This window comes from Nonomuraea sp. CA-141351, assembly GCF_050944675.1.
GTDB lineage: Bacteria > Actinomycetota > Actinomycetes > Streptosporangiales > Streptosporangiaceae > Nonomuraea.
In genome coordinates this window covers 12,434,505-12,759,061 of record NZ_CP191982.1, presented here as the reverse complement: position 1 = coordinate 12,759,061, position 324,557 = coordinate 12,434,505, and the positions used below count along the sequence as shown (strand labels likewise).

331 protein-coding genes, 4 tRNA genes, 1 other RNA gene, 1 pseudogene and 2 riboswitches (1 of these 339 only partly in view) are annotated in these 324,557 nt (G+C 69.1%); of the genes and pseudogenes, 182 read left to right on the top strand and 155 right to left on the bottom strand.

The genetic code is table 11. The features are described from left to right. Nucleotides 1–445: 445 nt before the first annotated feature. From rpmH to ACQPWU_RS60075, 8 genes are all read left to right on the top strand, one after another. Nucleotides 446–583: a 50S ribosomal protein L34 gene (gene rpmH / locus ACQPWU_RS60110; RefSeq protein ID WP_360652485.1), complete on the top strand. Its 138-nt coding sequence runs from the start codon at nucleotides 446–448 to the stop codon at nucleotides 581–583. A gap of 93 nt (nucleotides 584–676) precedes the next feature. Further along, nucleotides 677–1,006: a ribonuclease P protein component gene (gene rnpA, locus ACQPWU_RS60105; protein WP_433435992.1), complete on the top strand. Its 330-nt coding sequence runs from the start codon at nucleotides 677–679 to the stop codon at nucleotides 1,004–1,006. Then, entirely contained in the window at nucleotides 1,003–1,284 is a 282-nt protein-coding gene (gene yidD / locus ACQPWU_RS60100) for a membrane protein insertion efficiency factor YidD (protein WP_360684505.1), read from the top strand. Before rnpA ends, yidD begins: the two co-directional genes overlap by 4 nt. A gap of 4 nt (nucleotides 1,285–1,288) precedes the next feature. After that, the gene (gene yidC, locus ACQPWU_RS60095) at nucleotides 1,289–2,215 is read left to right on the top strand and encodes a membrane protein insertase YidC (protein ID WP_433435991.1); all 927 of its coding nucleotides are present in this window, start codon (nucleotides 1,289–1,291) and stop codon (nucleotides 2,213–2,215) included. Between the two features lie 20 nt (nucleotides 2,216–2,235). Continuing rightward, nucleotides 2,236–2,724: a protein jag gene (locus tag ACQPWU_RS60090; RefSeq protein WP_433445580.1), complete on the top strand. Its 489-nt coding sequence runs from the start codon at nucleotides 2,236–2,238 to the stop codon at nucleotides 2,722–2,724. Between the two features lie 315 nt (nucleotides 2,725–3,039). Continuing rightward, complete coding sequence (rsmG, locus tag ACQPWU_RS60085) at nucleotides 3,040–3,711, top strand: 16S rRNA (guanine(527)-N(7))-methyltransferase RsmG (protein ID WP_433435990.1); 672 nt, start codon at nucleotides 3,040–3,042, stop codon at nucleotides 3,709–3,711. Nucleotides 3,712–3,848: 137 nt separating this feature from the next. Next, nucleotides 3,849–4,775 carry a ParA family protein gene (locus ACQPWU_RS60080; RefSeq protein ID WP_433435989.1) on the top strand — a complete coding sequence of 309 codons (927 nt, stop codon included), beginning with the start codon at nucleotides 3,849–3,851 and terminating at the stop codon, nucleotides 4,773–4,775. Nucleotides 4,776–6,093: 1,318 nt separating this feature from the next. Continuing rightward, on the top strand, nucleotides 6,094–7,056 hold the full coding sequence (locus tag ACQPWU_RS60075) for a ParB/RepB/Spo0J family partition protein (protein WP_433435988.1): 963 nt from the start codon (nucleotides 6,094–6,096) through the stop codon (nucleotides 7,054–7,056). A gap of 671 nt (nucleotides 7,057–7,727) precedes the next feature. Here the strand turns inward: ACQPWU_RS60075 and ACQPWU_RS60070 are convergent. From ACQPWU_RS60070 to ACQPWU_RS60060, 3 genes are all read right to left on the bottom strand, one after another. Beyond that, a complete protein-coding gene (locus tag ACQPWU_RS60070) occupies nucleotides 7,728–8,774 on the bottom strand; it encodes a threonine aldolase family protein (protein WP_433435987.1) in 1,047 nt (348 codons plus the stop codon). Between the two features lie 1,039 nt (nucleotides 8,775–9,813). Further along, a complete protein-coding gene (locus ACQPWU_RS60065; protein ID WP_433435986.1) occupies nucleotides 9,814–10,770 on the bottom strand; it encodes a D-alanine--D-alanine ligase family protein in 957 nt (318 codons plus the stop codon). Nucleotides 10,771–10,943: 173 nt separating this feature from the next. Then, entirely contained in the window at nucleotides 10,944–12,290 is a 1,347-nt protein-coding gene (locus tag ACQPWU_RS60060; protein ID WP_433435985.1) for a PLP-dependent aminotransferase family protein, read from the bottom strand. Nucleotides 12,291–12,445: 155 nt separating this feature from the next. Between ACQPWU_RS60060 and ACQPWU_RS60055 the strand changes: the two genes are divergently transcribed. Further along, entirely contained in the window at nucleotides 12,446–13,063 is a 618-nt protein-coding gene (locus ACQPWU_RS60055; RefSeq protein WP_360684481.1) for a GNAT family N-acetyltransferase, read from the top strand. A 76-nt stretch (nucleotides 13,064–13,139) separates the two neighbouring features. On the opposite strand, the gene trxA (ACQPWU_RS60050) is transcribed toward ACQPWU_RS60055, so the two are convergent. The 8 genes from trxA (ACQPWU_RS60050) to ACQPWU_RS60015 form a co-directional block, all read right to left on the bottom strand. Beyond that, nucleotides 13,140–13,454 carry a thioredoxin gene (gene trxA, locus ACQPWU_RS60050; RefSeq protein ID WP_433435984.1) on the bottom strand — a complete coding sequence of 105 codons (315 nt, stop codon included), beginning with the start codon at nucleotides 13,452–13,454 and terminating at the stop codon, nucleotides 13,140–13,142. 10 nt (nucleotides 13,455–13,464) lie between these two features. Next, nucleotides 13,465–14,397 carry a thioredoxin-disulfide reductase gene (gene trxB, locus ACQPWU_RS60045; protein WP_433435983.1) on the bottom strand — a complete coding sequence of 311 codons (933 nt, stop codon included), beginning with the start codon at nucleotides 14,395–14,397 and terminating at the stop codon, nucleotides 13,465–13,467. 133 nt (nucleotides 14,398–14,530) lie between these two features. Next, complete coding sequence (locus ACQPWU_RS60040; protein ID WP_433435982.1) at nucleotides 14,531–15,436, bottom strand: anti-sigma factor family protein; 906 nt, start codon at nucleotides 15,434–15,436, stop codon at nucleotides 14,531–14,533. After that, complete coding sequence (gene sigM, locus ACQPWU_RS60035) at nucleotides 15,426–16,061, bottom strand: RNA polymerase sigma factor SigM (protein WP_433435981.1); 636 nt, start codon at nucleotides 16,059–16,061, stop codon at nucleotides 15,426–15,428. The genes ACQPWU_RS60040 and sigM overlap by 11 nt, the downstream gene beginning before the upstream one ends. Before the next feature lie 15 nt (nucleotides 16,062–16,076). Continuing rightward, a complete protein-coding gene (locus tag ACQPWU_RS60030) occupies nucleotides 16,077–17,588 on the bottom strand; it encodes a protein kinase family protein (protein WP_433435980.1) in 1,512 nt (503 codons plus the stop codon). Nucleotides 17,589–17,754: 166 nt separating this feature from the next. Next, nucleotides 17,755–19,359 carry a murein biosynthesis integral membrane protein MurJ gene (gene murJ / locus ACQPWU_RS60025; RefSeq protein ID WP_433435979.1) on the bottom strand — a complete coding sequence of 535 codons (1,605 nt, stop codon included), beginning with the start codon at nucleotides 19,357–19,359 and terminating at the stop codon, nucleotides 17,755–17,757. Further along, nucleotides 19,356–21,464, bottom strand: a complete 2,109-nt coding sequence (locus tag ACQPWU_RS60020; protein WP_433435978.1) for a DUF6049 family protein — start codon at nucleotides 21,462–21,464, stop codon at nucleotides 19,356–19,358. Before ACQPWU_RS60020 ends, murJ begins: the two co-directional genes overlap by 4 nt. A 50-nt stretch (nucleotides 21,465–21,514) precedes the next feature. Continuing rightward, nucleotides 21,515–22,030 carry a YbaK/EbsC family protein gene (locus tag ACQPWU_RS60015; protein ID WP_433435977.1) on the bottom strand — a complete coding sequence of 172 codons (516 nt, stop codon included), beginning with the start codon at nucleotides 22,028–22,030 and terminating at the stop codon, nucleotides 21,515–21,517. 151 nt (nucleotides 22,031–22,181) lie between these two features. Here ACQPWU_RS60015 and ACQPWU_RS60010 point away from each other — a divergent pair, with 151 nt between their 5' ends. Then, nucleotides 22,182–23,582, top strand: a complete 1,401-nt coding sequence (locus ACQPWU_RS60010) for a CCA tRNA nucleotidyltransferase (protein ID WP_433445578.1) — start codon at nucleotides 22,182–22,184, stop codon at nucleotides 23,580–23,582. Here the strand turns inward: ACQPWU_RS60010 and ACQPWU_RS60005 are convergent. Beyond that, nucleotides 23,533–24,837 (bottom strand): MFS transporter, encoded by a 1,305-nt coding sequence (locus ACQPWU_RS60005; protein ID WP_433435976.1) that lies wholly within the window; start codon nucleotides 24,835–24,837, stop codon nucleotides 23,533–23,535. The two genes, ACQPWU_RS60010 and ACQPWU_RS60005, sit on opposite strands and share 50 nt — an antisense overlap. Nucleotides 24,838–24,941: 104 nt before the next feature. On the opposite strand from ACQPWU_RS60005, the gene idi reads away from it, so the two are divergent. Further along, entirely contained in the window at nucleotides 24,942–25,526 is a 585-nt protein-coding gene (gene idi / locus ACQPWU_RS60000; protein ID WP_433435975.1) for an isopentenyl-diphosphate Delta-isomerase, read from the top strand. Nucleotides 25,527–25,587: 61 nt separating this feature from the next. Here idi and ACQPWU_RS59995 read toward each other — a convergent pair whose 3' ends face one another. Then, nucleotides 25,588–26,667: an inositol-3-phosphate synthase gene (locus ACQPWU_RS59995; protein WP_433435974.1), complete on the bottom strand. Its 1,080-nt coding sequence runs from the start codon at nucleotides 26,665–26,667 to the stop codon at nucleotides 25,588–25,590. A gap of 13 nt (nucleotides 26,668–26,680) precedes the next feature. Further along, complete coding sequence (locus ACQPWU_RS59990; protein WP_433435973.1) at nucleotides 26,681–27,271, bottom strand: helix-turn-helix transcriptional regulator; 591 nt, start codon at nucleotides 27,269–27,271, stop codon at nucleotides 26,681–26,683. Between the two features lie 79 nt (nucleotides 27,272–27,350). Here ACQPWU_RS59990 and ACQPWU_RS59985 point away from each other — a divergent pair, with 79 nt between their 5' ends. From ACQPWU_RS59985 to ACQPWU_RS59970, 4 genes are all read left to right on the top strand, one after another. Continuing rightward, nucleotides 27,351–27,791 carry a DUF5318 family protein gene (locus ACQPWU_RS59985; RefSeq protein WP_433435972.1) on the top strand — a complete coding sequence of 147 codons (441 nt, stop codon included), beginning with the start codon at nucleotides 27,351–27,353 and terminating at the stop codon, nucleotides 27,789–27,791. A 135-nt stretch (nucleotides 27,792–27,926) separates the two neighbouring features. After that, nucleotides 27,927–30,488, top strand: a complete 2,562-nt coding sequence (locus ACQPWU_RS59980) for a transglycosylase domain-containing protein (RefSeq protein ID WP_433435971.1) — start codon at nucleotides 27,927–27,929, stop codon at nucleotides 30,486–30,488. Continuing rightward, complete coding sequence (locus tag ACQPWU_RS59975) at nucleotides 30,485–31,807, top strand: glycosyltransferase family 87 protein (RefSeq protein WP_433435970.1); 1,323 nt, start codon at nucleotides 30,485–30,487, stop codon at nucleotides 31,805–31,807. The genes ACQPWU_RS59980 and ACQPWU_RS59975 overlap by 4 nt, the downstream gene beginning before the upstream one ends. Beyond that, on the top strand, nucleotides 31,804–32,868 hold the full coding sequence (locus tag ACQPWU_RS59970; protein WP_433435969.1) for a mannosyltransferase family protein: 1,065 nt from the start codon (nucleotides 31,804–31,806) through the stop codon (nucleotides 32,866–32,868). Before ACQPWU_RS59975 ends, ACQPWU_RS59970 begins: the two co-directional genes overlap by 4 nt. 60 nt (nucleotides 32,869–32,928) lie before the next feature. Here the strand turns inward: ACQPWU_RS59970 and ACQPWU_RS59965 are convergent, their stop codons facing one another. Beyond that, nucleotides 32,929–33,675 (bottom strand): deoxyribonuclease IV, encoded by a 747-nt coding sequence (locus ACQPWU_RS59965; protein WP_433435968.1) that lies wholly within the window; start codon nucleotides 33,673–33,675, stop codon nucleotides 32,929–32,931. Between the two features lie 97 nt (nucleotides 33,676–33,772). On the opposite strand from ACQPWU_RS59965, the gene ACQPWU_RS59960 reads away from it, so the two are divergent. Beyond that, a complete protein-coding gene (locus ACQPWU_RS59960; protein WP_360684427.1) occupies nucleotides 33,773–33,952 on the top strand; it encodes a hypothetical protein in 180 nt (59 codons plus the stop codon). 44 nt (nucleotides 33,953–33,996) lie between these two features. On the opposite strand, the gene ACQPWU_RS59955 is transcribed toward ACQPWU_RS59960, so the two are convergent. Beyond that, complete coding sequence (locus ACQPWU_RS59955; RefSeq protein ID WP_433435967.1) at nucleotides 33,997–34,221, bottom strand: hypothetical protein; 225 nt, start codon at nucleotides 34,219–34,221, stop codon at nucleotides 33,997–33,999. Between the two features lie 283 nt (nucleotides 34,222–34,504). Here ACQPWU_RS59955 and rpsF point away from each other — a divergent pair, with 283 nt between their 5' ends. The 7 genes from rpsF to ACQPWU_RS59920 all read left to right on the top strand — a co-directional run bounded on the left by rpsF (nucleotide 34,505) and on the right by ACQPWU_RS59920 (nucleotide 39,031). Then, nucleotides 34,505–34,795, top strand: coding sequence for a 30S ribosomal protein S6 (rpsF, locus tag ACQPWU_RS59950; RefSeq protein WP_026214314.1), 291 nt, complete (start codon nucleotides 34,505–34,507; stop codon nucleotides 34,793–34,795). A gap of 172 nt (nucleotides 34,796–34,967) precedes the next feature. Next, the gene (locus ACQPWU_RS59945; protein ID WP_433435966.1) at nucleotides 34,968–35,525 is read left to right on the top strand and encodes a single-stranded DNA-binding protein; all 558 of its coding nucleotides are present in this window, start codon (nucleotides 34,968–34,970) and stop codon (nucleotides 35,523–35,525) included. A gap of 63 nt (nucleotides 35,526–35,588) precedes the next feature. Beyond that, entirely contained in the window at nucleotides 35,589–35,825 is a 237-nt protein-coding gene (gene rpsR / locus ACQPWU_RS59940; RefSeq protein WP_020543048.1) for a 30S ribosomal protein S18, read from the top strand. Between the two features lie 15 nt (nucleotides 35,826–35,840). Then, nucleotides 35,841–36,287, top strand: a complete 447-nt coding sequence (rplI, locus tag ACQPWU_RS59935; protein ID WP_433435965.1) for a 50S ribosomal protein L9 — start codon at nucleotides 35,841–35,843, stop codon at nucleotides 36,285–36,287. A 278-nt stretch (nucleotides 36,288–36,565) separates the two neighbouring features. Next, nucleotides 36,566–37,417, top strand: a complete 852-nt coding sequence (locus tag ACQPWU_RS59930; protein WP_433435964.1) for an ABC transporter substrate-binding protein — start codon at nucleotides 36,566–36,568, stop codon at nucleotides 37,415–37,417. Between the two features lie 79 nt (nucleotides 37,418–37,496). Then, a complete protein-coding gene (locus ACQPWU_RS59925; RefSeq protein ID WP_433435963.1) occupies nucleotides 37,497–38,291 on the top strand; it encodes an amino acid ABC transporter permease in 795 nt (264 codons plus the stop codon). Continuing rightward, the gene (locus ACQPWU_RS59920; protein ID WP_433435962.1) at nucleotides 38,288–39,031 is read left to right on the top strand and encodes an amino acid ABC transporter ATP-binding protein; all 744 of its coding nucleotides are present in this window, start codon (nucleotides 38,288–38,290) and stop codon (nucleotides 39,029–39,031) included. The genes ACQPWU_RS59925 and ACQPWU_RS59920 overlap by 4 nt, the downstream gene beginning before the upstream one ends. On the opposite strand, the gene ACQPWU_RS59915 is transcribed toward ACQPWU_RS59920, so the two are convergent. Beyond that, the gene (locus ACQPWU_RS59915; protein WP_433435961.1) at nucleotides 39,028–40,500 is read right to left on the bottom strand and encodes an APC family permease; all 1,473 of its coding nucleotides are present in this window, start codon (nucleotides 40,498–40,500) and stop codon (nucleotides 39,028–39,030) included. The genes ACQPWU_RS59920 and ACQPWU_RS59915 overlap by 4 nt on opposite strands. A gap of 110 nt (nucleotides 40,501–40,610) precedes the next feature. Next, the gene (locus tag ACQPWU_RS59910) at nucleotides 40,611–41,912 is read right to left on the bottom strand and encodes an MATE family efflux transporter (protein WP_433435960.1); all 1,302 of its coding nucleotides are present in this window, start codon (nucleotides 41,910–41,912) and stop codon (nucleotides 40,611–40,613) included. A 283-nt stretch (nucleotides 41,913–42,195) separates the two neighbouring features. On the opposite strand from ACQPWU_RS59910, the gene dnaB reads away from it, so the two are divergent. Next, nucleotides 42,196–43,551: a replicative DNA helicase gene (dnaB, locus tag ACQPWU_RS59905; RefSeq protein ID WP_360684399.1), complete on the top strand. Its 1,356-nt coding sequence runs from the start codon at nucleotides 42,196–42,198 to the stop codon at nucleotides 43,549–43,551. Nucleotides 43,552–43,737: 186 nt separating this feature from the next. Continuing rightward, nucleotides 43,738–44,580, top strand: coding sequence for an NAD-dependent epimerase/dehydratase family protein (locus tag ACQPWU_RS59900; protein WP_433435959.1), 843 nt, complete (start codon nucleotides 43,738–43,740; stop codon nucleotides 44,578–44,580). Between the two features lie 99 nt (nucleotides 44,581–44,679). Here the strand turns inward: ACQPWU_RS59900 and ACQPWU_RS59895 are convergent, their stop codons facing one another. Further along, a complete protein-coding gene (locus ACQPWU_RS59895) occupies nucleotides 44,680–45,576 on the bottom strand; it encodes a LysR family transcriptional regulator (RefSeq protein ID WP_433435958.1) in 897 nt (298 codons plus the stop codon). Nucleotides 45,577–45,721: 145 nt separating this feature from the next. On the opposite strand from ACQPWU_RS59895, the gene ACQPWU_RS59890 reads away from it, so the two are divergent. The 3 genes from ACQPWU_RS59890 (at nucleotide 45,722) to ACQPWU_RS59880 (ending at nucleotide 48,228) form a co-directional block, all read left to right on the top strand. Next, the gene (locus ACQPWU_RS59890) at nucleotides 45,722–45,907 is read left to right on the top strand and encodes a hypothetical protein (RefSeq protein ID WP_433435957.1); all 186 of its coding nucleotides are present in this window, start codon (nucleotides 45,722–45,724) and stop codon (nucleotides 45,905–45,907) included. 243 nt (nucleotides 45,908–46,150) lie between these two features. After that, entirely contained in the window at nucleotides 46,151–47,056 is a 906-nt protein-coding gene (locus ACQPWU_RS59885; RefSeq protein WP_433435956.1) for an EamA family transporter, read from the top strand. Next, a complete protein-coding gene (locus ACQPWU_RS59880) occupies nucleotides 47,026–48,228 on the top strand; it encodes an MFS transporter (RefSeq protein ID WP_433435955.1) in 1,203 nt (400 codons plus the stop codon). Before ACQPWU_RS59885 ends, ACQPWU_RS59880 begins: the two co-directional genes overlap by 31 nt. Nucleotides 48,229–48,254: 26 nt before the next feature. Here the strand turns inward: ACQPWU_RS59880 and ACQPWU_RS59875 are convergent, their stop codons facing one another. Then, nucleotides 48,255–49,091, bottom strand: a complete 837-nt coding sequence (locus ACQPWU_RS59875; protein WP_433435954.1) for an SDR family oxidoreductase — start codon at nucleotides 49,089–49,091, stop codon at nucleotides 48,255–48,257. A gap of 64 nt (nucleotides 49,092–49,155) precedes the next feature. Between ACQPWU_RS59875 and ACQPWU_RS59870 the strand changes: the two genes are divergently transcribed. Further along, nucleotides 49,156–49,617 (top strand): MarR family winged helix-turn-helix transcriptional regulator, encoded by a 462-nt coding sequence (locus ACQPWU_RS59870; protein WP_433435953.1) that lies wholly within the window; start codon nucleotides 49,156–49,158, stop codon nucleotides 49,615–49,617. 4 nt (nucleotides 49,618–49,621) lie between these two features. Here ACQPWU_RS59870 and dnaN read toward each other — a convergent pair whose 3' ends face one another. From dnaN to ACQPWU_RS59855, 3 genes are all read right to left on the bottom strand, one after another. Beyond that, on the bottom strand, nucleotides 49,622–50,719 hold the full coding sequence (gene dnaN, locus ACQPWU_RS59865) for a DNA polymerase III subunit beta (protein WP_433435952.1): 1,098 nt from the start codon (nucleotides 50,717–50,719) through the stop codon (nucleotides 49,622–49,624). A 210-nt stretch (nucleotides 50,720–50,929) separates the two neighbouring features. Beyond that, on the bottom strand, nucleotides 50,930–51,583 hold the full coding sequence (locus ACQPWU_RS59860; RefSeq protein ID WP_433435950.1) for a response regulator transcription factor: 654 nt from the start codon (nucleotides 51,581–51,583) through the stop codon (nucleotides 50,930–50,932). Continuing rightward, nucleotides 51,583–53,013 (bottom strand): sensor histidine kinase, encoded by a 1,431-nt coding sequence (locus ACQPWU_RS59855; RefSeq protein WP_433435949.1) that lies wholly within the window; start codon nucleotides 53,011–53,013, stop codon nucleotides 51,583–51,585. The genes ACQPWU_RS59860 and ACQPWU_RS59855 overlap by 1 nt, the downstream gene beginning before the upstream one ends. Before the next feature lie 109 nt (nucleotides 53,014–53,122). Between ACQPWU_RS59855 and ACQPWU_RS59850 the strand changes: the two genes are divergently transcribed. Together ACQPWU_RS59850 and ACQPWU_RS59845 are read left to right on the top strand one after the other, a co-directional pair. After that, a complete protein-coding gene (locus ACQPWU_RS59850) occupies nucleotides 53,123–54,028 on the top strand; it encodes an ABC transporter ATP-binding protein (protein WP_433435948.1) in 906 nt (301 codons plus the stop codon). Further along, on the top strand, nucleotides 54,025–54,753 hold the full coding sequence (locus ACQPWU_RS59845) for an ABC transporter permease (RefSeq protein WP_433435947.1): 729 nt from the start codon (nucleotides 54,025–54,027) through the stop codon (nucleotides 54,751–54,753). Before ACQPWU_RS59850 ends, ACQPWU_RS59845 begins: the two co-directional genes overlap by 4 nt. Before the next feature lie 2 nt (nucleotides 54,754–54,755). Here the strand turns inward: ACQPWU_RS59845 and ACQPWU_RS59840 are convergent, their stop codons facing one another. After that, complete coding sequence (locus tag ACQPWU_RS59840; RefSeq protein ID WP_433435946.1) at nucleotides 54,756–55,670, bottom strand: SMP-30/gluconolactonase/LRE family protein; 915 nt, start codon at nucleotides 55,668–55,670, stop codon at nucleotides 54,756–54,758. 56 nt (nucleotides 55,671–55,726) lie between these two features. Here ACQPWU_RS59840 and ACQPWU_RS59835 point away from each other — a divergent pair, with 56 nt between their 5' ends. Both ACQPWU_RS59835 and soxR read left to right on the top strand, forming a co-directional pair. Then, a complete protein-coding gene (locus ACQPWU_RS59835) occupies nucleotides 55,727–56,158 on the top strand; it encodes an Lrp/AsnC family transcriptional regulator (RefSeq protein ID WP_433435945.1) in 432 nt (143 codons plus the stop codon). Nucleotides 56,159–56,167: 9 nt separating this feature from the next. Continuing rightward, a complete protein-coding gene (gene soxR / locus ACQPWU_RS59830) occupies nucleotides 56,168–56,743 on the top strand; it encodes a redox-sensitive transcriptional activator SoxR (protein ID WP_433435944.1) in 576 nt (191 codons plus the stop codon). Nucleotides 56,744–56,814: 71 nt separating this feature from the next. Here soxR and ACQPWU_RS59825 read toward each other — a convergent pair whose 3' ends face one another. The 7 genes from ACQPWU_RS59825 to upp all read right to left on the bottom strand — a co-directional run bounded on the left by ACQPWU_RS59825 (nucleotide 56,815) and on the right by upp (nucleotide 61,353). Beyond that, nucleotides 56,815–57,267, bottom strand: coding sequence for a universal stress protein (locus tag ACQPWU_RS59825; protein ID WP_433435943.1), 453 nt, complete (start codon nucleotides 57,265–57,267; stop codon nucleotides 56,815–56,817). Between the two features lie 100 nt (nucleotides 57,268–57,367). Beyond that, nucleotides 57,368–58,042 carry a FadR/GntR family transcriptional regulator gene (locus ACQPWU_RS59820; RefSeq protein WP_433435942.1) on the bottom strand — a complete coding sequence of 225 codons (675 nt, stop codon included), beginning with the start codon at nucleotides 58,040–58,042 and terminating at the stop codon, nucleotides 57,368–57,370. Between the two features lie 100 nt (nucleotides 58,043–58,142). Further along, on the bottom strand, nucleotides 58,143–59,486 hold the full coding sequence (locus ACQPWU_RS59815; RefSeq protein ID WP_433435941.1) for a helix-turn-helix domain-containing protein: 1,344 nt from the start codon (nucleotides 59,484–59,486) through the stop codon (nucleotides 58,143–58,145). 95 nt (nucleotides 59,487–59,581) lie between these two features. Beyond that, the gene (locus tag ACQPWU_RS59810) at nucleotides 59,582–60,115 is read right to left on the bottom strand and encodes a PH domain-containing protein (RefSeq protein ID WP_433435940.1); all 534 of its coding nucleotides are present in this window, start codon (nucleotides 60,113–60,115) and stop codon (nucleotides 59,582–59,584) included. Then, on the bottom strand, nucleotides 60,112–60,270 hold the full coding sequence (locus ACQPWU_RS59805) for a hypothetical protein (protein ID WP_360689644.1): 159 nt from the start codon (nucleotides 60,268–60,270) through the stop codon (nucleotides 60,112–60,114). Before ACQPWU_RS59805 ends, ACQPWU_RS59810 begins: the two co-directional genes overlap by 4 nt. 96 nt (nucleotides 60,271–60,366) lie before the next feature. Next, a complete protein-coding gene (locus tag ACQPWU_RS59800) occupies nucleotides 60,367–60,591 on the bottom strand; it encodes a hypothetical protein (RefSeq protein WP_345002236.1) in 225 nt (74 codons plus the stop codon). Nucleotides 60,592–60,714: 123 nt separating this feature from the next. After that, entirely contained in the window at nucleotides 60,715–61,353 is a 639-nt protein-coding gene (gene upp / locus ACQPWU_RS59795; RefSeq protein ID WP_433435939.1) for a uracil phosphoribosyltransferase, read from the bottom strand. Nucleotides 61,354–61,535: 182 nt separating this feature from the next. Between upp and ACQPWU_RS59790 the strand changes: the two genes are divergently transcribed. From ACQPWU_RS59790 to ACQPWU_RS59775, 4 genes are all read left to right on the top strand, one after another. Then, a complete protein-coding gene (locus ACQPWU_RS59790) occupies nucleotides 61,536–62,051 on the top strand; it encodes a tRNA adenosine deaminase-associated protein (protein WP_433445577.1) in 516 nt (171 codons plus the stop codon). A 17-nt stretch (nucleotides 62,052–62,068) separates the two neighbouring features. After that, entirely contained in the window at nucleotides 62,069–62,545 is a 477-nt protein-coding gene (locus ACQPWU_RS59785; RefSeq protein ID WP_360689639.1) for a tRNA adenosine deaminase-associated protein, read from the top strand. A gap of 31 nt (nucleotides 62,546–62,576) precedes the next feature. Continuing rightward, complete coding sequence (locus ACQPWU_RS59780; protein ID WP_433445576.1) at nucleotides 62,577–63,014, top strand: nucleoside deaminase; 438 nt, start codon at nucleotides 62,577–62,579, stop codon at nucleotides 63,012–63,014. Nucleotides 63,015–63,024: 10 nt separating this feature from the next. After that, a tRNA-Ser gene (locus ACQPWU_RS59775) sits at nucleotides 63,025–63,114 on the top strand. 156 nt (nucleotides 63,115–63,270) lie between these two features. On the opposite strand, the gene ACQPWU_RS59770 is transcribed toward ACQPWU_RS59775, so the two are convergent. From ACQPWU_RS59770 to ypfJ (ACQPWU_RS59760), 3 genes are read right to left on the bottom strand one after another with little or no spacing between them, the layout of a single operon-like run. After that, the gene (locus tag ACQPWU_RS59770; RefSeq protein WP_349447634.1) at nucleotides 63,271–63,567 is read right to left on the bottom strand and encodes a type II toxin-antitoxin system VapB family antitoxin; all 297 of its coding nucleotides are present in this window, start codon (nucleotides 63,565–63,567) and stop codon (nucleotides 63,271–63,273) included. Nucleotides 63,568–63,615: 48 nt separating this feature from the next. Beyond that, entirely contained in the window at nucleotides 63,616–64,455 is an 840-nt protein-coding gene (gene ypfJ / locus ACQPWU_RS59765; RefSeq protein ID WP_433435938.1) for a KPN_02809 family neutral zinc metallopeptidase, read from the bottom strand. 54 nt (nucleotides 64,456–64,509) lie between these two features. Further along, nucleotides 64,510–65,448 carry a KPN_02809 family neutral zinc metallopeptidase gene (ypfJ, locus tag ACQPWU_RS59760; protein WP_433435937.1) on the bottom strand — a complete coding sequence of 313 codons (939 nt, stop codon included), beginning with the start codon at nucleotides 65,446–65,448 and terminating at the stop codon, nucleotides 64,510–64,512. A gap of 88 nt (nucleotides 65,449–65,536) precedes the next feature. On the opposite strand from ypfJ (ACQPWU_RS59760), the gene ACQPWU_RS59755 reads away from it, so the two are divergent. Then, complete coding sequence (locus ACQPWU_RS59755; RefSeq protein ID WP_433435936.1) at nucleotides 65,537–66,178, top strand: LysE family translocator; 642 nt, start codon at nucleotides 65,537–65,539, stop codon at nucleotides 66,176–66,178. Here the strand turns inward: ACQPWU_RS59755 and ACQPWU_RS59750 are convergent. Both ACQPWU_RS59750 and ACQPWU_RS59745 read right to left on the bottom strand, forming a co-directional pair. Continuing rightward, nucleotides 66,175–66,666, bottom strand: a complete 492-nt coding sequence (locus ACQPWU_RS59750) for a GNAT family N-acetyltransferase (protein WP_433435935.1) — start codon at nucleotides 66,664–66,666, stop codon at nucleotides 66,175–66,177. The two genes, ACQPWU_RS59755 and ACQPWU_RS59750, sit on opposite strands and share 4 nt — an antisense overlap. 270 nt (nucleotides 66,667–66,936) lie before the next feature. Continuing rightward, a complete protein-coding gene (locus tag ACQPWU_RS59745; protein ID WP_433435934.1) occupies nucleotides 66,937–67,800 on the bottom strand; it encodes an NmrA family NAD(P)-binding protein in 864 nt (287 codons plus the stop codon). Between the two features lie 131 nt (nucleotides 67,801–67,931). On the opposite strand from ACQPWU_RS59745, the gene ACQPWU_RS59740 reads away from it, so the two are divergent. After that, the gene (locus tag ACQPWU_RS59740; protein WP_433435933.1) at nucleotides 67,932–68,390 is read left to right on the top strand and encodes a MarR family winged helix-turn-helix transcriptional regulator; all 459 of its coding nucleotides are present in this window, start codon (nucleotides 67,932–67,934) and stop codon (nucleotides 68,388–68,390) included. A 477-nt stretch (nucleotides 68,391–68,867) separates the two neighbouring features. Here the strand turns inward: ACQPWU_RS59740 and ACQPWU_RS59735 are convergent, their stop codons facing one another. The 4 genes from ACQPWU_RS59735 to ACQPWU_RS59720 all read right to left on the bottom strand — a co-directional run bounded on the left by ACQPWU_RS59735 (nucleotide 68,868) and on the right by ACQPWU_RS59720 (nucleotide 71,137). Continuing rightward, nucleotides 68,868–68,990 (bottom strand): hypothetical protein, encoded by a 123-nt coding sequence (locus ACQPWU_RS59735; RefSeq protein ID WP_433435932.1) that lies wholly within the window; start codon nucleotides 68,988–68,990, stop codon nucleotides 68,868–68,870. Between the two features lie 94 nt (nucleotides 68,991–69,084). Further along, on the bottom strand, nucleotides 69,085–69,711 hold the full coding sequence (locus tag ACQPWU_RS59730) for a hypothetical protein (RefSeq protein WP_433435931.1): 627 nt from the start codon (nucleotides 69,709–69,711) through the stop codon (nucleotides 69,085–69,087). Nucleotides 69,712–69,920: 209 nt separating this feature from the next. Next, nucleotides 69,921–70,865 carry a hypothetical protein gene (locus ACQPWU_RS59725; RefSeq protein ID WP_433435930.1) on the bottom strand — a complete coding sequence of 315 codons (945 nt, stop codon included), beginning with the start codon at nucleotides 70,863–70,865 and terminating at the stop codon, nucleotides 69,921–69,923. A 187-nt stretch (nucleotides 70,866–71,052) separates the two neighbouring features. Continuing rightward, nucleotides 71,053–71,137, bottom strand: a tRNA-Ser gene (locus tag ACQPWU_RS59720). Between the two features lie 86 nt (nucleotides 71,138–71,223). Here ACQPWU_RS59720 and ffs point away from each other — a divergent pair. Both ffs and ACQPWU_RS59710 read left to right on the top strand, forming a co-directional pair. Continuing rightward, nucleotides 71,224–71,319, top strand: an RNA gene (ffs, locus tag ACQPWU_RS59715) — signal recognition particle sRNA small type. A gap of 31 nt (nucleotides 71,320–71,350) precedes the next feature. After that, nucleotides 71,351–73,792 carry a DNA polymerase III subunit gamma and tau gene (locus ACQPWU_RS59710; protein ID WP_433435929.1) on the top strand — a complete coding sequence of 814 codons (2,442 nt, stop codon included), beginning with the start codon at nucleotides 71,351–71,353 and terminating at the stop codon, nucleotides 73,790–73,792. Between the two features lie 484 nt (nucleotides 73,793–74,276). Here ACQPWU_RS59710 and ACQPWU_RS59705 read toward each other — a convergent pair whose 3' ends face one another. Beyond that, nucleotides 74,277–75,686, bottom strand: a complete 1,410-nt coding sequence (locus ACQPWU_RS59705; protein ID WP_433435927.1) for a GAF domain-containing protein — start codon at nucleotides 75,684–75,686, stop codon at nucleotides 74,277–74,279. 281 nt (nucleotides 75,687–75,967) lie between these two features. On the opposite strand from ACQPWU_RS59705, the gene ACQPWU_RS59700 reads away from it, so the two are divergent. From ACQPWU_RS59700 to ACQPWU_RS59680, 5 genes are all read left to right on the top strand, one after another. Further along, nucleotides 75,968–76,345 carry a YbaB/EbfC family nucleoid-associated protein gene (locus tag ACQPWU_RS59700; protein ID WP_397133777.1) on the top strand — a complete coding sequence of 126 codons (378 nt, stop codon included), beginning with the start codon at nucleotides 75,968–75,970 and terminating at the stop codon, nucleotides 76,343–76,345. 2 nt (nucleotides 76,346–76,347) lie between these two features. Beyond that, nucleotides 76,348–76,947 (top strand): recombination mediator RecR, encoded by a 600-nt coding sequence (gene recR / locus ACQPWU_RS59695; protein ID WP_185069491.1) that lies wholly within the window; start codon nucleotides 76,348–76,350, stop codon nucleotides 76,945–76,947. Beyond that, nucleotides 76,940–77,470: a DUF5063 domain-containing protein gene (locus ACQPWU_RS59690; protein WP_433435926.1), complete on the top strand. Its 531-nt coding sequence runs from the start codon at nucleotides 76,940–76,942 to the stop codon at nucleotides 77,468–77,470. Before recR ends, ACQPWU_RS59690 begins: the two co-directional genes overlap by 8 nt. An 84-nt stretch (nucleotides 77,471–77,554) precedes the next feature. Next, nucleotides 77,555–78,829, top strand: coding sequence for an aspartate kinase (locus tag ACQPWU_RS59685; RefSeq protein ID WP_433435925.1), 1,275 nt, complete (start codon nucleotides 77,555–77,557; stop codon nucleotides 78,827–78,829). Further along, nucleotides 78,826–79,887: an aspartate-semialdehyde dehydrogenase gene (locus ACQPWU_RS59680; RefSeq protein ID WP_433435924.1), complete on the top strand. Its 1,062-nt coding sequence runs from the start codon at nucleotides 78,826–78,828 to the stop codon at nucleotides 79,885–79,887. Before ACQPWU_RS59685 ends, ACQPWU_RS59680 begins: the two co-directional genes overlap by 4 nt. A 137-nt stretch (nucleotides 79,888–80,024) precedes the next feature. Here ACQPWU_RS59680 and ACQPWU_RS59675 read toward each other — a convergent pair whose 3' ends face one another. Then, the gene (locus tag ACQPWU_RS59675; protein ID WP_433435923.1) at nucleotides 80,025–81,005 is read right to left on the bottom strand and encodes a hypothetical protein; all 981 of its coding nucleotides are present in this window, start codon (nucleotides 81,003–81,005) and stop codon (nucleotides 80,025–80,027) included. 193 nt (nucleotides 81,006–81,198) lie between these two features. Here ACQPWU_RS59675 and ACQPWU_RS59670 point away from each other — a divergent pair, with 193 nt between their 5' ends. The 4 genes from ACQPWU_RS59670 to ACQPWU_RS59655 all read left to right on the top strand — a co-directional run bounded on the left by ACQPWU_RS59670 (nucleotide 81,199) and on the right by ACQPWU_RS59655 (nucleotide 84,808). Then, nucleotides 81,199–81,867 carry a TetR/AcrR family transcriptional regulator gene (locus ACQPWU_RS59670; protein WP_360685903.1) on the top strand — a complete coding sequence of 223 codons (669 nt, stop codon included), beginning with the start codon at nucleotides 81,199–81,201 and terminating at the stop codon, nucleotides 81,865–81,867. A gap of 135 nt (nucleotides 81,868–82,002) precedes the next feature. Next, nucleotides 82,003–82,962 carry an LLM class F420-dependent oxidoreductase gene (locus ACQPWU_RS59665; RefSeq protein ID WP_433435922.1) on the top strand — a complete coding sequence of 320 codons (960 nt, stop codon included), beginning with the start codon at nucleotides 82,003–82,005 and terminating at the stop codon, nucleotides 82,960–82,962. An 8-nt stretch (nucleotides 82,963–82,970) separates the two neighbouring features. Continuing rightward, complete coding sequence (locus ACQPWU_RS59660; protein WP_433435921.1) at nucleotides 82,971–84,389, top strand: amidase; 1,419 nt, start codon at nucleotides 82,971–82,973, stop codon at nucleotides 84,387–84,389. Between the two features lie 65 nt (nucleotides 84,390–84,454). After that, complete coding sequence (locus ACQPWU_RS59655) at nucleotides 84,455–84,808, top strand: YkvA family protein (RefSeq protein ID WP_433435920.1); 354 nt, start codon at nucleotides 84,455–84,457, stop codon at nucleotides 84,806–84,808. Here ACQPWU_RS59655 and ACQPWU_RS59650 read toward each other — a convergent pair. From ACQPWU_RS59650 to ACQPWU_RS59635, 4 genes are all read right to left on the bottom strand, one after another. Then, on the bottom strand, nucleotides 84,805–86,001 hold the full coding sequence (locus tag ACQPWU_RS59650; protein WP_360685914.1) for an amidohydrolase family protein: 1,197 nt from the start codon (nucleotides 85,999–86,001) through the stop codon (nucleotides 84,805–84,807). The two genes, ACQPWU_RS59655 and ACQPWU_RS59650, sit on opposite strands and share 4 nt — an antisense overlap. Nucleotides 86,002–86,163: 162 nt before the next feature. Continuing rightward, on the bottom strand, nucleotides 86,164–86,907 hold the full coding sequence (locus ACQPWU_RS59645) for a tyrosine-protein phosphatase (protein WP_433435919.1): 744 nt from the start codon (nucleotides 86,905–86,907) through the stop codon (nucleotides 86,164–86,166). Between the two features lie 10 nt (nucleotides 86,908–86,917). Further along, nucleotides 86,918–87,703 (bottom strand): SURF1 family cytochrome oxidase biogenesis protein, encoded by a 786-nt coding sequence (locus ACQPWU_RS59640; RefSeq protein WP_433435918.1) that lies wholly within the window; start codon nucleotides 87,701–87,703, stop codon nucleotides 86,918–86,920. Nucleotides 87,704–87,745: 42 nt separating this feature from the next. After that, nucleotides 87,746–88,225, bottom strand: coding sequence for a winged helix-turn-helix transcriptional regulator (locus tag ACQPWU_RS59635; RefSeq protein ID WP_433435917.1), 480 nt, complete (start codon nucleotides 88,223–88,225; stop codon nucleotides 87,746–87,748). Between the two features lie 58 nt (nucleotides 88,226–88,283). Here ACQPWU_RS59635 and ACQPWU_RS59630 point away from each other — a divergent pair, with 58 nt between their 5' ends. Together ACQPWU_RS59630 and ACQPWU_RS59625 are read left to right on the top strand one after the other, a co-directional pair. After that, entirely contained in the window at nucleotides 88,284–88,802 is a 519-nt protein-coding gene (locus tag ACQPWU_RS59630) for an N-acetyltransferase family protein (protein WP_433435916.1), read from the top strand. Further along, the gene (locus tag ACQPWU_RS59625; protein ID WP_433435915.1) at nucleotides 88,799–89,389 is read left to right on the top strand and encodes a TetR/AcrR family transcriptional regulator; all 591 of its coding nucleotides are present in this window, start codon (nucleotides 88,799–88,801) and stop codon (nucleotides 89,387–89,389) included. Before ACQPWU_RS59630 ends, ACQPWU_RS59625 begins: the two co-directional genes overlap by 4 nt. 194 nt (nucleotides 89,390–89,583) lie before the next feature. Here ACQPWU_RS59625 and ACQPWU_RS59620 read toward each other — a convergent pair whose 3' ends face one another. After that, nucleotides 89,584–89,922, bottom strand: a complete 339-nt coding sequence (locus ACQPWU_RS59620) for a hypothetical protein (protein WP_433435914.1) — start codon at nucleotides 89,920–89,922, stop codon at nucleotides 89,584–89,586. Between the two features lie 325 nt (nucleotides 89,923–90,247). Between ACQPWU_RS59620 and ACQPWU_RS59615 the strand changes: the two genes are divergently transcribed. After that, nucleotides 90,248–91,639 (top strand): DUF7059 domain-containing protein, encoded by a 1,392-nt coding sequence (locus ACQPWU_RS59615; protein ID WP_433435913.1) that lies wholly within the window; start codon nucleotides 90,248–90,250, stop codon nucleotides 91,637–91,639. A 357-nt stretch (nucleotides 91,640–91,996) separates the two neighbouring features. Here the strand turns inward: ACQPWU_RS59615 and ACQPWU_RS59610 are convergent, their stop codons facing one another. The 3 genes from ACQPWU_RS59610 to ACQPWU_RS59600 form a co-directional block, all read right to left on the bottom strand. Beyond that, nucleotides 91,997–94,999, bottom strand: coding sequence for an AfsR/SARP family transcriptional regulator (locus ACQPWU_RS59610; protein ID WP_433435911.1), 3,003 nt, complete (start codon nucleotides 94,997–94,999; stop codon nucleotides 91,997–91,999). A 255-nt stretch (nucleotides 95,000–95,254) separates the two neighbouring features. Further along, nucleotides 95,255–95,899: a GNAT family N-acetyltransferase gene (locus ACQPWU_RS59605; protein ID WP_433435909.1), complete on the bottom strand. Its 645-nt coding sequence runs from the start codon at nucleotides 95,897–95,899 to the stop codon at nucleotides 95,255–95,257. A 141-nt stretch (nucleotides 95,900–96,040) separates the two neighbouring features. Continuing rightward, on the bottom strand, nucleotides 96,041–97,327 hold the full coding sequence (locus ACQPWU_RS59600; RefSeq protein ID WP_433435908.1) for a pyridoxal phosphate-dependent aminotransferase: 1,287 nt from the start codon (nucleotides 97,325–97,327) through the stop codon (nucleotides 96,041–96,043). Nucleotides 97,328–97,406: 79 nt separating this feature from the next. Here ACQPWU_RS59600 and ACQPWU_RS59595 point away from each other — a divergent pair, with 79 nt between their 5' ends. Genes ACQPWU_RS59595 through ACQPWU_RS59585 form a run of 3 tightly spaced genes read left to right on the top strand, consistent with a single transcriptional unit; the run spans nucleotide 97,407 to nucleotide 100,034 of the window. Further along, nucleotides 97,407–98,369, top strand: coding sequence for a LysR family transcriptional regulator (locus ACQPWU_RS59595; protein ID WP_433435907.1), 963 nt, complete (start codon nucleotides 97,407–97,409; stop codon nucleotides 98,367–98,369). Between the two features lie 11 nt (nucleotides 98,370–98,380). Further along, nucleotides 98,381–99,052: a ribonuclease HII gene (locus tag ACQPWU_RS59590; protein ID WP_433435905.1), complete on the top strand. Its 672-nt coding sequence runs from the start codon at nucleotides 98,381–98,383 to the stop codon at nucleotides 99,050–99,052. A gap of 1 nt (nucleotide 99,053) precedes the next feature. After that, entirely contained in the window at nucleotides 99,054–100,034 is a 981-nt protein-coding gene (locus ACQPWU_RS59585) for an LLM class flavin-dependent oxidoreductase (protein ID WP_433435904.1), read from the top strand. A 28-nt stretch (nucleotides 100,035–100,062) separates the two neighbouring features. Here ACQPWU_RS59585 and ACQPWU_RS59580 read toward each other — a convergent pair whose 3' ends face one another. Together ACQPWU_RS59580 and ACQPWU_RS59575 are read right to left on the bottom strand one after the other, a co-directional pair. Beyond that, complete coding sequence (locus ACQPWU_RS59580; protein WP_433435903.1) at nucleotides 100,063–100,449, bottom strand: SCO5389 family protein; 387 nt, start codon at nucleotides 100,447–100,449, stop codon at nucleotides 100,063–100,065. Between the two features lie 78 nt (nucleotides 100,450–100,527). After that, nucleotides 100,528–101,457 carry an ATP-binding protein gene (locus tag ACQPWU_RS59575; RefSeq protein WP_433435902.1) on the bottom strand — a complete coding sequence of 310 codons (930 nt, stop codon included), beginning with the start codon at nucleotides 101,455–101,457 and terminating at the stop codon, nucleotides 100,528–100,530. 68 nt (nucleotides 101,458–101,525) lie between these two features. Here ACQPWU_RS59575 and ACQPWU_RS59570 point away from each other — a divergent pair, with 68 nt between their 5' ends. Further along, nucleotides 101,526–101,999: a tetratricopeptide repeat protein gene (locus ACQPWU_RS59570; RefSeq protein WP_433435901.1), complete on the top strand. Its 474-nt coding sequence runs from the start codon at nucleotides 101,526–101,528 to the stop codon at nucleotides 101,997–101,999. On the opposite strand, the gene ACQPWU_RS59565 is transcribed toward ACQPWU_RS59570, so the two are convergent. Further along, the gene (locus tag ACQPWU_RS59565) at nucleotides 101,996–103,318 is read right to left on the bottom strand and encodes an LCP family protein (RefSeq protein WP_433435900.1); all 1,323 of its coding nucleotides are present in this window, start codon (nucleotides 103,316–103,318) and stop codon (nucleotides 101,996–101,998) included. The two genes, ACQPWU_RS59570 and ACQPWU_RS59565, sit on opposite strands and share 4 nt — an antisense overlap. A 226-nt stretch (nucleotides 103,319–103,544) precedes the next feature. Between ACQPWU_RS59565 and ACQPWU_RS59560 the strand changes: the two genes are divergently transcribed. Next, nucleotides 103,545–104,210, top strand: a complete 666-nt coding sequence (locus ACQPWU_RS59560; protein ID WP_433435899.1) for a class I SAM-dependent methyltransferase — start codon at nucleotides 103,545–103,547, stop codon at nucleotides 104,208–104,210. A gap of 27 nt (nucleotides 104,211–104,237) precedes the next feature. Beyond that, the gene (locus ACQPWU_RS59555) at nucleotides 104,238–105,662 is read left to right on the top strand and encodes an MFS transporter (RefSeq protein ID WP_433435898.1); all 1,425 of its coding nucleotides are present in this window, start codon (nucleotides 104,238–104,240) and stop codon (nucleotides 105,660–105,662) included. 16 nt (nucleotides 105,663–105,678) lie between these two features. Here the strand turns inward: ACQPWU_RS59555 and ACQPWU_RS59550 are convergent, their stop codons facing one another. After that, a complete protein-coding gene (locus ACQPWU_RS59550) occupies nucleotides 105,679–106,755 on the bottom strand; it encodes a sensor histidine kinase (protein ID WP_433435897.1) in 1,077 nt (358 codons plus the stop codon). Continuing rightward, nucleotides 106,752–107,402: a response regulator transcription factor gene (locus ACQPWU_RS59545; protein WP_433435896.1), complete on the bottom strand. Its 651-nt coding sequence runs from the start codon at nucleotides 107,400–107,402 to the stop codon at nucleotides 106,752–106,754. Before ACQPWU_RS59545 ends, ACQPWU_RS59550 begins: the two co-directional genes overlap by 4 nt. Nucleotides 107,403–107,635: 233 nt before the next feature. Between ACQPWU_RS59545 and ACQPWU_RS59540 the strand changes: the two genes are divergently transcribed. From ACQPWU_RS59540 to ACQPWU_RS59520, 5 genes are all read left to right on the top strand, one after another. Continuing rightward, nucleotides 107,636–108,790 (top strand): hypothetical protein, encoded by a 1,155-nt coding sequence (locus ACQPWU_RS59540; protein ID WP_433435895.1) that lies wholly within the window; start codon nucleotides 107,636–107,638, stop codon nucleotides 108,788–108,790. 154 nt (nucleotides 108,791–108,944) lie between these two features. Beyond that, nucleotides 108,945–110,927 carry a histidine kinase gene (locus ACQPWU_RS59535; RefSeq protein ID WP_433435894.1) on the top strand — a complete coding sequence of 661 codons (1,983 nt, stop codon included), beginning with the start codon at nucleotides 108,945–108,947 and terminating at the stop codon, nucleotides 110,925–110,927. Next, on the top strand, nucleotides 110,924–111,583 hold the full coding sequence (locus ACQPWU_RS59530) for a response regulator transcription factor (protein ID WP_433435893.1): 660 nt from the start codon (nucleotides 110,924–110,926) through the stop codon (nucleotides 111,581–111,583). The genes ACQPWU_RS59535 and ACQPWU_RS59530 overlap by 4 nt, the downstream gene beginning before the upstream one ends. Nucleotides 111,584–111,629: 46 nt before the next feature. Continuing rightward, a complete protein-coding gene (locus ACQPWU_RS59525; RefSeq protein WP_433435892.1) occupies nucleotides 111,630–112,157 on the top strand; it encodes a flavoprotein in 528 nt (175 codons plus the stop codon). A 59-nt stretch (nucleotides 112,158–112,216) separates the two neighbouring features. Beyond that, on the top strand, nucleotides 112,217–113,167 hold the full coding sequence (locus tag ACQPWU_RS59520; protein ID WP_433435890.1) for a serine hydrolase domain-containing protein: 951 nt from the start codon (nucleotides 112,217–112,219) through the stop codon (nucleotides 113,165–113,167). Between the two features lie 3 nt (nucleotides 113,168–113,170). Here the strand turns inward: ACQPWU_RS59520 and ACQPWU_RS59515 are convergent, their stop codons facing one another. After that, on the bottom strand, nucleotides 113,171–114,124 hold the full coding sequence (locus ACQPWU_RS59515; protein WP_433435889.1) for a quinone oxidoreductase family protein: 954 nt from the start codon (nucleotides 114,122–114,124) through the stop codon (nucleotides 113,171–113,173). An 82-nt stretch (nucleotides 114,125–114,206) separates the two neighbouring features. Here ACQPWU_RS59515 and ACQPWU_RS59510 point away from each other — a divergent pair, with 82 nt between their 5' ends. Beyond that, entirely contained in the window at nucleotides 114,207–114,809 is a 603-nt protein-coding gene (locus tag ACQPWU_RS59510) for a TetR/AcrR family transcriptional regulator (RefSeq protein ID WP_433435888.1), read from the top strand. Here the strand turns inward: ACQPWU_RS59510 and ACQPWU_RS59505 are convergent. Further along, complete coding sequence (locus ACQPWU_RS59505; RefSeq protein ID WP_433435887.1) at nucleotides 114,790–115,659, bottom strand: LysR family transcriptional regulator; 870 nt, start codon at nucleotides 115,657–115,659, stop codon at nucleotides 114,790–114,792. The two genes, ACQPWU_RS59510 and ACQPWU_RS59505, sit on opposite strands and share 20 nt — an antisense overlap. Before the next feature lie 71 nt (nucleotides 115,660–115,730). Between ACQPWU_RS59505 and ACQPWU_RS59500 the strand changes: the two genes are divergently transcribed. Beyond that, nucleotides 115,731–116,606, top strand: a complete 876-nt coding sequence (locus tag ACQPWU_RS59500) for a 4-hydroxy-tetrahydrodipicolinate synthase family protein (RefSeq protein ID WP_433435886.1) — start codon at nucleotides 115,731–115,733, stop codon at nucleotides 116,604–116,606. A 3-nt stretch (nucleotides 116,607–116,609) separates the two neighbouring features. Here the strand turns inward: ACQPWU_RS59500 and ACQPWU_RS59495 are convergent, their stop codons facing one another. From ACQPWU_RS59495 to ACQPWU_RS59485, 3 genes and pseudogenes are all read right to left on the bottom strand, one after another. Beyond that, a complete protein-coding gene (locus tag ACQPWU_RS59495; protein WP_433435884.1) occupies nucleotides 116,610–121,439 on the bottom strand; it encodes a DNA repair ATPase in 4,830 nt (1,609 codons plus the stop codon). Nucleotide 121,440: 1 nt separating this feature from the next. Continuing rightward, nucleotides 121,441–123,537, bottom strand: a pseudogene (locus ACQPWU_RS59490) (flotillin family protein). Continuing rightward, nucleotides 123,537–124,088, bottom strand: coding sequence for a hypothetical protein (locus tag ACQPWU_RS59485; RefSeq protein WP_433435883.1), 552 nt, complete (start codon nucleotides 124,086–124,088; stop codon nucleotides 123,537–123,539). Before ACQPWU_RS59485 ends, ACQPWU_RS59490 begins: the two are co-directional and overlap by 1 nt. Before the next feature lie 142 nt (nucleotides 124,089–124,230). Between ACQPWU_RS59485 and ACQPWU_RS59480 the strand changes: the two genes are divergently transcribed. Beyond that, nucleotides 124,231–125,157 (top strand): NADP-dependent oxidoreductase, encoded by a 927-nt coding sequence (locus tag ACQPWU_RS59480; RefSeq protein WP_433435882.1) that lies wholly within the window; start codon nucleotides 124,231–124,233, stop codon nucleotides 125,155–125,157. Here the strand turns inward: ACQPWU_RS59480 and ACQPWU_RS59475 are convergent. The 3 genes from ACQPWU_RS59475 to ACQPWU_RS59465 all read right to left on the bottom strand — a co-directional run bounded on the left by ACQPWU_RS59475 (nucleotide 125,145) and on the right by ACQPWU_RS59465 (nucleotide 127,548). Further along, the gene (locus ACQPWU_RS59475) at nucleotides 125,145–126,053 is read right to left on the bottom strand and encodes an aminoglycoside phosphotransferase family protein (RefSeq protein WP_433435881.1); all 909 of its coding nucleotides are present in this window, start codon (nucleotides 126,051–126,053) and stop codon (nucleotides 125,145–125,147) included. The two genes, ACQPWU_RS59480 and ACQPWU_RS59475, sit on opposite strands and share 13 nt — an antisense overlap. Before the next feature lie 93 nt (nucleotides 126,054–126,146). Next, nucleotides 126,147–127,025, bottom strand: coding sequence for a 1,4-dihydroxy-2-naphthoyl-CoA synthase (locus ACQPWU_RS59470; protein WP_433435880.1), 879 nt, complete (start codon nucleotides 127,023–127,025; stop codon nucleotides 126,147–126,149). A 10-nt stretch (nucleotides 127,026–127,035) separates the two neighbouring features. Continuing rightward, nucleotides 127,036–127,548 carry a PadR family transcriptional regulator gene (locus ACQPWU_RS59465; RefSeq protein WP_433435879.1) on the bottom strand — a complete coding sequence of 171 codons (513 nt, stop codon included), beginning with the start codon at nucleotides 127,546–127,548 and terminating at the stop codon, nucleotides 127,036–127,038. A gap of 78 nt (nucleotides 127,549–127,626) precedes the next feature. Between ACQPWU_RS59465 and ACQPWU_RS59460 the strand changes: the two genes are divergently transcribed. After that, entirely contained in the window at nucleotides 127,627–128,181 is a 555-nt protein-coding gene (locus tag ACQPWU_RS59460) for a hypothetical protein (RefSeq protein WP_433435878.1), read from the top strand. On the opposite strand, the gene ACQPWU_RS59455 is transcribed toward ACQPWU_RS59460, so the two are convergent. Next, nucleotides 128,174–128,506 (bottom strand): ArsR/SmtB family transcription factor, encoded by a 333-nt coding sequence (locus tag ACQPWU_RS59455; protein ID WP_020542962.1) that lies wholly within the window; start codon nucleotides 128,504–128,506, stop codon nucleotides 128,174–128,176. The genes ACQPWU_RS59460 and ACQPWU_RS59455 overlap by 8 nt on opposite strands. An 87-nt stretch (nucleotides 128,507–128,593) precedes the next feature. On the opposite strand from ACQPWU_RS59455, the gene ACQPWU_RS59450 reads away from it, so the two are divergent. Next, a complete protein-coding gene (locus ACQPWU_RS59450; protein ID WP_360686020.1) occupies nucleotides 128,594–128,764 on the top strand; it encodes a DUF3073 domain-containing protein in 171 nt (56 codons plus the stop codon). Nucleotides 128,765–128,800: 36 nt separating this feature from the next. On the opposite strand, the gene ACQPWU_RS59445 is transcribed toward ACQPWU_RS59450, so the two are convergent. Together ACQPWU_RS59445 and ACQPWU_RS59440 are read right to left on the bottom strand one after the other, a co-directional pair. Beyond that, complete coding sequence (locus ACQPWU_RS59445) at nucleotides 128,801–129,022, bottom strand: cytochrome P450 (protein WP_433435877.1); 222 nt, start codon at nucleotides 129,020–129,022, stop codon at nucleotides 128,801–128,803. 27 nt (nucleotides 129,023–129,049) lie between these two features. Then, entirely contained in the window at nucleotides 129,050–129,196 is a 147-nt protein-coding gene (locus ACQPWU_RS59440; RefSeq protein ID WP_433435876.1) for a hypothetical protein, read from the bottom strand. A gap of 84 nt (nucleotides 129,197–129,280) precedes the next feature. Here ACQPWU_RS59440 and ACQPWU_RS59435 point away from each other — a divergent pair, with 84 nt between their 5' ends. Next, nucleotides 129,281–129,847 carry an NADPH-dependent F420 reductase gene (locus tag ACQPWU_RS59435; protein ID WP_433435875.1) on the top strand — a complete coding sequence of 189 codons (567 nt, stop codon included), beginning with the start codon at nucleotides 129,281–129,283 and terminating at the stop codon, nucleotides 129,845–129,847. A gap of 7 nt (nucleotides 129,848–129,854) precedes the next feature. Here the strand turns inward: ACQPWU_RS59435 and ACQPWU_RS59430 are convergent, their stop codons facing one another. From ACQPWU_RS59430 to ACQPWU_RS59405, 6 genes are all read right to left on the bottom strand, one after another. After that, nucleotides 129,855–131,261 (bottom strand): LCP family protein, encoded by a 1,407-nt coding sequence (locus ACQPWU_RS59430; protein WP_433435874.1) that lies wholly within the window; start codon nucleotides 131,259–131,261, stop codon nucleotides 129,855–129,857. 124 nt (nucleotides 131,262–131,385) lie between these two features. Beyond that, nucleotides 131,386–131,652, bottom strand: a complete 267-nt coding sequence (locus tag ACQPWU_RS59425) for a DUF6510 family protein (protein ID WP_433435873.1) — start codon at nucleotides 131,650–131,652, stop codon at nucleotides 131,386–131,388. Between the two features lies 1 nt (nucleotide 131,653). Next, nucleotides 131,654–132,385 (bottom strand): ferredoxin reductase, encoded by a 732-nt coding sequence (locus ACQPWU_RS59420; RefSeq protein ID WP_433435872.1) that lies wholly within the window; start codon nucleotides 132,383–132,385, stop codon nucleotides 131,654–131,656. A 1-nt stretch (nucleotide 132,386) separates the two neighbouring features. Beyond that, nucleotides 132,387–132,986: a sulfite oxidase-like oxidoreductase gene (locus ACQPWU_RS59415; RefSeq protein ID WP_433435871.1), complete on the bottom strand. Its 600-nt coding sequence runs from the start codon at nucleotides 132,984–132,986 to the stop codon at nucleotides 132,387–132,389. A gap of 21 nt (nucleotides 132,987–133,007) precedes the next feature. Further along, nucleotides 133,008–133,667: a response regulator gene (locus ACQPWU_RS59410; RefSeq protein ID WP_433435870.1), complete on the bottom strand. Its 660-nt coding sequence runs from the start codon at nucleotides 133,665–133,667 to the stop codon at nucleotides 133,008–133,010. Further along, complete coding sequence (locus tag ACQPWU_RS59405; protein ID WP_433435869.1) at nucleotides 133,664–134,827, bottom strand: sensor histidine kinase; 1,164 nt, start codon at nucleotides 134,825–134,827, stop codon at nucleotides 133,664–133,666. Before ACQPWU_RS59405 ends, ACQPWU_RS59410 begins: the two co-directional genes overlap by 4 nt. Nucleotides 134,828–135,021: 194 nt before the next feature. On the opposite strand from ACQPWU_RS59405, the gene ACQPWU_RS59400 reads away from it, so the two are divergent. The 4 genes from ACQPWU_RS59400 (at nucleotide 135,022) to ACQPWU_RS59385 (ending at nucleotide 140,298) form a co-directional block, all read left to right on the top strand. Next, entirely contained in the window at nucleotides 135,022–136,041 is a 1,020-nt protein-coding gene (locus tag ACQPWU_RS59400) for a carboxymuconolactone decarboxylase family protein (protein WP_433435868.1), read from the top strand. Next, a complete protein-coding gene (locus ACQPWU_RS59395) occupies nucleotides 136,038–136,427 on the top strand; it encodes a hypothetical protein (protein ID WP_433435867.1) in 390 nt (129 codons plus the stop codon). Before ACQPWU_RS59400 ends, ACQPWU_RS59395 begins: the two co-directional genes overlap by 4 nt. Next, nucleotides 136,424–137,872, top strand: a complete 1,449-nt coding sequence (locus ACQPWU_RS59390) for a multicopper oxidase family protein (protein ID WP_433435866.1) — start codon at nucleotides 136,424–136,426, stop codon at nucleotides 137,870–137,872. The genes ACQPWU_RS59395 and ACQPWU_RS59390 overlap by 4 nt, the downstream gene beginning before the upstream one ends. Before the next feature lie 131 nt (nucleotides 137,873–138,003). Further along, nucleotides 138,004–140,298, top strand: coding sequence for a xanthine dehydrogenase family protein molybdopterin-binding subunit (locus tag ACQPWU_RS59385; protein WP_433435865.1), 2,295 nt, complete (start codon nucleotides 138,004–138,006; stop codon nucleotides 140,296–140,298). Between the two features lie 14 nt (nucleotides 140,299–140,312). Here ACQPWU_RS59385 and ACQPWU_RS59380 read toward each other — a convergent pair whose 3' ends face one another. Next, complete coding sequence (locus ACQPWU_RS59380; protein WP_360686057.1) at nucleotides 140,313–140,483, bottom strand: hypothetical protein; 171 nt, start codon at nucleotides 140,481–140,483, stop codon at nucleotides 140,313–140,315. A 203-nt stretch (nucleotides 140,484–140,686) separates the two neighbouring features. On the opposite strand from ACQPWU_RS59380, the gene ACQPWU_RS59375 reads away from it, so the two are divergent. The 4 genes from ACQPWU_RS59375 (at nucleotide 140,687) to ACQPWU_RS59360 (ending at nucleotide 143,814) form a co-directional block, all read left to right on the top strand. Next, nucleotides 140,687–141,154: an ATP-binding protein gene (locus tag ACQPWU_RS59375; protein WP_433435864.1), complete on the top strand. Its 468-nt coding sequence runs from the start codon at nucleotides 140,687–140,689 to the stop codon at nucleotides 141,152–141,154. Nucleotides 141,155–141,274: 120 nt separating this feature from the next. Continuing rightward, complete coding sequence (locus ACQPWU_RS59370) at nucleotides 141,275–142,624, top strand: choice-of-anchor Q domain-containing protein (protein ID WP_433435863.1); 1,350 nt, start codon at nucleotides 141,275–141,277, stop codon at nucleotides 142,622–142,624. 182 nt (nucleotides 142,625–142,806) lie between these two features. Further along, a complete protein-coding gene (locus ACQPWU_RS59365) occupies nucleotides 142,807–143,379 on the top strand; it encodes an RNA polymerase sigma factor (RefSeq protein WP_433435862.1) in 573 nt (190 codons plus the stop codon). A gap of 48 nt (nucleotides 143,380–143,427) precedes the next feature. After that, the gene (locus ACQPWU_RS59360) at nucleotides 143,428–143,814 is read left to right on the top strand and encodes a peroxiredoxin family protein (RefSeq protein WP_433435861.1); all 387 of its coding nucleotides are present in this window, start codon (nucleotides 143,428–143,430) and stop codon (nucleotides 143,812–143,814) included. On the opposite strand, the gene ACQPWU_RS59355 is transcribed toward ACQPWU_RS59360, so the two are convergent. Then, entirely contained in the window at nucleotides 143,736–145,103 is a 1,368-nt protein-coding gene (locus ACQPWU_RS59355; RefSeq protein ID WP_433435860.1) for an MFS transporter, read from the bottom strand. The genes ACQPWU_RS59360 and ACQPWU_RS59355 overlap by 79 nt on opposite strands. Nucleotides 145,104–145,185: 82 nt before the next feature. Here ACQPWU_RS59355 and ACQPWU_RS59350 point away from each other — a divergent pair, with 82 nt between their 5' ends. The 3 genes from ACQPWU_RS59350 (at nucleotide 145,186) to ACQPWU_RS59340 (ending at nucleotide 149,649) form a co-directional block, all read left to right on the top strand. After that, entirely contained in the window at nucleotides 145,186–146,169 is a 984-nt protein-coding gene (locus ACQPWU_RS59350) for an Lrp/AsnC family transcriptional regulator (protein ID WP_433435859.1), read from the top strand. A gap of 89 nt (nucleotides 146,170–146,258) precedes the next feature. Continuing rightward, the gene (locus tag ACQPWU_RS59345) at nucleotides 146,259–147,473 is read left to right on the top strand and encodes a hypothetical protein (RefSeq protein ID WP_433435858.1); all 1,215 of its coding nucleotides are present in this window, start codon (nucleotides 146,259–146,261) and stop codon (nucleotides 147,471–147,473) included. A gap of 10 nt (nucleotides 147,474–147,483) precedes the next feature. Continuing rightward, nucleotides 147,484–149,649 carry a polysaccharide lyase 8 family protein gene (locus ACQPWU_RS59340; RefSeq protein WP_433435857.1) on the top strand — a complete coding sequence of 722 codons (2,166 nt, stop codon included), beginning with the start codon at nucleotides 147,484–147,486 and terminating at the stop codon, nucleotides 149,647–149,649. A 40-nt stretch (nucleotides 149,650–149,689) separates the two neighbouring features. Here ACQPWU_RS59340 and ACQPWU_RS59335 read toward each other — a convergent pair whose 3' ends face one another. The 10 genes from ACQPWU_RS59335 to ACQPWU_RS59290 all read right to left on the bottom strand — a co-directional run bounded on the left by ACQPWU_RS59335 (nucleotide 149,690) and on the right by ACQPWU_RS59290 (nucleotide 158,717). Continuing rightward, nucleotides 149,690–150,508 (bottom strand): patatin-like phospholipase family protein, encoded by an 819-nt coding sequence (locus ACQPWU_RS59335; protein WP_433435856.1) that lies wholly within the window; start codon nucleotides 150,506–150,508, stop codon nucleotides 149,690–149,692. 61 nt (nucleotides 150,509–150,569) lie between these two features. Continuing rightward, a complete protein-coding gene (locus ACQPWU_RS59330) occupies nucleotides 150,570–151,379 on the bottom strand; it encodes an alpha/beta fold hydrolase (protein WP_433435855.1) in 810 nt (269 codons plus the stop codon). Between the two features lie 106 nt (nucleotides 151,380–151,485). Continuing rightward, entirely contained in the window at nucleotides 151,486–152,481 is a 996-nt protein-coding gene (locus ACQPWU_RS59325; protein WP_433435854.1) for a DUF418 domain-containing protein, read from the bottom strand. A gap of 82 nt (nucleotides 152,482–152,563) precedes the next feature. After that, nucleotides 152,564–152,785: a cold-shock protein gene (locus ACQPWU_RS59320; RefSeq protein WP_433435853.1), complete on the bottom strand. Its 222-nt coding sequence runs from the start codon at nucleotides 152,783–152,785 to the stop codon at nucleotides 152,564–152,566. Then, nucleotides 152,782–153,486 (bottom strand): DUF4097 family beta strand repeat-containing protein, encoded by a 705-nt coding sequence (locus tag ACQPWU_RS59315; RefSeq protein WP_433435852.1) that lies wholly within the window; start codon nucleotides 153,484–153,486, stop codon nucleotides 152,782–152,784. The genes ACQPWU_RS59320 and ACQPWU_RS59315 overlap by 4 nt, the downstream gene beginning before the upstream one ends. Nucleotides 153,487–153,576: 90 nt before the next feature. Next, complete coding sequence (locus tag ACQPWU_RS59310; protein ID WP_433435851.1) at nucleotides 153,577–154,221, bottom strand: DUF7711 family protein; 645 nt, start codon at nucleotides 154,219–154,221, stop codon at nucleotides 153,577–153,579. A 4-nt stretch (nucleotides 154,222–154,225) separates the two neighbouring features. Beyond that, on the bottom strand, nucleotides 154,226–155,338 hold the full coding sequence (locus tag ACQPWU_RS59305; protein ID WP_433435850.1) for a DUF418 domain-containing protein: 1,113 nt from the start codon (nucleotides 155,336–155,338) through the stop codon (nucleotides 154,226–154,228). Then, nucleotides 155,322–156,215, bottom strand: coding sequence for an ABC transporter permease (locus ACQPWU_RS59300; RefSeq protein ID WP_433435849.1), 894 nt, complete (start codon nucleotides 156,213–156,215; stop codon nucleotides 155,322–155,324). Before ACQPWU_RS59300 ends, ACQPWU_RS59305 begins: the two co-directional genes overlap by 17 nt. Nucleotides 156,216–156,249: 34 nt before the next feature. Next, entirely contained in the window at nucleotides 156,250–157,803 is a 1,554-nt protein-coding gene (locus ACQPWU_RS59295) for a hypothetical protein (RefSeq protein WP_433435848.1), read from the bottom strand. After that, nucleotides 157,800–158,717, bottom strand: coding sequence for an ATP-binding cassette domain-containing protein (locus tag ACQPWU_RS59290; RefSeq protein WP_433435846.1), 918 nt, complete (start codon nucleotides 158,715–158,717; stop codon nucleotides 157,800–157,802). The genes ACQPWU_RS59295 and ACQPWU_RS59290 overlap by 4 nt, the downstream gene beginning before the upstream one ends. Nucleotides 158,718–158,804: 87 nt before the next feature. Here ACQPWU_RS59290 and ACQPWU_RS59285 point away from each other — a divergent pair, with 87 nt between their 5' ends. The 3 genes from ACQPWU_RS59285 to ACQPWU_RS59275 all read left to right on the top strand — a co-directional run bounded on the left by ACQPWU_RS59285 (nucleotide 158,805) and on the right by ACQPWU_RS59275 (nucleotide 161,620). Beyond that, on the top strand, nucleotides 158,805–159,998 hold the full coding sequence (locus ACQPWU_RS59285; RefSeq protein ID WP_433435844.1) for a HAMP domain-containing sensor histidine kinase: 1,194 nt from the start codon (nucleotides 158,805–158,807) through the stop codon (nucleotides 159,996–159,998). Further along, complete coding sequence (locus tag ACQPWU_RS59280; RefSeq protein ID WP_433435843.1) at nucleotides 159,995–160,660, top strand: response regulator transcription factor; 666 nt, start codon at nucleotides 159,995–159,997, stop codon at nucleotides 160,658–160,660. The genes ACQPWU_RS59285 and ACQPWU_RS59280 overlap by 4 nt, the downstream gene beginning before the upstream one ends. Nucleotides 160,661–160,723: 63 nt before the next feature. Then, nucleotides 160,724–161,620 (top strand): transposase, encoded by an 897-nt coding sequence (locus ACQPWU_RS59275; protein WP_433429273.1) that lies wholly within the window; start codon nucleotides 160,724–160,726, stop codon nucleotides 161,618–161,620. Between the two features lie 29 nt (nucleotides 161,621–161,649). Here ACQPWU_RS59275 and ACQPWU_RS59270 read toward each other — a convergent pair whose 3' ends face one another. The 4 genes from ACQPWU_RS59270 to ACQPWU_RS59255 form a co-directional block, all read right to left on the bottom strand. Continuing rightward, nucleotides 161,650–162,687 carry a trypsin-like serine peptidase gene (locus ACQPWU_RS59270; RefSeq protein ID WP_433435842.1) on the bottom strand — a complete coding sequence of 346 codons (1,038 nt, stop codon included), beginning with the start codon at nucleotides 162,685–162,687 and terminating at the stop codon, nucleotides 161,650–161,652. Nucleotides 162,688–162,834: 147 nt separating this feature from the next. Next, nucleotides 162,835–163,500, bottom strand: a complete 666-nt coding sequence (locus ACQPWU_RS59265; protein WP_433435841.1) for a TMEM175 family protein — start codon at nucleotides 163,498–163,500, stop codon at nucleotides 162,835–162,837. Beyond that, complete coding sequence (locus ACQPWU_RS59260) at nucleotides 163,500–164,165, bottom strand: SDR family oxidoreductase (RefSeq protein WP_433435840.1); 666 nt, start codon at nucleotides 164,163–164,165, stop codon at nucleotides 163,500–163,502. The genes ACQPWU_RS59265 and ACQPWU_RS59260 overlap by 1 nt, the downstream gene beginning before the upstream one ends. Nucleotides 164,166–164,345: 180 nt before the next feature. Beyond that, nucleotides 164,346–165,137, bottom strand: a complete 792-nt coding sequence (locus ACQPWU_RS59255) for a phytanoyl-CoA dioxygenase family protein (protein WP_433435839.1) — start codon at nucleotides 165,135–165,137, stop codon at nucleotides 164,346–164,348. A gap of 102 nt (nucleotides 165,138–165,239) precedes the next feature. On the opposite strand from ACQPWU_RS59255, the gene ACQPWU_RS59250 reads away from it, so the two are divergent. Both ACQPWU_RS59250 and ACQPWU_RS59245 read left to right on the top strand, forming a co-directional pair. Continuing rightward, nucleotides 165,240–166,193, top strand: coding sequence for a helix-turn-helix domain-containing protein (locus ACQPWU_RS59250; RefSeq protein ID WP_433435838.1), 954 nt, complete (start codon nucleotides 165,240–165,242; stop codon nucleotides 166,191–166,193). Further along, nucleotides 166,153–166,890, top strand: a complete 738-nt coding sequence (locus tag ACQPWU_RS59245; protein ID WP_433435836.1) for a hypothetical protein — start codon at nucleotides 166,153–166,155, stop codon at nucleotides 166,888–166,890. The genes ACQPWU_RS59250 and ACQPWU_RS59245 overlap by 41 nt, the downstream gene beginning before the upstream one ends. A 26-nt stretch (nucleotides 166,891–166,916) precedes the next feature. Here the strand turns inward: ACQPWU_RS59245 and ACQPWU_RS59240 are convergent, their stop codons facing one another. After that, nucleotides 166,917–167,759: an oxidoreductase gene (locus tag ACQPWU_RS59240; RefSeq protein ID WP_433435835.1), complete on the bottom strand. Its 843-nt coding sequence runs from the start codon at nucleotides 167,757–167,759 to the stop codon at nucleotides 166,917–166,919. A gap of 283 nt (nucleotides 167,760–168,042) precedes the next feature. Here ACQPWU_RS59240 and ACQPWU_RS59235 point away from each other — a divergent pair, with 283 nt between their 5' ends. Further along, complete coding sequence (locus tag ACQPWU_RS59235) at nucleotides 168,043–168,594, top strand: TetR/AcrR family transcriptional regulator (RefSeq protein ID WP_433435834.1); 552 nt, start codon at nucleotides 168,043–168,045, stop codon at nucleotides 168,592–168,594. A 172-nt stretch (nucleotides 168,595–168,766) separates the two neighbouring features. Here the strand turns inward: ACQPWU_RS59235 and ACQPWU_RS59230 are convergent, their stop codons facing one another. After that, nucleotides 168,767–169,231 carry a cytochrome P450 gene (locus ACQPWU_RS59230; RefSeq protein WP_433435833.1) on the bottom strand — a complete coding sequence of 155 codons (465 nt, stop codon included), beginning with the start codon at nucleotides 169,229–169,231 and terminating at the stop codon, nucleotides 168,767–168,769. Between the two features lie 25 nt (nucleotides 169,232–169,256). Further along, entirely contained in the window at nucleotides 169,257–169,979 is a 723-nt protein-coding gene (locus ACQPWU_RS59225) for a flavodoxin family protein (RefSeq protein ID WP_433435832.1), read from the bottom strand. Between the two features lie 212 nt (nucleotides 169,980–170,191). Between ACQPWU_RS59225 and ACQPWU_RS59220 the strand changes: the two genes are divergently transcribed. Both ACQPWU_RS59220 and ACQPWU_RS59215 read left to right on the top strand, forming a co-directional pair. Beyond that, nucleotides 170,192–170,563 carry a hypothetical protein gene (locus ACQPWU_RS59220; protein ID WP_433435831.1) on the top strand — a complete coding sequence of 124 codons (372 nt, stop codon included), beginning with the start codon at nucleotides 170,192–170,194 and terminating at the stop codon, nucleotides 170,561–170,563. Continuing rightward, on the top strand, nucleotides 170,553–171,134 hold the full coding sequence (locus ACQPWU_RS59215) for a carboxymuconolactone decarboxylase family protein (protein WP_433435830.1): 582 nt from the start codon (nucleotides 170,553–170,555) through the stop codon (nucleotides 171,132–171,134). The genes ACQPWU_RS59220 and ACQPWU_RS59215 overlap by 11 nt, the downstream gene beginning before the upstream one ends. Nucleotides 171,135–171,196: 62 nt before the next feature. Here ACQPWU_RS59215 and ACQPWU_RS59210 read toward each other — a convergent pair whose 3' ends face one another. After that, nucleotides 171,197–172,459, bottom strand: coding sequence for a multidrug effflux MFS transporter (locus ACQPWU_RS59210; RefSeq protein ID WP_433435829.1), 1,263 nt, complete (start codon nucleotides 172,457–172,459; stop codon nucleotides 171,197–171,199). Here ACQPWU_RS59210 and ACQPWU_RS59205 point away from each other — a divergent pair. The 3 genes from ACQPWU_RS59205 to ACQPWU_RS59195 all read left to right on the top strand — a co-directional run bounded on the left by ACQPWU_RS59205 (nucleotide 172,458) and on the right by ACQPWU_RS59195 (nucleotide 177,842). Beyond that, nucleotides 172,458–172,619 carry a hypothetical protein gene (locus ACQPWU_RS59205; protein WP_433435828.1) on the top strand — a complete coding sequence of 54 codons (162 nt, stop codon included), beginning with the start codon at nucleotides 172,458–172,460 and terminating at the stop codon, nucleotides 172,617–172,619. The two genes, ACQPWU_RS59210 and ACQPWU_RS59205, sit on opposite strands and share 2 nt — an antisense overlap. Nucleotides 172,620–172,894: 275 nt before the next feature. Further along, nucleotides 172,895–173,941 (top strand): ketoacyl-ACP synthase III family protein, encoded by a 1,047-nt coding sequence (locus tag ACQPWU_RS59200; RefSeq protein ID WP_433435827.1) that lies wholly within the window; start codon nucleotides 172,895–172,897, stop codon nucleotides 173,939–173,941. Nucleotides 173,942–174,083: 142 nt separating this feature from the next. After that, nucleotides 174,084–177,842: a type I polyketide synthase gene (locus ACQPWU_RS59195; protein WP_433445574.1), complete on the top strand. Its 3,759-nt coding sequence runs from the start codon at nucleotides 174,084–174,086 to the stop codon at nucleotides 177,840–177,842. 168 nt (nucleotides 177,843–178,010) lie between these two features. Here the strand turns inward: ACQPWU_RS59195 and ACQPWU_RS59190 are convergent, their stop codons facing one another. Beyond that, the gene (locus tag ACQPWU_RS59190; protein WP_433435826.1) at nucleotides 178,011–178,283 is read right to left on the bottom strand and encodes a hypothetical protein; all 273 of its coding nucleotides are present in this window, start codon (nucleotides 178,281–178,283) and stop codon (nucleotides 178,011–178,013) included. A 362-nt stretch (nucleotides 178,284–178,645) separates the two neighbouring features. Then, entirely contained in the window at nucleotides 178,646–179,449 is an 804-nt protein-coding gene (locus tag ACQPWU_RS59185) for a CPBP family glutamic-type intramembrane protease (RefSeq protein WP_433435825.1), read from the bottom strand. 390 nt (nucleotides 179,450–179,839) lie between these two features. Between ACQPWU_RS59185 and ACQPWU_RS59180 the strand changes: the two genes are divergently transcribed. The 4 genes from ACQPWU_RS59180 to ACQPWU_RS59165 all read left to right on the top strand — a co-directional run bounded on the left by ACQPWU_RS59180 (nucleotide 179,840) and on the right by ACQPWU_RS59165 (nucleotide 184,873). Then, nucleotides 179,840–181,795 (top strand): endo-1,3-alpha-glucanase family glycosylhydrolase, encoded by a 1,956-nt coding sequence (locus ACQPWU_RS59180; protein ID WP_433435824.1) that lies wholly within the window; start codon nucleotides 179,840–179,842, stop codon nucleotides 181,793–181,795. A gap of 564 nt (nucleotides 181,796–182,359) precedes the next feature. Then, complete coding sequence (locus ACQPWU_RS59175; RefSeq protein WP_433435823.1) at nucleotides 182,360–182,539, top strand: hypothetical protein; 180 nt, start codon at nucleotides 182,360–182,362, stop codon at nucleotides 182,537–182,539. A 355-nt stretch (nucleotides 182,540–182,894) separates the two neighbouring features. Beyond that, on the top strand, nucleotides 182,895–183,821 hold the full coding sequence (locus ACQPWU_RS59170) for an alpha/beta fold hydrolase (protein WP_433435822.1): 927 nt from the start codon (nucleotides 182,895–182,897) through the stop codon (nucleotides 183,819–183,821). Nucleotides 183,822–184,171: 350 nt separating this feature from the next. Beyond that, nucleotides 184,172–184,873: a hypothetical protein gene (locus ACQPWU_RS59165; RefSeq protein ID WP_433435821.1), complete on the top strand. Its 702-nt coding sequence runs from the start codon at nucleotides 184,172–184,174 to the stop codon at nucleotides 184,871–184,873. A 218-nt stretch (nucleotides 184,874–185,091) separates the two neighbouring features. Here ACQPWU_RS59165 and ACQPWU_RS59160 read toward each other — a convergent pair whose 3' ends face one another. Beyond that, the gene (locus ACQPWU_RS59160) at nucleotides 185,092–185,466 is read right to left on the bottom strand and encodes a hypothetical protein (protein WP_433435820.1); all 375 of its coding nucleotides are present in this window, start codon (nucleotides 185,464–185,466) and stop codon (nucleotides 185,092–185,094) included. A gap of 383 nt (nucleotides 185,467–185,849) precedes the next feature. On the opposite strand from ACQPWU_RS59160, the gene ACQPWU_RS59155 reads away from it, so the two are divergent. Both ACQPWU_RS59155 and ACQPWU_RS59150 read left to right on the top strand, forming a co-directional pair. Continuing rightward, nucleotides 185,850–186,167, top strand: coding sequence for a hypothetical protein (locus tag ACQPWU_RS59155; RefSeq protein WP_433435819.1), 318 nt, complete (start codon nucleotides 185,850–185,852; stop codon nucleotides 186,165–186,167). Between the two features lie 553 nt (nucleotides 186,168–186,720). Continuing rightward, nucleotides 186,721–188,523 carry an ABC transporter ATP-binding protein/permease gene (locus ACQPWU_RS59150; protein WP_433435818.1) on the top strand — a complete coding sequence of 601 codons (1,803 nt, stop codon included), beginning with the start codon at nucleotides 186,721–186,723 and terminating at the stop codon, nucleotides 188,521–188,523. 89 nt (nucleotides 188,524–188,612) lie between these two features. Here the strand turns inward: ACQPWU_RS59150 and ACQPWU_RS59145 are convergent, their stop codons facing one another. Beyond that, nucleotides 188,613–190,946: a 2OG-Fe(II) oxygenase gene (locus ACQPWU_RS59145; RefSeq protein ID WP_433435817.1), complete on the bottom strand. Its 2,334-nt coding sequence runs from the start codon at nucleotides 190,944–190,946 to the stop codon at nucleotides 188,613–188,615. A 184-nt stretch (nucleotides 190,947–191,130) separates the two neighbouring features. Next, a complete protein-coding gene (locus ACQPWU_RS59140; RefSeq protein ID WP_433435816.1) occupies nucleotides 191,131–192,165 on the bottom strand; it encodes a hypothetical protein in 1,035 nt (344 codons plus the stop codon). A 374-nt stretch (nucleotides 192,166–192,539) separates the two neighbouring features. Here ACQPWU_RS59140 and ACQPWU_RS59135 point away from each other — a divergent pair, with 374 nt between their 5' ends. Continuing rightward, entirely contained in the window at nucleotides 192,540–192,782 is a 243-nt protein-coding gene (locus tag ACQPWU_RS59135) for a GMC oxidoreductase (RefSeq protein WP_433435815.1), read from the top strand. Nucleotides 192,783–192,800: 18 nt separating this feature from the next. Here the strand turns inward: ACQPWU_RS59135 and ACQPWU_RS59130 are convergent, their stop codons facing one another. From ACQPWU_RS59130 to ACQPWU_RS59120, 3 genes are read right to left on the bottom strand one after another with little or no spacing between them, the layout of a single operon-like run. After that, the gene (locus ACQPWU_RS59130) at nucleotides 192,801–192,956 is read right to left on the bottom strand and encodes a hypothetical protein (RefSeq protein WP_433435814.1); all 156 of its coding nucleotides are present in this window, start codon (nucleotides 192,954–192,956) and stop codon (nucleotides 192,801–192,803) included. Continuing rightward, the gene (locus ACQPWU_RS59125; protein ID WP_433435813.1) at nucleotides 192,953–193,198 is read right to left on the bottom strand and encodes a hypothetical protein; all 246 of its coding nucleotides are present in this window, start codon (nucleotides 193,196–193,198) and stop codon (nucleotides 192,953–192,955) included. The genes ACQPWU_RS59130 and ACQPWU_RS59125 overlap by 4 nt, the downstream gene beginning before the upstream one ends. A 46-nt stretch (nucleotides 193,199–193,244) precedes the next feature. After that, nucleotides 193,245–193,973: a trimeric intracellular cation channel family protein gene (locus ACQPWU_RS59120; RefSeq protein ID WP_433445572.1), complete on the bottom strand. Its 729-nt coding sequence runs from the start codon at nucleotides 193,971–193,973 to the stop codon at nucleotides 193,245–193,247. Between the two features lie 668 nt (nucleotides 193,974–194,641). Between ACQPWU_RS59120 and ACQPWU_RS59115 the strand changes: the two genes are divergently transcribed. Continuing rightward, entirely contained in the window at nucleotides 194,642–194,806 is a 165-nt protein-coding gene (locus ACQPWU_RS59115; protein ID WP_433435812.1) for a hypothetical protein, read from the top strand. 77 nt (nucleotides 194,807–194,883) lie between these two features. Here ACQPWU_RS59115 and ACQPWU_RS59110 read toward each other — a convergent pair whose 3' ends face one another. After that, complete coding sequence (locus tag ACQPWU_RS59110; RefSeq protein WP_433435811.1) at nucleotides 194,884–195,357, bottom strand: MarR family winged helix-turn-helix transcriptional regulator; 474 nt, start codon at nucleotides 195,355–195,357, stop codon at nucleotides 194,884–194,886. Between the two features lie 101 nt (nucleotides 195,358–195,458). Between ACQPWU_RS59110 and ACQPWU_RS59105 the strand changes: the two genes are divergently transcribed. The 6 genes from ACQPWU_RS59105 to ACQPWU_RS59080 all read left to right on the top strand — a co-directional run bounded on the left by ACQPWU_RS59105 (nucleotide 195,459) and on the right by ACQPWU_RS59080 (nucleotide 201,440). Beyond that, nucleotides 195,459–196,025 (top strand): YceI family protein, encoded by a 567-nt coding sequence (locus ACQPWU_RS59105; protein ID WP_433435810.1) that lies wholly within the window; start codon nucleotides 195,459–195,461, stop codon nucleotides 196,023–196,025. A gap of 333 nt (nucleotides 196,026–196,358) precedes the next feature. Further along, nucleotides 196,359–197,249: an NmrA family NAD(P)-binding protein gene (locus ACQPWU_RS59100; protein WP_433435809.1), complete on the top strand. Its 891-nt coding sequence runs from the start codon at nucleotides 196,359–196,361 to the stop codon at nucleotides 197,247–197,249. Nucleotides 197,250–197,733: 484 nt separating this feature from the next. Next, nucleotides 197,734–198,369, top strand: a complete 636-nt coding sequence (locus ACQPWU_RS59095) for an isochorismatase family protein (protein ID WP_433435808.1) — start codon at nucleotides 197,734–197,736, stop codon at nucleotides 198,367–198,369. Between the two features lie 700 nt (nucleotides 198,370–199,069). Then, a complete protein-coding gene (locus tag ACQPWU_RS59090) occupies nucleotides 199,070–200,131 on the top strand; it encodes an LLM class flavin-dependent oxidoreductase (RefSeq protein WP_433432632.1) in 1,062 nt (353 codons plus the stop codon). Beyond that, nucleotides 200,128–200,826: an NAD(P)H-dependent oxidoreductase gene (locus ACQPWU_RS59085; protein WP_433435807.1), complete on the top strand. Its 699-nt coding sequence runs from the start codon at nucleotides 200,128–200,130 to the stop codon at nucleotides 200,824–200,826. Before ACQPWU_RS59090 ends, ACQPWU_RS59085 begins: the two co-directional genes overlap by 4 nt. A 356-nt stretch (nucleotides 200,827–201,182) precedes the next feature. Further along, the gene (locus ACQPWU_RS59080) at nucleotides 201,183–201,440 is read left to right on the top strand and encodes a hypothetical protein (protein ID WP_433435806.1); all 258 of its coding nucleotides are present in this window, start codon (nucleotides 201,183–201,185) and stop codon (nucleotides 201,438–201,440) included. Between the two features lie 101 nt (nucleotides 201,441–201,541). Here ACQPWU_RS59080 and ACQPWU_RS59075 read toward each other — a convergent pair whose 3' ends face one another. Next, nucleotides 201,542–202,495: an NADP-dependent oxidoreductase gene (locus ACQPWU_RS59075; protein ID WP_433435805.1), complete on the bottom strand. Its 954-nt coding sequence runs from the start codon at nucleotides 202,493–202,495 to the stop codon at nucleotides 201,542–201,544. Between the two features lie 84 nt (nucleotides 202,496–202,579). Here ACQPWU_RS59075 and ACQPWU_RS59070 point away from each other — a divergent pair, with 84 nt between their 5' ends. The 3 genes from ACQPWU_RS59070 to ACQPWU_RS59060 all read left to right on the top strand — a co-directional run bounded on the left by ACQPWU_RS59070 (nucleotide 202,580) and on the right by ACQPWU_RS59060 (nucleotide 203,798). Next, entirely contained in the window at nucleotides 202,580–203,152 is a 573-nt protein-coding gene (locus ACQPWU_RS59070; protein WP_433435804.1) for a TetR/AcrR family transcriptional regulator, read from the top strand. Nucleotides 203,153–203,194: 42 nt separating this feature from the next. After that, nucleotides 203,195–203,350 carry a hypothetical protein gene (locus tag ACQPWU_RS59065; protein ID WP_433435803.1) on the top strand — a complete coding sequence of 52 codons (156 nt, stop codon included), beginning with the start codon at nucleotides 203,195–203,197 and terminating at the stop codon, nucleotides 203,348–203,350. Nucleotides 203,351–203,522: 172 nt separating this feature from the next. Beyond that, on the top strand, nucleotides 203,523–203,798 hold the full coding sequence (locus tag ACQPWU_RS59060; RefSeq protein WP_433435802.1) for a hypothetical protein: 276 nt from the start codon (nucleotides 203,523–203,525) through the stop codon (nucleotides 203,796–203,798). A gap of 188 nt (nucleotides 203,799–203,986) precedes the next feature. On the opposite strand, the gene ACQPWU_RS59055 is transcribed toward ACQPWU_RS59060, so the two are convergent. Further along, on the bottom strand, nucleotides 203,987–204,307 hold the full coding sequence (locus ACQPWU_RS59055) for a tetratricopeptide repeat protein (RefSeq protein WP_433445570.1): 321 nt from the start codon (nucleotides 204,305–204,307) through the stop codon (nucleotides 203,987–203,989). Here ACQPWU_RS59055 and ACQPWU_RS59050 point away from each other — a divergent pair. Continuing rightward, the gene (locus ACQPWU_RS59050; RefSeq protein ID WP_433445568.1) at nucleotides 204,218–204,751 is read left to right on the top strand and encodes an SDR family oxidoreductase; all 534 of its coding nucleotides are present in this window, start codon (nucleotides 204,218–204,220) and stop codon (nucleotides 204,749–204,751) included. The genes ACQPWU_RS59055 and ACQPWU_RS59050 overlap by 90 nt on opposite strands. Nucleotides 204,752–204,805: 54 nt before the next feature. On the opposite strand, the gene ACQPWU_RS59045 is transcribed toward ACQPWU_RS59050, so the two are convergent. Further along, the gene (locus ACQPWU_RS59045) at nucleotides 204,806–205,279 is read right to left on the bottom strand and encodes a hypothetical protein (protein WP_433435801.1); all 474 of its coding nucleotides are present in this window, start codon (nucleotides 205,277–205,279) and stop codon (nucleotides 204,806–204,808) included. Between the two features lie 3 nt (nucleotides 205,280–205,282). Here ACQPWU_RS59045 and ACQPWU_RS59040 point away from each other — a divergent pair, with 3 nt between their 5' ends. Next, a complete protein-coding gene (locus tag ACQPWU_RS59040; RefSeq protein WP_433435800.1) occupies nucleotides 205,283–205,564 on the top strand; it encodes a winged helix-turn-helix transcriptional regulator in 282 nt (93 codons plus the stop codon). On the opposite strand, the gene ACQPWU_RS59035 is transcribed toward ACQPWU_RS59040, so the two are convergent. The 10 genes from ACQPWU_RS59035 to ACQPWU_RS58990 form a co-directional block, all read right to left on the bottom strand. After that, nucleotides 205,522–205,941 (bottom strand): Dabb family protein, encoded by a 420-nt coding sequence (locus ACQPWU_RS59035; RefSeq protein WP_433435799.1) that lies wholly within the window; start codon nucleotides 205,939–205,941, stop codon nucleotides 205,522–205,524. The two genes, ACQPWU_RS59040 and ACQPWU_RS59035, sit on opposite strands and share 43 nt — an antisense overlap. 34 nt (nucleotides 205,942–205,975) lie before the next feature. Next, nucleotides 205,976–206,599 carry a carboxymuconolactone decarboxylase family protein gene (locus ACQPWU_RS59030; RefSeq protein WP_433435798.1) on the bottom strand — a complete coding sequence of 208 codons (624 nt, stop codon included), beginning with the start codon at nucleotides 206,597–206,599 and terminating at the stop codon, nucleotides 205,976–205,978. Beyond that, entirely contained in the window at nucleotides 206,596–207,813 is a 1,218-nt protein-coding gene (locus tag ACQPWU_RS59025; protein WP_433435797.1) for an alpha/beta hydrolase, read from the bottom strand. The genes ACQPWU_RS59030 and ACQPWU_RS59025 overlap by 4 nt, the downstream gene beginning before the upstream one ends. After that, entirely contained in the window at nucleotides 207,813–208,046 is a 234-nt protein-coding gene (locus ACQPWU_RS59020) for a hypothetical protein (protein ID WP_433435796.1), read from the bottom strand. The genes ACQPWU_RS59025 and ACQPWU_RS59020 overlap by 1 nt, the downstream gene beginning before the upstream one ends. A 187-nt stretch (nucleotides 208,047–208,233) precedes the next feature. Next, entirely contained in the window at nucleotides 208,234–208,428 is a 195-nt protein-coding gene (locus tag ACQPWU_RS59015; protein WP_433435795.1) for a hypothetical protein, read from the bottom strand. A 68-nt stretch (nucleotides 208,429–208,496) separates the two neighbouring features. Further along, on the bottom strand, nucleotides 208,497–209,273 hold the full coding sequence (locus ACQPWU_RS59010; RefSeq protein ID WP_433435794.1) for an SDR family NAD(P)-dependent oxidoreductase: 777 nt from the start codon (nucleotides 209,271–209,273) through the stop codon (nucleotides 208,497–208,499). Then, nucleotides 209,270–209,449 (bottom strand): hypothetical protein, encoded by a 180-nt coding sequence (locus ACQPWU_RS59005; protein ID WP_433435793.1) that lies wholly within the window; start codon nucleotides 209,447–209,449, stop codon nucleotides 209,270–209,272. Before ACQPWU_RS59005 ends, ACQPWU_RS59010 begins: the two co-directional genes overlap by 4 nt. A 50-nt stretch (nucleotides 209,450–209,499) precedes the next feature. Next, nucleotides 209,500–209,817, bottom strand: coding sequence for an SDR family oxidoreductase (locus ACQPWU_RS59000; protein ID WP_433435792.1), 318 nt, complete (start codon nucleotides 209,815–209,817; stop codon nucleotides 209,500–209,502). A 409-nt stretch (nucleotides 209,818–210,226) separates the two neighbouring features. Next, entirely contained in the window at nucleotides 210,227–210,499 is a 273-nt protein-coding gene (locus ACQPWU_RS58995) for a hypothetical protein (protein WP_433435791.1), read from the bottom strand. A gap of 259 nt (nucleotides 210,500–210,758) precedes the next feature. Next, nucleotides 210,759–210,844 (bottom strand) — tRNA-Leu (locus ACQPWU_RS58990). A 339-nt stretch (nucleotides 210,845–211,183) separates the two neighbouring features. Here ACQPWU_RS58990 and ACQPWU_RS58985 point away from each other — a divergent pair. Next, nucleotides 211,184–211,822, top strand: a complete 639-nt coding sequence (locus tag ACQPWU_RS58985) for a hypothetical protein (RefSeq protein ID WP_433435790.1) — start codon at nucleotides 211,184–211,186, stop codon at nucleotides 211,820–211,822. Nucleotides 211,823–212,053: 231 nt separating this feature from the next. Continuing rightward, nucleotides 212,054–214,042 (top strand): chaplin family protein, encoded by a 1,989-nt coding sequence (locus ACQPWU_RS58980; RefSeq protein ID WP_433435789.1) that lies wholly within the window; start codon nucleotides 212,054–212,056, stop codon nucleotides 214,040–214,042. Nucleotides 214,043–214,161: 119 nt separating this feature from the next. Here the strand turns inward: ACQPWU_RS58980 and ACQPWU_RS58975 are convergent, their stop codons facing one another. Further along, nucleotides 214,162–214,329 (bottom strand): DUF5703 family protein, encoded by a 168-nt coding sequence (locus tag ACQPWU_RS58975; protein WP_207755854.1) that lies wholly within the window; start codon nucleotides 214,327–214,329, stop codon nucleotides 214,162–214,164. A gap of 210 nt (nucleotides 214,330–214,539) precedes the next feature. Between ACQPWU_RS58975 and topA the strand changes: the two genes are divergently transcribed. The 17 genes from topA (at nucleotide 214,540) to ACQPWU_RS58890 (ending at nucleotide 235,851) form a co-directional block, all read left to right on the top strand. After that, entirely contained in the window at nucleotides 214,540–217,224 is a 2,685-nt protein-coding gene (topA, locus tag ACQPWU_RS58970; protein ID WP_433435788.1) for a type I DNA topoisomerase, read from the top strand. Nucleotides 217,225–217,285: 61 nt separating this feature from the next. Continuing rightward, a complete protein-coding gene (locus ACQPWU_RS58965; protein ID WP_433435787.1) occupies nucleotides 217,286–218,494 on the top strand; it encodes a metallophosphoesterase in 1,209 nt (402 codons plus the stop codon). A gap of 74 nt (nucleotides 218,495–218,568) precedes the next feature. Then, nucleotides 218,569–219,114 carry a helix-turn-helix transcriptional regulator gene (locus ACQPWU_RS58960; RefSeq protein WP_433435786.1) on the top strand — a complete coding sequence of 182 codons (546 nt, stop codon included), beginning with the start codon at nucleotides 218,569–218,571 and terminating at the stop codon, nucleotides 219,112–219,114. A 132-nt stretch (nucleotides 219,115–219,246) separates the two neighbouring features. Beyond that, the gene (gene tmk / locus ACQPWU_RS58955) at nucleotides 219,247–221,307 is read left to right on the top strand and encodes a dTMP kinase (protein WP_433435785.1); all 2,061 of its coding nucleotides are present in this window, start codon (nucleotides 219,247–219,249) and stop codon (nucleotides 221,305–221,307) included. Between the two features lie 371 nt (nucleotides 221,308–221,678). Continuing rightward, complete coding sequence (locus tag ACQPWU_RS58950; protein ID WP_433435784.1) at nucleotides 221,679–222,851, top strand: DNA polymerase III subunit delta'; 1,173 nt, start codon at nucleotides 221,679–221,681, stop codon at nucleotides 222,849–222,851. Between the two features lie 64 nt (nucleotides 222,852–222,915). After that, entirely contained in the window at nucleotides 222,916–223,443 is a 528-nt protein-coding gene (locus tag ACQPWU_RS58945; protein WP_433435783.1) for a SigE family RNA polymerase sigma factor, read from the top strand. Next, a complete protein-coding gene (locus ACQPWU_RS58940; RefSeq protein WP_433435782.1) occupies nucleotides 223,440–224,480 on the top strand; it encodes a permease-like cell division protein FtsX in 1,041 nt (346 codons plus the stop codon). Before ACQPWU_RS58945 ends, ACQPWU_RS58940 begins: the two co-directional genes overlap by 4 nt. Before the next feature lie 96 nt (nucleotides 224,481–224,576). Next, the gene (locus ACQPWU_RS58935) at nucleotides 224,577–225,398 is read left to right on the top strand and encodes a PSP1 domain-containing protein (protein WP_433445566.1); all 822 of its coding nucleotides are present in this window, start codon (nucleotides 224,577–224,579) and stop codon (nucleotides 225,396–225,398) included. Nucleotides 225,399–225,683: 285 nt separating this feature from the next. Further along, a tRNA-Thr gene (locus ACQPWU_RS58930) sits at nucleotides 225,684–225,760 on the top strand. A gap of 193 nt (nucleotides 225,761–225,953) precedes the next feature. Further along, a complete protein-coding gene (locus ACQPWU_RS58925; RefSeq protein WP_433435781.1) occupies nucleotides 225,954–226,478 on the top strand; it encodes a DUF305 domain-containing protein in 525 nt (174 codons plus the stop codon). A 94-nt stretch (nucleotides 226,479–226,572) separates the two neighbouring features. Continuing rightward, entirely contained in the window at nucleotides 226,573–227,268 is a 696-nt protein-coding gene (locus tag ACQPWU_RS58920; RefSeq protein ID WP_433435780.1) for a FadR/GntR family transcriptional regulator, read from the top strand. Between the two features lie 20 nt (nucleotides 227,269–227,288). After that, complete coding sequence (locus ACQPWU_RS58915; protein WP_433435779.1) at nucleotides 227,289–228,536, top strand: ABC transporter substrate-binding protein; 1,248 nt, start codon at nucleotides 227,289–227,291, stop codon at nucleotides 228,534–228,536. 10 nt (nucleotides 228,537–228,546) lie between these two features. Further along, nucleotides 228,547–229,395, top strand: a complete 849-nt coding sequence (locus ACQPWU_RS58910; protein WP_433435778.1) for a carbohydrate ABC transporter permease — start codon at nucleotides 228,547–228,549, stop codon at nucleotides 229,393–229,395. Further along, complete coding sequence (locus ACQPWU_RS58905) at nucleotides 229,392–230,201, top strand: carbohydrate ABC transporter permease (RefSeq protein WP_433435777.1); 810 nt, start codon at nucleotides 229,392–229,394, stop codon at nucleotides 230,199–230,201. Before ACQPWU_RS58910 ends, ACQPWU_RS58905 begins: the two co-directional genes overlap by 4 nt. Next, nucleotides 230,201–233,176, top strand: a complete 2,976-nt coding sequence (locus tag ACQPWU_RS58900) for a glycoside hydrolase family 38 C-terminal domain-containing protein (protein WP_433435776.1) — start codon at nucleotides 230,201–230,203, stop codon at nucleotides 233,174–233,176. Before ACQPWU_RS58905 ends, ACQPWU_RS58900 begins: the two co-directional genes overlap by 1 nt. Further along, on the top strand, nucleotides 233,173–234,405 hold the full coding sequence (locus tag ACQPWU_RS58895) for an enolase C-terminal domain-like protein (RefSeq protein WP_433435775.1): 1,233 nt from the start codon (nucleotides 233,173–233,175) through the stop codon (nucleotides 234,403–234,405). Before ACQPWU_RS58900 ends, ACQPWU_RS58895 begins: the two co-directional genes overlap by 4 nt. Before the next feature lie 9 nt (nucleotides 234,406–234,414). Continuing rightward, on the top strand, nucleotides 234,415–235,851 hold the full coding sequence (locus tag ACQPWU_RS58890) for a S10 family peptidase (protein WP_433435774.1): 1,437 nt from the start codon (nucleotides 234,415–234,417) through the stop codon (nucleotides 235,849–235,851). Here the strand turns inward: ACQPWU_RS58890 and ACQPWU_RS58885 are convergent. The 5 genes from ACQPWU_RS58885 to ACQPWU_RS58865 form a co-directional block, all read right to left on the bottom strand. Next, nucleotides 235,810–236,718, bottom strand: coding sequence for a hypothetical protein (locus tag ACQPWU_RS58885; protein WP_433435773.1), 909 nt, complete (start codon nucleotides 236,716–236,718; stop codon nucleotides 235,810–235,812). The genes ACQPWU_RS58890 and ACQPWU_RS58885 overlap by 42 nt on opposite strands. After that, nucleotides 236,709–237,128, bottom strand: a complete 420-nt coding sequence (locus ACQPWU_RS58880; protein WP_433435772.1) for a peptidase inhibitor family I36 protein — start codon at nucleotides 237,126–237,128, stop codon at nucleotides 236,709–236,711. The genes ACQPWU_RS58885 and ACQPWU_RS58880 overlap by 10 nt, the downstream gene beginning before the upstream one ends. A gap of 197 nt (nucleotides 237,129–237,325) precedes the next feature. Continuing rightward, on the bottom strand, nucleotides 237,326–238,171 hold the full coding sequence (locus tag ACQPWU_RS58875) for an SDR family NAD(P)-dependent oxidoreductase (protein WP_433435771.1): 846 nt from the start codon (nucleotides 238,169–238,171) through the stop codon (nucleotides 237,326–237,328). After that, a complete protein-coding gene (locus ACQPWU_RS58870) occupies nucleotides 238,168–239,181 on the bottom strand; it encodes a DUF4432 family protein (RefSeq protein ID WP_433435770.1) in 1,014 nt (337 codons plus the stop codon). The genes ACQPWU_RS58875 and ACQPWU_RS58870 overlap by 4 nt, the downstream gene beginning before the upstream one ends. Then, nucleotides 239,178–240,341 carry a DUF4185 domain-containing protein gene (locus ACQPWU_RS58865; protein ID WP_433435769.1) on the bottom strand — a complete coding sequence of 388 codons (1,164 nt, stop codon included), beginning with the start codon at nucleotides 240,339–240,341 and terminating at the stop codon, nucleotides 239,178–239,180. Before ACQPWU_RS58865 ends, ACQPWU_RS58870 begins: the two co-directional genes overlap by 4 nt. Nucleotides 240,342–240,517: 176 nt before the next feature. On the opposite strand from ACQPWU_RS58865, the gene ACQPWU_RS58860 reads away from it, so the two are divergent. The 5 genes from ACQPWU_RS58860 to ACQPWU_RS58840 all read left to right on the top strand — a co-directional run bounded on the left by ACQPWU_RS58860 (nucleotide 240,518) and on the right by ACQPWU_RS58840 (nucleotide 246,792). Further along, the gene (locus ACQPWU_RS58860) at nucleotides 240,518–241,468 is read left to right on the top strand and encodes a teichoic acid biosynthesis protein C (RefSeq protein WP_433435768.1); all 951 of its coding nucleotides are present in this window, start codon (nucleotides 240,518–240,520) and stop codon (nucleotides 241,466–241,468) included. A gap of 67 nt (nucleotides 241,469–241,535) precedes the next feature. Further along, nucleotides 241,536–243,146 carry an ABC-F family ATP-binding cassette domain-containing protein gene (locus tag ACQPWU_RS58855; RefSeq protein ID WP_433435767.1) on the top strand — a complete coding sequence of 537 codons (1,611 nt, stop codon included), beginning with the start codon at nucleotides 241,536–241,538 and terminating at the stop codon, nucleotides 243,144–243,146. Nucleotides 243,147–243,210: 64 nt separating this feature from the next. Next, nucleotides 243,211–244,020, top strand: coding sequence for a hypothetical protein (locus ACQPWU_RS58850; protein WP_433435766.1), 810 nt, complete (start codon nucleotides 243,211–243,213; stop codon nucleotides 244,018–244,020). A gap of 83 nt (nucleotides 244,021–244,103) precedes the next feature. Continuing rightward, entirely contained in the window at nucleotides 244,104–245,537 is a 1,434-nt protein-coding gene (locus ACQPWU_RS58845) for a hypothetical protein (RefSeq protein WP_433435765.1), read from the top strand. A 151-nt stretch (nucleotides 245,538–245,688) separates the two neighbouring features. Then, complete coding sequence (locus tag ACQPWU_RS58840) at nucleotides 245,689–246,792, top strand: NlpC/P60 family protein (protein ID WP_433435764.1); 1,104 nt, start codon at nucleotides 245,689–245,691, stop codon at nucleotides 246,790–246,792. Nucleotides 246,793–246,801: 9 nt separating this feature from the next. Here the strand turns inward: ACQPWU_RS58840 and ACQPWU_RS58835 are convergent, their stop codons facing one another. Further along, nucleotides 246,802–247,293, bottom strand: coding sequence for an inorganic diphosphatase (locus tag ACQPWU_RS58835; protein ID WP_360683008.1), 492 nt, complete (start codon nucleotides 247,291–247,293; stop codon nucleotides 246,802–246,804). Between the two features lie 139 nt (nucleotides 247,294–247,432). On the opposite strand from ACQPWU_RS58835, the gene dacB reads away from it, so the two are divergent. From dacB to ACQPWU_RS58780, 11 genes are all read left to right on the top strand, one after another. After that, nucleotides 247,433–248,851 carry a D-alanyl-D-alanine carboxypeptidase/D-alanyl-D-alanine endopeptidase gene (gene dacB, locus ACQPWU_RS58830; protein WP_433435763.1) on the top strand — a complete coding sequence of 473 codons (1,419 nt, stop codon included), beginning with the start codon at nucleotides 247,433–247,435 and terminating at the stop codon, nucleotides 248,849–248,851. Between the two features lie 182 nt (nucleotides 248,852–249,033). Continuing rightward, nucleotides 249,034–250,110, top strand: a complete 1,077-nt coding sequence (locus tag ACQPWU_RS58825) for a zinc-dependent metalloprotease (protein ID WP_433445564.1) — start codon at nucleotides 249,034–249,036, stop codon at nucleotides 250,108–250,110. Between the two features lie 89 nt (nucleotides 250,111–250,199). Beyond that, a complete protein-coding gene (gene tilS / locus ACQPWU_RS58820; protein WP_433435762.1) occupies nucleotides 250,200–251,204 on the top strand; it encodes a tRNA lysidine(34) synthetase TilS in 1,005 nt (334 codons plus the stop codon). Between the two features lie 10 nt (nucleotides 251,205–251,214). Then, nucleotides 251,215–251,766 (top strand): hypoxanthine phosphoribosyltransferase, encoded by a 552-nt coding sequence (gene hpt, locus ACQPWU_RS58815; RefSeq protein ID WP_433435761.1) that lies wholly within the window; start codon nucleotides 251,215–251,217, stop codon nucleotides 251,764–251,766. Nucleotides 251,767–252,004: 238 nt separating this feature from the next. After that, nucleotides 252,005–253,999 carry an ATP-dependent zinc metalloprotease FtsH gene (ftsH, locus tag ACQPWU_RS58810; protein ID WP_433435760.1) on the top strand — a complete coding sequence of 665 codons (1,995 nt, stop codon included), beginning with the start codon at nucleotides 252,005–252,007 and terminating at the stop codon, nucleotides 253,997–253,999. Then, nucleotides 253,996–254,574 carry a GTP cyclohydrolase I FolE gene (gene folE, locus ACQPWU_RS58805; RefSeq protein ID WP_433435759.1) on the top strand — a complete coding sequence of 193 codons (579 nt, stop codon included), beginning with the start codon at nucleotides 253,996–253,998 and terminating at the stop codon, nucleotides 254,572–254,574. The genes ftsH and folE overlap by 4 nt, the downstream gene beginning before the upstream one ends. Nucleotides 254,575–254,683: 109 nt before the next feature. Beyond that, complete coding sequence (folP, locus tag ACQPWU_RS58800; protein WP_433445562.1) at nucleotides 254,684–255,490, top strand: dihydropteroate synthase; 807 nt, start codon at nucleotides 254,684–254,686, stop codon at nucleotides 255,488–255,490. After that, on the top strand, nucleotides 255,487–255,933 hold the full coding sequence (locus ACQPWU_RS58795; RefSeq protein WP_360682996.1) for a nuclear transport factor 2 family protein: 447 nt from the start codon (nucleotides 255,487–255,489) through the stop codon (nucleotides 255,931–255,933). The genes folP and ACQPWU_RS58795 overlap by 4 nt, the downstream gene beginning before the upstream one ends. Next, nucleotides 255,923–256,288, top strand: coding sequence for a dihydroneopterin aldolase (gene folB, locus ACQPWU_RS58790; protein ID WP_433435758.1), 366 nt, complete (start codon nucleotides 255,923–255,925; stop codon nucleotides 256,286–256,288). The genes ACQPWU_RS58795 and folB overlap by 11 nt, the downstream gene beginning before the upstream one ends. After that, nucleotides 256,285–256,788, top strand: coding sequence for a 2-amino-4-hydroxy-6-hydroxymethyldihydropteridine diphosphokinase (gene folK, locus ACQPWU_RS58785; RefSeq protein WP_433435757.1), 504 nt, complete (start codon nucleotides 256,285–256,287; stop codon nucleotides 256,786–256,788). Before folB ends, folK begins: the two co-directional genes overlap by 4 nt. Then, nucleotides 256,785–257,240 carry a DUF3180 domain-containing protein gene (locus tag ACQPWU_RS58780; RefSeq protein WP_433435756.1) on the top strand — a complete coding sequence of 152 codons (456 nt, stop codon included), beginning with the start codon at nucleotides 256,785–256,787 and terminating at the stop codon, nucleotides 257,238–257,240. Before folK ends, ACQPWU_RS58780 begins: the two co-directional genes overlap by 4 nt. On the opposite strand, the gene ACQPWU_RS58775 is transcribed toward ACQPWU_RS58780, so the two are convergent. Genes ACQPWU_RS58775 through ACQPWU_RS58765 form a run of 3 tightly spaced genes read right to left on the bottom strand, consistent with a single transcriptional unit; the run spans nucleotide 257,237 to nucleotide 259,672 of the window. Then, nucleotides 257,237–257,413 carry a hypothetical protein gene (locus ACQPWU_RS58775; protein ID WP_433435755.1) on the bottom strand — a complete coding sequence of 59 codons (177 nt, stop codon included), beginning with the start codon at nucleotides 257,411–257,413 and terminating at the stop codon, nucleotides 257,237–257,239. The genes ACQPWU_RS58780 and ACQPWU_RS58775 overlap by 4 nt on opposite strands. Continuing rightward, nucleotides 257,406–258,530, bottom strand: coding sequence for an acyltransferase family protein (locus ACQPWU_RS58770; RefSeq protein WP_433435754.1), 1,125 nt, complete (start codon nucleotides 258,528–258,530; stop codon nucleotides 257,406–257,408). The genes ACQPWU_RS58775 and ACQPWU_RS58770 overlap by 8 nt, the downstream gene beginning before the upstream one ends. After that, a complete protein-coding gene (locus tag ACQPWU_RS58765) occupies nucleotides 258,527–259,672 on the bottom strand; it encodes an NADH-quinone oxidoreductase subunit D (RefSeq protein WP_433435753.1) in 1,146 nt (381 codons plus the stop codon). The genes ACQPWU_RS58770 and ACQPWU_RS58765 overlap by 4 nt, the downstream gene beginning before the upstream one ends. A 122-nt stretch (nucleotides 259,673–259,794) precedes the next feature. Between ACQPWU_RS58765 and ACQPWU_RS58760 the strand changes: the two genes are divergently transcribed. Next, the gene (locus ACQPWU_RS58760) at nucleotides 259,795–260,463 is read left to right on the top strand and encodes a DoxX family protein (protein WP_433435752.1); all 669 of its coding nucleotides are present in this window, start codon (nucleotides 259,795–259,797) and stop codon (nucleotides 260,461–260,463) included. 3 nt (nucleotides 260,464–260,466) lie between these two features. On the opposite strand, the gene ACQPWU_RS58755 is transcribed toward ACQPWU_RS58760, so the two are convergent. Then, complete coding sequence (locus tag ACQPWU_RS58755; RefSeq protein WP_433435751.1) at nucleotides 260,467–261,753, bottom strand: aminotransferase class V-fold PLP-dependent enzyme; 1,287 nt, start codon at nucleotides 261,751–261,753, stop codon at nucleotides 260,467–260,469. Nucleotides 261,754–261,798: 45 nt separating this feature from the next. After that, nucleotides 261,799–261,914: riboswitch (SAM riboswitch) on the bottom strand. A 112-nt stretch (nucleotides 261,915–262,026) separates the two neighbouring features. Between ACQPWU_RS58755 and ACQPWU_RS58750 the strand changes: the two genes are divergently transcribed. After that, nucleotides 262,027–262,776, top strand: coding sequence for a TerC family protein (locus tag ACQPWU_RS58750; protein ID WP_433435750.1), 750 nt, complete (start codon nucleotides 262,027–262,029; stop codon nucleotides 262,774–262,776). Continuing rightward, complete coding sequence (locus ACQPWU_RS58745) at nucleotides 262,776–263,969, top strand: cytochrome P450 (RefSeq protein WP_433435749.1); 1,194 nt, start codon at nucleotides 262,776–262,778, stop codon at nucleotides 263,967–263,969. The genes ACQPWU_RS58750 and ACQPWU_RS58745 overlap by 1 nt, the downstream gene beginning before the upstream one ends. On the opposite strand, the gene ACQPWU_RS58740 is transcribed toward ACQPWU_RS58745, so the two are convergent. Next, a complete protein-coding gene (locus ACQPWU_RS58740; RefSeq protein WP_433435748.1) occupies nucleotides 263,953–264,915 on the bottom strand; it encodes an SAM-dependent methyltransferase in 963 nt (320 codons plus the stop codon). The genes ACQPWU_RS58745 and ACQPWU_RS58740 overlap by 17 nt on opposite strands. Before the next feature lie 187 nt (nucleotides 264,916–265,102). Between ACQPWU_RS58740 and ACQPWU_RS58735 the strand changes: the two genes are divergently transcribed. The 5 genes from ACQPWU_RS58735 to ACQPWU_RS58715 all read left to right on the top strand — a co-directional run bounded on the left by ACQPWU_RS58735 (nucleotide 265,103) and on the right by ACQPWU_RS58715 (nucleotide 270,788). Beyond that, nucleotides 265,103–265,330, top strand: a complete 228-nt coding sequence (locus ACQPWU_RS58735; RefSeq protein WP_433435747.1) for a chaplin family protein — start codon at nucleotides 265,103–265,105, stop codon at nucleotides 265,328–265,330. A gap of 312 nt (nucleotides 265,331–265,642) precedes the next feature. Next, entirely contained in the window at nucleotides 265,643–266,533 is an 891-nt protein-coding gene (locus ACQPWU_RS58730; protein ID WP_360682973.1) for a Rossmann-like and DUF2520 domain-containing protein, read from the top strand. Nucleotides 266,534–266,554: 21 nt separating this feature from the next. Continuing rightward, nucleotides 266,555–267,391: a pantoate--beta-alanine ligase gene (panC, locus tag ACQPWU_RS58725; RefSeq protein ID WP_433435746.1), complete on the top strand. Its 837-nt coding sequence runs from the start codon at nucleotides 266,555–266,557 to the stop codon at nucleotides 267,389–267,391. Between the two features lie 85 nt (nucleotides 267,392–267,476). Next, complete coding sequence (locus tag ACQPWU_RS58720) at nucleotides 267,477–270,002, top strand: L-aspartate oxidase (protein ID WP_433435745.1); 2,526 nt, start codon at nucleotides 267,477–267,479, stop codon at nucleotides 270,000–270,002. A 3-nt stretch (nucleotides 270,003–270,005) separates the two neighbouring features. After that, on the top strand, nucleotides 270,006–270,788 hold the full coding sequence (locus tag ACQPWU_RS58715; RefSeq protein WP_433435744.1) for a type III pantothenate kinase: 783 nt from the start codon (nucleotides 270,006–270,008) through the stop codon (nucleotides 270,786–270,788). A gap of 61 nt (nucleotides 270,789–270,849) precedes the next feature. Here the strand turns inward: ACQPWU_RS58715 and ACQPWU_RS58710 are convergent, their stop codons facing one another. Then, the gene (locus ACQPWU_RS58710) at nucleotides 270,850–271,329 is read right to left on the bottom strand and encodes a hypothetical protein (RefSeq protein ID WP_433435743.1); all 480 of its coding nucleotides are present in this window, start codon (nucleotides 271,327–271,329) and stop codon (nucleotides 270,850–270,852) included. Between the two features lie 157 nt (nucleotides 271,330–271,486). Here ACQPWU_RS58710 and lysX point away from each other — a divergent pair, with 157 nt between their 5' ends. Next, on the top strand, nucleotides 271,487–272,968 hold the full coding sequence (gene lysX, locus ACQPWU_RS58705) for a bifunctional lysylphosphatidylglycerol synthetase/lysine--tRNA ligase LysX (RefSeq protein ID WP_433435742.1): 1,482 nt from the start codon (nucleotides 271,487–271,489) through the stop codon (nucleotides 272,966–272,968). 57 nt (nucleotides 272,969–273,025) lie between these two features. Here lysX and ACQPWU_RS58700 read toward each other — a convergent pair whose 3' ends face one another. Beyond that, nucleotides 273,026–273,955, bottom strand: coding sequence for an NADP-dependent oxidoreductase (locus ACQPWU_RS58700; RefSeq protein ID WP_433435741.1), 930 nt, complete (start codon nucleotides 273,953–273,955; stop codon nucleotides 273,026–273,028). Nucleotides 273,956–274,039: 84 nt separating this feature from the next. On the opposite strand from ACQPWU_RS58700, the gene ACQPWU_RS58695 reads away from it, so the two are divergent. Next, nucleotides 274,040–274,441 carry a winged helix-turn-helix transcriptional regulator gene (locus ACQPWU_RS58695; protein ID WP_433435740.1) on the top strand — a complete coding sequence of 134 codons (402 nt, stop codon included), beginning with the start codon at nucleotides 274,040–274,042 and terminating at the stop codon, nucleotides 274,439–274,441. A 681-nt stretch (nucleotides 274,442–275,122) separates the two neighbouring features. Then, nucleotides 275,123–275,335: a LuxR C-terminal-related transcriptional regulator gene (locus ACQPWU_RS58690; protein WP_132597751.1), complete on the top strand. Its 213-nt coding sequence runs from the start codon at nucleotides 275,123–275,125 to the stop codon at nucleotides 275,333–275,335. Between the two features lie 14 nt (nucleotides 275,336–275,349). On the opposite strand, the gene ACQPWU_RS58685 is transcribed toward ACQPWU_RS58690, so the two are convergent. Then, nucleotides 275,350–276,393, bottom strand: a complete 1,044-nt coding sequence (locus ACQPWU_RS58685) for an NlpC/P60 family protein (RefSeq protein WP_433435739.1) — start codon at nucleotides 276,391–276,393, stop codon at nucleotides 275,350–275,352. A gap of 5 nt (nucleotides 276,394–276,398) precedes the next feature. Further along, nucleotides 276,399–276,548: riboswitch (cyclic di-AMP (ydaO/yuaA leader) on the bottom strand. Nucleotides 276,549–276,824: 276 nt separating this feature from the next. Between ACQPWU_RS58685 and ACQPWU_RS58680 the strand changes: the two genes are divergently transcribed. Beyond that, nucleotides 276,825–277,394, top strand: coding sequence for an amino-acid N-acetyltransferase (locus tag ACQPWU_RS58680; protein ID WP_433435738.1), 570 nt, complete (start codon nucleotides 276,825–276,827; stop codon nucleotides 277,392–277,394). A gap of 10 nt (nucleotides 277,395–277,404) precedes the next feature. Here ACQPWU_RS58680 and ACQPWU_RS58675 read toward each other — a convergent pair whose 3' ends face one another. Next, nucleotides 277,405–278,400 (bottom strand): hypothetical protein, encoded by a 996-nt coding sequence (locus tag ACQPWU_RS58675; RefSeq protein ID WP_433435737.1) that lies wholly within the window; start codon nucleotides 278,398–278,400, stop codon nucleotides 277,405–277,407. A 15-nt stretch (nucleotides 278,401–278,415) separates the two neighbouring features. On the opposite strand from ACQPWU_RS58675, the gene ACQPWU_RS58670 reads away from it, so the two are divergent. The 5 genes from ACQPWU_RS58670 to ACQPWU_RS58650 all read left to right on the top strand — a co-directional run bounded on the left by ACQPWU_RS58670 (nucleotide 278,416) and on the right by ACQPWU_RS58650 (nucleotide 285,345). Next, nucleotides 278,416–278,940, top strand: a complete 525-nt coding sequence (locus tag ACQPWU_RS58670) for an RDD family protein (protein ID WP_433435736.1) — start codon at nucleotides 278,416–278,418, stop codon at nucleotides 278,938–278,940. A 109-nt stretch (nucleotides 278,941–279,049) separates the two neighbouring features. Further along, nucleotides 279,050–279,538, top strand: coding sequence for an RDD family protein (locus tag ACQPWU_RS58665; protein ID WP_433435735.1), 489 nt, complete (start codon nucleotides 279,050–279,052; stop codon nucleotides 279,536–279,538). Between the two features lie 517 nt (nucleotides 279,539–280,055). Next, entirely contained in the window at nucleotides 280,056–280,388 is a 333-nt protein-coding gene (locus tag ACQPWU_RS58660) for a histone-like nucleoid-structuring protein Lsr2 (protein ID WP_090937978.1), read from the top strand. Nucleotides 280,389–281,488: 1,100 nt separating this feature from the next. After that, entirely contained in the window at nucleotides 281,489–283,990 is a 2,502-nt protein-coding gene (locus tag ACQPWU_RS58655; protein WP_433435734.1) for an ATP-dependent Clp protease ATP-binding subunit, read from the top strand. A 416-nt stretch (nucleotides 283,991–284,406) separates the two neighbouring features. Then, nucleotides 284,407–285,345 carry a TIM barrel protein gene (locus ACQPWU_RS58650; protein WP_433435733.1) on the top strand — a complete coding sequence of 313 codons (939 nt, stop codon included), beginning with the start codon at nucleotides 284,407–284,409 and terminating at the stop codon, nucleotides 285,343–285,345. A 10-nt stretch (nucleotides 285,346–285,355) separates the two neighbouring features. Here the strand turns inward: ACQPWU_RS58650 and ACQPWU_RS58645 are convergent, their stop codons facing one another. Then, the gene (locus ACQPWU_RS58645) at nucleotides 285,356–285,820 is read right to left on the bottom strand and encodes a MarR family winged helix-turn-helix transcriptional regulator (RefSeq protein WP_433435732.1); all 465 of its coding nucleotides are present in this window, start codon (nucleotides 285,818–285,820) and stop codon (nucleotides 285,356–285,358) included. A 60-nt stretch (nucleotides 285,821–285,880) separates the two neighbouring features. Between ACQPWU_RS58645 and ACQPWU_RS58640 the strand changes: the two genes are divergently transcribed. Together ACQPWU_RS58640 and ACQPWU_RS58635 are read left to right on the top strand one after the other, a co-directional pair. Beyond that, entirely contained in the window at nucleotides 285,881–286,258 is a 378-nt protein-coding gene (locus ACQPWU_RS58640) for a cupin domain-containing protein (protein ID WP_433435731.1), read from the top strand. 12 nt (nucleotides 286,259–286,270) lie between these two features. Beyond that, the gene (locus tag ACQPWU_RS58635; RefSeq protein ID WP_433435730.1) at nucleotides 286,271–286,687 is read left to right on the top strand and encodes a cupin domain-containing protein; all 417 of its coding nucleotides are present in this window, start codon (nucleotides 286,271–286,273) and stop codon (nucleotides 286,685–286,687) included. Here ACQPWU_RS58635 and ACQPWU_RS58630 read toward each other — a convergent pair. Then, entirely contained in the window at nucleotides 286,680–287,438 is a 759-nt protein-coding gene (locus tag ACQPWU_RS58630; RefSeq protein WP_433445560.1) for an A/G-specific adenine glycosylase, read from the bottom strand. The genes ACQPWU_RS58635 and ACQPWU_RS58630 overlap by 8 nt on opposite strands. Nucleotides 287,439–287,634: 196 nt before the next feature. Here ACQPWU_RS58630 and ACQPWU_RS58625 point away from each other — a divergent pair, with 196 nt between their 5' ends. Then, entirely contained in the window at nucleotides 287,635–288,312 is a 678-nt protein-coding gene (locus tag ACQPWU_RS58625; protein ID WP_433435729.1) for a hypothetical protein, read from the top strand. 28 nt (nucleotides 288,313–288,340) lie between these two features. Here the strand turns inward: ACQPWU_RS58625 and ACQPWU_RS58620 are convergent, their stop codons facing one another. Further along, entirely contained in the window at nucleotides 288,341–288,901 is a 561-nt protein-coding gene (locus ACQPWU_RS58620) for a dihydrofolate reductase family protein (protein WP_433435728.1), read from the bottom strand. A 186-nt stretch (nucleotides 288,902–289,087) separates the two neighbouring features. On the opposite strand from ACQPWU_RS58620, the gene ACQPWU_RS58615 reads away from it, so the two are divergent. Beyond that, the gene (locus ACQPWU_RS58615; protein ID WP_433435727.1) at nucleotides 289,088–289,912 is read left to right on the top strand and encodes an alpha/beta fold hydrolase; all 825 of its coding nucleotides are present in this window, start codon (nucleotides 289,088–289,090) and stop codon (nucleotides 289,910–289,912) included. A gap of 38 nt (nucleotides 289,913–289,950) precedes the next feature. On the opposite strand, the gene disA is transcribed toward ACQPWU_RS58615, so the two are convergent. The 5 genes from disA to ACQPWU_RS58590 form a co-directional block, all read right to left on the bottom strand. After that, the gene (disA, locus tag ACQPWU_RS58610; RefSeq protein WP_433435726.1) at nucleotides 289,951–291,027 is read right to left on the bottom strand and encodes a DNA integrity scanning diadenylate cyclase DisA; all 1,077 of its coding nucleotides are present in this window, start codon (nucleotides 291,025–291,027) and stop codon (nucleotides 289,951–289,953) included. 40 nt (nucleotides 291,028–291,067) lie between these two features. Further along, complete coding sequence (radA, locus tag ACQPWU_RS58605) at nucleotides 291,068–292,474, bottom strand: DNA repair protein RadA (protein ID WP_433435725.1); 1,407 nt, start codon at nucleotides 292,472–292,474, stop codon at nucleotides 291,068–291,070. A 55-nt stretch (nucleotides 292,475–292,529) separates the two neighbouring features. After that, nucleotides 292,530–292,835, bottom strand: coding sequence for a thioredoxin (gene trxA, locus ACQPWU_RS58600; protein ID WP_360683912.1), 306 nt, complete (start codon nucleotides 292,833–292,835; stop codon nucleotides 292,530–292,532). A 2-nt stretch (nucleotides 292,836–292,837) separates the two neighbouring features. Further along, nucleotides 292,838–293,206: a MerR family transcriptional regulator gene (locus ACQPWU_RS58595; RefSeq protein ID WP_433435724.1), complete on the bottom strand. Its 369-nt coding sequence runs from the start codon at nucleotides 293,204–293,206 to the stop codon at nucleotides 292,838–292,840. A gap of 86 nt (nucleotides 293,207–293,292) precedes the next feature. Continuing rightward, nucleotides 293,293–293,991, bottom strand: coding sequence for a class I SAM-dependent methyltransferase (locus ACQPWU_RS58590; RefSeq protein ID WP_433435723.1), 699 nt, complete (start codon nucleotides 293,989–293,991; stop codon nucleotides 293,293–293,295). Nucleotides 293,992–294,085: 94 nt separating this feature from the next. Between ACQPWU_RS58590 and ACQPWU_RS58585 the strand changes: the two genes are divergently transcribed. The 7 genes from ACQPWU_RS58585 (at nucleotide 294,086) to ACQPWU_RS58555 (ending at nucleotide 300,826) form a co-directional block, all read left to right on the top strand. Further along, the gene (locus ACQPWU_RS58585) at nucleotides 294,086–294,895 is read left to right on the top strand and encodes a sugar phosphate isomerase/epimerase family protein (protein WP_433435722.1); all 810 of its coding nucleotides are present in this window, start codon (nucleotides 294,086–294,088) and stop codon (nucleotides 294,893–294,895) included. A gap of 2 nt (nucleotides 294,896–294,897) precedes the next feature. After that, entirely contained in the window at nucleotides 294,898–295,662 is a 765-nt protein-coding gene (locus ACQPWU_RS58580; RefSeq protein WP_433435721.1) for a class I SAM-dependent methyltransferase, read from the top strand. Then, nucleotides 295,659–296,240, top strand: coding sequence for a TetR family transcriptional regulator (locus ACQPWU_RS58575; RefSeq protein WP_433435720.1), 582 nt, complete (start codon nucleotides 295,659–295,661; stop codon nucleotides 296,238–296,240). The genes ACQPWU_RS58580 and ACQPWU_RS58575 overlap by 4 nt, the downstream gene beginning before the upstream one ends. A gap of 138 nt (nucleotides 296,241–296,378) precedes the next feature. Then, nucleotides 296,379–298,484: a (Fe-S)-binding protein gene (locus ACQPWU_RS58570; protein WP_433435719.1), complete on the top strand. Its 2,106-nt coding sequence runs from the start codon at nucleotides 296,379–296,381 to the stop codon at nucleotides 298,482–298,484. A 146-nt stretch (nucleotides 298,485–298,630) separates the two neighbouring features. Next, nucleotides 298,631–299,434 (top strand): hypothetical protein, encoded by an 804-nt coding sequence (locus ACQPWU_RS58565; RefSeq protein WP_360683951.1) that lies wholly within the window; start codon nucleotides 298,631–298,633, stop codon nucleotides 299,432–299,434. Beyond that, nucleotides 299,431–300,498 carry a glycosyltransferase gene (locus ACQPWU_RS58560; protein ID WP_433435718.1) on the top strand — a complete coding sequence of 356 codons (1,068 nt, stop codon included), beginning with the start codon at nucleotides 299,431–299,433 and terminating at the stop codon, nucleotides 300,496–300,498. The genes ACQPWU_RS58565 and ACQPWU_RS58560 overlap by 4 nt, the downstream gene beginning before the upstream one ends. A gap of 46 nt (nucleotides 300,499–300,544) precedes the next feature. Then, nucleotides 300,545–300,826 carry a metal-sensitive transcriptional regulator gene (locus tag ACQPWU_RS58555; protein ID WP_080044376.1) on the top strand — a complete coding sequence of 94 codons (282 nt, stop codon included), beginning with the start codon at nucleotides 300,545–300,547 and terminating at the stop codon, nucleotides 300,824–300,826. A gap of 476 nt (nucleotides 300,827–301,302) precedes the next feature. On the opposite strand, the gene ACQPWU_RS58550 is transcribed toward ACQPWU_RS58555, so the two are convergent. After that, on the bottom strand, nucleotides 301,303–302,628 hold the full coding sequence (locus ACQPWU_RS58550; protein WP_433435717.1) for a hypothetical protein: 1,326 nt from the start codon (nucleotides 302,626–302,628) through the stop codon (nucleotides 301,303–301,305). 53 nt (nucleotides 302,629–302,681) lie between these two features. Between ACQPWU_RS58550 and ACQPWU_RS58545 the strand changes: the two genes are divergently transcribed. Next, the gene (locus ACQPWU_RS58545) at nucleotides 302,682–303,584 is read left to right on the top strand and encodes a hypothetical protein (RefSeq protein ID WP_433435716.1); all 903 of its coding nucleotides are present in this window, start codon (nucleotides 302,682–302,684) and stop codon (nucleotides 303,582–303,584) included. On the opposite strand, the gene ACQPWU_RS58540 is transcribed toward ACQPWU_RS58545, so the two are convergent. Further along, nucleotides 303,556–304,077 (bottom strand): gamma carbonic anhydrase family protein, encoded by a 522-nt coding sequence (locus ACQPWU_RS58540; RefSeq protein ID WP_378520897.1) that lies wholly within the window; start codon nucleotides 304,075–304,077, stop codon nucleotides 303,556–303,558. The genes ACQPWU_RS58545 and ACQPWU_RS58540 overlap by 29 nt on opposite strands. Before the next feature lie 152 nt (nucleotides 304,078–304,229). Between ACQPWU_RS58540 and ACQPWU_RS58535 the strand changes: the two genes are divergently transcribed. After that, entirely contained in the window at nucleotides 304,230–305,192 is a 963-nt protein-coding gene (locus tag ACQPWU_RS58535; protein WP_433435715.1) for a hypothetical protein, read from the top strand. A gap of 427 nt (nucleotides 305,193–305,619) precedes the next feature. On the opposite strand, the gene ACQPWU_RS58530 is transcribed toward ACQPWU_RS58535, so the two are convergent. From ACQPWU_RS58530 to ACQPWU_RS58515, 4 genes are all read right to left on the bottom strand, one after another. Then, nucleotides 305,620–305,862 carry a hypothetical protein gene (locus ACQPWU_RS58530; RefSeq protein WP_433435714.1) on the bottom strand — a complete coding sequence of 81 codons (243 nt, stop codon included), beginning with the start codon at nucleotides 305,860–305,862 and terminating at the stop codon, nucleotides 305,620–305,622. Between the two features lie 122 nt (nucleotides 305,863–305,984). Continuing rightward, nucleotides 305,985–306,737 carry a GntR family transcriptional regulator gene (locus ACQPWU_RS58525; RefSeq protein WP_433435713.1) on the bottom strand — a complete coding sequence of 251 codons (753 nt, stop codon included), beginning with the start codon at nucleotides 306,735–306,737 and terminating at the stop codon, nucleotides 305,985–305,987. 152 nt (nucleotides 306,738–306,889) lie between these two features. Further along, nucleotides 306,890–307,432, bottom strand: coding sequence for a VanZ family protein (locus tag ACQPWU_RS58520; protein WP_433435712.1), 543 nt, complete (start codon nucleotides 307,430–307,432; stop codon nucleotides 306,890–306,892). A gap of 40 nt (nucleotides 307,433–307,472) precedes the next feature. After that, nucleotides 307,473–308,186, bottom strand: a complete 714-nt coding sequence (locus tag ACQPWU_RS58515) for a dienelactone hydrolase family protein (RefSeq protein ID WP_433435711.1) — start codon at nucleotides 308,184–308,186, stop codon at nucleotides 307,473–307,475. Nucleotides 308,187–308,311: 125 nt separating this feature from the next. Here ACQPWU_RS58515 and ACQPWU_RS58510 point away from each other — a divergent pair, with 125 nt between their 5' ends. Genes ACQPWU_RS58510 through kynU form a run of 3 tightly spaced genes read left to right on the top strand, consistent with a single transcriptional unit; the run spans nucleotide 308,312 to nucleotide 311,758 of the window. Next, on the top strand, nucleotides 308,312–309,721 hold the full coding sequence (locus ACQPWU_RS58510; protein ID WP_433435710.1) for an aldehyde dehydrogenase family protein: 1,410 nt from the start codon (nucleotides 308,312–308,314) through the stop codon (nucleotides 309,719–309,721). Then, on the top strand, nucleotides 309,714–310,511 hold the full coding sequence (locus ACQPWU_RS58505; RefSeq protein ID WP_433435709.1) for a 2-keto-4-pentenoate hydratase: 798 nt from the start codon (nucleotides 309,714–309,716) through the stop codon (nucleotides 310,509–310,511). The genes ACQPWU_RS58510 and ACQPWU_RS58505 overlap by 8 nt, the downstream gene beginning before the upstream one ends. Nucleotides 310,512–310,558: 47 nt before the next feature. Then, nucleotides 310,559–311,758, top strand: coding sequence for a kynureninase (kynU, locus tag ACQPWU_RS58500; protein ID WP_433435708.1), 1,200 nt, complete (start codon nucleotides 310,559–310,561; stop codon nucleotides 311,756–311,758). Here kynU and ACQPWU_RS58495 read toward each other — a convergent pair. Together ACQPWU_RS58495 and ACQPWU_RS58490 are read right to left on the bottom strand one after the other, a co-directional pair. Further along, nucleotides 311,751–312,137, bottom strand: a complete 387-nt coding sequence (locus tag ACQPWU_RS58495) for an MmcQ/YjbR family DNA-binding protein (RefSeq protein ID WP_433435707.1) — start codon at nucleotides 312,135–312,137, stop codon at nucleotides 311,751–311,753. The genes kynU and ACQPWU_RS58495 overlap by 8 nt on opposite strands. Next, nucleotides 312,134–313,165: a DUF2293 domain-containing protein gene (locus ACQPWU_RS58490; protein WP_433435706.1), complete on the bottom strand. Its 1,032-nt coding sequence runs from the start codon at nucleotides 313,163–313,165 to the stop codon at nucleotides 312,134–312,136. Before ACQPWU_RS58490 ends, ACQPWU_RS58495 begins: the two co-directional genes overlap by 4 nt. Nucleotides 313,166–313,267: 102 nt before the next feature. Between ACQPWU_RS58490 and ACQPWU_RS58485 the strand changes: the two genes are divergently transcribed. Further along, nucleotides 313,268–314,083, top strand: a complete 816-nt coding sequence (locus ACQPWU_RS58485) for an FKBP-type peptidyl-prolyl cis-trans isomerase (protein ID WP_433435705.1) — start codon at nucleotides 313,268–313,270, stop codon at nucleotides 314,081–314,083. Between the two features lie 45 nt (nucleotides 314,084–314,128). Here the strand turns inward: ACQPWU_RS58485 and ACQPWU_RS58480 are convergent, their stop codons facing one another. The 5 genes from ACQPWU_RS58480 to ACQPWU_RS58460 form a co-directional block, all read right to left on the bottom strand. Beyond that, a complete protein-coding gene (locus ACQPWU_RS58480) occupies nucleotides 314,129–315,028 on the bottom strand; it encodes a M23 family metallopeptidase (RefSeq protein ID WP_433435704.1) in 900 nt (299 codons plus the stop codon). A gap of 342 nt (nucleotides 315,029–315,370) precedes the next feature. Beyond that, the gene (locus ACQPWU_RS58475) at nucleotides 315,371–315,904 is read right to left on the bottom strand and encodes a GNAT family N-acetyltransferase (RefSeq protein WP_433435703.1); all 534 of its coding nucleotides are present in this window, start codon (nucleotides 315,902–315,904) and stop codon (nucleotides 315,371–315,373) included. Then, nucleotides 315,901–317,247: a methylation-associated defense system protein kinase MAD6 gene (mads6, locus tag ACQPWU_RS58470; RefSeq protein WP_433435702.1), complete on the bottom strand. Its 1,347-nt coding sequence runs from the start codon at nucleotides 317,245–317,247 to the stop codon at nucleotides 315,901–315,903. The genes ACQPWU_RS58475 and mads6 overlap by 4 nt, the downstream gene beginning before the upstream one ends. A 153-nt stretch (nucleotides 317,248–317,400) precedes the next feature. Next, the gene (locus ACQPWU_RS58465; RefSeq protein WP_433435701.1) at nucleotides 317,401–317,967 is read right to left on the bottom strand and encodes an O-methyltransferase; all 567 of its coding nucleotides are present in this window, start codon (nucleotides 317,965–317,967) and stop codon (nucleotides 317,401–317,403) included. 32 nt (nucleotides 317,968–317,999) lie between these two features. After that, nucleotides 318,000–318,464, bottom strand: a complete 465-nt coding sequence (locus ACQPWU_RS58460; RefSeq protein ID WP_433435700.1) for a hypothetical protein — start codon at nucleotides 318,462–318,464, stop codon at nucleotides 318,000–318,002. Between the two features lie 409 nt (nucleotides 318,465–318,873). On the opposite strand from ACQPWU_RS58460, the gene ACQPWU_RS58455 reads away from it, so the two are divergent. After that, a complete protein-coding gene (locus ACQPWU_RS58455) occupies nucleotides 318,874–319,128 on the top strand; it encodes a hypothetical protein (protein ID WP_433435699.1) in 255 nt (84 codons plus the stop codon). Between the two features lie 179 nt (nucleotides 319,129–319,307). On the opposite strand, the gene ACQPWU_RS58450 is transcribed toward ACQPWU_RS58455, so the two are convergent. Then, entirely contained in the window at nucleotides 319,308–319,853 is a 546-nt protein-coding gene (locus ACQPWU_RS58450; protein ID WP_433435698.1) for a C40 family peptidase, read from the bottom strand. A gap of 597 nt (nucleotides 319,854–320,450) precedes the next feature. Here ACQPWU_RS58450 and ACQPWU_RS58445 point away from each other — a divergent pair. Continuing rightward, nucleotides 320,451–320,795, top strand: a complete 345-nt coding sequence (locus ACQPWU_RS58445) for an STAS domain-containing protein (RefSeq protein WP_433435697.1) — start codon at nucleotides 320,451–320,453, stop codon at nucleotides 320,793–320,795. Here the strand turns inward: ACQPWU_RS58445 and ACQPWU_RS58440 are convergent. The 3 genes from ACQPWU_RS58440 to ACQPWU_RS58430 all read right to left on the bottom strand — a co-directional run. Continuing rightward, nucleotides 320,719–322,935 (bottom strand): terpene synthase family protein, encoded by a 2,217-nt coding sequence (locus tag ACQPWU_RS58440; protein WP_433435696.1) that lies wholly within the window; start codon nucleotides 322,933–322,935, stop codon nucleotides 320,719–320,721. The two genes, ACQPWU_RS58445 and ACQPWU_RS58440, sit on opposite strands and share 77 nt — an antisense overlap. Before the next feature lie 71 nt (nucleotides 322,936–323,006). Beyond that, on the bottom strand, nucleotides 323,007–324,422 hold the full coding sequence (locus ACQPWU_RS58435; protein WP_433435695.1) for a family 2B encapsulin nanocompartment shell protein: 1,416 nt from the start codon (nucleotides 324,420–324,422) through the stop codon (nucleotides 323,007–323,009). 30 nt (nucleotides 324,423–324,452) lie between these two features. Next, nucleotides 324,453–324,557: the 3' portion of a 4-hydroxy-3-methylbut-2-enyl diphosphate reductase gene (locus ACQPWU_RS58430; RefSeq protein WP_433435694.1), read on the bottom strand. Its footprint extends 843 nt past the window's final position; 105 of the gene's 948 nt are visible here — the last part of the coding sequence; the start codon falls outside the window, past its right edge; it ends in the stop codon at nucleotides 324,453–324,455.

Here is a 324,557-nt window from a genome sequence, read left to right as displayed (position 1 = left end):
GGTGCGGTTCCCCTCCTCCCTCTCGCGGCCCCCCGCGATCGTTTATCCACATGCGCGGCCGCCCGCTGTGACCGGCGGCCCCTTCGTCCACAGCGTGGAGCCTGGGCTTCCCACCCAGGTCCTCCACAGGAGATCCACAAGTTGTGCACAGCCTTGGGGCGGGTCCGGAAGGGCCGACAGTATCCATGTGCACAGCTGTGTTCAAGCGTTGTCCACAGCCTAGTGGTACCTGGGTGCACATACTGTGGACACCGGTCTGGCAGTGGAAAAGTCGCCTGTGGAAAGGTGGATAACCCGTCCAGTTTGACCTGGACGGTGGTTCCCCCGTAACGTACGACGGTCGGCTTGTCACGCGACGGCTATTTCGCGTGCCCTCGCTTCCCTGGCAGGCCATCCATGTGTGTTCGGCGCCCTAGCGGCGCACCATCAAGCCTGGAGCCCACCCGTGAGCAAGCGTACTTTCCAGCCGAACAACCGTCGCCGCGCGAAGACCCACGGCTTCCGGCTGCGGATGCGCACCCGGGCCGGTCGCGCCATCCTCGCCGCCCGTCGCAGCAAGGGCCGCGAGAAGCTGTCGGCCTGACCGTCCCGCGCGTTTTTGCGCCCGCCGGTGGATCTCACCGGCGGGCGATAGGCGTATACGGTGCTGTCTAGTCAATCCCGCATGCGGCGCGGGATGGAGTTCGATGCGGCGGTCAGGCGCGGCAAACGCGCGGGTCGCCCTACTCTGGTGGTGCATTTTGCCATTTCGGGGGAAGAGTCCCCTCGGGTGGGTTTCGTAGTGAGCAAGGCCGTCGGTGACGCCGTGATCAGGAATACGGTCAAGCGACGGCTCCGACACCTGATGCGGGACCGTCTCGACCGGCTGCCGCGAGGTAGCCTGCTGGTGGTACGCGCCAATCCACCGGCCGCGTCCGCGCGATTCGAGCACTTGGCCGCCGAGCTCGACTCCGCGCTGGAACGTTTGCTCAGGCGGCGCGAGTCCTCGACGGGTGGACAAAAATGACGGAGCAGCCGCAAGGGGTGACGCCGAGCCTCGCAGCTCGAGCGCTGATCATCCCGATCCGGTTCTACCGGGCCTTCATCGGCCCGATGCTCGGTCCACGCTGCCGTTTCTACCCGTCGTGCAGTGCATATGGACTCGAGGCGATTGCTACGCATGGAGCACTGCGCGGCACTTGGCTGACTGTCCGGCGCATCGGGCGGTGCCATCCATTCCATCCCGGAGGTATAGACCCGGTGCCCCCACGCCCGGTCCGGTCCCACGAAACGCAAGGGAGATAGCTCGGTGGAGCTGTCCTGGCTCAACTGGCTGTACACAGCCGTCGCCCAAGTCATCACCTGGATCCACCAGGCATACAGCACGGTGCTCGACCCGAACAGCGGCTTGACCTGGGCGCTCACCATCATCACGCTGACCATCTGCATGCGGATCCTGATCTTCCCGCTGTTCCTCAAGCAGATGCGCTCGTCGCGAAAGATGCAGGAGCTGGCGCCGAAGGTCCAGGAGCTCCGCAAGCGCTACAAGAACGACAAGCAGCGCATGAACCAGGAGGTCATGGCGCTCTACCAAGGAGCGGGCGCCAACCCCCTCGGCGGCTGCCTCCCCGTCGTGGCGCAGTTCCCGATCTTCATCTCGATGTTCACCGTGCTGCGGGCGATCGCAGCGGACCAGCCGAAGTTCGGGATGACGCAGGAGCTGGTCGACAGCGCCAAGCAGGCCCTCATCCTGGGAGCCCCGCTTCCCGCCACGTTCTTCGAGGCCCCTCACGTCGGCGAGAAGATCGTCATTGGTTTCTTCGTCGCGATCAGCTCGTGCACCACGTTCCTCACCGTCCGGCAGAGCGTCACCCGCTCCATGGCCCAGATGCCGGACAACCCGATGGCGCAGCAGCAGAAGATCCTGATGTACATCTCGCCGCTGTTCGCCTTCTTCAGCCTGAACTTCCCGCTCGGTCTGATCATGTACTGGGTCACCACCAACCTGTGGACGCTCGGCCAGCAGCACTGGTTCTACAGCCGGCACCCGATGCCGCAGTTCGACGCCAAGGGCAACCCGGTCATCGTGCAGCCCAAGCCGGGCCTGATCGCCAAGCTTCGCAAGACCACGCCGGAAGAAGAGCAGGCGCCTCCGCCTCCGCCGGAGCCTAAGATCGTCAGGCAGCAGCCAAGCCGCCAGTCCCGCAGCAAGCGCACCGGCAGCAAGAAGTCTTGAACATGAAGGAGAGGCCGGCCATGACCGAGGCCGAGCAGGAGAAGGCTCCTGATCTCAACGCGCTGGAGCAGGAAGGCGAGATCGCTGCCGACTACGTCGAGGGCCTTCTCGACATCGCCGACATCGACGGCGACATCGACATGGACGTCGAGGGGGACCGCGCCATGGTCTCCGTCGTGGGTCTCAAGGGCAACGAACTCGTAGGCCCCGGGGGAGAGGTCCTGGAGGCGCTGCAGGAGTTGACCCGCCTGGCCGTGCACCGGCAGACCGGCGAGCGCTCCAGGCTGATGCTCGACGTCGGCGGCTACCGCGAGCGTCGCAGGGCCGAGCTGACCAAGCTGGGCACTGAGGTCGCCACCCAGGTCAAGGACCGGGGCGAGCCGAAGTCGCTGCAGCCGATGACGCCCTTCGAGCGCAAGATCGTCCACGACGCGGTGGCGGCCGCCGGGCTCCGTAGCGAGTCCGAGGGTGAGGAGCCGCATCGCTACGTGGTGGTCCTGCCCGCCTGAGGAGTGTTACGTCATCCGATCCGGCCGTCTGCCCGCTCGCACGCGAGGCGGACGGCCGTTTCGCATTTGTGCTCTTTTATCCCTGTACGTCCACCTGAACGTGCGTATGTGCGCGCACGCGCCTTGTTAGCGTTCTCCCGCTCGGACGAGCCATACCGACGGCGGCGTGCTCAAAGGTCGCCTTCAGAGCGGCCCGCTAGTCTTCCACTGTGATCTCACCTCTAGCCTTGAGGTAGAGACCACTCGCAACAGATCAACGCCGGGCTGTTCCCCGCCGAGCCAGGACGGATCAGTCCCAGAAAGGGCCACCGACCAGTGAGCGATGAGCTTCCGGCGCCGCCGGACATAGCGCGCGACGTCTTCGCCGGGGAGGCTTGGGATCGCGCGAACGCGTTCGCCGAGCTGCTGGCAGGGCCCGGCGTGGTCCGCGGGCTCCTGGGCCCGCGTGAGGTGCCCAGGATCTGGGATCGCCACCTGCTCAACTGCGCGGTCGTGGCCGAGGTCGTGCCGCCGGAGGTGCGCCTGGTGGACATCGGGTCCGGCGCCGGGCTGCCCGGGCTCGTGCTGGCGATCGTCCGCCAGGACATCACGGTCACGCTCCTGGAGCCGCTGCTCCGCCGTACCGTGTTCCTGGAGGAGTGTGTCGAGGCGCTCAAGCTCGACAACGTCGAGGTGCTGCGCGCGCGGGCGGAGGAGCTGGCGGGCAAGCGCGAGTTCGACGTCGCCAGCGCCCGCGCGGTGGCGCCGCTCGACCGCCTCCTGAAGTGGGCCATGCCGCTGCTCCGCGAGGGCGGCGAACTGATCGCCATGAAGGGGGAGCGCGCCGAGGCGGAGCTTGGCGAGGCGGAGACCCAATTGCGGGCCAGCGGAGTCCGATCGGCCGAGCTCGTGACTGTCGGGCGCGGTAAGGTCGAGCCGCCTGCAACATTGGTTCGGGTGGTAGCGGGTCGCGCGCCAGAGCAAGTCGGGCGGCGACGAAGGAGGTGACGGTTGTGCCAGTCGCGTCAAGCGGTCTTGGCTGGCCGGGCAGCCGTCCGTCTGAGAGTCCAAGCGGGGTTGGCTGGCCCGAAAAGGGCGTGTCGCGACAGTCAAATCCCGACACCGGCACACCACTGGTTGAAAGGATGGCCATCGTGACCCAGACCCCCCTGAACCCCGGTGATTCGCCGTTGGTACGAGAGGCGCTCAGCTCAGTGGTTTCACGTGAAACATCTGCAACCCCGACCGCCGCCCAGACCCCCAGCGACGGCGACGGCACCTGGCCGCGGCCGCCCAAGACCAGGGTGATCGCGGTGGCCAACCAGAAGGGCGGCGTGGGCAAGACGACCACGTCGGTGAACATCGCCGCCGCCCTGTCCATGCACGGCCAGCGGGTCCTCGTGGTGGACCTCGACCCCCAGGGCAACGCCTCCACGGCACTGGCCACGGAGCACCGGGGCGACGTGCCGGACGTCTATCAGGTCCTCGTCGACGACCTTCCGATGGCGGACATCGTCAAGCAGGTCCCCGACATGCCGAACCTCTATTGCGCGCCGGCCACGATCGACCTGGCCGGCGCGGAGATCGAACTGGTCTCCCTGGTGGCCAGGGAAGCCCGCCTCCGGCGCGCGCTGGCGGCCTACGAAGGGGTCGATCTGGACTACATCGTGATCGACTGCCCGCCGTCGCTGGGCCTGCTGACGGTGAACGCCTTGGTGGCGGCGGAAGAGGTCATGATCCCCATCCAGTGTGAGTACTACGCTCTGGAGGGGCTCGGGCAGCTTCTCCGGAACGTGGACCTGATCCGGGCCCACCTGAACCCGACGCTGAAGCTCTCGACCATCGTCCTGACGATGTACGACGGGCGCACCCGTCTGGCCTCGCAGGTGGCGGACGAGGTGCGGGCGCACTTCGGCGACACGGTGCTCAACACCGTGATCCCGCGCAGCGTCCGCCTGTCCGAGGCGCCCAGCTACGGTCAGTCAGTGATGACGTACGACCCGGGGTCGAGCGGGGCGATGGCGTACATGGACGCGGCCCGCGAGATCGCCCACCGCACCACCGTGTCCTGACCGCCCCTCGCCGCCGCCCTTTCTACCTCTGAACCCGGGCCAGAGAGCACGCCCATCCAGGTCCGCTCGGGTCCGCTCGGCAGTGCCGCCTGCATGCCGTACGGATACTCAGCCTGCCCGCGTGCGCCCGCAGAGTCCCGCAGCGCCCCGCCCGACCAACGACTGGACCGCTGCTGCGGAGACGTGCGCTGCTTTGCCTAGCTATGTCCCACTAGCACCGGCCCTCCGGACTGAGAGCACGACCCAGCGAGGCTGAGGGGCCGTGAGACGGCAGTCCCGCAAGGTGGGTCACGCGAGGCGACAGGATGGCCGAGCGGCCCTACGGAGAAGACGTGAGACGCCGGGTCCGTGAGGCGGTGGGGCGAACACGGAGAATCCGGCGACACTGCCAGGCGGCGGGCCCGCATGGCGAGACGCCTCGGCGATGGGATGGCCGGGGGAGACGGCGTACCGGTGAGATGGCGAGTGGCAGGACGGCAAGGTGGCGGAACGACGGCGCGACGAGTCGGCTGGACTGTGAGCCCGTGAGATAGCAGGAGGCGGAACTGCGCCACTCCCGACAGCGATTCCGCTGGGTGGGCGAGTGGGCAACCGGCCAAGCGCAGGCAACGCGACCAGGCGGCGAGCCGGCAGGGCGGCATCAAGTGATTTGGCCGGGCGGCAGGGCACCGAGTTGGGCAGGTGGCGGGGCGCGGGGCGGCCAAGCGATTCGGTCGGGCGGCGGCTGGGCGAATCGGCTGGGCGCAGGCAACGCGGCCAGGCGACCTGGCGGCGAGCCGGCAGGGCGGCATCAAGTGATTTGGCCGGGCGGCAGGGCACCGAGTTGGCCAGGTGGCGGGGCGCGGGGCGGCCAAGCGATTCGGTCGGGCGGCGGCTGGGCGAATCGGCTGGGCGCAGGCAACGCGGCCAGGCGACCTGGCGGCGAGCCGGCAGGGCGGCATCAAGTGATTTGGCCGGGCGGCAGGGCACCGAGTTGGCCAGGTGGCGGGGCGGCTGGGTGGCGGGGCGGCACCAAGCGGTTCGGCCGAGTGGCGGCCAAGTGATTCGGTCGGGCGCAGGCAACGCTGCCTGGCGGCGAGCCGGTCGGGCGCAGGCAGTCGTGGGGGAGTTTTGGGGCGGCCGTGGCATTGGGTCGGTTGTGGGATGGAGGGCCAGGCTCGGGCGGACATGACTGGGGACAGGCGGTCGTTGGGTTGGTTTGTGGCCGTGTCGGTGTAAATACCGCGGGCTGGTGTGTGGCGAGGGGGCACCGTGCGGGGCGTGCAACGGTAACCTCTCCTGGAGTGACCGGAATCGACCGGGTGGATGAGGAGACGCAGTGAGTCAGCAGCGGCGGGGATTGGGCAAGGGGCTCGGGGCACTCATCCCGACCGGTCCCATCGTTGACGGTTCGGGGACGGTGCCGGCTCCGTCGAACGGTTCAACGGGGGAGACAGGCCCAAGGCCGATCGCCGGAGCGTACTTCAAGGAGGTCGCGCTAGACGCGATCGTCCCCAATCCGCGCCAGCCGCGTGAGGTCTTTGACGAAGAGCGCCTTGAAGAGCTGGCGGCGTCCATCCGGGAGGTCGGGCTCCTGCAGCCGATTGTGGTCCGGTCGGTTGGAGGCGGCCAGTACGAGTTGATCATGGGGGAGCGGCGCTGGCGAGCGTGCCAGCAGGTCGGGCTGGACCCGGTTCCGGCGATCGTCCGCAACACCCAGGACACTGATCTCCTCCGGGACGCGCTCATTGAGAACCTTCAGCGTGAGCAACTGAACGCCCTCGAAGAGGCCGCGGCCTATCAGCAACTCCTCGATGACTTCCAGGCGACGCACGAGCAGCTGGCCCAGAAAGTCGGCCGCTCCCGCTCTCACATCACCAATACTCTCCGCCTCCTCAACCTCCCGCCCGAAGTCCAGCGTACGGTGGCCGCCGGTGTCATCAGCGCGGGTCACGCGCGGGCCCTCCTCGGACTCAACAGCCCTGAGGAGCAGATGCAGCTGGCCAAGCGCATCGTGGCAGAGCTGCTCTCGGTCCGCGCGGTGGAGGAGATCGTGGCCATGGGGAGCGCCAAGGCCGCGAAGAAGCCCGCCCGCGAGCGCCAGGTGGCCAAGCCCACGGCTCCCGGCCTGACCCACCTTGCCGACCGCCTCTCGGATCACTTCGAGACCAAGGTGAAGGTGGACTTGGGACGGCGCAAGGGCCGCATCGTCGTCGAGTTCGCCACGATCGACGACCTTGAGCGCATCATCGGCACGATGGCACCGGAAGCCGTCCGCGCGATGCGAGAAGCCGAAGACTAGATCTCTCTGTTTCACGTGAAACACGAACCAACGCCGCCCAGGCTCGGAGCTGATGTTTCACGTGAAACGAGGCCCGCTGTCGGGGCTGATGGGCCGTGCTCCGGAGGTTGGCGGCGTGGTCGTGGCGGCGGCTCCTGCGGGTCGGGGGATGGGGCGCTTGTCCCTTGCGAAATGCGCTCCGCCGAACGCCTGGTGGTCCTCGGTGACTTCCGCTCCGAAGACACGACACCGAAGTCCCCACTTTCTAGGGGCTGATGACCTCTTGAGGGAGGCCCGCATCTTCCGGCTGAGGGCCCGCACCTTCCGTCCTGAAGGCTCGCACCCTTCTGGCCGAGGGCCCGTCTCTTCCGACCTGGAGGCTCGCATCTTGGGGGCTGAGGGCCCGCACCTCCGGGCGATGTGCCGTATGGCGCTCGGCCGACGGGGGCTGCTGCTCGCCGCGTGCGCGCCCCCGACGTGGCGCCTTTGTCGGGGATGATGTTTCACGTGAAACGCGGCGGTCGCTCTCCGTCCAGCGCCTCTTCTGGCGATGGCGCTGAGCGCGAGGCGCCCGCCCTCGGTCGAGGTTTCACGTGAAACATGCGACCCGCGGCAGAATCCGAGGGTGGCGCCGTGGCGGTTCTCAGGCGGTGTGTTTCACGTGAAACCTCGACCGGTGCGGGCGGGGCCGGCTACTTGACGGCAGCCTTGTGGATGTCGGCCAGGAAGTCGTCTACGTGTTCCGGAGTCGTGTCGAAGGCGGTCATCCACCGGACGACGCCCGTGGGCTGGTCCCAGTAGTGGAAGAGGTAGCGGCTCTGGAGGGTCTCCGCGACGGCGTGCGGGAGGGCGGCGAAGACGGCGTTGGATTCGATCGGGTAGGTCAGGGAGACGCCAGGCACGTCGGCTATGCCGTTCGCCAGGCGCGCGGCCATCTTGTTGGCGTGCGACGCGTTCTCCTGCCACAGGTCGTCCGTCAGTAGCGCCGAGAGTTGAGCAGAGACGAAACGCATCTTCGAGGCGAGCTGGAGCGACTGGCGGCGGAGGTACGGGAGGCCGGGGGCGAGTGAGGGGTCGAGGATCACCACTGCCTCCGCGGCCAGGGCGCCGTTCTTGGTGCCGCCGAAGCTGAACACGTCCACCCCGGCGTCCGTCGTGATGGCCCTCAGGTCGCAGTCGAGGTAGGCGGCGGCGTTTGCGAGTCTGGCGCCGTCCACGTGGAGCCGTAGGCCGGCCTCGTGTGCGGTCTCAGCCAGGGCGGCGATCTCGTCGGGGGAGTAGCAGGTGCCGAACTCGGTGGCTTGGGAGATAGAGACGACTGATGGCTGGGATTCGTGTGGGTTGCCGATCACGCCCAGACGGGACTTGATGTCGTCCGGGCGAAGCTTGCCGTCCTCGGTGGGGATCGTCATCAGCTTGACGCCGAGCAGACGCTCCGCCGCTCCCGTTTCATGGGTGGCGATGTGGGCGCTGGCGGCACAGAGAATGGAGTCGTAACGGCCGAGCATCAAGGCCAGCCCGACCATGTTGGCACCCGCCCCGTTGAGCACCGCGAATCCTTCGGCGCCCGGGCCGAACACCTCCTTGATCTTGTCCTCGAACACCGAGGTCCACCTGTCGTCACCGTATGCGGGCGCGTCTCCGTGGTTGGCGGCGGCTATGGCTTCCAGGACGGTCGGGTGCACGCCTGCGTGGTTGTCGCTGGCAAAGCTCTTGGGGTACATCGAATCGATCAGCACATGGTAAGGCTACTTACTCACCTCCGAGCGGCGTCCTGCCCCATCGTCTGGTCTGGGCCGAGGGACCGAGGGGGAGGGATTGGGCGTGCCGCGCCGGTGCCGCGCTCGATGCCAAATCGGGCGGCGTGGCGGCGGCTCCGGTCGATGGACGACACGCCAGCGGATGCGATGGCTGAGCGCCTGAGGGGGAGGGCACTTTGCGTCTCAGGTGAGCGGTTCCGGGGCGAGGCGCCGCTACTGGTGCTGCAAGTCGTCTGCCATGTGGCGCAGTGCCGGACGCTGTCTGGAGGTCCCGCTTCGGCCGCTGTGGGGTGGCGGCGTGTCCGCCGCTGTGCGGTGGTGCCGTCCCGGCCGCTGCCCCGTAGTGGCGTATCGGGCGTGTGCCGCGCCGATGCCGCGCCGATGCCGCGTCGGGGCGCGTGCCTGACGGTGCCGCCCTGGGCACTTATCCGACAGTGCCGTGATGGGCGTCCACTTGGCGGTGCCGCCGCGGGCGCGTCTGTCCGGCGGTGTCGTGCCCGGCGTGTGCCGCGTGGTTCTGTGTCTGCCGGCGCCATGTCGGGCGTCCGCTTGGTGGCGGCGTGCCGGGCCTGCGTTGCGCGATGCTGCGTCAGGCATGTACGCGGGGTGGCGGATCGGGTGTCTGTGGCGTGTCGCCACTACGCGGCGGTGGCGGATCGGTGTGTGTCCCGTGCCCTCACGCGCGGCGGTGGGGGATAGGGCGTGCGTCGCGCCGCCATGCCCAGGCGGTGCTGTGTCGGCGTCTGCCCGGCGGCGCTGCGGTGCCTGTCGCGTGGCGGCGCCTGTCGTGTGGCGGTGCCTGTCGTGTGGCGGCGCCGGTCGCGTGGCGGTGCTGCCGCGGGGCGTGTGCCGAGTGGTGTCGTGGCGGGCGTCCGCCTGGGGACGGCGTGCCGCGTCGAGGCGTCCCTCAGACTGTGACCCCGTCGCGTGGTGGGACCGGCGCGCAGGGTCGTGCCGCTGGACGACGCCATCGGCGGCCCCACCGGGAAGTGCGGTGAGCCCTCCAGAAGGGGGAGGGCTAGGCGTGGGAGCGGGCTGCCGCGTTCTGGAGGAGGGTGCGGCAGAGGTCGCCCAGGTCCTGGCCGGCGGCTTCGGCGGCCATCGGCAGGAGCGACGTCTCCGTCATCCCCGGCGCCACGTTGACCTCAAGGAAGTGCGGGGCGCCGACCGCGTCGACGATCAGATCCGTACGGGAGATGTCGCGGAGACCGAGCGCCGTGTGGGCGGTTACCGCCGTCTCCGCGCAGGCCGCGGCCGCCTGGGCGGAAAGGCGGGCGGGAGCGAAGAACTCCGTGTGCCCCGCCGTGTAGCGGGCCGCGTAGTCGTAGACGCCCTCGTCCGGGACGATCTCGACGGCCGGCAGAGCCACCGGGCCGTTGCCCAGGTCAACCACGGAGACCGCCACCTCCACGCCCTCCACGTAACGCTCGATCAGCGCAGTGTCGCCGTACGCGAAGCAGCCGACCATCGCGGCGGGGAGCTCCTCCGCCGTGCGGACGATCGAGGCGCCCAGAGCCGACCCGCCCCGGGCGGGCTTGACGAACAGGGGGAGGCCGAGTCGCTCCACGATGCGGCCCAGCACCACCGTGGCGCCGAGGTCGTGGAACGTCTCCTTCGGCAGCGTGACCGACTCCGGCGTCTGCAGGCCGACAGAGCGCACGACGGCCTTGGCGGTCGGCTTGTCGAAGGCCACCCGGCACGCGTCAGGGTCGGCGCCCACGTACGGGACGGTGAGCAGCTCCAGGACGGAACGGATCGCGCCGTCCTCACCCGCGCCACCATGGAGGGTCACGAACACCGCGTCCGGCGGGTCCGCGAGGATGGACGGCACGAGGGAAGCGTCGGTGTCGCGGGTCTCCACATCGACGCCCGCCGCACGCAGCACCTCGCTGACTCGGCGACCGGAGCGAAGGGACACCTCTCGCTCGTAGGAGAGACCTCCGGCCAGCACGAGCACGTGGCCCAGATCGCTCATCACTTCTCCTCCGCTGATCGCACGCGCCGCTGTCCAACCGTACCGCCATGGGGTCGTCGCCCGGCACGGTGGCGACGCCTGGCGCGTCCGCTCGGTGACGTGCGGAGGATTCGGAGCGCCAGGCGTCTGCGATGCCCGGAGCGGGCGGCGCGATCACGCCGCCCGAGAACGCGCTAGGCCAGGTCGGGGCCGGGAGTGTCGACGCCCTGGTGGTCGCGGATCGAGCTGGTGCCGAAGGTGTCCCTCAGCTGCATCTCCTGCTCGATCACCCCGGCCAGCCGTCGCACTCCTTCCCGGATCCGGTCAGGTTCGGGGTAGCAGTACGACAGCCGCATGTGCCGGGCGCCGCTCCCGTCCGAGTAGAACCCGGTCCCCGGCACGAACGCGACCCGCTCGGCCACCGCCCGCGGCAGGATGGCCTTCGAGTCGAGCCCCTCGGGCAGGGTCGCCCAGACGAAGAAGCCCCCGGCGGGGCGGGTCCAGGTGACCTCGGGGGGCATCAGGGAACCGAGCGCGTCCAGGAGCGCGTCGCGGCGCTCGCGGTAGAGCTCCCTGAACGACTTGATCTGCTCCTGCCACGGCTGCGTGGCGAGGTACTGGCCCACGGCGAGCTGGGTGAACGAGGAGTGCGAGAGCACGGCCGACTCCATGGCCAGCACGAGCTTGTCGCGGACGGCGTGCGGGGCCAGCGCCCAGCCGACGCGGAATCCGGGGGCGAGCGTCTTGGAGAACGACCCCAGGTAGACCACGCCGTCCGGATTGTCGGCCCGAAGGGCCCGCATGGGCTCCCCGTCGAACCCCAGCAGTCCGTACGGGTTGTCCTCGATGATCAGTACCCCGGCCCGCTGGCAGATGTCGAGCACCTGCTGCCGGCGGGCGATGTTCAGGGTGACGCCGCCCGGGTTGTGGAAGGTCGGGATCGTGTAGAGGAACTTGATGGGCGCCCCGGCCGTCTCCAGCGCGTAGATGGTCTGGGCCAGCGACTCGGGCACGATGCCCTGATCGTCCATGGCGATATGAACGACTTTGGCCTGGTAGGCGGCGAAAGTGCCCAGCGCGCCGACGTACGAGGGACCCTCGGCGAGCACCACGTCGCCCGGGTCGATGAAGATGCGCGTGATCAGGTCGAGGGCCTGCTGCGAACCGACGGTGACGACCACGTCGTTCGCCCCGGCATGAATCCCCTCCAGCCGCATGACCTCGCAGATCTGCTCGCGCAGATGAGGGTCGCCCTGGCCGGAACCGTACTGCAGCGCGACGGTGCCGCGCCTGGTGACGAGGTCGGAGACCAGCTCGCCGACCATGTCGAGGGGAAGAGCCGTGACGTACGGCATGCCGCCGGCGAGCGAGACCACCTCGGGCCTCGACGCGACGGCGAAAAGAGCTCGGATCTCGGAGGCGACCATCCCGGTAGCTCGCGCGGCGTACCGATCGACGTATGCGTCGATGCGCGACCCTTGGGTCGCGGGTGTCTGACCGTGATCCAGCTCTCCTGTCACGGCCCACCTCCTAGGTGTCATATCGGACTGAAATACCAGATTACGCTAACCGGACATGTCGCCCGTGACGGGCTCGACCGTCGTGGTGTCCGCTGGCCACATCTCCACTGGGCTACGATGCCACCTGTGGACGCGGTTTTCGCGCGCTTTTCCGGGTCAACGACAGGGGGCCGTAGTTGTCGCGCCGGCTGGTCAACATAACCCTGGACAATCTCGAAGATCTGCCGCGGCGCTGCCGTCGGTGCGTGTTCTGGGAGCTCGATCCGGTCAGCGGGGAACGGGCGGTCGAGTCAGGCGATCCCGGGCTGGAGAAGGAGGCCTGGATCTCCGGCACACTGCTCGAATGGGGCAGCTGCGGGAAAATCCTGTACGTCGACGGGGTCCCCGCGGGGTTCGTGCTCTACAGCCCGCCGCTCTACAGCCCTCGTTCCGTGGCCTTCCCCACTTCGCCGGTCAGCGCCGACGCGGTGCTGCTCATGACGGCGCACATCATTCCGGAGTTCTCGGGTGGGGGGCTGGGGCGAATGCTCATCCAGGGCGTGGCCAAAGACCTGACCAGGCGCGGAGTGAAAGCCATTGAAGCTTTTGGTGACCTCAAGTGGGAAGAGCCTAGTTGCGTAGTTCCGGCGGAATACTTGCTTTCTGTTGGTTTTAAGACTGTTCGTCCCCATTTGCGGTTTCCGCGGCTCCGGCTGGAACTCAAGACCGCCGTCTCGTGGCGTGAGGACGTCGAGGTGGCTTTGGAGCGCCTCCTGGGCTCCATGAGTCCAGAACGCGCGCTACGTCCCGTCTGACGACCGCTCAGGGCCGTACAACGCGAAAGCCCCCCGCCAAGGGCGGGGGGCTGGGCGCGCGCCGCGGGAGGGCGGGCTAGATGATGCCGTCGAGCTCGCGAAGCATCATGGCCTTCGGCTTGGCGCCGATGATCTGCTTCACGACCTCTCCGTTCTTGTAGACGTTCATCGTCGGGATCTGGAGCACACCGTACTGGCGCGGGACTTCCGGATTTTCGTCGATGTTGAGCTTGACGATCTCCAGCTTGTCGCCGTGCTCGTTGGCGATCTCCTGGAGGATGGGCGCGACCTGACGGCACGGGCCGCACCACTCCGCCCAGAAATCGACCAGCACGGGCTTGTCGCTCTTGAGGACGTCGGCTTCGAAAGAGGCGTCGGTGACAGCCTTCACGGTGCGCTCCTTACTTCTCGGTGTTGGCCAGCCAGCGCTCGGAGTCGAGCGAGGCCGCGCAGCCGGTGCCGGCCGCGGTGATGGCCTGACGGTAGGTGTGGTCGACGACGTCTCCCGCGGCGAAAACGCCGTCGATGTTGGTCGCCGTGGACGGCGAGGCCACCTTGACGTAGCCCTCATCGTCGAGATCGATCTGCCCCTTGACCAGCTCGGTACGCGGATCGTGCCCGATGGCCAGGAACAACGCGTCAGTGGCCAGCTCGCATTCCTCGCCGGTCTTGACGTTACGCAGCTTCACGGCCTCGACGTGGGTGTCGCCGAGTACGTCGACGACCTCGGAGTCCCAGACGAAGCGGATCTTGTCGTTCGCGTACGCCCGCTCCTGCATGATCTTGCTGGCCCGCAGCGAGTCGCGGCGGTGCACCACCGTCACCATGCGGCCGAACCGGGTGAGGAACGTGGCCTCCTCCATCGCCGTGTCGCCACCGCCGACGACCACGATGTCCTTGTTGCGGAAGAAGAAGCCGTCACAGGTCGCGCACCAGGACACGCCGTGCCCCGACAGGCGCTTCTCGTTCTGAAGGCCGAGCTCCCGATAGCCGGAGCCCATCGCCAGGATGACGGACTTGGCGTAGTAGGTGTCGGTGTGGGTCTTGACGACCTTGGGGTTCGCCTCCAGGTCCACCTCGACCACGTCGTCGGCCACCAGCTCGGCACCGAACCGCTCCGCCTGCTTGCGCAGGTTGTCCATGAGGTCGGGGCCCATGATGCCGTCGGGGAAACCCGGGAAGTTCTCCACGTCGGTGGTGTTCATGAGCGCACCCCCCGCCGTGACGGAGCCTTCGAAGATCAGCGGCTTGAGCTCGGCGCGCGCGGAGTAGACGGCCGCGGTGTAGCCAGCTGGGCCGGATCCAATGATGATCACGTTACGAACGTCGCTCAACGCTCCACGCCTTCCTCGTCTGCTGTTGCACCGGCGACAACAGATCCTAGGCCGCCGTGATTCCCTGCCCTACACACGACGCCTGTACACAGCGAAAGAGCCCGCCTAGGCGGGCTCTGAACGCGTGCTTTGCCTACCAGTGGCCCAGGGCGGGCCTACGGAGGTTCTTGCAGTTGAACGGGTCGACGATGTCGATGCGCAACCTCTGGGTGGCCTTGTCCTTCCAAGAGGCCACGATCAGGGCTTCCTGACCGTTGTACTGGCCCTGGTCGACCGCGTACGTCGGCAGCTTCGACCGGCTCGCCACCCGGCCCACGCACTTGTCGACCTTGCCGGCGTCGTCGGAGCCGTCGAGCACCATGCGCTGGAAGCCGAACATGCCTTCGAGCGGCTGGCGCAGGTCCTGGTCGCTGTAGTTGTGGCCGCTGTCGGTGAGCGCGTAGGACTTGGCCCGCTGGCCGACCTTGGAGGGGGTCGCGGGCGTGGTCGGGGGCGCGGACTGCGCCGCTACGCCACCGCTCGGAGCCCTGGTGCCACCGCCGGCGCTCACGAGCAGGCTGCTCGAGGCCACGACTCCGCCCACCACGGCGGCGGCCGCCGCGGCCGCGATCGCGGGCATCGCCCACCGGCGCCGCCGCGAGGCTCTGCGCTTGGCCGGGACGATCGTGCCGTCGTCGGAGACGACGCCGAGGCGTACCGGTTCGGGGGCTTCTTCAGTGGCCACCTCGACCGGCCGCTCCCATGGGGCGTCCCGCATGAGCTCGTCCCAGTCAGGTGCTTCCGCGAGGCCGACACCTCCCCGGCTGGACTCCGCCTCGGCGGCCAAGGCCTTGTCGATGCGCAGTGCGACGCCCATCGGCATGGCCGGTATGGGGGTCGCCGCGAGCACCTCGCGAACCGCCGCCAGGTCTGCCAGTAGCTCCCCACAGGGGTCGCAGACCGCGAGATGCTCGCGGACCTGGCGCGCCGTGCCGACGTCTAGGAGACCCTCGGCCAGCTCGGCCAGGATTTCCAGATCGTAGTGCGTATCACCCGTCACGAAGTTCTGCTCCCTTCGCGGATGAGACGCGATTGAGGTCCGTTCGGTTCCGCAGATGCGAAAGAATTGGGGCAAGTTTCGCGCGCCCCCGCGCGCACCTGCTCTTCACCGTTCCGCTCGGCACTTGGAGCACCTGAGCTGCGTCTTCGACCGAATAGCCCATCATGTCGACGAGCACCAGCGCCGCCCGCTGGTCGCTGGGCAGCAGTTTGAGTGCGGCCGAAACCTCCATCGAGACCTCGCGCTCGACGGTCTGGTCAGGCAGCGGGGTCTCGCGCTCAGCGGCCTCGATCAGCTCGTCGTCCGCGACGGGCCTGACCGATTTACGGCGCATTCTGTCGAGGCAGGCGTTGACCACGATCCGGTGGAGCCACGTCGTGACTGCAGCCTCGCCGCGAAACGTGGCGGCCTTGCGGTAGGCGGAGACGAAGGCGTCCTGCACGGCGTCGGCGGCCTCGTCGGGGTCACCGAGCGTACGCAGGGCGACCGCCCACATGCGATCGCGGTGCCTCTTGACGATTTCGCTGAAGGCGTGTGGATCCCCGTTGATGTGCGCGGTCAGCAGCTCGGCGTCTGTGACCGCCGGCCGCTCCGCTGCTGAGGGTGTCTCGGGTGGGGAGTTCACAAGAGGGATTCCTGATTATGCCGATCCGGGAGAGTGCACCACTACCTCATAGATGGTGCCATGAAACTCGCCCGCATCCATCGGAACACGAGTAAACCAGATCAAAACGTACTGGCCGGTTGCCGGTTGATCAGGAGTCAGCGTGGTCTTGCCGGCCACGTTCTTCTCGGTGGCCACCGTCTTCAGCGAGCCCAGATCAGGCGAGTCGCCCACCTTGAGCTCGACGGTCGCACCCGGAGCATCCGACAGCGTAGCGACCACGTCGCTGATCTGCATGGACTTGCCCATGTCGAGCAGCAGGCCGACGCCCTTCTTGAGATTGCCCAGGTCAGCGCTGTCGTACCGCTCCGTCTTCCACAGGGTGCCGGGCTTGCCGTCGATGGCCAGGCCGGCCAGGTCGGGCTTCTCGGTATTGTCGCCGAGCGGGTCGAACCCCTGTGCCTTCTTCGGCTCGACCACCTGGGCCTCGGCCGAGGCCGAAGAGGAGGAGCTGGGGGCGGTGCCCTTCGCCTCGGGCGTGGTCGGGCCGCCGAGGCTGCGGCCGATCGTCCAGGCGCCGACGCCGACGGCCGCGATGACGAGCAGCACGACCAGCGTCATCAGCACGCGGTTGAGCGCGCTGCCGCCGCCGTTCTGCGGGCGGTGGGGCGCGGGCGGCAGCGGTGGCACCGTGAGCTGCTGGCGGTGTGCGATGTCCAGGCCCTCGGTGTGGGAGGCGGAGGCCACCGCGGGGGTCGAGGGGTAGGAGATCGGGATCGGCATGGGCCTGGCCACGCCGGCCAGCGCCTCGGCCACGTCGGACGGGCTGGCCAGCGCGCCCTGGCCCCTGCGGGACTCGGGCAGGCACGCGCGCACGGTGACCGTGTCGAGGTAGCTCGGCACACCGGCGGTGACCTGGCGGGGCGAGCAGAAGTGGCCGTCGGTCATGGGAGCCGCGGGCAGCCCGCCCTCTTCCTCGTCGCCCGGCCAGTGGCCGGTCAGCCCGGCGTACAGTAGCCGGCCGAGGCCCTCGGCGTCGTCGAGCGCCGGCTGGTCGGTGGTGAGCCCGGCCAGCGCCGCGTCGACGGCCACGCCGAGCACCTTGACCGTGTTGCCGGTCGTCCACACCAGGTGGGAGGGGCGCAGGCACAGGTGGTAGAGCCGCGCCTCGTGGGCGTGGGCGAGCGCCTCCGCGGCCTCGGCCACCAGCCCGGCCGCCCGCTCGGGCTCCAGCGGGCCCGAGGCGAGCAGGTCGGTCAGCGACTCGCCGGTGACCCACTCGCTGACGACGTAGGCGGCCTTGTCGTCCTCCGCGGCGTCGAACACCTGCGTCAGGCGTGGGTCGGTCAGCCTGCTCGCGGCGCGCGCGGCCGTGACGACCTCGTGGACGCGGGGGAAGTCGGGCGAGAAGGTGTGGACGGCCACGGGCCGCGCGAGAATCTCGTCGATGGCCTTCCACAGCGTGGCGCCGTCGGACTCGCTGACGCGGTCCTCGAGCCGGAAGCGCTCGGCCAGACGGGTGCCGGGTTCGACGGCCGACGTGCTCACTGGCTCACTCCGCTTGGCCGATCGGGCGTGCTCATGACTCGAATCACCTGCGTGGTGGTGTCCCACGAAGGCACGTTATGCCGGGTGGATCCGCCCACGCCCCTCCTGCTTCCATTCGCGCGTGTCGGGCTCCATGGTAGTGCCGAGTGGATTCGGCCCGCGTTCTTTACCGGCCTACCCGCCCCGCGACCATCCCAACGATGGAATTGACCTCCGGGATGCGCATTCTGTGGGCGACGCCGAGATAGAGCAGCAATCCCAGGCCTCCGCCGACGGCCAGCACGATCAAGGAGTTGACGAACCCTAGCCCGGTGAACACCCCCGTGACTACCCAGACCGCCGCCAGAGCCACCACGGCGGTGGGCATGGCCGCGAGGTACATCCTGGTCAGTGCCATGCCGATGGACCAGCCGCCCAGCCCCCGGACCCGGCGGCTGGCCAGCCACCACGCCCCGAGCGCGCCCAGCGCGTACGCGATGGCGTACGCGAGCGCCAGCCCCATCACAACGTAACGGGCCGGCAGCAGCACGTTGAACAGCACCATGAGCACCGCGTTGACCGCGGTCGTGCCCGCGCCGATGAACACCGGCGTGCGGGTGTCGCCGAAGCTGTAGAAGACCCGCAGCAACAGCTGGAACAGCGAGAACGGCACCAGCGCGAGGCCGTACACCTGCAGCACGTTGCCGATGTAGACGGCGTCGGCCACGCTGTTGGCGCCGTGGCCGTAGATGGGCACGGTGATCGCCGGCCCGAGCACCATGAGCAGCAGCGACACCGGCACCATGAGCGAGCAGATCAGCCGCACGCTTGACCCGAACTCGCTGCGCACGTCGTCGAAGCGGCCTTCGCCGACGGCCCGGCTCATCCTGGGCAGCATGGCGGTGATCACCGAGACGCCGATGACTCCGTACGGGAGCTGGAAGAGCTGGAACGCCAGCGTGTACGGGCTGATGCCGTGGCCCGGCACCGCGTCTCCCGCCGCGCTGGCGAGGTTGGTGGTCAGCATGAAGCCGAGCTGGGTGACGATCACGTAGCCGATCGTCCAGACGCCGGCCCTGCCCATCTCGCCCAGCCGGGCGTTGCGCACGTCGAAGCGGGGCACGAAGGCGAACCCGACCCGCTTGAGCGCGATGATCAGGATGACCGCCTGGGCCACGATGCCCGCCGTGGTACCCAGGCCCAGCAGCGCCAGATCGCCGGTGTCGGCGTTCGCGACGTCGTTGCCCCCGCCCGTCATGGCGTAGACCAGGAACACGCAGATGACGACCAGGTTGTTGACCACCGGAGCCCACATGGGGGCGCCGTAGCGGTCACGGGTGTTGAGGATGGCGCCCGCGACCGCGCCCACGCCGAAGAAGGCGAGCTGCGGCAGGATGAAGCGGGCCAGCGTGACCGCGGTCTCGTATTTGGGGCTGTCCGGAGCCCAGTCGGTGTAGAGGTCGATGAGCAGCGGCGCGGCGAACACCGCCACCACCGCCACCACGATCAGCGCCACCGCGGAGATCGTCAGCAGCCGCTGCTCGTACGCCCGGCCGCCGTCGGCGTCGTGCTGCTGCGCCCGCACGATCATCGGCACCACGACGCTGCTCAGCACACCGAGGAGCAGCAGGTCGAGGATGCTGTACGGGATCGCGTACGCGGCGTTGTAGGAGTCGCCCAGCGCGGCCGTGCCGATGGCGTAGGCCAGCACCATGGTCCGCACGAACCCCGTGACCCTGGACACCATCGTGCCCGCCGCCATGATGGCGCTGGCCCGAAGCATGCGGCTCATACGGTCTCACTCTCCCGGGTCTTGGCCGCGCGCGCGACCTTCCGTTCCGACCTGCGCCGCAGCACCCGCGTCACCACGGCGGCGAGCATCACGGTCAGCGCGGCGCCCACGATCACCGAGGCGATCCCGGTGTAGCCGGTCGTACGGATCGTCAGCCGTTGCGGCTTGCCGTACGTCCGGCCGTCGGCGGTCTTGAGCTGGACGGTCACCGTCGCGTCGCCGCTGCCGCTGGTGGCGGCGTTCATCGGCACCTGGACCGTGCCGCTCTGTCCGCCGCCGATCGTCAGCGGCTCCGTCGGCGCGAAGTTGACCTGCAACAGCTCGGGGTTGTTGGAGGTGACGTCGATGTAGAGGGCGATGGGCACGGTCAGCGAGTTCTTCACGCTGATCGGCACCACGCCGTTGCTGCCCGCCAGCGTGCGCGGCCGGTCGGGACCGGCTCCCGTGATCTGGATCTTGTCAATCCGCTCATTCACCGCCGCGCTGACCAGCTTGTACACCGAGCGGCCCACGCGGGTGTTGTTGCGCCAGGCCGACGAGGTCAGCCTGAGCACCGCCGCGTCGAAGCTCGACGGCGTCTTGTCGGCGGTGATCAGAGAGGTGAGCTGCGCCTGCGAGCTGACGTTCTTGACCGGGGTCAGGTATTTCGAGGTCAGCTCCTGCTTGCGGTCCTGCTCGGTGTAGGTCAGCCCTGCGCGCGGGACGGCCAGCTTGGTCGGCTTGAGCGACTCCAGCGAGGTCAGATGCAGCCAGGGCAGCTTGTCCGCGGTCTTCATCAGCGCGGTGACGAGCGTCGGGTTGGGGTCCCAGCGGCGTGACGGGGCGATGACGAGTGACCTGGGCGAGGTCTGGCCGGCCTCCGCGGCGATCATCGCGGTCTCGGCGATGAAGCGTTGCGTGCTGAGCAGCACCGACGTGCTGGTCTCCGGCTCGAACAGCTTGCTCAGCTCGGTGTCGGCGACCAATGCGGTGACGGGCCCGTTCACCGACTCGAGTGTGGTGGCGGCGTCGGGCGTGAACGGCACGGGCGGCTGCGGAGGCAGGTTGGTGGGGTTGAGCAGGACCTTGTCGACCTTGTCCTGGCTGACCGAGAGCAGGTCCAGCGCGTCGGCGTCGAGCACTCCCGCGGGCGGCCAGTTGACGTTGGTCTTGACCTCGCGCCCGAGCAGTGACGTGGCCTTCTGCTTGCCCAGCTCGATCGCCCTGCTGGGCTGCGCGTCCAGCCCCTGGTGCGCGAGCGCCGCCACGTCGGGATCGGCGTACGGGACCGCGAACACCGGAGAGGCGGCCAGCGCGGTGCGCATGGTCGTCAGCCAGCTCCCGGCCTCGGCGCTGGCCGGTTTGTCCTGGACGTCGTCCTTGGTCTTGACCTGGTACTTCCCCTTCATCGCGTTCAGGTCGTCGAGCAGGCCCGGCTCGACGAACCAGGTGACGCTCTTGGGCGCCGACTGGGCGATGCGAGCCAGATCGGCGAGCCGGCCCTTGCCGGTGACCGACTGGCTCAGCTTGTCGTCCACGAACAGGGAGCCGTCGGTCGCCCGGTGCGGCTGGTCGATGACCGGCAGGGCGATGGCGAGCTTGTTACGCGGCAGCTTGGGCACCGTGGGCGGCGCGTAGGTGACGTACGTGCGCTGCGACATGGTGATCGGCACGCCGTACTGCGCCACGTCGACGGCCACCGGGTAGACCCCGAACGAGCGGTAGCCGAGCTGCACGGGCGTCGCGGTGAACTCCCAGCGCGCCTGGGCGCCGGCGGCCAGCGCCGGGATGTCCAGACCCGAGGTGCCGGAGACGTTGCCCGGGAGTGTCGCGGGATTCTGGTCGTTCTGATAGGCGGCCATGGTGACGCGATCGGTGAACTTCTGCGCCGTGTAGCGCAGTCGTACGCGCAGGGCGGACTGCGGCACCCCGGTGTCGTTGCGGATGGTGCCCGTGAACTTGATCACATCGGTCTGCGCGGTCGGCGCCTCCGGCGTGATCGACGAGATCGACAGGGCCAGAGTCTGCCTGCTCGCCTTCACGGCGTTCGTGGCAGCCGCGCCCGGCGCGGTCGCCACCACGATGAAGGCGAGCAACGCGGAGAGCAGCGTGACCTTACGGATCACGCGGATGCCCGGGCTGGAGTACGACGACGCACGCCCGCAATGGTACGGGTTCAGTGCCGTCGCGCGACCGCCTCACGTGATCCTTTCGCGCGGAGGTCGACCATCTTGCCTGGCAGGAGTGCCAACAGGTCGAGCGCGCGCAGGGTGAGTGCGGTGTGCCGTTCGCCGGTGGCCGTGTAGACCGGATCGTCGTCGTCCAGCAGCCGGTCGTCGATGAACATGGGCAGCGACTCCGGCAGCAGCAGCGGGCACACCAGCCCGCTCGCGTAGTCGGTGGCCGCGTTGACCACGTGGGCCGGGGCCGGTCGCACCCGGCGCACGCCCAGTACTCCGCCGACGGCTCCCAGCGGTGGCGGCGCCGACACGGGGGAGGTGAATCCGATGACGACCTCGCGGCCGACCCTCGTGGCGACTTCGAGCACTGTGACCATCAGGCACCTGTCGGGTGCCGCCGAGACCGCCTCGGGCAGATCTTCCGCGCAAGTCATGGGACGCGGAAGGCGTACGATCTCATGATGGACCTGGTGTGCGAGGAGCCAGCGGTGGATCGCGAGGGCGTCCTTCATATAGTCCTCCTTGCCTTGTTCCATGGCCCCCGACGGTCCCAAGACCGACGGTAACCCCGACCCGATGTGGCTCGGGGGATATGTTTCGGCAGCACAAGAAGGACCTACCCGCTTGTCCGACATCACTCTGACTGACAGCCAGCGGCGGGCCATGACGGACCTGTTCCGCAAGATCGCGCCGGTGGCCGACGAGCTCGGCCGCCTCTTCGCCGCGCGTGGGCACGAGCTTGCCCTCGTCGGCGGCCCCGTACGCGACCTGCTGCTCGGCCGCATCGGCAACGACCTCGACCTGACCACCGACGCCCGCCCCGAGCGGGTTCTGGAGATCGTCAGGGACTGGGCCGACTCCGTTTGGACGATCGGGATCGACTTCGGCACCGTGGGGCTGCGCAAGGGCAGCTGGCTGATCGAGATCACGACATACCGGAGCGAGTCGTACGACCCGAAGTCCCGCAAGCCAGAGGTCATGTACGGCGAGACGCTCGAGGAGGACCTGGAGCGGCGCGACTTCGCGGTCAACGCGATGGCGGTGCGGTTGCCGGGTCACGAGTTCGTCGACCCCTACGGCGGGCTCGACGACCTGCGCGCCAAGGTGCTGCGTACGCCGGGCACCCCCGAGCAGTCCTTCGGCGACGACCCGCTGCGCATGCTGCGGGCCGCCAGGTTCGCCTCGCAGCTCGGGTTCCGCGTGGACGAGCAGGCCGTGGCGGCGATGACCGCGATGGCCGAGCGCATCGAGATCGTCTCGGCCGAGCGCATCCGCGACGAGCTCGACAAGCTCGTCTGCGGCGCCAACCCGCGCGAAGGGCTGCGGCTGCTCGTCGAGACCGGCCTGGCCGCCCACGTGGTGCCCGAGCTGCCCAAGCTACGCCTGGAGATCGACGAGCACCACCGGCACAAGGACGTCTACGAGCACTCGCTGACCGTGCTCGACCAGGCCATCGCGCAGGAGGAGGACGGCAAGGCCGACCGGATCCTGCGCTGGGCGGCGCTGCTGCACGACATCGGCAAGCCGAAGACGCGCCGCCACGAGGCGGGCGGACGGGTGTCGTTCCACCACCACGAGGTGGTCGGCGCGCAGATGACCAAGAAGCGGCTCACCGAGCTGAAGTTCCCCAAGGACGTGGTGGGGGACGTCGCCCGGCTGGTCGAGCTGCACCTGCGCTTCCACGGCTACGGCACGGGGGAGTGGACCGACAGCGCCGTGCGCCGCTACGTGCGCGACGCCGGTCATCTGCTGGACCGGCTGCACAAGCTGACCAGGGCCGACTGCACCACGCGCAACAAGCGCAAGGCGGCGGCGCTGTCGCGCACCTACGACCACCTCGAAGAGCGCATCGCCAAGCTCGCCGAGGACGAGGAGCTGGCCAAGATCCGCCCGGAGCTCGACGGCAACGAGATCCAGCGCGTCCTGGGCATCGGGCCCGGGCCGGTGGTGGGGCGGGCCTACAAGTTCCTGCTCGAGCTCAGGCTCGACAAGGGCGTGATCGGCAAGGAGGCGGCTACCGAGGCGTTGTCGGAGTGGGCGCGGTCGAACGACGTTGCCGGGTGATGATCCGGTACGCGAACGCCGCCAGGGGGTAGCCGACCGCCATGATCACGACGGCGAGGTAGGACTTCCCGTTTGCGGGCAGGATCGCCGCCGACAGGGCCGCGGCGAGCACGTACATGCCGTTGAAGAGCATGTCGTAGATCGAGAACGCGCGGCCCAGGTAGATGTCCTCGACGTCGCGCTGGACGGTGGTGTCGGCGCAGATCTTGACGCTCTGCCCGGCCACGCCCAGCACGAACCCGGCCACCGGCAGCCCCCACTCCTGGAACGGCAGCACCAGCGCGGCCGTCAGCACCCCGGAGGCCGACAGCGCGATCGGCACCCAGCGCTCGATCGTGAAGCGTTCGGTCGCGTACGGGGTGATGATCACTGCGAGGAAGTAGCCGACGCCGGACGTGGCCACGACCACCCCGACCCCGCGCAGCGCGGCGTCGGGGTCGCCGTCGGTGAAGTAGTAGCGGTAGAGGATGATGCCGAGCGCGGTCGCCATGCCGTAGAAGAAGCGGTGCGCGGCCATCGCGCCCATGGTGGCGACGGCCACGCGGCGGTGGAGCAGGTGTCTGGCGCCGTCCACCAGGCCGACCACCACGTTGCGCATGGCCTCGCGGGCCTGCGGCCTGTTGGTGTCGTACTCCGGGCCGAGCAGGTCGCGGCCCATCGTCCGCGCCATCAGCGAGCTCAGCCCGAACACCACGCCGGAGGTCGCCAGCAGCAGCGCGACACCCGGGTCGTCGCCGCCGAACACCTCGCGCAGCAGGAACCCGAGGCCCACGCCCACGAACGTGGCCACGGTGCCGGAGGTGGGCGTGACCGCGTTGGCCGCCATCAGCCGGTCCGGCGGCACCACGTGCGGCAGCGACGCGCCGAGCGCGGACAGGAAGAACCTGTTGACCCCGAGCACGCCGAGCGCCGCCGCGTAGAACACCGGATCGGGCACGTCGGCGGCGACCAGCCCCGCCGCGACCAGCAGGAGCGCGCCGCGCACGATGGGCGCCACCACCAGGATCTGCCGCCGCGACCAGCGGTCGATGAACACGCCCACGAAGGGCCCGAGCAGGCTGTACGGCAGCAGCAGCACGGCCAGCCCGGCGGCCACCTGGAGCGCCGTCGTCTGGCTCTCGGGGCTGAAGAAGGCGAACCCGGCCACGCCGAACTGGAAGATCCCGTCGGAGAACTGGGAGATCAACCGGGTGGCGAACAACCGCCGGAAATCATTGCCCCGCAGGACGACGCGTAGGTCGGCGACAAACGACACGCCGCAAGCCTAGTCCTCCGTACGTCGCCTGAATGCGGAGATGCCGGCGCCGCATGCGGTCCATGGGTTCCGAGCGGTCGCCATGATCTCGTACGCTTCATAGCGTGACGATTGAGGAACACGTTGTGCTGGTTGACGGTGACGGCCACGCACTCGGCACCGCGCCCAAGTACGAGGTGCACGGTCGTGAGACGCCCCTGCACCTGGCGTTCTCCAGCTACGTCTTCGATCACGACAGCCGCGTGCTGCTCACCAGGCGGGCGCACCACAAAGTCACGTGGCCGGGGATCTGGACCAACAGCTGCTGCGGCCACCCGCTGCCGGGCGAGCCGGTGGACCTGGCGGTCGCGCGCCGGCTCTCCTACGAGCTGGGGCTGACTGTGGAGAGCGTCGACCTGATGCTGCCGACCTTCGCCTACCGCGCCGTCATGGCCAACGGGATCGTCGAGCACGAGCTCTGCCCGGTCTACCGCGCCACGGTGTCCTCGCCCGTCGTGCCCAACCCCGAGGAGGTGGGGGAGACGCGGTGGATGCCGTGGAAGGAGTTCGCCGAGGGGGTCATGAACGGGCTGCTGGCGATCTCGCCCTGGTGCCGGGAGCAGGTGCCGCTGCTGGACGAGCTGGGGTCCGACCCGATGGCCTGGCACCCCGCCTCGCCGTCCGAGCTGCCCCCTGCGGCACGCCTGTAGGCCGGGCGAAAGGGACGGCGCCGCATCCCAGACCAAGGGCGCGGCGCCGTATCAAGGGGGGTCAGCGCTCGACTTCGCCCCGGATGAACTTCTCGACGTAGTCCCGAGCCTCGTCGTCCGAGTACTGCCGCGGCGGCGACTTCATGAAGTACGAGGAAGCCGACAGGATGGGCCCTCCGATCCCCCGGTCGAGGGCGATCTTGGCGGCCCGGACCGCGTCGATGATGATCCCCGCCGAGTTGGGCGAGTCCCAGACCTCCAGCTTGTACTCCAGGTTCAGCGGCGTGTCGCCGAACGACCGCCCCTCGAGCCGCACGTACGCCCACTTACGGTCGTCCAGCCACGGCACGTGGTCCGACGGCCCGATGTGCACGTCGGCCTTGCCCATCTCGTGCGGGATCTGCGAGGTGACCGACTGCGTCTTGGAGATCTTCTTGGACTGGAGCCGCTTCCGCTCCAGCATGTTCATGAAGTCCATGTTGCCGCCGAAGTTGAGCTGGTACGTGCGCAGCAGCTCCACCCCGCGGTCCTCGAACAGCTTGGCCAGCACGCGGTGCGTGATCGTGGCCCCGACCTGCGACTTGATGTCGTCACCGACGATCGGCACCCCGGCCTCGGTGAACTTCTCCGCCCACACCGGGTCCGAGGCGATGAAGACCGGCAGCGCGTTCACGAACGCCACGCGGGCGTCGATGGCGCACTGCGCGTAGAAGCGGTCCGCCTCCTCCGAGCCCACCGGCAGATAGGAGACCAGGACGTCGACCTGGTTGTCACGGAGCACCTGGACCACATCGACGGGAGCCTCGTCGGACTCCTCGATGATCTCCTGGTAGTACTCACCCAGACCGTCGAAGGTATGGCCGCGCTGGACGGTCACCCCGGTGGGCGGCACGTCGCAGATCTTGATCGTGTTGTTCTCGCTGGCGACGATCGCCTCCGACAGGTCGCGGCCGACCTTCTTCGCATCCACGTCGAACGCCGCGACGACCTCGACGTCGCCGACGTGGTAGTCGCCGAACTTCACGTGCATCAGGCCCGGGACCCGTGTGTCCGGGTCGGCGTCCTTGTAGTAGTGAACGCCCTGGACCAGCGACGACGCGCAGTTGCCGACACCGACAATGGCCACGCGAACCGAACCCATCGCACTCGCTCCCTTACTCATCAGTTGACGTGGTATCTCTTTCGGGCCCCTCCTCTGACGAGGCCCGACGCTCAGTTGCGATCAGCTCGTTCAGCCAGCGCACTTCGCGCTCGACCGACTCGAGCCCATGGCGCTGCAGCTCGAGCGTGTAACTGTCGAGGCGCTCCCTGGTGCGCGCCAGCGCCGTGCGCACCGCGTCGAGCCGCTCCTCCAACCGGCTACGGCGTCCTTCGAGAATGCGCAGGCGCACCTCGGCCTCGGTGTGGCGGAAGAACGCGAAGTGCACACCGAAGCTCTCGTCCTCCCAGGCGGAGGGACCGGCCTGTGTCAGCAGCTCCTGCAGCCGTTCCTTGCCCTCGGCGGTCAGCTTGTAAACGATCTTCGATCGGCCGCCGACGATCGTGGCAGGAGCGGGCTGCTCCTCCGCGATGAGACCTTGAGCCAGGAGCGACCGCAGACAGGGGTACAGCGAACCGTAGGAGAAAGCGCGGAACATCCCCAGCAGGGCGTTGAGCCGTTTGCGCAGCTCATAGCCGTGTAGCGGAGTCTCGTGCAGCGACCCGAGCACGGCCAGTTCCAAGACCCTGCCCTGTCCGCCGGCCACCGGAACCGCCTCCTCTCGCGTCAATGTATCGAGCCGATACATCCCGAGGATACGTCGCACCGCTATATGGCTGCAATCTATGAATCTGCCAAGCCGTTGGGATGGAGTCGCAAAACGCCGTAGTCTGGCGCTCATGTGGTCACAGAGAAGGGTGGTGGATTACGGCCTGGCGAAACGGGCGGTGGTCCGATCCCTGCGCGCGGGGCGAGCCGCCCGCGGCGACGTCTGTGACGCACAGCCCTACCTCCTTCGCGCGGCGCGCTACTTCGGCGAGCCGACCGAACGCCTCTGCCCGGTGTGCGAGAAGGAGAACGTCACCAACGTGACCTATGTCTACGGCGATTCGCTCGGACGGCATGCCGGTCAGGCAAAGGTCGCGTCAGAACTCGCCGCAATGGCCCATGATTACGATGAGTTCCGGGTGTACGTGGTCGAGGTCTGCCAAGGTTGTTCCTGGAACCACCTGACGGTTTCGTACATCCTTGGCAACGGACCGCCTGAAACCGCTGGCCAAGCGTGATGACCGAGGGCGGCGAGAACCTCACGCCCAACCGCCGTTTATGTTCCGACGACGATGCGAGGACGTGTGAGTAACAGCATGAACGAGGGGACCGGCCGCCCAGGAAGGCGCCGTCGCTCCAGCTCATCCCGTTCTGTGCCCCAGGATTCCGCGCCGCAAACCGGTGAGTCGGGCTGGGGAGCGGCGCAGCCGCCGCGTCGTCCGGAAGCCGCCTACGAGCAGACCGGCGCCATGGCCGCGCAGCCGTACGAGGAGTCTCCCAGGCGCGGCGACCAGCCGCCGCCGCGCTCGCGCGCCCGGCAGGACGCGCGCACGCTGAGTAACCAGGAGACGCTCGTGAGCGACGCGCCGCGGCGCTCGCGCAGGCGGGGCGACGGCGAGCCGCCGGAGCCGCCAGGGCCGCCGACCAAGAAGGGCGGCAAGGGCGGCTGGCGCAGGTTCGTGCCGAGCTGGAAGATCGTCGTGGCCGGGTTCGTCGTGCTCGCAGCCGGCCTGTTCGGCATGGTCATGATCGCGTACGCCAACACGCCGGTGCCGGACGCCGAGCAGGCCAAATCCGAGGCCCTCGCACAGCAGAGCATCATCTACTACCGGGACGGCAAGGAGATCGCCAAGCTCGGCACGAAGCGCGAGATCGTCCCGATCTCGAAGATGGACCAGACGGTCAGGGATGCCGCGGTGGCCATCGAGAACAAGACGTTCTACGAGGACTCCGGCATCTCCATCTCCGGCATGTTCCGCGCGCTCTACATGACCGCGACCGGGCAGCAGCTGCAGGGCGCCTCGACGATCACCCAGCAGATGGCCAGTAACTACTACGACGGCCTCAACCGAGAGGTCTCGATCAAGCGCAAGATCAGCGAGATCTTCGTCGCGGTCAAGATCAACGACAAGCTGTCCAAGGACGACATCCTCCAGAACTACCTGAACACCGTCAACTTCGGCCGGGCCTACGGCGTCGAGGCCGCCGCCAAGGCGTACTTCGGTGACAACGCCACGGCCGCGAAGCTGACTCCCGAGCAGGGCGCCTATCTCGCCGCGCGCATCCAGCAGCCCAACTGGGAGCCTGACGCCCCCGCGCTCAAGGTGCGCTGGAACACCACCATCAAGTACATGGCCGAGCAGTGGCCCGACAGGTACGGCCAGCTTCCGCAGACCGCCAAGTGGCCCAAGCTCCGCAAGGACAGCAACGAGAACGAGCTCGGCGGCCTCAAGGGCTACATGGTGATGCAGGTCCTAGAGGAACTGAAGCAGCGCGGTCTCACTCCCGATGAGGTCAGGAGCGGTGGCTACCGCATCACCTCGACCTTCGACAGGAAGCTCATGCTGGCCGCCAAGGAGGCGGTGCAGAGCACGACCAGCAGCATGAGCAAGGAGTACCACGCGGGGCTGGCCGCCGTTAACCCGAAGAACGGCCGCGTCCTGGCCTTCTACGGCGGCAGCAACTACGTCAAGGACCCGTTCAACGAGCCCTTCGACGCCAAGAAGCAGGCCGCGTCCGCGTTCAAGCCGTACGTGCTGGCGGCCTGGCTGCAGGCCGGCTACTCGCTCAAGAGCTACGTGCCCGGCAACGAGACGGTGCCGAAGGAGATCCCCGGCATCCAGAAGGAAGGCATCAGGAACAGCCACAACGTCGGCAGGTCCATCGATGTGATCAAGGCCACTGCCCAGTCGGTCAACACCGCGTTTGTATCGATGGCCTACAAACTGCCGGGGCAGCTCGGTGACGTGAAGAACCTCGTCGAGTCGGCCGGGTTCAACCAGGAGCGCATGGAAGCCGACGTCGACGAGCACAGCTTCCAGTTCGCCATCGGCAGCGCGCTGGTGACCCCGGTCGAGCAGGCCGCCGGCTACTCCATCTTCGCCAACGGCGGCAAGTACACCAAGTACCACGTGGTGCAGGAAGTCAGGCAGGGCAACCAGGTCGTCTACGGTGAGCAGAGGGCTTCCAAGAAGGTCGTCGATCCCGCTGTCGCGGCCGACGCCACGGTCGCCATGCAGGAGGTGCTGCGGAACGGCACCGCGCGGGGCCAGGGCCTGGGCAACCGGCCGGCCGCAGGCAAGACCGGCACGAACAACGACGAGAAGGAAGCCTGGTTCGTCGGCTACACGCCGCAGATATCGGCCGCGGTCGGGTTCTACCGCGAGGAGTGCAGGACGAAGACCAAGGTCGTGCAGCCCATCAACGCCAGCTGCCCGACCACCCCCGGCGGCAAGCCGAGCAAGAAATACAGCGCGGCGAAGCCCTACTCGAGGGCATACGAGGTGTCCCTGGGCTTCGAGGGCGCCGGTCCGCCCACGGCCACCTGGCGGAAGTTCATGCTGCTCGCCCACGAGGGCCTGCCGATCGAGCAGTTCCCGAAGAAGGCCGAGGTCGGGTTGCCCGAGAACATCGTGCCGAGCCCGACGCCCACGCCGACACCGAGTGCCGACAACCCGTTCGACAGCGGGGACGACCCTCTGGGCGACCAGAGCGGCAACCAGGACTGCCTCGTCGGGCCGTGCGATGACAACGCCACCCCGACCGACGCCCCCACCATCGACGACGGCGGCGATACCGGGTTCCCGCAGACCGCCAACGGCGACGTGGCCAACGGCAACAACGGCAATGGCAACGGTCACGGCAACGGTGGCGGCCGGCTGCCTGAGCCGAGGTCCACGGGGTGGACCTCGATGGCACGACCCGAGGACCAGTGACGAGCACGGAGGTGCGCGTCCCGTTCGTGGCGCGCGCCGTGCCGTACCTTCCCCTGGTGGTGATCGCGACCATGGGGGCGATCCTCGCGTACGTGGTGCGCCTGCCGTGCCGGAGCGGCGGCTGGAACGACCAGGTCTCGACGTACACGAACTTCTGCTACACCGACATCTACCCCCTGTACTTCGACAGGGAGCTGGCGACGCAGAACCCCTACTTCGCCCACGTGCCGTTCGACAAGCAGGTCGAGTATCCGGTCGTGCTGGGCGAGGTCATGCAGGTGATCAGCTGGATCGCCAGGGCGCTCTCGCCGGACAAGGTCGTGCAGGCGGTCAGGTTCTACGACCTGACGGTGATCCTGCTCGGCCTGTGCCTGGTCGTCGGCGTCCTGCTGATGGCCGCGGTGGCCGGGCCGACGCGGCGGTGGGACGCGCTCTGGTACGCCATCTCGCCCGCCGTGGTGCTGGCCGCCTACATCAACTGGGACCTGGTCGCGGGCGCGCTGTCGATGGGCATGCTGCTGGCCTGGGGGCGGCGCAGGCAGGTGCTGGCCGGGGTGCTGCTGGGGCTCGCCATCGCGACCAAGTTCTACCCTCTGATGTTCGTGGGCGCGTTGTTCCTGCTCACGTGGCGTACCGGGCGATGGCGACCGTTCCTGGTCACGCTGGCCTCGACGGCGGGCACGTGGCTCGTGGTCAACGTGCCGTTCATGGTCTTCGCGTGGGAGGGCTGGCGCAGGTTCTACGTCTTCTCGCAGGAGCGCGGGGTCGACTGGGGTTCGCCGTGGCTGTTCTTCCAGAACAAAGGGTGGCCCATCCTCGGCGAGGGCGACGTGAGCACGCTCGGCATGGCCGCGCTGGCCATCATGTGCCTGGGCATCGCCGTGCTCACGCTGGCCGCGCCGCGCCGGCCCAGGCTGGTGCAGGTCTGCTTCCTGGCGCTGGCCGCGTTCATGATGACGAACAAGGTGTGGTCGCCGCAGTTCGTGCTCTGGCTGGTGCCGTTCGCCGTGCTGGCCAGGCCCAACTGGAAGCCCCTCGCGCTGTGGCAGCTCGCCGAGGTCTGGTACTTCGCCGCCATCTGGCTCTACCTGCTCGCCCAGCCGCCGCTCAGCAGGAGCGACCTGGGCATCGGTGACGACACGTACTACACCGCCGTCTGGGGACGGATCATCACGATCGGGATCATGATGGCGTTCGTCGTGCGGGACATTCTCCGGCCCGACAAGGACGTGGTACGCCAAGCCGACATCGACGACCAGGCGGGCGGCGTCTTCGACGACGCTCCTGACCGGTTCACGCTGGCGTCCGCCGTCCGATGATCACCCGCTCGGCCGGCCGGGACGCGCTGCTGCTCTGGTTCGGCTCGCGGGCCGGGCTGCTGGTGGCGACGCTGCTCGGGACGGCCCTGGGCACGTACGCCGCCAAGTGGCGCCAGTGGGACGCCGGGCTGTTCATCACGATCGCGCAGTACGGCTACGACGGCGAGCCCGGCAAGCCGGTGGACGACGGGTTGCCCGCGTTCTTTCCCGGGTTCCCGGTGGTGCTGCGGGCCGTGCACGTCCTTGTGCCGGACTGGTCGGCGGCCGGGCTGCTGATTTCCCTGGTCGCCGGGGCGGTGGCCATGGTGGCGCTGGCCCGGCTGGCCGAGATGGAAGGCGCGTCCGGCTGGATGGCGGTGCTGGCGCTGCTGCTCTTCCCGATGGCGGTGTTCCTCGCGGCGGGCTACAGCGAGTCGCTCTTCCTGGCCTTCGCGATCCCGGCCTGGCTGGCCGCCAGGCAGGGGCTCTGGTCCGCTGCCGCGCTGCTCGCGGCGGGGGCCTCGTGCGTGCGGATCACGGGGCTTTTTCTCGCGGTCGCGCTCGTCGTGGAGTTCTTCACCAGCAGGGAGCCCGTCCGGCGGGCCGGGTGGCTGGCCGTGCCCTTCGTGCCGTTGGTGGCGTACTCGTACTACCACTACAGCCGGTCGGGCGACTGGCTGGCCTGGAAGCACGCGCAGGAGGCCGGGTGGGGGCGCGACTTCGCGTGGCCGTGGGATGCGTGGAAGACCACCTGGCGCTCGGCCATGGGCTCCGACGACTTCGCCGTGGCCTTCCGGATGGAGATCGCCGGTGCCGTGGTGGCGTTCGCGGTGCTGGTCTGGCTGCTCCTGCTGCGCAGGTGGAGCGAGCTCGTCTACACGGGGCTGCAGGCGGCGGCGCTGATGACGTCGGCGTACTACCTGTCGATCCCGCGCTCGCTGCTGCTGTGGTTTCCGCTCTGGGTGCTGGTCGCGAAGGTCGGGACCAGGAAGCCGTGGGCGATCGCCGGGTACGCGCTGATCTGCGGGCCGCTGATGCTGCTCAACGCGGGACGTTTCCTGAGTGGCGCGTGGGCGGGCTGATTTCTATACCCGCTTCTTCGTCTGGGTAATCCAGGGAAGTTATCCACAGGCTGTGTGTATTTACTGGAGGTTCTTCCGCAGGAACGCGATGTCGTCCGCCTGGCCCTCGGCGGGCGTCTCCACCACGATCGGCGCGCCGGCCGCCCGGCAGACCGCCAGGATCAGCTCGGGATCGATCTTCCCCTTGCCCAGGTTGGCGTGGCGGTCGGCGCCGGAGTCGAAGTCGTCACGCGAGTCGTTGCAGTGGACCAGGTCGATCCGTCCGGTGATGGCCTTGACCCGCTCGACCAGGTCGACCAGCTCCTCGCCGCCCGCGTGGGCGTGGCAGGTGTCGAGGCAGAAGCCCACGTCGAACCCGTCGAGAGCGTCCCAGAGCCGGGCGATGCGCTCCAGCTTGCGCGCCATCGCGTTGCCGCCGCCCGCGGTGTTCTCGATCAGCACGGGGATCGGGCACTCCATGCGCTCGAACACCTTGCGCCAGTTGTCGAACCCCACCTGCGGGTCGTCGCTCTTGTTGACGTGGCCGCCGTGCACGATCAGGCCCTTGGCGCCGAGGCCCGCGGCCGCCTTGAGGTGCTGCTCGAGCAGCTTGCGGCTGGGGATCCTGATGCGGTTGTTGGTGGTGGCCACGTTGACCAGGTAAGGAGCGTGGATGTAGATGTCGACGCCCTCGACCGGCTTGGGGGGCAGCACCGGCTTGTCGTAACCCTGGGGATCGCCGAGGAAGAACTGCACCACCTCGGCCCCCACCTCCGCTGCGTGAGCGGCGGGGTCGTCCTGTCCGACATGAGCTCCGATGCGCACCATAGTCTCCGAGCTTACGGCCTGCATGGGCGGCGAAGCGCGGTTTGCCGAGAGCGCGTCAGGGCAGTCGGCTGGCGCCCCCTACGCGAGGAGAAGCGACATGGCACGCTGGCGCTGGCGAGCGCTGATCTTATTGATTTACGTCGTGATCGGGCTCTACGTGGCCTGGGTTTACCACTACATCACCCCCGGACTGCTCAGGGACGTCGCCGAGGCGTTGCTGGCGGTGTTCCTCTGGTTCCTGGTCCTGCTCGGGATAGATCTGCACATCGGCAGGTGAGTCACATATCGAACGGCCCCGGAGACGTACGCCGGGGCCGTTCCTCATGGATGGGGAAGGAAACCGCCGTGGGCGATGCCGAGGGCGGCCCCCACGAACGACCCGACGAGGCCGACGATGTTGAGCGTGCGCTGCGGCGTGGTCGCCGACAGGTACTGGGAATAGAGACCCACGCCGAAACCGAGCGTGCCGAACCACGACGAGATCACATGCGCGGATACCCAGAACGTCGAGACGAAAGCCACCACACCGCAGACCAGCGCGGCCACGGATAGGACGTTTTCCACAGGGTGAGACTGTCCGTCGGTGTTGAGCGTGAGCCTGAACCGCTCCCTCTCGGAGGGCTGAAGCACGTGTGGCACTGCCACCACCCCCTAGGTTTCCTAAAGGCCTTCCCACGTACTCGCGGCTGGTAACCTAGGCACGCTGCGTTGTGATGGGTGAACCATCGCCCCGAGGTGCCGAAAGGGGCGCCCGGGCACAGACGTCAGCGTCCTCCTGTCACGGCAGAGTGTCGTGACCGCAAGAGTCCAGAGGAGGTTGGAGTCCCGCATGCGTCGTTACGAAGTAATGGTCATCCTGGACCCTTCGCTCGATGAGCGCACTGTCGCGCCGTCCCTCGACCAGTTCCTCACCGTGGTCCGCAACGACGGCGGCACCGTGGAGAAGGTCGACGTCTGGGGCCGTCGCCGTCTCGCCTACGACATCGACAAGAAGTCGGAAGGCATCTACGCCGTCATCGACCTGTCCGCGGAGCCCGCGACGGTCAAGGAGCTCGACCGGCAGATGAACCTCAACGAGGGCATCCTGCGCACCAAGGTCCTGCGTCCGGACGTGCATTAGCAATGAGAAAGCTGCAATGTCGGGCTGCCACTACGATCGTCAGTTGGCACGACCGTGGTGTGGCAGGCTGACGAGCAGTTTTCTTGTTGCAGCTCCCCAACTTTTTGTCGGGGAAGCCCCGTACTCTGAGCCGTAACCCAAGCGAAGGCGTGCAGGAAGGCGAGCGCTAGCCATGGCAGCAGGCGACACCGTAATCACCATCGTCGGCAACCTCGTCGACGACCCGGAGCTGCGCTTCACCCCGACGGGGCAAGCGGTGGCTCGATTCCGCATCGCATCCACTCCGCGGTTCATGGATCGACAGACCAACGAGTGGAAGGATGGCGAGAGCCTCTTTCTGACCTGCAACGTGTGGCGGCAGGCGGCGGAGAACGCCGCCGAGAGCCTGCAGCGCGGCATGCGGGTCATCGTGCAGGGGCGGCTCAAGCAGCGGTCTTACGAGACCAAGGAAGGCGAGAAGCGCACCGTTTACGAGGTCGAGGTCGACGAGGTCGGCCCGTCTCTGCGTAACGCCACCGCCAAGGTCAACCGCACCTCCCGCCAGGGCGGTGGCGGTGGCGGCGGCTTCGGCGGCGGTCCGGCCGACGACCCGTGGGCCTCCGCTACGCCCGCCGCGCCCCAGGGCGGCGGCGGTTACGGCGGCGGCGGAGGTGGCGGCTTCGGCGGCGGCCAGCAGAGCGGCGGCGGCTTCGGCGGCGGCGGCGACTTCAGCGACGAACCGCCTTTCTAAAACCTGTCCACAAGCCCGAGTCCATTCCCGCCCGGAAGGCGGGGCTCTGAAAGGAGCACCACGATGGCAAAGCCGGCACTGCGCAAGCCCAAGAAGAAGGTTTGCCTGTTCTGCCACGACAAGATCTCCTACGTCGACTACAAGGACACGGCCCTGCTGCGGAAGTTCATCTCCGACCGCGGCAAGATCCGTGCGCGCCGGGTGACGGGCAACTGCACCCAGCACCAGCGCGACGTGGCGACCGCGATCAAGAACGCGCGTGAGGTGGCCCTGCTGCCTTACACGAGCACCGCGCGCTAAAGGAGGCCTGTCGATATGAAGCTCATCCTCACCAACGAGGTCTCCGGCCTCGGCACCCCTGGCGACGTCGTCGAGGTCAAGGACGGCTACGGCCGTAACTACCTCATCCCGCGCGGCTACGCCATGCGCTGGACGCGCGGCGCCGAGAAGCAGATCGAGGGCATCAGGAAGGCTCGCGACGCCCGCGAGATCCGCGACCTCGGCACCGCCAAGGAGGTCGCCGGCCAGATCGGCGCCCTGCGCGTGCGTCTGACCACGCGCGCCGGCGAGTCGGGCCGCCTGTTCGGCTCGATCACCACGGGCGACATCGCCGACGCCGTCAAGGCCGCCGGCGGGCCGATCCTCGACCGCCGTCGCATCGAGATCGTCAACCCGATCAAGAGCGTCGGCTCGCACCGCGTCACCGTCAAGCTCCACCCCGAGGTGTCTGCCTCTGTGGACATTGAGGTCGTCGCCGGCTGACCGCCTTTGTGAAAGCCCCCTCCGAATAGGAGGGGGCTTTTGCGTTGCCCACCCCATTGAGAAGCCCATATGTTACGGCTGCGCCTGGTCAGGCCACCCGCCGCACTTCGGTGAGGGCCCTCCAGGAAACGGCCTCTGACCCTTCACCGGCCGTCCGCCGTTACGCGAGCCCACCTGGGACGATTACCGTGGTCAGAGTTACCCGCGGGCGTAATTTCCTATCCGGGCATCGTAGAATGCGTTCGTTCTTTCGCGCTTTCCCCCTGGAGGCTTTGGCCATGGCCCGTCCCCTCATGCTGCTCGCGCTGGCCGTGGCCCTCGTTGGTTGTGCGCCCGCTGAAAACACGGCCACCCCGGCCGGCACGGCCCCGTCCACTGCGTGCACCAAGGAGCAGCTCAAGCTCGTCACCCCCGGCAAGCTGACCATCGGGACCGACAAGCCTGCCTATGAGCCTTGGTTCAAGGACGACGACCCCAGCAACGGGCAGGGGTTCGAGAGTGCGGTGGCCTTCGCCGTGGCGGGGGAGCTGGGCTTCGACCGTACCGAGGTGCAGTGGAGCACGGTCAAGTTCGACTCGGCGTTCGCGCCGGGCGACAAGCAGTTCGACTTCGACGTCAACCAGGTGTCCATCACGCCTGAGAGAGCGAACGCCGTGGACTTCAGCAAGGGGTACTACACGGTCAAGCAGGCCATCGTCGCCATCGACGGGAGCAAGTTCGCGGGGGCGAAGAGCCTGGCCGAGCTCAAGGACGCGAAGATCGGCGTGCAGGTGGGCACGACCTCGTTCGACGCGGTCAAGAACGTGATCAAGCCGGCCGCCGACCCCAACGTCTACAACGAGCAGATCGACGCCGTGAACGCGCTGAAGAACAAGCAGGTGGACGCGCTGGTCGTGGACCTGCCGACGGCGTTCTACGTGACGGCCGCGCAGGTCGAGAAGTCCAAGATCGTGGGCCAGTTCAGCTCGACTGGCGGCACGCCCGAGGAGTTCGGGCTGGTCATGGGGAAGGGCAGCGCCCTCAAGCCGTGCGTGGACAAGGCCGTGGACGCGCTGAAGTCGAAGGGCGAGCTGGCCAAGATCGAGCAGCAGTGGCTCGGCTCCGCCGCCGGCGCGCCTGAGCTGCAGTGAGCGAGCTGTGGTGAGCGAGCGCGCCCAGGCTATATCGGGCGAATGGGTCAAGTCGGAGCGGCAGCTCCAGCGGGAGCGGGTGCGCAGGTCGCACACCCGCCGCTCCACCTCGATCGCGACGGGTTCGACGATCGTCTTCATCGTTCTGGTCGCGTGGGTCGTCGCCAACTCGCCCGGCTGGCCCCGCGTGCGGAAACTGTTCTTCGATCCCGGGATCTTCGTCGCGGCGCTGCCCGACGTGCTGAGTGGCTTCCTGCTCAACATCAAGATCTTCCTGATCGCCGAGCCGCTGATTCTCGTCGTCGGGCTGCTGGTCGCGCTTGCCCGTGGGATCAGGACGCCCGCGTTCTTCCCGATCCGGGCGCTGGCCACGCTCTACACCGACGTTTTCCGCGGCGTGCCGACGATCCTGGTGGTCTACCTGATCGGGTTCGGCCTGCCCGCGCTCCGGCTGCAGGGCATCCCGTCCGACCTGGTCACGCTGGGCATCATCGCGCTGACGCTCTCGTACGGCGCCTATGTGGCCGAGGTGTTCCGCTCGGGCATCGAGTCCATCCACCCGAGCCAGGTCGCGGCGGCCCGCTCGCTGGGGTTGAGCCACGGCAAGACGATGCGGTTCGTGGTGCTGCCGCAGGCCACCCGCAGGGTCGTGCCGCCGCTGCTGAACGACTTCGTCTCGCTGCAGAAGGACACCGCGCTCGTGGCCACCATCGGGCCGCTCGAGGCGCTCAGGCAGGCGCAGATCCACGTGGCCAGCACGTTCAACTACACGCCCTACCTGGCGGCCGCGCTGCTGTTCATCCTGCTCACCATCCCCATGGCCAGGTTCACCGACCACCTGGCGGCCCGTACACGCAGGAGGCGGGGCGCATGAGTTTGCTGACGATCGACGGGGTGTGGAAGAACTTCCACGGTCACCACGTGTTGCGCGGCATCGACCTGGAGGTGCGCCCGCACGAGGTGGTGAGCCTGATCGGCGCCTCCGGGTCGGGCAAGTCCACGCTGCTGCGCTGCGTCAACCTGCTGGAGACCGTGGACGACGGCGCGATCCTCCTGGAGGGGGAGGAGATCACCGATCCGCGCGTGGACGTGGACGACGTGCGCAAGCGGCTGGGCATCGTCTTCCAGGCGTTCAACCTGTTCCCGCACATGACCGTGCTGGACAACATCACGCTCGCGCCGCGCCAGGTACACAAGGTGAGCAGGGCGCAGGCCGAGGAGCAGGCACGCGACCTGCTGGCCAGGTTCGGGCTGGAGGACAAGGCGGGGGCGTACCCCGACCAGCTGTCGGGCGGGCAGCAGCAGCGGGTGGCCATCATCAGGGCGCTGGCCACCCAGCCCAGGCTGATGCTGCTGGACGAGGTCACCTCGGCCCTCGACCCCGAGCTGGTGATGGAGGTGCTGGGGATCATCCGAGAACTCAAGGAGTCGGGAATGACGATGATCCTCACGACCCATGAGATGGGCTTTTGCCGCGAAATTTCGGACACGGTGTGCTTTCTCGACGGTGGCGTGCTCCTCGAGAAGGGCCCCGCCGAGAAGCTCTTCACTGACCCGGAGAACCTCAGAACCAGGGAGTTCCTGCGTAGCGTGCTGGCGACGCGCCGGTTCTAGCGCCGGTGGCGCCCGCGTGCCGGCTCGACCGGGTCGCGGGGCCGGGCCAGGAGGCTGTGGCGCCGGCCGTACACGAGATACACGAGCAGGCCGAAGGCCATCCACAGGGCGAACCACGCCCAGGTCAGCACCCGCAGGTTGACCATCAGCCAGAGGGTGGCCACCAGCGACAGCCCCGGCAGCAGGGGCGAGAGTGGCACCGCGAACCCGCGCTCCAGGTACGGCATGCGCCGCCGCATCACGATCACCCCGGCCGCCACGAACGCGAACGCGAACAGCGTCCCGATCACCACGAGCTCCTGCATCGTGAGCACCGGAACGAACTCGGCCAGCACGATGGCGACGAACCCGATCACCAGCGTCACCCGGGACGGCGTGTGATTCCTGCGGCTGACCGAGGCCAGGCCGCGCGGGATCAGCCCGTCGCGGGCCATCGAGAACAGCACCCGCGTCTGCCCCACGATCAGCACCAGGATCACAGTCGTCAGGCCGAGCACGGCGCCCACGTCGATGACGTGCACCATCCAGTCCACGCCGATCGCCCGGAACGCGCTGGACAGCGGCTCGTCCACCGAGATCTTCGTGTACGAGACCATGCCCACCATGACCAGGGCCACGGCGATGTAGATGATCGTGGCGATGATCAGGCTGCGGATCATGCCCTTGGGCATGGCCTTGGGCGCGTTCACGGTCTCCTCGGCGGCGGTCGCGACCACGTCGAACCCGATGTACGCGAACGCGATGGCCGAGGCCGCGGCGAAGATCCCGAACCAGCCGAACGCCTGACTCTGCCCGGAGAGGATCTCCAGCACGGTCGCGGGCGGCGTCGAGAGCCTCTTGGGCTGGGCGTAGAAGTCGCCGAAGTTCGCCACGTGGATGTGCGGCAGGCCGACGACGATGACCGCGCCGATGGCCAGCAGCTTGGCCGACACCATGATCCACAGTGCGCGCAGCCCGACCCGCGCGCTCAGCGCCACGACGCCGGTGAGCAGCACCAGGATCACGAACACGAGGACGTCGCCGAAGAGCCGCTCGTCCGGCACGCGTACCCCGAAGTTGGAGATCGCCCTGACCGTGATCGCGGCCCATGCCCTGGCCACCACGGCGGCGGCGAACTGCAGCTCGAGGATCAGCGCCCAGCCGATGATCCACGCCCAGACCTCGCCGAAGATGACGTACGTGAAGGTGTAGGCGCTGCCGGAGGTCGGCATCATGGACGACAGCTCTGCGTAACACATGCACGCGAGCAGGCAGGCGATGCCCGCGATCATGAAGGAGAGTATGACGCCGGGCCCGGCCGCGGTGGCCGCCTGCTTCCCGGCGATGGAGAAGATGCCGGCGCCGATCATCACGCCGAGCCCGAGCACCACCAGGTCGGCCGGGCGATAGAGCTCGGACAGACTGTGTCGGGCTCCCGTGCGTAACCCGGTCGCCTCAGAGGGCGACAGTCGTCGCAGAATAGTGGCCAAGGAACACCCCACTCAGGGAACTCCCCATAATCCTGGACAACACCAAGCACAAAGTGATTACAGCGGGGCGGCGTTTAGCGGTCCACTGCAGTCAGGCGGGGCCGCGCACCCTACGCGCCGGTTACCAGCCAGTCAGTGCCGGCGGCCCGGCGTACGAGCGTGATCAAACGTGCGAGCATCCACACCCCGAGCGCGCACCAAAGAGCAACGACCCCCATCCCGGAGGCGAGGAAGGCGGCGGGAAGGTACGCCAGAGTCGTCCACACCCCCGCCCACGCCAGATAACGCTGGTCGCCCGCGCCGATCAGCACGCCGTCGAGCACGAACACGACCCCGCACACTGGCTGGAACGCCGCCACCGGCCACAGCAGGGCCAGCAGCAGCTCGGTGACCAGCGGATCCGCGTCGAACAGCCCGGGCAGCACCGGCCTGGCGGCGACGACCAGCACGCCGAGCAACGTGCCCGACCAGAGGCCCCACTGCACCATCCTCTTGGTGGCGGCCCTGGTGGCCGCGACGTCTCCCGCGCCGAGCGAGCGTCCCGTGATGGCCTGCCCGGCGATGGCGATGGCGTCCAGCGCGAAGGCGAGCAGCGTCCACACCTGGGTGGCGATCGCGTACGCGGCCAGCTCGGCCTCGCCCATCCTGGTGGCGATCACGGTGGCCGCGAGCAGCACCACCCGCAGGCAGACCGTACGGACGAGCAGCGCGAACCCGGCCGTGCCCGCCTGCTTGACCCCTGCGAGCCCTGGAGTGAGCGGTGTGCCCAGTTTGATCGCGCCCCTGGCCACCACGGCGAGGTAGACGGCCGCGCCCAGCGTCTGGGCGATCACCGTCCCCCAGGCCGACCCGGCGATGCCCCAATGTAACCCCAGCACGAACCAGGCGTTCAGCGCGGCGTTCAGCATGAACGAGCCGATGGCCACCACCAGCGGCGTGACCGTGTCCTGCAGCCCGCGCAGCACCCCCGTCCCGGCCAGCACGACCAGCATGCCGGGCGCGCCGAGCAGGCTGATCCGCAGGTACGTCATGGCCTGCGCCGTCTGGTCCCCGCCCGCCCCGAACAGCTGCACGATTCCCGGGGCCAGTGGCCAGCACACGGCTATGAGGACGGCGCCGATGGCCAACGCCAGCCAGATCCCGTCCACACCGCTGCGCAGGGCCCGCGCGTGGTTCCCCGCGCCCGTCTGGCGTGCCACGGAGGCCGTGGTGCCGTACGCGAGGAAGACGCACAGGTTCACCAATGTGGACAGGACGGTGCCCGCCACGCCCAGCGCGCCCACCGCCGTGGTGCCCAGGCCGTGCCCCACGATGGCGTAGTCAGCGAGCAGGAAGAGCGGCTCCGCCACCAGCGCGCCGAACGCGGGCACCGCCAGCCGGAGTATCTCCCGATCCCTGGTTGTAATGGGCATTTGTCTATTATGGCCATTACGTGGCTTGTCGGGGAAACTTTCTTTCCTCCACAGCCGGTGGATAGCGTTCCTCCAGGTCAGAGGCCATTCGGTGGATATCCCGGAGAGTTATCCACAGCCTGTGTCCACAGGCCTTTCACACCCTGGGCGCAGTACTGCACAGCTTGACCACAGGGTTGTCCACAGGCCGCGTTGCCACTCGACGCGCAAGTCCGGGAAACTGTCAGACCGGTCGGCTACAAGTGGGGGTGGTGCGACCGCCTGCAAGGTTCTAGGGGGCGCGGTGAGCATTGACGAAGAGACTGGCGCCGGCCCTGGATTCGAGCGCACTCCGCCGCACAACATCGACGCGGAGCAGTCGGTGCTCGGCGGCATGCTGCTGTCGAAGGACGCCATCGCCGACGTCGTCGAGATCCTGCGCTCCGACGACTTCTACCGCCCCGCCCACCAGATGGTCTACGACGTCATCACCGACCTCTATGGCCGGGGCGAGCCCGCCGACGCGGTCACCGTCTTCGACGAGCTGCAGAAGCGCGGCGAGATGGCCAGGGTGGGCGGCGCCGCCTACCTCCACACCCTCACGGCCGTAGTCCCCACGGCGGCCAACGCCGGCTACTACGCCAAGATCGTCAGAGAGCAGGCCATCCTCCGCCGCCTCATCGAGGCCGGCACCCGCATCGTCTCCTACGGCTACGGCGGACAGAACGAAGAGGTCGACGACCTCGTGGACCGCGCCCAGGCGGAGATCTACAAGGTCACCGAGCGCCGCACCTCGGAGGACTACGCGCCGCTGGCCGACATCATGCCCGGCGCCCTCGACGAGCTGGAGGCCATCGGCAGCCGCGGCGGCCAGATGGTCGGCGTGCCGACCGGCTTCCAGGACCTCGACCAGCTCACCAACGGCCTCCACCCAGGCCAGATGATCGTCGTGGCCGCACGGCCCGCTATCGGAAAAAGCACACTAGGTCTGGATTTCGCCCGTTCTGCGGCTATCAAGCATGGGATGACCACGGTCATCTTCTCGCTGGAAATGTCCCGCAACGAGATCACCATGCGCCTGCTCTCCGCCGAGGCCAGGGTCGCGCTGCACACCATGCGCTCGGGCATGATGGGCGACGACGACTGGACGCGCCTGGCCCGGCGGATGAGCGAGGTGGCGGAGGCGCCGCTGTTCATCGACGACTCGCCCAACATGTCGATGATGGAGATCAGGGCCAAGTGCCGACGGCTCAAGCAGCGTAACGACCTGAGGTTCGTGGTCATCGACTACCTCCAGCTGATGAGCTCGCCGAAGAAGACCGAGAGCCGGCAGAACGAGGTCTCGGAGATCTCCCGTGCGATCAAGCTGCTGGCCAAGGAGCTCGAGGTCCCGGTCATCGCGATCTCCCAGCTCAACCGTGGCCCGGAGCAGCGCACGGACAAACGCCCCGCAGTTAGCGATCTACGCGAATCCGGATCTATCGAGCAGGACGCCGACATGGTCATCTTGCTGCATCGGGAGGACGCCTATGAGCGTGAATCACCGCGGGCGGGTGAAGCGGACCTGATCGTGGCCAAGCACCGTAACGGTCCCACGGCCACGGTCACGGTGGCGTTCCAGGGACACTACAGTCGCTTCGTGGACATGGCTCAGCACTGATCAAACCAATGTAGGGTCCGGAATTCGATGCGCGATGTCGGTCCGTGATGCGCAGTGAATGCGCAAATCCGCATTTCCGTGCGTAACAGCTTCGGAGCGTGATCGCCTGTAGGTCTCAACGGTCCTGGCGCAATCGCAGCGGCCCGCGCTGGCCTGGAGTCCACTCCAGGGTGGAAGGCTGGGAGCATGACCAAAATATGTGTAACGGGCGCAGCCGGTAAGGCCGGTCGGGCCGTCGTCGCCGACCTTCTGGATCACGGCCACGAGGTCGTGGCCACCGACATGGTGCCGCACCGGACGACCGTTCCGGTGCTCCAGGCCGATCTCACCGACTACGGCCAGACCGTCGAGGTCCTGCAGGGCGTGGAGGCCGTGGTCCACCTGGCCAACATCCCCGCTCCGGGGCTGCGCACCCCCGCTGTGACGTACACCGACAACACCGCGATGAACGCCAACGTCTTCCTCGCCGCCGCCCAGCAGGGGCTGCGGCGGGTGGTGTGGGCGTCGAGCGAGACGACGCTGGGGCTGCCGTTCGACGTGCCGCCGAGGTACGCCCCCGTGGACGAGGCGCACTATCCGGTGCCCACCTCGACGTACGCCCTGTCGAAGGTGGTCGGCGAGACGACCGCGGCGCACGTCTCGGAGTGGTCGGGGATCCCGTTCGTGGCGCTGCGTTTTTCGAACATCTTCGAGCCGCACGAGTACGAGCGCGTGCCCTCGTTCTGGGAGGACCCGGAGTCGCGCAGGTGGAACCTGTGGGGCTACATCGACGTCCGCGACGTGGCGCTGGCCTGTCGCCTCGCCCTGGACGCGCCGGTCACCGGCGCGGAGAGCTTCATCATCGCGGCGGCGGACACGATCATGAACCGGCCCTCGGCCGAGCTGATGAAGGCGGTCTTCCCCGGCGTCGAGCTGCGTGACGTGGACGAGTACGGCACCCTGCTGTCGATCGAGAAGGCCCGCTCCGTCCTCGGGTTCGAGCCCGCCCACTCCTGGCGCGGCGAGTTCGGCGACGCCGCCGGGGCGTAGCCTCACCCGATCTTCTCCCCGGGCACGTCGGCGAACCGCAGGGGAACTTGCAGGTCACGCAAGATCAAGATGTCACGAAGGCTGATCGGCTCGTGGACTCTACCCCTCGAGAGCCGGGCGATCGTCCTCGGGTATGTCCAGGGCATTCAGGAACGCGGCGGCGGCCGGTGAGGGGCGCAGGCGGCTCCAGATCAGGTGCTCCACCCGAGTGGGTGGATCACGGAGCTCGACGACGTGCACGCCGGGGAGTTCGGGCACGAAGGCGGCGGGCATCATGCCGATACCCAGGCCCAGCCGGACCAGCCGCGCCACGAGGTCCGCGTTCGTCACCTCGAAGGCGACCTCACGGCTGACGCCGGCAGCCGCGAACGCCTCGTCCGACTGGGCGCGCGCAGCGGAACCGGCGGGAAAGTCGACGAACACTTCGTTCGACAGCCGGTGCAGATCCACGTCGGCCGCGTCGGCCAGCGGGTGGCCGGGCGCCACCACCGCGACCAGCTCACCCCGCGCCAGAGCGCGTCCCTGGACGCCCCTCGGCTGCACGCTCGGCGGCAGCCCCAGGAAGGCGATGTCCAGGGTGCCCTGCCGTACCTGTGCGGCCAGCTCGTCGCTCGCCCCCACGCGCAGCGTGATCCGCACCTGCGGATGGCGCACGTGAAAGCTCTTCAGCGCGCTCGGCAGATCGACCGCCGTGACGGTGGGAATGGTGCCGATGGCGAGCTGGCCGCGAAGCTCCCCGGAGGCCGCCGCCACCTCGGCGCGAGCCCGTTCGGCGGCGTCGAGAGCCTGCCGGGCGGCGGGCAGGAACGCTTCGCCGGCGGGGGTCAGGCTGACCCGGCGGCTGGTGCGGTCGAAGAGCCGGGCGCCCAGCTCTCGTTCCAACCGGGCGATCTGGTGGCTCAGGGCGGACTGGACGACCCGGCAACGCTCGGCGGCACGGGTGAAGTTCGCCGTCTCCGCCACCGCGACCACATAGCGCATCTGCTGTAGCTCCACGAATCAATCGTGAACCACGATCACTAACATGACAACTATGCGTTGGACTCATTGATCCTCAATGTCCGAGGCTAGAGGGCATGACGAACGAGGCACTCCGCGCCGTACGGCGCACCACAAAGCCACCGAGCCGCGGAGATCGCCGGTGCGCGTGAAAGCCTTTGATCACCTGGTGCTCAACGTGCCGGGATCGATTCCGGCGTCTTCACCGTGCTGGAGGGGTCGGTTGGCCCGGTTCGGCGCGCGTGGCGAAGCGCAGTCGGTGTATGTGAAGGACCCGGACGGCAACACCGTCGAGCTGCGCTGGTATCCCCAGGACACCGGGCGGTGAGTCGTGCCGGGGTCGGTCGGCCACGTGATCCCTGCACCACCGGCTGCCCCGCGGGTCTTCGCGCCGCTGATCGACCTGGGTCGGCATGGATCAGCCAACAGCCCGCCCACCGCCGCCACCAGCATTGCGACCGCTCCACCCAACGGTGGGGCCAAATCAGCATGCTGATATCGAGGAACGGTTGAACGTGAACGCATATACGTTGCCCGGCATCGGCGACTTCGGTCCCGAGGGCGGCGCTGCATGAAGAGCGGCAGGCAGTTCCTTACCGCGGGTGTGACGGCACTGGCGCCGGCGATCTGGGGAAGTACCTACCTGGTTACGACCGAGTGGTTACCGCCGGACCGCCCGCTGCTGGCCGCCACCGTGCGGGCGCTTCCCGCGGGCCTGATTCTGCTGGCGTTCGCCCGCACGCTGCCGACCGGGATCTGGCTGTGGCGCGCCCTGGTGCTCGGAACGCTCAACATCGGCGCGTTCAACTTCCTGTTGTTCGTGGCGGCCTATCACCTACCGGGTGGCACAGCAGCAATGATCACGGCGGTGCAACCGATGTTCGTACTGGTCCTGGCGGCGCTGCTCATCGGGGACAGAATTCGGTACACGCACGTGACGGCCTGCGTCCTCGGCGCAGGCGGTGTCGTGCTGCTTGTGTTCAAGGGGACAACGGCACTGGATTTCGTCGGCGTGGCGGCGGCGCTGGCTGGAGCAGCCACCATGGCCACCGGCATCACGCTGACCAAACTGTGGGGACGTCCAGACGGAGTGGGCCTGCTTCCCTTCACCGGCTGGCAGCTCATCGCGGGCGGACTCGTGTTGCTGCCCTTCACGCTGTCCATCGAAGGCCTGCCGACCACCATCAGTGGAACGAACATCATCGGGTTCGGCTATCTCGTCTCCTTGGGCGCTGTCATCAGTTATGCGATCTGGTTCCGCGGGATAGAGAGGTTGCCGGCACTGGCGGTCTCCTTCCTTGCCTTGGGCAGTCCGATCGTCGCGACCCTCCTCGGATATCTGTTTCTGCATCAGACGCTGTCGATTCTGCAGCTGGTGGGAATCCTGGTGATCACCAGCGCCACGCTGCTCGCGCAACCCCGACAATCAGAGAGAAGAAATTTGCCATGCACGATGAACACCGGTATTCGGCCTTGAGATCATGGCTGGGTGTTTCTGTCATCACCGCCAGTCTGTTCGTCTTCGTCACTACTGAGCTGATGCCCGTCGGGCTGCTTACCCCGGTGAGCTCAAGCCTGGGTATATCAGTGGGCGTCGCCGGGCTGATGGTCACTTTGTACGGCGTCTCAGCCGGACTGGGCGTACCGTTCATCGTGGCATGGACCAGGCGCGTAGACCGGCGCGTGCTGCTGTCCGCGCTGCTGGGAATATTGGCCCTGGGAAACCTCGTCACCGCGATCTCGCCGAGCTTTTCGCTGGTCTTGACAACGCGGCTCGTCATGGGATTCGCCAACGGGGTGTTCTGGGCCATAGGCGTGAGCATGGCGATGCGCCTTGTCCCGGGACGGCACGCGAGCAAGGCGGCCGCGGTCGCGTTGTCCGGCATCTCGATCGCCACGGTAGTGGGCATGCCGCTGGGAACATTCCTTGAAAGCCTCACCAGTTGGCGGACCACGTTTCTCATCTGGAGCGGCCTCAGCGCGCTGGTGTTCCTCGCGGTCGCTACGATGATCCCATCGCTGCCGTCGGACAACGCGGTTTCGGTCCGCGAAGTCTTCCGGCTCCCGCTCAAGAACGGGCGGCTGCGTTCGGTGATGTTCGCCGTCATATTGTACGTGCTCGGCCATTTCGGGGCGTACACATTCATACGGCCCTTCGCGGAGAACAATTCCTCCGACGCGCCCGCGCACATCACTGGGTTGCTGATAATTTACGGCATCGGAGGCGCGGCCGGAAACTTCATCGCCGGATACACGGTGAACAAGAATCCGAGGGCCAGCTTCATCGTCGCCTGCACGGGACTCGTGGCGTCCTTGCTGTTGCTGCTCACGATCGGCCACGGGCAGACCGGCCTGATCATCTCGGTGGTCCTCTGGGGAATTTCCTTCGGCGCCATGAACCTGTGCCAGACCAACATGACGCTCGCTGCCGCGCCCGACACCTTTGAAGCCGCGATGTCACTCAACACCCTGGGATATAACACATCTATTGCGCTCGGAGCGCTTTTCGGTGGACTGTTCGCCGATCATCTAGGTGTCAGAAGTGCATTCTGGTTCGGTGCGGCGCTGACAGCGGCTTCACTGCTCCTGACGCTCAGCACCGGCCGGAAGACCGCCGTCTCCGATGACGAGTTGGTCACCAGTAAATAAGCCTGTCCCCGAAAGGCCACGTGTTGTCATGGGCGGAGCTGGGCCGCGTGGTCGCGGGCGAAGCCGGCGAACGACCGGGCGGGGCGGCCCATCACCTTCTCGAAGTCGGGGGTCGTGTAGTCGCCCCATCCCGCCGCGTACGCCGTGAGGTATTCCTTGGTGACCGCGGCCACCCACGCCGGCAGCCCCGCATCCAGCATCGACCGGTGAGCGTCATCAGGGGTGACCGGCTGGTAGGCGATCGGCGTGCCGTACACCGCGCCGAGTTCGGTGGCAACGTCCTGTAGTGAGATGCTGGCCGGGCCCGTGAGAGTGTAGGTGCTGCCCTTGTGCTGTGCGGGATCGCGCAGGACCGCGGCGGCGAAGTCGCCGATGTCGCGTACGTCGATCATGCCGAGCCGGCCCTCGCCCGTCGCGCCGTACAAGGTGTCGCCGTTGACCGAGCCGAAGAGGTTCTGCATGAAGAAGGCCGGGCGGATGACGGTCCAGTCGAGGCCCGAGGCCGCGAGCTCGACGTCCGACAGGGCGTGCAGGCGGCCGTTGCGGGTCGGCGCGTCATGGGCGGCGCCGATGGCCGACATGCGCACGACGTGGCTCACCCCCGCCTTTCGCGCTGCCCAGACGGCGTTCATGCTGGCATGCGGCGCGTGCGGGCCCATGGCGGTCAGCAACCACAGCGTCTCCACACCCTCGAAAGCCTGGTCGAGCGTGGCGGGGTCGTCCAGGTCGCCGACCGCGACCTCCACCCCCGACGGCGCCTTGGCCGCGTCGCGCACCAGGACCCGCACGTCCGCGGTGCCGGTCAGGGAACGAAGAACAGCGCTGGAAACGGTGCCGTTGGCACCAGTGATCAAGATGCTCATGCAGCCGACAATATAGTAATTTTTAGTGACAATCAAGATTTATGACTAAAGGGAGGATGTGACGGTGCGCAGGAGCCGGCGCAAGCAGGACGAGCCCGATCTCGGCATCCTGTCGAGCAGGACCCTTTTCGGCCTGCAACGGGAGCTGTTCGAGACGCTGGCCCAGCAGGGGCATCCCGGGCTGAGGCCGCGGCACGGGGCCGTGATGGCGTACCTGGACGAAGAGGGCAGCAGGGCCACGGACCTGGCCGCGCAGTCGGGCCAGCACAAGCAGGTGATCGGCACGCTGGTGGACGAGCTGGTAGAGCTCGGCTACGTGGAACGGCAGCCGGACCCGGCCGACAGGCGGGCCAAGCTGATCGTGCCCACCGAGAAGGGGCGCGACCACATGGTCAAGTCGGACGCCATACTCGCCGTCATGGAGGCGGAGCATGCCGCCGCCGTGGGCGAGCAGGCGTACGCGGAGTTCAAGAGGGTGTTCAAGCTGGTCGCCGAACGCCAGGCGGGTGCGGGCCGGCAGACGTGACGGCTCAGGCCTGGCGCAGGGACATGACGAGGTAGCGGAAGGCGGGCTCGGCGTCGCCGGGCACGTCCTGGATCAGGGCGGGCCTGGTGGGCGACTCCATGTTGATGCGAGCCAGCTCGCTCTCGATCCCGGTCAGCCCATCGAGCAGGAACTGCGACTGGAAGGCGATCTCGATGTCGTCGCCGCGCAGCTCGCAGTCGACCACCTCGGCGCCGCGCCCGATGTCGCCGCCGCCCGCCTGGATGAGCACCTGCCCCTGACTGAACGACAGCCGGATCGCGGTGTTGCGCTCGGCGACCAGGGCCACCCGCTTGATCGCGTTGACGAACGGCGCCACCGCGACGTCGGCCCTGATCGACCAGTCGGAGGTCAGCCGGGCACCATAGTCGATGAACTGCTCGTCGAGCAGCCGCACCGTCGTGCTGCGCCCGACGCTCTCGAACCCGGCCACCCCGTCACCCATCGCGATCGACACCTCGCCACCGCGCAGCGACTTGGCCACCTCGACCAGCACCCGCGCCGGAACCATGGCGGAGACGGCGAGGTCGGGGCTGGCCGGGCGCCAGGTGAAGTCGCGGGCCGCGATGCGGTAGCGGTCGGTGGCCGCCATCGCCACGGCCTCGCCCTCGATGTCGACCCTGATGCCGGTGAGCATGGGCAGCGTGTCGTCCCGGCTGGCGGCGGGCGCGACCTGACCGACGGCTGAGGCGAACACGCCGCCGCCGACGGCGCCGATGCTCGGCGGCATGGTGGGCATGGTCGGGAAGTCTTCGACCGGCATCGTGATCAGCCCGAACTCCGCACTGCCGCAGGTCAGGACCGCCTCGGGGCCCTCGGTGACGATCTCCACGTCGTCGGCGGGCAGGCTCCTGCTGATCTCGGCCAGCAGCCGCCCCGGGATGAGCACGCGGCCCTCCTCGGCCACGTCGGCGTCGACCGCCGCCCTGGCCGAGACGTCGTAGTCGAACGCCGACAGGGTCAGCTCGTCGCCGGCCTCCAGCAGCAGCCCGGACAGGACGGGCACCACGGGCCGGGCGGGCAGAACTCGGGCAGCCCACGCCACCGCATCTGCTAGAACATCGCGGTTAACCCGGATTTTCACCTGTTACCACCCCTTCGTCGCGCCGTGCCTCTATGAAAATAGCTGGTGCGACCGACAAGTCAGGGCAGTCCCGTCGGATGACCACCTCCAGGCCCGACCGTTTCCGGCGGGGGCTCGCCGGACGTTCCCTCCAGGGGTCCCGGCCCTGGTCGCCGACGTGCAGGCGAACGGAGGCGTGGCGGTGGCGCGGGCCCGTACCGGCTGGAACGGCTAACGGCTGTTGAGATAGGCGAGTACGGCGAGCACGCGGCGGTTGTCGTCGTCCGACGGCGCGAGCCCCAGCTTGGCGAAGATGGAGGCCGTGTGCTTGGCCACGGCGCTCTCGCTGAGGTAGAGACGCTGGCAGATGGCGGTGTTGGAGCGCCCTTCCGCCATGGCCTCGAGCACCTCCCGCTCGCGCGGCGTGAGCGCGGCCAGCGGCTCGTGCCTGGCGTTGCTGGCCAGCAGCTTGGCGATCACCTCGGGGTCCATGGCCGTGCCGCCCTCGGCGACCCGGCGTACGGCGTCGATGAACTGCTCGGCGTTGAAGACGCGGTCCTTGAGCAGGTAGCCGATCGCACCCGAGCCGTCGGCCAGCAGCTCGCGCGCGTAAAGCTGCTCGACATGCTGGGACAGCACGAGGATCGGCAGCCCGGGCACCTTCCCCCTGGCCGCGAGCGCGGCCTGCAGACCCTCGTCCGTGAACGTGGGCGGCAGCCGTACATCCACGATCGAGACGTCAGGGCGGAGCTCCAGCAGGCCCTTCAGCAGCTCGGGTCCGCTCTCCACGGCGGCCACGACCGAGAAGCCGTGGGCCTGGAGCAGGTGCACCAGCCCGTCCCTGAGCAGGTAGAGGTCTTCAGCGATCAGTACGCGGTTCTTCATCAGCACGACAGTCTGCCCGGCCGGACACGCTCGAGCCAGCGCTCGCGGTTGTGGGTGGAGGGTAGCCAGATGGCTAGGATGTGCATGAGAACGCCCAGTGTGATCATGCCGAGGATGACCGGCCACTGCCAGACGTCGGGCATGTACAGAGCGAGGAACCAGGCCCTCTCATCGACGTTCAAGATCTTGAAGACGCCCGCCACGAGTCCCTGTGGGAACGTCGGGCACCAGGCCGTGGCCCAGAGCAGCATGACGGTGGCCGACTTCCAGCGCGGCATCTTGGGGAGGTTGCCCGCCCAGTGCCCGGGCAGCGCCTGAGGCAGGTCCATCGTCACGGTGGTGGGGCCGCCGGGCGGGCTGTTCAATGCGAGCACCCCGTCGAAAGCCGCCAGCCGCCGCTCGATGCCGGACAGGCCGCTGCCCTTGGCCGGGTCGGCGCCGCCCATGCCGTCGTCAGTGACCGTGACGCGCAGGTTGGGACCGTTGGAGCTGACGTCCACCGCCGCCGAGTGCGCGTCGCCGTGCCGGGCGGCGTTGGACAGGAGTTCGCTGACCGCGAAGTAAACCGCCGCCTCCACCGGAGGCTCCGGCCGGTGCGGCAGATCGACGTCCACCGTGACCTGGAGCGGGCTGTCCATGGCCAGGGCGCGCACGGCGTCGGCCAGCCCGCGCTCGGCCAGCACCGGCGGGTGGATGCCGCGGATGACACGGCGCAGCTCGGTCAGCGTTTCGGAGGAGGCATCCCTGGCCTTGGAGAGCAGCGCCTTGGCCGCCGAGGGGTTGTCGTCGAGGAGCTGTTCGACCGCGCCCAGCGTCATGCCGATCGCCACTAGCCTGGCCTGCGTACCGTCGTGCAGGTCGCGCTCGATCCTGCGCATCTCGGCGGCCTGTGAGTCGGCGGCGAGGTTACGTGTCCGTCTGAGGTGGCTCACCTGGCTCGCCAGGCGGCTGGCGGCGGTCGCGCCGAGCAGCAGCTCGCTCCAGAGGGCGTAGACGCGCAGGCCACGCTCCGGGAGCAGGACGAACATCGGCGCCAGCGCCACCTTCACCACCGGGTCGAGCACGAGCCACACCATGTCGCGCCAGGTGGCGGGGTCGCCGGCCAGCCACTTCCACCGGTTGTTCCAGGCGGGTATCCGCGGCGTCTTGTACAGGGTTCGGTCGGCGCGGTACATGCCGTCCGCCTGAGGAACCGGAGGCGGGGGCGCGGGCAGGTACGGCGGCTCGATGCCGACGTCGGCCCACTCCCGCATCAGCCGCCGGTTGAGCTCGGCGAGCCTCCTGACCATCATGGCCTGCGGAGGGAACAGGAAGATCATCCCCAGCGCGAACGACAGCAGCAGCATGGCGAGGCTCAGCGCGATCGCGGGCACCTCGACGAGGAGGAGCGCGAGCAGGGTCGCCACCTGACCGAACCTTCGCAACAGCATGCACTCAGTCTGCGGCAACGGGCACAGCCCGGCCACTGCACCTAGGTACACCCTTGCCCGACATCCAGCCGGATTCTCCAATGAATCCCGTGTTCCTAGCGTCGATGGCATGAAAGTCATCGAAGTCAGGAACCTGCGCAAGCAGTACCCGAACCACCTGGCGGTCGACGACGTGTCGTTCGAGGTCGCCGAGGGCGAGATCTTCGGCATCCTCGGCCCGAACGGCGCGGGCAAGACCACCACCGTGGAATGCCTGGCCGGCCTCCGGGTGCCGGACGGCGGCACTGTACGGGTGGCCGGCCTGGACCCGCAGCTCAACAGGGGCGAGCTGCGCCAGGTCCTGGGCATGCAACTGCAGAGCGCCGCCCTGCCGGAGAAGATCAAGGTGTGGGAGGCCATGGACCTGTACGCCTCCTTCTACCCCGACCCGGCGCACTGGCCGGAGCTGCTCGAACGGGTCGGCCTCGCCGGCAAGCGCGACACCGCGTTCAAGAAGCTCTCCGGCGGGCAGCGCCAGCGGCTCTCGGTCGCGCTGGCCCTGGTGGGCAGGCCGCGCGTGGCTGTGCTCGACGAGCTGACGACCGGGCTCGACCCGCAGGCCCGCAGGGACACCTGGGAGCTGGTCGAGCACGTGCGCGACTCCGGCGTGACGATCGTGCTGGTCACCCACTTCATGGAGGAGGCCGAGCGGCTCTGCGACCGGATCGCGCTCATCGACGCGGGCAAGGTGGTCGCCACCGACACGCCCGCCGGGCTCATCGCGCAGGTGGGCGGGGAGCAGCGGTTGAGGTTCCGGCCGTCGGCGCCCGTCGACGACGGCCTGCTGCTGGCCCTGCCCGAGGTGCGTGAGGTCGCCAGGAGCGGCGACCAGCTCGTGGTGAGCGGCACGGGCAATCTCGCGCCGGCCGTCACCCTCGCCCTGGCCCAGCACCAGATCGTTCCAGGAGACCTGCGGATCGAGCAGGCCACGCTCGACGACGCGTTCCTCGCGCTGACCGGAAGGAAGTTGTCATGAAGCTGCTCCTCGTGGAGGCCAAGCTGCACCTGCGCGAATGGCCGTTCCTGATCTTCACGATCGGGTTGCCGGTGGCGCTGCTGGTCGTGCTGGGCCTCAGCATCCCGTCGATGACCGAGCGCGAGGCGTCCGGGGAGCGGTTCGTGGACACGCAGATGCCGAGCATGATGACGCTGCTCGCACTGCTGACGCTGGCCTGCAGCGTGGTGCCCTCGGTGCTGACCGCGTACCGCGAGCAAGGGGTGCTCAGGCGGATGTCCACCACTCCCGTGCACCCGGGGCGGCTGCTGGGCGTGCAGCTCCTGATCAATCTGGCGGTCGGAGCGGTCTCCACGGCCGTGCTGATCGTGGCGGGCTCGCTGGTCTTCGGCTCGGCGGCGCCGCGGCAGTGGGTGGGGTTCATCCTGGTCTTCCTGCTCGGCAGCGCCGCGTTGATGTCCATCGGGCTGGTGATCGCCGCGCTGGCGCCCAACGCGAAGGTCGCGCCGGGGATCGGGTCGGCGGTGATGTTCCCGCTGATGTTCCTGGCGGGCATGTGGGTGCCGCGCGACATCATGCCGGACGCGCTCCGGGCGGTCAGCGACTACTCCGTCGCGGGGCCGTTCGCCCAGGCGCTCAGGGACACCTGGGCGGGTCACCCGCCGCAGCTCGCGCACCTGGCGGTGGTGGCCGCCGGGCTGGTGATCTTCGGTGGCCTGGCCGTGCGGCTGTTCAGGTGGGAGTGAGGCTAACGCCCGGCCCAGACCGGGCGCGCGCCGGTGACGTTGATCATCAGGGAGTAGAGCGAGGACGAGGCCGTGATGAACATCCGGTTGCGCTTGAGCCCGCCGAACACCAGGTTGGACGTGAACTCCGGCAGCTTCAACCGTCCGATCAGCGTCCCGTCGGGGTCGTAGCAGAGCACCGCCTTGCCTGCCGCGGCCCAGACGCGGCCGGTGTCGTCGAGCCGGAGGCCGTCGAAATTGTCATGTTCCGTGCCTTCGGCGAAGACCTTGCCGCCCGCCAGTGTGCCGTCCTCGCGCACGTCGAACACGCGCAGGTGCTTCATCCTCGTGTCGGCGATGTAGAGCCGGCTCTCGTCGGGCGAGAACGCCAGGCCGTTGGGACGGACGAAGTCGTCGGCCACGATCCGGACCTCGCCCGTCACCGGGTCGACGCGGTAGACGTGGCAGCCGTCGATCTCCTGCTCGGCGGCCCAGCCCTCGTAATTGCTGATGATCCCGTACGGCGGGTCGGTGAACCAGATCGACCCGTCGGAGCGGACCACGACGTCGTTGGGGCTGTTGAGCCGCTTGCCCTCCCAACGGTCGGCGATCACCGTGATCGAGCCGTCATGCTCTGTGCGGGTGACGCGGCGGTTGCCGTGCTCGCAGGAGATCAGACGGCCCTCGCGGTCGAGGGTGTTGCCGTTGGTGTAGCCGGACGGCTGGCGGAACGGGCCGACCGCTCCGGTCATCTCGTCCCAGCGCAGCATGCGCTCGTTGGGGATGTCGCTCCAGACCAGGAACCGGCCGGCGGGGAAGTAAACAGGGCCCTCCGCCCAGCGGGTGCCGCTGTGGAGCCGTTCGATGTTGTCGTCTCCGCCGACCGCGGCGAACCGCTCGTCGAGCACCTCGAACTCAGTGGGGATCGTGTCCGTCATGCCGCCTACCATACGCCGTACTGTTTGATGGGCATAACACCAGATACCATTTAGTCGTGGACGATATCGATAGGATGCTGATCGGCCTGCTGCTGGAGGACGCGACGCAGTCGTACGCGGTGCTCGGCAAGGCGGTGGGGCTGTCGAGCGGGGCCGCGCACGAGCGGGTGCGCAAGCTGCGCGAGCGCGGCGTGATCAGACGCACGACGATCGAGGTGGACCAGGCGGCGCTCGGGCGCACGGTCACGGCGTACGTGCTCGTGGACGGCAGCACGTGGATGGGCGACAGCGCGGAGCGGCTGGCGACGATCCCGGAGGTCGAGGAGGCGCACGTGATCGCGGGTCCCGCGTCGGTGCTGCTCAAGGTCCGTACGTCCGGGACGGCCGAACTGCAGGACGTCTTGCGCCGGGTGTTCGGCGTGGACGGTGTCGCGGGGACGCAGACCGTGGTGGTCCTGGAGACGTTCTTCGAGCGAACCCTCAAGTAATCTCTAGGTATGACGAAGGTCGCCTGGAACACAAAGGAGCTCTCGGTCGGCCAGCTCGCCGAGCGCAGCGGGGTCGCCGTGTCCGCCCTGCACTTCTACGAGGCCAAGGGCCTCATCAAGAGCCGTCGTACGGCGGGCAACCAGCGCCGGTACCATCGCGACGCCCTGCGCAGGATCGCGTTCATCAGGCTGGCCCAGCGCATCGGCATCCCGCTCAAGACCATCAAGGACGCCCTGTCCGAGCTGCCGGACGAGCGCACCCCCAACCGCGAGGACTGGGCCCGGCTGTCGGCGGCCTGGCGCGGCGAGCTGGACGACCGGATCGAGCAGCTCCAGCGGCTGCGCGACGACCTGACCGACTGCATCGGCTGCGGCTGCCTGTCGCTGGACCGGTGCCCGGTGGCCAACCCGCACGACCGGCTGGGCGACGAGGGGCCGGGCGCGCGCCGCATCGACGTCCGGCTGTGCCCGCCACAGGCCTCCTGCGCCATGTCAGCGACGGGCGGCGAGCCCGCGACCGCCGGTTGCGCACCCGAGACCGGCTGCGCTCCCTCACCGGACGCCGCGCTGCCCGCCGCGTCCTAGCGACCGGACATCCCCCTGAAGAACCCCAGCCGAAGTACGGCGGCGCGTGGGCCGGGAGCTCGGATGGAAACCTACCGAGGAGCCTTGGCCGGCGGCACGATGAGGGTCGGACGGTGCGCGTGGTGCAGCACGTGGTTGGACACGCTGCCGAGCAGCACCGACCTGACCCCGGCCAGACCGCGCGAGCCCGTGACGATCAACGAGGCGTCGACCTCGTCCGCGACGTCCACAATCGTCTTCCAGATCGACTCGTTGTCGGCCACCGCCCGGTAGGTGACGTCGGTGAGCCCGGAGGCGACCGCCAGCTCGGCCCCCTCCTTGGCGTGCTGATCGGCCAGGGCATGCGCCTCGTCCTCGGTGCCCGCATCGATCGCGGCCGCCGCCAGCGGATACTTCTTCAGCTGGACGAGCAGCGGCTCCCACACCGTGACGACGAGGGTGGCCTCGGCGGCGAGATGCTTGGCCGCGAACTCGATCGCGGCGCGCGAATCGGCGGAGCCGTCATAGGCGACAAGAATGGTCATGGCGTTTTCCCTTCGCTATTCACTCTTCCGCTAGAGCACCGGAGCGATCGGGCGCCATTCCTGATGGAGTTGTCTGCTTGGTCACACCCAGGCGTGGGTGTCAGGACTCGGTGAGGGCGATGAGGATGTGTTCCATGCAGGCGTGACTGGCACGCTCGGCCGCCGTCACGTCGCCCGCCGAAATGGCGCGGGCAATGGCGTCATGCGGGATGTAGCTCTTGTTCAGCGAAGTGCCCGCCGCCGTGATGCTGGCCCGCAGAGCCGCCGAGAAGTCGTCGTACAGGTCGATCAGCACCAGGTTGTGCGTCGCGTGCGCCACGGCCATGTGGAAGGCCAGGTCGGCCTCCACGAAGAAGTCGGGGTCGTCCAGCTCCCAGGCCCGGTCCCGCTCGGCCAGCGCCGCCTCGATGCGCTTGATGTCGTCATCGTTGCGGCGGGTCGCGGCCAGGCGCGCCGACTCCACCTCGAGCGCGCGCCGTACCTCGAGGATCTCCAGCTGCTCGGCCTGCTTCAGCCGCCGCAGCATCGCGCCGGACAGCTCGCTGGTCGCGCGGACGTAAGTGCCGTCCCCCTGACGGCACTCAAGCAGCCCAGCATGTGTGAGCGCGCGTACGGCCTCCCGAACGGTGTTACGACCGACTCCGAGTTGCTCCGCGAGCACCGTCTCGGTCGGGATCTTGCCGTTCATCGACCACGACCCTGAGGTGATCTGCTCTTTGAGCTGATCGATCACCTGGTCGACGAGCGAAGCCCGCTGCGCCGTACGCAGACTCACAGTCCGCCTCCTCCGGGGAAACCAATCATCCTATGAGTCAATGACTGGTAGACCCTAATTATTCCAGACTCAAAACACCAAATCTGGAGCTCCGGGAGGATCAGCGGGGTACTACGGCGTCAACCGTCACCCCTGCCAGCGCGGAGCGGACTCCGGCGGCTTCGAGGGCTTTACGATATGCGGCCGTCTGCTGCGCTCCGGACCCGACCCTGCCGTACAAGTCGCCAAGCTCGCGCCAGCAGCGGGCGGCCTGCCGGTCAGAGCCGAACACCGGCCGGTCGAGCGTGTCGAGCACCCGGTGCGCGTTGCTCAGGTGCTTGGCAGCGTCGCCGTCCAGGTCGATCGCGACGGTGGCCAGCACGAGGTGGGCCTCGGCGATGGTCGTGCCCCTGCGGTCGTCCGCCGGATCGAGAGCCACGCCGGCCAGCTCGCCCGCGCGCGCCAGGTTGCCCGAACGCAGGCTGACCCGCGCGTGCACGATGAGGCTCTCGCCGTGCTCGCTCTTGGTGGCGGGGGAGGCGGCGAACGCCTTGGACGCGGCCGCGATGAGCCGCTCGGCCTCGTCGAACGGCGCCGTGCCCAGCCTGGACCAGTGCATGGCGGTCCTGGCAAGCTGCAGCGACAGCCGGGCATGGCGGCCCGCCATGATCGCGTCGTCGGCCAGGCGCACGGCCAGTGCGGAGTCCTCGCCCGCCGCGGCCTCGGCACTCGCGTGCCACAGCGCGTGAATCTCTCCGGAACGGTCCACAACTTCCGGAACGCCAGTCAGGTCCAGCACCCGCTTGACGTATTCGAGCTCGGGGGAGTCGCCCTCGTGCTCGCTGCGCGCCTCGACGAGCGCGGCGGCCAGGTCGACGGCGATCTCGCCCTGCGTGATGGACAGCCGCTCGGCCTGCTCGAGGGCGGCGGAGGCCAGGTCACGGGCCCGCAGCCGGTCGCCTGCCCGCTGGTAGCAGCGGCTCAGTGCGATCGTGAGCGGGAGGTCGGCCAGCCGCTCGGGGTGGGCCGCGGCCTCCCTGCGCAGGCGCTCGAACGCCTCCACGGCCTGACCCAGACGCCCCTGGGCCTCAAGGGCGCGTGCCCGGCCGAACCGGGCGTGCGCGGTCAGCATGGCGTTTTCCTCGTCGGCCGCCTTCACGATCTCCGTGAAGCGGTCGGCGGCGACGGACGGGTCGCCGTGCTGCAGCTCCAGCTCGGCGTGGCGCAGCCCGAGCTCCGTGTCGATGCGCTGCCGAGGCTCGATCCCGTGAAGGAGGAACTCGGTCGTGCACCCCAGCCGCTCGGCGAGCAGCCGAGCCACAACAGGAGTCGGCGTGCGCTTGCCCGACTCAATGAGCGAGACATAACTGTCAGACAGGTCGGGTCCGGCCAGTTGGGCCTGGGACATCCGCCTGTTCAGCCGCAATCCGCGGACGCGGTCACCGATGGTTCCCTGACTCGGCATCTCATCTCTCAAGGCGGGGAAGGGTCAACAACACGCAATGATTGCATGAAGTAGCCGAATCGGGTATCCCTGCTGAAGAATTCCCCGCCGGGAGATTAATCGTCGCTCTCGTCCTTGCTCGGGAAAAGCATGCCGCAGACCTCTAGGTACAGGGTCTCCGGATACGGAATGTACTCAACTGTGGACAGTGCTTGATCCTGACCGGCCGACTCAAGGATGAACTCACCGTAACCGAGCATGCGCCCAAGTAGAGATCTTTGGAAGCTCATGTCGGTGACCTTGCCCAAGGGCATCATCGCAACCTTCCGGGTGATCAGTCCGGTGGTCAGCAGCATGCGCTTAGAAGTCACCACAAAGTAATCGACCGACCACTCCGCGACTTTCCATACGAAACGGACAAGTAGCAGGAGCCACAGCCACCAGACGACGACGAGTGCCGTGCCGCCCTGAGCGCTGCCGCCGAAGATCTTGCTGAGCAACCCGGCGAGGATCAGGCCGCCGAGCACCTCGGCGACCGGGCGCAGCAGGATGGCAGGGTGCCGACGCACCATGATGAACTGTTGTTCTTGGGGGAGGAGGTAACGGTTGACCGACGACGGAGCGGAGTCCCCGTGGGTCACAAGTCTCATGAGAGGCTGTTCACAAATTGAGCCAGCGAGTCGGCCGCGTTGAACACTGTGTCGAACGCTCCCTTCACCGCGTCCGCGGCGTCAGATGGTCGCGCGAACAGGTAGTACGCAACAAATGCGATGCCACCGTATGTGAGGATCTTTTTGACCTGCACCGTCGCCTCCGTGCCCTTACCAACTCCACCCGCCCTCTACATTACCCACCCGGGTGCCCGGGTAAAGGTGACTTGACGGGTTAGGTCTGATCTTGCTTAGCCTCGTTCGCTGGCCACCAGAGCCAGGACGTGAAGGTGCTTGCGCGCGATGCGCTCTACAAGGCTCGGATGGGCGTAACCGGTGACCTCCAGCGCGCCGTAGTGCGCCGCCTCGACGCACCGCGTTACGGTGGTCGCGGAGTGGATGCCGGCGAACTCGTCGCACAGCACCGTCTCGACCTCCGCGTACGGAGTCGGATCCGCCTCGGTGTGATCGCTCATCGTGCTCCCCACGCGCATGCGGAAGTTGCCTTCCTGTCTTCTTCGTACCCACCTAACAACAGTATGTAACGAAGTGGTGACTGCATGTGACAGGAAGGGTGCTTTTCAGCACACGCCGCAGGGTCAGACGACGCCGTACAGGCGGTCGCCCGCGTCGCCGAGGCCGGGCACGATGTAGCCGTTCTCGTTGAGCCGCTCGTCGAGTGAGGCGGTCACCACGCGGATGGGCTTGCCCGAGTTCGCGAACACCTTGTCCATGTAGGCCAGCCCCTCTGGAGCGGCCAGCAGACAGATGGCGGTGACGTCCACGGCTCCCCTGTCGAACAGGAACTGCACGGCCGCCGCCAGCGTGCCCCCGGTGGCCAGCATGGGGTCGACGACGAAGCACTGCCGCCCCGAGAGGTCGTCGGGCAGCCGCGTGGCGTACGTCTCGGCCTTCAGGGTGGACTCGTTCCTGATCATGCCGAGGAACCCGACCTCGGCCGTGGGCAGCAGCCTGGTCATGCCGTCGAGCATGCCGAGCCCGGCCCGCAGGATGGGCACGACGAGCGGCTGGGGCTTGGCCAGGCGCACGCCGTGGGCCGGGGCGACGGGCGTCTCGACGGTGACGTCGGTGACGCGCACGTCGCGGGTGGCCTCGTACGCGAGCAGCGTCACCAGCTCGTCCGCGAGCCTGCGGAAGGTCGGCGAGTCGGTGCGGACATCGCGCAGCGTGGTGAGCTTGTGCGCCACGAGCGGATGATCTACGACGAGGGTTTCCATAAAGGACAAGTTATCTGCTGGTGGGCGTAGGTACAGACCCCCTGTCTATGGCCGGCTGCCGGACTCGGCCACCTCGGCTCATTGGTTTTGATCACAATTTGGTCGGAGAGGCCCACGCCTGGTGGCCGGTTCTGGAACGATTGGGTGCTGGTGATATCTGTCGGGGCAGGGGTCGGGTGGAGATGGCGATGACAGACGAAGACGCTCTCGACTTCGCCATCGTGGTATATCGCGAGGACGATCGCTGGGATGCCGAGCTGCTGCCGGTCACGCTCACGTCCGATCTGAAGGGGCTCATCCACGCCCTGCGCCAGCAGCCGAGCGAGAGCGGGACGATTGGCCTGGTCGCCGTGGGGGATGAGTTCTTCGTGGCGCTGCGGGTCCTTGGCGAGCGGGTCGACGTCTTCCTGTCCGACATCGCCGCCTCCTGGGACTTCCCGCTGGCTCATCAGGTTCTCGACTACCTCGACGTGCCAGTGCCGGACGAGGAGGAGCTCGACGAGATTCTCCAGGACGAGGAGACGGTGCTCCCCGCCGGAGATCTGTCGATCTTCGCCGATCTCGGGTTGGACGAGATGGAGCTGGGCATCCTCTCCGGCGACATTGACCTGCTGCCCGAAGATGTGTTGTCCAGCATCGCCGCGCGGCTCGGTTTCTCCGAGCCGTTCGAGCGTGCCATCGAATCGGTCTTCGGCTGACCCCCTGGAGCGCGGACATGGCGTCCAACACCTTCTCTGCGGCCTTCGTCAGGACCTCCGACGGTTGGAGCGGTGCCGAGGTCTATCTGGGCGATGCCGAGATCGTCGACGACCTCGGTGACGCTGTCACGGAAACGCTGGGGCTCGGCGGCGACGAGCTGGCCCTGCTCTGCGTCGAGGTCGAGGACGAGTGGTTCGCCATCGCCCGATACCGGGGCGAGGATGAGCCGCGTGTCTTCCTGTCCGACGTGCACGCGGTGGTTTCCGACAGTCTGGGCGAGCTGTTCGCCGAGTTCGCCGGCGTGGCGCCCGACAAGGAGGGCAACGGCCTCGGCGTGCGCCCGGCGGGCGACTTCGAGCTCCTCAGTGACCTCGGGGTGAGCTCGGAGGAGCTGCTGGAGCTGAGCATGGAGGAGGGCCTGCTGCCGGCCGACATCCTGTCGGTGATCGCCGAGCGGCTGTCCTTCGCCGACGAGCTCGACCGGCTGCGGTGATCTGGCTCTCGTCGTGACGTACGAGGAGGCCATGCGCCTGGCGCTGGCGGAGGCCGTCACGGCGGCCGCCAGGGGGGAGATTCCCGTGGGCGCGGTCGTTCTCGACCCGCTCGGCGAGGTCCTGTCCATGGCGGGCAACGACCGCGAGTCCTCGGCCGACCCGACGGCCCACGCCGAGGTGCTGGCGCTCAGGCAGGCGGCCATGGGGCGCGGGCAGTGGCGGCTGAGCGGCTGCACGCTCGTCGTGACACTGGAGCCCTGCACGATGTGCGCGGGCGCCGCCGTGCAGGCCAGGGTGGACCGGATCGTGTACGGCGCCGTGGACGAGAAGGGCGGGGCCGTGGGCTCGCTCTGGGACGTCGTACGCGATCGCCGGCTCAACCATCGGCCCGAGGTCATCATGGGGGTGCGGGCCGACGAGTGCTCCTCCGTACTAAAGCGGTTCTTCGCTACTCGGCGGATCCGGTAAGCTCGTGCGCGGTGGTGTCGCCTAGTGGCCGAGGGCGCACGCCTCGAAAGCGTGTGATGGGGCAACTCATCCGTGGGTTCAAATCCCACCACCACCGCCACCGAGAAGGGCCTCTGACCTGCGGGTCAGGGGCCCTTCGGCTTGTCCGGTCCGACGCGCGACGCGGCATTCGCCATGCATGATGTTGGAAAGACGCGGCGGGCGGGCGCGCATGCGAAAAGGGAGCCGCGAATCACGCGGCTCCCCTTTTCCATTTTCAGCTGGGCAACTCCAGGACCCTGGCGTGCAGGATCGATCGTTGGTGCAGGGCCGCGCGCAACGCGCGATGCAGCCCGTCTTCCAGATACAGCTCGCCCTGCCACTGCACCACGTGCGGGAAAAGATCCCCGTAGAAGGTGGAGTCGGCGGCGAGCAACGAATGCAGGTCCAGCATGGCCTTCGTGGTGATCAACGAGTCGAGCCGGACCTGCCGTGGAGGGATCTGCGCCCACTCGCGGTGGGTCAGTCCGTGTTCGGGATAAGGGCGTCCGTCGCCGACAAGCTTGAAGATCACCCCCCCGATTTTAGGAGAGAATCCGATTCCTTGCGTTGTCGGTACGCGTCAGCGCAGCTCAGCCAGCCCGCAGTCGTTGGGATTGCCGTTTTCGTAGCCGCGTTGGAACGCGTTGACGCGTTGCTTGGAGCTGCCGTGCGTGAACGATTCAGGATCGATTCTGCCGGTGGTGCGTTGCTGGATTCTGTCGTCGCCCACCGCCGCGGCTGCGTCCAGGGCTTCGGAGATTTCCGCCCGGGTGAAGGGCTTCTCGTAGAAGCCGGTCTTGACCGCGTTGTGCGCCCAGACGCCCGCGTAGCAGTCGGCCTGGAGCTCGATGGGGACCGACGAGCCGCCGGAGTCGAGCGCGCCGAGCAGGTCCTGTACGTGGTGGCCGTACTCATGGGCGATCACGTACGCCTGCGCGAAGGGGCCACCCTTGGCGCCGAACTGGCTGTGAAGCTGGTCGAAGAAGCTCAGGTCGAGGTAGACGCGCTGGTCGCCGGGGCAGTAGAAGGGGCCGACCGCCGAGCTGGCCGTGCCGCAGCTCGTCCGTAACCGGCCCGAGTACAGGACGGTCTTGGCCGGGCGATATGTCGAAATTTCCTGCTTCCAGTAGTCCTGGATGCTGTTGACCACGCCCACCACCCGGCACCGCTCCGACTGGTCGGCGTCCTTGCCCGTCTGGCACTGGGAGGAGAGGTTGGAAGGGGGCCGCCGCTGCGCCGGCTCGGCGCCGCCGCCCACGTTGTTCAGCACGAAGACCAGCACGAGCACGATCAGGCTGACGATGCCGCCACCGCCGATGATCATGCCGCCGGGGAAACCGCCGCCGCCGCCCCCACCCGAATAACCGCCGGCGTCCTCCACTTGCGAGGAGTCGAGTTCGACGTCGTCTCTGAAGTCCATCCTGACGTCCCTTCTGGGGGTGCTGCGCGACTGACAGCTTCCCCGATGGTTCGTCTAAATACCTCCGGAGAACGTGTCGCACCGCATCGGGTCCCCGCTCTCGTACCCGACAGTGAACCATTTCTCCCGCTGCTGCGACGTGCCGTGCGTGAAGGCGTCGGGGGTCACGCGGCCCTGCGTGCGCCGCTGGATGCTGTCGTCCCCCACCGCCGAGGCCGCGCTCAGCGCCTGGTCGATGTCCTTCTGGGAGAACGGCTCACGGTAGAAGCCGGTCTTGACCGCGTTGTGCGCCCAGACGCCCGCGTAGCAGTCGGCCTGCAGCTCCAGTCGTACCGACGGGCTGCCCGCTCCCGGCCTGCTTTTGGGACCGACCCTGCTCATGGTGCCGAGCAGGTTCTGCACGTGGTGGCCGTACTCGTGGGCGATCACGTACGCCTGCGCGAACGGCCCGCCCTCGGCGCCGAAGTCGCGCTGGAGCGTGTTGAAGAACGTCAGGTCGAGATAGACCTTGCGGTCGGCGGGACAGTAGAAGGGACCGACGGCGGAGTCGGCCGTGCCGCAGGCGGTGTTGACCGCCTGCGAGAACAGCACGGTCTTGGCAGGCGTGTACGTCTTGCGCCCGCGCTCCCCGAACGCCTGCCGCCAGTACGACTGGATGCTGTTGACCGTCCCCACTACGCGGCAGTCCTCGGACTGCTCGGCGTCGGCCCCGGTACGGCAGCGGGCGGCCAGGTTGCCGGTCGGGGAGAGCCCGGGCGGGGCGCTCGGCTGCTGCCCGCCGCCCTGATGGCCGCTCTCGTTACCGGTGAACGGCGACGGAAAGACCCCGAACAGGAACATCCCGGCCACCGCCAGGATCAGCAGGAGGCAGCCGCCACCTCTGCCGCCGATGGGCAGCATGCAGCCGCCCCTGCCCCCGCCCGGTTGCGGACCTGAGGCCCGCACGTCCTCGACCTGCGATGGATCAAGTTGGGCGTCGTCGTCGAACTGCATGCCTCCCCTCTCCCCCGTAATGTCCCGATTACGCGGAGCGATGGCCGTTGTGATGAGGAATCTCGTATATGTCCGCTAATCTGCCGATATGACGGGTGGCTTGATCGGGATCGCGCTGGTTTCGCTGGGCATAGTTCTCACGCCCGGCCCGAACATGATCTATCTGGTTTCACGCTCGATCTCCCAAGGCCGCCGGGCCGGCCTGATCTCCCTCACCGGCGTCGTCCTCGGCTTAACCTTCTACCTGACCGCGACGTGCCTGGGTCTGACGGCCGTCTTCGCGTACGTGCCGATCGCGTACACAGTGCTCAAGCTGGCCGGCGCCGCGTACCTGCTCTGGCTGGCCTGGAACGCCGTCAAGCCGGGCGGAACCTCGGCCTTCCAGCCGCGCGAGCTCGTGGCCGATCGCCCGCGCAAGCTGTTCGGGATGGGCCTGCTCACCTGCCTGCTCAACCCCAAGGTCGCCATCCTGTACCTGTCGCTGCTCCCGCAGTTCATCCACCCGGCCATGGGACACGTGCTGCTGCAGAGCCTGGCGCTCGGCTCGGTCCAGATCGCCGTCGCGACCACGGTCAACGGCCTGATCGCGATCTCGGCGGGCGCCCTGGCCGCCTTCCTGGCCCACCGCCCGCTGTGGCTCCGCGTCCAGCGCTACGTCACGGGTACGGTGCTCGGCGGCTTCGCCGTACACATGGCCATGGACCGCTCGAAGGCCGTGGTCGCCGCCTAGCCACAGGCAGGCGACAGCCACTTCACCATGATCAAGCAAGAGTTGTCCGGCCACAGGCCGTTCGTCTCCTCCAACGGGAGAAAGCCAACAGACCGGTAGAACGCCCTGGTCTTGGCGTAGCCGCGATCCGGATGCGTCGGCCCCAGCGTCTTCACCTGGAGCGCCCGGCAGCCGTCCACGCTGATCTTCGAAGAGAGCGCGTTGACGAGCGCCCTGCCGACGCCTCTGCGATGCCAGGACGGGGAAACCGCCATCAAGTGGATCTCGGCCGCCTCGGCGAAGTGCCGCCGATACAGCAAGACGCCTATGGACTCCGCATCGGCGCGCGCGACGAGACCAGGGAGACGGGTCGCCGACTCGACGTACTGCGCGTTGGCCTCCGGGATGCCGAACCATGACGGCAGCCGGCCAAGGAGTCCCGCGGTGATATCCGCCAACTCTGCCGAGCCTGTGACTTGGGATATTTCGAAAGCCGGGGCATCGTCCACGCCTGGAGCATGTCCTCTGGATCTGTAGTGGCGCACCTCGTTTTCGGGTAAGCCCTATTCGCTACCGCCGGACTTTGAGATCGCCTTTCCGCTCACCACAATGTTGCTGATCGGGTCCTGGCGACCCGGGTATCCCCGCGCCGCGGCTGGTTGTGGCGTTTCCGACCGTTGACCTTCTTCCCGGCCACGGGCGCGACCATCGATCTCCGCCGCCCCAGAGATCGCCTGAGCCTTCACTGCCAGGCGGCTGGGCGAAGGGTGGCTGTCGGATCAGGCGGTGGCCGGCCCGGGGAACGCGTGGGCGTTGCGAGCGCACCAGTCCGCGAACGTCCGTGGCTCACGTCCCAGCAGGCGCCGTACGGCGTCGCTGCGTACCCCGGCGGTGTCCGCGCGCATCAGCGTGAGCCCCTCGACAAGGGCGTCGGCGAGAGCCTGTGGCGCTCCGTGGGGGTAGCGGAACCGGACCGCCTCGGCCGGCGTGGCCACCGTCCGGACCTCGATGTCGCGACCGATCGCCTTGGCCAGGATCTGGACCTGCTCCGCGACGGTGAACGCCTCGCCGCCGGTCAACAGGTACTCCTCGCCCTCATGGCCGTCCTCGGTCAGCGTGACGGCGGCGACGGCGGCGATGTCCGCGGGATCGATCGGCGCGGCGCGGCCGGGGCCGACCGGGTCAAGGACGTAACCCCTCTCACGCAGGGTGGGCAGCCAGTCGAAGGCGTTGGTCATGAAGCCGCAGGGCCGCAGGAACGTCGCGGGGATGCCGCAGGCGCGGATCAACTGTTCGCGTTCGTGGTGCCAGCGGCCCATCGCGGGTATCGGATCGCCGATGACGGCGTACGACGACAGGTACACGACGTGCCGCACTCCGGCCGCCTTCGCGGCGGCGATCGCGTGTTCGGTGTGTTCGATGCCGATACCAGGTACGAGCAGGAACAGCCTCTCGACGCCGTCGAGGGCGGTCGTCAGCGTCGCGGGCGCGTCCAGATCGCCGACGACGCGCTCGGCCCGTTCCGGCAGGCCGGCCGCGCGGGCGGGGTCGCGCACCAGGACGCGGAAGGTGGCGCCCCGCACGTCGAGTTCGCGGACGAGCTCACGGCCGATGTGCCCGGTGGCGCCGGTGACCAGTAGCATGGGGACTCCGTAGTTTCGTTTACCGGTTAATGATTTTTCTCGTGAGGAACGTTAACCGGTAAACGATTCATCGTCAACCGGCCATCGACGGCCCGTTCGGCCGGTTGCGCAAACTCCACCGGAGGCCCACGGTGTCCGAACTCCTGGACCTGCACGGCAAGACGACGAAGGCGATCCGAGCGGCGGCGGACGCCGCGATGCGCCGCCACGGGCTGCGCCTCGGGCAGGATCACCTGCTCGCCGCGCTGTGGGAGCAGGACGGCCGTACCCCCGGCGAGGTTGCCGCCGCGACGAACGTCACGACACCCGCCGTCACCAAGGTGGCCGCCCGGATGGCCGAGGCCGGGCTACTCACCCGGCGGCGGGACGAGCGGGACAACCGCCTCGTACGGCTCTGGCTCACCGACGCGGGACGCGCGCTACGGGAGCCGATCGAGGCGGAACGGCGGCTCCTGGAAGAGAGAATCACCCAAGACCTCACGGCGACGGAACGCAAGCACCTCATGAGCGCGCTGGCGAAGATCCACCGGTCGGCAAGCGACCTGCTGGGCGGCGACCCCGTGGAACACGACGACCCGTCCCTCGCCTGACCGTCTTGGTTCGGAACTTGGCCGACCTGCGGCGCCGGCGGCGGATCCGGGCGGTTGGCGGGTGAGTTGGTCGCTTTTCCGGAAAACCGGCGGGGGAGCACCGTGCGGAAGCCCGGGTGTCCGAACCTCTGTCCAGTTCGAAGAGGCCGCAACCTGGCGCATGAGAAACCCGTGATGCTCCCTTCCGTACCCAAGCTCGACGTCCATCAGTGCCTGAGTGAGGCGCCCGTACCTCTTGCCTACGAGGGGCCTTGTCCCGGTGGCCAGGTTGGTGCCGCGTACGTGCCCCGGCCCGATGGCCGCCGATCGGTTTTGACCCACGGGCCCGATGTGAGCGGGCTGCTGTCGGTGGCGCGGGCAGCAGGCATTCCAGCGCCGAAGTACGAACTGATTCAGTCGCCGGTAGTTGTCCAGAAACTGCTTCCAGAGGCCATCGCGCGCATCCCTACGGCGTGACCTTGCAGCACATGATCGAGATCAACCGGCGGTGCCGCGGCGCACGCCCATGGCGACGTGCGCGACCGAGCGGCGGTAGGTGCCCGCGGACGTCTTCAGCCGGTCGAAGGCGCCGAGGGTGAACAACCGGGTGACGGCCGCCATCCACCGCCGAAGGTCACAGTCGAAGACGGCCGCAGCCCAGGATGAAAGTACGGAGCCTGATGTGGGCGCGGCTCCCTTGGAGGGACTGGGTCGATCAGGGGATGAGGTTGTACGCGGACAGCAGGTCAGGAATCGAGGCCCACCGTGCCCCGGGCACGGGCTCGAACAGTCGCCGGCTCCCCACCGACACTACGATCCTCCCGTCGTCCTCCACATCGAGCACGCAGAGCAGCCCTGAGTTGCGGATCGTCAAGGTGGCGAAGAAGTCCCGGATCGACACCGATTCCCGAAACAGACAACTCATAGTGCTCGTGGCCGCCATGAAGCATAGTTCCAGGTAATCAGGGTGCAGCCATGAGGCCTCGTGCACGGTGAGGTAGATGTAGCCGACGTCATGGTGTCGTCGGCTGTCTGCGTAGGTGGACCGCTGGGAGCCGGTGTCCTCTGGGAGGATCGAGCGGGCCTCGGCATAGTCGAGGAGGTGCTGGTCCTCGGCGAAGCGGATCGTCAGATCCAGCGCCAGTGCGGGGCCTAGGGGCAGGGTTCGCCCACCAGTAAATCCGCTGGTGAAGGGCATCACGAGGTGCTGCCCCTCCGGTAGCTCAACTACGGTAGACCTCTTAGGGTCATGAACGGCCGTCCTGTCGGCGACCAGATCGGACATCACGCCGGCTGCATCGCGGCGATGCAGGTAAAGCTCATAGCTGTAGTCAAGCCCCATCCATCGATGGTAGGACTCGGCCGCGAACGTACCCGAGCATGCTGGTGCAGGACCGTGACTCTGAGCTTCCGCATTCGCTCGTGGCCACGCCGGTTGGGCTTGTCTCGCAGGTCTCGCACCCTGGCCCGAAGAACACCCGGCTCCCATGGCTTCGCGGTGGGCGGCCAGGCAGCCTAAGTCAGGAAGGTCCTGGCCAGGGCAGGCAGGCCTCAGGCAGGCGGCGCCAGCCGATCTAACCGATCAAGAAGCGCATCATCCAGATCGCCCACAAGCACCCCGTTGTTCACCGAGGGCCGGCAACGGGGAAGGATCCGCACCCAAGCAGGCGGTCCCTCCTCATAACCGAAGTGCAGATAAAACATCTCCCGTCGCCCACCACCGACTTCCCTGCACGTGTTCCCGCCCGGTTCGGCGTCCAGTGAGTTCAGCTCCGCCGCCAGCTCACGCGCCTGCTGCTCCCCGTGCTCCAGCGCGTGCGACGGGCGGGGTGTTGAGCTCCCGCTCTGCTCATCCCGACAGACCAGCACCTTGATGGCCCCATCGGGCACCATCTGCTCACCCTGCCCCCGTCGTCCGGTCGCCAGGTCGCAAGGGTCCTTCGGCTGGAGGAGTTTCCAGGTCCCAGTGCGGTAGGCAGCGGTGATGCTGCGCCCGACGAACGAATTGCTGACGACCGTCCCGTTGGTGGTCGTGACGCAGGAGTTGACCTCTTCGGCGCTGCCCACCCACAGCGCCCGGCCATCGGGGTAGGCGAACCGGATGAGGTAGTTCGTCATCCCCCCGCCCACCAACGTGCACGCTTTCCCGACGCGATCGATGGTGATCGGAAGGTAGCCCAGGTCGTAGGCCATCGACTTGGCCTGGTCGGTCAAGATCCGTGATCCTGCGAGCGACTCCCCGCCCGGATTCGAGTTCTGCCCGGGGTACGCGCAGATCAACGCGCTTGTAGGCGTACCGGGCACGAGCGAGTTCTCAACACCGTCGAGGTCGGCGGCATTCGGCACCCAGTCGCCGATCTCGTTGCTGTCCCATCGCCGCGGACACGAAGCCGACGCTGGCGGTCCCGGCTCGCCGACCGTGCCCGGAACCAGGACGATCGCCGCGGAAAGCATGACCGCCGCCGCTGCGACGCCGATCCAATGGACGGATTTCACACCGCTAATGACGTCGTCCGCCCACTACCGGTTCACCGAACAGAAGCTCAGACCGGTGGAGCGATCCGCACGATGTGCGCGAGGCAACGCGCTGACGCCAACCGAGACTAAAACTGAGACAGGGCATAGCAAAAGGGGCCGACTTGGATGGGGTCGGCCCCTTTGCGTTTACTGCCTCAACCAGGCGCGGAGGATAGGGGATTTGAACCCCTGATAGGTTGCCCTATACACGCTTTCCAAGCGTGCGCCCTCGGCCACTAGGCGAATCCTCCGCCGACGAGCTTACCGGACTTCCGGGTGTGCGCAGACCACCTTTTCCGGGGTGGAGCGAGCACTGCGGCATCCCGCTAGACTATCTAGGGACCCCTCGCGCGGCGTCATCCTGTGAACCTCCCCAGGGCCGGAAGGCAGCAAGGATAAGCGGGCTCTGGCGGGTGTGCGAGGGGTCTCTTCGTTGGGAGCCCCCTCGCAGGCGGGATGGTCGCATGAGCCTTGCGCTTTACCGCAAGTACAGGCCCGGGACGTTCGCCGAGGTCAAGGGTCAGGAGCACGTCACAGACCCGCTGCGGCAGGCGTTGCGCACGGGACGGATCAACCACGCCTTCCTGTTCAGCGGCCCCCGAGGGTGTGGCAAGACCTCCAGCGCCCGCATCCTGGCGCGCTCTCTCAACTGTGAGCAGGGCCCGACTCCCGACCCGTGCGGCGTCTGTGAGTCGTGCGTCGCGCTCGCCCCGACCGGGCCCGGCCACCTCGACGTCATCGAGATCGACGCCGCCTCGCACGGTGGCGTGGACGACGCGCGTGACCTGCGCGAGCGGGCGTTCTTCGCCCCCGTCTCCGCGCGCTACAAGATCTACATCATCGACGAGGCGCACATGGTGACCCGAGAGGGTTTCAACGCGCTGCTCAAGCTCGTCGAGGAGCCTCCGCCGCACCTGAAGTTCATCTTCGCGACGACCGAGCCGGAAAAGGTCATCGGGACGATCAAGTCGCGTACACACCACTACCCGTTCAGGCTGATGCCGCCCGCGACGCTCCGCGGGCTGCTGGAGGAGATCCTCACCTCCGAGAACGTGCCCTTCGAGCCCGACGCGCTGCCCCTCGTCGTTCGGGCGGGCGCGGGCTCCGCGCGTGACTCGCTCTCGATCCTCGACCAGCTCCTCGCCGGAGCCGAGGAGGACGGCATCACGTACGCCAAGGCCGTCTCGCTCCTCGGCTACACCGACGGCGACCTGCTCGACGAGGTCGTCGACGCGTTCGCGGCACGTGACGGCGGAAAGGTGTTCCACACGGTCAACCGGGTGATCGAGGGCGGCCACGACCCTCGCCGCTTCGCCTCCGACCTGCTCGAGCGCTTCCGCGACCTGGTGATCCTGGCGAACGTCCCCGAAGCTGCCTCGAGCGGTCTGCTCGACCGCCCCGCCGACGAGCTCGAACGCCTCGTCCAGCAGGCCGCCTCGATGGGCCCGGCCGAGCTGACCCGCGCGGCGGAGGTCTTCAACGCCGGTCTCACCGAGATGCGCGGCGCCACGTCGCCGCGGCTGCTGCTCGAGCTGATGTGCGCGCGCGTGCTGCTCCCTGGTGCCGCGCAGGGTGAGGAGGCCCTGCTCGCCCGCCTCGAACGCCTCGAACGCGGCGGCGCCGTCGCCCAGATGGCCGTCCGGGCCGCTTCCGGCTCGCCCGCTCCGGCTGCCGCACCCGCGCCCGCCTCGGTGCCCATCCCACGACCGGGCACCTCGTCCGGCCATGTCGGCGCGCGCGTCCCTGCGGCGGCCGAAAACGATCTGGCCGGCGAGAACTCCCAAGCTCCGGCCACGCAATCTCCCGCCACTCCGGCCGCGCAGTCACACGCCGGTTCCGACTCGCCGGCCTCGGCGGGTGCGGGTGCTGATGACTGGCCCGAGCCCGTCCGCCCCGGCTCCCCGCCCGCAGGCGCATCAGGCGGTACGCAGGCGGCCCCGGCGGCGGGCGGCGCGCCGCAGACGTCTCAGGCGGTGAGCGGGGCACAGCAGGCTCCTGCGGCCGGCGGCGCTCCCGCGGGGAGCGGAGTCGGCGCCGTACAGGCCCAGTGGGCCGCCGTGCTCGCCGCGCTCAAGCAGCGCAGCATCGTGGTCTGGGCGAACGTGAGCACCAACGCCCAGGTGGTGGGCGTGGAAGGCAATCTGGTCACGCTGGGCTTCACCCAGGTCGGCGCGATGAAGAACTTCACGGGCGGCGGCAAGGACGCCGTGGTGGCCGGCGCGCTCGGCGACGTGCTCGGCGGCACGTGGCGCGTCGAAGCGGTCGTCGGCGGCTCCCCGGCCCCTCCCCGAGGCCCTTCCCGCGCCCCTTCACACGGCCCGGCCGCAGGTCACGGTGGCCCCGCCGGCGGTCACGGATCAGCGGTGGGTTCGGCGGGCTCGGCCGGATCTCAGGGTGCGGCCGAGCCCGCCGCCTCCCAGCCCGGCTCCCAGGGCCGTACGGCATCGCACGGCGGTTCCCACGACGACCGGGACGCCCAGGAGCCTGGCCCAGGCCAACCCCCGGCCGCGTCCCCCGGACACCAGACCACGGACGAGTCCTGGCCCGACGCCCCGGACGACTTCGGCCCCGGCTCCCCGCCGACCCCCGACCTGACGCAGACCGTGCCCGTAGTACAGAACGCCGCCGGCGCCGCACCGGCTGGGGGCTCTCCGGGAGGCGGTACGGGCTTGGCCGCCGCGAGGTCGGCAGCGAGGGCCGCCGCTCAGGCGGGCCCCCGCGTCCCGTCCGCCCGTGGCGGCGCCGCGGCCTGGCCGGAGACGGTCCCCGTGCGCAACAAGGTCCCGGATTCGGACGACGTCGACCCTTTGAACGACGCGGACGCCGACGTGGACGCGGTCTCGGGCATGGCCCTGCTCGAACGTGAGCTGGGCGCCCAGGTGATCGGCGAAATCAACCACACCTGACCCGGCGACGCACCCTCAGGCGACCGCGACACACCGCCCTACGACGCCGCGCTCGGCACTGGGATGGCCATCTCCACTCGTGCTCGCTCGGGGTCGGCTTCGATGGACGCGCTCGGCAGCGGAGGGCCGCCTCCGCTCGTGCCGCTTGGGGCGGACGCGCTCGGAGGGTCGTTTCCACTCGTCCTCGCTTGGGCGTGGTTGCTCTATGGGCCCGTCCGCCCGGGTAGGGATGCCGCTTGACGTCGCCCTTCGAGCGGCGCCTGGCCCAGGTGGGCGAGATCGAGCGCCGTGGTCGCCGTCCTAGTCGGGCGTGCCGGTCAAGCAGCACCACCCAGACGGCCAAGATTGCGACGTTACGGTCTGGACCCGCGCGGCCGAGTGGCGTTGAAGTGAGGGTCCGTAGTGACGACGGCGGGCGGCGTCCTCCCGTGCTCCGCCGTAACAAATGAAGCCGTAACCAAAGGGTTAGCCGTAACCCAAAGGGTTACACGCACAGGCGGGAGCGGGCGGCGGCGGAGCGGGGGTCGGTGGAGGGAAGGGAGGCGAGGCGCTCCAGGACCTCGTAGTCGTCGTGGCCGTTGCAGGTCTGCGCGTACGCCCACAGCTCGTCCGGCGAGCCGTGCCGCAGCAGGCACGCACGCACCTGGGCTTCCAGCTCGTCGCGTTCGCGGCGGATCTCCGCCGACTCCGAGCGCAGCAGCAGGGGCCCCGTGTACGCGCGGGCCAGCGCGCGCGGGTCGTTCGCCGACAGGTGGCGCCGCACCTCCAGGAAGTCGGCGTCCACAGGGCAGGTCAGCCGGTACGGCTTGCCCGCGATGGCCTCCCCGAGCTGGGCCCGCAGCCGGTGGATCTCCGCCCTGATCGTCACCGGATTGCCCTCGTCCCCGTAGAGATGGAACGAGAGCTGCTCGGCCGTAAGCCCGTGCGGGTGGAGAGCCAGCAGGGTCAGGATCTCCGCGTGGCGGAGCGACAGGGGCCGGTCGAGGTCGCCGAACGTGGCCCTTGGCGGCCTCTCGCCGAGGAAGAAGAGGGCGAGGGTGGGCGGCGTGGCGGAGGGCGTGGGCCGCATGAGGAAACCGTCGGAGAACGGCTCGAGCACGGCGACGGACCCATCGGCGAGTATCACCCGGCGGCCGGTGAGGCGGAGGCGCTCGCCCAGGTCGCCCGCCGGGTCGCCCAAGAGGACGCGGCCGGTCGACGACAGCAGCACCCCGGGCCGTCCGCGCAGGGACTCGAAGCGGCGGCGCAGGCGTTCGTCGCGCTCGTGCATGCGCAGCGCGAGCTGGGTCTCCGCGAGCTTGGCCGTGGCGGCGACCAGGGCGACGGTGGCCGGGTGCAGGCTGCGCGAGGTGCCGCTGACGTCGACGCAGCCGATGATCATGCCTGAGTCCGGATCGGTGATGGGGGCGGCGCTGCACGACCAGATGTGCAGCACCCGCATGAGGTGCTCCTCGGAATAGACGTGTACGGGCCCGCCGGCGGCGAGGGCGGTGCCGATGCCGTTGGTGCCGACGGTGTCCTCGGTCCATTGGTGCCCGTCGGAGAGGCCGATCTGGTCGGCGCGGCGCATGATCGTGTGGCTGCCGTCACGCCACAGAATCCGGCCGTCACCGTCCGTGACGATCAGTACTTCGTCGGCCAGGCCGGCGAGCGTCTGGGCGATCATGGGCAGCAACGGCCGCAGGGGGTGGGCCTGGCGAACGTCCTTTATGCGGGAAAGGTCGTAAACTAGGGGCGCGCCCTTGCTTTCCGGGTCGATCCCAGCCTCCAGGGACCGTTGCCAGGATGCGGTGATCAGGCGGCGGGGCAACTCCGGCCAGGCGCGGCCAGTCGCAGCCGCTTCGTGTGCTCCGCGCAGAAGACGGGAGTACGCGTGGAGATGGGCGTAACTCATCGGTCACTCCAAGTAGTCAATTAGAGCATCCGTCTTGGGAGCCATTCGCGCAACCCGTTCAGGGGGATTGCAGAGGGTGATTGAATGAACGCAACCTGTGTGCAACGTTCGGCTCGTTAGTGTCCTGGCTCAACGCGTCGGCGTGGTGCGGCCGCTCCGCCGACGTGGTGGCCGGGTCTCGGACGCTGGAGGGGGGCCGAGATCCGGCCAAAAACATCCCATAGGCGGGGGCACCCCAGTACATGACGCCGCCCAAACCCCGTAGGCTCGTGGAGTCAAGAATGCGGAGCCACGAGGAGCGCACCACGGTGAACCCAGGGGATGTCAACCTGCAGCAGCTGCTGGAGCAGGCCCAGCTCATGCAGCAGCAGCTTGTGAGCGCCCAGCAGGAGCTCAACGACGCGCAGATCGAGGGCTCGTCAGGCGGCGGCCTGGTCACTGCCGTCGTCAACGGCTCGGGCGAGCTGCTCGAGCTCAAGATCGACCCGAGCGTGATCGACGCCGGAGACCCGCAGGACACCGCCGACACGATCGCCGACCTGGTGATCGCGGCCGTCCGCGACGCCGTCCGCGCTGCCGCCGACCTGCAACAGGAGAAGCTCGGACCGCTGGCCCAAGGGCTGGGCGGTGGCGGCCTCGGACAGCTGCCAGGGTTCTAGGCATGTACGAAGGGGTCGTCCAGAACCTGATCGACGAGCTCGGCCTGCTGCCCGGCGTCGGTCCCAAGAGCGCGCAGCGGATCGCGTTCCACCTGCTGGCGGCCGATCCAGCCGACGTCAAGCGGCTGGCGCACGCGTTGCTGGAGGTCAAGGAGAAGGTCCGGTTCTGCCGGGTCTGCGGCAATGTGGCCTCGGAGGAAGAGTGCCGTATCTGCCGCGACCCGCGCCGCGACACGCATGTGATCTGCGTGGTCGAGGAGTCGAAGGACGTCGTGGCGATCGAGAAGACGCGCGAGTTCCGCGGCACCTACCACGTGCTCGGCGGCGCGATCAGCCCGATCGACGGCATCGGCCCCGACGACCTGCGCATACGCGAGCTCATGACGCGCCTGGCCGACGGCCGGGTCACGGAGCTCATCCTCGCCACCGATCCCAATCTCGAGGGCGAGGCGACTGCTACCTACCTCGCCCGTCTGGTCAAGCCGATGGGCATCAAAGTGACACGACTGGCCAGCGGTCTGCCTGTGGGCGGTGACCTCGAATACGCCGACGAGGTGACCTTGGGCCGCGCGTTCGAAGGACGGAGGCTGCTGGATGTCTGACCAGTGGAGCGCCCTCGCGGAAGAGATCGCCGGGCACGCGCAGGACTATGTTGACGGCCTGACCAGGGTGGCGGGCGGCGAGGGCGGCGACGCCATCTGGTCGCTGCTGCTGGTGGAGGTCGCGCAGGTGAGCCTGGCGGGCGCCAAGCTCGGGGCCAACCAGGACGTGATCCTCGCGGGCAACAACGAGCCGCCGATGAGCGAGGACCCCGACATCGACGGCGTGCGCACCGCGCTGGCCGAGCGACTGGAGGCCGTCGACGACTACGCCGAGGTGTTCGACCCGTACAAGGACACGGGCGTCACCCCGTACCGGCTCTCCGACGACCTGACCGCGGTCGCCGCCGACCTCATCCACGGGCTGCGCCACTACCACGCGGGGCGTCCCCACGAGGCGCTCTGGTGGTGGCAGTACTCCTACTTCAACACCTGGGGCAACCACGCGGGCGCCGCGATGCGCGCGCTGCAGGCCCTGGCCGCGCACTCGCGCCTCGACGTGGCCGAGGAGACCACCGCCGTCTGATCATCCATATTCTGGAACGGCCCATCGGCCGCATGAGATGGCCCCAGTAGACTGACAGCTCACAGTCCAGACCGGGAGACTCTCGTGGCGCTCGTTGTGCAAAAGTACGGTGGTTCGTCCGTCGCCGACGCGTCCTGCATCAAGCGGGTCGCGCAGCGGATCGTCGCGACGAAAAAAGCCGGCAACGACGTGGTCGTGATCGTCTCCGCCATGGGCGACACGACGGACGAGCTGCTCGACCTGGCCGAGCAGGTGTCGCCGCTGCCCCCGGGCCGCGAGCTCGACATGCTGCTGACCTCGGGCGAGCGCATCTCGATGGCCCTGCTGGCGATGGCGATCGCCAACCTCGGCCACGAGGCCCGTTCGTTCACCGGCTCGCAGGCAGGTGTGATCACCGACTCGACGCACGGCAAGGCGCGCATCATCGACGTGACGCCCAGCCGCATCCGTGAGGCGGTCGACCAGGGCAACATCGCGATCGTGGCCGGGTTCCAGGGCGTGTCGCAGGACACGAAGGACATCACCACGCTGGGCCGCGGCGGGTCCGACACCACGGCGGTGGCGCTGGCGGCGGCCCTGCAGGCCGACGTGTGCGAGATCTACACCGACGTCGACGGCGTCTTCACCGCAGACCCGCGCATCGTGCCGCCGGCACGGCAGATCCCCAGGATCTCCTACGACGAGATGATGGAGATGGCCGCCTGCGGCGCGAAGATCCTGCATCTGCGGTGCGTGGAATACGCGCGCCGGTTCGACCTGCCGATTCACGTCCGCAGCTCTTTCAGCACCAGGGAAGGCACGTGGGTCGTCTCCGACCCTTACACCGAAGGAACCGAGATGGAGCAGCCGATCATCTCCGGCGTCGCGCACGACCGGAGCGAGGCCAAGATCACTGTTGTCGGGGTCCCCGACAAGGTCGGAGAGGCTGCCTCGATCTTCAAAACGCTGGCCGACGCCGAGATCAACATTGACATGATCGTGCAGAACGTCTCGGCCGCGGCCACGGGCCGCACGGACATCTCCTTCACACTGCCCACGGCCGACGCCCAGACGGCGCTGTCGTCGCTGAAGAAGATCCAGGGCCAGATCGGCTACGAGTCGCTGCTCTTCGACGACCAGGTCGGGAAGGTGTCGCTGATCGGCGCGGGCATGCGCTCGCACCCCGGCGTCACGGCGACGTTCTTCGCGGCCCTCGCCGACGCGGGGGTCAACATCGAGATGATCTCCACCTCGGAGATCCGCATCTCAGTGGTCGTCCAGCAGGACGGCGTCGACGCGGCCGTGCAGGCCGCCCACCGCGCGTTCTCGCTCGACTCCGACCAGGTCGAAGCCGTGGTGTATGGAGGTACCGGACGATGAGCAGAAGGCCCAATCTTGCCCTGATCGGCGCGACCGGCGCCGTCGGCACCGTCATGCGCGACATCGTGTCGACGCGCGAGGACATCTGGGGCGAGATCCGTCTCGTCGCCTCGCCGCGTTCGGCGGGCAAGGTGCTCCAGGTACGCGGTGAGGACGTCGTGGTCCAGGCCCTGGCGCCCGAGGTGTTCGACGGCATCGACGTGGCCATCTTCGACGTGCCCGACGAGGTGTCGGCGGTGTGGGTGCCGATCGCGGCCGAGCGCGGTCCGATCGTGATCGACAAGTCCGGCACGTTCCGCATGGAGCCGGACGTGCCGCTGGTCGTGCCCGAGGTCAACCCGCTCGACGCGCGCAACCGGCCGCGCAACATCATCTCGACCCCCAACTGCACGACGCTGTCGATGATGGCGGCCATGGGGGCGCTGCACGCCGAGTTCACGCTCACGGAGCTGGTCGTCGCCTCCTACCAGGCGGTGTCGGGCGCCGGTGTGGCGGGCTCCGCGCGGCTCTACGACGAGGTCGAGGCGCTGGCCGGCGACCGCACGGTCGGGCAGGCGGCCGGCGACGTACGCAAGGTGCTGGCCAACAAGCTGCCTGAGGAGTCCCCGTTCCCCGCGCCCATCGCGTTCAACGTGGTGCCGTGGGCGGGCTCCTACAAGGACGGCGGGTGGGCCTCCGAGGAGCTCAAGCTCCGCAACGAGTCCCGCAAGATCCTCGGCATCCCCGACCTGAAGGTCTCCGCGACCTGCGTGCGCGTTCCGGTGATCACGACCCACTCGCTGGCCGTGCACGCACGGTTCGAGGGCGAGATCACGGTCGCCGACGCGCACCGCGTCCTTGAGGCGGCGCCGACGGTGGTTCTCATGGACGACCCGGCCAACGGGGTCTACCCGACGCCTCTCGACGTGGTGGGCAACGACCCGACCTACGTGGGCCGCATCCGTCAGGCGGTCGACTTCCCCAACACGCTCGACCTGTTCGTGTGCGGCGACAACCTGCGCAAGGGTGCGGCGCTCAACGCGGCGGAGATCGCCGAGCTGGTCGCGGCCGAGCTGTAGTCCGTCCGTCCGTTCGATGGTGTGACGCCGCGTGCTTCGGTGCGCGGCGTCCGCCGTCTCACGGCCGTCTTACAGCTGTGGTGTCCAGCCGGTGGTTGCCCGGCCCGGGAGGGTGGGGGAGCAGCCGGTTCGCCGTGTCAGCGGAAGAGAATGTCCCAGTGGTCGCGCTCATCGGCGAAGACCGTTCCTGAGTCGGCGCGGTACAGCCGGGCGCCGTCGCTACGCACACCCGCCTTCTCATGATTTTTCGTGATGTGCTGGTCGATGCAGCCGTTGTGGGCAATGTCGAGCTTGTAGCCGTTGCCGTGGCTGTAGACCCCAGGGGCGTGGCCTGCTTCCGTACCCCCGGTGACCATGATCGGGCAGCCGCTCTCGCGCTTCAGCTCGATGATGCCGGCGATCGTCCCGGTCCGCACCGAGTCGAGCGAGGTGCAGTGGTGTACCTGCTTGCTCGTGCAGTTGCCGCTCGACTTCGTCTTCACGCCCACGCCCTTCAGCCAGCCGGCGGCGGTGATGTGGGACATGTGCATGGCCCCTTGCCGCGGCAGGACGCGCGTCAGATCGACGCCGGCGTTCTTACGCGACGTCAGACCAACGCCGGCGTCCTTGCGCGACGACAGATGGGCGCGAGCGCGCTTGCGTGGCAGTTGCGGCCGCGCCCGGGGTATTCGCGCCACCCGAATGTGTACGAGCCCCTCGTCGGGCTCGATGGCCGGAGGACGCGGCGGCCGCTGCCCGATCGTGGGCTCCAGGGGCCAGTCCTGTGTGTCGGCCGATTCGTTCATCGGCCAGTCCTGCGCGTCGGCCGATTCGCTCATCGGCCAGTCCGGCAGGGCCGCCTGCTCCGTGCGGTCCATCATGAGCCGTTCGAAAGCCCACGCCTTACCCAGATGCGGCCCGACCTCGAAGTCCCAGTCGGTGGGGCCGTCCGTGTTGTTGCTGCTCGGCATCGCCGACCCTCCGGGGTGGGTGGCGGCTGAAGCGGCCGAGGCCAGTGCGATTATGGAGATCTCAACGCCGAGGAGTGCGACTACTGTGAGGCGCACTGTTCCACGTATCCACATGTCGATGCCTTTTCGCGGAAATAGCCCTTCCGCCTGAAACGACAATCCCACCATTCACAGGAGATAACTCATGCCGCGGTCGCAACTTTGCCTTGTGGCGGCGATCACCGTGCGGCTTCATGACCTACGAGTGGAAAACCTGCTAAATTGGACTGCCGCTATGATCTTGGCCCGACACAACGGAGGGGCGGCAGTCAGATGAGCAGGCTTTCTGCTCCATGCCCCATCACGACGTAAAGTGACGAACGTGTCCGAAGCCCGAAACCGAGGATCGGAGAGCACCCGAGAGGTCATCGTCGAGACGGCATTGCGGTTGTTCAGGGAGCGCGGCTTCGACGCGACCACAATGCGTGCCATCGCCGCCGAGGCCGGGGTGTCCGTGGGCAACGCCTACTACTACTTCGACAGCAAGGAGGCGTTGATCCAGGCGTACTACGACCGCGCCCAGGCCGAGCACGAGGCGGCCTGCAGGGAGTTCCTGGCCACCGAGACATCGTTCGCGGCCAGGCTGAGCGGGGTGCTACGCGAATGGGTACGCGTGTCCGAGCCCTACCACGAGTTCGCCGTCAAGTTCTACAAACACGCGGCCGAGCCGACCAATCCGCTGAGCCCGTTCAGCGAACAGTCGTCACCCGCCCGCGAGGCCTCCATCGACATCTACCGCCAGGTCGTCGAGGGGTCGCGCGACCGTATGAACGCCGAGTTGCGCGAGGAGCTGCCCGAGCTGCTCTGGCTGCTGTCCATGGGCATGGTGCTGTTCTGGGTGCATGACACCTCGCCGGGCTGTGCACGTACGTACCGGCTGATCGAGGTGACGGTGCCGCTGGTGGACCGGCTGGTCGGGCTGTCGCATCTGCCGGGGCTGAGGGGGATCACGAAGGACTTCATCGCGGCGGTCCACGAACTGCGCGCCTAGTGATACATACCGGTCGGTTGGTATGGTTGGCGCGTCCAGCGCCGAAACCACAGACTGCGGGCTTGGACGCGTCCAGCGGCCAACCGCGGGTTGCGGGGGGTGCGTTGAAGCCCTGAAGGCGCTCGGAGGCCGTGAATGACTCAGAACTGGGGCATGACCATCCCCTTCTACGATCGCTCGCTGTCGAAGTCGCAGGAGCTGATCGCGGAGCTGCCCGAGCTCGGTTACACCGATGCCTGGTCCGCCGAGGTCAACGGGGCCGACGGGTTCGTGCCGCTGGCCATGGCCGCGCAGTGGGCGCCGGGGATCAGGCTGGGCAGCGCCATCGTGCCCGTCTCGACGCGCGGTCCCGGGCTGCTGGCCATGTCCGCGGCCACGCTGGCCGACCTGGCGCCTGAGCGGTTCGTGCTGGGCATCGGCGCGTCCTCGCCGGCGATCGTCGAGCGGTGGAACGCGGGGCGGTTCGAGAAGCCGTACGCGCGCACGCGGGACACGCTGCGCTTCCTGAGGAAGGCCCTGGCCGGGGAGAAGGTCTCGGAGGCGTACGAGACGTTCGAGATCAAGGGGTTCAAGCTGGAGCGGGCCCCGGAGATCCCACCCAAGATCGTGCTGGCCGCGCTGCGGCCCAGGATGCTCCGGCTGGCCGCCGAAGAGGCCGACGGCGCGATCACGAACTGGCTCTCGCCCGACGACGTACGCAAGGTGCGCGCCGAGATCGGCGAGGGCACCGAGCTGATCGCCCGCCTGTTCGTCTGCGTGAGCGAGGACGCCGACCGGGTACGGGAGATGGGCAGGTGGATGCTGGCCGGCTATCTGACCGTCCCGGTGTACGCGGCCTTCCACGACTGGCTGGGCCGGGGCGAGGTGCTGCGTCCCATGCACGAGGCGTGGCAGGCCGGCGACCGGCAGGCGGCGCTCAAGGCCATCCCCGACGAGGTGGTCGACGCCCTGATCGTGCACGGCGACGCGGCCACCTGCCGCGCCCGGATCCGGCAGTACGTGGACAACGGACTCGACACCCCTGTTCTCGCGCCGATCCCGGGTGGAGAGGTCTCCATCGAGCAGGCCGTGCGGGAGCTGGCCCCCAAGGCGTAGGAGCGCGCATGGACGACGTACTCAGGCTGGACGCGGTCGGTCAGGCTCAGGCGGTCAGGGACGGGCAGGTGTCGGCGCGGGAGCTGGCCGAGGCCGCCATCGCGCACATCGAGGCCCACGACGGCGAGCTGAACGCGGTGATCCACCGCCGGTTCGAGCGGGCGCTGTCCGAGATCGACTCCATCCGGGAAGACGCGCCGTTCCGCGGCGTGCCGATCCTGCTCAAGGACCTCGGCTGGCGGCAGGCGGGCGAGCCGTACAGTGCGGGCTCGAACGTGCGCGACGGCGTCGAGCCCGGCGCGGACGGGTACGGCGTCGTGCGGCTGCGTGAGGCCGGGTTCGTCATGCTCGGGCGGACGAACACCCCCGAGTTCGGCAGCACGATCACCACGGAGCCGGTGGCGTTCGGGCCGACGCGCAACCCTTACGACCCCGCGTACTCGCCGGGCGGTTCGAGCGGGGGGTCGGCGGCGGCGGTGGCGGCCGGGATGGTGGCGCTGGCGACCGCGAGCGACGGCGGCGGGTCGATCCGCATCCCGGCGTCCCTGTGCGGCCTGGTGGGGCTCAAGCCGACGCGCGGGCGCGTCAGTGCGGGACCGGCCAGCGGCGAGGGGTGGAGCGGGTTCTCGTGCGCGGGATTCGTCAGCAGGAGCGTGCGTGACACGGCGGCCGCGCTCGACGTCGTGTCCGGCATGCACCCCGGTGACCCGTACGACGCCCCCGCGCTGCCCGGCCCGCTGGCCGCCGAGGTGGGCAGGGAGCCGGGCCGGCTGCGGGTCGGGTTCGTCACCAGGCATCCGAACGGGGCCGTGCCCGAGTGGCCGGAGCTCACCGAGGCCGTCACCAGGGCCGCCGCGCTGCTGGAGTCACTCGGTCACGACGTCGCGCCAGGCGCCCCCGAGGCGCTCGCCGAGCCCGGCTTCGCGCAGCAGTTCGGCGCCATCGTGGCCAACAACCTGGCCGCGCACGTGGCGGGCCTCGGCGAGCTGCGCGGCAAGCCTGTGCGGCCGGAGGAGCTGGAGCGGCGCAACGCCGCCATGCTGGCCGCGGCGCACAAGCACAGCGCAGCCGACCACATCCTGGCCGTCCAGTGGGTGGACGGCTTCCGCCGCCGCATGGCCGCGTGGTGGGGCGCGGGCCACGACCTGCTGCTGATGCCCTCGCTGGGTGTCGCGCCGTTCCCGCTGGGCTGGATCCCGCCGGACGATCTCAGCACCGCGTTCGGCAGGACCGGGCACGCCGTGGCGTACACCTCGCCGATCAACGCGACCGGACAGCCGGCCATCTCGCTGCCCCTGCACCGGAACGAGGCGGGTCTGCCGGTGGGCGTGCAGCTCGTGGCGGCGGCCGGGAGAGAGGACCTGCTGATCAGGGTGGCCGCGCAGATCGAGCAGGCCAGGCCGTTCGAGCACGCGGCGATGCGCTGATCGCCAGGAACTCGTGGCCCCGGCGACGCGTTATGTCGTGAGAAGTCGGGGGTAGGGGGTTTCTCATGATGGCGAAGGCAGCACGGGCGGCGGCGGCGTGGCGGACGTACCGCGAGGTGACCAAGCCAGGCTCGCCCAGCTTGATGACCAGGGTTCGGGCGATTCCGCGGATGGTCGGCGCGGTCATGCGCGGGCAGTACGGAGGCATGGGCAAGGGCAAGCTCGCCCTGCTCGGGCTCGGGGTGGTCTACATCCTGTCGCCCATCGACGTGGTGCCCGACTTCCTGATGGTGATCGGCGTGGCCGACGATTTCGGCGTGTTCCTGTGGCTCGTCGCCTCGTTGCTCGGCGAGAGCGGGCGCTACGTCGAGCACGAGCGGCACGTCATCCAGGGGCGACTCCTCGAAAAGGAAGCCTAGATCTCCTCCATCCGCAGCCAGGCGCGTGAGGGCAGCGGGTGGCCGAAGAGGCGTGCCGCGTTGCCGTAGGCGACCCTGGCGATGTCGGCGGGCGGGAGCGTTCCGAGGTTGCGTGCCACGGACTTCTGCGTGTCCGGCCAGGTCGAGTCGGAGTGCGGGTAGCCGCTCTCCTGCAGCACGTGGTCGAGCCCGACCGCGAGGCGCACGCCTGAAAGCGCGTGGTCGTCGAGCGTGCCGAAGAAGAAGTTGCGGCGCAGCACCTCGCTGGGCTTGAGCCCGCCCTCCCACGACGCCTCGCCGGCGACCGGGTGGTCGAGGGCGTAGTCGGCGCGCTCGGCCAGCATCGGCAGCCAGCCCACCCCGCCCTCGACGATGAGGATGCGTAGCGCCGGGAAGCGCAGCGGCAGCCCCGACCAGAGCCAGTCGGCGCAGGCGAACATGGCGCTGGTCGGCATCAGCGTGGTGATGGCCTCGATGGGCGTGTCGGGCGAGGGCACGGGAGACCACGAGGAGTCGCCCGCGTGCAGCGCGACGACCGTGCCCGTCTCCTCACAGGCGGCGAAGAACGGGTCCCAGTGGCCCGAGTGGATCGACGGCAGCCGGAGCCGGGTCGGGAACTCGGGGAAGACGACGGCCTTGAATCCACGGGCGGCGTTGGCGCGGATCTCCTTGGCGGCCACGTCGGGGTCGGGCAGCCAGGGGAGCTGCAGACCGATGATGCGCTCGGGATAGGTGCCCGCCCAGACGTCGATGTGCCAGTCGTTCCACGCCTTGACCAGGGCCAGACCGAGCTCCTGGTCGCGGGTCCTGGCGAACGGCATGCCCGACTGCATGGCCAGCATGCCGGGGAAGCACAGCGCGGCCCAGATGCCCGCGACATCCATGTCCTCGATGCGGGCCTCGATGTCGTGGCAGCCGGGGCGCATGTGCTCGAACCTGACCGGCTCGAGCGTGCGCTGCTCGCGGGGCAGCCCGGCGCCCACGTCGATGCCGGCGCACGGGTAGGTCGCCCCGCCGTAGCGCCAGACCTGGTGACCCGCCTCCGTCTCCACGACCTTGGGCGCGACCTCGGCGTATTTCTCCGGCAGCCGGCCTTCGAACAGGTCGGGAGGCTCGATCAGGTGATCGTCGGCGGAGATGATCACGTAGTCGCGCCGCCTCGGGTCAGGGTCGGGGAGCAGCGGCGTAGTCACGCAGGTAACCGTACGACGGCGGGATAACGTCGAACAAGCTGCGACGTATCCGTTGGGTATCCGAGATTTTTGACCCGGGACCGCCGGGAGGGGGATGGCGGGCGGTCCCAGGCCCGGAATGGGCCGCTCGCCTGGACTCAGCAGGCGGGACCCGGCCTGCCTCTACCCGTCTGAGTTCGGTTCAGTCAGAAGGTGGTCGCGCAATTCGGCGATGGTGGCGGGGGAGATGTTCAGGACCTGTGTGACATACCTCTCGATCGAGCCGTGCCGCGCCGTCAGGTCGGTGAGGAAGAACCGCATGGTCTCGGCGGGCGCCAGGCCGAACCCCGGCCACAGCGGTACGCCGGGATGCCTTCCGCGCCAGTCAGCGATGAAAGCCTCGGTGGCCAGCCCGGTCAGCGCGTAGTCCGCCACGATGTCCTCCTCGCCGACGCCCGCCAGCGAGAGGGTCAGTGCGGTGAGTACGCCGGTGCGGTCCTTGCCCGCCGCGCAGTGGATCACCACAGGGGCGTTCTCGGCCCGTGCGATCGTCTCCAGCGCGGTCCTGAGGTGCTCGACGCCGTCCTCGGTCATCTCCAGGTAGCGGTCGGCGAGATATCTCCCGACCCCGATCTCCTCGCTGTACGGCGAGCTGTCCCAGCGGCGTCCCTCGATGGGCAGGTTCTGGTAGTTCTGCCCCTCGGTCTCCGGGACTCGTCCCGCCTTCTCGATCTCGAACGGGTGCCGCAGGTCGATGACCGTACGGACGCGTAAAGCGCGGAAGGTCGTGAGATCGTCTCCGGCCAGCCAGCCGAGCGAGTCGGCCCGGTAGAGCCGCTGCCACTGGACGGTGCGCCCGTCCTGGGTGGCATATCCACCTACGTCGCGAAAATTACGGATACTGGCGAACTCAATGTGGCGGATCACCCTCAATACCTTAATTGGCGGCGGCCACGGACTCCTTGGAGTCCTCCCCAGTCTTCCGCTCGGCCACCTCGCGCCGGATCAGCAGCACCCAGCCGACCAGGGCGACACCGATGAACAGCCACCACTGGATCGCGTACGCCAGGTTGAGCCCGCCCCCCGCGCCCACGTCCGGCTGGGGAACCGGCGCCGGCGCCGTGGCGGGCTTGGGCGACTGCTCGGTCAGCTCCACGTATCCGCCCACCAGCTGGTAAGGCAGCCCCTGCCCGATCTTGTCCGCGTTGATCAGGAGCACTTGTCCTGGCGGCAGCCCTGAGCGCTCTCTGATGCCGCTGGAGTCCTCGGTCTCGCTGAGCCGTAGCCGTCCGGTGACACTTACCTTCCCGGTGGGCGGAGCGGGCACCTCGGGAGTGGCGTCGGCGGTGGCGCCTGCCTGGACCCAGCCCCGGTTCACGATCACCGCCGTGCCGTTGCCGGTGACGAGGGGGGTCAGGACGTAGAAGCCGTTCAGCCCGTTCTGGGGGCGCCTGCGTACGAGCAGGGCGTGGGCCGGGTCGTACGTGCCGGAGACCGTGACCTGCCTGTACCGGTCGTCCTCGCGGACCCGCTGCGCCGGGGCGGCCAGCTTCTCCAGCGGCACCGGCGCGGCCTCGATGTTGGCGGTGACCCGCGTGCTGTTGGCCGACCGCTCCTCGAAACGCCCGTACTGCCACCGCCCGAGGAACACGAAAGCGGGGATGACCAGCAGCACCACCAAGTGGAGCGCCAGCCATCGAGGCGTCAGCAGGAACCGGTACACGCTCTCAAGCCTAGGCACCGGGAGGGGTGCCCCCGCACGCGCCTATGCGCTCCTGAGCTCGGCACCTGACCCCGGCACCGGGGTCACCTCGCGCGGCCCGCCCACCTCGTGGCCGTCGGCGCACCGGAAGTGCTGCTCGATGGGGGCGCCACAGTCGCGGTGGGTGAGCACCACCGGCGGGCCCTCCTCGTCGGTCAGGTATCTGTCGCCCCAGTGCATGAGCGCGACCAGCAGGGGATAGAGGTCGCGGCCCTTCTCGGTGAGCCGGTATTCGTCGCGCTGCCGCTGGCCCGGCTCGCGGTAGGGCTCCTTGCGCAGCAGTCCCTCGTCGACCAGCCGGGCCAGCCGGGCGCTGAGGACCTGGCGGGGGGCACCGGTGTTGGCCTGCATGTCGGCGAATCTCCGCACGCCGCTGAACGCCTCGCGCAGCACCAGGAAGGTCCACTTCTCCCCGACGATGTCCAGGGTGCGCTCGATCGAGCAATTGTTCACCCGGAAGTTCACCCGGAAGGGAACGTTCATCTTTCTATTATACCTGAGTTCAATTGACAGACTCAGCATTGACTGCGAGCCTGGGTCTATGCGAGGAACTCAGACCCGCCCCGCGCGTGCCGACGACGAAGAGCGGATCAGGTGCTTCCTGGCCGGGTTGTCGTTGCACACGCAGACGCTCCGGTTCTTCACCGGCATCAGCACGCCGGCCGCCGGGCTGGTGCGCACGCTGCTCGCGACGGACGAGCGCCGTGACGCGCTCGTCGCCACCACCGTGGCGAGCGGCGAGATCGTCGGCCACGCCATGAGCTTCCGGGGTGACTGCGCCGACGTGGAGATCGCCGTGGTCGTCGCCGACCGGTGGCAGGGGCAGGGGATCGGGCCTCAGCTGGTCGACACGCTGCTCCTGCGGGCCTCCGTACGCGGCGCGAGGACCGTGGGCATGGACGTGCTGGGCGAGAACCGGCGCGTGCTCAGGCTCATCCGCAGGCTCTGGCCGGACGCCCGGATGAAGGTCAGCTCCGGATCGGTGGAGGTGACCGCTATGATCGATCCAGCCGGTCTATTTGCGGAACAACGTTCTGGTGGCACACCATTGACAGCGTGAAGAGTGCCAAGAACGGACGCGACGGCCGGACCCGCATCATCGAGGGTGCCCTCCGCCGCTTCAGCCAGGACGGGGTGTCGGCCACCACGCTGGCCAGCCTCCGCGAGGAGAGCGGTGTCAGCGTCGGCAGCTTCTACCACCACTTCGCCAGCAAAGAGCACGTCTTCGGCGTGCTGTACGCCGAGATCCTCACCGCGTACCAGAACGCCTTCCTCGCTGAGCTGGTCAGCCACCAGGAGGCCCGCGCCGGCATCGAGGCCGTCGTGGCCTTCCACATGCGCTGGGCGGGCGAGCACCCGGAGAAGGCCAGGCTGCTGGTCAGCGAGCGGCCGCCGCGCAAGCAGGAGCCGGGCGGCGCCGAGGTGGCCGAGGCCAGGCGCGCGTTCTTCCGCCAGGTGTCCGACTGGTGGCGGCCGCACATGAAGAACGGCCTGCTCCAGCCGGTCCACCCGACCATGTGTTACGTGCTGTGGCTGGGGCCGGCGCAGGAGATGTGCCGCCTGTGGTTCGCCGGCGCGCACACGCCCACGGAAGAGGAGATCAAGGGACTGGGCGCCGCGGCCTGGCAGAGCCTCCGCCAGCAGTGACGCCGGCCCCGGCTGCTCGCACGTCCTCGGCCGGCGCACCCACCGTCCCCAACGCGCCAGGGAAGCGCGACCGGTTGGCCGGCGCCGCCTCCTTGGCCCTCTTCTCGACGTCTCCTCTGACGACACTCCCCGCTGCGACCCCGAAGGGCCACCGTCCGGGCGCGCGCACGCGGACGGCGCGCCCTGCGCCCTCTCTAGTGCGGCCGCCGTGACGCCGGACGGTGCACCGTCACGCCGGTCGGCCGGAGCCGGGTGGGGACGCGCCAGCTCGCCCGGTCGAGCAGGATGTCCAGCCGCAGGTCGCCGCGCTGCCTGCGCAGCCCGGGCACGCGCACCCGGTCGTGCACGTCGAACCTGCCCCGATGCGGATAGCCGAACCCCAGCTCGCCCGGCAGCACGCGCAGGTCGTCGCGGTTGCCGCAGCGCGGGCACGTCCAGGACACGAGATCCATGCCGCGGTTGTAGTCGGAGCAGGCACTGAAGTACTCGTCGGGGCCGAATCGGGACTCGCAAGCCAAGCAGGGGATCAGCATGGGTCCGCTCCTTGGGACGGCGTGGTGACTTCCCTAGAGATAACGCTTCTCACTTGTCCGCCGCTTGCAGAACGCTTGGCCTCTTAGGTAACAGTATGAATACTCACCGGAGTGACGAGCCTGGGGCGGAGAGCGGTAGCTTGCGTGACCAGCGGAGCCCCGTGCGAGTGCGACCATCAGATCGTGCGACGAGCCTGGGGCGGAGAGCGGTAGCTTGCGTGACCAGCGGAGCCCCGTGCGAGTGCGACCATCAGATCGTGCGACGAGCCTGGGGCGGCGTGACCAGCGGATCATGCGGGGGAGTCCGCAGTGAAAAGATGGACTCGTGGAACGACTACGCCATCATCTCCTGGAGACCGGTTACACCATCGACGGCGTACGCGATCGGCTGGGCGGCATGGCGGCCTCGGCGTTGGCCAGGGAGGAGCTGGTCCCGGCCTTGCGGGCGACCGCTGACGGCGATCCCCTGGCCACGTTGATCAGGCTGTGGTGGCTCGGCGTTCCCGTCCCCGCCAAGTCCGTCGCGCCGGAGGTCCTCGACTCCGGCCTGGTCAGTGCCGACGGCGACCACGTGAGCGCGACCGTGCATCTTCAGCCCTGGGAGACCGGCGGCTACCTGGTATCCGACCGCAAGGTGCGCCCGGGCGACCCGGCGCTGCGGCCCGACCACGTCGTCGGCGCGGGCGGCGCCTCGGCGAACCTTGCCCAGCTCGTCACCCGCCGCCCGGTGGGGCGCGCGCTCGACCTGGGCACCGGGTGCGGGGTGCAGGTGCTGCACCTGGCGGAGCGGGCCGAGCGGATCGTTGCAACCGACGTCAATCCGCGGGCCGTGGAGCTGGCCAGGCTGAGCTGGGAGCTGTCCGGCATCTCCGACGTGGACGCGCGTACGGGGTCCATGTTCGAGCCGGTCGAGGACGAGCTGTTCGACCTGGTCGTGAGCAACCCGCCGTTCGTCATCGGACCCGCGGGCGACCTGACCTATCGTGAGACGGGCGGCGACGGATTCTGCCGCGACCTCGTACGCCGGACGCCCCGCCACCTCAACCCCGACGGCCAGGCCCACTTCCTGGCCAACTGGCTGCACGTCGAGGGAGAAGACTGGCGCGACCGCGTGGGCGGCTGGCTGCGCGAGACCGGCTGCGACGCGTGGGTGGTCCAGCGCGACGTGCAGGACCCGGCCGAGTACGTCGAGCTCTGGCTCAGGGACGCGGCAGAGCAGGGCACCAAGGCCTACGCCGAGCACTACGACCGCTGGCTGGCCTGGTTCGACGAGCGCAAGGTCGAGGGCGTCGGGTTCGGCTGGATCACCATGCGCAACTCCGGCACGCTCGACCCGGTCGTACGCGTCGAGCACCTGGACCACCAGGTCGCGCTCCCGGTCGGCGACTATGTGGACTCCGTGCTCAACGCCGTCGCCGCCGCCCACCGGGCCAAGGGGCTGGATGCCGCGCGCCTGCGTACCGCCGACGGACTGCTGGACGAGCGCATCGGCCTGCCGGGCGCGGAGGATCCCATCCGCATCGTGCTGCGCCAGACGCAGGGGCTGCGACGTAGCAGGGAGGTCGGCACGGTGGAGGCCGCGCTGGCGGGCGTGTGCGACGGCGAGCTGGCGCTCGGCCCGCTGCTCAACGTGATCGCCGAGCTGGTCGGCGACGGCGAGATCGCGGACGCCGACGCGATCAGGCCACTCATCGCAGAAGGCTATTTCCTGCTTTAATCAGCCGTTAATTCGACGTTGACCCCTCGGGTGGAGGCTCAGGCCAGGACACGGACCCGGGGGGTTCGAGGGCCGTGTCAGGTCCGGCCGGTCGTCTGGAGTGAGGCGGCTGGCCGCTACGCGGAGCATCCGGATGACCGGGCCCCCTAGCGACGTGTGGCGGTCAAAGATGACCGGCCGGGCTGCATCACCACGCATTCGTAACGGCCTGATCGACAAGAAACCTGCCCATCAGACTGCCGCCCTGCTGTCGTGCATGGTCAAGATCGTAACGGCAGTCCATTCAGCAGGTTTCTCATCGAAAGGACAGCCTTGATCAACCATGTGTGGATGACACGTCTGGACGACGAGCTGTACTCAGGACTCGATGACGGCCTTGGCGGTGGGCTCGGTGACGGTTTCGGCTACGAGGATGCCGTCGAGCAGGACCTTGAGATCCCCGGCTTCGGGAGCGCCGAGCCGGGAGAAGATGTCGAACGCCTGCCGCAGGCAGTCCAGGCTCCTCGTGGTGCTGCCCAGGCCGTGCAGCGCCTTGCCGAGCACGGTGAGTGACAGCGCCTCGCCGTAGGGATGGCCGATCTCGCGGGAGATCACCAGGGCCTGCTCGGCGTGGCGGACGGCGTCGGGGTAGCGATCGGCGGCGATGAACGTCTCGGCCAGCCGGGAGCAGACCCGCTGCTCCCAGACCCGCTGCTTGCTGGCCCGGAAGAAGGCCAGGCACTCGGCGTGGTGGTGGACGGCCTCGGTGAGCCGGCCGACCCGGGACAGCACGATGCCGAGGTGGTAGCGGGCGCGGGCGGTGCCGGCGCCGCTGCCGATCTCGGTGAAGATGGCCAGGCCCTTCTCCGCGGCGGCGATCGCGTCCTTGGGACGGCCCAGCCCCAGGTGGTCGCGGGCGGAGTAGCTGAGCACGAGAGCCTCGCCGGCCGGCACGCCGTGCTCGCGGTAGAACCGCTTCGCGGAGTCGAACAGCTCGAGCGCCTCGGTGTGGCGGCGCTGCCTGCCGACGACGACGGCCAGGGCGTTGAGCACCTCGCCGGTGACGATCTTCTCGCCACGGGCCACGGACAGCTCATACACGGCCCTGAAGTGCTCCTCGGCCTCCTTCAGCCGGTTGCCGGCGAACAGGACCCGGCCCAGCACGTACCGGACGCGCAGCTCGCTCGCCGTGTCGCCGAGCTCCCGCGCGGCTGCCAGCACGGCACGGGTGGCGTTGCCGAACTCGCGCGTGTGCGTGCCCGACTCCAGCAGCGGCTCCATCGCCAGCAGGAGGTCGGCTGCGGGCAGGAGCTGCTCGGCCGTGCGGGCCGCGGCGGCGGCCTGGTTGATGGTCGCGAACAGTGAGTCGCCCTCGGAGATCAGCCAGGCCACGGCCTCGTCGGCGGAGCCGAAGGCGCGCCCGCTGCCGATCACCACGAGATTGCCGGGGATCATGCTGCCCTCGTAGGCCAGCCGGTGCGCGGACTGGGCCGAGGCCAGGTAGAAGCCGAGCAGCCGGCGCAGCGCCAGCGTCCTGGCCTGGGGCCGTTCGGTCTTGTCCAGCTCGCGCCTGGCGAACAGTTTGAGCAGGTTGTGGAAGCGGTAGCGGCCGGGCGCGGGGGCCTCCAGCAGGCTCGCGTCCACGAGGGACTCCAGTACGGACTCCGCCTCGAGCTCGCTCACCGACAGCACGGCGGCCGCCGCGCCTGTGGAGACGTCGGGCCCGTTGGGCAGCGAGAGCAGGCGGAAGGCGCGCGCCGCGTGGGAGCCCACCTGCCCGTACCCGAGCGCGAACGTGGCCTCGACGGCCAGGTTGCCCACGCGCAGCTCGTCGAGGCGGCGCTGCTCGTCGGCCAGCCTGGGCACCAGCGAGGCGATCGTCCAGGAGGGCCGCGCGGCCAGCCTGGAGGCCACGATCCGCACTGCCAGCGGCAGGAACCCGCAGGCCGCCACCACGTCCATGGCAGCGCCGTGCTCGGCCGACACGCGCTCCGCCCCGGCCACCGACGCGAACAGCGACAGCGCCTCGCCCGGCTCCATCACGTCGAGATCGATCAGTTTGGCGGAGGGCAGATCGGCCAGCTTGCCGCGGCTCGTCACGATCGCCGCGCACCCGGGCGAGCCCGGCAGCAGCGGGCTGACCTGCTCGGCGTCGCGGGCGTTGTCCAGCAGGACGAGGATGCGGCGCTCGGCCAGGAGCGACCGGTAGAGCGCGGAACGTTCCTGCAGTCCCGCGGGAATGACGTCAGGCGGTATGCCGAGCGCGCGCAGGAACCCGCCGAGCGCCGACTCGGGCGCGGTGGGTTCGCCGGCGTAGCCGCGCAGGTCGGCGTAGAGCTGGCCGTCCGGGTACAGGTCACCGGCCAGGTGGGCGACGTGCACGGCCAGCGCGGTCTTGCCGACGCCGCCGATGCCGGAGATCGCCGCCACAGGGACGCCCTCAGGCGCCGACAGCTGGGTACGAAGGCGTGTGGCGATCTCCTGGCGGCCGGTGAAGTCGTTGACGGCGGCGGGAAGCTGGGCGGGGCGCGGCAGCTGGAGCGCCGGCCGCGGCTCCTCCGCTTCGGCGGGCTCCTCCTCGGCCACGCCGGCGGCGGCCAGCGTTGGGTCGGCGGCCAGGATGCGCTGGTGCAGCGCGGCCAGCTCGGGGCCGGGCTCGATGCCCAGCTCGTCGATCAGGGCCTCGCGCGTGTCCGTGAAGACGGTGAGCGCGTCGCCCTGCCGCCCGCACCGGTAGTAGGCCAGCATGAGCTGGGCGCGCAGCTTCTCGCGCAGCGGGTGGTCGGCGGTCAGCGCGATCAGCTCCGAGACGATCTTCGCGTGGTTGCCCAGCTCGAGGTCCACGTCCATGAGGGTCTCGACGACGTTGATACGGCGCTCGATCAGCCGGTCGCGCTGGTGCTCGGCGTACGGGCCGACGGTCCCGGCCAGCGGCTCGCCCTCGAACAACGACAGCGCGGCCCGCAGAGCCCGGGCCGCCTCGGACAGCCGGCCCGCCTTGCGGGCGCTCTCGGCCTCCTGGACGCCGCGTTCGAAGCGGACCAGGTCGAGCGAGCCGTCGGGCAGCCGCAGCGCGTAGCCCCTGCCGATGGACGTGAGCAGCTCCGGGCGGGAACGAGCGGGCCTGTCCGGCTCGAGCACCGTGCGGAGCCTGGAGACGTAGGTGCGCAGCGCGCCGAGGGCTCGCGGCGGCGCCTCCTCGCCCCACACAGCGTCGATCATCTCGTTGGGGGTGACCGCATGACCCTCGCGCAGGAGCAACATGCCGAGGATGGAACGCTGCAGCGGGGTGCCAAGATCTAACTCCTGGCCGTCACGCCACGCGCGGACAGGACCGAGCACGGCGAACCTGAGCCCGCCCTCAACGCTCTGACCAGCCATGCCGTATGTCTCCAAGCCAATGGATCGTTTTGTTACCAAATGATAGATCTAATGTCGTTTGTCACCTAGATTCCGGACTGATCGTCAGATGTGCCGTTGATCCGTCTTTAATCTGGCGTTGAGCGCGCCCCGGGACGATGAGGGTCGGCTAGGCATGACTCACACCGCGGGGGCGTGTCATGTAGAGCACCTGTAGGCAGGAAAAAATACGGCCCCGCCCAAAGTTTCTGGGGCGGGGCCGTGGTGGACGGGTTCTCAGGCTGCCTCGACCAGTCCGAGCCGCATGGCCAGTCGCTCGCGTACGAGCGGCCATTCGGAGTTCAGGATCGAGTAGAACGCGGTATCTCGGACCGTGTTGTCGGCGCCTCGGCTATCCGCTCGTCGCACCCCGTCGAAGTGTGCGCCGAGGGCCTCGATGGCGGCCCGGGACCTGGTGTTGCGTACGTCTGCCTTCAGGGTGATGCGGTGGACGTTCCACGTCTCGAAGGCGTGCGAGAGCATCAGGAACTTGCTCTCACGGTTGACACCCGTGCCCTGGGCGCCGGCGCCCAGCCAGGTGTAACCGATGTCGGCCACGGACGGAATCTCGCCCACCGCACCGCGTGTACCCGGTGGCCAGGGCATGGGGCCCTGCCAGTACTCCAGGTGCATGAGACGGGTGGCACCGACCACGCGGTCGGTGTTCAGCCACCGGATGGCGAAGGGCAAAGTGCGGCCCTCCGCCTGCTCAGCCATGGCGGCCTCCACATAGGAGACCATCTCGTCCCGGCCATCCGGGACGCGAGTGAAGGCGTAAGTAGAACGGTCTTCACTCGCCGCGGCGACGAGATCGTCGATCACCGCGAGGCTGAGAGGTTCCAGGCGCACGGAGCGCCCGGACAAGGTGACAAGAGCGGGCATGTGCACATGATGAGGGGAAGGAGACGTGCACGTAACCATGCCCAAAGGAAGATCTTTTGCAGGTTTCTGCAGATGGGGTGTTTCCGCAGGTCAGAGGCCCCTTTTGGGGGACGGCAAACCGGCTCTTGGGGAAAGATTCGCCTAACTGTGACATGGCGTCGGTACGAACGCGGGCTGCCGTTCACGCACCACGCCGTGCCGTACTACTGCGAGCTCTTTCAAGCCCCTCGACAGAAAGTCCAAATTGGCGGAGATCCAGGGAAGTTGGAGCGGATCTGCGCTGTTCAGGGCGGTCAGTCGCTCTTCGGCGGTGTCGCCGTAAAGCAGGCTCACCGCGACCCGCACCCTGGCCGCCGCGGGGTCGTCGCCGAACGCGTGTCCCGGCAGGACGCCGATGCCGTGTTCCTCCAGCAGGATCTTGGTGATCTCGGCGGAGCCGCCGAGTCGCAGATGGCTCAGGTCGGGGTAGAGATAGAAGCCACCTTGAGGCGGGGGTGCGGCGGCCCCGATCTCGGCGAACCTCTCGTGTACGGCCCTCGCGACCGCGCCGTGCAGCCTGCGGCTGCGCTCGATGCGCTCGCTCAGCTCGGACGGCTCGCCGAAGGCGTACGCCGCGGCCTCCTGCACGGGAGCCGCGGGCGCGGACCAGATCTCGCTGGCCACCGCGAGCAGGCTCCTGTGCAGCGCGTGGGCGCCCGCGGGCAGCCTGGCCACGCCGATCCGCCAGCCGCCCAGCGCGAGGCTCTTGCTCAGCCCGGTGGTGATGATCGTGCGCTCCGGCGCGAGATCGGCGGGCGAGGTGTACGGCACGTCCGGGTCGTGGATGATGTCGCGGTAGATCTCGTCCGAGATGATCAACAGATCGAGCTCGCGGGCGATCTCCACCAGGCGGCCGATGGTCTCCGGCCCGGCCAGGCGGCCCGTCGGGTTGTCCGGCAGCGTCACCAGCAGCGAGTTGACGGTCCTGCCCTGTGCCCTGGCGCGGCGCACCGCGGCGGCCACGAGGTCGGGGTCGGGCGCTCCGCCCTCTCCTGGCGGTGCGGGCACCAGGATGGGACGGGAGCCGACCAGATCGGCCTGTGCGGCGTAGCTGACCCAGCTGGGCATGGGCAGGACGATGTCCCCGCCGATCGCCAGGAGCAGGCCGTACAGCAGCGACTTGCTGCCGGGCCCGCAGACGACCAGTTCGGGGTCGGTGTTGAGCCCCCGTCGTGTCCAGTAGCCCGCCGCCGCCGTCCTGAGCTCGGACGCCCCCGCCACCGGCCCGTAGCCGTTGCGTTCTGATGCGGCGGCCAGCCTGTCGCGCAGCGCCGGGTGGACGGGCAGCCCTGCCTCACCGAAGGCCAGGTGCAGCACGCGTTCCCCGGCGCGCCGTCTTCGGTCGATGTCTTCGTTTGCCGCCAAGGTGGCAGAGAGGGTAACGGTCATGTTTGTCACGTTCCCAGGGTGGTTTGATGAAGGCATCAGCACAAGCGAGGCTTTTTGTGGGTAGGCATAAGGAAGACTGATGCTTGAATTGCGGCGTTTGGTCCTGATCTGCGAGTTCGCTCGTCGTGGCAGTATCGCTGCGGCCGCTTCCTCTCTCGGGTACAGTCCGTCGGCCGTTTCGCAGCAACTCGTCGCGCTCGAACGCGAGACCGGTACGGCCCTCATCGACAGGACCGCGCGCAGTGCCGAGCTCACCGACGCGGGGCGGCGGCTGGTGGCGCACGCGGAGCGCATTCTGTCGATGGTCGAGGAGGCCGAGTCGGACTTGTCCGCACACGCGGGTACGCCCGCGGGGCGGGTCATGGTCACCGCCTTCCCGACGGCGGCGGTGGCGTTCGCGCCGGCGCTGGCGCGCTCGCTGCGCCGCCACACGGAGCTGACGCTCCGGCTGGGGCAGAGCAGGTCGGGGCGGGGCCTGCGGGAGGTGCAGTCGGGGGAGGTGGACATCGCGCTGGTGGACGACTGGTACGGGCGGGTGCGCGACAGCGAGAGCCTGCGGGTGTTCCCCCTCCTGCATGACCCGCTGGTGCTGGTGGTGCCGCGCAAGCACCGCCTCGCGGACCCCGACGTGCCGCTGGACCTGCGCGAGCTGCGGGACGAGCCGTGGATGGCGACGCCCGACGGGGAGCAGTCCCGGCTGGCGGTGGACCGGCTCTTCGTGGACGTGGGCGGCGCCCGGCGCACGCCGTGGGAGTTCGAGGGCCTGGGGACGATCCTCTCGCTCGTGGCCAAGGGGATCGGCATCGCGGCCGTGCCCGCTCTGGCGCTGGCGGCCGGGGTGCGGGGGCTGGCCGTACGTCAGTTCCCCGGCAACCCGGTGGGTCGTGACGTGCACGCCGTCGCCCGCGGCTCCAGCGTCCATCGGCCGTCGGTGTCGGTGACACTCCGCGCCATCCACGTGGCCGCCCGCTACATCGCCGCCGATCTGGATCCGGTACGCGCCGCGGACAGGCGCCCACCGGAAGACCCCCTGGACGGGTAGCGTTTGCCGTTATGGCGCCGACGTACGACATCGAGCACCTCCTGCTCTCCCAGCCGAGCACCCGGACGGTCGCGGGCATCGACGAGGTGGGCCGCGGCGCCTGGGCGGGGCCCGTCACGGTGTGCGCGGTCGTCACCGACCTGTCCGAACCGCCGGCCGGCCTGACGGACTCCAAGCAGCTCTCGGCCGCCAGGCGCGTCCCGCTCGCCGATGAGCTGGCCGCCTGGGCGATCGGCGTCGGCTATGGCGAGGCCACCCACACGGAGGTCGACGCGCTGGGCATGACCGAGGCCCTGCGCAGAGCGGCCCGCAGGGCTCTGGAAGCGCTGCCGGTGCGCCCGGACGCGGTGATCCTCGACGGCAAGCACGACTACATCGGCCCGCCCTGGCTGGTGCGCCTGGAGGTCAAGGGGGACGCCGCGAGCGTCTCGGTCGCGGCCGCGTCCGTCCTGGCGAAGGTCCGGCGCGACACGTACATGGGGACGATCGGCTGCGAGGAGTACGGCTTCGCCGAGAACGCCGGCTACCCGTCACCCCTGCACCAGGAGGCCCTCGCCCGGCTGGGGCCGACGCCCCATCATCGGCTCTCGTGGTCCTACCTGGACGATCTTCCGCAGTGGCGGCACCTCAAGCACCATCGGGACCCGCTGGTGGGCGAGGGCCAGGAAGCGCTTTTCGGCTGACATGCGGATCGGGGTCTTTGTCGTCGCGGCGCGATTTCCCGGCCAGGAAGCCGGGCACGTGCTGGCGAACGCCGTCGAACTGGTTGTGGCGGCGGAAGAGGCGGGGTTCGACGACGCGTGGATCGCCGAGCACCACTTCATGTCCTACGGCGTCTGCCCCTCCGCCACCACCCTGGCGGCGGTCGCGCTCGGCAGGACCTCGCGGATCGGGCTCGGCACGGCCGTCAGCGTGCTGTCCACCCAGCATCCCGTGGCGCTGGCCGAGCAGGCGGCCATGCTGCATCACCTGTCCGGCGGGCGGTTCACGCTGGGGGTCGGCAGGGGCGGGCCGTGGGTGGACCTGGAGGTGTTCGGGACGGGTCTGGAGCGGTTCGAGCGGGGGTTCGGGGAGTCGCTCGACCTGCTGCTCGGCGCGCTCTCGGGGGAACCCGTCGCCGCTGACGGGGAGTTCTTCCGCTTCAGGGAGGTCCAGATGGTGCCCGGCGCGCGGATGCGGCCCGTGGTCGCGTGCACCTCCGAGGCGACCGTGGGGATCGCGGCAGAGCGAGGGCTGCCGATGCTGCTGGGGATGCACATCGGGGACGCGGAGAAGGCCGCCCTGGTCGCCGACTACGCGGCCCGTGGCGGCACGGCCCGTGATCACCTCGCCGCCGGGGTCGCCTACGTGGCCGACTCCACGGCGGAGGCGGTACGGGAGATCAAGGAGTCCTTGCCCCGGTGGCTGGAGCCGGGACTGGCCGGATACGTGCCGGTGGACGGCCGGCCCAGACCTTCACGAAATGTCCCGGCATATGCGGATCTGTTGAGCAGAATTCATCCCGTCGGGTCGGCCGAGCATTGTGCCGAGACGATTCTGCGTACCACGGAGAACACCGGGATCGAGCGGTTCGTTCTGCTGGTCGAGGGGTTGGGGGAGCATCGGCGGACACTGGAGAACGTGCGGCGGTTCGGTGCCGAGGTGCTGCCCATGCTGCGCCGGTGACCCGGGCAGGGTCACCGACGCGGCGGGTTCAGCAGTCCACCAGCTCCGGCTTCTGGTTGAGGATCTGAGCCCTCGGGGTGACGAAGTCGCGCAGGGCCTTCGTCGCCGTCGGGTCGAAGACGGCGACCCGGTGGCAGTTCTGGAACGCCAGGCGTACCCCGAAGTGGCGCTCCAGCGCGCCGCGCATCGCGTCGCTGGCCAGGCAGCGCAGAAGCTGGCCGCGGGCCTCCTCTGACGGCGGTGGCACCTGGTTGTCGGCGAACTCGGCTCCCGTCTGCTCGCGCTGCTCGACCAGCTCGTTGATCAGCGACCACGCGTACGGGAGCGAGTCGCGGACACACGCGAGAAACGCCGCGTCGTCCACGTCACCGGCTCTGGCCTGGTCGAGCAGTTCGTTCGGAACGGTCAGCGACATGCTGTCTCCTCTCGAAAGGGATCAAATTTGACGCTATGCGGGGATTCGTTCTTGCTCCAGATGGGTTGAGGTAAGCACTCAGGGGCCGTACACGAAATCCGGGTCTATCTGTGCGGCCAGGTCGGAGCCGGTCCGCTCGTTGCCCCACGCGCGGGCGTTGCGCAGGTGGAACTCCACGGTCTGCCGCCCGAAGCGCTCCCAGTCCTTCTCCTGCTGATCGAGGGCCTTGTGCAGGACGGCCAGCGCGTCGGCGTTGACCGGCTCCAGGTCGTCAAGGGTGAAGTGGCGGCCCTGCTCCATGGCGCGCACGGCGGCCGAGTGCTCCATCCAGGTGAGCAGGTCGTCGCCCACGTGCCCGCGCAGGAAGTCGACGTCGGACTGGCTGTGGACCTTGTTGCCGACCACGGCGAGCGCGACGTCGTACGAGGCGGCGTGGTCGCGGTACTGCCGGTAGACGCTCACGCCCTGCCTGGTCGGCTCGGCGACGAGGAACGTCAGGTCGAACCGGGTGAAGAGCCCGGAGGCGAAGGAGTCGGCCCCCGCGGTCATGTCGACCACGACGTACTCGCCGGGACCGTCGACCAGGTGGTTGAGCAGCAGCTCCACCGCGCCCACCTTCGAGTGGTAGCAGGCCACGCCCAGGTCGTCCTCGCTGAACGGCCCGGTCGCCAGCAGGCGCAGGCCTTCGGGGGTGGTCAGCGCGTACGGGTCGGCGGCCAGGTCGTCGAAGCTCAGCAGCCGGGAGCCGCGACCGGGCGGGGTCGTCTTGATCATGGCGTCGGCGGAGGGGATGCGCGGGTTGTCGCCGCGCAGCCGCTCCTTGATCTCGGTGAGACGGGCCCCGAGCGGCTCGGGCTGCCGGTCGAGGCCGAGCACCATGGCCAGGTGCTGGTTGATGTCGGCGTCGATGGCCACCACCGGCCCGCCCTGCCTCGCCACGTGCCGGGCGAACAGCGCGGACATCGTCGTCTTGCCGCTGCCACCCTTTCCGACGAACGCCACTCTCACGGCCCCTCCATATGAGCATGAAAATCGTTTCCGTTTCGGGTCGAGCAACATCATGCCACACTGTGTGCATGCGCGACGACGAATTGGCCCGGGGCGTGCGCCTCCGGGAGGAGGGCAGGGCGGAGGAGGCCAGGGAGCTGCTGGCCGGGCTGGCGCGCCGGCATCCTGACGACGCCGAGGTGGCCTACCAGACGGCCTGGGTGCACGACACGCTCGGCCTCGAGGCCGAGGCGGTGCCGTACTACGAGAGGGCCCTGGCGGACAAGGAGCTGGGCGATCGGCTGGGGGCCTACACCGGGCTCGGGAGCACGTTGCGCGTGCTCGGGCGGTATGACGAGGCGTTGGAGACGTTCGTCAGGGCGCTGGGGGAGTACCCCGGTGACGCCGGGCTGCGCACGTTCATGGCGATGACGCTGTACAACCTCGGCCGTTCTCAGGAGGCGGTCTCGACGCTGCTCAAGGTGGTGGCCGAGTCGGGCCACGTCGGCGGTTACCGGCGGGCCGTCGAGTACTACGCGGACCACCTCGATGAGACCGTCTAGGCGCAGGTCGCGTCGAGGTTGACCGGGCGGTCCAGGTCCGGCGCCGGGCTGGCGTCGGTCCTGGGCGAGGGGCGCGCCTTCAGGGCCTCGGCGACCTTGTGCCGGATCAGGGACCAGTCGGGGTACACCGTGTTGATCAGCGGCGGCACGAAGCTGAGGCTGCGGATCTTCGTGTCCTTGACCTTCTGCGACAGGTCCACGACGGCCGGCAGCAGCTCCTGCGGGAGGTCGGTCGAGATGGCCCGCTTGGTGGCCGCGGCCAGCCGCTCGAAGCTGTTGAGCACGGTCAGCGCGTCGGCCTGCTTGGCGACCGCGTTGAGCAGGCACTTCTGGCGTCCCATGCGGACGTAGTCGTCGCTGTCGGTACGCGAGCGGCCGTACCAGAGGGCCTCCTGGCCGGACAGCCTGCGGGTGCCGGTCGGCAGCAGGCCCTCGCGCCAGCGGCCGTACACGATGGGCTCCTTGATGGTGACCTTCACGCCTCCCATGGCGTCGATGATCTCCGCGAACCCCTTCATGTCCACGAGGGCGTAGTAGTTCACGTCGATACCGAGGATGTCGCTGATCGTCTGCTTGAGCAGGGTCGCGCCGCGCTTGCCCTTCGCCACGCCCGGCACCATGTCTGGATTGTCCTCGGCGAACTGGTAGATCTCGTTGAGCAGCCCGGGGGTGTCGGGGCCGTCGCCGGTGAAGCCGTAGGGGAAGCGCGCCCTGGCCGGGCCGTCGGAGAAGTGGACGTTCTGGAGGTTGCGCGGCAGGCCGAACAGGACGGTGGCGCCGGTCTCAGTGTCCACGCTGGCCACGGTCATGCTGTCGGTACGCACACCGGGCCGTCCCGGCGCCGCGTCCCCGCCCAGGAGCAGGAAGTTGACCCGGCTGGCGCCGTTCCACGGGTCCTGGGCCATGACGGGCGTGCTGCTGGCGGTGGAGAACAGGGTGTTCACGACGTCTCGTGACAGGTACGCGAGCCTGGCGGCGTACACGGTCGGGGTCAGGACCAGCGCGCACAGGGCGACGGTCAGCGTCGTGGTCAGGAAGCGGCCCACGGTGTCCGCGCTCGGCGGACGTACCAGGACGAAAGACCAGACGATCACGCCGGTCCAGGCGAGCGCGATCACGACCAGCGCCACGGTGAGCCAGACGAGCCAGCGGGGCTGCACCGCCAGCGACAGCAGGTTGGCGCTGTACGCGGTGAACAGGGCGAGGACGCCGGCGAGCATCGCGACATGCCCGAACATGAGCGCCAGGCCAGTCTTGCGGCGTTCGGCCGCGAGATGCGCTACACCCCACAGCAGAGCCGAGGCGAACGTGAGTGCCATGCTCGCGCCTAGGCCGAATCCCCGCCGGTTCACTGTCATGCCTGGTCAAACCCCCATCGTGTGCTCATCCACGTCACCGTAGTAATGAGCTGTGCGGGATAGACGGTAGGAAAGAGAAGGGTTCGGTCAATTCCATGTCAAGACCACCTTGAGATATAACGTGAATGTGCGCAAGCGACACGGTAGTTATGGATTCGACGCACCCTGGGCGCTGGCCGGTCTGTTCTTGGGCGCCATCGGGCTGCTGGCCCTGGCGGTGATCTCCTTCCTGCTGGACATTGCCCCGGCCGGGATCGCGTTCCTGTTCGGCGGGCTCTACACGCTGGCCAGCGCCGCCAGCTACCTCTACACGACGCGGCGCGGCAAGTTCGTGGTCTGGGCCGGGGAACTCCAACTGCTGAAGGGCGACGAGCGGCTGCTCGACCTGGGCTGCGGCCGTGGGGCGGTGCTGCTGATGGCGGCGGAACGGCTGGAGCACGGCACGGCGACCGGCGTCGACCTGTGGCGCTCGAAGGACCAGTCAGGCAACGACGAGTCGACGACCAGGGCGAACGCCGAGGCCGAGGGCGTCTCCGACCGGGTCGAGCTGGTGACCGGCGACATGCGCGACCTGCCGTTCGGCGACGGCGCGTTCGACGTGATCGTGTCGAGCCTGGCCGTCCACAACATCCCCGACGCCGAGGGGCGCGCGCAGGCCGTGCGCGAGGCGCACCGGGTGCTGCGGCCCGGCGGGCTGATGCTGCTCGCCGACTTCCAGCACACGGTCGCGTACGAGGACACGCTGCGCTCGCTCGGCGTGGTCGACGTGCGGCGACGCGACGCGGGCTGGCGGTTCTGGTACGGCGGGCCGTGGTTCAGCACCGGCATCCTGGAAGCCAGGAAGCCTACCTAGCGAGAACGCGGGTAGCCACAAGAGCTTATGAGCGACGTGGAAACCGGTACTGTCACCACCAAAGTGCCCGCGCGCCTCGATCGGCTCCCCTGGTCCCGCTGGCACTGGATGATCGTCGTAGGGCTCGGCACCGTCTGGATACTCGACGGGCTCGAGGTCACCATCGTCGGCAACCTCTCCGGGCAGCTCGCCAAGCCGGGAAGCGGCCTGGACATCACTCAGGCGCAGGTCGCGGGCCTGGCCGCCGCGCTCTATGTCGCGGGAGCCTGCGCGGGGGCGCTGTTCTTCGGCTGGCTGACCGACAGGTTCGGCAGGAAGAAGCTCTTCCTCATCACGCTGGTCGTCTATCTGCTGGCGACCCTGATGACCGCGTTCTCCTTTCATGCGTGGTGGTTCTTCCTGTTCAGGTTCATGACGGGGTTCGGAATCGGCGGCGAGTACGCGGCCATCAACTCCGCCATCGACGAGCTCATCCCGAGCCACCACCGGGGGCGCATCGACATCATCATCAACGGCAGCTACTGGCTCGGCGCCGCCGGCGGCGCGCTGCTGACCGTGCCGCTGCTGAACGACCTGCCGGTGAACATCGGCTGGCGTGTCGCGTTCGGCCTGGGCGTGGTGCTGGGCCTGGCGATCCTGCTGGTACGGCGGAACGTACCGGAGAGCCCGCGCTGGCTGTTCATCCACGGCAAGGAGAAGGAGGCCGAGGAGATCGTCGGCGACATCGAGCGGCAGATCGGCGTCGACCTGCCGGAGCCGTCGGAGTCGATCACCGTGCGCCAGCGCAAGTCCATCGGATTCGTCCGGATCGCGCACACCATGGTCGCGCTCTACCCCACACGTACGATCCTGGGCCTGTCACTCTTCATCGGGCAGGCGTTCCTCTACAACGCGATCACCTTCGGCTACGCGCAGATCCTGTCCACCTTCTACAAGATCGACACGCACACGGGCTACTACTTCGCCGTGATCGCGGTCGGGAACTTCCTCGGCCCGCTGCTGCTCGGCCACCTCTTCGACACCGTGGGCAGGATCCCGATGATCTCGGCCACGTACATCGGGTCCGGGGTGCTCCTGCTGGGCACCGCCTGGCTGTTCAACCAGGGCGTGCTGACCGCCGTCACGCTGACCGCGTGCTGGTCCGTGGTGCTCTTCGTGGCCTCGGCGGGGGCCAGTTCGGCGTACCTGACCGTCAGCGAGATCTTCCCCATGGAGACCAGGGCCCTCGCCATCGCGTTCTTCTTCGCGATCGGCACGGCCGCCGGCGGTATCGCCGGGCCGCTCGTCTTCGCCTCGCTGGTGGAGACCGGGGTGCCCGGGGACACGGCGCTCGCCTTCTCCATCGGCGCCATCGTGATGATCGCGGCGGGGCTGGTGGAGCTGCTGTTCGGGGTCAAGGCCGAGCGCAAGGGCCTGGAGGCCATCGCGACGCCTCTCACCGTGGAGTCATGAGCGAGATGCGGCCTGCTCACGGCAGGGTCAACACGACGTGAATGCCTCCTTCCGGCCTGGGATAGGCGCGGACGGCGCCGTGGTGCATCGCGGCGATCGACGCGACGATGGCCAGTCCCAGTCCGAAGCCGTCATTGGTGGTGCGGTCGTTCAGCCGATGGAACGGTTGGAACAAGTCGTCGACGGCGTCGGGCGCGATGACTGGGCCGGTGTTGGCCACGACAACGGTGGGTCGTCCCTTCACCGTGCACGTGGTGACCCAGACGTCGCCGCCGGAATGGTTGTAGCGCACGGCGTTGTCGACGAGGTTCGCGACGAGGCGTTCCAGGAGGAGCGGATCGCCTGAGGTGATGGCGGGCTGCAGCGAGGTGTGCGGCTGCCGGTCGAGTAGATCTACGGAGTCCAGGACGTCCTCGGCGACAGTGGCCAGGTCGACGTCCTCGTGAACGGTCAGCCCGCGCTCGTTGCGGGCCAGCGTGAGAAGGGCTTCGACGAGTGCTTCGGCGTTGTCGACGGCGTCGCGAACGTCGTGGGCCATGGCGCGCAGTTCGGTGGAGGTGGGTGCCGGCTTGGCGAGTACGACGTCCACGGTGGTCCGCATGAGACTGAGTGGGGTGCGCAGTTCGTGGCTGGCGTTGGCGATGTGTTCGGCGGCTGTGCGGGCGGCCGCGGCGATCTGGTGCACAGGTCGCAACACCCGTCCGGCGGCGACCCAGCCGGCCGAGGCCGCGAGGGCCACCACCGCGGCCAGCGCGGTCGCCGAGTACTGCACGAGGTGGGAAAGTGTCGCGTCGTGCTGGTCCTGCGCGCCCCAGATCTGGTAAGCCGACGCGCACTTGTCACGCAGGTTGAGGTCGGCGTCCTTGGTGGCGAGAGCCTGACGGCAGATTGGCTCGAAAGCCTGCCGGTCCGGCATCCGAAGCCATGACCTGCTCACTCCGCCGTCCGGCAGTTGGATCGTCGAGGATTCCGCTGTGGGCAGGGCGGCGACGAGGACATAGGTGATGACCACAAGGATGGCCCCGCCGACGGCGAAGAGGCAGGTATACAGCAACGTCAGGCGTACCCGGATGGGCGGCTCCGGTTTCGTCACATCCGGTATCCCTTGCCCACGACGGTCTCGATCAGCGGTGGCGGACCGAGCTTGCGCCGCAGCCTCGTCATCGTGACCGCGACGATGTTGCTGAACGGGTCGGCATGGGCGTCCCAGACGTGTTCGAGCAACTCTTCGGCACTGACCACGGCGCCGTCGGCGGCCGCGAGCGTTTCCAGTACTCCGAACTCTTTGCGCGTCAGGGACAGCGGGCGCCCGCCACGGCTGGCGCGGTGCCGGGCACGGTCGACGGTGAGGTCGCCGCGACGCACAATCGGTGGTGCGGACGCGCCGCGCCGGCCCAGCGCGCGTACCCGCGCCACCAGTTCGGGGAATGCGAACGGCTTGCCGAGGTAGTCGTCGGCACCCAGTTCCAGACCGTCGACGCGGTCGTCGACGCGGGCAGCGGCTGCCAGCATGAGAATCCGGGGCCCGTTCGCGCTGCCGACCATTGAGCGGCACACCTGGTCCCCATGTACCGCGGGCAGATCCCGGTCCAGCACCATCACGTCGTACGCGGTGCGGCCGGCCTCGGCCAACGCCGCCGCGCCGTCGAGCGCGACGTCCACCGCCATCCCGGCATCGCGGAGCCCTTCGGCGATCCGTCCGGCCAGTTTCGCGTGGTCCTCGACAACCAGTACTCGCATGGCGGCATCGTCCGCTGCCGGGCGTTAGATCAGTGTGATATTCACACCGGCGTGTGGACGAATCCTCGTAAGCGCCGGGCCGAATGACCTCGACGTTCATGTGTTTCCCGCAGCCGCGACCACATTCGGGACGAGATGACATCGGCATTACATCGCGTGTAAGACAGGTGTAATCGGCCGGCTGGTACCTTGTTTCACCGCCACCAATGAAATGGCAAGAGAGGGCGCGAGTCATGAGCATTACCCGCAAAAACTTCCTGAAACTCTCCGCCTTTGCCGCGAGCGCATCCGCCTTCGGCAACATTGTTGACCGCGGTAACAACAAGGGCGGGTACGGAACGCGCGCGGACAGCAGCGCCGAGAACGGCGAACTCGTACGGGTCGACGCCTTCCAGGGTGTGCTGAACGCCCTTGACCGGCACCCGCTCGTGGGCCTCGGGGACCCACATATGCACGAACTGTTCCACGCGTTCCTACGGTCGCTGGTCCGGATGCCGGCGCTGCAGTCCAAGGTCGACGACATCGTCGTCGAGTGCGGAAACGCCTTCTACCAGAACCTCTCCGACCGCTTCTTCCTGGATCTCGAGTCCGTTGACGATGCCGAGCTCTCGAACATGTGGCGTACTACGATCGGCGGCCGTGTCTACTGGGACTGCCCCGTGTACGAGCAGTTCTATCGAACGGTCCGTTCGGTCAACGAATCGCTACCGTGCAAGAAGCGTATCCGAGTGGTTCTCGGCGACCCCGCCATCGACTGGTCCCAAATCCAAAGCGCCGCGGACGCGGGCAAGTTGCCCACGGAAGACAAGCGAGAAACGTTCTATGCCGATGTCGTCGAACGGGAGGTGCTGGCAAAACGGCGCCGCGCTCTCCTCTTCATCGGCGGCGGCCATCTACGGCGTGGAGTTCACACGACTCCTGGAGGACTGATCCCGCCGGACAATCCTGATCAACCGAGCGCCGGCACTATTCTCGCCGAGAAGCATCCGGGGTCGCTCTACGTCGTGCTCCCGTTCTCGACCGTCAACTCGGCCATCGCGTCGTTGCCGGAAGGCGTCCCGGGGAGGGTGGAGCAAACCTTGGCCTCTTGGCCGACGCCGTCGTTGACGACTCTCGCGGGCACGTGGTTGGGACCCCAGCCGATGCCGGACCGCGCTTTGGATCCGAACTCGACCATTGAGGACCAGGCCGATGCCCTCTTCTGGATGGGCCCTGACGACACCCTCATGTGTTCGAGGCCAGATCCAGCGCTCTACCAGTCCGGCGACTACGCCGCCGAGCTTCGGCGCCGGAGCGAGATCATTTCGGCGAGAACCGAGACCACTGTCGATCTCGTCGCAGAAGGGCTGCACTTGGCGAGTCTGGGTCCGAGCTGTGCCGTCCGCTAGCGCACGGCCGTGATCACCCCGGCGCGGCACGCCTGAGAGACCCTGAGGGCACTCTCAGCGCTGATCCGTGCGGCGGCGCCGGGCGAGAAGTCACCCATGAATCGGGACATGTGGGCCCATGACGCCGGGACACCGGGATGGCACGATGCCGAACGTGCGGGTCTACAGAACCTCCGCGACCGCGGCGGCGCTCCTGATGTTCGTGGCGGGAGCACTGGCCGTCGAACCGCGGCTCAGAGAGCTCGGTGTCCCGGATCTCGTGACGCGGTTCGAGGCGTTCCGCGCGGTCGGGGCGCTGGCGTTCGGGCTGCCGGGGGCGTACCTGGTGGGCCAGCGGCGAGCCGGCGGGATCGGCCTGCTGATGCTGGCCATCGGAGCGGCGCAGGCGATCGGGCTGGCGACGGGGGCGTACGGGCTGCTCGGCATCCACGACCCCGCGCTCGGGCTGCCGCTGGCCGACCAGGTCATGTGGTTCTCCAACTGGATCTGGGCGCCCGCCTACCTGGCGGTGCCGACGCTGTTCATGCTGCTGTTCCCCGACGGGCGGCTGCCGTCGCGGCGCTGGTGGCCGGCTCTCGTGCTGAGCTTGGCGGCCATCACGGCGTCCACTCTGGGATGGGCGCTGCAGCCGGTCGGGCAGATGGACGTACCCGGCCTGTTCCCGCCCGGGTACGCCGGGGTGGAGCCGGTGGGAGCGTCACTAGCGGTGCCCGCCCAACTGGCCGGCCTCGCGCTCGGCGGCGTTGCGGTCGTCGCGGCCGTCGCCGCGCTGACTCACCGGCATCGGGCGGCGTCCGGGGCCGTGCGGCGGCAGGTGCAGTGGGTGCTCGCCGCGGGCATCGTCACCGTGGTCATGCTGGGCGTGTCACTGGCGAACCCGCCCGGTGGGATGGCGTTGCTCTCGCTGGCGCCGATCCCGCTGCCCGTGGCGGTGACGGTGGCGGTGGTGCGTCACCGGCTGTGGGACGTCGATCTGCTGCTGGCCCGTACGCTGGCGCTCGGCGCGCTGACCGGCGTGCTGCTGGCGGCCTACGCGGGCGCGGTCCTGCTCCTCGGCGGGCTCTTCGACGGGCTCTCCCCGGTGGCCGTGGCGGTGGTCGCGGCCCTGGCACAGCCCGTCCACGGATGGCTGCGGGCGCGGGCGAACCAGCTGGTCTTCGGCGATCGGGACGATCCGGTGGCCCTGCTGCGCCACCTCGGCGCCCGCCTGTCGGGGGCAGGCACCCCGGACGTGCTGCTCGACCAGGTCGCCGAGTCGGTGGCGCACGCGCTGGGCGCCCGCTACGTGGCGGTGGAGGAGGACGGCGCCGTGATCGCCTCGTGGGGGGAGGCAGCCGCGGCGGCCGCGCGGGTTCCGCTGGAGCACCGGAGAGAGCGGATCGGGACGCTGGTCGTGGCCGAGCCGCTGCGACGCAGGGACCGGGCGGTGCTCGCCGAACTGGCGCCGCACGTCGCCGTGACCGTGCGCGCCCATCGCCTGGCGGCCGACCTGGAGCGGTCCAGGCAGCGGCTGCTGGCCGCCCGCGAGGAGGAGCGCGCCCGGCTGATGCAGGAACTGCACGACGGCGTCGGGCCCACGCTGGCCGCCCTCGCCTTCCAGGCCGACAGAGGGCGGCGGCTGGTCGCCGGAGCGCCGGAGGCGGAGCGGCTGCTGGAGGAGCTGTCGGCCCGCATCCGCGGCACAGTCGTGGACATCAGGGCGATCGTGCAGGATCTGCGCCCGCCGCCGCTGGACGACCTGGGCCTGGCCGGGGCGCTGAACGCGCTGGCCAAGGGGTTCGCCGGGAACCTCGCGGTCGAGGTGGACGCCTCTCCCGAGCTGCCACATCTGCCCGCCGCCGTCGAACTGGCCGCCTACCGGATCGCCGCGGAGGCGCTGACGAACGCCGCCCGGCACGCGGCCGCCTCGCGCTGCGCGATCCACCTCGACAGGGCGGACCGGTCCGCCGAGACGAATGCGCACCTGGAGCTGCGGGTGGAGGACGACGGCATGGGCCTGCCCGAGCAGCGGCGCGACGGCGTGGGCCTGCGCTCCATGCGCCGCCGCGCCACCGAACTGGGTGGCACGTTCGACCTGTCCACGACGCGGAGCGGCACGAACATCCTCGTCAGGCTGCCGCTGAAGGAGGCCACATGACCAGGGTCGTCGTGGTGGAGGACCATCCGATGTTCGCCGAGGGTCTGATCGGGCTGCTGGGCGACCTGGACGGCGTCGAGGTCGCCGGGCACGCGGCCTCAGGGGAGGAGGCTGTGGAACTGGTGGCCGCCACGTCGCCGGACATCGTCCTGATGGACCTGCACCTGCCCGGCATGAGCGGGATCGAGGCGACCCGCGAGATCCGCTCCCGCTGTCCGGGCGTGGCGGTGCTGGTGCTGACGATGTTGTCGGACGACGCGACGATCCTCGAGGCGATCCGGGCGGGCGCGCGGGGCTACCTGCTCAAGGAGGCCGCCCCCGCCGAGATCGCCAGATCGCTGGCGGCGGTGGCGGCCGGGCACGTCGTCTTCGACGGCGGAGCGGGCGACCGGGTCCTCGCCGCGCTGTCGGATCCGCGTGTCGAGCCCCGCGCGCTGCCCGAGCTGACCGACCGCGAGCTGGAGGTGCTCGACCTGATGGCGGCAGGGCTGACCAACCCGGCGATCGCCGAGCGGCTGTTCCTGAGCGAGAAGACCGTGCGCAATCACGTGTCGAACGTCTTCGCCAAGCTCGGCGTCGGCGACCGCGCCGCCGCCGTGGCCCGGGCGAGGGACGCGGGTCTCGGATCGCGCCGCCCTGGCCGCCCGCCTGGCTGACCCGCATGAGAGGGTCACCGTACGCCGCACCCTAGGGAGTCCTCGCGTGACCCGACCATCGAGCAAGGAGCTCTACGTCATCGTGTGCGCCGCCGGACCGGCTCCCGACGTCGGCCGGCTCGTCGCCATGGCGCAGCAACAGGGCTGGATCGTCCAGGTCGTCGCCACCCCGTCCGCCCTGGACTTCATCGACGTGCCGGCGCTGGAACGGCAGACCGGCCGGCCGGTCCGCAGCCAGTACCGCAAGCCGTACGAGCCCAAACCGCCCCGAGCCGGGGCGATCGTCGTCGCGCCCGCCACCTACAACACGGTCAACAAGTTCGCCCAGGGCATCGCGGACACCTACGCCCTGGGCCTGCTGGCCGAGGCGCCCGGGCTCGGCATCCCCGTCGTCGTGCTCCCCTTCGTCAACAACGCCCTGGCCGAGCGCCGCCCTTTCCTGCGCAGCATCGACCTGCTGCGCGGTGAGGGCGTCCGTGTCGTGCTGGGCCCGGGGCAGTTCGCCTCGGACGAGCCCGACGCCGTGGCCGAGCCCTTTCCGTGGGAGCGCGCGCTGGACGAGCTCCGTGGTTGAGCCTGACACCGTGTGAGGCGGTATCCCGGGATGTACCGACCGACTTCAGGAGGAACGTCATGACAATGGCCGAACGGGTCGACGAGGTCCTGCGTGCGGGCAAGGCGCCGTACTTCCACGGCCTCGTGGTGCTGCGGAGCGGGGAGCTCGTCCTCGAGCGGTACGGCTCCGGGCAGGACCACCGGCTGGGCGATTCGCTGGGGCACGTCGAGTTCGACCGGGACACGTTGCACGACCTCAGGTCCGTGTCCAAGAGCGTGGTGGGGCTGCTGTACGGCATCGCGCTGGGCGAAGGGCTGGTGCCGGAGCCGGGAGCGGGACTGGTGGCCCAATTTCCGGAACTCCAGGATTTGGCGGCGGATCCCGCACGGGCGCATCTCACCATCGAGCACGCGCTGACCATGACGCTCGGCCTCGAATGGAACGAGGACGCCCCCTACACCAGCCCGGCCAACAGCGAGATCGCGATGGAGCTGGCGCCCGACCGGTACCGGTACGTGCTGGAGCGGCCGGTCATCGAGGAGGCGGGGAAGCGGTGGCTCTACTGCGGCGGGGCGAGCGCGCTGATCGGCGGGATCATCGCGCGCGGGGCGGGGAAACCGCTGGAGGAGTACGCCGCGACCGCGCTCTTCGAGCCCCTCGGGGTGACCACCTTCGAGTGGTCCAAGGGCGAGCACAGGACGGTGAGCGCGGCGGCCGGGCTGAGGCTGCGGCCGGCGGACCTGGCCGCCATCGGGCAACTGGTGCTCGACGGCGGCCGGGACATCGTGCCAGGTGAGTGGCTCCAGGAGATGCTGCGGCCGCGGGTGCTGATCGACCAGGGGTTCGAGTACGGCTACCAGTGGTACTTGAGCACCGGGGAGCGCCGCTGGAGCGAGGGCATCGGCAACGGCGGGCAGCGCCTGGTCGTCCGGCCGGAGGACGAGCTGGTCGTGGCGGTGACGGCCGGCGAGTACGACCAGGACCAGACCAGTGCCGTGGCCGTGCTCGAAGCGGTTCTCAACGCCTGACGCTCAGGGGACGAGCAGGATCCGGCCTGCGATCGCGCGGCTCTCCAGGAGCCGGTGGGCCTCCGCCGCCTCCTCCAGCCGCAGCGTACGGTCGACATAGGCCCGGCTCCTCCCGTCGGTGAGCCGGTCGAGGATCGCCGGGAGGTACGTGGCGAACACCTCCCCGGCCCACCCCGGGCCGCTGCAACCGGTCACCGTCACCCCGCGTTCCATCAGGTCGGCGGCCGTGACGGCGGCGGGTTCCCCGCTCAGCAGCCCGTAGTACAGCATCCGGCCGGTACCGGGAGTGAGATGGTCGAGCACCTGCCTGGCCACCGTGCCGCCGACGGACTCGAAGACCACGTCCACATCCGGCAGCTCGCCGGGCCAGTCGGGCTTGCTGTGGTCGATCACGAGGTCCGCGCCCAGACGAGCGGTCCGGTCCCGCTTGGCGGCCGAGCCGGCGGTGGCGATCACCCGTCCGGCCCCGAACTCCTTCGCATGCCTCACCAGGTAGGTCCCCACCGAGCTGCTGCCTGCCTCCACCAGCACGGTCTCCCCGCCATCGAGGCGCGCTTTGTGCAGCAGGGCGAGGGCTATCGCGCCGGGCGCCGCCGCGGCCAGCGCGTCCACCGGGGTCACGCCGTCCGGCAGGCGACACGTCATGGCGACGGGGAGCAGCGCGTACTCGGCGTACGACCCGAGCCCGCCGGTCACTCCCACGAGCGTGCTCCCGAGCAGCTTCGCGTCCACCCCCTCTCCCACCTCGACCACCTCGCCGGCCGCCTCCGCGCCGATCACGGCGGGCAGCGGCAGCGGGAACGGCAGCGTGCCCGCCCGGATCTGCGTCTCGGCGTAGCTGACGCCGATGGCCTGCGTGCGGATGAGGACCTGGCCCTCGCCGGGACTCGGGCGTGGCAGGTCGGTCACTTCGAGCCGTTCCGGGCCGCCCTTCTCGGACAGGACGATCGCGCGCATGCTGGGACTCCTTAAACTGAACCGTTGGTCCAATTAATATATGGACCACTGGTCAAGTTTGTCCATGGGAAAGAATGTCCGGATGGAACGTCGAGAGCGGGCCGACGCCGCGCGCAACAGGCAGGCGATCCTGCGGGCGGCCGAGGAGCTGCTGCGGCGGCACCCGCCCGAGCAGGTCTCCGTCGAGCGCGTCGCGGCCGCCGCCGGCGTGGGCAAGGGGACGGTCTTCCACCGGTTCGGTAGCCGTACGGGGCTCATGCTCGAGCTGATGAGCGAGCGGGCGCGCGAGCTCGAGCAGGCCTTCACCGAGGGGCCGCCGCCGCTGGGCCCGGGCGCGGACCCGGCCGAGCGGCTGGTCGCGTTCTTCGCGGCGGTGGCGGAGCTGGCGGCACGCAACGGAAACCTGATGAGCGCCATCGAGCACGCCATGGTCACCAGGAAGAGCCACGGCGAGCAGCCCAGGGAGGCCAACCCGATCTACCTGGCCTGGCACCGGCACGTGTCCGGGCTGATCGCCGAGGGGCGGCCCGACGTGGACGCCGAGCAGATCGCTCACATGCTGCTCGGCACGCTGCACATGGAGCCGATAGCGAGCCGGTTGCGGGCCGGGGAGCACGAGCGGCTGGCCGCCGCCTTCGCCGACCTGGTCAACGGGCTGCTCGGGGTCAGAGGGGGAGGTGGGTGATCGCCTTGTGGAAGGCGGCGACGGCCGCCCTGATCGCGGGGTGCTCGCCGTTTCCCCTCCTGAACGCCGCCAGCGTGCGGCGGCTCAACGGCAGGCGGGTGAGCGTCACCCCCTCGGGCGGGTCGATCGCCGCCAGATGGGGCACGAGCGCGACCCCCTGACCGGCCGCGACGAAGGCGAGCACGGTGTCGAAGTCGTCGATGTGGTGCCGTACGAGCGGCTCGAACCCGGCCGCCTGGCATGCCCTGATCGCCATCGTGTGGCAGAGGGTCCCCGGCCTGTCGGTGATCCACGAGTCGGCGCGGGCGTCGGCGACCGAGGGCCGGTCGGTGAGGTACATCGGCTCGCTGAACAGCGGCTCCGTCTCGATGGACGCGTCGGTCACCGGCGGCACGAAGTCGTACTCGTGCACGAGCGCCACGTCCAGCTCCCCGGCCCGCAGCGCGGCCGAGACGTCGGCGGGGTCGATCTCGGAGACCATCGGCACCAGGCCGGGATGCGCCCCGGTCAGATCGGCGAGGGCCGGGGGGAGGAGCACGCGGGCCGCCGTCGGGAACGCCCCGATCCGCAGCGGCCCCGAGGGCCCGCCCCGCGCGGCGGCGAGCGCCGCCGACGCGCGTTCGAGCTGCTCCAGCACGGCGTGCGCGTGCTCGACCAGGAGGTGGCCCGCGGGCGTCAATGTCACGGTACGGCCCGTACGCTCGAGCAGCGGCACGCCCGCCTCCCGCTCCAAGGCGCTGAGCTGCTGGGAGACGGCCGAAGGCGTGAACGTCACCGCCTCCGCGACGGCGGCGATCGTGCCGCGCCTGGCGAGTTCGCGGAGGAGGTGGAGCTTGCGCGGGTCGAGCATAAGCTGAGCTTAATCTCAAACGAAGAAATCCGCGCTGGACCTAACGTGTCCGGACAGGCCAGGCTCGGAGCATGTTGAGAGGACTACACGTACCGCTGGTCACCCCGTTCACCTCGTCGGGAGAGGTGGCCGTGGACGCGATCGAGAAGCTGGCCTCGGACTACCTCGACCAGGGGGCCGCCGGGCTGGTCGCGCTGGGCACGACGGGCGAGGTGGCCGCGCTCGACCCCGGCGAGCGGGCGCTGGTGATCGAGGCGTGCGCGCGGGTGTGCGCGGAGCGGCAGGCGCTGCTGACGGTGGGGGTGACGGGGAACGACACGCGTTCGACGGCCCGGGCTCTGCGGAGCCTGCCTTCGGGGGTGGGCGCCGCGCTGGTGACGGTGCCGTACTTCCTGCGGCCAGGCGAGCGCGGGGTGATCGCGCACTTCGAGGCGCTGGCGGAGGAGACGCCGGTGCCGCTGGTGATCTACCACATCCCGTACCGGACGGGTCAGGCGGTCGGCGCCGCGACGTTCCGGCACCTGGGCGCGCACCCGATGATCGCGGGCATGAAGTACTCGGCGGGCGGGATCGACCAGGACGCGGTGGAGCTGCTGGGGGATCTGCCCGAGGGGTTCGAGGTGGTGGGCGGCGACGACATGTTCATCTCGCCGCTGCTCGCGCTGGGCGCCGTCGGCGGGATCCTCGCCTCGGCCCATCTGGAGACCCGGAGCTACGTCGAGCTGGTGGACGCCTGGAACGCGGGCGACGCGGTCAGGGCGAGGGCGCTCGGGCACCGGCTGGCCCGGCTCTCGGCCGCGCTGTTCGCCGAGCCGAACCCCACCGTGATCAAGGGAGTGCTGCACGCCCAGGGCCTGATCCCGACCCCGGACGTGCGGCTGCCGCTGGTCCCGGCCGGCGCGGAGGCGGTGTCGCAGGCGCGCCTGGTGACGCACTCAGGCGATTGACGGTCAGCGGCCGGACTCCCGGATGGCCGTGCCGACCTCGCTCACCCGGTCGGCCAGCAGCCCGATCGCGCCCACGGCCCTGGTCATCGGGTCGTCGCCGGCCCCGCCGAGCGCCCTGGCCTTGAGGAACGCCGTCTTGATCTCCTCCCAGCGTTCGGCCTGGGCCGGGGTGAGGCGACCGCGCAGCTCGGCCAGCTTGAGCAAGTTCGCCTCGGCGTCCGTGGTCAGGGTCTGGGCCTCCCCGAGGTAGTGGTCGTCGATCACCGCTTCCAGCTCGGCGTCGTTCATGGCGGGGACGATGCGCTCCGCCAGCTTGTTCATGTTGCGGTACGAGCCCTGCAGCCGGTACGGGGGCTCGGTGCGGGCGGCGTCGGACTGGGCGGCCGAGGCGATGTAGGCCTGGTTGTTGGCCAGCACGACCTCCTGGACGCGCACCAGCTTGGCCAGCACGCTGAGGATCTGGTCGAGCTCCGGCTTGCTGTACGGGTGGCGGAGCTGGTCGGGCTGGACGGTCGTGTCGCCCTTGGCGAGTCGTACGAGGAGCTCGACGTCCGCGCGGTCGCGGCCGGAGAGCGGCGCGAGCACGGGGTTCGAGGTGAGGGCGTTGTCGATGTAGCTCAGCGCGAACAGGTCGTCCTTGCCCGACAGGACGTCGCCCAGGTTCCAGACGTCGGCCCGGTTGGCCAGCATGTCGGGGATGCGGAACCGCCGGCCGGACTCGGTGTACGGGTTGCCCGCCATGCACACCGCGAACCGCTTCCCACGCAGGTCGTACGTGCGGGTGCGGCCGTTCCACACGCCCTCGATGCGGCGCTGGGCGTCACAGAGCGAGATGAACTTCTGCAGCAGCTCCGGCGAGGTGTGCTGGATGTCGTCGAGGTAGAGCAGCGTGTTGTTGCCCGTCTCCAGCGCGAACGAGATCTTCTCCACTTCCTGCCTGGCCGTCGCGTCGGGCGCGTCCGCCGGGTCCAGCGAGGTCACCTCGTGGCCCAGGGCCGGGCCGTTCACCTTGACGAACACCAGGCCCAGACGGCTGGCCACGTACTCCATCAGGGTCGTCTTGCCGTAGCCGGGCGGGGAGATGAGCAGGAGGAGGCCCATCTGATCCGTACGCTTGCCCGCGCCCGCCGCGCCGAGCTGCTTGGCCAGGTTGTCGCCGATCAGCGGCAGGTACACCTCGTCGAGGAGACGGTTGCGGACGAAGGCGCTCATGACCTTGGGCTTGTACTCGTCCAGGCGCAACCGCCGGCGCTCGGCCTCGACCAGCTCGCTCCTGCGCCGCTGGTACGCCCGGTACGCCGGGACCCGCTCCTGCCGGAATTGGCGCGTCCTGGTGAGGAGCTCGTCCAGCCGGAGGTCGAGTTTTCGGTCCTTGATGCGGGGATGGGTGCCCAGGAGACCGTCCACGGTTTCCTGGGTGGCGGCGCTGGAGTCGTGGCGAGGGACGTCGCACAGCTGCACCGCGATGGCCTCCGTCACCTCGGGGCCCTGGTGGTAGGCGGCCATCCAGGCGTGGGCCAGTTGCAGGCGCTCGGGGAGCGGCACGCTCTTGAGCTCCTCCTCGAACTCACGCACCTTGGCGGGGCCCAGGGTCTTCCTGAACCCGTCGAGGAGGTCGCGTGCCGCCTTGCTGGTCACGAGCCCGAACGGGCTGCTCCCGAGCTCCTCGACGAGGTACTCACCCGCGAGAGGCTCGACGCCGGCTGCCGTGCCCGTGCCGGCGATGGGACTCGGCGCGCTCGTACGGAGGCTCGTCATGAAGTGTGCGATCAACGTCCCCAGCTCGGCGGCCAGCGAGTCCAGGGCAGCGGTGGTGCCGAAGACGGCGCGCGCGCGGGCGAGCGACACGGCCCGCGTGGTGAATGTTTTACGTGAAACCTCGTCCACCCCGAAGGCCCAGAACAGCTGCGCCGCCGCCCGCACCGCCGCCGGGTACCGCAGCAACCCAGCCCCCGACCGCAGCCGGACCAGCACGTCCAGGATGGCAGTGGCGTCGTGGTCGTGGACTCCGCGCTCGTATCCCTCGTCGTAGCGTGACTCCACCGCCTGCCGCACCACGTCCTCAAGAGCGGCCCCAGGGGAGAGGGAGTCCAGGAGCGAGGCGGCCAGGTGCTCGCCCCGGTACACCTCGGGCGTCTCCGACACCAGCAGCTGGTCCCAGAAGGGCCGGGTGTCGGCGAAGGAGGCGGGCACCGGCGAGCGGTAGTCGGTCCCGGTGATCGCGAAGTACATGGAACCGTCGTGCGGCACCAGCGTCAGGTCGATGGGCTGGGTGTTGACGGCGAAGCGGTGGTGGCCCAGCCGGAGCGTCTCCCCGCCGTCGGAGAAGAGGTCGAGGCGATCGCGAAGGGCCCGTCCCGCCTCCTGCTGGGCGGACTTGACGCGCCCGTCCAGCTCCTCCGCCCGTACGGCGTCCCCAAGCGCGCGCAGCTCGGTGGCGGCCGAGCGGACCTTGGCCACCATCGGGTCGGTGGCGAAGTAAGTGTTGACCTCGTCCAGGGAGCCGAGGGAGCCGAGGCGGCGCGTGATGCTGCCCAGGATGCGCTCCGCGGAGGCGAAGACGCGGTCGGCGCGCCGGGTGAGGTCGTCGAGCTGGGTCTGCTTGCGGGCCGAGAACGCCTCGTAGACGTCCTCCCGCTTGGCCGACAGCTGCGCCGCGAAGTCGTCGAACTCCCCGAAGCGCGACTCCAGGGTCTCCAGCTGGAGCATCAGCCGCCCGAGCTGTTCGTCGCACTTGGCCGGGGTATCGGCCATGGCCAGCGCGCCCGTGATGGCTTGGCCGAGCAGGGCGAACTCGGCGGCGAACGCGGCCCGCCCCTCCGCCCCCAGCAGGTCGCGCCGGCGCCCGTCCAGGATGGCGCGGGCCCGGTTCACCCCGCCGAGGATCTCGGCGATCCGACCGAGGATGGAGGTGCGTACGGTGGCGTCGGCGATGTCCAGCGAGCCGACGACCTCCGTCACCACCTCCAGCCCCTCCGCCTGCGCGGCCAGCCGGTCCGCCACGGGGGCGGCCTCCGCTACGGTGCCGATCGCCGCCGCGGCGGTGGCGAGCTCCTCGACGGCCGCGTGGTAGGCGGTGAACGCGTCCGCGCCCTGCAGAAAGTCGACCGCCCGCCGGCCGACGGACGCGAGCTCCTCCGCCACGGAAGAAGACAGCGCGTCCAGGCCGGCCAGGTCGATGTAGCGGGTCTCGCGCAACGTCACCAGGCGGCCCTGGGCCCGGCGCAGCGTGGCAAGCATGTCGACCCAGGCGTCCGCGGTGACCGGGCTGTCGGCCCGCGCCTCGCGTACGAGATGGGTGGTCTCCTCGGCGGCGGCGGCGAGCGTGTCGGCTGCCTGGCGGGTGAGCTGCTCGACGTGCTCGTACTCGTCCAGCACCTGCTCGGCGGTGGCCCGCACGTCGGCGAGCGGCTCGCTCAGGTCGTGCTCCGCCAGCCAGTGGTAGGAGTCGAACGTCCGCGTGCAGGCCGCGATCAGCCCCTCGAACGTCCCCGCCGAAGCCGCCATCTCCTCGACCATCCGCGAGACGGACAGGCAGTCGGAGATGCCGCGCACCAGCTCCGCGTTGCCGATGCGCTCCAGCGGTCCCGTGCCGGCGGGCTGGGCGGCGGCGTACGTGTCGGAGACGTACGGCGTCTGCCAGACCTGCATCGGGTGGACCCGGGTCGGCTCGTCGGAGGTCGCCCGGAAGACCACCATTGTGCCGTCGTCGAACAGCGAGTAGCCGTGGCAGACGATGGGGTTGGCGACCTCCTTCCTGATCACGTTGTACGGCAGCAGCAGCGACCGCCCGTCGCCCCTGGCGTGGAAGACGTACAGGACATCCTCGCCGTTGGGCGAGCGGACCACCCGCTCGAACTCCAGGTCCGTCACGTCCGTGTCGAACGTCTTGCTGACCCCGGTCGTCAGGTAGTAGCCGCCGGGGAAGATCAGCCCCTGGTCCTCGGGAAGGCGCTGGCAGGCCTGGCCGAGGCCGTCGAGCCTGATCACGGCCTTGGTGCGGGTGTTGAAGACCAGGTGGCGCCGGTCGGTCTCCTTGTACGGCCTGATCCGCATGAGGATGAGCGGACCCACCCTGGCGTACTCGACGTCGGCGTCCGCCAGGCTCTGCAGCGGCTCGGCGACCGGCTCGGCGTAGATGCCGGCCCCGGTCTCCGTGTTGTTCTCGATCTTGATGGTGAGGTCGCCGCCGACCGTCTCGACGAACACCTCGTCCTCGATCGAGATGTGCGGGTGCCGGCCGAGGATGTGGTCGTCGCGCGTGGTCGGCGTCCACTCGAAGTCGTGGGACGGGGGGAAGACGTGGTCACGCTCCCCCCGGTTGTCCAGATATCTCGGGACCCCGCCGTTGCTGACCGCCCACCGCAGCACCCGCAGGTCCGCCGGACCTGTCTGGAACACGGCCAGCAGCTTGCCCTCGACCCGCCTGAGCTGCTGCAGCCGGGTCTCCTTGTAGTACCGGTACAGCTCGGCGAAGTCCTTCTTGAACGCCGGATCGTCCAGCGTCTCCAGCTTGTCGGCGTCGAACCTGAACGCGTCACCGTCCCTGGAGAACCGGTGCACCGCGAACACGTCCGCCACCGCCGTCTCCGGCTTGAGCCCGATGAAGACGTTGTAGCCGAAGAGCATCACGTCGCCCAGGGAGACGATGTCCCTGGGGACGCAGTTGTTCTCGGTACGGATTCGCTCGGTGCCCAGCAGACGCAGCTCCGCGCCGCCGAACACCTTCAGCCGCTCCCCGTTGAGGCTCTCGGCCGCCGCCGTCAGCGCCTTAGCCTGGGCCTGGAGCCGGTTCCTGAGGACCTCGTACGTCCCCGCCTCCAGCTCGCTCACGTCAGCCCTTCACCCCGGCCAGCGCGGCCACCGGGGAGTCGGCCACGCCGAGCCTGCGGGCGGTCTCCAGCAGCTCGCCGAGCGCCGTCGTCTGCGGGCCGCCGTCCTGGATGAGCCGCATGAGCAGGGCGGAGACGGTCAGGTTCTTGATGTCCTCGCTACGCACGCCGCCGATGACGCTCGCCAGGTCGGCCGCCAGGCTCGCCGAGCCGTTGACGTACGGCGAGACCAGAGCCCCGGCGACCTCGGAGTGGTCCACGAAGCCGTCGACCACCTTGCCGGCGGTGATGGAGCCGACCACCTTGTCGAAGAACATCGTGTCGCCGCCGACGATGTCGATGTTCGCCTTGGCCAGCCCGGCGGCCAGCACGCTCGCCTGCGACTCCGCCACCTGCCGCGACACGTCGATGTGCTTGAGCCTGATCTCCTTGTCGGCCTCCAGGCGCAGGCGGTACTCCTCGTGCCCCCTGCTGGCCTCGTCCAGCGCCGCCATCGCGGCAGCCTTCGCCGTGAGGCCCTCGGCCTCGGCCTTCAGCTTCTCGCCCACCGCGGCCGCCCCGGCCAGCGCCATCGCCTGCTCACCCTCGGCCTGCGCCTTGATCCGGTCGCCCTCGACCAGGGCCATGGCCTTGGCACCCTCGGCCTCGGCGGCCAGCTTCTCCTTCAGCACCAGCGCCTCCGCGCGGCCCACCTTCTCGATGGCCTCGGCGTCGCGCTCCTTGACCTGCACCTGCGCCAGCCCGGCCGCGGCCGACTCGGCCTGGACGCCCTCGGCCAGCCGGATCTTGGCCCGGGCCTCCAGCTCGGAGGCCTGCTGCCTGGCCTCGGCGAGCACCAGCTCCTCGCGCGCCCTGAACTTGGACGCGGCCTCCGCGGCCTCGGCCGCCTTGATGTCCTTGACCAGGTTCTCCTGGGCCTCGGCCTCGGCGGCGATGATCACCTGCTGGCGGGTGCGCTCGGCCTCCTCGACCACGCGCAGCCGCTTGATGCTCTCCTCCTGCTCGGCCACGGTCTTGTCGACCGCGATGCGCTCGCGGATGACCTCGGCGATCGAGCGCTTCTCGGTCTCGACCTCCTTGTCCTTGGCGATGCGCGACAGCTCGGTCTCCCGCTCGCGGGCGATGACCTCCAGCAGGCGGTCCTTCTCGATCCGCTCGGATTCGATCGCGATCACGCGCTCGCGGTTCTTCTCGGCGACCGCGACCTCGCGGGCGCGGTTCTCGTTCTGCACGCCGAGCTGCTCGTCGGCCTTGATGTTCGCGCTCTGGGCGCGCAGCCGCTCCTCGGCCTGCACCCGGGCGATCTCCGCCTCCTCGCGGGCCTTGACGGTCTCGATCTCCCGCCGCTGCTTGAGCTCGGCGTCGGCCTGGCGGCGCTGCAGCTCCAGGATGGCCTCGCGGGCGTCCACGTTCTGGCGGGTGATCTCCTTCTCCTCGTTGCGCCGGAACTCGTTCGTGCGCACGTGCTCGATCGCCGTCAGCTCGGTGATCTAGCGGATGCCCTGCGCGTCGAGGATGTTGCTCTTGTCGAGCTGCATGAGCGAGGTCTGCTCGAGGTAGTCGATGGCGGCGTCCTCGAGGCTGTAGCCGTTCAGGTCGGTGCCGATGAGCCGGACGATCTGGTCCCTGAACTCGTCGCGTTTGGTGTAGAGGTCCACGAAGTCGAGCTGCTTGCCGGCTGTCTTGAGCGCCTCGGAGAACTTCGCGTTGAACAGCTCCTGCAGCGTCGTCTCGTCACTGGCCCTGGCGGTGCCGATGGCCTGGGCGACCTTGATGACGTCCTCGGCGGTCTTGTTCACCCGGACGAAGAACGTGATCTTGATGTCGGCCCTGATGTTGTCCCGGCAGATCAGGCCCTCGCGACCGGTCCGCTCGATCTCGATGGTCTTGACCGAGATGTCCATGATCTCGGCCTTGTGGACGACGGGCAGCACCACGGCGCCGGTGAACGTGACGTCCACCTTGTTGACTTTGGAGACGATCAGCGCCTTACCTTGCTCCACCTTGCGGAAAAGGCGGCCGATGACGAGGAGCAGGCCAATCACGATGACCAGGATGACGGCGAGAAATACGCCGAAGCCGGTGGAGATGATGTCCATCAGTGCTCACTTTCGTACGGCATGACCCAGAAGAATTCGCCGTCTTTGTCGTATTCGAAGATGAGTGCGTTGTCGCCGCGGGCCAGCCGGTCCTGGCCGGTCGTACGTACCTGCACGACCGCGGACGAGCCGTCGGCGGCGGTGACCTCGGCCTGGCCGAAGTCGGGGGTGGCCGCGCCGGTGCGGATCACACACATCTGGCCGACGAAGTCGCCACGCGAGTGGCGATCCCCTTCAGGGAGCAGCCGGCGCAGCGGAACCAGCAGGCCACGGATGGCGAGCCAGGCCCCGCCCAGGGCGGCGAAAGGGACGGCGATCAGCAGGCCGCCACTCGCCACCACACTGCCGATGAGGCAGAGCAGCCAGGCCAGTGCGATCAACAGCGAGAGCGCGATCCCGGCGGGGACTCCCCCGAGGCCCAGCCAGGCGGCGTCGTCTTCCAGGTCGAACAGCCCGGTGATCACGGTCAGCCAATAGCCGATGACCACCACGAGCAGGAAAGTGAAAATGACAGTCGGAAAGCTCAGTACGGTGTCTAAGAACTCGGTCATCCCGCCTCGGTCAGCCGATCCCCCATTGACGTCCTGACGGACTATATACAGATAAAGCGCGACTAAAGCGGAAAGTTCCCGATAAGTCTGCCGTTTTGCGCCACTTGACCTCAACTTCGGTTGAGGTTGCAGGCTGGCGCCCATGACTGAAGTGATGAGAGCGGCCGCCTTCGCCGAGCCGGGCGGCCCCGAGGTGCTGAAGCTGATGGAGCTGCCCGCGCCGCAGGCGGGTCCTGGAGAGGTACGGGTACGGGTGCGGGCGGCCGGCGTGCAGCCGTTCGACGCGGCCGTACGGGCGGGGTGGCTGCCGCCGTACATGTCCTCAGCCCCCTTCCCGCGCGTTCCCGGCAACGAGTTCGCAGGCGTGGTCGACCAGGTGGGTGAGGGGGTCACCGAGGTGTCGGCAGGGGACGAGGTGCTCGGGTTCTCCCTCCTGAACGCGTACGCCGAGTACATCGTGGTCCCGGGGGCGAGCGTGGCGCCCAAGCCCGCGGGGGTGCCCTGGGAGGTGGCCGGCGGGCTGACCTCGGGTGTGCAGACCGCCGAGCTCGCGATCGACGGGCTCGGCCTCGCGGATGGCGAGACGCTGCTCGTGCACGGCGCGGCCGGGTCCGTGGGCACGGCGGCCGTGCAGATCGCCCGGCGGCGCGGCGCCTCAGTGATCGGCACCGCCCGCGAGGTCAACCACGACTACCTGCGCGACCTCGGTGCCATCCCGGTGGCCTACGGCGAAGGACTGGCGGACCGGGTACGCGCGCTCGCTCCCGGAGGCGTGGACGCGGCGCTGGACGGGGCCGGAGGACACGCGCTGGAGGTCTCGATCGAGCTGGTCAAGGACCGCGGCCGGATCGTCACGCTGGTCGAGCACGGCAAGGCGGCCGAGCTGGGCGTCCGGGTCGTCCAGGGCGAACGCAGCGCCGAGCGGCTCGGGCGCTACGCGGCCCTGATCGCCGAGGGCGCCTTCACGTTCGCGGTACGCAGGACGTACCGGCTGGAGGACGCCGCGGAGGCGCACAGGGAGATCGAGGCCGGCCACGGCCAGGGGAAGATCGTCCTTCAGATGCGCTGACGTACGGCCTCGGCGATGGCGAGGTCGACCTCCTTGAGCTCGCTCTCGCCGTCCTCGACGTCCCACAGGGCGTTCTGCAGGATCCGGCCGAGCGTCCATCCGGCCGCCCGCTGGGAGTCGAGGCCGAGCCGGTCCACCATGAAGTCGAAGCGGCGCAGCACACCCCGTGTCACGTCGCCGGCCACGTCCTCCCATCGGTTGTGCAGGGCGGGCCACAGGTCGAAGCACGGATCGCCGGCCAGCGGCTTGGGGTCGATGCTCAGCCACGGCTCCCGGTCGGCGGCCAGCACGTTGTCGTAGTGCAGGTCCCAGTGCAGCAGCCGGTCGCCGGGCTCGGAGACGAGCTCGGAGACCGCCGACGCGCACGACTTCATCCAGTGGCGGTCCCGCTCCCGCGGCAGACTCTTCAGCGCCTGGTCCACGTCGTCCAGCATGGCCTGCGCGATGTCGCCCAACCGGCGCATGCCCTCCGGCGCCGGATAGGCCACCAGGCGCGCCAGCAGCTCGGTGAGGATGCCCAGCGCCTCCACGTCGTCCGCCACGCTCGAGAGCGACCGGTCCGCCTCCAGCCGCTCGAGGAGCAGGGTGCCGGTCTCGGGGTCCGAGTCGAGCAGGAGCACGGAGCCGTCGCCCGCCCAGGTCCGCAGCCCGGGCGCCTCGGTGGCGTTCTCATCGGTGACGGGCTGGAGCTTGAGCGCGGCCTTCGTCCCGTCCTGGCGTACGACGGGCAGCACGAGGGACACCACGCCGTGCCTGGGCTCCCCGTCGAGCCGCAGCCCCCACTCCTCCAGGTAACGCTCGCCCAGCGCGGGCAGCCCGGCCGACCAGACGCGCCCGGCCTCCCCGTCGTACTTCACGTGGGACTCGGTCAACGCCGCCGGCACCTTGATCCTCATGCCCCCAGTCTGCCCGCAAGCGCCGGACCGGGGCCTCTCCTTATTCGCGCCTCGGGATGCCCCGGTCCCCGCACGGCCGGGGGAAGCCGGCGATCAGTAATGCCAGGGGAACGGCGACCAGTCGGGCTCGCGCTTCTCCAGGAACGAGTCGCGCCCCTCGGCCGCCTCCTCCGTCATGTAAGCCAGCCGCGTCGCCTCTCCCGCGAACACCTGCTGCCCGACCAGCCCGTCGTCGATCGCGTTGAAGGCGAACTTGAGCATCCGCTGCGCGGTCGGCGACTTGCCGTTGACCTTGCGGGCCCAGTCCAGGGCGGTCCGCTCCAGCTCCTCGTGCGGGACCACGGCGTTGACCATGCCCATGCGGTGCGCGTCGGCCGCCGTGTAGGTCTCGCCGAGGAAGAAGATCTCGCGGGCGAACTTCTGCCCGACCTGCCGGGCGAGATAGGCCGAGCCGAAGCCGCCGTCGAAGCTGGCCACGTCGGCGTCGGTCTGCTTGAAGCGGGCGTGCTCGGCGCTGGCCAATGTGAGATCCGCCACGACGTGCAGGCTGTGGCCGCCGCCCGCGGCCCAGCCGGGCACCACGCAGATCACAATCTTGGGCATGAACCGGATGAGCCGCTGCACCTCCAGGATGTGCAGGCGGCCGGTCGACGGTGTGCCGTCGGCGTACTGGTAGCCGTCCTTGCCCCGGATGCGCTGGTCGCCGCCCGAGCAGAAGGCCCAGCCGCCGTCCTTGGGTGAGGGGCCGTTGCCGGTGAGCAGCACGCAGCCCACGTCGGTGGTCTGCCGGGCGTGGTCGAGCGCGCGGTAGAGCTCGTCGACGGTCTGCGGGCGGAACGCGTTGCGCACCTCGGGACGGTTGAACGCGATCCGCACCGTGCCCTGGTCGACCGCCCGGTGGTAGGTGATGTCGGTGAAGTCGAATCCCTCGACCGCCTGCCACGCCTTGGGATCGAACAGCTCGGAGACCATGGGCCAGAGCCTAACGGATCTGGCCTTCCGCCCATTCGGCCCACTCCACTTGCGCCTTGCCCAGGCGGAGGCCGTATTCGAGGGTCATCCGCCCGTACACGGAGAGGTTGTCCTCGCGGTTCTCGAGGAACTCGCGGATGCCCTCCAGGTGCTCCAGCTGCTTGCCGACATGCTCGGCCTGGTGGCGGAGGTACGCGCGGGCCTGCTCGGGCGAGACCTGGGCCAGGAAGAACACGCGGAGCAGCATGTCGCTGCGCAGGACTCTGGCCGGCTCGACCTCGGTGATCCAGTGGCGCAGCTCGGCCAGGCCGTTCTCGGTGATCGCGTACTCCTTGCGGCCGCGCGGCCCCTCCGCCGACACGTCCACGAGACCCGCATCGGCTAGTTTGCCCAGCTCTGCGTAGAGCTGGCTCTGCGTGGCGGGCCACACGTTCGACAGCGAGATGTCGAACATCTTCATCAGGTCGTATCCGCTCGCGGGCCCCTCGGAGAGCAGTCCCAGCACGGCATGTCGAAGGCTCATATTCCTATGTTGACATATCGACAGAGGAAGTTCTACCTTCGACCTGTCACTAATGGAATGTGAAAGGACACCCCCACGATGCGCGGCCTGCTCGGCTTCCTGCCCTGGATCGTCTACGCGGTCATCGCCACCAGCGACGAGTGGCGCTGGGGCGCCATCACCGGCCTGGTCATCGCTCTCGTCCTCGTCCTCGTCGACCGCCGGGCGGGCAAGGCCTGGGACGAGATGGTGATCGAGACCAGCGCGGCGCTGTTCTTCGCCTGCCTCACGGTGCTGTCGCTGCTGGACCCGCACTCGCCGCTCACGCCGTACGGGCCCGCCCTGGTCAACGTCTGGCTGGCGGGCACGGCGTGGGGCTCGCTCGCCATCCGCAAGCCGTTCACGCTGGGCATCGCGCGCACGATGACGCCGAAGGAGGTCTGGGAGACCCCGCAGTTCTACCGGGTCAACGCGGTCATCACGACGGTCTGGGCGGTGGCCTTCACCGTCGCCGCGGTCTCCCTGGCGCTCGTCCTCAACGTCTCACCCCATGCGACGACGCTGGTCATCGCCATCAAGGTGCTCACGTTCGTCCTGCCCGCCGTCTTCACCGCCTGGTATCCCAAGCACGTGCGGCGGGCGCTCGTCAGGTGACCTCGGCTCGCAGCTCCGCCAGCAGTTCGCCCTGGTCGGCGAGCATGTCGGTGAGGATTCGGCGGGCGGCTCCGAGCAGGTCGGCCAGCTCGGGGGTGGCCAGCGTGTAGACGACGGTGCTGCCCTCGCGGATCGCGCTCACGATCCCGGCCCTGCGCAGGACGGCGAGCTGCTGGGAGAGGCTCGAGGGCTCGATGTCGATCTGGGCCAGCAGGTCCCTGACGGGGAGTGGCCCTTCCTGGAGTAGCTCCAACACTCGGATGCGAGCGGGGTGGCCGAGCGTTCGGAAGAAGTCGGCCTTGGCCTGGTAGACCTCCACGTGCATATAGCCCAGACTAATCCAGCGCAGTTGCATAATTCTTCAAGTCGTAACGTTGTTGGATAGCATGACAGCGGGGACTAGGGAGTAGCCATGGGCCGAGGAAGAGCCAAGGCGAAGCAGACGAAGGTCGCTCGCCAGCTGAAGTACACCAACCACAATATCGACTACGACAGGCTCCGCGAGGAGCTCGGCGCCGACGCGCGCCACGAGGAGATCTACCCGCCTACCGCGTCCGAGCAGGAGTCCGAGCGCGCGCAATGACGCGGGTCAGCTTCGCGGGTGCGAGGGTGACGTTCTTCAGCCGCCTGGCCTCCGGCGCCTGATCGGGCGCCGTGGGCTCCAGGCGGTGCAGTACCTCGCTGATGATGACGCGCATCTCCAGCAGGGGGGTGGCTGCGCCCCGGCGCAGAAGCGCCGCCCGCCGCCGAACGGCATCCGGGCCCTGTTCTGGGGCCCGTCAAGGAAGCGCTCCGGGCGAAACTCCCCGGGCTCGGAGAAGGCGGCGGGGTCGCGGTGCACGAGCGGGATGTACGGTCCGGCGTACCATCAGGCCGGGACCTCGTACCCACCCGGTTCGAGCGGGGCGTCGAGCAGCCTCGGCGCCTCATGGACGACGGGCCTCACCCGCGGCACCTCCTTGACCACCGCGTCGAGGGCCATCGCCGGGTTCTCGGTGCTCTTCGCATGGCTCACTCCTCGTCGCGTGGCGAACACCTGCCCTGGGGAGGAATGTCACCAGCCCCTCTGGGCAGTTCCCGGTTTCGAGGTGATCAAGGCATGCGTGTGGGAATCCTGGGTGCTGGAAGGCTCGGCGTGCCGCTCGGACGCCTGCTCTCGATGGCCGGGCACGACGTGTTGTTCAGCGACGCCGACCCTGCCCGGGTGGAGGCGGCCACCCTGGCCGCGGACGGCCTCGCTCAGGGCGGCACGCCTCTCGAAGCCACGCGGTACGGCGACGTCGTGATCATGGCGGTGGGCTGGGAGGCGTTCCCGGTCGTGGTGGCGGAGCTCGGGGGCGCGCTCACCGGCAAGATCGTCGTCGATCCCAGCAACCCGATCGCCGAGCGCGACGGCCTGTCCGTGGTGCTGGCGGTCCCCGGCGGACTGACCAGCCCGCAGTACCAGCAGCACGTGCTGGGCGCCGGAGTGCGTCTGGTGCGCACATTCAACACCAAGTACCCACGGGAGCTGCTCAAGCTCGGCACGGCGGGGCAGCGTGGCGGCTCGCGGGCCGACATGCCCTACTGGGGCGACGACGACGGGGCCAAGAAGGCGGTGCTGCCGCTGATCGAGGACGCCGGCTTCACCGCCATAGACGGCGGCGGCCTCTCCGACGCCCTGTGACCCGTGGTCAGGCGGCGCAGGTGTCGTGAGTGGCGTCGAAGCCCTTGATGGCCTCCGTGTCGTCGGCGCGCAGGGGCTTCAGGCCCTTCCAGTCGTCGCCGATCACCAGCACCAGCCGGTTGGTACGTGCCGCGGCGACCTTGCGGGTGACGGCGGAGAGCAGGTCGTCGGTGAGCGTGGGCACGCGGGTCTCGCCGTTGGGCGCGTACAGGATGGTGGTCTTGGGTTGCGGCTTGCGGGCCGAGTCACCGATCTTGGTGATGTGGTAGCCGCGCTGTTCCAGGGCGGCGGCCACCTGGGTGCCGAGGCCGCTGCGCCAGGTGCCGTTGCGCAGCTCGATCTGGATGTTCGTACGGCCCACCTTGGCCTGGCCGCCCTTGACGCCCTGGACGCTCTCGTCCTTGGCCACGATCTGGAACAGCCGCCCGGCCTGCGGCTGCACCCATTCGACCCGGCCCGGCTGGGTGAGCGAGTAGTGCCACGGGGTGGTGATGAAGCGGATGTGCCCGACGTTCAGGCCCTGGAGGCTGGTCGCGAGGTCCTTCATGACGCCGAAGGTCAGGCCGCGGTCGGTGGTCACCGCCTTGGTGCCGGCGTCCAGAACGCCGAGCAGCTTGGCCGGGTCGGTGAGCGTCTCGCCGCTCATCGCCTTCTTGACCATCGACGCGATGAACATCTGCTGCCGCTGGATGCGCCCGATGTCCGAGCCGTCGCCCATGCTGTAGCGGGCGCGGACGTAGCCGAGCGCCTGCTCGCCGTTGAGCGTCTGCCGCCCGGCGGGCAGGCGCAGCAGGGCCTTCTTGTCGTTGACCGGCTCGGGCAGGCAGACCTCGACGCCGCCGACGGCGTTCACCATGCTCTTGAACCCGGTGAAGTCGACCTTCACGAAGTGGTCGATGCGGATGTGGGTGAGTGACTCGATCGTCTTCCAGGTGCAGGCGATGCCGCCGGAGTTGAACGACTCGTTGATCATGCCGAGGTGCGGTCGCTGGCCCGGCAGGGTGCCGGTGGCGCGGCAGGCGGGCAGTTGCACGAGCGAGTCGCGCGGGAAGCTGACGACCATCGCGTTGTCGCGCTTGGACGACACGTGGACCAGCATGATCGTGTCGGTGCGCTCGCCCGCGATGTGGTGGCCGTACTTGGCGTTCTTGCCGTCGCGCTGGTCGGAGCCGACGACCAGGACGTTCATGGCGGTGCCCGCGACCTTGGGCGGGCGGGTGGCGCCGAGGTCGTCGTCGGTGACGTCGATGTGCTTGACGTTGCCGTTCAGCTTCGCCAGCACGCCCACGGCGACGCCCGCGACCAGGAGGACGACGGTCACGGTGACCGCGATCACCCAGCGCAGCCAGCGGCGGCGACGCCGTGGTGGCGCGCTCGGCTCGGTAGGCGGCGCGTCGACAAGCCCGCTGCTCACGTGACTCCAGAGGGATGGGGCCGAGGGCCGCCGCCCATGGCCAAGAGCCTCGCCGTACAGATCTCGGCCGGTTGAACGTGCCCGAGTGTACCCACCCGGGCACCCTGGTGCGGAGGGAACCCCGTCAGTCCGGCAGATCCACGCGTAGTGACACGGTGCCGCGCAGGTCGAGCCAGGCCGTGCCGGGGCCGCGTACCAGCCTCAGGATCACCTCGTCACAGCCGGGGCAGCGGGCCACGAGGCCGGGCTCCGGGCCGTACACGCGGAGCGAGGCGACCGGGCCCGTGAGGCCGCAGCCGGCGCAGCGGCCGGTGGCGGCGGTGACGTCAACGGCGAAGATCTCGCTGAGCGGACCGGCCAGTGCGTTGCCGTCGAGATGTTCCGCGGTCATGTCAGCTCCCCCCGGTAGGGCCGAAACGTTCGGTTCGGATGCGCTCGGGGGCGTGCCCCAGCGCGACCAGCAGATCGGCCGCCGCCTCCACGAACCCGGTCGGCCCGCACACGTAGCAGTCGGGCTCGAAGGTCGCGGGCCAGCCGCTCTCGGCCAGGTCGTCCAGCATGATCCGCGCCGCCGGGCGCGATGTCTCGGGCGGCACGGACCTGGTGTAGATGTACGTGACGTCGAGCCCGGGGTCGGGGCGGCGCAGCTCCTCGGCGTAGTAGCGGCGGTCCTGGTCGCGCAGCGAGTAGACCAGGCGGAACGGCACCCGGCTGCCCGCCTGCCTGCGCGCCCTGATCATGGCCATCAGCGGCACGATGCCGGACCCGCCGCCGACCAGCAGCACCGGCGCCTTGCTCTCCGGCCGCCAGACGAACCAGCCGCCCACCGGGCCGCGGATCTCGACCTGGTCGCCGACCTCGATCACCTCGGTCAGGTACGGCGAGACCTCCCCGTCGGGAAAGGCCTCCACGGTCAGCTCGATGAGGTCGCCGTCGGCGGGCGCGGCCAGCGAGTAGCTGCGCTGCGCGGTGTAGCCGTCGTCGGCCGTCAGCCGTACGTCCACGTGCTGCCCCGCCAGGTGCCCAGGCCAGCCCGGCACCCGGAACCGCAGCGTGCGCGCGGTCGCGGTCTCGTTGTCGATCCCGGCGAGCTCGGCGGCCCGCCAGGCCAGGCGCGGCGGCACCTCAGTCGCCCTCGTAGCGCTGTTCGCGCCATGGGTCGCCGTAGTTGTGGTAGCCGGCCGTCTCCCAGAAGCCGGGCCAGTCGTCGTTCAGCAGGCGGATGCCGCGTACCCACTTGGCCGACTTCCAGAAGTACAGGTGCGGGACGATCAGCCGCGCCGGGCCGCCGTGCCGGGGCTCCAGGTCCTCGTCGTCGAAGCTGTGCACGATCCACGCCTTGCCGTCGAGCAGGTCCTCCAGCGGCAGGTTGGTGGTGTAGCCGCCGTACGAGTAGACCAGCGCGTATTCGGCGGCCGTCTCGACGTTCTCGAAGAACACGTCCAGCGAGACGCCCTCCCAGGTGGTGTCGAGTTTCGACCACTTGGTCACGCAGTGGATGTCGACCGTGGGCGTCTCCATGGGCAGCGCCAGGAACTCCTCCCACGACCACCGGTGGGTCTGCTCCGCCTCCGTGTCGATGGTGAACTCCCACCGGTCGAGCGGCACCCGCGGCGTCGGCCCGGCGGACAGCACAGGGAAGTCGTCTACCAGGTATTGCCCAGGTGGCAGCCGGTCGCTGTCCGGTCTGCGCCGCCCGTGGAAACCGCGCGAAATGATGCTCACGCCTCATTCCACCACATGCCCTCAGGCCCGACGCGGAGTGACCAGCCCCGACTCGTAAGCGAAGACCACCAGCTGCGCCCGGTCACGCGCCCCCAGCTTGGTCATCGCCCTGCTGACGTGCGTCTTCGCGGTGGTCGGACTGATCACCATGTGCGCGGCGATCTCGTCGTTGGACATGCCGCGGGCGACCAGGGCGGTCACCTCGCGCTCGCGGTTGGTGAGCACGTCGACGCCCTCCGGCTCCGGCGATGGGCGGCGGGCCACGTACTCGCCGATCAGGCGGCGGGTGATGGCGGGCGACAGCAGTGCGTCGCCCCGGGCAGCGACCCTGACGCCCTGCAGGAGGTCGGCGGGCTCGGTGTCCTTGACCAGGAACCCGCCGGCGCCCGCTCTGAGCGCGTTGAAGACGTACTCGTCGAGGCCGTAGTTGGTGAGGATCACCACGTGGACCTCGCTCAGCCGCTCGTCGGCCGCGATGCGCCTGGTGGCCTCGATGCCGTCCATCACCGGCATCTGCACGTCGATGAGCGCCACGTCCGGCAGGTGCTCGAGGGCGAGTGCGATGGCCTGCTCGCCGTTCGCGGCCTCGGCCACGACCTCGATGTCGTCCTCGGCCTCCAGCAGCGCGCGGAAGCCGCCGCGGATGAGTGCCTGGTCATCCACGAGCAGCACGCGGATCACGTCAATTCCCCCAGTGGAAGCTCTGCGCCGAGCGGAAGCTCCGCGCGTACGGTGAAGCCGCCCTCCGGGCGGGGCTCGGCCCGCAGCCGGCCGCCGAGCGCCGTGACCCGCTCGCGCATGCCGAGCAGGCCCACGCCGGGCACGGGCGGCGCGTCCCTGCTCGCCCGTCCGTCGTCGTCCACCTGCACGACCAGCTCGTCGCCGCCGTAGTCGATGCGCACCGACGCCGCCGCCCCGCCCGCGTGCCTGGAGACGTTGGTGAGGGCTTCTTGCACGATCCGGTACGCGGCCCGGTCCACCTCGGGCGGCAGCTCCCTGCGTACCCCCGAGATCGTCACCGTGGCGGGCAGTCCGGTCGAGCGCGCCCGCTCCACCAGGCCGTCGAGCCGGTCGAGGCCGCTGGCCTGCGGTTCGCCGTCGTCGGAGTCGTCGCGCAGCACCTCCAGCGTGGCGCGCAGTTCGCGGATCGCGTCGCCGCTGGCCTCCTGGATGGCCTGCAGCGCGGCGGGAACCTCCTCGCCGCGCTTGCGGGCCAGGTGGACGGCCACCCCTGCCTGCACCTTGATGATCGAGATGCTGTGCGTGAGCGAGTCGTGCAGCTCCCTGGCGATCCTGAGCCGCTCCTCGCCCGCGCGACGGCGGGCCATCTCCTCGCGGGTGCGCTCGGCCTCGGCTGCCCGCTGCTCGGCCTGCTCCACGTACGCCTGCCGGTGCCTGGCGACCGTCGCCGTCACGCCCGAGGCCAGGAACCAGCCGAGCAGCAACGTCGTTGCCGTGACGATGTCCTGGGGGTTCCGCTCGCCGGCGGTGGCCAGGCTCCCCGCCAGGCTGGTGCCCAGGAACACCGCGCTCGCCAGCGCGGGCAGGAGCCGGTGGCCGGCCCGTACCGACCCGAAGACCGACAGCAGCACGGGGAACGAGGCGGGTGGGCCCGGCTGGGCGTGCACCGAGTAGACGAGCATGCAGGCGGTGCTGAGCAGCAGCGACACCAGGGGCGCCCGCCGCCAGGCGACGAGGGAGAGCGAGCCGATCAGGACGGCGGCGAGGTCGAGGGCGCCCGCCTTCGGAGTGACCAGCACGGTGGCCGCTTCCATGGCGGCCACGACGGCGGCGAGCGCGCCGTCCAGGGCGAGCGGCCGCCAGCCGCGCGGAGAGGTCATCCCTGCACATTAGAGCCTCTGCCTGGACACGGTCCTCGGCGGCCGGTCGTAATTCGGTGCTACTCCCGGCGAAGTACTTCGCACGATCCTGCGCCCAGGGTGGTAGGTGAGGAGTCTCCTCGGGCACGACGACCCGGCGCCGGGAGAAGAGCACGATGTCCGGCTATGGAGATGATCCGAGATGGGGGCCGGTAATGACCGGCCAGTTCCGTTATGTCACCCCGGTGGAGGAGCAGTCGGCGACCGGACGGGTCGCCGAGGTCTACGCGCAGCTCGCGGACGACTTCGGCATGGCGCGCATGGCCGTCTTCCTGACCCTTTCGCCTTCCCCTGAGGTGCTCGCCGCGACCTGGGCCATGCTCCGCGAGTCGCTGCTGGCAGGGGAGGAGCCCAGAGCCGCCAAGGAGATCGTGGCGGTGGGCGTGTCGATGGCCAACCGCTGCCCGTTCTGCGTGGCCGCGCACACGACGCTGCTGCACGCGACCGGCGACCACCGGCTGGCGGAGACCATAGCCGCCGGCGGCACGCCCGCCGATCCCCGGCACGCCGAGCTGCTGGCCTGGGCCAAGTCGCGGCGCCGAACGCCGGAGATCGGGCCCGAGCACATCGGCACGGCGCTGACCTTCCACTTCATCAACCGCATGGCCTCGTCGCTGCTCACCGAGAACCTTCTCCCGGCCAACCTCCAGAAGTCGCGCCTGGTCAGGAGTGTGGGCGGCCGGGCGATGGCCCGCGTCGTGCGCAGGCGGCTGTCGCCGGGCGAGAGCCTGTCGCTGGTCGCGGACCTGCCCACGCTGCCGGAGCCGGCCTGGGGCACGGGCACGGCCGTGGGAACCGCCTACGCCGCGCTTCGGGCCGTGGCAGGGACGGGTGGCGAGCTGCTCGGGGAGTCCGCCCGCGCCGCCGTGACCGGCGCGGTCGCGGCCTGGGACGGGGAGCACCCGCCGATGGGCAACGCCTGGCTGGACGGGCCGCTCGCGGACGTGCCCGCCGGGGAGCGGCCCGGGGCCCGCCTGGCCCTGCTGGCCGCGCTCGCGCCGTACCGGGTGACCGACGCGGACGTGGCCGCCTGGCGCGGCTCCAGGACGGACGAGGACCTGGTACGGCTCTGCGCGTTCGGCGCCATCGTGGCCACGGAACGCGCGGAGACCCTCATCACCACCGGACGCGGGGAGGCATTCGCCGCGGGAGCACTCTCGGGAGACAGATCATGACCGCACAGCACACGCTCGCCGCCCGGCCGGCGACCTGGCCCATGCAGGTGCTCAGGGCCGTGGTGGTCCTGCACGTCGTCGCGCTGCTGTTCCAGTCGGTGACGGCGGGCCTGCTGCTCTCCTCGCCCGGCGGGCGCGCGCTGCACATGGCCTCGGCGATCGCCCTGCTCGCCCTGGGGGTGGCGCATCTCGTCGCCGCGATCCTGGTCCGGTGGCCCGGCGGAGGGAAGGGCCAGTTCATCGCTCCGGCCGCGTTGCTGGTGGCGTTCACGGTGGTGGCGGCGATTCTCGGCGAAGCCGGGGTGAAGGTCGTGCACGTGCCGCTCGGGGTGCTGCTGTTCGGCGGGGGCGTCGCGCAGCTCGGCCGGATCATGTCCCGGCCATGACCCCCACGCGACGCGACATGCTGCGGCTGCTGGGGCTGGGCGCGGTGGTGGCGGCCGGGGCGCCCGGCTGCTCGCTGATCGCCGGCACCCCGCAGCCGCAGCTCCTGGCCAGCAAGGCGCCGCTGCCCAAGCCGTTCGCGGTGCCGCTGCCGGTCCCGGAGGTGGCCAAGCCCGTGCGGAGCGCGGGCGGGGCCGACTTCTACGAGCTGACCGAACGCGCGGCCGAGGTGGAGCTGCTGCCGGGCCTGCGCACCGGCATCTGGGGGTACGGAGGCACGTTCCCCGGACCGACCATCGAGGCACGCAGCGGGCGGCGAACCGTGGTGAAGCTGGTCAACCAGCTCGGCCAGCCGACCGTCCTGCACCTGCACGGAGGGCACAACCCGCCGGAGTCCGACGGCTTCCCCACCGACCTGGTGGCGCCGGGGGCGTCCCGCGAGTACGTCTTCCCGCTGGATCAACGGGCCGCCACGCTCTGGTACCACGACCATCGCATGGACTACACGGGGCCACAGGTCTGGCGCGGTCTGGCCGGGATGTTCCTGGTGCGGGACGCGGAGGAGGAGGCGTTGCCGCTGCCGACCGGGGAGCGCGACCTGCCGCTGCTGATCTGCGACCGGTCGTTCGCCGCCGACGGGACGATGCTGTATCCGGGGCTGCAGGGCCGGCCCGGGGTGCTCGAGGCCTACATGGGGGGCGTGCTGGGGGACGTGATCCTGGTCAACGGGGCGCCGTGGCCGGAGCTGCGGGTCTCCAGAGCGCGGTACCGGCTGCGGCTGTGCAACGCCTCCAACGCCCGGACGTACGAGCTGGCGACCGGTGGGCCGATGATCCAGATCGGCACCGATGGCGGGCTGCTGGCGCAGCCTCGCACGGTGCGGCAGCTCCGGCTGGCCCCCGGTGAGCGGGCCGATGTGGTGATCGACTTTGCCGCGTACAAACTGGGGCAGTACGTCGAACTGCGGAACCTGGAGGGGGAGGGCGCGCAGGGCAAGGTGCTGCGGTTCGCCGTGGACCGGGACGAGACCGACGAATCATCCGTGCCCTCGCGGTTGTCCACGGTCGAGGCGCTCGACCCCGGCAAGGCCAAGGTGACGCGGGACTTCGAGTTCAGCAACGGGGGCATGGGCTGGCTGATCAACGGCAAGCCGTTCGACCCGAAGCGGATGGAGGCCAGGCCCAAGCTCGGTGACATCGAGGTCTGGCGGCTGAGCAGCGACGTCGCCCACCCGGTCCACCTGCACCTCGACCACTTCCAGGTGCTGACGGTCAATGGCGAGCGCCCGAAGGGGCCGCCCGAGTGGAAGGACACCGTCGAACTGCGGGACGCGCAGACCGTCGAGATCGTCACCCGCTTCACCGACTACCGCGGCCGGTACGTCCTGCACTGCCACAACCTCGAACACGAGGACATGGCCATGATGGCGGCCTTCGAAGTCGTGTGAGCCCACCGTCGGTCCCCTTCCCGGTCGCGGTCCATTGGCGGGGAGGGGGACGGGTTGCGGTGGGTTGGGCGATGGCGCCTCTGCTGTGGTGGTCGTCGACAGGTCGGCGAGGGGCGCTCAGAATCGGGACCATGGGTGAGCCTTATGTCGGCGCTAGGACGCCGCGACGGGAAGACGCCAGGCTGTTGACCGGGAAAGGCAGGTACGTCGGTGCGGTGCGGCTGCCCGGCACGGCCCACGCGTACGTGGTGCGCAGCCCCATCGCCCACGGACGGCTGGTCGGCTGCGACGCCAAGGCGGCCTGGGCGGTCGAGGGCGTGCTCGACGTCATCACCCCCTCCGACGCCGCCGACCTGCGCCTGCCCTGCGTGAGCCTGGCCCCCGGCCAGCGCATGACGTCGTACCGGGTGCTGGACGACACCATCAGGTACGCCGGTCAGCCCCTCGCGGTCGTCGTCGCCCGCACCCCCGAGGCCGCCAGGGACGCCGCCGAGGTCGTCGATCTCTCGCTGGACGAGCTGCCCGCGGCGGTAGGGGCGGAGCGGGCGCTGGAGGACGGGGCGCCGCTGCTGTACCCGGAGTGGGGCACGAACGTGGTCACCGACTTCACGCTGGGCGACGCGGACTGCGCCTCCTTCGTCGAGCAGGCCGCGCACGTCGTCGAGATGACGTTCACGATGGGGCGGGTCTCCCCGTACCCCATGGAGCCGCGCGGCGTGGTGGCCTCGTACGCCGGCGACGAGCTGACCGTGCACGTCTCCTCGCAGGCGCCCCACCACGTGCGCGAGCACCTGGCGGACGCGTTGGGGCTCTCCCACGGACGGGTACGCGTCATCAGCGGCGACACGGGCGGCGGGTTCGGCGGCAAGGAGCACGTCTATCCCGACGAGGCCCTCATCTGCCTGGCCGCGATGCGCCTGGGCCGGCCGGTGAGCTGGTCGGAGTCGCCGGGCGACCGGCTGTTCGCCACGCTGCCGGCGCGGGCGGCCGTGCACCGGGCGCGGCTGGCGCTCGACGACGACGGGCGCTTCCTGGCGCTGCACGCCGACGTGATCGGTGACATGGGGGCCCATCCCTCCAACGTGGGCGCGGCGACCTTCGCGGTGACGGCCACGCTGCTGCCCGGGCCGTACCGGTTCGACCGGGTGGCGGTACGCGTGCGCGGCGTCGTCACGAACACCACGCCGACCGGCTCCTACCGCGGCTTCGGCCAGCCGGAGGGCAGCCTGACCAGGGAACGGCTGATCGACGAGGCGGCACGCAGGCTGGGGATCGACCGGGTCGAGCTGCGGCTGCGGAACATGCTGGGGCCCGGCGAGCTGCCGTACACGACGCGCGTCTACCAGCGGTACGACTCCGGCGACTACCCGCTCGCCCTGCGTACCCTCCGCGACCTGGTCACGCCCGTCGAGAAGTCCGACGGGCGCAGGCGCGGCATCGGATACTCCTGCCACGTGGAGAGCACCGGCATGGGGCCCTCGATGGACCTCAAGGCCACCGACATCCAGGCGGCCGGCTACGAGACGGCGGTCCTGCGGATGGAGCAGGACGCGTCCGTGGTCGTGTCGTCCGGGGTGGTGTCGATCGGGCAGGGCATCGAGACGGCGCTGGCCCAGCTGGCGGCCGACCGGGTGGGGGTGCCGATCGAGCGGGTCCGGGTGGTGCTGGGGGACACGGCGGCCACGCCGTACTCGTCGATCGGGTCGATCGCGAGCCGCTCGCTGGCGGTCGGAGGTGGGGCGCTCATCCGGGCCGCCGACCAGCTCCGCGGCAAGCTCGTGGCGCTCGCCGCGCACCGGCTGGAGGCTTCCCCCGACGACCTGGAGATCGCCGAGGACGCGGTACGGGTCAAGGGCGACCCGGCCGCGTCGATCACCCTGCGCGAGCTGGCCACGTCGGCGTGGCGCGGCTGGGACCTTCCGGACGGCGTCTCACCCGGTCTGGAGGAACGGGTCAGCCACGACCCGGCCGGCTACACGTTCGCCTATGGGGCGCACGCGGCCGCCGTGGCCGTGGATCCGGAGACAGGGGCCGTCGAGGTGGAGCGCTACTGGGTGGTCAACGACGCGGGCGTGCTGGTCAACCCCGCCGTGGTGGAGGGCCAGATCTGCGGCGGCGTGGCCCAGAGCATCGGCATGGCGCTGACCGAGGAGATCGTCTACACCCCCGAAGGCCAGCCCATCACCGACTACCTGCTGCCGACGACGCGCGAGGTGCCGGACATCGAGGTCGTGATGCTGCAGACGCCCTCGCCAGTGACGCCGGGCGGCATGAAGGGCGTCGGGGAGGCGGGCACGATCGGCCCACCGGCCGCCATCGCCAACGCGGTCGCCGCCGCCCTCCCGGAGATCGCGGACCAGATCACCGACGTCCCCCTGACCCCGGCCCGCCTCTGGTCCCTGCTCGCCGCCGCCCCGCCCCGCTGACCCGGCGTCCGGGCTCAGGTGAGGTCCTTCAACTCCTTGCCCGCCTTCGACAGCGCCTGCTCCAGCGCCTTCATCCCGGCGGGCTTGGGCTTCGGCGGCGGCTCCCCGCGTTTGCCCGGCCGGCGGGCGGCGCCGGGGCGTGGCTGGGGGTCGTTCTTGGACGTGTTCTCGTCAGCACTGCTCATGGCACTGCCCATACCCGTCGTTTCGGGCGCCTGTTAAAAAGAATTGCGATTTCTCGCCGAAGATTCGACCCAAAAGCCTTCTTCGTGCGTACACGTTTCGACAGCCGTGTACGTCAACCCATAGGCAGGTCCTCTTGTTGAGCGAAACGCGTATTCGCTGCCCTTCGGTCCGGGAAGCCCGGGAAGCACAGGAAAGAGATGCCATGACCACGCTGCGATCAGCTCGCCGGAGCCGGATGCAGTACGTGTGGCCGCTGCGCGATGACGCCCAGACCGTCGGCCACGCGAGAGTGATCATCCGCGAAGAATTGTCGGCACTCTCCCTTTGTTCGGATCTCGTTGACGACGCCGTCCTCATGGTGAGCGAACTGATCACCAATGCCCTCATGTACGGCGACGGCCCGTACGAACTGGCCCTGCACATCGACGCCAAGGAGATCATGTGCGTGGTCGTGGACAGCAGTCCGCTGTTGCCGCAGCCGTCGCCGCCGGACGTGCAGGCCGAGCACGGGCGCGGGCTGCGGATCATCGCCAGGCTCTCCGACGGCTTCTACGGCTGCCATCCCCAGCGCTACGTCACACGTCCTGACCTGGTCGGTAAAGCGACCTGGTTCGCGTTGCCGCGGAGCGGGGCGACTGGGAACGTGGTGCCGCTCCGAGCGGGGACTTAAAGGCCAGGAATTAAGTCAGGAAAAATAGCGACTTTTCGACAGGGGCCGGTTAAGGTGGCAGCCGCAAGCTGGGGATGATCTTCGTTGCGTGACGGAGCCCCGGCCAGTTCTGGAGGCTGAATGTCAGGCTGGAACCTGCGGACCGGCGCCACGGCAGCGGCGCTCTCGCTCGCTGCCACCACCCTCGCCACGACCATGGCGACGGACAGCGCATCGGCGGCCGCCGCGGTCTACTACGTGGACTCCGTCAGCGGCAAAGACTCCGCCGCCGGCACCTCGGAGGCCACCGCGTGGAAGACGCTCACCAAGGCGTCGGCGGCGACCTTGGCGCCCGGCTCCAAGCTGCTGCTGAAGCGTGGCAGCACGTGGAAGGGGCAGCAGCTCAGCATCACCGAATCGGGCACTCCCGACGCCCCGATCACCGTCGACACCTACGGCACGAGCAACGCCAGACCGATCGTAGCCGGGCACACCGAGGCATGCGTGAGCCTGGAGGGCTCCCAGATCCAGGTCTACAACCTGCAGGTCGGCCTGCCACAGGACGACGGCCGCTGCGAGTGGGCCGGAGTCAAGGTGACGGGCAACGACAACGTCATCGAGCGCAACTACATCACCGGCGCCGCGGCCGGCGTCTACATCGCGCCCAAGGCGCTCTACACCGCGGTGACGGCCAACGAGTTCGTGGACAACAACCACATGAGCGCGCTCACCGAGGAGCCGGGCAACGACGACTCGGGCGCGTTCGCGATCCTCGTCCAGGGCGACAGCTCCAACATCGGCTGGAACGAGATCCGCGGCTCGATCGCGTTCAGCTACGACTACGGCATGGACGGCGCGGCCGTGGAGATCTTCCTCGGCTCCCACAATCGCGTGCACCACAACATCGCGGTGGACAACGAGACCTTCACCGAGCTGGGGACGAGCAGGGACGTCAACGAGGACGGCAGCCCCGTCGACCCCGACGGCACCTCGGGCAACGTCTTCGAGTACAACGTGATCACCGGCCCTCAGACCGGCGCGGCCCTGGTGACCCGCGGCCCGCAGGAGCCGGGAGAGGAGCCCGAGCCGAACGGACCCGTGCTGGGCACCGTGTTCCGCAACAACAGCGTGTACCTGACCCAGGCCGACTCCCAGGGCGTGGTCTGCGACGCCGGCTGCACCAACGCCCACCTGTCGATGTCGCAGAACGTCATCCAGGCCGTGAAGAAGACCGCCTACGGCCCGAACGTCACCGACAGCCACCACAACGTGTTCTTCGGCGCCCAGCAGCACCAGATGGGCGGCACGAACAACGTCACGGCCGACCCGCTGTTCGACCTCACGAACACGGAGCAACCGCTGAGCCTGCGTGCCGGCAGCCCCGCCATCGATCTCGGCGTCACGAAGTTCAGTGACATGGACGTGACCGGCCGGGCGATCGACGGCAGCGACGGCGCAGTCGACGCGGGGGCGTACGAGTACGACAAGTGACTTCCTCCCCGGCGTGAACACGCCGGGGATTCCCCCACGTCCGCCGTGGGGTTCTTACTGCTTCTTCCACGCCACCTGCACGTCGCAGGGGTGCGCCGGAGAGGTCGGTCCTGGAACGGTGAATCCTTTCGCGGTGTGGGGGCCTCTTATGGGGTGACGGTCACGCTGGGGAGGAGATTCGGATGAGTGCCGGCTGGGCGAGCACGCGGCTCATCGAGGCCGCACAGGCTGGTGATCGAGAGTCGATCACAGCGGTGGTCCATGGCGCTCATCCTCACGTGCGGCGCTTCGCGGAGCATCTTTGTGCGTCCCCGCAGGATGCCGAGGACGCCGCGCAGGAAGCGCTGATCATTCTCTACCGGAAGATCGGTTCACTGCGCGCCACCGGGGCGCTGGCATCGTGGATGTTCAGAATCGTCCGGAACGAGTGCCTGCGCCGCGCTCGACTGCTGTTCGACGGCTATGACGAGGGCGGCGCCGGTCTGGTGACCTCGGCCGAGGACGAGGTCATCCGGCGCCTGGAAGCCGAACTCGTCGCGCAGGCGATCAGGGAGCTGCCGGACGTTCAGCGCAGAGTATTGATCATGCGGGATGTACTGGGCTACCCGGGCCGGAGGGTCGCGGAGGTGCTCGGCCTGAGCAACGCCGCGATGAAGTCCCAGCTGCACCGGGCACGTAGCACGGTCCGGCTCAGCCTGGGCGCGAAGACCGACGCGACCGGCGGCCCGCACGAGGCCGGAACCACCAGCGCCTGACCTGAACGGACCGTATTTCCACCACCCGAATTGAAGGGGAGTTCCGCCATGCTCGAAACCGGATCACCCGCGCCCGACGTAGTGCTGGAGGACACCGACGGCCGCACCGTCCGCCTGTCCGACTACCAGGGCGACAATGCCGTGCTCGTCTATTTCATGCGGTCGACGTCGTGCCCGGTCTGCAACAGGCACGTCCAAGACCTCATCCGGCGCCGCGACGAGCTCGCTGCCGCCGGCGTCCGGGTGCTCGTCGCGGTTCCCGAGGACCGCCAAGCAGCGGCCGAGTGGAAGGTCAGGCGCCAGATCCCGTTCCCCGTCCTCACCGGCCGCCGCAGGCTGATCTACTTCGGGGCGGCTCACCTGGCTCTGCTCGAACGGACCACGGCCAGCACCAGCAGGCCCGCGACCAGGCCGGTGACGGCGCTCGCCCGGTAGACGTCGTTCAGCGCCGCGTACGGGGCCAGGTCGCCCTGGTACAGGATGCCGAGCACGGCGATGCCGAGCGCGTAACCGAGCTGCCTGACCGTGTTGACCGCGCCCGCGGCCATGCCCGCGCGCTGCGGCGGCACGTACATCATGGCGGCGGAGTTGAGCGACGGGATGGCCAGCCCAACGCCGAGGCCCGTCACGGCCAGGCCGGGCGCCAGCGCGGTCCAGGTCGAGTGCTGGTCGAGAGTGCCCTGGAGGTACGCGCCCGCGCCGATCAGCAGCAGCCCGCAGCCGATCGCGGCGCGGGCAGACAGCCGGGGGAACAGGCGGGAGACGGCCACCGAGACCACGAGGGAGGTGGCGGCCATCGGCGTCAGCGCCAGCCCCGCGTCCACCGGGCCGAGCCGGAGAACCCCCTGCAGCCAGATCGAGGTGAAGGCCATGCACGCGAACGCGGCCGGCATCAGCAGCGTGGCCCCCGTCATGATCCCGCTGAACGACTGGTTGGCGAACAACCGCAGGTCCAGCATGGGATGGTCGCTACGGGTCTCGATGACGACGAAGGCCGCCAGCGCCACCGCCGCCCCGGCCAGCGGCACGAGCGCCTGCGCCGTCGTCCAGCCGTGCTGCCCCGCCTCGATGAGTCCGTACGTGAGCGCGCCCGCGGCAACCGTGAACGTGACCATGCCCGGCCAGTCGAGCCGGCCCTTGCCGGGCAGGCGCGACTCCTCGACCGTTCGGAGGGTGAGCCAGATGGCGGCCAGGCTGATGGGCAGGTTGACCAGGAAGATGGCCCGCCAGTGCAGGTGCTCGGTGAGCAGGCCGCCGAGCACGGGGGCGACGGCCGCGGCGGCGCCGTTGACGCCGCCCCATATGCCGAACGCGATACCGCGCTGCCTGCCGTGGTAGCCGGCGCTGACGAGGGCCAGGGTCGTGGCCATCATGGCGGCCCCGCCCACGCCCTGGAGCACACGGGCCGCGAGCAGCACGCCGCCGGTGGGCGCCAGGCCGCAGGCCAGGGAGGCCAGCGCGAACACGGCAAGCGCTCCCAGGTAGACCCTGCGCCGCCCGGCGTGGTCGGCGAAGGAGCCGGCGGCGAGCAGCAGGGCGGCCAGAGCCAGCGCGTAGCCGTCCAGCAGCCACTGAATGTCAGTGAACGTCATGCGGAGATCGGTGGTGATCTCGGGCAGGGCGACCATGACGATGGTCACGTCGACGAGGAGCATGAAGGCGCCGAGACAGGCGGCCACCAGGGGCCACCAGTTGGTCCCCGTCGCTTCGGAGGTCTGGGTCATGGCGACCACGGTCGGCCATGTCTGCGGGTATTCGCCAGCGGAAGCGGAGATCTTGGCGATTTTTCACGCGAGATAGCCTGTAATGGTGGAAAACATCGAGCTGGACGAGGTGGACCGGGGGCTGCTGCACGCGTTGGAGGTGGACGGGCGGGCCTCGTTCAGCCGCATCGGCGAGGTGCTCGGCGTGTCCGACCAGCGGGTGGCCCGCCGCTACCGGCGGCTGCGCTCCAGCGGCATGGCACGGGTGGTCGGCGCCGTGGACGGGCATCGGCTCGGTTACGAGTCATGGGTGCTGAGGCTGCAGTGCACGCCCGACGCGGCGGTCTCGATCGCCGAGGCGCTCGGACGGCGCTCCGACACGTTCTGGGTGCACCTGCTGTCCGGCGGCACCGAGATCTCCTGCAGCGCGACCCAGCGCACGGCGAAGGAGCGCCAGTCGCTGCTGCTGGGCAGGCTGGCGCGGACGGACCGCGTGCTGTCGGTCACGGCGCACAGGAGGCTGCACATGTTCGTCGGCGGCCGGGTCGGCTGGGTGGGGCCGGCCGCGCTGTCGCCCGAGCAGGTGGCGGCCCTGGCGGCCGGGCGCGTGTTCACCGGTCATGGCGGGGACGAGCCGATCACGCTGGGTCCCGGCGACGACGCACTGCTGGAGGCGCTGTCGCGGGACGGCCGTACGGGCTACGCGGACCTGGCGGCGGTGACAGGCTGGTCGGAGTCGACGGTCAGACGCCGCATGGAGCAGCTCTGCGCGGCGGGGGCGATCTTCTTCCATCTCGACGCGCTGCCCGCGCTGCTGGGCAAGCGGGTGGAGGCGCAGCTGTGGATGTCGGTGCCGCCGGCCGAACTGGACAAGACGGGGCAGGCGATGGCCGGGCACCCGGAGGTCGCGTTCGTGGGCGCGACGACGGGCCCGTCCAACCTGTTCGCCACCGTCGTGTGCGACGACGACGCGGCGTTCTACCGCTACCTGACCGAGAGCCTGGGTGCGCTGCCCGCGATCGGGCACATCGAGACCGCGCCGATCATCAGGACCATCAAGCGGTTCGGGTCCGTACTCCCCCTCTGACGGTAGGGCGGACCCTACCGAGCGGTGGGTGGTGCGCAGGCTGGGGAGCGACCGCGCCGATCCGTAGTTTTCGGTGCATGAAGACTCCCATGAGAACGAGACTGCTGGCCCTCGCCTGCGCCGGGCTCGTCCTGGCCACCGCGACCGCCCCGGCCGCCCTGGCCGTGACGGGAGCATCCCGGTCCCAGGCCGTGACGATCGACGACAGGGGCTCGATCGTCTCCGCCGACCGGCTCGCGCGCTTATCGGCCGGACAGGTCGCCGCCTATCTGACCAAGAGCAAGTTCCCGGTGCCCGCCAAGCCGCAGGGCGCCGATCTGTACGCCGTGGTCTACCGTACGCTCGCCGTGGACGGGACCCCGACCACGGCGAGCGGCATCGTCGCGCTGCCCGCCAGGTCCCGGAAGGACCTGTGGACGGTCAGCTACGAGCACGGCACCCTGGCCACCAAGGCCGACGCCGGATCGGTGTCCGACGGCGACGGGCGGGCGGCGCCGCTGATGTTCGCCGCCGCCGGGTTCGCCGGGGTGGCGCCCGACTACCTGGGGCTCGGCAAGGGGCCCGGATTCCATCCGTACATGGACGCGGCCACCGAGGTCTCGGCCTCCGCAGACCTGCTGCGGGCCGCCAAGGAGCTGGCGGGGCGGAAGGGGCGGACGCTGAGCGGTGACGTGCTGGTCACCGGCTTCTCGCAGGGCGGGCAGGCGTCCATGGCGCTGGGCAAGTGGCTGCGCGACGACTCCGAATTCAGGCTGCGTGCGGTCGCGCCGATCGCGGGGCCGTTCGATGTGCGGCACGCGGAGATGCCCGCGCTGCTCGGCGGGCGGCTCGACCCGCACAGCGCCACCTACTACCTGGCCTACTGGACGGTCTCGATGAACCGCCTGCACCACCTCTACGACTCGCCGTCGGAAGTGTTCCGTAAGCCAGGCGTCGAGAAGCTGTTCGACGGGCGGCACAGCTTCGACGAGATCGTGGCCGGGCTGCCCGCGTCGCCGCGCAAGCTGGTCACCGCCGCCTACCTGGAGCGGATCTCGCACCCTTCCGGGGCGGTGCTGAAGGCGATGGAGGCCAGTGACGGCACCTGCTCGGGCTGGCGTCCCGGCGTGCCGGTCCGGCTGTTCGCCGGCCGCGCCGACCGGGACGTGGCCGTCGCCAACTCCCGCCACTGCCTGCGCGACCTGCGGGCGAGCGGCGTCGAGGCGTCCCTCACCTACGTCGGGAACGTCGATCACACGACCTCGGCGTTCCGCTCGCTGCCGCGGGTGCTCGACTGGTTCACCGGCCTGCGCCGAACACCGTGATAATCGAGGCGTGCAGCGACCAACCAGGCGCTCGTTCCTCCAGGTCGGCGGCGTGGCCGCGGTGGGGGCGCTCGGCGCGCTGGTGCCCGCGGAGGCGGCCCACACGCCCGACGACTCCTTCGTGCGATTACGCCGCCGCTGGCGGGAGGTGACCGCCGGGTCGGGGTACGACCCGGCGGCGGAGCCGTACCGGACCTGGCTGGCGGAGCTGGGCAGGAAGGCCGCCCGCTATCGCGACACCATGGCGCCCGCCCGCACCTCGCTCTGGCCCGACCAGCCGTTCCCCTCCTTCATGGCGACGCCGCGGCGGCTGCGCGACATGGCGCACGCGTACGTGCTGGAGGGCACCGGCCTGGCCGGCGACCCCGGCCTGGCGGCGGCCGTCGTGGCAGGCGTGGACCACTACCGGCGGCACGTGTACGCGGCGGGCGGCGACCCCGTGGGCAACTGGTGGCACTGGCAGATCGGCGTGCCGAAGGCGCTGCTCGACACGGCCGTGCTGGTCGATCTGCCCGAGCCGCGGAGCGCGGCGCTGCGGGACGCGGTCGATCACTTCGTCCCGGAGCACCGGCTCGGCCGCTACAGCGGCACCAGCACCGGGGCCAACCGCGTGGACCTGTGCGTGGTGATGCTGCTACGGGCCATGCTCGGCTCCGACTACGGCAAGGCCGCGCTGGCGGTCTCCGCGCTCGCGCCGGTGTTCCGGCTCGTCCGTGACGGCGACGGGTTCTACCGGGACGGGTCGTTCATCCAGCACACGTACGTGCCCTACCAGGGGGCCTACGGGGTGACGCTGCTGTCGGGGCTGGCGACGCTCTTCGCGGTGCTCAGGGGTTCGCCGTGGGAGGTCTCCGACCAGAACGTGTTCGACATGGTCGAGAGGTCGTTCGCCCCCTTCGTCCTGGACGGCGCCTGCATGGACCTGGTCCGCGGCAGGGGAGTCGGCAGGAGGCCGTTCGGCGACCACGAGAAGGGGCGGGGGATCGCCGCGGCGGTCCTGCTGCTGGGGGAGAGCGCCTCGGCCGCCGAGCGGGCCCGCTGGCACGCCATGGTCAAGGGCTGGGCCGTACGCGACACGTACCGGCCGATGCTGGAGCATCCCGAGCCCGCGTTCCACGCCCGGCTGGCGGCGATCATGGACGACGACGCCGTGCCCGCCGCGGCGGAGCCGGTCGGGCACCGGCTGCTGCCGATGAGCGCCAGGGCCGTGCACCGCAGGCCGGGCTGGTGCGCGGCACTCAGCATGGCCTCATCCAGGATCGGCCACTACGAGCACGGCAACGGCGAGAACCTGCGCGGCTGGCACACCGGCTCCGGGATGCTCTACTGGTGGGCCGAGGGCCACGGTGACCAGTACTCCGACGCGTTCTGGACGACCGTGGACCCCTACCGGCTGCCGGGCACCACCGTCTCGGCCCGGCGGCTGCCCGACGGCGCGGGGGAGGCGTGGGGCGACACGTGCACTCCCTGGCGCTGGGTGGGCGGCGCCACCGACGGCACGTACGCGGCCGTCGGCCAGCACATGAGCGGCCTGGAGAGCACTCTGGAGGCCTTCAAGTCCTGGTTCTTCCTGGACGACGCGATCGTGTGCCTGGGCGCGGGCATCACCGCGAAGGACGGCATGACCGTCGAGACAGTCGTGGACAACCGCAGGACCAGAGCCCCTTTGACGGTTCGGGAGGGCTGGGCTCACCTGGAAGGCCACGGCGGCTACGTCGTGTCCCAGCCCCTGCGGACGCTGCGCGAGCGCCGCACGGGCGGCGGCGTGGCCCGCGACTACGTGACGCTCTGGCTGGACCACGGCGTCGATCCCCGCTCGGCCGGCTACCTCTATGTGCTCCTCCCGGGCGCGTCGCAGGAGGAGACCCGTGCCCGGGCGGCCGACCCGGGCTGGGTGCGGGTCCTCGCCAACACCGCCCGGGTGCAGGCCGTACAGGTGCCCTCGCTGGGGATCACGGCGGCCTGCTTCTGGAACGCCGGAGCCGTCGGCGGGCTGAGCGCCTCCGCCCCGTGCGCGGTCCTCGTTCGCGAGCGGCCCGATGGCACGGCCACGCTGACCGTGGCCGACCCGCGGTGCGACCTGGACGAGCTGACCGTGACCTGGGCCGGCTCCGCGTTCACGTTCCGCGGGCCGGCCGATCAGGAGGGCGCCTCGAAAACGATCAGGCTGCGTTGAACATCAGCCCTCCCGCCACGGGAGGTTCAAGGGTCGTAATTCACTCCCAGAGGGCCGCGACGCGGGAGACGGCGGCGCGGCCCTGGGCGTAACCGGCCTTGGCGCTGGGTGTGCGGACCTCCGGGTCGAGTGGGTCGATGCCGAACGCGGCGCGCGAGTCCTCGTCCGGCTCGATGGCCTCGACCTCGCCGTCCAGCTTGGCCCAGGCCGGCTCGCCCATGTCGGGCATCGGCGCCAGCACCAGCACCCGGTCGAACCCGGCCGCGAGGTCGGCGTTGGTGGACGTACGCACGCCGCCGTCCGTGTACCGGACCCCGTCGATGGTCGCGCACGGCCATATGCCGGGCACCGCGCAGCTGGCCGCCACCGCGTCCACCAGCCCCACCCCGGACTCGGGACCGAACAGCCTGGGCTCGCCGCCGGCCGCCTCCACCGCCACGATCACCAGATCGCGATCCGGCCACTCGTGTACCGGAAGCCGGGCCTCGATCACCTCCCGCCGCCTGGCCTCGCTGATCGTGGTGGCGCCGAGCGCCAGCGCGCCGATCTTCCGCCGCGTCTCGGCCGGGTCGGGGGTGTTCTCGTAGATCTCCTGGAGCTTGGGCCACAGCTCCTCGAGCGGTACCCCGCTGGGCAGCTCGAGCGTCTGCAGCGCGGGGTCGATCTGCCGCTCGAGCAGCTTGGAGAGCGGCACGCCGCTGGTGACCTGGGCGGCCACCGCGGAGCCCGCCGACGTGCCGACGACGCGGTCGGCCCCTGTGACGTCCACGCCGCCGTCGGCGAGCGCCGCCAGGACGCCCGTCATCCACGCGATCCCGGCGACCCCGCCGCCGCCCAGCACCAGCGCTCGCTTGCTCATAGGCCCCTCCTTGAAGACTTCTCAGGTCAACATGAGAGGCCCCGGCTCTCTTCCGCCGATCTCAGGCGCTGAGCACCTTTCGCAGCACCTCGGCGAACTCCCCGGTCTTCCCGATGAAGCCGCCGTGGTCGCCGGGGAACTCCGTGGGCGCCGTGCCGAGCAGCTCGGCCAGTGCCACAGAGGTCCGGTACGTGACCAGCCCGTGCGACGCGTCGCCGATGCCCACCACGACGCGGGCCGGGCCGGCCTTCAGCGCGGCGATGTCAGGCACGTAGCGGGTGGTGCCGCGTAGCTCGTGGGCGAGGAAACGACCCATGTCGGCAAGCATCTGTTCGGTCGGCTCCGCGTGAGGCCCGGCCGGGGCGCCCTCGCCGCCCTGGTCGAACCCGGCGTTGGCCATGAACTTGGCGAAGGCCGCCCAGATGCCGTCCCGGTGGTAGGTCGCGATGATGTCATCGGTCGCGGCGCGCTGCTCGGCGGCGTCGGGGAGCAGCTCCAGCGAGGGCGGCTCGTGCGCGACGAGCGTACGCACCCGCTGGGGATGGCGGGCCACCAGCGCCAGCCCGGTCACCGCGCCGCCGCTGCTGCCGAACACATCTGCGGAATCGGCGCCCAGGGCATCCAGGAGGAGGGCCAGGTCGTCGGCCCGCAGCTCCGGGGTGGAGTCCTGCGTGGGGTCCTCGAGCACGCTGCCCGAGATGCCCCGCGGGTCGTGCGTGACCACCGTGTAGTCGCTCGCCATCGCGTCGGCCAGCGGCGCGAAGTCCGCCGCGGCCATCGGTGCCCCCGTGACCAGCAGCACCGGGCCCGAGCCGCGCACCTCGTAACGCAGGCGTCCACCCGGGATCGCGAGGGTGTGAGTGGTCGTCATGGCAACCTCCAGTCGTTTCACCGTCGACGGTATGACTCCCGCCGGCGGCGGAACTCATCGGCCGATGGCGGCCAGATTGCGAGCGACTGTCTCACGGTTCATGCCCCTACTGAACGCGTGCCGGCCCGATCCGCTGCATCGCCGGGCGGCGCAGCCAGGTGGCCCAGCGCCAGAGCCACTCCATCGGGCCGTAGCGGTATCGGCGCAACCACAGCGTGGACAGCAGCCACTGGCTCGCGAGGATGGCGCCGGCGATCGCGAACACGGTGGTCAAGGGCCAGCTGTCCGGCGGGCCGTCCACGGCCTGGGAGATCAGCAGGACGAGGATCGTGGCGCTCAGGTAGTTGGTCAGGGCCATGCGGCCCAGCGGGGCGAAGACGACCTGCAACGCGGGCCTGAGCGGCGTCCTGAGCAGGACCAGCAGGCCGCACACGTAAAAGCCGGCGACCAGCAGTCCGGCCACGGCGAACACCTCTTCGTGGCCGTGGGCCTGCAGCCACAGGACAGGCACGGCCACGGCCCCGAAGAGCACTGTGAGCAGGACAGGGGAAGACCGCTCCATCCGGTCGACCACTCCGTACCGCGTCAGCGCCGAGCCCGCCAGGAACAGCCCGGGGACCAGCGCGGTGAAGCCGCCGAAGGCAGCAGCCACGGCGATGAGCACGGCGGCGAGACCGGCCACGGCCCATCGGGGCAGCCAGGTCGAGGGCAGCAGCACCACCAGGCCGACGACGGCGTAGATGGTGAGGATGTCGCCCTGCCACAGCGCGAACATATGGATCAGCCCCATCCCGAGCAGCACCAGGAGCCGGCGCAGCAGGAGCAGCCGCGGGCTGGGGGTACGTCCGGCGGCGGAGTCGAGGAGGAGCGAGAACCCGATGCCGAACAGCAGCGAGAAGATCGCGAAGAACCGTTGATGGACGAGCAGCCCTAACCACATCGTCCCGGTCGTCTCCACGGGATGTTCCAGGACGACGTCACCGGCATTGGCGATCGGCTGGACGTTGGCCAGCAGTATCCCGCACAGCGCGAAGCCGCGCACGACGTCGAGTGCGGCGATCCGCGGCCTACCAGCGGCCTCGGAGGGAGATTCATGTGCCATGAGCTCCCATCCTGCGGGGCCCGCGCCGGCGCCGGTATCGGCCGAAAGCGCAGTTCCGCGACGGTACTTTCGGCCGGTCGGCTCAGAGCTTGCGGATGTTCTCCGCCACGTAGTCGAAGCTGTCCTGTGACCGTTCGACGACGTCGAACTCGACCTCGTCGCCCGCCTCCAGCGACCGGTATCCCTCCGCCACGATGTCGCTGAAGTGCGCCCACGCGTCACGCCCCGGCGGGAGCTCCGGCGAGGAGATCGCCCCCCAGCCCTTGTCGTCCTTCCAGAACTTCACCGTGCCACGAGTCCTCATGGGGTGACGACCTCCAGATCGCCGGAGTCGGTGGTCAGCTCGATCTGCCGGGCCACCGAGGGGTCGGCGGCCGCCGTGATGTGCTTGTTGCCCGAGTCGGTCTTGGCGACGACGTTGTACGGCCCCTGCGGCACGTGGATCGAGATATTGCCGGAGTCCGAGGAGGTCACGACCTTGTCGGGCTGACCGCCGAACGTCAGGCCCACGTCGCCCGAGTCGGTCTCCGCCGCGACCCGCGTGGCCGCCAGATCGGCTGCCTCGATCGCCCCGGAGTCGGTGCGGGCGTTGAGCTCGCCGGACAGTCCCTTCAGCGTCAGGTCCCCGGAGTCGGAGCTGACATCGACGCGGAGCCCCTTGGGCACCTCCACCTTGTAATCGACCTCACAGGACGAGGAACCGCTGCCCAACCCCCAGGTGCGGGCGCACTTGAAGGCCAGCGTCAGCGTGTCGCCCTGCACCTTGTGGCTGGTCTCCGGTTTGGTCTTGCGCCAGCTGAGCTGCTCGGTCACGTGGATGCCCTGGCGGTCGGACTCGACCACCTCGATGGTGCCGGAGTCGGTTTCCACCCGCACTCCCGCCACCTTGTCGGCCACGTCGTAGGACGCGGTCTCCTCATCGAGTGGACCGGCGAGGCCGCACCCGGATAACAGCACCGCAAGCCCGAGAAGCCCCGCGATCATGCCCGCTCTCTTCATCCCCATGACACCCAAGTCTGAGCCATCCGGGCGTGCGTGGGCGTCGGGGAGTTCCCTGAACCGTCCCTGAGAGCATCCCCCAGGGACCGTGGTCGATCACTCGTCGCGGGCGTCGAGCAGGTCCAGGTAGCCCTGGACCGCCTCCCACAGGTGGTGCTCGGGATACCGGCTCAGGCTGCGATGCCGCCGGCGCCACTGGCGGTCCCAGTACGAGTCGCGTACGGCACGCAAATGGTCGAGCGCCGCCTGCAACTCCCCGGCGACCTCGGCGCGCTCCTCCTGAGGCTGGGGCGTCACCCCGCGCAGCAGGTCGAAGCGGCGCTCGGCGAGCGCGTCCAGCACGCCCTTGTCCGGGCCGTCGAGGGACCAGAACCGGACCGGGTCATGGATGCGATGGTTCGAGACCGGGTCCTGGTGGGAGCGCCACCAGTAGGCGACCCCGCCCTGGTCCAGCCGCAGGAAGTCGACCAGCCACGCGGTGCCCGGCGGATGGGTGCCCCAGCTCACCTCCTCCGGCGGGAGGTTCAGCACCAGGACGATCTCGAGATGATCGATCGGGTCGGCTCCCTCGAGTACGTCGCCGAACACGTGGGCCTCGCGCAGGAACGGCTCGTCCGCCGGCACGCGCCGGGTCTGCTCGCACGCCTGGGCGAGCTGCCGCAGCCGCTCCACCGCCCGCCGATAACGCATGACTTCGCCGTCCCTCCCGGCGACCAGCGTACGGGCTCGGTCGTCGTGCACGTACTCATGTCTGACGGGCCGGCAACGGTGCCTGGTAGGCCCATTGCCAGGCCAGCTCCAGCGGCCCGCGGCTGAACCTGCGCAGCCACAGCGAGGACAGCGCCATGAACAGCAGGCAGATCCCGGCCCACGCCACCGGCACCCACCAGGGACGGAGCCCGTCGAGCCGGTCGGCCAGCCCCAGGCCCCAGCCGTAGCACAGGATGCTGGCCGCCAGGTTCTGGAAGACGTAGCAGGACAGCGCCGTGCGCCCGACGTCCGTGATCCCGCGGCGGAGCAGGCCTGGCGCGCCCCGCATGCCGAGCACGATCGAGGTGATCAGCCCGAGCAGGCCCAGCGCGACCACCGGCGCCAGGAGGTAGCGGTCGACGGCGAACCAGGACGGACCCGCGAAGGAGGTGGCCAGGTTGAGGGGCACGCCGAGACCGAGGCCGAAGACGATCAGCTTCCTGCGCAGGCCCGCGCCGTGCTCCTCGAAGACCCCCGCGCGCATCAGGCGGGTGCCGAGGAGGAACAGGACGATCCCCATGGGGATGATGAAGACCAGCTCGAAGCGGAAGAGGACGACGTTCTGGAGGCGGAGCGCCACCTGGTCGAGCCAGCCGAGCTGGGAGTAGGGGAGAGTGCCGCCGCCACCCTGCCCCGTCATCATCAGGGCCCCGGTGGTCAGGGCCACCATGGCGACGTGCAACGTCCCGGCGGCGACCATCCAGGCGGTGACCGCTCGCCGGCTCCTGCCGACGAGGTACGCGACGATCACGGAGGTGATCGCGTAGCCCATCAGCACGTCGAATTCGAAGACCAGGACGAAGTGCAGGGCGCCTTCGACGAAGAGCAGCGTCGCGCGCCAGAGATACCTGCCAGGCCAGGCCAGGCCCTTGCGGAGCGCGCTGCGGTGCTGCAGCTCGAGGCCGACGCCGAAGAGCAGGGTCAGCAGGCCGAGGAACTTGCCGTTGGCAAGGAAGCGCAGGAACGTCTCCACCACGCCGGCGTCGCCGCCGAGCTGCAGAAACTCCAGGGGGCCGCCTGGCGCGGTGAAGATCCAGATGTTCGTGCCCAGCGTGCCCATGATGGCGACGCCACGCAGCACGTCGAGGGCGTCAATACGTCTGCTCACGCTTTCCAGCCTGCTTGCGCGAACATCGGCCTTGATCGTCCCGCGGGGCGAAATGGCCCGTACATCGATCGATGTACGGGCTTACATCTTTAGTGAATCCAGGTGGCCTCGGCCATGCGTCGCGGGCCCGTAGCAGCAGCCCGCCACCCAGCATCGCCGCTGCGGCCCAGGCGGCCGGCACGCCCAGGCCCGCCCATGGGGTGAGGGGCAGGCTGGCGAGGTTGGTGGTGGTCTGGATGGCGAGCCCGGCGTTCATGGGGGAGATCTGCCAGAGCAGCCGCTGCCAGTGATCGTCGTTGATCATGAGGATGAGAGCGGGGAAGAGGTAGAGCAGGCCCAGTACGACCCCGATGGCGGTGGCGGAGTCACGTACGGCGGTGGCGATCCCCAGGCTGAGCAGGGCGATGAGAGCCAGGTAGAGGACGGAGCCGAAGGCGGCGCGCAGCATGGGGCCGCTGGTGAGGATGAGCGGGTCGGCGGGGAAGCCGTTGTCGAGCAGGATGGGCCGCGCGGCCAGCGTGGAGGCGAGCACGGCGACGCTCCCGGCGATCAGGATCAGGCCGACCAGGATGATCGCCTTGGCGGCCAGCACCTTGGTCCGGTCCGGCATGGCCGTCAGGGTCATGCGGATCATGCCGGTGCTGTGTTCGCCGGTGATCGCCAGTACGGCCAGGATGGCGACGACTGCCTGACTCACCTGGACCCCGAAGAGGCTGATCTTGGCGGGGTCGTAGCCGCAGCCTTCCGAGGCACAGGAGACGACGGCGGAGGCGGCGGCGCCGGCGGTGACGGTCAGCACGATGATCGTGAACAGCAGCCAGCCGGTGCCTGCCAGGGTACGGAGTTTCGTCCACTCGGCATGCAGGTGCGTTCTCACGCACGCCTCCCGCGGATGCGCGGGCGATGAGGTTTCATGCGTCTCTCCGGCGGAGTTGGAAGGCGGCCAGGCCGAGGGCGAGCGCGGCATAGACGGCGAGCACGGCGAGGCCGGCCCACGGCGGCAGCGGATAGAACCCGGCGGTGGGCGCGTAGTGCTGGAGCACGTGCGGGTACTCAGGGATGCTCTGCTGGATGGCGAAACCGGCCGCGGGGGTGACGCGCAGCAGCCATCGCGCTGCGCTGTCGGGCAGGATCGAGGTGGTCGCGACGACGTGCGGGACCACGATCGCCACGATGGCGGTGATGACCGCCGCGACGCTGCGCCGCAGCAGCGCGCCGAGGGCGAGGGCGAGTACGGCGGCCAGCGCGAGCAGCGCCGCCATGCCGATCACGATGCGCGCCTGGGTGAGCAGGGACACGGGGAGGATGGCGTTGCCGTTGGCGCGTAGGATCTGCCCCCCGATCGCGAACGTGATCGTGGTGGCGGGCAGGGCGGCGGCGAAGGTGACCAGGCCGAGCGCGAGGGCCTTGGCCACCAGCGTCCGGCCGCGGCGCGGGCCGGCCAGCAGGCTGGTGCGGATCAGGCCGTGCCGGTACTCGGCGGTGACGAACATGACGGCCACCACGATCACCAGGATGAGCCCGGTCAGCACGCTGCTGAGTGGACGTTCGGCGGTCGGGCCCTCCATGTCCGGCGCGATGTCGCCGACGCCGGTTACGGAGAAGGTGCCGCCGGACTGGCCGGCGCGGCCAGGGTGGTGGGGCGAGCCGTCGGGCGCGAGATCGAGGCCGATGTCGTCGTCGCGCCAGGCGCCGGACGCGTTGCCCTCCACCTTGACCTGGTCGAATTCGCCGGTGGCCTCGGTGAAGCGCACCGCCGCGATGGAGCCGCCGAGATCTCCCTGCGTGACCGTCAGGTCGCCGGGGGAGGCCGCGAACATTCCGGCCTGGACTGTCCGCGGTAGTCCGGCCAGAGTCGCGGTGCCGATTCGGGTCCAGTTCGTGCCGTCGGCGGACTCGTACCCTGTGAGGGTGTCGCCGGAGCGGGTCAGCCGCAGCCAGCGCGGCGCTTGCTTGGAGACGCCGCCCGGCCGGCCGGCCACGTCGTGCGTGAAGTTGTGCTGCATCCGCACCCCGTGCTCGCCGGTCGCCATCACCGCCGCGTAGGGCGAGCCTTGCTTGGTGCTCTCCTTGATCATGACTCCGGCCTTGGCCCACGGCACGAGCCCGGGAACCACGTTCCGCACCCCAGCGGCGACGTCGGGTTTGCGGATCTGGCCGGTCATGGAGGTGAGGCGGACGGTGATGGTGCCGTCCCCTGCCAGCGGCCGGTGCACGAAGTAGAACTTGTCGGTCACGGCCTCGCCGTCCGGCCCCACCAAAGGTGGTGGACAGGCGACCTCGACGGGACCAGAGCTGCACGAGGCGTGGTTGCCGGACGCGGAGAGCAGCCCGAGCAGTACGGTGACCAGCGCCGCCGCGGCCATGGCGACCACCCAGCCGCGTACCGTCCTGAACTTGGTCCACTCGGCGCGCAGCAGCCGCCCGAAGTCCTCGAGCCCGGCCCGATGTGAGACGGCGCTCATCGTGTCGCTCCCCGGTATTCGACCGCGTCGCTGGTGAGGTCCATGTAGGCCTGCTCCAACGTCACCCGAAGACCTGTCACCTCGGAGAACGGCACCGCGTTCGCGTTGAGTACGGCCACGACGCGCTCGGACGGCAGTCCTGAGACGACGAGCACGTCGTGATCGGCCACGGCCGTGGTGGCGCCGGCGTGGCCCAGCACCGACATCGCCGCGGAGCGCGCCGGCGTCCGCAGCGTGACCCGGCCGCGGGAGGCGGTCGTGATCAGCTCGGCCACGCTGGTGTCGGCGATGACGCGGCCCCTGCCCACCACCACGAGATGGTCGGCGGTGTCCTCCAGCTCGCTCATCAGGTGGCTGGACACCAGCACGGCACGCCCCTCGCCGGCCAGCGACCGCAGCAGGCCGCGCATCCACACGATGCCCTCGGGATCCAGGCCGTTGACCGGCTCATCCAGCATGAGCACCGGCGGGTCCCCGAGCAGCGCGGCGGCGATGCCGAGCCGCTGCCGCATGCCCAGCGAGAAGCCGCCCGCCCTGCGCCGGGCCGCGGACCGCATCCCGACCTGCTCGAGCACCTCGTCGACCCGCCGCGCGCCCAGTCCTTGCGAGTGGGCCAGCCACAGCAGGTGATTGCGGGCCGTGCGGCTCGGCTGCAGCGCCCCCGCGTCAAGCAGCGCGCCGACGTGGCGCAGCGGGGTGCGCAGGCTCCTGTACGCTCGCCCGCCGATCAGCGCGTGGCCCTCGTCGGCCGCGTCCAATCCGAGGATCACCCGCATCGTGGTGGACTTGCCCGCCCCGTTCGGGCCGACGAAACCGGTGACGTGGCCGGGCCGTACGGTGAACGACATGCCGTCCAGCGCCAGGGTCTGGCCGAACCGTTTGCGCAGCCCGTTGACTTCGATGGTTGCCTGCATGTGACCGGTTGTACGGATCAGGCCCTAACAGGGGCCGAACAGGGGCTGTCACATCGCTGTTAGGGCCGGCGCGGCATCCTGGTGTGCATGAGAACGTGGCGACGCCCGGAGAGCACCGCACGACTGCGCTTCACCGTCTTGTACGGTGTCATGTTCCTGCTCTCCGGCGTCGGACTGCTGGTCATCACCAACCTCGTGGGCCTCGGCGGGACGATGGTCAGCCGATCCGCGGCTCCGGCCGAGCCGGCCACGCTTGCCGACGCCGATCGCATCGCATGGCTGCAGGCTCGGCTGTCGGACACCCACGCGGCGCAGTCGCGCCAGCTTCTGATCGGCTCGGTGGTGGCACTCGTGGTCATGGGCGTGGTGTCGGTCATACTGGGCCGGGTCATCGCGGGCCGGGTGCTGCGCCCGCTGTCGATGATCACGGCGGCGACCCGCCGGATCACCGCCGACAACCTCAACGAGCGACTGGCCGTGCATGGCCCGGACGACGAGGTGAAGGATCTCGCCGACACCATCGACGATCTGCTGGAACGACTGGAGAGCTCCTTCGCCGCGCAGCGCCGGTTCGTGGCCAACGCCTCCCACGAGCTCCGCACTCCGCTGGCCACCATGCGCGCGTCCCTGGACGTGGCCTTGGCCAAGCCAGAGCCCGTACCGGCGCAGACCGCCGCGCTGGCCGACCGGCTCCGCACCGAGCTCGACCAGGTCGACCGGCTACTCGAAGGTCTCCTCATGCTCGCCCGCGCCCAGCACGGCTCCCTGCCCGACCGTACGACGCTCTCGCTGGGCCGCCTGGCGACCGCGGCCTTGGCCGCCCGGTCCGCCGACATCACCGCCAAGAGGATCACCGTCGACTCCTCAGGCGACTTCTCGGGCGACTTCTTGGGCGCGGACGACAGCGGGTGGACGCAGGGGAACAGGACGCTCCTCACTCGCATGATCGACAACCTGATCGACAACGCCGTCACCCACAACCAGGACGGCGGCTGGATCCGCCTCGCCGCCACCACTGACGACGCGACGACTCAGCTCGTCGTCGAGACCGGCGGGCGCATCCTCGACCAGGAGCAGGTTGATCGATTGGCCCGGCCCTTCCAGCGGCTCGGCGCCGACCGCACGCACTCCGGCAGCGGCTCCGGGCTCGGCCTGTCGATCGTCGCGGCCATCGCCGCGGCGCACGGCGGCACCCTCGACCTGCGGGCCCGGCCGGAAGGAGGCCTCCGGGCCGCCATCTCACTGCCCTTGGCGGCCGTGCCGGCGGGGGTTCCGGCGTGAGAGTGCTCGTGGTGGAGGACGCCCGTACCCTGGCCGACGTGCTGGTCGAAGGGCTGAGCGATCAGGGCATGGCCGTGGACGTGGCCTACGACGGCCTGGAGGCCGCCGCCAAGCTCGACCTCAACGCCTACGACGTGGTCGTCCTCGATCGTGACCTGCCGGGCATCCACGGCGACACGCTCTGCCAGATGATCATTGAACGCGACGACCGCGTCATGGTCCTGATGCTGACCGCCGCCGACTCGCCCGTCGACCGGGTCACAGGCCTGACCCTGGGAGCCGACGACTACCTGGCCAAGCCTTTCCACTTCCCCGAACTGGTGCTGCGCATCCGCTCCCTGGCCCGCCGCCAGCCCTCCGCCCGGCCCCGCACGCTGCGCGCGGCGGGGATCGAGCTCGACCCGCTGCGCCGCATCGCCACCCGCGACGGCCGTCCCCTGGATCTGTCGGTCAAGGAGTTCGCCCTGCTCGAAGCCCTCCTCCGCGCCGCCCCCGCCTTTCTCAGCGCCGAGGACCTGCTCGAACAGGTGTGGGACGAGCACGCCAACCCCCTGACCAACACCGTCACGGTCACCATCGGCCGCCTCCGCCGCAAACTCGGCGAGCCCCCGGTCATCACCACCACGCCCGGAGTGGGTTATCGCATCACGGCCGCCGGCTAGATCGCTGATGTGAAATTTTGGTGATCGGCCGCGGGCGTGACGAAGGGCGTCCATTGTCGGTGTGTGAAGACTGACTTAGACGCCCTTCTGACCGCACTCTATGTGCATCTGGACGATCACGTGATGCCTTCGCGGGGACGGCCTCGCGGACGGGGCCGGCCGCCGGTGCTGACCCCGGCCGAGGCGGTGGTCGTGGCAGTGGCGCAGGTGCTGCTGCGGTGTGATGACGAACGCCGCTGGATGCGGATGGCGGCCAGCCGGATCGGGCACCTGTTCCCCAGGCTGCCGTCCCAGTCGCAGTACAACCGGCAACTGCGTGATCTGGGGCCGGCCATGTCGGCGGCGGCGTTGTGGCTGGCCCGCCAGGTCCCGACCTGGCACGAGCCTTTGCGGCTGATGGACGGCACCCCGATCCGCTGCGGCGCCTCGCGAGTGACGGTCAACAGATCACACCTGGGTGAGATCGCCGGATACGGCATGGACAAGTCCCACCACGCCTTCTACTGGGGCGCCAAGCTGATGCTGATCACTACCGCTGATGGCGCGGTGACCGGCTTCAGCCTGGCCCACCCCAAAGAGCTCGATGAACGCAAGCAGGCCCTGCACCTGCTGCACGTCCACCAGATAGCCGACGGGCCATGCCCGATCGTGTGCGACAAGGGATTCGCCGGAGCCGGCATCGAGAAGGCCGCCGCCGATCTGGGTCATCTCCTGATCCGGCCGACCCGCGAAGACGAGCCTGCACGCGCCCTGCCCTTTCCCGGCTGGCTGCGCCAGCGCATCGAGGCGATCATCTGGACACTGAAGAACCAGCTCGGCCTCGAACGCCACAACGCCCGCCACCCCGACGGCCTCTGGGCCCGTATCAGCCAGCGCATCCTCGCCCTCAACGCCGCAATCTGGCACAACTGGAACACCGACGCACCCGTGAAACGGTCCCTGACCGCCTACGACCACTAACCCAAATTCACATCAGCGATCTAGGCCGTTCAGATGATGCGGCCGCTCCAGGACGAGGCCGCGGCGCGGAAGACCGTGTACAGCCCGCTGTCGAAGTACGGGGAGACTCCCGTGTCGTAGCGCCCGTCGCCGTCGGTGTCGGAGACGCCGGTCGTGATGCCGTTGAGGTAGCCGAGGCGGTGGTCGTCGCTGTAGCTCTCCAGCCAGGAGGAGCCGAGGGAGCCTTCGCCGGTGAACGGGGAGTCGACGCCGATGGGCTGGTCGGCGGGAGGCTCGGAGAGCCTCATGACGAAGGTCTGCCCGGTGGACCGTTCGAGGGTCTCGCCGGTGTAGGGCCGGGTTCCGTCGGGGTGGAGGCCGGCGGGGTAGCCGAAGACGTCGACGGTTGGGGTCGTCGTCTGGTTGAAGGCGAGGCCCTGCCCGCCGACGATGTCGACCAGTCTCCCAGTGGTGGTCAGCGCTCCCGAGGAGGACGGGACGACGCCGCTGTAGACGTTCACGAAGGCGAAGTCGCGGTCGTGGTCGCTGTACTGGGTGAAGTCGTAATGGACGAACGCCTGCTTTCCGACGTACAGGCCGGACGGGGTGGTGCCCTCGGAGTAACTGGGAACGAAGGCCCACTTGTCGACCGTGGCGGGGGCGCCCTCCATGTCGTACACGCAGTGCGCGGCCGTGGCGACGAGATTGCGGTACTGCGTCTGCACGGCGGTGCCCGAACACCAGTGCGGCTGACCGTCGGCCCCGACGAAGAAGACCTTGCCCGAGGTCTGGGGCAGTTCGCCTTCCGCCTCCGGCGGCACCGGCGTGACCAGGCCGGGCTTGCCGGGCGGAACGACGGCGCCGGACGTGCGTTCCCCGCGTACCTCGGTCCGCGGGGCGTAGGGCGTGGCGCTCCTGAGGTTGGCACCCCCGTCGGCGAGCCAGAACGTCGCGACCTGCAGGGCGTTCGCCGTGCTGAAGGTCAGCGGGGCCGACACCACATCCGCGGCCTGGGCGGGCCCGGCAACGGCGGTGGCGCCCAGCAGCCCCAAGCCGATGCCTAACGCGAGCAGCCTGCGTCTCATCATCGATCTTCCCCGTTCCGCCGTAGGGCGTCCTTGACGGCCCCACCAGTATGGAAAGCCGGTCTGGTCGGACCAGCAGGAAGATCGTAATCCTTGTGGGATGTCCAGTGAAGACTAAATTAGAACTTATGTTCGATCGTATTTACCGTGTCAGAAGCTGCTGAGCCGCCAGATCCTGGGCGCGACCGCGGAGTTCAGCTGGAGCAGGACGATCAGTACGATGCTGACATACGTGTTGATCGCCGACAGTGCCACGGCGACCGCGTACAGCGCCTGGTAGATGACGATCCGGCGTCGGTGCGCCCGGCGTATTTCACGGTCCACGTCCGCCTTCAGCAGTCCGGCCCGGTGCCCGTACGTGATGCTGGCCAGCAGCATCGCACCGAGCAGCAGCAGGTTCAGCCAGTAGACGGCCAGGGCGAGCCGGTAGTCGATGTACTCGCCGAGCAGCGCTGTGGAGAACGGCATGAGCGAGACCGCGGCCAGGAACGCGAGGTGGATCCACGTCAGATGCCGGTTGGCCCGCTTGAACTGGTTGAGCTGCGTCTGCTGCCCCAACCAGAAGATGCCGAGAGTCAGGAAGCTCATGAAGTAGGTGAGCAGTTTCGGCCCGAGCAGCACAAGCGCGTGCCATAACCCCTGCTCCGCGTTGAGGGCGCCGCTCTCCCAGACAGGGTTCTGGCGGTGCACGGCCTCGACCACCGGCGCGTGCAACTCCAGGACCAGCAGTGTCATGGCGATGGCGAACACGCCGTCGCTCAGTCCGGCCAGCCTGCCGACGCTGCCGCCGGAGAAGCGGGAGTAGAGGGCAGGCATCAGGTGGGCTGGCCGGTGGGGCGCACGACGACCGTGTTCACGTCCACGCCTGCGGGCTGGGCCAGCGCCCAGGCGATGGCGTCGGCGATGTTCTCCGCGCTGAGCAGTGGCCCGTCGGGGCGGCCGTCCGGCCAGAACGAGGTGTCCACGCGGCCGGGCGCGATCAGCGTCACACCGACGCCGTCGCCAGTCACGAGCATGCGGGTGTTCTCGGCGAGCGCGGTCACCGCCCACTTCGTCACCGAGTACATGTTGCCCGGCGAGTGGACGAACCCGGCGACGCTGCCGACCAGCACGATCCGGCCGCGGGTCTCGCGCAGCGCGGGCAACGCGGCCTTCACGAGCAGGGCGGGGCCGAGCACGTTGGTGAGGACCATGTCGCGCAGCCGGTCCGGGGCGGTCTCGGTGAGCGGGCCGTGAGTGGAGAAGCCGGCGTTGGCGACAACGTGATCGAGCCTGCCGTACTCCTTGACGGTCGCCACCACGGCATCGTGTACGGCGTCGTAGTCGGTGGCGTCCCCGGGCAGCCGTAACACGCCAGGTACCTGGGCGAGCCTGGCCTCGTCGCGGCCGGTGACGGCGACCGCCTGCCCGTCGGCGACCAGCCGCTTGGCGAGCGCCAACCCGATGCCACTCGCTCCACCTGTGATCAGCGTTGTTTTCACGGCGACACAGTAGGAGGCAGAACCCGCCAGCGGCCAATAAATCTGCTTATGGCTGGTCAGACAGAAACCGATGAGTTACGACGAAACCAAGGTGCGAGGACCGCCCAGTCCCAACTGCGCTGCCGACCCCGCCGTGAACGCCCTGGAAATTGCATGAGGTCGCGGTGGCCTTTGAGCGGGTCAGGCCCAGGGGCGGGGGAAGGTGTCGCCGTCCAACCGGTCGCCAGCGGCGAGTCCGAGAGGATCGGTCACGATGTGCCCGGTTCCGCTGTAGCGGGTCGCCTCGTCCATGTAGATGGTGACGTGCGCGAGCCGAGCTTGGTCGGTACGGTTGGGCAGCGCCATGTGGCCGGTGTAGCCGCTGTGGAAGGTGCAGTCGCCGGCGCGGAGCGGCACGGTGACCCGGGGGATCCAGCGCAGCGACGGGTCCAGCTCGAACAGGTCTTCCTCGTGGTGGAGGTCCTGCGGGCGCAGGCCGGTGCGATCCTGGGTGCCGGGCAGGAAGGTCATGCACCCCCGCTCCGGCGGAACGTCGACCAGCGCTATCCACGCCGACAGCGGGAGCCGGTCGCCTGCGTGCGGCCAGTACGGACGATCCTGGTGGAACTCCGTGGCGGCGTTGTTGTGCGGCTCCTTGACCAGCATCTGGTCGTGCCAGAGCCGCAGCGAGAAGCCGGCGAGCTGTTCGGCGATCCGGCCGAGCCGTGGGTCGAACGTGAGCTCCCGCAGCGTCTGGTCGTGTTGCCAGACGTTGACCAGCTGGCTGAAGACGCCTCGCTTCTCCAGGCTCTCCGCGCGATGCGCCTCCAGGAACGCCTCGGCGCCGGCCCGGAAGCGCTCGACCTGGTCCGGTTCCAGAACGCCTCGCACTCGGACGAAACCGTGTTCGCGGTACGCCGCCACAAGCTCCTCCCGTACCCGGCCGTCGGCGCCGACATCGCTGCGGGACTGCCCGGTCGTGGTCGTCATCATCGCTGACCTCCAAGGTTCTTGCCGTTGGGATACCACCCAGCATCGTCGTGGTGTGCCGCGACGGGCTAGGCCGATCCCGGCGAACAGTCGTACGATCCCGACATGCCTGCCACGCTGCACGAGCACGCCCTGTTCGCCGGGGGTCCGGTCTTGGCAGGCGTCCACCACCTGAACCCCGACATCGAGCCGCACGCGCACGACTTCCTCGAGATCGCGGTGATCGGAACCGGTCACGGCCGGCACGTGACCAGCCAGGGCGAGCGCCCGCTGCGGCGCGGTGAGGTCATCGTGCTCCGCCCCGGCGCCTGGCACGGATTCCGGGACTGCACCGACCTGACCGTCGCCAACTGCTGCCTGTCCGCTCAGGCGCTACGAGCCGAACTGGCGGCGCTGTACGACATCCCGATGCTGCGCCGGATGTTGTGGACCGATCCGGCGGCATCCGGCACGCACGGCGTGGCGGTCACGAACGTCGATCCGGCCGCCGCCGAGGAGGCCATCGCGGAGATCGGCCTGCTCGAACGGGACCTCGGAGCCGATCAGCGCCGGCCGGGCCGCGTGCTGGGCCGGCTGGTCACCGTGCTCGGCGTCCTGGCCGACGGCCGCGACCCCGAACAGCCGACGTTCGAGTCCGCCGTCCACCCCGCGGTCGCCGCCACCATCGCCCGGCTCGAGGCCGCGCCGGCCCATCCGTGGCGGCTGGACGACCTAGCCCAAGCGGTCAACCTGGATCCCGCCTACCTCGGCCGGCTGTTCAGACAGTACGCCGGGTTGACGCCGCTGGGCTTCCTGGCCCGGCTGCGGGCCGAACGCGCCGCCACGTTACTGGCACACTCGTCTCTGCCGGCCGCCCGGGTCGGCGCCGCCGTCGGCTGGGACGACCCGACCTACTTCGCCCGCCGCTTCCGGGCGCTGGTCGGGCTGACACCCACCGAGTACCGGCGACGTAGCCGATCAGCCACCCATACGCAGCTCAGCGCCCCGGCCGAGGCGACCGACGAGCGGAGATCACACGATGCCCACTCAGCAGCCCCTCACCTACCACGCGTTCGTTGAACTCGCCACCGCCGACCCCGCCGTCGTCGGACTCGTCCTCAAGGGCTCCCACGCCCACGACGACATGATCACCGAGCACTCGGACCATGACCTGTACGTCGTCCTCGCCGACGGCGCGGCAACGGATCTCATCCGGTTCACGGGCCACCGCACCCCCGAGCTCGACCTCGTCATCCTCTCCCTCGCCGAGTTCCGCGCGGCCGGAATGCCGGGCTTCGAGCGCTACGCCCTCGCCCGCGCCCGGATCGTGCTCGACCGGCTCGACGGAGGCATCGCCCAGATCCTGGCCGCCAAGGCACGGCTCGACGCCGATGAAGCATTCCGGGACTCCGGTGAATGGCTCGACGCCTATGCCAATTCTCTCTACCGCTCCGTCAAGAACGACCGTGACGGACATTCACTCGCCGCCCGCCTCGACGCGGCCGACAGCATCCGCTTTCTGCTGGAGCTGCTTTTCGCAATGGACCGTCGCCCCCGCCCCTACAACAAGTACCTGGAATGGGAACTCGCCCGATACCCGCTGCCCGATTGGGACACCGGCCTGTTGCTGGACGCCGTGCACCGCATCTCAGGAACGGGCGACGTGCCCCTGCAGCGGCGCATCTTCGCCCATGTCGAGGCAGCGGCCCGGCGCGCCGGGCACGGCGCGGTGCTGGACGCATGGGGCGAGGACCTCGACCTGATGCGACCGCAATAGGGGATGTCGCGAAAGGCTCCCGCCGGCTAGCGTTCGTCGACGGGGTAGTCGGCCGAGCGGCTCACGTCGGCCCATTTCTCGGTTTCGGCGGCGCGGATCTCGGCGGCTTTCTGGGCGGAGGCGACGGCGTCGCTGCCGAGGAGGAGTCGTCGGGGTGGGTCGTCGTCGCGGACGACGTCGATGATGATCTTGGCGGCGCGGGCGGGGTCGCCGGGCTGGGCGCCGTCGGTGTCGCGTCGGTAGCGGTGGATGGCGCCCACGGTCTGCTCGTAGTCGGCGCCGACGGGGTGGATCTCCATGGAGGAGCCTTGCCAGTCGGTGCGGAACGCGCCCGGCTCGATGATGATGACCTTGATGCCGAAGGGTGCGACTTCGTTGGCGAGGACCTCGGAGAAGCCTTCGACGGCGAACTTGGCGGTCTGGTAGGCGCCCATTCCGGGGGTGCCGCCGACGCGCCCTCCGATGGAGGAGAACTGTACGAAGACTCCTGATCGTTGGGTGCGCAGGACGGGCAGGGCGGCCCGTGTGACGTTCACGACACCGAAGAGGTTGGTTTCGATCTGGGCGCGGAAGTCGTCTTCGGCCATCTCTTCGATAGGTGCGCTGTTGCCGTAGCCGGCGTTGTTGACGACCACGTCGAGGGTGCCGAAGGTGTCGGCGGCCTCCTTGACCGCTCGGGAGGCTGCGGCGGTGTCGGTGACGTCGAGCGCGACCGCTCGTATCCGGTCGCCGTGGCGGGCCACCAGGTCGTCGAGTTGCTTGGGGTCGCGTGCGGTGGCGACGACCTGGTCGCCTGCTTCGAGGACGGCTTCGGTGAGGTGGCGTCCGAAGCCGCGTGACGCTCCGGTGATGAGCCATGTCGTGGCCATGAGTGGCTCCTTTACTGACGTTCTCTAACTGCCTCATAACTGTAGCAGTTATGTGCCTAAGCTGCGCATCGGCGTGACATGACTGCAAGGGCTCTGCTTGTGCCGGTACGTCTCGAGCAGCCGCAGTCACACCTCGCTGAGTGATCGCCACGGTGGAGGAACTCGGCGACGCCTGGTCCGGCGGAGGATAGCCGCCTCACAGAGGTAGCGGTTAAACTTGTAAATCACCCATTAACGTGACACTAGTTTCTTCATGTGCTACGTGACGGGGTACCTTGGGCAGGTGAGAGCAGACGCGACACGCAACCTGGAACGCGTCCTGAGCACGGGCGCCCGCATGCTCGCCGACGACCCCTCGGCGACCATCGCGGCCATCGCCGCCGCGGCAGGGGTGGACCGCCGCACGGTCTACCGCCGCTTCGCCTCCCGCGAAGACCTCATGGCCGCCGTCTACGGAGCGCGCTACGACGCGGTAGAGGAGGCCATCGAGGCCGCCAGGCTACGCGAGGCCCCCGTCGCGGTCGCACTGCATCGATACGTCGAGGGCATCATCGCCGTCAACCGCAAGTGGCCCGTGGAAACGAGCCGCATGCTCCGCGAGGTGACGATCCTCGAGCGCCGCCGCCGCCTGATCGACGAGGTCGACGCCTTCCTGCAGCGCGCCGCCGACGAGGGCCTGCTGCGTTCCGACCTGCCGCCCGGCTGGGCGGCCACGGTCCTGCCGCCGCTGATGGAACACGCCGCCGAGAGCCTGTCCGAGCTGAGCGCCGCACAGGCCGCCGACGTCGTGGTCGACACACTGCTGCGAGGCGTCGGCACCCCACAGGCGCGCTGACCCTGCGCGGTGGTGGCGCGCGGCCGGGCAGGCCTGGCCTCAGGCAAGCCGGCTGCGCCACGTCCACGCCACCGAACGGATCAACGCTGGCGTCTCCGCTCTATGCGCTGCTAGACGACACGGTCGCCGACGACGCGACCGAGCCCGGCGATCCTCACGGCGGTTCCTCTTGTCACCACGTCACCCGCAGCGACCGCAGCCCGTAAATGATGTTGAACGGCTGGAACGCCACGTTCTCGTATGGTTCGGCCAGTGCGAGGTCGGGGAAGCGCCGCAACAGTGCCGGGAAGCCGATGCGCATCTCCATCCGCGCCAGCGGCGCACCGAGGCAGTGATGTATACCGTGGCCGAAGGCGACGTGGCCGGCGCCTCCCCGGGTGATGTCGAGTGTGTCGGGTTTGTCGATGAGGGCCTCGTCCCGGTTGGCGGCGGGGACCGAGACGAGCACCATAGATCCCGCGGGGATGGTGTGCCCGGCGAGCCGCACTTCGGCCGTCGTCGTCCGCGGCACGGCATGCACGATCGCGAGCCAGCGCAGCAGTTCCTCGACGGCGGGTTCGACGCGTGCCGGGTCGTCGCGCACCATGGCCAGCTGCTCCGGGTGCCGCAGCAGCGCCAAGGTACCCAGACCGAGCATGTTCGAGGTCGTCGCCGGACCTCCTCTATCGGTGCTCCGGGTTGTCGAAGTCGAAGCGGCAGCCCGCGTCCCATTCCGATCGCTGGTTGCCGTGGGCCGGGATGCCGCCGGCGTCCTTGAGCATGCGTGCCAGGTGCAGCAGGTTCCAGGTCATGAAGGTGGTGTTGCGGTTGGTGAAGTCGTTCTCCGGCCCGCCCGAGCCCGGGTCGAGGTAGGAGGGGCCTGGCCCGGCCTCGCCGATCCAGCCGGCGTCGGCCTGGGGCGGAATGGTGTAGCCCAGGTGCTGAAGGCTGTAGAGCACGTTCATGGCGCAGTGCTTGACGCCGTCCTCGTTGCCGGTGATCAGGCAGCCGCCCACTCGTCCGTAGTAGGCGTACTGGCCGACCTGGTTGAGCAGGCTGGAGCAGGCGTACAGCCGCTCGATGACCTTCTTGGTCACCGAGCTGTTGTCACCGAGCCAGATCGGCCCGGCGATGACCAGGATGTCGGCGGCCAGGACCCGCTGGTAGAGGGCGGGCCACTCGTCGCTCTCCCAGCCGTGCTCGGTCATGTCCGGCCACACGCCGGTGGCGATGTCGTGGTCGATGGCCCGCAGCTGCTCGACGCGTACGCCCTGCATGTCCATGATGTGCGCGCTGAGATCGATCAGCCCCTGGGTGTTGCTGCGCTCGGGACGCCTCTTGAGGGTGCAGTTGATGAACAGCGCCCGCAGATCGTCATACCGGGCAGGTGCTCCGTTGACTGTCAACGTGACGGCTCCGTTCGATGCGGTCCAGGTGCCTCCGTAGGCAAGCTTCGGGCCGCTACCTGCTCTTCGGCCAGCAGGCTCGCCGCGTTTCTCGTCCAAGCGGCGCATGAGGCAACCGCCAGGAAATCATCCGCCCGGCCTGCGGGTACGTCTCTGTCGTTGGCCTTCTTCGGCTGCGTGTCGTGTTCGGCGGCGCGCCGATCGTCTTGTACATGAGGGCAGACAGCCCAGCTGCAAAGGAGGCGGAGGACGCCGTGCCGGATGAGGACAAGAAGCGAGCAGCGCACCGAGCCCTGGTGGATCGCGTCCTGAAAGGGGAGGGCAGGGCATCTGCCGAGCAGCGAGCGCGTGCCTTCAGCAACGACGGCCTCCCCCCGCCGTTGGACGCGCTGATCGGCAAGGTCGCCGGCAGACCGGCGCAGGTCACCGAGGAGGACTTGGCTGCGGCCAAGACGTCGGGCTGCACCGAGGACCAGCTTTTCGAGCTGGTGGTGTGCGCCGCGGTCGGCCAGTCCGCCCGGCTGTATGAAGCCGGACTGGCCGCACTGGCCGAAGCGACCGGGAGGCCGGATCATGCGACTTGACATCCTCAACCACGGTTATGGCCCCGGAACCAAGCTGTTCTTCGCGCTCATCCGGCTGTTGTCCGGGCACCCGGTACCGGACGCCGCCAAGCTGGTCTTCTATCGGCCCGATTTCTACGGCGCCCGTGCCAAGGAGTTCACCCACGAGGCGATGCGCGGGCCGTCCGCCTGGTCGGTAGGCGACCGGGAGTTGATGGCGGCCTACGTGTCCAAGGTGAACGAGTCGGCGTTCTGCGTCGGCGCGCACACCGCGACCGCAAGGCAGGCGTACCAGGACGGGCCACGGGTGGCGGCGGTGCTGGCCGACCTGGAATCGGCCCCCGTCGAGGGGCCGCTGCGGGCAACGCTGCGGATGCTCGGCAAGCTGACCCGGGAGGGAAAGATCGGCGCCGAGGACGTGCGAGAAGTGCTGGCCGCAGGTGTCTCACCTCAGCAGGTCAAGGACGCGCTGGCGGTCTGTGCCGCCTTCAACACGACCAACCGGCTCGCCGACGCCTTCGGGTTCGAACTGCTCAGCCCCGAGGGCTTCGAGGCAGGAGCCAAATACCTGCTCAAGCGGGGTTACCGGTAGCGCGAGCCGCGATCGCGCACGAACTCCTACGCATGTACAGAGCGCGACAGCCGCGTCCGGCGTCATCCGCCGGGGGTGCCGGCTCGTGGTCCGGGAGTCTGCCCGGCCCTCGCCGCACGCCCCCCAGCACCGCGCACCAGGATGAGGGACAGCGCGGCGAGGCCGAAGGCGGCCAGCATGATGACGGCCATGGAGACCGTTCCGTCGCCGAGGAGACCCGACAGGGGTGAGGCGGCCGCGCCGAGGATGAACTGGCTGCCGCCGAGCAGGCCGGAGGCCGCTCCGGGAGCGTCATGGCCGAGTGACTGGACGATGGTCGTGGTGGCGGGCAGCGCCGTGCCGAGGCCGGCGACGGTGACGAACAGGCAGGCCCAGGTGGCGGCGAAGGAACCGCCGGTCGTGACCAGCGACGCGACCAGGGCCGCCGTACCGGCGCCGGCCACGGCCAGCCCCGCGCCGAACAGGGTGTCCACCCGGACGCGGGCGGACAGGCGGCCGAAGAGGACGCTGGAGGCCAGCATGCCGAGGGCGTTGACGGCGAAGACGAGGCTGTACCGCGTGGCCGAGAGGCCGTAGACGTCCTGGAAGACGAATGTCGAGCCGGCGATGTAGGTGAAGAGCGCGGTCCCGGTGAAGGACGAGGCGAGCACGTACCCCACGAGGGCGTGCCGCCCGGCGAGCATCGCGATGGCCTTGACCACGCCGGTGACCCCGCCCGATCGCCTGCGGTCGGCGGGCAGGCTCTCCGGCACCCAGGCGAGGAGCCCCGCGATCAGCAGGACGCCGAAGCCCGCCAGCGCGGTGAAGACAAGGCGCCAGGAGCCGGCGCCGAGGATGGCCCCGCCGAGCAGTGGCGCGGCCACCGGGGCCATGAACACGATCGCGGACAGGGCCGCGAAGCGGCGACCCGCCTCCGGGGTGTCGTGGAAGCGGTCGGTGAGCACGGCCCGGGCGACCACCATGCCCGCCGCCCCGGCGACCCCCTGTAACAGCCGCGCCGCATCGAAGATCTCGATGCTGGGGGAGACGGCGCAGGCCAGCGACAGCACCGTGAACAGCGCGGCGCCGGCCAGCAGGACGCGGCGGCGGCCCACCGCGTCGCTGACCGGGCCCAGGAGGAGCTGGCCCGCGGCGAGCCCGACGAGAAAGACCGTCAGGGACAGCTGGACCGAGGAGGCTGGGGTGCCGAAGGATCTGGCCATGCCGGGGAAGCCGGGCACGTACATGTCGATGGCCAGCGGAGCGACCGCAGTGAGGGCCGCGAGCACGAGGATGAGCCGGCCGGTGTGCTTCTTACCGGTGGCCAGAGCCTGGTTCTGGGACATGGGTGAGCTGCTTTCCGGCTTGGGGCATGGGTGGGGGCCGCCGGTCTCCCCGTTCGCGTGGATCTCCGCCGCCTGCACCTCCGTCGGACGAGACCTCGGCGCCGGGGAGTGGCGCCGCCATGTCGGCACGCCGCCCGAGAACCTGGCCTGCGATCGCTGACTCCGTTCCGGTACACCTGATCATCGGCGGTGAAGATTATGCATGGTCCGTCCGAAGAATGACACCACTAGTCATGGATGATCCATTCGGTTAACATCGGCGCTGATCGCCCGCCGGACACATCTGTCAACGTTCAGGGTCGTGAGGCCCGCCGTACGTATCGCCGGCCTGTGATCGGCAAGCCGACAGCTCTTCCAGCAGGCTCGTTTCCCCAGCAGAGGGTTATTCGTTCCACCCCGCCCCGTGCCGCGGCATGCCGCACCGAAGGAGGACGGATGCGTACACCCGACATCTACCTGCGCAGTATCGGCGTCCATCTGCCGCCGGTGGTCAGCATCGAGACGGCCGTCGCCGAGGGCAGCTATCCGGCCGACGAGAGGGATTACTTCCGCCTGCGCGGTGCGGCGGTGGCCGGCGACGTACCGGCTCCAGAGCTCGCGCTCCGTGCGGCCCGGCACGCGTTCGAGCGCTCCGGCGGAATGTCACCGCGCGACCTGGACCTCATGCTGTACGCCGACGTCTGGCACCAGGGGCCGGAGGGTTGGCAGCCGCAGTACTACCTGCAGCAGCACCTGGTCGGCGGCGACGTCCTGGCGGTCGAGCTGCGGCAAGGATGCTGCGGGCTGTTCAGCGCTCTGCAGCTCACCGCCGGCTACCTGCGGCCCGGCGGCACCGCGCTGCTGGTCGGCGCCGACAACCACGGCAGCCCGCTGGTCGACCGGTGGCGCATGATGGAGGGCTACGTGGTAGGCGACGCCGGGTGCGCGCTGCTGCTCACCACGGACCCGGGCTTCGCGGAGCTGCGGTCGGTCAACGTGACCGTGCTGCCGGAAGCCGAGTCGGTCAACGACGGCGGCGTGCCGATGTGGCCGCCGGACGCGACCGTGGGCCGGCCGCTCGACTTCACCTCCCGCCACCGTGAGTTCCGCAAGCGGCTGCTGGCCCGCGACGGTGCCGGCGTCATGCTGGCGATCCAGTCGACGCTGATGGTGCTGGTCGACCGCACGCTCAAGGAGGCGGGGATCACGCTCGACGAGGTAACGCGCGTGGCGTTCCCTCACGGGCGCCGGGACAACGTGGAGGAGCGGGTGAGCTGGCTCGGGCTGACCTTGGCCGACACCACCTGGGAATATGGCGCCGGCATTGGACACCTCGGGGTCAGTGACCAGTTCGTCGCCCTCGACCACCTGCTGGCCGGCGGGGCGCTGGCTCCCGGCGACTACGTGCTGCTCATCGGGGTGGGTGCCGGCAAGACCTTGGCCTGCGCCGTCCTGCGGATCCTCGACATCCCCGCGGAGTACGCCTCTGACGGACCCGGCTGAGCGGCCGTCCACACAGACGACCGAGTTCGGCCGCCCGGGAGGCGGCGGACATCGGCTTCGGGCCAGGCGTGACCATCTCGGGCGCCGTCGTGAAGATTCTCGAGTCGCCCGCGTGGGCGCTGATATGAGGAGGCGATGTGTGATGGATCGACCGGCCGAGATGATCGCGCTGATTGGGATCGGCTGCCGCCTGCCCGGCGGCGTCGGATCGGTGGAGGAGTACTGGAACCTGCTGTGCGAGGGCCGGGACGCCAGCGGACCGGCGCCCGCCGACCGCTGGCGCGACTACGCCGATCGCGGCCCTTCGTACGCGGCGGCGTTACGCCGTACCATCCCCTACGGCAGCTTCCTCGACGGGGTGGCCGACTTCGACGCGGAGTTCTTCGGGCTCTCGCCGCGCGAGGCGGAGCTGATGGACCCGCAGCAGCGCCTGGTGATGGAGACCGCGTGGGAGGCGCTGGAGCACGCCGGAGTGTCGCCGGACGCGCTGGCCGGCACGGACGCGGGCGTGTACGTGGGCGTCTGCACCGGCGACTACGGGCATCGCCTGCTGGAGGATCTGCCTGACATCGAGGCGTGGACCGGGATCGGCGCCGCCACCTGCGCGGTCGCCAACCGGGTGTCGTACGCGCTCGACCTGCGCGGCCCGAGCCTGGCGGTGGACACGGCATGCTCAGCGTCTTTGGTCGCCGTCCACCTGGCCGTGCAGGCCCTGCGCGCCGGCGAGACCGACGTGGCGCTGGCCGGCGGGGTCAACCTCATCCTGTCCCCCGGCGAGACGCTGACCCTGGACGCCGCGGGCACACTGGCCCCCGACGGGCGGAGCAAGTCGTTCGACGCCGCCGCCGACGGCTACGGGCGGGGCGAGGGCGCGGCCGTCGTGGTGCTCAAGCGGCTCGCCGACGCCGTACGGGACGGGGACCGGATCCTGGCGACCATCCTCGGCAGCGCGGTGAACCAGGACGGCCGCACCGCGGGCATCATGGCGCCGTGCGGCCAGGCCCAGGAGCACGTCATGCGCCGCGCGCTGCGGCAGGCGGGCGTCGAGCCGGGCACGGTCGGGTACGTCGAGGCGCACGGCACTGGTACCGCGGTCGGCGACCCTCTCGAAGCCGGCGCGCTGGCCGCCGTGTACGGGTCGGGCAGGCCGGCGGAGCAGCCGTGCCTGATCGGTTCGGTCAAGTCCAACATCGGACACCTCGAGGGCGCCGCCGGCATCGCCGGCCTGGTCAAGGCCGTCCTGGCGCTCGACCGCGGCGAGCTCCCGCCGAGCCGGCTCGGCAAGCCCAGCCCGGCCGTCGACTGGACGGGCGCCGGGCTGCGGGTGGTCGACGAGCCGACGCCGTGGCCCGACTCCGCGCATCCGCGCCGTGCCGCGGTCTCCGCCTTCGGTTACGGCGGCACCGTCGCCCACGTCGTCCTCGAACAGGCGCCGCCCGCCGGACCACCCGCCGAGGGGACCGCGGGCCGGCTGTATCCGGTGTCCGCCGCGTCGCCGGCGGCGTTGCGGCAGGCCGCAGGCAACCTCGCCGGCGTCGCCGGCCGCCTGCCCTCGGCCGACGTCGGGCACACGCTCGCGCTGCGCCGCGCCCACCTGCCGCACCGGGCGGTGGTGGCGGCGCAGAGCCCGGCCGCGCTGGCCGACCGGTTGCGCGCCCTGTCCACCGGCGCCTCGCACGACGCGGTGACCACCGGGCGGGTGCTCTCCGATCCCGGTCCCGGCCCGGTGTTCGTGTTCTCCGGGCACGGCTCGCAGTGGGCGGGCATGGGCCGGGAGCTGCTGGCGACCGAGCCGGTGTTCGCCGCGGTGATTGACGACCTGGAGCCGGTGTTCGCCGCCGAGATCGGCTTCTCGCCACGGGAGGTGCTCGCCGAGGACGAGCTGACCGAGGTGGACCGGATCCAGACCATGATCTTCGCGATGCAGCTCGGCCTCGTCGAGCTGTGGCGCGCGCATGGGGTGCGCCCGCACGCGGTCATCGGCCATTCGGTCGGCGAGATCGCCGCCGCCGTGACGGCCGGGGCGCTGAGCCGCCTGGACGGCGCCCGGCTGATCTGCCGGCGATCCCGCCTGCTCCGCCGGGTCGCGGGCCGGGGCGCGATGGCCATGGTGCACCTGCCGTTCGCCGAGACGGCGCGGCTGCTGGGGGACCGCACCGACGTGGTCGCCGCGATCGCGGCGTCACCCGGTTCGACGGTCGTCTCCGGAGAACCGGACGCCGTGGCCGACGTGCTGGCCGGCTGGATCAAGGAGGGCATCCCGGGCCGCCGGGTCGCCTCCGACGTGGCCTTCCACGGGCCGCAGATGGATCCGCTCCTGGCCGACCTGACCGCCGCCGCGGCCGACCTCACGGCCGGCGTCCCCGGCATCCGCGTCTACTCGACGGCGCTGGACGATCCGCGCGCGAACCCTGGCTTCGACGGTGCGTACTGGGCGGCCAACCTGCGCCGGCCGGTGCGCCTGGCCGACGCGGTCAAGGCGGCCGCGGCCGACGGATACCGCGCGTTCGTCGAGATCTCCCCGCACCCGGTGGTCACCCACTCGGTGCTGGAGACGCTCGGCACGGCCGGTCACGAGGAGGTCTTCGTCGGTACGTCGTTGCGGCGGAACCGCCCCAGCCTGCTGGCCGGCGTGGCCGCGGCGCACTGCGCCGGCCTCGACGTGGACTGGCGAAGGCTGCAGCCGACCGGCGGGCCGGTCGTGCTCCCCTCATACCCGTGGCAGCGCCGCAGGCACTGGCGTGCGCCGTCGGTCCCGGACGCCGCCGGTCGCGGCCACGATCCCGGCACGCACACGCTGCTCGGCGACGGCATCGATCTCGCCGGCACCGACGTACGGCTCTGGCGGACCAGCGTGGACGACCAGACCCGGCCCTATCCCGGCAGCCATGCCATCGAAGGCGTGGAGATCGTACCGGCCGCGGTTCTCGCGGCGACCTTCTTCGCCGCGGCCGGGGGTCAGGTGCTCGGCGAGGTGAGGATGTCCGCGCCGCTGCTGACCGCCGACCGCCGCGAGGTCCAGGTCGTGCGGCAGGAAACCGGGCTGCGGCTGGCCGCCCGTATCGCCGGCGAACCGGACGCCACCTGGCAGGTGATCGCCACTGCCACGGTGCCCGCCGAACCGGGAGGGGCGCCGGCTCCGCCGGCGCAGCCGCTCGTCCAGGCGGAGCCGGGCCTGGTCACGCAGCGGCTGGCCGCCGTCGGCGTGCCCGGCACCGGGTTCGACTGGACGGTCGAGGAACTGCTGCGCGGCCACGGCGCGCTGCGCGCCCGGGTCCGGTGCGGGCCGGCCGCCACGTGGGCACCCGTTCTGGACGCGGCGATGTCGGTGGCGCCGAGCGCGTTCCCCGGTGACCCGCTGCTTCGCATGGTGACGAACGTCGATCGGCTGATCACCGTCGGAGAGCCACCGGACACGGTCGACATCGAGGTCTGGCTCGACCCCGAACGCGCCGACACGGTGCAGGTACGGGTGACCGACCGCGCCGGCGCCGTCGTCGGCTGGCTGTCGGGGCTGCGGTACCCGGTGATCGACGTGCCGGCCGCCGCGGAGAACGGTGCCGAAGGCGTGCGGCCCGCCGAATCCATCGCCGATCTGGGGCCGGAGGAACTGCGTGCGTTCCTGCTCGAGGAGGTCGGTGCGCAGATCGCCCAGGAGATGCGGCTGGCCCCCGCCGACCTGTCGCCGTACCGGCCGCTGATCGAGCAGGGGCTGGACTCGGTGCTGACGGTGGTCGTCCTGCGGCGGCTGGAGAAACGGTTCCGATGCTCGCTGCCGACGACCTTGCTGTGGCGGCAACCGACCGTCGCCGCGGTCTCCGACTACATCGCCGGGCTGGTGTCCGCCTCGGGCGGTGACGGGCACGCCCACGCGCCGGTGGGTGGGCGTTCCTTGATGTAGGGCTCGAGCGTCTCGCCCGGCTCGTCCACCTGCCAGAACATCTAGAGCAGGTGCCGGTGCGGGCGGTCTGTCTCTTGGGGTTGATCGGTGTGCTGGTGAGTAGCGGCCCAGGAGGCGAGCAGGCGGAGCGCGTCTTCGGACGGGAGCCTGGTTCGGCGGCATAGATCGTTATGGACAGGTCCGGCTCGGCGCTCCCTTGTCGCGCGGGTCCTTGCCGGCCGCTGTGCGCAGGTTGGCCACGCACATGTCGGCGGCCACGTCCCAGTCGGGGTAGAAGCGGCGGGCTGCGCTGTCGAGGAAGGTGAAGCGGGCGAAGTTCGGTGGGCTGGCCGGGTCGGCGTAGACGTCGTAGTACATGGCCCGGCCCAGGTGGTTGGCGGCCAGCAGGTCCGAGCGGTTGTTGCCGATGATGGCCGGGGCGGTGGTGATGGTGTCGAGCATCCATTGCAGGTTGGGCCGCGCGGCCGGCTGAGACTCCGGCCAGGTGTCCGCGTTCGAGCTTGGCGTAGTACTCCACGCTCATCCCGGCCAGGGCGGCGACCTGCATCTGCGGCTCGGACCTGTGGCCGTACCGGGGCGCGCTTCCCGCAGGGGGCCGAAGTTGGCTCGGCCGAACATCTGCCTCTTCAAGAATTTGATCTTGTTCACGGTTCCTCCGACGGCGCCGCTACCGTGGGCCGGCGTCAGTCCGGCCTGGACCACGGACAGCCCGGGGTCGACCTGCTTGGCGTGCTTGTGGCCTGCTCCGGAGCGACGCATCCGGCCCTCGGCCGGCGGACGGCACCCCCTCGTTTCGGGTGGTCTTACATCGAGGTGGCGCCGGAGGCGAGGGCGATGACGCCGACCACGGTCATCAGCAGCGCCGAGCCGGGGTGCATGGCGATCGAGATGCGGATGTCCTGCTTCTTCCAGGCGAGCCAGACGCCCGGGTAGAGGAAGACCAGCTTCGACAGGACCGTCCAAGGGGCCCAGAAGTGGTACACCGAGAAGAAGAAGGTGTTGAAGAACGGGGCCCACTTGCCGAGCTGCGGGAGGCGGGGCAGCAGGAAGCCGCGGAAGTAGTACTCCTCGAGCAGGGGCAGGGTGAAGCCGGTGAACGGCGCGCAGATGAGCAGCGTGGTGAGCACGAGCTCGTGCGAGTAGCCCTGGAGGTAGGTGGTGCCGTCGGGGCCGGCGCCCTGGTAGTTCACCCAGGTGAAGAACCAGTCGTAGACGATGTTGTCCAGCGGCGTCAGCGAGAGCGAGACCACGGTCATCCACACGAGGCACGCGGCCCCGAGCCAGAAGACCTTGCCGCGCGAGACCGGCTTGTCGCGATAGTGGACTACGCCCTTCATCGTGAAGCGGCCGGTCTTCTTCTTGCCCAGCCACAGCAGGAACAGCTGGAGCGGGAAGAGCACAACCGCGAGGGCGATGGCCCAGGCCAGGAAGATCGGGAAGTGTATCGCCCGGACCAGGGGGGCGGCGATGAACGCGTACACGGCGACGATGACCGCGCCGGGCACCAGGTGCAGTGCGATGGAGAACGGGACGGAGTGACGGTCGGCGAGGAGTTTCGCGACGAAGCCCTTCGGCTGGGCGCCTTGGCTGTCGGGTGAGGGTCGCATTGTTGTATCCATGCCGAGAATCGTGGCCCCGCGCCCCTACACGGACCTGACATCGCTCTGACACGGCTTCGAGTCGCCGTGAAAGGCGCAGGTCACGGAGCCACGGCTCCCTCAGATGTAGCGGAGGACGCATCCGGCGTGTGGCAAGCAGACCTTCGTCGAGCAGGTGCCAGGGCTCACGGTGCGCTACGGCCGGTACAGCACTGCCCTGCTGCAGAGTCCGCGCGTTCCCGGCCGGTGCGTCAGCGGTCGTGTACGGAACGAGTTGGTGACGTTCCAAAAATCAGACTTCGGGCCAATGGCAGGAAAAGGTGGTTGATCTTGCCTCATCCTTGGGTCTTGCACAGCGGCTCCGCCCCAGGAGCCGCGTCGAGAGTCAAAGGGAGTTCCATGGTCAACCGATATCGGGCGTTACTGGCGGCGGTGGCGGCCTCGGTCACACTGGGGACCGTCGCCGTCGCCCCCTCGCAGGCGTCCGCGGTCGCTCCGGTCAGCGTGACGTTCGCCGCCGCGGAGGACGTGTTCGTCAGCCAGGCCGAGCCCGCCAAGAGTTTCGCCACCGCGACGTGGCTGAGCGTCTGCGGCTCCGGCTGCGGCGGCGTCGCCGCGGGGCAGCGCATGGCCCTGACCCGGTTCAAGGTCACCGGGATTCCGGAGGACGCCGAGGATGTCAAGGTCACCCTGGACGTCGTCTCGGCCAGGACGACGGACACCACCATCTCCGCCCGCGAGGTGACCGGCTCGTGGACCGAGGCCGCCACCACCTGGAACACCCGCCCGGCGGCCGGTGACAGCGCCGTCGCCTCGCACACCGGGTTCACCGCCGGCGCGACGGCCAAGCTGGACGTCTCCTCCGCGATCGAGGGAGACGGCACCTACGCCTTCGCCCTCACCGGCACGTCCGACACTACGACCGTCCTGATGTCCTCGCGCGAGACCGGCGACCGCGGGCCGAAGCTCACGGTCACGTACACGCCGGGCTCGGGGGAGGAGCAGACCGACGGGCCGCTGCCGTTCACCCTGGCTAGCACGGCGGCGCTGCGGGCCTCGGGCAAGAAGGTGTTCGCGCACTACTTCACCCCGTACCCGATCTCGTTGGACAACGCCGCTCCGGAAAACGATTACTACGCCCGCAACTACCTCAAGCCGGAGGGGGAGAGCGGCAAGCACGCCGCGTACGGCGGACTGCTACGCGACCGGCCCGCCGGCCGCGCCCCGATCACCGGCGACTACGCGCTAGCCGACCTGAAGACCGAGGTCAAGCAGGCCATCGCCGCCGGCATCGACGGCTTCACCGTGGACATCCTGTCGGTGACCAGCGCGAACTGGACGCGCGTGCAGAACCTCGTCAAGGCCGCCGAGGCCGTCGATCCCGGCTTCAAGATCGTGCTCATGCCGGACACGAACGGGCTCGCCTCGGTGGACAGCGCCACCCTGGCCGCGGCCATCGCCGAGCTCGCCGCGTCGAAGTCGGTCTACCGGCTCGCCGACAACCGCCTGGTCGTCGCCCCCTTCAAGGCGGAGGGCCACACCGCCGCCTGGTGGGCCGACTGGATGAAGACCATGGAGACGGCGCACGGGATCAAGGTCGCCCTGGTGCCCTGCTTCATCGACTTCGGCAAGAACCGCGACGCCTTCGCCTCGATCAGCTACGGCTTCTCCAACTGGGGCAGCCGCAGCCCCGCGGGCAACGCGAACCTGACCGCCAACATCACCACCGCGCACGGCATGGGCAAGATCTGGATGCAGCCGGTGTCGGTCCAGGACGAGCGCCCCAACCAGGGCATCTTCGACGAGGCCGGCAACACCGAGAACCTGCGCGCATCGTGGAAGGGCGCGATCGACGGTGGGGCCGACTGGGTCCAGCTCACCACCTGGAACGACTACTCCGAGAACACCCAGTTCGCCCCGTCCAGGAACGCCGGGTGGACCTACCTGGACATCAACGCCTACTACCTGACCTGCCACAAGCTCGGCTGCCCGAAGATCACCAACGACGTCGCCTACCTCACCCACCGCGTCCAGCCGGTCGCGGCGACGCCGTCGTTCGAGCAGACCAAGCTGATGAACCTGCGCAGCGGCAGCACGGCGGCCCGTGACACGGTCGAGGTGCTCAGCATGCTCACCGCGGCCAGTAAGGTGTCGGTCACCATCGGCGGCACCACACAGACCTACGATGCGCCCGCCGGGGTGTCCGCCAAGACCTTCCCGCTGAAGGCCGGCACTGCCGCGGCCACCGTGACCCGGGGCTCCGCCACGGTGGCGACGGTCACCTCGCCGTACACCATCACCGCCACGCCGTACGTGCAGGACCTGCACTACCGCGCGGCCTCCAGCGAGCGCTGACCTGGGCAGGCCTCGGGCACGACGGTCAGCCGCGCGGCCATACGGCGGTGCGGACCGCCGGGCAGGACCGGGCGCTCCGACTGACCTTCGCGCCCTTCCCCTTCGGTCTGAAAGCCAGTGGACGCCGGCTTGCCGCCCTGCTGCAACAACCGATCCCCGCCGGCGAATCCAGTCCGGCCCAGCACAGGGCCTAAGATCCGCGCAACTCACATACCTTCGCTGACCGCGACCGTGGCGTGGATACGGACGGCGAGGACGATGACGGCTCAGCGCAGGCGCTGGTGCCGGTGGCGTCATCGCCGGCTCATCGCCCGGCGGCGCCCGGGCGGCTGGGGCAAAAGAGGCCCAGGTCAGGGAGACCCTGGCCTGGGCAACTGGCGACCCTGCCCGACGTCGGCACGCCGACCCGCTAGTGCGCCCGTTGCGGCGTTTGGCGGTGCGACCTCGTAGGCTCGTGACCCGACGGGTATCGCAGCGCTGAGCAAGATCCTGCCTTCAGACTATGGCGTCGGCTCGTTCGGTGCCGCCGACGGGCAGGGCAGCGGGGGCGTCATCCTCATGCCGTTGCCCAAAGAGAGCATCTCCCTGGATGATCAGACCTTCGAGGAGGAGACGCAGAACGCCCGTGACACCTGGGAGATGCTGGGGGCAGGGGAAGGCCTCGACATCGACCCGGACCACATCGCACATCCGCGTGGTCTGACGTCCTTTGCCACGCGCCTGGCCGAGCGTTCGGCCGGGTGACCGACTGCTCAACCCGTGGTCCAAGCAGCCCCGACGGTTGCCCATGTCGCCGAGGCCGCCCTCCTGCCGCCGGCCTTGCCTTACGCGGCTACGTGCGACAGCGCGATGCCGGGGTGCACCAGGGCAGACCCGTTCGCCGTCGGCGACGATGTACGGGGCAGGTCCCTTGATCGCGCCAGGTCTGTCGCGGCGCACTTGTCCCCCGTGAGAGCTACCGGCGAATGTCCACCATGTGGTGACGATCCCGGGGCGGTCGATTCCATAGCGTTACGTCATGGCCGCAGCGCTTCGGCCGCTTCCCCACCGCATCGCCGCGTTACTCGGCTCGGCGTCATTTCTCTGACTGGAGGACATCATGCTTCGCAAGTTCAAGGCATCCGCCGCGGCCGTCCTGTGCTGCACCGTGGTCGGTGTGGGAATCGCCGGCGCCGGGAGCGCCTCGGCGGCGGACTGGGACCCTTTCGCCTCCACTAAGGCGGAGGAGTGGGACCCCTTCGCCTCCACGCCGCGGAAGGCTGATCCGTTCTCTGGCACCAAGAAGATCGAGATTGGCGGCCGGTCGGTGAACGTGTCCTGCTCGGGCGACCCGGCGAAAGGCAAGCCGGTCATCATCTTGATGCACGGCGGGGGTGACGCTCTCGGCAAGATGGCTGCCCTGCAGAAGACGCTGAGCGCGAAGAACCGGGTGTGTTCCTACGACCGGCTGGGTGCGGGCGGCAGCGACCAGCCGGATGGGCCACAGGACTTCGCGAGCACCGGCAAGGTCCTGACCGGGGTGCTCGACCGCATCGCCGGTGACAACCCGGTCGTGCTGGCCGGGCACTCGCTGGGCGGGCTGATCGCCGCCAGGTACGCCCCCGAGCACCGGGACAGGGTCAAGGGCCTGGTCCTGATGGACGCCACACCGCCGACCATGGTCGCCGACATTTCCAGGACGATTCCCGCCTCGGCCACGGGACCGGCGGCCGAGGTGCGCGCCCAGAACCTCGCGATCTTCCAGGGGCAGAACCCGGAGAAGCTCGTCATCACCGACGGCAAGGTCCGTTCCGCCGGCAACATCCCGGTCGAGGTGATCCGGCACGGCAAGCAGTACCTCGCGGCCATCCCCACCTACGGGCCGCGCCTGGAGCAGGCGTGGACCGCGGGCCAGCGCAAGTGGCTCGGCCTGTCCAGCCGCAGCAAGCTGCGCACCGCCAAGAACAGCGGGCACTACATCTACCTCGACCAGCCCGAGATCGCCGTCAAGGCTATTCAGCACGTCACCTCGCAGGCCGCGCGCTAAGCGACTGGCGGAGTAACCGGCCGAACTGGTGGCATGGCCGGACGAACGCCTGCTCAACCTTCATCCACGCAGCCCCGACGCCTCACCATGGCGCCGGGGCCGTCCTCCTGCCGCAAGCGACGAAGGTGTAGGGACCACGGCGGCGTGCAGTCGTCACCGCGCTGGTCGCCGTGCCGGGCACGGCGCAGGCGGCCGGCACGGCGGGCCAGAGCACGAGCCGCACTCCGGAGAGCCGAATGTGAGTAGGGGTTACTCATGTTCCGGCGGTGGGCTGCGAGACAGGATGCGATCACGGGGGTCGGGGAGTGCCCGCCCGCGATCCGTTCTCTGATCTCTCCTGGAGGAAGAACATGATCACAGGTTCCGGCAGGCTCGCGGCGATGACCGCATCGGGGTGCCTGGCGATGTCGGTGTTCGGGGTCACGGGGGCCTCCGCCGAGACCGCGTTCGCCCCTGACACCTGCGCCACCGGGTACGTCTGGCGCGGCGCGCGGCCCAGCGACCACGCCTGCGTGGACCCGTCCGTACGCGACCGAACGCGGTCGGAGAACGCCTCCGGCGTCTGGCACGCGTGCACGACCGGGTTCGTCTGGCGGGAGGCGTACGCCGGTGACTACCGGTGCGTCGTCCCGAGCTCCCGCACCCAGGCGCGGCGCGACAACGACAGTGCGGCCCGCAGGCTCGCCTGGGTCATCATGGTGAAGCGCAACCACGCCGGCAGCGGGCCCTCATGCGACGGTGAAAGCTGCTCCACCACCAACGAGGGGCCGTACCAGACCGTGGCCGTCCGCGGCTACTACCTGACGCCGGGCACCCAGGTCACCGTCCAGGTCAAGCGCGCCGCCGATGGCCGGGTGCTGTGGCAGGGCCGTACCACGGCGCAGTCGGGCGGCAACGGACCGGCGGGCAGCTACTCGGTCGACACGGGGCGGGTCCTGTGCGGTGGCAGTTCGTTCGCGCCGCCGCTCACCGCGTACGTGGTGGTGCGCGGTGACAGCGGGCAGTGGTCGCCGCGTGTGCCGATCGCCTGGCGGTCCTGCGGACTGGTGTGATCAGGGGCGCAGGCCGTCGAGCGTCAGTGTGAGCTGCGCTTCGCCTCTCGCCTTCGCGCCACGCGGTCTGCGGCACTGATCTTGGTTGGGTCGGCGGGGTTCCAACGGGCCATCCGAGCCGACGCTCTGCCGAAGCAGTGGCTGGACGTCGGCTCGGGGGCACCGCCGAGGTGATCGGCGACGCCCCCTATCCTCCCGCCTGTCAGGCGATCCGGTTGTTACCCGAACGCGAACGCCCGGACCGTGGTCTGCTCAACGGAGTTCCCGGAGACGTCGACCCCGGTGATCTTCAAGGACGCGTGGTTTTCACCGCGGGGCTGCAGGACGTGCGCCCTCCACCGGTCCGCGATGTGCACCACCGGCACCTTCGCCCAGGTGGCGCCGTCATCGAACGACACCTGCGCGGTCACCGTCGTGATCTCCTCACCGGTGGCGTAGCAGGGATCGAGGGTGATGTCGACGGCGGGATTGCGGTCACGGACCCGGCCGGTGAGGTCGGTGTGCGCGTCGGCCCGGACGGTGTACAGCGGCGCGTATGCGGCGGTGGCCGCCTGCGCCGAGTGGAACGTCCACACTGTGTTGACGCTGGTCAAGCTCTCCACCGACCATGATGAGGGTGATCCCGGCCAGGTACTGCCGCCTAAGGGTGATCGCACCCACACCTCCACGGCTAGAACTTGCGCAGTAAAGACCGGATCTATTGGCAGCGTCGTGCGGCCCAATGCTGAGCCTGCAGCTACGGCGGAGCTTGCGTACTTGGGGAGCCCAGGGAAATGGTGCGGGATTCAGATCGACCGGCCCGGCAATACTACAATCCGCAACGGATAATCACATCAGGTAATCAAGGTGGGTTCATGCGCAAGATGATCATTCTGGCTGCGGTCATCGCTGCTGCTGCCGCTGTGTCGATGGTGGGTCTGGCGCTCCTCCGCGACGGCTCGCGTCCGTCCAATGTCCGCTCTTGACGCCGTACTGCATGCTGGCCAAGGTGTTCGCCCTGCGTCGAGGCTGGGCAAGGTGTGGCCGATGGATGCCGGGTGCGCTGATCCTTCGCCAACTCGCCAACGGCTTGCGCGTCTCGGCCCAGTTGCTCTACGCGCAGGTCGGTCCCATCGCGGGCCGCAGGCGTTGCAGTGTGCCATCCGCCATCCGGGCCGATGCCACCATCACCAGGCGGCAGCGGCAAGTGTTGATCGATGTCTACGAGGCTTTCCGCAGACAGAGTCCAGGCGGCACCCCGGCCGGTGGAACCACGCTCCACAGCGAAGGCCCGCACGGGCTGGGAGACGGATAGCAGTTCCTACTCGTGCATTCCTGGTGGGCAAGGCTCGTTCTGGGGCGCCCGCAGGGTGGGGACGGGCCTTGTCTGTGGGGTGGAGCTGCGCTGATGGACGCCAGCGTGGAGTCGCGTTCCAGAGCGATGGTCAGGTCTCCCAACGACAGCAGGCGGTCCCCGTCGAGCGCGAAGTAGACCACCGACTGCCGCACCCCGCCGTCGGGCCGATGCGCCCATTGGGTCGGGAAAGTCCTCGTCCCCGGTCCCCGACGGCGCAGACACTCGACCATCTTGAAGTCGAGCTTGTTCATCCGCAGGCGCATCCGCTCGGTGAGCGTCGCACCGAGCAGCGATTCGTTACACCGGATCTCGGCCGGGGTGGGCTATTCCGAACCATCCCGACAAGATGCGGTGACGCACCGGCATCGAAGTCATGTCCCTTCGATCGCGTGGGAGAAGCGCGTTCAGCACGGGTTTTGGAGCACGTGGTGACTCGTGTGGGAAGTCGGCGGCAAGCTGTCCCATCCATTAATCTTCCCATAACGGAACATATGGGACTTTTAGGACATCCATGGACTGGCAGCACCAATGGCTCACGTCATTCACCTCAACCGCGGCGGACTCCGGCGTCATCGTCCTCGGCGGTGCCATTGCGATCCTGCTGCTGACGCGCTACACGCGCTGGGGGCGGCAATTCCGGCGGCTGGCGTTCCCGTATTTCCGGCCTGGCCGCACATGGGCCAGCTGGCGGCTGCTCGTGACTCTGCTGCTACTGCTGTGGCTGACGGTGCTCGGGGTGCGTCTCGAGGTGCTCCTGTCGTACGCGACCAACGGCCTGTTCACGTCGTTGCAGGCGATGAACGCGAACATGTTCTGGTTCCATGTCCTCTTGATCGCAGTCCTGGCGACGATCTACGTCTCCAGCAGCCAGGTCGCCTATCTCATCACTCAGCGGCTGATCATCCACTGGCGCACCTGGCTCAACGACCACGCGATCGGCGACTGGCTGGACGGACGCGCCTATCATCTGGGAAGGTTCGTCAAAGCTCCGATCGACAACCCCGATCAGCGCATCGAGCAGGACATCACGCAGTTCACCGAGCAGTCCTACGGTCTCTCGCTCGACGCGATCGCCGCCGCTCTGCGACTGGTGTCGTTCACCGCCGTCCTCTGGTCGCTGTCGGGGGCAATGACGATCTTCGGGTACCAGGTGCCCAGGGCGATGGTCTTCCTCGCCTACGCCTACGTGATCACGGCGTCGGTCGTGGCCTTCAAGGTCGGCCGCCCGCTCATCCGGCTCAACTTTCTGCAGGAAAAGCTGTCCGCCTCGTACCGCTACGCCCTCATGCGGCTGATGGACAATTCTGAGAACGTCGCGTTCTACGGCGGTGAGGGGGTGGAACGGACGACGCTGGCCGCCAGGTTCTCCTCCGTCATCGCCAACACGTGGGCGTATGTCAAGGGGTCGCTGAAACTCCAGGTGTTCAACAGTGCGGTGTCACAAGCCTCGGTGGTGTTTCCCTTCATCATTCAGGCGCCGCGTTTCTTCAACAGAACGATCTCACTCGGCGACGTCACCCAGACCGCCGACGCCTTCGGCCAGGTGCATGACGCGCTGTCCTTCTTCAGGAACTCCTACGGAGACTTCGCCGCCTACCGGGCGACGTTGGACCGGCTGACGGCGCTGATGGACGCCAACACGGAGTCGCGCGCCCTGTCGAGCCCGGACGTCATCCACCGGGCCGACACGCTGGAGATCGAAGACTTGCGGGTGTGGCGTCCCAACAGCCAACCGCTGATCGAAGGCCTGACATTGAGCCTGGGTCCGGGGCAGGCGCTACTGGTCAGGGGGCCCTCGGGAAGCGGCAAGACCACGTTGCTCCGCAGCCTGGCGAGCCTGTGGCCGCACGCCCACGGCATTGTCCGCCGCCCTATGGGAAGCCACACGCTGTTCCTGTCACAGCAGCCGTACCTGCCCCTGGGAAGCCTGCGCACCGCGCTGGCCTACCCTGAAGCCGGCCACCGGATCAGTGAAGAGCGGGCACGCGAGGTGTTGCGCTGGGTCCAGCTCGGCCACCTGGAGGACCGCCTCGACGACGAGGCCCACTGGGCGCGCACGCTGTCGCCAGGCGAGCAGCAACGGCTCGGGTTCGCCAGGGTCCTGCTGACCCGGCCCAGCCTGGCCTTCCTCGACGAAGCGACGTCCGCTGTCGACGAGGGGCTCGAGCACGCGCTGTACCGGCTGATCCGCGAGCGCCTACCGCGGTGCATGCTCGTCAGCGTCGGCCATCGCAGCACACTGCACGCCTTCCACACCCACCACCTGCACCTGCTCGGCGCCGGGCGCTGGGGCATGGACGCGGCATCCGGATAGGCCCCCTGCGGGGTACGAACAGGCCGCCTTGTGCCGATGGATGGGCCTGACGCTCACCTACCAGGCGGAGATCCCCGCACTTACGACGGTCATGCGAGGTGAGACGATCCCCGTTGGGATGTGACAGTGAGGCCCCAGTCGTCGGTGAGCCAAGCCAGGTTTGCTTCGTGACGCTTGCGGGCCAGGCGCTCTTGTTCGAAGAGGGCTTCTGTCTTGGCCAGCACCAGGGTGTACGGGCGGCCCTGCCTTCTGGTCTCGTGGCGGACGGGCAGCTCCGCGTCATCTATCCGGGCGTGGACGTGCCGGCGCTTGTCCTTGGCGAGCGGCCAGTCGAAATCACGTCGTTCCGGATGCTGGAGGAACGTGCCGAGCACCTTGCACAGCTCGCACGCACATCCGCCGGGCAGCTCGATCGACCAGTCGCCAGGCGCACGTTGCGGCCGGGCGAGCGATGCCTGAATCCGTTCGGCGCAGCTGGTGGCCAGCTCGCCGAAACCTGCCCGTTGCGGCCCCGCGGCTCGCAACGTGGCCAACACCAGCGCGAGCGCCCGCTCGCCGTCCGTCCGCGCGAGCTTGTGGGCGTCCTCCAGGACGCCCGTCGATCCCAGTTGGGCCGCGGCCGCGATAATCCCACAGCATGGCGCCCCGAGGGCGGTCAGCCATGCTTCCCGCTGGGAGGTGAGCGGCCCGTCGAGCGCTGGACCGACCTGACCGGCGAACATCGTCCACGACAGATCGACGATGCGGAGGGCGGCCTTGATGGACGCGCTTCCCTCGACCGAGAGCGAGGTGCACAGCCGTGGAAGATCCTCTAGCCATTCCAGCGGCGCCTGGGCGAGGCCGTAGGAGCCGGGTCGCCAGCCCTCGGACCAGTCGTGCAGCAGACCGTCGATCCAGGCATCGCCGTAGTGCGCCGCCAGGCCGCCGAATGTCGGGCCGTGTCCGGGGACCAGCCGCTCCAACGCGAACGGCCGCAGCAGCATGGCGGCGATCCGCGCGTCATCCAGCTCTCTGGCTGCTTCCAACGCCTTGCGGAGAAGTTCGGACTGGTCGGCGTAACGGCCGGCGGCGTGCCAGAAGGGCTCCAGCGACCGCGCCGCCTCACGGGCCTGCGCGCTCTCCCCGGCGCGGGCCATCGCAACGAGTGCGTCCAGCGCCCATCCCGGAGACGCCTCAGCTCGGCTGGCGAAGCCCTGGCCCCGTGGCCAGATGACCAGCGCCGCTCGCCGGTACCAGCGGTCCAGGGTGTTGCCGTAGTTGCCCATGTAACCCTCGTACTCCGAGGAGTAGGGCGCCATATCAGCCGTCGGGGTCGTCGAGGCCACCTCGGCGTCGCTGAGGTCCAGGGAGATGTCCTCGAGCCGCCCTGTTTCCGGGCCGATCCAGTGAGAGAGTGTGGTGGAGGTCTCGATCAGATCCTGAAGGACGTATTGCCTGTCGTCCGCGCTGGGCGAGTCCTCGTAGTCGTCGGGGGCCTCGTCCGCATAGTCGCCGTACCACGCATCCTCGTCGGGATCGTAGGCGTCCCAGGTCTCCTGGATCTCCGCGAGGGCCAGGGTGATCTCGCAACCTGCCCGCTCCGCCGCAGCCCGCAGCAGGGCGCCCCGCGCCGCGTCGGAGCCCTTCAACCGGGACCAGCTCAGCCCGCGGGCGGTGTACTCATGGTCGAGGAGGTACGCCAGCCGCGTCGGCGGTTCGCCCCTGCGAGGGCTGTACGGGAGGACGACCGGGGTGGTGAAGTGTGTGTGAAGGCAGGCCGCGAGATCACTGACCAGCGGATGCTCGGTCGCCACAGCCTGGCTGTCGCCCGTCAGGAGCAGGTTGTAGGTGAGGGTGACGCGGTTGCCCCTCTTCACGGGAAGAACCTGGTGCCGGCAGTCGGCGTAGAAGGCCACCAGCGAGACCACGGTTTTCAGCCCCCGGTATTTCTTGGTCTGGCCCTGATGCTCGACGACGAGCTCGCCGCCGGTGTGCGCGGATGGCAACGTCACCACCAAGGTCGCGACCATGGCGTCGTCCTTCTCGGAATCCTGGTGGGCGACGAAGAACTGCCCGGTCTCGTACAGGAGCATGGAGTGCAGCTCCGGCGTGAGCTCGCAGTGCGGCGGCAGCCCCAGTTCCGCGCGCATCCCGTCGAGGACGGCCGCGAACGCCTCCGTCCACTCGACGCGCACGAGCTCCTTGGGAATCTCCCAAGTGTCGCGTACCTCCAGGTCGGTCAGGGTATGCTCGCCGCGCCCGAACCGCGCCCGGCGGCCGAGCTCGTGCAGTTGGGATGCCTGCTCGTCGGAGATGGGGAACCGCAGCGGACCGACCCCATCGACCGCCACCGACAGATCGGTCCTGGGAAGCTTCCGATAGACGCTGGACGCGGCCGGCTCCGCCGACACATCGAGCAACTCGGCCAGTCGTTCACGGGCCATGCCGGGCACGGAATCCCCCTTTTCTGTCGCGGGACCAAACTACTGCGTGGGGAGAGCGCTCCGGTGGGGGCTTTCAGGAACGCCGTCCGCGGATGCCGCAGACCATGACCGGGAACTCTGCGCGGTGTCTATGTCGGCCGGCGGTGACTCCACGCCCTCGATGCCACGCGCTACCTCCAACTGATCACGGGAGAAGGCGGCGGGCGAGTCGTTCGGCGTTGAGTGCGCGGATGGCATCGTCGACGGCTTGCCGGTCGGTGAGGTCGACGCCGCGATCGGTGAGGGCGGTGGCGATCTGTTTGGCGGGGCCCCATGAGATGTCGTCATCGAACGCTTGGCGGAACTCGCGAAGGTGGTCGTCGACGGCGTCGACGACCGGGGCGATCCATCGGGGATCGCTGCCGCGCTGCTCCAGGGCGTAGGTCAACCACTGGCGCAGGGCGTTGGGGAGCGCTGTGCGCTGGGCAGCATCGAGGATGGCTTTGCGGGGTAGCCAGTCGGTGAGCAGCAGCATGACCTCGGCCGGACTCCAGGCCAGCGGGCCGGAGACGATGTAGCCCTCGCCGTAGTCCAGGAACAGCTCGGCCAGTGACCTGCTCACCTCGTCGTCCAGATTGTTGGCGGTGATGAACTGCTGGATCAGGCGATGGCGTTCGGCCTCGGGCAGACTGTCTCGTTCAGGCCAGTCGGGTAGGTGGTCGCGGCAGCGGGACCAGGCCAGCGCCCGGTTGTCGACGAAGTTCTCATCGTCGTTGCGCGGCCAGGTGATATCGGTGGTGCGCAGCACATCGGCCAGGTCAGCGAGTACGTCGGCCACAGGAGCCTGGCTGATCGGCATGGGAACCTCGCCGACCTCGCGTAGCTGGTCCCACTGGGCCGCGGTGCCAGGCTCCAAGATTGCGATCTTGCCGATCATCAGCCCGCCGGGCTTGCGGACCTGGGCCATCAGCGTGTGGGGGTGGGGGCCGTCGTAGTCGATGAGCAGCACCTGTTCGCTGTCCCACACGTCCACCGCTCGCCATGCCGCCACCGCGGTCCATGCCGTGTCCGCGGACATGGCGGTGTGCCAGGGCGGCAGCGGCTGGGTCTCGGCCAGGATGTCGATCGTCTCGGCCAGCATGGTGATGTCGGTGGCGGGCGCGACCCGCGCCAGTGCGGCGATCGCGGCCAAGCCGTGCGGTGCGGGCGTGTGGATGCCCTGCCGGTCACCTCCATGCACAACCGATGCTCGGCCTCGCGTTCGCCCAGCTCCGCGGTCAACCATGCCTGACCGAGCCAACCGCTGGCCCAGGTCTCGGCCATCAGCGGATCGTCCAGGCCGGTGAGCTGCCGGGCGTCACGCAGCAGCAGGTCTGATCGGCGCGGCGGGAGGGGTGAACGACGGACCGGTCTGCTGCTGGTGGCCTTGCGGCGGCCGCGGCTCTTGGGCATGCTTCAGTCCACCACAGTGGCGACCAGGTCGCATTTTGATCAGCACCTCGAGTGGATATCCGGGTCAGGCAGCCTGATGTCCCGATTCGCGCTGCGCCGCCTGCTGCTCAAGAGGGGCATCGCGGCACGGGATGTCGACGAGGCGCGGCTGGTCAGCCCGCAGTGGCGAGCCAGGACGGTCCGGCGGCGCAGCTTCGGCACCTATCACGCGTCGGCACCTGCGCGATGGGCGACCCCGCCGACCCGGCCTCGGTCGTCGCGCCGGACTGCGCGGTCCTGGGCGTGTCCGGCCTCAGCATGGTCGACGCCTCCGTGATGCGCCGCATCCCCCGGGGCAACACCAACCTGCCTACCTTCATGGTCGCCGAGCGCGCCGCCGACCTAGTCGCCGCGAACCTGACCTGACCTGATCGTCTGGCCCGATCAGGTGGCGGCGGCCCAGGCCTGCTCGTCGGTGTCCCGGACGATCAGGTTCAGCCGGACGCCGAAACGCATGGCACGGCCGTGCTTGGCCGCGCGGGTGAGGTGCACCCCGGCGGCCTCCAGCCCGATGCGCCCGCTGACGATGTCGAGGATCACCCGGTCGGCACCAGCGAGGCCGCCGTGATGAACGGGTCGAGCCCGCTGATGGGCTGGGTGGCAAGCAGGGTGCCGTAGAAGCCGTTCACCTCGATCGACTTCGCCCACGCCTGGAGGTACTCGAAGTCGACCTTGCGCTTCCACTGCGTATCCCACGGGTAGCGGCCGTCATTCGCGACCAGGTACCAGAGGCTCTCCATCCGGCGCTCGGGGAGCGGCGGCGGGACGTCGGACACGGTCATTGATTCACCCCGATGTTCATGGTTCGTTCCTGCTCGAGTCAGACGATCAGCTTGGAGCCGCCGAGCGGGGCGTCTTCTCGCCGTCAGCCGTCGATGCCGTCCGGGCCTGTGCGGGCTGGTGGCGCATGCCGGAGAACGGGTTGCGCCAGATGCGGGCTTGGGGCGTGCGCCAACGGCGGCGCGTGGCCAGCAGCCCCAGGCCGAAGGCCGGTACGGCGGCGCACGGCGCGGTGACGCCGTTGAGCATGCCTAACGTGTCGAGCAGGATCGCCGAGCCTGCGCCGGTGACGGCGGGCAGCACGTACAGATCCTGCTCCCAGCGCAGCGAAGGTGGCACCTCCATAGCCAGAACGCCGCTCAGGATGCCGCCGCCGACGGCGCTGGCGACGCCGAGCGCGATGGCGCTCGGCCAGCTGAAGTGGTGTCCGAGCGCCTTGACCGCGCCGGTGACGCCGAACAGCGCCAGAGCGGCCGTGTCGCACACGTCGATGACCGCGAGCACCCCGCTGTGGCGGTGCACCCGCGAGCTGAAAAAGGCGACCAGCGCGGCGGCTACGGGCATCAGGTAGTAGCCGCAGTCGGTGAAAGCGACGGGAACGACCCCGATGACCAGATCGCGGAACAGGCCGCCCCCCAGACCGGCCCCTTCGGCCAGGAGGAGCACCCCGAAGACACCGAAGTTCTTGCGTACGGCGACGAACGCCCCTGACATCGCGAAGGCGAAGATTCCCGTCAGGTCCATCCAGTACCCGGCGACCTGGGTCAGCGCGTCCATTGCCACGTGCTTGATTCCTTCGTGGGTCTCCGCTGCACGGCTGCGCTGGAGGCCGGGATTCGGGTGGACGGCTCGGCGGAGCCGCGCAGCATGCAGGTAACCTTCATGTCCACTTCCGGGCTGGATTCTGTGGTGGGGGCGGCCCGGCCGGCCCGGGCAGGCCGGCGGCCATCACGCGGCGCCCACTCTGCACCCGCGGACTATCCAGTTCCCAGCTCAAAAACTGACCACGCCCAGAGGCGCTGGCGCACGTGGTCACCCGAAGACGACGATGCCGTTGGCACCCTGGTCCGCCGGTACCGCGAAAGGCCCACCTGGTCAGAGAGTTGACTGCGGCGGCCGAGGACCATCCCGGTCAGCGGTGGCCGGCCCAGATCCGCTGGGCGCTGGCCGAGCTGAACAAGCAGGCCGTCAAGGCCCGCGAGGCAGGGCTGGCCGAGATCCCTCCCGAACGGGTGCGCGTCTACTCGAGTCCTTCCACCACGGGATCGCGATCGGGTTGTCGCTGCATCCCCGAGCGCCGGGGCGGAAACAGTCCCTGGCCCGCAACCTGCTCGAACGTCTGCGGGACCGGGCGAATGACGTGCTGCGCTTCGCCGACTTCCCCGGCAGGGTGCCGTTCACGAACAACACCGGCGAGCGCGCGCTGCGCCCGGTCAAAGACCCAGGTGAAGATCTCCGGCTGCCATCAATCCGAAGACGGCGTCGCGCACTGGCTGACCATCCGCTCTTACCTCGACAGCGCCCGCAAGCACGGGCAGGGCGCCTTCGAGGCGATCCACCGCGCCTTCACCGGCAACCTGTGGATGCCACCCGTCGCACTCGACTCCTGATCAGCACGTATCACCCAGCGTCACAGAACCTTCTGATTGTTTACTCCTGCGGGCGGGCGGCATCACCCCGGACGGTTTCATTCGGTTGCCAGGCCGACCCGGGTGCGCAACCGGTGGAAGATCTCGCCGAGCTGAGCCACCTCATCCGTGGTGAGCGCGTCGAAGACCAGGTGTCGTACGGCGCGCACATGGCCGGGCGCGGCCTGCTCGATGGCCGCCTGTCCGGTCTCGGTGACGCGGACGAAGGCGCCACGGCCGTCCTCGGGGCACCCCTGCCGGGATACCAGGTCTCGTTTCTCCATGCGCACGACGTGGTGGGAGACCCGGCTGCGTTCCCACTGCAACGACGCCGCCAGGTCGGATATCCGCATGCGTCCTTCGGCGGATTCGGTCAGCACGGCGAGCACTTGGTAGTCCGGGTTGGAGAGCCCGGTGTCGGCCTGCATCTCGCGGTTGAGCGTTGCCAGAAGCTCCGCGTTGAGACCCATCCATTGCCGCCACATGCGCTGCTCGTCGTCGTTCAGCCACGGGATGTCATTCGTCACAGCCACCCAGGCAGTCTAGCAGTTAGGTGATTCATCATGTATGGTCCATGTCATGTAAGTGATGCGTCACCAAAATCGTGGCGCTCATGGATTTCAGGAGTTCCGACGTGACAAGCACCGCAACGACGACCGCTCTGTCCGGCCTGTCCGGCGACTACGTTCTCGATGTCGCTCACACTCGGATCGGGTTCGTCGCCCGGCACGCGCTGGTGACCAAGGTCCGCGGCCAGTTCAACGAGTTCGAGGGCAGCGTGCACATCGACGCGGAGGAGCACAGCAGAAGCACCGCGAACGTCACCATCAAGGTCGCGAGCATCGACACCCGCAACCGGCAGCGCGACGAGCACCTGCGCAGCGGCGACTTTCTGGCGATGGACCAGTTCCCGGAGATCACCTTCTCCTCCACCGGGGTTCGGGTGACGAGCGAGCAGACAGTGGAACTGACCGGCGACCTCACCATCAGGGGCGCCACCAACTCCATCACCGTGCCGTTCGAATTCCAGGGTGGGGTCGTCGACCCGTTCGGCAACCACCGCATCGGCTTCGAAGGCTCCGCGGTCATCAACCGCAAGGACTTCGGCATCACTTGGAATGCCGCTCTGGAGACCGGGGGCGCGCTGATCAGCGACAAGATCACGTTGGAGTTCGAGCTGGCCGCCATCAAGCCGGCCTGATCTGTCGATGGCCGAAATTCCAGCGAAGGACGAAAATGACCAATCCCTTCGAAGTGGGGATCATCACCTTCGGTGGCATCAGCCCGATCTCACGACCGCCGGCTGAAAACACTGGCGGCCGTAAAGAAATCGCCGCACTGTAATTTCCCCCCGCGGTGGCCCGATCCGGCCGCTCCTGCGACCGGTAAGGCCCATCGGCGACCATGCCGTCACTACATATCGTTATTCCGCGCCCAAACTAATTGTTTTCAAAGTTAAGCGCCTTAAGGTTCAACTATAGAGTCCGCCGAAATCCGCGGCCTCATTCTCGCCTCATTCCTGAAGGAAGCATTCATGACTACTGTGTTCGTGGCCGGTGCCACCGGCCGCCTGGGCCGCCTGGTCGTCGCCAGTCTGCGCCGACGGGACGTGCAGGTCCGGGCCATGGTCAGGCCCGGCAACACCGAGGGCCGCCGGGCATTCGCCCACGACCCGGCCATCGAGATCGTGGAAGGCGACATCCGCGACTCCGGCGACCGCCTCACCCGCGCGCTGGAGGGCGTGGACGTGGTCGTCTCCACCGTCTTCGGGGACGCGGAGGTCATCATCGACGGCCAGGTCGACCTGCTGCGTGCCGCAGAGAAGGCCGGAGTCCCGCGCTGGATCCCCTCGGACTTCTCCCTCGCCATGGACCGGCTCGACTACGGCGACAACGACCTCGTCGACCTGCGCAAGAAGGCCGGCGACCTCACCCGCGGCAGCACCGTGGCATCCACGCCGATCCTGATCGGCGCGTTCCTCGAGGTGCTGAACGAGCCCTGGTACAACTGGATCGACTGGGAAACGGGCACCTTCAGCTACTGGGGTGACGGCGATCAGCCTGTCGATTTCTCCACCTACGCCGATACCGCCGAGTGGACCGCCGAAGCAGCCCTCGACCCCTCGGCCGCCGGACGCACAGTGCGGGTCGTCGGCGATGTGCTGACGTTGAAGGAGTTGCACCAGGCGATGGAACGCGGCTCGGGACGGCGGCTGGAGGTTCGGCGGCTCGGCAGCACCGACGAGCTCAGCGCCGAGATCGAACGCCTCAAGAAGGTGGCCACCGACCCGTTCGAGTACCTCCTTCTGCAGTACACCTGGGCCATGGTCACCGGGAAGGGCAAGCTCGACCCGCTCGACAACCACCGCTACCCCGGCGTCAAGCCGACCAGCGCCGAAGAATTCTTCCGGCAGGCCACGAGCTGACACCCGTCAACGACTGGCAGGCGTACGACGGGATGGCGCAGGCGCTTGCTGCCGAACGTGCGCTGGTAGACGCCGTGCTCGTCCCACCATCCTCGGCGGCCTCATCAACGAGCACCCGAGCGCTAGCTGATCAAATGGCCGGCTGACACCACCCGAGACCGGCAGGTCAGACACCGCATCCTATTTTTGAGCCCCACATGGTCGCTGCACGATCGGCCCTTCGCCGCTCAGCCGACACGCCCGCGCTCCCGCACCGTGCCCCGCGTCAGCCTCAGTTCCTCCGCGAGCCTGCGGGCGTATTTGTGCCGAAGGGTGAATAGGCGAGGACGTAGGCGTTTTTCACCGAGGCGAACGTTCTGCCATCGATGCGAGCGTGATGGCATGCCGACGGCAAGCCAAATCGAGCACATCGATTATGGGTCGGCAACCGACAGGGGTGGGCAGACCCGCCCTCGCCTGCACTTCGACATTAGAAGAGGAAGACATGGCACGCACACCGCTTTCCCCCGACAACGCGGCGATCGTCTTGATTGACCATGCGGTCGGCTTCTCCAACTTGATCGGATCCCACACGCTCGAGGAGAACCTGAACGGCACCCTTGCCCTGGCCAAGACTGCAAAGATCTTCGACATGCCGCTGGTTGTCACGACCACGGACGACGACGCACCTGCCGGTCCGCTGTACCCGGAGCTCCTCGACGTCCTCGGCGACCACCCCGTCAACAGGCGCCCCCAGGTGTTCGACGCGTTCGAGGACGAGGGCTTCGCCGCAGCCATCGAGGGGACCGGCCGCCGGCGGCTGATCATGGCGGGTATCCAGACCGACGTCTGCGTGGCGCTGACCGCCCTGACCGCCATCGACCGCGGTTATGAAGTGTACGTGGTGGTGGACGCCTCGGCTGCCACCATCAAGGAGACGCACGACACCGCCGTCATGCGGCTGGTCCAGGCCGGGGCGATCCCGGTGAACTGGCTTGGCGTCGGATCCGAGCTGCTGGGCGGTTGGACCCGCGACCTGAAGACCGCGTCGGCCTTCGGTGAAGTGGTCTACCAGCACCTCCCCTCGTGGAAACACCAGAACGCGCTCACCACGAACGTCCGGAAGTACGCGGCCAAGTAGGTCCGCCTACCACGGCACGTAGCGGTTCGGCGACGATCAACTGTCGAGGTCCTCGCCATGAAGGCCTGCTAGGGGGTGGTAGTGCCAGGGCCGCCCCCCCTGCGCCACTGGGTACGAGGTAGCCCCCGAGACGGTCCGCAAAGTGGCCCAGACCAAGGACAACCCGGCCGATCTGATCAACGTGGCGTTGGGAGGCCCAGCAGTGCGGGCAAAGACAACAGACGCCGGGTGACGACGTACAGTGTGGAAATGATCACGAAAAGTGATCACGGGAGACCCGGGCTGGCCGCTCGGTGCCTTCACCCCTTCCGTCCAACCGGACGAAGGGCTCTGCGCTGGTAGTGATTCGAGTTCTTGAGCCCTACAGGCTCGCGGCCGGCAGGACCGCTGAGCCGTCGTTGAGGCAATGTTCTGCCTCCTCGCCCCACGACGGGGAATCGCCGGGCAAGCCGCTCCGCGTCAGCTGATGGTTAGGTGGATGACCAGTCAACGCAGCCTGCCTTCGCAGGCAACTATTTGACCCCTGGCGTTAACCCAACTCCGCATCTGAGCTCGTCCTTGAGGCCCCACGCTGCCGACCCGTCCTGCGCAAAGTTTGTGGCGCATCCGCGCGGAATAATTGCTTGCGCAGACAGATTGATAGAGGTGTGGATCAGCCGTCGGAGGCGCGCGGCGCCTCCGGTCGGAGAAAGGAAACGACATGCCATTCGAGATCGGCATCATGACGTTCGGGGAGCTCACGCAGGACCCGTCCACCGGAGCCATTCCATCCCCCCGGCAGCGCGTCCGCGAAACGATCGAGCAGGCACAGGTCGCCGACCAGGCAGGCCTGGACGTCTTCGGCGTCGGCGAACACCACCGCACCGACTTCGTCGGCTCAGCGCCGGCCATCCTGCTGGCCGCCGCCGCGGAGAAGACCGAGCACATCAAGCTCACGAGCTCGGTCACCGTGCTCAGTTCGGAGGACCCCGTACGCGTCTGGGAACAGTTCGCCACGATCGACCTGCTGTCCGCCGGCCGCGCCGAGATCATCGCCGGCCGCGGCTCCTACACCGAGTCCTTCCCCCTGTTCGGCTACGACCTGAAAGACTACGCCGACCTGTTCCGCGAGAAGCTCGACCTGCTGCTCAAGATCCGCGACCACAACCCGCTCACCTGGTCCGGGCACTTCCGCGCGCCCCTGGTCGACGCCGACATCGCACCCCGCGCCGACGGCGGCACCATCCCGATCTGGGTCGGGGTCGGCGGATCGCCCGCGTCGGCCATCAGCACCGGCCACCTCGGCCTGCCCATGGCCCTGGCCCTGCTACTCGGACCGATGACCTTCCACGAGGAGACAGTCCAGCTCTACCGAGCGGCCGCGACCAAGGCCGGGCACGACGCGCACGCACTGCCGATCAGCATCAACTCGCACGGGTTCGTCGGACGCACCAGCCAGGGCGCACGCGACACCATGTACCCCTACTTCGCCAGGGGCATGATGGACAACAACCACCAGCGCGGCGTCGGCCTGCGACTTCCCCGGGCCGCGTTCGACGCGCAGTCCTCGCCCGCGGCCGGCCTGCTGGTCGGCAGCCCGCAGGAGCTCATCGACAAGCTGCTCACCTACCACGAGCTGTACGGCCTCAACCGCGCCATCATCCAGATGGGCTTCGGCGGCATGCCGCAAAAGGAGCACCTCCAGGCGATCGAACTGCTCGGCACACAGGTGGCACCCGTCGTGCGCCGCGAGGTCGCACTGCGCGAGAAGAGCGCGGCATGACCGCCGTAGCGGACCCCGGCCCGGCCCTGCGCGTCGTCGTCGTCAACGGCAGCCCCAGCCAGCCGTCCAAGACCATGGGACTCGTCGACGTCGTCCTCGACACCCTGAAGGACAAGCTCCCCATCGAGGTGTCCCGGGTTGACGTGTACCGCTTGGGCGCGGGGTTCACCGGAGCGATTGAGCGCGATGACGTCACACCCGAGGTCGAAGACTCACTCCGGCTCGCCGAGGATGCCGATCTCCTCATCGCCGCCGCACCCGTCTTCCGCGGCACGTACCCGGGCATGTTCAAGCACTTCTTCGACCTCGTCGACCAATACGCGCTCGCGAACAAGCCCGTCCTCCTCGCCGCGACAGGCGGAGGCGACCACCACGCGCTCGTCCTGGAACACGCCATGCGGCCACTGTTCGCCTTCTTCCAGGCGTTGACGATCCCGGTCGCGGTCTTCGCCTCCGCCGGAGACTTCGACGGTACGACACTGCTCAACCCCCGCATCTACGGACGCATCGAGATCGGACTCACCGACGTCGCAGACCTTCTCAGAGCTCGCGCGACGGGCCCTGAAGCAACACAGGACCGCGAACCAGCGAATGGCCGGCCCCGGGCAAAGCCGCTTGGCCTCTCTTCGAGCGCATCCAGCAGCCAGAGACTCGTCCAACCAGTCCTGCGGGCCAGTTCTCCTAGCCGCACATGAATCGCTGCCTTCCTGGAGGTGCTGAACATGCCCTTCTACCAGTGGGTCGGCTGGGAGGTCGGCACCTTCAGTTACTGGGGTGACGGGGATCAGCCCGTCGACTTCTCCACTTACGCCGATACTGCCGAGTGGACCGTCGAAGGCGCGTTCGACTCGACGACCTCCGCCGCGGCTGACCAGCAAGTTCGTTTGACAACCCAGATAACGATGGGCCCGGGTCTCCTCGCGACTCGACGTCGGGGCGAGCAGGTCACGCACCGGCTTGCCAACGCCATGTCGCCGCCGCGAACAAGGTTTGCTGCGCAGGCAGGCACATCAGTTGGTTCTCGAGATGACCTGTCGATACCGTGCTGCTCATGGCGGCCGACAAGCTGCGAGAGCTTGAAGACCAGGCATGGCGGGGGTTCCTGCTCACCCATGATCGGATCTGGCGTGAGATCGAGGCCGGCCTTGCTCCGCTGAACGTGAGCATGGCCGAGTACAGCGTGCTGGCACTGCTGGGCGAGGCCGGCCGGAACGGCATGCGGAGGTCAGAGCTCGCCCAGCAGCGCCTGATGTCCACCGGCGGGTTCACCCGGCTCTGCGCCTGCTGGAAATCCATCCATGCAGGTTGAGCGGCATGTGAGTACTCGTGGAGAATTCCGACGAGCCGACCTCGTCGGCGCACATTCAGATCGATGATTCGCGTCGGATCCTGGCCAGGCCGGCGAGGCGATCACAGGACGAGCACGAGCTTGCCGCCGGGGCGGCGGGACTGGCTGAGCTTGGCCGCCTCCTGGATCTGGTCGAGTGTGTAGGTGCGGGCGACCGATACGACCAGGACGCCATCGCCGGCCAGCCGGGCGAACTCGTCCATCAGGTCGTAGCGCAGGTCGATCTGGGTGGTCCGGGTGCCCAGCTCGGCCGCGGCGGCGAAGTCCGAGACGGTGAGGACGCGGTCGGGGTCTCCGGTCAGCTCGATCAGGGTCGGCAGCGAGCCGCCGGCCGGGCTGGGCTGGTCGGCGCGGTCGACCCGGCCGCCGGTCGGGGCCGTGTCCAGGGCGCGGTCGACGCGGTCTGCGGCCAGTGCGGCGACGCGTTGGGCCATGCCATCGCCGTAGCCGGTCACCTGGGCGCCGATCTCTTCCAGGGCGGCGGCCCGCGTCGTCCCGGCGGTGGCGATCACCCGGACACCGCGGTGCAGCGCGAGGCGTACCGCCGTCTCTCCCACGGTGGTGCCGGCGCCGTGGACGAGCAGCAGCTCACCCGGCTGGACGCCGAGGTTGTCGAGCGCGCGCCACGCCGTCTCGGTCGCCATGGGCAGCGCGGCGGCCTGCTCGGCGGTGACGCCCTCGGGAATGCGTGCCCAGGCGGCCATGAGGGCATATTCGGCGGCTCCGGCCGTCGGGCCGTCGAAGGTCGCCGGGCCGAACACGCGGTCGCCGATCTCGACGCCGGTGACGCCCTCGCCGAGGGCGTCGACGGTGCCCGCGACCTCGAGGCCGAGCCCGCGTGGCAGCGGTGGCAGCTGGTCGGCGAAGAGGCCGTCGACCAGCGCCCAGTCGGCCGGGTTCAGGCCGCATGCCCGTACGGCGATCCGGATCTGGCCGGGTCCCGGCTGCGGCTGTGGGACGTCGCGGAGCACGATCACGTCCGGGGATCCGAACCGGTCGAACTGAAGAGCCTTCATGACAATCTCCCAAGTGATGACAGCATCTGTTGTCATTGACCATAGCACTGCGACGACAGCTTCTGCTGTCATATCCTGGTCGGTATGCCGAGATGGGAGTCTGACGCACAGGGCCGGCTCGAGCGCGCGGCGCTCGAGCTGTTCGAGACGCAGGGGTTCGAGGGCACCTCGGTTGCGCAGATCGCGCGCACCGCCGGTCTGACCGAGCGCTCCTTCTACCGCTACTTCCCCGACAAGCGGGAAGTCCTCTTCGCCGGCAAGGAGCTCGAGGCCCACCTCGTCGCCCAGGTCGAGGCGGCCGACCCGGGCCTCACGCCGATCGAGGCGCTGCTGACCGCGTTGGGGACCGCCGATGAGGTCTTTCGCCCGCGCGAGTTCCTGCTGCGCCGCGTCAGGGTGATCGCCGCCAGCCCGGCACTGGCCGAGCGCGATCTGATCAAGCTCGCAGACATCGCCGACGCGCTGGCGCGGGCGCTCGAGCGCCGCGGCGTCGAGCCCGGCGAGGCACGCTTCATCATCGACGTGGCGATAGCGATCTCCCGGCGCGCCACGTCCCGCTGGCTGGCAGACCCGGACGCGACCCTCTCCGAGCTCGTCGCCCAGGCCGCCGCCGAGCTGTGCGAGGCGGTCGCGCCGCTGGCCTCGACGGCCTGCTGAGCCCGCCACAAAGAGGAGCAGCGCCCACCTGGCGGACCGCGATTGACCCACCAGCTCAGGCGAGGCGGCTACCTGCTGGAGTGGATCGCCCCGCTGGAGCCGACCCTGCGTGACTGGCAAGCCCGCCTGTCCACCCGGGGCCACGGCATGCTCACGGACGCCGCCGAACTGGACGCGTACCTCCGCACTTGCGCCTGATCAACGGCCGGTAATGTCTCACGCCGGTTCGCCGAGGTCGCGGGCGATCCAGCCGGGGGTGTCGAAGCGCACGGGCTGGGTGCCCACCAGCGCTGACAGGTGGGCTTCCAGGGTTTCGAGCTCGGCGGCGCCCATCTGGTACCTCCGCCTGCTACGCGCCTGCGACGTCGGTGTGTTCGTTCCCGAAATAGCCGAAGGCTGGAGCCGCTGCGCTGCCGAGGCCATCCTGGTCGGCCTGCCATGCCTCCTCCAGCCGATCGCCTGTCTGGGCGACCTCGCCGAGCTGACAGGCCAGCCTGCTCCCGATCTTCACCGCCTCGCGCAGCAACTGCACGAGCGCGCCACCGTACCACCGGAGGACATGAAACTCGCCTACGACGCCCTCGCGCGCTACGACCTCAACTACTTCCAACGGGAGTGGAGCACCCTGCTGGCGACGGTCAGCTAGTACCCGTCGGTGTCCCAGGGAGTGGTACGCAGCAGCCGTTGCATGGCCTGCCCAGCCACGGACCCCGTGCCGGACGACAAGGTGGGCACCATGTGGACCGAGAACGGCGTGACGGTCGAGCAGGTCCACGCCGCCGACTGACCCGGGTGATCTTGCTCCGCATGCACGGGCCCATGAAAGGCACCGCCTCACTTGCCGGGCTCGGTGGGTGGTTGCCTTACCTCAAGGATCCGCTTGTAGAGCTGGCGGGCTCGATCAAGGTTTCCGGCGCTGCGTTCCAGGCCGGCCCAGCCTTGGAGCGCCTGGGCCGCCACGTCGGGGTCGCCGGTCTCGGTGGCCTGCTGGTATCGGCTGCGGGCCTTGTCCAGATTCCCGGCCGTCTTCTCCAGCCAGCCCAGGCTGATGAACGCCGTGGCAAGCTGCTCGGGGTTACCACCGATCTCGATGGCCTGCCGGTACAGCTTGCGGGCCTCCTCCAGGTTCCCGGCCTCCACCCCCATCTCGCTCATGGCCGACTCTGGCTCATCGCCACCAATCTCAAGGGTCCGTTCTTCCTGATCAAGGCGTTGCTGCCGCTCCTGTCACGGCAAGCCTCGGTCATTCTCGTCGGCTCCGTCTCCGCCTTCATCGGGCACGAGAACGCGGCGGTCTACGGTGCCGCGAAGGCTGGCCTGCTGTCCTTCTCCCGCGGGCTGACCTACGAGCTGAAGGACCGGGGCATCCGGGTCAACGGGCTGAGCCCGGGGCCGACCCTTACGGACACGTTCAAGTCCCTCGGCCCCGAGCGACAGGCCGCCATCTACGACGAACTCCGGCAGACCGTGCCCCTGCATCGCATCGGCACCGCCACCGAGCTGGCGAAGGCGGCCGTCTACCTGGCCTCCGACGAGTCCGCCTACACCGCCGGCACCGTCCTGCGCGTCGACGGCGGCATCGGCGAACTCGCCTACTGACCTCGATTCGTCAGGTCCTGCCCACGGTCTCGGTTGTGCGGACGCAGAGGCCCACTACTGCCCACTGACCTCCGTGGGCCGACCGGAAGGGGCTGTCAGCGGCGGCCCACTGACTGCTTGGCCTCCTGACTGTTCCGCCCGGACGTCCCTCGGCGTCCGGGCCGCGGTCAGCCACAGGCCGGTGAGTACGGCGCAGGCCGGCGTCACGGCACCCGCCGTGAGGAAGGCGCTGTTGAGGCCGGATTCGAAGGAGGCGCCGCCGGACTCCCGCGTGTGGACGATCGCCCCGAGCACCGCCACGCCGAGCACCGCGCCGATCTGCCGGGTGGTGCTGCTGACGCCCGAGGCGAGGCCGCCCTCCTGCGGGCTGACCGCCTGGATGGCGGCCCCGGTCAGCGGCGACATGGCGAGAGCGAACCCGATGCCGACGACCGCCATCCGCCACCACACGTTCCCGTAGCCGGTATTGCGTACCCGGGTGAGTATGGCTTCGCCGAACTGCGGCGTGCCGCGCCCGGGATCTCGCACAAGATGCTTTCTCAGACCTTGCGGAGCCTGACGGCCGATGGCCTGGTTTCCCGCCGCGTCGAGCCGACGGTTCCGCCGCGTACGTGGTACTCGCTCACTGTGCTCGGGCGGACGCTGGACGATCCGCTCGCGGCGGTACGCGCCTGGGCTGAGGGGTTGGGCGGGGACGCCCAGGGTGATCTGGGTGTCCCCGGCGCCGGGTTCGGCGGGCCTTACGGGGCCCGCCGGGTCGAGCCTGATGGTCAGCGGTCACCGTGCGGGCCGGGGGCGGCGCTGCCCTCGTAACTGGCAAGGTTGGCCACCAGCTGGGTGAGCTCGGGGTCGTTGTCGTAGCGGCGCTGGTGCAGTGCGGCGATCTTCGCGGCCATCTCCGGGTCGTCGTCGTCGACCACGTCGTAGGACACGAACTTGTCGACCAGCGGCAACCCGATCATGTCGGTGTGGTGGTGGGCCGGGTGAATCAGGTACTCCCAGTACCCGTCGAGATCTTCGATCACGTAGGTCGCGGCGAACTCGTACTCACCGCCGATGTCACGGCCGACGATGAACGACTTCACTGACGGGATCACCCGCCCCTGGTTACGCAGGCTCTCCACCGCCTCTTCCCGCTTCTCCGCCGCCACACCCGGCCTGATGCTCATCCGTGTGCTGTGGTAGATCATTGCTTTTCTCCTGTTCTCTCGTCCGGTACGGCAGTCACCGCACCGAAAAACTTTCCGCGGGGCCGACGGGGACGCCGATGTCGAAGGCGTTGATGATGGCGCAGACGCTGAGGTACAAGCCGATGAGCAGAACCATGTCCACCAGGCCTTCGTCGCCGAACTCGACCGCCGCTCGTGCGTAGGTGACGTCATCCACCTGCTGTCTGGTGACCAGCTGCAGGGTGAAGTCGTAGGCGCCGGCCTCTTCGGCGGACTCGAAGTCCGGGCGCCCGCCGGAGACGATCGCCTCGATCACGGTGTCCGAGAGTCCCGCGGCCTCGGCGATCGGTGTATGCGCGTAGATCTCGTAGCCGGCGCGCCAGGCGGCACCGACGGTGAGGACGACGATCTCGTGGACGCGCGGGGGCAGTGAGGTGGCACGGCCGTCGGCGCGGAACACCTCGACCAGCGCCGCGCCGATGACGGGGCTGAACAGCAGCGGGTTGAACGGGCCCAGCAGACTGCCGTCCCGATCGATGGCCCGTGCGCCGGCGCGCTCGGCCCAGGGAACCTCGCGGGCCGCCAGGCTTTCGTAGAGGGCGCGCTGGACCGGGGCGAGCCCGACGGGTGGCAGCGGCCGCAGCCGAGCGGTCCCCGCGGCCGGGTCCTGGCCGTTCACCGCGCCCTACCAGAAGCGACGGCCGCGGGGGTCATGGTTGCGGTGAGCCAGTCGAGGACGACGCCGTTCATGAGGACCGAGGCGCCGGGGTGGGAGTGGGACGCGGCCGACTCCTCGGGGGTGAACGGCCGCAGGGTGGCCCGGTCGCCCAGCGCCTCGGCGAGCTTCTCTGCCTGGCCGGGGTTGAAGTGGTCGGTGGTGGCCGAGCACACCAGCACCGGGCAGGTGATCTTGTCTGTGACACCGTCGAGCGTGTAAGGGCGCGCGCGCTCGAAGAACTCGTACGGGCTGGCGACCCGGAAGCTCCACAGGGCCTGCTCGATGTACCAGCGCAGGGCGTTGTTGTGTGCCATGGCGTGCCGGATCGCGGTGTTGAAGTCGTCGGCGTTTCCGGCATACAGGAGGTTCCGCAGCTCGGGTGTCAGCAGGCCCAGCACCGACTGATAGCCGTCGTACAGGCCGTCGATGGTGACCACGGCCCGGACGCGCGGCTCGAACGCGGCGGCGCGGGGAGCCAGGTACCCGCCGAAGGACAGGCCCAGCAGGCCGAGCGCCGACGCGTCGATCTCCGGCACCTTCTCGCAGTAATCGACGACGGGGGTGACCACGGCCTCCCAGTCGTGGCGGAACCTGAGCCCCTGCCCGCGGACCACGCTCGGCTGCCCGGGCCCCTCGAAGGTCAGGACGTTGAAGCCGCGCTCCAGTGCGGCGAACCCGCACACATGCAGCATCTCCTCCTGGCTGCCGTCGAACCCGTTGAACATCAGGATGGTCGGGTGGGGCGTGCCGTCGGGGCCGGCCCGGTAGAAGATCGCCGGGACGGTGAACCCGTCGGCCGGGATGGTGACGCGCTCGCCCGGCGGGTCGAGTTCGGCGATCGCGCGATCGAACTGTTCGGTAGCGGCCGCCCACGTCTGCCCGATGCGTGGATCGGCGGGATCGCCGTGCAAGAAGAAGTCGGCCGCGCGGTAGTACGAGGCGGCGCGGAAAGCCCGGTCCCGCCGGGTCGCCGACGACGTGGACTCGTCGGCCCATCCCTCGGTCGCGACACGATCGGCGAGAGCGCGGAACTGCGAGTGCCAGCTCTCGAAGTCGCCGGGGGTGAGCCGACCGGCCAGATCCAGCACTTCAGCGATGTCGGCGCCACGATACGGGGCGGTACCGATCCAGCGCAGCAGATTGAAGTTGAACGACGGGTCTGGGCTGAGGTTCATCACGCCACCTCGTCCCGTGGGGCGAGCGCCCGCAGCGCGTTCGCCAGGAAGACCGCGGGTTGGCCGTACCGGGTGTCGGTCAGCTGTGCAACGTCGCCCCGCTCGAAAAGCTCGGGCGGCGACCAGCCCAGGACATCCTCGGCGGCAGCGACAATCTCGGGATAGCGCCGAAACAGGTCGGCGCCCATTCGCGGGCGCTGGGCGCCCTGTCCGGGGAGTACCAGTCCGTACATGCGTGAGCCCCTCCTCGATGATCTCTTCCAGGTCTCTCAGCGTGGTGAGCTGACGATGACGTTGCCGAACATCTCGGCCGCTTCCGCCATCCGGTCGGGGCGGATCTCGAAGCCGTCCCGGCGCACAGTCGCCCTGTCCCGTCCGCATGCCGGAACATCCCCTCAATGCCAGCCTGCGTGCAAATCATCAGCAGGTCGGCTCCTGGTCGCCGTACCACACCAGCGCCGAATCTTTGATCAACATAAACACCTCGTCCTCACGGGTGTGCATGTGAAACGGCGGTGCTTCACCTTCGCTGACGTCGAATCGGCCCACGGTCAGCTGTCCGTCGGTAGCCTTGCCGTCGAGCAGTATCGCCAGCGTGCCGCCCGTCGTTGTCATGCTCTTAAGCTCGCATCTGTGACGGCACGTTCGCCTCGGCGAAAACCACCTATGCCGTCGCCGGTCGTTCAGGTGCGATAGCGACTGGCGAGGGTGGGACTCTGTGCGCCGAACGCGGCGAGGTCGGCGGCGAAGACGGCCTGCAGGAGGTCGTCGTTCTCCACGCCGGGGGCGGTGACGACCTCGCCGAGTGCCAGTCCGCGCAGGCTGGCGGTGACCACGTCGTCGGCGCTCATGCGTGGTATCGCGCTGAGGTCCATGCCTTGGCGGGTGTGAAACTCGGTGGCGACCACACCCGGCAGAAGGGCCTGCACCCTGATCCCGGTTCCCTCCAGCTCGGCGCTGAGGGTTTGGGAGAAGGTGAGCAGGTTGGCCAGCGCGCCGGCGTAGACGGCGCGGCGCGGCATGACAGAGCTGGGGGCGGGTCCGCTGAAGGCGATCATGCCGGCGACGTTGACGATGGTGCCCGTGCCGCGCTGTTGCATTCCCGTGAGCGCGGCACGGGTAAGCAGCGCCGGGGCGAGAATTTTGACGTGGACCAGTTCGGTGGCCATGTCGGCGGGCAGGTCGGCAAGGGCCATGTAGTGCGCCACACCGGCGTTGTTGACGAGCAGGTCGACGGGCTCGGCGGCGGCGGTCTGCGCGACAGTGTCGATGCCGGCCACGGTGGAGAGGTCTGCGGTCACTGGCCGGACCGTGACCTCTGGGTGGGCGTCGACGAGTTCCTTGAGCCGGTCGGTGTTGCGGCCGACGGCGATGAGGTCGTAGCCGTCGGTGGCGAGACGCTCGGCGAAAGCCCTACCGATGCCAGAGGTGGCGCCGGTGACGAGTGCGAGCTTGCTCATGAGTGTTGTTCCTTCCTGATGGTGGCCGGTCCGGGAATGGCCCGGGCGGCTTGCGTGTGCTTCTCGTGAAGCCAGGTCATGTCTGCCTGGCACTGGCGGCGCACGGCGGCGGGCAGGTCGTCGCCGAGGTGGTCGGGACCGATGTCGTAGCCCTCGGCCCGCAGGTACCAGGCCATCGCGGGCGCCGTGGCCCGACTGCCGCCTCAAGTCGAAGGTGATGAACGCTCTACCGCTGTGCCGGTTGGCCCACGCACCGGCCGAGCATCGTCGCTGTGCGGTGGGTCGGACCACGGAAGACCGCCAGTGCGGCGGCGATGCCGTGCAGTACGCCGCCCAGGTTGACGTCGATCATTTCGTCCCACTCGTCGACGCGCAGGTCGTCCAATGGGGAGATCGGGCCGATACCGGCGTTGTTGACCAGTACGTCGAGCTGGCTGAACTCGGTGACCGCCGCGTCGACGACGCGGACCCGTCTTATTCCGCTGCTGGCGCCGGTAATGGCGATGACCTTGTGCCGGCCACCTGTCCTGTCGGTGTCTGTCATTGGTGTGACATCTCCTCTGGGTGCTATGCCGCCCGCAAGGGCCGCGGCGGATCTGGGTAGCGCGGGAGTCAGGACCCCCGCCGGAGCCCGACGCACCGTGTTGGTCAGACCTGGGCCATGCCGCCATCGACGAACAGCTCTACGCCGCGAGCGGTCCGGCACCCGGCGCCGAACCCGAACTGCCGATGCGGCTCTCCTTGGGTTGGTTGTTTCGTTGTCCTGATGGTGAGCTGCGTCAGGGCTGGTTCGCGTCGGCGACGATCGCCTAACCGCGGCAGCAGAGGTCGACCGCGCCCTTGCCGTCAGCGCCCTGTGAGGTCGCAGATGTTCGGGTCCAGCGTGGTGTGGGAGAGGCCGAGACAGCCAAGGAGCTCGCGGCCTGCCGTGGTAAGGAGTTCGTTCGCCTGCGTTACGAGGCGCTGATCCGTCCGTACGCCAACATCGGCGCGCGGGCGCGCATCGCCGCTGGTCCGCGGGCGTCCTTGGCCGCAAGATGCGGCAGGAACGCGTAGGCCATCTGGATCCGGCCGTGGACCCGCGGGTTCAGCAGGGTGGTTCCGTCGAAGTCGCCGGCGGAGGCGAAGATCCCGCCATGTCTGCATCCGGAGTTTCCTGGCTGACCAAGCTGGCCCGCTACCGCGCCGCCATAGAAGCCGGTGGCGACCCGGCCGAGATCGGCCAATGGATCAATGAAGCCAAGGCGGAACGACTCAAGGCCGAGGCCGAGCTACGCACGCGCAAGAGGAGCGTACGCACGTCCAGAAGCGAGATCGCCGCCCTGGTGACCGAGATCGGCGACATGGCCCGAGCCATCACCGAGGCTCCGGCGGAGTTCAAGAACGAGACCTACCGGCGCATGGGTCTACGGCTGACCTATCACCCTGGTCAAACAAAAGTGAGGGCCGAGATCCATCTCAGCCCTCACATAGTGAAAAGGTACGTGTCCGAGGGGGGACTTGAACCCCCATGCCCATCACTGGGCACTAGCACCTCAAGCTAGCGCGTCTGCCTATTCCGCCACCCGGACTTGGTGCCTGCACGCGAGACCGTCATCCCGCGTCGGCTCAGTAAGGTTAGCAAACTCTGAGGACTGCTTCATACCGAGAATCCCCGGGACTTCGAAGTGGGGACGGCGGGGGCTTCCGATGGGGCTTTGGTGGGGTGCGGCTGGCCTCCGGATGGCGTACGGCGGAGGGCATTGGGGCAGTTCGGGGCGGTTTGCGGTTGGGGGAGTTGGTGAAATTCTGGCTCTCAGGTGAAAAGCGCTTGCGGCAACCTTGAGTGCTGCTACGGTTACGGACCGTTGAGGGGTGAGTCCACGGACCGGCCTCACGACTGAGGCCGGTTCTGGAATTCGGGAGGTCACGTGGCGAGCGTGGTGGTGCTGCAGCTGAGGGCGATGACCCTCCGTGCGCATCGCCTGCCCGTGATCGTCCCGGCGCAGGACGCGACCACCGATCGGGTTGACCGGATGGCGCGGTTCGCGGCCGGTGCCCGTCGGCTCGTCGTGCGGGCAGTCACGATTGGCGCCCTGGTGGCCGCCGGGTGGCTGCTTGCTGTCGTGTTCGGCATGCTCACCGCCGACCCGGCGGCTGCCCAAACAATGGCTGCTGCCAAAGTGACGGTGGCTGCCAAAGCGACGGCGGCCCTGGAGGCCGCCACCACTGAGGCCGCGGTGAGTGACGCCGCGGCGACTCAATCCTTCACCCGCCCGGACCGTGTCTCGGAGTCCGACAACGCCGAGGCCATGGCCGGACGTACGGTTGACGGGCTGAACAGCCAGCGGGATCCTGGCCTGCCAACACCATCCACCGCCGGGAAGATCCTGGACACCAACGGCTTGGTGCCCAATGGCGGTGCCGGCGGCCCGTTCGGGGCCGCTGCGGGGGACGTCGCGAGGTCCGTGTTCGACCCGCGGCTCCAGGCGCGGCGCGCTCTCCTGGCGCGCGTGCTTCCCCCCGTCGTCCGCACAGCGGCGGACGACCCCTCTTTCTCACCTGACTGACCCCCGCCCAGGTGCCGGTCTTTTCTTCAGCCAGAACCGGTCCTTCACGAATCACGAAGTAGTGCGGCGGAGCGTGGTCTGACACCCCTTCGCCGGTGGGTGAAACACGTCAGTTCAGCTGGTTCGCGAAGCTGATCCGGGGTCTCCGCTGTGCGCGAAACCTCATACGGCCTCGGCTGCCCGCGATCCGTTCAGGTATCCCCCCAAGAAGAACCACTAGGAGCATTCATCATGCGTACGTGGGCAAAGGCATCTACTCCTGCGGCCCTCCTCGCGGTGGCCGTCATGTCGTTCGGCGGCACCAGCACCGCGCTGGCCGACACCTCGGGCGACGGGTCCGTCGGCGGCGGCAACCAGGTCGACCTGCCGATCTCCCTCCCCATCGACATCAGCGGCAACTCCATCGCCGCGGTCGGCTCGTCCCATGCCTCCTCTCAGGGCGGCGCGACGGTCGTCAACAGGGGCGGCATCTCCAACAAGACCTCGGGCGACGGCAGCGTGCTCGGCGGCAACCAGGTGAACGCGCCCATCAGCGTCCCGATCAACGCCTGCGGCAACGCCGTGTCGCTGATCGGCAAGTCCGACGCGGGCTGCAAGGGCGGCGCCACCGTCCATAACCAGGGCAAGGGCGGCGCGGGTGGCAACCGTACCTCGGGCGACGGCAGCGTGCTCGGCGGCAACCAGATCACCGCGCCGATCTCCGCGCCGCTGAACGTCTGCGGCAACGCGGTCGCGATCTTCGGCGAGGCGACGGCGGGGTGCAAGGGCGGATCCAGCGTCCACAACACCGGGGTGGGCGCCGGCGGCAACCGTACCTCGGGCAACGGCAGCGTGCTCGGCGGCAACCAGGTCATCGCGCCGATCAGCGCACCGATCAACATCTGCGGCAACTCCGTGGCGGTGGTGGGGCGGGCGTTCGCCGGCTGCAAGGGCGGCTCCACCGTGAGCAACAACGGCGGCTCGCACGGCTACCACAAGGCCACGGGCTCGACCGGCAACGACACCGACGGGCGCTTCGGGGTGGGGAGCGGCAACCAGGTCATCGCCCCGATCAGCCTGCCCGCGGACGTCTGCGGCAACGCCGTCGGCAACGCGCCCGCCGGGTGCCTGGGCGGCGCCAAGGTCGAGAACAGCGGCGGCGGCTCGGGGGCGGGCGGCAACCGTACCTCGGGCCGGGGCGGTGTGCTGAGCGGCAACCAGGTGGTCGCGCCGATCACCGCCCCGATCAACGTCTGCGGCAACGCGGTGGCCGTGCTCGGCCACGCGTTCGCCGGGTGCAAGGGCGGCGCCACGGTCAAGAACGGCGGCAGGGGCGCGGGCGGCAACTACACCTCCGGCCGCGGCGGGGTGCTCGCCGGCAACCAGGTGATCGCGCCGATCACCGCCCCGATCAACATCTGCGGCAACGCGGCCGCGGTGCTCGGCAGGTCCGACGCCCACTGCAAGGGCGGCGCCCAGGTCGGCAACACCGGGGGTGGCGGCAACCGCACCTCCGGCCGCGGCGGGGTGCTCGCCGGCAACCAGGTCATCGCGCCGATCACCGCTCCCATCAACGTCTGCGGCAACGCGGTGGCCGTGCTGGGCGACGCCGCGGCCGGGTGCCTCGGCGGGGCGAACGTCGGCAAGCCGGGGCACGGCGGCCCGATCGGGTACGGCCACTTCAGCGCCACCGCGACAAAGGAGGCCAAGCGCGGGCTGCTGCCCACGCTCCCCGCTGTCCCGGCCATGGGCGGACTGCAGGACGTCGCCGGGGTCACGCAGAGGGTGCAGGGTGTCGGCGGAGCCCCGCAGCAACTGGGCGTGACCTCGCTGCCGCTGGTCGAGGACGTCTCCAGCACGTTCGGCCTGCCGGGCCTGCCCGAGCTGCCCGGCCTGCCCGCCCAGGCGCAGGCCCCGGCCCACCCGAAGAAGACCCGCGTGGCCGGCTCCGCCGACGGCGCCCGGCGCCCCGCCACCTCGGCCGGCGCCGTGTCCGTGCTCGACCCGGCGACCCAGCTGGTGTCCTCCACCCCGGTCGGGGGCGCGGTCACCTCGGCCACCCGCGGCCTGCCCGTCAACAGCCTGCCGGTCAGCGGTCTGGGCCTGATGAGCGCCGAGCAGCCCGCCGGCCTCACCGGGATGAACTCGAGCTCCCTGCTCGCCCTCGTGCTCGGCTCGATGTTCGCCGCCTCCGCCGCGCTGTTCGCGACCGCCCGCCGCTTCCGGTTCGGCCGGAAGTAAGGGAATCAGACAGTACCTATACAAAGTTCGGCTACTGCTCACAGCCCGTGAGTAGTCAGCGATAGACGCTTTGCCCGTTCCGGGGGCGCGGCCTGGGACGGGCAAAGCCATGTCCACGTTCAGAGCGTGCTGCGTACCCGCATGACCTTGCGACGTAGCCGTACGTGACGGCTGCCGTCGGGGTGCACACGTACGCGGGCGAGCTCCCACTGGCCGTACTCTGCGTGTTCGGTCAGCAGTTGACGTGCTGCTTCGCGAGTGAGATCGCGCGGAATGAAGATATCCATGTAGGAGTAGTCGAGCACAACGATTAGTCTCCAGGGTGAGTCAGGGCGCCATGCCGCTCGATGGGCCTTATTCTGCGTGCTTGTGGGTGGACCCGGAAGCTAGTGGGTAGCCCGCGGGGGAAGGAAATTTCCGCGAGTCGGGTTACCTTTCAGTCTGTGCCGACTCCCGGCAGGGGGATTTTGCAAGCGAACAGCGAGGTAGGAAGCAGCGTGCCAGCCAAGAACGGCAGCGCCGGCGGAACACGCCTGGTGATCGTCGAGTCGCCGGCCAAGGCGAAGACGATCGCGGGGTACCTCGGGCGCGGCTACATCGTCGAATCGAGCATCGGCCACATCCGCGACCTGCCGGAGAAGGCCGACGACATCCCCGAGAAGTACAAGGGCGCGCCATGGGCGCGACTCGGGGTCAACGTCGAGCACGAGTTCGAGCCGCTGTACGTCGTCAACCCCGACAAACGGTCGCAGGTCAACAAGCTGCGGCAGTTGCTCAAGGACGCTGACGAGCTCTATCTGGCCACCGACGAGGACCGCGAGGGCGAGGCCATCGCCTGGCATCTGCGCGAGGTGCTCAAGCCCAAGGTCCCCGTGCACCGCATGGTGTTCCACGAGATCACCCCCCAGGCCATCCAGGATGCCGTGGCCAACCCGCGCGACCTCAACCTCCGCCTCGTGGACGCCCAGGAGACGCGGCGCATCCTCGACCGCCTCTACGGCTACGAGGTCAGCCCGGTCCTGTGGAAGAAGGTCAAGCCCCGCCTGTCCGCAGGTCGCGTGCAGTCGGTGGCGACGAGGCTGGTGGTGGAGCGGGAGCGGGAGCGCATGGCGTTCACGCCTGCTCACTACTGGGACCTGCAGGCGCTCTTCGACACGAACAAGCCCGAGGAGCGTCCGCGCGACTTCACGGCGACGCTGACCGGGGTGAACGGCAAGCGGGTGGCGCAGGGCCGCGACTTCGCCAGCACGGGGCAGCTGAAGAACGCCGACGTGCTCCACCTTTCCGAGGCCGCCGCGGGCGAACTGGCCGGCAGGCTGAGGGATTCGTCGTTCGCGGTCAAGTCCGTCGAGCGCAAGCCGTACACGCGTAAGCCCTATGCGCCGTTCCGGACGACCACATTGCAGCAGGAGGCCAGCCGGAAGCTGGGGTTCTCCGCGAAATACACGATGCAGGTGGCGCAGCGGCTTTATGAGAACGGCTTCATCACCTACATGCGTACCGACAGCATCACGCTGTCGGAGACCGCCGTGGCGGCCGCGCGTTCGCAGGCGATCAAGCTGTACGGCGCCGCGTACGTGCCCGACAAGCCGCGCGTCTACAGCAGCAAGGTGAAGAGCGCGCAGGAGGCGCACGAGGCGATCCGGCCGTCGGGTGAGGAGTTCCGCACGCCGGGCGAGACCGGGCTGTCGGGCGACATGTTCCGGCTGTACGAGCTGATCTGGCAGCGGACGGTGTCCTCGCAGATGAAGGACGCGGTCGGCGAGTCGGTCACGGTCAAGGTGAGCGGCAGGTCGTCGTCGGGCGAGGACGTCGAGTTCAGCGCCTCCGGCCGGACGATCACGTTCTACGGGTTCCTCAAGGCGTACGTCGAGGGTTCCGACGATCCCTCGACCGACCGTGACGACTCCGAGAAGCGGCTGCCCAACCTGGAGGAAGGCGACGCGCTCAGCGTGAGCAGGCTCGACGTGGCGGGCCACTCGACCAAGCCGCCCGCGCGTTACACCGAGGCGTCGCTGGTCAAGGAGCTGGAGGACCGGGAGATCGGGCGGCCTTCGACGTACGCCTCGATCATCGGGACCATCCTCGACCGCGGCTACGTGTTCAAGAAGGGCACGGCGCTGGTGCCGTCGTTCCTGGCGTTCGCCGTGGTCAACCTGCTCGAGCAGCATTTCGGCAACCTGGTCGACTACGACTTCACGGCCGAGATGGAGAAGGTGCTCGACGACATCGCCAACGACCGGGCCGAGCGCGTGCCGGAGCTGCAGCGCTTCTACTACGGTTCCGACGGCGACGAGGGGCTGAAGGAGATGGTCACCGACCTCGGTGACATCGACGCCAAGGAGATCAGCTCGTTCCCGGTCAAGGGCACGGACATCGTGCTGCGGGTCGGACGGTACGGCCCGTACCTGGACAGGGACGGCGCCCGGGTCAACGTGCCCGAGGACATGACGCCCGACGAGCTGACGGCGGAGAAGGCCGAGGAGCTTTTCTCACGGCCGACGGGCGACCGGCAGCTCGGGCACGACCCGGTGACCGGCAACATGATCGTGGCCAAGGACGGCCGGTACGGGCCGTACGTGACGGAGGTCCTGCCTGAGGCGCCCGAGGAGGGGACGCCCAAGAAGCGGACGAAGAAGGCCGACGCGCCCAAGCCGCGCACCAGCTCGCTGTTCAAGACGATGTCGCTGGACACCATCACGCTGGAGGACGCGCTCAAGCTGCTGACGATCCCCAGGCCCGTGGGCGAGCTGGAGGGCGAGGAGGTCGTGGCGTACAACGGGAAGTTCGGCCCGTACCTGAAGAAGGGGACGGACTCCCGTTCGCTGGCTTCGGAAGATGACCTGCTGACCGTCACGATCGACCAGGCCAAGGAGCTGTTCGCACAGCCCAAGCAGCGCGGGCGGCGGGCGGCCGCCGCGGCGCCGTTGCGCGAGCTGGGCGACGACCCCAACTCCAAGAAGCCCATTGTGGTGAAGGAAGGGCGGTTCGGGCCCTACGTGACCGACGGCGAGACGAACGCGTCGCTGCGCAAGGGCGACACGGTCGAGGACATCACGACAGAGCGGGCGGCCGAGCTGCTGGCCGAGCGGCGTGAGCGGGCGCCGGCGCCCAAGAAGACGACCGCCAGGAAGGCACCCGCGAAGAAGCCCGCGGCGAAGAAGCCGGCGGCGAAGTCGTAAGTGCACATTCCGCTACTTCCGGAGGCCGCCGGACGGGGCCGCCGGAAGTAGCATCGATGACGTGATCGTCTTGGTGTTCGCGGGCCTGATCCTGCTTGCGCACTTTTATCTGTGGCATCGGATGGTGCGTTCCACGACCGGCCCCGGGCGGCTGCGTAAGGCGCTGACCTGGGGCGTGGTGGGTCTGACCGCCCTTGTCGTGGCCACGTTCGCAGGCACCCGGATGGAGTTCGGCCACTGGCTGGCCTGGCCCGGATACATCTGGCTGGCCCTGATGTTCTACCTGCTCGTCTTCCTCGTGGTGCTGGAGGTGCCGCGGGCGGTGGCCGCGCTCTTCGTGCGCAAGGCCGAGCGGCGGGCGACGCCCGAGCCGGAGCCGGTGCCGGCCATGGCGGGCGGCCCGGCGCTTCCCGAGCCCGCACCCGAGGCGCCCCCGATGAGCAGGAGGCTCTTTCTGGGGCGGGCCACCGCCACCGTCGCGGGAGTGGGGGCGCTGGGCACGGTTGGGTACGGCATGACGAGCGCCCTCGGCGACCCCGTGATCGAACGGGTGAAGGTGGCGCTGCCGAAGCTGGATCCGCGGCTCAGCGGCCTGCGGTTCGCCGTGGTGAGCGACATCCACCTGGGACCGCTGACCGGCAGAGGGCACACCGAGCGGATCGTTCGCATGATCAACGGGCTCGAGGCCGACGTGGTGGCGATCGTGGGGGACCTGGTGGACGGGTCGGTCGCCCAGCTGGGCGCGCTGGCGCAGCCGCTGAAGAGCCTCGAGTCCCGCTATGGATCATATTTCGTGACCGGTAACCACGAGTACTTCGCCCCCAGCGGGCCCATGGAGTGGATCGAGGAGCTCGACCAGCTCGGCGTACGCTCGCTGCGAAACGAGCGCGTGGAGATCAGGCACCAGGGCGCCGTGCTCGACCTGGCCGGGGTGAACGACCTCAACGGCGAGTCCGCGGGCGACGGCCCCGACTTCGACAAGGCGCTGGGCGGCCGGGACACCAGCCGCTCCACCGTGCTGCTCGCGCACCAGCCGGTGCAAGTGGAACAGGCCGCCCGCCACGGCGTCGACCTGCAGCTGTCAGGGCACACGCACGGCGGGCAGATCGCGCCGTTCAACCTGGTGGTGGGGCTGCAGCAGCCCGTGGTCTCCGGCCTGGCCACGGTCGACGGGGTGCAGGTATACGTCAGCAGGGGTGCGGGGTTCTGGGGCCCGCCCGTACGCGTGGGGGCGCCACCGGAGATCACGATGCTGGAGTTGCGTACCTGACTTTCCGCCATCCAGTAGCCACGGGCTGTCATCGTGGCGTAGAGTATCCGACCGGATACAAATCGGAGGTGGGCATGGTCTCTTCGCCGATGGAGGCGGCGCACGCCGCCTTCTGGGCCAAGCGCGGCGGGCTGCTGTTCAAGCAGGCCAGGGATGCGGCGAGCATGAACCAGCGGGCCCTGGCCAGCGTGAGCGGCACGTCGAGGACCACACTGTCGGCCTATGAGCACGGCAGGAAGTCGCCGACGCTCGAGACCGCGGGGCGCATTCTCGACGCGGCGGGGTTCCAGCTGGCGCTGGAGGCGAAGGTCGACTTCGCGGCCCGGGTGAGCGAGGGGCGGACGTTCCACGTGCCCAGCCGGTTGTGGCGGCTGCCGGTCGGGGCCGCGCTGGGTGTCGTGCGGCTCAGGGATCGGCTGTACGACCTGGCCGACCGGGACGCGCGCCGGACCGCCTACACCCTGCTGCTGTGCGAGGCCGGGCCCCGGCAACTGCTCGACCACGTGGACGGTGTGCTGCTCGTCGAGCTGTGGGGCGAGCTGGTGCTGCCCGCGGCCATCCGCGCGGAGTGGGAGCCATTGGTGGAAGAGTCCCGGCGTGAGGCCGGAGTTATGAATTGATGATGCTTTCCGGGGCCCATTCGAGGTGTGTAACCTGCGCGCGAGCCCGCGGACGTAATACCCTCAGCCACGAGCCAGCCCGGAATATCCGGCTCGTCTGTTGTCCGCCCACTTCCTGGATACCCTGAAATCATGACCGCCCTTGGCCGACGCCACCCCTCCCACGTGCTGGCCATTGCGCCGTTCCGACGGCTGTGGATGGCCATGTCGGTGTGCAGTCTGGGCGACTGGCTGAACATCCTGGCTCTGACCGCCCTGGCCGCCAACATCACGCAGGGCGACTACCGTGTGCAGTCACTGGCCGTCGGCGGCGTGTTCATCGCCAAGATGTTGCCTGCCGTGCTGCTCGGGCCGCTCGCGGGCGTCTTCGCCGACCGGTTCGACCGGCGGCTGACGATGTTCGTGGCCGATCTGGCCAGGTTCGCCGTGGTGCTGTCGATCCCGCTGATCTACAGCTTCCAGTGGGTGATCAGCTACCAGTGGGTGATCATCGCGACCATCCTGGTCGAGTGCGTCAACCTGTTCTGGGTCCCGGCCAAGGAAGCCACCGTGCCCAACCTGGTGCCCAAGGAGCAGCTCGAGTCGGCCAACCGGCTCAACCTGCTGGTCACGTACGGCACCGCGCCGGTCGCGGCCCTGCTGTTCGCGGCGCTGTCCGTAGTGGGCGACGCGTTCGGGGGCCTGATGCCGTTCGCGTCCGGCACGGCCGCCACCGGGCTGGCGCTGATCGTCAATGCCTGCGCCTACCTCGTCTCGGCCTTCCTGATCTTCACGCTGCGCGGCATCCCCAAGCGCGACGGCGCGATCTCCACGCCTTCCGTCCTCAAACAGATCGTCGAGGGCTGGCGGTACGTCGGCCGCAACCGGCTGGTGCGCGGGCTGATCATCGGCATGCTGGGCGCGTTCGCGGCGGGTGGGGCCGTGGTCGGGGTCGCGAAGATCTACGTGGGGGCGCTCGGCGGCGGCGACGCGGCCTACGGCGTGGTGTTCGGCGCGGTGTTCTCCGGCATGGCGCTGGGCATGTTCTTCGGGCTCAGGCTGCTCCGCGAGCTGTCGCGGCGGCGGCTGTTCGGCCTGGCCATCACAGTCGCCGGGCTGGTGCTCATGGCCACCGCGCTGGTGCACAACCTGGTGATCGTGGTCATGCTGACCGTGCTGCTGGGGGCTTGCGCGGGCATCGCCTGGATCATCGGCTACACGTTGATCGGGCTCGAGGTCGAAGACGGGCTGCGCGGCCGTACGTTCTCGTTCCTGCAGTCCACGGCGAGGGTGACGTTGCTGCTGGTGGTCGCCGTGGCCAACCCGCTCGCGGCGATCTTCGGCGTGCACGTGCTCCGGATGGGCGAGTTCGCCTACCGGTTCGACGGCTCCAACCTGGTGCTGGTGATCGGCGGGGCGCTCGCGATGGTCGTGGGCATCCTGGCCCTGCGGCACATGGACGACAGGAAGGGCGTCCCCCTGTCGGCCGACCTGATCGCGACCGTGCGGGGCGAGCGGTTCACGGCGGAGGCGGCCGAGCAGGCGCCAGGGCTGTTCGTGGCGTTCGAGGGCGGCGAGGGGTCGGGCAAGACGACCCAGTCGCGGCTGATCGCCATCTGGCTGCGTGACCAGGGTTTCGACGTGGTGCAGACGCGCGAGCCGGGCTCGACCAAGGTCGGGATGCGGCTGCGGGCGATCCTGCTCGACGCGGCCGAGCGCGGGCTGTCGGCGCGGGCCGAGGCGCTGCTCTATGCCGCCGACCGGGCCGAGCACGTGGAGAAGGTGATCCGTCCCGCGCTCTACCGGGGCTCGCTCGTGATCACCGACCGCTACGTCGACTCTTCCCTGGCCTACCAGGGGGCGGGGCGGGCGCTCGACCCCAAGGACGTGTCCAAGATCAACGCTTGGGCCACCGGCGGGCTGGTGCCGCATCTGACCGTGCTCATCGACACGCCTCCCCAGGTGGGGCTGACCCGGCTGGGAGGGGCCGCCGACCGGATCGAGGCGGAGCCGCTGGAGTTCCACGAGCGGGTGCGCAAGGAGTTCCGCGCGCTGGCGGCGGCGGCGCCCGAGCGTTACCTCGTGGTGGACGGCACTCTGGCGGCCGAGGTGATCACCCGCCAGATCCAGGACCGGATCCGCGAGATCCTGCCGGACCCGGTGCCGCAGGAGTCTGAGGACGCCACGGGCACGATGCCCGCCATCCGCGACTAGCCGATCGTGCCGGCAGGGCGGCGCCACATCACTTCACCGCCGCCACTCTGATACGGCCACCGACCCAGCACGCGCGGGCCACTCCGAGGCGGTGCCATGCCTGCACTGAGCCGGCACGGGCGTGGGTGGGGGAGGCGCGCCTGGGAGTGCGGGCGTGTGGGAGACGGTGGTGCGCTTGTACTGCTGGGCGTCGGGTCGCGCCGCCCCGGTGCGGTGGTGGGGTGGTGGCGTTGGTCCGGAGCGGCGGGCGGGGCCGGGAATGGGATGGTGGCGCCGGCCAGGAGAGGCAGATGCAACCGCCCGCGGTGGGGCGGTTGCGCCGTACTGGAGTAGCGGGCGTGGGGACCGCGATGTGCGGCTAGCCTTACGTCGTGGCAGTTTTCGATGACCTCGTCGGGCAGGACCAGGCGGTAGCCGTGCTGTCGCGGGCCGCGGCGGCGGCCGGAGAGGTCGTCGGGGGCGGGCGCGGCGCGGGCATGACCCACGCGTGGCTGTTCACCGGGCCGCCGGGCTCGGGCAGGGAGGACGCCGCCCGTGCCTTCGCCGCGGCGCTGCTGTGCCCCGATGGGGGCTGTGGCCACTGCGACCAGTGCCACCAGGTGTTCATCGGCTCGCATCCCGACCTGGAGTCCGTACGCCCCGAGGGCCTGTCCTACAGCGTCAAGCAGACCCGCGAGCTCATCCTGCGGGCGGCCGGGGCGCCGACGCAGGGGCGGTGGCGGGTCATCCTGTTCGAGGACGCCGACCGGGCCACGGAGTCCGCCGCGAACGCCCTGCTCAAAGCCATCGAGGAGCCGCCGCCCCGTACGGTGTGGCTGCTGTGCGCGCCGGCTCCGGACGACTTGATGATCACCATCAGGTCGCGCTGCCGCGTGGTCAACCTGACCACCCCCGCCACGGAGGCCGTCGCCCACGTGCTGGCCACGCGCGACAGCGTGCCGCCGGACGTGGCCAGGTTCGCCGCCAGGGCCGCCCAGGGGCACATCAGCAGGGCGCGGGCGCTGGCGCTCGACGAGGGCGTCAGGCGGCGTCGTGAGGCGGTGCTGAGCATTCCACGCTCGCTGACCGGGGTGGGAGAGTGCGTCTCGGCGGCCGAGCGGCTGGTGAAGACGGCCGAGGAGGAGGCCGCCGCGGCCACGGCCTTGCTCAACGAGAGCGAGACCGCCGAGCTGCGCAAGATCTACGGCGAGGGGTCCACCGGCAAGGGTCTCAACCGAGGGCTGGTACGCGGTGGGGCCGGGGCCCTGAAGGAGCTGGAGGACCGGCAGAAGTCGCGGGCCACGCGGATCAAGCGCGATTCGCTGGACTCGGCGCTGCTGGAGCTGGTGTCGTTCTATCGGGACGTGCTGGCCATGCAGTTCGGGGCCGGCGTCGAGCTGGCCAACGACGACCTCCGCTTCGATCTCGACCAGCTGGCCAAGGCGTCCACGCCGGATGAGACCTTGCGGCGGATCGACGCGATCATGCAGTGCCGGGAACGGCTGGCGGTGAATGTCAATCCGCAGATGGCGGTCGAGGCGATGATGCTGGCGCTGCGTTCCTGACCCCGCTGCGGAAGACGGTCGCGTATCGCGAGCAGCAGATGGGGCTGTGAGGCGTCTCTGATACGTGGAAGTCGAACTAGTCACCCAACAAGAGGCCCTGTCGCGGCAGCGGGCCGACGTGGCGTCGATCTTCGCCGAGCACCACGTGGGCCTCGTCAGACTGGCCCTGATCATGGTCGGCGATCAGGCGAGCGCGGAGGACGTCGTGCAGGAGGCGTTCGCACGCACCCACGCGGGCCGCGGCCGGTTACGCGATGCCGACAAGGCGCTGGCCTATGTGCGCTCGGCGGTGCTCAACGGGTGCCGGTCCGTGCTGCGCAGGCGGGCGAGGGTGTTCCGGCGCGCGGTGCCGTACGAGCCGCCTGTGTGGTCGGCGGAGAGCGCCGCGCTCATGGGGGAGGAGCGCCGAGAGGTGCTGCTGGCCCTGCACGAACTGCCGCGCAGGCAGCGGGAGGCGCTGACGCTGCGCTACTACTTCGACCTGTCCGACCAGGAGATCGCCGACACCATGGGCATCGGCGCCAGCACGGTCAGGTCCACGATCGCACGAGGGCTGGCGGCCCTCGGCCGGGTGCTTGGGGAGGATTCATGACCAGCCGTGTGGAGGACAGACTGCGCGAGGCCCTCGTCGAGGCGGGGGCGACGGTCGACACCAGCGTGCTCAGCCCGTTGCGGGAGCCGCAGCGGCGGCGGTTCCGGGTGGACTTCCGGCTGGTGACAGCGGCGGCGGCGGTCGTGGTGCTCGCGGGGGCGGCGACGGCCATGTGGCTGGGCGGTCCGGGCGACGAGGATCGTGTGGTGGCGGCAGACCCCCCGTCCGCCGAGAGCACGGAGGTGGCCGTCTTCCTGTGTACGAAGTCGGCCCCGAAGGAGGCGTGCCAGGGGCGCGACGTGAGCCTTGAGGAGACGGAGGCGGTCAAGCGGAAGCTGGAGGAGTTGCCGCAGCTCGAAGAGATGTCCTTCACAGACCAGCAGACCGCCTACAAGAATTTCCGAGCCGCTTTCGCGCACAACAAGGCGGTGCTGGACGAGGTCACGCCCACCGATTTGCCGACGTCGTTCAGGCTGAAGCTGAGGAAGGGGACCGACGCGCAGGAGGTGCGGACGGCGCTTCGGGGGATGCCCGGCGTGCTGGAGGCCATGGCGCAGCAACCCTCCCCGGCCGAGCCACTGAAGCCGCAGATCAATGTATTCCTCTGCGCCAAGGCATCCCCGTTGCCGGCATGTGGTGCCGAGCGCGAGTCCCAGGAGAATGGCGGTTTCAAGGTCACCAAGGATGGAAAGGCAGCGACGGCAGCCCAGAAGCGGGCCATCGACAAGACGATCAAGGCCACGCCTGGGGTACAGGAGGTCTTCTTCGAGGATCAGGCGGCGGCGTTCGAGAACTTCCGCCGCCAGCACCGGGACAACAAGAAGTTGCTCCAGGCCGTCAGGGTAGGGGACATGCCGGAAACGTTCCAAGTGATGCTGAAGCCCGAGGTGGAGTGGCCCCCGGTGGTCAGCAAACTGAGGAAGCAGCCGGGGGTGAGTCAGGTCCTGTATGCCCCATGTGCGGTCGACAACAGCGAGTTGATGAGCGCCTATGGGCTCTTCCTGCCGGACGACAAGGTGTGCCCGGTAGGCAAGTGATCCGGCTCCGCCCTCACTCTTCGCCCGTGGCACACGTAATGTGGCTGTACGACCCCTAGGCCGTCAGGAGGCGAGCTCGAGCCCATGGGAATGATCATGGCCGTGAGCTTCACCCGTTACGGGAGGCTCTACTACCTCGATCCCGGCGAGCACAGCCCGAAGGTGGGCGACAAGGTGCTCGTGCCGACCGACTCGGGTCCCGAGGTGGCGGAGTGCGTGTGGGCGCCGCAGTACACGAGCGAGGACATCGACGGGCTACCGGTGTGCGCGGGCCTCGCGGGTGAGGAGCATCTCGCCCGCGACGAGGCCAACAAGCGGCACAGGGCCGAGGCGCGCAGCGTGTCCAAACGGCTGATCAAACGGCACACGCTGCCGATGAAGGTCGTCGGGATCGACTACCTCGACGAGGAGAACATCTACACGGTCTATTTCTCGGCCCCGCACCGGGTGGACTTCCGTGCCCTGGTACGCGATCTCGCCCGTAACCTCCGGGCCAGGGTCGAGTTGCGGCAGATCGGGCCGAGGGATGAGGCACGGCTGCAGGGCGGCATCGGCCCCTGCGGCCGTGACCTGTGCTGCGCTACGTTCCTGAAGGACTTCGAGCCGGTCTCGGTGCGGATGGCCAAGGATCAGGACCTTCCTGTCAATCCACTGCGGATCGCGGGGGCGTGCGGGCGGCTCATGTGCTGTCTCAAGTACGAGCATCCCCTGTACCAGGAGTTCCGGGCCTCGGCTCCCCGGGTGGGGTCGAGTGTGGATACCCCTGAGGGAGCGGGGACCGTGGTGGGGCACAACGTGCCGTCGGACTCCGTGGTGGTGCGGCTCAACGACGGGGGGCGGCGGTGCGCGTGCTCGAAGGCCAGCGTGTGTTCGCCTCGCAAACAGCACGATGCGATGTACGGCGATTCACCGACATAGAGGGCAAGTCGGGCTTTCCTCGCTCCTCGACCGCCAGCCTTCTGCCATCCGGTGCGACCACGATACGGGGCAAGAGATCCCCCCTGATCTTGGGGGAAACCCGTCGCAGATTCTTTGGCGGAGGACCCCGAGCAGCCGGACGTGAGCATGCCCGGTCAGTACGATCACAGCACTACGGGGCAGCGGACCGGTGAATACCCGAGCGGGGCGGCCGCCAGGGACCGGTAGATCAATGGGAGCGAGAACCTCTCGGGCTCCTGTAGACTCTTCGAAGCTACAGAGCACGCCGCCTTAGCTCAGTCGGCCAGAGCACTTCACTCGTAATGAAGGGGTCTGGGGTTCGAATCCCCAAGGCGGCTCCAGATCAGGGGCCCTCCGCGATCACGCGGGGGGCTTCTTCGCGTTGTACGCGGCGATTTCCCCCACCGTGGGCCATGCTGGGGATCGCGAGGCATCACACGCAAGGGCACCTCGCGAAGTACTGAGCCGTTTACCTAGGCCAGGAAGTCGGATAAAACTCTTAGGAAGGTTTCCTATAAGTAAGAGGTGAGGCCGGTGCGCGCATGGCCCGCCTTGGCAGCCCTCCTGCTGATCACCGCCTGCGGCCCGGCCACGTCCCAGGACGTCCCGGTCAACGCCGAGGACGTGATGTTCGTGCAGATGATGGTGCCGCATCACCGGCAGGGCATCGAGATCGCCAAGGTGGGCGCCGCCCGTGCCACCACGCCGGAGCTCAAGACGCTGACCGCGGCCATCGCGAATACGCAGCAGGACGAGGTCGAGATGATGCTGCGCTGGCTGCACTCCTGGGACCAGCCGCTCACGCCAGCGGCCGGCGCGCACGACCACCATGGCGGCATGCCCCAGACCGACGTCAAACGCGTCCAGGCGTTGAAGAAGTCGAAGAACTTCGAGTACGACCTGCTCAACCTGCTCATCGCGCATCAGGGCGACGCCGTGCGGATGGCCGCCGCCGAGGTGGCGGGCGGGGCGAACCCGGCCGTTCAGAAGTGGGCCGGACAGGTGCGGGACTCGCGCAAGGGGCAGATCGCGATCATGACGGACCTGCTGAATCGGTGACGAAGGCCCGCGGCGCCCGCTCGTAGCGGGCCACCGCACGCTGTCATGGCGAAATCATAGACGCCAAAGCCAGAAAGTGATTAGATCACCTGATATGTCCGAGGTAACGCGGCCGACACTGTCCGACGCTCTGACCGAGCGCATGCTGGAGCTCATCCGTACGGGCGGGCACCGGCCGGGCGACCGGCTGCCCTCGACCAGGGAGCTCTCTCAGCGCTTCGCCGTCACCACCCCGACGCTACGCGAAGCGCTACGCAGACTCGAGGCCACCGGGGCCGTCGAAATGCGGCACGGCTCCGGCATCTACGTCGGGGCCGACATCGAGCGGGTGGTCCTGCCCAACCCCAACATGCGCGAGATGCACGCCACCCAACTCCTGGAGCTGCTCGGCGCGCGCATCGTGATCGAGCCGCCGCTGGCCGCGATGGCCGCCGAGCACGCGGACCCCGAGGCGCTGGCGGCGCTCAAGCGGGTGCTCGACGAGGCGGGCAGGCACCTGCGAGGCGACGACGCCCTTCTGCACGACGCCAACATGTCCTTCCACCGGGCGACGGCCCGGCTGGCGGGCAACAGCGTGCTGCACGAGGTCGTCGACTCGCTGCTCACCGTCCACGGCCCCGAGCAGCAGGAGATCCTGCAGATCTTCGACGACCGGCGCCGCGACTACGAGGAGCACCTGGCGATCTTGGGGGCCATCGAAGCACGCGACGCGGCGCAGGCCGAGGAGCGCATGCGGGCCCACCTGGTGGACGTGAAGACGGTTATAGAGCACAGGTTGCAATCCCCCTGATGAAACAAGGAGGCCGGTCCATGTTCCGGTCACGTGTGGTCACGCTCGGCGTGGCAGCGCTCGTCCTGACCGCCTGTGGTGGAAACGGCGCGCAGACGCAGAAGAAGACCGAGCTGACCCTGTACAACGACAAGGGTGCCTGGACGAAGTACTTCGACGAGATGGGCGCCCTGTCCAAGCAGAGCATCGGCCTGGGCATGAAGCCGACGGGATACACGGACTCGGCGCAGTACCAGGCGTTCATCGAGGCGTCGTTCCGCACGAACGTCAAGCCTGACCTGTTCACCTGGCAGACCGGGGGGATGCTGGAGGAGATCGTCAAGCAGAAGCAGGTGGCCGACACCACGGACATCTGGCAGCAGGCGATCCAGGCGGGCGACCTGTCGAAGGACCTGCAGCCCTACTACACGATCGGCGGCAAGCAGTACTGCGTGCCGATGAACGTCGCGTACTGGGGCATGTTCTTCAACAAGAAGGTCTTCGACAAGTACGGCCTCGAGGCGCCGAAGACGTGGGACGACCTCGTCAAGGTGGCCGACACGCTGAAGAAGAACGGCGTCAAGGCCTTCTACCACACCAGCGTGCTGTTCTCCTTCGTCTGGTTCGAGCAGCTCCTGGCCGGCACCGACCCCGACCTGTACGACCGCCTGTCCACCGGCAAGGCGAAGTACACCGACCCGGGCGTGGTCCAGGTGATGGAGAAGTGGAAGTCGCTCATTGACGCCGGATATTTCATCAATCCGGGTGACAAGACGGATCCAGGCGACGTGCTGAAGAACGGCAAGGCCGCGATGGTCTCCTTCGGCACCTGGTTCAACACCAGCATGACCCAGCGCAACCTGAAGCCCGGCGAGGACTACGACTTCTTCGTCATCCCCAACGTCAACCCCTCGCTGCCCAAGACCTCGATGATCTTCGAAAGCGGCCCGCTCTGCTCGCTGACCAAGGCGGCCGACCCGGAGGCCAACCAGAAGTACCTCAAGTGGTGGACCACGTCGGAGGCGCAGGAGAAGTGGGCGACCAGCAGGGGCGACGTGAGCGCCAACCCCAAGGTGAGCATCGCGGACAAGGCGCTCGGCGCCGTCACGAAGGACGCGGGCAGCGGCCAGTACCGCCTGGTCAACCGGTACTTCGAGGCCACGCCGCCGCCGATTCTGACGGCCGCCCTCGACGGTTTCAGCAAGTTCGTGACGGAGCCGTCCAGCTACAAGGAGGTTCTGGACACCATCCAGAAGGCCGCCGATGAGTACTGGAGCACGCATCAGTGAGCGTGAGGCCATGAACACGCGTGCTCCCATGCTCGGCCGCTTCCGATCCGGATACGTGGCGCCCGCGGTGCTCCTGGTCGCGGGCCTGCTCTACGCGCCGTTCCTGTGGACGGCCTACCTCAGCTTCACCCGCTACGACGGCCTGGAGCCGGCGCAGTGGATCGGCGGGCACAACTTCGGCAAGCTGTTCGAGGACCCGGCCCTGCTCACCTCGATCCGCAACACGCTGCTCTGGGTCGTCGGGACCATGGTGCTGCCCGTCGGGCTCGGCCTGCTGGTGGCGGTGCTGTCGTACGACATCAAGGGCGGCATCTGGTTCCGGGTGCCGTTCCTGCTGCCGTACGCGCTGAGCGGCGCGGGCCTCGCCATGGTGTGGAGCCCGATCCTGTCGCACGGCGGGATCGCCAACATGCTGCTCGGCGTGGACACCGCGTTCCTGCAGGACGCGCCGGTCAACACGTTCGCGATGCTGCTGGTCTGGACGTGGCAGCAGCTCGGCGTCAACATGCTGCTCTTCGTGGTGGGGCTGCAGTCCATCCCGAAGGAGCCGATCGAGGCCGCGCGGCTCGACGGGGCCGGGGGCTGGCAGCTGTTCAGGTTCGTCATCTGGCCGCTCATGAGGCCGCTGACGGCGGTCGTGGTCGGGCTCGCGCTGGTGGCCAGCTTGAAGACGTTCGACATCGTGTGGGTGCTGACGCAGGGCGGCCCGGGGCGCAACTCCGAGACGCTGGCGGTCACCATGTACAAGGAAACATTCGTGGCCAGCGACTACGGCTACGGCTCGGCCGTGGCGGTGATGCTGACCGTCGTCACCGGGCTGGCGTCCTACCTCTACCTCAAGCGGCAGGTGGCCTCATGATCAGGCGTGCCGTTCTCGTCGTGCTCGGGCTGCTCTGGCTCGGGCCGACGTACCTGCTGTTCGTGAACGCCTCACGCCCGGCAAGCTCGTACGATCCGGGCCGCGCGTGGGTGCCCTCGCTGGACTTCTCGCTGTTCGAGAACTTCGGGCGGGCCCTGGAGAGCGCCAACCTGACGCAGAGCCTGGCCAGCACCGCGCTGTACGCCATCGTCTCGCCCCTGCTCGGGGTGCTCATCGGGGCGCTGGCCGGGTACACGATCGTGGTGCTCCGGCTCCGCCACGGCTTCTTCTGGTTCATCCTGATCTTCGGCGGTACGGTCTTCCCCTCGCAGATGCTGCTCGTGCCGCTGTTCGTGAGCTACAGCGATGCCGGCCTGTACGACAGCCGCCTTGGCATGATCCTCGTCTACACGGCGATCAGCGTGCCGCTGGCCGCTTTCGTGCTGCGTAACTTTTACACCGGCGTAGCATTCTCGATCTTCGAGGCGGCCAGGATGGACGGCGCCTCGACCTGGCGGATCTTCTGGGGTATCTACCTGCCGATCTCGCTCAGCGCGCTGACGGCGGTGTTCATCCTGGAGTTCACCTTCGTCTGGAACGACCTCATCTTCGGCCTGACCCTGACCCAGACCGAGGACGTGCGGCCGGTGATGACCGCCATCGCCGGCCTGATGACCGACGTGTACGCCGGGACCCCGGTGCCCGTCGGGCTGGCCGCGGGGCTCGTGGTCTCGCTGCCGACCGTCGTGCTGTTCCTCGCCACCCAGCGCCTCTTCGCCAGGGGCCTGTCTCTAGGGAGTGTTTGATGACGAGCCGGTTGCTCCAGCGGAGCCTGGGCAGTCCCGACTACGACGGGATCAGGCAGGCGCTGCGCGACGACACCTCGACACCGGTGATCAGCGTGCGCGGACTGGAGGTGCGGGTCGCGGTGCTGCCGCTGTTCACCCACGACGGCCGCCAGGCGGTCAGGGTGTCCAGCACCGAGCCGCTGACCCACGTGCTGGTGGGCGTGGACAGCGCGTCGGGCAGCGACGTGACGCTGCTGGTGCCCGAGGTGCAGGCGCCGCGCGTGCTCACGCTGGAGTGCCGCGACGACGCGGGGGTGGTCGGCTCCGCGCAGGTCACGGTGACCCCGCAGCGCAAGTGGAGCGTGTTCGTCGTGCACCACTCGCACCTGGACATCGGCTACACCGACCCGCAGGGCACCGTGCTCCGCCACCACCTCGACTACCTCGACGCGGCGCTGCGGCTGGCCGAGGAGACCGCGTCCTGGCCGGACGACGCCAAGTTCCGGTGGACGGTCGAGTCGTCGATGCCCGCGCTGAAGTGGCTCGACGCGCGGCCCGCCGACATGGTGGCGTCCTTCGCGGAAAAGGCCCGCGAGGGCGTGATCGAGGTGACCGCGCTGCCGTTCCAGCTCCACACGGAGGCGTGCTCGACCGAGGAGCTGTACCGCCAGCTCCGCTTCACCGGCCGGCTCAAGGAGCGGTACGGCTTCGCCACCAAGTCCGCCATGCACACCGACGTTCCCGGTGCGGTCGTCGGCCTGGTGGACGCGCTCAACGCGTCCGGCGTGCGTTACCTGGCCGCAGCGCACAACTGGGCCGGGCGGTCGGTGCCCTATCTGCACGGCGGCGACAAGCTGACCAGGCCGTTCCGCTGGCGGGCGCCGAGCGGGAACGAGGTCATCGTCTGGTTCACCGACACGCCGCACGGCATGGCGTACATGGAGGGCAACACGGTCGGCCTGACCGACTCCTACGAGCTGGCCGACGACCTGCTGCCGCGTTACCTGTCCGCCCTGGCCACGCGGGGGTACCCGTACGGTCCCGGGACGTTCGGGTGGCAGGGGCCCGACGCGCCCAAGGAGCCGTACGAGCTGGATGTGCTGCACCTGCGGGTGCAGGGCGCGCACGCCGACAACGCGGGGCCCTCGATCGTGCCCGCCTCAATCGCGCGCCGGTGGAACGAGGAGTGGGCCTACCCGCGCCTGCGCTCGGCCGTCAACAGCGACTTCTTCGAGCACGTCGAGGAGCGCTACCACGACCGGCTGGCCGTGCACGAGGGCGACTGGACGGACTGGTGGGCGGACGGGCTCGGCTCGGGCGCGCGCCCGCTCGGCTACGTACGCAGGGCGCAGTCCGCGCTGCGGGTCGCCGAGACCCTGCACACGATCGCGGGTGTGGACGCCACCGAGCAGATCGACGCGGCCTACGACAAGGTGGCCCTGTTCAACGAGCACACCTGGGGCGCGGCCAACCCGTGGGAGGACGCCGAGGAGGCGGGCGACTCGGGCGGCCTGCAGTGGACGCGCAAGTCGTCCGGCGCCTACGACGCCCAGGACGACGCGGCCGACCTGCTGCACGCCGCGACCCGCAGGTTCGCCGCCGCGCTGTCCGAGGCGGGCGCCGAGGGCGGCGCGCTGGCCTCGTTCGCCGTCTTCAACCCGGGCACGTGGGGGAGGACCGACGTCGTCCGTGCCTTCCTGCCAAGGGACGTGGTGGGCATCGACGTGCCGATCGCGCTGGTGGACTCGCGGACCGGGGAGACGCTCGCGCACCACGAGGAGTTCGTGCACCCGGAGGACTGGCCGACCCGGCCGATCGGGCGGCACGTCCAGGCGGTCGTCCCCGGCGTTCCCGGCTTCGGATACGCGCGCATCGACGTCGTGCCGGGGGAGACCCAGGCCCCCGAGCCGGTCGAGCTCGACCTGAGCGGGGTGATCGAGAACGAGTTCTACCGCGTGGCCTACGACGTGCGCGAGGGCTACATCAGCTCGATCTTCGACAAGCGGGCGGGCCGCGAGCTGGTCAACGGCGACGCGGCGGCCGGCTTCGGCCAGTACGTCTACGACCAGTACGCCACCGCCCCACATTTCAATCATTTGTCGGGACATGTTGGCGCGCATGACCGCACGCTCCTGGGCGACCGGGCCATCGGCAAGGGCGCCACCATCACCAAGGCCCAGCGCACGGCCGTCGGCGAGAAGCTGGTCGTGGAGCTGCACGGCAAGGGCGTGGACTGGATCCGTACGACGATCGAACTGCACAACGGCGTGCCCAGGCTGGACCTGACCTACCAGCTCGCCAAGCAGGGCACCCCGGCCAAGGAGGCGGTCTTCCTGGCCTTCCCGTTCGCCGCCGGCCCTGCCACGGCCTGGGAGCTCACCGGCGGCGTCGGCGGCCCCGACGTGCCGCGCGTGCCGGGCTCGGCCGAGTACATGCTGCCGATCAGGCACTGGATCGCGTTCGAGGATCCCGAGCTGACCGTCGCCTGGGCCACGCTGGAGGCGCCGCTGGTGCAGCTCGGCACCATCCACATGCCGTACGCGCCGTTCCCGCCCACCCTCGACCAGGAGGACGGCACGGTCTACTCGTGGGCGCTCAACAACATCTGGGACACCAACTTCCCTGCCCAGCAGCAGGGCGAGACCACGTTCCGCTACGCGGTCACCTCGGCGGCCGGCGCCGACGGCCGCAGGATCGGCGCGGCGGCGGCCTCCGGCCTGACCGAGCCGTTCGTGGGCGCGTTGGTCACCGACAGCCCCGAGGTCACCGAGACGTACGTGTCGGTCGACCACCCCGACGTGCTGATCACGTCGATCGGGCGGTCCGGGGACGAGCGCGTGGTGCGGCTGCAGTCGCTGGCGGCCGAGCCGGTCGAGGTGGCGGTCCGCCTGCCCGGGCTGCGCTCGGCCCGCGGGCTCGACGTGGTGGACGAGACGGTCAAGGTACGGCTGCCCGCCTGCGGGGTGGCCGCGATTTGGGGGACGTGTTCGTGAAGATCGTTGACATCAGGGCCACGACGGTCGCGGTCCCGCTGGAGGCGCCGCTGCGGCACAGCAACGGCGCGCACTGGGGCAGGTTCGTCCGCACGATCGTCGAGGTCGAGGCCGACAACGGGCTGGTCGGCCTGGGTGAGATGGGAGGCGGGGGTGAGAGCGCGGAGTCGGCGTTCCGTGCGCTGATGCCGTACCTGAAGGATCATGATCCCTTCCAGCTCGAGGCACTGCGCTTCAAGATCGCCAACCCGACGGCCTCGCTCTACAACAACAGGACGCAGCTCCTCGCCGCCATCGAGTTCGCCTGCATCGACCTCATCGGGCAGCACCTGAACGTGCCCGCCTGCGACCTGCTCGGCGGGCGGGTCCGCGACGCCGTGCCGTTCGCCTCGTACCTGTTCTTCCGGTACGCGGCCGAGGGGTATGACGAGATCCGCACGCCCGAGCAGCTCGTCGAGCACACCAGGCAGCTCAAGGCGGCGCACGGGTTCACCGTGCACAAGCTCAAGGGTGGCGTGTTCCCGCCGGACTTCGAGCTCGAGTGCTACCGGGCGCTGGCCGAGGCGTTCCCGGACGACCGGCTCAGGTACGACCCGAACGCCGTGCTGTCGGTGGCCGAGGGGCTGCGCTTCGGCCGGGCCATCGAAGGGCTGAACAACGACTACCTGGAGGACCCTGTCTGGGGCCTGGAAGGGCTCAGGACCGTCCGCGAGCAGGTCAGAGTGCCGCTGGCGACCAACACCGTCGTGGTCAACTTCGAGCAGCTCGCCTCGAACGTCCTGCGCAGGGCCGCCGACGTGGTGCTGCTGGACACGACGTTCTGGGGCGGCATCAGGCCGTGTGTGAAGGCGGCGGGCGTGTGCGAGACGTTCCAGCTCGGGGTGGCCGTGCACTCGTCCGGGGAGCTGGGCATCCAGCTGGCGACCATGCTGCACCTCGGCGCGGTGCTGCCGAACCTCACCTACGCCGCCGACGCGCACTACCACCAGCTCAGGGACGACGTGATCGAGGGCGGGAAGATGGCGTACTCGGAGGGCGCCATCGCCGTGCCGTCGGGGCCCGGGCTGGGGGTGCGGCTGGATGCGGAGAAGGTCGCCCGCTACGCCGAGTTCTATCGGGAGACGGGCGGCTATCCGTACGACCGGGACCCCGGGCGGCCCGGCTGGTACGCCACCGTGCCGAACGATCGGTTCGCCGACCCCACCGTGTCCCTCGAGATAGCTCCATAATTGGGCGATATGTCTGAAGCAACACAGCCGGCACCCCCGGCCGACAACCTCGTCACCACCTCGCACACCCTGCCGTCGGGGCAGGCGTACACCGCCACCACCGGCACCATGGTGCTGCGCGAGGAGGTGATCAACGACGGCAAGTTCGAGGGCCTGCGCCCGAAGGCCGAGATGTTCGTCACCTCGTACACGCTCGACGGGGCCGACCCGCTGAGCCGGCCAGTCACGTTCGCGTTCAACGGCGGGCCCGGCTCCTCGAGTGTGTGGCTGCACCTGGGCGTGCTCGGGCCACGCCGGGTGGTGATGGGGGACGCGGGAGCGCTCCTGCCTCCCCCTTACGGCCTGGCCGACAACGAGGAGAGCCTGCTGGGCGTGAGCGACCTGGTCTTCATCGACCCGGTCTCGACCGGCTACTCGCGGGCGGCCGAGGGTGAGAAGGCGGAGCCGTACCACGGCTTCACCGGCGACATCGAGTCGGTCGGGGAGATCATCCGGCTGTGGACCACCAGGAACGGGCGGTGGATGTCGCCGAAGTTCCTGGCGGGGGAGTCGTACGGGACGGTCAGGGCGGCCGGGCTGGCCGATCACCTGCAGTCGCGGTACGGCATGTACCTCAACGGCGTGATGTTGATCTCCTCGGTGCTCGACTACATCACCGGCGATTTCAACCAGGGCAACGACCTGTCCTACGCCCTCTATTTGCCGACTTATGCCGCTATTGCGCACTATCACGGGCTGCACGGAGACCGGCCGCTGGACGACGTGCTGCGCGAGGCCGAGGCGTTCGCCGAGCGCGACTACCTGTGGGCACTGGCGCGCGGCAGCCGCCTCGGCAACGAGGAGCGCGCGGCCGCGGTCTCCACGATCGCCGCGCTGACGGGGCTGAGCGAGGACTACGTCGACCGTGTGGACCTGCGGATCGAGCACATCCGGTTCTTCACCGAGGTGCTGCGCTCGCGCCGCCGGGTCGTCGGGCGGCTCGACGGGCGGTTCACCGGCTGGGACCCCGACTCGGGGCGCGAGCACTTCACCGCCGACCCCAGCATGAACGCGATCATGGGCCCCTACAGCGCCGCGCTCAACCACTACCTCCGCACCGAGCTCGGCTATGCCAACGACCTGCTGTACGAGGTGCTCACCTCGCGGGTGCAGCCGTGGTCGTTCAAGGAGTTCGAGGGCGCCCACGTCGCGGTGGTCGACAAGCTGGCCGCGGCCATGCGGGCCAACCCGCACCTGCGGGTGCATGTGGCCTGCGGCTACCACGACGGCGCGACGCCGTACTACGCCGCCGAGCACGCCTTCGCCCACCTGCCCGTGCCCGCGGAGCTGGCCGCGAACGTGGAGTTCAAGTACTACGAGGCAGGTCACATGATGTACGTCCACGAGCCGAGCAGGCTGCGCCAGTCAGCGGACCTGGCCGCGTTCGTCCTCGGCCAGCAGGCCTGACGCGCGGGCCAGGCGCTGCTTGAGGTTGGCGCGGAGCGCGGCGAAGCGCTCGGGGTTGTCCCGGATGAGCGTCCGCTGGAGCTCCGCGTCAGCCGCGAACCAGGCGGCGATCAGGCCCGACGACCACTTGCAGGTCGTGTCCGCGAACGCGACCCGCTTCTCCTTCTCGCTGATGGCCGGCTTGTCCAGTTTCCAGCGGCTGTCGGCGATGGCGGCCTCGGGAGTCTGGTACGAGTGGCCCGCCTGGCTCATGCACGACTGCCAGCGCTTGACCGCCTCCGTCACGGACGGGTGTTTGGCGGCCTGCTCCAGCGTGAGCGAGTCCTGCAGGGCCAGCCACGGCCAGTCCGCCTTCTGCGCGCCCTTGCCGAGCGTGAGCGTGGCCTTGTCCAGGCAGCCGCGGTCGACGGCGGACCCGTACAGGCGGTGGCGGGCCGGCTTGGAGAGCTTGCCCGCCCAGGCACCCGTCATGTCGGGGAAGTGCAGCCGGGCCAGGTGGTAGCCGAAGTTCTTGGTCGCCACGGTGTCGGCGACGCCGTAGCGGCGGGAGTTGCCGGGGTCCATCGCGGCGATGGTGACGGGGTCTTCCTCGGGCAGATCGATCGTGGTCCCCTTCTTGCGCATGCACCGTACGACGAGTTGGTTGTGGGCGTTGCCCAGGATGGCCCGCTGCTCGGGAGTGGTCTTGTAGGCGTCGAACGGCAGCACCAGCTCTGACACCGAGGAGACGCCTTTCACGGGCGCCCGTGGCGCGGGCTCTTGGGCGGCGCAGGCGGCAGCGGAGATCAGCAGCAGCGCGACCGCGAGGAGTCCGCGGCGGTCGGCTTCCGGCGGCCAGGCCCGGAAACCGTGATTGTTCAGCGGCACCAGATGTCCAGCGCGCTCGCTCGGTTGTTGGTGATGGCGTTGTTGACCAGGAAGCCGTCGTTCGAGTCGTGCGTGAAGGTGCTGTGAGCGCCGGTGTAGCCCGGGTGCTGCCAGAGGGTGGCGCTGCAGCCGATGCGGTTCCTGATGGAGCTGGTCTCGTTGTCCATGCTGTGCCAGGAGTTGGAGAAGTCCCAGTTCAGCCAGTTGTTGTCGGCGAAGTCAGGGTCGTCCTCGATGAAGTCACGCCAGAGGTCGGCATGGCCGCGGTTGAAGTCGAAGGCGGCGTACAGGCAGACGCGACCGCCGTAACAGGTCGAGCGGGGGCTCGCCACCGCATCACCGGCGGGGGTGGCCGCGGTGAAGATCGCGGCCGCGGCGACGAGGCCGGCGGCCTTTCTGGATAGCCTCACAGGTCTCTCCTCGATCAGTGGGTCGTTTCGAGGTCCCGTGCGGGGCTGCGCGCCCGGAGCCGGGGCGCGTGCCCGGCACGCCGAGGAACACTGGTATCAGCGGGATGACCTGGGAGTTCGTGGCGTTGGCGCAACTCTTGCCAGCTTTGGTGCGCAACAAGGGGATTCCGTGGGCTTCTCGGGAAGCACCGCCCGATCTATTCGGGGAGGGCGGCCGGGTTCTGCGCGAGCAGGCCGCCGTCCACGCGGTGCTCGGCGCCCGTGATGAACGACGAGCGCGGTCCTGCCAGGAACGCCACCATCTCGGCCACCTCCTCGGGCCGGCCCACCCGGCCCAGCGGATGGGAGCGGCCCCACTGCTGGATCTGCTCCTCCTGCGACAGCTCGCCCCGCCACAGGTCCGCGGCCCAGCGCAGCATCGGAGTGTCCACCGAGCCAGGGCAGACCACGTTCACCCGGATGCCGTCGGAGGCGTGGTCGAGCGCCATGGCCCTGGTCAGGCCGTTGAGCGCGGCCTTGCTCGCCGTGTACGCGGCCACCTGCGCCTGCGAGGAGAACGCCTGCACCGACGACATGATCACGATCGAGCCGCCGCCGCGGGCCCTGAGCTTGGGGATGGCGGCTTTGCAGGCGAGATAGACGCCCTTGAGGTTGATGTCGAGCACCTCGTCCCAGACGTCCTCAGGAGTGTCCTCGACCGTGCCGTAACGCTGCACGCCCGCGCAGGTGACCACGATGTCGAGCCCGCCGTACTTCGCCACGGCGAGGTCCACCAGGTCGCGCATCTCGCCGGCCTTGCGCACGTCGGCGATCACACCGGTGACGCTCTCGTGTCCATGGTCGCGCTCGCACGGGGCTCCGCTGGTCACGCAAGCTGCCGCTCTCCGCCCAAGGCTCGCCGCTCCGCTGTCGAGCGCCGCGTCCTTCTCGACCCCGCAGAACACCACGGACGCCCCGCCGTCGGCCAGCCGGTCGACGACCGCCCGCCCGATGCCCATGGAACCGCCCGTCACCAGCGCCACCTTGCCGCTGAACTCACTCATGCCAGTACCTCCGCGCGCAACCGCAACACCTTCGTCTCATGCGGGTCCAGGATCAGGGCCGTGCCGTTGGCCACGGCGGCGGCCAGGCCGTCGGTCGGCATGCTGGAGAACGGCTCGAGACCCACTGTGTACGCCCGCCCCCACCAGGGATAATCGGTGGACGCGCCGAGCTCCTGCCACATCCACAGGTACGGCAGGAGAGTCGCGTCCCACTCCACACGGATACCGATATCCCCCGAAATTTCGTACCAACCCTCGTTAAAGCCGGTCAGATAGACGATGTCGCTCGGCGCTCCCCGCTCCTGGACCACGCTCAGGTCGGTCTCGCCGCCTTGATCGGCGGGCACCCGCGGCCAGTCCCAGGGGCCGCCCGCCTTCACCCGGCGGCCCTTTGCTGGATTTATCGCGCTTTCGTGAGGTATGACCTTGACGCCGTCCGGCAACCGGATCGTGGCTCCGGGGCGCAGGAACGGCAGGCCGTACACGATGTGCTGCCCCCACATGGCGTGCAGGGGGATGTCGGCCTCGTTGGTGGCCCGGCCCTCGATCTCCAGCGCCGCCGTCCCCGACCTCAGCCTGAAGACCTTCTCCATCCGGTACGGCAGCCGTCGCGTGCGCACGCTGAGCCGTACCGCGACCTCCTCCTCGGAGTCGGTCACGACCTCGCACTGCCATGGCAGCCCGGAGACCTCCCCATGTTGCGCCAACCGAGCGCCGCGGTACTCGCTCGGCGCGCCCCCGCTGGGGAAGATCTCCTGCCAGCCGCCCTCGTAGTGGTCGACGAACTGGGCGACGTCATCGGCCGCGCCCTGGAGGTGGTCGTGCGGGTCGCGCAGGCCCTGCGGGGAGAGCCAGACGAAGTCCGTGTCGGTGGGCTTGTGCAGGAACTCCACCACATCGCCGCCCTTGTCCGGCACGACGGTCACGCGCAGCCGCTCGTTCTCCAGCACGACCGCCCGCAGCCCGTCGATCGTGACGTGCCGCAGGCGGGCCGCCCAGTTACGCCTCACTGGAAGGTCACATCCAGGAACCTCGGCCGGTAGATGGTCACGTCCCGGTAGTGGTCGGTGTTCACGAAGCTGTTGACGTTGTAGGAGATGACGAGCCCGTTGCCGGCCACCTCGGGGTGTGCGTGGGCGTTGTACGTGAAGATGTTCCCGCTGGTCTCGGGGGTCGTGTAGACGTGCTGCTTGGCGGTGAACGGGCCTGCCGGCGAGCACGAGGTGTAGGCCACGATGTTCGGGCTGAGCACCTCGGTCGTGTCATGCGTGATCAGGGCATACCCCGATCCGACCCGGGTGACGCTGTACTCGTTCGCCACGCCGCTCATGATCCGCGCCGAGTCGGCCTCGTCCGGCGACCAGGTGCCGTCCGCCTTGAGGAACTCCCACGCGCCCAGCAGGCTCAGCCCCCTGACCCTGGCGACGTGCATGTACTTGGGCGAGCCGAGGTCCTCGACGCCGTACACGTAGGTGTATCCGCCGTCCTTGAGAATCGCGGAGGCCCACGAGATGCCGTGCGCGGACGGCAGGTCGCTCACGCTGATCGGCTCGTTCAGCCGGCCGGCGGCGAACCTGGCCACCACGTTCCGGTGCCAGCGCCAGTCCCAGGCGCCGGTGCCGTACCGCTCGTACTCCTGGTAGGTGACCTCCACGATCCCGCCGGCCACCGTCGCGTCACCGGCCCAGAACCAGTGGTTCTGGTCGCGCGGGGGCATCACGGCGGTCGGCTTCTCCGCGGTGCCGTCGTGGATCGTGGACAGCTTGCCGTCCCGCTCGACGGCGAAGGAGTTGTTGAGGAAGACCGTGTCGCCGCCCTCCTCGACCACGGGCGGGCGCGAGCCGTCCGGGTTGACCCGGCCGAGGAAGGTGTCGGAGAAGATCCACAGCTCCTTGCCGCTCGGCAGTTTGACCGAGTAGGTGCCGTCGGCGCCCGTCCAGTCGTCCACCCGGTTGTTGTCGTTGCCGTAGTTGGTGAAGAGGCTGGTCAGCCGGGCGTCGGTCGTGGTGCCCTTGACGGTCGGCGCGCAGGCGGCGGCCGGCGTGGCCTGCTGCTGCTGCGCTACCGACGGGACGGGCTTGGGCGGGGCCGCCCAGGCTTGCTGCGGCACGGCCGTCAGGCCCGCCAACGCGATGGCCAGGGGTGCTAAGGCGGAGCGGAATCGCGTCATCACTGGTCCTTGGGGAGGGGAGTTCCCTACAGTTCTAGTCATTAGATCACTTACTGTCTAGGGCCCCTCTCACTCTCCGCCGGAACGGATTGTGGGATGCGGCGGTGGCCTTCGGTGCAACTCCACTATGGTGATGACTTCCTGAAATATCCGTAAATGTCCGTAATGGAGGTCAAATGCCGGTCACTCGCCGCGATCTGCTCAAGGTCGGTGCCGGAGTCGCCGCGACAGCTCTGGTGGGCACGGAGACGGCGGCTGCCGCCTCCGCCCAGGGGCGGTTCAACCTGGCGGCACCCGCCACCTCGCTGCTCTGGAAGAAGGCGCTGTACGACGAGACGGTGCTGCAGTCGTTCGCCTTCGACAACGTCAACGGGCACATCTACCTGGCCCAGCTGAAGAACGGCTCGGGGTCGGCGGCGGCCGGAGATCTCTGCGTGACCAAGCTGAGCCTGTCAGGGTCGGTGCTCGGCCACATGTACCTGCTGGGCTTCGGCCACGGCGTGCAGATCGGCGTCGAGCCGTCGGGCGGCTCCGCCTACCTGTGGACGGAGACCGACGCGGTGAGCGACGGCGCGGGGAACGCCTGGGGGAGGCGGCTGGCGAGGTTCAAGTTCGTCAACGGCCAGACGCTCAGGCCGTCGTCCTCGGCGCTCACCAAGTACACCTTGATCTCGGGCGCGACCAGCACCACGTGCGCGATCGACCCGTCCACCAACCGGCTGATCATGCGGTGCCGGGTCGGCGGTCAGGCGCGGTTCGTGGCGTACTCGCTGGCGGCGGTCAAGGCGGGCACGGCCAGGAAGCTGTACGACGTCGCGCAGCCGTCCGGCCTGGGCGTCTTCCAGGGCTACACGGCTTACGGCAACTACCTCTACCTGCTCGACGGCACCGCCTACGGCTCCTCCAATCCCGCGCCGGGCAACACGTACCTCACCTGCGTCGACCTGCGCACGGGCGCCAAGGTCCAGCGCTCGCTCAGCCAGGCGGGCAAGTCCCTGGACTACCGCGAGCCGGAGGGCCTGGCCATCCAGATCGTGTCGGGACGGCCCCGGCTGTGCCTCGGCCTCGCCTCAGGTGCCCCGGGGGCACGCAAGGCCAGCATCTTCTACAAGAACGCGCTCGTATGAACCGCCGCTGACGCTGATCCGCGAAAATGTGATGACCGCACCGTAAGGCGGCGGTTAACCTGCCGGGATGGGCCACGTCGAAGTAGGACATCTCACGTACGTGCTGCCCGACGGGCGGCCCCTGCTCAACGACGTGTCCTTCAGGATCGGTGAAGGCGTCAAGGCGGCGCTCGTCGGGCCCAACGGCGCCGGCAAGACCACGCTCATGCGGCTGATCGCCGGTGACATCCAGCCGGTCGACGGCAGCGTGGCCAGCTCCGGTGGGCTGGGCGTGATGCGGCAGTTCATCGGCAGCGTGCGCGACGGCAGCAGTGTGCGCGACCTGCTGCTCGGAGTCGCCCCGCCCGCCGTGCGCAAGGCGGCCGAGCGGCTCGACGAGGCCGAGCTGGCCATGATGGAGCGCGACGACGAGAAGACGCAGATGCGCTACGCGCAGGCGATCAGCGACTACACCGACGCGGGCGGCTACGACATCGAGGTGTTGTGGGACACCTGCACGGTGGCCGCGCTCGGCGTCGCGTACGAAAGAGTGAAATATCGGGACGTGGCCACGTTGTCCGGAGGCGAGCAGAAGCGGCTCGTCCTGGAGGCGCTGCTGCGCGGCCCCGACCAGACGCTGCTCCTGGACGAGCCCGACAACTACCTCGACGTCCCCGGCAAGGAGTGGCTGGAGCAGCAGCTCAGGGAGACGCCCAAAACGGTGCTGCTGGTCAGCCACGACCGCCAGCTCCTGGCGAACGCGGCCGACCGCATCGTGACCGTCGAGTCCGGCAACATCTGGATCCACGGCGGCGGGTTCGCCACGTACGTGGAGGCCCGCAAGGCCCGTAATGAGCGCCTCGACGAGCTGCGCAGGCGCTGGGACGAGGAGCATGCCAAGCTCAAGGCCCTGGTCAACATGCTCAAGAACAAAGCCAGGTACAACGACGGCATGGCCGCCCCCTACCACGCCGCCCAGACGCGGCTGCGCAAGTTCGTGGAGGCCGGGCCGCCCGAGGTGGCCCCGAACGACCAGAACATCAAGATGCGCCTCAGAGGCGGCCGCACGGGCAAGCGCGCGGTCATCTGCGAGGGTCTGGAGCTCACCGGGCTCATGCGCCCGTTCGACCTCGAGGTCTGGTACGGCGAACGCGTCGCGGTCCTCGGCTCCAACGGCTCGGGCAAGTCCCACTTCCTACGCCTGCTGGCCGACGGGCCGGTCGCCCACGACGGCGTCGCCAGGCTCGGCGCCCGCGTCGTCCCCGGCCACTTCGCCCAGACCCACGCCAGGCCCGACCTGCTCGGCCGCACCCCGGTCGAGATCGTCATGAGCGAGCACGCCAAGCTGAAGAACGAGGCCATGAAGACGCTGGCCCGCTACGAGCTGGCGGGGCACACCGCCGAGCAGCGGTTCGACTCGCTCTCGGGCGGGCAGCAGGCGCGGCTGCAGATCCTGCTGCTCGAGCTGTCCGGGGCCACGCTGCTGCTGCTCGACGAGCCGACCGACAACCTCGACCTGGCCAGCGCCGAGGCGTTGCAGGCGGGGCTGGACGCGTTCGACGGCACGGTCATGGCGGTCACCCACGACCGCTGGTTCGCCGCCGACTTCGACCGCTACCTGGTTTTCGGCTCCGACGGCGCGGTCTACGAGTCGCCGGACCCGGTCTGGGACGAGGCCAGGGTCGCCCGTCCCCGTTAAAGAGTTGGTACGCCTGGCGCGTGTCACCTGCCATCCGTGCCCATGCACGGGTTATCACGGCAAAGTGATCCCGCGTAGCCGAACCGTCAGCCTGCTCGCACTCGGGGCACTCGGGGCGATCTGCCTCGCCGGGTGCTCCAGCGAGAAACGGCCAGTACAAGAGCTCAAGCCCCTCGCTCTCAAGGAGCAGGTCTCGAATATCGTCAAATCCGCCGACGGGTACGCCGTCAGCTGGGCAGGCGTGCTCAGTAACGCCAACCCATGGCACTTCGGCGAACACGTGGTGGCCACGATCGTCGGGCAAGATGCCAAGGGCACCGAGGTGGTCAGGATGGACCAGCCGCTCGACGCCGTGCCGCCGGGCGGGTCGCTGGCCTTCACCGGCCAGGCCACGTCGTCGGAGAAGCCGGCGAAGGTGACGATCCAGTACCGTCCCGCGCGCTGGCGGCTGGCGGCCCGAATTCCCTCGGCATTCCAGAGCTTTCCCATCACCCGGAGCCAGACTTTGCGCCAGAAGGACGGCTCATACCTCATTACTGGATATGTCGGTAATCCATATCAAATGCCGGCCAGCAGCCTGGTCGTGAATGCGTTGCTACGTGACAAAGCGGGCAAACTCCTCGGTGGTGGCAGCACGTTCGTGGACGACGTGAAAGCGGGCAGTCCGCCGCGATTCATTCTCACCGTGTCGGGGCTGCCCGAGGGAGCCGTTGTGGCGACGACGGACATCGCGGCCAGGACCTGGGGGTCCACCGGCCGTCCCTACGAGGATCTGGCGCTCGCCGGTGCCGTGCCGGTCCACACGGTGAAGCCCGTGACCGAGCCGTTCGCGGTGGACCGGAGCACGCAGGTCGTCTCAGAACATAAGCAATAATTCTGCCCAAATTCAAAGGCGCTGCCATGCGGTAGGCTGAAACCGGTAGAACTACTAGTTACCAATCAATTACCTTCGGTCATATGAATGACCGCGTCCTGGTCGAAGCACTCCGCGCCCGTGACCCAGGCGCGCTTTCCGCGCTCTATGACACGTACGCGGAGAGCATCTACTGCTACTGCTGGTCCCTGCTGCGGAGCGCCGACAGCGCCCAGGTGGCGCTCCGCGACACGCTGATCGCCGCCGAGGCGCACGCGAGTGCGCTGGCCGACCCCGACCTGCTGCGCGCCTGGCTGTACGCGCTGGCCCGCGCGGAGTGCTTGCGCCGCAGGGCCGCCGCGCCGCCGGGCGCCGCCGAGGCACTGGCTGAGGCGCCGCCCCTGGACGACCCGGCCGACGCCGACCTGCGGATCATGGCCTGGAACGCCGTCCAGAGCCTGCCCGTAGCCGACCGCGAGGTCCTGGAGCTCGCGTACCGGCACTCGCTACCCCCGTCAGAGATGGCGCTGGTGCTCGGGACGCGGCAGTTGGAGCCGCTTCTGGAGGAGGCCCGCGAGCGCCTGCACGACGCGATCACCGCGGAGGTCCTCGCCAGGAAGGGCCCGTACGACTGCCCGCGGCGGGCCGCGATGCTGGCCGGGTTCTCCGGTGAGCTGACCCAGGAGATGCGCGAGCGCCTGGTCAGGCACCTGCCGCGGTGCGAGATCTGCGCGCCGCACCGCCACCGGGAGGTGTCGGCGGCCAAGGTCTTCGAGTTGCTGCCCACGGAGGCGCTGCCCGACTCGCTCCGCGTCCGGGTGATGAGCTGCTTCATCGACCCGGAGCTGCTGCCCTACCGCCGTTACGTCGCCAGGCGTACGGCGGCCCTCGGCGCCGCCGGATTTCCCGTCTCCGCGGAGAACGCCGCTCAGGGGTGGCCTAAGGCGGTGGCGGGCGCGCTGGCGGCGGTCGCGACCGTGGTGGCGATAGTGGTGATCTTCCAGCAGCTCGGCGGGGGGAGCGGCGGCGGGGTGTCCGGTGTGGCGACGGCCGCGTTTCCCGCGACGGGCCAGCCGCCCGGCATCCAGCTGCCCTGGCATTCCGAGTCAGGGAAGGTTCCGGTCACCGGGGAGCCCGTCCTGGACAGCAGATCCACTCAGCCGATCGTCGTGACCGGCGCTCCGATGCTCGTGCCGACCGTCATACCGGCCCACGACGCGGTTCGCTCGACGTCGGCCGGTGGTGCGCCTCCGTCCTCCGGGCAGCCCCGGCCCAATGAAGAGCCGCCTGCCTCGCACGTCCCGCCTCCGACGTACGTCACCCCTCCGACGCAGGCCCCGCCGACCGGCGCGCCGCCCGGGCACTCGCCGCCCGAGCACTCGCCGCCGTCCACACCCCGCACTCGCACTCCCTGCCCCACGCCGACCCGCACGCCCACCGAGACGCAGCCTCCTCCCACGACGCCGACCCCGACCGCGACGACGCCCACCCAGACGGCCACCCCCACCGAAGTGCCCTCGCCCACCCTGAGCGGCTGACCCCCCGACCCCTTGCACAGCGGTACTCCGCAACACACCGACGCGATCCCCCGGTCTTTTGTGGCGAGGACGAGCGTGCGCCGACTACGTTACGTAAGCGGCTCGGCGGGAAACGTGTGCATAGAGTAGCCGTGTGTTTCCAGGGGGACCAATGCGTGCATTTCGGGCGGGGCTGCTCGCGTGCTGCCTCATAGTCGCGCTGTGCCCGCCCGCCGAGGCCGACCCCGCCCCCTCCTCGCGGGAGGTGAAGCGGGCTCGCCAAGCCGCACGCGACCGTTCGAAAGAACTGGGGGCGGCCACGGCCGAGCTGGCCACGGCGCAGTCGCAGCTGGACGATCTGGCGGCCGAGGTGGAGCGGCTGGTCGAGGCGTACAACGGCGAGCTGGTCCGGCTCCGGCAGGCCGAGCAGTCGTACGGGCAGGCCCAGGCACGCCTGGCAGGGGCGGACACGGAGGTCGAGCGGGCCAGGCAGGATGTCGCGCTGCTGGCCGCGGAGAGCTACGGCGGGCTGAGCCCGATGGCGCCGATCATCGGCATGATCGTCGACCGGGGCGACAGGGACGGAGTCCTGCACAGGGCAGGGGTGCTCACGCAGCTCTGGGGCGAGCGGGCGGCGATACTCGGCAGGATGAGCGACGCCCAGGAGGTGGCCGCCATCCTGCGTACCGAGGCCGCGAACGCCTTCGCCGCCCAGCAGGCCGCCTCCGAGCGCGCCGAAGAGGCCAAGAGCGCCGCCGAGGAAGCCGTGGCCAGGCAGCGGCAGGACACGAGGGAGCTCAGAGCGCGTACGGCGGTCCTGCGCCACCAGGTGGACAAGGCGCGCAGCCACGCGCAACTGCTGGCCAGGCAGCGGGCCGCGTCGCGGTCAGGGCTGGTCGCGGGGGGCTCGGCCTTGGGCGACGTGGCGGCCAACTGGGCGCTGACCCAGCTCGGCAAGCCGTACGTGTGGGCGGCCGCCGGCCCGGACACCTACGACTGCTCGGGGCTGACGATGCGGGCCTGGGAGAAGGCGGGCAAACAGCTGGACCACTGGACGGGCACCCAGTGGACGTCGGGTGAGCACGTGCCGCTGGACCAGCTGAAACGAGGCGACCTGCTCTTCTTCGGCCATGTCAAAGACGATCCGAGCACCATCCACCACGTCGGGATCTACGTAGGCGACGGTCAGATGGTGCACGCCCCGCAGACCGGCGATGTCGTGCGGGTCGCCTCGATCTGGCGCGGGGACCTGGTGGGCGCCACCAGGCCCCGCTGAAGGGGACGGTCAGTGATGGCCCGAGTCCTTGGCCCGGCGGAAAGAGCGCTCGATCTCGGCCTCGGCCTCGATGCGGCCCACCCAGTTGGCGCCCTCGACGGACTTGCCCGGCTCCAGGTCCTTGTAGACCTCGAAGAAGTGCTGGATCTCCAGCCGGTCGAACTCCGACACGTGATGGATGTCCTGGATGTGATGCATCCGCGGGTCGGTCGAGGGGACACAGAGGACCTTGTCGTCGCCGCCCTTCTCGTCGGTCATCCTGAACATGCCCACCGCCCGGCACGTGATGTAGCAACCGGGGAACGTCGGCTCCTGCAGCAGCACCAGCGCGTCGAGCGGGTCGCCGTCCTCGCCGAGGGTGTGCTCGATGAAGCCGTAGTCGGCGGGATACTGCGTGGAGGTGAACAGGAGCCGGTCGAGCCTGATCTTCCCTGTCTCGTGGTCCACCTCGTACTTGTTCCGTTGCCCCTTCGGAATCTCAACGACGACGTCGAACTCCACCGCGGTCCTTTCTCATGGGCCGAACCCGCCTCACCAGGCAACGCCAGGTCAGGCATCGTCTCCCGCACTCAAGCCCCCGGGCACCCCCGGCTGGGCGTTAATGTCTCGTAGGCGAACACCAGGAGAGAGGGAAGGCGACGTGGCGCGGCACGACCGGTGGCTGATGCTGACCACTCTCGCCGTGCTCCAGGCCCTGACGATCGTCACCGGCATTTACGCGATGACCACCGGCTTCAGCCTGGGCGCGTTGACGAGGCAGTCTCCAGCCAAGCCGACGGCGTCCCCACCGGAAGAGTCTCCCCCCGTCCCCGTGGTCACCTCGGGGCCGGTGCTGGCCCAGCTTTCGGTGAAGTCAGGAGACGGACCTCTCCCGACCAAGGGTACTTTGACGCGGCAGCTCACCAACGCGCTGGGTGACGAAGCGCTCGGCGACCGGGTCGGCGCGGTGGTCCTCGACGCGGCCACCGGCGAGCGGATCTTCGCCTCCAACGCCGACACTCCGATCGTCCCGGCCTCGACCACGAAGATCGCCACCTGCTCCGCCGCCCTCGCGTCCCTGGGCCCGGACACCCGCCTGTCCACCAGGGTCGTCCAGGGGCCGAAACCGGGCACGGCCGTCCTGGTCGGAGGCGGTGACCCGCTGCTCGCCGGTCCGTCGGCGAAGCCTTCGTACCCGAGGCAGGCGAGCCTGGCCACGCTGGCGGCCCGCACCGCCGCGACCCTTAAATCGCAAAACCTTAGAAAAATCACCCTTTCGTACGACGCGTCGCTGTTCACCGGAACACCGATCGCCCCGGGATGGAAGCCGAACTACGTCCCGGACGGCGAGGTGGCGCCCGTCTACGCCCTGACCATCGACGAAGGCCGCCAGAACCCGCGTGTCAAACAGCCCCGCGTCTCCAACCCGCCCCAATACGCCGCCGCGGCCTTCGCCAAGCTGCTGGGCAAGCAGGGCATCGCGGTGTCGAGTTCCGTACGGCCCGGCAAGGCCCCGGCGGGCGCCCCGGAGCTGGGCCGGGTGGACTCCGCCCCGCTCTACTCCCTCGTCGAGCACACTCTCACTCACAGCGACAACGACCTCGCCGAGGCCCTGGCCAGGCACGTCGCCATCAAGGAGGGCCAGGAGGCGTCCTTCGATGGCGGCACCAAGGCCGTGATCGCGGTGCTCCAGCGGATCGGAGCCGGGCAGGGCATCTCGCTCTCGGACGGCAGCGGCCTGTCCACCCGCAACCGCATCAGCCCGAGCGCGCTCGCCAAGCTGATCGCCATGTCCGGCTCCGCGAGCCAGCCCAACCTGCACGCCATCGCCTCGGGCATGCCGATCGCCGGCTTCTCCGGCACGCTGGGCAACGGCCGGCGCTTCACGTCGAGCGACAGCAGGGACGAGGTCGGCCTGGTACGGGCCAAGACCGGGACGCTGAACAACGTCAACACGCTTGCGGGCATGGCGACGACGAAGGACGGGCGGCTGGTGACTTTCGCCTTCATGGCGGACGACGTACCGGTCACCGCCGAACCCGTCCTCGACCGCCTGGCCGCCATAGTCGCCCGCTCCTGAGAGCGATCCTCAGTCCAGACACCGGCGCTCCTTCGCGGGCTGATGGCGATCCTTCGGATCGCGGCTCAGTCGCTGGTGTCCGGTGTCTTCCCTCGTCGTTCGGTCGCTTCGCTCCCTCTCTCCTCAGTCCAGACACCGGCGCTCCTTCGCAGGACAGGCGTGGAGCACGTACGGTGGACGTTATGCAGGTGATCGACTGGGATCTGGCCGTCACGACCGGCACGCGCCTGGTGCGCCCCGGTCCTCAGGTGAGCCGGGAGGAGGCCAGGCAGGCCGTCACCGAGCTCCGTACCCTGTCACGTGAGGCCGAGGGCCACGTGCGCAGCTTCACCAAGATCCACACGGATACCGCGCCGCAGGCCGCGACCATCGTCGACCGGCCTGGCTGGATCAAGGCGAACGTCGAGGGCTTCCGCGTGGTGCTCGAGCCGCTGACGGAGCGCATGAGCAGCGGCTCCAACCAGCCGCCCGCCATCGTCACGGCCGTGGGCTCCCGCATCACGGGCGTGGAGGTGGGGGCCGTCCTCGCCTTCCTCGCCTCACGGGTCCTGGGGCAGTACGAGCTGTTCCTCCCGCCGGACCCCACGGGCCAGGAGCCCACGGGCCGCCTGACGCTCGTCGCCCCGAACATCGTCCACGCCGAACGTGAGATGGGCGTCGACCCGCACGACTTCCGCCTGTGGGTGTGCCTCCACGAGGAGACGCACCGGGTGCAGTTCACGGGCGTGACGTGGCTGCGCGAATACGTCCGGTCGCAGATGACCGAGTTCCTGCTCGCCTCCGACCTCGACCTGCCCACGCTGCTCGAACGCCTCCGCAACGCCGCTGACACGGTGGCCGACGTGGTGCGCGGCGGCGAGGGCAATCTCATCGACGCCATCCAGTCGCCTGGTCAGAAGGAGATCCTCGACCGGTTGACGGCCGTGATGACCCTGGTGGAGGGGCACGGCGACTATGTCATGGACGCGGTGGGCCCGTCCGTGGTGCCCTCGGTGGCCGACATCCGCGCCAAGTTCGCCCAGCGCCGTGAGGGCGGCTCCCGGCTCGACCGCACGGTGCGCCGGCTGCTGGGGATCGACCTCAAGATGAAGCAGTACGCGGAGGGGTCGGCATTCGTACGGACGGTGGTGGACCGGGCCGGGATGGATGGCTTCAACCGGATCTGGACCTCCCCGGAGACGCTTCCCACGACCCCGGAACTCGCGGACCCGGACGCCTGGATCAACCGCGTCATCGGCACCCCGGCCCTCCCGGCATAGGCTCCCTGACCACACCACCCCCCGCACTCGAGACGTCGCGTCGGCGGGGTGGGTGTGGGTGGCGTCGCGTCGGGCGGCGGCACGGGACAATGGCACCCGTGGGCCCACATCCAGCCGTAGCCGACGTGCGCAGGGCAGTGCGTGAGGCGCTGGCCGACGTCCAGAAGGGCGCGCTGGTCCTGGTGGCGTGCAGCGGCGGAGCCGACTCACTCGCGCTGGCGGCGGCGCTGGGGTTCGTGGCCACCCGGATGGGGCTACGCGCCGGGCTGCTCACCGTGGATCACCAGCTCCAGCCGGGCTCGGCCGAGCGGGCGAGGACGGTCGCGGACATCGGGGAAACGCAGCTGGACCTCCATCCCGCCGAGGTCCTCACCGTGACGGTGGGCACCGAGGGCGGGCCCGAGGCCGCGGCGCGGGAGGCGCGTTACGCGGCGCTGGCGGAGGCGGCCGACAGGCACCAGGCGCAGGTGGTCCTGCTCGGCCACACCAGGGACGACCAGGCGGAGACGGTGCTCCTGGGACTGGCCAGGGGAAGCGGCGTCAGGTCGCTGTCCGGGATGGCGGCCCGCAGCGGCCGCTACCGGAGACCGTTCCTCGACATCCCCAGGGCCACCACCGTCAAGGCCTGTCAGGCCATGGGCCTCGTGCCCTGGGACGACCCGCACAATGAGGATCCCCGCTACACCAGGGTTCGCGTCAGAAGCAGGGTCATCCCCGTCCTCGAGGCGGAGCTCGGCCCGGGAGTGGCCGAGGCGCTCGCCAGGACTGCCAGGATCGCTCGTGAGGACGCCGACGCCCTCGATCAATGGGCGGAATCGGCGTTCCAGAATTGCGCTCTTAGCGATATTCCGGGATCGGTGACGCTAGCCGTACCGGAGCTGGAAAAGCTCCCAGACGCCATAAGGCGGAGGGTGCTGCGGCGAGCGGCCATCGCGGCCGGGGCGCCTTCAGGAGCCCTCTCCGCCACTCACGTCCTAGCCGTGGATCGGCTGGTCACGCGCTGGCACGGGCAGAAGGCCGTGGACCTGCCGGGGGGTCTGTCCGCCGTGCGGCGGTATGGCACCCTGATAGTCGCCATCAGTCCCATCGCATAAGGAACCACAGGTGGACGCTGCCGACATGGGCAATGACCTGGAAAAGGTCCTCATTCCCGAGGACGAGCTCCAGGCGAAGATCAAAGAGCTTGCCGGGCGGATCGACGAGGACTACGCGGGTAAAGAGTTGCTGCTCGTGGGGGTGTTGAAGGGCGCCGTCATGGTGATGGCCGACCTGGCCAGGGCCCTGCACGTGCCCGTGCAGATGGACTGGATGGCGGTGTCGTCGTACGGCGCGGGCACCAAGTCGTCCGGCGTCGTGCGCGTGCTGAAAGATCTCGACACCGACATCATGGGCCGCCACGTGCTGATCGTCGAGGACATCATCGACTCGGGCCTGACCCTGCACTGGCTGCTCGAAAACCTGAAGTCGCGCAATCCGGCGTCGCTGGAGATCTGCACCGCGCTGCGGAAACCCGACGCGGTGAAGGTGCCCATGGATGTGAAATACGTGGGCTACGACATTCCCAGCGAGTTCGTCATCGGTTACGGGCTGGACTACGCCGAGCGATACCGGAATCTGCCGTTCATCGGCACTCTGGCCCCACATGTTTACAAGTAGCAATCTGGAACAGGGCCGGGAACACCGCACAACGTGACGTACGTTGATAGGGCAAGACCGGTGTAGCGGGCGGGTCCCCCCGTGCGCGTTGCCGGTGTACCTTCAGACTCTTGGAGGGTGACCGCGTGTCGCCTTCGGGTAGTCAGAAGTCGCGGTGTCGGATGCCGCGGCCCCGGGCCAGCCCGGGGTTCCAGGACATGGTCAGGAAGGGACGGGCCCGCAAGGGGTTCCGCATCGGATGGATCTCAAGCGATTTACACGTGGGCCACTGCTGTGGATCCTGGGCATCGTCGTGCTGCTCCTCCTCGTCACCCAGCTTTGGAGTGGCGGTGGCAATTACAAGCAGGCCGACACGTCCTTGGTTCTCCAGCAGATTCGCACCGGAAACGTCAGCAACGCCAGGATTGTCGACAAGGACAACCGGATCGAGGCGACGCTGGTCAACCCCGTCGTGGTCAAGCCAGGTGACGCCCCGACGAAGCTGATCCAGTCGAACTGGGTCACCGGTTACGGCAGCAAGCTGACCGACGAGCTCCAGGCTCAGTACGAGGCCGGCAAGACCAAGAGCTTCACCACCGAGGTGCCGCAGGAAAACTTCCTGGTCAGCATCCTGGTGAGCTTCCTGCCGATCGTCATCATCGTGCTGATCTTCCTGTTCATCATGAACCAGATGCAGGGCGGCGGCTCGCGAGTGATGAACTTCGGCAAGTCGAAGGCCAAGCTCATCACCAAAGACACCCCCAAGACCACGTTCGCCGACGTCGCGGGGGCCGACGAGGCCATCGAGGAGCTCCAGGAGATCAAGGAGTTCCTGCAGGCCCCGGCCAAGTTCCAGGCGATCGGCGCCAAGATCCCCAAGGGCGTGCTGCTCTACGGCCCGCCCGGCACCGGTAAGACCCTGCTGGCCCGCGCCGTGGCCGGTGAGGCGGGCGTGCCGTTCTACTCGATCTCCGGTTCCGACTTCGTCGAGATGTTCGTCGGTGTCGGTGCCTCCCGTGTGCGCGACCTGTTCGAGCAGGCGAAGGCCAACGCCCCGGCGATCATCTTCATCGACGAGATCGACGCTGTCGGCCGCCACCGCGGCGCCGGCCTGGGCGGCGGTCACGACGAGCGCGAGCAGACGCTCAACCAGCTGCTCGTCGAGATGGACGGCTTCGACGTCAAGGGCGGCGTGATCCTCATCGCCGCGACCAACCGGCCCGACATCCTCGACCCGGCGCTGCTGCGCCCGGGCCGATTCGACCGGCAGGTCACCGTCGACCGCCCCGACCTCGAGGGCCGCAAGGGCATCCTCAAGGTCCACGGCCGCGGCAAGCCGTTCGCGCCCAACGTCGACCTCGACGTCATCGCGCGCCGCACCCCCGGGTTCACCGGCGCCGACCTGGCCAACGTGATCAACGAGGCCGCCCTGCTCACCGCGCGGGCCGACCAGAAGCTGATCACGATGGACGTCCTCGAGGAGTCGATCGACCGCGTCATGGCAGGGCCCGAGCGCAAGTCGCGGGTCATGTCTGACAAGGAAAAGAAGATGATCGCCTACCACGAGGGCGGTCACGCGCTGGTGGCGCACGCGCTGCCGAACTCCGACCCGGTCCACAAGATCACGATCCTGTCCCGGGGCCGCGCGCTCGGCTACACGATGACGCTGCCGATGGAGGACAAGTTCCTGGCCACCAGGTCCGAGATGATGGACCAGCTCGCGATGCTGCTCGGCGGCCGCGCAGCGGAGGAGCTCGTCTTCCACGAGCCCACCACCGGGGCCTCCAACGACATCGAGAAGGCCACGGCCGTCGCCCGCCGCATGGTGACCGAATACGGCATGAGCGAGCAGCTCGGCGCCCGTAAGTTCGGCACCGGGCAGGCCGAGGTGTTCCTGGGCCGCGAGATGGGCCACGAGCGCGACTACTCCGAGAAGATCGCCTCCACGATCGACGAGGAGGTCCGCCGGATGATCGAGACGGCGCACGACCAGGCGTGGGACATTCTGGTCGAATACCGCGACGTCCTCGACAACCTGGTGCTCGAGCTCATGGAGAAGGAGACGCTCTCCCGTGAGCAGGTGCTCCAGATCTTCGCCGCCGTGGTGGTCAAGGAGCACCGCCCGTCCTACGCGGGCTACGGCAAGCGGCTCCCCTCGGACCGCCCGCCGATCCTGACCCCCAAGGAGCAGTCGGCCAACGGTTCGCTCACCGGGGGCCACCAGGACGCCCTCCCGTCCGGAGACAGTGCGTGACTCCACACGACGTCGACCTGGGCCGTATCGAGAAGGCCGTACGCGAGATCCTCTACGCGATCGGCGAGGACCCCGACCGTGACGGTCTTCTCGATACGCCCTCAAGGGTCGCCCGTGCCATGGCCGAGCAGTATTCAGGGCTCGGCCAGACGCCCGAAGACGTGCTGACGAAGGTCTTCGACGTCGACCATGACGAGATGGTGCTCGTCAGGGACATCGAGGTCTACAGCACGTGTGAGCACCATCTGGTCCCGTTCCACGGCCTGGCGCACGTGGGCTACATCCCCAACGAGCGCGGTCAGGTGACCGGCCTGTCCAAGCTGGCCCGCCTGGTCGACGTGTTCGCCCGTCGCCCCCAGGTCCAGGAGCGCATGACGTCCCAGATCGCCGACGCCCTCATGCGGGTCCTGGAGCCGCGCGGAGTCATCGTGGTCGTCGAGGCCGAGCATCTGTGCATGACGATGCGGGGCGTACGCAAGCCGGGCGCCAAGACCGTCACCTCGGCCGTCCGCGGCGACTTCCGCACCAGTGACAAGACCCGATCCGAGGCGATGGCGCTGATCCTGGGTCGCTGATGACCGAACGGGGTACCCACGATGTCAACATGTGTGGGGAAGCGCCTAGGCTTGGCCCATGACTAGCGTGCCCATCAACGTGCCGGGAGGTGCGGATCGGTGCCTCGTCATGGGTGTGGTCAATGTGACCCCCGATTCGTTCTCCGACGGCGGCCAGTGGTTCGACGAGAGGGCCGCCATCCAGCACGGCCTTGACCTGGTCGAGGAGGGGGCTGATCTTGTCGACGTGGGCGGCGAGTCCACCCGCCCCGGCGCGGCCAGGGTGTCGCTGGAGGAAGAGCTGACCAGGGTCGTGCCGGTGATCGAGGCGCTCGACGCCGAGGGAGTGGCCGTCAGCGTCGACACGATGCGGGCAGAGGTGGCCAGGGCCGCGGTGGAGGCAGGCGCGCGGCTCGTCAACGACGTGAGCGGTGGTCTCGCCGACCCTGAGATGCCGCGCGTGGTGGCCGAGACCGGCGTCCAGTATGTGGTGATGCACTGGCGCGGCCACAGCCATGACATGGACAGCCGCGCCGTCTACGCCGACGTGGTCACCGAGGTCCGCGAGGAGCTGAGCAAGCGGGTCGACCTGGTCCTGGCGGAGGGCGTCGCGGAGGAGCAGATCGTGCTCGACCCCGGCCTCGGCTTCGCCAAGAACGCCCAGCACAACTGGGCACTGCTGGCCGGGATCCCGAGCCTGGCCGAGCTGGGCTATCCGCTGCTCATCGGGGCCTCGCGCAAGCGTTTCCTCGGGCGGCTGCTGGCCGATCCAGACGGCACGCCCCGGCCGTTCAGCCGCAGCGACGACGCCACGCTGGCCGTGACCGCGCTGGCCGCGCACGCGGGCGCCTGGTGCGTACGCGTCCACCACGTGGCCCCCAACGCCGATGCCGTGCGCGTGGCCGCCGCATGGAAGAGAGCCGGAGCAGGCACATGAGCGTCGACACCGCCGCCATCGAGACGGTCAACCAGGAGTTCTACGCCGCGATCGAGAGCGGCGACCTCGACAAGATGACGGAGATCTGGGCCGAGGACTCGGGCGACGACCAGGTGAGCTGCGTTCACCCGGGCTGGACCCTGCTCAGCGGCCGGTCCGAGGTGCTGAGGTCGTGGGCCCTGATCATGGCCAACACCACCTACATCCAGTTCGTGCTGACCGACGTCAACACGAACGTGCTGGGCGACGTGGCCGTGCTGACCTGCGTCGAGAACATCCTCACCGCCGGCGACGAGGGCGAGGCCAGCTTCGCCGCGGGCAAGGTGGTGGCCAGCAACGTCTACATCCGCACCTCGCAGGGGTGGCGGCTGTGGATGCACCACGGCTCGCCGGTGCTCCAGGGGGACGACGACGAGGAGGAGGAAGGCGAGCTTGACCGCTGATCGCATCGCTCTCAAGGGCCTGCGGGCCAGAGGGAGGCACGGCGTGCTCGCTGCCGAGCGGGAGCTCGGGCAGGAGTTCGTGATCGACGCGACGCTGTTCCTCGACACCGCGCCGGCGGCGGCCGGCGACGATCTCACCAGGACCGTCCACTACGGAGAGCTGGCCGAGGCGCTGGTCAAGGTCGTGGAGGGCGAGCCGGTCGCGTTGATCGAGACGCTCGCGCAACGGCTGGCCGACGTGTGCCTGGCCGACGCGCTGGTGAGCAAGGTCGAGGTGAGTGTGCACAAACCGGCGGCGCCCATCCCGCTGCCGTTCGACGACGTGGTCGTGACCATTGAGCGGAGCCGCGTATGAAAGTCGTCCTGGCTCTGGGCAGCAACCTGGGGCCCCGGTTCCAGACGTTGCAGGGCGCCGTGGACACCTTGTTCGACGCCCCGGGGCTGGAGTTCGTCAGGGCTTCCCCCGTCTACGAGACCGATCCCGTCGGCGGTCCTCCCGGGCAGAAGCCGTACCTCAACGCGATCGTGATCGCCGAGACCACGCTGGCGCCGCGCACGCTGCTGGAACGGGCACAGGGCGTGGAGAACGCCTTCGGCCGGGTGCGCGCCGAGCGCTGGGGGCCGCGTACGCTCGATGTCGACCTGATCGTGGTGGGTGACACCGTCTGCGACGAGCCGGAGCTGACGCTGCCGCATCCCCTCGCTCACGAGCGCGCGTTCGTGCTCGTGCCCTGGGTGAAGGCCGACCCCGACGGCGTGCTGCCCGGGCGCGGCCGGGTGGCGGAGCTGGTGGAGGGCGTCGACCAGCAAGGGGTACGCCTGCGCGAGGACCTGAGTCTGCAGAGGCCGGATTGAAGCCCACCCACCCTGGCCACCTGGTCGGCATCGTCATCGTCGTCGCGCTGATCGCGTGGGGGGTGGTCAGACCGGTCTACTCCGATTTGCCCCTCATGCCGTGGACCGCGATCCCCACCGTGCTGCTGCTGGCCATCGGCGAGGGCTTCAGCGCGTGGACGACCAAGGCGAGGATCGCCAGGAAACCGGGCACCAAGCCCGTGGAACCCCTGTCGGTGGCCAGGCTGGCCGCGCTGGCGAAGGCCTCGGCGTACGCGGGGGCGGTGTTCGGGGGGTTGTTCGCCGGATTCGCTCTCTACACGGTGCAGATCTTCGACAGGGAGACGCCGCGATCGGAGTTCTTCGTCGCGACGGGGTCGTTCCTGGCCTGCGTGGCGCTGATCTGCGCCGCCCTCTACCTGGAGCACGCCTGCCGCATCCCGAAGGACTCGGACGAGCAGAAGCCGGACTAGGACAGATCCTCGACGGCCGGCCGCGTGCTCGCGCGCAGCCGGTCGTTCCATGTCTCGCGCTGCAACAGGCGCAGCGCCCGGCGGATCACGTCGCTCGGCCGCTCGCCTTCGCGCAGAGCGTTACGGATGATCCGCTCGTCTTCGGGGTTGGCCCGGAACTCGATGTCAACCATGGTCAGAGCCTATTGACCGGCCGATTCCCCCGCCCTGCTTTTGGGCGACCTCAGCTCTGCGGCGGCCGAACAGGTATATGACCGGGGTGGTGCAGATCAGCGGTCCTATGATCGCGATCGGGCGCTCCAGCCACCACTTCAGGTCAGGCGGGATCTCAGTGCCCAGGCTGCCGAAAAGCCACCACGACAGCCCCAGCGCGATGGCCATCCCGGTCGTGTGGAAGAGGAAGAGCGGCAGCGCGTAGCGATTGATGAAGCCGTTCACCCGCCGCCAGCCGGGCCGCTCCAGCACGCGCTCCATCGACGGCCGCAGCACCTCCACCAGCCCGATCTGGAACAGCAGCAGGGCGACGATCACGAACGTGGGCGGCGCCATGTTCGACCACTTGTCGCCCGGCACACCCACCATCGAGCCAGGGTAGATGCCGGAGTAGACCAGGCCGAACAGGGCGAACAGCCCCGTCCAGAGCACCGCGACGTCGTAGCGCCTGGGCAGGATGACGATGCGGTCGTAGAAGAAGCCGGCCTGGTGGGCGAGCCCCCAGATGAGGATCATGTTGAGCCAGCCGACCCAGTCGACCCCGTACCGGAAGCGCACCACGTCCACCACCAGCGACGCGCCGCCGAGCCAGATCAGCGCCAGCACGTCGTAGCGGCGGTGCAGCCAGAGGGCCACCGGCAGCAGCGCGATCAGCACGAGGTAGACGCCGAGGAACCACAGCGGGCTGAGCACCAGCAGCACGACCCGCCACATCCAGTCCACGTGGAACGTGAACGTCACGATCGCTCCGATGGCGATCCACACCCCGGACAGGAACAGGGCGGGTAAAGCCAGCGCGCGGATGCGCCGCCAGACGAACGAGCCGATGCCGGTGCCGCGGGCCTGGGCCCGCTCCCAGGACAGCAGGTGCACGTGGCCGCCGACGTAGAAGAACAGCGGCAGCACCTGCAGCAGCCAGGTCAGGATCCACAGCCCGGAGGTGAAGCCCAGCGGGCTGGTGGGCTCGGGGCCGTCCGGCTTCCACTGCAGGATGGTGAACGCCCAGTGCCAGACCACGACGACGCACAGGCTCAGGGCGCGGAGCCAGTCAACGTACTTGTCTCGCTCGGCCTTCACTTGTCGATGTCACCCACGACGAAGAACATCGAGCCGAGGATGGCCACCATGTCGGCGACCAGGTGGCCGGGCAACATCTCGCGCAGCACCTGGATGTTGCTGTACGAGGCCGAGCGCAGCTTGAGCCGCCACGGGGTCTTGTCTCCCTTGGAGACCAGGTAGTAGCCGTTGATGCCGAGGGGATTCTCGGTCCACGCGTACGTGTGCCCCTCGGGCACCTTGAGCACCTTCGGCAGGCGCTGGTTGATCGGCCCGGGCGGCAGCGAGCGCAGGTGCTCGACGCAGGCGTCGGCCAGGTCGAGCGAGACCTTGAGCTGGTCGAACAGCACCTCGAACCGGGACCGGCAGTCGCCCGCGTGCCGCGTGACGACCTTCACGGGCAGCTCGCGGTAGGCGAGGTACGGGTCGTCGCGGCGCAGGTCGAAGTCGACCCCGGAGGCCCTGGCGATGGGGCCACTGACGCCGTACTGCATGATCTGCTCGCGGGAGAGCACGCCGACGCCCTTGGTGCGGGCGATGAAGATGTCGTTGTGCAGGATGAGGTCCTCGATGTCGGGCACCCGGCGGCGGGTCTCCGCGACCGCCTCCGACACCCGGTCGAGCCAGCCGAGCGGCAGGTCCTCCTTGAGGCCTCCGACCCGGTTGAACATGTAGTGCATGCGTCCGCCGGAGATCTCCTCCATGACCGCCTGGATGCGCTCGCGCTCGTTGAAGGAGTAGAACAGCGGCGTGATCGCGCCCAGCTCCAGGGGATAGGAGCCGAGGAACATCAGGTGGTTGAGCACCCGGTTGAGCTCGGCCAGCAGCGTTCGCGCCCACACGGCCCTGACCGGGGGCTCCATGCCGAGCAGGCGCTCGGCGGCGATCACCACGCCCAGCTCGTTGGCGAAGCCCGACAGCCAGTCATGCCTGTTGGCCAGCATGATGATCTGACGGTAGTCGCGGACCTCGAACAGCTTCTCCGCGCCTCTGTGCATGTAGCCGATGATCGGCTCGGCGGCGGTGATGCGCTCGCCGTCGAGCGTCAGCCGGAGCCTGAGCACCCCGTGGGTCGACGGGTGCTGCGGGCCGATGTTGAGGATCATGTCCTCGGTGGCCAGCTCTTTCGCGCCCGCACCGATTCCGACCACACGTTCCGTCATATGGCCATGCTGCCACCGCACCGGTGGGTGATCCAGCCGGGGGGATGGTCAAGGAATCGTATGGAAACGCATCCCTAAGCCGGACATGGGGAGAAAGACCGGGAATGGGGGGAGAAAACACCATGAAGAGAGCTGTGTTCGATGTCGCGGCCCTGATCGCGCGAGTGGCGATCGGCGTCATCTTCCTGGCTCACGGTTTGCAGAAGTGGTCGAGCGGTCTCCCAGCCGTGGGGCAGGCATTCAGGGGGGTCGGGATCCCGATGCCCGAGCTCACCTCGGCGTACGCGACCGTCGTGGAGACCGTCGGCGGCCTCTTCCTGATCCTCGGCCTGCTGGTGCGGCTGGTGGGGCTCCTGTTGCTGCTCGACATGCTGGGCGCGATCGCGTTCATGCACGCCGGCCACGGTGTGCTCGCCATCACCGGTGGCTGGGAACTGCCCGGCGCGCTCGGGGCGCTGGGCCTGCTGTTCCTGGCGCTCGGCGGTGGGCGGATCGGGCTCGACGGCCTGTTCGGCGCGATGTTCCGCCGGCGCGGGGAGCGCCGGGCCGCCGAGGAGGAGCTCGCCGCGTACGCTCCGGGCGCGCGCCCTCCGGAGCCGTCGAACGTCACGACCATGACCGGCGGGCCCACGACGCCCATGGCGTCCAAGGAACCGGCGGAGGCGCCACGCGTGCCCAGGCAGCCCAGCGAGCGCCGGGCAGGCATGATCAACGACGACGACATGAGAGACATCGACGCCCTGGTCTCCGACGAGCCGCCGCCGCACCGCAAGCCGCCGAACAGGGAATGAGGCTCAGCGGGTGACGAGATCCCGCAGCGCCCCGATCAGCCGGTCGACGTGCTCCTCCGTGGTGCCGATGCCGATCGAGGCGCGCACCGCGGAGGCGGTGCCGTCCTCGCAGCCCCCATCGGTCTCGTTGAGCAGGTGCCGGACGAACGGGTGCGCGCAGAACTTCCCGTCGCGCACCCCGATGCCGTACTCGCTGGAGAGCACCTCGGCCACCTCGCGGGCCGAGTAGCCGTCCACCGTGAACGACACGATGCCGACGCGCGGGTGATCACCGCCCCAGAGTGACAGCTCACGCACGCCCTCGATCGAGGCCAGCCCGGAGCGCAGCCGGGCGATCAGCCGCTCCTCCTCCCGCACCACCGCGGTCCAGCCGGTGGCCGTGAGCGCGTCGCAGGCCGCGGCCAGCGCGATGGCGCCCAGCACGTTGGGGGTGCCCGCCTCGTGCCGCGGCTCGGGGTCGTCGTGCCACTCGGTCTCGTCCCCGACGGAACGCACCGCGCCACCGCCCTTGAGGTACGGCTCACCATCCGAGAGCCAGTCCCGGCGCCCGACCAGCACCCCGGCGCCGAACGGCGCGTACAGCTTGTGCCCGGAGAAGGCCACGTAGTCCAGATCGAGCGCGGTCAGGTTGAGCCGCCGGTGCGGTACGAGCTGGGCGGCGTCCACCAGGATGCGGGCCCCGTGCCGGTGCGCGATGTGGGCCAGGGCGGCGATGGGCCAGAGCTCGCCGGTGACGTTCGAGGCGGCGGTGACCACGAGCAGCTTGGGCCCGTCGATCGCGGCCAGCGCCTCGTCGGCGGCGCGGACGGCCTCGCCGGGGAAGGCGGGCGGCGCCAGTCGTACGGACTTCTTCCAGGGGAGGAGCGAGGCGTGGTGCTCGGTGTCGAAGACCACGGTGGTCGTGCCGGCGGGCAGGCAGCCGGCCAGGAGGTTCGTGGCGTCGGTGGTGTTGCGGGTGAAGATCACGGCGTCGTCCGGGCGGGCGCCGACGAACGCCCTGACCGTGTGGCGGGCCTGCTCGTAGCGGGCGGTGGTCAGCTGGGAGGCATAGCCCGCGCCCCGGTGGACGCTGGAGTAGGCCGGGAGCGCGGCGGTGACGGCGGCGCTGACCGGCTCGAGACAGGGCGCGCTGGCGGCGTAGTCGAGGTTGGCGTAGCCGACGAGCCTTCCGCCCTTGACGGGCACCTCGAGATCGGCCCCGAGTACGGCGGGAATCGGCCTGCTCGTGACGGCGGGAGCCGCCTCAACGGCCTGGGCGGGGACAGAGCTGAAGATCGTCAGCGTGGACACGGCACATCTCCCTCAGGGTCTTCGGACCCCTGGAAGCAGCCACGGAGCCCGCGCTTGCCCGCCACACCTCGTGACGGACCAGGTCTTCACCCGGGGCACCCCGCCGCGGACGCGAGGGTTGCCGGCCAGCAAGCCGGGGCTTAGTGCTGGCACTCATGACCTACGACGGGAACTATAACCGAAACCCCACCTTCGATCGCAAGTCGGCGAACTTCTGCGCCGTGTGGCTCGTTGCTACCGGAAACCCCGCTCACGTGTCATGGAGGTGCGCAGATGTTGGACTGGGTGACCGACCCGCAGATCTGGATCGGCTTCTTCACCCTTGTCGCCCTGGAGATCGTCCTGGGGATCGACAACATCATTTTCATCTCCATCCTGGCCGGGAAACTACCCCCTGAACAGCGCGACAGAGCCCGCGTGCTGGGCCTGGGCGCGGCCCTGGTCAGCCGCCTGCTCCTGCTGCTCGCCCTGTCGTGGGTGGTGCGGCTCACTGAGCCGCTGTTCGCCGTCTTCGGCCACGACATATCGGGACGTGACCTGATCCTGCTGCTCGGCGGCCTGTTCCTGCTGGGCAAGAGCGTCACCGAGATCGGCCACAGCATGGACGCCCCCGCGGGCGGGGACGGCAAGAAGGCGGCCGTCACCTCCTTCACCTCGGTGATCCTGCAGATCATGGTGCTGGACGTCGTGTTCTCGCTCGACTCCGTCATCACCGCCGTCGGCATGGTGGACCAGCTCGGCGTGATGATCGCGGCGGTCGTGGTGGCGGTGCTGGTGATGCTGTTCGCCTCGGGGCCGATCAGCAGGTTCGTGGACCGGCACCCCAGCATCAAGATGCTGGCGCTGTCGTTCCTGGTGCTGATCGGCGTGGTGCTCATCGCCGAAGGCTTCGGCCAGCACATCCCCAAGGGCTACATCTACTTCGCGATGGCGTTCTCGCTCGTCGTCGAGCTGCTGAACATCCGGATGCGCAGCAAGCGCGCCGACCGGAAGCAGGATGGTTCCGCTCCTACTATGAAATAGTGCGCTTTGACCCTTGGGATCCGGATTTCGTGGCCCACCCGTACCGCGTGTACGACGAGCTGAGGCGCGAGTCGCCCGTCAGCTACTTCGAGCCGACGAACCAGTGGCTGATCTCGCGCCACGCCGACGTGAACGCCCTGCTCAGGGACCGCCGCCTGGGCAGGTCCTACCTGCACGTGGCCACCCACGAGGAGTTCGGCAAGCCGCCTGAGCCGGAGTTCCACGAGCCGTTCTGGCGGGTGATCAGGGCGGGCATGCTCGACGTGGAGCCGCCGGTGCACACCAGGCTGCGCCGGCTGGTATCCAAGGCGTTCACGCCGCGCATGGTCGAGTCCCTGCGGCCCCGCGTGCGCGCCGTCGCCGAGGGACTGGTGGACGCGTTCGTGGAAAAGGGCGGCGGCGACCTGATCGCCGAGGTGGCCGAGCCGCTCCCGGTGACGGTGATCGCCGAGATGCTCGGCATCCCCGAGCAGGACCGCCACCTGCTGCGCCCCTGGTCGGCGGACATCTGCGGCATGTACGAGCTCAACCCGGCACCCGACGCCCAGCACGCGGCCGTACGCGCGGCGTCGGACTTCGCCGGCTACCTCAAGACCCTCGCCGCGGAGCGCCGCCGGACCCCGGGTGACGACCTGATCAGCGCGCTGGCGCAGATCGACGAGCTGACCGAGGACGAACTGGTCGGCACGTGCGTGCTGCTGCTCAACGCCAGCCACGAGGCCACCGTGAACGTGACGGGCAACGGCTGGTGGGCCCTGTTCAGGAACCCCTCCGAACTCGCACGGCTGCGCGAGGACCGCTCGCTGCTGCCCACGGCCGTCGAGGAGCTGATGCGCTGGGACACGCCGCTGCAGATGTTCGAGCGCTGGGTGCTGGAGGACATCGAGGTGCACGGCGTGGGGATCCCGCGCGGGGCGGAGGTGGCGTTGCTGTTCGGGTCGGCCAACCGCGACCCGGCGGTTTTCGACGAGCCGGACCGGCTCGACGTGGGCCGCGCGGACAATCCGCACATCTCCTTCGGGGCCGGCATCCACTTCTGCCTCGGGGCACCGCTGGCCCGCATCGAGCTCATGGAGTCGTTCGGCGCCCTGTTGGCCCGGGCGGGCAAGCTGGAGCTGCGGCAGGAGCCCGCCTGGAAACCCGGCTACATCATGCGAGGGCTGCAGTCCCTGGAGATCAGCGCCGCTGGCTGAGCCAGCCGAAGCCGCCAAGGCCTCTCGGATCGATCAGCTCGCCCTCCTCCGAGGCTCTGGCCAGGGCGCGGATGTAGGCTCGCGGATCGGCGTGGGCCAGGTCGATGGGCGGCCGGGTCCCGGTGATCCCCAACGCCCTCAGCACGTCACGCTGTGTGGACAAGGTTGTGGATATCGCGCCGGCCCGGCGCCCTGCCTCCGCGCACGCGTCGAGCGCCACGTGAGCCGTGATATCGCAGGTCCCGTCGGGGATGGGGGCGACGACCGAGCCGTCGCGGTAACCGGTCAACGTGCCACAGAGCGGCCGGTTATCCACAGCATGTGCATAATCAATGGCAATCGCCAGGCCGTGGTTGAGGCGTGCCAGGACAGAGGCCCATGCCTCATCGCGGGGGCGGCCGATCTCCGCGCGCGCGCCCACGCGGGGCAGCGGCCACCACCGGTCGAGCCAGGCGCGGTCGGCGGGCCGCAGCGGGCCGCCGAGGCGCTCCTCGCCCGTGTGGACGTTCACCGTGATGAGGCGCGGTCCGTCGGCGGTCTGCTCCGCCACGTCGAGCGGCACGTTGTCGAGCCACTCGTTGGCGATGGCCAGGCCGGTGATGCCGGTGGGCAGGCTCCGCCGCCAGGCGATGCGCTCGGGCAGGCCCTCGGGCCTGGGGGAGAGGTCGACGGCCGTGACGCGGAGCCGGTCGCGCAGCGCGGGCTTTGCGGCGGCGAGCACCTGGGCGACCAGCGTGCCTTCGCCCGCGCCGATGTCGACCAGGTCGAGCACGTCAGGGCCGCAGAGCTCGGCGTCCACCTCCGCCAACAGCGCCAGCACCGCGTCGGCGAACGCCGCCGAGGCGCTGACCGAAGTGCGGAAGTGGCCCGAAGGGCGTTCGCGGAGGTAGAAGCCCTCCTCGCCGTACAGCGCACGCTCTGTCGCGGCGCGCCAGGTGAGCCACATGCCTGGACTATCTCATGGCTTCCGCCTGACACGCATCGTTATCAAACGACTACTCATTGTCGCCGACTTGCGGTAGCTTTACCCTTTGTCATCGAGTGATCGCGTTCCGCCAACCCTCAATCGGCCGAGCCGATCGCTCCCGAGCAAGCATCCAGCGGCCCAGGTCGCGCAACCGAGAGGAACCCTCGTGCTGAAGAAGCTCATGGTCGTCACAGGAGCCGTCGCCATGCTGTCGCTCGCGGCCCCGGCTCACGCGGACATCACCAGCGGCGACGGCAGCGTGCTCGGCGGCAACCAGGTGCACATCCCGATCAACATCCCGATCGACATCTGCGGCAACGCCGTGGCCGTCATCGGTGTCGCGTTCGCCGGCTGCAAGGGCGGTGCCAACGTCTACGGGCCGAGCCACCACTGACAAAAGGACGACCCGGGCCGGCGCTCGTCCGGCCCGGGCTCTCACCCCGGCTGGCCGGTCGGCGAGCGGCCAGCCGGCGCACCTCCAAGAGGTCTCATGCGCGCGGGCGTCGGTCCTGGATGAGGGACCTGGCGCCCGCTGCCATGCGATGAAACCCTCTCCTCATCTCTTCCGACAGGGGGTGCACGTTTTGTATGCCCTTGTCGCTTTTGTCGCTAACTCAACATGCGGCAAAGCGGCGGTCACATCTGCAGCCTTGAAAGGCCGTTACGCTGGTCGGCGGTGCCATCAGCTCGACAGAGGTGTGACGTCATGGACGCAGGGGATCGCCCGGCACGGCTGACGGTCGGCGTGCTCGGAGCAGGCAAGGTGGGCTCGGCCCTCGGTGCCGCGCTGGCGCAGGCAGGGCACCGGATCGTGGCCGCGAGCGGTGTGTCGGACAATTCACAGCGATGGGCCGCCGACCGGCTCGGCGTCAAGCTGTCCAGACCCGACGAGGTGGTCGCGGCGGCTCAGCTCATCCTGCTCACCGTGCCCGACGACGCGCTGCCCGATCTCGTCAACGGGCTCGCCACCACGGGCGCCGACCTGCAGGGCAAGCTGCTGGTGCACACCAGCGGGGCGTACGGGCTGTCCGTGCTCGACCCGGCGGCCAGAGTCGGCGCGCTGCCGCTGGCGCTGCACCCGGTGATGACGTTCACGGGCAGGGACGACGACCTCAACAAGCTCACCGGCATCTCGTACGGCGTGACCGCCCCCGACGTGCTGCGGCCGATCGCCGAGGCCCTGGTGATCGAGATGGGTGGCGAGCCCGTCTGGATCGCCGACTCCGACCGCGCGCTCTACCACGCGGCACTGGCCGGGGCCGCCAACCACATGGTCACGCTCATCGCCGAGTCGCAGGAGCTGCTGGGGCGCATCGGCGTCGAGCATCCCGGGCGGATGCTGGGCCCGCTGCTCGGTGCCGCGCTCGACAACGTGCTCCGGCTGGGCATCACCGGGCTGACCGGCCCGGTCGTCCGCGGCGACGCGGGCACGGTGCGCAAGCATGTGGACGCGCTGATCCTGGCGGCACCCGAGGCGGCCGACGCCTACATCGCGCTGGCCAGGCTCACGGCGGACCGGGCACTGGCGGCGGGCCTGCTCAAGCCGGAGGAGGCGGAGCGGCTGCTCGACGCGCTCGGGGGCAATATATGGACTTAATCGTCGCGTTCGGAGGGTCGTATGGAGCTGATCGTCGCCAGGCACCGGGAAGACCTGGTCAAGGCGCGCCGTGGTGGTGAGGTGGCCCTGGTGCCGACCATGGGCGCGCTGCACGAGGGCCATCGGTCGCTGATCAGGCAGGCCCGCGCCCGCGCCGATCAGGTCGTGGTCAGCATCTTCGTCAATCCTCTGCAATTCGGCCCAAGCGAGGATTTTTCCCGTTATCCCCGTACATTCGACGCCGACCTTGACGTGTGCCGGGCGGAGGGCGTGGACGTCGTGTTCCACCCGGACCCCGGAGAGATGTACGCGCCGGACCGCCAGGTGAGCGTCTCCGCCGGCCACATGGGCACGATCGTCGAGGGGGCATCCCGCCCCGGCCACTTCGACGGCGTGCTCACGGTCGTGCTCAAGCTGTTCAACCTCGTCCAGCCCGACCTCGCGGTCTTCGGCCAGAAGGACGCCCAGCAGCTCGCCGTCATCCGCCGCATGGTCGCCGACCTCGACCTGCCGATCGAGATCCTGGGCGCGCCCACCGTACGCGAGCCCGACGGCCTGGCCCTGTCGAGCCGCAACCGCTACCTGTCCGACGACGACCGGCAGGTGGCGCTGGCACTCTCCCGCGCCCTGCGGGCGGGCGCCGCGGAGTTCACTCCGGCCAGGATCCGCGCGGCGGCGCAAGAGGTGCTCGACGCGGCCGGACCCCGGCTCGAGGTCGACTATCTCGCGCTGGCCGACCCGGCCACGTTCGCCGATGTGGACGAGTCGTACGAGGGGACGGCCGTGCTGGCGGTGGCCGCCAAGGTGGGCGCGACCAGGCTGATCGACAACGTCACCCTCACCTTGAATCCCGCCTGACGGCCACGGGGACCCCGGGGCATGCGCACGCCGCGCCAGGCGTTATCGTCATATTGACGAAATCGCCTCAGTGAGGAGACCCCTGATGAGTGCACCGGCGATTCCCCTACGGCTGACCGCGCCCGCACCCGGCTGGACCGTCGAAGCGGACGTGGTCGTCGTCGGCTCGGGCGTCGCGGGCCTGACCGTGGCCCTGCGCTACGCCGAACTTGAGCCGTCCGCCAAGGTGCTGGTCGTCACCAAGGACGTGCTGTCTGCAGGCTCCACCCGATGGGCCCAGGGCGGCATCGCGGCCGTGCTCGATCCCCGCGACACCCCCGATGAGCACCTGAATGACACGTTGCTCGCCGGCGTCGGGTTGTGCGACACGCAGGCCGTGCGCACGCTCGTCACGGAGGGGCCCGGCGCGCTGCGGCGGCTCATGACCCGCGGCGCCCGCTTCGACCGCACCCCTGACGGGGAGCTCCAGCTCACGCGCGAGGGCGGCCACCGGCGGCGCCGGATCGTGCACGCGGGTGGCGACGCCACGGGAGCGGAAGTGCAGCGGGCGCTCGTCGAGGCGGCCCGCGCCGAGCGCATCGAGGTGATCGAACACGCGCTGGTGCTCGACCTGCTCAAGGACGCCAGGGGCCGGGCCACGGGCGTGACGCTGCACGTCATGGGCGAGGGCGCGCGTGACGGGGTGGGCGCGGTGCGCGCCAGGGCGGTGGTGCTGGCCACCGGCGGCATGGGCCAGGTCTACGCCGCCACCACCAACCCCGCCGTCTCCACCGGCGACGGCGTCGCGCTCGCGCTGCGGGCCGGGGCCGTGGTGCGCGACATCGAGTTCGTCCAGTTCCACCCGACCGTGCTCTGGCTCGGCGAGGGCTCGACCGGTCAGCAGCCGCTGATCTCTGAGGCGGTCAGGGGTGAGGGCGCGTACCTGGTCGACCACGAGGGCGGCCGGTTCATGCAGGGCGTGCACGAGCTCGCCGACCTGGCGCCGCGCGACGTCGTGGCCAAGGCGATCATGCGCAGGATACGCGAGACGGGCCGCGACCACATGTACCTCGACGGCCGCCACTTCGGCCGTGAGAAGTGGGAGTCCCGCTTCCCCACGATCTACGCCATCTGCCGCGAGCACGGCATCGACCCGGCGACCGAGCCGATCCCCGTGGCCCCCGCCGCTCATTACGCGAGCGGCGGCGTCCGCACCGACCTGCGCGGTCGTACCTCGATCGAGGGCCTGTACGCGTGCGGCGAGGTGGCCTGCACGGGCGTGCACGGCGCGAACCGCCTGGCCTCCAACTCCCTGCTCGAGGGGCTGGTCTTCGCCGAGCGCATCGCCGAGGACATCCACGCGGTACGCCCGTCGCCCGGCGAGCCGGTCGAGGACGGAACGGCGACCGGGCTGGTGGACCCGAGGGTCAGGCCCAGGATCCAGGCCCACATGAGCACCGGGGCGAGCGTGCTGCGCAGCCGCGAGTCGCTGCTGGCCACGGCCAGGGCGCTGCGCGACGCCCGCTGGACGCCGGTCGAGGTGCCCGCCTGCACCGAGTCCTGGGAGGCCACGAACCTGCTCACCGTCGCCACCGTGCTCACCGGTGCGGCGACGGCCAGGCTCGAGACCCGCGGCTCGCACTGGCGCGAAGACCACGACACCCGCGACGACAACGACTGGCTCGGCCACCTGGACGTGACCCTGACCGAGGAGGGCCCCCGCATGACGTACACGCCTCATGGAGATGCGATGCCGCCGCGCCTGGCGCAGGAGCTCACCGCCGCCGGGCTGGACCCGGCCGAGGTGGACGCGCTGCTCGACCGCGCGCTGGCCGAGGACCTGCAGGAGGCGGGCGACGTGACGAGCCTGGCCACGATCCCGGCCGAGCAGTTCTGCGCGGGCGACGTGGTGGCCCGCGTGGACGGCGTCGTGGCGGGGCTGGCCGTGGCCGAGGCGGTGTTCCTCCGGCTGGGCGCCGCCCGTACGGACAGGAAGGCCAAGGACGGCGAGCGGGTGCGGGCGGGAGACGTGCTGATGACGGTCGAGGGGCCGGTGCGGGCCATGCTGACGGCCGAGCGCACGGCGCTCAACCTGCTCACGCACCTCTCGGGGGTGGCCACGCTGACCGGCAGGTGGGTGGAGGCGATCAGCGGCACGGCGGCGCGCGTGCGTGACAGCCGCAAGACGCTGCCCGGTCTGCGGGCCCTGGAGAAGTACGCCGTGCGCTGCGGCGGCGGCGTGAACCACCGGATGTCGCTGTCGGACGCCGCGCTGATCAAGGACAACCACGTGGTGGCGGCCGGAGGGGTGGCCGAGGCGTTCAGGGCGGTCAGGGAGCTCTACCCGGAGCTGCCGATCGAGGTGGAGATCGACCGGCTCGACCAGCTCGAGGCCGTGCTGGATGAGGGGGCCGAGGAGATCCTGCTGGACAACTTCACAATCGAGGACACAGCTCGCGCCGTACAAGTCGTGAAAAATCGGGCGAAAAACAGGGTTGTACTTGAAGCCAGCGGGGGATTGACCTTGGAATCGGCTCGTCGCGTGGCCGAAACTGGCGTTGACTACCTGGCGGTGGGGGCGCTGACGCACTCTGCGCCGGCCCTGGACATCGCACTGGATCTGCGGGGGTAATTGATGCTGCTCACGATCGACGTCGGCAACACGCACACGGTGCTGGGGCTGTTCGAGGGCGAGGACGTCATCGAGCACTGGCGGCTGGCCACCGACGCCCGCCGCACCGCCGACGAGATCGCGGTCGTCCTCCAAGGCCTGCTGACGCAGTCGCCGCTGCTCAAGGGGGCCGACATTGACGGCATCGCCATCTGCTCCACGGTTCCGAGCGTGCTCAACGAGATGCGCGAGATGTGCCGCCGCTACTACGGCGACGTCACGGCGGTGATCGTGGAGCCGGGCATCCGCACCGGGGTGCCCGTACGCATGGACAACCCCAAAGAGGTCGGCAGCGACCGGATCGTGAACGCGCTGGCGGCCATCGACCAGTACGGCGGCCCCTGCATCATCGTCGACTTCGGCACGGCGACGTCGTTCGACGCGGTGTCGGCCAAGGGCGAGTACGTCGGCGCGGTCACCGCGCCCGGCATCGAGATCTCGGTCGACGCGCTGGCCGCGGCCGGGGCGCAGCTGCACAAGGTGGAGCTGGTCAGGCCGCGCTCGGTGATCGCCAAGAACACGGTGGAGGCCCTGCAGGCCGGGATCATCTACGGGTTCGCGGGCCAGGTGGACGGGATCGTGGAGCGCATGGCGGCCGAGCTGGCCGACGACCCCGACGAGGTGACCGTGGTGGCGACGGGCGGGCACGCGAGCCTGGTGGTGGGCGAGTCGCGCTCGATCGACGTGCACGAGCCGTGGCTGACGCTCATCGGACTGCGCCTGATCTACAACAGGAACACGACCTGACGCCAGCAAGCGGCCCCCCACTCGGGCAAGGGGGCCGCTTGCGCGTATTCGGGGTCGACCGTCACTCGCTCTCGGCGGTGTAGATGTACTCCCAGTGGCCGCACTTGGTCGGGTAGTTGCTGTACTGGCCGATCTGGCAGACCTTCACCCGCAGGCTGGTGACGTCGTTCTCCTGGAAGGAGAACTTCTTGTAGCCGGGGAAGCCGCAGTACTTCTTGGAGTAGACCTGCGACCAGTCGTCGTCGAAGTCGCTGGCCTCGAACTTCACGTACGCGCACTTGCCACCCTCGTCGGCGTCGCGGTTGTCCAGGTCGTAGAGCCGGCCGCGGACGGTGACCTCGTTCGACTCGCCGTCCTCGTCCCAGTTGACGCCGACCCAGCCCTGCGACTTGGCGAGGTGGTTCTTGGCGTAGACGGGACCCCAGGAGCTGGAGTAGTCGTCGTTGTCGGCCGTGCTGGCACTGGCGGCGGAAGGAAGCGACAGGGCCACTGTGCTGGTCGCGGCGACGGCGAGTAAACCGGTGGCGATCTTCTTCAACATCTTCTCTCCTTGAGCTCTCCTTGGACCGGCTCCCTGCCGGCTCCCCCCTGAGCTCGTGAGATATTGATAAGGGAGAGCTCTTGCACAGGTCCTGCAGTGTTCCTGCAGCGGACCGACGAGGCCTTGCAGTTCGCCATATCCCCTACCCTTTGATGTTGTGAGCGACGAACTTCCCGAGCAGATGCGCATCCGGAGGGAGAAGCTCGACCGCCTTCGCAGCGAAGGCGTCGACCCTTACCCGGTGAATTTCCCACGCACGGCGACCAACGCCGAGGTCAGGGAGAAATACCAGGGCCTGGAGCCCGACACCGCCACCGGTGAAACGGTCGCGGTCGCGGGGCGCGTCATGCTCAACCGTGTGGGCGGCAAGCTCTGCTTCGCAACGATCCGCGACGGCGACGCCGACCTGCAGGTCATGATCTCGCTCGACAAGGTGGGCGAGGAGTCGCTGGCCTCGTGGAAGCGCGACGTCGACCTGGGCGACCACGTGGGCGTCACCGGCGAGGTCATCACCTCCCGGCGCGGCGAGCTGTCGATCCTGGCCGACAGCTGGCAGATCACCGCCAAGTGCCTGCGCCCGCTGCCGGAGAAGCACGTCGGCCTCACCGACCCCGAGGCACGAGTCCGCCAGCGCTACGTCGACCTCATCGTCAACGACGAGTCGAGGAAGATGGCCCGCCTCCGCAGTGCCACGGTGCGCGCGGTGCGCGACTTCTGGCACGAGGAGGACTACCTCGAGGTCGAGACCCCGATGCTGCAGCCCATCCACGGCGGCGCGACGGCCCGGCCCTTCAAGACCCACATCAACGCCTACGACATGGAGCTCTACCTTCGCATCGCGATCGAGCTCTACCTCAAGCGGCTCGTGGTCGGGGGCATCGAGAAGGTCTTCGAGATCAACCGCAACTTCCGCAACGAAGGCGCCGACTCCACGCACAACCCCGAGTTCACGATGCTCGAGGCGTACGGCACCTACCTCGACTACAACGACATGGCCGACCTGACCCAGCGGATGTACCAGAAGGCCGTGGTGGCCGCCCTGGACACCTCCGTGGTCGTCCACGACGGGGTGGAGGTGGACCTGGGGATCGCGAGATGGCCCCGCATCACCCTGTACGGCGCCGTCTCCGAGGCCGTCGGCGAGGAGATCACCACCTCGACCACGTTGGAGGAGCTCCGCAAGCTCGCGGACCGCCGCGAGGTCCACTGGGACCCGAAGTGGGGCTCGGGCAAGCTGGTGCAGGAGCTCTTCGAGGCACTGGTCGAGCACACGATCGTCCAGCCCACGTTCGTCATGGACTACCCGCTGGAGACCTCGCCCCTGACCCGTCAGCACCGGGACAACCCGCTGCTGACGGAGAAGTGGGACCTGATCGGCTTCGGCACCGAGCTGGGCACGGCCTACTCGGAGCTGGTCGACCCGATCGAGCAGCGCCGCCGCCTGACGGAGCAGTCCCTCCTGGCAGCCGGCGGCGACCTGGAGGCCATGCAGCTGGACGAGGACTTCCTGCAGGCCCTCGAGTACGCCATGCCGCCCACGGGTGGTGTGGGCGTGGGGATCGACCGCATGATCATGGCCTTCACCGGCAAGAACATCCGCGAAACCATCCTGTTCCCGCTGGTCAAGCCCACCCACTGACCCGTACGGCGGCCCGCCGCCCGCGTCGCCCGCTGGGGTGCGCGCGAGGGCGGCGGGTCAGGGGATGAGGACGAGGCGGCCGCGGAGGCCGCCGGCGGCCAGGCGGGCGTGGGCCTCGGCCGCCTTGTCCAAGGGGTACGTCTCCGCCACCCGCAACGTCAGCAGGCCACCCTCCACCAGCCGCACCACCTCCGCGAGCTGGGCGGCGTCGGCCCGGAAGAACACCGTGGCGACGTCGATCCCACGCAGCCCCACGGGCGCCACCCCCGCGGAGAGCGCGACGAAGGCCCCGCCGTCCCGCACGGCGTCCAAGGCCGCCAGGCCGAGCACGGCCGCGTCCACGACGGCGTCCACGCCCCCGGGGACGAGGGCACGTACGGAGGAGGCCACATTGTCGCCGCGGGGCACGAACCACTCGGCCCCCAGCCCTCGGACCAGCTCCTCGTCCCCGGCACTCGCGACCGCCGCCACTCGGGCACCGCGCAGGGTGGCCAGCTCGACCAGGTAGCCGCCGACGGCTCCAGCCGCCCCCGTGACCAGCAGCGTACGGCCAGGGCCGGCGCCCGCGCGGTCGAGTGCCTGCCAGGCCGTGAGCGTGTTGAGCGGGATCGTGGCCGCCTCCACGGCCGTGAAGCCGCGTGGGGCCCGCGCCACCGCCGAGGCGTCGACCACCACGTACTCGGCCTGCGCCTTGACCGATAGCTCCAGGCGCGCCACGAGTCCGATGACCTCCTCGCCCACGCGGAACGCGACCCCGTCGCCCACCTGGTCGACGGTCCCGGCGGCGTCGAAACCGAGCCCGTACGAGTCCAGCTTGCGGGCCACGCCGTGGTCCGCGAGCGTCCCGGCCGCCACGGCGAGGTCGAACAGATTCACCCCGGCCGCCGCCACCTTGATCCGCACCTGTCCGGGCCCCGCGGTGGGCACCGGCACCTCCACCAGCTGAGGAGCGCCGGAGCCGCCAATGAGTGCACGCATGTTCGTCATGGCGACGAGCGTAGGAAGAGTTACTCTCTTCTGGTAAGGAGGCACCTTGAAGTGCGTAACCCACCCAGGAGGAGGAGCGAACAGATGGCCACGAAGACGGCGGTGGAGCGGCGTGACGAGGCCAGGCAGGCGTTCGACGCGTACTTCGCCCAATGCCCCTCCAGGAAGCTTCTCGACCGCCTCAGCGACAAATGGGTCACCCTCCTGCTCAGCGCGCTGGCGGAGGGGCCGCGCCGCTACAGCGACCTGGCCAGGCGCGTCGCGGGCGTCAGCCAGAAGATGCTCACCCAGACCCTGCGCGGCCTGGAACGCGACGGCCTGGTCTCGCGCACGCTCACTCCGTCGGTGCCCGTACGGGTGGACTACGCGCTCACCCCGCTGGGCGAGAGCCTGATGCCGCTGGTGGCCGCGATCAAGAGCTGGGCGGAGACGCACATCGAGGACGTCGAGGCGGCCAGGGACCGGTACGACGCCACCAACGCCTGACCGAGTCCCTTACAGAAAGTGGTCGCGAAGCTGCCTTCCGGCACGCCGGTTACCGATACGAGGGCAGTTGTCAGCATCGGGTCAAGGTCGCCGGCGATTGTCCCGCTCCAACGCCGGAAGCGCCCGAAGCCTCACGAGTGCCGGCATGATCGCCATATCGGGGACCGGGCACGCACGCCCGGAAACAGGGCCGCCGGCCACGGGCGGCGGCGCGAGCAGCGCGGCGGCGGCCACTCGATTACCCCTAGGCCAATCGGAGCATGCGGCTCCGAATAATCCAATACGTCGGCTTGACCTGGATCTCTCGAATGGAGTGCCGGCGCCGTACAAAGCGAGCGATTGGTGGCTCGCCGTGCGAGCGGAAGATCGCGAATCGCGCGCTCCGGCGGCAACGACCGGCTTATGGATCACACCGAAACTCCGCGCCGAACAGATCCAAATCGGCAACGCCCGAAGATCCCATTGATGGCACATGGCAGGCCCAATGAGATCACTCATCCGAGACCGGGCGCCCTGACATATCGCGAGTGCCTCATATATAACGGATCATGTCAATAGAGCTCGTCAAGTGCGGCGATTGTCATGCTTGACGACCTTTCCAGGATGCGTTTACCGTCTGCGAGGAGCGGCTTTGGCCCATCTGTGAGGTCCGAGTTCTGCTGTTGGGGGGGAGGGCTCCCGATGGATGTGCTCACTGAAGGCGTTGAGCTAAGCCATGCTGATTTGGCGCTGCTGGCGGAGCTGGCAAGGGGAGTCACGGTCGATCGGGTGGGCAGACGTCTGGATATCAGCGGGCGCACGGTACGCCGGAGATTACGGGGCATCTGCGACCGCATCGGCGTCGCCACGGCGATCGAGGCCGTGGCCTGGGCCGCGCGCCGCCAGCTGATCTAGTGCTGCGGGATGTCTCAGTCGGCGATGCGCACCGCGCCGGCGAAGGGCCGCCTGCCGAGTGCCGAGACCCGTACGACGTCGCCCGTCTGCGGGGCGTGCACCATCATGCCTCCGCCGATGTAGATGCCCACGTGGTGCAGGTCGCTGTAGAAGAACACCAGGTCGCCGGGCCGCAGCTCAGAGCGGGAGATGTGCCTGCCCGCGGTCCACTGGTCGCCGGTGTAGTGCGGCAGCGAGATGCCCACCCGCTGGTACGCCGCCATGACCAGCCCGGAGCAGTCGTAGGAGCTCGGGCCCTCGGCGCCCCAGACGTACGGCTTGAGCTGCTGCGTGAGCGCCCACCGCGCGGCCTCCGCGGCCTTGCCGCTGCCCGCGATGGGCAGGTTGACCCGCACGGCGCGCGTGCCTGGCTGCCCCGCCTCGCCGAGGGCCCGCTTGAACAGGCTGCTCTCGACCTTGGTGACCAGCTTGGTGATCTTGTCGCGCTTGGACTGGAGGTCATCGACGATCTTCTGGACCTCGTCGATGCGCGCCTTGGCGCCTGCCTTGGCACGGGCGGCGGCGTCCATGGCCTTGGCGAGCTGGTTGATCTCCTCGCCCTGCTCCTGCTCCAGTGCGTACGAGGTCGCGGCGCGGCTGAGGAACTCCTCGGGGTCCTCGGAGGTCGCGAACGCCAGAGTCTTGGTGAGGCCGCCCGTGATGTAGGCGTTCTGGGCGAGCAGGGCGGCCTTCGCGCGCTTGGCGGCCAGATCCGTCTCGCTGCTCGTCAGCGTCTTCTGCGCGACCTCAGAGGCCTTCTTGGCTGTCTTGAGCTTCTCCCGCTGGCCGTTGTACTGCTCGGTCAGCGTCTCGATCTGCGTGTGCAGCTCCTGGGCCTGGTCGGCGAGCTCCTTCAACGAGGGCTTGGGGTCCGCGGACGCCGAACCGACGGGGATGGCGAACAGCAGCGCGGCGACTGTGAGACTCACCACACCGAAGTGGCGTGGGCGCCGTGCCCGTTCCGGAGGGCGGGCGTGCTTGCCCGCCGACTTCCCCCCGCCGTTGCGCGTGCGCTTCACCAACCAGCTCCTCTCTTGGACGCCTACCGGGTTAGCTGACGGGTTCGGGCCGGAGCAGCCCTACCGAGAGACTCGGACTCACCCCTGTGGTGGCGCTGGAGGTCGCCACCGATGGATCCCCGGCTTCCCTTTCGGGAATTGAGCGTGTCTCCCGCGCGGCACGCGTGGAAACATTGTCGCTGGACACTAATGCACTCCAGGTTCGTGCTCAACCAGAACTGCCAAGTCTGTAGAGGTTTCACAACCGAAGGGTCACAAGGTGATCTCGTGATCACCTGTGCAGAACAGACCTTATGCCCTCTATGTCCGTGCTTTCGCGCAAACGAGACTGGGGGCAAGCTCCGTGCTCGTCTGGCCACGGGATGTAACAGGATGGGCCGAGCTATGGGAGTTAGGGCCGAGCCGTAATGAGATCTGTACCCTGGAGAGCCATGGAGCAGGTGGCCGAACTGACAACGCCCGAGACCGCGGTGGTGGTCCGGAGAGCCCGCACGCCCGACGTGCGCGCGGTCAGGCGCCTGGTGGACACCTACGCGGGCGCGGGCCCGCGGCTCCTGGAAAAGGCCACTGTGACGCTGTACGAGGACGTACAGGAGTTCTGGGTGGCCGACCGAGGCGGGCAGGTCGTCGGCTGCGGCGCGCTCCACGTGCTCTGGGAGGACCTCGCAGAGATCCGCACGGTGGCCGTGGATCCCGAGTGCCGGGGGATGGGCGTCGGCCACCGGATTGTCTCCGCGTTGATCCAGCACGCCAAAGATCTGGGTCTGCGACGTGTATTCTGTCTCACTTTTGAGGTCGACTTCTTCGCGAGGCACGGGTTCCGCCCGATCCAGGGCACACCGGTCTCACCCGAGGTCTACGCCGAACTGCTGGCCTCGTATGACGAGGGTGTGGCCGAGTTCCTCGACCTGGAACACGTCAAGCCGAACACGCTGGGCAACACCCGCATGCTGCTCCACCTGACATCGGGTGACGCGGACCTTGACCAGATGGAAAGGTGATTGTTGATACCTATGTCGATACGTTGGGCAGCACAGGCATGTGTCCTGACACGTGCCACATGCGCACTCGAAGCGAGGTGACACGGTGAGCACCGGACAGCCGCCGTATCCACAGGACGAATCCGGCGACAATCCCGCCGGCACTCCGGAATACGGTCAACAGAACGCGGGTCGCCGCCCCGGCGAGCCCGACCCCGACGTGACTGTGGTCGGCTACCGGGCGGACGATGCCTACGGTCAGCAGCCCCAGTACGGCCAGCAGGGCTACGGCCAGCAACAGCAGTATGGCCAGCAGCCCCAGTACGGCCAGCAACAGCAGTACGGTCAGCCCCAGTACGGGCAGCAGCCTCAATACGGCCAGCAGCCCCAGTACGGCCAGCAGCCGCAGTCCCAGCCCGGCTACGGGCAGCAGGGCTACGGCCAGCAGGCCCAGTCGCAGCCGGACTACGGGCAGCAGCAGTATGGTCAGCAGCCCCAGTACGGCCAGCAGCAGCCGGGCCAGCAGGGCTACGGCCAGCAGCCCCAGTACGGCCAGCAGCCGCAGTCGGGCCAGCAGGGTTACGGCCAGCAGCCCCAGTCGCAGCCCGGCTACGGGCAGCAGGGCTACGGCCAGCAGCCTCCCTCGGGCCAGCAGTACGGTCAGCAGGCCCAGTCCCAGCCTGACTATGGTCAGCAGCCTCAGTACGGCCAGCAGCCGCAGTCGGACTACGGGCAGCAGGGCTACGGCCAGCAGGCCCAGTCGCAGCCGGACTACGGCCAGCAGCAGTACGGCCAGCAGCCGCAGTCCCAGCCGGACTACGGGCAGCAGCAGTACGGTCAGCAGCCCCAGTACGGCCAGCAGCAGCCGGGCCAGCCGGACTATGGCCAGCAGCAGTACGGTCAGCCCCAGTACGGCCAGCAGCAGGCCCAGCCGGGCTACGGCCAGCAGTACGGCGACCAGCAGCAGTACGGCCAGGCTTACGGGCAGCCGCAGCAGTACGGCCAGCCCGGCTACGGTCAGGCCCACGGACAGCCGGGTCCGGTGGGCGTGCAGCCGCCCGGCGCGCCGGCTCCGCTGGCGGAGTGGTGGCAGCGCCTGGTGGCGAGGATCATCGACGGCGTCATCTTCGGCATCCTCTACACGCTGATCACCATCGTCGTCAGCCTGCTCGCCGTGGGCTACGACTCCGCCACAGGTCTTACCACCGGTATCCTGAGCGGCTTCCTGGTGGGGCTCGTTCAGTATCTCCTCCTGGCCTTGCTGTATGTCGGCTACGACTTCTTCATGACCAAGATGAACGGCCAGACGGTCGGGAAGATGGTCATGGGCATCAAGGTCGTGCCGGTCGGTGCCGGGATGCCGCCCGGCGGCCTGGCCACCGACGCGGCGCTCAAGCGTGCGGCAGGCACCTGGGGCTGGTACTTCCTCGGCGTCATCCCGTTCATCGGCCCGCTGTTCGGCGTCATCGGCACGGGTCTGAACGGCGCCTCGCAGCTGTGGGACAAGCCTCTGCAGCAGACGTTCGCCGACAAGTTCGCGAACACCGTAGTGGTGAAGATCAAGTAGTTCACGCGACAGGTAAAAGCAGGGGCCGGCTTCGTGCCGGCCCCTGTTTTGTGTGCGGGAGGCGTACCAAAATGAGGGCCTGGGTCGCTGATGACGCGAGGTGGGAGTTATGGCCGGGTCGCCGTCGTGGGCGGACGCGCTGCCCGCGGAATGGTGGGAACGGCTCGCCGCCCGAGCGATTGAAGCGCTCGTCTTCGGGGTGTTCTATTACATTCTGTTCATCGCGCTATGGGGCATCTTCCGAACTGTAGGCATGCTGGAGGTGTTCGACGGCCGGCTGCCCGGTGCGTTCGCGTGGTTGGCCGCAGGGCTGGGTTATGTGGGCTACGACTGGTGGGCCCATTCCAGGCGCGGCAGGACGTTCGGGAAGGCGATCATGAGGATTCGCCTGGCCCCGGACGATGTTCCGTCCGGGGCGCTGCTCAAACGGTCCCTGCTGTATCCGGGGCCTGTCATGCTGATGGGCATTCCCGTGGCCAATCTGCTCGCCGGAATGCTCCTGTTCTGTGTGGGCCTGCTCATCCTGATCGACAAGCCCCTGGAGCGGGGACCGCATGACAGACTAGCTGGAACGCGCGTCGTAAAAGATCTTCAGTGAGCCATCTGCCCCAGGCGGGATGCCAATTCTCAAAATTTTCCCTTGATCCGGTAAGGAGTCTGGAGAGACTGGCATTAGGCTATGGGGCGTCCGGGTTGCCGGACGTTGGCGCCCCCGCGACGCGTGGGGCATCTGTGCGCCGCTATGGTCGTGTCTGGGTGGTAGACACCTTGTGCGTCACGAGGGTCCCAGTGCTCCTCCTGGTCGCGCTCCCATCCACATAATGCGCCCCCGAAACCCCGCTAGCCGTGGAGGCGAGGACGAATGGAAGCCCTTACAGACGTATTGTCAGCGCTCATCCCCCCGGTGGTGGTGGGCGGCGCCTTCATCTTTGGCGTAGTGAAGTTGGTCCGATCCGAGGTCCTCGGAGGTCGCCGAAACCGTGAGGATCAGGCCGAGGAGCCAGAACTGATCGGCCAGTCAGCCGAATCCCCGCAGCGCTGAATTGTCTCCGCGCCTTTCCGGGTATATGTTTGGGCAGGCGAATGAAACAATGCTCCGCGAAAGGATTGCGTACATGGCCAAGCAGATCCAGGAGATTCTCATCGATGACCTCGATGGGGGCGAGGCCAATGAGACGGTCAGCTTCGCTATTGACGGCTCGTCCTATGAGATTGACCTCAGCGACCTTAACGCGAAGAAGCTGAGGGACGCGCTCACGCCTTTCGTGCAGCACGCGCGCAGGGCGGGCGCAGTCTCCACGCGTCGCCGCGGTCGCGGCGGCAGCCGGGCGATGAGCCGCGAGAAGAGCTCCGAGATCCGGCAGTGGGCCAAGGCTCACGGCCTGCCGGTCAGCGAGCGCGGGCGGATCGCCTCCACGGTCGTCGAGAAGTACGAGGCGGCTCACTGAGCGAGTCGCCTATCGACCATGCGCTTATGCCGTTCGCCTAGGACCCCGGCGGCCGCCATAAGCGCATGATCGTATCTGGGGCCGGTTCTCGAATGCCGCGTGCCCGGATGGCGATCTTCCACACCGCGCATATGCGGGCGTTTTGGTCGGGTGTGCCGGTCCATGGACCGGCACCGTTTCACCGGCGGTCGCCCGCATATCTGGTTACGCCCCGTGCTGCTCCCGGAAAGTCAGTCACGGGGCCATACCTCATTCAACGTACGTTCGCGGCCGTACGTCACGAGTGGAACCACGTTCATGGAACGCGCCATCGCCGTAAATCACGGTGACGTATAGCCGGAAGTCGCCTGAAGGCGATCTCCGGCCACGGCCGCGTCTATAGCGGTGATCTCTCCGAACGTAAACCGGGCACCGCTACTGTAAGTAAACCCGCGACCGGCGGGATGGACGGCTCCGGGCAATACCGGCAGCCCTGCCGGCTCCTTGGTGCCGGGTAAAACCTGCTAACCCGAGCATGGCTCGCACAAACCCCGTTCCCCGGCATGTGCGCACAATGCCCTGCCATCTCGCGTGCACACAAGTGCGGCGAATGTGGTGTCCCGGGGCAGGTTTGATCTCATGATGCGAGATGAACTCGGTAACCGGGCTGACCAGATCGCGTGATTCCCCCGGTGTGCGGTCCGTGCCGCGTTGTGCTCAGGGCGTAGGACGGCCGTTTGGACGGGGGCCCCTCCCGTACATAGGATGATTGCGTAACGATACGGACGCGGCATCCGAGATGTGCGGGCGAAGGGGCGGTCCCCAACGCCTACTCCGCTCCGGCGCGTCCGATGGCCGATCCGTGTGGGTCCGTATGCGTCGCGAGGGCAATTTTCGACGCTTCCGAGAAGCGTCTTAAACATCGTTCGCTTGCGGCGTATCGGGAACACGTCACCCCCGAACAGTAGTTGGATGGAGGGTGAACGCCCTGCTCTCGGGGAACGTCTCTGCTATAGAGCGTGTCAGCGGCAGTGGGCACGGTTCGCCGAGCCAGGGCTAGCATGCGGGATGACGGGACCGGATTTACCGGCCTGACTGACCGCTCTGTGAGGAGCGACGAGATGTTCGAGAGGTTCACCGACCGAGCGAGGCGTGTTGTCGTCCTGGCCCAAGAAGAGGCCAGGATGCTCAACCACAACTACATCGGCACTGAGCACATTCTTCTTGGTTTGATCCATGAAGGTGAGGGCGTGGCCGCCAAGGCTCTGGAGAGCCTCGGCATCAGCCTTGAGGGTGTGCGCCAGCAGGTCGAGGAGATCATCGGCCAGGGCCAGTCGGCTCCGTCGGGGCACATTCCGTTCACCCCGCGGGCCAAGAAGGTCCTCGAGCTGTCGCTCCGTGAGGCTTTGCAGCTGGGCCACAACTACATCGGCACCGAGCACATCCTGCTCGGGCTCATCCGCGAGGGTGAAGGTGTGGCCGCCCAGGTGCTGGTCAAGCTTGGAGCTGATCTCAACCGTGTGAGGCAGCAGGTCATCCAGTTGCTCCACGGTTACCAGGGCAAGGAGCCGGCCGCGGCGGGTGGTCCGCAGGAGTCGGCGCCCTCGACCTCCCTGGTGCTCGACCAGTTCGGCCGCAACCTGACCCAGGCGGCCCGTGAGGGCAAGCTGGATCCGGTGATCGGCCGTGAGAAGGAGATCGAGCGGGTCATGCAGGTCCTCTCGCGGAGGACCAAGAACAACCCGGTTCTGATCGGCGAGCCCGGTGTCGGCAAGACCGCCGTCGTCGAGGGGCTGTCGCAGAAGATCGTCAGGGGTGAGGTGCCCGAGACGCTGAAGGACAAGCAGCTGTACACGCTTGACCTCGGTGCTCTGGTCGCCGGTTCCCGTTACCGCGGTGATTTCGAAGAGCGTCTGAAGAAGGTGCTCAAGGAGATCCGTACGCGCGGGGACATCATCCTGTTCATCGACGAGTTGCACACGCTCGTGGGCGCGGGCGCGGCTGAGGGCGCGATCGACGCGGCCAGCATTCTCAAGCCGATGCTGGCGCGTGGCGAGCTGCAGACGATCGGCGCGACCACGCTCGACGAATACCGCAAGTACCTCGAGAAGGACGCCGCGCTGGAGCGCCGCTTCCAGCCGATCCAGGTGGCCGAGCCCTCGCTCAGCCACACGATCGAGATCCTCAAGGGTCTGCGCGACCGCTACGAGGCGCACCACCGCGTGTCCATCACCGACGACGCGCTGGTGGCCGCCGCGCAGCTGGCCGACCGCTACATCAGCGACCGCTACCTTCCCGACAAGGCGATCGACCTCATCGACGAGGCGGGTTCCCGGATGCGCATCCGCAGGATGACCGCTCCGCCGGACCTGCGCGAATACGACGAGAAGATCGCCAATGTCCGCCGCGACAAGGAGTCCGCGATCGACGCGCAGGACTTCGAGAAGGCCGCTGCCCTCCGCGACCAGGAGAAGCAGCTCCAGCTCAAGCGCGAGCGGCGGGAGAAGGAGTGGAAGGCCGGCGACATGGACGTCGTGGCCGAGGTCACTCAGGAGCTGATCGCCGAGGTTCTGGCGACCGCCACCGGCATCCCGGTCTTCAAGTTGACCGAGGAGGAGTCGCAGCGTCTGCTCCGTATGGAGGATGAGCTGCACAAGCGGATCATCGGTCAGGATGATGCGATCAAGGGTCTGTCGCGGTCGATCCGGCGTACGCGTGCTGGTCTGAAGGACCCGCGTCGTCCTGGTGGTTCGTTCATCTTCGCGGGTCCTTCTGGTGTGGGTAAGACGGAGCTGTCGAAGGCTCTGGCGGAGTTCCTCTTCGGTGATGAGGATGCTCTGATCAGCCTGGACATGTCGGAGTTCATGGAGAAGCACACCGTTTCGCGGCTGTTCGGCTCGCCTCCCGGCTATGTCGGGTATGAGGAGGGTGGTCAGCTGACGGAGAAGGTGCGGCGTAAGCCGTTCTCGGTGGTCTTGTTCGATGAGATCGAGAAGGCTCATCCGGACATCTTCAACTCGCTGCTGCAGATCCTGGAGGATGGTCGTCTGACCGATGCTCAGGGTCGTGTGGTGGACTTCAAGAACACGGTCATCATCATGACCACCAACCTGGGCACGCGGGATATCTCCAAGGGCATCGGGGTGGGGTTCGCGAAGTCGAATGACGCCGACTCCAACTACGACCGGATGAAGTCGAAGGTGCAGGAGGAGCTCAAGCAGCACTTCCGGCCGGAGTTCCTCAACCGTGTCGATGACATCGTGGTCTTCCATCAGCTGACGCCGGCCGAGATCATCAAGATCGTGGATCTGATGCTGGCTCAGGTCGATGCCCGGCTGAAGGACCGCGACATGGGGCTGGAGGTTTCGCCTGAAGCCAAGCAGTTGCTGGCCGACCGGGGTTACGACCCGGTCATGGGCGCCCGTCCGCTGCGCCGTACGATCCAGCGCGAGCTCGAGGACTCGCTGTCGGAGAAGATCCTGTACGGCGAACTCCGGCCGGGCCAGGTCGTCAAGGTGACGATCGAGGGCGAGGGCGACAACGCCAAGTTCCTCTTCAAGGGCGAGTCCGCCTCCAAGGTCCCGGACTCGGCCGCCGCCATCGCAGCGCCGATCCAGCACTGACGGATCTCCGGAAGCCCCCGTGTGAGATGCCTCACACGGGGGCTTTCGCACGTTCTACGTGAGGCCCGCTCGCCACCACTGTCTCCTTGGAGACCCCGCTGACAGGCGGGCATGGTGGCTGTCTCGGGCCTTGTGGCGATCCCCAAGGGACACGCACTCGGGCCGTTGCGTAATTGTTGAGGTACCGGGTGTACCGCCACCACCGCGAGTAGTACTACACTGCGTAGAGCTTCGCCAAGTCTCATCCAAGCGACTCACAAGAGCGTGTTCCTAGGCTGACGCCTGCTCCCTGGGGAGTAGTGCGGAATCACCTCAGGGCGGACGCGCGGCCCATCACCGAGCAGGCATGCTCGCAAGGGCCGGAACGTCCGAGGGCGGGCGACCGGAACACAAAGAGCAAGCCGTGGAGGAAACCGATGCGCCTACGTCACGCCGACGGAACGCTCGTTCACCTCGCCTACAACGCAGGCGTCCACCCCGCTGAAGACCTGGAGAACCTGATCGCCCACCTGACCCGTTACGCCGTACCGGTGCGCAAGCGGCTGGGCGTGGAGCGCATGGGTATCGGGCTGTGGCTCTCGCCGAGCGTCGCCGACCACCTCACGGCCGACCGCATCGAGCTCGTACGGCTGCGCCGCTCCCTGGAGGAGCGCGGCCTGGAGGTCGTGAGCCTCAACGGCACCGGTGGCCGCAACCAGGAGGTCCCCGGCCCCGACTGGGCCAAGCCCGAGCGCTACCGCTACACCATGGCCCTGGCCAAGATCCTGGCGTTCCTGCTGCCGGAGGATGTGCGGTTCGGGAGCATCTCGACGATCCCGATCGGATGGCGCCGCGACTGGCCCGCCGATCTGCACTCGATCGCCACCCGCCGCCTCGAGCGCCTGGCGCGCGAGCTGCGCGGCATCTACAGCGTGACAGGCAAGACGATCAGGGTCGGGTTCGAGCCGTGGCCCGGGTGCGTGCTTGAGACGACCGAGCAGGCGCTGGAGCGGGTGTGCGGCATCGACTCCGAGCACCTGGGCGTGTGCCTGGACGCCTGCCACCTCGCCTGCGGGGCCGAGGAGCCCGGTGCGGCACTGAAGGGCCTGGCCGCGGCCGGTGCGCCTGTGGTCAAGCTGGGGCACGTACACAACCACACGGGGGAGACGCCGAGCACGGGTGCCGTGCTGCACGACACGCTCACGGCGATGCTGTCGGGGGCGGTCAGCGGGAGCGCGCACATCGAGGTCGAGACGCACAACCTGACCGTGCCGGGGCGCGCCAAGGGGCCTGGGGCGCTGGTGTCGCTGCTGGCCGACGAGCTGGACTGGGCCCGTACGAACCTCACCAGCCTTGGCCTCCAGCTGGCCGCCTGACCCTTCGGATTCAGAGGGTGCCGAACCAGCCGGGGGTGTCGAGGCGCCAGAGGTTGGCCGGGGTCATCCTGCGCAGGTCGGACTCCAGGGCGTGCAGGCGGTCCTCTCCGAGCTCTGAGGCCCAGCGGGCGCGCAGGGTGTCGAAGATGCGGGCCGAGCGGTTCAGGGCGTCCATTCCGTACGGGGTCAGCCGGACGATCTTGCGTCTGGTGTCGTGGGGGTCGGCGGTTCTTTCCACGTAGCCCACGCGTTCCAGGGTGTCGATGGTCTTGCCCGCGGCCTGTTTGGAGACCCCGAGCGTACGCCCCAGCTCGACGGCCGTCGTGCCGTGCTGGCCGATCGCCTGCATGACGAACCCGTGCATGGGGCGCATGTCCGGATGACCCTGCAGGGCGAGCTCGGCGTGGAGTTCATCGATCAGCACCCGGAACGCGAGCAGCAGACGGAGCGGTAGTTCGAAGCCTTGGCTTGACATGATGGACAACCTGATTGACTATATGGACAACGTAGTTGCCTATCTTAGGGGGTTCACGGAGTGACTGTCGTACGTTCGGCGGAGGCGCGGCGATCGGAGACTCCTACCGGGGTCATGACGACGTTCGCCTCGCCGACGCAGGGAGGGGCCTCCCGGGCGCTGTGGCGGGTCGATGCCCGGCCCGGCGCCGAGGGGCCGGTGCACGACTTCGACAGCGAGCAGGTGTGGAGCTGGGTGGCCGGGACGGCGACCGTGGAGCTGGGCGGTGACACGTTCAGCGTGGCCGCCGGGGACACCGTCGTCATGCCCGCCCATACGGTGCGGCGGGTCCTGGCCGACCCGGCCTCCGGTTACACCGCCATCGTCACGGCCCCCGCCGGCGCGCGGGCCATGGCCGCGGACGGGGCCGACTACGGCGTTCCGCCGTGGATCGCGTGAAAGGAGATCCTGATGTCTGTTGTCATGTCCGCCGATACGCGCAAGACCGAGACGCCCAACGGTGTCATGACCACGCTCGCCTCCCCGACCCAGGGCGGGGCGGGACAGGCGGTGTGGCGGGTGGACGCCAAGCCGGGCATGGTGGGGCCGGTGCACGCGTTCGACGCCGAGCTGGTGTGGACCTGGCTCGACGGGGCGGCCGTCGTCGAGCTGGGCGGTGAACGGGTCGAGGTCGGCGCGGGGGACACCATGGTGCTGCCCGCGAACGTGAGCCGGCAGATGTTCGCGGATCCGGTGCGCGGCTTCGTGTCGATCGTGGTCGCGCCGCCCGGGGCCGAGGCCTACAACCCGGACGGGGTCTCCGAGCCGGACGCCTGCGACCTGGCACCCAAGGGGACAGAGCGGACCATACCCCCGTGGGTCAGGTGACCGGGAGACGGTAGGTGCCGTCGTCCAGGTGCTCGGCCAGTCCGTCGGCGATGAGGCCGTCCAGGGCACGCTCGCGTTGCGCCGTCTCGTCCCACACCGCGTCCAGGGCGGCCTTGGGGACCGGGCCGTGGGCCGACCGCAGCACCTCCAGCAGGCGGCCGCGGCACTGGCGGTCGGTGCCCGCGTACGTCTGGCCCTTGCGCGCGGGGCCGGCGTGCGGCGGCTTGCCTGCCAGCCGCCAGGCGCACAGGTGAGTGATCGGGCAGTCGGCGCAGCGCGGGGCGCGGGCCGTGCAGACGAGCGCTCCCAGCTCCATCACGGCCACGCCCCAGCGGGCGGCGCCCAGTTCGGGCAGGAGGGCCTCGGCGAGCCGCCGCTCGGCCGCCGAGGTGGCTGTAGGAGGGTACTCCTCGGCGCGTACGGCTCTGGCGAAGACCCGGCGGACGTTGGTGTCCAGGACGGCGTGGCGGCCGCCGTACGCGAAGCTGGCGACCGCGGCGGCGGTGTACTCGCCGATGCCGGGCAGCGACAGCAGGGTCGCGTGGTCGGAGGGCACCTCGCCGCCGTGCTCGTCGGTGATGGCCCTCGCGCAGGCGTGCAGCCGGAGCGCCCTGCGCGGGTAGCCGAGCCGGCCCCAGTGGCGTACGGCCTCGCCCGGCTGCTCGGCGGCCAGCGCCTTGGGCGTGGGCCAGCGGGCCATCCAGTCGTGCCAGATGGGCAGCACGCGTACGACCGGGGTCTGCTGGAGCATGATCTCGCTCACCAGTACGCCCCACGGGGTCGCGTCGGCGGCACGCCACGGGAGGTCTCGGGCGTTGTCCTCGTACCAGTCCAGAACGGGGGCGTGTAGGAGGTTCGGCTCAACCACGCGGTCAAGCGTATTCGGAGAATGAAGCTTTCGGCGTGTCGTCACTCAACGTAGCCACTGCGGGAACCATCCTGTGCGTATGGATCCGGATACTATACGTGGCGACGGCGGTGATGTTTACTGGCGCCGCCGGATGAGCGTCCTGGTGGCGGTGCTCGTCGTAGTGGCCGTCGTGGCATGGGCGTGCTCCAGCGGGGGCAGCGGGCCGGAACGCGCGTCCAGCGCGCAGACGTCACCGAGCGCTACGCCCGTCGTCGATCCGCTGCTGGCGGGGCTCCGTACGCTCGCCATGGGCACGGCCAGCCCGTCACCGACCCCGACCACCACCCCCACGGCCACCGCGGCGGCGGCTCCCAAGCGCCCGGGCGACCCCTGCGCCAAGGAGGACCTGGTCCTCAGCCTCCAGGGAGGCAAGGAGGAGATCTACTCGGCCGGCGCCCGGCCGACGTTCATGGTGACGCTGGTGAACATCGGCCCCGTGATGTGCACGGCCGACGTCGGGCCGCGCGCCATGGAGGTCCGCATCACCTCGGGTGAGGACCGCATCTGGTCCACCGCGGACTGCGTCAGCGGGGTGGGCTCGGAGCTCAAGAAACTGCAGCGCGGGGTGCCCTACGTCCGGTCGCTTGAATGGGACCGGCACCGCTCCAGCACCGACTGCCGCGCCACCCCGGCCACCGCGCTGCCGGGGACGTACGTGGCCACGGTGCACATGGGCGAACTCCGCACCCCCAAGGGCGTCTTCCACCTCCGCTGAGCGCCGGCCGGTTCCCCTCCACGGCCGTCTAGGCCCGGTCGTAGCGCATGACCACGATGTTCGAGTCGCAGGTGCGTGACTCGACGAGCCGCAGGTTGAGCCGGTCCTCCCGGGGCAGGAACAGCGGCTTGCCGCCGCCCAGCACGACCGGGTGCACGGCGACGTGGTACTCGTCGATCAGGCCGTGATCGGTGAGCGTGGCGGCCAGCCGGGAGCCGCCGGTCAGCAGCAGGTCCTTGCCGGGCTGCCGCTTGAGCTCGGCGACCTCCTCGGCGACGTTCTCCCTGATGATGGCGGCGGCCCACTCCGTCTCGGCCAGGGTGGCCGAGAAGACGATCTTCGGGGTGCCACGCCAGATCGGCGCGTACGTCAGGACGTGCGGGTGGTCGGACATCGACTCGGCGGTCGGCCAGAAGCTCACCATGCCCTCCCACACGCCGCGCCCGTACAGGAGGGTGTCGACCCGCTCGGTGAGCGCGTCGGAGTACGCCGAGAGCTCCCTGCCCATCACCGGCCAGTCGAACTCGCCCTGAGGCCCGTCGATGTGCCCGTCGACCGAGGTGTGCACCCAGTAGATGATCTTGCGCATGTCCCGCTCCTTCACGTCAGCTGTTCTCGCTTTCGCGGAGGGGTCGGAGGCGCGCGTCCGTTCTCTACATCCAGCCGGAAGTTTTTTGGCTGCTTTGACGGCCACCGCCATTGGCCGAGCAACTTACTTGTCGGCCGGTTAGTATGCAATCCATCTGACGGCCGGTAAGTGCGGAGGATCATTGCCATGCCCACGAAGCAGGCCCACACCTTGGACGTGCCCGGTGCCCGCCTCCACTACCAGGTGCGCGGGCAAGGGCCCGCACTCCTGTTGATCCCTGGAAGCAACGGCGACGCCGACCTGTTCGACACCGTCGCGGACCTGCTCGCCCCTCGTTACACCGTCATCAGCTACGACCGGCGCGGGTTCTCCAGAAGCATCCTCAACGCATCATTCGAAGACGAGGCCTGGGGCGAGACCCACGTCAACGACGCGCGTCGCCTGCTGCGGACAGTCGCGAAGGGCCCGGCGCACGTCTTCGGCAGCAGCGCGGGCGCAGTCATCGGACTCGCCCTGATCAGCCAGAGCCCCGGCCTGGTCACCAGGCTGATCGCCCACGAGCCGCCCCTGGCGGAGATGCTGACCGATGCCGCCAGATGGCGGACGTTCTTCCAGCAGGTGTACGACACCTACCGGCGGGACGGCGCGGGCCCGGCGATGCAGATGTTCATGACCGGCATCGGCCTGGACTCACTCCAGCGACCAGCCGACATCGACCCTGACCTGATCCGCCGCCTGTCCGGCAACCTCGGCTTCTTCCTCGATCACGAAGTGCGGCAGGCGCCCGGCCATCGCCCCGATCTGGCGACCCTGGACGCCCAGCAGGCGCGGATCGTGATGGCCGGCGGCCGGGACTCCCGGCAGCACTTTCCCTACCGGGCCGGCCTTGCCCTGGCCGACCGCTGGGGGAAACGCGTGATCGATTTCCCGGGCGACCACACCGGCTACTGGTCCGACCCGGCCGGGTTCGCCACTACCCTCATCGACGTCCTGGACGGCCCGAGGACCTAGCCGCCCGGGCGGAGGCGACGAGGCCGATCCTGGGCGGTCTAGACGTAGCGTTCGAGGATGGAGGACTCGGCCAGGCGGGAGAGGCCCTCTCGGACGCTACGGGCGCGCGACTCCCCGACTCCCCCCACCGCCTGCAGGTCGTCGATGCTGGCCGCCAGCAGCTTCTGCAGCCCGCCGAAATGGTTCACCAGGCGCTCCACCACCGTGGCCGGCAGGCGTGGAACCTTGGCCAGGAGGCGGAAGCCCCGGGGGCTGACCGGGCTGTCCAGCTTGTCGGTGCCGATGTGGCCCAGGACGTGGGCGACGGTCCCGAGGTCCAGCAGTTCGGTGCCCGACAGCTTGTCCAGGTCGTGCATCGCGTCGATCAGGCGCCTCTGTCGGCGGCCGGAGGGGGCCGGGAGGTAGTCGCGGACGACCAGCTCGCGCTCCGAGTCGACGCCGGCCACCAGCTCGTCCAGCTGCAAGGACAGCAGGCGGCCGTCCGTGCCCAGCTCGACCACGTAGCCCTTGATCTCGTCGGCGATCCTGCGGACCATCTCGAGGCGCTGGGCGACCGCGGACACGTCTCTGACCGTGACCAGGTCCTCGATCTCCAGGGCCGAAAGGGTGCCCGAGACCTCGTCCAGGCGGTGTTTGTAGCGCTCGAGGGTGGCCAGGGCCTGGTTGGCCTTGGAGAGGATGACCGCCGACTCCTCCAGGACGTAGCGGATGCCGTCGAGGTAGAGGGCGATGATGCGCATCGACTTGCTGATGGCGATGATCGGCAGGCCCGTCTGCCTGGCCACGCGCTGGGCGGTGCGGTGGCGGGTGCCGGACTCGTCGGTGGGGATGGCGGGGTCGGGCACCAGGTGCACGGCGGCGCGTACGATCTTGTGTTCGTCGCTCAGCACGATGGCGCCGTCCATCTTGGCCAGCTCGCGCAGCCGGGTGGCAGAGAAGTCGACGTCGAGCTCGAAACCGCCGCTGCAGACCTCTTCGACGACCTGGTTGTAGCCGAGCACGATCAATCCGCCGGTCTGCCCGCGCAGGATCCGTTCCAGGCCGTCGCGGAGAGGTGTGCCCGGGGCCACCGCGGCCAGGGCCTCGCGACGACGGTCGTCCAGACTCCTATCCACATGACCCCCGTGTCGATCGGTCACGCCCAGCTTAGCCGCGCTATGTCACGTGTGTGAGGGCGTCCCAGACGTTCTCCGCCTGCACCACCTCGAACCCGGGTGCGAACGCCACCGGCCCCACCGGCACCAACGCGCGCTGTCCGTTGCGCCTGCGGCCGCCTTCTTCCAGGGATCCGGCGGGTACGAGTGCCCGCTTGAAACCGAGCCTGGCCGCCTCCGTCAGTCTCCTGCGTACGTCCTTGACCGGGCGCAACTCGCCCGCCAGGCCCACCTCGCCGAGCGCCACCAGCCCAGGAGGCAGGGGCTTGTCCCCGGCGGCGCTGGCGACTGCCAGCATGACCGAGAGGTCCACGGCCGGGTCGGCCAGCTTGATGCCGCCCACGGTGGCGGTGAACACGTCGCAGCCGCCCAGCCGGGCGTTGAGCCGGCGCTCCAGGACGGCGAGGATCATCTGCACGCGGTATGTGTCGAGGCCCGATGACGTGCGCCTGGGCTGCTGCGCCTCCGTGCGGGCGACCAGGGCCTGGACCTCGGCGGGGAGCGGGCGCGTGCCCTCGACGGTGACGGTGACGCAGGTGCCGGGCACCGGCTCGCTGCGCCGGGAGACGAACAGGCCACTCGGGTCGGTGATGCCCTCGATGCCCCGCTCGTGCAGGTCGAAGCAGCCGACCTCGTCGGTGGGCCCGAACCGGTTTTTGACCGCGCGGACCATGCGCAGCCTGGAGTGGCGGTCGCCCTCGAAGTTGAGCACCACGTCGACCAGGTGCTCAAGCGTGCGCGGGCCCGCGATGGAGCCCTCCTTGGTGACGTGGCCGACGAGCACGGTGGCCATGTTGCGCTCCTTGGCCAGGCGGACCAGGTTTGCGGCCACCTCACGGACCTGCGTCACCCCGCCCGGCACGCCGGTGGCCTGCGCGGAGCCGACCGTCTGCACCGAGTCGACCACCAGCAGCCTGGGCTGGATCTTCTCCACATGGGCGACCAGGGCCGACAGCTCGGTCTCCGCGGCGAGGTAGAGGTGGTCGCGGATCGCGCCGATGCGGTCGGCTCGCAGCCGCACCTGGGCCGCCGACTCCTCGCCCGTGACATAGAGGACCGTCTCACGCTCGGCGATGCTGGCCGCGGCCTGCAACAGGAGCGTGGACTTGCCGATGCCCGGCTCGCCAGCCAGCAGCACGACCGCTCCCGGCACCAGGCCGCCGCCGAGCACCCGGTCGAGCTCGCCGACGCCGGTCGTGCGCGCGGTCGCCACCTCGGCCTTGACCTGCCCGATCGGCACGGCGGGCGCGGTGGTGGCGCCGGCCTGGACGACGTTGACGCCGGCGCGCGCGCCCTCCTCGTCGACCGTGCCCCACGCCTGGCACTCGCCGCACCTGCCCACCCATTTCGTGGTGCGCCACCCGCACTCGGCACAGCGGTATCCGGGCTTCTGGGCTGTCTTGGCCATGCGGAGCAGGCTAGCGGCACGTACTGACAATCTTCGACAGGCGCGGCCCCGTGGATTACTCCAGGCCCAGCTCCGAGACGAGCATGCGCTTGGGCTTGGCCCCGACGACCTGCTTGACCGGCTCGCCGTTCTCGAACAGCAGCAGCGTCGGAATGCCCATCACGCCGTAACGGGCCATGATCTCCGGGTTTTCGTCGGTGTTGAGCTTGCCGATGGTCAGGCCGTGCTCCGCCTCGATCTGGTCCAGCACCGGCGCCACCATGCGGCAGGGCCCGCACCACTCCGCCCAGAAGTCGACCAGCACCGGCTTGTCGCTCTTGAGCACCTGCTCCTCGAAGTTCTCGGTGGTCAGCTTGATCATGTCTATCCCCTTACGAAGCAACCTGGGCATGACTGCGCGAGCTGGGCGGCCACCTCGGCGCGGCGGGCGAGCAGGACACGGATCTCCTCGTCGATCTCGTTGAGCTTGCGCTCGTAGACCTCGACCGACTCCGCGCACGAGCCGCCCGTGCTGTGCCCCCGGCGCAGGCAGTCGACGAACGGCCGCGTGTCCTCCAGCGTGAAACCCACTTTGAGCAGCGCCCGGATCTCGGACACCAGCCGGACGTCGTCCTCGCTGTAGTCACGGTAGCCGTTGGCCGTGCGACGGGCTCTGAGCAGGCCGTGCTGCTCGTAGTAGCGGAGCGAGCGGGTGCTCACTCCGGTACGTTCCGCCAGCTCTCCGATGCGCATGCCACCACGGTAAACGTTGACACTGACGTCAAAGTCAAGGCCGAGAGGAAGTGCCGTCGCCTGGAGGAGCGTGTGAGGCCATGAACTCAGTAGTAACGCCACCGCAGCACGTTCGGATAGGCGAGCTCCAGGCCCGGCGTCTCGGCTATGGCCTGCTCGGCCACGTCGGGCGCGAACTCGATACGCAGCACCGCCTCGAGGTCCGCCCGCCGCTCGAAGGCCATCCTGAGGTCGAGCGGCCGCCGCTGCCACCCCTGGCGGACCCAGAACGACTCGACCTCCCGGGCGGAGTACGCCGGCACCGTACGCGAGAACCAGCGGCCGAACGACCCGCGCGTGGCGTCGAGGTCGAGGACGAAGGCCGCGCCGCCGCGGCGTACCACGCGGGACAGCTCGCGCAGGCCGGGCTCGCAGCCGGGACCGAAGAAGTACGCCCAGCGCGCGACGGCCACGTCCACGCTCGCGTCGGGGAGGGGAAGGTTCTGGGCCGCGGCGGCATGCACGGTCACGTTGGCCAGCCCGGCGCAGCGGCGGCGGGCGAGCATGGCGAGGTCCTCGTGCGGCTCCACCCCGATCACCGTCCCCGCCGTGGCGGAGAGCGCGGGCAGGTGGTACCCGGTGCCGCAGCCGATGTCGAGCACCGTGCCGCCGTCCCAGGGGCGCAGCGCGCGCATCGCCTCGTCGGCCGCGCCTTCGGGATCGACGGCGCGGTTCTCCAGCTCGTAGATCTGGGGGGTGTTCCAGATGTTCGGGCTGGGGATCGCACCTTTCGCTATCCGTGGCATGCCCCAACGGTAAGTGCAGTGTGGCGAGCCGTTGGACGCGGCTCACCAAAGGGGCTTTCGCGCCAGATCGGCTCCACCGGCTTAGGCTGGCAGCGTGGCTGATGTCATCCGCGTGCCCAATGCGAAGATCGCATTGTCCACCGCCTCGGTATATCCGGAACGCACTCCTGACGCGTTCGAGCTGGCCGCGCGCCTTGGCTACGACGGCGTGGAGATCATGGTGGGCGCCGACCCGGTGAGCCAGGACATCGACGTGATCGAGCGGCTCTCCGAGCACTACCATGTCCCCGTCCTGGCCATTCACGCGCCCTGCCTGCTGGTCACCCAGCGGGTCTGGGGCCGCGATCCCTGGGCCAAACTGGTCAAGGCGCGCAAGGCGGCCGAACGCCTGGGCGCCTCGACAGTCGTGGTCCATCCGCCGTTCCGCTGGCAGCGTGACTACGCCCGGGAGTTCGAGACGGGTCTGGCCAGGATGCGCGACGAGACCGATGTCGCGTTCGCGGTCGAGAACATGTTCCCGCTCAGGGCCAGGGGCAACGACGTGGTGCCCTACTCGCCCGACTGGAACCCGATCGACTACGACTTCCCCCAGGTCACGCTCGACCTGTCGCACACGGCGGTGTCGGGCTCCGACGCCATGGAGATGGCCGTCAAGCTCGGCGACAGGCTGGCTCACGTTCACCTGGCCGACGGCCTCGGCGTGACGAACAAGGACGAGCACCTCGTGCCCGGCAGGGGCAACCAGCCGTGCGCCCAGCTGCTGGAGCGCCTGGCCAACACCGCCTACTCGGGGCTGGTGGTGCTGGAGGTCAACACGCGCAAGGCGGCCAGCCGTACCGAACGGATCGACGACCTGGCGGAGGGGCTCGCGTTCGCGCGGCTGCACCTGGCGGCCTCCTCATGAACATGGGGCCGATCAAGGACCTGGCCAGGGTGTTCGACAGGGTGGCCGACGCGTACGACGCGGGCAGGCCCGGCTATCCCGACGAGCTGTACCGCGCGCTGAGCGAGGTGTCCGGCGTCGAGCTCGACGGCGCCACCACGGTGGACGTCGGCGCGGGCACCGGCATCATGACGCGCGCGCTCAGGTCGCGCGGGTCCCACGTCATCGCGATCGACCCGGGCGCGGAGATGCTCGCCCGCCTGGTCTCGCGTTCGGAGAGCGGTCCGCCCGCCGTCGCGGCCGTGCTGGCCGACGGCAACACGCTTCCGCTGGCCGACGGGGTGGCCGACCTGGTGACGTACGCGCAGTCGTGGCACTGGCTCGACCCGGTGGCGTCGATCGCCGAGGCCAGGCGGGTGCTGCGGCCCGAGGGGGCCATCGTGGGCTGCTGGAACTTCAACCACGCGGCCCAGGCCGACTGGCTGGCCGCCTACGAGGCCCGCCTGGCGGAGGCCGTGCCCACTTACTACGGCCCCGCGGTCGAGCAGTGGTCGGTGCCGCCCATCGCCTCGTCCTTCGAGGTGATCGAGGAGCGCTGGATCCCCTGGACCAGGCTGGTCGGCATCGAGCACTTCCTGCTCGATCTGCGCTCACACTCCTACATGGCGGCGCTCTCGCCGGAGTCCGCCGACGAGCTGGTCGATCGGCAGCGCGTGGAGCTGCGCGAGGAGTTCCCCGAAGGCATGCTGCCCGTGCCGATGCGGGTCTACCTGGCGGTGGGCAGGTGACCACCAAGCGCAAGCCCGGGCGCAGGCCGGGGTCGGCCGACACGCGTGGGGAGATCCTCACCGCGGCCAGGAAGGTGTTCGCGGAGAAGGGGTTCGACAAGGCCACTGTGCGTGGCATCGCCCGCGAGGCCGAGGTCGATCCCGCTCTCGTGCACCACTACTTCGAGACCAAGGAGGGTATTTTCGCGGCGGCCATGCAGCTGCCGATCACTCCGGACGCCGTCATCGCGCTGCTGCTCGAAGGGCCGCGCGAGGAGATCGCCGAGCGGCTTGTAGACCTGATACTGAAGGTCACCGCCACGCCGGAGACGCGTGAGCCGATGGTGGCCCTGATCCGCTCGGCCATGACCAACGAGCAGGCGGTCACGATGTTCCGCGAGTTCATCACCAACGCGCTGCTCTACCAGGTGGCCGACCGGCTCGGCGTGCCGCACCTGCGGATCGAGGCGGCGTTCGCGCAGATGTTCGGCGTCATCATGGGGCGTTACGTGATCAAGCTGGAGCCCCTGGCCAGCGCCAGCCACGACGAGCTGGTGGAGCTGCTCGTGCCCACCATTCAGAGGTACTTGGCCGTCTAGAGCATTGTTCTGCATAACCCGGTGACCATAGGGTATGTCGCGTATTCCGGAAATATTACCCGCGGGTAGGATTCTCGGGAGATGCCTGCGAAGCGGGTGACCGTACGCTGACAGCCAACGTCGTCTGTGGGAGGACCCGTGCTCTGGGTAGCCATCATCGGGCTTTTGATGACCGTCCTGGCGGTGGCCGTCGCGGGCCGCAGGGTGCTGTTCCTGTTCAAGCTCGCGACAGTGGGGCCTCCCGCGCCCGAGCGGATCGAGTACGCCAAGACCCATGCCACGGACGAGCTCAAGGCGCAGCTCGTCGAGGTGTTCGGGCAGAAGAAGCTGCTGAAGTGGACGCCGTCGGGCACCGCGCACTTCTTCGTCATGTGGGCGTTCTTCATCCTGCTGACCGTCTACATCGAGGCGTACGGCGCGATCATCCAGGGCGCGATCACCGGCACGCCCGACTTCCACATCCCGCTGATCGGCACGTGGGGTGTGCTCGGCTTCCTGCAGGACTTCATCGCGGTCGCGTGTGTGCTCGGCCTGATCGCGTTCGCCGCGATCCGGATCAAGAACTCACCCAAGACGCTCGGCCGCACCTCCCGCTTCTCCGGCTCGCACCTGGGCGGCGCGTGGCTCGTCCTGTTCATGATCTTCAACATCATCTGGACGCTGTTCCTCGCCCGTGGCGCGGCGGCCGCCAACGGCAACTTCCCCTACTCCTCCGGGGCGTTCGTCTCGCTGGGGCTGGGGAACGTGCTGCCGCAGAGCGCGCTGCTGGAGGAGATCGCGCTGCTGCTGCACATCGGCTTCATGCTGGTGTTCCTGGTCATCGTGGTGAACTCCAAGCACCTGCACATCTTCACCGCGCCGCTCAACGTGCTCTTCTCGCGCCGCCCCGACGGCCTGGGCGGCGCGCCCGAGATGCGCGTGGACGGCAAGCCGGTCGACTTCGAGGACGAGGACCTCGACCCGGAGAGGCTCGGGCGCGGCAAGATCGCCGACACCACGTGGAAGGGCTTCCTGGACTTCTACTCCTGTACGGAGTGCGGCCGCTGCCAGTCGCAGTGCCCGGCGTGGAACACCGACAAGCCGCTGTCGCCGAAGATGCTCATCCTCGACCAGCGTGACCACGCCTTCCAGGTGGCCCCGTACCTGCTGGCGGCCCAGCAGGGCGTCGAGCACAAGGACACCGACGTACTGGCGCTGCTGGAGAAGCCGCTGGTCGGCGAGGACGGCGTGATCCACCCTGACGTGCTCTGGTCGTGCACCAACTGCGGCGCCTGTGTCGAGCAGTGCCCGGTGGACATCGAGCACATCGACCACATCCTCGACATGCGCCGCTACCAGGTGATGGTGGAGTCGTCGTTCCCGTCCGAGGCGGGGGCGATGGTGAAGAACCTGGAGAACAAGGGCAACCCGTGGGGCATGTCCGAGATGAAGCGGGCCGACTGGATCGCCGAGCTCGACTTCGAGGTCGAGGTCGTCGACGAGAAGATGCCCGAGGACGCCGAGTACCTGTTCTGGGTGGGCTGCGCGGGCGCGCTCGAAGACCGGGCCAAGAAGACCACCAAGGCCGTGGCGGAGCTGCTGCACATAGCGGGCGTGAAGTTCGCGGTGCTCGGCCCTATGGAGGCGTGCACCGGCGACCCGGCCCGCCGCCTGGGCATGGAGTACCTGTTCAACATGCTGGCCCAGCAGAACATCGAGACGCTCAACGAGGCCGGCGTCAAGAAGATCGTCGCCACCTGCCCGCACTGCTTCAACACCCTGGCCAACGAGTACCCGCAGCTGGGCGGCACGTACGAGGTGGTGCACCACACCCAGCTGCTGTCGAAGCTCGTGGACGAGGGGCTGCTCACCCCGATCACGCCGATCGAGGAGAAGATCACCTACCACGACCCGTGCTTCCTCGGCCGCCACAACAAGGTCTACTCCCAGCCCCGCGACATCATGTCGAAGGTGCCGGGCGTCCAGACCCAGGAGATGCACCGCCACAAGGACCGCGGCTTCTGCTGCGGCGCCGGCGGCGCGCGCATGTGGATGGAGGAGCGCATCGGCAAGCGCATCAACACCGAGCGCGTGGACGAGGCCCTGACCACCAACCCCGACACCGTCTCCACCGCCTGCCCGTTCTGCATGGTGATGCTCGGCGACGCGATCAACGAGAAGAAGAACAACGGCGAGGCCAAGGAGTCCCTCGAAGTCGTGGACGTGGCCCAGCTGTTGATCAAGTCGGTCAAGGGCGCTTCCTGACCGCCGGCTGTCGGACTCCCTCACCGCTGCTGTGGGGGAGTTCGCACGTCAGCGAGCCAAGTGTCCGTAATCCGGCATCCACATAACGGGAAAATCACGGTAACCTCAACGTCGCATGGCTCTATTCGACGGGGAGGGGGCTCGTGATGGGCGTCGTCGTCACGGACGCCGAAGTCACCTTGGCCGACGTCCTCGCCCTCCGGCTCGCCATCGACGCACCACTGGAAGACGGCACCGAACTCGTGCTCAGGCATCGCACCACGGGGGTGGAACGCGACGTGCGACTCGGCACGCCAGGCGCACGGGCCCGTGAGGCCACGCTCGCGGTCTCGCTGGCGCCGCTGGAGCTCACCACGGGCCGCTGGGACGCCTACCTGCGCCGGGACGGCAAGCGCAGCAGGCTGCGCAGCGTCGATCCCGGCTTCTCGCTCGACCACCTCGACGCGTACGCCCTGTGCAGGCGGACCCTCGCCTACCGCTCGTACCGAACGCGCAACGGCTACCTGGCGCTGAAGATCTCAGACGCCGAACCGGTGGCCGAGGTGCGCGCGATCTGGTTCAGGGAGGGGCGGTTCGAGGTGACGGGCCTGCTGGCGTACACAGGGCTCGAGGACGACGACTCCCGCCACGAGGCCATGCTGACCCTGGAGCGCAGGCAGACGAACGCGCGGATCCGCGCCACGGCCACCGTGCAGGGCGTGCGCTTCCACGCCGCCGTCTCGCTGGTGGACGTGGTGGGGGCGGACCCCGATGCCGAGGTGGGCTCCGGCACGTGGGAGCCCGCGCTGGAGGTCGAGGGGTTGTCCACGCCGCTCAAGATGGGCTCGCGGCTCGACGACGTCGACGGCAAGAGACGCCGGCTGCACTATCCCTCGGCCACTGTGGACGGCGTGCCCATCAGACCCTGCTACACCGCGGACGACGAGCTGCGCATCGAGGTGGGCGGATGAAGGTCAGCCTGGTCCTCGCCTCCGCGTACGCCATGCGGGGCGACGTGCGCGCCACACTGAACCTCGCCACCGCCCTGTCCGAGCGGCACGACGTCGAGGTGATCAGCGTCCGGCGGCAGAAGGAGAAGCCGTTCTTCCCCGTCGGGCCCAAGGTGACCATGCGCAGCGTGATCGACGCCAGGCCGGGCGTCAGGCACCTGTTCCCGCGCGGGCAGGTACGCACCGAGGTGGCGTTGTGGCGGCTCCTGCGTAACCTCAAGTCCGACGTACTGATCACGACCAGGCCGGGGCTCGGCGTCCAGGCCGCCAGGCATGCCCCGCGCGAGACCCTGAAGATCGCCAGGGAGTGGGGCAGGCCCGTCGTGCCAGGGCCGGTGAAACGTCTCTATCCGCGCCTGGACGCCGTCGTGACGGCCACGGAGTCGGCCGGCGAGGAGTGGAGCAAACTGCTCACCGACGGGCCCGCCGTGCACTCCGTGCTGGACGCGCTGCCCAGCGGCCCGTGGCCGCGTTCGCGCATGGACAACAGGATCGTGGCGGCCGGCGGGCGGTGGGTGCCGGTCAAGGCGTACGACCGGCTGATCCAGGCGTTCGCGATCGTGGCGGACAAGCGGCCCGACTGGCGGCTGCGGCTGTACGGCGGCGGCCCGGAGGAGCGGCGGCTGCGCGCGCTGGTCCGCGACCTCGACCTGCACAACCACGTCTACTTCATGGGCACGACCCCCGACCTGGCGGGCGAGTTCGCCAAGGCGTCGATCGTGGCCACCACCTCGCGCACCGAGGACCTCGGCATGGCCGTGCTCGAGGCCATGGGCTGCGGGGTGCCCGTGGTGGCCTTCGAAGGGGCCAGAGGGCCACAGGAGTTCGTGGCGACGGGCTACAACGGCGTGCTGGTGCCCGAGAGCGAGGGCGAACTGGAGCTGTTCGCGGCGGCCCTGCTGGCGCTGATCGACGACGAGCGCAGGCGGCGCTCGCTCGCGGCGGGCGCACTCGACACCGCGGTGCGCCACGCGGCCGGCGAGGTGGCCGAGCAGTGGGAGAAGCTCATCACCGACCTCGGCTGAGCGCTTACCTGTAGACCCCTATCGGGTTACGGGTACCGTAGAGGCCATGCATGGGTATAGCGGAGACAAGCAGGCATATCTGACGCGTCTCAGGCGGATCGAGGGTCAGATCAGGGGCCTGCAGCGCATGGTCGATGACGACGCCTACTGCATCGACGTGCTCACCCAGGTCTCCGCGGCCACGCGGGCGCTCCAGGCGGTGGCGCTGGGGCTGCTGGAGGAGCACATCTCCCACTGCGTGGCGGACGCGATCAACACCGGCGGGCCGGAGGCCGAGGCGAAGGTCAAGGAGGCCTCGGCGGCCATCGCGCGCCTCGTCCGCTCTTAGTCCTCCTTCAGAAGGACCCGTACGGCGCGATTGACTAGTTATAGGAAACCCCGGAAACCAGTTAACTAGGTTCCCGGGGCTAGTAATCGTGATTGATCCTTCAGCGGCTCGCCGAAGTCCGCAATCCGAGCGCGTCGTCGAGTTCGTCCAAGGTCAGCCGCCGCTCGCTGACAGCCACGGCCGTGAGCACCTCGGCGTAGAGCGCAATCTCGTCCAACGCGACACGGTCGTGGACCCGAGAGTCCAGGTCATCGTGCCCCACCGCGTCGTCCTTCCTTCCGCAGCCCACACCCTCTACGAGGTTACGGCGATGTCCCTTCTGGCGACATGGCCCATCGGAGTCATTCCTTTCCGATCCTCGGGGGCCCCAGTGGGGTCATTTCCCGAATCGGAGATCACAATTCGGAGAATTACCTGTGACCTCAAGTGTTAGAACGATATAGGCGGAGTAAGGGTGAAATAACGCTATTTGTGGTTTAGGTGTGGTCTGTGTGGTTGTCGTCGCGTTCGGGGACGAGCCTGCGCACCAGTGCCGCCTGCCCGGCCAGTCCACCCTGCGGCACCTTGGCCCCCGTCAGCGTGCCCCACGCGAGGCCGGTGGCGTACGCGGCCCCGAGCACGGCCGCCGCGCTCGTCCGATCGGGCGGCGCCACCTCCGGCGCCGGCGCGGGCTTGGTCAGCACGCCGCCCTGCACGGGGAAGCCGTCGGGCTCGGTCGACTCGCTCGCGGAGGTGCCGGTGAGCCCGGCGCGGTCCAGTTCCCCGTACGCGCGCCTGAGCCGGTGGTCCAGCCGGGCCGGCAGCGCCCCTTTGGAGTCGGACAGGTCGGCCAGGAACGTGGCGGCGGCCATGGGCGGGTCGGGCGTGAAGGACAGCGCCTCCACCAGGTCGTAGACGGCGTGTGAGAAGTGCGACTCCGGGTCGTTCTCGACGAGCAGGGCCCGGCACAGCCGGCGCGGGCAACGCTCCAGCCACGCCGCGCGCAGCGCCTCCGCGTCCGTGAGGTCGGCATTGAGGCCCGGCCGGCGCAGCATGGGCTCGACCATCGTGAGCAGCGCCAGCGCCCGAGGCCTGAAACGGGTGTCGGACAGCAGGATCTGGGCCGTGTCCGCCATGATGGCGGCGAGCCTCAGCGCGGCGCGCGGGCGGCCCGCCTCCTGCCGCTCGGACACGAGCGTGACGAGGTCCAGCAGCGGCGGCGCGGGCAACCAGCGCACCCACTCGTCGCCGGGCAGCGAGCGCCGCAGATATTCGCCGAACACGGTGATCAGCCGCTCGTTGCCGTCGAACGCGGGCGCGTACGCGCACCACATGATCGTGCCCCAGATGGCCGCCACCGTGCTCGGCACGTCGGAGGCGAAGATCTCGTCGAAGGCCGTCAGCGGGTAGTCCAGCTCCGACTTGCGCCCGCTGGCCCGCAGCAGCACCCTGAGCCGCTCGGTAAGGTCCTCCGACACGTCAGGGCCGATGAACGCCTGGGTGGAGCCCGGCTCGGCGTGGAAGTCGGGCCCGTTCGGGATCACGACGTCGGGCAGCACCGCCGCCGGGTGCTGTACCTGGCGCGCCCGTACGCCCCTCGGAGGCGGCGCGAGGTGCCAGCGGCCGTCGGCCGGGTCGTGCAGGTGCCAGCGCGCGTGCGCACCGAAGAGCCACCTGTCGCCATCTGGGGTCACAAGAATTCTGGCCGCCAGTACGTGGGCGCGATCCGGCACGGAAAGCCCTTGCCAGCGCGGGTCCGCGACCATCGCTCGGACCTCCGCCTCGGCGGAGGTGAACGCATCCCAAGGTCGCACGGGCGTCATCGTACTGGGCAGCTTCCGATCACCCATCGGTATTTCACGGCAGAATGTCGGCTATGAGGGCGAAGGTAGCAGGGGTGCTGGCGGTCGTCGGCGCGCTCTCCGCTTGCGGCACGACCACGTCCGCACAACCGTCCCCGACGGGGCCGGGCGTGCTCACGCTGGACAACGCCGAGCCGCCGACGCCCGGGGGTGAGGTGGGCGGGGCCTCGACGGAGTTCCAGGACGCCACGGACATGTCGATGTGGACCAAGCTGAGCGACACGGAGAAGGACGTCGACAGAATCGCCAAGCTCGACGTGAACAAGACCGTGAAGGGCTCGTTGTATCTCGAGCCCAAGACCTCGACCTGGTTCGACGGCTTCCGCGGCCCCTTCGTCTACCAGGAGCTGGCGGGGGACATCCTCATGTACGCCAGGGTCAAGGTCGAGGGCAAGAAGGGCGGGCAGCCCAAGCGGAAGTTCTCGCTCGGCGGCCTGATGGCCCGCCAGCCCGGTTCGTACGCCAAGCCCAACTGGGTGTCGGTCACCACCGGCACGGCCGACGAGAGCGGCCAGGTCGAGGTGAAGTACACCCAGGACGGCAGCTCCAAGCCGCAGGAGCTGGCCGTCAAGGCCGGCTGGGTGGACCTCGCGCTCGGCAGGGTGGGCCGCGCTTTCGTCGCTCTCTACAGGGAGGACGGCGGCAAGTGGAAGGTCGGCCGGCGCTGGCCGTCCAACCTCCCCGATGTGCTCCAATGGGGTGTCACCGCCTATAGCGACTGGGACAGCTACAACTTGCTCAAGAAGGACGAGACCAAGGCCAACGCCAAGCAGATCAAGGGCGTGCCCGACCTGAAGCTGACCGTGGACTTCGTCCGCTTCCTCCGGCCGGAGCTGCCCGAGTACGCCGACCCGCTCAACACCGCATCGGTGTCGGACGAGGTCCTGATCAAAGCGATGACGCCTGCCGGTGCCTGAGCGCCTTGGCCATGTAGTTGTCCGGCGTGCGGGCGAAGGAGGCCCGGTCGTCGTCGGTGAGCTCGCGCACGATCTTCCCGGGCACACCGGCGACCAGCACGCCGGACGGGATCCTCTTGCCCGGGCCGACGAGCGCTCCGGCCGCCACCAGCGTGCCCGCGCCGATGCGGGCGCCGCCCAGCACGATCGCGCCGATGCCGATCAGCGCGCCCGACTCCACGTGGGCGCCGTGGACCATGGCCTTGTGGCCCAGGCTGACCCGGTCCTCCAGGATCGCGGGCTCGCCCGGATCGGCGTGCAGGCAGGACAGATCCTGTACGTTGCACTCTTCCCCGACCTCTATCCGCTCGTCGTCCCCTCTGAGAACGGAGCCGTACCAGATGCTGGACGCCCGTCCCACGCGAACGCTGCCGACCACCACGGCGCCAGGGGCTATGTACGCCTCGGGGTGTATGTCTGGGACTGCCCCGTTATCCAATGCTGCAATGTACATCCGAGACATCGTAATTCCAGGTCCGGCTGTGGCGTTCCGGTTGCGGACGTGGGCAGATGGCAGGAAAGTCGTTTCCTGACGTCTCGTCGTCAGACCCTCACAACCCGCAGTTTTCCCCCCGCCTCACGCAAACCACTCATTAGGTAGCCCCCATGATGAACCAGCACGAGAGCATTCCTGATCTGATGCAAGAGGACACCTTCGAAGTCGTGATGCGCGGTTACAACCGCCGTCAGGTCCACGACTACATGATCCGTACCCGTAACCAGATAAGGGACCTGGAAGAGCGGCTGGCCCGGGCCATCGACCAGGCCGAGCAGGGCCGCATCGAGCTGGCGGAGGCCAGGCGGCGCATGGTCGAGACGCCGCAGAACTACGAGGACCTCAGCCCCAGGCTCGCCCAGATTCTCCGGCTCGGCGAGGAGGAGGCCGCGGCCAAGCGGGAGGACGCGGAGGCCGAGGCGGCCAGCGTTCGCGACGCGGCCAAGTCGGAGGCCGACCGGCTCGTGACCACGTCGCGTGAGACCGCCGACAAGATCCTCACCTCCGCCCAGGCGGAGGCGGAGCGGCGGGTGAACGAGGCGACGCAGGCCGCGGAGCGGATGCTGGCCCAGGCGGGCACGGACGCGGAGGAGCAGCTCGCGGCCGCCCGCACAGAGGCCGAGGACCTGCTGCGCGACTCGCGCAGCGAGTCCGAGCGGCTGATCGCGGCCGCCCAGGCCGAGTCGGAGCAGCTCCTGCAGTCCGCCAACGCGCAGGCCGACCAGCTGGTGTCGGCAGCGCGTGGCGATTCCGAGGCCATGCTGGCCTCCGCGCGCCAGCGCACCGCCGCGCTGGACGAGCAGGCGGGGCGGCGGGTCGAATACCTGACCAACACGCACACGGAGGTCGTGCGGCGGCTGACCGAGGTCAGCTCGGTGCTCGGCGACCTCATGCGCAAGGAGTCGACGGCCGGGCCGCTGATCCCCGAGCCGGCCACGTCTCCCGTGTCGCCCCAGGACGAGGTGCGGGTCATCGTGGACACGGACGACGAGGCGGACAAGCCCGAGGTGAAGGGCGGCGTCTCCGACGACACCGACGTCCACATCGTCCGGCTGTCCGAGGTCCACAAGTAACCCTGCCCCGGCCACCCCACGTCGCGCACGACCCGGGGGCGTATGGGCTGCACGCCTCGGCATGAGCGCGCACCCCGAGCTCGAGCCGGCGCCCGTATGGGTGCCGCTCGAAAGGGGGCGCACAGGCGACGGCGCGTTGGTCGCACGCGTGAGAGGGCGGCGCGGCTCTTGCGGCGCCGCGGTCCCGGAGAGCGGTGTCCGGGCCCGGGAGGGCGGCGTGGGGGCGCGCAGAGCGGGTTGTGCGGTCGCGTGGTGAGGAGTCGCCGGGAGGGCCGCGGAGCGGAAGCCCCCGCCCCCGATAGGGTCGGAGGCTTCCGCGTTCGTGGCCCCTCCTGGATTTGGAGGCCCGGTGCCGGAGCCGCCGAGACGCTGGACCCGGCACCGGGCTGCTTGTGGACGCCGGCCGCGGAACGCTCCACGGCCCGCGTCATGGAGGTGCGGGCCCGGCTTGCCGCGGGTGCTGCTCGTGGGCCCGCATCTCCTGATCCCGGAGCTGGTCGCGCAGACCGTCCGGGTCGTCCGCGTCGATGGTCATCGCACATCCGGCAGCGCGCTGCGCCGCGCTGAGCGGATGGTGTCTCGTGGCCCACCAGCGGCCCGCGTCGCTCCGCCAGATGGTCCACTGGGGGTACTCCCGGGCGATCTCGGCAAGATGCCGATCAAACGACATCGCTGTCCGCCTTTCCCGGCCCCCAGGCGAGGTTCCATCTCCTTCGAAGATGGAGCACCTCTCTAGAGAATTCAATGATCGTGACGGTCAGGTCAACCTATCGCTTGACAGATGGTCTTGAACTAGGCGTCGAAGTCGTACTGGAGTACGTACGCCGCCGAGTCGAGCACCATCTCGTTGAGCTCGATCGGCAGCCCCCCGGACGTGTACGCGGTCCTCGCGATCACGATCACCGGGGTCCCGCCGGGCAGGTCGAGCAGCGCGATCTCGCGCGGCCCCGGCATGCGGGCGCGCACCTCCTCGGTGAAATGGGCAGGAGGGACGCCCAGATCGCTCAGCCTGGCGTAGACACCGCCCGGTCCGGTGTCCGCGAGGGTGATCGCGCTGCCTTCGACCAGGTGCGCGGGGAAGTAGGAGGTGGCCAGCTGCACGGGCCTGGCGTCGACCGAGTAGCGGCGCCGGCGTACCCATACCTCGCCGCTCTCCAGGACGCCCGCCACCTCCTCGCCGGCCCGCTCCAACGCCACCTCCACCCGGTCCACCGTGAAAGGCCGGCCCCGTGTGTCCGCGTCCCAGATGGCGCGGCCCTGACCCCACTGCTCTCGTGACAGGCGACGTGAGCCGTGCCTGCGTATCGGTTTGAACAGCCGCACGTAAACCCCCGAACCTCGTTTGGGAACCGCCAGCCCTTCGTTGATCAGTACGGCAAGCGCCTGCCTGGCGGTGGCTCGTGCGATTGCGTATTCGGCCATCAGTGCGTTCTCGCCCGGTAGTCGGTCCCCGTCGCGCAGTTCGCCGGACAGGATCCGGGCGCGGAGACCGTCGGCGATGCGGCGATAGATAGGGGGCTCGTGGGGTACCGGGGATTCAGACAACTTTGATCACCCTCTGTCACCAACCAGGTTCTGGCGTCTCCAGAGAACTTGCCCCGTCTTGTCCACGATCGCACAGATAGAAGGCTTGGTCCTGGGCTTCTTTTGAGCGGATCGTGCCCCAGTGGTGAATTCAGCCGAGTTTTAGCAGACCGTTACCGTGGAACGGTCTCGGCCGGTATTCGAACGGCCCACCAGCGGCGAGTAATCAAAGCGAAGATCACGGCGCCTGCCGTGTTCAGGATGACATCGTCCACGGAGGAGAAACGGCCGAGACGCAAGGCGTACTGGAGGACTTCGACGATGACCGAAAACGCGGCCGCGACCGCCGCAACGCGCGCCGTCGAGGACATTGCGCGGCTGCGTACCGGCAGCAGCGCGCCCAGTGCGGCGAACACCAGCAGGTTGCCCCCGACCTGCACGAACACCGCCTCCCATGGCGCTCTGACCAGGTCGGTCAGGTCTGTGAACGGGACGAGACTGACTCCTGTCTGACCGCTTGACGGCGTGAGGGTCATCCAGATCCATGGAGCCGTGCCGACCACGATGCCGATGTCGGCGATCGACGTGCGCAGGGGTGCCGGATGGCCGGCGCGGGCGCGGTGGCGGGAGAGGAACAAGATTGCTAGCAAGGCGACGGGGAGTGCAAACGTACCAGCAATAATGACGGTTCCCCACAATTCCCACGTGCGCGCCATCCGACCATGATGGCGATCATCCAGGGGTACCGGAAGATGTCTATCTGGACAGGGTCACGGGCAGGTGCCCGGACAGGAACGCGAGCGCCACCTCCCACACGCGCTCGGCCGCCTGCGGATGGTGGAACATCGGAGCCTCGCTGTTGTGGAAGGCGTGGCCGGCCTCCTCCTCGATGTGCACGACCACGTTCCGTCTGCCTTCCGCGGCTGCCTCGACGACGGCCACCCGCTCACGCTCGATGTACGGGTCGCTGCCGCCGAAGACCAGCAGGAGGGGCGCCGCGATGCGGTCCATGAGGCCGGTCGAGTCGGGCACGGCGGAGCCGTAGAAGGACAGGACGGCGTCCAGCTCCACCTGCGCGGCGAGCGTGTAGTCGATCGAGCCGCCCAGGCAGAACCCCAGAGCGCCCACCCCACCGCTCACCTCGGGCAGCGAGCGCAGGTGAGCGACGGTCAGCGCGCAGTCGGCCACGCCCTGCGCGAAGTCGAACCCGCCGGCCAGCTCGATCGAGACCGCGGTGCCCTCGGGGGTGTGCTCGCCCTGCCAGTGGGGGTGGAGGCGCCAGAAGAGGTCCGGAGCGGCCACCACGTAGCCGCGCGAGGCCAGGTCCAGAGCGACCTTCTCGATGTAGGGGCCGACGCCGTAGATCTCCTGGACCAGGAGGATGCCGGGGCCGGTCCCGGCGTCGGGGAACCACAGATGGACGTCGAAGGTGCCGTCCGGGGCAGCGACTTGATCGGTTGTGGTTCGCATGTGCAACACCATCGCTCATAGCGCGGGCCGCGTTACAGCGAGACGATTACGAGCGAAAGGTCCCGAAGCACCCGGTTGTCCGCCAATCGCTCAGCGATCTATACAGGGGAGAAGAGGAGAGTGTCGTGCTGACCCATTTCATCGGTGGTGAGCCGGTGGGCGCGGGCAAGACGTTCGCGGTCCACGACCCCGTGACGGGCGCGGTGATCAGGCAGGTGCACGAGGCCGATCCCGAAGTCGTGGACCGGGCCGTGCGCGCGGCCAGGGAGGCGGCGCGTGACTGGGCGGCGATGCCCGTCGGCGAGCGCGCCGGGTGGATGCGGCGCCTGGCCGCGGGCATCGAGTCCCGCTTCGACGACCTGGTGACGGCGGAGATCGCCGACACGGGCAAGCCGCTCGACCAGACCCGCACGCTCGACATCCCGCGTGGCATCGCGAACTTCCGCGCCTTCGCCGAGATCGCCGCCCAGCGGCCGGACGACGCCTTCCACCTGTCCGGCATGCTCAGCTACACGGTGCGCAGGCCGCTCGGCGTGGTCGCGGTGATCGTCCCGTGGAACCTGCCGTTCCTGCTGATGACCTGGAAGCTCGCGCCCGCGCTCGTCGCGGGCAACACGGTGGTGGTCAAGCCGTCGGAGCACACGCCCGGCTCGGCGGCGGTTTTCGCCGAGATCTGCGCCGACGCCGGGCTGCCCCCCGGCGTCGTCAACATCATCTTCGGGTACGGCTCCGCCGGCCAGCTCCTGGTCGAGCACCCGTGGGTGGACGCGGTGACGTTCACCGGGTCCACTGCGACGGGCAGCGCGATCATGCGGACGGCGGCCGACCGGGTCAAGCCGATCTCGTTCGAGCTGGGCGGGAAGAACGCCGGCCTGATCTTCGAGGACTGCGATCTCGACCGGGCCATCGACGGCACCGTGAAGTCGGTCTTCACCAACGGCGGACAGGTGTGCCTGTGCACCGAGCGGCTCTACGTGCAGCGGCCGATCTTCGAGGAGTTCTGCGCCCGGCTCGCGATCCGCGCCCAGGAGGTCGAGCCGCAGCCGATGATCTCGAAGGAGCACCGCGAGAAGGTGCTCTCCTACTACTCCTTGGCCCGCTCGGAGGGAGCCAAGGTGCTCACAGGGGGCGGCGTGCCCTCGTTCGGCGACCCACGCGATACCGGATTTTTCGTGGAACCGACGGTAGTGACAGGCTTGTCAGAATGGTCCAGGTTCAACCGGGAGGAGATCTTCGGTCCCGTGTGCCACGTCGCGCCCTTCGACAGCGAGGCCGAGGCGATCGACCTGGCCAACGGCAGCGACTATGGCCTGGCCGCCACGCTCTGGACGGCCAACCTCGACCGCGCCCATCGGGTGGCGCAGCGGCTGGAGGCCGGGCTCGTCTGGGTGAACACCTGGTACCTGCGCGACCTGCGCACTCCGTTCGGCGGCGTGAAGCTGTCGGGCATCGGCAGGGAAGGCGGCGTCCAGTCGCTCGACTTCTACTCCGAACCCACCACGATCACCATCAAACTGGAGCAGCCCGATGTATGACGAATGGTCCGAGGCCGTGGACTCGCGGACCCAGGCCGCCGACCGACTGGCCGAGGCCGCGCGTTCCGGCAAACCATGTGGGCCGATCAGGGACCTGGTCAGTACGGTGGCCGACGCGTACGCCGTGCAGGAGATCAACACGCGTCGGGCGCTCGAGGCGGGGCGGCGCCTGGCCGGCAGGAAGGTCGGCGTGACGAACCCGCTGCTGCAGAAGCAGTTCGGCATCGACCAGCCGGACTTCGGCATGCTCTTCGCGGACATGTCGTACTCCGACGGGCTTCCCGTGCCGGTGGACAGGTTCCTGCAGCCGCGGGCCGAGGCCGAGGTCGCGCTGGTGCTCGGCAGGGACCTGGCCGGCGGGCCGTTCACGGTGGCCGACGTGCTCAGGGCGGTGGAGTTCGCGCTGCCGGCGATCGAGATCGCCGACTCGCGGATCGCCGACTGGGACATCACGCTGGCCGACACGGTCGCGGACAACGCCTCGGCCGGCGCGTTCGTGCTGGGCAGCACGCCCGTCTCGCTGATGGGGCTCGACCTGCGGGCCGCGGCGATGACGATGACGCGGGGCGGCCAGGAGGTCTCGACCGGCTCGGGGGAGGCGTGCCTGGGCAACCCGCTCAACGCCGCCGTCTGGCTCGCCTCCCGGCTGGGCCGCACGGACTACGCGCTGCGGGCCGGGGACGTGGTGATGACCGGCGCACTCGGCCCGGTGGTGCCCGTCGGGCCAGGGGACGTGTTCGAGGCACGCGTCGAGGGGGTGGGCTCCGTGCGTGCGGTGTTCTCCACGTAGCACAATGGCGTGAATCGGGTATTAGCCACCATGTCGCCATAAAAGGAGTGGAATTGGACCGGGACCAGTGCCTCGCCCTCGACGCCGCCGACCCGCTGCGGGGCTTCAGGGACGAGTTCGTGCTGCCGGAGGGGGTCGTCTACCTCGTCGGCAACTCGCTCGGCGCGCTGCCCCGCCGTACCGCCGAACGGGTGAGGCAGGCGGTCGAGGACGAGTGGGGCAAGGAGCTCGTCGGCGGCTGGAACCACTCCGGCTGGTTCGCGCAGCCGCTGACCACGGGCGACCGGCTGGCCCCGCTGATCGGCGCGGGCCCCGGCCAGGTCGTGGTGGGCAACACGACCTCGATCGCGATCTTCCAGGCGGTGGCGGCGGCGCTGCGGCTGCGTCCCGAGCGCCGGGTGATCGTCTCCGACGTGCGGAACTTTCCCACCGACCACTACATGGTCCAGGGCCTGGCCGGGCTGCTCGGCGGCTACGAGGTGCGCGACTTCGCGGAGGGGCGGTTCGACGACGTGGCCGTGGTGCTGCTGTCGGAGGTCGACTACCGCACCGGCGCCCGCCATGACGTGCCGTCGGTCACCGCCCGGGTCCATGAGGCCGGGGCGCTCATGGTCTGGGACCTGTGCCACAGCGTGGGGGCCATGGAGGTGGACGTCTCGGGGGCGGACTTCGCGGTCGGATGCACGTACAAGTACCTCAACGCGGGACCGGGCGCGCCCGCGTTCCTCTACGTCAACCCCCGGCACCACGCCACCGCCGAGAACGTGTTGTCCGGCTGGCACGGGCACGCCGAACCGTTCGGGTTCGAGCCCGGATACCGCCCGGCGGAGGGCGTCAGACGGTTCTCGGTGGGCACCCCGCACGTGCTGTCGTTCGCGGCGCTTGAGGCGGCGCTCGACGTGTGGGAGCGGGTGCCGATGGACCAACTGCGGGCCAAGAGCATGGCGTTGACCTCGCTCTTCATCGACCTGATCGGCGACGCGCTGGAGCTGGTCTCGCCCGCCGACCCCGCCGCACGCGGCAGCCAGGTGAGCTTCCGCCACCCCGACGGCTACCCGGTGATGCGGGCGCTGATCGACCGGGGCGTGCACGGGGACTTCCGGGCGCCGGACATCCTCAGGTTCGGCTTCGCGCCGCTCTACATCGGCTACGCCGACGTCCACGACGCAGCGGCCACGCTGCTCGAGGTGCTGGACAAGGAGCTCTGGCGCGACGAGCGGTACGCCACCCGCCTGGCGGTCACCTGAGCCTGGGCGGCCGCTCGTCCAGCGCCTTGACCGCCCTCTTGGGCGCGATGGCCCGGTAGCTCTCCTCCACCCAGTCGAGCAGCACGTCCGTCTCCGGCAGCTCCGACAGGAACGGCACGGTCACCCACCCCGCCTTGCCCAGCCCGTGGCTGGTGGGCTCCGCGCCCTCGACGGTGAGCGCGTGGCCGCGTGTCTCCGACAGGAGCTTCACGCTGAACTTCGGGTCCCACTTCTCGGTCTGCTCCTCGATGCCGAGGAAGAGGAAGACCTTCTTGTTCGCCTTGATGACGGTCTCGCCCCACGGGTGGTCCTCATGGGCCTCGGGCAGCCCGAGCGCGTACGCGCGCAGCTCTTCCCGTACGTCGTGCCAGTCGCTCATCGGCGAAATTCCTCCAGCTTGCGCTCGATGCGTTCCCTGACCATGTCCCTGGCCTCCATCCTCGGCACGCCGGACATGAGCAGGTGGTCGTAGTCGGTGTCGAGGTGCCGGATCGAGGCTATGACGGCCAGCGTGATGACGGTCTCGGAGAGCGCCTTGGCCGCCGCCGTCCTGCCCACCCGGCCGCTGCCGCGCTGTCCGGCGTGCTCGGCGATCTCCTGGGCCCGCTGCTCGGGGCAGCCGGGGAACAGCCTGGCGATCTCGGCCGCCATCCTGGCCTGGAACTCGACGTCCTGCTCCGCCCTGCGCACCCGGTCGCGCTCGCGGCGCAGCTGGCGTACTTCCTCGTCGGCCAGGCACCGCTCCTCGGCGGCGGCCAGCGCGGCCTCCTCGACCAGCAGGCCGATGCGCTGGTAGACCTTGCGCCGCCGGTTGTACTGCACGACCACCGCGGACAGGCCGCTCTCCTGCTTGGCCCGGCGGCTGAGCGCCGCGTTCCCCGACGGCAGGAACACCAGATGGTCCATGTCCGCGCAGGTCAGGCAGTGGGGCTGGTCGTCCTCCATGATCAAGTAAGGGCCTGTGTCGCCGCACGTGGCACACGTCCAGTCGTTGAGCGGGGCCACCACCACCAGGTCGGGCACCTTGGGCTCGGTGAGCCTGCGGACCCTGGCCTCGCTGAGGTCCGGGGAGAGCCAGTGCACGCGGAACGGCTCCTGCCCGTGCCCGGCGGTGAAGCGCAGCTCGCGGCGGTCGCGGGTGCCGGCCACGTACGGCGCGTCCACCGGCTTGAGCCCCTTGGCCAGCGCCCACTCCTTCAGCAGCGTGGCCGTGGTGAGCAGGCGGTCCTCGTCGACGGCCGCCAGCTCGGACAGCGTGGCGACCCGGCCCTGCCGCCAGGTGTCCACATGCCTGGAGTGCAGCCAGCGCAGGCCCGTCACGACGTCGATGAACGTCACGTACTTCCGTGTGGTCAGCGCGATCTCGGCCGCCTCAGCGACCCGGCGCGACAGGTTCGGCTTACTCACGGGCTCCAGTCTCCCGCGTCTTTGTCGTGAGATGGCGAGCCCCGCAGCTTTCCTTTTGGCCGTTGCGGCAAGTAAGACGTTCGGCCCCTCGAGGATCCGGTCGTGGAGGAAATCGTGCGTCTGTTCTGGCCGGCCGTGCTCATGCTCGCCACCTCGTGTGGCCTGGCTGAGGACGGCACGCAGCCCGTTGTCACGGGTGCGTTCGGCACCAAGCCGGTCGTCGCCATACCCAAGGGCCAGCCGGGTCGCACGCCGCGGATCACGGTGCTGTCGATGGGCAGTGGCCGGCGTACGCTGCCAGGCGACGTGGTGCTCGCCGACGTGGACATCCGGCGGTGGTCGGGCAACCGGCCGTACATGAGCACCTATGACGGCAACCAGCCCACCGCGGTCGTCTTCGACGGCAGGCAGGTGTCGGAGACCTGGCGCCAATCTCTCATCGGCCGCCCGGCGGGCAGCCGGGTCATGCTGATCAGCCCGGCGTCCGAAGCGCTCGGGCCGAACGTGCCGCTGACCGGCCTCGCGCCCGCGGACACGCTGGTGCTGGTCTTCGACATCCTGGGTGGCTACCCGCCCGACGCCCGGCTCGTCGGTCGCACCCTGCCGGTGATCCCGGCCGACCTCGTGCCGGGGGCGCCGCCCCGTGTCCTCATCGACGGCTCGGGGGACGAGATCGTGGCCGGCGCGAAAGTGGTGATCCAGTACGTGAAGGCGTCCTGGCCGTCGCGGACGGTCGTGGACTCCTCCTACCGGAAGGGCGGGCCCAGCGCGTTCACGCTGAAGGAGGGGTCCGTGCCCGACGGCTGGCTGGAGGCGCTCGTGGGCCAGCGGGTCGGCGGCAGGGTCGCGGTCTCCTGTTCCGGTGACGAGTCGTCGCTCTACGTGATAGACGTATTGGACACGTTCACGCACGTGTAAAGGGGCCGGGTGACAGTGGTGTGCCCACCCGGCCCCCCTGACTCCTTATCCGCAGTGCTCGAACGCGCTGTCGTACGTCGAGGAGCCGGCCTTGCCGCCCCACTTGACGCAGCTGCCGGCCGCCGACGAGATGACCGGTCCCGCGTAATATCCGTAGTTGCCCGAGTCCGTCTTCCTCGTGCTGCCCTGCACTTCCAGGTAGGCCGTGGTGGCGGTGGCCGTGCCGACGTTCTTGTACTTCACCGTGGTGACGCAGTTGTTGCCGTTGGCGCTGTTGTAGAGCAGGTAGACGGCGCCGTCGCTGCCGAGCGTGGCCGAGTCGATCACGTCGTAGCCCGAGCCGCAGACCGCCGACGGGGTGTAGGGGTTGCCGCAGTTCTTCGAGGTTATGGTCTGCTGCGGGTAGCCGAACGTGACGCCGTTGAAGACGGCCTTCTGGATGTTGTCCGGGTAGTTGGTCCCCAGCCGTACCTCATAGTGCAGGTGGGGCGAGATGTTGTTGCCCGGCTTGCTGGTGTTGCCGACCGTGCCGATCTGCTGGCCCTGCGACACCGACTGGCCCTGGCTGACCGTACGGGTGTTCAGGTGGGCGTAGTACGAGGCCCAGCCGCCGCCATGGTCGATCTTGACGAGGTTGCCGTAGCCGTTCGTCGAGCCCTGGTGCGCGGAGATCACCACGGTTCCCGCGGCGGCGGCCACCACCGTGTCGCCGAGGTCGGCGTCGGCGGTGCTGCCCCGGTTGAAGTCGATCTCCCATGATTGGTGCGCGCTGCTGGCGTTGGAGTTGCCTGTCCAGGTCTGGTTGCAGGGGAACGGCATCTGGAAGTTCGTCGCGAGGATCTGCGCCTGATCCGACTCCGGCACGGGGTCGGCCACCGCGGCTGGGGCCGTACCGAGGCTGAGTGCCAACGCGAGGCCCGCGATCATTGCTCGGCTGAGCTTCATGGGGTGATCCTTTCGGTGGGATCTCTGAGAACAGGGTCTGGACAAGCCGCACAAGAATCGTCCAGAACCGATACAGAAGCTCTCGGGATCTCCGTCGAGGAGCTTGATCGTGTCGGTCACCTTCCACGTGCTCGCGCCGCTGCGACCCCGGTCCTTCGCTGTTACGCGGTGACGGCGCCGGACCACCAGGCACGCCTGCGCACCGCCGAGGCGTTGATCGGCCGGCGGATCGAGAGCGGGGACGGCGCCGTCTCCGAGCTGCGTGCCGGCCGAGCACCTGTATCGGGAGGACCTGCGGGGGGGCTCAGCCTGGCGTGTACGTATCTCACGCCCGCCGGCGCGCTACGCCGTAGCCTGCCCGCCCGAGGACGCCAGGTCGGAGCGGATCATGCTGTAGCGCACACCGTCGTGCCACTCCCCGGCGCGGAAGCCGCTGCCGCGGATGACGCCCTCGCGGGTGAACCCCGCCTTCTCCAGCGCCCGCTGCTCGGCCACATTGGTGATCTCCGTGGACGCCTCGATCCTGTTGGCCGTCGTGTGGTCGAACAGGTAGCGCGCGAGCAGCCGCTGCGCCTCGGTGCCGTGGCCCTGGCCGCGATGCTCCGGCGCCACGATCAGCCCCATCGACCAGTAGTAGCTGGCGCGGTTGGCGACCTGTTTGCTCCACGACATGAGGCCGATCTTGTCGTCGCCGTTCGCGATGATCAGGATGCCGCCGTCGTCGCCCAGCATTCCGTTGTCCAGCCAGCGCGCGCGCATGCGGTGGGGATTCTGGAAGCCGTACCACTGGAACTCACCCGTGCTGCCGGGGTCGCTCGTGAGCCTGTACAAGAAGGGTAGATCATCCTCTTCGACCGGACGCAGGCGTATGGTCATGATCGGGACACTAGCCGACGTACCAGTCGCTTGAGGCGGGACTCCTGGAGCGGCGCACCCTCAAGGGCGTCGAGGGCTTCGGCGGCGGTCGGGCGCTTGGCCGGAGAGTGGTCGAGCATCCTGCGTACGACCTCGGGCACGTCGGGGGCGTGGGCGTCGGGTCCGGCCGGGAGCCGGCCAGTGAGCAGGTGGTAGGCGATGGCGCCGGCCGCGTAGACGTCGGAGGCGGTCGTCATCCGGTCGGGCCGCTCCTGGCACTCCGGCGCCACGTAGTGCGCGTCGAGCACGTTGCCCAGCTCGTGGGCCACGGTGTAGTTACGCGGTCCCGGCTTGGCGTAGTCGAACCCGGTCAGCACCGCGTGCCCCTCGTCCGTGACGAGCACGGAGGCCGGGGTCAGCGCGCGGTGGACGACGCCGTGGGCGTGGGCGTGCGCCAGCCCGCGCAGCAGGTCCTGGATCACGCTCAGCCGGGCGCCCGTGCCCACCGACAGGTGCAGCGCCTCGCCGTGCACGTCGTCCAGCACCAGCACGAACCGGCTCTCGTCGTCGATGGCGAAGAAGTCGCGCGAGCGCACCACGCACGGGTGCGGCGGGATCCTGGCCAGCGTCTGGTACGCGTTGGCGATGCGCTGCCGCTCGGCCGCCCGCGCCTCGCTGTCGGCCAGCGGGTCGGCCTGGTAGACCCGTAGCAGCACGGTCTCGCTGCCTGGCAGCGTCACGTTGAACGCACGGTATTCGGTGACCTTGGTGTCGCCGCCGAGCTGCTCCTCGACCTCCCAGTTGCCGAACCTCGGCGGCGCGGTGCTGCGGCGTACCGTCTGGTTGAGCGCGTCGAGAATCGCGGTGCGGTACGGCTTCGCGTCGGGGCTGCACCCGCGCCTGACCCTGGAGGCGTCGCTCAGCGTTTTCAGCAGCCCCGGCAGGTCGGTGACGTTGACCGCGTCGCGCCCCGCGGGGTCGACCAGCTCGGCGTCGGGCGAGGTGAGCACGACCAGGCTGTCGACGTAGACCCGCTCCAGCTGGGTGGCCTTGGACACCAGCAGGCCCTTGAGCGCCTTGGCGGTGCCGCGCAGCTTGGCCACAGGAGAGCCGAACGCCTCCCTGCGCGGCGGGAACCAGCGCGTGCCCGACACCTGGATGCGGCCCCTGGTGCCCTTGACGTCGACCGCCACGAGCGAGTGGCCGGTCAGCACGATCAGGTCCAGCTCGAAGACGTCGTGGCCGCGCGGAACCTCGACGTTGTGCAGCAGCAGCCAGTCGGCGGGCGCATGGTCACGCAGATAGGCGATCACCCGCCGCTCGGCGTCGTTGACCGGACGTCCCCCGCCGACGATCTCTGCCATGAGGGGTATCCTCCCATGATTGTCCATTGGCAGTCGGCGCGACGTCGCGTGACGGTGCGTGTGCGGCATGCGCGGCGGTCTTTCAACCTGGCGCCCTCGGGCGCCGCGTCGATGGGGTGCGATGCGGCGAGGCGGCGGTGTGGGTGGAGTGCGTCAGCGGGCCGTGGCGAGGATGACGCCGGAGCCGTGTGGCAGTTCCACAGTGACCAGCCGCTCGTGGGTGAGCAGGGTCCGGCGGACCGCGTCCTGCTTGGCGGCGAACTCAGAGTCCCAGACCGTCCCCGGAGCCGGCGACATGTCGTCCACGACCAGCATGCCCCGGGGGTTGAGTGCGGCGATCGTCAGGTCGAGGCCCGTCTGCTTGCCCGCCACCGCGTCCGCGAAGATCAGGTCGAACGTCCCCAGCCCGGGCAGCAACTCCAGCGCGTCCCCTGTAAGGAAGCGCACGAAGGGCGGCCAGTCGCCGGAGGAGGTCTGCGAAGCCCGTTCGCCGTCGTACTCCACCGTGGTCACCGTCGCGTCCGTGCGTGGCACGAGCCCGCTCGCCAGCCACGCGAGCCCCACTCCCGCCCCGGTCCCGAGCTCGAGTACGCGCCCATGTGGAGGGACGTGGGCGGCCAGGGTGGCGAGGAGGCGGCCGACGGCGGGGTCGCAGGAGTAGGCGAAGTCCGCGGCGCGGTCCAGGGCGGCGGTGACGAGGGGCGGTGGGGCCGAGTTCATAGTCGTTTTGTATCCCGTCGCCCGCTCCGCCGTCACCGGAGTTTGCGGCGGGGTTTCAAGACCGACAGCGTGGTCGCGGTCATCAACATGGCGATCTGGGCGCCGAGCGCGGCGATCTGGCCCCACTGGCGAGTGGCGGGGGCCGCGGCGCCGCCCGCGGTGACTGCCGCCATTCCCTCGGGATCGAACAGGAACATGCCCACGCAGATCACCGCCACCAGCAGCATGAGCTTGGCCGCCACCCAGTAATAGCGAAATAGTCCCCAATGGCTGGTCAGGCCCAGTGCGATGCCGGTGATCAATGCGGTGAGGCTGAGCGGTATGCCGCCCGCGAAGACGAGGCCGGGCATCAGCCGATAAGCCGCGTGCGCCAGTCCCGTGTCTTTTGTCAGGGCCGCTGTCGTATTCAGTACGACCAGGCCCCATACCTCGCCGAGCAGAGCGACGGACACGATGATGTGGACAACCATGACCGTCTTGCGGATACGCGCCCGCACCGAGCTCACCTTCCTCCGGATTGACGACTCGCCGGTCATCCTCACCGCTTTGCCGGCTTCAGGCGTCCTCCCGCGGAGGGCACCGCCACTACGCCCGCCGGCGTAAGAGCGGTTCTCCATTTTCGGTTGATCATTTGCTAAACAGTGGTGAACGACCGCCCCGTCGTGCGTGCGCCCGGTAAAAACAAAGCTCGTTCGCCGGATTGTTTCGTTGTGTGTGCGCCGCGCTTCGTTGACGAGCGTGAAAACCGAGTGCCAAGAAATCGAGGCACCTCCTTGACCTCCGTGTGAGCTTTTTGAGTTGCGATTTTGGCCGCCTCCCGCGATTGTTATTTCCGGCACCTCACAGCCCTGCAGAAACGACTATGGCGCCGGAAATTTCCGCGCCGATCCATGGAGGAAAGCACACATGATCCGTCGCATTCTGGCCGGTGCAGCAATCGCCGCCGCCGCTCTTGGCTTCTCCGCCGCCGCGGCCTCCGCCGACGTCGGTCCCAACCCGCAGACCAGTGGGTGGACCGCCCTGAGCCAGCTGTCCACGCTCGACGACCTCACCGCGCTGAACAACTTCCTGAACGACTCGGTCAAGGACATTCAGGTCCTCCCGGTCGACGTGAGCGACATCAACGCCAACGTCCTGGGCACCACGGTCGACAGCGACTGACGGCTCCTCACGTGGCGTAGGCAGGAAGCCGATCGCGGCGCTCGAGCCAGAGCCCGCCCGGCCAAGGTCGCCTTCCTGGCACTTTGAGGTGAACCAGAAGAACGGGCCGTGGACATTCGCGAGGCCACGGCACGGGCTTGGTGCGCACTGAGCTATCCGCGCCCCGTGACCCGGGTCGATCACTGCAGGATCACCTGGGCCGCGGGGCCGTGGCTGTTCACGGCCTTCTCGCCCGGACGGACCGCGCCCAGGAAGGTACGCCGGTCGAGCGGGTCCACCCGTACGGACTCCTCGGTGTACGGCGAGTGCACCATCCGTGTGGCGTCCACGACGAGGCCGACGTGCTCAGGACCCCGTTTCTCTGAATCGTTGTCGTAGAAGACCAGATCCCCCGGCTCCACTTCCTCCTTGGATATCCGGATCCCCGAACGCCACTGCTCCTGCGTCGTCGAACCGATCCGCACCCCGGCCCGCGCCCACGCGTATTCCGCGAGCCCCGAGCAGTCGAACCCCCACGTCTTGGCGCCCTTTCCTATCCCGAATCCGGGCCCCTGCACCCCGCCGCCGCCCCACGAATAAGGGACGCCGATCATCTCTATCGCCGCGCGTGCCGCGACGGCTCCGCCTGCCGATCGCACGGCCATCGCGGGCGTGGAATGCACGGCGTGCAGAATCGCCTGTGCCAGGGCCATTGATATCGGCAGCAGCCGATGTGCTCCATTCATGGAATATTCAGCGCTCCTGTCGAACTGGTGCACGTTGCGCCATTGATATCGTCAGCATTCCTCCTCCCCTATACCGATAAAACAGGCTTTGGCCATACGGGATGGCGGTATGGCCGTAAACTGACATTTGTCGCCATGTCATTTCACAGCAAATCCGCACCAGTCGTATATATCCGGCTGAGCCGCGATCAACGGCCGGGAATCGGTGCGCTCCGCGAGAGTGCTGTCACGGCCTGCTCGGAGTACTCGGCCGCGAGGGCGTCGGCCGCCGTCTGCGCCACCCGCGCAACGATGGGCCTCCCTCCTGTGCGCGCCTGGCGCGAAGGCCTCGGCGGCCGTCCCCGCACCTCGGAGGCCTGACGCCCCCCGAGGCGGCCACCCTGCCGGAGCGCCCTCAAGCCGCGCCGGCGAGCCCGAATCCGGGTCCGCCCCGCCAGGCGCACGGCCACGCCGGGGCCGTCATAATTTCCCCGTAATTCGGTCATTTTCCGGCGAAAATAACATAGCCAAACATACTTCGTGTAACCTAGGTTCTGGTTAATCGTCAGAGGCAGGATTACGACCCCCAGAGCGTGTGTGTTGGGGGGTGCGAGAAGCGTGAGCGGCGCCGAAGACCGGCTGCTCTACCAGGACCGGCAGCTGATGATTACGGTGTGCGCGATACCCGGGCCGCCGTCCGTCGCGCTCATCGGGGAGATCGACGCCACCAACAGCCCCGCGGTCGCGGGCGCCCTGGCGAGTTGCCGTCAGGGCGCGTACATCGTCGTCGACACCGGCAGGCTGAGCTTCATCGACGTCTCAGGCCTGCGCGTGCTCGTCATGCCCACGCTGCCGCCGTCGCAGCGGTGGATCCGTCTGCACAACGTCACGCCGTACCAGCGCCGGCTGCTGCGCATGATGGGCTGGTACTACGAGCCCCGTGCCCATCACCTGCCCGCGTAGCGAGCAGGGCCGCCGAGGTGCCCAGGCCCGTCGGGCCGCCCAGCCGGAACCGTGGCGGCCGGTTGTGGCGGCGCAGCGACTCCTCGTCGTACCGGAAGCAGTGCCGGTGCCAGTTGAGTATCCCGCTCACCCAGTCACGCAGCTCGTTCACGAACGCGTCGAGGTCTCGCCGGGCGTCCGCGTCGAGGCCGAGGTCGTCGCACACGACCGGCAGCTCGTGCTCGACGATGTGCTGGAACTGCCGCATGCGCGAGGTAAGCAGGTCGTTGACGATGCCGAGCGCCGTCGGGTAGTCGCAGCCGAAGAAGTTCTGGACCACCAGTACGCAGTTGTGCAGCTCGCCCTCGAACTCGATCTCCTTCTGGTAGGAGAAGATGTCGTTGATCAGCGTTCCGCAGTCGGCGATGGCGCTCACCAGCGCCCGCATCGGGCCGCTCTCGTACACCTCCCGGCTGATCCTCTTGCCGTGCCGCAGCCGCGCCAGGCTCATCGTCAGGTCGGCGCCGAAGGTCTGGCGGCGCATCTCCACGTAGTCCACGGGGTCGGGGATGTGGTTGGCGAAGTGGCCGGCCAGCTCCCACAGCCAGCTCGCGCACATGCTCTCCACCGCGCCGCGCAGCTCGCGGCGCTCGTCCAGCCGCATCGGCCCCGCCGTACGCGCCCAGACGTCGGCCAGGCCGCGCTCCAGCGTGTTCGCGGGCGGCGGCGCGGGCGAGCCGTCCAGCGGCATGAACGACGAGAACCGCTCCACCGCTATCTTGGCCGCCACGAGGTTGCGCGACCGGCCGAAGACGGCCGGGAAGTAGTCGTCCGCGTACGTCCCCCAGGCCAGCCAGTACGACGCCAGGTCCAGCTCCTCAGGGGTGGCGTCGGGATGCAGGCCCGCGGCGCACAGAGGCAGGTCGATGTCGGTCAGCCGCCGCTCGTCCCACAACCCCGGGTCGAGCATCCCCATCGCCCTGCACCACGCCACGGTGTGCCGCCGGGCCGTGTCGAGATGGGGGGACAACCTGAGCTGGAAGGGCATGTACAGGTCGGGGATCCGCGACGGCCCCACCCGCTCGTGCGGCACGTGCGTGAAGTTGCGCAGCCGCTTGGCCCCCAGCAGATTGACGATCGACGGCATGCCCAGCGGCTTGCCTGACACGGCCTGCTTGTTCATGTACCGGCTGGAGCGCATGTGCCATTCGTGGCCGCCCGCCTGCCAGTCCTGCAGCCCCTTGACGTAGGCCAGCACGCCGGCCGCGCTGATCGGGTCGATCGCGTACTCCACGAACAGCGGGCCCAGCTCGGCGAGCGCCGTGTGCTCGAACTGCTGCAGCCGCGAGGTCAGCAGGTCGTTGACGGCGTCGGCGGCCTCCTGCGTGCCGCAGCCGAGGAACGTCTCCAGCACCAGCACGCCGTTGCTCAGCTCGCCCTCGTCCCTGACCTCCCGCTCGTACGAGAACAGGTCGTTGCGCAGGTGCACCGCGTCCGCGAAGGCGTCCTTCAACACCCGCATCGGACGGGTCCCCGCGATCCGCGCGGGCACCTCGGCGCCCACCGCGTGCTCGACGAGCCCGGCCGACCAGGGCGCCCCGCCGACCTTGCGGCGCATCTCGATGTACTCGACCGGGTTGGCCACCCGCCCCCGGTTGATGTTGGCCAGCTCCCAGAGCGACTCGTTCAGCAGGTTGTGAGTGCTCTCGGCGAACCGCGACCGCCAGTCCGCCGACCTGCTCGGGACCGTACGCACCCACAGGTCGGCCAGGCCGGCCTCGACCGGGTTGGTCGGCTCGGGCATGCTCAGGTCATCGCCCATAGGCATGAAACGGGCGAGCCGGTCGAGGTACGCCTTGCCGCCCCGCAGGTCGCCGGAGCGCTTGAACACCTCGAGGAAGTGGTCGTCGAAGAAGAAGACCCACACGTACCAGTCGGTGATCAGGCTCAGCTCGGCGCCGTCGCAGTCGGGATGGGTGTAGGCGCACATCAGCGGGTAGTCATGGGCGTCCAGGTCGGACTCCTCCCAGACGCCGGGGTCGTCGAGCATGCCCATGTCGCGCGCCCACTGCTTGGAGTGCAGGCGAGCCTCTTCGAGGTGCGGATTCAGCCGCGCCGGGTACGGCATGTAGAAGTCCGGCAGTTCGAACGGCTGGCTCATGGTCGCTCCTTCACAGTGCGCGGGCCGGCACCGATGCGCTCGGTGCCGGCCTCCGGTGTGCGGTCCCTCGGTCAGCCGTTCCTGCCGACCTCGACGTCCTCCAGCACGCCGAGCGCGTCCGGCACCAGGACGGCCGCCGAGTAGTAGGCGCTGACCAGGTAGGAGAGGACGGCCTTCTCGTTGATGTTCATGAACCGGACCGACAGGCTGGGCTGGTACTCGTCGGGAATGCCGGTCTGGTGCAGGCCGACGACGCCCTGGTTCTCCTGCCCGGTGCGCATGAGCAGGAAGGACGTCGTGTACGTGTCCGAGATCGGAATCTTGTTGCACGGGAAGATCGGGATGTCCCGCCAGGCCGGCACCTTGTGCCCGAAGGCGTCGATGGACTGCGGGTAGACGCCGCGCTTGCTGCACTCTCTGCCGAAGGCGGCGATGGCCAGCGGATGCGCCAGGAAGAACGCCGGCTCCTTCCACACGGTGGCCAGCAGGTCGTCGAGGTCGTCGGGGCTCGGCCGGCCCGAGCGGCTGCGGATGCGCTGGCTGAGATCGGCGTTGTGGAGCAGGCCGAACTCCCTGTTGTTGATCAGCTCGTGCTCCTGCCGCTCGCGCAGGGCCTCGATCGTGAGGCGGAGCTGCTGGTCGAGCTGGCTCATCGGCTGGTTGTACAGGTCGGAGACCCGGGTGTGCACGCGCAGGACCGTCTGGGCCACGCTCAGTTCGTACTCGCGCGGGCTCAGCTCGTAGTCCACGAACGTGCCGGGCAGCACGGGCTCGCCGGTGTGGCCCGACGCCATGTCGATGGCCGCCTCGCCGTAGTCGTTGTGGGCGTGCTCCTCGCTCGAACGGTAGCGGTCCAGGTGCTCGCGCAGCGTGGGCGACCGCTCGGCCAGCTGCTCGAAGTCCTGCCTGGACAGGGTGAGCACGGTGGTGGCCGTCTTGGCCCGCGCGGTGAACGTGAACCGCCCGCCCTCGGTGAGCGTCTGCTCGCCGAGGTAGTCGCCGTCGGCCAGGACGCCGAGGCTCTGCTCGTCGCCGTACGCGCCGCGGGTCACCTTGCCCACGCGGCCGTGGGCGATGAGCACCAGCCGGTCAATGGGACGGCCCTCGGAGACGATCTCCTCACCCGCCTCGATCTCACGCTGCGCGAAGCTGCCGGCCAGGGCCTGCAGCACCTCGGCGTCGTCATAGCCGCGCAGCATGGGGATCTCGGTGAGCTCGGCGGGAATGACCCGCACGTCCGAGCCGGTGTTGCTGAACGTGATGCGGCCGTCGCCCAGCTCATAGGTCAGCCGCCGGTTGACCCTGAACACGCCGCCCGAGCACTGCACCCACGGCAGCAGCCGCAGCAGCCAGCGCGAGGTGATCTCCTGCATCTGCGGCGGCGTCTTGGTCGTGGTCGAGAGCTGCCTGGCGGCCTCGGTGCTGAGGCTGAGCTGTCCGTGGCCGTTGAGGGTCTCAGGGGCTGCTGAGTTGGTCGTTTCGGTCATCGTGCTGCACCACCAATCTCGGTATGGGACCTAACCGGGCTTGCGGGTGGATCGGAGTTCGAGCGGAAGCGAGAACGTGAGGGTCTCCTCGGCCAGGGCCACCGGCTCCACCTCGGTGTATCCGCGGGCGGCGAG

Excerpts from the sequence above, each read along its gene's own strand:
- folP (WP_433445562.1), top strand. The coding sequence starts at position 254,684 with ATGGGTGTGGTCAATGTGACCCCCGATTCGTTCTCCGACGGCGGCCAG.
- ACQPWU_RS59035 (WP_433435799.1), bottom strand. The coding sequence starts at position 205,941 with ATGATCTACCACAGCACACGGATGAGCATCAGGCCGGGTGTGGCGGCG.
- yidD (WP_360684505.1), top strand. The coding sequence starts at position 1,003 with ATGACGGAGCAGCCGCAAGGGGTGACGCCGAGCCTCGCAGCTCGAGCG.
- ACQPWU_RS58595 (WP_433435724.1), bottom strand. The coding sequence starts at position 293,206 with ATGCGCATCGGAGAGCTGGCGGAACGTACCGGAGTGAGCACCCGCTCG.
- ACQPWU_RS59825 (WP_433435943.1), bottom strand. The coding sequence starts at position 57,267 with ATGACCATTCTTGTCGCCTATGACGGCTCCGCCGATTCGCGCGCCGCG.
- ACQPWU_RS59285 (WP_433435844.1), top strand. The coding sequence starts at position 158,805 with ATGAGAACGTGGCGACGCCCGGAGAGCACCGCACGACTGCGCTTCACC.
- ACQPWU_RS58720 (WP_433435745.1), top strand. The coding sequence starts at position 267,477 with ATGAGTGCACCGGCGATTCCCCTACGGCTGACCGCGCCCGCACCCGGC.
- ACQPWU_RS59230 (WP_433435833.1), bottom strand. The coding sequence starts at position 169,231 with ATGCTCGGTCTGGGTACCTTGGCGCTGCTGCGGCACCCGGAGCAGCTG.
- ACQPWU_RS58690 (WP_132597751.1), top strand. The coding sequence starts at position 275,123 with ATGGATGTGCTCACTGAAGGCGTTGAGCTAAGCCATGCTGATTTGGCG.
- ACQPWU_RS58560 (WP_433435718.1), top strand. The coding sequence starts at position 299,431 with ATGAAGGTCAGCCTGGTCCTCGCCTCCGCGTACGCCATGCGGGGCGAC.
- ACQPWU_RS59930 (WP_433435964.1), top strand. The coding sequence starts at position 36,566 with ATGGCCCGTCCCCTCATGCTGCTCGCGCTGGCCGTGGCCCTCGTTGGT.
- ACQPWU_RS59165 (WP_433435821.1), top strand. The coding sequence starts at position 184,172 with ATGATCACAGGTTCCGGCAGGCTCGCGGCGATGACCGCATCGGGGTGC.
- ACQPWU_RS59265 (WP_433435841.1), bottom strand. The coding sequence starts at position 163,500 with ATGCCTGCCCTCTACTCCCGCTTCTCCGGCGGCAGCGTCGGCAGGCTG.
- ACQPWU_RS59610 (WP_433435911.1), bottom strand. The coding sequence starts at position 94,999 with ATGGCTGGTCAGAGCGTTGAGGGCGGGCTCAGGTTCGCCGTGCTCGGT.
- ACQPWU_RS59485 (WP_433435883.1), bottom strand. The coding sequence starts at position 124,088 with ATGACCGAGTTCTTAGACACCGTACTGAGCTTTCCGACTGTCATTTTC.
- ACQPWU_RS58775 (WP_433435755.1), bottom strand. The coding sequence starts at position 257,413 with ATGGTTGACATCGAGTTCCGGGCCAACCCCGAAGACGAGCGGATCATC.
- ACQPWU_RS59090 (WP_433432632.1), top strand. The coding sequence starts at position 199,070 with ATGCCATTCGAGATCGGCATCATGACGTTCGGGGAGCTCACGCAGGAC.
- ACQPWU_RS59570 (WP_433435901.1), top strand. The coding sequence starts at position 101,526 with ATGCGCGACGACGAATTGGCCCGGGGCGTGCGCCTCCGGGAGGAGGGC.
- ACQPWU_RS58700 (WP_433435741.1), bottom strand. The coding sequence starts at position 273,955 with ATGACGAACATGCGTGCACTCATTGGCGGCTCCGGCGCTCCTCAGCTG.
- ACQPWU_RS59120 (WP_433445572.1), bottom strand. The coding sequence starts at position 193,973 with ATGGACGCGCTGACCCAGGTCGCCGGGTACTGGATGGACCTGACGGGA.
- ACQPWU_RS58455 (WP_433435699.1), top strand. The coding sequence starts at position 318,874 with ATGATCCGTCGCATTCTGGCCGGTGCAGCAATCGCCGCCGCCGCTCTT.
- ACQPWU_RS59995 (WP_433435974.1), bottom strand. The coding sequence starts at position 26,667 with ATGGGTTCGGTTCGCGTGGCCATTGTCGGTGTCGGCAACTGCGCGTCG.
- ACQPWU_RS59185 (WP_433435825.1), bottom strand. The coding sequence starts at position 179,449 with ATGCGACCCTCACCCGACAGCCAAGGCGCCCAGCCGAAGGGCTTCGTC.
- ACQPWU_RS59315 (WP_433435852.1), bottom strand. The coding sequence starts at position 153,486 with ATGGGGATGAAGAGAGCGGGCATGATCGCGGGGCTTCTCGGGCTTGCG.
- ACQPWU_RS60090 (WP_433445580.1), top strand. The coding sequence starts at position 2,236 with ATGACCGAGGCCGAGCAGGAGAAGGCTCCTGATCTCAACGCGCTGGAG.
- ACQPWU_RS59705 (WP_433435927.1), bottom strand. The coding sequence starts at position 75,686 with ATGAGTTACGCCCATCTCCACGCGTACTCCCGTCTTCTGCGCGGAGCA.
- ACQPWU_RS59510 (WP_433435888.1), top strand. The coding sequence starts at position 114,207 with ATGGAACGTCGAGAGCGGGCCGACGCCGCGCGCAACAGGCAGGCGATC.
- ACQPWU_RS58465 (WP_433435701.1), bottom strand. The coding sequence starts at position 317,967 with ATGAACTCGGCCCCACCGCCCCTCGTCACCGCCGCCCTGGACCGCGCC.
- ACQPWU_RS58900 (WP_433435776.1), top strand. The coding sequence starts at position 230,201 with ATGACGAGCCGGTTGCTCCAGCGGAGCCTGGGCAGTCCCGACTACGAC.
- ACQPWU_RS58450 (WP_433435698.1), bottom strand. The coding sequence starts at position 319,853 with ATGAATGGAGCACATCGGCTGCTGCCGATATCAATGGCCCTGGCACAG.
- ACQPWU_RS59195 (WP_433445574.1), top strand. The coding sequence starts at position 174,084 with ATGGATCGACCGGCCGAGATGATCGCGCTGATTGGGATCGGCTGCCGC.
- rnpA (WP_433435992.1), top strand. The coding sequence starts at position 677 with ATGGAGTTCGATGCGGCGGTCAGGCGCGGCAAACGCGCGGGTCGCCCT.
- ACQPWU_RS58765 (WP_433435753.1), bottom strand. The coding sequence starts at position 259,672 with ATGACGGAACGTGTGGTCGGAATCGGTGCGGGCGCGAAAGAGCTGGCC.
- ACQPWU_RS59880 (WP_433435955.1), top strand. The coding sequence starts at position 47,026 with ATGCACGATGAACACCGGTATTCGGCCTTGAGATCATGGCTGGGTGTT.
- ACQPWU_RS59475 (WP_433435881.1), bottom strand. The coding sequence starts at position 126,053 with ATGAGGATCAAGGTGCCGGCGGCGTTGACCGAGTCCCACGTGAAGTAC.
- ACQPWU_RS58475 (WP_433435703.1), bottom strand. The coding sequence starts at position 315,904 with ATGACCATACGCCTGCGTCCGGTCGAAGAGGATGATCTACCCTTCTTG.
- ACQPWU_RS59145 (WP_433435817.1), bottom strand. The coding sequence starts at position 190,946 with ATGGCCCGTGAACGACTGGCCGAGTTGCTCGATGTGTCGGCGGAGCCG.
- ACQPWU_RS58740 (WP_433435748.1), bottom strand. The coding sequence starts at position 264,915 with ATGTGGCTCACCTGGCGCGCCGCGACAGAGCGTGCGCTGTACGGCGAG.
- ACQPWU_RS58530 (WP_433435714.1), bottom strand. The coding sequence starts at position 305,862 with ATGTCGTTTGATCGGCATCTTGCCGAGATCGCCCGGGAGTACCCCCAG.
- folK (WP_433435757.1), top strand. The coding sequence starts at position 256,285 with ATGAAAGTCGTCCTGGCTCTGGGCAGCAACCTGGGGCCCCGGTTCCAG.
- ACQPWU_RS59875 (WP_433435954.1), bottom strand. The coding sequence starts at position 49,091 with ATGAGCATCTTGATCACTGGTGCCAACGGCACCGTTTCCAGCGCTGTT.
- ACQPWU_RS59780 (WP_433445576.1), top strand. The coding sequence starts at position 62,577 with ATGCGCCTGGCGCTGGCGGAGGCCGTCACGGCGGCCGCCAGGGGGGAG.
- ACQPWU_RS58715 (WP_433435744.1), top strand. The coding sequence starts at position 270,006 with ATGCTGCTCACGATCGACGTCGGCAACACGCACACGGTGCTGGGGCTG.
- ACQPWU_RS58590 (WP_433435723.1), bottom strand. The coding sequence starts at position 293,991 with ATGCCACGGATAGCGAAAGGTGCGATCCCCAGCCCGAACATCTGGAAC.
- ACQPWU_RS58750 (WP_433435750.1), top strand. The coding sequence starts at position 262,027 with ATGTTGGACTGGGTGACCGACCCGCAGATCTGGATCGGCTTCTTCACC.
- ACQPWU_RS59970 (WP_433435969.1), top strand. The coding sequence starts at position 31,804 with ATGATCACCCGCTCGGCCGGCCGGGACGCGCTGCTGCTCTGGTTCGGC.
- ACQPWU_RS59635 (WP_433435917.1), bottom strand. The coding sequence starts at position 88,225 with ATGAACGTTCCCTTCCGGGTGAACTTCCGGGTGAACAATTGCTCGATC.
- ACQPWU_RS58630 (WP_433445560.1), bottom strand. The coding sequence starts at position 287,438 with ATGCTCCAGCAGACCCCGGTCGTACGCGTGCTGCCCATCTGGCACGAC.
- ACQPWU_RS58975 (WP_207755854.1), bottom strand. The coding sequence starts at position 214,329 with ATGGATATCTTCATTCCGCGCGATCTCACTCGCGAAGCAGCACGTCAA.
- ACQPWU_RS59180 (WP_433435824.1), top strand. The coding sequence starts at position 179,840 with ATGGTCAACCGATATCGGGCGTTACTGGCGGCGGTGGCGGCCTCGGTC.
- ACQPWU_RS59455 (WP_020542962.1), bottom strand. The coding sequence starts at position 128,506 with ATGCACGTGGAGGTCTACCAGGCCAAGGCCGACTTCTTCCGAACGCTC.
- ACQPWU_RS59660 (WP_433435921.1), top strand. The coding sequence starts at position 82,971 with ATGGACGACGTACTCAGGCTGGACGCGGTCGGTCAGGCTCAGGCGGTC.
- soxR (WP_433435944.1), top strand. The coding sequence starts at position 56,168 with ATGACGAAGGTCGCCTGGAACACAAAGGAGCTCTCGGTCGGCCAGCTC.
- ACQPWU_RS59545 (WP_433435896.1), bottom strand. The coding sequence starts at position 107,402 with ATGCGAGTACTGGTTGTCGAGGACCACGCGAAACTGGCCGGACGGATC.
- ACQPWU_RS59450 (WP_360686020.1), top strand. The coding sequence starts at position 128,594 with ATGGGCCGAGGAAGAGCCAAGGCGAAGCAGACGAAGGTCGCTCGCCAG.
- ACQPWU_RS59630 (WP_433435916.1), top strand. The coding sequence starts at position 88,284 with ATGCGAGGAACTCAGACCCGCCCCGCGCGTGCCGACGACGAAGAGCGG.
- ACQPWU_RS58515 (WP_433435711.1), bottom strand. The coding sequence starts at position 308,186 with ATGCGAACCACAACCGATCAAGTCGCTGCCCCGGACGGCACCTTCGAC.
- ACQPWU_RS59910 (WP_433435960.1), bottom strand. The coding sequence starts at position 41,912 with ATGCCCATTACAACCAGGGATCGGGAGATACTCCGGCTGGCGGTGCCC.
- ACQPWU_RS59325 (WP_433435854.1), bottom strand. The coding sequence starts at position 152,481 with ATGGCACATGAATCTCCCTCCGAGGCCGCTGGTAGGCCGCGGATCGCC.
- ACQPWU_RS59375 (WP_433435864.1), top strand. The coding sequence starts at position 140,687 with ATGACCACGCTGCGATCAGCTCGCCGGAGCCGGATGCAGTACGTGTGG.
- ACQPWU_RS59220 (WP_433435831.1), top strand. The coding sequence starts at position 170,192 with ATGAGGGCAGACAGCCCAGCTGCAAAGGAGGCGGAGGACGCCGTGCCG.
- ACQPWU_RS59080 (WP_433435806.1), top strand. The coding sequence starts at position 201,183 with ATGGCGGCCGACAAGCTGCGAGAGCTTGAAGACCAGGCATGGCGGGGG.
- ACQPWU_RS59390 (WP_433435866.1), top strand. The coding sequence starts at position 136,424 with ATGACCCCCACGCGACGCGACATGCTGCGGCTGCTGGGGCTGGGCGCG.
- ACQPWU_RS58505 (WP_433435709.1), top strand. The coding sequence starts at position 309,714 with ATGTATGACGAATGGTCCGAGGCCGTGGACTCGCGGACCCAGGCCGCC.
- ACQPWU_RS58635 (WP_433435730.1), top strand. The coding sequence starts at position 286,271 with ATGTCTGTTGTCATGTCCGCCGATACGCGCAAGACCGAGACGCCCAAC.
- ACQPWU_RS58615 (WP_433435727.1), top strand. The coding sequence starts at position 289,088 with ATGCCCACGAAGCAGGCCCACACCTTGGACGTGCCCGGTGCCCGCCTC.
- ACQPWU_RS59205 (WP_433435828.1), top strand. The coding sequence starts at position 172,458 with ATGGGTGAGCTGCTTTCCGGCTTGGGGCATGGGTGGGGGCCGCCGGTC.
- ACQPWU_RS59960 (WP_360684427.1), top strand. The coding sequence starts at position 33,773 with ATGGCACGCTGGCGCTGGCGAGCGCTGATCTTATTGATTTACGTCGTG.
- ACQPWU_RS58875 (WP_433435771.1), bottom strand. The coding sequence starts at position 238,171 with ATGAGTGAGTTCAGCGGCAAGGTGGCGCTGGTGACGGGCGGTTCCATG.
- rplI (WP_433435965.1), top strand. The coding sequence starts at position 35,841 with ATGAAGCTCATCCTCACCAACGAGGTCTCCGGCCTCGGCACCCCTGGC.
- ACQPWU_RS58920 (WP_433435780.1), top strand. The coding sequence starts at position 226,573 with ATGTCCGAGGTAACGCGGCCGACACTGTCCGACGCTCTGACCGAGCGC.
- mads6 (WP_433435702.1), bottom strand. The coding sequence starts at position 317,247 with ATGGCAGAGATCGTCGGCGGGGGACGTCCGGTCAACGACGCCGAGCGG.
- ACQPWU_RS58535 (WP_433435715.1), top strand. The coding sequence starts at position 304,230 with ATGATGAACCAGCACGAGAGCATTCCTGATCTGATGCAAGAGGACACC.
- ACQPWU_RS58545 (WP_433435716.1), top strand. The coding sequence starts at position 302,682 with ATGAGGGCGAAGGTAGCAGGGGTGCTGGCGGTCGTCGGCGCGCTCTCC.
- ACQPWU_RS59085 (WP_433435807.1), top strand. The coding sequence starts at position 200,128 with ATGACCGCCGTAGCGGACCCCGGCCCGGCCCTGCGCGTCGTCGTCGTC.
- ACQPWU_RS59505 (WP_433435887.1), bottom strand. The coding sequence starts at position 115,659 with ATGCTCGACCCGCGCAAGCTCCACCTCCTCCGCGAACTCGCCAGGCGC.
- ACQPWU_RS59785 (WP_360689639.1), top strand. The coding sequence starts at position 62,069 with ATGGCGTCCAACACCTTCTCTGCGGCCTTCGTCAGGACCTCCGACGGT.
- ACQPWU_RS58620 (WP_433435728.1), bottom strand. The coding sequence starts at position 288,901 with ATGCGCAAGATCATCTACTGGGTGCACACCTCGGTCGACGGGCACATC.
- ACQPWU_RS59885 (WP_433435956.1), top strand. The coding sequence starts at position 46,151 with ATGAAGAGCGGCAGGCAGTTCCTTACCGCGGGTGTGACGGCACTGGCG.
- ACQPWU_RS59320 (WP_433435853.1), bottom strand. The coding sequence starts at position 152,785 with ATGAGGACTCGTGGCACGGTGAAGTTCTGGAAGGACGACAAGGGCTGG.
- ACQPWU_RS58840 (WP_433435764.1), top strand. The coding sequence starts at position 245,689 with ATGCGTGCATTTCGGGCGGGGCTGCTCGCGTGCTGCCTCATAGTCGCG.
- ACQPWU_RS60010 (WP_433445578.1), top strand. The coding sequence starts at position 22,182 with ATGACGGACCTGTTCCGCAAGATCGCGCCGGTGGCCGACGAGCTCGGC.
- ACQPWU_RS59400 (WP_433435868.1), top strand. The coding sequence starts at position 135,022 with ATGACCGGCCAGTTCCGTTATGTCACCCCGGTGGAGGAGCAGTCGGCG.
- ACQPWU_RS59350 (WP_433435859.1), top strand. The coding sequence starts at position 145,186 with ATGGTGGAAAACATCGAGCTGGACGAGGTGGACCGGGGGCTGCTGCAC.
- ACQPWU_RS58845 (WP_433435765.1), top strand. The coding sequence starts at position 244,104 with ATGAATGACCGCGTCCTGGTCGAAGCACTCCGCGCCCGTGACCCAGGC.
- tilS (WP_433435762.1), top strand. The coding sequence starts at position 250,200 with ATGGCACCCGTGGGCCCACATCCAGCCGTAGCCGACGTGCGCAGGGCA.
- ACQPWU_RS59850 (WP_433435948.1), top strand. The coding sequence starts at position 53,123 with ATGAAAGTCATCGAAGTCAGGAACCTGCGCAAGCAGTACCCGAACCAC.
- ACQPWU_RS60060 (WP_433435985.1), bottom strand. The coding sequence starts at position 12,290 with ATGACACCTAGGAGGTGGGCCGTGACAGGAGAGCTGGATCACGGTCAG.
- ACQPWU_RS58680 (WP_433435738.1), top strand. The coding sequence starts at position 276,825 with ATGGAGCAGGTGGCCGAACTGACAACGCCCGAGACCGCGGTGGTGGTC.
- ypfJ (WP_433435938.1), bottom strand. The coding sequence starts at position 64,455 with ATGGACTTCAGAGACGACGTCGAACTCGACTCCTCGCAAGTGGAGGAC.
- ACQPWU_RS58540 (WP_378520897.1), bottom strand. The coding sequence starts at position 304,077 with ATGTACATTGCAGCATTGGATAACGGGGCAGTCCCAGACATACACCCC.
- ACQPWU_RS58935 (WP_433445566.1), top strand. The coding sequence starts at position 224,577 with ATGGCCGTGAGCTTCACCCGTTACGGGAGGCTCTACTACCTCGATCCC.
- ACQPWU_RS58520 (WP_433435712.1), bottom strand. The coding sequence starts at position 307,432 with ATGGCGCGCACGTGGGAATTGTGGGGAACCGTCATTATTGCTGGTACG.
- ACQPWU_RS59810 (WP_433435940.1), bottom strand. The coding sequence starts at position 60,115 with ATGAGACTTGTGACCCACGGGGACTCCGCTCCGTCGTCGGTCAACCGT.
- ACQPWU_RS58660 (WP_090937978.1), top strand. The coding sequence starts at position 280,056 with ATGGCCAAGCAGATCCAGGAGATTCTCATCGATGACCTCGATGGGGGC.
- ACQPWU_RS59700 (WP_397133777.1), top strand. The coding sequence starts at position 75,968 with ATGCGGAGCCACGAGGAGCGCACCACGGTGAACCCAGGGGATGTCAAC.
- ACQPWU_RS58910 (WP_433435778.1), top strand. The coding sequence starts at position 228,547 with ATGAACACGCGTGCTCCCATGCTCGGCCGCTTCCGATCCGGATACGTG.
- ACQPWU_RS59370 (WP_433435863.1), top strand. The coding sequence starts at position 141,275 with ATGTCAGGCTGGAACCTGCGGACCGGCGCCACGGCAGCGGCGCTCTCG.
- ACQPWU_RS59150 (WP_433435818.1), top strand. The coding sequence starts at position 186,721 with ATGGACTGGCAGCACCAATGGCTCACGTCATTCACCTCAACCGCGGCG.
- ACQPWU_RS59620 (WP_433435914.1), bottom strand. The coding sequence starts at position 89,922 with ATGCTGATCCCCTGCTTGGCTTGCGAGTCCCGATTCGGCCCCGACGAG.
- ACQPWU_RS58960 (WP_433435786.1), top strand. The coding sequence starts at position 218,569 with ATGGTCTCTTCGCCGATGGAGGCGGCGCACGCCGCCTTCTGGGCCAAG.
- ACQPWU_RS58645 (WP_433435732.1), bottom strand. The coding sequence starts at position 285,820 with ATGTCAAGCCAAGGCTTCGAACTACCGCTCCGTCTGCTGCTCGCGTTC.
- rpsF (WP_026214314.1), top strand. The coding sequence starts at position 34,505 with ATGCGTCGTTACGAAGTAATGGTCATCCTGGACCCTTCGCTCGATGAG.
- ACQPWU_RS59555 (WP_433435898.1), top strand. The coding sequence starts at position 104,238 with ATGAGCGACGTGGAAACCGGTACTGTCACCACCAAAGTGCCCGCGCGC.
- ACQPWU_RS59210 (WP_433435829.1), bottom strand. The coding sequence starts at position 172,459 with ATGTCCCAGAACCAGGCTCTGGCCACCGGTAAGAAGCACACCGGCCGG.
- ACQPWU_RS59245 (WP_433435836.1), top strand. The coding sequence starts at position 166,153 with ATGCCCACTCAGCAGCCCCTCACCTACCACGCGTTCGTTGAACTCGCC.
- ftsH (WP_433435760.1), top strand. The coding sequence starts at position 252,005 with ATGGATCTCAAGCGATTTACACGTGGGCCACTGCTGTGGATCCTGGGC.
- ACQPWU_RS59385 (WP_433435865.1), top strand. The coding sequence starts at position 138,004 with ATGGGTGAGCCTTATGTCGGCGCTAGGACGCCGCGACGGGAAGACGCC.
- ACQPWU_RS59345 (WP_433435858.1), top strand. The coding sequence starts at position 146,259 with ATGAGAACGAGACTGCTGGCCCTCGCCTGCGCCGGGCTCGTCCTGGCC.
- ACQPWU_RS59395 (WP_433435867.1), top strand. The coding sequence starts at position 136,038 with ATGACCGCACAGCACACGCTCGCCGCCCGGCCGGCGACCTGGCCCATG.
- ACQPWU_RS58565 (WP_360683951.1), top strand. The coding sequence starts at position 298,631 with ATGGGCGTCGTCGTCACGGACGCCGAAGTCACCTTGGCCGACGTCCTC.
- ACQPWU_RS59790 (WP_433445577.1), top strand. The coding sequence starts at position 61,536 with ATGGCGATGACAGACGAAGACGCTCTCGACTTCGCCATCGTGGTATAT.
- ACQPWU_RS59860 (WP_433435950.1), bottom strand. The coding sequence starts at position 51,583 with ATGAAGAACCGCGTACTGATCGCTGAAGACCTCTACCTGCTCAGGGAC.
- ACQPWU_RS58905 (WP_433435777.1), top strand. The coding sequence starts at position 229,392 with ATGATCAGGCGTGCCGTTCTCGTCGTGCTCGGGCTGCTCTGGCTCGGG.
- ACQPWU_RS59355 (WP_433435860.1), bottom strand. The coding sequence starts at position 145,103 with ATGACCCAGACCTCCGAAGCGACGGGGACCAACTGGTGGCCCCTGGTG.
- ACQPWU_RS59730 (WP_433435931.1), bottom strand. The coding sequence starts at position 69,711 with ATGGGGCTTGACTACAGCTATGAGCTTTACCTGCATCGCCGCGATGCA.
- ACQPWU_RS59600 (WP_433435908.1), bottom strand. The coding sequence starts at position 97,327 with ATGACCGTTACCCTCTCTGCCACCTTGGCGGCAAACGAAGACATCGAC.
- ACQPWU_RS59025 (WP_433435797.1), bottom strand. The coding sequence starts at position 207,813 with ATGAACCTCAGCCCAGACCCGTCGTTCAACTTCAATCTGCTGCGCTGG.
- ACQPWU_RS59095 (WP_433435808.1), top strand. The coding sequence starts at position 197,734 with ATGGCACGCACACCGCTTTCCCCCGACAACGCGGCGATCGTCTTGATT.
- ACQPWU_RS59170 (WP_433435822.1), top strand. The coding sequence starts at position 182,895 with ATGCTTCGCAAGTTCAAGGCATCCGCCGCGGCCGTCCTGTGCTGCACC.
- ACQPWU_RS59500 (WP_433435886.1), top strand. The coding sequence starts at position 115,731 with ATGTTGAGAGGACTACACGTACCGCTGGTCACCCCGTTCACCTCGTCG.
- ACQPWU_RS59215 (WP_433435830.1), top strand. The coding sequence starts at position 170,553 with ATGCGACTTGACATCCTCAACCACGGTTATGGCCCCGGAACCAAGCTG.
- ACQPWU_RS58860 (WP_433435768.1), top strand. The coding sequence starts at position 240,518 with ATGCCGGTCACTCGCCGCGATCTGCTCAAGGTCGGTGCCGGAGTCGCC.
- murJ (WP_433435979.1), bottom strand. The coding sequence starts at position 19,359 with ATGAGCCGCATGCTTCGGGCCAGCGCCATCATGGCGGCGGGCACGATG.
- ypfJ (WP_433435937.1), bottom strand. The coding sequence starts at position 65,448 with ATGCAGTTCGACGACGACGCCCAACTTGATCCATCGCAGGTCGAGGAC.
- ACQPWU_RS58890 (WP_433435774.1), top strand. The coding sequence starts at position 234,415 with ATGTCTGAAGCAACACAGCCGGCACCCCCGGCCGACAACCTCGTCACC.
- ACQPWU_RS59055 (WP_433445570.1), bottom strand. The coding sequence starts at position 204,307 with ATGAGCGAGATGGGGGTGGAGGCCGGGAACCTGGAGGAGGCCCGCAAG.
- ACQPWU_RS59755 (WP_433435936.1), top strand. The coding sequence starts at position 65,537 with ATGACGGGTGGCTTGATCGGGATCGCGCTGGTTTCGCTGGGCATAGTT.
- ACQPWU_RS59900 (WP_433435959.1), top strand. The coding sequence starts at position 43,738 with ATGACCAAAATATGTGTAACGGGCGCAGCCGGTAAGGCCGGTCGGGCC.
- ACQPWU_RS59815 (WP_433435941.1), bottom strand. The coding sequence starts at position 59,486 with ATGCCGAGTCAGGGAACCATCGGTGACCGCGTCCGCGGATTGCGGCTG.
- ACQPWU_RS59515 (WP_433435889.1), bottom strand. The coding sequence starts at position 114,124 with ATGCGCGCGATCGTCCTGTCCGAGAAGGGCGGCCCGGAACGGCTCGAA.
- ACQPWU_RS58650 (WP_433435733.1), top strand. The coding sequence starts at position 284,407 with ATGCGCCTACGTCACGCCGACGGAACGCTCGTTCACCTCGCCTACAAC.
- ACQPWU_RS58435 (WP_433435695.1), bottom strand. The coding sequence starts at position 324,422 with ATGACCGAAACGACCAACTCAGCAGCCCCTGAGACCCTCAACGGCCAC.
- ACQPWU_RS59840 (WP_433435946.1), bottom strand. The coding sequence starts at position 55,670 with ATGACGGACACGATCCCCACTGAGTTCGAGGTGCTCGACGAGCGGTTC.
- ACQPWU_RS59595 (WP_433435907.1), top strand. The coding sequence starts at position 97,407 with ATGCTTGAATTGCGGCGTTTGGTCCTGATCTGCGAGTTCGCTCGTCGT.
- ACQPWU_RS58555 (WP_080044376.1), top strand. The coding sequence starts at position 300,545 with ATGCATGGGTATAGCGGAGACAAGCAGGCATATCTGACGCGTCTCAGG.
- ACQPWU_RS58495 (WP_433435707.1), bottom strand. The coding sequence starts at position 312,137 with ATGAGCGACTGGCACGACGTACGGGAAGAGCTGCGCGCGTACGCGCTC.
- ACQPWU_RS59680 (WP_433435924.1), top strand. The coding sequence starts at position 78,826 with ATGAGCAGAAGGCCCAATCTTGCCCTGATCGGCGCGACCGGCGCCGTC.
- ACQPWU_RS58855 (WP_433435767.1), top strand. The coding sequence starts at position 241,536 with ATGGGCCACGTCGAAGTAGGACATCTCACGTACGTGCTGCCCGACGGG.
- ACQPWU_RS58825 (WP_433445564.1), top strand. The coding sequence starts at position 249,034 with ATGCAGGTGATCGACTGGGATCTGGCCGTCACGACCGGCACGCGCCTG.
- ACQPWU_RS58940 (WP_433435782.1), top strand. The coding sequence starts at position 223,440 with ATGACCAGCCGTGTGGAGGACAGACTGCGCGAGGCCCTCGTCGAGGCG.
- ACQPWU_RS59100 (WP_433435809.1), top strand. The coding sequence starts at position 196,359 with ATGACTACTGTGTTCGTGGCCGGTGCCACCGGCCGCCTGGGCCGCCTG.
- upp (WP_433435939.1), bottom strand. The coding sequence starts at position 61,353 with ATGGAAACCCTCGTCGTAGATCATCCGCTCGTGGCGCACAAGCTCACC.
- ACQPWU_RS59520 (WP_433435890.1), top strand. The coding sequence starts at position 112,217 with ATGACAATGGCCGAACGGGTCGACGAGGTCCTGCGTGCGGGCAAGGCG.
- ACQPWU_RS59255 (WP_433435839.1), bottom strand. The coding sequence starts at position 165,137 with ATGATGACGACCACGACCGGGCAGTCCCGCAGCGATGTCGGCGCCGAC.
- ACQPWU_RS59945 (WP_433435966.1), top strand. The coding sequence starts at position 34,968 with ATGGCAGCAGGCGACACCGTAATCACCATCGTCGGCAACCTCGTCGAC.
- ACQPWU_RS59735 (WP_433435932.1), bottom strand. The coding sequence starts at position 68,990 with ATGGCGGCCGTCACCCGGTTGTTCACCCTCGGCGCCTTCGACCGGCTG.
- rpsR (WP_020543048.1), top strand. The coding sequence starts at position 35,589 with ATGGCAAAGCCGGCACTGCGCAAGCCCAAGAAGAAGGTTTGCCTGTTC.
- tmk (WP_433435785.1), top strand. The coding sequence starts at position 219,247 with ATGACCGCCCTTGGCCGACGCCACCCCTCCCACGTGCTGGCCATTGCG.
- ACQPWU_RS58730 (WP_360682973.1), top strand. The coding sequence starts at position 265,643 with ATGGACGCAGGGGATCGCCCGGCACGGCTGACGGTCGGCGTGCTCGGA.
- panC (WP_433435746.1), top strand. The coding sequence starts at position 266,555 with ATGGAGCTGATCGTCGCCAGGCACCGGGAAGACCTGGTCAAGGCGCGC.
- ACQPWU_RS59405 (WP_433435869.1), bottom strand. The coding sequence starts at position 134,827 with ATGACCTCTCCGCGCGGCTGGCGGCCGCTCGCCCTGGACGGCGCGCTC.
- ACQPWU_RS59710 (WP_433435929.1), top strand. The coding sequence starts at position 71,351 with ATGAGCCTTGCGCTTTACCGCAAGTACAGGCCCGGGACGTTCGCCGAG.
- ACQPWU_RS59465 (WP_433435879.1), bottom strand. The coding sequence starts at position 127,548 with ATGAGCCTTCGACATGCCGTGCTGGGACTGCTCTCCGAGGGGCCCGCG.
- ACQPWU_RS59470 (WP_433435880.1), bottom strand. The coding sequence starts at position 127,025 with ATGGTCTCCGAGCTGTTCGATCCCAAGGCGTGGCAGGCGGTCGAGGGA.
- ACQPWU_RS59800 (WP_345002236.1), bottom strand. The coding sequence starts at position 60,591 with ATGAGCGATCACACCGAGGCGGATCCGACTCCGTACGCGGAGGTCGAG.
- ACQPWU_RS59985 (WP_433435972.1), top strand. The coding sequence starts at position 27,351 with ATGAATCTGCCAAGCCGTTGGGATGGAGTCGCAAAACGCCGTAGTCTG.
- ACQPWU_RS59920 (WP_433435962.1), top strand. The coding sequence starts at position 38,288 with ATGAGTTTGCTGACGATCGACGGGGTGTGGAAGAACTTCCACGGTCAC.
- ACQPWU_RS59530 (WP_433435893.1), top strand. The coding sequence starts at position 110,924 with ATGACCAGGGTCGTCGTGGTGGAGGACCATCCGATGTTCGCCGAGGGT.
- ACQPWU_RS58795 (WP_360682996.1), top strand. The coding sequence starts at position 255,487 with ATGAGCGTCGACACCGCCGCCATCGAGACGGTCAACCAGGAGTTCTAC.
- ACQPWU_RS59125 (WP_433435813.1), bottom strand. The coding sequence starts at position 193,198 with ATGACCGTGTCCGACGTCCCGCCGCCGCTCCCCGAGCGCCGGATGGAG.
- ACQPWU_RS59360 (WP_433435861.1), top strand. The coding sequence starts at position 143,428 with ATGCTCGAAACCGGATCACCCGCGCCCGACGTAGTGCTGGAGGACACC.
- ACQPWU_RS59675 (WP_433435923.1), bottom strand. The coding sequence starts at position 81,005 with ATGGTGGGATTGTCGTTTCAGGCGGAAGGGCTATTTCCGCGAAAAGGC.
- ACQPWU_RS59335 (WP_433435856.1), bottom strand. The coding sequence starts at position 150,508 with ATGAGCAAGCGAGCGCTGGTGCTGGGCGGCGGCGGGGTCGCCGGGATC.
- ACQPWU_RS58625 (WP_433435729.1), top strand. The coding sequence starts at position 287,635 with ATGGATCCGGATACTATACGTGGCGACGGCGGTGATGTTTACTGGCGC.
- ACQPWU_RS59425 (WP_433435873.1), bottom strand. The coding sequence starts at position 131,652 with ATGACCGCGGAACATCTCGACGGCAACGCACTGGCCGGTCCGCTCAGC.
- ACQPWU_RS59655 (WP_433435920.1), top strand. The coding sequence starts at position 84,455 with ATGATGGCGAAGGCAGCACGGGCGGCGGCGGCGTGGCGGACGTACCGC.
- ACQPWU_RS59040 (WP_433435800.1), top strand. The coding sequence starts at position 205,283 with ATGCTTTCTCAGACCTTGCGGAGCCTGACGGCCGATGGCCTGGTTTCC.
- ACQPWU_RS58710 (WP_433435743.1), bottom strand. The coding sequence starts at position 271,329 with ATGTTGAAGAAGATCGCCACCGGTTTACTCGCCGTCGCCGCGACCAGC.
- ACQPWU_RS59565 (WP_433435900.1), bottom strand. The coding sequence starts at position 103,318 with ATGGCACTCACGTTCGCCTCGGCTCTGCTGTGGGGTGTAGCGCATCTC.
- ACQPWU_RS59690 (WP_433435926.1), top strand. The coding sequence starts at position 76,940 with ATGTCTGACCAGTGGAGCGCCCTCGCGGAAGAGATCGCCGGGCACGCG.
- ACQPWU_RS59015 (WP_433435795.1), bottom strand. The coding sequence starts at position 208,428 with ATGACAACGACGGGCGGCACGCTGGCGATACTGCTCGACGGCAAGGCT.
- ACQPWU_RS59435 (WP_433435875.1), top strand. The coding sequence starts at position 129,281 with ATGCGTGTGGGAATCCTGGGTGCTGGAAGGCTCGGCGTGCCGCTCGGA.
- ACQPWU_RS59380 (WP_360686057.1), bottom strand. The coding sequence starts at position 140,483 with ATGAGCAGTGCTGACGAGAACACGTCCAAGAACGACCCCCAGCCACGC.
- radA (WP_433435725.1), bottom strand. The coding sequence starts at position 292,474 with ATGGCCAAGACAGCCCAGAAGCCCGGATACCGCTGTGCCGAGTGCGGG.
- ACQPWU_RS58480 (WP_433435704.1), bottom strand. The coding sequence starts at position 315,028 with ATGAAGCTCAGCCGAGCAATGATCGCGGGCCTCGCGTTGGCACTCAGC.
- ACQPWU_RS58655 (WP_433435734.1), top strand. The coding sequence starts at position 281,489 with ATGTTCGAGAGGTTCACCGACCGAGCGAGGCGTGTTGTCGTCCTGGCC.
- ACQPWU_RS60015 (WP_433435977.1), bottom strand. The coding sequence starts at position 22,030 with ATGAAGGACGCCCTCGCGATCCACCGCTGGCTCCTCGCACACCAGGTC.
- ACQPWU_RS59295 (WP_433435848.1), bottom strand. The coding sequence starts at position 157,803 with ATGAGCGCCGTCTCACATCGGGCCGGGCTCGAGGACTTCGGGCGGCTG.
- ACQPWU_RS59155 (WP_433435819.1), top strand. The coding sequence starts at position 185,850 with ATGCTGGCCAAGGTGTTCGCCCTGCGTCGAGGCTGGGCAAGGTGTGGC.
- ACQPWU_RS59240 (WP_433435835.1), bottom strand. The coding sequence starts at position 167,759 with ATGGCCACGACATGGCTCATCACCGGAGCGTCACGCGGCTTCGGACGC.
- ACQPWU_RS59250 (WP_433435838.1), top strand. The coding sequence starts at position 165,240 with ATGCCTGCCACGCTGCACGAGCACGCCCTGTTCGCCGGGGGTCCGGTC.
- ACQPWU_RS59460 (WP_433435878.1), top strand. The coding sequence starts at position 127,627 with ATGCGCGGCCTGCTCGGCTTCCTGCCCTGGATCGTCTACGCGGTCATC.
- trxA (WP_360683912.1), bottom strand. The coding sequence starts at position 292,835 with ATGATCAAGCTGACCACCGAGAACTTCGAGGAGCAGGTGCTCAAGAGC.
- ACQPWU_RS58915 (WP_433435779.1), top strand. The coding sequence starts at position 227,289 with ATGTTCCGGTCACGTGTGGTCACGCTCGGCGTGGCAGCGCTCGTCCTG.
- ACQPWU_RS59190 (WP_433435826.1), bottom strand. The coding sequence starts at position 178,283 with ATGCTCGACACCATCACCACCGCCCCGGCCATCATCGGCAACAACCGC.
- ACQPWU_RS59965 (WP_433435968.1), bottom strand. The coding sequence starts at position 33,675 with ATGGTGCGCATCGGAGCTCATGTCGGACAGGACGACCCCGCCGCTCAC.
- ACQPWU_RS59845 (WP_433435947.1), top strand. The coding sequence starts at position 54,025 with ATGAAGCTGCTCCTCGTGGAGGCCAAGCTGCACCTGCGCGAATGGCCG.
- ACQPWU_RS58665 (WP_433435735.1), top strand. The coding sequence starts at position 279,050 with ATGGCCGGGTCGCCGTCGTGGGCGGACGCGCTGCCCGCGGAATGGTGG.
- ACQPWU_RS59590 (WP_433435905.1), top strand. The coding sequence starts at position 98,381 with ATGGCGCCGACGTACGACATCGAGCACCTCCTGCTCTCCCAGCCGAGC.
- ACQPWU_RS59290 (WP_433435846.1), bottom strand. The coding sequence starts at position 158,717 with ATGCAGGCAACCATCGAAGTCAACGGGCTGCGCAAACGGTTCGGCCAG.
- ACQPWU_RS59665 (WP_433435922.1), top strand. The coding sequence starts at position 82,003 with ATGACTCAGAACTGGGGCATGACCATCCCCTTCTACGATCGCTCGCTG.
- ACQPWU_RS58550 (WP_433435717.1), bottom strand. The coding sequence starts at position 302,628 with ATGACGCCCGTGCGACCTTGGGATGCGTTCACCTCCGCCGAGGCGGAG.
- ACQPWU_RS59330 (WP_433435855.1), bottom strand. The coding sequence starts at position 151,379 with ATGACGACCACTCACACCCTCGCGATCCCGGGTGGACGCCTGCGTTAC.
- ACQPWU_RS59605 (WP_433435909.1), bottom strand. The coding sequence starts at position 95,899 with ATGCCCGCTCTTGTCACCTTGTCCGGGCGCTCCGTGCGCCTGGAACCT.
- ACQPWU_RS59000 (WP_433435792.1), bottom strand. The coding sequence starts at position 209,817 with ATGACAGACACCGACAGGACAGGTGGCCGGCACAAGGTCATCGCCATT.
- ACQPWU_RS59745 (WP_433435934.1), bottom strand. The coding sequence starts at position 67,800 with ATGCTACTGGTCACCGGCGCCACCGGGCACATCGGCCGTGAGCTCGTC.
- ACQPWU_RS59075 (WP_433435805.1), bottom strand. The coding sequence starts at position 202,495 with ATGAAGGCTCTTCAGTTCGACCGGTTCGGATCCCCGGACGTGATCGTG.
- ACQPWU_RS58865 (WP_433435769.1), bottom strand. The coding sequence starts at position 240,341 with ATGACGCGATTCCGCTCCGCCTTAGCACCCCTGGCCATCGCGTTGGCG.
- ACQPWU_RS59580 (WP_433435903.1), bottom strand. The coding sequence starts at position 100,449 with ATGTCGCTGACCGTTCCGAACGAACTGCTCGACCAGGCCAGAGCCGGT.
- ACQPWU_RS60065 (WP_433435986.1), bottom strand. The coding sequence starts at position 10,770 with ATGAGCGATCTGGGCCACGTGCTCGTGCTGGCCGGAGGTCTCTCCTAC.
- ACQPWU_RS59270 (WP_433435842.1), bottom strand. The coding sequence starts at position 162,687 with ATGATGAGACGCAGGCTGCTCGCGTTAGGCATCGGCTTGGGGCTGCTG.
- ACQPWU_RS59200 (WP_433435827.1), top strand. The coding sequence starts at position 172,895 with ATGCGTACACCCGACATCTACCTGCGCAGTATCGGCGTCCATCTGCCG.
- ACQPWU_RS58760 (WP_433435752.1), top strand. The coding sequence starts at position 259,795 with ATGAAGAGAGCTGTGTTCGATGTCGCGGCCCTGATCGCGCGAGTGGCG.
- ACQPWU_RS58580 (WP_433435721.1), top strand. The coding sequence starts at position 294,898 with ATGGGGCCGATCAAGGACCTGGCCAGGGTGTTCGACAGGGTGGCCGAC.
- ACQPWU_RS58440 (WP_433435696.1), bottom strand. The coding sequence starts at position 322,935 with ATGAGCCAGCCGTTCGAACTGCCGGACTTCTACATGCCGTACCCGGCG.
- ACQPWU_RS59540 (WP_433435895.1), top strand. The coding sequence starts at position 107,636 with ATGAGCATTACCCGCAAAAACTTCCTGAAACTCTCCGCCTTTGCCGCG.
- ACQPWU_RS59020 (WP_433435796.1), bottom strand. The coding sequence starts at position 208,046 with ATGTACGGACTGGTACTCCCCGGACAGGGCGCCCAGCGCCCGCGAATG.
- ACQPWU_RS58695 (WP_433435740.1), top strand. The coding sequence starts at position 274,040 with ATGGCCACGAAGACGGCGGTGGAGCGGCGTGACGAGGCCAGGCAGGCG.
- ACQPWU_RS59365 (WP_433435862.1), top strand. The coding sequence starts at position 142,807 with ATGAGTGCCGGCTGGGCGAGCACGCGGCTCATCGAGGCCGCACAGGCT.
- ACQPWU_RS58980 (WP_433435789.1), top strand. The coding sequence starts at position 212,054 with ATGCGTACGTGGGCAAAGGCATCTACTCCTGCGGCCCTCCTCGCGGTG.
- ACQPWU_RS59855 (WP_433435949.1), bottom strand. The coding sequence starts at position 53,013 with ATGCTGTTGCGAAGGTTCGGTCAGGTGGCGACCCTGCTCGCGCTCCTC.
- ACQPWU_RS59005 (WP_433435793.1), bottom strand. The coding sequence starts at position 209,449 with ATGGCCTGGTACCTGCGGGCCGAGGGCTACGACATCGGTCCCGACCAC.
- ACQPWU_RS59070 (WP_433435804.1), top strand. The coding sequence starts at position 202,580 with ATGCCGAGATGGGAGTCTGACGCACAGGGCCGGCTCGAGCGCGCGGCG.
- ACQPWU_RS60080 (WP_433435989.1), top strand. The coding sequence starts at position 3,849 with ATGGCCATCGTGACCCAGACCCCCCTGAACCCCGGTGATTCGCCGTTG.
- ACQPWU_RS59585 (WP_433435904.1), top strand. The coding sequence starts at position 99,054 with ATGCGGATCGGGGTCTTTGTCGTCGCGGCGCGATTTCCCGGCCAGGAA.
- recR (WP_185069491.1), top strand. The coding sequence starts at position 76,348 with ATGTACGAAGGGGTCGTCCAGAACCTGATCGACGAGCTCGGCCTGCTG.
- ACQPWU_RS59010 (WP_433435794.1), bottom strand. The coding sequence starts at position 209,273 with ATGAGCAAGCTCGCACTCGTCACCGGCGCCACCTCTGGCATCGGTAGG.
- ACQPWU_RS59480 (WP_433435882.1), top strand. The coding sequence starts at position 124,231 with ATGACTGAAGTGATGAGAGCGGCCGCCTTCGCCGAGCCGGGCGGCCCC.